This window comes from Pseudomonas sp. 7SR1, assembly GCF_900156465.1.
Classification (GTDB): Bacteria; Pseudomonadota; Gammaproteobacteria; order Pseudomonadales; family Pseudomonadaceae; genus Aquipseudomonas.
On record NZ_LT707064.1, the window covers coordinates 2711271 to 3169491 of the forward strand.

General features: G+C 61.6%; 402 protein-coding genes, 9 tRNA genes, 4 pseudogenes and 2 riboswitches (2 of these 417 only partly in view). Of the genes and pseudogenes, 216 read left to right on the forward strand and 199 right to left on the reverse strand.

What is annotated here, in order from left to right; all coding sequences use genetic code 11:
- Window positions 1-357, reverse strand: partial view of a multidrug transporter gene (locus tag BW992_RS12380; protein WP_072397046.1) — the 5' portion only. Its footprint begins 108 nt before the window's first position; the window shows 357 of its 465 coding nt (coding positions 1-357); it begins with the start codon at window positions 355-357; its stop codon lies off the left edge, out of view.
- Between the two features lie 170 nt (window positions 358-527).
- On the opposite strand from BW992_RS12380, the gene BW992_RS12385 reads away from it, so the two are divergent.
- Window positions 528-3308: an RHS repeat domain-containing protein gene (locus BW992_RS12385; protein WP_076406313.1), complete on the forward strand. Its 2781-nt coding sequence runs from the start codon at window positions 528-530 to the stop codon at window positions 3306-3308.
- Window positions 3309-3431: 123 nt separating this feature from the next.
- Here BW992_RS12385 and BW992_RS12390 read toward each other — a convergent pair whose 3' ends face one another.
- The 12 genes from BW992_RS12390 to BW992_RS12445 all read right to left on the reverse strand — a co-directional run bounded on the left by BW992_RS12390 (window position 3432) and on the right by BW992_RS12445 (window position 20089).
- Window positions 3432-4883, reverse strand: a complete 1452-nt coding sequence (locus BW992_RS12390; RefSeq protein ID WP_072397050.1) for a mannose-1-phosphate guanylyltransferase/mannose-6-phosphate isomerase — start codon at window positions 4881-4883, stop codon at window positions 3432-3434.
- 215 nt (window positions 4884-5098) lie between these two features.
- Window positions 5099-5764 (reverse strand): alginate O-acetyltransferase AlgF, encoded by a 666-nt coding sequence (locus tag BW992_RS12395; RefSeq protein WP_072397060.1) that lies wholly within the window; start codon window positions 5762-5764, stop codon window positions 5099-5101.
- A 14-nt stretch (window positions 5765-5778) separates the two neighbouring features.
- Window positions 5779-6954 carry an alginate O-acetyltransferase gene (locus BW992_RS12400; RefSeq protein WP_072397062.1) on the reverse strand — a complete coding sequence of 392 codons (1176 nt, stop codon included), beginning with the start codon at window positions 6952-6954 and terminating at the stop codon, window positions 5779-5781.
- Window positions 6955-6965: 11 nt separating this feature from the next.
- A complete protein-coding gene (locus BW992_RS12405) occupies window positions 6966-8531 on the reverse strand; it encodes an MBOAT family O-acyltransferase (protein WP_076406315.1) in 1566 nt (521 codons plus the stop codon).
- 219 nt (window positions 8532-8750) lie between these two features.
- Window positions 8751-9875, reverse strand: coding sequence for a mannuronate-specific alginate lyase (locus BW992_RS12410; protein ID WP_072397209.1), 1125 nt, complete (start codon window positions 9873-9875; stop codon window positions 8751-8753).
- A gap of 23 nt (window positions 9876-9898) precedes the next feature.
- Complete coding sequence (locus BW992_RS12415; RefSeq protein ID WP_072397066.1) at window positions 9899-11347, reverse strand: alginate O-acetyltransferase; 1449 nt, start codon at window positions 11345-11347, stop codon at window positions 9899-9901.
- An 11-nt stretch (window positions 11348-11358) separates the two neighbouring features.
- The gene (gene algG / locus BW992_RS12420; protein WP_072397068.1) at window positions 11359-12948 is read right to left on the reverse strand and encodes a mannuronan 5-epimerase AlgG; all 1590 of its coding nucleotides are present in this window, start codon (window positions 12946-12948) and stop codon (window positions 11359-11361) included.
- Between the two features lie 26 nt (window positions 12949-12974).
- Window positions 12975-14465 carry an alginate export family protein gene (locus BW992_RS12425; RefSeq protein WP_072397211.1) on the reverse strand — a complete coding sequence of 497 codons (1491 nt, stop codon included), beginning with the start codon at window positions 14463-14465 and terminating at the stop codon, window positions 12975-12977.
- A 5-nt stretch (window positions 14466-14470) separates the two neighbouring features.
- Window positions 14471-15976: an alginate biosynthesis TPR repeat lipoprotein AlgK gene (gene algK, locus BW992_RS12430; RefSeq protein ID WP_072397070.1), complete on the reverse strand. Its 1506-nt coding sequence runs from the start codon at window positions 15974-15976 to the stop codon at window positions 14471-14473.
- Window positions 15977-15985: 9 nt separating this feature from the next.
- Window positions 15986-17155, reverse strand: coding sequence for an alginate biosynthesis protein Alg44 (locus tag BW992_RS12435; RefSeq protein WP_072397072.1), 1170 nt, complete (start codon window positions 17153-17155; stop codon window positions 15986-15988).
- Window positions 17156-17190: 35 nt separating this feature from the next.
- Window positions 17191-18672, reverse strand: a complete 1482-nt coding sequence (gene alg8 / locus BW992_RS12440; RefSeq protein ID WP_371128610.1) for a mannuronan synthase — start codon at window positions 18670-18672, stop codon at window positions 17191-17193.
- 100 nt (window positions 18673-18772) lie between these two features.
- Complete coding sequence (locus BW992_RS12445) at window positions 18773-20089, reverse strand: nucleotide sugar dehydrogenase (protein ID WP_072397077.1); 1317 nt, start codon at window positions 20087-20089, stop codon at window positions 18773-18775.
- Window positions 20090-20560: 471 nt separating this feature from the next.
- Here BW992_RS12445 and BW992_RS26920 point away from each other — a divergent pair, with 471 nt between their 5' ends.
- The gene (locus BW992_RS26920; protein WP_143007964.1) at window positions 20561-20821 is read left to right on the forward strand and encodes a hypothetical protein; all 261 of its coding nucleotides are present in this window, start codon (window positions 20561-20563) and stop codon (window positions 20819-20821) included.
- Window positions 20822-20898: 77 nt separating this feature from the next.
- Here the strand turns inward: BW992_RS26920 and yaaA are convergent, their stop codons facing one another.
- Window positions 20899-21678 carry a peroxide stress protein YaaA gene (gene yaaA / locus BW992_RS12450; RefSeq protein WP_072397079.1) on the reverse strand — a complete coding sequence of 260 codons (780 nt, stop codon included), beginning with the start codon at window positions 21676-21678 and terminating at the stop codon, window positions 20899-20901.
- Between the two features lie 171 nt (window positions 21679-21849).
- Here yaaA and BW992_RS12455 point away from each other — a divergent pair, with 171 nt between their 5' ends.
- The 6 genes from BW992_RS12455 to BW992_RS12480 all read left to right on the forward strand — a co-directional run bounded on the left by BW992_RS12455 (window position 21850) and on the right by BW992_RS12480 (window position 27096).
- Window positions 21850-22974, forward strand: coding sequence for a polysaccharide deacetylase family protein (locus tag BW992_RS12455; protein ID WP_072397213.1), 1125 nt, complete (start codon window positions 21850-21852; stop codon window positions 22972-22974).
- A 335-nt stretch (window positions 22975-23309) separates the two neighbouring features.
- A complete protein-coding gene (locus tag BW992_RS12460) occupies window positions 23310-24704 on the forward strand; it encodes a PhoH family protein (protein ID WP_072397081.1) in 1395 nt (464 codons plus the stop codon).
- A 192-nt stretch (window positions 24705-24896) separates the two neighbouring features.
- Window positions 24897-25370, forward strand: coding sequence for a cyclic pyranopterin monophosphate synthase MoaC (moaC, locus tag BW992_RS12465; protein WP_072397083.1), 474 nt, complete (start codon window positions 24897-24899; stop codon window positions 25368-25370).
- On the forward strand, window positions 25367-25609 hold the full coding sequence (locus BW992_RS12470; protein ID WP_072397085.1) for a MoaD/ThiS family protein: 243 nt from the start codon (window positions 25367-25369) through the stop codon (window positions 25607-25609). Before moaC ends, BW992_RS12470 begins: the two co-directional genes overlap by 4 nt.
- Window positions 25610-25612: 3 nt before the next feature.
- The gene (moaE, locus tag BW992_RS12475) at window positions 25613-26065 is read left to right on the forward strand and encodes a molybdopterin synthase catalytic subunit MoaE (RefSeq protein ID WP_072397087.1); all 453 of its coding nucleotides are present in this window, start codon (window positions 25613-25615) and stop codon (window positions 26063-26065) included.
- Between the two features lie 254 nt (window positions 26066-26319).
- Window positions 26320-27096, forward strand: coding sequence for an ABC transporter substrate-binding protein (locus BW992_RS12480; RefSeq protein WP_072431575.1), 777 nt, complete (start codon window positions 26320-26322; stop codon window positions 27094-27096).
- 122 nt (window positions 27097-27218) lie between these two features.
- Here the strand turns inward: BW992_RS12480 and BW992_RS12485 are convergent, their stop codons facing one another.
- From BW992_RS12485 to BW992_RS12505, 5 genes are all read right to left on the reverse strand, one after another.
- On the reverse strand, window positions 27219-27845 hold the full coding sequence (locus BW992_RS12485; protein ID WP_072397101.1) for a helix-turn-helix transcriptional regulator: 627 nt from the start codon (window positions 27843-27845) through the stop codon (window positions 27219-27221).
- 89 nt (window positions 27846-27934) lie between these two features.
- Window positions 27935-29062: an NAD(P)/FAD-dependent oxidoreductase gene (locus BW992_RS12490; RefSeq protein ID WP_072397103.1), complete on the reverse strand. Its 1128-nt coding sequence runs from the start codon at window positions 29060-29062 to the stop codon at window positions 27935-27937.
- Between the two features lie 147 nt (window positions 29063-29209).
- Window positions 29210-30157, reverse strand: coding sequence for an ornithine cyclodeaminase family protein (locus BW992_RS12495; protein ID WP_072397105.1), 948 nt, complete (start codon window positions 30155-30157; stop codon window positions 29210-29212).
- 142 nt (window positions 30158-30299) lie between these two features.
- A complete protein-coding gene (gene rhlB / locus BW992_RS12500) occupies window positions 30300-31763 on the reverse strand; it encodes an ATP-dependent RNA helicase RhlB (protein WP_072397134.1) in 1464 nt (487 codons plus the stop codon).
- 99 nt (window positions 31764-31862) lie between these two features.
- Window positions 31863-32519 (reverse strand): alpha/beta hydrolase, encoded by a 657-nt coding sequence (locus BW992_RS12505; RefSeq protein WP_072397136.1) that lies wholly within the window; start codon window positions 32517-32519, stop codon window positions 31863-31865.
- Window positions 32520-32991: 472 nt separating this feature from the next.
- Between BW992_RS12505 and BW992_RS12510 the strand changes: the two genes are divergently transcribed.
- The 8 genes from BW992_RS12510 (at window position 32992) to BW992_RS12545 (ending at window position 40785) form a co-directional block, all read left to right on the forward strand.
- Window positions 32992-34023 (forward strand): amino acid ABC transporter substrate-binding protein, encoded by a 1032-nt coding sequence (locus tag BW992_RS12510; RefSeq protein WP_072397138.1) that lies wholly within the window; start codon window positions 32992-32994, stop codon window positions 34021-34023.
- A gap of 65 nt (window positions 34024-34088) precedes the next feature.
- Entirely contained in the window at window positions 34089-35270 is a 1182-nt protein-coding gene (locus BW992_RS12515; RefSeq protein ID WP_076406317.1) for an amino acid ABC transporter permease, read from the forward strand.
- Window positions 35271-35280: 10 nt separating this feature from the next.
- Complete coding sequence (locus BW992_RS12520) at window positions 35281-36378, forward strand: amino acid ABC transporter permease (RefSeq protein WP_072397142.1); 1098 nt, start codon at window positions 35281-35283, stop codon at window positions 36376-36378.
- Window positions 36379-36388: 10 nt separating this feature from the next.
- Entirely contained in the window at window positions 36389-37153 is a 765-nt protein-coding gene (locus BW992_RS12525) for an amino acid ABC transporter ATP-binding protein (protein WP_072397144.1), read from the forward strand.
- Window positions 37154-37544: 391 nt separating this feature from the next.
- The gene (locus BW992_RS12530) at window positions 37545-38849 is read left to right on the forward strand and encodes a CynX/NimT family MFS transporter (RefSeq protein ID WP_072397146.1); all 1305 of its coding nucleotides are present in this window, start codon (window positions 37545-37547) and stop codon (window positions 38847-38849) included.
- An 87-nt stretch (window positions 38850-38936) separates the two neighbouring features.
- A complete protein-coding gene (locus BW992_RS12535) occupies window positions 38937-39407 on the forward strand; it encodes a nuclear transport factor 2 family protein (protein WP_072397148.1) in 471 nt (156 codons plus the stop codon).
- Between the two features lie 39 nt (window positions 39408-39446).
- On the forward strand, window positions 39447-39770 hold the full coding sequence (locus tag BW992_RS12540) for a GIY-YIG nuclease family protein (RefSeq protein WP_072397150.1): 324 nt from the start codon (window positions 39447-39449) through the stop codon (window positions 39768-39770).
- A gap of 79 nt (window positions 39771-39849) precedes the next feature.
- Window positions 39850-40785, forward strand: coding sequence for a glutathione S-transferase family protein (locus BW992_RS12545; protein ID WP_076406319.1), 936 nt, complete (start codon window positions 39850-39852; stop codon window positions 40783-40785).
- An 84-nt stretch (window positions 40786-40869) separates the two neighbouring features.
- On the opposite strand, the gene yejK is transcribed toward BW992_RS12545, so the two are convergent.
- A complete protein-coding gene (yejK, locus tag BW992_RS12550) occupies window positions 40870-41874 on the reverse strand; it encodes a nucleoid-associated protein YejK (protein WP_072397154.1) in 1005 nt (334 codons plus the stop codon).
- 395 nt (window positions 41875-42269) lie between these two features.
- Between yejK and BW992_RS12555 the strand changes: the two genes are divergently transcribed.
- Entirely contained in the window at window positions 42270-42551 is a 282-nt protein-coding gene (locus BW992_RS12555) for an HU family DNA-binding protein (RefSeq protein ID WP_072397156.1), read from the forward strand.
- A 130-nt stretch (window positions 42552-42681) separates the two neighbouring features.
- Here the strand turns inward: BW992_RS12555 and rlmF are convergent, their stop codons facing one another.
- The 5 genes from rlmF to BW992_RS12580 form a co-directional block, all read right to left on the reverse strand.
- Window positions 42682-43707, reverse strand: a complete 1026-nt coding sequence (gene rlmF / locus BW992_RS12560; RefSeq protein ID WP_072397215.1) for a 23S rRNA (adenine(1618)-N(6))-methyltransferase RlmF — start codon at window positions 43705-43707, stop codon at window positions 42682-42684.
- 256 nt (window positions 43708-43963) lie between these two features.
- Window positions 43964-46810 carry a valine--tRNA ligase gene (locus tag BW992_RS12565; RefSeq protein WP_072431576.1) on the reverse strand — a complete coding sequence of 949 codons (2847 nt, stop codon included), beginning with the start codon at window positions 46808-46810 and terminating at the stop codon, window positions 43964-43966.
- Between the two features lie 232 nt (window positions 46811-47042).
- Window positions 47043-47408, reverse strand: coding sequence for a DNA polymerase III subunit chi (locus tag BW992_RS12570; RefSeq protein ID WP_072397160.1), 366 nt, complete (start codon window positions 47406-47408; stop codon window positions 47043-47045).
- Between the two features lie 7 nt (window positions 47409-47415).
- Entirely contained in the window at window positions 47416-47844 is a 429-nt protein-coding gene (locus BW992_RS12575) for a DNA polymerase III subunit chi (RefSeq protein ID WP_072397162.1), read from the reverse strand.
- Window positions 47845-47904: 60 nt separating this feature from the next.
- The gene (locus tag BW992_RS12580) at window positions 47905-49395 is read right to left on the reverse strand and encodes a leucyl aminopeptidase (RefSeq protein ID WP_076406321.1); all 1491 of its coding nucleotides are present in this window, start codon (window positions 49393-49395) and stop codon (window positions 47905-47907) included.
- Window positions 49396-49753: 358 nt separating this feature from the next.
- On the opposite strand from BW992_RS12580, the gene lptF reads away from it, so the two are divergent.
- The 8 genes from lptF (at window position 49754) to pdxJ (ending at window position 58127) form a co-directional block, all read left to right on the forward strand.
- Window positions 49754-50875, forward strand: coding sequence for an LPS export ABC transporter permease LptF (gene lptF, locus BW992_RS12585; RefSeq protein ID WP_072397166.1), 1122 nt, complete (start codon window positions 49754-49756; stop codon window positions 50873-50875).
- Entirely contained in the window at window positions 50868-51929 is a 1062-nt protein-coding gene (gene lptG / locus BW992_RS12590; protein ID WP_072459369.1) for an LPS export ABC transporter permease LptG, read from the forward strand. The genes lptF and lptG overlap by 8 nt, the downstream gene beginning before the upstream one ends.
- Window positions 51930-52059: 130 nt before the next feature.
- Entirely contained in the window at window positions 52060-53859 is a 1800-nt protein-coding gene (lepA, locus tag BW992_RS12595; protein ID WP_072397170.1) for a translation elongation factor 4, read from the forward strand.
- Window positions 53860-53864: 5 nt separating this feature from the next.
- Entirely contained in the window at window positions 53865-54719 is an 855-nt protein-coding gene (gene lepB, locus BW992_RS12600) for a signal peptidase I (protein WP_072431579.1), read from the forward strand.
- 168 nt (window positions 54720-54887) lie between these two features.
- On the forward strand, window positions 54888-55577 hold the full coding sequence (gene rnc / locus BW992_RS12605; protein WP_072397174.1) for a ribonuclease III: 690 nt from the start codon (window positions 54888-54890) through the stop codon (window positions 55575-55577).
- The gene (gene era, locus BW992_RS12610; protein WP_030139611.1) at window positions 55570-56472 is read left to right on the forward strand and encodes a GTPase Era; all 903 of its coding nucleotides are present in this window, start codon (window positions 55570-55572) and stop codon (window positions 56470-56472) included. The genes rnc and era overlap by 8 nt, the downstream gene beginning before the upstream one ends.
- A gap of 171 nt (window positions 56473-56643) precedes the next feature.
- The gene (recO, locus tag BW992_RS12615; protein WP_072397176.1) at window positions 56644-57333 is read left to right on the forward strand and encodes a DNA repair protein RecO; all 690 of its coding nucleotides are present in this window, start codon (window positions 56644-56646) and stop codon (window positions 57331-57333) included.
- A gap of 50 nt (window positions 57334-57383) precedes the next feature.
- Window positions 57384-58127, forward strand: coding sequence for a pyridoxine 5'-phosphate synthase (gene pdxJ, locus BW992_RS12620; RefSeq protein ID WP_072397187.1), 744 nt, complete (start codon window positions 57384-57386; stop codon window positions 58125-58127).
- Between the two features lie 61 nt (window positions 58128-58188).
- Here pdxJ and mltF read toward each other — a convergent pair whose 3' ends face one another.
- Window positions 58189-59649, reverse strand: a complete 1461-nt coding sequence (gene mltF / locus BW992_RS12625; protein ID WP_072397199.1) for a membrane-bound lytic murein transglycosylase MltF — start codon at window positions 59647-59649, stop codon at window positions 58189-58191.
- Window positions 59650-59937: 288 nt separating this feature from the next.
- Between mltF and purL the strand changes: the two genes are divergently transcribed.
- From purL to BW992_RS12640, 3 genes are all read left to right on the forward strand, one after another.
- On the forward strand, window positions 59938-63834 hold the full coding sequence (gene purL, locus BW992_RS12630; RefSeq protein ID WP_072459370.1) for a phosphoribosylformylglycinamidine synthase: 3897 nt from the start codon (window positions 59938-59940) through the stop codon (window positions 63832-63834).
- 4 nt (window positions 63835-63838) lie between these two features.
- Window positions 63839-64150: a Nif3-like dinuclear metal center hexameric protein gene (gene cutA / locus BW992_RS12635; RefSeq protein WP_072397203.1), complete on the forward strand. Its 312-nt coding sequence runs from the start codon at window positions 63839-63841 to the stop codon at window positions 64148-64150.
- Window positions 64151-64279: 129 nt separating this feature from the next.
- The gene (locus BW992_RS12640) at window positions 64280-65302 is read left to right on the forward strand and encodes an IS110 family transposase (protein ID WP_076406323.1); all 1023 of its coding nucleotides are present in this window, start codon (window positions 64280-64282) and stop codon (window positions 65300-65302) included.
- A gap of 322 nt (window positions 65303-65624) precedes the next feature.
- Here the strand turns inward: BW992_RS12640 and nagE are convergent, their stop codons facing one another.
- Genes nagE through BW992_RS12665 form a run of 5 tightly spaced genes read right to left on the reverse strand, consistent with a single transcriptional unit; the run spans window position 65625 to window position 72798 of the window.
- Window positions 65625-67340: an N-acetylglucosamine-specific PTS transporter subunit IIBC gene (gene nagE / locus BW992_RS12645; RefSeq protein ID WP_072395408.1), complete on the reverse strand. Its 1716-nt coding sequence runs from the start codon at window positions 67338-67340 to the stop codon at window positions 65625-65627.
- A gap of 31 nt (window positions 67341-67371) precedes the next feature.
- Complete coding sequence (gene ptsP, locus BW992_RS12650; RefSeq protein WP_076406325.1) at window positions 67372-69885, reverse strand: phosphoenolpyruvate--protein phosphotransferase; 2514 nt, start codon at window positions 69883-69885, stop codon at window positions 67372-67374.
- Window positions 69886-69939: 54 nt separating this feature from the next.
- Entirely contained in the window at window positions 69940-70962 is a 1023-nt protein-coding gene (locus BW992_RS12655; RefSeq protein WP_123397838.1) for an SIS domain-containing protein, read from the reverse strand.
- The gene (nagA, locus tag BW992_RS12660) at window positions 70943-72049 is read right to left on the reverse strand and encodes an N-acetylglucosamine-6-phosphate deacetylase (protein ID WP_072395394.1); all 1107 of its coding nucleotides are present in this window, start codon (window positions 72047-72049) and stop codon (window positions 70943-70945) included. The genes BW992_RS12655 and nagA overlap by 20 nt, the downstream gene beginning before the upstream one ends.
- A gap of 17 nt (window positions 72050-72066) precedes the next feature.
- Window positions 72067-72798, reverse strand: coding sequence for a GntR family transcriptional regulator (locus BW992_RS12665; RefSeq protein ID WP_072395392.1), 732 nt, complete (start codon window positions 72796-72798; stop codon window positions 72067-72069).
- 771 nt (window positions 72799-73569) lie between these two features.
- Between BW992_RS12665 and BW992_RS12670 the strand changes: the two genes are divergently transcribed.
- Window positions 73570-73884, forward strand: coding sequence for a hypothetical protein (locus BW992_RS12670; protein ID WP_072432105.1), 315 nt, complete (start codon window positions 73570-73572; stop codon window positions 73882-73884).
- Between the two features lie 38 nt (window positions 73885-73922).
- Here the strand turns inward: BW992_RS12670 and BW992_RS12675 are convergent, their stop codons facing one another.
- Entirely contained in the window at window positions 73923-74429 is a 507-nt protein-coding gene (locus BW992_RS12675) for a L,D-transpeptidase family protein (RefSeq protein WP_072395390.1), read from the reverse strand.
- A 39-nt stretch (window positions 74430-74468) separates the two neighbouring features.
- On the reverse strand, window positions 74469-75020 hold the full coding sequence (locus BW992_RS12680; RefSeq protein WP_072395388.1) for an NUDIX hydrolase: 552 nt from the start codon (window positions 75018-75020) through the stop codon (window positions 74469-74471).
- Window positions 75021-75165: 145 nt separating this feature from the next.
- Here BW992_RS12680 and BW992_RS12685 point away from each other — a divergent pair, with 145 nt between their 5' ends.
- Genes BW992_RS12685 through BW992_RS12695 form a run of 3 tightly spaced genes read left to right on the forward strand, consistent with a single transcriptional unit; the run spans window position 75166 to window position 76519 of the window.
- Entirely contained in the window at window positions 75166-75765 is a 600-nt protein-coding gene (locus BW992_RS12685; protein WP_072395367.1) for a CoA pyrophosphatase, read from the forward strand.
- Window positions 75766-75788: 23 nt separating this feature from the next.
- On the forward strand, window positions 75789-76313 hold the full coding sequence (locus tag BW992_RS12690) for a gamma carbonic anhydrase family protein (protein ID WP_072395365.1): 525 nt from the start codon (window positions 75789-75791) through the stop codon (window positions 76311-76313).
- Entirely contained in the window at window positions 76310-76519 is a 210-nt protein-coding gene (locus BW992_RS12695; RefSeq protein ID WP_072395363.1) for a DUF1289 domain-containing protein, read from the forward strand. The genes BW992_RS12690 and BW992_RS12695 overlap by 4 nt, the downstream gene beginning before the upstream one ends.
- 37 nt (window positions 76520-76556) lie before the next feature.
- Here BW992_RS12695 and BW992_RS12700 read toward each other — a convergent pair whose 3' ends face one another.
- Together BW992_RS12700 and BW992_RS12705 are read right to left on the reverse strand one after the other, a co-directional pair.
- Window positions 76557-77198 (reverse strand): Pr6Pr family membrane protein, encoded by a 642-nt coding sequence (locus tag BW992_RS12700; protein ID WP_103894298.1) that lies wholly within the window; start codon window positions 77196-77198, stop codon window positions 76557-76559.
- A 9-nt stretch (window positions 77199-77207) separates the two neighbouring features.
- On the reverse strand, window positions 77208-77438 hold the full coding sequence (locus tag BW992_RS12705) for a VF530 family DNA-binding protein (protein WP_003205228.1): 231 nt from the start codon (window positions 77436-77438) through the stop codon (window positions 77208-77210).
- Window positions 77439-77950: 512 nt separating this feature from the next.
- Here BW992_RS12705 and BW992_RS12710 point away from each other — a divergent pair.
- Window positions 77951-80365 carry a glucose/quinate/shikimate family membrane-bound PQQ-dependent dehydrogenase gene (locus BW992_RS12710; RefSeq protein ID WP_072432106.1) on the forward strand — a complete coding sequence of 805 codons (2415 nt, stop codon included), beginning with the start codon at window positions 77951-77953 and terminating at the stop codon, window positions 80363-80365.
- A 113-nt stretch (window positions 80366-80478) separates the two neighbouring features.
- On the opposite strand, the gene purT is transcribed toward BW992_RS12710, so the two are convergent.
- The 4 genes from purT to BW992_RS12730 all read right to left on the reverse strand — a co-directional run bounded on the left by purT (window position 80479) and on the right by BW992_RS12730 (window position 83724).
- The gene (gene purT / locus BW992_RS12715; RefSeq protein WP_076406327.1) at window positions 80479-81660 is read right to left on the reverse strand and encodes a formate-dependent phosphoribosylglycinamide formyltransferase; all 1182 of its coding nucleotides are present in this window, start codon (window positions 81658-81660) and stop codon (window positions 80479-80481) included.
- A gap of 102 nt (window positions 81661-81762) precedes the next feature.
- A complete protein-coding gene (locus tag BW992_RS12720; RefSeq protein WP_072395355.1) occupies window positions 81763-82230 on the reverse strand; it encodes a preQ0 transporter in 468 nt (155 codons plus the stop codon).
- 148 nt (window positions 82231-82378) lie between these two features.
- On the reverse strand, window positions 82379-83164 hold the full coding sequence (locus tag BW992_RS12725) for a siderophore-interacting protein (protein WP_072432108.1): 786 nt from the start codon (window positions 83162-83164) through the stop codon (window positions 82379-82381).
- Window positions 83161-83724: a PadR family transcriptional regulator gene (locus BW992_RS12730; RefSeq protein ID WP_076406329.1), complete on the reverse strand. Its 564-nt coding sequence runs from the start codon at window positions 83722-83724 to the stop codon at window positions 83161-83163. Before BW992_RS12730 ends, BW992_RS12725 begins: the two co-directional genes overlap by 4 nt.
- A 433-nt stretch (window positions 83725-84157) precedes the next feature.
- On the opposite strand from BW992_RS12730, the gene BW992_RS12735 reads away from it, so the two are divergent.
- The 5 genes from BW992_RS12735 (at window position 84158) to BW992_RS12755 (ending at window position 89904) form a co-directional block, all read left to right on the forward strand.
- Window positions 84158-84646: a CS1 type fimbrial major subunit gene (locus tag BW992_RS12735; RefSeq protein WP_072395331.1), complete on the forward strand. Its 489-nt coding sequence runs from the start codon at window positions 84158-84160 to the stop codon at window positions 84644-84646.
- A 113-nt stretch (window positions 84647-84759) separates the two neighbouring features.
- Window positions 84760-87282, forward strand: coding sequence for a TcfC E-set like domain-containing protein (locus BW992_RS12740; RefSeq protein ID WP_072459652.1), 2523 nt, complete (start codon window positions 84760-84762; stop codon window positions 87280-87282).
- Window positions 87283-87356: 74 nt separating this feature from the next.
- Complete coding sequence (locus BW992_RS12745; RefSeq protein ID WP_072432111.1) at window positions 87357-88100, forward strand: pilus assembly protein; 744 nt, start codon at window positions 87357-87359, stop codon at window positions 88098-88100.
- Between the two features lie 34 nt (window positions 88101-88134).
- Complete coding sequence (locus tag BW992_RS12750) at window positions 88135-88617, forward strand: CS1 type fimbrial major subunit (protein WP_076406331.1); 483 nt, start codon at window positions 88135-88137, stop codon at window positions 88615-88617.
- 18 nt (window positions 88618-88635) lie between these two features.
- Window positions 88636-89904 carry a hypothetical protein gene (locus BW992_RS12755; protein ID WP_371919350.1) on the forward strand — a complete coding sequence of 423 codons (1269 nt, stop codon included), beginning with the start codon at window positions 88636-88638 and terminating at the stop codon, window positions 89902-89904.
- Window positions 89905-89973: 69 nt separating this feature from the next.
- Here the strand turns inward: BW992_RS12755 and BW992_RS12760 are convergent, their stop codons facing one another.
- Complete coding sequence (locus BW992_RS12760; RefSeq protein WP_076406333.1) at window positions 89974-93081, reverse strand: transglycosylase domain-containing protein; 3108 nt, start codon at window positions 93079-93081, stop codon at window positions 89974-89976.
- A gap of 355 nt (window positions 93082-93436) precedes the next feature.
- Between BW992_RS12760 and BW992_RS12765 the strand changes: the two genes are divergently transcribed.
- Window positions 93437-93898 (forward strand): RidA family protein, encoded by a 462-nt coding sequence (locus tag BW992_RS12765; RefSeq protein ID WP_072395320.1) that lies wholly within the window; start codon window positions 93437-93439, stop codon window positions 93896-93898.
- Window positions 93899-93917: 19 nt separating this feature from the next.
- Here BW992_RS12765 and BW992_RS12770 read toward each other — a convergent pair whose 3' ends face one another.
- The gene (locus BW992_RS12770; protein ID WP_371919351.1) at window positions 93918-94904 is read right to left on the reverse strand and encodes a LysR family transcriptional regulator; all 987 of its coding nucleotides are present in this window, start codon (window positions 94902-94904) and stop codon (window positions 93918-93920) included.
- Window positions 94905-95347: 443 nt separating this feature from the next.
- Here BW992_RS12770 and BW992_RS12775 point away from each other — a divergent pair, with 443 nt between their 5' ends.
- A complete protein-coding gene (locus tag BW992_RS12775; protein ID WP_072395318.1) occupies window positions 95348-96769 on the forward strand; it encodes an amino acid permease in 1422 nt (473 codons plus the stop codon).
- 125 nt (window positions 96770-96894) lie between these two features.
- Here the strand turns inward: BW992_RS12775 and BW992_RS12780 are convergent, their stop codons facing one another.
- The 7 genes from BW992_RS12780 to BW992_RS12810 form a co-directional block, all read right to left on the reverse strand.
- Window positions 96895-99183: a glycoside hydrolase family 3 N-terminal domain-containing protein gene (locus tag BW992_RS12780; RefSeq protein WP_231991128.1), complete on the reverse strand. Its 2289-nt coding sequence runs from the start codon at window positions 99181-99183 to the stop codon at window positions 96895-96897.
- Window positions 99184-99211: 28 nt separating this feature from the next.
- Window positions 99212-100864 carry a glucan biosynthesis protein gene (locus BW992_RS12785; protein ID WP_076406337.1) on the reverse strand — a complete coding sequence of 551 codons (1653 nt, stop codon included), beginning with the start codon at window positions 100862-100864 and terminating at the stop codon, window positions 99212-99214.
- 169 nt (window positions 100865-101033) lie between these two features.
- On the reverse strand, window positions 101034-102440 hold the full coding sequence (locus tag BW992_RS12790) for an ATP-binding protein (RefSeq protein ID WP_072395312.1): 1407 nt from the start codon (window positions 102438-102440) through the stop codon (window positions 101034-101036).
- Entirely contained in the window at window positions 102437-104239 is a 1803-nt protein-coding gene (locus BW992_RS12795; RefSeq protein ID WP_072432115.1) for a DAHL domain-containing protein, read from the reverse strand. The genes BW992_RS12790 and BW992_RS12795 overlap by 4 nt, the downstream gene beginning before the upstream one ends.
- Window positions 104236-105195: a cytochrome-c peroxidase gene (locus BW992_RS12800; protein ID WP_076406339.1), complete on the reverse strand. Its 960-nt coding sequence runs from the start codon at window positions 105193-105195 to the stop codon at window positions 104236-104238. The genes BW992_RS12795 and BW992_RS12800 overlap by 4 nt, the downstream gene beginning before the upstream one ends.
- Before the next feature lie 42 nt (window positions 105196-105237).
- Window positions 105238-107112: a putative bifunctional diguanylate cyclase/phosphodiesterase gene (locus BW992_RS12805; protein WP_072395306.1), complete on the reverse strand. Its 1875-nt coding sequence runs from the start codon at window positions 107110-107112 to the stop codon at window positions 105238-105240.
- Window positions 107109-109406 carry a GGDEF/EAL domain-containing response regulator gene (locus tag BW992_RS12810; RefSeq protein WP_076406341.1) on the reverse strand — a complete coding sequence of 766 codons (2298 nt, stop codon included), beginning with the start codon at window positions 109404-109406 and terminating at the stop codon, window positions 107109-107111. The genes BW992_RS12805 and BW992_RS12810 overlap by 4 nt, the downstream gene beginning before the upstream one ends.
- 230 nt (window positions 109407-109636) lie before the next feature.
- Here BW992_RS12810 and BW992_RS12815 point away from each other — a divergent pair, with 230 nt between their 5' ends.
- The 4 genes from BW992_RS12815 (at window position 109637) to BW992_RS12830 (ending at window position 112788) form a co-directional block, all read left to right on the forward strand.
- Window positions 109637-111001 (forward strand): HD domain-containing phosphohydrolase, encoded by a 1365-nt coding sequence (locus tag BW992_RS12815; RefSeq protein ID WP_072395302.1) that lies wholly within the window; start codon window positions 109637-109639, stop codon window positions 110999-111001.
- A 220-nt stretch (window positions 111002-111221) separates the two neighbouring features.
- On the forward strand, window positions 111222-111638 hold the full coding sequence (locus BW992_RS12820) for an NUDIX hydrolase (RefSeq protein ID WP_076406343.1): 417 nt from the start codon (window positions 111222-111224) through the stop codon (window positions 111636-111638).
- Window positions 111639-111655: 17 nt separating this feature from the next.
- Entirely contained in the window at window positions 111656-112294 is a 639-nt protein-coding gene (locus BW992_RS12825) for a LysE family translocator (protein WP_072395288.1), read from the forward strand.
- Entirely contained in the window at window positions 112291-112788 is a 498-nt protein-coding gene (locus tag BW992_RS12830) for a GNAT family N-acetyltransferase (RefSeq protein WP_072395286.1), read from the forward strand. Before BW992_RS12825 ends, BW992_RS12830 begins: the two co-directional genes overlap by 4 nt.
- Window positions 112789-112854: 66 nt before the next feature.
- Here the strand turns inward: BW992_RS12830 and metR are convergent, their stop codons facing one another.
- Window positions 112855-113772 (reverse strand): transcriptional regulator MetR, encoded by a 918-nt coding sequence (gene metR, locus BW992_RS12835; RefSeq protein ID WP_072395284.1) that lies wholly within the window; start codon window positions 113770-113772, stop codon window positions 112855-112857.
- A 107-nt stretch (window positions 113773-113879) separates the two neighbouring features.
- Here metR and metE point away from each other — a divergent pair, with 107 nt between their 5' ends.
- The gene (gene metE, locus BW992_RS12840; RefSeq protein WP_072395282.1) at window positions 113880-116192 is read left to right on the forward strand and encodes a 5-methyltetrahydropteroyltriglutamate--homocysteine S-methyltransferase; all 2313 of its coding nucleotides are present in this window, start codon (window positions 113880-113882) and stop codon (window positions 116190-116192) included.
- Window positions 116193-116462: 270 nt separating this feature from the next.
- Window positions 116463-117482, forward strand: a complete 1020-nt coding sequence (locus BW992_RS12845) for an alpha/beta fold hydrolase (RefSeq protein ID WP_072432118.1) — start codon at window positions 116463-116465, stop codon at window positions 117480-117482.
- Here the strand turns inward: BW992_RS12845 and BW992_RS12850 are convergent.
- Window positions 117469-118356 (reverse strand): LysR substrate-binding domain-containing protein, encoded by an 888-nt coding sequence (locus BW992_RS12850; protein ID WP_076406345.1) that lies wholly within the window; start codon window positions 118354-118356, stop codon window positions 117469-117471. The two genes, BW992_RS12845 and BW992_RS12850, sit on opposite strands and share 14 nt — an antisense overlap.
- Before the next feature lie 157 nt (window positions 118357-118513).
- Between BW992_RS12850 and BW992_RS12855 the strand changes: the two genes are divergently transcribed.
- Window positions 118514-120151, forward strand: coding sequence for a 5-guanidino-2-oxopentanoate decarboxylase (locus BW992_RS12855; RefSeq protein ID WP_072395275.1), 1638 nt, complete (start codon window positions 118514-118516; stop codon window positions 120149-120151).
- Window positions 120152-120178: 27 nt separating this feature from the next.
- Here BW992_RS12855 and BW992_RS12860 read toward each other — a convergent pair whose 3' ends face one another.
- Window positions 120179-121108, reverse strand: a complete 930-nt coding sequence (locus BW992_RS12860; protein ID WP_072395273.1) for an AraC family transcriptional regulator — start codon at window positions 121106-121108, stop codon at window positions 120179-120181.
- Window positions 121109-121435: 327 nt separating this feature from the next.
- On the opposite strand from BW992_RS12860, the gene BW992_RS12865 reads away from it, so the two are divergent.
- Window positions 121436-121789 (forward strand): putative quinol monooxygenase, encoded by a 354-nt coding sequence (locus BW992_RS12865; protein ID WP_072395271.1) that lies wholly within the window; start codon window positions 121436-121438, stop codon window positions 121787-121789.
- A gap of 41 nt (window positions 121790-121830) precedes the next feature.
- On the forward strand, window positions 121831-122064 hold the full coding sequence (locus tag BW992_RS12870) for a hypothetical protein (RefSeq protein WP_072395269.1): 234 nt from the start codon (window positions 121831-121833) through the stop codon (window positions 122062-122064).
- 51 nt (window positions 122065-122115) lie between these two features.
- Here the strand turns inward: BW992_RS12870 and BW992_RS12875 are convergent, their stop codons facing one another.
- From BW992_RS12875 to BW992_RS12905, 7 genes are all read right to left on the reverse strand, one after another.
- The gene (locus BW992_RS12875) at window positions 122116-122736 is read right to left on the reverse strand and encodes a flavin reductase family protein (protein WP_072395267.1); all 621 of its coding nucleotides are present in this window, start codon (window positions 122734-122736) and stop codon (window positions 122116-122118) included.
- Window positions 122737-122905: 169 nt separating this feature from the next.
- Complete coding sequence (locus BW992_RS12880; protein ID WP_076406347.1) at window positions 122906-123265, reverse strand: hypothetical protein; 360 nt, start codon at window positions 123263-123265, stop codon at window positions 122906-122908.
- 297 nt (window positions 123266-123562) lie between these two features.
- Complete coding sequence (locus BW992_RS12885; RefSeq protein WP_072395264.1) at window positions 123563-124882, reverse strand: MFS transporter; 1320 nt, start codon at window positions 124880-124882, stop codon at window positions 123563-123565.
- A gap of 299 nt (window positions 124883-125181) precedes the next feature.
- Complete coding sequence (locus tag BW992_RS12890) at window positions 125182-126327, reverse strand: CfaE/CblD family pilus tip adhesin (protein WP_072458758.1); 1146 nt, start codon at window positions 126325-126327, stop codon at window positions 125182-125184.
- Window positions 126324-129011, reverse strand: coding sequence for a TcfC E-set like domain-containing protein (locus BW992_RS12895; RefSeq protein WP_072395260.1), 2688 nt, complete (start codon window positions 129009-129011; stop codon window positions 126324-126326). Before BW992_RS12895 ends, BW992_RS12890 begins: the two co-directional genes overlap by 4 nt.
- 72 nt (window positions 129012-129083) lie before the next feature.
- Window positions 129084-129581, reverse strand: a complete 498-nt coding sequence (locus BW992_RS12900; protein ID WP_072395258.1) for a CS1 type fimbrial major subunit — start codon at window positions 129579-129581, stop codon at window positions 129084-129086.
- A 90-nt stretch (window positions 129582-129671) separates the two neighbouring features.
- A complete protein-coding gene (locus BW992_RS12905) occupies window positions 129672-130424 on the reverse strand; it encodes a fimbrial protein TcfA (protein WP_076406349.1) in 753 nt (250 codons plus the stop codon).
- 329 nt (window positions 130425-130753) lie between these two features.
- Between BW992_RS12905 and BW992_RS12910 the strand changes: the two genes are divergently transcribed.
- On the forward strand, window positions 130754-131083 hold the full coding sequence (locus tag BW992_RS12910) for a hypothetical protein (protein ID WP_143151596.1): 330 nt from the start codon (window positions 130754-130756) through the stop codon (window positions 131081-131083).
- A 112-nt stretch (window positions 131084-131195) separates the two neighbouring features.
- Here BW992_RS12910 and BW992_RS12915 read toward each other — a convergent pair whose 3' ends face one another.
- The 5 genes from BW992_RS12915 to BW992_RS12935 all read right to left on the reverse strand — a co-directional run bounded on the left by BW992_RS12915 (window position 131196) and on the right by BW992_RS12935 (window position 143449).
- Window positions 131196-132530 carry a sigma-54-dependent transcriptional regulator gene (locus tag BW992_RS12915; protein ID WP_076407339.1) on the reverse strand — a complete coding sequence of 445 codons (1335 nt, stop codon included), beginning with the start codon at window positions 132528-132530 and terminating at the stop codon, window positions 131196-131198.
- A 7-nt stretch (window positions 132531-132537) separates the two neighbouring features.
- Entirely contained in the window at window positions 132538-134304 is a 1767-nt protein-coding gene (locus BW992_RS12920) for a sensor histidine kinase (protein ID WP_072395243.1), read from the reverse strand.
- 88 nt (window positions 134305-134392) lie between these two features.
- Window positions 134393-137230 (reverse strand): RHS repeat-associated core domain-containing protein, encoded by a 2838-nt coding sequence (locus BW992_RS12925; protein ID WP_148049161.1) that lies wholly within the window; start codon window positions 137228-137230, stop codon window positions 134393-134395.
- Between the two features lie 3 nt (window positions 137231-137233).
- Window positions 137234-141688, reverse strand: coding sequence for a SpvB/TcaC N-terminal domain-containing protein (locus tag BW992_RS12930; protein ID WP_076407340.1), 4455 nt, complete (start codon window positions 141686-141688; stop codon window positions 137234-137236).
- A gap of 237 nt (window positions 141689-141925) precedes the next feature.
- On the reverse strand, window positions 141926-143449 hold the full coding sequence (locus BW992_RS12935; protein ID WP_072395238.1) for a fumarate hydratase: 1524 nt from the start codon (window positions 143447-143449) through the stop codon (window positions 141926-141928).
- Between the two features lie 486 nt (window positions 143450-143935).
- Here BW992_RS12935 and BW992_RS12940 point away from each other — a divergent pair, with 486 nt between their 5' ends.
- A complete protein-coding gene (locus BW992_RS12940; protein WP_072395236.1) occupies window positions 143936-145042 on the forward strand; it encodes a GGDEF domain-containing protein in 1107 nt (368 codons plus the stop codon).
- Window positions 145035-145970: an iron-sulfur-binding ferredoxin reductase gene (locus BW992_RS12945; RefSeq protein ID WP_076406353.1), complete on the forward strand. Its 936-nt coding sequence runs from the start codon at window positions 145035-145037 to the stop codon at window positions 145968-145970. The genes BW992_RS12940 and BW992_RS12945 overlap by 8 nt, the downstream gene beginning before the upstream one ends.
- An 80-nt stretch (window positions 145971-146050) precedes the next feature.
- Here the strand turns inward: BW992_RS12945 and pyk are convergent, their stop codons facing one another.
- Window positions 146051-147502 (reverse strand): pyruvate kinase, encoded by a 1452-nt coding sequence (pyk, locus tag BW992_RS12950; protein WP_072395232.1) that lies wholly within the window; start codon window positions 147500-147502, stop codon window positions 146051-146053.
- A 260-nt stretch (window positions 147503-147762) separates the two neighbouring features.
- On the opposite strand from pyk, the gene BW992_RS12955 reads away from it, so the two are divergent.
- Together BW992_RS12955 and BW992_RS12960 are read left to right on the forward strand one after the other, a co-directional pair.
- On the forward strand, window positions 147763-148137 hold the full coding sequence (locus BW992_RS12955; protein ID WP_072395230.1) for a tetratricopeptide repeat protein: 375 nt from the start codon (window positions 147763-147765) through the stop codon (window positions 148135-148137).
- A gap of 295 nt (window positions 148138-148432) precedes the next feature.
- Complete coding sequence (locus BW992_RS12960) at window positions 148433-148792, forward strand: PilZ domain-containing protein (protein ID WP_076406356.1); 360 nt, start codon at window positions 148433-148435, stop codon at window positions 148790-148792.
- 157 nt (window positions 148793-148949) lie between these two features.
- On the opposite strand, the gene BW992_RS12965 is transcribed toward BW992_RS12960, so the two are convergent.
- Window positions 148950-149306 carry a DUF6124 family protein gene (locus BW992_RS12965; RefSeq protein ID WP_371304265.1) on the reverse strand — a complete coding sequence of 119 codons (357 nt, stop codon included), beginning with the start codon at window positions 149304-149306 and terminating at the stop codon, window positions 148950-148952.
- Between the two features lie 1977 nt (window positions 149307-151283).
- On the opposite strand from BW992_RS12965, the gene BW992_RS12970 reads away from it, so the two are divergent.
- The 4 genes from BW992_RS12970 to BW992_RS12985 all read left to right on the forward strand — a co-directional run bounded on the left by BW992_RS12970 (window position 151284) and on the right by BW992_RS12985 (window position 164860).
- A complete protein-coding gene (locus BW992_RS12970; RefSeq protein ID WP_148049160.1) occupies window positions 151284-153023 on the forward strand; it encodes a hypothetical protein in 1740 nt (579 codons plus the stop codon).
- A gap of 14 nt (window positions 153024-153037) precedes the next feature.
- Window positions 153038-156622: a Tc toxin subunit A gene (locus tag BW992_RS12975; protein ID WP_076406361.1), complete on the forward strand. Its 3585-nt coding sequence runs from the start codon at window positions 153038-153040 to the stop codon at window positions 156620-156622.
- A 67-nt stretch (window positions 156623-156689) separates the two neighbouring features.
- Window positions 156690-160805, forward strand: coding sequence for a neuraminidase-like domain-containing protein (locus BW992_RS12980; RefSeq protein WP_076406363.1), 4116 nt, complete (start codon window positions 156690-156692; stop codon window positions 160803-160805).
- Window positions 160802-164860, forward strand: coding sequence for a hypothetical protein (locus BW992_RS12985; protein WP_076406366.1), 4059 nt, complete (start codon window positions 160802-160804; stop codon window positions 164858-164860). Before BW992_RS12980 ends, BW992_RS12985 begins: the two co-directional genes overlap by 4 nt.
- Window positions 164861-164862: 2 nt before the next feature.
- On the opposite strand, the gene BW992_RS12990 is transcribed toward BW992_RS12985, so the two are convergent.
- From BW992_RS12990 to BW992_RS13015, 6 genes are all read right to left on the reverse strand, one after another.
- Complete coding sequence (locus tag BW992_RS12990) at window positions 164863-166194, reverse strand: DUF58 domain-containing protein (RefSeq protein ID WP_076406368.1); 1332 nt, start codon at window positions 166192-166194, stop codon at window positions 164863-164865.
- A gap of 175 nt (window positions 166195-166369) precedes the next feature.
- On the reverse strand, window positions 166370-167374 hold the full coding sequence (locus BW992_RS12995; protein WP_076406370.1) for an AAA family ATPase: 1005 nt from the start codon (window positions 167372-167374) through the stop codon (window positions 166370-166372).
- On the reverse strand, window positions 167371-168534 hold the full coding sequence (locus BW992_RS13000; protein WP_072395215.1) for a DUF4350 domain-containing protein: 1164 nt from the start codon (window positions 168532-168534) through the stop codon (window positions 167371-167373). The genes BW992_RS12995 and BW992_RS13000 overlap by 4 nt, the downstream gene beginning before the upstream one ends.
- Window positions 168531-170069, reverse strand: coding sequence for a DUF4129 domain-containing protein (locus BW992_RS13005; RefSeq protein ID WP_072458747.1), 1539 nt, complete (start codon window positions 170067-170069; stop codon window positions 168531-168533). Before BW992_RS13005 ends, BW992_RS13000 begins: the two co-directional genes overlap by 4 nt.
- Complete coding sequence (locus tag BW992_RS13010) at window positions 170056-171027, reverse strand: stage II sporulation protein M (protein WP_072395471.1); 972 nt, start codon at window positions 171025-171027, stop codon at window positions 170056-170058. The genes BW992_RS13005 and BW992_RS13010 overlap by 14 nt, the downstream gene beginning before the upstream one ends.
- A complete protein-coding gene (locus tag BW992_RS13015; protein WP_072395211.1) occupies window positions 171024-171749 on the reverse strand; it encodes an RDD family protein in 726 nt (241 codons plus the stop codon). Before BW992_RS13015 ends, BW992_RS13010 begins: the two co-directional genes overlap by 4 nt.
- A gap of 198 nt (window positions 171750-171947) precedes the next feature.
- Here BW992_RS13015 and sbcB point away from each other — a divergent pair, with 198 nt between their 5' ends.
- Window positions 171948-173375 (forward strand): exodeoxyribonuclease I, encoded by a 1428-nt coding sequence (sbcB, locus tag BW992_RS13020; protein WP_072431887.1) that lies wholly within the window; start codon window positions 171948-171950, stop codon window positions 173373-173375.
- Window positions 173376-173467: 92 nt separating this feature from the next.
- Here sbcB and mvaT read toward each other — a convergent pair whose 3' ends face one another.
- Window positions 173468-173845 (reverse strand): histone-like nucleoid-structuring protein MvaT, encoded by a 378-nt coding sequence (mvaT, locus tag BW992_RS13025; RefSeq protein ID WP_072395207.1) that lies wholly within the window; start codon window positions 173843-173845, stop codon window positions 173468-173470.
- A gap of 306 nt (window positions 173846-174151) precedes the next feature.
- Between mvaT and purU the strand changes: the two genes are divergently transcribed.
- Both purU and BW992_RS27065 read left to right on the forward strand, forming a co-directional pair.
- Window positions 174152-175000, forward strand: coding sequence for a formyltetrahydrofolate deformylase (purU, locus tag BW992_RS13030; RefSeq protein ID WP_039591673.1), 849 nt, complete (start codon window positions 174152-174154; stop codon window positions 174998-175000).
- A 53-nt stretch (window positions 175001-175053) separates the two neighbouring features.
- Window positions 175054-175224, forward strand: coding sequence for a hypothetical protein (locus BW992_RS27065; protein ID WP_165887308.1), 171 nt, complete (start codon window positions 175054-175056; stop codon window positions 175222-175224).
- Window positions 175225-175273: 49 nt separating this feature from the next.
- On the opposite strand, the gene BW992_RS13035 is transcribed toward BW992_RS27065, so the two are convergent.
- The 5 genes and pseudogenes from BW992_RS13035 to BW992_RS27515 form a co-directional block, all read right to left on the reverse strand.
- Complete coding sequence (locus tag BW992_RS13035) at window positions 175274-176269, reverse strand: lysylphosphatidylglycerol synthase transmembrane domain-containing protein (protein WP_072431886.1); 996 nt, start codon at window positions 176267-176269, stop codon at window positions 175274-175276.
- Window positions 176266-177033: a DUF2334 domain-containing protein gene (locus BW992_RS13040; protein ID WP_076406373.1), complete on the reverse strand. Its 768-nt coding sequence runs from the start codon at window positions 177031-177033 to the stop codon at window positions 176266-176268. Before BW992_RS13040 ends, BW992_RS13035 begins: the two co-directional genes overlap by 4 nt.
- Window positions 177034-177048: 15 nt before the next feature.
- On the reverse strand, window positions 177049-178170 hold the full coding sequence (locus tag BW992_RS13045; protein WP_072395180.1) for a glycosyltransferase family 4 protein: 1122 nt from the start codon (window positions 178168-178170) through the stop codon (window positions 177049-177051).
- Window positions 178171-178344: 174 nt separating this feature from the next.
- Window positions 178345-179109, reverse strand: a complete 765-nt coding sequence (locus BW992_RS27510) for a methyl-accepting chemotaxis protein (protein ID WP_371128599.1) — start codon at window positions 179107-179109, stop codon at window positions 178345-178347.
- 141 nt (window positions 179110-179250) lie between these two features.
- Window positions 179251-180234 (reverse strand): annotated as a pseudogene (locus BW992_RS27515) (HAMP domain-containing protein); the annotation flags it as partial.
- A gap of 187 nt (window positions 180235-180421) precedes the next feature.
- Between BW992_RS27515 and BW992_RS13055 the strand changes: the two are divergent.
- Complete coding sequence (locus tag BW992_RS13055; RefSeq protein WP_072395176.1) at window positions 180422-181909, forward strand: helicase HerA-like domain-containing protein; 1488 nt, start codon at window positions 180422-180424, stop codon at window positions 181907-181909.
- 127 nt (window positions 181910-182036) lie between these two features.
- Here BW992_RS13055 and BW992_RS13060 read toward each other — a convergent pair whose 3' ends face one another.
- The gene (locus BW992_RS13060) at window positions 182037-182492 is read right to left on the reverse strand and encodes a DUF721 domain-containing protein (protein WP_072395174.1); all 456 of its coding nucleotides are present in this window, start codon (window positions 182490-182492) and stop codon (window positions 182037-182039) included.
- A gap of 307 nt (window positions 182493-182799) precedes the next feature.
- On the opposite strand from BW992_RS13060, the gene secA reads away from it, so the two are divergent.
- The 3 genes from secA to BW992_RS13075 all read left to right on the forward strand — a co-directional run bounded on the left by secA (window position 182800) and on the right by BW992_RS13075 (window position 188002).
- The gene (gene secA, locus BW992_RS13065) at window positions 182800-185541 is read left to right on the forward strand and encodes a preprotein translocase subunit SecA (RefSeq protein ID WP_072395172.1); all 2742 of its coding nucleotides are present in this window, start codon (window positions 182800-182802) and stop codon (window positions 185539-185541) included.
- A gap of 114 nt (window positions 185542-185655) precedes the next feature.
- A complete protein-coding gene (argJ, locus tag BW992_RS13070) occupies window positions 185656-186873 on the forward strand; it encodes a bifunctional glutamate N-acetyltransferase/amino-acid acetyltransferase ArgJ (RefSeq protein WP_072395170.1) in 1218 nt (405 codons plus the stop codon).
- Window positions 186874-187057: 184 nt separating this feature from the next.
- The gene (locus BW992_RS13075) at window positions 187058-188002 is read left to right on the forward strand and encodes a Nudix family hydrolase (protein WP_072395168.1); all 945 of its coding nucleotides are present in this window, start codon (window positions 187058-187060) and stop codon (window positions 188000-188002) included.
- 62 nt (window positions 188003-188064) lie between these two features.
- Here the strand turns inward: BW992_RS13075 and BW992_RS13080 are convergent, their stop codons facing one another.
- Genes BW992_RS13080 through BW992_RS13090 form a run of 3 tightly spaced genes read right to left on the reverse strand, consistent with a single transcriptional unit; the run spans window position 188065 to window position 191648 of the window.
- A complete protein-coding gene (locus BW992_RS13080) occupies window positions 188065-188646 on the reverse strand; it encodes a cob(I)yrinic acid a,c-diamide adenosyltransferase (RefSeq protein ID WP_072395166.1) in 582 nt (193 codons plus the stop codon).
- 2 nt (window positions 188647-188648) lie between these two features.
- Window positions 188649-190685, reverse strand: coding sequence for a sensor histidine kinase (locus tag BW992_RS13085; RefSeq protein WP_072431883.1), 2037 nt, complete (start codon window positions 190683-190685; stop codon window positions 188649-188651).
- A gap of 45 nt (window positions 190686-190730) precedes the next feature.
- Window positions 190731-191648 carry a putative 2-dehydropantoate 2-reductase gene (locus tag BW992_RS13090; RefSeq protein ID WP_076406376.1) on the reverse strand — a complete coding sequence of 306 codons (918 nt, stop codon included), beginning with the start codon at window positions 191646-191648 and terminating at the stop codon, window positions 190731-190733.
- A 142-nt stretch (window positions 191649-191790) separates the two neighbouring features.
- Here BW992_RS13090 and BW992_RS13095 point away from each other — a divergent pair, with 142 nt between their 5' ends.
- Both BW992_RS13095 and BW992_RS13100 read left to right on the forward strand, forming a co-directional pair.
- Entirely contained in the window at window positions 191791-192276 is a 486-nt protein-coding gene (locus BW992_RS13095; RefSeq protein ID WP_072395160.1) for a YajQ family cyclic di-GMP-binding protein, read from the forward strand.
- A gap of 71 nt (window positions 192277-192347) precedes the next feature.
- Complete coding sequence (locus BW992_RS13100) at window positions 192348-193190, forward strand: mechanosensitive ion channel family protein (RefSeq protein ID WP_072395158.1); 843 nt, start codon at window positions 192348-192350, stop codon at window positions 193188-193190.
- 140 nt (window positions 193191-193330) lie between these two features.
- Here BW992_RS13100 and BW992_RS13105 read toward each other — a convergent pair whose 3' ends face one another.
- Complete coding sequence (locus BW992_RS13105) at window positions 193331-194659, reverse strand: OprD family porin (protein ID WP_072395156.1); 1329 nt, start codon at window positions 194657-194659, stop codon at window positions 193331-193333.
- Window positions 194660-195537: 878 nt separating this feature from the next.
- Between BW992_RS13105 and BW992_RS13110 the strand changes: the two genes are divergently transcribed.
- Entirely contained in the window at window positions 195538-195963 is a 426-nt protein-coding gene (locus tag BW992_RS13110) for an HIT domain-containing protein (protein ID WP_072431895.1), read from the forward strand.
- Between the two features lie 3 nt (window positions 195964-195966).
- A complete protein-coding gene (locus tag BW992_RS13115; protein ID WP_053146960.1) occupies window positions 195967-196173 on the forward strand; it encodes a SlyX family protein in 207 nt (68 codons plus the stop codon).
- A 70-nt stretch (window positions 196174-196243) separates the two neighbouring features.
- Here BW992_RS13115 and BW992_RS27345 read toward each other — a convergent pair whose 3' ends face one another.
- The gene (locus BW992_RS27345; protein WP_076406378.1) at window positions 196244-196852 is read right to left on the reverse strand and encodes a cold-shock protein; all 609 of its coding nucleotides are present in this window, start codon (window positions 196850-196852) and stop codon (window positions 196244-196246) included.
- A 377-nt stretch (window positions 196853-197229) separates the two neighbouring features.
- Here BW992_RS27345 and BW992_RS13125 point away from each other — a divergent pair, with 377 nt between their 5' ends.
- From BW992_RS13125 to BW992_RS13210, 18 genes are all read left to right on the forward strand, one after another.
- Window positions 197230-197703, forward strand: a complete 474-nt coding sequence (locus BW992_RS13125; protein WP_024776472.1) for a Dps family protein — start codon at window positions 197230-197232, stop codon at window positions 197701-197703.
- Between the two features lie 276 nt (window positions 197704-197979).
- Entirely contained in the window at window positions 197980-198351 is a 372-nt protein-coding gene (locus tag BW992_RS13130) for a ribbon-helix-helix domain-containing protein (protein WP_072395152.1), read from the forward strand.
- 174 nt (window positions 198352-198525) lie between these two features.
- Entirely contained in the window at window positions 198526-198747 is a 222-nt protein-coding gene (locus BW992_RS13135) for an FmdB family zinc ribbon protein (RefSeq protein ID WP_042728755.1), read from the forward strand.
- 75 nt (window positions 198748-198822) lie between these two features.
- On the forward strand, window positions 198823-200598 hold the full coding sequence (aspS, locus tag BW992_RS13140) for an aspartate--tRNA ligase (RefSeq protein ID WP_072395150.1): 1776 nt from the start codon (window positions 198823-198825) through the stop codon (window positions 200596-200598).
- 120 nt (window positions 200599-200718) lie between these two features.
- Window positions 200719-201465: a YebC/PmpR family DNA-binding transcriptional regulator gene (locus tag BW992_RS13145; protein ID WP_072395148.1), complete on the forward strand. Its 747-nt coding sequence runs from the start codon at window positions 200719-200721 to the stop codon at window positions 201463-201465.
- A gap of 152 nt (window positions 201466-201617) precedes the next feature.
- Complete coding sequence (gene ruvC / locus BW992_RS13150; RefSeq protein ID WP_024776477.1) at window positions 201618-202142, forward strand: crossover junction endodeoxyribonuclease RuvC; 525 nt, start codon at window positions 201618-201620, stop codon at window positions 202140-202142.
- A 113-nt stretch (window positions 202143-202255) separates the two neighbouring features.
- Window positions 202256-202864, forward strand: coding sequence for a Holliday junction branch migration protein RuvA (ruvA, locus tag BW992_RS13155; protein ID WP_072395144.1), 609 nt, complete (start codon window positions 202256-202258; stop codon window positions 202862-202864).
- Complete coding sequence (gene ruvB / locus BW992_RS13160; RefSeq protein ID WP_072395127.1) at window positions 202865-203926, forward strand: Holliday junction branch migration DNA helicase RuvB; 1062 nt, start codon at window positions 202865-202867, stop codon at window positions 203924-203926.
- A 128-nt stretch (window positions 203927-204054) separates the two neighbouring features.
- Window positions 204055-204522 carry a tol-pal system-associated acyl-CoA thioesterase gene (gene ybgC, locus BW992_RS13165; RefSeq protein WP_072395125.1) on the forward strand — a complete coding sequence of 156 codons (468 nt, stop codon included), beginning with the start codon at window positions 204055-204057 and terminating at the stop codon, window positions 204520-204522.
- On the forward strand, window positions 204512-205207 hold the full coding sequence (gene tolQ / locus BW992_RS13170) for a protein TolQ (protein ID WP_072395123.1): 696 nt from the start codon (window positions 204512-204514) through the stop codon (window positions 205205-205207). Before ybgC ends, tolQ begins: the two co-directional genes overlap by 11 nt.
- Before the next feature lie 23 nt (window positions 205208-205230).
- Window positions 205231-205683 carry a protein TolR gene (gene tolR, locus BW992_RS13175; protein WP_161796096.1) on the forward strand — a complete coding sequence of 151 codons (453 nt, stop codon included), beginning with the start codon at window positions 205231-205233 and terminating at the stop codon, window positions 205681-205683.
- Window positions 205683-206744 (forward strand): cell envelope integrity protein TolA, encoded by a 1062-nt coding sequence (gene tolA, locus BW992_RS13180; protein ID WP_072395121.1) that lies wholly within the window; start codon window positions 205683-205685, stop codon window positions 206742-206744. The genes tolR and tolA overlap by 1 nt, the downstream gene beginning before the upstream one ends.
- Complete coding sequence (gene tolB, locus BW992_RS13185) at window positions 206741-208042, forward strand: Tol-Pal system beta propeller repeat protein TolB (protein WP_072395119.1); 1302 nt, start codon at window positions 206741-206743, stop codon at window positions 208040-208042. The genes tolA and tolB overlap by 4 nt, the downstream gene beginning before the upstream one ends.
- A gap of 52 nt (window positions 208043-208094) precedes the next feature.
- Window positions 208095-208592, forward strand: a complete 498-nt coding sequence (gene pal / locus BW992_RS13190) for a peptidoglycan-associated lipoprotein Pal (RefSeq protein WP_072395117.1) — start codon at window positions 208095-208097, stop codon at window positions 208590-208592.
- A 6-nt stretch (window positions 208593-208598) separates the two neighbouring features.
- Complete coding sequence (gene ybgF / locus BW992_RS13195; protein WP_072395116.1) at window positions 208599-209429, forward strand: tol-pal system protein YbgF; 831 nt, start codon at window positions 208599-208601, stop codon at window positions 209427-209429.
- Between the two features lie 162 nt (window positions 209430-209591).
- Window positions 209592-210239 (forward strand): 7-carboxy-7-deazaguanine synthase QueE, encoded by a 648-nt coding sequence (queE, locus tag BW992_RS13200; RefSeq protein ID WP_072395115.1) that lies wholly within the window; start codon window positions 209592-209594, stop codon window positions 210237-210239.
- 1 nt (window position 210240) lies between these two features.
- A complete protein-coding gene (gene queC, locus BW992_RS13205; protein ID WP_072431879.1) occupies window positions 210241-210933 on the forward strand; it encodes a 7-cyano-7-deazaguanine synthase QueC in 693 nt (230 codons plus the stop codon).
- A gap of 63 nt (window positions 210934-210996) precedes the next feature.
- Window positions 210997-211072: transfer RNA gene (locus BW992_RS13210), tRNA-Lys, on the forward strand.
- Between the two features lie 119 nt (window positions 211073-211191).
- Here BW992_RS13210 and BW992_RS13215 read toward each other — a convergent pair.
- A complete protein-coding gene (locus BW992_RS13215; protein ID WP_072431878.1) occupies window positions 211192-212127 on the reverse strand; it encodes a LysR family transcriptional regulator in 936 nt (311 codons plus the stop codon).
- 171 nt (window positions 212128-212298) lie between these two features.
- Here BW992_RS13215 and BW992_RS13220 point away from each other — a divergent pair, with 171 nt between their 5' ends.
- Genes BW992_RS13220 through BW992_RS13245 form a run of 6 tightly spaced genes read left to right on the forward strand, consistent with a single transcriptional unit; the run spans window position 212299 to window position 219194 of the window.
- On the forward strand, window positions 212299-212916 hold the full coding sequence (locus BW992_RS13220; protein WP_072395101.1) for a thermostable hemolysin: 618 nt from the start codon (window positions 212299-212301) through the stop codon (window positions 212914-212916).
- Window positions 212913-214475 (forward strand): AMP-binding protein, encoded by a 1563-nt coding sequence (locus BW992_RS13225; RefSeq protein ID WP_072458743.1) that lies wholly within the window; start codon window positions 212913-212915, stop codon window positions 214473-214475. The genes BW992_RS13220 and BW992_RS13225 overlap by 4 nt, the downstream gene beginning before the upstream one ends.
- A complete protein-coding gene (locus BW992_RS13230; protein WP_072395097.1) occupies window positions 214450-215331 on the forward strand; it encodes a TauD/TfdA family dioxygenase in 882 nt (293 codons plus the stop codon). Before BW992_RS13225 ends, BW992_RS13230 begins: the two co-directional genes overlap by 26 nt.
- 8 nt (window positions 215332-215339) lie before the next feature.
- Window positions 215340-216464: an aminotransferase class III-fold pyridoxal phosphate-dependent enzyme gene (locus tag BW992_RS13235; protein ID WP_072395095.1), complete on the forward strand. Its 1125-nt coding sequence runs from the start codon at window positions 215340-215342 to the stop codon at window positions 216462-216464.
- Complete coding sequence (locus tag BW992_RS13240) at window positions 216442-217782, forward strand: aspartate aminotransferase family protein (RefSeq protein WP_072395093.1); 1341 nt, start codon at window positions 216442-216444, stop codon at window positions 217780-217782. Before BW992_RS13235 ends, BW992_RS13240 begins: the two co-directional genes overlap by 23 nt.
- Window positions 217783-217784: 2 nt before the next feature.
- The gene (locus tag BW992_RS13245) at window positions 217785-219194 is read left to right on the forward strand and encodes an amidase (RefSeq protein ID WP_072395091.1); all 1410 of its coding nucleotides are present in this window, start codon (window positions 217785-217787) and stop codon (window positions 219192-219194) included.
- A 21-nt stretch (window positions 219195-219215) separates the two neighbouring features.
- Here BW992_RS13245 and BW992_RS13250 read toward each other — a convergent pair whose 3' ends face one another.
- From BW992_RS13250 to BW992_RS13275, 6 genes are all read right to left on the reverse strand, one after another.
- The gene (locus tag BW992_RS13250; protein ID WP_072395089.1) at window positions 219216-220127 is read right to left on the reverse strand and encodes a DMT family transporter; all 912 of its coding nucleotides are present in this window, start codon (window positions 220125-220127) and stop codon (window positions 219216-219218) included.
- Between the two features lie 136 nt (window positions 220128-220263).
- Window positions 220264-221451 carry a cyanate transporter gene (locus tag BW992_RS13255; protein WP_072431875.1) on the reverse strand — a complete coding sequence of 396 codons (1188 nt, stop codon included), beginning with the start codon at window positions 221449-221451 and terminating at the stop codon, window positions 220264-220266.
- A gap of 299 nt (window positions 221452-221750) precedes the next feature.
- A complete protein-coding gene (copD, locus tag BW992_RS13260) occupies window positions 221751-222680 on the reverse strand; it encodes a copper homeostasis membrane protein CopD (protein WP_072431874.1) in 930 nt (309 codons plus the stop codon).
- Window positions 222681-222682: 2 nt separating this feature from the next.
- On the reverse strand, window positions 222683-223069 hold the full coding sequence (gene copC, locus BW992_RS13265) for a copper homeostasis periplasmic binding protein CopC (RefSeq protein WP_072395083.1): 387 nt from the start codon (window positions 223067-223069) through the stop codon (window positions 222683-222685).
- 59 nt (window positions 223070-223128) lie between these two features.
- On the reverse strand, window positions 223129-223980 hold the full coding sequence (locus tag BW992_RS13270; protein WP_371128598.1) for a copper resistance protein B: 852 nt from the start codon (window positions 223978-223980) through the stop codon (window positions 223129-223131).
- A 44-nt stretch (window positions 223981-224024) separates the two neighbouring features.
- Window positions 224025-225821, reverse strand: a complete 1797-nt coding sequence (locus tag BW992_RS13275; protein ID WP_076406380.1) for a copper resistance system multicopper oxidase — start codon at window positions 225819-225821, stop codon at window positions 224025-224027.
- Window positions 225822-226160: 339 nt separating this feature from the next.
- On the opposite strand from BW992_RS13275, the gene nadA reads away from it, so the two are divergent.
- Window positions 226161-227219 carry a quinolinate synthase NadA gene (gene nadA, locus BW992_RS13280; RefSeq protein ID WP_072431872.1) on the forward strand — a complete coding sequence of 353 codons (1059 nt, stop codon included), beginning with the start codon at window positions 226161-226163 and terminating at the stop codon, window positions 227217-227219.
- A gap of 189 nt (window positions 227220-227408) precedes the next feature.
- Here nadA and BW992_RS13285 read toward each other — a convergent pair whose 3' ends face one another.
- The 8 genes from BW992_RS13285 to BW992_RS13320 form a co-directional block, all read right to left on the reverse strand.
- A complete protein-coding gene (locus BW992_RS13285; protein WP_072395075.1) occupies window positions 227409-227897 on the reverse strand; it encodes an RDD family protein in 489 nt (162 codons plus the stop codon).
- Between the two features lie 94 nt (window positions 227898-227991).
- A complete protein-coding gene (locus tag BW992_RS13290) occupies window positions 227992-228204 on the reverse strand; it encodes a cold-shock protein (RefSeq protein ID WP_011335634.1) in 213 nt (70 codons plus the stop codon).
- Window positions 228205-228598: 394 nt separating this feature from the next.
- Window positions 228599-229723, reverse strand: a complete 1125-nt coding sequence (gene gcvT / locus BW992_RS13295; protein ID WP_076406383.1) for a glycine cleavage system aminomethyltransferase GcvT — start codon at window positions 229721-229723, stop codon at window positions 228599-228601.
- 41 nt (window positions 229724-229764) lie between these two features.
- On the reverse strand, window positions 229765-231141 hold the full coding sequence (locus BW992_RS13300; RefSeq protein ID WP_072395071.1) for an L-serine ammonia-lyase: 1377 nt from the start codon (window positions 231139-231141) through the stop codon (window positions 229765-229767).
- Between the two features lie 173 nt (window positions 231142-231314).
- The gene (gene gcvP, locus BW992_RS13305) at window positions 231315-234164 is read right to left on the reverse strand and encodes an aminomethyl-transferring glycine dehydrogenase (protein WP_076406384.1); all 2850 of its coding nucleotides are present in this window, start codon (window positions 234162-234164) and stop codon (window positions 231315-231317) included.
- An 11-nt stretch (window positions 234165-234175) separates the two neighbouring features.
- Window positions 234176-234559: a glycine cleavage system protein GcvH gene (gene gcvH / locus BW992_RS13310; protein ID WP_072395067.1), complete on the reverse strand. Its 384-nt coding sequence runs from the start codon at window positions 234557-234559 to the stop codon at window positions 234176-234178.
- 467 nt (window positions 234560-235026) lie between these two features.
- Window positions 235027-236535 carry a sigma-54-dependent transcriptional regulator gene (locus BW992_RS13315; RefSeq protein WP_072395066.1) on the reverse strand — a complete coding sequence of 503 codons (1509 nt, stop codon included), beginning with the start codon at window positions 236533-236535 and terminating at the stop codon, window positions 235027-235029.
- A 213-nt stretch (window positions 236536-236748) separates the two neighbouring features.
- A complete protein-coding gene (locus tag BW992_RS13320) occupies window positions 236749-237654 on the reverse strand; it encodes a LysR family transcriptional regulator (protein WP_076406386.1) in 906 nt (301 codons plus the stop codon).
- Window positions 237655-237766: 112 nt separating this feature from the next.
- Here BW992_RS13320 and BW992_RS13325 point away from each other — a divergent pair, with 112 nt between their 5' ends.
- Window positions 237767-238645: an MBL fold metallo-hydrolase gene (locus tag BW992_RS13325; protein ID WP_076406388.1), complete on the forward strand. Its 879-nt coding sequence runs from the start codon at window positions 237767-237769 to the stop codon at window positions 238643-238645.
- Window positions 238646-238739: 94 nt separating this feature from the next.
- On the forward strand, window positions 238740-239354 hold the full coding sequence (locus BW992_RS13330; RefSeq protein WP_072431868.1) for an NAD(P)-dependent oxidoreductase: 615 nt from the start codon (window positions 238740-238742) through the stop codon (window positions 239352-239354).
- A 52-nt stretch (window positions 239355-239406) separates the two neighbouring features.
- Here the strand turns inward: BW992_RS13330 and BW992_RS13335 are convergent, their stop codons facing one another.
- From BW992_RS13335 to BW992_RS13395, 13 genes are all read right to left on the reverse strand, one after another.
- The gene (locus BW992_RS13335) at window positions 239407-239736 is read right to left on the reverse strand and encodes a GlpM family protein (RefSeq protein WP_165887865.1); all 330 of its coding nucleotides are present in this window, start codon (window positions 239734-239736) and stop codon (window positions 239407-239409) included.
- A gap of 26 nt (window positions 239737-239762) precedes the next feature.
- On the reverse strand, window positions 239763-241040 hold the full coding sequence (locus BW992_RS13340) for a sigma-54-dependent transcriptional regulator (RefSeq protein ID WP_231991131.1): 1278 nt from the start codon (window positions 241038-241040) through the stop codon (window positions 239763-239765).
- 44 nt (window positions 241041-241084) lie between these two features.
- Complete coding sequence (locus BW992_RS13345) at window positions 241085-242986, reverse strand: sensor histidine kinase (RefSeq protein ID WP_076406390.1); 1902 nt, start codon at window positions 242984-242986, stop codon at window positions 241085-241087.
- Window positions 242987-243147: 161 nt separating this feature from the next.
- The gene (locus BW992_RS13350; RefSeq protein ID WP_072395058.1) at window positions 243148-243882 is read right to left on the reverse strand and encodes an amino acid ABC transporter ATP-binding protein; all 735 of its coding nucleotides are present in this window, start codon (window positions 243880-243882) and stop codon (window positions 243148-243150) included.
- Window positions 243879-244550, reverse strand: coding sequence for an amino acid ABC transporter permease (locus BW992_RS13355; protein WP_072395056.1), 672 nt, complete (start codon window positions 244548-244550; stop codon window positions 243879-243881). Before BW992_RS13355 ends, BW992_RS13350 begins: the two co-directional genes overlap by 4 nt.
- Window positions 244550-245296: an amino acid ABC transporter permease gene (locus tag BW992_RS13360; protein ID WP_072395054.1), complete on the reverse strand. Its 747-nt coding sequence runs from the start codon at window positions 245294-245296 to the stop codon at window positions 244550-244552. The genes BW992_RS13355 and BW992_RS13360 overlap by 1 nt, the downstream gene beginning before the upstream one ends.
- A 193-nt stretch (window positions 245297-245489) precedes the next feature.
- Window positions 245490-246404: a glutamate/aspartate ABC transporter substrate-binding protein gene (locus BW992_RS13365; protein ID WP_072395052.1), complete on the reverse strand. Its 915-nt coding sequence runs from the start codon at window positions 246402-246404 to the stop codon at window positions 245490-245492.
- A gap of 328 nt (window positions 246405-246732) precedes the next feature.
- Entirely contained in the window at window positions 246733-247569 is an 837-nt protein-coding gene (locus tag BW992_RS13370; RefSeq protein WP_076405277.1) for an IS3 family transposase, read from the reverse strand.
- Complete coding sequence (locus tag BW992_RS27520) at window positions 247566-247868, reverse strand: transposase (RefSeq protein ID WP_076405275.1); 303 nt, start codon at window positions 247866-247868, stop codon at window positions 247566-247568. Before BW992_RS27520 ends, BW992_RS13370 begins: the two co-directional genes overlap by 4 nt.
- Before the next feature lie 231 nt (window positions 247869-248099).
- The gene (gene glpD / locus BW992_RS13380) at window positions 248100-249638 is read right to left on the reverse strand and encodes a glycerol-3-phosphate dehydrogenase (RefSeq protein WP_072431894.1); all 1539 of its coding nucleotides are present in this window, start codon (window positions 249636-249638) and stop codon (window positions 248100-248102) included.
- 340 nt (window positions 249639-249978) lie between these two features.
- The gene (locus BW992_RS13385) at window positions 249979-250734 is read right to left on the reverse strand and encodes a DeoR/GlpR family transcriptional regulator (protein ID WP_072395051.1); all 756 of its coding nucleotides are present in this window, start codon (window positions 250732-250734) and stop codon (window positions 249979-249981) included.
- A gap of 83 nt (window positions 250735-250817) precedes the next feature.
- Window positions 250818-252323 (reverse strand): glycerol kinase GlpK, encoded by a 1506-nt coding sequence (glpK, locus tag BW992_RS13390; RefSeq protein ID WP_072395049.1) that lies wholly within the window; start codon window positions 252321-252323, stop codon window positions 250818-250820.
- A 70-nt stretch (window positions 252324-252393) separates the two neighbouring features.
- Window positions 252394-253245, reverse strand: a complete 852-nt coding sequence (locus BW992_RS13395; protein ID WP_072395047.1) for an MIP/aquaporin family protein — start codon at window positions 253243-253245, stop codon at window positions 252394-252396.
- A gap of 320 nt (window positions 253246-253565) precedes the next feature.
- Here BW992_RS13395 and ybaK point away from each other — a divergent pair, with 320 nt between their 5' ends.
- Window positions 253566-254036, forward strand: coding sequence for a Cys-tRNA(Pro) deacylase (gene ybaK / locus BW992_RS13400; protein WP_072395045.1), 471 nt, complete (start codon window positions 253566-253568; stop codon window positions 254034-254036).
- Window positions 254037-254199: 163 nt separating this feature from the next.
- A complete protein-coding gene (locus BW992_RS13405) occupies window positions 254200-254982 on the forward strand; it encodes a PhzF family phenazine biosynthesis protein (protein WP_076406392.1) in 783 nt (260 codons plus the stop codon).
- 64 nt (window positions 254983-255046) lie between these two features.
- On the opposite strand, the gene BW992_RS13410 is transcribed toward BW992_RS13405, so the two are convergent.
- Window positions 255047-256156 (reverse strand): ABC transporter ATP-binding protein, encoded by a 1110-nt coding sequence (locus BW992_RS13410; protein ID WP_072431866.1) that lies wholly within the window; start codon window positions 256154-256156, stop codon window positions 255047-255049.
- Window positions 256153-257073 (reverse strand): ornithine carbamoyltransferase, encoded by a 921-nt coding sequence (gene argF / locus BW992_RS13415; protein ID WP_072395039.1) that lies wholly within the window; start codon window positions 257071-257073, stop codon window positions 256153-256155. Before argF ends, BW992_RS13410 begins: the two co-directional genes overlap by 4 nt.
- 400 nt (window positions 257074-257473) lie before the next feature.
- On the opposite strand from argF, the gene BW992_RS13420 reads away from it, so the two are divergent.
- The 3 genes from BW992_RS13420 to grxD all read left to right on the forward strand — a co-directional run bounded on the left by BW992_RS13420 (window position 257474) and on the right by grxD (window position 260440).
- Window positions 257474-257761, forward strand: coding sequence for a hypothetical protein (locus tag BW992_RS13420; RefSeq protein ID WP_072395037.1), 288 nt, complete (start codon window positions 257474-257476; stop codon window positions 257759-257761).
- Between the two features lie 132 nt (window positions 257762-257893).
- Complete coding sequence (locus tag BW992_RS13425) at window positions 257894-260002, forward strand: molybdopterin oxidoreductase family protein (protein ID WP_072395035.1); 2109 nt, start codon at window positions 257894-257896, stop codon at window positions 260000-260002.
- A gap of 99 nt (window positions 260003-260101) precedes the next feature.
- Window positions 260102-260440 carry a Grx4 family monothiol glutaredoxin gene (gene grxD / locus BW992_RS13430; RefSeq protein ID WP_072395033.1) on the forward strand — a complete coding sequence of 113 codons (339 nt, stop codon included), beginning with the start codon at window positions 260102-260104 and terminating at the stop codon, window positions 260438-260440.
- A 165-nt stretch (window positions 260441-260605) separates the two neighbouring features.
- Here grxD and bfr read toward each other — a convergent pair whose 3' ends face one another.
- Window positions 260606-261079 carry a bacterioferritin gene (bfr, locus tag BW992_RS13435; RefSeq protein WP_072395031.1) on the reverse strand — a complete coding sequence of 158 codons (474 nt, stop codon included), beginning with the start codon at window positions 261077-261079 and terminating at the stop codon, window positions 260606-260608.
- Between the two features lie 199 nt (window positions 261080-261278).
- Complete coding sequence (locus BW992_RS13440) at window positions 261279-261497, reverse strand: bacterioferritin-associated ferredoxin (RefSeq protein ID WP_003178704.1); 219 nt, start codon at window positions 261495-261497, stop codon at window positions 261279-261281.
- A 296-nt stretch (window positions 261498-261793) separates the two neighbouring features.
- Between BW992_RS13440 and BW992_RS13445 the strand changes: the two genes are divergently transcribed.
- Window positions 261794-262396, forward strand: coding sequence for a peroxiredoxin (locus BW992_RS13445; RefSeq protein WP_072395029.1), 603 nt, complete (start codon window positions 261794-261796; stop codon window positions 262394-262396).
- Window positions 262397-262498: 102 nt separating this feature from the next.
- Here the strand turns inward: BW992_RS13445 and rnt are convergent, their stop codons facing one another.
- The gene (rnt, locus tag BW992_RS13450) at window positions 262499-263176 is read right to left on the reverse strand and encodes a ribonuclease T (protein WP_072395027.1); all 678 of its coding nucleotides are present in this window, start codon (window positions 263174-263176) and stop codon (window positions 262499-262501) included.
- Entirely contained in the window at window positions 263173-264219 is a 1047-nt protein-coding gene (gene pyrC / locus BW992_RS13455) for a dihydroorotase (protein WP_076406394.1), read from the reverse strand. Before pyrC ends, rnt begins: the two co-directional genes overlap by 4 nt.
- Window positions 264220-264409: 190 nt before the next feature.
- On the opposite strand from pyrC, the gene BW992_RS13460 reads away from it, so the two are divergent.
- Both BW992_RS13460 and BW992_RS13465 read left to right on the forward strand, forming a co-directional pair.
- Entirely contained in the window at window positions 264410-265405 is a 996-nt protein-coding gene (locus BW992_RS13460) for a flagellar protein MotY (protein WP_072395022.1), read from the forward strand.
- Between the two features lie 125 nt (window positions 265406-265530).
- Window positions 265531-266748, forward strand: coding sequence for an argininosuccinate synthase (locus tag BW992_RS13465; protein WP_072395020.1), 1218 nt, complete (start codon window positions 265531-265533; stop codon window positions 266746-266748).
- Between the two features lie 323 nt (window positions 266749-267071).
- Here BW992_RS13465 and BW992_RS27070 read toward each other — a convergent pair.
- Window positions 267072-267347: pseudogene (locus tag BW992_RS27070) on the reverse strand (hypothetical protein); the annotation flags it as partial.
- Window positions 267348-267822: 475 nt separating this feature from the next.
- Between BW992_RS27070 and BW992_RS13475 the strand changes: the two are divergent.
- Window positions 267823-268449, forward strand: a complete 627-nt coding sequence (locus BW992_RS13475; RefSeq protein ID WP_072395016.1) for a response regulator transcription factor — start codon at window positions 267823-267825, stop codon at window positions 268447-268449.
- Between the two features lie 55 nt (window positions 268450-268504).
- Here BW992_RS13475 and BW992_RS13480 read toward each other — a convergent pair whose 3' ends face one another.
- The 8 genes from BW992_RS13480 to metG form a co-directional block, all read right to left on the reverse strand.
- Window positions 268505-268687 (reverse strand): PA3496 family putative envelope integrity protein, encoded by a 183-nt coding sequence (locus BW992_RS13480; protein WP_072395014.1) that lies wholly within the window; start codon window positions 268685-268687, stop codon window positions 268505-268507.
- Between the two features lie 107 nt (window positions 268688-268794).
- The gene (nth, locus tag BW992_RS13485) at window positions 268795-269433 is read right to left on the reverse strand and encodes an endonuclease III (RefSeq protein WP_072431862.1); all 639 of its coding nucleotides are present in this window, start codon (window positions 269431-269433) and stop codon (window positions 268795-268797) included.
- Complete coding sequence (locus BW992_RS13490; RefSeq protein WP_076406396.1) at window positions 269430-269963, reverse strand: Rnf-Nqr domain containing protein; 534 nt, start codon at window positions 269961-269963, stop codon at window positions 269430-269432. Before BW992_RS13490 ends, nth begins: the two co-directional genes overlap by 4 nt.
- Complete coding sequence (locus BW992_RS13495; RefSeq protein WP_076406398.1) at window positions 269960-270568, reverse strand: RnfABCDGE type electron transport complex subunit G; 609 nt, start codon at window positions 270566-270568, stop codon at window positions 269960-269962. Before BW992_RS13495 ends, BW992_RS13490 begins: the two co-directional genes overlap by 4 nt.
- A complete protein-coding gene (locus BW992_RS13500) occupies window positions 270565-271551 on the reverse strand; it encodes an RnfABCDGE type electron transport complex subunit D (RefSeq protein WP_072395004.1) in 987 nt (328 codons plus the stop codon). Before BW992_RS13500 ends, BW992_RS13495 begins: the two co-directional genes overlap by 4 nt.
- Entirely contained in the window at window positions 271538-272539 is a 1002-nt protein-coding gene (rsxB, locus tag BW992_RS13505; protein ID WP_076406400.1) for an electron transport complex subunit RsxB, read from the reverse strand. The genes BW992_RS13500 and rsxB overlap by 14 nt, the downstream gene beginning before the upstream one ends.
- A complete protein-coding gene (locus BW992_RS13510) occupies window positions 272536-273108 on the reverse strand; it encodes an Rnf-Nqr domain containing protein (protein ID WP_076406402.1) in 573 nt (190 codons plus the stop codon). Before BW992_RS13510 ends, rsxB begins: the two co-directional genes overlap by 4 nt.
- Before the next feature lie 120 nt (window positions 273109-273228).
- On the reverse strand, window positions 273229-275274 hold the full coding sequence (metG, locus tag BW992_RS13515) for a methionine--tRNA ligase (protein WP_072431858.1): 2046 nt from the start codon (window positions 275272-275274) through the stop codon (window positions 273229-273231).
- Window positions 275275-275628: 354 nt separating this feature from the next.
- Here metG and apbC point away from each other — a divergent pair, with 354 nt between their 5' ends.
- A complete protein-coding gene (gene apbC, locus BW992_RS13520; RefSeq protein ID WP_076406404.1) occupies window positions 275629-276723 on the forward strand; it encodes an iron-sulfur cluster carrier protein ApbC in 1095 nt (364 codons plus the stop codon).
- A 59-nt stretch (window positions 276724-276782) separates the two neighbouring features.
- Here the strand turns inward: apbC and BW992_RS13525 are convergent, their stop codons facing one another.
- Window positions 276783-277541 (reverse strand): SDR family oxidoreductase, encoded by a 759-nt coding sequence (locus BW992_RS13525; RefSeq protein ID WP_072394994.1) that lies wholly within the window; start codon window positions 277539-277541, stop codon window positions 276783-276785.
- Window positions 277542-277699: 158 nt separating this feature from the next.
- Between BW992_RS13525 and BW992_RS13530 the strand changes: the two genes are divergently transcribed.
- From BW992_RS13530 to BW992_RS13550, 5 genes are all read left to right on the forward strand, one after another.
- Complete coding sequence (locus tag BW992_RS13530; protein ID WP_072394992.1) at window positions 277700-278431, forward strand: HugZ family pyridoxamine 5'-phosphate oxidase; 732 nt, start codon at window positions 277700-277702, stop codon at window positions 278429-278431.
- Window positions 278432-278532: 101 nt separating this feature from the next.
- Window positions 278533-279009, forward strand: coding sequence for an FxsA family protein (locus tag BW992_RS13535; RefSeq protein WP_072394990.1), 477 nt, complete (start codon window positions 278533-278535; stop codon window positions 279007-279009).
- Window positions 279010-279252: 243 nt separating this feature from the next.
- Window positions 279253-279546: a co-chaperone GroES gene (locus BW992_RS13540; protein ID WP_072394988.1), complete on the forward strand. Its 294-nt coding sequence runs from the start codon at window positions 279253-279255 to the stop codon at window positions 279544-279546.
- Between the two features lie 52 nt (window positions 279547-279598).
- Window positions 279599-281245: a chaperonin GroEL gene (gene groL, locus BW992_RS13545; RefSeq protein ID WP_072394986.1), complete on the forward strand. Its 1647-nt coding sequence runs from the start codon at window positions 279599-279601 to the stop codon at window positions 281243-281245.
- Between the two features lie 133 nt (window positions 281246-281378).
- The gene (locus BW992_RS13550) at window positions 281379-282401 is read left to right on the forward strand and encodes an IS110 family transposase (RefSeq protein WP_076406323.1); all 1023 of its coding nucleotides are present in this window, start codon (window positions 281379-281381) and stop codon (window positions 282399-282401) included.
- 301 nt (window positions 282402-282702) lie between these two features.
- On the opposite strand, the gene BW992_RS13555 is transcribed toward BW992_RS13550, so the two are convergent.
- The gene (locus BW992_RS13555) at window positions 282703-283446 is read right to left on the reverse strand and encodes a phosphatase PAP2 family protein (protein ID WP_072432026.1); all 744 of its coding nucleotides are present in this window, start codon (window positions 283444-283446) and stop codon (window positions 282703-282705) included.
- A 229-nt stretch (window positions 283447-283675) separates the two neighbouring features.
- Between BW992_RS13555 and colR the strand changes: the two genes are divergently transcribed.
- From colR to BW992_RS13580, 5 genes are all read left to right on the forward strand, one after another.
- Window positions 283676-284359 (forward strand): two-component system response regulator ColR, encoded by a 684-nt coding sequence (gene colR / locus BW992_RS13560; protein ID WP_072394984.1) that lies wholly within the window; start codon window positions 283676-283678, stop codon window positions 284357-284359.
- Window positions 284349-285626, forward strand: a complete 1278-nt coding sequence (locus BW992_RS13565; protein WP_072394982.1) for a sensor histidine kinase — start codon at window positions 284349-284351, stop codon at window positions 285624-285626. The genes colR and BW992_RS13565 overlap by 11 nt, the downstream gene beginning before the upstream one ends.
- Window positions 285627-285768: 142 nt before the next feature.
- Window positions 285769-286437, forward strand: a complete 669-nt coding sequence (locus tag BW992_RS13570; RefSeq protein ID WP_072394980.1) for a class I SAM-dependent methyltransferase — start codon at window positions 285769-285771, stop codon at window positions 286435-286437.
- Between the two features lie 4 nt (window positions 286438-286441).
- Window positions 286442-287152 (forward strand): lipopolysaccharide kinase InaA family protein, encoded by a 711-nt coding sequence (locus BW992_RS13575; protein WP_072432008.1) that lies wholly within the window; start codon window positions 286442-286444, stop codon window positions 287150-287152.
- A gap of 2 nt (window positions 287153-287154) precedes the next feature.
- Window positions 287155-287382: a hypothetical protein gene (locus BW992_RS13580; RefSeq protein WP_072394976.1), complete on the forward strand. Its 228-nt coding sequence runs from the start codon at window positions 287155-287157 to the stop codon at window positions 287380-287382.
- Window positions 287383-287433: 51 nt separating this feature from the next.
- On the opposite strand, the gene BW992_RS13585 is transcribed toward BW992_RS13580, so the two are convergent.
- From BW992_RS13585 to BW992_RS13635, 11 genes are all read right to left on the reverse strand, one after another.
- Window positions 287434-290463, reverse strand: a complete 3030-nt coding sequence (locus BW992_RS13585; RefSeq protein ID WP_076406406.1) for a multidrug efflux RND transporter permease subunit — start codon at window positions 290461-290463, stop codon at window positions 287434-287436.
- A gap of 13 nt (window positions 290464-290476) precedes the next feature.
- Window positions 290477-291625 (reverse strand): efflux RND transporter periplasmic adaptor subunit, encoded by a 1149-nt coding sequence (locus BW992_RS13590; protein WP_072394972.1) that lies wholly within the window; start codon window positions 291623-291625, stop codon window positions 290477-290479.
- 153 nt (window positions 291626-291778) lie between these two features.
- Window positions 291779-292876: a DUF1513 domain-containing protein gene (locus tag BW992_RS13595; protein ID WP_072394970.1), complete on the reverse strand. Its 1098-nt coding sequence runs from the start codon at window positions 292874-292876 to the stop codon at window positions 291779-291781.
- A 2-nt stretch (window positions 292877-292878) separates the two neighbouring features.
- Window positions 292879-293943: an imelysin family protein gene (locus BW992_RS13600; RefSeq protein WP_072432009.1), complete on the reverse strand. Its 1065-nt coding sequence runs from the start codon at window positions 293941-293943 to the stop codon at window positions 292879-292881.
- A gap of 30 nt (window positions 293944-293973) precedes the next feature.
- Complete coding sequence (locus BW992_RS13605) at window positions 293974-295401, reverse strand: di-heme oxidoreductase family protein (RefSeq protein ID WP_072458728.1); 1428 nt, start codon at window positions 295399-295401, stop codon at window positions 293974-293976.
- 153 nt (window positions 295402-295554) lie between these two features.
- Window positions 295555-296895, reverse strand: coding sequence for a sensor histidine kinase (locus tag BW992_RS13610; RefSeq protein ID WP_072394967.1), 1341 nt, complete (start codon window positions 296893-296895; stop codon window positions 295555-295557).
- 66 nt (window positions 296896-296961) lie between these two features.
- Complete coding sequence (locus tag BW992_RS13615) at window positions 296962-297405, reverse strand: Spy/CpxP family protein refolding chaperone (protein WP_072458727.1); 444 nt, start codon at window positions 297403-297405, stop codon at window positions 296962-296964.
- 326 nt (window positions 297406-297731) lie between these two features.
- Window positions 297732-298409 (reverse strand): response regulator transcription factor, encoded by a 678-nt coding sequence (locus BW992_RS13620; protein WP_072394964.1) that lies wholly within the window; start codon window positions 298407-298409, stop codon window positions 297732-297734.
- Window positions 298410-298416: 7 nt separating this feature from the next.
- A complete protein-coding gene (locus BW992_RS13625; protein ID WP_076406408.1) occupies window positions 298417-298827 on the reverse strand; it encodes a translation initiation factor 2 in 411 nt (136 codons plus the stop codon).
- A gap of 212 nt (window positions 298828-299039) precedes the next feature.
- Window positions 299040-299339, reverse strand: a complete 300-nt coding sequence (locus BW992_RS13630) for a YciI family protein (protein WP_072394959.1) — start codon at window positions 299337-299339, stop codon at window positions 299040-299042.
- 1 nt (window position 299340) lies between these two features.
- On the reverse strand, window positions 299341-299937 hold the full coding sequence (locus tag BW992_RS13635; protein ID WP_072394957.1) for a septation protein A: 597 nt from the start codon (window positions 299935-299937) through the stop codon (window positions 299341-299343).
- Between the two features lie 87 nt (window positions 299938-300024).
- On the opposite strand from BW992_RS13635, the gene BW992_RS13640 reads away from it, so the two are divergent.
- From BW992_RS13640 to rluB, 6 genes are all read left to right on the forward strand, one after another.
- Window positions 300025-300882, forward strand: a complete 858-nt coding sequence (locus BW992_RS13640) for a PHP domain-containing protein (protein WP_072394955.1) — start codon at window positions 300025-300027, stop codon at window positions 300880-300882.
- Window positions 300883-300895: 13 nt separating this feature from the next.
- Window positions 300896-301525, forward strand: coding sequence for an L-threonylcarbamoyladenylate synthase (locus BW992_RS13645; RefSeq protein ID WP_072395442.1), 630 nt, complete (start codon window positions 300896-300898; stop codon window positions 301523-301525).
- Between the two features lie 132 nt (window positions 301526-301657).
- On the forward strand, window positions 301658-302356 hold the full coding sequence (locus BW992_RS13650; protein WP_172834660.1) for a segregation and condensation protein A: 699 nt from the start codon (window positions 301658-301660) through the stop codon (window positions 302354-302356).
- A gap of 11 nt (window positions 302357-302367) precedes the next feature.
- Window positions 302368-303303 (forward strand): SMC-Scp complex subunit ScpB, encoded by a 936-nt coding sequence (gene scpB / locus BW992_RS13655; RefSeq protein WP_072432010.1) that lies wholly within the window; start codon window positions 302368-302370, stop codon window positions 303301-303303.
- Between the two features lie 45 nt (window positions 303304-303348).
- On the forward strand, window positions 303349-303540 hold the full coding sequence (locus BW992_RS13660; protein ID WP_072394949.1) for a DUF1289 domain-containing protein: 192 nt from the start codon (window positions 303349-303351) through the stop codon (window positions 303538-303540).
- A 143-nt stretch (window positions 303541-303683) separates the two neighbouring features.
- On the forward strand, window positions 303684-304898 hold the full coding sequence (gene rluB, locus BW992_RS13665) for a 23S rRNA pseudouridine(2605) synthase RluB (RefSeq protein WP_076406410.1): 1215 nt from the start codon (window positions 303684-303686) through the stop codon (window positions 304896-304898).
- Window positions 304899-304979: 81 nt separating this feature from the next.
- On the opposite strand, the gene BW992_RS13670 is transcribed toward rluB, so the two are convergent.
- Together BW992_RS13670 and BW992_RS27075 are read right to left on the reverse strand one after the other, a co-directional pair.
- On the reverse strand, window positions 304980-305945 hold the full coding sequence (locus tag BW992_RS13670; RefSeq protein WP_072394945.1) for a leucyl aminopeptidase: 966 nt from the start codon (window positions 305943-305945) through the stop codon (window positions 304980-304982).
- A 90-nt stretch (window positions 305946-306035) separates the two neighbouring features.
- Entirely contained in the window at window positions 306036-306173 is a 138-nt protein-coding gene (locus BW992_RS27075) for a hypothetical protein (protein WP_003178782.1), read from the reverse strand.
- A gap of 938 nt (window positions 306174-307111) precedes the next feature.
- Between BW992_RS27075 and BW992_RS13680 the strand changes: the two genes are divergently transcribed.
- The gene (locus tag BW992_RS13680; protein WP_072394941.1) at window positions 307112-308527 is read left to right on the forward strand and encodes an amino acid permease; all 1416 of its coding nucleotides are present in this window, start codon (window positions 307112-307114) and stop codon (window positions 308525-308527) included.
- A gap of 159 nt (window positions 308528-308686) precedes the next feature.
- On the forward strand, window positions 308687-309100 hold the full coding sequence (arfB, locus tag BW992_RS13685) for an alternative ribosome rescue aminoacyl-tRNA hydrolase ArfB (protein WP_072394939.1): 414 nt from the start codon (window positions 308687-308689) through the stop codon (window positions 309098-309100).
- Window positions 309101-309121: 21 nt separating this feature from the next.
- Here arfB and BW992_RS13690 read toward each other — a convergent pair whose 3' ends face one another.
- The 3 genes from BW992_RS13690 to BW992_RS26925 form a co-directional block, all read right to left on the reverse strand.
- On the reverse strand, window positions 309122-310321 hold the full coding sequence (locus tag BW992_RS13690; protein WP_076406412.1) for an MFS transporter: 1200 nt from the start codon (window positions 310319-310321) through the stop codon (window positions 309122-309124).
- A gap of 83 nt (window positions 310322-310404) precedes the next feature.
- Complete coding sequence (locus BW992_RS13695; RefSeq protein ID WP_072394935.1) at window positions 310405-310653, reverse strand: hypothetical protein; 249 nt, start codon at window positions 310651-310653, stop codon at window positions 310405-310407.
- Window positions 310654-310700: 47 nt separating this feature from the next.
- A complete protein-coding gene (locus BW992_RS26925; protein ID WP_143007945.1) occupies window positions 310701-310961 on the reverse strand; it encodes a hypothetical protein in 261 nt (86 codons plus the stop codon).
- A gap of 791 nt (window positions 310962-311752) precedes the next feature.
- Between BW992_RS26925 and BW992_RS27525 the strand changes: the two are divergent.
- A pseudogene (locus BW992_RS27525) lies at window positions 311753-311863 on the forward strand (hypothetical protein); the annotation flags it as partial.
- A gap of 228 nt (window positions 311864-312091) precedes the next feature.
- Entirely contained in the window at window positions 312092-312796 is a 705-nt protein-coding gene (locus tag BW992_RS27530; RefSeq protein ID WP_371265283.1) for a methyl-accepting chemotaxis protein, read from the forward strand.
- A 105-nt stretch (window positions 312797-312901) separates the two neighbouring features.
- Here BW992_RS27530 and BW992_RS13705 read toward each other — a convergent pair whose 3' ends face one another.
- From BW992_RS13705 to BW992_RS13715, 3 genes are all read right to left on the reverse strand, one after another.
- Window positions 312902-313924: a transporter gene (locus BW992_RS13705; protein ID WP_072395429.1), complete on the reverse strand. Its 1023-nt coding sequence runs from the start codon at window positions 313922-313924 to the stop codon at window positions 312902-312904.
- Window positions 313925-314134: 210 nt separating this feature from the next.
- The gene (locus BW992_RS13710; protein ID WP_072394931.1) at window positions 314135-314440 is read right to left on the reverse strand and encodes a PepSY domain-containing protein; all 306 of its coding nucleotides are present in this window, start codon (window positions 314438-314440) and stop codon (window positions 314135-314137) included.
- Between the two features lie 154 nt (window positions 314441-314594).
- A complete protein-coding gene (locus tag BW992_RS13715) occupies window positions 314595-315722 on the reverse strand; it encodes a glycerophosphodiester phosphodiesterase (RefSeq protein ID WP_076406413.1) in 1128 nt (375 codons plus the stop codon).
- 240 nt (window positions 315723-315962) lie between these two features.
- On the opposite strand from BW992_RS13715, the gene BW992_RS13720 reads away from it, so the two are divergent.
- Window positions 315963-316289, forward strand: a complete 327-nt coding sequence (locus BW992_RS13720; RefSeq protein ID WP_072394927.1) for a DUF2025 family protein — start codon at window positions 315963-315965, stop codon at window positions 316287-316289.
- Between the two features lie 66 nt (window positions 316290-316355).
- On the opposite strand, the gene BW992_RS13725 is transcribed toward BW992_RS13720, so the two are convergent.
- Window positions 316356-316670, reverse strand: coding sequence for an antibiotic biosynthesis monooxygenase family protein (locus tag BW992_RS13725; RefSeq protein WP_072394925.1), 315 nt, complete (start codon window positions 316668-316670; stop codon window positions 316356-316358).
- Window positions 316667-317377, reverse strand: a complete 711-nt coding sequence (locus BW992_RS13730) for a CTP synthase C-terminal region-related (seleno)protein (protein ID WP_076406415.1) — start codon at window positions 317375-317377, stop codon at window positions 316667-316669. The genes BW992_RS13725 and BW992_RS13730 overlap by 4 nt, the downstream gene beginning before the upstream one ends.
- A 15-nt stretch (window positions 317378-317392) precedes the next feature.
- On the opposite strand from BW992_RS13730, the gene BW992_RS13735 reads away from it, so the two are divergent.
- Window positions 317393-318340, forward strand: coding sequence for a LysR family transcriptional regulator (locus BW992_RS13735; RefSeq protein ID WP_072394921.1), 948 nt, complete (start codon window positions 317393-317395; stop codon window positions 318338-318340).
- A gap of 3 nt (window positions 318341-318343) precedes the next feature.
- Here the strand turns inward: BW992_RS13735 and BW992_RS13740 are convergent, their stop codons facing one another.
- The gene (locus tag BW992_RS13740; RefSeq protein WP_072394919.1) at window positions 318344-318952 is read right to left on the reverse strand and encodes a TetR/AcrR family transcriptional regulator; all 609 of its coding nucleotides are present in this window, start codon (window positions 318950-318952) and stop codon (window positions 318344-318346) included.
- A 192-nt stretch (window positions 318953-319144) separates the two neighbouring features.
- Here BW992_RS13740 and BW992_RS13745 point away from each other — a divergent pair, with 192 nt between their 5' ends.
- On the forward strand, window positions 319145-320203 hold the full coding sequence (locus BW992_RS13745) for an MBL fold metallo-hydrolase (protein ID WP_072432016.1): 1059 nt from the start codon (window positions 319145-319147) through the stop codon (window positions 320201-320203).
- 21 nt (window positions 320204-320224) lie between these two features.
- Here BW992_RS13745 and BW992_RS13750 read toward each other — a convergent pair whose 3' ends face one another.
- A complete protein-coding gene (locus BW992_RS13750) occupies window positions 320225-320542 on the reverse strand; it encodes a helix-turn-helix domain-containing protein (RefSeq protein ID WP_072394915.1) in 318 nt (105 codons plus the stop codon).
- A 70-nt stretch (window positions 320543-320612) separates the two neighbouring features.
- Window positions 320613-321401: an AraC family transcriptional regulator gene (locus BW992_RS13755; RefSeq protein WP_076406417.1), complete on the reverse strand. Its 789-nt coding sequence runs from the start codon at window positions 321399-321401 to the stop codon at window positions 320613-320615.
- A gap of 109 nt (window positions 321402-321510) precedes the next feature.
- Between BW992_RS13755 and BW992_RS13760 the strand changes: the two genes are divergently transcribed.
- Window positions 321511-322323 (forward strand): sulfite exporter TauE/SafE family protein, encoded by an 813-nt coding sequence (locus BW992_RS13760; RefSeq protein WP_072394911.1) that lies wholly within the window; start codon window positions 321511-321513, stop codon window positions 322321-322323.
- Window positions 322324-322327: 4 nt separating this feature from the next.
- Here BW992_RS13760 and BW992_RS13765 read toward each other — a convergent pair whose 3' ends face one another.
- From BW992_RS13765 to BW992_RS13780, 4 genes are all read right to left on the reverse strand, one after another.
- On the reverse strand, window positions 322328-323314 hold the full coding sequence (locus BW992_RS13765; protein WP_076406419.1) for a hypothetical protein: 987 nt from the start codon (window positions 323312-323314) through the stop codon (window positions 322328-322330).
- Window positions 323315-323579: 265 nt separating this feature from the next.
- Window positions 323580-324827 (reverse strand): ribonucleotide-diphosphate reductase subunit beta, encoded by a 1248-nt coding sequence (locus BW992_RS13770; protein ID WP_072394906.1) that lies wholly within the window; start codon window positions 324825-324827, stop codon window positions 323580-323582.
- A gap of 501 nt (window positions 324828-325328) precedes the next feature.
- A complete protein-coding gene (locus tag BW992_RS13775) occupies window positions 325329-325544 on the reverse strand; it encodes a hypothetical protein (RefSeq protein WP_072394904.1) in 216 nt (71 codons plus the stop codon).
- A 31-nt stretch (window positions 325545-325575) separates the two neighbouring features.
- Entirely contained in the window at window positions 325576-325839 is a 264-nt protein-coding gene (locus tag BW992_RS13780) for a DUF2790 domain-containing protein (protein WP_072394902.1), read from the reverse strand.
- A 427-nt stretch (window positions 325840-326266) separates the two neighbouring features.
- Here BW992_RS13780 and acs point away from each other — a divergent pair, with 427 nt between their 5' ends.
- From acs to astE, 13 genes are all read left to right on the forward strand, one after another.
- Window positions 326267-328222 carry an acetate--CoA ligase gene (gene acs / locus BW992_RS13785; protein ID WP_072394900.1) on the forward strand — a complete coding sequence of 652 codons (1956 nt, stop codon included), beginning with the start codon at window positions 326267-326269 and terminating at the stop codon, window positions 328220-328222.
- A 642-nt stretch (window positions 328223-328864) separates the two neighbouring features.
- On the forward strand, window positions 328865-329638 hold the full coding sequence (locus BW992_RS13790) for an ABC transporter substrate-binding protein (protein ID WP_072394898.1): 774 nt from the start codon (window positions 328865-328867) through the stop codon (window positions 329636-329638).
- A 90-nt stretch (window positions 329639-329728) separates the two neighbouring features.
- On the forward strand, window positions 329729-330418 hold the full coding sequence (locus BW992_RS13795) for an ABC transporter permease (RefSeq protein WP_072394896.1): 690 nt from the start codon (window positions 329729-329731) through the stop codon (window positions 330416-330418).
- Window positions 330415-331113 carry an ABC transporter permease gene (locus BW992_RS13800; protein ID WP_072394894.1) on the forward strand — a complete coding sequence of 233 codons (699 nt, stop codon included), beginning with the start codon at window positions 330415-330417 and terminating at the stop codon, window positions 331111-331113. The genes BW992_RS13795 and BW992_RS13800 overlap by 4 nt, the downstream gene beginning before the upstream one ends.
- A gap of 56 nt (window positions 331114-331169) precedes the next feature.
- Complete coding sequence (locus tag BW992_RS13805; RefSeq protein WP_072394892.1) at window positions 331170-331934, forward strand: ABC transporter ATP-binding protein; 765 nt, start codon at window positions 331170-331172, stop codon at window positions 331932-331934.
- A 113-nt stretch (window positions 331935-332047) separates the two neighbouring features.
- On the forward strand, window positions 332048-333028 hold the full coding sequence (locus tag BW992_RS13810; RefSeq protein WP_072394890.1) for a GlxA family transcriptional regulator: 981 nt from the start codon (window positions 332048-332050) through the stop codon (window positions 333026-333028).
- Window positions 333029-333362: 334 nt separating this feature from the next.
- The gene (locus BW992_RS13815) at window positions 333363-334583 is read left to right on the forward strand and encodes an aspartate aminotransferase family protein (RefSeq protein WP_072394888.1); all 1221 of its coding nucleotides are present in this window, start codon (window positions 333363-333365) and stop codon (window positions 334581-334583) included.
- A 215-nt stretch (window positions 334584-334798) separates the two neighbouring features.
- Window positions 334799-335818, forward strand: a complete 1020-nt coding sequence (gene aruF / locus BW992_RS13820; RefSeq protein ID WP_072394886.1) for an arginine/ornithine succinyltransferase subunit alpha — start codon at window positions 334799-334801, stop codon at window positions 335816-335818.
- A gap of 43 nt (window positions 335819-335861) precedes the next feature.
- Window positions 335862-336887 carry an arginine N-succinyltransferase gene (gene astA / locus BW992_RS13825; RefSeq protein WP_072394884.1) on the forward strand — a complete coding sequence of 342 codons (1026 nt, stop codon included), beginning with the start codon at window positions 335862-335864 and terminating at the stop codon, window positions 336885-336887.
- Window positions 336884-338353: a succinylglutamate-semialdehyde dehydrogenase gene (gene astD / locus BW992_RS13830; RefSeq protein ID WP_165887866.1), complete on the forward strand. Its 1470-nt coding sequence runs from the start codon at window positions 336884-336886 to the stop codon at window positions 338351-338353. Before astA ends, astD begins: the two co-directional genes overlap by 4 nt.
- A gap of 130 nt (window positions 338354-338483) precedes the next feature.
- Window positions 338484-339830, forward strand: coding sequence for an N-succinylarginine dihydrolase (astB, locus tag BW992_RS13835; protein WP_072394880.1), 1347 nt, complete (start codon window positions 338484-338486; stop codon window positions 339828-339830).
- 70 nt (window positions 339831-339900) lie between these two features.
- Window positions 339901-340188 carry a hypothetical protein gene (locus BW992_RS13840; RefSeq protein ID WP_053147236.1) on the forward strand — a complete coding sequence of 96 codons (288 nt, stop codon included), beginning with the start codon at window positions 339901-339903 and terminating at the stop codon, window positions 340186-340188.
- A 12-nt stretch (window positions 340189-340200) separates the two neighbouring features.
- Window positions 340201-341208 (forward strand): succinylglutamate desuccinylase, encoded by a 1008-nt coding sequence (gene astE, locus BW992_RS13845; protein WP_072394878.1) that lies wholly within the window; start codon window positions 340201-340203, stop codon window positions 341206-341208.
- A 123-nt stretch (window positions 341209-341331) separates the two neighbouring features.
- On the opposite strand, the gene BW992_RS13850 is transcribed toward astE, so the two are convergent.
- Entirely contained in the window at window positions 341332-341841 is a 510-nt protein-coding gene (locus tag BW992_RS13850; protein WP_072458720.1) for a 6,7-dimethyl-8-ribityllumazine synthase, read from the reverse strand.
- A 100-nt stretch (window positions 341842-341941) separates the two neighbouring features.
- Window positions 341942-342112, reverse strand: a riboswitch (FMN riboswitch).
- 265 nt (window positions 342113-342377) lie between these two features.
- On the opposite strand from BW992_RS13850, the gene ltaE reads away from it, so the two are divergent.
- The 7 genes from ltaE (at window position 342378) to BW992_RS13885 (ending at window position 348338) form a co-directional block, all read left to right on the forward strand.
- A complete protein-coding gene (gene ltaE / locus BW992_RS13855) occupies window positions 342378-343382 on the forward strand; it encodes a low-specificity L-threonine aldolase (RefSeq protein WP_076406421.1) in 1005 nt (334 codons plus the stop codon).
- A gap of 146 nt (window positions 343383-343528) precedes the next feature.
- The gene (alaS, locus tag BW992_RS13860; protein WP_072458719.1) at window positions 343529-346150 is read left to right on the forward strand and encodes an alanine--tRNA ligase; all 2622 of its coding nucleotides are present in this window, start codon (window positions 343529-343531) and stop codon (window positions 346148-346150) included.
- Window positions 346151-346237: 87 nt separating this feature from the next.
- Window positions 346238-347479, forward strand: a complete 1242-nt coding sequence (locus BW992_RS13865) for an aspartate kinase (protein WP_072394869.1) — start codon at window positions 346238-346240, stop codon at window positions 347477-347479.
- 184 nt (window positions 347480-347663) lie between these two features.
- Window positions 347664-347852 (forward strand): carbon storage regulator CsrA, encoded by a 189-nt coding sequence (gene csrA / locus BW992_RS13870; RefSeq protein WP_003178872.1) that lies wholly within the window; start codon window positions 347664-347666, stop codon window positions 347850-347852.
- Between the two features lie 62 nt (window positions 347853-347914).
- Window positions 347915-348005, forward strand: a tRNA-Ser gene (locus BW992_RS13875).
- A gap of 107 nt (window positions 348006-348112) precedes the next feature.
- A tRNA-Arg gene (locus BW992_RS13880) sits at window positions 348113-348189 on the forward strand.
- A gap of 72 nt (window positions 348190-348261) precedes the next feature.
- A tRNA-Arg gene (locus tag BW992_RS13885) sits at window positions 348262-348338 on the forward strand.
- Between the two features lie 40 nt (window positions 348339-348378).
- Here BW992_RS13885 and BW992_RS13890 read toward each other — a convergent pair.
- Window positions 348379-348861 carry a cell envelope protein SmpA gene (locus tag BW992_RS13890; protein WP_072394867.1) on the reverse strand — a complete coding sequence of 161 codons (483 nt, stop codon included), beginning with the start codon at window positions 348859-348861 and terminating at the stop codon, window positions 348379-348381.
- 320 nt (window positions 348862-349181) lie between these two features.
- On the opposite strand from BW992_RS13890, the gene mgtE reads away from it, so the two are divergent.
- Window positions 349182-350624, forward strand: a complete 1443-nt coding sequence (gene mgtE, locus BW992_RS13895; RefSeq protein ID WP_053147250.1) for a magnesium transporter — start codon at window positions 349182-349184, stop codon at window positions 350622-350624.
- A 181-nt stretch (window positions 350625-350805) separates the two neighbouring features.
- On the opposite strand, the gene BW992_RS13900 is transcribed toward mgtE, so the two are convergent.
- Entirely contained in the window at window positions 350806-351132 is a 327-nt protein-coding gene (locus tag BW992_RS13900) for an Arc family DNA-binding protein (protein WP_003178899.1), read from the reverse strand.
- Between the two features lie 529 nt (window positions 351133-351661).
- Between BW992_RS13900 and BW992_RS13905 the strand changes: the two genes are divergently transcribed.
- The 5 genes from BW992_RS13905 (at window position 351662) to BW992_RS13925 (ending at window position 357556) form a co-directional block, all read left to right on the forward strand.
- Window positions 351662-351738 (forward strand) — tRNA-Arg (locus BW992_RS13905).
- Between the two features lie 563 nt (window positions 351739-352301).
- Complete coding sequence (locus BW992_RS13910; RefSeq protein WP_072394865.1) at window positions 352302-353909, forward strand: tetratricopeptide repeat-containing response regulator; 1608 nt, start codon at window positions 352302-352304, stop codon at window positions 353907-353909.
- Window positions 353902-354594, forward strand: coding sequence for a sensor histidine kinase (locus BW992_RS13915; protein ID WP_072394863.1), 693 nt, complete (start codon window positions 353902-353904; stop codon window positions 354592-354594). Before BW992_RS13910 ends, BW992_RS13915 begins: the two co-directional genes overlap by 8 nt.
- Before the next feature lie 334 nt (window positions 354595-354928).
- Entirely contained in the window at window positions 354929-356170 is a 1242-nt protein-coding gene (locus tag BW992_RS13920) for a glutamine synthetase family protein (RefSeq protein ID WP_172834661.1), read from the forward strand.
- A 69-nt stretch (window positions 356171-356239) separates the two neighbouring features.
- A complete protein-coding gene (locus tag BW992_RS13925; protein ID WP_072394859.1) occupies window positions 356240-357556 on the forward strand; it encodes an MFS transporter in 1317 nt (438 codons plus the stop codon).
- 175 nt (window positions 357557-357731) lie between these two features.
- On the opposite strand, the gene BW992_RS13930 is transcribed toward BW992_RS13925, so the two are convergent.
- From BW992_RS13930 to flgA, 4 genes are all read right to left on the reverse strand, one after another.
- On the reverse strand, window positions 357732-358478 hold the full coding sequence (locus tag BW992_RS13930; protein WP_072394857.1) for a flagellar brake protein: 747 nt from the start codon (window positions 358476-358478) through the stop codon (window positions 357732-357734).
- Window positions 358479-358569: 91 nt separating this feature from the next.
- Window positions 358570-359037, reverse strand: coding sequence for a flagella synthesis protein FlgN (locus BW992_RS13935; protein WP_072394854.1), 468 nt, complete (start codon window positions 359035-359037; stop codon window positions 358570-358572).
- 48 nt (window positions 359038-359085) lie between these two features.
- Window positions 359086-359391 (reverse strand): flagellar biosynthesis anti-sigma factor FlgM, encoded by a 306-nt coding sequence (gene flgM / locus BW992_RS13940; RefSeq protein WP_072394852.1) that lies wholly within the window; start codon window positions 359389-359391, stop codon window positions 359086-359088.
- 173 nt (window positions 359392-359564) lie between these two features.
- On the reverse strand, window positions 359565-360329 hold the full coding sequence (flgA, locus tag BW992_RS13945; RefSeq protein WP_072394850.1) for a flagellar basal body P-ring formation chaperone FlgA: 765 nt from the start codon (window positions 360327-360329) through the stop codon (window positions 359565-359567).
- Between the two features lie 78 nt (window positions 360330-360407).
- Here flgA and BW992_RS13950 point away from each other — a divergent pair, with 78 nt between their 5' ends.
- The 6 genes from BW992_RS13950 to flgE all read left to right on the forward strand — a co-directional run bounded on the left by BW992_RS13950 (window position 360408) and on the right by flgE (window position 365428).
- Entirely contained in the window at window positions 360408-361334 is a 927-nt protein-coding gene (locus tag BW992_RS13950; RefSeq protein WP_072394848.1) for a chemotaxis protein CheV, read from the forward strand.
- 53 nt (window positions 361335-361387) lie between these two features.
- A complete protein-coding gene (cheR, locus tag BW992_RS13955) occupies window positions 361388-362215 on the forward strand; it encodes a protein-glutamate O-methyltransferase CheR (RefSeq protein ID WP_072394846.1) in 828 nt (275 codons plus the stop codon).
- Window positions 362216-362502: 287 nt separating this feature from the next.
- Window positions 362503-362910 (forward strand): flagellar basal body rod protein FlgB, encoded by a 408-nt coding sequence (gene flgB, locus BW992_RS13960; protein ID WP_072394844.1) that lies wholly within the window; start codon window positions 362503-362505, stop codon window positions 362908-362910.
- A gap of 3 nt (window positions 362911-362913) precedes the next feature.
- Window positions 362914-363357, forward strand: a complete 444-nt coding sequence (gene flgC, locus BW992_RS13965) for a flagellar basal body rod protein FlgC (RefSeq protein ID WP_053124368.1) — start codon at window positions 362914-362916, stop codon at window positions 363355-363357.
- Window positions 363358-363372: 15 nt separating this feature from the next.
- A complete protein-coding gene (gene flgD, locus BW992_RS13970) occupies window positions 363373-364095 on the forward strand; it encodes a flagellar hook assembly protein FlgD (RefSeq protein ID WP_072394842.1) in 723 nt (240 codons plus the stop codon).
- Window positions 364096-364123: 28 nt separating this feature from the next.
- On the forward strand, window positions 364124-365428 hold the full coding sequence (gene flgE, locus BW992_RS13975; protein WP_072394840.1) for a flagellar hook protein FlgE: 1305 nt from the start codon (window positions 364124-364126) through the stop codon (window positions 365426-365428).
- 272 nt (window positions 365429-365700) lie between these two features.
- On the opposite strand, the gene BW992_RS13980 is transcribed toward flgE, so the two are convergent.
- Window positions 365701-368592: a ribonucleoside-diphosphate reductase subunit alpha gene (locus tag BW992_RS13980; RefSeq protein WP_072394838.1), complete on the reverse strand. Its 2892-nt coding sequence runs from the start codon at window positions 368590-368592 to the stop codon at window positions 365701-365703.
- 786 nt (window positions 368593-369378) lie between these two features.
- Here BW992_RS13980 and BW992_RS13985 point away from each other — a divergent pair.
- Complete coding sequence (locus BW992_RS13985) at window positions 369379-370101, forward strand: response regulator transcription factor (protein WP_072394836.1); 723 nt, start codon at window positions 369379-369381, stop codon at window positions 370099-370101.
- Complete coding sequence (locus BW992_RS13990) at window positions 370098-371708, forward strand: ATP-binding protein (RefSeq protein WP_076406423.1); 1611 nt, start codon at window positions 370098-370100, stop codon at window positions 371706-371708. Before BW992_RS13985 ends, BW992_RS13990 begins: the two co-directional genes overlap by 4 nt.
- Window positions 371709-371753: 45 nt before the next feature.
- Here BW992_RS13990 and BW992_RS13995 read toward each other — a convergent pair whose 3' ends face one another.
- Together BW992_RS13995 and BW992_RS14000 are read right to left on the reverse strand one after the other, a co-directional pair.
- Window positions 371754-372479, reverse strand: coding sequence for a 4'-phosphopantetheinyl transferase family protein (locus BW992_RS13995; protein WP_072432025.1), 726 nt, complete (start codon window positions 372477-372479; stop codon window positions 371754-371756).
- 114 nt (window positions 372480-372593) lie between these two features.
- Entirely contained in the window at window positions 372594-373385 is a 792-nt protein-coding gene (locus BW992_RS14000) for a dienelactone hydrolase family protein (protein ID WP_072394830.1), read from the reverse strand.
- Window positions 373386-373544: 159 nt separating this feature from the next.
- Between BW992_RS14000 and BW992_RS14005 the strand changes: the two genes are divergently transcribed.
- From BW992_RS14005 to BW992_RS14015, 3 genes are all read left to right on the forward strand, one after another.
- Window positions 373545-374144: a hypothetical protein gene (locus BW992_RS14005; protein WP_072394829.1), complete on the forward strand. Its 600-nt coding sequence runs from the start codon at window positions 373545-373547 to the stop codon at window positions 374142-374144.
- 101 nt (window positions 374145-374245) lie between these two features.
- The gene (locus tag BW992_RS14010) at window positions 374246-374923 is read left to right on the forward strand and encodes a response regulator (RefSeq protein WP_072394828.1); all 678 of its coding nucleotides are present in this window, start codon (window positions 374246-374248) and stop codon (window positions 374921-374923) included.
- Complete coding sequence (locus BW992_RS14015) at window positions 374920-376266, forward strand: ATP-binding protein (RefSeq protein WP_076406425.1); 1347 nt, start codon at window positions 374920-374922, stop codon at window positions 376264-376266. Before BW992_RS14010 ends, BW992_RS14015 begins: the two co-directional genes overlap by 4 nt.
- Before the next feature lie 42 nt (window positions 376267-376308).
- Here the strand turns inward: BW992_RS14015 and BW992_RS14020 are convergent, their stop codons facing one another.
- Complete coding sequence (locus tag BW992_RS14020) at window positions 376309-377307, reverse strand: AraC family transcriptional regulator (RefSeq protein ID WP_072395410.1); 999 nt, start codon at window positions 377305-377307, stop codon at window positions 376309-376311.
- 333 nt (window positions 377308-377640) lie between these two features.
- On the opposite strand from BW992_RS14020, the gene BW992_RS14025 reads away from it, so the two are divergent.
- From BW992_RS14025 to BW992_RS14035, 3 genes are all read left to right on the forward strand, one after another.
- Window positions 377641-378993, forward strand: a complete 1353-nt coding sequence (locus BW992_RS14025) for a dicarboxylate/amino acid:cation symporter (RefSeq protein ID WP_072394824.1) — start codon at window positions 377641-377643, stop codon at window positions 378991-378993.
- Window positions 378994-379110: 117 nt separating this feature from the next.
- The gene (locus BW992_RS14030; protein ID WP_076406323.1) at window positions 379111-380133 is read left to right on the forward strand and encodes an IS110 family transposase; all 1023 of its coding nucleotides are present in this window, start codon (window positions 379111-379113) and stop codon (window positions 380131-380133) included.
- A 428-nt stretch (window positions 380134-380561) separates the two neighbouring features.
- Window positions 380562-381743, forward strand: a complete 1182-nt coding sequence (locus BW992_RS14035; protein ID WP_072399310.1) for a CaiB/BaiF CoA transferase family protein — start codon at window positions 380562-380564, stop codon at window positions 381741-381743.
- A 113-nt stretch (window positions 381744-381856) separates the two neighbouring features.
- Here the strand turns inward: BW992_RS14035 and BW992_RS14040 are convergent, their stop codons facing one another.
- Window positions 381857-382351 carry a SprT family zinc-dependent metalloprotease gene (locus BW992_RS14040; RefSeq protein WP_072394093.1) on the reverse strand — a complete coding sequence of 165 codons (495 nt, stop codon included), beginning with the start codon at window positions 382349-382351 and terminating at the stop codon, window positions 381857-381859.
- A 157-nt stretch (window positions 382352-382508) separates the two neighbouring features.
- Entirely contained in the window at window positions 382509-383111 is a 603-nt protein-coding gene (locus BW992_RS14045; protein WP_039591896.1) for a Yip1 family protein, read from the reverse strand.
- Between the two features lie 421 nt (window positions 383112-383532).
- Between BW992_RS14045 and ttcA the strand changes: the two genes are divergently transcribed.
- Both ttcA and BW992_RS14055 read left to right on the forward strand, forming a co-directional pair.
- The gene (gene ttcA, locus BW992_RS14050) at window positions 383533-384357 is read left to right on the forward strand and encodes a tRNA 2-thiocytidine(32) synthetase TtcA (RefSeq protein WP_072394090.1); all 825 of its coding nucleotides are present in this window, start codon (window positions 383533-383535) and stop codon (window positions 384355-384357) included.
- A gap of 81 nt (window positions 384358-384438) precedes the next feature.
- Window positions 384439-385113: a DNA-3-methyladenine glycosylase I gene (locus tag BW992_RS14055; RefSeq protein ID WP_072394088.1), complete on the forward strand. Its 675-nt coding sequence runs from the start codon at window positions 384439-384441 to the stop codon at window positions 385111-385113.
- An 89-nt stretch (window positions 385114-385202) separates the two neighbouring features.
- On the opposite strand, the gene BW992_RS14060 is transcribed toward BW992_RS14055, so the two are convergent.
- From BW992_RS14060 to arsC, 3 genes are read right to left on the reverse strand one after another with little or no spacing between them, the layout of a single operon-like run.
- Window positions 385203-385628 (reverse strand): DUF2069 domain-containing protein, encoded by a 426-nt coding sequence (locus tag BW992_RS14060; protein ID WP_072394085.1) that lies wholly within the window; start codon window positions 385626-385628, stop codon window positions 385203-385205.
- A complete protein-coding gene (gene wrbA / locus BW992_RS14065; RefSeq protein WP_072394082.1) occupies window positions 385621-386226 on the reverse strand; it encodes an NAD(P)H:quinone oxidoreductase in 606 nt (201 codons plus the stop codon). Before wrbA ends, BW992_RS14060 begins: the two co-directional genes overlap by 8 nt.
- Window positions 386223-386576, reverse strand: coding sequence for an arsenate reductase (glutaredoxin) (arsC, locus tag BW992_RS14070; RefSeq protein WP_072394079.1), 354 nt, complete (start codon window positions 386574-386576; stop codon window positions 386223-386225). The genes wrbA and arsC overlap by 4 nt, the downstream gene beginning before the upstream one ends.
- 104 nt (window positions 386577-386680) lie before the next feature.
- Here arsC and BW992_RS14075 point away from each other — a divergent pair, with 104 nt between their 5' ends.
- Window positions 386681-387148 (forward strand): TlpA disulfide reductase family protein, encoded by a 468-nt coding sequence (locus BW992_RS14075; protein ID WP_072394076.1) that lies wholly within the window; start codon window positions 386681-386683, stop codon window positions 387146-387148.
- Window positions 387149-387221: 73 nt separating this feature from the next.
- Here the strand turns inward: BW992_RS14075 and BW992_RS14080 are convergent, their stop codons facing one another.
- From BW992_RS14080 to BW992_RS14095, 4 genes are all read right to left on the reverse strand, one after another.
- Entirely contained in the window at window positions 387222-387626 is a 405-nt protein-coding gene (locus BW992_RS14080) for an META domain-containing protein (protein WP_072394073.1), read from the reverse strand.
- Window positions 387626-388060, reverse strand: a complete 435-nt coding sequence (locus BW992_RS14085) for a hypothetical protein (RefSeq protein WP_072394070.1) — start codon at window positions 388058-388060, stop codon at window positions 387626-387628. The genes BW992_RS14080 and BW992_RS14085 overlap by 1 nt, the downstream gene beginning before the upstream one ends.
- Window positions 388061-388164: 104 nt before the next feature.
- On the reverse strand, window positions 388165-389154 hold the full coding sequence (locus BW992_RS14090) for a 2-hydroxyacid dehydrogenase (protein ID WP_076406427.1): 990 nt from the start codon (window positions 389152-389154) through the stop codon (window positions 388165-388167).
- Between the two features lie 66 nt (window positions 389155-389220).
- On the reverse strand, window positions 389221-391971 hold the full coding sequence (locus tag BW992_RS14095) for a response regulator (RefSeq protein WP_072394063.1): 2751 nt from the start codon (window positions 391969-391971) through the stop codon (window positions 389221-389223).
- A 329-nt stretch (window positions 391972-392300) separates the two neighbouring features.
- Between BW992_RS14095 and BW992_RS14100 the strand changes: the two genes are divergently transcribed.
- From BW992_RS14100 to BW992_RS14125, 6 genes are all read left to right on the forward strand, one after another.
- Window positions 392301-392699: a hypothetical protein gene (locus tag BW992_RS14100; protein WP_072394059.1), complete on the forward strand. Its 399-nt coding sequence runs from the start codon at window positions 392301-392303 to the stop codon at window positions 392697-392699.
- 239 nt (window positions 392700-392938) lie between these two features.
- Window positions 392939-393841, forward strand: a complete 903-nt coding sequence (gene cysM / locus BW992_RS14105; protein WP_072394056.1) for a cysteine synthase CysM — start codon at window positions 392939-392941, stop codon at window positions 393839-393841.
- Window positions 393841-395211: a 23S rRNA (uracil(1939)-C(5))-methyltransferase RlmD gene (gene rlmD, locus BW992_RS14110; RefSeq protein WP_076406429.1), complete on the forward strand. Its 1371-nt coding sequence runs from the start codon at window positions 393841-393843 to the stop codon at window positions 395209-395211. The genes cysM and rlmD overlap by 1 nt, the downstream gene beginning before the upstream one ends.
- 101 nt (window positions 395212-395312) lie before the next feature.
- Window positions 395313-397559, forward strand: coding sequence for a GTP diphosphokinase (gene relA / locus BW992_RS14115; RefSeq protein ID WP_072394050.1), 2247 nt, complete (start codon window positions 395313-395315; stop codon window positions 397557-397559).
- Between the two features lie 64 nt (window positions 397560-397623).
- A complete protein-coding gene (gene mazG / locus BW992_RS14120) occupies window positions 397624-398457 on the forward strand; it encodes a nucleoside triphosphate pyrophosphohydrolase (protein ID WP_072394047.1) in 834 nt (277 codons plus the stop codon).
- A 26-nt stretch (window positions 398458-398483) separates the two neighbouring features.
- Entirely contained in the window at window positions 398484-399023 is a 540-nt protein-coding gene (locus tag BW992_RS14125) for a DUF2058 domain-containing protein (protein ID WP_072394044.1), read from the forward strand.
- A gap of 138 nt (window positions 399024-399161) precedes the next feature.
- Here the strand turns inward: BW992_RS14125 and BW992_RS14130 are convergent, their stop codons facing one another.
- From BW992_RS14130 to purM, 4 genes are all read right to left on the reverse strand, one after another.
- Window positions 399162-399356: a hypothetical protein gene (locus BW992_RS14130; protein ID WP_072394041.1), complete on the reverse strand. Its 195-nt coding sequence runs from the start codon at window positions 399354-399356 to the stop codon at window positions 399162-399164.
- Window positions 399357-399703: 347 nt separating this feature from the next.
- The gene (locus BW992_RS14135) at window positions 399704-400417 is read right to left on the reverse strand and encodes a DUF3108 domain-containing protein (protein ID WP_072394038.1); all 714 of its coding nucleotides are present in this window, start codon (window positions 400415-400417) and stop codon (window positions 399704-399706) included.
- An 8-nt stretch (window positions 400418-400425) separates the two neighbouring features.
- Window positions 400426-401076, reverse strand: a complete 651-nt coding sequence (purN, locus tag BW992_RS14140; protein WP_072394152.1) for a phosphoribosylglycinamide formyltransferase — start codon at window positions 401074-401076, stop codon at window positions 400426-400428.
- Between the two features lie 11 nt (window positions 401077-401087).
- Complete coding sequence (gene purM / locus BW992_RS14145) at window positions 401088-402146, reverse strand: phosphoribosylformylglycinamidine cyclo-ligase (protein ID WP_072394035.1); 1059 nt, start codon at window positions 402144-402146, stop codon at window positions 401088-401090.
- Between the two features lie 365 nt (window positions 402147-402511).
- Between purM and BW992_RS14150 the strand changes: the two genes are divergently transcribed.
- From BW992_RS14150 to BW992_RS14170, 5 genes are all read left to right on the forward strand, one after another.
- Complete coding sequence (locus BW992_RS14150; protein WP_072459621.1) at window positions 402512-403570, forward strand: DUF2066 domain-containing protein; 1059 nt, start codon at window positions 402512-402514, stop codon at window positions 403568-403570.
- Between the two features lie 29 nt (window positions 403571-403599).
- A complete protein-coding gene (locus tag BW992_RS14155) occupies window positions 403600-404673 on the forward strand; it encodes an AI-2E family transporter (RefSeq protein ID WP_072394029.1) in 1074 nt (357 codons plus the stop codon).
- Window positions 404674-404840: 167 nt separating this feature from the next.
- Window positions 404841-405545 carry a DnaA regulatory inactivator Hda gene (gene hda, locus BW992_RS14160; RefSeq protein WP_003178999.1) on the forward strand — a complete coding sequence of 235 codons (705 nt, stop codon included), beginning with the start codon at window positions 404841-404843 and terminating at the stop codon, window positions 405543-405545.
- Between the two features lie 212 nt (window positions 405546-405757).
- Complete coding sequence (locus tag BW992_RS14165) at window positions 405758-406384, forward strand: C40 family peptidase (RefSeq protein ID WP_072394026.1); 627 nt, start codon at window positions 405758-405760, stop codon at window positions 406382-406384.
- A 165-nt stretch (window positions 406385-406549) separates the two neighbouring features.
- On the forward strand, window positions 406550-407083 hold the full coding sequence (locus BW992_RS14170; protein ID WP_072394023.1) for a C40 family peptidase: 534 nt from the start codon (window positions 406550-406552) through the stop codon (window positions 407081-407083).
- Between the two features lie 181 nt (window positions 407084-407264).
- On the opposite strand, the gene BW992_RS14175 is transcribed toward BW992_RS14170, so the two are convergent.
- Window positions 407265-408575 (reverse strand): PQQ-dependent sugar dehydrogenase, encoded by a 1311-nt coding sequence (locus BW992_RS14175; protein WP_072394020.1) that lies wholly within the window; start codon window positions 408573-408575, stop codon window positions 407265-407267.
- Window positions 408576-408641: 66 nt separating this feature from the next.
- The gene (locus tag BW992_RS14180) at window positions 408642-409226 is read right to left on the reverse strand and encodes a hypothetical protein (protein WP_072394149.1); all 585 of its coding nucleotides are present in this window, start codon (window positions 409224-409226) and stop codon (window positions 408642-408644) included.
- A gap of 160 nt (window positions 409227-409386) precedes the next feature.
- Window positions 409387-409597, forward strand: a riboswitch (cobalamin riboswitch).
- Between the two features lie 80 nt (window positions 409598-409677).
- Between BW992_RS14180 and cobO the strand changes: the two genes are divergently transcribed.
- The 14 genes from cobO to BW992_RS14250 all read left to right on the forward strand — a co-directional run bounded on the left by cobO (window position 409678) and on the right by BW992_RS14250 (window position 422110).
- Entirely contained in the window at window positions 409678-410304 is a 627-nt protein-coding gene (gene cobO / locus BW992_RS14185; RefSeq protein ID WP_207956415.1) for a cob(I)yrinic acid a,c-diamide adenosyltransferase, read from the forward strand.
- A gap of 11 nt (window positions 410305-410315) precedes the next feature.
- Entirely contained in the window at window positions 410316-411683 is a 1368-nt protein-coding gene (locus tag BW992_RS14190; protein ID WP_072394146.1) for a cobyrinate a,c-diamide synthase, read from the forward strand.
- The gene (gene bluB / locus BW992_RS14195; RefSeq protein ID WP_072394017.1) at window positions 411680-412330 is read left to right on the forward strand and encodes a 5,6-dimethylbenzimidazole synthase; all 651 of its coding nucleotides are present in this window, start codon (window positions 411680-411682) and stop codon (window positions 412328-412330) included. The genes BW992_RS14190 and bluB overlap by 4 nt, the downstream gene beginning before the upstream one ends.
- Entirely contained in the window at window positions 412327-413235 is a 909-nt protein-coding gene (gene cbiB / locus BW992_RS14200) for an adenosylcobinamide-phosphate synthase CbiB (RefSeq protein ID WP_072431638.1), read from the forward strand. Before bluB ends, cbiB begins: the two co-directional genes overlap by 4 nt.
- Entirely contained in the window at window positions 413228-414220 is a 993-nt protein-coding gene (gene cobD, locus BW992_RS14205) for a threonine-phosphate decarboxylase CobD (protein WP_072394011.1), read from the forward strand. The genes cbiB and cobD overlap by 8 nt, the downstream gene beginning before the upstream one ends.
- Window positions 414217-415668 carry a cobyric acid synthase gene (locus BW992_RS14210; RefSeq protein WP_076406431.1) on the forward strand — a complete coding sequence of 484 codons (1452 nt, stop codon included), beginning with the start codon at window positions 414217-414219 and terminating at the stop codon, window positions 415666-415668. Before cobD ends, BW992_RS14210 begins: the two co-directional genes overlap by 4 nt.
- A gap of 150 nt (window positions 415669-415818) precedes the next feature.
- Window positions 415819-416340 carry a bifunctional adenosylcobinamide kinase/adenosylcobinamide-phosphate guanylyltransferase gene (cobU, locus tag BW992_RS14215; protein WP_072394005.1) on the forward strand — a complete coding sequence of 174 codons (522 nt, stop codon included), beginning with the start codon at window positions 415819-415821 and terminating at the stop codon, window positions 416338-416340.
- Window positions 416337-417392 (forward strand): nicotinate-nucleotide--dimethylbenzimidazole phosphoribosyltransferase, encoded by a 1056-nt coding sequence (cobT, locus tag BW992_RS14220; RefSeq protein WP_076406433.1) that lies wholly within the window; start codon window positions 416337-416339, stop codon window positions 417390-417392. The genes cobU and cobT overlap by 4 nt, the downstream gene beginning before the upstream one ends.
- A complete protein-coding gene (cobC, locus tag BW992_RS14225) occupies window positions 417389-417964 on the forward strand; it encodes an alpha-ribazole phosphatase family protein (RefSeq protein ID WP_072431634.1) in 576 nt (191 codons plus the stop codon). Before cobT ends, cobC begins: the two co-directional genes overlap by 4 nt.
- A gap of 2 nt (window positions 417965-417966) precedes the next feature.
- Window positions 417967-418698 (forward strand): adenosylcobinamide-GDP ribazoletransferase, encoded by a 732-nt coding sequence (locus BW992_RS14230; protein WP_072393996.1) that lies wholly within the window; start codon window positions 417967-417969, stop codon window positions 418696-418698.
- Window positions 418699-418804: 106 nt separating this feature from the next.
- Window positions 418805-419209, forward strand: a complete 405-nt coding sequence (locus BW992_RS14235) for a MarR family winged helix-turn-helix transcriptional regulator (RefSeq protein ID WP_072393992.1) — start codon at window positions 418805-418807, stop codon at window positions 419207-419209.
- A 51-nt stretch (window positions 419210-419260) separates the two neighbouring features.
- Window positions 419261-420469: an MFS transporter gene (locus BW992_RS14240; protein ID WP_072393989.1), complete on the forward strand. Its 1209-nt coding sequence runs from the start codon at window positions 419261-419263 to the stop codon at window positions 420467-420469.
- Window positions 420470-420650: 181 nt separating this feature from the next.
- The gene (locus BW992_RS14245) at window positions 420651-421202 is read left to right on the forward strand and encodes a glutathione peroxidase (RefSeq protein ID WP_072393986.1); all 552 of its coding nucleotides are present in this window, start codon (window positions 420651-420653) and stop codon (window positions 421200-421202) included.
- 602 nt (window positions 421203-421804) lie between these two features.
- Window positions 421805-422110, forward strand: a complete 306-nt coding sequence (locus BW992_RS14250; RefSeq protein ID WP_072393983.1) for a hypothetical protein — start codon at window positions 421805-421807, stop codon at window positions 422108-422110.
- Between the two features lie 104 nt (window positions 422111-422214).
- Here the strand turns inward: BW992_RS14250 and BW992_RS14255 are convergent, their stop codons facing one another.
- The 3 genes from BW992_RS14255 to BW992_RS14265 form a co-directional block, all read right to left on the reverse strand.
- Entirely contained in the window at window positions 422215-423498 is a 1284-nt protein-coding gene (locus BW992_RS14255) for an OmpP1/FadL family transporter (protein WP_072393980.1), read from the reverse strand.
- Between the two features lie 144 nt (window positions 423499-423642).
- The gene (locus BW992_RS14260; RefSeq protein WP_072393977.1) at window positions 423643-424125 is read right to left on the reverse strand and encodes a hypothetical protein; all 483 of its coding nucleotides are present in this window, start codon (window positions 424123-424125) and stop codon (window positions 423643-423645) included.
- 274 nt (window positions 424126-424399) lie between these two features.
- Entirely contained in the window at window positions 424400-424624 is a 225-nt protein-coding gene (locus BW992_RS14265; protein WP_053147385.1) for a hypothetical protein, read from the reverse strand.
- Between the two features lie 926 nt (window positions 424625-425550).
- Here BW992_RS14265 and BW992_RS14270 point away from each other — a divergent pair.
- Both BW992_RS14270 and rmuC read left to right on the forward strand, forming a co-directional pair.
- Window positions 425551-425874: a sel1 repeat family protein gene (locus BW992_RS14270; RefSeq protein ID WP_072393974.1), complete on the forward strand. Its 324-nt coding sequence runs from the start codon at window positions 425551-425553 to the stop codon at window positions 425872-425874.
- Between the two features lie 188 nt (window positions 425875-426062).
- Entirely contained in the window at window positions 426063-427448 is a 1386-nt protein-coding gene (gene rmuC / locus BW992_RS14275; RefSeq protein ID WP_168199072.1) for a DNA recombination protein RmuC, read from the forward strand.
- A gap of 185 nt (window positions 427449-427633) precedes the next feature.
- Here the strand turns inward: rmuC and BW992_RS14280 are convergent, their stop codons facing one another.
- On the reverse strand, window positions 427634-431104 hold the full coding sequence (locus BW992_RS14280; RefSeq protein ID WP_072393967.1) for a hybrid sensor histidine kinase/response regulator: 3471 nt from the start codon (window positions 431102-431104) through the stop codon (window positions 427634-427636).
- Between the two features lie 167 nt (window positions 431105-431271).
- Entirely contained in the window at window positions 431272-431811 is a 540-nt protein-coding gene (locus tag BW992_RS14285; RefSeq protein ID WP_072393964.1) for a TetR/AcrR family transcriptional regulator, read from the reverse strand.
- A gap of 105 nt (window positions 431812-431916) precedes the next feature.
- Between BW992_RS14285 and BW992_RS14290 the strand changes: the two genes are divergently transcribed.
- The 3 genes from BW992_RS14290 to BW992_RS14300 all read left to right on the forward strand — a co-directional run bounded on the left by BW992_RS14290 (window position 431917) and on the right by BW992_RS14300 (window position 436335).
- On the forward strand, window positions 431917-433110 hold the full coding sequence (locus BW992_RS14290; protein ID WP_076406436.1) for an MFS transporter: 1194 nt from the start codon (window positions 431917-431919) through the stop codon (window positions 433108-433110).
- A 101-nt stretch (window positions 433111-433211) separates the two neighbouring features.
- Window positions 433212-434360, forward strand: a complete 1149-nt coding sequence (locus BW992_RS14295; RefSeq protein WP_076406438.1) for a TDT family transporter — start codon at window positions 433212-433214, stop codon at window positions 434358-434360.
- 100 nt (window positions 434361-434460) lie between these two features.
- Entirely contained in the window at window positions 434461-436335 is a 1875-nt protein-coding gene (locus BW992_RS14300) for an MFS transporter (protein ID WP_072393955.1), read from the forward strand.
- A gap of 103 nt (window positions 436336-436438) precedes the next feature.
- Here BW992_RS14300 and sugE read toward each other — a convergent pair whose 3' ends face one another.
- From sugE to rdgC, 3 genes are all read right to left on the reverse strand, one after another.
- Window positions 436439-436753: a quaternary ammonium compound efflux SMR transporter SugE gene (gene sugE / locus BW992_RS14305; protein WP_076406440.1), complete on the reverse strand. Its 315-nt coding sequence runs from the start codon at window positions 436751-436753 to the stop codon at window positions 436439-436441.
- Between the two features lie 117 nt (window positions 436754-436870).
- Window positions 436871-437839 carry a bile acid:sodium symporter family protein gene (locus BW992_RS14310; RefSeq protein WP_076406442.1) on the reverse strand — a complete coding sequence of 323 codons (969 nt, stop codon included), beginning with the start codon at window positions 437837-437839 and terminating at the stop codon, window positions 436871-436873.
- Window positions 437840-437982: 143 nt separating this feature from the next.
- The gene (rdgC, locus tag BW992_RS14315; protein WP_072393949.1) at window positions 437983-438903 is read right to left on the reverse strand and encodes a recombination-associated protein RdgC; all 921 of its coding nucleotides are present in this window, start codon (window positions 438901-438903) and stop codon (window positions 437983-437985) included.
- 160 nt (window positions 438904-439063) lie between these two features.
- Between rdgC and BW992_RS14320 the strand changes: the two genes are divergently transcribed.
- From BW992_RS14320 to BW992_RS14335, 4 genes are all read left to right on the forward strand, one after another.
- Window positions 439064-439139, forward strand: a tRNA-Val gene (locus BW992_RS14320).
- Window positions 439140-439159: 20 nt separating this feature from the next.
- A tRNA-Asp gene (locus BW992_RS14325) sits at window positions 439160-439236 on the forward strand.
- Window positions 439237-439409: 173 nt separating this feature from the next.
- Window positions 439410-439485 (forward strand) — tRNA-Val (locus tag BW992_RS14330).
- Between the two features lie 17 nt (window positions 439486-439502).
- A tRNA-Asp gene (locus BW992_RS14335) sits at window positions 439503-439579 on the forward strand.
- A gap of 96 nt (window positions 439580-439675) precedes the next feature.
- Here BW992_RS14335 and BW992_RS14340 read toward each other — a convergent pair.
- Entirely contained in the window at window positions 439676-440812 is a 1137-nt protein-coding gene (locus BW992_RS14340) for a catalase family protein (RefSeq protein WP_076406444.1), read from the reverse strand.
- 31 nt (window positions 440813-440843) lie between these two features.
- Entirely contained in the window at window positions 440844-442649 is a 1806-nt protein-coding gene (locus tag BW992_RS14345; RefSeq protein WP_076406446.1) for a di-heme-cytochrome C peroxidase, read from the reverse strand.
- Window positions 442650-442917: 268 nt separating this feature from the next.
- Between BW992_RS14345 and BW992_RS14350 the strand changes: the two genes are divergently transcribed.
- The 6 genes and pseudogenes from BW992_RS14350 to BW992_RS14375 form a co-directional block, all read left to right on the forward strand.
- Window positions 442918-443631 (forward strand): FKBP-type peptidyl-prolyl cis-trans isomerase, encoded by a 714-nt coding sequence (locus tag BW992_RS14350; protein WP_072393940.1) that lies wholly within the window; start codon window positions 442918-442920, stop codon window positions 443629-443631.
- A 293-nt stretch (window positions 443632-443924) separates the two neighbouring features.
- The gene (locus tag BW992_RS14355) at window positions 443925-444380 is read left to right on the forward strand and encodes a YkvA family protein (protein ID WP_072393937.1); all 456 of its coding nucleotides are present in this window, start codon (window positions 443925-443927) and stop codon (window positions 444378-444380) included.
- Between the two features lie 114 nt (window positions 444381-444494).
- Window positions 444495-444836 carry a helix-turn-helix domain-containing protein gene (locus BW992_RS14360; RefSeq protein ID WP_072431647.1) on the forward strand — a complete coding sequence of 114 codons (342 nt, stop codon included), beginning with the start codon at window positions 444495-444497 and terminating at the stop codon, window positions 444834-444836.
- Window positions 444833-445204, forward strand: coding sequence for a hypothetical protein (locus tag BW992_RS14365; protein WP_003179080.1), 372 nt, complete (start codon window positions 444833-444835; stop codon window positions 445202-445204). Before BW992_RS14360 ends, BW992_RS14365 begins: the two co-directional genes overlap by 4 nt.
- Window positions 445204-445605, forward strand: a complete 402-nt coding sequence (locus tag BW992_RS14370; protein ID WP_072393934.1) for a sel1 repeat family protein — start codon at window positions 445204-445206, stop codon at window positions 445603-445605. Before BW992_RS14365 ends, BW992_RS14370 begins: the two co-directional genes overlap by 1 nt.
- Window positions 445606-445966: 361 nt before the next feature.
- Window positions 445967-448945, forward strand: a pseudogene (locus tag BW992_RS14375) (DUF6531 domain-containing protein); the annotation flags it as partial.
- 6 nt (window positions 448946-448951) lie between these two features.
- On the opposite strand, the gene BW992_RS14380 reads toward BW992_RS14375, so the two are convergent.
- Together BW992_RS14380 and BW992_RS14385 are read right to left on the reverse strand one after the other, a co-directional pair.
- Entirely contained in the window at window positions 448952-450730 is a 1779-nt protein-coding gene (locus BW992_RS14380; RefSeq protein ID WP_072393931.1) for a bifunctional diguanylate cyclase/phosphodiesterase, read from the reverse strand.
- A gap of 126 nt (window positions 450731-450856) precedes the next feature.
- Window positions 450857-452935 carry a carboxy terminal-processing peptidase gene (locus BW992_RS14385; RefSeq protein ID WP_165887868.1) on the reverse strand — a complete coding sequence of 693 codons (2079 nt, stop codon included), beginning with the start codon at window positions 452933-452935 and terminating at the stop codon, window positions 450857-450859.
- A 139-nt stretch (window positions 452936-453074) separates the two neighbouring features.
- Between BW992_RS14385 and BW992_RS14390 the strand changes: the two genes are divergently transcribed.
- The 3 genes from BW992_RS14390 (at window position 453075) to BW992_RS27535 (ending at window position 454780) form a co-directional block, all read left to right on the forward strand.
- Window positions 453075-454037, forward strand: coding sequence for a zinc-binding dehydrogenase (locus tag BW992_RS14390; protein ID WP_076406448.1), 963 nt, complete (start codon window positions 453075-453077; stop codon window positions 454035-454037).
- A 272-nt stretch (window positions 454038-454309) separates the two neighbouring features.
- Window positions 454310-454531 carry a hypothetical protein gene (locus BW992_RS14395; protein WP_072393922.1) on the forward strand — a complete coding sequence of 74 codons (222 nt, stop codon included), beginning with the start codon at window positions 454310-454312 and terminating at the stop codon, window positions 454529-454531.
- Between the two features lie 9 nt (window positions 454532-454540).
- Window positions 454541-454780 (forward strand): hypothetical protein, encoded by a 240-nt coding sequence (locus tag BW992_RS27535; RefSeq protein WP_072459327.1) that lies wholly within the window; start codon window positions 454541-454543, stop codon window positions 454778-454780.
- Between the two features lie 62 nt (window positions 454781-454842).
- Here BW992_RS27535 and BW992_RS14405 read toward each other — a convergent pair whose 3' ends face one another.
- The 5 genes in view from BW992_RS14405 to BW992_RS14425 are tightly spaced (at most 46 nt apart) and all read right to left on the reverse strand, a layout consistent with a single transcriptional unit that may run on beyond the window.
- Window positions 454843-455496 carry an HAD family hydrolase gene (locus BW992_RS14405; RefSeq protein ID WP_072393919.1) on the reverse strand — a complete coding sequence of 218 codons (654 nt, stop codon included), beginning with the start codon at window positions 455494-455496 and terminating at the stop codon, window positions 454843-454845.
- Window positions 455497-455542: 46 nt separating this feature from the next.
- Window positions 455543-456532: an ABC transporter ATP-binding protein gene (locus BW992_RS14410; RefSeq protein WP_072393916.1), complete on the reverse strand. Its 990-nt coding sequence runs from the start codon at window positions 456530-456532 to the stop codon at window positions 455543-455545.
- Window positions 456529-457329, reverse strand: coding sequence for an ABC transporter permease (locus BW992_RS14415; RefSeq protein WP_072431616.1), 801 nt, complete (start codon window positions 457327-457329; stop codon window positions 456529-456531). The genes BW992_RS14410 and BW992_RS14415 overlap by 4 nt, the downstream gene beginning before the upstream one ends.
- Window positions 457316-458152, reverse strand: a complete 837-nt coding sequence (locus BW992_RS14420) for an ABC transporter permease (RefSeq protein WP_168199554.1) — start codon at window positions 458150-458152, stop codon at window positions 457316-457318. The genes BW992_RS14415 and BW992_RS14420 overlap by 14 nt, the downstream gene beginning before the upstream one ends.
- Window positions 458153-458157: 5 nt before the next feature.
- Window positions 458158-458221, reverse strand: partial view of an alkaline phosphatase family protein gene (locus BW992_RS14425; RefSeq protein WP_072459326.1) — the end only. 743 nt of this gene lie beyond the right edge of the window; 64 of the gene's 807 nt are visible here — the last part of the coding sequence; the start codon falls outside the window, past its right edge; it ends in the stop codon at window positions 458158-458160.

Consider the following 458221-nt stretch of genomic DNA (forward strand, 5'->3'; position numbering starts at 1 on the left):
GGGCTGCAACTGGCCGGGTCCGTGGTAGCGCGGTGCATTGTACGGGGTGTCGGCCAGGTTGATGGTGTCGCCGGGTGCATAGGCCGCGACCCGCCAGCCCAGCTCGACCAATGGTACGTCGTTGCCGTTCTTGAGTTTCAGCAGCAGCGGGCGGTCGGCGGGGCAGTGTTCCGGAGCGTAGGCAAGGCGCAGCTCCAGGCGTGCCAGTTGCCGGGTCTCGCGGTTTTCCTGCCAGATCACCCAGGCGGCCACCAGCCCCAGGCCGACAAACGCCGCCAAGGACACCGGCAGTGCCTTGGCAGGGTAGCGCAGCAGCAGGATCAGCCAGGTAATGACCAGCAAGACGCCAATAAGCATGTTCGAAGCCTCCGATAGCGTAGCCACATCCTACCGGAGGGCTCGGGGCATGGATATTCTCTGCCCTGCCGATCCACTGGTCGTCACTCTTATATCTGACAGTAGGCAGCGCTGTGCGCCCCCTTGTTAGATGGCGAAGGCGCAGGCGGCTTTGGCCAGGAGACCGAACGATGAGCATGGATCAGGGGACCCCGAGGTTGATTGCTGTTGATCCGCGACGCTTGCCGGTCCGTTCGGTCGATTATTGCCGCACCCTCGAGCGGGGACCGGCGCACCGACGCATCAACCGCAGCCGCATCGATACGGCGGGGCGCCTGGTCGAGCAATGGGACCCACGCTTGTGGGCCCTGCGACAGGAGGATGAAGCGACCCCCGCCAACCTTTCGGTGGTTTATTCGCTGTCCTCGACCGTGCTGCTCACGACCAGCGTCGACGCGGGCCGACAGGTCGATCTGCCTGGGCTCGCCAGCGAAAACCTGCGCAGTTGGGATGGCCGGGGCACCCAACGGGAAATCGCCTACGATCACTCGCTGCGCCTTGTGGCAGTGTTCGAGCAGGGGGCCGGCCAACCGCGTCGGTGCGTCGAGCGCATGAAATATGGTGATCCGGGCCAGGGCGATGGCGATCACAACCAGCACGGCCAACTGGTTCGTCATGACGATCCGGCGGGAACCGTGCTGTCGACGTCGTTTTCCCTCGGCGGTCAACGCCTTGCCCAGGAGCGCCGTTTTACCCTCGACGCGGTCATTCCCGATTGGCCGGAACGGGAAGCCGATCGTGAGCCGTTGCTTGAACCTGGCGATGGGTTCCTGACGACGTGGCGCCTGGGTCCGCAGGGCGATGTGCTGGAGCAGGTCGATGCCAGGGGCAATCGGCAGCGGCAGACGCTGGCCGTGGATGGAAGGATGGCTGGCAGCCAGCTGTTGCTACGGGGCCAGAGCCAGTGGCAATCCCTGGTGAGGGATATCCGTTACAGCGCCGAAGGGCAGGTCGAAGAGCAAACCGCCGGCAACGCTGTGCGGACCCGGCTCGCCTATAGTCCCGAGGATGGTCGCTTGGTGACGCGCAGCGTTCGACACGGCGACCGGGTCTTGCAGGACCTGGAGTATGCCTACGATCCCATGGGCAACGTCCTGAGCATCGAAGACAAGGCCCAGCCGGTGCGTTATTTCGCCAACCAGCGGATCGAGCCCGTCAGCCGTTTCGTCTACGACACGCTCTATCAGTTGAGCCAGGCCACGGGATGGGAAGCGGGCGCCCCAAGCCAGGGGCCCGAGTCCATGGGGCACGGCGATCCGGCGGCAGTCAGCAATTACCGGCAGACCTACCGCTACGATGAAGGCGGCAATTTGGTGGAATTGACCCATGTCGGTGCGCAGAATCACGGACAGCAGATGAAGGTGGCCCGCCACAGCAATCGTGGCCTGCCATACCGTAATGGTGTGCCGCCGACGGAGGAGGAGATCGACGCGGCATTCGATGCGCGAGGCAATTGGCTGGAACGGGAGCCGGGACGTTCCTTGGCCTGGGACCTGCGTAACCAGTTGGGTTCGGTCACCCCCATAGCCCGGGCGTCGGGTCTCGATGATAGCGAGCGGTATGTCTACGCAGGAGATGGTCAACGGGTGCGCAAGCTTCGTACCCTGCAAACCGCGAGTCGCACGCTGGTCGCCGAGGTGCGTTACCTGCCGGGGCTGGAACTGCGCGCCGACAGCGGCAACGGCGAGTCATTGCAGGTCATCGCTGCCCGAGGCGGACTCGACGGCGTTCGGATACTGCATTGGGAGAGCACGCCGCCTTTCGCAGAGAACGACCGCTATCGCTACAGTTGTTCCGATCACTTGGGGTCGATCGCCCTGGAGCTCGACCACGACGCCCGGATCATCAGCCGGGAGCATTTCTACCCGTTCGGCGAGACTGCCTATCTGGCCGGCGATGACGAGGCCGAAGTCAGCTACAAGACGGTTCGCTACTCAGGCAAGGAGCGCGATGCCACGGGGCTTTATTACTATGGGTTCAGGTATTACGCGCCGTGGCTGCAGCGTTGGGTCAGTCCGGATCCGGCTGGGGAGGTGGACGGTTTGAATCTTTATCGGATGGTGAGAAATAATCCGGTGACGTTCTTCGATACCGACGGACTCGCCCCTCAACCTGAAGGCAAGCCTAAAGATGGAAGTAACGTGTCCAGGATCAGGCAAGCATTCGAGTCGCCCAAATCTGCCAGTGATCAATTGCCGCAAGTCCGGCAAGCTCCACTGATTCGAACAGCTAGACCTCCCTTGAAACAGCTCCCACAGCGGACAGCGCGAGTCCAGGTATCTTCTATGGAAGCGTTTCTTCCGGTAGGAAAAGTATCCACAGTGCACCCTGAATCGATCCGGCCGACGGGATCGCTCTCGCCCCATGTCGGGAGCCAGCTGCTGGTTGGTTCGCACGCATTAACGATAACCCAGGCGGGGAATATTATCGTTATGCGAGGGGACAACCGCTCTCCAGATGAAATACGTAGGGCAGGTGGTTTTTTCCCCAGGGATAATCGAGGGCTGAAAATCAAACAGGAGTTCAGAGAGGCATTGATGACGAAGGGCTTTAATACCCTGGCAAATGAACACGTCAGGAGCCCTGTTCCCGGTTATGTGTCCACAGGGATGGATGAGGACTCGGGGGGATATGGTGACACCCGGAACTATCTGTACCGAATGGAGATTCCGGGGTTGGAAGAGCGGAGCGTCGATCAACAGACACTGGGGATCGACAAGCCTTTCAAGTTTGTCCCGAAAGGAAGGTTGGACGCTCGTTTACTGATGAGCAATGACACGCTCGATCAAGCCAACTTCGTCGCGATGATTCCACCCATGACGGTTGAAGTAACGTTCATCACTCCGATTCCGAGCGCTTACATTGTTTCCTTTAGAAAAGCCGGAAGTCGTGAGTGGGAGTCGTTTCATTAGGTTTTTTATGAAATGTCGCGCAGGCGCTTTTCGTACAAGGCCCAGGACGAAAAAGCCCCCATCCAACCCACTGCGGATAGGGGGCGCAGTGGGCTGGATGGGGGCTTCGTTTGGGGCCGAACGTTATTGCGCGATGGTCTTCACCGACACGCCGCGTTCGATCGGGGTGGAGCGACCGTAGATGTCTTCGAAGCGCTCGATGTCGTCTTCGCCCAGGTAGCTGCCGGACTGCACCTCGATGATTTCCAGCGGGATCTTGCCCGGGTTGCGCAGACGATGGACGGATGCGATCGGGATGTAGGTCGACTGGTTTTCACACAGCAGGAACACGTTCTCGTCGCAGGTGACCTCGGCGGTGCCGCTGACCACGATCCAGTGTTCGGCGCGGTGGTGGTGCATCTGCAGCGACAGGCACGCGCCCGGCTTGACCGAGATGTGCTTGACCTGGAAACGACCGCCCATGTCCACCGAGTCGTAGGAGCCCCACGGACGGTAGACCTCGCAGTGGTTCTGGGTTTCGCTGCGGCCCTGGGCGTTGAGGGTGTTGACCAGCTGTTTCACGCCTTGGACCTTGTCCTTGTGGGCGATCATCATGGCGTCCTTGGTTTCCACCACCACGATGTTCTCCAGGCCGATCACCGACACCAGCTTGCCGTTGCCGTGGATCATGCAGTTGCGGCTGTCCTGGATCACTACGTCGCCCTTGGTGACGTTGCCGTTGGCGTCTTTTTCGTTGACTTCCCACAGCGACGCCCAGCAGCCGACATCGCTCCAGCCCGCCGCCAGTGGCACCACGCAGGCCCGCTGGGTCTTTTCCATCACCGCGTAGTCGATGGAGTTGTCCGGGCAGCAAGCGAAGGTGGCTTCGTCGAAGGTGATGGTGTCCGCTGTCTGTTCGCTGCGCTCCAGGGTCAGCAGGCAGGTGTCATAGATGTCCGGATCGTGCTTCTTCAATTCCTCGAGGAAGCGGCTGGCGCGGAACAGGAACATGCCGCTGTTCCAGAAATAACCACCGGCTTCGAGGAATTCGGTGGCGCGCTTGGCGTCGGGTTTCTCGACGAAGTGCGAAACGCGGCTCACACCCTCGGGCAGCAGCGCATCGTTGGTCGACTTGATGTAGCCGTAGCCGGTCTCCGGCTTGGTCGGCGGGATGCCGAACAGCACCATCTCGCCGCGCTCGGCGGCCACGGTGGCCAGGGCCAGGGCGCGTTGCAGGGCTTTCTGGTCTTCGATCACGTGGTCGGCCGGCAGCACCAGCATCAACTCGTCGCGACCTTCATTGACCAGCATCATCGCCGTCAGGGCCACGGCCGGTGCGGTATTGCGCCCGAACGGTTCCATCAGGATGCGCTGGGCTTCCAGTTTGCGGTTGGCCAACTGCTCGTTGACGATGAACCGGTGGTCTTTGTTGCAGACCACGATCGGCGTGTCCATGCCTTCGAACACCAGGCGTTCGAGGGTCTGCTGGAACAGGGTGTTTTCCCCGGTCAGGGCCAGGAATTGTTTTGGGAATTGCTTGCGCGAAAGCGGCCAAAGACGTGAGCCGCTACCACCTGACAAGATCACCGGAATCATGTGTGTTACTCCTTGAAGCGAAATGGTTATAGAGCTACTGCGTTCTGTCGTTTCACTCTCTTGTTGTTGTTCCTTGCCCGAATGACAGCTGTGCTCAGTGTGGGAGCGAGCTTGCTCGCCATGGCGGTGTATCGATCGACATCCATGTTGAATGTCAGATAGCTATCGCGAGCACGCTCGCTCCCACAGGGCACAGCGTCAGTCAGGAAAACTCATCAGCGGGTCGACACGGGGCGCTTGACCCACACTGGCGACAGGCTGCTGCCCGAGCCGGTGACGTACAGCACCGCGGCTTCACCGCGCTCCAGGGCTACGGGTTTCAGATCGCCGACTTTCTTGTCGCCCTCGAACAGCGCCAGGCTGACTTTGACCGGATTGATTTCACGCTCGCCACGGCCTTTGGCCGCCACGTTCGGAACCACTTCGGTCTTGCCGTCGGCGGTCTTGAGGGTCAGTGCCTTGTCGCTCAGGTTCTGCACGCGAACCAGGGACTTCTGCTTGTTCTTGAACGGAGGTTCTTCGATCAGTTGTGGTTGGCCGCTGGCGTTGTTGACCAGGGTGTAATAGTGATCGGGAGCCAGTTTCACCGGTACGGTCTGGCTGCCGACCTTGGCGCTGTAGTCGCCGCCGGGCATGAAGCTGAAATCGCTGCTGGCCAGGGGGGCGACATCGCTCAGGTTGGTGCTGCCGACGGTGGCGCTGACTTCAGCGTTGCTGGCGTTGTAGAGGCGCACGAAGCTCGAGCCTTTTGGCGCGACCGGGCCGTACAGGGCCGAGTCACCGGCGAAGGCGGAAAAGGACAGGGCGCTCAGGCTGGCAGCGAGGGCAACGGCCTTGAAGGAGCGAGCAGCGAGACGGCGATGAGTTGTGGTGAAAGTCATGGTGGACCTCTCTTTCAGTTTTGCGCCCGGTCGGGCGTCTCGGATGGGGTGTTGGCGGCTACGTTCTGTTGGCGCGCACCGGCTTGTTTGAGCTCTGCGACCCACTGTGGGTCGGCGTCGCCGATTTCGTTGTTCACGGGCAGATAACGTTCAGGGAACTCCCAGATCAGCACCTGGGGCGGGCTGTTCTTGAAGGCGTCGCTCTTGAGGTAGCTGAGCATTGGCAGAATCGGGCCATGGCCGTCTTCGGCGTAGTTCACGACGTCGCTGTGCAGGGCCTGCTTGAGCGCACCGACGAAGTTCCAGTTGGGGTTGGCGCTGTAGCTGGTGCCGATCAGGGCCACGGGCACCTGGGCGTCGGCGAACAGGGCGTCGCCTTCGGCCGGCTGGTCGTCGGCTTCGCGGGTATTGCGCTTGACCAGCGGCTCCTGGGCCGGCATCAGCTCTTCGAACAGCGGATCCAGGGGCAGGAACTGACGCAGGTCGCCCTTGTGGGTGATCTTTTCCACAGGCTCGGTGACGAAGCGCTGCGGTTCACCGTTGAGCGGAGCGCGCTCGGCAATGGCCTTGGCCAGGTTCTCGGCGGCCACCTGGGCACCTTCCGGCGTCCAGTGGGTATCGGTGCGCAGGAACACTTGCTGGCCGCTTTGCTTGGCCTGTTGCAACGGGCCGAGCAGGTCGGGGGCGATGATCTTGTCCGCCGCCACGCGAGCATGGAAATCCTGGTAGAGGTTGGCGTGGATGCTGGATGGCTTCACTTCACCCAGGTGCTCGGGGTACAGCCGCGCCTTGGCCGGCACGATCGCCATCACCAGGGTGATGCCTTGCTCCTTGAGCTTCTGGCGCACGCCCTCGATCAACGCGTAGTTGCCTTGCAGGTTCAGCTCTTCGTTGACGATCGGGTTGAACTCTTCATCGCTGTACAGCCACTGGTCACGGCCCAGGACCACGCCCTTGCGGCCTTCGTTGAACAGCTTGTAGTCCAGCGCCGCCCAGATGTTGGTGCCCAGGCGCTTGATGGGAAACTCGTCGTCGTAGTGGGTTTCCACGGCCTTGGCCCAGCGCCCGTTGAGCACCGTGGCATCGGGGTTGGTGCTGAAGCCGAAGAAACTGCGCATCGACCACAGGCCCAGCACCACCAGGGTCAGCAGAAACAGTGCGATGTAAAAGATGCGTAATGAGCGGGTCATGTTCAGATCCCTCAGAACTGGAAGTAAAGGAACGGCGAGAAGCTTTGCGCCGAGAGTTTGAGAATCGAGGCGATGAACAGCAGCAGCACCAGGGCGCGCATCACATAGCGTGGCCAGTCGGCGACCCAGTAGGCTGGTTGCACCTGGGCTTCGACACCCACGGTGTAGCCCGGTTCATGGATGTTCGACGGGTTGTCGCCCGGAACGGCCTTGATCAGGCCCGGTTGCGCGGTGGCCGGACAATCGGCCTCGGTGCTGACCTCGGGCTTGGTCTTGACTGGAGGACGGTTGGTGTAGAAGTCCCGCAGGCCGAAGAAGGCGAGGGTGACGTAGGCCACCACCAGCGTGGCGATCTGCAGGCCGGTGAGGTTGGCGCGGGTCAGTTCCGACAGCGACCAGTCGCCGAAGCTGAACATGGCGCCGTACATGCGACCGGCCACGTGCAGGTTCTCGGCACGGAAGATCACCCAGCCCATGACCACCAGCAGGAAGGTCAGTGCCCAGCGGATCGGGTTGATGGTGCGCGGCGTGGTGTTGATGCCCACGGCCTTCTCGATGGCCAGCCAGATACCGTGCCAGGCGCCCCAGATCACGTAGGTGATGTTCGCACCGTGCCACAGACCGCCGAGCAGCATGGTCAGGAACAGGTTGCGATAGGTCATCAGCGTGCCTTTGCGGTTACCGCCCAGGGTGATGTAGAGGTAGTCACGCAGCCAGGTGGACAGGCTGATGTGCCAGCGCCGCCAGAACTCGGTGATGGACTGGCTGATGTAGGGCTGCTTGAAGTTTTCCATGAAGCGGAAACCCATCATCAGGCCCAGGCCGATGGCCATGTCGCTGTAGCCGGAGAAGTCGAAGTACAGCTGCGCGGTGTAGGCCAGGGCGCCGAGCCAGGCGTCACCCGTGGTGGGGTTCTGCAGGGCGAAGCAATGGTCGGCCACCACCGCCAGGGTGTCGGCGATGAACACTTTCTTGATGAAGCCCTGCATGAAGCGCGTGCAGCCTTCGGAGAACTTGTCCAGGGTGTGGGTGCGGTTGTTGAACTGATCGGCCAGGTCACGGAAACGCAGCACGGGGCCGGCGATCAGGTGGGGGAAGATCGCCACGAACGCCGCGAAGTCGATCAGGTTGCGGGTCGCCGGGGTATCGCCGCGATAGACGTCGATGATGTAGCTGATGGACTCGAAGATGTAGAACGAGATCCCGATCGGCAACAGCACGTGGGTCAGGATGAACGGATTGAGACCGAAGCTGGTGATGATGGCGTTGAGGCTGTCCACGCCGAAGTTGGCGTATTTGAAATAGCCGAGGATGGCCAGGTCCACGCCCACGCCAAGCAGCAGCCAGCGCTGGGCCGGTTTGGTGCGCACGCCCGCGGCGCCGACTTTAAGGCCGATCCAGTAGTTCCACAGGGTGACGCCGGCGAACAGCGCCAGGAAATCCACCCGCCACCAGGCATAGAACACATAGCTGGCGATCAGCAGCAGCAGGTTGCGATAGCGTTGCCCGCTCAGGTAGTACAAGCCGAGAAAGATCGGCAGGAACAGGAACAGGAACACGTTGGATGAAAATACCATCCCGATCTCTCCATGTTGAATCAACAGTCAAGGGCCAGAGCCCCCCCAAACCCCCCCATGAAACCGGGGGGTTGATTACATTCGAAACAAACCACATTCCCTGTGGGAGCGAGCTTGCTCGCGATTGCGATCTGACATTCACTTTGGTGGCGACTGACATACCGTCATCGCGAGCAAGCTCGCTCCCACAGAATTCCCCGCCAGGCAGGGAGGGTGGGCTTAGCTTCCTTTCTCACCTTTATCCCGCGATGGGTCGTACACCTTGGTCAAGTCCCCGCCGAGGCGGAAGGTCTTGAACGGCTGCATTTCATGCTTGCGTTCCAGCACATCCTGCGAGCATGTGTAGAGGGAGCAGAACGGTTCGAGCCAGGCGAATTTCGAATCGATCTTGAGATCCTTCATGTCCTGTTCTTCGCCATTCTTCTCTTCGAAGATGTCCGGGTCTTCCACACCGGCCAGTACCCGCTCGCCCAGACGCTTGAGGGCGGCATTGTTTTCCTGGCGCAGGTCCACGCCGTTGACCTGGGCAAAACTGGCGATCATCGCCAGGGGCGGCAGGGCATAGTTGTGGTACGACAGCGCCCGCTGCTTGCGCTTGAGTTCGTTGGGCAGGAAACCGTCGGCGTCCACCTGGTTGACGCCGACCTTGTATTCCTTGACGGCCCAGTCGAACAGGTCGCGACGGTTGGTCGCCACGGCCGTGGCCATCACCGACCAGGCTGCCCAGTAGGAGTGGTTGTTGGTCTTGTCCAGGGGCAGGTTGTCCCAGTCGCTGACCACCTGGTCGGCCATCTTGCTGAACCAGCCTTCGATCAGTTGCGCCTGTTCCTGGTGGTTGGCCAGTGGGCGCGACTCGGAGAACTTCAGGCGCACATAGGCCGAGGCCATGCTGCCCAAGGCCCATTTGCGCATGGACTTGCCGGTGTGGTTGAAGTCGGTGGACATCAACGCATCGGCCTTGGCCCATTCGGTCAGCCAGTTCAAGGTGCATTCCAGTTGCTCGGGGCGACCGTCGCGCATGAACTGCATCACCTGCTTGCTGATACCCCGTTCGATCCGGGTGATGTCGGCGGTGCTGTCACGGAAGGCTTTTTCCGATTGCACGTTCAAGGTCGCGCGGGCCTTGTCGGAGCCTTCGTACTTGCTGCGGAACTGCAGCGCGCCGGTATAGGGCGTTGGCGTTGCATCGCAGCCCTGGGCCGGGTCGCCGACCTTGACCTTCTCGATCGGTGCGAAGTAGCCCTGTGGCGGACGCAGCGGAGCCGCGGCCTGGGTGGCCCCGGCGAACATCGCCAGGGTCAGCAGGGACGGCGCCAGCAGCGCTTTCAACGTTCGGGGTCGCATGTTTCTGGTCATAAAGCGAGACCTCATTGTCCGATTTGAGCCGTTTGTTCGGCTTGCGGAGAGACATTGCGTTTGCAGACTTTCGCTTCGATTTGCTGTGGTGCCGCACCGGCTTCGGGGCCCTGGACTTCAACGGCCAGCAGGTTCTGCGAGGCCCAGTCCTCATCGGTGCGCAACTGGAAGGCGAAACGCCCGTCGGTTTCGGAGGTGTTCGGTTTCTCGATCTTGATGTCCTCGTGGCGCCCATTCATGTACCAGAGGGTGGCTTGCAACGTTTTCACCGAGGTGTCGGCGAAACGGATGTCGACCTGGTGGCTGCCGTTACGCAGATCCATGTTCTTGCTATTGACCATCAATTCGTTCTTGCCCGGCTTCAGGGCGGTCTTGCTGCTCATCAGCGCCGGCTTGCCTTCGCAACCGTTGTTGTCCAGCAACGCCATCATCTGGCGGTAGATGGTTTCCTGGTCCAGGCGATACAGCGGCGAGAATTCCCAGATCAGGATCTTGGGTGGGCTCTTCTGGAATTCCTCGCTGCCCAGGTACTGGATCATCGCGCCCTCGAAACCACCGCCGGGGAAGGCGACGTTGAGAATGTCGGCGCCGATGGCTTCTTCCAGGAAGCCGGCGAAGTTGTAGTTCTTGCCGCTGTGACTGGTACCCACGAGGGTGATCTGCGGGTTGCCGGAATCGCCGAACAGGTCGCCGTCGCCAGCTTCGCCCTTGGGCTCGGTGGTGAACTGGTCCATGTACTGGATCGCATAGCTGGTGCCGCACAGCTGGCCGGCCATGTTGTGCAGGGTGCCGGTCTTGCCCATGCGGCCGGACTTCTTGGTCTCGAACTCACGCTTGGGAATGTCGGCGAAGGCCGGGATCTGCTTGACCTTCTCGGCGACGATCTTCGCCGTGCGCTGGGCGCCGTAGGGTGTCCAGTGCTGGTCGCCACGGAAGTAGAAATCGTGGGCCGGCAGGGTCTCGGGGAGGTTTTCGTTGGTCAGCGGAGACAGGTCCGGTACCACGTAGCCCATCTGCGCGAAGCGACCGAGCATGGCCTTGTAGTTGGTCAGGGCCTTTTCATAGTCGAAGCTGGCCTTTTCCTGTGGGTTGAGCTTGTTGCGGTTCACCAGGCCCCGGGTGGGCTGATAGACGATCACCAGTTCGACGCCTTTCTTCTTGAAGGCATCGTGCAGCATCTGCATGCGCTTGTAGCCGGCCGGGGTAGTGTCGAACTCGGTACGCAGGTCTTCCCGGGTACGGAACAGCCAGTCGCCCTGGGCCTGTACCAGCGTGGTGAAGTTCTGCTGGTAGCGCGTGGTGTAGTTCTTTTCGTCGTGTGCCGCAGGGCACAGGCTGCAGCAAGGTTCGGCAGTAAAGGTCGGCGCCTTGATTTCGTCGGCGCGCGCGCCGCTGGTGGCGGCGAGAATGCCGGCGGTCAGGGCGGACAGGCCCAGGAGTTTGATCATCTGTGGGTTCATAAAGGTCATCCTCAATCCCGCATTTCGGTCTGGCGTTCGACGGGGTCGATCAGCACGGCTTTCTGCTGGCGCACCAGCAGGTCGAGAATTTCGTCCTGGCGCTCGCCCAGGATTCCCGTGAAGCTGATGCCGCTGGATTTGGTCGGCGCGAGCATGGACACGCGGTACAGCTCGACGCTCAGCGGCGAGTCGATGGACAGCGGGCCACTGCCATTGGCGGCCAGTTCGCCGCCGACCACGATCAGGGAAACCTGGGCGTCGAACGGGTCGAGCTTGATGTCACGGTCGGTATCGGACAGGTCCTTGATGTGACCGTAGATACCGGTCAGGCCGTTGGCCATGGACACGTTTTCGTAGAGACGAATGTTCACGCTGTTACGAATGCGGATGCCGTGGCGCTGGTTGCTGATCACTTTGTTGTCCCACAACAGGTTGTCACCACTCTCATAAAGCGTGATGCCGTCGGTGTGGTTCTTGTAGATCTCGTTGTAGGCGATGATGTTGTTGACGCTGTTACGGTCGATCACCAGGCCCGAGAGTTTGTTGTCGTAGCTGCGGTTGTTGAAGATGAAGCTGTCGTTGACCTCACGGGAAATGATGATCCCGTGCTTCTTCTTCGTCCCGTAGACGGTGTTGTCGGCAATGATCAACCGATGGGACCGGTCGTGGGGGTCGATACCGTAGACGATGTTGTCCTTGTAGGTGTTGCCCTTGATGACGAAGTCGCGGGTCTCGTAGCAGTAGAAGCCGTACCACATGTCCGAGAACTCGGAACCGATGATCCAGCCGGTCGGTTCCGGGCGCTTGAGGACCTTGGCCATGTTCGGCGTGTACTGGGAGATACTCACCCCGTACGACTTACTGTTGGCGTAGCCGAAGCTGGCCATCTTCGAGTTGACGATGTAGGTCTCGGTACCGCCCCAGGCCAGCAGGAACGGACGGAATTCGTTGGCCGAACGGAAAGTGGCGGGGCCGTTTTCCTTTTCGCGCCAGCCGGTGACCTTGGTGTCGTGGATGAACATCTGGCCATCGTTCACCAGGAACGAGCCGCCTTCCTGGGACAGGCGCAGCTCCTGGGTCTGCTTGTCGATTTCCAGGATGCCTTTCTGGCCGACCACGATCGGGATCCTCGCCAGGAAGACGCCTGGCGAGGTCTCGATGATGTATTTGGGCGCCTTCCTGGCCACGTCCTTGAGGTTCATGTAGCCATCGTCGATGAAGATGGCCTGGGGAATACCGTGCTGGCGCACGACCCACTCGGCCATCTTGTTGTCACCGCCGATGAAGTCCTTCAGGGCGTTTTCCTGCATCATCCGGCGCACGCTGACCTTGCCGGGCTTGCTGCGCACGATCTTGGCCACGGCCGCTTCGGCGGTGAAGCCCTTGAGGTCGGGCAAGGTCGGCTTGGCCAGTTCCAGCGGGGCGGTCGGCGCACTGCTGACGGTGTAGGTCTTGGCCGCTTGCAGTTCCTTGGCCACGTTGCCCGGCTTGACCACCGGTTCAACGTTGGCGAACGCCGGCGAGCCGGCCAGCAGCATGGCTGCGACCAACAGGCTGATCGAACCTTTCATCGCCTGGCTGTTCCTTTGGTAGCGGTTCATATCGGGCACTCCCATGGCCGTTCGCATCAGAAGCGCCAGATCACGTCGACAAAGGCGCGATGCATGTACGAATCGACCTCTTTGCCGTAGGCGTCGCCTGGCTTGAACACGCCGCCACGAAAGCGCACCAGCGCCGACGGCTCATCGATGGACTGGCTCAGCGCGGCCGGCAGCAGCCCTTGCTTGAAGTACTTGGTGACCACCAGATCGACTTCCTGGCCCAGGTCCTTGTCGCCGTCACGCAGCGGCAGGGTGGAGGTGGACAGGATGGCGCCGGTCACGTCGTCGGTGTTGTTCTGTACGGCGTTGATGCCGTTGCTGCCCACCGGCTTGTTGCCGTCCACGCGCCAGAACTTGTGGTACACCAGGCTGGCGTCGTATTCGTCGCGCAACTGCCAGGAGCCGAACAGCGAGGCGCTCTGGGTGTTGCTCATCTCGCCACGGAACGCCTCGCCGAAACGATGGACCCGCGAACGAGTGCCGGTGAAGTTCGAGCGGTTGCTCTGCAGGCCATTCTGTTCATAGTCCTCGCTGGCGCGGGCATAGGCGGCACCGACTTGCCATTGCGGATCCAGGCGCAGGCGAATACCCAGGTCGGTGGCCCAGCCATCCACGTCGTCGCTGCGCTTGGCTTGCGCCGGACGGGTGCCGTCGGCGTTGAGCGGGTTGACGGTGTCGCGGTCGCCGGTCATGCCGGTGATGCTCGCCCAATAGTTGACGGTATTGGTGTTGCGCCAGTTATAGGCATCGCTGTTGGCTTCCAGGCCGAGCCAGGACAGGTCACCGTTCTCGGTCTTGTCCAGGACATCGGTGGGTTCGCCCGGGGTCGGGTAGTCGAGGCTGCCGTTGTCATGGGTGTGATGGGCGCGGATACCGGCCCACTGGCCTGGCATCCACTGGTAGCCCACGTCGCCGTAGACGTGCAGGCGATCCTTGTCCTTGGGCGACAGCTCCTTGAGGTCGGTGCGGTATTCGCTGAAACGTTCGGCCACGCCGAGGTTGGCCCGCAACAAGGTGGTGTCGAAGGTCCAGTTCAAGGCCTCGATGTTGGTGTCGCGCCACTGGCCGTCATCGTTGCGCAGGCGCTGGCGGCCGAACTTCAACTGCTCGCCCGGGTACGGGGTCAGGCCGCGATAGCCAATCCAGAATTCGCGCATGGCCAGGTAGCTCTTCTTGGCTTCGCGATCGCCGCTGTCGGTTTCCTGGGTGCTGCCATCGGACTGTTGCAAGGTGTCAGTCTCGATGATGTCGGAAGACGTCACGGCCTGGGCCATGGCGTAGGCGCTCCAGGCACCGCTTTCGCTTTCGCCGTAGACCCAGGGACGCAGGTCCAGGCCGACACCGTTGACGTCGCCACCGCTCTGGGTGCCGAGGTCACGGTCGTCTTCGGACTGGCCGGTGATCTTCACTTCCAGGCCGAAGTTCTTGGTGTCGGTCAGGGCCGCCAGGGTCGGGCAGGACCACAGCAGGGCGCAGGTCAGGCCAATTCCGGCCTGCACAAAAGGATTGAGCTTCAAAGGCTTCATAGAGGTTCCTCGCCGTTATCTTCTTTTAGGGCTTGCAGTTCCAGCGTATCGGGGCTCATGGCACCACGAATGGCCTGCTCTTGTTGTAGCAGGCGTTGCGCTTGGGCAAGCTGTTGCGGCGGTAATTGGGCTTCGAGGGTCTGGGCAAGCTCGGTGGCTTGCGGGGTGTTCTGGGCCTTGGCCAACTGGCTGAACACATAGGCGTTGACCGGGTTGGGCTTGGTGCCCTTGCCCTGGGAGAACAGCTGGGCAATGGCATAGTCAGCGCTGTTCTGGCCGTTACGGGCAGCCTTGAGCAAGTGGTCCAGGGCTTTTTGCGAGTAGACCTGGCCCAGGTAACCACGGCGATAGATCTGGCCGAGGTAGTAATCGGCGGCCACTTCGCGGCCGACGGCTTTCTGGAAATGTGCCTCGGCGACCTTGGCGTCGGCCGGTACCCACTTGCCTTCGTAGTAGAGTTTGCCCAACAGCAACTCGGCCCGAGGCTGGTCGGCGGCACGGCCGTTTTCCAGGTACTGCATCATCTTGTCGACGTCGCCCAGCTCGGGGAAATCGTAGAGCAACTGCGCCAGGCTGACCCAGGCGGCGGGGTAGCCGGGGGCGATGCCTTCGAGCAGCGACTGGGCTGTCTTCTCGTCGGTCTTGCCGAGGCTGGGATCGGCCAGCACGCGCGCGACGCTGTCCACGCGCTGGGCAGAAACCACGCCACGACTGTGGCCGGCCTGCATCTGCTTGAGCAACTCGGCCTGCTGTTCCGGCTGGCCGCGTTTCTGGTAGACCGTGGCCAGTTCGACGTAGCAGATGTCGGTGGTCGCCAACGCGGCCTTGCACACCTTCTCCACTTCAGCCAGGTGCTGGTCGTAGGTGCCCTGGGTGCGATAGAGCAGAATCTGCGCCAGGCCTGCCTCCGGATAACCGGCGTTGCGCCACTGGTCGATCTGCTGCTGGGCGTTGACGTTCGGGAAGCTGTGGGGGTATTGCAGGTACAGCATCGCCAGCGGGATCAGGGTGTTGCCCTCACCGTTGGCGAAGGCTTTCTTCAACAGGCCCTCGGCCTCGTGCTTTTCAGCCTCGGTGGAACCGGGCTTGGCCACCAGCAGGCGACCCAGGCGAGCCTGGGCCCGTGGCGAGATATCGGCGGCAGCGCGGTAGGTCGCCTCGGCCTTTTTCATCTGCTCGGGGTCGCGGCTGTCCACCTGGATATCGGCCAGGCCCACCTGGGCTTCGCTGTAGCCCAGGTCTGCCAGTTGCTGATAGTTCTGCTGCGCCAACGCCGTGTCGCCGCGCTTGAGGGCTTCGTTGGCCAGGCGCTGGTCGGGCAGGCCCGCGCAACCGGCCAGGCTCACGGCCAGTGCCAAGGCACACAGTGTCCCCACTTGGGAACGAGCTTGCGGCGTATCATCCTGACCGCATTGATCCTTTCGCGAGCGAGTCGGATTGCCGAACCGTCGCTCCCACAGACTCTGTGGGGTATTCAGGATTTCTATAATGGTCACGGGCATATCCTCGACTTAAAGACCGACGGCCATGGCTTTGTCGATCAGCCAGTTCAGGCTTGGGCCACGGTCGCTGTGGACTTCTACCGGACGACCGGCCAGGGAGCTGTCCAGCGGCTCGTCAGGCTTGATCATCACGCGGATATCCGAAGACAGGTCCGCGCTCTTCAGGCTGGTGCTGCTGACGATCTTGCCGGTGCGGGTGACGTCTTCGCCGGCAACCTGGAAGTTGACCGCGGTGCCTGGGCGTACGTCGCCGAACTGGCGATAGGAGAAGCGAGCTTCGACATTGGCCTCGGTGCCGCGCGGGACCAGTTGGAAGATGACGTCGCCCTTGCTTGCGTACTGGCCGTCGGCAACCAGTTGCTGGGATACGATGCAGTCGCAAGGGGAGGTGAGGGTACCGGTCATCTGCTTGCCGAACAGTTCCTCGACCTTGGCCGGTTGCAATTGGTTGTCGTCCAGGTGGCCCTTGAGGACGTCGAGCATGCTGGTGCTGAACGTCGCCAGTGGGGCGCCCTTGGCCGCCACGCCGTCGGCCTTGACCAGGCTCTGCACGGTGCCGTCGCGCGGCATGGTGATGGCCATGCCCGGTACGTTCACCAGGCCTGCCTGGGCATGGCTGACGAAATACATGCCGTACACCGACTTGAAGATGAAACCGAACGCCGCCAGGCCGACAACGAAGATGCCCAGGCTGAAGGTCACGGCCCGCAGGCGACCCAGGGCGCTCATGCCGCCGGTTTCGTCCTTCTGCTTGCGTGCCTTGGTGAAGTTGTCGCGCTGCAGCGTCGCCAGTACGTCGCCCACGCTGACGATGTCGCCTGCCAGGTGCGAAGTGATGATGTGACGCAGTGTCGAGATGTCCCGCGGTTCCAGGTTCTGGAACTGGCAACCGGTGCGGCCGGTCTGGCGGTCGTGGGAGCGGATCTGCAGCTCCACGTCCATCGCCAGGCCGAGGTTGTCGATCACGAACTGCAGGCGAGCCTTGTACGACTCGCCGACCTTGAGCGGCATCTGACCGGCGTTGAAGCACAGGCCGCCGGCGGACAGGTCCAGGACCTTGACTTCCATCGGCGTACGGTCGGGACCGAAGAAGCGCAGCTTGGCCGGGATTTTGACCCGGGCGTGTTGGCGCTGGGCTTCGGATTCATGCACTACGTTGACATTCACGGCGGTGTTCATAGAGGCGATTTCCTAGTTAATTCAGGCGAGTTCGGTCAGACCATCGTCAGCAGCACGGCGACAAAGATGCTGCCGGCGGAGAAGGTCATGGTCCGAGACGACCAGGTGTTGAACCAACGTTGAAAGCTGGCGAGATCACGGGTCAGTGAGGTGGGCTGGCGTGTCCAGGACTGTTGGTCGAGGCGGAAGAACACGTAGATCTTCACCAGCGCGCCGACGATCTGGTTGTAATAGAGAATCATCGGGTAGGCCGGGCCGATCCGGTGTCCGGAGCACGACAGCAACAGGGTCAGCAGCAGCCGCGTGATGCCGATCCACAGCAGATACACCAGGATGAAGGCGGTGCCGTACTTGAAGCTGGCGATCAGTGCCACGGTCAGGCCCAGCAGCGACGTCCACATCGACACACGCTGGTCGAGCAGCACCACGGAGGTGAACAGGCCCAGGCGCCGCATGCCCAGGCCCAGTGCCCGGGAGTTCTGCCGAAGGTTGTTGCCGTACCAGCGGAACATCAGCTTGCGACTGGCCTTGATGAAGCTCTTTTCCGGCGGGTGCTCCACGGTGTTGATCGCCGCGTCCGGCACGTAGAAGGTGTCGTAGCCCAGGCGCATCAGGCTGAACCAGCTCGACTTGTCGTCCCCGGTCAGGAACTTGAAGCGACCCAGGCGCCAGTGTTGCAGCGAGTCGCTTTCCACGTCGGCGATGAAGTCCGGGTTGGTGACCACGGTGGCGCGGAACACCGACATGCGGCCGGTCATGGTCAACACACGCTTGGACAGGGCCATGGAGCACATGTTGATGTGGCGCTGGGCGAAACGCAGCTTGTGCCATTCGCTCATGATGTAGCCGCCGCGCACTTCGCAGAACTCGTTGGTAGTCAGGCCGCCGACGTTGCCGAACAGCTGGAACCACGGCACGGTCTTGCGCACGACGCCCTCGCCAAGCACGGTGTCGCCATCGATCACCGCAACCACGGCACGGTCGTCCGGCAAGTGGCGGGAGATGGCGCGGAAACCGTAGGCCAGGCCGTCACGCTTGCCGGTGCCGGGGATGCGCACGAAGTCCAGCTTGACCCGCTCCGGCGGGTTCATGCGGGCCCAGAGGCTCTTGACCAGCAACTCGTCGGACATTTCCACGATGGAGCAGACCACCGTGGTGGGCAGCCCGCACTCGATGGCTTCGCGAATCACCGAGCCGTACACCTGGGCCGTGGTCAGCGCGTCGATCCGGAAGCTGGTGACCATCAGGAACACATGCGACGGGTCGGCGGCCTTGCCCAGCTTGCGTACCTTGCGGCGCAGGTGTGGGTAGACGATGTACAGAAAGATCATGCCGCGTACGAAATGCGTCGCGCCCATGGAATAACGCCAGATGCCCACGGCGCCGATCAGGAAAATGAAGTCCTTGGATTCGGAGTCGAACGTAGACGTGGGCAGCGCCGTGGCGATGCCCATCAATAAACTCAAGTAAAACAGCCAACCGGCGGCCTGAAGCAGGCCGTGCTTTAGCCTGTGCATAATCTGCATCCGTCTCTATCTCGGGCGGGCCTTGTGGGCGGCCCGATGGGTTAAGGCAGGCGAAAGGCCGGCCAGGGCGAGCCCCGGCCGGCAAACAGACTTACCAGCAGATGCCTTCTGTCCGGCCATTCGGTGATGTGGCCTTGGACATGAAACCAACCAGGTCGATGACCTGCTTGCCTTCCGGTACGTTCTCGGTCAGCGAGCGGAATTTCTCGTCGCGGTTGCCGAGGATGATGATGTCGGAGTTGTCGATCACCGAGTCGAAATCGGAGTTGAGCAAGGACGAGACGTGAGGGATCTTCGACTCGATGTAATCCTTGTTCGCACCGTGGACGCGGGCGTATTCGACGTTGCTGTCGTAGATGCGCAGGTCGTAGCCCTTGCCGATCAGCATTTCCGCCAGTTCCACCAACGGGCTTTCGCGCAGGTCGTCGGTACCGGCCTTGAAGCTCAGGCCCAGCAGGGCGACCTTGCGTTTGTCGTGGGCGGAGACGATGTCGAAGGCGTTCTGCACCTGGGATTCGTTGCTGCGCATCAGCGAGTTGAGCAGCGGCGCTTCCACGTCCAGGCTGCTGGCGCGATAGGTCAGGGCGCGAACGTCCTTGGGCAGGCACGATCCGCCGAAGGCGAAGCCAGGGCGCATGTAGTACTGGGACAGGTTCAGGGCCTTGTCCTGGCAGACCACGTCCATCACTTCACGGCCATCGACGCCTACGGCCTTGGCGATGTTGCCGATTTCGTTGGCGAAGGTCACCTTGGTGGCGTGCCAGACGTTGCAGGTGTACTTGATCATCTCGGCGACGGCGATGTCCTTGCGGATGATCGGCGCATCGAGCTCTTCGTACAGCGATTGCAGAACGTCGCCGGAGGCCTTGTCGAACTCGCCGATGACAGTCATCGGTGGCTGGTCGTAGTCCTTGATGGCGGTGCTTTCACGCAGGAACTCAGGGTTGACCGCGACGCCGAAATCGACGCCAGCCTTTTTGCCGGAGCAGTCTTCGAGGATCGGGATCACTACGTTCGCTACGGTGCCTGGCAGAACGGTACTGCGAACCACGATGGTGTGGCGGGTCGTCTTGTCGCGCAGGACAAAACCGATTTCGCGGCACACGGCTTCGATGTAGTTCAGTTCCAGGTCGCCGTTTTTCTTGCTCGGTGTACCGACGCAGATCATCGACAGATCGGTATCGCGAATGGCTTCGGCGAAGTTGGTAGTACCGCGCAAACGGCCCGTTTGAATACCTTGTGCCAGCAACTCTCCAAGACCCGGTTCAACGATCGGCGACTTGCCGGCGTTGATCATATCGATCTTGTCCTTGGCGACATCAACGCCAACCACATCATGGCCCCGTGCAGACAGGCAACCGGCACATACTGCACCGACGTAACCCAAACCAAATATGCTAATGCGCATCGCATTTACCTCTGTTTTCACGCCATTAAATGGCCGGAGTTAATAGTGTTCAGCGGTCATAGTGCACTCGGAAGTGTGGAATGCAGGCGCCACAATGCCGTGTGCAGGCATACTAAGTTCCGAGTGTCTAAATAATTGCACTCAAGTTGTGCGCAAAGCGGCCTAGTTGTTATGACCTGCCCTGTTATGCAGCCGGTCCTCGTTGTCGGGGACGTCCGTGCAAAGGTCTTACACTTCTGATTCCTGGCGAAAAGCCCACAAAATCAGAAGGTTGTGTGCTCGGGTGAACACGTTATAGGGGCGCAGCCTTGGCCTTTGTAGGGGATAGTGATGGTGCGTTATCTCCTGTCCTTTCATATTGGATCCCAATAGACGACCGTTTCGCTTAGTTGTCGTGACAACTTGGTTACTCTGGCCGACGTCCTGCGTAAGTTATCTCGTACACGAGTGCCGAGAATCGTTACGGGTGGTATGAGCCGTGCATTTGGACATAGTTCCGATCCGCTCATCGCGATTTCAGAAATTTTTCGAAATATCTGCCTAGATGGCACTGCTCTCACAGTGATGGCACTTGCGGTTTTGGCCTTTAGTTACGGGGAGTTAAAAGGCTTAGATAGTTTTGTGCCACTATCGTTGAAAATTTTCCGTGCCACTACGGAAAAAACTGACATCTGTCGAGTGAAAGAAAAGTTAGCGCGGGAGTTGTCTTTTATATTGACGCCAAGAAAGTGACGAAGTGGGCGGGGGAGTGAGATGACATGCAGGCGGTTGATCGAGGCCCCCGATTAGGGGGCTCGAAGGGGAACGCGTCATTGCGGTGCGTGATCGCGCAGGAAGACCAGTTTTTGCGATGAAGACTGTTGCGCACTGAAGCGATAACCCTGCACATCGAACTGCTTGAGCAAGTGCGGGTCGTTGATGCGTTCCTGAATGACGAAGCGGCTCATCAGGCCTCGGGCTTTCTTGGCGTAGAAGCTGATGATCTTGTACTGGCCGTTCTTCAGGTCCTTGAACTCGGTATCGATGACGCGCGCTTTCAAGGCGCTGCGCTTGACCGCCGAAAAGTATTCGTTGGACGCCAGGTTCAACAACACATCGTCGCCCTGGTCGGCCAACGCTTCGTTCAGCCATTCGCTGATGCGGGTACCCCAGAAGGCATACAGGTCCTTGCCTCGGGCATTGGCCAGTTTGGTGCCCATTTCCAGACGATAGGGCTGCATCAGGTCCAGCGGCCGCAACAGGCCATACAGGCCGGACAGCATGCGCAGGTGTCGTTGGGCGTGATCGAAATCGGCTTCGCTGAAGCTCTGCGCGTCGAGGCCGGTGTACACGTCGCCCTTGAAGGCCAGCAGCGCCTGCCTGGCATTGTCCGGGGTGAATGCCGGTGTCCAGCTGCCGAACCGCGCGGCATTCAGGCCGCCGATCTTGTCGGAGACATGCATCAGTTCGCTGATCTGGGCCGGCGAGAGTTCGCGCAATTGCTCGATCAGCTCCTGGGAGTGGTCCAGGTATTGCGGCTGGGTAAAGCGAGCGGTGGCCGGCGGTGTTTCATAATCGAGGGTCTTGGCGGGGGAAATCACCATCAGCATGCAATCGTCTCCTTCAAAGTTGCCGCGATTCTAGGGGGTTGTCCGGGTGGACTCCAGCTATCGAGGCAATAGGTGATCGGTGGTGGGGGATAGCGGTAGGGATTCATGCGCATGGCCTCGCCACAGGATCGGCTATGATGCCGCGCGGGTTTCGTTATGGAGACATCCCTTTTGCGCATTGCTCTTCTTTTGTCGGCCTGGCTGTTGAGCCTCGGTGCCATGGCCGCGCCCAACGATATCGCCACCCTGGATCGCAGCACCTGGCCGGAGCAACTCACCAGTGCGACGTTGTTCGATGTGGCTTCCCGGGCCGAGATCCTGATGTTCGCCAGGGTCCTGCTCGACACCGATGCGATGGACGAAATCGCCCTCAAGCAGTACCTGGGCCTGCGCTCGATCAACATGGTGGCGATCGATAACCTCCGGGCACGGCTGTGGCAGCGCTTGTTGAGCAGCTACAACTTCGCCCAGCGCAGCTGTGACCAGGATGCTTCCTTCTGTTATCTGGTGGAAGACATGGCTTCCCTGCGCCAGGAGGCGGGTCGCTTCCATCTCGACGACAATTCCTTCTACATCAAGTGGGCCGGACCGAGCCGGATCTTCCATACCCAATACAGGGACGAGCTGTTGCGCAAGGCCGCGCTGTTTCCCCAGTCCAGCAGCGAGGTCGAGCGTTTCGGCGATTACGAGCGCAATGGCGAGGGCATGCACGACCGGCTGTTCCTGCTGACCTTCGACAGCGGTGCCAACGTTGTTCCGGACAACACGCCCTGGCTGACCGATTACCTGCGCAAATCGAACATGAACGGCACGTTCTTCGTGTTGGGCAAGGACATCCAGGCGCGCCTGGCGGATCGTTCGGTCAACGACCTGCAATCACTGTATTCGGGGCAATGCGTGGGGGTGCAGGGCTGGGAGTTCCGCTCCCACAGCTATTGGAAAGACTGGCAGGACTCGGTGCGGCGCAGTGTCGAGCTGGTCAAGGGCAGGCTGCCGGAGAACTACGTGCCGCTGTTCCGTCCCCCCCAGGGACAACGTCGTGGCGATGCCCAGGCCTTCTTCCGCAACCAGGGCCTGCAGGTGGCGCTCTGGGACATCGATCCCATGGACAGCAGCAACCGGCTCAAGCCCGAGCAAAGCGCCCAGCGCGCATTGACCCTGATGCTGCTCTGGCGCCATGGGGTGATCAACTTCAATGCCAAGCAGGATGCGGTGAAGACGGCGTTGCCCTGGCTCATGACGCAAACGGCGCAAAGCGGGATCGGCTGGGAAGATTGTCAGGAGGCGTTCCGCTGAACCCGCAAGGGCCCGGAAACATTGGGGAAAAGGAAAATCTTCGGGCGCATTCGTGGCGACCGGACTTCCGACTTTAACGGGGTAGCGACGGTACGCCAAGGGCTTTTCGTCACTCTGAAAAATAAACTTCAAAAAAGCGTCAAAGTGCTTTTTCCTGTCATGGTTTTTGGAGTATCAAGAAGTCAGACCGCCGAAACCTGCAACACAGGTGGCGTCTTCCAAGACCCAGTTTGTGTGCAGTTCACCTGAGCCCTCGCGGGTGAATTCGGTGGCTACCTCGAGGCGCAGCACCGTCATGGTATTGCGTCGAATGGCCCCCACAAAGGTGACCGAGTATGGATGACCACGGACGTAGCCCTTCCTCCAACAAGCCAATCCTTTATGTACTCGATACCAACGTATTGATCCACGATCCAAACGCACTTCTGAACTTCGAAGAACACCACGTTGCCATTCCGATGACCGTGCTCGAAGAGCTGGACAAGCTCAAGAGCGGCCATCACAGCGTGGCGGCCGAGTGCCGGCAGGCGATTCGCCTGATCGACAAGACCCTGGGGGATGCTTCTCCCGAGGATGTCGAGCTGGGTGTGCCGATCCAGCGTGGCAAAAGCGGCCCCAAGGGCCTGCTCTCGATCCTGATGAGCAAGCGCACCGAACCCAACCTCGTACTGCCCGAGCACCTGAACGACAACATCATCATCAACCAGTTGATCGACCTGCACGCCCGCAATACGGACCAGGCCGTGGTGCTGGTGACCAAAGACATCAACATGCGCCTCAAGGCCCGCGCCTGCGGGATCGCGGCAGAGGACTACAGCACTGACCAGCTGGTGGACGACGTCTCCCTGTTGCCCAACGGCTATCACACCATGGCCGGCTCCTTCTGGGACCGCGTGAGCAAGGTCGATACCCGCCAGGACCACGGCCGTACCTGGCACCAGGTGCAATTAATCGACAACCTGCCGGCGGTGCACATCAACGAGTTCATCATCGATGAGCAGGGGTTCGTCGGCTGGATCAAGGAAATCGAGGACGACAAGCTGCTGATTCTGGACCTGCACCAGGAGCCTTTGCTGCATCAGGAAGCGTGGGGGCTCAAGCCGCGTGACATCTACCAGAGCCTGGCCCTGTTCGCCTTGCTCGACCCCGATATCCACCTGGTCAACCTGTCCGGTGCCGCCGGCTCCGGCAAGACCATCCTGGCCCTGGCCGCCGCCATCGAGCAGACCATGGTCAGCAAGCGCTACCGGCGCATCATCGCCACCCGCAGCGTGCAAGGCCTGGACCAGGAAATCGGCTTCCTGCCCGGCACCGAGGCGGAAAAAATGGAGCCCTGGCTGGGGGCTATCACCGACAACCTCGAAGCCTTGCACATGGATGACGAAAGCACCCATGGCAGCGTCGACTACATCCTCAGCAAAGTGCCGCTGCAGTTCAAATCCCTCAACTACATTCGAGGCCGCAGCTTCCAGCAGAGCCTGATCCTGATCGATGAATGCCAGAACCTCACCCCGCACCAGATGAAGACCATCATCACCCGTGCCGGCGCCGGTTCGAAAGTGGTGTGCCTGGGGAACCTGGCACAGATCGATACCCCTTACCTGTCCGCGACCAGCTCCGGGCTGACCTACCTGACCGAACGCTTCAAGGACTTCCCCAACGGGGTCCACATCACCCTGCAGGGCGTACCGCGCTCGATCCTGGCCGAATACGCCGAATCGCACCTGTAACCCAACCGGGCGGCCTTCAAGCCGCCCGGTTTTTTATGGTTTTACAAAAAAACTGTGGGAGCGAGCTTGCGCGCTCCCACAAGGGGGGTCGCAGTGACTTCCGAATCCAAGACGCAAGTGGGTGCGACAATCAACCCTGCCGGAATCTGACTCACGGGTTTACAATCGAGGCTCCTGATCAGGAGTAACCCTGTGCTGACTCATCTCGATTCCCAAGGTCGCGCCAATATGGTCGACGTGACCGACAAGGCCGTGACATTCCGTGAGGCCACGGCCGAAGCCTTTGTGCGCATGTTGCCCGACACACTGCAGATGATCGTCAGTGGCGGCCACCCCAAGGGCGATGTGTTCGCCGTCGCGCGCATTGCCGCCATCCAGGCGGCCAAGAAGACCAGCGATCTGATCCCGCTCTGCCATCCGTTGATGCTCACCAGCGTGAAAGTCGAACTCAGCGCCGAAGGCCAGGAGCGGGTACGCATCGTTGCCCGATGCAAGCTGTCCGGGCAGACCGGGGTGGAAATGGAGGCCCTCACCGCCGCCAGCGTCGCCGCGCTGACTATCTACGACATGTGCAAGGCCGTGGACCGGGGCATGACCATCGAAGGTGTGCGGGTGCTGGAGAAACTCGGCGGCAAGAGCGGCCACTTCCAGGCGGATGCGCCATGAAGATTACCGTGAGGTTCTTTGCGCGTTATCGCGAGGCGTTGGGCGTGGACTCGGAGCGGGTCGAGGGTGAGTTCGGCACGCTGGACGATGTTCGCGTTTTCCTGGCGGCGCGCCAGGGGTTCGAGGTGTTGAGCGAGCAAAACCTGATGTGCGCTCGCAACGAAGAACTGTGCCAGCTCGACGAGCCGCTGGCGGACGGCGATGAAGTTGCATTCTTTCCCACCGTGACCGGGGGCTGAGCCATGGCGATTCGTGTGCAGGTCGATCCGTTCGACCCGGGTACCGAAGTCAACGCGATGCACGCCGCCAATGTCGGTGTGGGGGCGGTGGTGAGTTTCGTCGGCTACGTGCGTGATTTCAATGACGGCCTCGATGTGTCCGGGATGTTCCTTGAGCATTACCCGGGGATGACCGAAAAAGCCCTGGGCAAGATCGCCACCGAAGCCGAGCAGCGCTGGCCGTTGTTGAAGCTCGAAGTGTTGCACCGCATCGGTGCCCTGGAGCCGGGCGAGCCGATTGTCTTCGTCGCGGCCGCCAGCGCCCATCGCCAGGCAGCATTCGACGCTTGCGCCTTTGTCATGGACTACCTCAAGACCCGCGCTCCGTTCTGGAAAAAGGAAAACACCATCGATGGTCCGCGCTGGGTCGAAGGGCGGGACAGTGATCATGCGGCGGCGGATCGCTGGAAGCGGTAAGTCCCCCCTGTAGTTTTTCCGCAGGCCATGAGTCCGTCATCGCGAGCAAGCTCGCTCCCACAGGGGATCCTTGATGCATAAAGATCCCGTGTTGGGGCGAGCTTGCTCGCGATGAGGCCATCAGCCACCCATCCCATTGCCCTGCCTGCCGATTGACGATGTGTACATTAAAGTCCAGTATGGATTTATAAGTATACGTAAGTCATCGCCTCACCTTTCTCTGCCAAACCAACAACAACCCGCGAGAGAACACCATGAAAAAACTCCCCCTCATCACCGGCCTGGCCTTGGGCCTGTTGGCCTCCAGCAGCCTGCTCGCCGCCGAGAAAACCTTGAGGATCGGTATCGAGGCAGCCTATCCACCGTTTGCATCCAAGACCTCGGAAGGAAAAATCGAAGGTTTCGACTACGACATCGGCAATGCCTTGTGCGCCCAGATGCAGGTCAAGTGCGAGTGGGTCGAGGGGGAGTTCGATGGGCTGATTCCATCGCTGAAGGTGAAGAAGATCGACATGGCCCTTTCTTCCATGACGATTACTGAGGAACGCAAGAAATCGGTGGATTTCACCCACAAGTATTACTTCACCTCATCGCGACTGGTCATGAAGGAAGGCGCGGTGGTCGATGACCAGTACGCCAGCCTCAAGGGCAAGTCCGTGGGCGTGCAACGAGCCACCACCACGGATCGCTACGCCACTGAAGTGCTTGAGCCCAAGGGCGTGACGGTCAAGCGCTACAGCAACAACGAAGAAATCTACATGGACCTGGCGTCAGGTCGTCTGGATGCGATTTTCGCCGACACCATCCCGCTGGAAGACTTCCTGTCGATGCCCCGTGGCAAGGGCTACGCGTTTGTCGGTCCTGAACTCAAGGACCCGAAATACGTCGGTGAAGGCGCCGGCATCGCGGTGCGCAAAGGTAATACCCAACTGGTGGCGGACTTGAACAAGGCCATCGATGGGATTCGGGCCAGCGGGAAATACCAGGAGATCCAGGCCAGGTATTTCAAGTCGGATATCTACGGCGACTGATTGATCGCTATCGCGAGCTGGCTCGCTCCCACAGGGGATTTGGGTCGTACCCGATCAGTACGATGAGATCGAATGTGGGAGCGAGCCTGCCCGCGAAGGCGCCAGGCCAAGCTATACGAATCCTACCCCTTCAACTCCTTCAAATGCTTGTACACCGTCGCCCGCCCCATGTTCAGCACATTGGCCACATAGTTGGAGGCGCTCTTGCCCTTGAAAGCGCCCTCGGCGTGCAGGGCCAGCACCAACTCGCGTTTGTGATCGCGGGTAAGCAGGTTCAGGCTCAGCTGGCGTTCACGCATCCAGGCATGCAGGAAGGTGTTGATACGCTCCTGCCAGTCATCGCGAAACAGTGAATCCGGCTGCGGGATCAGCTTGCCCGGCGACAGGAACAGGTCCAGCGCGGCCTTGGCATTTTCCAGCAGTGAAATATTCAGGTTGATGCACAACACCGCCAAGGGCTGGCCGTTCGCATCGCGCAGCACGCTGCTGAGGCTGCGAATCTTCTGGCCGTCCCAGTTGAGCTTTTCGTAAGGCCCGATGTTACGTTCGCTGACCCCTTCGCTGAGCATGTCTTCCAGGGACGAGTCATCGCCAATCACGCGCTTGGACAGGTTATTGGCGATGTAATCGACTTTCTGTGTGCGCAGGTCGTGCAGCACCACTTCGGCGTGGGGGTAGAACAGCGTGGCGATGGCATCGGCGATGATGTGGAAGTTATCCAGCGCCGGATCGGTTTGCGGGGCGTTCATGACAAGGGCTCCAGGCAGCGTCAGCGCCCCGTGAAGCGGGGGCGCTGGGAGTTTGCCGCAATCGTGGCGATGCGTCACTCGCAGGACGATCAACCCAGGCGCGAGGGCGACAGCATTTCGCTGCTCAGGCCGAAGCGAACCAGGGCCTCGGGCAGCGGTTCGCCGCGAACCAGCGCCGCACTGGCCTGGCCCATGGCCGGGGAAGTCTGGATGCCATAGCCGCCCTGTGCCGCGACCCAGAACAGGCCTGGCACCTGTGGATCGAAGCCGCAGAGCAGATCCCCATCGCGCACGAAACTGCGCAGCCCGGCCCAGGTCCGGGTCGGGCGGCGAATGGTCAGGGTCGTGGCTTGTTCGATCTGGTAGATGCCCATGGCGATGTCCAGTTCTTCGGGCTGGACGTCATGAGGCTCCACCGGATCGGCATTGGCTGGGGAGCCGAGGAACATGCCGGCGTCGGGCTTCATGTAGAAGGACTCGTCGAGGCTCACCAGCATGGGCCAGTCATGGATGTCCACGCCGTCGGGGCCGGCGAAGATGAAAGCCGCGCGCCGCTTGGGCTGCAGGCCCAGCGCCCGGGCGCCGGCCAGTTGTGCCACCTGGTCGGCCCAGGCCCCGGCGGCGTTGATCAGGACCTGTGCGGTAAAGGTCTGGCCGGTGGTCTTGACCTGCCACAGGCCCTGGGCATCGCGGCTCACTTGCAGCACTTCGCTGTCGGTGTGCACTTCACCGCCGCCGCGGCGGATCCCTCGCAGGTAGCCCTGGTGCAAGGCATCGGTGTCGATGTCGGCGGCCGTGGGATCGTAGATGGCGCCATGCACGTTTTCTCGCCGCAGTATCGGCAGCCGCACACAGGCCTCTTCGGCGCTGAGCAGTTGCATCTGCGGCACCGTGGCCTTGGCGCTGAGGTATTGATTGTTCAGCTCGGCGGGATCGCCGGTGAAGTCCACGGTCATTTCACCGCGCGGGCTGAGTAGGGGGTGTTCGCAGAAACCGGGCGGCGGTGCGTCGAAGAAATCACGGCTGGCCTGGGTCAGCGCACGTACCTGGGGTGTGCCGTAGGCGGCGGTGTACAGGGCCGCCGAGCGTCCGGTGGAATGGTAGGCCGGGTGGGATTCGCGTTCGAGCACGATGACCCGCCCGTGGGGAGCCAGCCAGTAACCGGTGGAAGCTCCGGCAATGCCGCCGCCGATGATGATGAAGTCTGCTGAGGTCATGAAGCTCTCCAGTGGAGCACGGTGCTGGGAGTTTAGAAATAACCGTGGGGGCGAGCTTGCTCGCGATGCGGCCTGACAGTCGACATTACTGGTGACTGAACCACCGCTATCGCGCGCAAGCTCGTTCCCCCAAGGGAATGTGGTATGTCAGTTGTGAAGTCGGTAAAGCGCATTCGCCAATGCAATATCTTCCAGGCCCAGGCCGATGGAACGGAAGAACACATGGCGTTGATAGTCCGGGCGGGCGACCTGTCCACTGAGCAACCCGGGCAAGTCGCCAACGATGCTCGACGTCTGCCAACCGTGCTGTTCGCCAGCGATCAGCATTTCACCGGCCGAGCCCGGGGTGGTCTGACGATAGTCGCAGAACACGTCCATGTCGTTGAGGCTCTGCGGCGGCACTTCGTGGGCGCGCGGGGCGTTGGTGCTGATGGAGGTGATCAATGCCGGTTTGCCCAAGGTCTGCGGGTCGAACACAGCTTTGGCGGACGAAGTGCAGAGCATCACCACGTCGGCGTCGAGCAGCGCCGTTTCAAGGCTGTCGGCAATTTCCAGGCGAGGGTCCAGCCCGGTGATCGAGGCCACGGCCTGCGCTGTCTTGTGCTTCAGGCCCGGCGAGTAGAGGCGGATGCCTTGCCAGTCCCGCAGCCCCTTGACGTACTGCACGTGGGCTCGGGCCACCGCGCCGCTGCCGATGACCGCGAGGCGCCGGGACTGGAGCGGGGCGAGGGCATCGACAGCGACGGCCGTGGTAGCGGCGGTGCGGGCGGTCGTCAGCTCGGCGGCATCACATAGCAACAGCGGCTGGCCGGTCCGCATCGACATCAACAAGGTCCAGGCGGTCACCAACGGGCCCTGTTCGCGCACGATATAGGGCGAGGTCTTGATCCCGTAGACCTGGTCTTCAGCCAGGACGCCCAGGTAGTTGATGAAATCCCCGGCGCCCTGGGGGAACTCCACGAGTTGCTGGGCCGGTTGCACGGCTTGCCCGGCGGCGAGATCGCGGAACAGCTTGCGCAGGATGTGCGGCACGTCGATGCGCTGGAGCAGTTCGACGGCTTCGGCCTGGGTCATCACATAGGGCGTGCTGGGCATCGGGGCTCCGGGATCTTAAACTATTTTGTCCATTATGGACTTTTAGTTTATCCAGGCAATATCCCCGAGACAAAAAAAAGCGCAGCCTCGATGGCTGCGCTGTTTCGTTACCGTACTGCGTTCCTGCGTTCGGTTCAGGCCGTTACGGACGCTTGCGCTCAACCGGGCGCAGCAGGTGGGTCGGTGGCATCTCGCAACTGATCTTGCGACCCAGCAGCGCCTCGATGGACGGCAACTGATAGGAGTCGTCCTCACCGGCGAAGCTGATGGACACGCCTTCGGCACCCGCGCGCCCGGTACGGCCGATCCGGTGCACGTAGTCGTCCGGCACTTCCGGCAGGGTGAAGTTGATCACGTGGCTGATGCCGTCGATGTGGATGCCGCGCCCGGCCACGTCGGTGGCCACCAGCACACGGATCTTGCCTTCGCGGAAACCTTCCAGCGTCTTGATGCGCTTGTGCTGGGGCACGTCGCCCGAGAGCTGGGCGGCGTTGACGCCATCGCGCACCAGGCGCTCCTCGATGCGCCGCACTTCGTCCTTGCGGTTGGCGAACACCATCACCCGCTCCCAACCGTTGTCGTTGATCAGGTTGTAGAGCAGCTTGTATTTGTCGGCGCCGGCCACGGCATAGATATGCTGTTCGACGTTTTCGCTGGCGACGTTCTCGGCTTCGATCTCGACGATGGCCGGGTCGGTGGTCCATTGCTTGGCCAGGTTCATCACGTCGTCGGTGAAGGTGGCGGAGAACAGCAGGGTCTGGCGTTCGCTTTTCGGCGGGGTCTGGCGAATGATCTGGCGAACCTGGGGAATGAAGCCCATGTCGAGCATGCGGTCGGCTTCGTCCAGCACCATCACTTCGACCATGTCCAGGTGCACGTCGCCACGCTGGTTGAAATCCAGCAGCCGGCCTGGCGTCGCGACCAGGATGTCGCAGTGGCGGGCTTCGAGGTGCTTGAGCTGTTTGTCGAAGTCCATGCCGCCGACGAATGTCATGACATTCAGGCCGGTGTACTTGGTCAGGTCCGCGGCGTCCTTGGCGATCTGTACCACCAACTCACGGGTCGGCGCGATGATCAGCGCCCGTGGTTCGCCCATATAGCGTTCTTTGGGCGGCGGGGTCTGGAGCAGCTGGGTGATGATGGAAATCAGGAACGCGGCGGTCTTGCCGGTACCGGTCTGGGCGCGGCCGATGGCGTCCTTGCCGGCGAGGGTGTAACCCAGCACCTGGGCCTGGATCGGCGTGCAGTACGGAAAACCCAGGTCCTGGATGGCGTGCATCAGCTCCGGGGCGAGCTTGAAGTCATGGAAGCGGGTCTTGCCTTCCTGGGGTTCGACGACGAAGTCCTCGAGTTTCCAGGCGACGGCCGGCGGCTTGGGTGCGCGTTCCCGGCGTGGCTTCGGGGATTCGCTGCGTGGCTTGTGCGGCGCTTGCGGGGGGACAGGCTGGGCCGCGGGCTCCTTCGCCTCTGCAACAGGCGCGGGGCGGCGCGATTGCTGCGGCGCTTCGGTACGGCTCGGGCCGTGTACGGGAGCGCTGGCGCCAGGCGCGAGTTGCTCGGCCTCGCTTTTACCGAACATCTTCTTGAGTGCTTTGAGCACGGTCATCTCATCGATTGGTTAAGGAATGTACGCCGGCCAGTGTAATGCAAGAAACGGGCGCGGCGTAGTGGGATTGTCACGGGGGCTGATGTGGCGATCTGCCTCTTAACGCAACCGCTCGGCGAGCCAGGTGCCGATGTCGCGAATCTCCTCGGGTAACACTTCGTGGCCCATTGGGTATTCCTGCCATGTCACGGTGACACCATGGTGCTTCAGATACTCCTTGGCGGTCCGCCCCATGGGATTGAGCACCACTTCGTCATATTGGCCGTGCAGTGCCAGGACCGGGATGCGTTGCTGGCTGGCCGACAGTTGCAGGTCGTCGCTGAACGTCGGTGCGTAGGTCGAGAGCGCGATCACGCCACCCAGCGGCCCCTGCCATTTCACGAAGGCGGTGTGATACACGACCGCGCCGCCCTGGGAAAAACCCGCCAGGAAAATCCGCGAGGCGTCTATTCCGCCGGCTCGCTGGCTAGCCATCAGGTCGAGGACTCGCTGCGCCGAGGCTTCCAGCTGCTGCTCGTCGATGGCACGTGCCGGGCTCAGGGCGCGGATGTCGTACCAGCTGGGCATCGCATAGCCGCCGTTGATCGTTACTGGCTGGGTCGGCGCCTGGGGCAGAACGAAACGTGTCGTGTGCAGGCTTTGCTGCAGCATCTCGGCGACCGGCATGAAATCATAACGATCGGCGCCCAGGCCGTGGAGCCAGATAACGCACGCGTCGGCGGTGCGGCTGGGCTCGAGAATCAGGGGGTCGGTCATGGTGTGCTCCAAATCTGTGCGGGTGCGCCCAATCAGTGCGTGATTACGGTGCGCGCCTGGTTCCTCAGTTAATTAGATGTCGCAAACTTGCAACTTTTTGTCTTGACGTGTCTCGCAAGGGCCAAGCGTAGCGGTCTGGTACGGGCTTTGCTATGGGGTTGCTGAGTGATGATTCTTACGCTGCGCGGTAACACTATCAGCTCGACGCGACGCTTGGGATATCAGAAATCCGGTGATGGATGTTCGCCAATAGCCGCTACGGGCTTCGCGAACGTGAAGGGCTACAGCCCGTTCGGCCGATTGGTGAGAAGTGAGTATGGCCCACCGACTGTGGACGTTCTCATTAATAGACTCATAGCGAAGGTCCAGACGTCGGTTGACCCTAAAAAAAGCCAACGAGGGTCGGCAATGCCCCAAAAGGGTGCGATAGGACTCGAGCTCCGACACAACAAGAGCAAAACTGGAGGTTTGAATGAAATTACTGAAATCCACCCTGGCAGTCGTGACTGCAGCCGCAGTGCTCGGTGTCAGCGGGTTCGCTCAGGCGGGTGCAACCCTGGATGCCGTGCAGAAGAAAGGCTTTGTACAATGCGGCGTGAGCGACGGCCTTCCGGGTTTCTCGGTGCCTGATTCCACCGGCAAGATCGTCGGCATTGACGCTGACTTCTGCCGTGCCGTAGCCGCCGCGGTATTCGGCGACGCCACCAAGGTCAAGTTCAGCCAGTTGAACGCCAAGGAGCGTTTCACCGCTCTGCAATCCGGCGAAATCGACGTACTGTCGCGCAACTCCACCATGACCAGCTCCCGTGACGCGGGCATGGGCCTGAAATTCCCGGGCTTCATTACCTATTACGACGGCATCGGCTTCCTGGCCAACAACAAGCTGGGCGTCAAGAGCGCCAAGGAACTGGACGGCGCGACCATCTGCATCCAGGCCGGTACCACCACCGAGCTGAACGTGTCCGACTACTTCCGCGCCAATGGCCTGAAGTACACCCCGATCACCTTCGACACCTCCGATGAAAGCGCCAAGTCGCTGGAATCCGGTCGTTGCGACGTGCTGACCTCCGACAAGTCCCAACTGTTCGCCCAGCGCAGCAAGCTGGCCGCGCCGAAGGACTACGTGGTCCTGCCGGAAACCATTTCCAAGGAACCACTGGGCCCGGTCGTGCGTAACGGCGACGACGAGTGGCTGGCCATCGTACGTTGGACTGGCTACGCCCTGCTCAACGCGGAAGAGGCCGGCGTCACCTCGAAAAACGTCGAGGCTGAAGCCAAGTCCACCAAGAACCCTGACGTCGCTCGGATGCTGGGCGCCGACGGTGAATACGGCAAGGATCTGAAACTGCCGAAAGACTGGGTGGTGCAAATCGTCAAGCAGGTCGGTAACTACGGCGAAATGTTCGAGCGCAACCTGGGCAAGAGCACTCCGCTGGAAATCGACCGCGGCCTGAACGCTCTGTGGAACGCTGGCGGCATCCAATACGCACCACCAGTGCGCTGATGGTTCTATCACCCGGTGGGCCAACCACCGGGTGATGTTCTGTTCCATTCTTTGCGGGGCACTTCATGCAAAATTCAATCGGCGCACCTAAGCAGAGGCTCAGCCTCAGCGATCCACGAGTGCGTGCGTGGGTATTTCAGATCGTCACGATCGTGGCGGTCGTTTCTCTGGGCTGGTATCTGTTCGATAACACGCAGACCAACCTCGAGCACCGGGGTATCACCTCCGGTTTCAGCTTTCTGGAGCGCAGTGCCGGGTTCGGCATCGCCCAACACCTGATCGATTACACCGAGGCGGACAGCTATGCCCGCGTCTTTGTCATCGGGTTGCTCAACACTTTGCTGGTGACGTTCATCGGCGTGATCCTGGCGACCATCCTGGGCTTCATCGTCGGCGTGGCGCGGCTGTCGCCCAACTGGATCATTGCCAAGCTGGCGACGGTCTACGTGGAGGTTTTCCGTAACATCCCGCCGCTGCTGCAGATCCTGTTCTGGTATTTCGCGGTGTTCCTGAGCATGCCGGGACCGCGCGCCGCCCATAACTTCGGCGATACCTTCTTCGTCAGCAGCCGGGGCCTGAACATGCCGGCCGCGCTGGTGGCCGAAGGGTTCTGGCCGTTCGTGATCAGCATCGTGCTGGCCATCGTCGCCATTGTGCTGATGTCTCGCTGGGCCACCAAGCGTTTCGAAGCCACTGGCGAGCCGTTTCACAAGTTCTGGGTCGGCCTGGCATTGTTCCTGGTGATCCCGGCTTTGAGCGCGCTGCTGTTCGGTGCGCCGGTGCACTGGGAAATGCCGGAACTCAAGGGCTTCAACTTCGTGGGCGGCTGGGTGCTGATCCCCGAACTGCTGGCCTTGACCCTGGCCTTGACCGTGTACACCGCGGCGTTCATCGCCGAGATCGTGCGTTCGGGCATCAAGTCGGTGAGCCACGGCCAGACCGAAGCCGCCCGCTCCCTGGGGCTGCGCAACGGTCCGACCCTGCGCAAGGTCATCATCCCGCAGGCGCTGCGCGTGATCATTCCGCCGCTGACCAGCCAATACCTGAACCTGGCGAAGAACTCTTCCCTGGCGGCCGGTATCGGTTATCCGGAAATGGTTTCGCTGTTTGCCGGTACGGTGTTGAACCAGACCGGCCAGGCCATCGAGGTGATCGCGATCACCATGAGCGTGTACCTGGCGATCAGTATCAGCATTTCCCTGCTGATGAACTGGTACAACAAGCGCATTGCGCTGATCGAGCGGTGAGGAAACGCGCATGACGACTCATACTTTCAAACCTGACATGCCGCCGCCGGCCAGCAGTATCGGCGTGGTGGCGTGGATGCGCGCCAACATGTTCTCCAGCTGGCTCAATACGCTGTTGACGCTGTTCGCGTTCTACCTGATCTACCTGATCGTGCCGCCCCTGGTGCAATGGGCGATCCTGGATGCCAACTGGGTCGGCACCACTCGCGCCGACTGCACCAAGGAAGGCGCCTGCTGGGTCTTCATCCAGCAGCGCTTCGGGCAGTTCATGTACGGCTACTACCCGGCGGACCTGCGCTGGCGCGTGGACCTCACCGTATGGCTGGCCGTGATCGGCGTGGCCCCGCTGTTCATCTCGCGCTTCCCGCGCAAGGCGATCTACGGCCTGAGCTTTTTGGTGCTGTACCCGATCACCGCCTGGTGCCTGCTGCACGGCGGCGTGTTCGGCCTGGACACCGTGGCGACCAGCCAATGGGGCGGCCTGATGCTGACCCTGGTGATCGCCACCGTCGGTATCGTCGGCGCCTTGCCGCTGGGGATCGTCCTGGCGCTGGGTCGTCGCTCGAACCTGCCGGCGATCCGCGTGGTCTGCGTGACGTTCATCGAGTTCTGGCGTGGCGTACCGTTGATCACGGTGCTGTTCATGTCCTCGGTGATGCTGCCCTTGTTCCTGCCCGAAGGCATGAACTTCGACAAGCTGTTGCGGGCCCTGATCGGGGTGATCCTGTTCCAGTCGGCCTACATCGCCGAAGTGGTGCGTGGCGGCCTGCAAGCGATTCCTAAGGGACAGTACGAAGCGGCCGCGGCAATGGGCCTGGGCTACTGGCGCAGCATGGGCCTGGTGATCTTGCCGCAAGCCCTCAAGCTGGTGATTCCCGGCATCGTCAACACCTTCATCGCGCTGTTCAAGGACACGAGCCTGGTGATCATCATCGGCCTGTTCGACCTGCTCAACAGCGTGAAACAAGCTGCCGCCGACCCGAAATGGCTGGGCATGGCCACCGAAGGCTATGTGTTCGCCGCCCTGGTGTTCTGGATTTTCTGTTTTGGTATGTCGCGCTATTCCATGCATTTGGAACGCAAGCTCGACACAGGCCACAAGCGTTAGGAGTTAAGTGATGAGCGAAGCGATCAAACAGCCTGTGGGCCCTGAAGGCATTATTCAGATGCAGGGTGTAAACAAGTGGTACGGCCAGTTCCACGTGTTGAAAGACATCAACCTGAACGTCAAGCAGGGCGAGCGTATCGTCCTGTGCGGCCCATCGGGCTCGGGCAAGTCCACCACCATCCGCTGCCTCAACCGTCTGGAAGAGCACCAGCAGGGCCGCATCGTGGTCGACGGGGTGGAGCTGACCAACGACCTGAAGCAGATCGAAGCGATCCGCCGCGAAGTCGGCATGGTGTTCCAGCACTTCAACCTGTTCCCGCACCTGACCATCCTGCAGAACTGCACCCTGGCACCGATGTGGGTGCGCAAGATGCCCAAGCGCAAGGCCGAGGAAATCGCCATGCATTACCTGGAACGCGTGCGTATTCCAGAGCAGGCGCACAAGTACCCGGGCCAGCTTTCCGGTGGACAGCAGCAGCGTGTGGCCATCGCCCGTGCCTTGTGCATGAAGCCGAAAATCATGCTGTTCGACGAACCTACTTCGGCACTCGATCCCGAGATGGTGAAAGAGGTCCTGGACACCATGATCGGCTTGGCTGAAGACGGCATGACCATGCTCTGCGTGACCCACGAAATGGGCTTTGCCCGCACCGTGGCCAACCGCGTGATCTTCATGGACAAGGGCGAGATCGTCGAGCAGGCCGCGCCGAACGACTTCTTCGACAACCCGCAGAACGACCGCACCAAGCTGTTCCTGAGCCAGATCCTGCACTGATCCGGCCTTAGGCTTCGAAATAGACCCGGACTTGTCCGGGTCTGTTTTTTTCTGCGGCTGCAGCCCAGTGCCGCAGCGGGTCGGCAGGACCGCCTTGGGATCCGGCCGCTTGTCCTCCTCGACGAAGCTGACTAACATGTCAGGAAATTCGCCCCGCGACAGATGGACTGCCAGCGCAGTGGCCGTTGTTTTTTTCAACTGATCGGGCCAGTACGCCGCCGATGACCTGACCTTCGCGCTGCAACCTCAGTGCCGTTTTCCTCCTCTACATGTATCCGTGCTGCGCGCTGAAGTTCCTCGGCCGTCGAACAACAGGATCCGCAACAGGCCAGGGCTGTTGCCATCCATTGCTCAATGAATCTTGAACCAGAATCCTGAACCAGAGCTTTCCATGTCCCGTGATCCGTTTGACCGTACCCCCTCGACGACACCCAGGCGCGCCGCCGAACTCGAAGAATTGCTGATCGACGCCGAGGCCGACGACGAACAGGCCCGGCAGGTCCAGCCACGGGTGCGTCGGCCCTGGTTGCTGTTGCTCGGATTGATCCTGGTGGCGCTGAACCTGCGTCCGGCATTGTCGAGCATGGCGCCGCTGCTCAGCGACGTGTCCAGGAGCCTTGGCCTGTCGGCCGCCCAGGCAGGTCTGCTGACCACGCTGCCGGTACTTTGCCTTGGCCTGTTCGCGCCGCTGGCGCCGGTGCTGGCCCGGCGCTTCGGTGCCGAACGCGTGGTGCTGGGGATCCTGCTGGTCCTGGCCGGCGGGATCGTCTTGCGCAGTTCGCTGGGGCAGGTCGGGCTCTTTGCCGGCAGCATCCTGGCCGGTGCCAGCATTGGCGTGATCGGCGTGTTGTTGCCGGGGATCGTCAAGCGCGATTTTGCCAGGCAGGCCGGGGCCATGACCGGTGTCTACACCATGGCGTTGTGCCTGGGCGCGGCAATGGCTGCCGGGGCGACCGTGCCGCTGAGCGAGCAGTTGAACCACAGTTGGGCCATGGGGCTGGGTTTCTGGATGCTGCCGGCGCTGCTGGCCGCGCTGTTCTGGCTGCCCCAAGTGGGCCAGAAACACGGAGCCCATCAAGTGGCGTATCGGGTTCGCGGTTTGCTGCGTGATCCGCTGGCCTGGCAGGTGACCTTGTACATGGGGCTGCAATCGTCCCTGGCCTATATCGTGTTCGGCTGGCTGCCGTCGATCCTTATCGGCCGTGGCCTGACGCCGACCCAGGCCGGGCTGGTGCTGTCCGGTTCGGTCATCGTCCAGCTGATCAGCTCGCTGGCCGCGCCCTGGCTGGCGACCCGCGGCAAGGACCAGCGGCTGGCCATCGTGCTCGTCATGGTCATGACCCTTGGCGGCCTGTTCGGTTGCCTCTACGCGCCTATCGAAGGCCTGTGGGGCTGGGCGATCCTGCTGGGGTTGGGGCAGGGCGCGACGTTCAGCCTGGCGCTGACCTTGATCGTGCTGCGTTCGCGGGACGCCCATGTGGCTGCGAATCTTTCCGGCATGGCCCAGGGTTTCGGCTATACGCTGGCATCGCTGGGGCCGTTCGCCGTGGGCGTGGTGCACGACTGGACGGGGGGCTGGCAAGCCCTGGGCTGGATTTTCGGCCTGATCGGCCTGGGGGCCATCATCGCCGGCATCGGCGCAGGCCGAGCGTTGTATGTCGGGGTCAGCAGCGAGAAAGTCACCGGCCTTCGCTGAAGCCATTTTCATGGCGAATGACGATAGTGTTCCGCACGACGACGGATTATTGTGCCGGCTCTACTGAAACGTTTTCGGAGCCTGTCCATGAGTGATGCCCACAACGCCCTGATCACCCGGTTCTACCAGGCCTTCCAGCGCCTGGACGCCGAGGCCATGAGCGCCTGCTATACCGAAGACGTGGTATTCAGCGACCCGGCCTTCGGTGAGTTGCGCGGGCGTGATGCGGGCGATATGTGGCGCATGCTCACCACCCGCGCCAAGGATTTCTCCCTGACCTTCGACAGCGTGCGCAGCGATGAGCGTTCCGGCGGTGCCCATTGGGTGGCGACTTACCTGTTCAGCCAGACCGGCAACACCGTGGTCAATGATATCCAGGCGCGCTTCGTATTCCGTGACGGCAAGATCTGCGAGCACCATGACAACTTCGATCTGTGGCGATGGTCCCGGCAGGCGCTGGGCACCAAGGGGGTGTTGCTGGGCTGGACGCCGCTGGTGCGCAACGCCGTCAGGGCCCAGGCCCTCAAGGGGCTGCGGGCATTCCAGGGCAGTCGCTGATAAGATCGCGGCTTGTTTCCTTCGTCCGTTGAACATGCCGTGACCAACGCCAACCTATCTGCCGATCCGCCTGTGCACGCCGCGAGCGAACCGCCCAAGCCCTGGTTCGTCTACTTGGTGCGGGCCGCCAACGGCTCGCTGTACTGCGGCATCAGCGATGACCCGGTGCGGCGTTTCGCCAAGCATCAAAGCGGCAAGGGCGCACGCTTCTTCCTTTCCAGCCCGGCGGTGGCGCTGGTGTACACCGAAGCTTGCCGCGACAAGGGCGAAGCCCTGCGCCAGGAACGGCTGATCAAGAAGCTGCGCAAAAGCGCCAAGGAATGCCTGGTGGCGAGTGCAGCGCGGTCTCATCAGCCAGACTGATAGGCCCTCATCAGCAGGGTAGGCCTGCCGTCCATGGCACGCTAAGCTGCGCAGCTTCCTCCCTGCAGTGGCGAATCTCATGTCAGAGCTGATTCTTCATCATTACCCGACATCTCCCTTTGCGGAAAAGGCCCGTCTGTTGCTGGGTTTCAAGGGGCTGTCCTGGCGTTCGGTAGGCATCCCACCGATGATGCCAAAACCCGACCTTACGGCCCTGACCGGCGGCTACCGCAAGACACCGGTGCTGCAGATCGGTGCGGATATCTACTGCGATACGGCGTTGATGGCACGTCGGCTGGAGCAGGAAAAGGCCTCTCCGGCGCTGTTTCCCGAAGGCAAGGAAATGATCGCCGCGTCCTTTGCGGCGTGGGCCGATTCGGTGGTGTTCCAGCACGCGGTAAGCCTGGTGTTCCAGCCGGAATCGGTGGCGGTGCGTTTCGCCAGGCTACCGCCCGAGGCGATCAAGGCTTTCATCGCCGACCGCGCCGGGCTGTTCAGTGGCGGCACGGCCACGCGCCTGGCGGCCGAGCAGGCCAAGCATCAATGGCCGACGATCATGGCTCGGCTCGAACAGCAGTTGCAGCGAGAAGAGGGGGATTTCCTGCTGGGAGAGCCATCCATCGCCGACTTCGCCATGGCTCATCCGCTGTGGTTCCTCAAGGGAACGCCGGTGACTTCGCCGTTGGTGGATGCTTACCCGGCGGTCTCGGCCTGGCTAGGGCGGGTGCTGGGGTTCGGCCATGGTGCGTCGAGCGAGATGAGTGCCCAGGAGGCGCTGGACATCGCCCGCGACTCGACACCGGCGGCGTTGCCGGACGAGGCGTTCGATGAGCCGAACGGCTTCAAGCTGGGCCAGCGAGTCACGATTGCGGCCACCGACTACGGCGTCGATCCGGTGGTTGGGGAGTTGCTGTTCGCTGGCAGCGAGGAGCTGATACTGCGCCGCGAGGATGAACGTCGCGCAGTGGTACATGTGCACTTTCCGCGGTTCGGGTTCCGCATCGGCGCGCAATGAGCCGACCTCATGGCGAACAGGTTCGCTCCCGCGCGGGTCGATGGCATGGGCCGGTCCCTTGAACCGCGTGGGAGCGCTTGGACTTCAGGTGCGGCGTTTCAACTGATCGGTCAGCGACGTGGGCAACCCCTTGATGATCAGTGTGCCGGCTTCTTCGTCATACTCGATCTTGGAGCCCAGCAGGTGCGCTTCGAAGCTGATGGACAAGCCTTCGGCCCGGCCGGTGAAGCGTCGGAACTGGTTGAGGGTACGTTTATCCGCCGGGATTTCCGGTGACAGGCCGTAGTCCTTGTTGCGGATATGATCGTAGAAGGCTTTCGGGCGATCCTCGTCGATCAGCTCGGACAGCTCTTCCAGGCCCATGGGTTCGCCGAGCTTGGCCTGGCTGCTGGCGTAATCCACCAGGGTCTTGGTCTTTTCCCGGGCATCGTCTTCAGGCAGGTCTTCACTTTCGACGAAGTCGCTGAAGGCCTTGAGCAGGGTGCGGGTCTCGCCGGGGCCGTCGACGCCCTCCTGGCAGCCGATGAAGTCGCGGAAGTACTCCGAGACCTTCTTGCCGTTCTTGCCCTTGATGAAGGAAATGTACTGCCGGGATTGCTTGTTGTTCTGCCACTCCGACACGTTGATCCGCGCCGCCAGGTGCAATTGGCCCAGGTCCAGGTGACGGGATGGCGTGACGTCCAGTTCATCGGTGACCGCAACGCCTTCGCTGTGGTGCAGCAGGGCGATTGCCAGGTAGTCGGTCATGCCCTGTTGGTAATGGGCGAACAAGACGTGGCCGCCCACCGACAGGTTGGACTCCTCCATCAGCTTCTGCAGGTGCTCCACCGCCACGCGACTGAACGCGGTGAAATCCTTGCCGCCGTCCAGGTACTCCTTCAGCCAGCCGCTGAAAGGATGGGCGCCGGATTCGGCATGGAAGAACCCCCAGGCCTTGCCTTGCTTGGCGTTGTAGCTCTCGTTGAGGTCGGCAAGCATGTTCTCGATGGCCGTGGACTCTGCCAGCTCGGAGTCTCGGGCGTGGAGCACTGCGGGGGTGCCGTCGGGTTTTTTGTCGATCAGGTGGACAATGCAATGACGGATCGGCATGGGCTTCTCGGCTGTTGAAAAGAGGGGAGGGCGTGCTCCCCGAAAAAGCCGCAGTGTACCGCAACCATTGGTTTTGGCGTGCTGTGAAGGTCCTTTCAGACCCATCCGACACGCCATATGCATTTTTTTACCGATTTAGCTCAATAAAGCTGACCAAATGGGTAGCTAAAGGCGGATATTTCAGAGGCGTTGTGCTAGTTTTGCCCGGTCTTACGCGAAGGCACTGCGTTAAGCGTGCATTCAGCATTTGTCAGGTCGAACCAAACCCGGATTTCGGCATCTATTACCCCGACCCGTCGTGGTAATGATCGAGGGCGCCTGATCCGAGAAATCGGGCTCGATGGCTGACATTGCACTCTGCAATCCATATGAATTTGATAGGGAAGGAACACTACATGGCTCTTACTAAAGACCAACTGATCGCTGACGTTGCTGAAGCTATCGACGCGCCGAAAACCACCGCGCGTAATGCTCTGGACCAGTTGGCCCAAATCGTTGCCGACCAACTGGAAAACGGCAGCGAAATCACCTTGCCAGGTATCGGCAAGCTGAAAGTCACCGAGCGTCCTGCCCGTACTGGCCGCAACCCTTCGACTGGCGCCGCCATCGAAATCGCTGCCAAGAAAGTCGTCAAGTTCGTTCCAGCCAAAGTGCTGACCGACGGCATCAACAAGTAAGATCGAGCTTGAAAAAAAACCGTGCCGCGGAGCGATCCGGGCACGGTTTTTTGTTGCCTTGGATAAAGTGGCCTGTGGCGGGGGATGCATCTGCGCTGGGGCGCGCAACGCTCCCGGAGACTGGGCCGATTCAGCCCTTGCGGGCCCAGTGCGCCTGGCGCCAGGCTTGTTGCTGGGCTTCGGTGTGGAAGGTCCAGGCCACGAAGCGGCTCTGTTTCTGCCCCTGGGACATCTCCACCACCTGGCTGTGGACCGCGCCGGCCTTGTTCAGCGCGGACTGAATCGCCGGCAGGTTCGAGGCCTTCGACACCAGGGTACTGAACCACAAAACCTGCGAGGCCACTTGCACGCTTTCGCCGATCAGTTGCGTCACGAAGCGCGCCTCCCCCCCTTCGCACCACAGTTCCGCGGCCTGGCCGCCGAAATTCAGCACCGGCAGCTTGCGTTTCGGATCGGCCTTGCCCAAGGCGCGCCATTTGCGCTGGCTGCCCCGGGTGGCTTCTTCCAGGGACGCATGGAAGGGCGGGTTGCACATGGTCAGGTCGAACCGCTCGGCATCGTCCAGCAGCCCCAGGAGGATCTGTTTGGGATTGGCTTGCTGGCGCAACTGGATCGCCTTGTTCAAGCCATTGGACTGGATGATGGCCTTGGCCGAGGCGAGGGCGGTCGGGTCGATGTCCGAGCCCAGGAAATGCCAGCGATAATCGCTATGGCCGATCAGCGGATACACGCAGTTGGCGCCGGTGCCGATGTCCAGCACTTTCACTGCCGCACCCCGTGGAATCTCACCGTCGTTGTGGCTGGCCAGCAGATCGGCCAGGAAGTGCACATAGTCCGCGCGACCTGGTACCGGAGGGCACAGGTAGTCCGCCGGAATGTCCCAGTGGGCGATACCATAGAAGGCCTTGAGCAGCGCCCGGTTGAAGACTCGCACGGCCTCTGGGCTGGCGAAATCGATGCTTTCCTTGCCATACGGGTTGATGATCACGAACCTGGCCAGTTCCGGCGTGCTCTTGATCAGCGCCGGGAAGTCGTAGCGGCCCTGGTGGCGATTGCGCGGGTGCAGGCTGGCCTTCTCCCGTGGCGCCACGGGCTTGGCCTGCGGGGCAGTCTTGGGCTTTGGACGGGCGGGTTTGGATGTGCGAGGGGCGGTCATGGGCGGGTCGGTTCGGGGATGGCTCATAAAGTGACGGGCATTGTCCCACATCCAGCCTGATCTTGATGACGGTACCGTTCAAATGCGGACGTGAGCTTGTTCGCGATGGCGGCGCACCATCCAGCATTGATGCAGGCTGATCCACCGCTATCGCGATCAAACGCGCTCCCACAGGAAGTGTTCAGCCTGAGCAAGAACGTGCCAGGCAGAAAAAAGGAGGCCACCAGGGCCTCCTTCTTCAGTGGACGAATCACCCTTACAAACTGGCAATCCGCGCGTGCTGCTCGGCCAGCTTGCCCAAGGCCTGTTCAGCCTCGGCCAGTTTGGCCCGCTCCTTCTCGATGACCTCGGCCGGAGCCTTGTCGACGAAGCCTGCGTTGGACAGTTTGCCACCCACTCGCTGCACTTCGCCCTTCAGGCGCAGGATTTCCTTGTCCAGGCGCGCCAGCTCCGCCGCCTTGTCGATCAGGCCGGCCATCGGTACCAGCACTTCCATCTCGCCGACCAGGGCGGTGGCGGACAGTGGCGCTTCTTCACCGGCGGCCAGCACCGTTACCGATTCCAGCTTCGCCAGCTTCCTGAGCAGCGCTTCGTTCGCTTCGAGGCGGCGCAGATCTTCGGCGTTGGCGTTTTTCAGGAACAGCGTCAGCGGCTTGCCCGGACCGATGTTCATTTCGGCACGAATGTTACGCAGGCCCAGCATGAAGGTCTTGAGCCATTCGATGTCGTCTTCGGCGGCCGGATCGATACGGGTTTCGTTGGCCACCGGCCATGGCTGCAGCATGATCGTCTTGCCTTGGATGCCTGCCAGCGGTGCGACGCGCTGCCAGATTTCCTCGGTGATGAACGGCATGAACGGATGGGCCAGGCGCAGGGCCACCTCCAGTACGCGCACCAGGGTGCGACGGGTGCCGCGCTGGCGTTCGACCGGTGCGTTCTCGTCCCACAGTACTGGCTTGGACAGTTCCAGGTACCAGTCGCAATACTGGTTCCAGATGAACTCGTACAAGGCTTGCGCGGCCAGGTCGAAGCGGAACTGGTCCAGCTGGCGGGTCACTTCGGCTTCGGTGCGCTGCAGTTGGGAGATGATCCAGCGATCCGCCAGGGTCAGCTCGTAAGCTTCGCCGTTCTGGCCGCAGTCTTCACCCTTGTCCAGCACGTAGCGCGCGGCGTTCCAGATCTTGTTGCAGAAGTTGCGGTAGCCCTCGACGCGGCCCATGTCGAACTTGATGTCGCGACCGGTGGACGCCAGCGAGCAGAAGGTGAAGCGCAGGGCGTCGGTGCCGTAGCTGGCGATGCCCTCGGCGAACTCCTCGCGGGTGGCTTTTTCGATCTTCTTCGCCAGTTTCGGTTGCATCAGGCCCGAGGTGCGCTTCTGCACCAGGGTTTCCAGGTCGATGCCGTCAATGATGTCCAGCGGGTCCAGGACGTTGCCCTTGGACTTGGACATCTTCTGGCCCTGGCCGTCGCGCACCAGGCCATGGACATAGACGGTCTTGAACGGCACTTGCGGGGTGCCATCCTCGTTCTTCACCAGGTGCATGGTCAGCATGATCATCCGGGCGACCCAGAAGAAAATGATGTCGAAGCCGGTGACCAGCACGTCCGTGGAGTGGAATGTCTTGAGGAATTCAGTCTGCTGCGGCCAGCCCAGGGTGGAGAACGTCCACAGGCCCGAGCTGAACCAGGTATCGAGGACGTCGTTGTCCTGTTGCAGCGCCACGTCCGGGCCAAGGTTGTGCTTGGCGCGGACTTCGGCTTCATCGCGACCGACGTAGACCTTGCCCGACTCGTCGTACCAGGCCGGGATGCGATGGCCCCACCACAACTGGCGACTGATGCACCAATCCTGGATGTCGCGCATCCACGAGAAGTACATGTTCTCGTACTGCTTGGGCACGAACTGGATGCGGCCATCTTCCACGGCGGCGATGGCCGGCTCGGCCAGGGGCTTGGTGGAGACGTACCACTGGTCGGTCAGCCATGGCTCGATGATGGTGCCGGAGCGGTCGCCTTTCGGCACTTTCAGGGCATGGTCGTCGACGCTGACCAGCAGGCCGGCGGCATCGAATGCGGCAACGATCTGCTTGCGCGCCTCGAAGCGGTCCAGGCCGGCGTATTCGGCCGGGATCTTGCCGTCGATGCTTTCGTTCAGCGTGCCGTCGAGGTTGAACACCTGGGCCGCCGGCAGGACGCTGGCGTTCTTGTCGAAGATGTTCAGCAGCGGCAGGTTGTGGCGCTTGCCGACTTCATAGTCGTTGAAGTCGTGGGCTGGCGTGATCTTCACGCAGCCGGTGCCGAATTCCGGGTCGCAGTAGTCATCGGCGATGATCGGGATGCGCCGGCCCACCAGGGGCAGCTCGACGAACTTGCCGATCAGGGCCTGGTAGCGCTCGTCGTTCGGATTCACTGCCACGGCGGCATCGCCCAGCATGGTTTCCGGACGCGTGGTGGCGACGATCAGGTAGTCCTTGCCTTCGGCCGTGGTAGCGCCGTCGGCCAACGGGTATTTCAGGTTCCACAGGAACCCCTTCTCGTCGTGGTTTTCCACCTCGAGGTCGGAAATGGCGGTGTGCAGCTTGGTGTCCCAGTTGACCAGGCGCTTGCCGCGGTAGATCAGCCCGTCTTCGTGCAGGCGCACGAAGGCTTCCTTGACTGCTTCCGAGAGGCCGTCGTCCATGGTGAAACGCTCGCGGCTCCAGTCCACGGACGAGCCCAGGCGGCGGATCTGACGGCTGATATTGCCGCCGGACTCGGCTTTCCATTCCCAGACTTTTTCGAGGAATTTTTCGCGGCCCAGGTCATGACGACTCTGGCCCTGGGCTTCGAGGCGGCGCTCCACCAGCATCTGTGTGGCGATACCGGCGTGGTCTGTGCCTGGTTGCCACAGGGTGTTGCGGCCTTGCATGCGGCGGAAACGGATCAGGGCGTCCATGATCGCGTTGTTGAAACCGTGGCCCATGTGCAGGCTGCCGGTGACGTTCGGCGGCGGAATCATGATGGTGTAGGAATCGCCCGCGCCTTGCGGAGCGAAATAATTCTCGGACTCCCAGGTGTTGTACCAGGAAGTTTCAATGGCGTGCGGCTGGTAGGTCTTATCCATGCGCGGCGGGACCCTATTGGCATTTATTCAGGAAAAGCCGGGAAGTATAGCGGGAGGGGCTGGTGCAAGCCACAAGCTGCGAGCGAGAAGCCGGATGGGGGGAGCGCAGTTGAACCTGTGGGAGCGAGCTTGCTCGCGACGGGGAGCACATTCGATACCCATGCAGGCTGAACCAGCGCTATCGCGAGCAAGCCCGCTCCCACAGAAAGTGCCATCGCTCAGGCGTCGGCTGTTACTCGTACTGGCTCAGCAGCCGCTCCATCCGGGCATCCAGTCGACGCTTGATCTCGGTCTCGATGTGCGGCGCGAAGTCGTCGATGACGTCTTGCATGATCAGTTGCGCGGCCGCGCGCAATTCCCTGTCCAGGTGCAGCAGGGCGTCAGGGCCTTTAGGCTCGGGCTGGGGAGCCGGCCTGGGTTCGGGCTGACCGTTGATCGGCTCGAACAGCAAGGGGATCTGTTCCTCATGGACCGGCGGATGCTCCACCGTTTCGGTCAGCAACGGTGGCTGCAAGTTGTCGTCGCCGAGCAACTGGCGGATCGACTCCAGGTCGTCCAGCAGGTGAGGAGGCTTTTGCGGTGTCTTTGGAGTATCCATCGTAGGCTCAGAGTCGCTGTAAACGGTGGTCTTGCAGAGGATAGCCCTGTTCGCGGTAGAAACGGAAACTCTCCCGCGCGGCTTGCCGGATGGCCGGGTCTTCCACCACCACCTCCGCCACGCGGGCGAAGCGTTGGGCAAAGGCCGGTACTTTCAGGTCAAGGTTGACCAGCAGGTCCTGGTGCTGGCCGCAGTCATCCCCCAGTCCAAGCACGATCAGGCCTTGCGGCTCGCTTTCGGCCAGGCTGTGGGGCACGAAGCTCTCGCCCTTGAAGGACCATAGACGTGCGTCCAGCGCTTCGCGCTGGGCGGCATCGCTGCAATGCAGGTAGATGCGGTGGCCCATGCGCCAGGCCTTTTCGGTGAGCTTGCAGGCAAAATCCAGCCGTGCCGCCGGATCGGCGCTGGGCAGGATGTAGAAATCGACTTTGGTCATTGCGGTTCCTGAGCCACCGGTGACGCCACCCTGGGGTGACGTCGCCGGCGGTCATCGGTGTCAGGCCTTGGCGCGATCCAGCAGATACTGGGTCAGCAGGGGCACCGGGCGACCCGTGGCTCCCTTGTCCTTGCCGCCGCTGGTCCAGGCCGTGCCGGCGATGTCCAGGTGCGCCCAGTTCAGGTTCTTGGTGAAGCGCGACAGGAAGCACGCGGCAGTGATGGTCCCGGCTTTCGGCCCGCCGATGTTGGCGATGTCGGCGAACGGGCTGTCCAGTTGCTCCTGGTATTCGTCGAACAGCGGCAGTTGCCAGGCGCGGTCGTCGGCTTGCTGGCCGGCGCTGAGCAGTTGGCCGATCAGCTCGTCGTTGTTTCCCAGCAGGCCCGAGGTATGGGCGCCCAGGGCCACCACGCAGGCACCGGTCAGGGTTGCGATGTCGATCACCGCTTGCGGCTTGAAGCGCTCGGAGTAGGTGAGGGCGTCGCACAGCACCAGGCGGCCTTCGGCGTCGGTGTTGAGGATTTCCACGGTCTGGCCGCTCATGGTGGTGACAATGTCACCCGGACGGGAGGCCGTGCCGCTTGGCATGTTCTCGGCGCAGGCCAGGATGCCCACCACGTTGATCGGCAGTTGCAGCTCGAGCACGGCACGCAGGGTGCCGAATACGCTGGCGGCACCGCCCATGTCGTACTTCATCTCATCCATGCCGGCGCCTGGCTTGAGGCTGATGCCGCCGGTGTCGAAGGTGATGCCCTTGCCGACCAGCACGTACGGCTTCTCGGATTTCTTGCCGCCGCTGTATTGCATGACGATCAGGCGTGGCGGCTGGGCGCTGCCCTGGCCGACGGAGTAGAACGAACCCATGCCCAGGTCCTTGATCTTCTTTTCATCGAAGACTTCGACCTTCAGGCCTTTGAATGCCTTGCCCAGTGCCTTGGCCTGTTCGCCGAGGAAGGTCGGGTGGCAGATGTTCGGTGGCAGGTTGCCCAGGTCGCGGGTCAGCGCCATGCCGTTGGCAATCGCGGTGGCGTGGGTCACGGCGCGCTGGACTTCGGCTTGCGCCGCCTTGATGGTCAGCAGGGTGACTTTTTTCAGGGCGCGGGGTTCGGCTTTCTGGCTCTTGAAGCGGTCGAACTGGTATTCGCCGTCCACCAGGGTTTCGACCAGCAGACGGTTCTTGCCGTAGCTGTCGCGACCCTTGAGTACCAGCTCGTCCAGCGCCAGGGCGGCGTCGCCCCCACCGAGGCCCTTGAGGGTCCCCAGCACGCCGGCGATGATCTTGCGGAACGGACGGTCGCCCAGCTCGGCGTCCTTGCCCACGCCCACCAGCAGCACGCGGTCGGCCTTGAGGTTGGGCAGGTTGTGCAGCAACAGGCTCTGGCCGACCTTGCCGGCCAGGTCACCGCGCTTGAGCACGGCATTGATGGCGCCGCCGCACAGGGCATCGAGCTGGGTGGCGACGACGCCGAGCTTGCGCTCTTCACCGACGGCGACCACCAGCGTGGCGGTTTTCAACGTTTCTGGGCTGACGCTTTTTACAACCAGTTCCATGTCCGGATCCCTGAATGAATGGTCAAGATGCCAGGCGCCTGCAATGGCGCGCTGAGCGTGCTTCTTCTATATAGAGGAAGCGCCGGTGTCTGCCGGCGACAAAGGCCGCAGTTTGAACCTCGGCGCCCGAGGCTGACAAGCCATCCGTAGCGCTAACTTGTGGCTTTAGTCGCCGGCTTAAAGCGTGCGAAGTGACAGGCGCCCTCAATCACAGGATAATGCGGCTCTTTTTTCGGCGGCTCGTCTTGGCGGGTCGGCTCGATACGTTTGCTTGTTTGGCCGCCTTAGGGTTTGTACGAAAATCGCCACGCAGGCGTTTTCCTGCAAAACCTAGCCTGACAACCCTGGAGTGTCTGGTTTGATCGTCTTTCGTTACCTGTCCCGCGAAGTCCTGCTGACCCTGAGCGCTGTCAGCGCCGTGCTGCTGGTCATCATCATGAGCGGGCGCTTCATCAAATATCTGGCCCAGGCGGCCTCCGGTGCCCTGGATCCGGGCTCGCTGTTTTTGATCATGGGGTTCCGCCTGCCCGGCTTCCTGCAGCTGATCCTGCCGTTGGGGCTTTTCCTCGGCATTCTGCTGGCCTACGGTCGCCTGTACCTGGACAGCGAGATGACCGTGTTGTCGGCCACCGGCATGAGCCAGCAGCGACTGTTTCGTATCACCCTGTTTCCGGCTGCGCTGGTGGCGCTGCTGGTGGCCTGGCTGAGCCTGAGCCTGGCGCCCCAGGGGGCCAATCAGTTCCAGCTGCTGATCAACCAGCAGGATGCCCTGACCGAGTTCGATACCCTGGTGCCGGGACGCTTCCAGGCCTTGCGCGACGGTACCCGTGTCACCTACACCGAGCAGCTTTCGGATGACCGGGTGGACCTGGGCGGGGTGTTCATCACGCAAAAGAACCTGTCCTCGGACAGCAAGAAGGACCGCGGCATCTCCGTGCTGGTGGCCGAGAAGGGGCGCCAGCAGATCAACCCCGACGGCAACCGCTACCTGATCCTGGAGAACGGCTACCGCTATGACGGCAAGCCTGGACAGGCCGATTACCGGGCCATCAAGTACGACACCTATGGCGTGCTGCTACCCAAGCCGGAGGTCAGCGAAGAGGTCACTGACCGTGACGCGATGCCGACCTCCAGCCTGCTGGGCAACAATGACATCCGCGCCCGCACCGAGCTGCAATGGCGCCTGTCGCTGCCGTTGCTGGTGTTTATCGTGACCCTCATGGCGGTCCCGCTGGCTCGGGTCAATCCGCGCCAGGGCCGTTTCCTCAAGCTGCTGCCGGCGATTCTTTTGTATATGGCTTACCTGACCATCCTGATTTCCGCCCGCGGCGCCCTGGAAAAAGGCAAGATCCCGCCGCTGCTGGGGTTGTGGTGGGTGCATGGGATCTTCCTGGCCATCGGCCTGGGGCTGCTCTACTGGGAGCCGCTGCGCCTGAAACTGGCCAGTCGCCGCAGCGCGCGGGAGGTGGCCCATGGTTAAGCTCGACCGCTACATCGGTAGCAGCGTGTTCATGGCGATCCTCGCGGTGCTGGGGATCATCCTCGGCCTGGCGACCCTGTTCGCGTTCGTCGACGAGATGGGCGACGTCAGCGACACCTACACCTTGATGGACGTGGCCAGCTACGTGCTGCTCACCGCGCCACGACGCCTGTACGACATGCTGCCGATGGCCGCGCTGATCGGCTGCCTGATCGGCCTGGGCAGCCTGGCCAGCAACAGCGAGCTGACGATCATGCGTGCCGCTGGCGTGTCCATCGGTCGGATCGTCTGGGCGGTCATGAAGCCCATGCTGGTATTGATGCTGGTGGGGGTGCTGATCGGCGAATACATCGCCCCGGCCACCGAGAACACCGCCCAGGCCAATCGCTCCCTGGCCCAGGGCGGCGGTGATGCGCAAAGCGCCAAGCACGGCCTCTGGCATCGCCAGGGCGACGAGTTCATCCACATCAACTCGGTCCAGCCAAACGGCGTCCTGTACGGTGTGACCCGTTATCGCTTCGACGACCAGCGGCACATGCTGTCGTCGAGCTTCGCCAAACGCGCCACCTTCGTCGAGAATCACTGGCAGCTGAGCGACGTCACCACCACCGTGTTCCATGACAAGCGCACCGAAGTGGTCGCGGCTCCTCAGGAACGCTGGGATGTGGCATTGAGCCCGCAATTGCTGAGCACCGTGGTCATGGCCCCGGACTCCCTGTCGATCACCGGCCTGTGGGGGTATATCCACTACCTGGCCGACCAGGGCCTGAACAACGGCCGTTACTGGCTGGCATTTTGGGTCAAGGTGCTGCAACCGCTGGTCACCGCTGCCCTGGTCCTGATGGCGATCTCGTTCATCTTCGGCCCGCTGCGTTCGGTGACCCTCGGCCAGCGGGTGTTTACCGGTGTGCTGGTGGGCTTCACCTTCCGTATCGCCCAGGACCTGCTGGGGCCATCGAGCCTGGTGTTCGGCTTCCCGCCGCTGCTCGCGGTGCTGGTGCCGGCCGGTGTCTGTGCCCTGGCCGGGCTCTGGCTGCTGCGCCGGGCCGGTTGACCCCGATTCCTGTGACGAGCAGGCTTGTGGCGAGGGGATAAATCCCCTCGCCACAATGGCGTCCGTATCAGGTACAATTCCCGGCTATTTTTCGGCGGGCCTTGCCTGCAGCCTTTTTGAGTGTTGATCCGTGAGTGATTTGAGTCATATCCGCAATTTCTCCATCATCGCCCACATTGACCATGGCAAGTCGACGCTGGCTGATCGTTTCATCCAGATGTGCGGCGGCCTGACCGAACGCGAAATGGAAGCCCAGGTCCTGGACTCCATGGACCTGGAGCGTGAGCGCGGGATTACCATCAAGGCCCACAGCGTCACCCTCTATTACAAGGCCAAAGACGGCATTACCTACCAGCTGAACTTCATCGACACCCCGGGCCATGTCGACTTCACCTACGAAGTCAGCCGCTCGCTGGCGGCCTGTGAAGGTGCGTTGCTGGTGGTCGATGCCGGCCAGGGCGTCGAGGCCCAGTCGGTCGCCAACTGCTACACCGCCATCGAGCAGGGCCTGGAGGTCATGCCGGTCCTGAACAAGATCGACCTGCCCCAGGCCGAACCGGAGCGCGTCAAGGAAGAGATCGAGAAGATCATCGGGATCGACGCCACCGACGCGGTCACCTGCAGCGCCAAGACCGGCCTGGGGGTGGACGAGGTGCTCGAGCGCCTGGTGAGCACCATTCCCGCGCCCACCGGCAATATCGAGGATCCGCTGCAAGCGTTGATCATCGACTCCTGGTTCGACAACTACCTGGGCGTGGTCTCCCTGGTTCGCGTGCGCCATGGCCGCGTGAAAAAGGGCGACAAGATCCTGGTCAAGTCCACCGGCAAGGTCCACCTGGTGGACAGTGTCGGCGTCTTCAATCCGAAACACACCGCCACCACCGACCTCAAGGCCGGTGAAGTGGGCTTCATCATCGCCGGCATCAAGGACATCCACGGGGCGCCGGTAGGCGATACCCTGACCTTGAGTTCCACCCCCGACGTCGATGTGCTGCCAGGCTTCAAGCGGATCCAGCCCCAGGTCTATGCGGGCCTGTTCCCGGTCAGTTCCGATGACTTCGAGGACTTCCGCGAAGCCCTGCAGAAGCTGACCCTCAACGATTCGTCGCTACAGTACACCCCGGAAAGCTCCGACGCCCTGGGCTTCGGCTTCCGCTGCGGGTTCCTGGGCATGCTGCACATGGAAATCATCCAGGAGCGCCTGGAGCGCGAATACGACCTGGACCTGATCACCACGGCGCCAACGGTAATCTTCGAGCTGCTGCTCAAGACCGGTGAAACCATCTACGTCGACAACCCTTCCAAGCTGCCGGACCTGTCGTCGATCGAGGACATGCGCGAACCGATCGTGCGCGCCAACATCCTTGTGCCCCAGGAGCACCTGGGCAACGTCATTACCCTGTGCATCGAGAAGCGTGGCGTGCAGCACGACATGCTGTTCCTCGGTACCCAGGTGCAAGTGACCTACGATCTGCCCATGAACGAAGTGGTGCTGGATTTCTTCGATCGCCTGAAATCCACCAGTCGCGGCTATGCTTCTCTGGACTATCATTTCGATCGCTACCAATCGGCTAATCTGGTGAAGCTGGATGTGCTGATCAACGGCGACAAGGTGGATGCCCTGGCATTGATCGTGCACCGTGACAACGCGCACTACAAAGGTCGTGCGTTGACCGAGAAGATGAAGGATCTGATTCCGCGGCAGATGTTCGACGTGGCAATCCAGGCCGCCATTGGCGGGCAGATTGTGGCGCGTACAACCGTCAAGGCGCTCAGAAAGAACGTATTGGCCAAATGCTACGGCGGCGACGTGAGCCGTAAGCGCAAGCTGTTGGAAAAGCAGAAGGCCGGTAAAAAACGCATGAAGCAGGTCGGTAACGTGGAGATTCCACAGGAAGCCTTCCTTGCGGTGCTCAGGTTGGATAGTTAGGTCCTATGTCGCTAAATTTCCCGCTGTTGCTGGTTATCGCCGTATTCGTCTGCGGCCTGTTGGCGTTGCTCGATCTGTTGTTCCTGGCGCCCCGGCGCCGGGCCGCCATCGCCTCCTATCAGGGCAGCGTCAGCCAGCCTGATGGTGTGGTGGTCGAAAAGCTCGGCAAGGAACCTCTGCTGGTGGAATACGGCAAGTCGTTCTTCCCGGTGCTGTTCATCGTGCTGGTGCTGCGCTCGTTCCTGGTGGAGCCTTTCCAGATCCCATCGGGTTCGATGAAGCCGACCCTGGACGTGGGCGACTTCATCCTGGTGAACAAGTTCTCCTACGGAATCCGCCTGCCGGTGATCGACAGGAAGGTCATCGAGGTGGGTGACCCGCAACGCGGCGACGTCATGGTGTTTCGCTTTCCGAGCGACCCGAACGTCAACTACATCAAGCGGGTGGTTGGCCTGCCGGGCGACAGGATCCGCTACACGGCCGACAAGCGACTCTACGTCAATGGCGAACTGGTGGCCGAGCAGTTGATCGGCTCCGAGCCTGGCACGCTGGGCAGCGCCGAGCTGTATCAGGAAAAGCTCGGCGAGGCCGAACACCTGATCCGCAAGGAAATGAGCCGCTACCGTGCCACGCCGGACCATTCGTGGACCGTGCCGGCCGGGCACTATTTCATGATGGGCGACAACCGCGACAACTCCAACGACAGTCGCTACTGGGATGACCCGAACATTCCCCGGGACATGCTGGGCATGGTTCCCGACCGGAATATCGTCGGCAAGGCCTTCGCGGTCTGGATGAGCTGGCCGGAACCCAAACTCAGTCACCTGCCGAATTTCTCGCGGGTCGGGCTGATCAAGTAAACACACACGGCGCTGTTGAACACAGCGCCGAATGCATTTCTGGAGCCTGCACAAGGCGCCAACGATAGTCAGGACGTCATTTTTGAACACAGCGTTATTTGTCCCAAGCCCGCGGTGCCTTGCCGTCGTGGCGGTGGAATCCAGCCACGAACTCAGCGTGGGTAAACCGTGAGCGTTTCTCTAAGCCGCCTCGAGCGCCAGCTCGGCTACACCTTCAAGGACCAGGAGCTGATGCTCCTGGCGCTCACTCACCGCAGTTTTGCCGGGCGCAATAACGAACGCCTGGAATTCCTCGGCGATGCCATTCTCAACTTCGTGGCCGGCGAGGCGCTGTTCGAGCGTTTTCCCCTGGCCCGCGAAGGCCAGTTATCGCGTTTGCGCGCACGGTTGGTAAAAGGTGAGACCCTGGCCGTACTGGCCCGCGGTTTCGACCTGGGCGAATACCTGCGTCTGGGTTCCGGTGAACTGAAAAGCGGTGGTTTCCGGCGCGAGTCGATCCTGGCCGACGCCCTGGAAGCCCTGATCGGTGCGATCTACCTGGATTCGGGCATGGAAAAGGCCCGGGAGCGAGTGCTGGCCTGGCTGACCTCGGAAATCGACAGCCTGACGCTGGTGGACACCAACAAGGATCCCAAGACCCGCTTGCAGGAGTTCCTGCAATCGCGCAGTTGTGAACTGCCACGCTACGAAGTCGTGGATATCCAGGGCGAGCCGCATTGCCGGACCTTCTTCGTCGAGTGCGAAGTCGTCCTACTGAATGAAAAAAGCCGGGGCCAGGGCGTGAGCCGCCGTATTGCCGAGCAGGTAGCGGCCGCCGCAGCACTGATCGCCCTGGGCGTGGAGAATGGCAATGACTGATACAACCGTTACCCGTTGCGGCTATGTCGCCATCGTCGGCCGGCCGAACGTGGGCAAGTCCACATTGCTGAACCACATCCTGGGCCAGAAGCTGGCGATCACCTCGCGCAAGCCCCAGACCACCCGTCACAACATGCTGGGCATCAAGACCGAAGGCGACGTGCAGGCGATCTACGTCGACACCCCCGGCATGCACAAGGGCGGCGAAAAGGCCCTGAACCGCTACATGAACAAGACCGCCTCGGCGGCGCTGAAAGATGTCGACGTGGTGATCTTCGTGGTCGACCGCACCAAGTGGACCGAAGAAGACCAGATGGTGCTCGAGCGTGTCCAGTACGTGACCGGCCCCCTGATCGTGGCGCTGAACAAGACCGACCGCATCGAAGACAAGGCCGAGCTGATGCCGCACCTGTCCTGGTTGCAGGAACAGCTGCCCAACGCACAGATCATTCCGATCTCCGCCCAGCACGGGCACAACCTCGATGCGCTGGAGCGGGTGATTGCCGAGCACCTGCCGGAAAACGATCATTTCTTCCCTGAAGACCAGATCACCGACCGCAGCAGCCGTTTCCTCGCCGCGGAGCTGGTGCGCGAGAAGATCATGCGCCAGATGGGCGCTGAGCTGCCCTACCAGATCACCGTGGAAATCGAAGAGTTCAAGCAACAGGGCAAGACCCTGCACATCCATGCGCTGATTCTCGTCGAACGTGACGGCCAGAAGAAAATCATCATTGGCGACAAGGGTGAGCGCATCAAGCGCATCGGCACCGAGGCGCGCAAGGACATGGAACTGCTGTTCGACTCCAAGATCATGCTCAACCTGTGGGTCAAGGTGAAAGGCGGCTGGTCCGACGATGAGCGGGCGCTGCGTTCTTTGGGTTACGGCGACCTCTGATCAGCTGACTGGATGTACCAAGAGCCATTGTGGGAGCGAGCTTGCTCGCGATGAGGGCCTGATCTTCAACATGGATGTTGACTGACAGAGCGCTATCGCGAGCAAGCCCGCTCCCACATTGGTTTGGGGTTGTAGAAAAACGCTGTTTGTCTATCGAGAACTCTGATTTCCATGTCCCCAACCCAACCCATCGCTCAATCCGCCTACGTCCTCCACAGCCGCGCCTATCGCGAAAGCAGTGCCCTGGTGGACTTCCTCACGCCGCAAGGGCGGCTGCGGGCGGTGTTGCGTGGGGCGCGGGGCAAGGCCGGGACGCTGGCGCGGCCTTTCGTGCCGCTCGAAGTCGAATTTCGCGGTCGGGGCGAGCTGAAGAATGTCGGCCGCATGGAAAGCAACGGGGTCGCGGCCTGGCTCAATGGCGAAGCGCTGTTCAGCGGCCTGTACCTCAATGAGCTGCTGATTCGCCTGCTGCCTCCCGAAGACCCCCATCCGGCGGTGTTCGATCACTACACCGCAACCCTGCTGGCCCTGGCTGAAGGTCGTCCACTGGAGCCTTTGCTGCGTTCGTTCGAGTGGCGCCTGCTGGATGACCTGGGCTACGGTTTCGCCCTGGATACCGATCTGCATGGTGCGCCCATCATTGCCGACGGCCTGTATCGCCTGCAGGTGGACGCAGGCCTGGAGCAGGTCCATCTGTTGCAGCCCGGGTTGTTCAACGGGGCCGAGCTCCTGGCCATGGCGGAGGCTGACTGGAGCGCGCCGGGTGCCTTGGCTGCAGCCAAGCGCCTGATGCGCCAGGCCCTGGCTGTTCATCTGGGCGGTCGGCCCCTGGTCAGTCGCGAGCTGTTTCGCAAGCCCTGATCAACCCGTATGCTGTGGGCCGAATATCTGTCCATTCAGGAGCGCTTTTCGTGAGCACCAGCAATCGCATTCTTCTCGGCGTGAACATCGACCATGTTGCTACCCTGCGCCAGGCCCGCGGTACCCGTTACCCGGATCCGGTCAAGGCCGCGCTGGACGCCGAGGAGGCGGGGGCTGACGGCATCACCGTGCATTTGCGCGAGGACCGGCGCCATATCCAGGAACGTGATGTGCTGCTGCTCAAGGATGTGCTGCAGACCCGCATGAACTTCGAAATGGGCGTGACCGAGGAAATGATGGCGTTCGCCGAGCGCATCCGTCCGGCGCACATCTGCCTGGTTCCGGAGACGCGCCAGGAGTTGACCACCGAGGGTGGCCTGGATGTGGCGGGACAGCAAGCGCGGATCAAGGCCGCCGTGGAGCGGCTGTCGAAGACCGGGGCCGAGGTGTCGCTGTTCATCGACGCCGACGAGCGCCAGATCGAAGCGTCCAGGCGGGTCGGCGCGCCTGCCATCGAATTGCATACCGGTCGTTATGCCGATGCCGAAACCCCCGGCGATGTGGCCGATGAACTGCAGCGGGTGGCCGATGGCGTCACCTTCGGCCTGGCCCAGGGCCTGATCGTCAACGCCGGCCATGGCCTGCACTACCATAACGTCGAGGCCGTGGCGGCCATCAAGGGCATCAACGAACTGAACATCGGCCATGCGCTGGTGGCCCATGCGTTGTTTGTCGGGTTCAAATCGGCTGTATCGGAAATGAAAGCGCTGATCCTGGCTGCCGCCAAGTCCTGAGCCAGCCACAATCTCTGTGGGAGCGAGCAAGCTCGCTCCCACAGAGATTGTGGCGACTTCACTAAAGCTGCGGGCTTTCCTGGTTCGGCTTGCTCTTGTCGACGCCCGGTACGTGCAGGTTGCCCTCGGCCACCTGGTTGCCTTCCAGCTGCGGCTGCGTGACCCAGGTCAGGATGTCGTAGTAGCGACGGATGTTCGCTACGAAATGCACTGGCTCGCCGCCCCGGGCGTAGCCGTAGCGGGTCTTGCTGTACCACTGTTTCTGGGACAGGCGTGGGAGGATCTTCTTCACGTCCAGCCATTTGTTCGGGTTCAAACCTTCCTTGGCCGCCAGCTTGCGGGCATCGTCCAGGTGACCGCTGCCCACGTTATAGGCGGCGAGGGCGAACCAGGTGCGGTCCGGTTCCTGGATGCTCTCGTCCAGCTGTTCCTTCATGTAGGCCAGGTACTTGGCGCCCCCCATGATGCTCTGCTTCGGATCCAGGCGGTTGGACACGCCCATGGCCTGGGCGGTGTTCTGGGTCAGCATCATCAGGCCGCGCACGCCGGTCTTGGAGGTGACCGCCGGTTGCCAGAGCGATTCCTGGTAGCCGATCGCGGCCAGCAGGCGCCAGTCGATCTTTTCCTTCTTGGCGTAGGTCTTGAAGTGCTGTTCGTATTTGGGCAACCGCTGCTGCAGGTGCTGGGCGAACGTGGTGGCGCCCATGTAGCCCAGGACATCGACGTGGCCGTAATAGCGATCCTTCAGGCGCTGCAGGGTGCCGTTCTTCTGCACCTTGTCGAGGTAGCCGTTGATCTCGTTGAGCAGGCTGTTGTCTTCGCCGGGGGCCACCGCCCAGCTCTGGCTGCGGGCGTCGCCCAGGTCGAAGGCCACGCGGACGTTGGGGAAGTACACCTGGTTCATGGCCACTTCGTTGGAGTCCACCAGGGTCAGGTCGATCTGGCCTTCGTCGACCATGCGCAGCAGGTCGACCACCTCGACCGCGTCGGACTCTTCGTATTCGATGCCCGGGTACTGCTGTTTCAGCTGTGCCAGCTGTTCGGCGTGGGTGCTGCCCTTGAGCACCATGATCTTCTTGCCCGCCAGGGCCGCCGCGTCGGTGGGGCGTGACTGGCCGTTGCGATAGATGACCTGGGGGGTGACTTCCAGGTAGGAATGGGAAAACCGCACCTGTTTCTTGCGCTGGTCGCTGCTGACCAGGCCGGCGGCGGCCAGGACCGGGCCATTGGGCTTGCCGATCTGGCTGAACAGGTCATCGAGGTTGTCGGCGGTCTCGATCTTCAGCTCCACCCCCAAATCGTCGGCGAAGCGCTTCACCAGCTCGTATTCGAAGCCGGTTTCACCGTTGCGATCCTGGAAGTAGGTGGCAGGGCTGTTTCGGGTAACCACCCGCAGCACGCCATCCTCCTTTACGCGCTCAAGTGTGTTGGGTTTCTCAACACAGCCACTGAGCACCAGGAAGAGTCCGGTTGCGATCAGCCATCTGGCATATCGCGGACGCAAAGCCGTTGGGGAAAACATCTGCGCAGTATACGCAAACGGCCCTTACCGCCATATCTCGACAGTGACAGGCCAGTCTGCTAGCGATTGCAAAACATGTCCGCAACACCGGCCGGCCGGCGTGCGCCGGGGATCGGAACGCTGAAAAATATATCCCGTGGGACCCCGGGAACCCGTGGCTGATGGCACCGTAAAGGCAAAGACCGATATTCGGGCTGTATCGGACATGCCGTTTCGGGTGCCGTCAGCGGCGGTTTAGGCTAGAATGCACGGCCTCAAAGCACACCCCTTCCCGAGGCTGTCCCGAAGATGTTGATCCTGCGCGGCGCTCCTGCCCTTTCTGCCTTTCGCCACAGCAAACTCCTTGAGCAACTGAGCCAGAAGGTTCCGGCTGTCAGTGGCTTGTATGCTGAATTCGCTCACTTCGCCGAAGTCACCGGCGGTTTGACCGGCGACGAACAGCAGGTGCTCGCGCGCCTTCTGAAGTACGGTCCCAGCGTTCCCGTCCAGGAGCCGACCGGTCGTCTGTTCCTGGTCCTGCCGCGTTTCGGCACCATTTCGCCCTGGTCGAGCAAGGCCAGCGACATCGCCCGCAACTGCGGCCTGTCGAAAATCCAGCGCCTGGAACGTGGCATTGCCTTCTATGTCGCCGGTGAGTTCAGCGAGGCCGAGGCCCAACTGATCGCCGACGGCCTGCACGATCGCATGACCCAGGTGGTGCTGGGCGACCTGGAGCAGGCTGCCGGCCTGTTCAGCCACGCCGAACCCAAGCCCCTGACCGCCATCGACGTGCTGGGCGGGGGGCGTGCCGCACTGGAAAAAGCCAACGCCGAACTGGGCCTGGCCCTGGCCGAGGACGAGATCGACTACCTGGTCAACGCTTTCCAGGGCTTGAAGCGCAATCCCCACGACATCGAACTGATGATGTTCGCCCAGGCCAACTCCGAGCACTGCCGCCACAAGATCTTCAACGCCAGTTGGGACATCGACGGCCAGAGCCAGGACAAAAGCCTGTTCGGCATGATCAAGAACACCTATCAGATGCACAACGAAGGCGTACTGTCGGCCTATAAGGACAACGCCGCCGTGATCGTCGGCAATGTCGCCGGCCGGTTCTTCCCGAATCCCGAGACCCGCCAGTACGGTGCGGTCCAGGAGCCGGTGCACATCCTGATGAAAGTCGAGACTCACAACCACCCGACCGCGATTGCCCCGTTCCCGGGCGCGTCCACCGGTTCCGGCGGCGAGATCCGCGACGAAGGCGCCACCGGCCGTGGCGCCAAGCCCAAGGCCGGCCTGACCGGCTTCACCGTGTCGAACCTGCAGATCCCCGGCTTCGAACAGCCTTGGGAAAAGCCGTACGGCAAGCCTGAACGCATCGTCAATGCCCTGGACATCATGATCGAAGGCCCGCTGGGCGGCGCCGCGTTCAACAACGAATTCGGCCGTCCGGCCCTGACCGGCTACTTCCGCACGTTCGAGCAGTCCATCACCACCCCGCGTGGCGAAGAGGTGCGCGGCTACCACAAGCCGATCATGCTCGCCGGCGGCATGGGCAACATCCGCGCCGAACACGTGCAGAAAGGCGAGATCGTGGTCGGCTCCAAGCTGATCGTCCTCGGCGGCCCGGCCATGCTGATCGGCCTGGGCGGCGGCGCTGCGTCCTCCATGGCCACCGGCACCAGCTCGGCCGACCTGGACTTCGCTTCGGTCCAGCGGGAAAACCCGGAAATGGAACGCCGTTGCCAGGAGGTCATCGACCGTTGCTGGCAGTTGGGCGAGCACAACCCCATCAGCTTCATCCACGACGTCGGCGCCGGTGGCTTGTCCAACGCCTTCCCGGAGCTGGTCAACGACGGCGGCCGCGGCGGTCGCTTCGAACTGCGCAATATCCCGAATGACGAGCCGGGCATGGCCCCGCACGAAATCTGGAGCAACGAGTCCCAGGAACGCTACGTCCTGGCGGTGGGCCCGGCCGACTTCGAGCGCTTCAAGGCCATCTGCGAACGCGAGCGTTGCCCGTTCGCCGTGGTCGGCGAAGCCACCGCCGAGCCGCAGCTGACCGTCACCGACAGCCACTTCGGCAACAGCCCGGTGGACATGCCACTGGAAGTCCTGCTGGGCAAGGCGCCGCGCATGCACCGTTCGGCCGTGCGCGAAAACGAGCTGGGCGACGATTTCGACCCTTCGACCCTGGACATCGCCGATTCCATCGAGCGTGTCCTGCATCACCCGGCCGTGGCGAGCAAGAGCTTCCTGATCACCATCGGCGACCGCACCATCACCGGCCTCGTGGCCCGTGACCAGATGGTCGGTCCATGGCAGGTGCCGGTGGCCGACGTTGCCGTGACCGCCACCAGCTTCGACGTCTACACCGGTGAAGCGATGGCCATGGGCGAGCGTACGCCGCTGGCGCTGCTGGATGCCCCGGCGTCGGGCCGCATGGCGATCGGCGAGACCCTGACCAACCTGGCGGCGTCGCGCATCGGCAAGATCTCCGACATCAAGCTGTCGGCCAACTGGATGTCCGCGGCCGGCCATCCGGGTGAAGATGCCCGCTTGTACGACACCGTCAAGGCCGTCGGCATGGAGCTGTGCCCCGAACTGGGTATCACCATCCCGGTGGGCAAGGACTCCATGTCCATGGCCACGCGCTGGAACGAAGACGGCGTGGACAAGAGCGTGACGTCGCCGCTGTCGCTGATCGTGACCGGCTTCGCCCCGGTGACCGACATCCGCAAGACCCTGACCCCTCAGTTGCGCATGGACAAGGGCACCACCGACCTGATCCTCATCGACCTGGGCCGTGGCCAGAACCGCATGGGCGCCTCGATTCTCGCCCAGGTGCATGGCAAGCTCGGCAAACAGGCACCGGACGTCGATGACGCCGAAGACCTGAAGGCGTTCTTCGCCGTGATCCAGGGCCTCAATGCCGACGGCCACCTGCTGGCCTATCACGACCGTTCCGACGGCGGTCTGCTGACCACCGTGGTGGAAATGGCCTTCGCCGGCCATTGCGGCCTGAGCCTGACCCTCGACAGCGTCGCCGAAACCGCCGCCGAGATCCCGGCCATCCTCTTCAACGAAGAACTGGGCGCGGTGATCCAGGTGCGCCAGGACGCCACTCCGGACATCCTCGCCCAGTTCAGCGCAGCGGGCCTGGCCGAGTGCGTCTCGGTGATCGGCCAGCCGATCAACAACGCCCACATCAACATCACCTTCAACGGCGATACGGTCTTCGAAGGCCAGCGCCGCCTGTTGCAGCGTCAGTGGGCAGAGACCAGCTACCAGATCCAGCGTCTGCGGGACAACGCCGAGTGCGCCGACCAGGAATTCGACGTGCTGCTGGAAGAAGACAACCCTGGCCTGAGCGCCAAGCTCAGCTACGACGTCAACGAAGACGTGGCCGCGCCTTACATCAAGAAAGGCATTCGCCCGCAAGTGGCGGTGCTGCGCGAGCAGGGCGTCAACGGCCAGGTGGAAATGGCGGCGGCATTCGATCGCGCCGGCTTCAACGCGATCGACGTGCACATGAGCGACATCCTGGCCGGTCGTGTCGACCTGAACGACTTCAAGGGCCTGGTCGCCTGTGGCGGTTTCTCCTACGGCGACGTGCTGGGTGCCGGTGAAGGCTGGGCCAAGTCGGCGCTGTTCAACAGCCGCGCCCGCGATGCCTTCCAGGGCTTCTTCGAGCGTAACGACAGCTTCACCCTCGGTGTGTGCAACGGTTGCCAGATGATTTCCAACCTGCACGAGCTGATCCCGGGCAGTGAATTCTGGCCGCACTTCGTGCGCAACCGTTCCGAGCAGTTCGAAGCCCGCGTGGCCATGGTCCAGGTGCAGGAGTCGAACTCGATCTTCCTGCAGGGCATGGCCGGTTCGCGCATGCCGATCGCCATCGCCCACGGCGAAGGCCATGCGGAATTCGAAAGCGAGGAAGCGCTGCTCGAAGCCGACCTGTCCGGTTGCGTGTCGCTGCGGTTCGTCGACAACCATGGCAAGGTCACCGAGACCTACCCGGCCAACCCGAACGGTTCGCCACGCGGGATCACTGGCCTGACCAGCCGCGACGGCCGCGTCACGATCATGATGCCGCACCCGGAGCGTATGTTCCGCGCCGTGCAGAACTCGTGGCGTTCGGACGACTGGAGCGAAGACGCACCGTGGATGCGCATGTTCCGCAACGCCCGCGTTTGGGTGAACTGAGGCCGTGTACAAGCTCTGCTTCTTCGTCCCGGCCAGCCATGTAGATGTGGTCAAGAGCGCCGTATTCGCCGCGGGTGGTGGGCGAATCGGCGATTACGACCACTGCGCCTGGCAAGTGCTGGGCCTTGGCCAGTTCCGTCCGTTGGCCGGCAGCCAGCCGTTCATCGGCGAGGCGGGACAGGTCGAGCAGGTCGAGGAATGGAAGGTGGAGCTTGTCGTGGCCGATGAGCTGATCCGCGCGGTGGTGGAGGCGCTGAAACAGAGCCACCCCTACGAGACACCGGCGTATGAAGTGTGGCGGCTGGAGGATTTCTGATCCCCCTGGCCGTTGAAATGAAAAACCCGCTGACGGATTCAGCGGGTTTAATGAGATGGTCAGCCTGACCGAGAAGCCCTGCAGGTTTACGCTTGCAGGGCTTTTCTCGTTTTCGGCGGAGGATCTCTCATGAACACGATGACGCTTCTCGGCATCGACATTGGTAAACACAGTTTCCATCTGCACGGCCAGGACGCCAAAGGTCATCAGGTTTTGCGCAAGAAAACCAGCCGCAGCCAATTGCTCGGCACATTGGCCCAACTGCCGGCCTGCACGGTGGTGATGGAGTCGTGTGGCGGTGCCCACTGGCTGGCTCGACAGGTTGAGGCATTGGGCCACGAGGTAAAACTGATTGCCCCGCAATACGTTAAGCCGTTCGTCAAAGGCAACAAAAACGACTTCATTGATGCCGAAGCGATTTGCGAGGCGGCGAGCCGCCCCGCGATGCGCTTCTGCTCGATTAAAACCGCAGAGCAACAAACGCTTTCAGCTTTGCATCGTGTCCGAGATTCCTTGATTGGCCATCGCACCGTCGCGACCAATCAGATTCATGGTTTTTTGCTGGAATTCGGGATCAGCCTGCCCATTGGCGCAACGGCGTTGAACCGCGTGCCAGCGCTGCTGGACGATCCACAACATCCGGTTCCATTGCGCCTAAAGAGCGTGTTGATGCGTCTTCATCGTCAAATCCAACAGCTGAATGATGAAATCAAGGACATCGAGTCCGACCTGAAACAGCAGTTGAAAGAAGACGATGCCGGAAATCGTTTGCAGAGTATTCCTGGCATCGGCCCAATCACCGCCAGTGCGGTATTGGCGGATGTGGGCGATGCGTCGAACTATCGAAGTGGACGCGATTTTGCCGCTTCGCTGGGGCTGGTGCCGAGGCAGTATTCGACGGGTGGGAAGACGGTGCTTCTGGGGATCAGCAAGCGTGGCGACAAGCACATCCGCCAATTGCTGGTACAGGGCGCGCGATCCGTTATTCAGCATATCGATAAGCGAGAGGACGCCTTGGGGCCTTGGGTTCGAGAGCTACTGACGCGTCGCCACTCCAATGTCGTCGCGTGTGCGCTAGCAAACAAACTGGCGCGAATCGTGTGGGCGGTACTGGCCAAAGGCGGCCAGTACGACCCACATCCGAACGCTTGAATGCACAGCGTTACCACCGGCTTTTGCGACGTCACTGACTGATGACAGTAAACGGCAAACGGCCCGACTGAGAACCTGGCAATAAAATCAGCTTTAGAAGCTGAGGGTTTTTTCAGGACAGTCGGGAGCGGCTACTCATCGAGGGCCGAGCGTTGTTGCAGCAACGCTCACAACGAGCCCGGATACATTAGCGCAAGCCAGCTTTACCGAAAACAGCCCATGAGGTTGCAGGAGAAGGGCTGACCATACATTTTATTGGGTGCGGCAAAAGTTGAAACCAGCACCTACCTGCAGGCATGGACCTGTGGCGAGGGATTGGGGTCTAGGCTTTCACATCCGCCTGACGGCTCAGCACCATCGCTTCCAGCGCCTGCCACAACGTCGGCGCCCTCTCCCCCAGCAACAGGTGCCAAACGCCTCCTTCCAAGGCACTGACCCCCTGGCATCCCAGCGTCCGCAGTTGGCTTTCCGACAATTGCCTGCCATCGGCCAGGCGCACCCGCAACCGGCTCATCGCCACGCAGTCGAGTTGCAACACGTTGCCCTCGCCACCCAGCGCATCCATCCATTGCCGGGCTTCGGCGGCGGGCACGACGGGCGTGGCCGCCGTCTCGTTCGCAGTGGCCGCGCCAGTGCTGGCATGGCGGTCGGAGGCAGGCAGTGCCAGGCGGATTTCATCGGCGATGCTGTCGGCCATTGGCCCTACCACCACCTGCAGACTCCCGCCATTGCCAGGACGCACCACGGCCATGGCGCCCAGGGCCTTGAGTTGCGCATCGCAGGCTTTGTTGCGGTCCACCATGTCCAGTCGCAGCCGGGTGGTGCACGCGCCCACGGTGATCAGGTTGTCGGCGCCACCCAGTGCCTGGATATAGGCCCCGGCCCGCTGGTGCTGGGCAACGACCGGCTTGTCCATTGCCGGCACATCTTCCCGGCCCGGGGTCTTGAGGTCGAAGCGGCGGATGCAGAAGTCGAACACCGTGTAATAGATCACCGCATAGACCAGCCCCACCGGCACCACCAGCCAGCCGTTGCTCGACTTGCCCCAGCCCAGCACCATGTCGATGAAACCGCCGGAAAACGTGAAGCCCAGGCGGATGTTCAGCCAGTCGGTGATCGCCATGGACAGCCCGGTGAGCAGGGCGTGCAGCAGGAACAACAGGGGGGCCAGGAACATGAAGGCGAATTCCACCGGCTCGGTCACCCCGGTAAGGAACGACGTCAGCGCCATGGACAACAGGATCCCGCCCATGACCTTGCGTCGCTGGGGCAGGGCGTTGCGATACATGGCCAGGCACGCGGCGGGCAGGCCGAACAGCATCACCGGAAACATGCCGGTCATGAACTGGCCGCCATTAGGGTCGCCGGCGAAGTAGCGGGTCAGGTCGCCGGTGACCACCGCGCCGGTCTGCGGGTCGGTGAAGCTGCCGAAGATGAACCAGGCCATGTTGTTGAGGATGTGGTGCAGCCCGGTGACGATCAGCAGGCGGTTGAAGACGCCGAACACGAATGCGCCGAAACTGCCGCTCTCCATCAGCAGGGCGCCGAAGCCGTTGATCCCGGCCTGGATGGGCGGCCAGATCAATCCGAACACCACCCCCAGGCCGACGGCGCTGAACCCGGTGACAATCGGCACGAAGCGCCGGCCGCCGAAGAATGCCAGGTACTCGGGCAGTTTGATGTCCTTGAAGCGGTTGTACAGCGCGCCGGCCAGCAAGCCGCTGATGATCCCGGCCAGCATGCCCATGTTGATACTGGCGTCGAGCACCTTCAGGGTCGCGATCATCACCAGATAGCCGATGGCCCCCGCCAGGCCTGCCGTGCCGTTGTTGTCTCGGGCGAAACCCACCGCGATGCCGATGGCGAAGATCATCGGCAGGTTGGCGAAAATCGCCTGGCCTGCATCGTGGATGATGGCGATGTTCAAAAGATCCGTGTCACCCAGGCGCAGCAACAGGCCGGCGATGGGCAGGATCGCGATGGGCAGCATCAGGGCCCGGCCGAGGCGTTGCAGCCCTTCGATGAAATGCTGGTACATGGCGTCTCTCCTTGTTGTTCTTCGACGGGGCTCAGCCCAGGGGCCAGTGTTGGAGGCAGGCACGGCGCACGGCCTGGGCACTGCCGAGGTTCAGCAGTTCGGTGCTCAGGCAGGCGCATTGCGTGGCGTCGAGGTGACGCACACGCTCCTTGATTTCACCGATCTGCGGCGGGCTTACCGACAGTTCGCGCACACCCAGCCCGATCAGTACGGGTGTCGCCAGCGGATCGGAGGCCAGGGCGCCGCAGACCCCGACCCAGCGCCCGTGCTTCGCCGCGCCTGCGCAGGTCTGGGCGATCAGCCGCAGCAGCGCCGGATGCAGGGCGTCGACCCGGGCGGCGAGGCCTGCGTGGTCGCGGTCCATGGCCAGGGTGTATTGCGAGAGATCGTTGGTGCCGATGGACAGGAAATCCGCGTGTTCGGCCAACTGTTCGGCCAGCAACGCGGCGGCCGGCACTTCGATCATCACACCCAGTTGCGGTCGCTCCTCCAGGCCCAGCTCGGCGCCCAGGGCATCGAGACGCTGGCGGATGTGCAGCAGCTCGTCGACTTCGGTGACCATGGGCAACAGGATCCGGCAACGCTCCAGCGGACGGGTTTGCAGCAAGGCCCGCAACTGCAAGTCCAGCAGTTGCGGGCGCACCTGGGCCAGGCGAATGCCCCGCAGGCCGAGCACCGGGTTGGCTTCGAACGGCAGTGGCAGGTAGTCCAGCTGTTTGTCGCCGCCCACGTCGATGGTGCGGATGATCACTGGCTTGTCGCCCATGGCCTGGAGCACGGCTTGATAGGCCTGGCGTTGTTCCTCTTCGTCGGGCGCGGTGTGGCGGTCGACGAAAAGGAACTCGGTGCGCAACAGGCCCACGCCGTCGGCACCATTGGCCAAGGCCAGGGCGGCTTCGGCGCTGGAGGCCACGTTGGCGGCCACCTCGACGTGCATTCCATCGATGGTCTGCGCCGGCAGGTGGGCCAGGGCCTGTTGCTCGCCGCGACGGGTGGCTTGCCGGGCTTGTGCCTGCTGCACCTGGGCCAGGCGTTCGGCGCTCGGCGTCAGCTCGAGACGACCGTTGTCGGCGTCCAGCACCACGGCCTGGCCCTGTTCCTGAGTCAACAGGGCATCGCCCAAGGCCACCAGGCACGGCAGGCCTTTGCCTCGGGCGAGGATCGCGACATGGGAGGTCGCCCCGCCTTCGACCATGCACACGCCGGCCACGCCCTGGGCGCTGAGCGCCAGCAGATCCGACGGGGTCAGCTCCTGCGCGGCGACGATGGCGCCGGCCGCCGCTTCCAGTTGCCAGGCCTCGCCCAGCAACGCCCGCAGGACGCGCTGGCGCAGGTCGCGCAAGTCATTGGCGCGTTCGGCCAGCAAGGTACTGCCCGACTGTTGCAGGACCTGGCATTGCACGTCGATGGACTGGCTCCAGGCATGGGGCGCGGCGCTGCCCTGGTCGATGGCCTGATAGGCGGCGTCCAGCAGCACGGGGTCTTCCAGCAGCGCCAGATGGGCTCCGAAAATGGCCTCTTCGTCACGATTGCGCCGGGCCCTGGCCTGTTGCAGGGTGTGCTGGATTTCGTCGCTGACATGCTTGAGCGCGGCCTCCAGGTGCCGACGCTGCGCCTGGACATCATGCCCACCCAGGTCCGGCGGCAACTCGATCGCCCCCAGCTGGACCAATGGCCCGGCCACCAGCCCCGGGGCGGCGCAGACACCGTGCAGCACGCCGTCCTCGGCGGGGCGCACCTGTGGTCGTACTACCGGCGCCGCTGCATGGTCGTCCTCGGCCGGGGCGGTGGACAAGGTCAGCAGCAAAGCCTGTAGCGCCGCTTCGGCATCGCTGCCCCGGCAACTGACCCGGACTTGCGCCTGTTCGGTGACGGCGAGGCCCATCAGCCCCATGACACTGTCGCAGGACGCCGATTTACCGCCGAAATGCAGGTGCGAGCGGCTCTTGAAGCCTTGGGCCGTCTGGCGGATGAGTGCCGCGGGCCGCGCATGCAGGCCGCCGCGGTGGGCAATACGAACTTCGCCATAGACTTGCAGCGCGGTGCCATGGTCGTCGACCTCTGCTTCGCGGGGCGCCTTGGCGACGATATTCAACAGCGGTTCGCCCACCTTGACGCCCTTGAGCGTGATAGGCCGTGCCTGGAAACGGTCGCCATTGGTGACCACCATCAGGCTGACCAGGCTCTTGCAGCGTTGCGCCACCTTGTCCAGGTCATAGCGCAAAAGCGGCTGGCCGTGGCTGACCCGTGCCCCTTCCTTGACCAGCATGGAGAAGCCGTCGCCTTGCAGCTCCACCGTATCCAGTCCCAGGTGCAGCAGCAATTCGACACCGTTATCGGCTCGCAGGGTCACGGCGTGGCCGCTGCGGGCGACATGGATCACCTCGCCGTCACAGGGCGCGTGCAGGGTGTCGTTCAGCGGGTCGATGGCGATTCCGTCGCCCATGACGCCGCTGGCAAATACCGCGTCCGGGACGTTGGCGAGGGTGAGCACCGGGCCGCTGAGGGGGGCGCTGAGGATCAGCTCTTTATTGTTGTTGGGCATGGGGTGCTCTCGTCAGACGCTTGTCAGCCTGGTTATTGAAGGAAAGCCGTCGTATCAGTGGGTTCGGGTGACCTTGCTCAGGTGCCGCGGATGGTCCGGATCCAGGCCCCGGGCCGCCGCCAGGTTCGCGGCCATCGTGTAGAAGCTCTGGATCGCCAGGATCGGGTCCAGGGCCGGGTGTTCGGCACGGGTCAGCGTGAGGTCGCGTTCGACGATGTCATCGGGTGCCGCCAGCACGACCCGGGCACCGCGCTGGCGCATGTCCGCGGCCAGGCTCAACACGCCGGCCTGCTCGGCGCCACGGGGCGCGAACACCAGCAACGGGTAGTTTTCATCGATCAAGGCCATCGGCCCATGGCGGACCTCGGCACTGCTGAAGGCCTCGGCCTGGATCGCCGAGGTTTCCTTGAACTTGAGCGCCGCTTCCTGGGCGATGGCGAACCCGGCGCCCCGGCCGATGACCATCAATCGCTGACAGTCGCGCAACGTTTCGACAGCGCGGTGCCAATCCTGCCGGGCAGCCTCGCGCAAGCCTTCGGGCAGGGCGCTACCGGCTTCCAGCAACTCGGCGTCGCCCTTGCAGTGCGCCACCAGCCGCGCACTGGCGCTGAGGGTGGCGATGAAACTCTTGGTGGCGGCGACGCTGCTTTCGACGCCGGCGCACAGCGGCACGCTGAATTCGCAGGCCGCTTCCAGGGGCGAATCGACGGCGTTGACCAAGGCCACGCTCAGGGCCCCGCGCTTGCGCAGCAGACGCAGGCTGTTCACCAGGTCGGGGCTCTGTCCCGACTGGGAAAAGCCGAACGCCACCTGTCCGCTGACCTTGAGCGGGGCCTGCTGCATGGTCACCACCGACATCGGCAACGAGGCCACCGGCAAGCCCAGTTGCTGCATGGTCAGGTAGGCGAAGTAGCTGGCGGCATGATCGGAGCTGCCGCGAGCGACGGTCATCGCTACCTGCGGCGGTTGGCGGCGCAGGCGCCCGGCGATTTCCACCAGCGTAGGGTCCAGCTGCTGCAACTGGCGCTCGACGGCCTGGGACGAGGCCAGGGCCTCTTCAAGCATTTTTGAAGTCAATGGCTTCTCCTTCGACCGTCACGTCGGTCAGGGTCAGGTAACGGTCCAGGCGTACGCAGTCGGCCCAGGCACCGGGTTGCAGGCGGCCGCGCTCGGGCAGGCCGAGATAGTCGGCGGGGAACTGCGACAGGCGCTGGGAGGCTTCGGCGAGGGGCAAGCCGATTTTCACCAGGTTGCGCAGGGCCTGGTCCATGGTCAGGGTGCTGCCGGCCAGTGTGCCGTCGGCCAGGCGTACACCGCCCAGGCACTTGGTCACGGTATGGCTGCCCAGCCTGTATTCGCCGTCGGGCATGCCGGCGGCGGCGGTGGAATCGGTGACGCAATACAGGCAGGGAATCGAACGCAGGGCCACGCGCATGGCGCCGGGGTGCACGTGGAGCAAGTCGGGGATCAGCTCGGCATAACGGGCGTGGGCCAGGGCCGCGCCGACGATGCCTGGCTCGCGGTGATGCAGCGGGCTCATGGCGTTGTACAAGTGGGTAAAGCTGGTGGCCCCGGCGGCCAGCGCCGCGACACCTTCTTCATAACTGCCCAGGGTATGACCGATCTGCATGCGCACGCCCCGGGCGCTGAGGGCGCGGATCAAGGCGTCGTGACCGGCGATTTCCGGGGCGATGGTGATCACCCGGATCGGTGCCAGGGCCAGGTAACGCTCCACCTCGGCCAGCAACGCGGTGTGCGCGAAATTCGGTTGGGCGCCCAGTTTTCCGGGATTGATGTAAGGGCCCTCCAAGTGCACGCCCAGGACCCGGGCGCTGCTACTCGGGCGTTGTTCACAGAATTCGCCGAGGGCCTGGAGCACGCTGGCGATCTCTTCGCTGGGCGCGGTCATGGTGGTGGCCAGCAGCGCGGTGGTGCCGAAACGCACATGGGTGCGGGCGATGGTTTCGAACGCCGAGGCGCCTTGCATGATGTCCTTGCCGCCTCCGCCATGGACGTGCAGGTCGATGAAACCGGGCAGCAGGTAGGGCAGGTCGTTGCTGGCCGGATCGCAAGGCTGGCCTTCGATGGACACGACCTTGCCGTGCTCATGGAGCAGGCGGCCACGAACCCAGCCGTCGGGGGTGAGGATGTTGTCTTCGGACATGAAAATTCTCTGCTCGTCTAGCGCCGCAGCTCGGCGACAAAGTCGTAGTAGTCGTTGCGGCAATAGGTGTCGGTGACTTCGATGGGGGTGTTGTCTTCCAGGTAACCGACCCGGGTCATCAGCAACATGGCGGTGCCGGGGGCGATGCCCACCAGGGCGGCGAATTCGTCCGAGGCGTTGATGGCCTGGATGTGTTGCAGGGCGCGCACCACGGGTTTGCCGATGCCGTCGAGGAATTCATAGAGCGAGTCGCCCACTGCCTGGGGCTTGGGGATGATGCTGGCGGGTAGGGTGCTCATCTCGATGGCCATGACCGTGTCATCGGCCTTGCGCAGGCGCTTGAGCCGCGCGACCTTGTCGGTGGGCGACAGGCCCAGGCGGATCAGTTCTTCGTGGGTCGGCGGCGTGATTTCCCGTTCCAGCCATTGGGAGCCGGGCACGAAGCCTTTGAGTCGCAGCATCTCGCTGAAGCCACTCAAGCGTGACAGCGGCTGCTCCAGGCGCGGGGTGATGAAGGTGCCCGAACCCTGGTTACGGCGGATCAGGCCTTGTTCGAACAACACTTCCAGGGCCTTGCGGGCGGTGACCCGGGAAATGCCCAGTTGCTCGCTCAAGCTGCGCTCGGACGGCATCGCCTGCTCGGCTTTCCATTGGCCGGCATGAATCGCCGTCTCCAGGTTACGCGCCAGCTGCAGGTACAGCGGCGTGGGTTGGGTGTCGTCAGGGCGCAGGGCCAGGATGTCGTTCATATCGATGTCCGATACGTTGTTGAATTGTTGTCGCTCGGTAATTGGGGTGGAAGCTAATACCACTTGAATACCATGTCAACGCCGCTTTCCCAGGGTTTACCGGTGTATTTCGATGGTTTTTGAGGGGTGGGATTGAAGTGGTATTAGAGGCTGGGAATTCAACAGCAAAGATCGCCGCCTGCGACAACCCCTACGGTGTGAATTGGTATTCATCTGTAGGCAATTTCTGAAGGTGGGATTTTTTTATTTTATTTTTCGATGTTGACGGGCGGTCACCCGAGACTGGGACTAACGGGCCGTTGCGGCGAGGGAGCTTGCTCCCACTGGGGTGCGAAGCGGCCCTAAAACCTGACAGCGCGGTGTGTCAGGTAAATTTGAGTTGGCTACCTTGGGGCTGCTGCGCAGCCCAGCGGGGATAAATCCCCTCGCCACAGAAACTGCGATCTGTCAGACGCACCGAAGTTTCCGACATGTTTTTAGGGTTGTCCCTCGGAAGTGGGGGCTCTAGCCTTGGGTGTCGCTGCCAATTCAGCGACCGGGTTTGACCGTCCGAAAAATCACAGGGCAACAAGCCCGGACGATTTGAGATCGTCACCGTCCCCTGTGGTGAGGGAGCTTGTTTCCGTTGGCGCGCGCAGCGGCCCCACGCTTTTCTGGCCTGACTACCAATAGTCGAAAACCAACTGCGAACTGTCATCTCTGACAGTAGCCAAAGTGTTAGTAACGCTGCTGAATTGGGTCTCCCTATGTCACTTAACGAGGAGAACCATCATGACCACAGAGAAATTGCCCCCTATAGCAATTGTGTGGGTTGGAGTACGGACTCAGGTGCCTTACATTCCAGACGGTGGAACAACAACGGCTAAAAAGATATTTGTGCAGGGCTATGCTCCCATAGACAGTCAAGTTTTGCTGTTCGATGGGGAGGGTCCCAAAGAGTTTGCAAGAACCTACACTGATATCCATGGGATCTGGAAGTTTGAGGACTTAGAAACGTCCATCAAGGAATACAAGCTCAAAGCCCGCGCTAATGGTGAGAGTTCGCGCTCATGGACTTTTAAAGTTGTTGCTCCTGGTGATTCTTAGGAGCTCTAACCATAAGCTCAGCCTTGTCTTTCCACCCTTCAAGGACGAATCTCGATCATCGTCCCATCCGGCACCAGGTTCCAGACTTCGCGCATGTCCACATTGCGCATGGCAATGCAGCCATCGGTCCAGTCCAGGGTGTGGAACAGCTGTTCAGGGTTTTCCTCCGAATCAGGCGTGCCGTGGATCATGATCATGCCTCCCGGTTCCACGCCTTCGCGGCGGGCGCGGGCGGCGTCGCTGATGTTGGGGTAGGAAATGTGCATGGACAGGTAGAAGCGTTCGCTGGTCTTGCGCCAGTCGATCCAATAGAAACCCTCGGGGGTGCGTTTGTCGCCTTCGATCAGCTTGGGGCCTTTCTTGGCGCCCTTGCCCAGGGAGATGCGATAGGTCTTGAGCGGCTTGCCGTCGTTGATCAATTGCAATTGATGGGCGGACTTGAGCACCAGCACTTTTTCGATGACCTTGCCGTTATAGGTTCCCACCGCGGAGGCCTGGGACACAGCGGTGAACGACAGGCAGAACAGGACAAGCAACCAGCGCATTGAAACGATATCCCTTGAGGTGTCGCAGCTATTTGGATGTTATGTGTTGGCAGGCTGGGCCAGCGGCGGGATCGATTCGGATCGCACCGGATAGTCCTCGGCTTGCCGGTCAGCATAGAAGTATTCCAGGGTACGGCCTACTGTGCGGAAGGCCAGTTCATCCCAGGGAATATCCGCTTCTTCGAACAGTTTCACTTCCAGGCTCTCGGGCCCTGCGGCGAAATCCTGGTCCACCAGTTCGGCGCGGAAGAATACATGTACCTGGCTGATATGCGGTACGTCAATCAGCGTATAGATGCTCAGATTTCGTACCCGGGCGCAGGCCTCCTCGGCGGTTTCGCGCACGGCGGCCTGTTCGACCGTCTCGCCGTTCTCCATGAAGCCCGCCGGCAATGTCCAGTAACCGCGCCGCGGCTCGATGGCGCGCCGGCACAGCAGCACCTTGCTGCCCCAGGTCGGTACGCAACCGGCCACGATGTTGGGGTTCTGGTAATGAATGGTGTGGCAAGTGTCGCAAACGAAACGCAGGCGCGAGTCGCCTTCGGGTATGCGCTGGGTCACCGGATTACCGCACTGGCTGCAGAATTTCATGCTTGGATTCCTGGATGCTGCGCCTATCTTGGCGTGCGTGGGCCGGTGCGGCAAGTTGTCGTTTCGCGACACGACGCGGTGCAGGGCTTGGGCCGCCTGGATGATTGGTGCATGATGCAAGGTAGCGAATAAATCGAGAAGTCTCATGCTGGACGAGCTACTGCATCGAGTAAGCAACCACACCCCGCGCGAACTGGAGGTCGACCGACGTTTTCCTGAAGCCGCGGTGCTGGTGCCGATCACTCGCAGTGATGAACCTGAACTGCTTTTGACCTTGCGCGCCAGCGGCCTGTCGACCCATGGCGGCGAAGTGGCGTTCCCCGGCGGGCGCCGCGACCCGGAAGATCCCGACCTGATCTTCACCGCCCTGCGCGAGGCTGAAGAGGAAATCGGCCTGCCCCCCGGCCTGGTGGAAGTGATCGGCCCCCTCAGCCCGCTGATTTCGTTGCACGGCATCAAGGTGACGCCTTATGTGGGGGTGATCCCCGATTATGTCGAGTACCAGGCCAACGATGCCGAGATCGCCGCGGTGTTCAGCGTGCCCCTGGAGTTTTTCCGCAAGGACCCCCGCGAGCACACTCACCGCATCGATTATCAGGGTTGCAGTTGGTACGTTCCCAGCTATCGTTTTGGCGAATATAAAATCTGGGGCCTGACGGCGATCATGATCGTCGAGCTGGTGAACCTGTTGTTCGATGCGGGCATAGACCTGCACAAACCGCCCAGAAGCTTCCTCAATAACTAAAAGAACGGCCTGCGAGGAGATTCATGAAATATCGCCTGGGCGATGCCCGCGTCGAAATCCACCCACAGAGCTGGGTTGCGCCCAATGCCACGCTGGTGGGCAAGGTCCGCCTCGAAGAAGGCGCCAGTGTCTGGTTCAATGCGGTACTGCGTGGAGACAATGAACTGATCCTGGTGGGCAAGGACAGTAACGTGCAGGACGGCACGGTGATGCACACCGACATGGGGTTCCCGCTGACCATCGGCACCGGCGTGACCATCGGTCATAACGCCATGCTGCACGGCTGCACGGTGGGGGACTACAGCCTCATTGGCATCAATGCGGTGATCCTCAATGGCGCGAAGATCGGCAGGAACTGCATCATCGGCGCCAACGCGCTGATCGGTGAAAACAAGGAGATTCCCGACGGTTCGCTGGTGATGGGCTCACCCGGCAAGGTCGTCAGGGAATTGACCGAAGCCCAGAAGAAAATGCTGGAAGCCAGCGCCGCGCATTACGTCCACAACGCGCAGCGTTACGCCCGTGACCTGAAGGAGCAGGAACAATGAACACCCCCGAACGCCCGGTGCCGTCACCCTGTGTGAACATCTGCTCGTTGGACGACCATGACATCTGCACCGGTTGCCAGCGCACGGTGTCGGAAATCACTCGCTGGAGAAAAATGGACAACGATGAACGGCGTCATGTCCTGGCGCTGTGTCATGAGCGGGCCAAGGCCAATGGACTGGTGTGGGCGTTGCCGACCAGCTCCTGACCCGATCCGAAGACATATCCGAAGTAGGGCGGGCCCGTTACCTGGAAGGTCGGCCTGCCCACCGGTCCAGCCCCACCACACCCAGCGCGATGCCGACGAATCCTGCCAAGATCCCTCCGGCATTGAGGAACACTTGTGGATAGCCCAGGTTCGACACGTCGATGAAAGGGTAGGGGTACGCCGCCAGCAGGTCGCCCCTTAGCAGGACATAGGCGAAATACACCAGGGGATAGGCTATCCATAGCCCGATGTGCCTGAGGCGCAAGGTGCCCTTGGGAACGCAAAGCCACCAATAGGCGACGTACAGCAGCGGCATCACGTCGTGCAGCAGTTCGTCGGCCACGAACTGCCAGCCTTCGGGTTGCCACAGATGGCGTAGCAGCAGGTTGTAGGCCAGGCTGACCAGGGCGATGCTCACGGCGATACCGCTGCTTACGCTGGGTAGCAGGAACCAGCGCCGCACCGCTGATTCGCGCGGGGTCACTTCCCAGGTCAGTACCACCGCCACCAGGGTGTTGGTCAGTACCGTGAAGAAGCTGAAGAAATTCACCAGGCCGCCCAGCAGGCTCGCGCCGAGGCTCCAGCGACCGAGCAGGATCAGGTAGAGCTGGATGCTCAACCCCAGCCAACCGAGCAATGCCGCCAGCGACACCAGGCGTCGGCGCAAGGCGTTATCGATGTCCACGGCTCAGACGGGCCGCTTGGTGCGCATCAGCTTGATGTACAAGCGCTCGACTTTCTCGCGTGCCCAAGGGGTCTTGCGCAGGAAGGTCAGGCTCGACTTGATGCTCGGGTCGCTCTTGAAGCAGCGAATGTCAATGCGTTCGGCCAATCCCGACCATTCGTAGTGCTGAACCAGCGCATTGAGGATCTGCTCCAGCGTCACGCCGTGCAGCGGGTTGTTGTTGGGTTCGGTCATGGGAGGCCTTTTACCGTGAAGATGTAAAGCCGCGCACCTTAGCCGAGGTGCCCCTCGAGGGGGAAGCATAGATGCGTCTTGAGTGGGGCACACTGTTACCGGAATCGAAAGGATCCATGTCAATAAAAGATCTTTCTCTATTGGTAACAGGACATTATCCTTGCGCCGCCTGCTGAAACGCTTCTTCTGGCGTGCCAGAGCCATTGCCTTCAGCTCACTTCTGTATCCGGACCCAAGAACGCTTGCACTATGTTCAATGTTCAGACTTTGAAAGACAGCGCTGTCTCAATCTGCGTGACGAGCCGATTTCTGTGGGAGCGACCAGGCTCGCGATAGCGATTGCACACCCAGCATTGAAGTCGGCTGACACGCAGCCATCGCCAGAAAGCTCGCTCCCACAGGGGCCGCGTCAACCGAATTTGCCTTTTTCAACTGAACCATGCCCCTTCAAGATCGTCATCTAAAGTGACAACTTGCGCGGGACTCTTTAAAACCTCACGGAGAATCACACTATGAGCACTGAGGGTGCTTTGAGTCGAAGCCGTCTGCTACCGAGCCTGCTCGGCATTCTGCTTCTATTGATGGGCCTGGCCCTGTTGGCCGGCGGTGTCAAGCTGAGCATGCTGGGCGGCTCGCTGTATTACCTGCTGGCCGGTATCGGCCTGGCCCTGACGGGTGTGCTGTTGATCATGGCTCGTCGTGCGGCCCTGGGCCTTTACGCATTGGTGTTGTTCGCCAGCACCGTCTGGGCCTTGTGGGAAGTGGGCCTGGACTGGTGGCAACTGGTGCCGCGCCTGGCGATGCTGTTTGCCTTGGGCATCGTCCTGTTGCTGCCGTGGTTCCGCCGTCCATTGCTGAGCGCCGAGGCATCGAACATGGGCACCCGCGCCCTGGGTGCCGCCGTGGTCATCGCCGGTGTCGCGGCACTCGCCAGCCAGTTTACCAACCCGGGCGAGATCAAGGGCCAGCTGGACCGCGATGCGGTGCCGGGCATGACCAACACCGCACCGGCGATGCCGGACGGCGACTGGAACTCCTATGGCCGCAGCGCCCATGGCGACCGTTATTCGCCGCTGGCACAGATCACCCCGCAAAACGTCAGCAAACTGGTACCGGCCTGGACCTATCGCACGGGCGACCTGCCAGGGCCGAACGATCCGGGCGAGACCACCGCCGAAAACACCCCGCTGAAAGCCAACGGCATGCTCTATGTCTGCACGCCTCACAGCCAGGTGATCGCGCTGGAGCCGGAGACCGGCAAGGAGATCTGGCGTTTCGATCCGAAGCTTTCCACCCAGAAGGCGGAGAATTTCAAGGGCTGGGCCCACATGACCTGCCGTGGCGTGACCTATCACGATGACGCAGTCTACGCTTCTGCCGAACAGAGCCCCACCGGCACTGCCAGCACCACGCCGGCGAGCACGGTCTGCCCACGGCGGATCTTCCTGCCGACCGCCGATACCCGCCTGATCGCCCTGAACGCCGACACCGGCAAGATGTGCGAAGACTTCGGCGACAAGGGCCAGGTCGACCTGACCGCCAACATCGGCAGCTTCACGGCTGGCGGCTACTATTCCACTTCGCCACCGGCGGTCACCCAGAACCTGGTGGTGATCGGTGGCCACGTGACCGACAACGTCTCCATCGACGAGCCTAGCGGTGTGATCCGCGCCTACGACGTGCACACCGGCAAGCTGGTGTGGAACTGGGACAGCGGCAAGCCGGACGACACCACGCCGATCGCCGAAGGCCAGGTCTACACCCGCAACTCGCCGAACATGTGGTCCATGTTCAGCGTCGATGAGAAGCTCGGCATGCTGTACCTGCCGATGGGCAACCAGACCCCCGATCAGTTCGGTGGCCTGCGTACCCCTGAATCGGAAAAATATGCCGCAGGCCTGACCGCGCTGGACATCGCCACCGGCAAGGTCCGCTGGTACTTCCAGTTCACGCACCACGACCTGTGGGACATGGACGTGGGCGGCCAACCGACCTTGATGGACCTCAAGACTGCCGACGGCGTGAAGCCGGCCGTACTGGCTTCGACCAAGCAGGGCAGCATCTATGTGCTGGACCGCAGCAACGGCCAGCCGATCGTGCCGATCAAGGAGATCCCGGTCCCCCAAGGCGCGGTGGAAGGTGACTACACCTCGCCGACCCAACCGATGTCCGACCTGAACTTCGTGCCGCCGGTCCTCAAGGAAAGCGACATGTGGGGCGTGACCCCCTTCGACCAGATGCTCTGCCGCATCGACTTCAAGTCGCTGCGCTATGAGGGCATGTTCACGCCGCCATCGCTGCAGGGCTCCATCGTCTACCCGGGCAATTTCGGCGTATTCGACTGGGGCGGTATCTCGGTGGATCCGGTGCGCCAGATCGCGTTCGTCAACCCCAGCTACATGGCGTTCAAGTCCAAGCTGGTACCGGCGGCGGAAGTGGCCGGCGGTCCGGGTCGCAAGAGCGAAACCGAAGGCGTGCAGCCGAACAAGGGGGCGCCCTACGGCGTGATCCTCGAAGCGCTGCTCTCGCCGATGGGCCTGCCGTGCCAGGCGCCGGCCTGGGGGTATGTGGCGGCGGTCGACCTGACCAACAACAAGACCCTGTGGAAACACAAGAACGGCACCGTGCGTGACAGCTCGCCGGTACCGATTCCGTTGAGCATGGGCGTACCGAGTCTGGGCGGCACTTTCACCACCGCCAGTGGCCTGGCGTTCCTCAGCGGTACCCTCGACCAGTACCTGCGTGCCTACGACGTGAAGAACGGCAAGCAACTGTGGGAAGGCCGCCTGCCGGCCGGCGCCCAGACCACGCCGATGACCTATACCGGCAAGGACGGCAAGCAGTACGTGCTGGTCGTCGCCGGCGGCCACGGTTCCCTGGGGACCAAGCAGGGTGACTATGTGATTGCCTACAAACTGCCGGACTAAGCGGCACCGGCGTTCATGAAAAAGGCGACACCTTTGCGGGTGTCGCCTTTTTTTGAGCTTGTCTGTTGTGGCAAGAAATCTCCTCACCACAGGGGACTGTATCCCGCCCGGTTTTACAACTCGATCTTAACCGCCTGTGAAGCCCGGGTCGCCTTGGCGCGGGCCGCTTCGATGGATTCGTCGCGGGCCAGGGCCACGCCCAGGCGGCGCTGACCGTTGACTTCCGGCTTGCCGAACAGGCGCAGGGCGGTGTCCGGTTCGCTCAGGGCGGCGCCAAGGTTGGCGAAAGCGGTCTGGGTCGACTGGCCTTCCACCAGCAGCACTGCCGAAGCCGATGGACCGAACTGACGGATCAGCGGGATCGGCAGGCCGAGGATGGCCCGGGCGTGCAGGGCGAATTGCGACAGGTCCTGGGAAATCAGGGTCACCAGGCCGGTGTCGTGGGGGCGGGGCGATACTTCGCTGAACCACACCTGGTCACCCTTGATGAACAGCTCGACGCCAAACAGCCCGCGACCGCCCAGGGCCTCGGTCACCGCCTTGGCGACACGCTCGGATTCGGCCAGGGCCACCGGGCTCATGGCCTGGGGCTGCCAGGATTCCTGGTAGTCGCCTTTCTCCTGCCGATGGCCGACCGGCGCGCAGAACGTGGTGCCGCCGATATGACGCACGGTGAGCAGGGTGATCTCGTAGTCGAAATCGATAAAGCCCTCGATGATGACCCGGCCCTTGCCGGCGCGGCCACCTTCCTGGGCGTAGTCCCAGGCCTTCTGCACGTCATCGACGCTGCGCAGCAGGCTCTGGCCCTTGCCCGAGGAACTCATGACCGGCTTGACCACGCATGGGAAACCCAGGGTCTGGACGGCCTTGCGGTAATCTTCCACGGTGTCGGCGAAGAAATAAGGCGAAGTCGGCAGGCCCAGCTCTTCGGCGGCCAGGCGCCGGATGCCTTCGCGGTTCATGGTCAGTTGCGCGGCGCGGGCGGTGGGGATCACGGTGAAGCCTTCGGCTTCCAGTTCCACCAGGGTGGCGGTGGCGATGGCTTCGATTTCCGGCACGATGAAATGCGGCTTCTCGGCCTCGATCACGGCACGCAGGGCGGCACCGTCGAGCATGTTGATCACATGGCTGCGGTGGGCCACTTGCATGGCCGGCGCGTTGGCGTAGCGGTCCACGGCAATCACCTCGACGCCCAGGCGCTGCAGTTCGATCACCACTTCCTTGCCCAGCTCACCGCTGCCACACAACAAAACGCGGGTCGCGGTGGGCGACAATGGAGTTCCGATACGGGTCATCTGAAGGTCCTCAAACAGGAGCGGATCATCGAGGGTTGCGCGCCTTGCGAGCTTCCCATGGAGAGAAAACGCGGCATTTTACATGAACCGCGGGGTTTGGCTTCAACTGGCCACTGCTTGCCGGCGTAAACGCCAGGCCATGATCAGCCAGACGGCGGTGACCCCGGCGAATTTCGAGGCCAGGGCGGTGATGACCACACCCGGTGTCAGGGCGTCGATCAAACCGAAGAAAATGAAAGTGTCCAAGGGGATGCTCAGTGCCGAGCTGATCCACAGGCGATCATGCAACGGACGCCGGGTGATGGTGAACACCAGCCAGTCGATGCACTCGGACACGGCAAACGCGGTGGCACTGGCCAGGGCGATGGTCGGATCCGAGGTCACGTAGGACAACACCAGGGCCGCCAGCATCGCCACGATGGCGCCATGGCCGAAGCGGGTCTGCACCATGTCCCGCAGGATAAACACCAGCCCGCCCCACGCCGACCAGATGATGTCCAGGTGTGGCGCGGCGGAAAACGCGAAGTTGATCAGCACGACGCTGGCGATGTAGGCGATCAGGAAGAGCATGGAGCGGGGTACCGGGTGGAAGGTTCGATCATCTTAGCTGATAGAGCGCACTGGGATTGATCGTTCCCACGCGCAGCGTGGGGGGACGATCAGTCATGGCTCGACGAAAGATGGGCCCTCAGCAATACCAGTGAGAGCTGGACGCGCTTCATTCCTCCTCGCTCCCCTGCGCCTTCCAGTACCCCACAGCCTTCACGAAGTCCTGGTCCAACCCTTTCTCCTCCAGCAACACCTTGCGAATCTGCCGCGATACTTTGCTTTCGGTCGCGACCCAGGCGTAGAGCTTGCCAGGGGGCATCTGCAGTTGGCGCACGGTGGTCAGCAGGGTGTTCTGGCGGCCTTCGCGCAGTACCCAGATCACATGGACCTGCGCCGGGCTCTGGAGCACCTGTTGTTCGGCACCGTTGGCAACTTCCACCACTACCAGGGCCCGCCGGTTCGGCGCCAGGCCTTCGAGGCGGCGGGCGATGGCGGGTAGGGCGGTTTCGTCGCCCACCAGCAGATAGCTGTCGAAGATGTCCGGTACGATCATCGAGCCTCGCGGCCCGGCGATGTCCAGGAACTGTCCCGGCATTGCCTGGGCTGCCCAGGTCGAGGCGGGGCCGTCGCCGTGAAGCACGAAGTCGAGGTCCAGTTCCAGGGTGTCCAGGTCATAGCGGCGCGGGGTGTAGTCGCGCATTTCGGGCATCGGCCCTTGGGCCTTGCCGGCACTGGGGTCGAAGGTGTCCAGGGCGGCCCGCTCTTCGGCGCTCTGCGGGAAGAACACCTTCACGTGGTCGTCCGTGCCCAGGCTGACGAACCCGGCCAGCTCCGGTCCGCCGACCGTGATGCGGCGCATGCGTGGGGTGAGGTCCATCACCCGCAATACTTGCAGGCGTCGTCGCCTGATTTCGTGGCTGACACGGTGAATGATGTTTGGATCGGTCTCTGTCATTGGCTTGTTTCCGCAACGGGTGGACGACCGGGGCCGTCGATGATGGCTTGGGCGGTGGCGTTGAGCAGGTCGCGTACTCGCATGGTTTCTTCCGGGCTCCAGTGGCCATGATGCTGGTACAGCGCATGACGCAAGTTATACACCGCTTCGTGGATTTCCGGGGGGCGCTCATGGCCACGCAAGGAGCGTTTGCCCGCTTCGATGCGCATCCGTACGCCTTCCAGCGCCGTGGATTGTTCCTCAAGCAATAGACGTCCGGCGTCGGTCACGCTGTAGCGTTTTTTTCCGCCATCGTTGTCGCCCTGGATCATTGCGCTCACCTCAAGCGCGGTCAGGGTCGGGTAGATCACACCGGGGCTGGGGCTATAGGCTCCTTCGAACATGTTTTCGATCTGGCGGATCAAGTCATAGCCGTGGCAAGCCTGCTCGGCGATCAAGGCCAGCAACAGCAATCGCAGGTCACCGGCGGCGAAGATGCGTGGGCCACGACCACCGCGTCCACGGCTCGCCGGGTGCCGTGGGTAACCGTTGCAATCGGAATGAAGATGGGAGGCTGGCATATATCTGTTCTCCGTTATAAATAAGTTGAGGTCGAGATATATCTTAATTTCAAGATATATCTTTTGACGTTAGATATATCGCGGAACTAAGATGTCTCTCGAGCTAGGTTCGCTAGTTGAGTTCGCTAGAACCTTAGCTGATTACCTCATGCCTACGGGCAGCATAATTGCCTGATCTTTCAGTAGTGCTGGAACCGCCGGGCGGCAAGGGATGCGGGTGTGGGTAGTTTCTTACATCCAAACTTGTGTTTCATAAAAACACGAGTCTTTTTCTTTGTTATGGATGCTGGTTTTACTACGCATCTGTGGGAATTTGCCTGCTTATTTTTAATTAAAGAGCGACGATCATGCTCCGGCGTTGTGGGGTAGCCCCGGTCTTCATCGGGCTGCAACTTCAACCCTTCTCTTTATGCAAAGAACAGGTGTGACAAACATGCTCAAACAATTCGTATCCGGTACTGCCCTGGTCGCCGTGGCCCTGGGTTCTTCGCAGGCGTTTGCCCTCGACGATGCACGCTCCTCCATCCATATCAGCGCAACCATTCCCACCAAGCAGTTCCATGTGCTGCCGCGCGATCCGGACTTCGGTAAGGATGAGGTCATGAATTACAACCCTGTGACCAACACCCTGAGTTCCGTGCGCCAGACCTTCGACGTGAAGAACACCGATGGTTCGGTCCATGCCTATCTGTTGGGTGGCCAGGCTTCGCTGACCAATGGTACGGATTCCATTCCCCTGCTTACTCGGTTCAACAACGTCACCCTGACCGAGTTCCCCCAGGAAGTCGTCAGTGACGCAGCGTCCACACCAGGTACCCAGGCCGACATGCTCATCATGGCTTCCACCGTCCCTCTGGAGAGTCAGGTAGGCCAATACACTGCCGACTTCACCGTGATCTTCGACGCGGTGCCGCGTCCGTAAGCCCTTCGACGCCCGATGAGTCTCTTCTCTTCCCGCGGGCATAGACACAGGTCGGCCATCCGGCCGGCCTGTACCTGGAACGTCCGTTAGCTAGCTGATATGAGAATCCGTTGATGTTTCCGAAGACACCCATCGCGGGTGCCCTCGCGCTGATGCTGTGCGCGAGTGCATTGGCTGCGCCGGCGGCCCCCGGTACGACACCCAGAAGTCTGTTGTCCCAGGCCAAGGGGCTACCGGAGGAGTTTGAAACCCACTTTTTCGATGTGCCACTGGCGGTTCGTATAGAACTCGATCAACAGTACCTCGGCGAAGCCATGGTGGTGTTGACGCGGGACGATCGCATAACCCTGCTGGAATTCACCGACACCCAGGACAGCCCGATCTCGGCAGCCGACCGTGGGCAATGGGAGCACCTGCTCAAGGCGGGGCGTCCCCTGGGGGCTTGTGAAGCCCAATGCACCTCGGGGCTTCTGGCGGTGCACTACAGCCTCGAACATTCGCTGGTGTCGATTCTGACCCAGAGTGTCGAACGCGGCACCGCGCAAAAGCGTTATCACGACCTGCCGCAAGACGGCAGCCTTGGCCTTATCTTCAACAACCAACTCAACCTCAATGGCGGCCAGGAACAGGACACGGGGGGGCGTTATGGCCTCAACGCCAGTTCCAGCCTGGGCAACTGGAGCCAGTCGTTCGACTTGCAGCTCTCCCGCCTTGGCGGGCCGGATGACAAGCTCTATCACGCCGTCCATGAACTTTTTACCCAGCGCGAAATGGAAGACACGTTCTTTCGCCTGGGTTACTTCATGCCAGGATCCGATGGCCTGAACCGGCAGATCCGCTCGTTCGGGGCCAATCCGGACACCGCGCTGGGGGTCATGTATGGCAGCTCCGACAGCCTGCTCATCAATAATCCCAAGCCCAGCGTGTACCCGATCTATGTCACCGCCAGCCGTCAGGCCGCGGTAGAGATCTACCGCAACGGCCTGTTGATCAATACCCAGGCCGTCAGCGCCGGCTTGCAGAGCCTGGACACCCGGCCACTGCCCGGCGGCATCTATGAAGTGGAGGTGCGGCTGATCGAGGACGGACAGACCACCGCCACCACCCAGGAGCTGGTCTACAAACCCAACAATTGGCGCAGTGCCGACGATCGCTGGCGCTATAACCTGTTCGCCGGCCGTGAAAGCAGACTGTTGAGCAACTGGGATGACCAACCGAGCGGTTTCACCACCGCCGGTTTCGGCCTCAATTACCTGGCGCACCCTCGGGTGGTACTGGGACTTTCCACGCGACAGGTGCAGGACAAATTGCAGTACGGCACCTCGGTGGACTGGACATTGGCCAGCAGCGCGAGTCTGTTCGCCAACGTCTACCAGACCGAAAAATACGGCACCGGGATGGACCTGCAAGGGCTCTACAGCTATGGCCTGGGCAGCGTGGTGGCCAGTCATAACCGCAGTTGGCTGGACACCCGCAACACCTACGAGACCCTGCCCGACGGCACTCGCGTGCGCCAGCGCAACGTGTTCGTCGGCCATACCAGCAATTCGTCGCTGTCGATCAACCATCGGTTGAGCAACAAGGCATCCGTCAACGGACGATTGTTCTATAGCGAGGGTAACGTCCAGGGCACCGGCCTGGACCTGGGTTGGAATCAGCGTGGCAAGCTGGGTGGCAGCGACGCCAATTGGCGATTGTCGGTGTTCGACCGCCCAGGCACGTCAAGTACCGCCGAGCGCCGCAATCGTGGCCTGGACCTGAGTGTCAATGTCGCGCTGGGCGGGCCGGGGGAGTACTGGACCGGCAGCATCGGCACGCGGACCTCCCGCGACGGCGACCGGGACAATAATGCCTCGCTGACCTATCGCCGGGATCTTGAGGATCACGTACTGCAAAGTGTTTCCGCCACGGCCCTGGCCGATACCTACGGCATGGGGCTGTCAGGCCTTGCCAGTTTCGAAACCGATGGGTTGTATGGCGACGGCTTCATCCAGCGTTCTTCCTACAACGACAACCTCACCGGCGGCTTGAACCTGAGCAGTACGGTGGCCGTGGGCGGCGGGAAGGTCGCCTTCTCCGGCCTGCCGCAGAGCGGCGGCGCGGGCATGATCGTCGATGTGGAGACAGACCTGGACAATATCGTCCTGCTTGCCGACGACCTGACCGGCGGCACCACCACCCTGCGTCCCGGGCGCAACTTCGTGGCCACCAGCGCCTACCAGAACAGCATGGTGACGTTCGACTTCGACGGTATCCATCCGCCGGCGGCCAGCATCTCCCCTGCGCGCACCCGCTACCACTTGAACAAGGGCGGCGTGGACTACCGCAAGGTGAGTGTCATCAGAACGGTCACCGTTCTGGGGCGCCTGTTGGATGAACAGGGCAAGCCGCTCAAGGGCCATCACGTCATCAATCACGCCAGCCGCGGCGTCAGCGAAGTGGACGGATTTTTCTCCATGGAGATGAACGCAAGCTCGCCGACGCTGGAGGTGCGCTACGGCAACGACTTGCTTTGCCAGTTCCGACTCGACCCGGACAGCGCCAGCCGCGAGGGCGATGTATTGATGATCGGCGATCTGCGTTGCACGCCGGACACACTGGCCGGCAACGATCCTGTGCGCCAGACGGCGGGTTGAGCCTGATTTCCACCTTCAAAACGTATTCCCTGAAACGGTCGTCATCGACTGTCTTCGATCCATGAGGTTTGGCAATGAAACGCTTATTGGCTTTGTGTGGTTTTTCGCTGTTTTCCATGACGGTCCAGGCCGGGCCGCAGATTAACGTCGGCGTGGTCTACGACTACCTTGACGGCAACAAAAGCACCTACATGAAAAGGGTTTTCAACGGCGGTACATCCACGGCGTTCGTGAAGGTCGAGATCATGGAAATTCTCTACGCCGAGGATGGCAGCTACCAGGAGGTGCCGCTGCAGGACCAGGTCGACGCCATGACCAGGAATGGCCTGATGGCGAGTCCCGCGCGCCTGATCGTGCCGGCCAATGGCGTGCAGGGCACTCGCTTGCTGTTCATGGGCGATCGCGACAAGGAACGCTACTTCCGGATTCGCTTCGTGCCGGTGGTGCCGGAGGCCGAGGACGAGTTCGCGATCAGCGCCGAGGAACGCGAGGACTACAAGAAGGAGCGCATCGCAGCCGGAGTGAAAGTGCTGGCCGGTTTCGGCACGGTGTTTTTCGTAAGACCCAGGGACACCCGTTTCGAGACGGTCATCGACGACAGCGCCGCACGCTACCAAGTGCGCAACAACGGTAACAGCGTGGTGGTGATCGATGAGTTCAAGGATTGTGCCGCGAAAAAAGAAAACGATTGCAGGCCGACGACAAAGCACCACGTCATGGCCGGTCGTACCTTTGCATTCGATAAGGAGCCGGGGCGTGAATACCGTTTCGACCTGATCGAAGGCCCAGGGAAGAAAGCCGTCGAAATCAAAGGCTGACGACTTGCCGTCGCTGACGCCAAAGGTATCCATCATGTTCAAGACACTGGTCCGCTCCTTGCTGTTCAGCATCCTCACACTCCCGGCTCTCCCGGCATGGGGAGCCGTGGAGCGGGAAATATTCGAAGTTCTCGTCACCCTGCCGACCGTCGACTTTCACGTCCTGCCGGTAGACCCGCAACTGGTCGAGCGCGAGCAGCCGATGCAGTTCAACACCCTGACCTCCGGGCTCTTGCCGTTACGGGCCAACTACGAAGTCAAGAACGCCAACGGCGCCATCGATGCCCGCCTGGCCGAGCAGGCGTATTTGTCCAACGGCCGTGATCGCATCGACCTGCATGTCTTGTTCAATAACGTTGAATTGAGCCTCGATTCGAATCGGGTGGTTTCGGCCGCCGAGGCCCGGCCCGGGCGCCGCGTTGGCCTGGAGGTTTCCGCCGTCAGGACGGATGAGGATTATGCCCCCGGCAATTACCACGGCACCGTGCACATGGTGTTCGACGCGGTGGCCCCGTAGCTATTAATCGGAGAGAGTATGAGCCCTTCAAACACCATCGGACGCGGGCGTTCGTTGTGTCGCGTCGCCACGATTCTTGCCCTGCTGCTGGCCGGCATGTCGACGGCAAGCGCAGTGACCATGGACATCAGCGCAAGTTTCCGGCCCGACCCTTTGAAGCCCAGGGAGAACACGTTCACCAACACCACGCCGCTGGGGGGCTATTGTTTCCTCCATGCTGCGCAATGCAACGCCTTGGGTATCTCCAGCGTTTTTTTCCCCATTGATGTCAACGCCTCAGGTCCCATCCAGGACAACCACGCCTCCATTCGCCAAGGCGCGATGTTCAAGGTACCGGCTCAATGGCGCACGGTTACAGTGACCCACGCCATCACCGGAGAAAGCAGCGTCGTGGAAATGCGCGTGGCAGGCATCGGTGCGCAGTATCGGGATCTGGATGTCACTGCTCTGACGGGGGTGCCAAATGTGAACGTCGCGCACGGCTTGCTCTGGGGGAGCGCCTGGAACGAGGCCCCTTCGCCGTGTCGCAGTTCAGGCCTCGGGGCGGGGGTATCCGCGGTGACCTATTCGTTTTTCTGGCATTTCCCCCAAACCGGTGTATGCGCAAAACAAGCCAGATACCTGATCCCTTCGTTTCGTTATGACCAGGTCAGCTTCTCCTACGAGTTGCGTACCCCCAATCCCTTGAAGATGTCCGCTGGTCGCTACACCGGCACGATGTCTTATTCCATCGGGCCGGGCGGGGACTTTGATTTCGGCGATGTCATGGTCGCGAATGACTCCTTGCTGACGCTCAATTTCGAGCTGGAGGTCGAGCACACGCTCAGGGTCGAAGTGCCTCCCGGCGGGAACAAGGTCGTGCTGGAACCCCAGGGAGGCTGGCAGGCCTGGTTGAACCACGGGCAGAAACCGACACGGCTGTTTCGTGACCAGACTTTCCATCTCTGGGCCTCGTCGCGTTTCAAGATGAACCTGCATTGTCAGTTCGCCGACGCCAGCGACAACACCTGCATGCTCTGGGCGCCCAGCTCCGGACTTCTGGTGCCGGTCAATATCAGTGTGACCCTGCCCAGCGGCCTGACCGACGCTGCCGGCCAACCGGTCAACCGCCGTCGGCTCTATCTTGACGGCAGCGGCACGGAGCTGTTCCAGCCGGGGATCTTCATCGATCGCAAGCCGGGCATCCTGCATTTCGAAGTCGGCCGCGACCAGGTCGGGCAAATGCTGACAGGGAATGCCAAGCAGTACGGTGGCACGGTGACAGTGATCTGGGATTCGGAGGTGTAGCCCTTTCGTCCGATACTGCCGGTTATTCAAACGACGTTGTGCACACCCTCGATTCCACGGCGGTGATCCTTACCGACGAGCCACCAACGGCTGGCATTGGGTATGGGTGCCGGGTTGCAGGTAAGGGGAGAGTATGGGCGCCATGCCCTTGAGAACCTGCACCGGCAGGGCCGAAGTGAATTTGAAGTTCTGCGCCGAGGCGCCCGGAACGTAGGCGGTGAGCGTGCCGAAATGGCTGTCGCCGATGTAGAACACGAAGGTGGCGGTGCGGTTGATGGACTTGGAACTGATGACCCGTCCGCCGGCGCCGACGGCCTCGATGCGGTTGTCGCCGGTGCCGGTCTTGCCGCCCATCTGCAATGGCGTGCCATCGGCCAGTTTGAAACTCCCGGCCACCCGCTTCGCGGTGCCGGCATCGACCACCTGGGACAATGCCCCGCGCAACGCCCGCGCCACCTCGACGGGCATCACCTGCTTGCCGTTGTCCGGGTCATTGACCAACTGGGTTTCATAGGGGGTGTTGGCGGCGAAGTGCAGGCTGTCGACCCGCAGCGCCGGCAGCCGGACCCCGTCGTTGAGGATGGTGCCCACCAGCTCCGCCAGCGCGGCGGGGCGGTCGCCGGAACTGCCGATGGCGGTGGCCAGCGACGGTACGAGATGGTCGAACGGGTAGCCGACTTTCTGCCAGCGCTGGTGGATATCCAGGAAGGCTTCGATCTCCAGCATGGTACGGATGCGACTGTCCCGGGCGCTCTTGTGTCGGCTCTTGAACAGCCAGCTGTAGACCTCCTGGCGTTCGAACTCGCTGGCCTTGACGATCTGGCTGAACTTGGCGTCCGGGTTGTTGAGCAGATAACCCATCAACCACAGGTCCAGGGGATGCACCTTGGCGATGAAGCCCTGGTCCGGCAGGTCGTAGGCGCCGGGACCGTAGCTCTGGTAAAGCCGCTCCAGGCGTTCGTCGGTGAGTTTCTCGGCGCTCTTGGCCGATTTCAGGTGCGAGCGCACGAAGCGGTTGAAGCTCTCCTGGCTGTCGTTGGGAAAGAAGTAGCGGTGCACGGCAGCCAGACGGATCGCGGTGGGGTGCATGCTGTCGAGGAAGGTTTCGAGGCGCTGGCTGGTGTCCTTCTTCTGGTACTTCTTCCAGAACTTGAGCAGGAACGAGGTGCCTTCGCGGTCGGCGAACTGGGCCAGATATTCCTGGCGACGCGGATCCCTGTCGTCCTTGAGCAGCTCGGCGCTGTTGCTGGGGCCGGCGTAGGTCGCGTAGCGCACCAGGTCGCGCATCAGGCGAATGAACGGCAGGTTGATCGATTCGCGCAGGGAGTCGCGCAAGGTGGGGTTGCGGCCGTTGTCTTCGCTGCGGAAGTTGTGGAAGGTATGCAGGCCGCCGCCGGTGAAGAACGCCTCGCCGGGGCTGGCGGAATAGGTCCGGTCCAATGCCGCCTCGAGCATTTTCGGCAGGTTGCGGTCGCTGTTCTGGATCAGGTAGTCGACGGCCCAGCGGGACAGGCGGTCCTGCTCGGCGATCTCGGTTTTCTTCAACTGCGCCGGGGATTGTCCGGCATAACGTTCGTGCAGTTCGGCGATGATCTGCAGGTAGGTGGTGAGCACCCGCAGCTTGGCGGTGGAGCCCAGTTCGAGCTTGCTGCCTTCGTTGATATCGAAGGGCTGGTCGGTACTGTCGGTCTGCACCCGCACCCGCGAGCCGTCCGGGGTCAGCTCCAGCAGGGTGAAGCTGTAGCGCACCTGGGTGGTGCTGGTGGGGGTCAACAGGCGTTCGCCCATCAGGCCGATCTCGGCCGCGAAGGCCGGGTCGGCCAGGCGCTTGAGGTAGTCGGTGGCCTGGGCCTGCAGATCGCTTTGCAACGTGCTGGTGGCCGAGAGGTCCAGGCGATCGAGGTCGTACAGTGGACGGTTGAGCAGCGTGGCGAGGCGACTGCGGGCGGCGCTGATGCCTTTATTGGATTCGATGGGCTGGATCGTCGGGTCCTGGACCCAGTCGCGATAACTGACCTTGCTGGCCAGGGCGGCCTCGGCCAGGACCGCGTCGATCACTCCGTTCTGCGCCAGCAGCCGGAGGTGGCTGTCGGTCAGGCGCGTCAGCTCGTCGCGGCCCTTGGACAGGTAATGGGAAGGGCGCCGCTGGGCGATCATCAACGACAGCATCTCCCGCAGGGCCAGGCCCTTTTCGGCCAGGCTCCGAGGGTCGGTGGCGTCGCTGAACAACCGTTCGTTGGCCCGTTTGAAATCGGCGCCGTACCAGACCCGCAAGCCTTCTGCCATGCCGTGTACTTCACCATGACCCGGAACGGCGGAGAGCGGCACGCTGTTGAGGTAGTCGCGGATGATCCGTTGCCGCGCCTCGAGGGTTTGCGGGCCGGACTGATAGGCACGCACACTGGCGGAAATCATCTGGCGGATTTTCTCCGCGCCCGAAACGGTGAGGCCATCGGGGGAATGGCGGTATTTCTCCAGTTGGGTCGCCAGCGTGCTGCCCCCGGCCGATTGCCCCGGCAAGCTCAACAACTTGGCCACCTGCGACCACGCCGCCATGCCGAAGCGCGGCCAGTCCACTGCCGGGTTGGCCTCGGGGTAGCGGGGATCGAGCAGGAAGCGGTTCTCGATGAACAGCAGGCTCTGTACCACCACCGGCGGGATGGCGTCGAAACTCGCATACAACTGTTGCGGGTACTTGAACTGATACAGCGGTGCTGCGCGGCAATCGGTGATGGTCAGGCCGGCCTGGATCTTTTCCGGGTAGGGGACGAACAGCCCTTTGTCGACATAGTCCATCAACGCCGGCGAAAACCGCGCCTGGGCCTGGATCACGTAATTGCGCTTGAGCAACCGCGGCAGGAACTCCCCCAGGGCGCTGTAGCCCAACCGCCGGTCGAACGGTCCGTCGCCGGGATAGACGATGGCATCGCTGGGGCCTGGCTGCACCGAATAGCTCAAGGATCCGGCGTACCGGCTCAGTTCACTGGCCTGGAACCTTGAAGTGCGCATCTCCTTGGCGGCCGCCAGGCCGACCACCACCACGATAATCAGCAGCAACAACCAGAAAGCTCGCCAACCATGTCGGACGCGGCGTTTTTCTTGGGGTAAAGGCGCTTCTTCCATACGCTCAGTCGGGACCACAGGTTTACTCGAATCGGTTTGCCACAAAGCGCCCATAGTCACTGATCCATTCACGCAGATTGATCGGACTTGCTTGAAGCTTAGACGGTGGTTGGCGCTGGGGGAGGGGAAATTGGGACAACTCCCTAAGTTTGAGGTAGACCTCTTTGAAATCACTCGGGGAAGGGGAGGCTGGTTTCTATATCATTCCGACCCTTTTGCTCGGCGGTGGCGAGAATTTTTCGGCGGGTTGTCGGAGCGATATCCCAGGATAGCGAAGCACTCAGCGAAACGGTGGCGTACTTTTGCGCCTTTGGAGGCGCATTAATGCACCAGGGGTAGCGTTCAATCCGGTGTTAGGCTTTCGGCCAGTCGGATCACGTCGATCCCATCATTCGCCAAGGAGAATCCAATGGCCGCTTCACGACCTTTCAACGACGACACCGCCTACTGGGGCGTTCCATGGGAAGAGGGCTACGGCTACCCGCAGGCGCGGCGGGTTGGGAGCGAGATCTTCGTCTCCGGCCAGTTCAGCCATGACGAAGAGGGTAATCTGGTAGCGCCGGCCCGGCTGGATGCTGACGGTCGCCCGAGCGATTTCTCGTCGATGGGCGAACAGATGCGGGTTTCCTACGACAACATTGCCAAGTTGCTGGCCCTGTATGGCGCCACGATGCAGGATGTCGTTGAAGAGACGCTGTATGTGTTGGACATGGACGCGGCCTTTGCCGTTGTCGGCAAGGTGCGCAAGGCGGCCTATGGCACTGAGCGCCCGCAGGCGGCCAGTAATATTATCGGTGTGTCGCGGCTTGCACAGCGTCCACAGCTCATCGAGATTGTGTGCCGTGCCGTGATTGGCGCCCAGGCCAAATGACCGACGTTCCCGATTTCTACTAAGAAGCCGGGATGGCCTGCCGACCTTCGACCAGCGGTTTGAGGTCGGCCACGGCAGCCGCGCAGAATGTCATGAAAGCTTTCACTCGCCAGGACTTCCTGATGTCCTGATGGGTAAGCAGCCATAGCTCATCCTGAAGCTCCTGCACCACTGGGCCGGCCCGAAGCAGTCCTGGAGTAATGTCGCCCAGCATGCAGGGAAGGAAACCAAAACCCAGGCCCGCCGCAATCGCGGCGCTCGCTGCAGCCACGGAATCAGTGCGGTAGGCAATGTACTCGGGGGGAACCCGACATTCGACGTAACGGGTTGCCTTCAAGCCGCACAGGCCTCCCGAGTAGGAAACCCACGACTGTCCATCGGCGAATGGATCGGCAATCGCTGCCTGCTTGGCGCTGCCATACGGGGCCCAGGCAATGTTGGCGAGCTTGCGACCTACCAGAGTATCAGCCGGCTTCTTCGTCGCGCGCACCGCAATGTCTGACTCGTCTCTTGCAAGACTCAGCGTCTGGTTGCCGACCAACACTTCAATGGTGATCCCCTCATTGAGGGTTTTGAAGTCCGCGATGATCGGTGTAAGGAAGTACAGCAGAAGCGAGTCGCTGGTGGTAATCCTCAGTTTTCCCAGCGGGCCCTGGCCGACACGGGAAACCCTGCGAGTCACACTGACAATGTCCAGTTCGACTCGCTCTGCCAGTGCACGCAGCTCTACACCTTCGGCAGTCAGCAGATACCCCGCCTTGCGATGATCGAACAGCGCGACCCCCAGCGTTTTCTCCACCTGCGCGACCCGGCGCGAGACGGTGGAGACGTTGATGCCGAGCTTCTTCGCCGTAGCGGCGCGGTTGCCACAGTCACTCAGGATTTTGATGATCCGCAAGTCGTCCCAGGATAGCTGGCTGACCGCTTCGCCGACATCCCATTTCGGGCCAGTGGCGTCAGTGGTTTTTGGCGAGGCGCTTTCAGGTGACTGGTTCACTAACATCATTCCGCGTGTGGTGGACTGATGATACGAGAAGGTGTCCGGTCAACCAAGGCGATGTCCGATCCCCTCGCCACAGATAATCCTCCCGCCCCGACGGTCACAGGCGCCTGAAAGCCTTGTGCCAGAGCCATCGCCCTGGCCCCAGGCATGACGCTGAATCCTCTCTGTGCAATACTGCGCGGCGCTTTTGGAAACGTCTCTCATCCAGATAATACATCTCCAAAAACACGGTTTTCCCTGAGGCTTATCCCTGAATTTCCCTGGTTTTACAGTGAATCTCTCTATCCCCGGCTTTTTATACTGCACGACCCATCGGTCTTGAGGCTCTGGTCTCCAGGACGGTCTGTCCACGAAACAGACCCGGTTTCGGCAAGGCGGCAGGCTTATCGGCCCGTGGTCTTGGAAACCCGGTGGTCAATCCAATAACAAAACGAGGTTGTATCCCTATGCCTGTCGGCAATCATCTGCCCCATGGCGAGACCGCTCAGGGTGGTCCGCTCAAACGTGAGCTCGGCGAGCGCCACATCCGCCTCATGGCGCTCGGCGCCTGCATCGGTGTCGGGCTGTTCCTCGGTTCGGCCAAGGCCATCGAGATGGCTGGCCCGGCGATCATGCTGTCCTACATCATTGGCGGCCTGGCGATCCTGGTAATCATGCGCGCTCTCGGCGAGATGGCCGTGCACAACCCGGTGGCCGGTTCGTTCAGCCGCTATGCCCAGGATTACCTCGGGCCGCTGGCAGGTTTCCTGACCGGTTGGAACTACTGGTTCCTGTGGCTGGTGACTTGCGTCGCCGAGATCACGGCGGTGGCGGTGTACATGGGTATCTGGTTTCCCGACGTACCACGCTGGATCTGGGCCCTGGCCGCACTGGTCAGCATGGGCTCGATCAACCTGATCGCGGTCAAGGCCTTCGGTGAGTTCGAGTTCTGGTTCGCCCTGATCAAGATCGTGACCATCATCGCCATGGTCATCGGCGGCGTCGGCATCATCGCCTTCGGGCTCGGCAACGATGGCGTGGCCCTGGGCATTTCCAACCTCTGGGCCCACGGCGGCTTCATGCCCAACGGCGTGTCCGGCGTGCTGATGTCCCTGCAGATGGTGATGTTCGCGTACCTGGGCGTGGAGATGATCGGCCTGACCGCCGGTGAGGCGAAGAACCCGCAGAAAACCATCCCCAACGCCATCGGCTCGGTGTTCTGGCGGATCCTGCTGTTCTACGTCGGCGCGCTGTTCGTGATCCTGTCGATCTACCCGTGGAACGAGATCGGTACCCAGGGCAGCCCGTTCGTGATGACCTTCGAACGCCTGGGCATCAAGACCGCCGCCGGCATCATCAACTTCGTGGTGATCACCGCCGCGCTGTCGTCCTGCAACGGCGGTATCTTCAGTACCGGGCGGATGCTCTACAGCCTGGCGCAGAACGGCCAGGCCCCGGCCGGTTTCGCCACCACTTCGGCCAACGGTGTACCGCGTCGTGCATTGCTGCTGTCCATCGCCGCGTTGCTGGTGGGTGTGCTGCTCAATTACCTGGTGCCTGAGAAAGTCTTCGTCTGGGTGACGTCCATCGCCACCTTCGGCGCGATCTGGACCTGGGTGATGATCCTGCTGGCCCAGCTCAGATTCCGCAGGGGCCTGAGCACTTCCGAGCGTGCCGCGCTGAAATACCGTATGTGGCTGTACCCGGTCAGTTCGTACCTGGCGCTGGCATTCCTGGTGCTGGTGGTGGGCCTGATGGCGTATTTCCCGGATACCCGCGTGGCGCTGTATGTGGGGCCGGCGTTCCTGGTATTGCTGACGGTGCTGTTCCATGTCTTCAAGTTGCAACCGAGGGGCGTTGCCCAAGGTTCGGTTGGAGCGGCTTCGTAGCCGCCCTGGATGAAACCGCAAGCCCCGATCGATTGATCGGGGCTTTTTCATAAGTGTCCTGTGCGCAAAAGGCCCTAGGCTCGCCCAGGAGCGGGTCTGGTCGTCTGGTCTGGGTGAGAGTGGGTTCAACGCGAGACATTTTCCCGCGGCAGGCGTGGAATTGCGGAGTGCTGGACCGGCAGTCGGGCACTGGTCGTGACGTCGAAGCTTGCCCCATTGGTGGTGGTGGAGCTGCCTCCGACGAACACCTGGAAAGTCCCCATTTCGACGAACCGCAGCAGGTCCGGGCCCAGTAACGCGAAGTCGTCCTGATCCAGCAGGAACTCGACGGTCTTCGTTTCACCCGGGGCCAGTCGGACCTTGGTAAAGCCACGCAACGTACGCACCGGGCGCGTGTAGCTGGCGATGTTCTGCCGTAGGTACAACTGGACGATTTCCTCACCGGCTCGTTGGCCGCTATTGCGCACATCAACCTGCACGCCGAGCGTCTCATCGAAGGTCAGTTGCCGTTTGCTGAGCTCAGGTGATCCGTAGCTGAACGTGGTGTAGCTCAAGCCGTGACCGAAGGGGTAAAGAGGGGTCCATTCTTCATCCGTGTATCTGGAAGTGAAGAGATTGGCTTTGTCCGGCGGTCGTCCGGTGTTTTTATGCGCATGGTAAAGAGGAATCTGGCCGACGGTGCGCGGAAACGTGACAGGAAGTTTGCCGCTGGGGTTTACATCGCCAAACAGCACATCGGCCACGGCATTTCCCATTTCGGATCCCAGGAACCAGGCCTCGATGATGGCGGGCACTTGTCTGTCCATGGCCTGTATGGCCAACGGGCGGCCGTTCATGAGAACCACGACCATGGGTTTGCCAGTGCTTTGCAATTGCGCCCAAAGCGTGTCTTGCGCCCCGGGTAAATCAAGGGAGGTGCGGCTGCGCGCCTCTCCACTCATGTTGGCCGTCTCGCCGAGCACCGCAACAATCACATCGGCGTCGCTGGCGGCGTCCCGAGCCTCTTCGAGACCGGAAATATCGAGGCTGTCGGGAGAGGCGCCAGCCATATGGACAACGTCAGTTGTGGGCGATACCGCACGTCTTATGCCCTCTAGTACCGTTATCGACTCTTCGGCACGACCGACGCCGAACCAGGGGCCCAGGGTGGACTGGGCATCATTTGCCAAGGCGCCGACCACGAGAATCTTTCGCAGGCTTTTCGACAGCGGTAGCAAGTCCCCGTCATTTTTTAGCAGCACAATGGATTTCTGTGCGGCCTCTCGTGCCAGCGCGCGCGCATGGGGTGTCATCGTCAGCGCTTTTTCGCGGGCCGGGTCGCTGTATCGATAAGGGTCGTCGAACAGGCCCAGCCGTTGTTTGGCCTCAAGCACGCGTCGCACCGCATCATCGACCAAGGGGGTGGGGAGTCGACCGCTACGTACCAGAGCAGGGAGCTCCGTGGCATAGTTGCCGCTGACCATGGCAATGTCCACTGTAGCGCCCAGCGCCAGTCGGGCTGCCTCTTGCTTTGTCGAGGCGACGCCATGTTGTATCAGGTCACCGATGGCCTGGTAATCACTGACGACTATCCCTTTGAATCCCCATTCACCGCGCAGCTTGTCATTGATCAGTCTTTGACTGGCGTGCATCGGCGTGCTGTCCATATCGTTGTAGCCGGGCATGATCGAATCGACGCCGGCCTGTACGGCGGCACGAAACGGTGGGAGGTAGACTTCCTCGAGCGTTCGCTCGGACATATCCGAGGTGTTGTAGTCACGCCCCCCCTCGGCGGCGCCGTAGCCGACAAAATGCTTTGCGGTGCTCAGGATGGCCGATGTATCGGGAACGCCCTGGCCGCGGAAACCGCCCACTCGAGAGGCTGCCAAGGCTGCGCCCAGGAAAGGATCTTCGCCGGCTCCTTCGACGACTCTTCCCCAACGTGGGTCCCGTGCGATATCCACCATCGGCGCATACGTCCAATGCAAGCCGCTCGCCGTGGCTTCGACGGCTGCTGCCCGGGCGGTTCGTCGAGACAGCTCCGGGTCCCAGGCCGACGCCTCGGCCAGCGGTACGGGGAATACAGTACGGAAGCCGTGGATCACATCGAAGGCGAACAGCAGCGGAATGTGCAGACGCGCATTCTGGATGGCTTCGCGTTGTAGCGCCGCCGTGTGCTCGGCGCCATAAGCACCTATCAGGGAACCTGCCTCAGTGATACCGATGGTGGGTCCATCCTTGACGTCGACAGTGGCTCCCATCGGGGTGATGTGAACGGCCAGTTGGGTCAGTTGACCGGCCTTTTCCTCAAGGGTCATCTGGTTGATCAAGTGTTCGATAAAAACCGCGTCTTCCTGCGGTTTCCCGGCTCGCTCGCCGGCCCGGGGCGCGGGATGAACACCGATCATGACGATCAAGACAACCATCAGGGTCATCGTGGTCACGCGTATGCTCGTCATGGGACTAGGCCTTGGGGGTGACGGGGGATGAGCGAAGGGACGCTTGCTGCGCCAGTGCCTGGGGTTTTGAGTTGAAGGGGTGGTACTGGAAGAGCCAGGTTTCGGAAAGCGTTTCTTTCCCAAGGCGCAAATACAGGCGCATCTCGACCGGCTCGCTGCCCTCGGCAGTCAGATCGAATTGAGCGTGCCAGTGCCCCGGCAGCCCGCTGCCTGGCATGGATGCGGTCAAAACGTTAGAGAACGATCCTCTGGACGCCCATAGCACGGCTTGTGGCTTCGTGTCGCAGGTCAGCGTTTCAAGCGGCGCTCCCATGAACTCCACAACGAATTTGCGTACTCCCTTGGGACGCGGGGAGCCTGGAATGCCCCCAGTCCCCAGGCGTGTGGCTACGCAGCGTGCCAGATTGCTGGGATACGGCTCATCGGAAAGCCAATGCAAACGATATTTCAAGCGGTAGTGATTGCCGGCTTCGGCGGGCTCCTTGGGGACCCACATCGCGACGATGTTGTCGTGGATTTCGTCGTCGGTCGGGATTTCCACCAGTTGTACGCTTCCTTCGCCCCAGTCCTCCAGAGGTTCTACCCATACGCTGGGGCGGCGCTGATACTGGACCCTGTCCAGATAATTGGCGAAAGATCGGTCACGTTGAAGCAGTCCGAATCCGCGGGGATTGTTGTCTGAAAATGCCGAAGCCATGGTACGTGCAGGATTGTTCAGTGGGCGCCAGATGTGCTCGCCCGTTCCCGTCCAAAGCGCCAGTCCATCGGAGTCGTGGACCTCGGGGCGCCAGTCGATAGCCGTCAGCTTGGCCGGTTCACCGAACCAAAACATGGACGTCAGCGGGGCGATGCCGAAGCGATCGATATCCTGGCGCAGGAACAGCTCGGCCTCGATGTCCATCAGTACCCCTTCGGTGCGGCTGATCACAAAACGATAAGCGCCACACAGACTGCTGCTATCGAGCAATGCGTAGACCGTCATGGCCGACTGTTGGTCATGGGTTGGCGTCTCGAACCAGAAGTGGGTGAAGTCCGGAAATTCTTCAGCCTTGCTCGCCGAAGCAACGTCCAGTGCTATACCCCGGGCTGAAATTCCATACTGATACTGTTCGCCAATGGCTCGAAAATACGAGGCCCCCAGAAAAGCCACCCAGTCGTTTTGTTTCCAATCGAGTTTCTTCTGGTTTCCCAGGCGACTTTCCTGGAATCGAAAACCGGCAAAACCGCTGTCAGCTCCAAGTGCCTGAGCGGGGCTGTCGGCAGGCATGCTGAATAGCGTCTTGTCGTAATCGATAGGTTGGGAGATGCCGTTGGCGATGACATGCATCTTGACCGGGACGCGGAAAAGGTCGCCCAGATGGAAAAACGTGAGCGGATATTTGCCGGGTCCCTTCGCGAACAGTGCACGAGTGGTGTCGAAGCGGATAAGACCTCGCGCGTTGTAATCGATTTTCGATAGAGAGGATTGCGCAGGAGTGGCGGGCCGTACGTACGGTTTCATCGCCATTTTTTCGGCGAGCGTGATCAGCTTTTCGTAAGTGAAACGATTGGTGTCATCGATTTGCGCGATGTCACCGACAGCCGTCAGGGGAAGCTTCAATGAGGCAAATGTTGCGCAAAGCGATGTGAACCTGAGCAGATCTCGCCGATTCAGCATGGGAGCCTTCCCTGAGAGTGAACATTTGATGCAGGGATGTTCAATCGACAGGCAATGCTCGTCTACTGTCAAACCTGACAGGTATGGGTAGGCATCCGAAGGTTGGAGTCGATTATCCAGTGGCTGCAGGTATGCCTCGTCACGGAACAGGCGACTGCATCCGGATCGCTTACCCCACCTGCTTCATCTGCCGAACCGGCAACTCCACGCGGAACGTGGTGCCCACGCCGACCTCGCTGCTGACCGTAATCTCCCCATTGTGTTTCTTCACGATCCCATAGGACAGCGACAGACCAAGCCCCGTGCCCTGGCCGATGGGCTTGGTGGTGAAGAACGGGTCGAAGATCTTTTGCAGGGTTTCCGGCGGGATGCCCGAGCCGTTGTCGGCGACTTCGATCCAGACGCGATCACCCTCCACGCCGTTGCGCAGGGTGATAGTGCCGCGCTCCGGGCCGATGGCCTGGGCGGCGTTGACGATCAGGTTCATGATCACCTGGTTGATCTGCGACGGCAGGCACTCGACTTCCGGTAGAGGGGTGTACTCCTTGACCACGTCGGCCTTGTACTTGATCTCGTTGGCCACGATGTTCAGGGTCGAATCCATGCCCTGTTGCAGATTCGCCATCTGCCATTCCTGGTTGGAGTCGACCCGGGAGAAGTCCTTGAGGTCCTTGACGATCTGTCCGACCCGGGCGATGCCATCCTTGGACTCCTTGATCAGCAGCGGTATGTCTTCGACGAGAAAGTCCAGTTCCACCTGTTCGCGCAGCTTCGCCAGGCGCACCACCGTCTCCGGCGAGGCGATGGCCTGTTCGGCGCTGCCATAAGCCAGGAGCATTTCCTCCAGTTTGCCGAAGTAACCGTCCAGCGCCCCCAGGTTGGAGGAAATGAAGCCGATCGGGTTGTTGATCTCATGGGCGACCCCGGCGGCCAACTGGCCCAGGGAGGCGAGCTTTTCCGATTGCACCAGTTGGGTTTCCAGCATCTTGCGTTCGTCGATTTCCATCTGCAGCAAGGAGCTGGCCTGCTTGAACGCCTGGGTCCGTTGTTCCACCAGCTCTTCGAGCTTGTTCATCTTCAACTGTGCGCGGGAGGTCATTTCCCACTTGGTGGTCAGGGTGTTGGCCATCTGCTGGACTTCGATGTTGTCGAAGGGCTTCTTCAGGATCAGCAGCCGGTCATGGCCGTTCAAGCGGTCCAGCAGTTCATCCCAGGAGTAATCCGAATAAGCGGTGCAGACCACCACCTGCAATTGCGGGTCGCGTTTCCAGAGTTCCTCGATGGTCCTGGCGCCGTCCCAGCCCTCGGGCATGCGCATGTCGACGAAGGCCAGGGCGTACGGACGATCCTGTTCCAGCGCCTGCAGCAGCTTGTTCAAGCCTTCCTGCCCGCCATAGGCCGAGTCGAGTTCGAAGACCGGGCCGACAGGTTTCGGTGCCTCGCCGAACAGGGCGTTCTCCATGTCTTGCAGGTCCGTGTTGCTGTCGTCCTGGGGCGTGAGGATCTTGCGGAAATCGTCATGAATGGCAGGCGTATCGTCGATCAGCAGGATGCGCCGGTTGCTCAGGCTGTTCATGGCTCACCTTCCGCGAGTTTCAGGGGCACTTGCAACACGAACGTCGCCCCCGTGCCTGGCCCGTCACTGTGGGCGGTGAGATGGCCGTTCATTTCAATGGCTGCCAGTGCGCAGCTGTGCAGGCCGAAACCGTGGCCTTCCTTGCGGGTGGTGAAACCGTGGGCGAAGATGCGGGTCATGTTTTGCGCCGGGATGCCTTCGCCTTCGTCCTTGACGCTGATCTGCAGGGTCTCGCCATCCACCACTTGGGCGCTCAGGGTCATGTTCCGCGCATGATTGGACACCCCGGCCATGGCGTACTTGGCGTTGCTGATCAGGTTGATCAGGATCAGCAGCAGGCGGTGCTTGTCGCCCATGATCCGGGGTACGTCGCCGTACTCCTTGATCACGGTTACATGGTGGCGGGTCAGGGCACCGGAATTCATGCGCAGGGCGTCTTCGAGCAGTTCGCTGACCACCAGCGGCTCCATCAGGCTGTTGGCACCGGCGTAGGATTGCTGGGTGGAGACGATGTCCTTGATGTGGTCCACGCTCTTGCTCAACTGCGCCAGTTCATCGAGCAGGCCCTGCTGTTCGACCGCCATGGCCTCCACCAGCTGGTTGAGGTAGCCGGGCAGCAGCTTGCCCTTTTCGTCTTCGGTGAGGAAATGCCCCAGGTCGTGGGGGTGCTCGTTGATCAATTGCATCGCCTTGCCCAGCCCCTGGGCCTTGCTGCCGCGCAGTTTGCGGCTGACCAGATCGGCGGAGATATTCACGCTGTTGAGCACGTTGCCCACGTTGTGCAGGACGTTGGTGGCGATCTCCGCCATGCCGGCCTGGCGGGCGGTATCCATCAGTTCGCTCTGGGTGTCCTTGAGCTGGCGGGTGCGCTCCTCGACCCGTTGCTCCAGCTCGTCGTTGGCGCTTTGCAGGGCGCTGTTGACCCGCTTGATCTCGGCGAAGCTGCGCACCAGCCGGATCGCCAGCCAGATCAGGATCAGCACCAGGAACGTGGCGAACACCAGCAGGTACACATGGTTGCGCTGGTGCTTGCTGGCCGCTGTCTCCTGGTCTTTCTCCAGCAGGTGGGTGATGGCGTCCAGGTGATCGGAAACGGGGACGGCTTCGATACCCTGCAACAATTCGTTGACCCGAGGTTGTTCGCGCAGGATCAGGGCGATGTGCCGGCTCAGGATATCGACCGAACCCCCCAGTCCCACCGGCAGGCGCTCTTTGTTGATGTCGAGCCGGTTCAGGCCCAGCAGCACTTCGGCGGCGACTTCAGGGGTGGTGAGATGGGAAAACTCCATGCTGCTGAGCAGCAGGTCGTAGGTATCGATGGTGACGCTCTGCAGTTGCAGTTTTTCCGTATCGGGCAGTTGGGCGAACTGGGCCTGGATGTCATCTTCGGCGGTCGGCAGGAAGGCCAGGGAGTTGCGCAGCACCGCATTGTGGGACTTGAACTGTTCCACCAGGCGGGTCTTTTCCTTGACGGCCTTGAGGTATTCGTCCCGCAGGCCCTCCCACCGCGAGGGTGTGTGGCGGCCCGGCTCCGACTCGATGGCGTCCAGGCGCTGCCACAGGCGCGTCATCTCGTGCAGCGGCGAGACCAGCGGGTCGTAGTTGTGGCTCAGGGCGATCCGTGACTTGAGCACTTCGTTGTCCCAGATGGCGTCCTGCTGCTTGAGCAGGCGGATCAGGTCCCGGGACTCGATGTACGAGGCGGCCTGCTGTGCACTGGAATTGACATACATGAACAGCAGGATCGAAGCGAGCAGGAGGCCGACAAGCAACAGGCTGATACGACGAAGAGGGCTCATAGGGGCTTGCCCTCCCATTCACCGGTCAGGGTCTTGAGGAATTCGACGATCAGCTCCGTGTCGTTCTTCAAGGGCTCACGCCCTAGCTGGTACTTGAACATCACCTGAACCGCCTGTTCCAGGGTCGACGCGGAACTGTCATGGAAATACGGGGCGGTGACGGCGACGTTGCGCAGGCTGGGGACCTTGAAGACCTGGCGGTCGGCTTCGTCGCCAGTGACGTTGAACCGACCTTCGTCGGCCCGGGCAGGGTGGCCCCGGTCCTGGATGTAATCACCCATGACGCCGAATTTCTGGAACATGTTGCCGCCGATGTTCACCCCCTGGTGGCAGGCGATGCAGCCGTATTCCTTGAAACGCTGGTAGCCGAACTTTTCCCTGGGCGTGAGGATATCGGTGTCGCCCAGCAGATATTTGTCGAAGCGCGAGTTGGGGGTCAGCAGGGTGCGTTCGAAGTCGGCCAGGGCATGCTTGATGTTCGGTTGGGTGACCCCGTCGGGGTAGGCGTCGGCAAAGTCCTTGGCGTAGCCCGGGTCGTCGGCGATGCGCTTGACCACGGTTTCCCAGGTACTGCCCATTTCCGCGGGGCTGGTCACGACCACATGCACCTGTTCTTCCAGGGTGTCGACGCGACCGTCCCAGAACTGGTGGAAGTTCAGGCTGGCGTTGAACACGGTGGGGGTATTGACCTCCACCGGCTTGCCGTCGAAGCCCAGGGAAAACGGTTTGTCGTCGGCGCCGCCCTTGTCCAGGCGATGGCAACTGGCGCAGGACAGGGTGTTGTTGACCGATAGCCGTGGATCATGGAACAGGCGCTGGCCGAGCTGGACACGCTTGGGGTCCAGGGCAGGAATGGGAGGCAACGGTTTGAGCGGTTCGTCGAGGGGGGCGGCATGGGCGGTCAGGCCCAAGCCCATGAGCAGGCCGAGAGCCAATAACGATACAGATGACGCCATCGGATGCTTCCTTGAATCTCTGGGTGGATGAATCCTGGGGATTCATGAAAACGGGTTCGGACGTTGTTCCCACTCGGCTACCCACTGGACAAAGGCTTGCGGCTCCACTGCCCTGCTGAAGTAGTACCCCTGGGCTTCCTCGCACTGGTGGGCCTTGAGGAATTCCAGTTGCTCAAGGGTTTCCACGCCTTCGGCGATGATGTGCAGGTTCAGGCTCCTGCCCAGGCTGATGATGGTGCTCACCAGCTTGGCGTCGTTGCTGTCGATGCTCAGGTCGCCCACGAACGACTGGTCGATCTTCAGCACATCCACCGGAAATTTCTGCAGGTAGCTCAGGCTCGAATAGCCAGTACCGAAGTCGTCGATGGCCAGGCGTATCCCCAGTTGCTTGATGGCCTTGAGGACGGCGACGGTGGTGTCGATGTTCTGCATCAACACGCTTTCGGTGATCTCCAGTTCTAACTGTGTCGGGTCCAGCCCGGTTTCCTTGAGGGTGTGGGCGATGCCTTCTACGAAGCCTCGTTGCCGGAAATCGATGGCCGAGACGTTCACCGACAGGTACAGCGGCTTCATGCCCTGGGCCTGCCAGCGGCAGGCCTGCTGGCAGGCTTCCTGGAGCACCCACTGGCTCAGGGGCACGATCAGGCCGCTGTCCTCGGCTACCGGGATGAAATCCGACGGGTAAATCAGCCCGTGGCCGGGCCGGTCCCAGCGCACCAGCGCCTCGACGCCGACCACCTTGCCAGTGTGCAGGTCCAGCTTGGGCTGGTAATGCAGCACGAACTCCTTGCGTTGCAGGGCCAGGCGCAAGCCGGACTCGATGGTCTGTTGCTGGCGGGCCCGGCGGTTCATGTCTTCGGTGAAGAAACGGTAGTCGTTGGGCCCGGTCTCCTTGACGTTGCGCATCGCCGTCTCGGCTTTCTTGATCAACGCCACCGCATCGAAACCGTCGGCCGGGTACAGGCTGACCCCCAGGCTCGCGGTGACGGTCAGGTCATGTCCATCGATGGGGTGGGGCGTGCTGATGGCCGTCAGCAGTTTTTCCGCCACACCCTTGATCTGCTGCGGATCCGTGACGTCACCCAGCACCACCACGAACTCGTCGGAGCCGTAGCGAAACACCGAATCGGATTCGCGCACCACGGTAGCCAGGGTCCTGGCCACACGCTTGAGCATTTCATCGCCCACCGGATGCCCCAGGGCGTTGTTGATGCGCTTGAAGCGGTCCAGTCCGATGAACATGACCGCCAGTTGCCGGTCATGCCGGCGGCACTGGGCCATGGCCTGGGTCAGGCGATCGCCCAGCAGCATGCTGTTGGGCAGCTCGGTGAGCACGTCGTATTGCAGCAGGTGCGACACCTTGAGCAGTTCCTGGACCCGCTCCTCGATGGTGCGCTCCAGGCTGCGCATCTTGCGCGCCGCATCCTGGGCCAGTTGCCATTTCCAGGTCATGGCACTGGCCATCTGGCGGATTTCCAGGGTGTCGAACGGTTTCTTGAGGATCAGCAGCTGGTCGTCGAATTCGATGCGCTCCGACATGGTTTCCCAGGTGTAATCCGAAAACGCCGTACACAGGGCGATCTGCAGCCGCGGGTCGGCTTCCCAGAGACGCTCGATGGTCTGCAGGCCGTCCCAGCCCGGCGGCATGCGCATGTCGGCGAACACCAGTGCATAAGGCTGGCCTTCGGCCTGGGCGCGCTTGACCAGTTCCAGGGCTTCTTCGCCCTGATAGGCCGAGTCGATCTGGAACTGCAGCCGGCTCACCTGGGGCGTGCCGAACAGCAGGCTCTCGGTGTCGTCCAGCGAGTCGTCGCTGCCGGCGCTGGGGCTGAGGATCTTGCGAAAATCCTGGTGGATCGCCGGCGTATCGTCCACCACCAGGATTCGCCGGTTGGCAGGTACCGACATAGGGTTCATGGATTGCTCTCCGACAGCTGGCTCGCGGGCCGTGTCCAATGATCCGTCACGGGAACGATGGTACCGGCCTTGAGCAGTTCTCCGGCCTGGCCGCTGTCCACCACCGTGCTGAAGTAGTGACCCTGGGCCAGGATCGGCCCGCCGCTGCCGCTGGACATCAGCGTGGTGCGTTGCTCCTGGGTCTCGACGCCTTCGGCAATGATCCCGATGCCCACGTCCCGGGCGAAATTGATGATCGCCCGCAGGGTCGTGGCGTTCTCGGGGTCGGCGTTGGCGCTGTCGAGAAACCTCTGGGCGAGCTTGAGGTGGTTGACCCGATAGGTCTTGAGGTAATCGAAGGAGGAATACTCGGTGCCGAAGTCGTCGATGGCGATCTGCACGCCCAACTCGCACAGCCGCGGCAGCACGTCGTTGTGGGTCCACTTGGTCTGGGCCAGGGTGGCTTCGGTCACGTCGAAGCGCAGGTCCCAGGGCGCCAGTTCCCAACGTGCGGTGGTGCGCAGGACATCGTAGATCAGCTCCGGGCCGGTCTTGAGCTGGGTCAGGGACAGGTCGATGGCGATGACCGGGGGCGCCATGCCCTGGTCGCGCCACTGGCGCATCTGCTGGCAGGCCTGGTCGAGCACCCAATGGCCGAGGGCGACGATGATCCCGCTCTTCTCGGCCGCCGGCATGAACGCCGAAGGTTCCAGCCAGCCCCGTTCGGGATGCTTCCAGCGCACCTGGACACCCATGCCCAGGATCTTGCCGGTGCCGAGGTCGACCTCCGGCAGGTAGTGCAACTGCAACTCGTTGTTCTCGATGGCCTGGCGCAGGTCGTTGGTCAGGGTGACCCGGTCGGTAACCTCCTGGTTGATCTCTTCATTGTGGAAGTGGTACTGGTTCCGGCCTTTTTCCTTGGAGCGGTACAGGGCCATGTCGGACTGCGCCATCAGGCTGTCGGCGCTCGGGCTCTGGGGGGTGTACAGGGCGATGCCGATGCTCACGGAAATCCGCACATCGTTGCCGTCCAGGGAGTAGGGCGCCACCAGGGTATCGCGGATCTTGGCCGCCAGGGCCGCACAATGGGTCGGCTCGTGGACGTCCAGTTGCAGGATGGCGAACTCGTCGCCGCCCAGGCGCGCCACCACATCGTTCTCCCTGGTACAGTCTTTCAGGCGCTTGGCGACCTCCTGCAACAGCAGGTCGCCGATGGGGTGGCCCAGGGTGTCGTTGATCCGCTTGAAGTGGTCCAGGTCCAGGTAGAACATCGCAAACGGCGCGGCGCCCCGACGCGCGGCGGCGAAGGCCTGGTGCAGGCGCTCGATCACCGTGGCGCGGTTGGCCAGGCCGGTCAGGCTGTCGGTGCGGGCCAGCAGGGCGATCTTTTCCTCGGCCAGCTTGCGTTCGGTGATGTCCAGGATGATCCCTTCCACCTCCAGGAGCAGGCCCTGTTCGTTACGCACCGGAATGTAGCGGTTTTCCACCCAGCGGAACGAGCCGTCGCCGGTGCGCATGCGAAACTCGATGGAGGCCCCCGTCGTGTCACGATCCAGCACGCGCACCATGGCCTGGTCGATCTTGGCCTGGTCGTCCGGATGGATCAGCATCTGTGCCCATTCAGGCGAGTTGACCAGTTGCGCCGCCACATGACCGAACTTGGTGATGTTGTGGGAGATGTACATCAAGGGAAACGGCGGTTCGCCGCGCAGGCGATAGAGGATGGTGGGGCTGTTCTGCACGATGATGTTGGCGTCCGCCAGCTCCCGGGTGCGTTCTTGCACCGCCTGTTCGAGCATGTCCATTTTCAGCGCGGCGTCTTCGGTCATCTGCCATTTGACGGTCAGGGTGCTGGCCATCTGGCGGATCTCGATGGCGTCGAAGGGTTTTTTCAGGATCAGCAGGCGGTCGCCCAGTTCGAGACGATCGGCGATGTCCTCCCAGGAATAGTCCGAATAGGCGGTGCACAGTGCCACTTGCAGCTTGGGATCGACGCGCCACAGCCGCTCGATGGTTTCCAGGCCATCCCAGCCAGGGGGCATGCGCATGTCGATGAAGGCCATGGCGTAGGGCTGGCCCTGTTCCAGCGCCGTTTCCACCTTGTTCAGGGCTTCCATGCCCTGGAAGGCCGAATCGAGGATGAAACTGTGGCTGGCCGCCGCCACCGGAGCGCCGAACAAAGCCTCCTCGGCACTGCTCAGGCTGTCTTCGGGGGCCTCCTGGGGGCTGAGGATCTTGCGGAAATCCTCATGGATCGTCTGGGTGTCGTCGACGATCAGAATCCGCCGGTTGGCCTTGTCCAGGGGCAGGCTCATGGCCGTGCACCGGGGAGATGCTGACGATTGAACCGTGGGCACATCGGATATCCCTTTCACTGGCATGAGTAATCTGGCCTGTACTTGGCCCTTCATGGGGTACAGCATAGTCGTCCGATCGGGATGCGCTCGGCCAGTGATGGCAAATCGTGCCTAAATCTTCGCGATCTACTAGCCTGTTCTTATGCGGGGGTGGGTAGAACTGTTGTCGTTTACAGGAGGGGGTAGCTATGGAAGATCAATCGCCGGACGTTCCGGTCACGAAGCCGACGGTGCTGCTGGTGGATGACGAGGAGTCGATTCTCAATAGCCTGCGGCGTTTATTGCGTAGCCAGCCTTATGAGATCCTGCTGGCCGACAGCGGTGCCAAGGCCCTGGAAATCCTCAAGGAGCGGCCGGTCGATCTGGTGATGACCGATGCACGCATGCCCAACATGGATGGCGCCACGCTGCTGGCGCACATTCGCAAGCTGTATCCGTCGACGTTGCGCATCCTGCTCACCGGCTACGCCGACGTCGACATGATGACCAAGGCCATCAACGAGGGGCAGCTCTATCGCTACCTCAGCAAGCCCTGGAACGACGAGGAACTGGTGCAGGCGCTACGCCAGGCCCTGGCCCACCAGCATTCGGAAAACGAGCGCCAGCGCCTCGAAGCGTTGAACCGCGAGCAGAACCAGCAGCTCAAGACCCTCAACGCGACCCTGGAAAAGCGCGTGGCGTCACGCACCGCCGAGCTGCAGCAGACCGCCGACATGCTCGACCTGGCCTATGAAGAGCTCAAGCGCAGTTACGTGACCGGTACCGAGGTGTTCTCGCTGATCGCCAACCTGCGCCTGCCCAAGGCCAAGCAGACCAACCGGCAGATCATCGAGCTGATCCGGGTGTATAGCCGGCTGCATTTCCTCGACGAGTCAACCGACCGCGACCTGACCATGGCCGCGGCGCTGTACAACATCGGCAAGCTGAGCTGGACCGACAACATGATGACCACGCCGGCCGACCTGCTGCACCACAACGAGCTGGAGCTGTATCGCGCCTATCCCAAGCAGAGCGAATCGCTGCTGATGACCCTGGACCCGATGAAGGACGCGGCGCGCATCATCCTGCATCACCAGGAGCGCTGGGACGGCAGCGGCTTTCCCGACCATCTCAAGGGCGAGGCCATTCCCTTCGGTTCGCGGCTGTTGAAGCTGGCGGTGGACTTCATCGAGCTGCAGCGCGGGCTGATTCTCGAGCGACAGATGAACAGCGACGAAGCGCTGGTCTACATCCGCAAATATGCCGGCAAGCTGTACGACCCGGACATGGTGGAAGACTTCATCAAGGCCTGTGGCGAATACCTGGAAGACGTGACCCTGTCCGACCCGACGGTGAAGGTGATGAACACCCGCGAACTGACGGCGGGCATGGTCCTGGCCCGTAACCTGAACGCGGATAACGGCATGTTGTTGCTCAACGCCGGCAAGGTCCTGAGTGCCCCGCTGGTGGATAAGCTCATCGCCTTCGAAGCGATGGAAGGGGCCCGGTACAGCGTATTCGTCAAGATTCCCGAGGAAGCGGACCCTGCCGCGCCGAAGCCGATGCTGGGGTAAACGGAGTCTGATAGCTGCCTGGGCTGCTGTTCATTCGAGCGTTGTGCAGAGGCATCGTGGCGAGGGAGCTTGCTCCCTCGCCACGATGCCTCTGCTTTAATCGATTGCATTGCCTTGCATCAGGCGGGATCTGCGGATCCTGAAACGGGCATCCGGCTTTGCTCCCCGCCACTTCGGTCTGTAACCTTGGCGGCATTTTTTGCGTCGAGGCCGAGCATTCATGAGCACTTCCGTTATTCGCATCGCCGCCGCCCTGTTGATCGGGCCGGACGGTCGTACCCTGCTGGTGCGCAAGCGTGGCACCCGGGCCTTCATGCAGCCGGGCGGCAAGATCGAGGCCCATGAACAACCGGTGCAGGCCCTGACCCGTGAGCTGGACGAAGAGCTAGGCCTGGCCATCGATCCGACGCAGGCCCGCTACCTGGGGGCGTTCAGCGCGCCGGCGGCCAACGAGCCGGGGTTTGTCGTAGAGGCGCAAGTGTTCCTCTTGAGCATCGATGCCCCGGTGTCGCCCGCCGCCGAAATCGAGGAAGTGCGCTGGATCGATCCGGCCGGTGACGGAGGGCTTTTGCTGGCGCCGTTGACAGGCGAGGCGATCCTGCCGTTTTATCGAACCACCTGTCTTGCGACCTGCTGACTCAAGGATCGATGCCCATGATTCCTCTGCCGGACCTGCTGATCTTCGCCGCCGCCGCGTTGCTGATGGTGCTCACGCCCGGGCCGAACATGATCTACCTGATTTCCCGCTCGATCTGCCAGGGCCGCAAGGCCGGGGTCACGTCCCTGCTGGGGGTGGTCGCGGGTTTCTTCGTGCACATGTTCGCCGCGGCCGCGGGGCTGACGGCGGTGTTCATGGCGGTGCCCATGGCCTATGAAGTCTTGAAATGGGCCGGTGCGCTGTACCTGTTGTGGCTGGCCTGGCAGGCACTCAGGCCCGGGGCGCGCTCGCCGTTCGAAGCCCGGCAGCTGCCGGCGGATTCGACGCGCAAGCTGATCACCATGGGGTTTCTCACCAGCGCCCTGAATCCGAAGATCGCGATGTTCTACCTGTCGGTGTTCCCGCAGTTCATCAGCCCGGAACACGGTTCGCTGTTTACCCAGAGCATCATCCTCGGGCTGACCCAGATCAGCGTCAGTTTCAGCGTCAACCTGCTGATTGCGCTGTTTGCCGCGGGCATCGCCTCGTGGTTCGTCCATAACCCCACCTGGCTGGCGGCACAGCGCTATTTCATGGGGTTTGTCCTGGGCGGGCTGGCGCTGCGGCTGATGTTCGAGCAACGGCGGACCGCATGAGCATTCGACGGCTGCGCGCTGGCGATGCCCAGGCGTATCGCGAGTTGATGCTGCAGGCCTACGAGCGTCATCCGCAGGCCTTTACCTCCAGCGTCAGCGAGCGGGCGGCCATGCCCATGAACTGGTGGGAGTCACGCCTGACCGGCCGGTTCGATGTGGTCCTGGGGGCGTTCGTGGCCGACGAGCTGGCCGCAATCGTCGGCCTGGCCCTGGACCATCGGCAAAAGGCCCGGCACAAGGCAACGCTGTTCGGCATGTATGTCGTCGATGCCCATCGTCATCGGGGCCTCGGTCAGCGCCTGCTGGAGGCTGCCCTGGCCGAGGCCCGTCGGCATGACTTCCTGCGCCTGGTGCAACTGACCGTCACCGCCGGCAACGACCCGGCCATCAAGCTCTACCAGCGTTGCGGCTTCGTGCTGTACGGCCTCGAGCCGATGGCGATCCGCGTGGGCGACGAGTACTTCGACAAGATTCACATGTGGCTCGAGCTGTAGACCAACCGGCCATGATGGTCGAGCTTTTTTCTGGCAAGGGGATTCGTCCCCTTGCCACAACGCGCTTCACCGAACGGCGCTGACCCCGTCCAGCGTGGAAAACGAGGTGTCCTTGGCCGTCAGCAGGAAGTCGCGCATATAGGGAGCATCGAGCATGTCGGTCCGTACCGCGGCGTACAACGTGGCGAACAGGCCCTTTTCTCCCAGCCGCTTGGCTTTCACATAACCCCGTGAACTGTATTCATGCAGCGCCCAGTGGGGCATGCCGCACACGCCGCGACCGCTGGCCACCAGTTGCATCATCATCACCGTCAATTCGGACGTGCGGACCTGGGCCGGTTCGATGTCGGCCGGTTCCAGGAAGCGGGTGAAGATGTCCAGTCGATCCCGCTCCACCGGATATGTAATCAGGGTTTCGCTGACCAGGTCCTCGGGCACGATGTAGGGTTTGCCCGCCAGCCGATGCTGGTTGGCGACGGCCAGCATGGCTTCGTAGGTGAACAGCGGCACGTAGGTAATGCCCGCCAGTTCCAGGGGATCGGAGGTCACCACCAGGTCCAGGTCGCCCCGGGCCAGGGCCGGCAGCGGGGCGAAGGCGAAGCCGGAGGCCAGGTCCAGTTCGACTTCCGGCCAGGCATCGCGAAACTGGTCGATGGTGGGCATCAGCCACTGGAAGCAACTGTGGCACTCGATCGCCATGTGCAAGCGTCCGGCGGTCCCCCCGGCCAGCCGGGCAATGTCCCGCTCGGCGCTGCGCAGCAAGGGCAGGGTCGCATCGGCCAGTTGCAACAGGCGCAGGCCGGCGCTGGTGAACCGTACCGGTTTGGTCTTGCGTACGAACAACTGCATGCCCAGGCGCTCCTCCAGTTCCTTGAACTGGTGGGACAGCGCGGACTGGGTCAGGTGCAGGCGTTCGGCGGCCTCCACCAGGCTGTCGGCTTCGCGCAATGCGTGCAGGGTCTTGAGGTGACGGAGTTCAAGCACCGGAGGCTCCATGAAGAAAACTTGTGATCAACACGAAAAGGTTGAGTTTGTCTCATGTGGGGCTGGCTGTCGACAATGGCGGCATCTTTTACAGGAGGACGCACACCATGGCCCTGGCCCACACCTTGGGATTTCCCCGCATCGGCGCCGACCGAGAACTGAAAAAAGCGCTTGAAGCCTACTGGAAGGGCGACCTGGACACGGCCGGGTTGCAGGCGGTGGGCCGTGAATTGCGGGCCCGGCACTGGCAATTGCAGAAAGACGCCGGGATAGACCTGCTGCCGGTGGGGGATTTCGCCTGGTACGACCAGGTGCTCAGCCACACCTTGACCCTGGGAGCCGTGCCGGAGCGATTTCACGCGACCCTCGACGCCCATGGCCAACCGAGCCTGGACACCTTGTTCGCCATGGCCCGTGGCGCCACGGTGTCTTGCTGCAGTGCAGAGCATGGCCAGACGCAGCACGCCCAGGAACTGACCAAATGGTTCGACACCAATTACCACTATCTGGTCCCGGAGTTTTGCGCCGGACAGACCTTCAGCCTGAGCTGGTCGCAGCTGTTCGATGAGGTGGACGAAGCCCACGCCCTGGGACATCGGGTCAAACCGGTGATCATCGGCCCCCTCACGTACCTGTGGCTGGGCAAGGCCAAGGGGCAGGATTTCGACAGGCTCGAGTTGCTGGAGCGGTTGTTGCCGGTCTACGGCGAGATCCTCAATCGCCTGAAAGCCCAGGGTGTGGAATGGGTGCAGATCGACGAGCCGATCCTCACCCTAGACCTGCCCCAGGCCTGGAAAAACGCCTTCGAGCGGGCTTATCACATTCTTCAGTATTCACCCCTGAAGAAACTGGTGGCGACCTATTTCAGCGGCTTGCAGGACAACCTGGGCCTGGCCGTGGGCCTGCCGGTGGACGGCTTGCACATCGATGCAGTCCGGGCGCCGGAGCAACTGGGCCAGGTCCTGGATCGCCTGCCCAGCTACAAGATCCTGTCGGTGGGCCTGGTCAATGGCCGCAATGTCTGGCGTTGCGAACTGGAACAGGCGCTGGCGCAACTGCAGCCGGCCCAGGAGCGTTTCGGCGACAACCTCTGGGTGAGCACGTCGTGCTCGTTGCTGCACAGCCCGGTGGATCTGGAACGCGAAGACCGGCTCGATCCCGAACTCAAGGGCTGGCTGGCCTTCGCCGTGCAGAAGTGTGGCGAAGTGGCCGTGCTGCGCGATGCGCTGAACGATCCACTTGCCCCCGGCGCTCGCCAGGCCCTGGCCGAAAGCCGCGACGCGCAGGCCCGCCGCGCCGCCTCGACGCGCATTCACAAACCCGAGGTCCAGGCCCGCCTCGCTGCGATCGGCCCGCAGGACAGCCAGCGCCGTTCGCCTTTCGCGCAACGGATCGAGCAGCAGCGCGCGCGGCTGAAGTTGCCGGCCTTCCCCACGACCACCATCGGCTCGTTCCCGCAGACCCCGGCCATTCGCCTGGCACGCCAGGCATACCGGCAGGGCAAGCTGTCGGCCAACGATTATCAGGACGCCATGCACACCGAGATCCGCCACGCCGTGCAGATCCAGGAACGCCTGGGCCTGGACGTGCTGGTCCATGGCGAAGCCGAGCGCAACGACATGGTGGAATACTTCGCCGAACAACTGGACGGCTACGCCTTCACCCGTTTCGGTTGGGTGCAGAGTTACGGCTCGCGCTGCGTCAAGCCGGCCATCATTTATGGTGACATCAGCCGCCCCAAGGCCATGACTGTCGACTGGATCCGCTACGCCCAAAGCCTGACCGACAAGGTCATGAAAGGCATGCTCACCGGCCCGGTGACCATGCTGATGTGGTCCTTTCCGCGCGAAGACGTGTCGCGCCAAACCCAGGCGCAACAACTGGCACTGGCCCTGCGTGACGAAGTGCTGGACCTGGAGGCTGCCGGGATCCGCATCGTGCAGATCGACGAGGCGGCGTTCCGCGAGGGGTTGCCGCTGCGTCGCGGGCAATGGCAGGAGTACCTGGACTGGGCCGTGGAGGCGTTTCGCTTGAGCGCGTCGGGAGTACGGGATGAAACCCAGATCCACACCCACATGTGCTACAGCGAGTTCAATGACGTGATCCAGGCCATCGCCGACATGGATGCCGATGTCATCACCATCGAAACCTCCCGCTCGGACATGGAACTGCTCGATGCCTTCGAAGCGTTCGACTACCCGAACGACATTGGCCCGGGTGTCTACGACATCCATTCGCCACGGGTACCGGACACCGCCGAGATGGTTGCGTTGGTGAGCAAGGCGGTCGAGCGGATCCCCGCCGAACAGCTGTGGATCAACCCCGACTGTGGCCTGAAGACCCGCGCATGGCCCGAGACCGAGGCGGCGCTGGTGAACATGGTGGCGGCGGCACGGCAGTTGCGCAGCCAGCTGGCTTGAATTCCCTCGCCACAGGGGGAGGTCTGTTCACACCCCAATAAGGAATGTTGATCGTTCCCATGCTCCGTGTGGGAATGCCCTCTTGACGCTGCGCGTCACCATGCAGAAGCGGAACGCGGCGCGTCCCTGGCGGCATGCCCGCCCGGGAGCGGGGCGGGCATTCGACCGCTCGGCAATCTTCATCAAACTGTCACGCAACTGTGGCAGCGCGCTTGAACGAATTTCATCAGACTCGCGCTCTACTGGGGTTCTGCGTTTTGGTGTTTCTTCATGCGTGTGTTCATTTTCCTGGCCGTCCTGATGTTCGGCTTGCCGTCGTTGGCGGCGTCTCGTTGTGATGTCAATGTCGCGACCCAACGGGTCGATCTGGACCAGGTCAGCCTGGCGTACCAGAGTATTGGCCGTGCGTCCGATCCGGCGTTGCTGCTGGTGATGGGGTTGGGCGGGCAATTGATCCATTGGCCGGATGAAGTGGTGACAGCCCTGTGCGAGCAAGGCTTCCGGGTGATTCGCTACGACAACCGGGACGTGGGCCTGTCCACCTGGCGCCAGGCTCCCGGCAGCGCCAACCTCACGTTCGAAGCCTTGCGCTACAAGCTGGGCTTGCCGGTGGCGGCGCCCTATACCTTGACCGATATGGCCAGCGACGGGCTGGGCTTGATGGACGCGTTGCAAGTGCAGCGTTTTCACATACTGGGCGCGAGCATGGGCGGCATGATCGCCCAGCACATGGCGGCCATGGCGCCACAGCGGGTCGAAAGCCTGACCCTGATCATGACCAGCTCCAGCGCCCAGGGTCTGCCGGCGCCCAGCGAAGCGCTGGTGCAACTGCTGTCGCGACGCGGTGCGCCGAACCGAGAGATGGCCCTGGAGCAGCAGGCCGACCTGCTGGCCGCCTTGGGCAGTCCCATGGTGGTGGATGATCGCCAGGCGTTGCTGCACCAGGCCGCGCAGGCCTACGACCGGGCCTTCAATCCCGAGGGCGTCAAGCGCCAGATCATGGCAATCATGGCGGAGCCCAGCCGGGTAGCGCTGCTCAACCAGCTGCAGGTGCCGACCCTGGTGGTCCACGGCACGGCCGATCCCCTGTTGCCGGTCATGCACGGGGTGCACCTGGCGGCCCATATCCGGGGCAGCCAGTTGAAACTGATACCGGGTCTGGCCCATCGCTTCCAGGAGGCGTTCAGGGAGCCGTTGCTGGGGGCGGTGTTGCCCTATCTGCGGCAGCACCGCGAAGACACCTCCCACTGGGCCCAGCTGGAACCGGCCCAGGCGCCTAATCTGCTCTAGTGCGGGCCTGTTCCACAAGCCAGGCCATCAGCGCCTGCAACGCTGGCGAAGCCTGGGCGCTGCGTGGACAGACCAGGTAGTAGCCCAGGCCGGTCCTGACTTTCAGGTCGAACGGTGTCGTCAGTCTTCCAGCCTTGAGATCGTCGCCGATCAGCGCCCAGTCGCCGATGGCCACCCCGGTGCCCTGGGAGGCCATGGACATGGCCAGGTCCAGTGTCTCGAAATGCTGGCCGTGGGCGATCCGGGCCAGTTTCACACCGGCGGCTTCCAGCCAGGCATTCCAGTCGCGCTCATCATCGGTGGGGTGCAGCAGCAGGTGGTGCTGCAGGTCGGCGGGGGTGCGCAGCGGCACGGGGCTTTCGAGCTGCGACCGGGAACACACCGGCGTCAGTTGCTCGTCGAACAGGTGCAGGCAGGCCAGCGAGGTGTCCGGCGGCTGACCGTAGATCACCGCGGCGTCGAAGGGTTCGCGCTGGAAATCGACACCGTGCCGAGCGGTGCTGGTCAGTTTCACCGGCAGGTCCGGACGTTCCTTCTGCCATTGCAGCAGGCGCGGCAGCAGCCAGCGCATCACACAGGTCGGTGCCTTGAGCTGCAGGGTCTGGCGTTTCTCGCCGATCTGCTCCACGGCATCGCTGATCAGGCCGAACACTTCCTGGACCCTGGGCAGCCATGCCTGGCCCTCGGCGGTCAGGCTCAGGCCGCGCGCGTGGCGCTGGAACAACGCATACCCCAAGTGATCCTCCAGGCCTGCGATCTGTCGACTCACTGCGCCCTGGGTGATGTGCAGCTGTTCGGCCGCCCGGGTGAAATTGCAGCACTGGGCCGTGACCAGGAAGGTATGCAATGCCGGCAACGGAGGAAGTCGTTTCATAGAGAGCCGAGTCATGACGTGAGGACATGGCTAGTATGACTTTTTATCCATTGTTGCCGCTATGGCCTGCCCGTTCCAATAACCCCATCCCCAAGGCAGACAGGCTCTATGCCAGCGGCTGCCGGGGGCTCGTCAAGACTGGAAAAGGGCAGGGGCAATGGCAACGTGCGGCGAAGTGTTGGTCAAGTTACTGGAAGGCTATGGCGTCGAGCAGGTATTCGGCATTCCCGGAGTGCACACGGTGGAGTTGTACCGTGGGCTGGCCGGCTCCAGCATTCGCCACGTGACACCGCGCCATGAGCAGGGCGCCGGTTTCATGGCCGACGGATATGCTCGGGTCAGCGGCAAGCCCGGCGTGTGTTTCATCATCACCGGCCCGGGCATGACCAACATCGCCACGGCCATGGGTCAGGCCTATGCCGATTCGATTCCGATGCTGGTGATTTCCAGCGTCCAGTCCCGCAGTCAGCTGGGGGGCGGCCGTGGCAAGCTGCACGAGCTGCCGAACCAGAGTGCGCTGGTGGGTGGTGTCGCGGCGTTTTCCCACACCTTGATGTCCGCCGCCGAGTTGCCAGGGGTGCTGGCCAGGGCTTTCGCGCTGTTCCAGGCTGGACGGCCGCGGCCGGTGCATATCGAGATTCCGCTGGACGTCCTGGTTGAAGAAGCGGATGCCTTGCTGACCAGTACGCCGGTCAATATCAGCCGTGCCGGTGCCGCGCCGGCCGCCGTGGCTTCCATGACGGCCCTGCTGGCGAACGCCAGGCGACCGTTGATCCTGGCCGGAGGCGGAGCCATCGATGCCGCGGCCCAGCTGACCGAACTGGCCGAGCGCCTCGGTGCGCCAGTGGCCTTGACCATCAACGCCAAGGGCCTGTTGCCGTCCCGTCACCCCTTGCTGATAGGCTCCACCCAAAGCCTGGTGGCCACTCGTGCGCTGGTGGCCGAGGCGGACGTGGTGCTGGCCGTCGGCACTGAACTGGCCGAGACCGACTATGACGTTACCTTCGCTGGCGGCTTCCAGATTCCCGGTGCGCTGCTGCGCATCGACATCGACCCGGACCAGACCGTGCGCAATTATCCGCCGCACCTGGCGCTGGTAGCGGATTCCCGTACCGCCGCCCAGGCCTTGCTGGACGAACTGGGCCGCCTACCGCTGCCTGAGCGCGACACCGATTGGGGCGCGGCTCGCGTGGCGCGCTTGCGCGTCGCCCTGGAGCAGGATTGGGATGCCCCGACCCGTGCCCAGACGCTGTTGCTCGATACCCTTCTCCAGACGCTGCCCGATGCGGTTTTTGTCGGCGACTCCACGCAACCGGTGTATACCGGCAACCTGACCTTCAACCTCGAACAGCCACGCCGCTGGTTCAACGCGTCCACCGGCTATGGCACCCTCGGCTACGCGTTGCCGGCAGCCATCGGTGCCTGGCTCGGCGGCACGGACCAGGGCCAGGGGCGTCCGGCGGTGGTGTGCCTGATCGGCGATGGCGGCTTGCAGTTCACCCTGGCGGAACTGGCCAGCGCCGTGGAGGCGTGCACACCGGTGATCGTGCTGCTGTGGAACAACCAGGGCTACGAAGAAATCAAGAAATACATGGTCAGGCGCGCCATCGAGCCGGTCGGCGTAGACATCTACACCCCGGACTTTGTCGGCGTCGCCAGGGCCCTGGGCTGCTTTGCGCAAGCCATCGATGGCGTGGAGCATTTGCGCGCGGCATTGCTGGCGGCCCGCGACCGCCAAGGCCCGACGCTGATCGAGATCGACCAGGCGCTCTGGATGGCTCAGGTGTCGCGATGAGGCCGAGCCAGGCAGCGGCAAGTCACGTCAGACCGTCAGGCGCAACCGCGCCAGGTCCCGCAACGGCGGGGCTCCGAACAACCGGCTGTATTCGCGGCTGAACTGCGAAGGGCTTTCGTAGCCCACCCGATAACCGGCCGCCGAGGCTTCCAGCCCCTCGGCCAGCATCAGCCGGCGGGCTTCCTGCAAGCGCAGTTGTTTCTGATACTGCAACGGGCTCATGGCCGTCATGGCCTTGAAGCGATGGTGCAGGGTCGAGACGCTGAGGTTCACTTCCCGGGCCAGGTCATCGATGCGCAGCGGTTGTTCGAAATGACCGTTGAGCCATTTGATCGCCTGGCTGATGCGATGGCTCTGGCTGTTGGCGATGGCGATCTCGTACAGCCGGTAGCCCTGTGGGCTGCGCAGCAGGCGGTAGAGAATTTCCCTGCGCACCAGTGGCGCGAGCATGGCGATGTCTTTCGGCGTATCCAGCAGCCGCGCCAGCCGCAGCACGGCGTCGAGCATCGGCGTGTCCAGGCGCTCCACATACAGCCCGCGTCCGGCAGGCCGGGTCGGCACTCCCAACGGTCCGGCGTCGGCGATCAGGGCGGTGATTTCCGCTGGATCGATGTCCAGGCGCAGGGCCAGGATCGGGTGTTCGGGGGACACTTCGGCAATGCGCCCGCTCAACGGCACCGACACGGAAACCACCAGGTAGTGGAGCGGATCGTAGCTGAACAGTTCATCCGCCAGGTACACCTGTTTCCTGCCTTGGGCCATGATGCACAGCGCCGGTTGTGCCAGCGCCGTCGCAAACTCATGGGGCCGACTGTGGCGTCCCAGGTGCAGCGAGCCGATGGCGGTCGCGTAGCTGCCGTCTTCGCTGGTATTGCGATCGATGATCGACGCCAGTTCGGCGCGCTGTTGTTCCTGATGCGAGTCCAGGGGGGCGTGGGCGTGGTCGAGCGGCGACATGCCGGGATCCTCGAATGTCAGGGGCGATGGGCAAAGCTTATGTTTGTGCAAGGCGCAGCGGTAGCCACATCCTGTTGAAAGCTTGCCTGATCCTGCACGGCTCGCCGTGTCGTCGCCCGGGAATATCCACTGAAACTTGCTTGAAACCTTTTGTCTCAATTTCCCGGGTCCCTGTGGTGCCATCGCCGTATCTGGCGCCAGCAATACGCAGGATTGTGCAAGGGGTCGGCAGAAATCGACTAACGAACCTGGTGGCGTGGCGCTTAACCTTTGATCCTGTCGCAGCCTGTCCCCGGCTGCACAACGGATTACCTGGGAGGGTTGAACATGTCTAAGCAGATCCCCGTCAGTCACATGGCTTTCGTGCGGGCCCGGTCCGGTTGCTCCCGGGCACTGGGTGCACGCCTGAGCACGCTGATCGCGCCCTCGCGCCAGGCCCCCGGTTGCATCCACTTTGCCCTGCAACAATCGCAATGCGACGCCGACTTGTGGCTGGTGTCGGGGCTCTGGACCGATCAGCAATCGATGGACGCCTACTTCAATTCCCCGGCCATGGGCATTTTCGCCGAGCTGGTGCAGGACCTGGTGGTCAGCAGCCTGGACTTCCATACGTTCCGGGAAGTGTCTGCCACCCAGGCGACCGAAGGGTGCCTGGCGGCGGTACACAAACTGGCCGGTTGAAGGTTTAATGGCGGTCATTTCCACCGCCAGGATGCGTACACATGGCACGTAAAGCCTTTGAAACCTTCGAAGCTGTCTCCGCCGTCATCCCCAAAGAAGGGGGCGGCTACCATGCCGCCATCGCCACCAAGGCCATCGGTGGGGCCGGTGCGCCGCGTTTCAACAAGGTGCTCGAAGAGCAGACCTTCGATACCGCCGCCAAGGCCGATGAAGCCGCAGCCGTGCAACTGACTCACCTCAAGGGCGTCAGCGAGGATGGCGGATTGCTCTGGTAAACCCGCGTCGCCTGTTGGGCTCGGGAACGGGTCTTCACCTGTGGCGACCCTCTACTTCGGGCGATGCATCTTGAACAACGCCTCGGGGCCCAGCTGGAAGTAATCCGCCGGGCCGCCGCCGCGCAGGATCGGTTCGGCGGCAGCGGTGTCGTAGATCCCGTCCTTCAACAGCCACTTGGCGATGTGCACGGCGACGACTTCGCCGAGGATCAGCCAACTCGGCACCAGGCCTTTGTCCGCCCGCTGCAACTGAATGATCTGCGTGACCTTGCATTCGAAGGACACCGGGCTTTCGGCGACGCGCGGCACCTGTATCACCCGCGACGCGGCCGTCGTCAAACCCGCCAGTTCGAACTCGTCGACCTCGGGTGCAACCATCGCGCAGCTCTGGTTCATCTGCTCGGCCAGCGGCCGCGTGGCCAGGTTCCAGGCGAACTCACCGGTCTGTTCGATGTTGTTGAGGCTGTCTTTGCGCCCGACGCTGGAAAAGCCAATGATCGGCGGGATGTAGTTGAACGCATTGAAAAAACTGTAGGGCGCCAGGTTCAAGCGGCCTTCGGCATCCTGGGAAGAAATCCAACCGATGGGGCGCGGGCCGACGATGGCATTGAACGGGTCATGGGGCAGGCCGTGGCCGTTGGCGGGTTCATAGAAATGGATGTCATCGGGCATGGCGGGCGATCCCTGGAAGCGCTTTCGAAAGGGGCCAATAGTGCAAGGCCAGGGCATTTATTTCCAGTTCCGGTGGTTGCAAGAAAGATCGCAGCCTTTGGCAACGCCGACGGGATCTTAACCGTCCTGCCGTCGCTGCCAGAGGCGGCGATCTCTTGATACCCACTCATCAACCAATCGCTTCAGCAGTGCCGGTCTTGTCGAAACCGTCGGCGGCAATGGCGTCAGCAGTGCCGGTCTTGTCGAAACCGTCGGCGGCAATGGCGTCAGCAGTGCCGGTCTTGTCGAAACCGTCGGCGGCAATGGCGTCTGCGGTGCCGGTCTTGTCGAAACCGTCGGCGGCGATGGCGTCTGCGGTGCCGGTCTTGTCAAAGCCATCGGCGGCATAGCTACCGACGTGGCTACGTTCGATGGCGGCGCTGGCCTCTGAGCCGAAGGCGGCGGAACCGGTCTTGTCATAACCATCGGCGGCGAAGGTGTTGGCAGCCAGCATCGACAGGGTCAGGGCGATCATCAGTTTGGTTTTCATGTCAGTACTCCGAAGTGGTTGGCGTTGGACGCCTTGGGGTTGAAACTTATGTTACGCTTGTTAAATCGATTAAAAAGCGCAAAAAAATGCTTAAAAAAATCGGTTAAATAGATATGTAGGCGGCAGAGGCCCAGCGGTCGATAAAACTCATCACCGGCAAGGTCAACGGCGTTCTGTTGAGGATGAGAATGAGAGGCAGGCATTAACCAGAGATTAATGTCGGATAAATCTTTCGATACCGAACGAAAAAGGGGCGAACCCAGTAGGTTCGCCCCTTCGTTTTGTGCACCTCGGTGATCAGTCGGTCACGATCCGCGAGTGTTTGCGGGTGTCCTTCATGGTGATGTACACCAGCAGCGACACGGCGATGCACGCCGTGACGTACCAGTAGTAGCCGGTCTCCATGCCGATGCTCTTGAACCACAGGGCAATGTATTCGGCGGTACCGCCGAAGATCGACACGGTCAGGGCGTAAGGCAGGCCGACACCCAGGGCGCGGATTTCAGTGGGGAACAGTTCGGCTTTCACCACGGCGTTGATCGAGGTGTAGCCACTGACAATGATCAGCGCGGCCATGATCAGGAAGAACGCGCCCCACCAGGTCTGGATGGTGTGCAGGGTGGTCAGGATCGGCACGGTGAACAGTGTGCCGAGGATGCCGAAGGCGATCAGGATCGGCCGGCGCCCGATCTTGTCCGACAGGCCGCCGATCACCGGCTGCAGGCACATGAACAGGAACAGCGTGGCAGCGGAAATCGTGGTGGAGTCGGAGATGCTCATGCCGACGGTGTTCACCAGGTATTTCTGCATATAGGTGGTGTAGGTGTAGAACGCCAGGGTGCCGCCCATGGTCAGGCCGACCACGGTGAGCAGTTCCTTGGGATGGCGCAGCAAGGTGCGCATGGCGCTTTCCTTGGACTTTTCCTTCTTGGTGAACGACTCGGTTTCTTCCATGCCGCGACGCAGGTACAGCGCCACGATCGCGCACAACGCGCCGATGGCGAAAGGAATACGCCACCCCCAGGCGTACAACTGTTCGCTGGTGAGGAACTGCTGCAGCACGATCAGCACGCCGAGGGCGATGAGCTGGCCGGAAATCAGGGTCACGTACTGGAAACTGGAAAAGAAGCCGCGACGTTCCTTGGTCGCCATTTCGCTCAGGTAGGTGGCCGAGGTGCCGTATTCGCCTCCCACCGACAGGCCCTGGAGCAAGCGGGCGAACACCAGCAGGATCGGCGCGCCGACGCCGATGGTTTCGTAGCCGGGGCTCAGGGCGATGATCAGCGAGCCGAAGCACATCAGGTACACCGACGCCATTAATGCCCGTTTGCGGCCGGCACGGTCAGCGTACAGGCCCATCAGCCATCCACCGATAGGACGCATCAGGAAACCTACGGCGAAGATGGCGGCGGTGTTGAGCAACTGGGCGGTGGTGTCGCCCTTGGGGAAGAAGACTTTGGCGAAGTACAACGAGAAAGCGGCATAGACGTACCAGTCATACCACTCGACCATGTTGCCGACCGAGCCGCTGAAGATCGATTTGATCCGGCTGGCGGTGGTTCTTTCACGGGCGGGCACGGCAGCCGACCCAAGGGGCAGGGCGTTGGAGTTATCCATTGAAGGATCCTTCGTTTAATTGTTTTTGTGGAGCGCGCGGAAACGCAGCCTGACAGGGCTATAGCAGGAGCTGTGCCAGGAGACGAAGGGCCGGTCTAGAGGGGCTGGCGTTGGATAATGAGCGGAAAACCGCCTATCGGTGTCGTGAGGGTGAGCGGGAATCCGCTTACTAGGAGGGGCTGTGTTGTTGTGGCCGGCCTCATCGCGAGCAAGCTCGCTCGCGATGAGGCCAGGCCAGTCACTGCAAGAAGAACGACCTGACAGAAGCGCCTTGGCGCAGCTTCTGTCCAGTGCCAGCCTCAGGGTGAAGTCGTCGACGGTGTGAACTCCAGTTTCAACTCGCCCCGGTATTGCCCGGTGTTCTTGTCGATCTGGTTGAAGGGCGGTGTATCCAGGGTGATGGGCCATGGGGTGCACACGACCGGGAAGGGCACGTTGGGCAAGCGCACGGCGCGGATATCGGCATTGTCGATACCGGTATGGGCCACCGTTTGTCCCGACACGTGCTGTGTCTCCCCCAGGTTGGCGGTGCGGGTGCGAACCCGGTATTCGATCCGGTTTCGCTCACCCGTGCCGCCGGAGGCATGGTGCACGAAGAAGCGGCCCTCCATGCCGGGCACGGGGTTGGCGCCGGTGATGCGCACCTCGTAACGGTGGCTGTTGGCGTTATAGCCGTCGTAGAGGCACGCATCGACCACCGCCTGGCCGGATACCACGCCGCCCGGCCCGCTGCTCAATGGCCGGGTGCGCAGGTTCAGGTCCACCTGCGGGGTGCTGATGCCGTAGGCGGGCAGGTAGATCTGCACGTTATTGTGGTCGGTGACGTCCAGTTTGAAGTCGACGGTGTAGGTATGGGCGCTTCCGATAGGCTGCGAGTAGAACCTCCTGAGCTTCATGACCAACTGCGCCGTCCAGATGCCACCGGAGGGCAATTTGGCGAGTTCCGAGCGAGGAATCCACAGGGTGGAGGCCGTGCCCGTCACATCTACGCCCTCGCAGTTCCCGGATGAGGTTGATGTCAGCATCCAGATGCTTTCTCCCCACGTACCACAGGGACTGTTGAGCGGGTGTCTGCGTATGATGTTGCCCTTGACAGTCAAAACCGTGGAGAGTCGACTGCGTTTTTCCGTGAAACGCAGCAGTATATCAGTGGTACCCCACCTTCCTCCGGCGGTGGTCAGGCACTGGCCTGTCGCGGGATCGGTGTTGGACAGGCAGACAAAGTGCATCGTTCTGTAGCTCGAATGTTCCACAGGCTGTTCGTGCCAGCCATGGATCATTCGCGTCCAGATGTAATGATCGGCGGGCGGAGTCGAGCGGTCGAACTGCAGCATCTCGGATTGATAGTGGTTGCCGGGATGGATGTCCCCCAGCACCGGCAGCGCAGCGAACGCGCCGATCAGTGCGCCCAGGCGACGCGCCCAACGTTGAAAGGTCGAAGTCATGGCAGGTTTCTCTTGTCTGGCGATAACGCGGCGCTGCGGCGTGCCGTCCAGCGTCCCAGTCGATCGGGGTCGTTCAGGTCCTTCGGCAATGCGTCCAGGGTGGTGCTATGGCAGGTGAGCGTGCCGACCTGCCGCAAGCTGCTGCGCGCGGTCGCCGACTGCACGGCACAGGCGTGCACCCCGTTCAGGTCCAGGGCGAACAACGGTTGCGGGTGTTTGGCCAGGTCGACGACGAAGCTGCCGTCCTCGGCGGTTTCCATCATCGCCGCGTTGAGGATGGCGGCCTGTGCCAGCGGTTGGCCCTGGGCATCCACCAGGCGTCCGACGTAGGTGTAGCTGAGGCTGGATTCGATGTACTGCACCGCCAGCTTGCCGGGTGGCAGGAACCAGTCGCGGCTGCCGTTGCCGACGTTCACCGTGCTCAGGTTCTGGCGCGAGGCATCGGCATCGCTGATGCGAGTCTGGGAAACCTGGAAGCCATTGATCGGAATCAGCCGTTTTTCACCGAAGCCGATGCTGGTCTGTGAGCCGTAGCCGCCACTGACCTTGGCCGCGGCACCGTTTGCATTGTCCGCCGGCGCCGCGACGATGCCGACGGCGGCTCCGGGGCCCGTACCGCCTTGGCCGTGGCCCCAGAAGAAACCCTCGCGCCCCAGTGCCAGGGAAGAGGAGTGGTTGCCGCTGAGGCCGGGGCGTGAATCGTTCCGGTCGCCGCCACGCTGCGACACCGCCAGGCTCGTTTCGCCCCAGCTGCGCTCGAGGCGCCCGGCCAGTTCGGCGTCCCAGCGGCCGAGGTCGTCGTAACCCAGCCCGGTGTTCAGTTCGTTGCGACCTTGTTCGCCGTCCCAGACACGGGTGTGGGCCAGGCTGGTCCGCACACTGTCGCTGGCGGCCCGTTCGCGGCGCGCGTCCATGCCGACACTGCTATGCCGGAAGCCGCCGGAGGTGGAGCGCTCGTTATGGGACAGGCTGAGGCTCAGGTACACGCCGTGGTCGGTGGGCCGGTTGCCGCTCTGGTTGCGAAACGCGCCCACCCGGTGGGTGAGGTGGAACTGCCCCAGGGGATGACCGCGGGAGAAACCCACCTGCAGGGTGCGGGCCCAGGTCGCGGTGGTCAGTTCGTCGGTCAGGTCCGGTTCGCCGGGCAACGTGTTCCAGTAATAGGAAGGGTTCACCTGGGCATAACGGTTGTAGCTGTAGCCGGCACTGAGGGCGCCGCCGGCCAGGGGCAGCGAGGCGCTGGCCGTCAGCGATTCGTTGCAGCCACTCTGCTGGTAGGTACGCCGGTTGTGCTCGCAGGACGGGCTGCGCAGCGAGTAGCGATAGAGATTCCAGGACAGGCCATGGTTGAACGTCAATTGCTGGCTGTTGCCGCTCGCCCCGTCATTGCCCTCCAGGATAGCGGCCGACAATGACCAACTGCTGGCGCCCAGCGTACCGGCCCAGTCCAGGCGGCTTTCGTTGTAGAAGGCCGTGTCCAGCCAGGTGATGCCGCTGGTGAGCGCCAGGTTGTCCAGCAACGGCACCCGCAGGCCGGTCTGGACCACGGCGGCGGGGTCCTGTTCGTACAGGGAGTGCTCGGCCGTGCGCCCGCCCTGCAAGAACCATTGCACGGTGTCATCCCCCAGGCCGTTGCCGTCGGTGCGGCTGAAGGGCACGGTTTCGGTACGGGTCACCTGGCCGTTTTCGATCACCCGCAGGGTCACCGGATAACTGCCGTTGGGGAAGGTGCGGGTGTCGACGTTCTGCACGCCGGCATCCAGGTAAGACGTCGAAAGCAATTCCTCGCCGCGAAAGGCGTCGACGCGGGCGCGCTGGGTCAGGATCAGGGAGATAGGCGTGCCCTGCCCGACGACATCGCGATTGAGGTAGGCCAGGGTGGTGCCGACCCGGGCACCGTCGATCCGGCCCAGGGGCAGCAGGCTGAAATTGAAGTTGCCGCCTTCGGCGCTGGACAGGTTGCTCATGTCCATGCGACCTGCCTGTGCATAGTGTTCGCGGTCGAAATCGCGCCGGTAATAGGCGTTGTTGAATTCCAGGTTGCTGTCGCTGCCACGCTTGTTCTGGTTGGCCTGGTAGATCCAGGTGAATCCCAGGTGGCTGTTTTCACCCAGGCCCAGTGCACCGAGGCCGCTGGCGCCAAGGGCACGGTAACTGTCGGACTGGGCGATATTGATGTTCTGCCGGTGGACGAGGGCGTTCTGCGCCTCGCTCGGTGTATGCAACCGCAGGGTCGAGGCCTCGTTGGTGGGCAGCCAGTCCTTGCGCAGGAGCACCTGGAGCCGGGCGCCGGCCTCGTCGAGGATCACGGCCACTGCCTCGGTTTCCAGATAGCCGCAACTCGCCTCGCTGGCCAGACCGTAGGAGCAGGCCAGTTGGCTGTTGCTGGGCAAGGGCTGTGACAGCAGTGGCAACAGTTCCTGGGGCGTGGCCAGCGCGCCGGCCTCCACCAGCAGGGCCGCGATGCGTTCCGGTTGCTGGAATTCGATCCGGCCGGGCCGGACCAGCACTGGATGCAGGCCGAGGTTGCGATTGAACAGTTGCAGCTCGAGTTGTTCCACCTGACCCTCGACCAGGGCTTCGAAGCCAGCCGGTACCCGAGTCAGGTCGTCGGACGTGGCCGCTACGGCATCGGCCAGCGCCCATGAAAGGGAAATGGAGAGTGCGGTGAAATGGAGTTTCATACGGGGCCTTGGCGAAGAAAAAGGGGAGGTACGACGGTGCCGTACCCCCCCTCTGGGGAGGACCGACGGTCGTTACGGCTGCTGGGTCAGGACCAGGCTGACGATGCCTTCATAGCGGCCGGCGTTGGCGATGGCGCCGACGGTGGTCTGGCGGATGTCCAGCATCTGCTCGATCGAGCCGCTGGTCGGGTCGCCGCCGGGGAACAGGTCGGCAGCCGACAGGGAGACACCGGTGGTGTTCAGTGCGCGTCCACCGAAGCTGACGGACAGGGGAACGCCCGTGGCGGCGGGATTGGTCATGTTCGCCAGCACCGGGTTGGTGATCAGCCGCAGGGTCATGTCTTTGTCGGTGTCATTGCTGAAGATCCGCGTTCCCAGGCGGGTAGGCTGCAGACCCGCGCCTGGCAGGTAGGCCATCTCCATGGAAGCCGGCAGCGGGCTGCCATCGGACTGGAGCAGTTCGATCGTCGGATCGACATCGGCGTAGACCAGGATGCTTTTTTCCACCGCCAGGGCGGGCAGTGAAACCAGGGCAGCCAGTGCCAACGGAGCGATTTGGAACAGTTTCATGGGGTGTTGCCTCTTTGCTATGGATGAACAGGGCCAGACCACGTGCAAGGCACGTAGCTCAGGTGAAAAAGGGGGTAGAGGGGTGGGGCTTTAAGGCAGCACGGCCAGGATGCGGGGCTGCTTGTCGTCGCTGGTCACGAAGCGCATCAGCACGTTGCCGTTCACGCCGGGCGGCGAGACGGGGAGTGTGCTTCCCGGGTACAGGCTGCGATTGACGTCGTTCCAGATGCAGTCTCTCTCGCCCTTGGTGTCGGCGCAGCGGCCGACTTGCAATACGCCGACGCGCAGGGTGCCGTCGTTGCGCAGGGCGCCGCCGTTCTGCTGCAGGCTGATGCTGGTGCGGCGTTCGTCGGGCAGCAGGCGTACCAGGGCGCCCCAGATCAGGTTGACCCCGATCCTGGGCTGGACGCCTTGCTCGGAGGTGACTTCATCCGCCAGGTCCGGCGCGGCCACCGGCTCGAAATAAACGCGGTAGACGGTTTCCTCGCTGGGGATCGCTTGCGCGATAATACGTACCGTACGACTGGCGCCCGGGGCGAGCACCGTGCGTTGTGGCGACACGACGATACCCTGGGTATCGGCGGGAGACAGCGGGCTTTCATGTTCGTCCGGTGTGCCGGGGCGCTGGATCCGGGTCACGCTGACCTTGATGTATTGCACCTTGTCCGATTTGGAGTGCAGTTGGATCTGGCCGATACCGTCCTGCTCGGCGCCGATGGTGCTGTTCATCGGGTAGACCACCATGTTGGCGGCCGCCGGCATCGACAAACCGAGTACCAGCGTCAGGAGTGCCAGCTTGCTCGAGACAGCCCATCGAACGGTAAATGTTTGATACAAATGCATGTCTGACCTCAAGTGGGTGAGAAAACATCAAGGTTTTCAATACGCTTGGTGGAGGATCCTGCCCTTGACCCCGGGTCCGTAGCGGTGAAGAGAAATCTCTCGTCTCGGGGGCGAGCTATATTTGTGTTACTTCCTTTTGTGCTACAGATGCATCCCTATTTCATGTAGGAAATTTCCAAAGTAGATTCAGACCCAACGCACCTGAACACGCTGGCTGCCGTCAATGAGGTGACTTCTCGGACGCGCGGCATTGGCACGGGCATGGTGGATTCCTGTGAGGCAAAGATGAGTGTTGTTTGTCCGAATTATTTTGGTGGGATAGTTACACCATGTCAATAGATTTGGTGGGATATATCCACGTTCGCTTGCGCGAAGAGATTGACCGTTGCGGTTTTTCGTTGGCGGCCGCCTCCCGGGCCGCCGGGGAGTCCAGCCCGCAACGCTTGAAGGAAGTGGTGTCCGGGCGGCAGAAATGCCCGGCCGACCTGGTGGCGAAACTGGCGGTGATCGGCTTGGATGCGCAGTACGTCCTGATCGGCGAACGCGGGCAAGCCGTGAAGCCATCATTGGCGCCTGATGAGGAAATTCTATTGGAGAGTTACCGCGCCCTGGATGTGGCCGGCAAGAAAAGGATCCTCGCCAGCCTGGTCTCAAGCTAGGCGCTGCGTCCACCGCGAGCAGGCTCGCGTCCATATGGAATGGCGGGTGTCTGCGGTATGGATGTCCGACACCGCAGCGGTGCGAGCGATGGCCGATCCAAGCCTTGCGGCATCAGCTGTCCTGCAGGAACATTTCTCGACTCAGCCCATGGCGCTGCATCTTTTCGTTGAAGGTGCGGCGTGGCAGCTGCAGTTCTTCGAGCACCGCTTTCACGTCACCCTTGTGTCGGGCCAGGGCGGCGCGCAGGCATTGGGCTTCGAACGCTTCCTGCCGGGCCGCCAGGGATTGGCCGGGCTCGCTTTCCAGCAGGTGCGGCTGGTCCAGCCCCAGTAACTGGCGTTCGGCGACATTCGCCAGTTCGCGCACGTTGCCCGGCCAGTCGTGGCTCAGCAGATGGCTCAGTTGCGGGCCGCTCAGGGGCGCGGCGCGGCGGTCGAGGCGTTCGGCGGCGCTGTGGGTGAAGTGTTCGAACAGCAGGGGAATGTCTTCGCGCCGCTCACGCAACGGCGGCAGGCGCAGCTCGGCGATGTTCAGGCGATAAGCCAGGTCTTCGCGAAAGCGTCCGGCCCGGGCTTCTTCCAGCAGGTCCGGCTTGGTGGCGGCGACGATGCGCAGGTCCACGGCAATGCTCTGGTTCGAGCCCAGGCGTTCGAGCTTCTGTTCCTGCAATACCCTCAGCAGCTTGACCTGCTGGGCCAGGGGCATGCTTTCGATCTCATCGAGAAACAGCGTGCCTCCGTCGGCGTATTCGAGCTTGCCGATGCGCTTGCCCTGGGCGCCGGTGAACGCGCCGCTTTCATGGCCGAACAGTTCCGCCTCGAACAGCGGCTCGGGAATGGCTGCGCAGTTCAAGGCCACGAAGGGCTTGCTCGCCCGCGGGCCGAAGTCATGCAGGCAACGGGCGACCAATTCCTTGCCGCTGCCGGTTTCGCCGCGGATCAGCACGTTGACCGGCAACGTCGCCAGGTCCAGTACCTGGCGCCGCAGGTTCTGCAGCGCCCGGGAAACACCCAGCAATGTCCCATCGAGTCGGGCCCTGGCGTCGGCCTGTTCGTGCAGCCGCCGGTTCTCCAGGACCAGGGCGCGCTTGTCCAGGGCACGGCGCAGGCTGCCGAGCAGGGCTTCGGGGCTGAAGGGTTTTTCCAGGAAGTCGTAGGCGCCGTCACGCATGGCTTCGACGGCCATGGGCACGTCGCCGTGGCCGGTCAGCAGAATCACCGGCAGATCCGGGTCGCGCCGCCGTACTTCGGCCAGCAGTTCCAGGCCGCTGAGCCCAGGCATGCGTACATCGCTGAGGATCACCCCGGCAAAATGCTCAGGCAAGCTCGCCAGGCAATCCTCGGCGCGGCCGAACAATTGCACCTGGAACCCCGAGAGGCTCAGCCATTGCTCGACGGCGCTGCGAATGCTGGCTTCGTCGTCCACCACCATCACGTTTTGCAACAGGGACTCGCTAGGCATGCAACTGCGCCTCCTGGTCAATGGGCAAGGTCACGCAGAATACCGCGCCGTTTTCATGGTTGTCCGCCGTCAGTCGTCCGCCGGACTCATGGATGATGGCGAACGAAACCGCCAGCCCCAGGCCCAGGCCGTCGCCCACGGCCTTGGTGGTGAAGAACGGATCGAAGACCTGCGCCAGGTGTTCCTCGGCGATGCCGCTACCACTGTCGCTGACCGTCAGGCGCCACAACTGATCATCGGCCTCCAGGCGTATTTCCAGGCGTTTGAGCGGTTGTCCGGCCATGGCGTCGAGGGCATTGCGCAACAGATTGATCAACACCTGTTCGAGGCGGATCGCGTCGCCACGTACCCACGCCGGGCGGGCCAGGTGCAGCACGGTGTCGATCTGCTCATCGCGCAGGCGTGTCTCCAGCAGTTGCAGGGCCTGGTCCACCACCGCCGCCAGGTCCAGGCGTTCGCGCAGGCCGCTGGGGCTTTTGCGGGCGAAGGTCTTCAGGTGGCCGGTGAGGGCGGCCATGCGGGTGAGCATGTCGTCCACCGGCTTGAGGGCCTTGTAGGCATCATCGACCCGGCCATGATCCAACAGCAGGCGCAGGGTCGCCAGTTGCGTGCGCTGGGCGGTCAGCGGCTGGTTGATTTCATGGGCCAGGGCCGCCGACATCTGCCCCAGGGCCGCCAGCTTGGCCGATTGCACCAGCCCTTCCTGGGCCGTGCGCAGCTCCCGGGTGCGCTCTTGCACCAGGCGTTCGAGTTCGGCGCGGCTGCGCTGACGCAGTTTCGCCAGGCGCCAGCGCTGGTTGAGAAACAGCAACAGGAACACCAGCGCCAGCCATGAGCCGGCAGCGGCGAGCCCGGCGTTGCGCAGGTCCTCGAAGGCGATCTGAGGAGGGCGCAGCAGGTGCAGCGTCCAGCCTTCGGCAGGCAGCGGCAGGGACTCCCACAAATAATCCGCAGCGCCCTCAGGAGCCTCGACCCGGCTCAGATGGCTGTTGTCGTCAAAGCGCCGCAACGGCTCGAAGGACAGCGCTTGCAGCGGCTGCTTGTCGTATTGGCGGGTGGCCTTGAGCTCGGCGCGGTCGCTGTCGGTCAGGGGGCGCAGGTGGCGATAGCGCCAACCCGGTCGGTTGGCAATGAAGATGATGCCTCGGGCATCGCTGACCAGCAGGGTGTCGCTGCCCTGGCGCCATTCTCGTTCGAGCTCGGGAAATTCCAGCTTCACCACCATCGCCCCGAGGAAGCCGCCGTCGTCGCCGGTCACCGCGCTGGACAGGAAGTATCCCGGGATGCCGCTGGTCACGCCCACCGCATAAAACCGCCCGGTGCCCTGGGTACGGGTCTGGAGAAAATAAGGCCGGAACCCATAGTTGTGCCCGACGTAGCTGCTGGGCAACCGCCAGTTGCTGGCCGCCACCGCCAGACCGGTACGGTCGAGCAATTCCAGGGTGGACGATTGCGCGGCACCGTTGATCTTTTCCAGTTTGCGATTCAGCGCATCCTGCTGCGCTGCGCTGACGGGACCGTGGAGGGCCGCGCGCAACTCCGGGTCCAGGGCCAGCACGGCGGGCAGGGCACGGTAACGGTCGATCAGGGTGTGCAGGGAATTGGCGTACAACGCCAGTTGCTGGTTCGCACGGCTGGCGTCTTCCTCCAAGGCCGCGCGTTCGGCGTGGCGCACGGCCAGGGCCGCGGCGCCGACGGCGCCCGCCAGGATCAGCAGGGTATACAACGACAGACGCAAGGTACGGGAAGTCGGCAGCATGCTGGCGCGAACCGGTAGAAAGTCGGGCGCGCACCATAGCATGCTGACCGTAGCCAGGGCCAAGATCACGCGCGTGCCGGCCAGGCGCTCAAATGTACGGCTGCAGTGCGCGGTTCCATTGTTGATGAGTCATGTTCACCCTGTCGGTCAGGACATTGAACGGGGCAGAGCCATCCTGGGACTCCATCAGGATGTTGGCGCAGTTGAAACAGGCGGGGAAGGCCGAGGCGGTCTTGGCACCCTTGAGTTTCTGCGTCACGACCAGAATCTGCGACGGATCGGCTTCACCCGTCATGGCCTTCTGAAAAGCCAGCGCAACGTGTCCGCCGACGCTCTCGGCATGCATGCCTGGAAGCCCGGCGGATTTGGGCAGGTAACTTCCCCCCGCGACGATATGGGCCTTCATCCGCCTCTGGAGCAGGGGTTGAAACGTGGGGGTTTCGTACTCCAGGCCCGCCAGGTTGATCGGGTCGGGGTTCGTGCCTTTGTAGACCTTGATGGGACGTTGGGTGTCCTGGTACGTCTCGATGAGCTTCTTCTCCAGGAATGTCTCGTAACGGTCGATATCGCCGAACTTGAAGATGCCCCCCGAGACCGGATCGTCTCTCTCCAGGCCTTGTTCGGCGGGACGATATTCCACGACGCCGTGGCGTTCCACCGTTAACTGGGGAGGCAACGGGATATTGAAGAAATCCGTCAGTCGAATCGTTTCGTCAGGTGTCGCGCCGGGTATTTCAAAGCCCGCATGGGCGACCAGGTTGTCGTCCCTGTTCTTCTTGAGAAACAGCTCGGCTTCCGGGTTGTCGCTGAAATGGATCTCGCGCATTTTTTTCACTTTGGCCGGTGAGCCGGTAATAGCGGGCAGCGGGTTGGCCCCGCCTTGCAGAATGAGCTGGGTACGCTCGCTCATGAGCGTGAGCAGCTCGTTGCCCCCCTGGAGCGTCTTGCTGTCCTTGTTCAGGCCCAGGTTGTCCGAATAGCGCATAGGGTTGTTCCCCACCATCGCATACAGGTTCAACCCATCCACCGGCCCCGCCGGGTCCGGGTTGACCCAGCGCATCGTCCACGGCGCGTAGTAACGCAATCCATAGCAGTAAAGCCCGCTGGCGTCCCTTTCCTTGCCGCTGTAGCGGATGGTTTTCTGGCTGGCCTGTACCTCGCAGTCCGCTGCCCACCATGCGGTGCCGCCGAAAGGGTAATACCCTTCATGGCTGATGAGCCGGGCGTCCTGGTCCAGTTCCTTGACCAGTGAGCCCAGGTGGTCTTCCAGGCTGTAGCGCAGCTGGCCCTGGTCGATTTCTTCCGGCCGGCCTTTTTCCCAGTAGAGTCCCCGCACGTTGAAGCCCAGGCCTTGCAAGGTGCAGACATGCAGCGCCTGGCTGTCGTCCAGGGTGCGGATCTCGAGGCCGGGCAAGTAGCGCACCTCGCGCACATGGCGCGTAGCGGCCGCCTGGCTGCTTTGCCGCTTGCGCACACGCAAGCCCTGGGCGTCGTAGACGTAGCGCTCCTCATCGTCGTCGCTGGCCAGGCGATGCACCTGTGTCACGCCGTGCAACTGGTTGCGCAGGTTCCAGGTCAGTTGCCTGCCGGTTCCGGGCAGTGTCAACGGGTTGCCGTCGGCATCGAAGCTCAGGTCATCGCCGGGAACATCGCCCTTGCGCCACTGCACGCAACGATTGCTCGACGGGTCCATGGTCAGGTGCAGCGTATGCGCCTGGCCCGGGGCCGCGCTGTTGTGGATCAGTGTCTGCAGATTGCCGCCTGGGTCGTAGCGATAATGCTGGGTGTAGGGCGTGCGCAGTGACAGGTCCATCGGCGGGATCAGCGCCGGCAGTTGCGGTTGAGTGCCGGCGCCGCCAGCCTCCAGGCCCGTGGCGCTTTCCAGGCGATACAGGCTGTCGTAGGTGAACCGGCGGACGCCCTCGATGCGCTGGTTGGCGTGATAACGGGTGACATGGGTGTGGTCGGTCAGGGACGTCATATTCCCCACGGGGTCGTACCGGTAGCTGAAGTGTTGAAGGACGTCGCTGTCTTTGACAGCCTTTTGTTCAAGCAGGCGTCCATTGGCAGGGTCATGGTTGTAGGTGGTCATGACCCCGTTACCGGCGACATATGCGTTCAGTCTACCGTCGGCGTTGTATTGCATGCGTTGGACAATCACCTGCGCGATGGGGCTGTCGGCCCATTGCAAGTGAGTGGCCGCGAGCTGTCCGGCGATGTCGAAGTCCCGGCGTTGGGCATGGCCCTTGGCATCCCTGTGGCCCAGGATTTCAGTCAGGGCGCTGTAGAACCAGTGTGTGTCGTAGGCAGTGGGTTCGAGCAGCGCATCGCGCTCGGTTTCGTTCCGGGGCCAGTCTGGCGAGTCCAGCGTGACGAGAAAGCGCCGGGACTGATGGAGCGAGGCACCGGCCATTGAATAATCGATCATCGATAGACGCCCGGCAGTGTCGTAATGCTCCACCAGCCGACCGCATCGATTGCGCCGGGCACTGTCGCTCGAGCTGTCGCCATAGTGCAGGTATTCGACGGCGACCCAGGCCTGGTCCCGGCCTCGTTCCCGGATCGCCACGGGGCGTAGTCGCGAGTCGTAATCGATGTGTTGCTCGCTGCCGCGCCCGTCCCAGCCCCGCAGTTTCTGTCCTGCCACGCCGAAGAGCTCCCGACGCATTCCGCCGTCGACACTGTGGGTGAGCAACGGGGTTCCCGACAGGCTATAGACGCTATGCAGGTTGGCCGTTTCCGTACCGTGCAGGCGAGGGTCCCACTGGAAAATGATGCGGCCGGCCACGTCATGCGCCTGGGCAGTGATCAGCCGCTGTGTCTGATCGCCGCTGGAGTCGCGCAGGTAGTCCACGCGCCGCACCGGGCCGGCGCGTCCGTCGAACACCGCCAGCACTGGCGTGTTTGCGTGGGGCTGGCTGTTCACCTGTCAGGCCCCGGGATCCGTATCGTTGTAGTCATGGTCGCATTGATACCAGGGATGATAGACATGCCAGGCCTCGTGTCCCTTGGCATTGATGACCTTGACCAGGCGTCCCGGCGGGTCGTAGAACTGCTGGTCGTGGTAGCCGTGGGCACGCAGCGAGGCGTCGTTGATGTAGCGCCAGGCATCGGCGAAATAAGGGCGATAGACTCGGGTGACCAGCCCTTTGTTGTCGTACTCGACACGCTGGCTCACGCGCCAGCGTTGTTCGGCCAGGTGTTGCAGCGGCTGCCCGTTTTCCAGCACCAGCGAACCGTCCTCGGCCACGGCGTAGGCCTGGCCGGCCTCGACCCGTTGCTTGGTTTGCAGGGCGCGACCGAAACCGTCGACGGCGCTGACGGCGATGCGGACCTGCCGTAACGGATCGTCCGGGTAGCGATCGGCGCTCAGCACCACGCTGTGGGCCGGTTCCCGGGGTGCGGCATTGACCAGCACCCAAAGCAGTTCCTCGGCGGCGCTGCGTTGTTTCAGTTGCGCCAGGCGGGTTCGGCCTGAGGCACGGACATGGCCATCGGGCAGCATGTAACGCTCGCGGATCCACTCGTCGCGCTGCGTCGAGAGCACCAGCGTGACGTCGAGCGAGCCCATCCAGCTGAGCGCGTCGGTGCGCACCGCGCTGGCGATATTGCCCAGGGTTTCTTCCGGATAGGCGATGGCATGACCCGGCGTCAGGTCCTCGGGCGGACGGTAACGGGCGATGTCATCGAAGCCGGCCGGAACGCCGTTTTCGGTGCCATGGAAGGTGATCCCCAATGGCACCCCGCCGGGGCCATACAAGGCTTGCTGGATGTTGTCGTTGGCATCGACGATCTGCTGCGGCAACAGCGAGTGGTAATCGTATCGGACACGGGTCTTGCAGCCGTCCGGCAGGGTTATGGCGATGCTCATCAGGTGGTAAGGGTCATATTCGACCGTCGTGATGCCATGGCTTTGGGTCTCTTGCAGGGCACTGACCTGGAAAAACCCCTCCAGAGGCTGGTAGATGGCAAAGCCGAGCTTTTTCGACCAGAGGTTTTCAGCCATGTCCTCGTCGGGATCTTCCGGCAGGAACAGTTTCATGGGCTCGTAGCCTATGGTTTCCAGTTCCTCGCGAATATCGAAAGGGGGCGGCACGGTGTCGTAGGCGTCCAGAGCCTGTTTGTCGAATTCAGCCACTTCCAGAGGGCCACGCAGGGCTTGGAAGGCGATGTCATCGTGCTCGTCCAGCAGGTAATTCTGTTCCTGCAGTGCGATCAGTTGCCGGGCGGCGACCCAGGGCGCGGAATCCTGGTGTTCGAGGAACGTTTCGTAGCTGATCTGCCTGGGGTTGAGTCCCTGGGGCAGTTCGCCTTTTGGACGTTGCAACCCGTTGGCCCTGGAGCGCCATGGCAGGCCCAGACGCTGGCGCAGCCCGGTGTCATCGATCAGGTGCAGGTGCTCGGCCCGTTTCTCGATGATATGGAACAGCTGCTGCTGCTCGTCATGGGCATCGCGCCACCAGGTGTTTTCCAGTTCGTCTTCGAAGGGCGGTGAGTCCAGGGCGGTGAGACGACGGGCATAGTGAACGGCGAACCCGTGGATGAGCTGGCCGAAGAGGTTCCATTTCAAGTTGATGTCGTGCCGCACTTGCGGATCGTGGGGGAAACCGTCGTATTGATGGGTGAGGGTCTCCAGCTCCAGCACCAGCAGGCTTTTCTGATGGGCGTGGGGATGGCGCAGCAGGTAGCGCTGTTGCGTCACGGTATAGGGCCTGGGGAGGCCGTCCGGATCGACGGGATGGGTTTCACTGCGCAGGACGTAGCCGCCCAAGGCATAGGCCATTTCCCGAGCGGTGTCCGGGTCGGGAACGATGATCTCGTTGGCCTCGTCGCTTTCATGGAAGCGGGCCAGCAGCGTCGGCCCCAATGGCACCGCGTCGGCGTCGCCTGCGAAACAGTCCCTCAGGGGCTGGTCGACGGTGCGACCGGTGTGGAACCAGGTCTTGACCAGTACCGGTGCGGTGAAGCCCTCTTGCGCCTCGTCTTCGCAGACTTCGCTGTCGAGCTGGTACAACCGGCCGAAACCACGCAACTCACGGTGACGGCTGTCGTAGTCGCCTTCGAAATAAGTGAAGCGTTGGGTCAGGCAATTGCCGGTGATCTCGTCCCGCTGCTGTTGACGCGCCACCAGCAGCAGGGCCAGCGGCAGATAGCACACGGGGAGTTTGTCCTGGGCCACGTGCTGCTGCTTTTCATCCAGCCAGTATTGGGCGCTGCTGCGGTAGGCGAGGCGGGTGCTGCAGCCCATGTTGTTGTTCGTGCCCTCCAGCAGATAGGGGCGGGCCGTGACGAAATCATAGCGCCAGTGTCGGGGCTTGCCGATATCGGTCATGTGGGGCGTGCTGAGGATCAGGCTGGCGCAACCCAGGCCCTGCAGGTCGGCCAGGGTGACCTGGCACAGATTGTCGTACCGCACACCGGTGGGCCAGGGCACCCGGACCGGTGTCTGCTCGAGGCCATTGCCGCCGCGGTTGAGGTAGATGTCGAAGCCGTCGCTGTCGAGGTAGATCAGCGCGGGGGCGCCGGAGCCGTCCAGGTCGGCGATCCGTACCCGGTCGGCGTCGAACTCACCATAATGAAAGGGCAGGGCGCTCATGACGAATCCTTCGCCGAAACGCCCGTGCCCCAGGTTCGGCCAGCACTTGATCTCATCGAAGCGGATGCGACACAGCTCAGTGCTGTCGCTGCCCAGCAGGTTGCCGAACAACACCAGCTCGCTGCGTACGTTGCTGAACAGGGGCAATTCGCTGTCCGGTTCGTGGGGCACATTCACGCCAGGGGCGAATCCTTGTTCGCGCAGGTTGGCATACAGCCGCACGCTTTTGGGCCCGATCATGGCCAGGGAACGCAAGCCGTCGCCGACAAGGTCACCCAGTTGCGCGGCCGGGTGCAGGAATTCGGTCGGCAAGCGCTGCAAGCTCTGGAAACCTGACCAGCTGCGGTCCGGGTTGAGGGTGTAGAAGCCGTTCATGCCGGGCTGGGCGATGACCCAGTTGAGTCGGCCACTGCCGGTCAGGTCGGTCAACACTTGCAGTACCGCCGGGTTGTCGCTGGCGACCGGCAGGCTCTCCAGGCGTGACCACGGGCCGTAGGCGATCGTGTCGCCACCGGCCTCGGCGCGCTCGGGTTCGCGGTAATACCAGCCGTCGGTGTACCGGCAGAGGAAACCCGGGACACCCTCGCCGTAGAGGTCGACGCATTGATAATGCCGACCGTCCTCGATGGCCGGCATCGTCTCGAACTCGAGGAAGGTTTCGGGGGTGAGGTTGAGCTCGAAACCGCTGTATTGCAGTTCCACGGGCGGCCGGTATTCGACCCGACCCTGGGCGTCCCAGGCCTGGTAATGGGCGGCGGTCAGCAGACTGTAGCCCAGTGCCGTCGAGGTGTATTCCAGCAGCAGTCGTTGTACCAGGGCGGGCTCGGTGCCGGTCTCGATGGGAAAGTGATGGAACATCAGGACTTGATGGCACAGGCGCCGCGTGCCGACTTCGAACCCGTACCGGTATGCGTGGATCGGGTCGCTGCGCAGGTGCCACGGTGCCTCTTCCTCGGTCAGCCAGGAAGGTTTCTGCGCAAGGTCGAGGGTGCGCTGGCCGTAGTCCAGGAGCAGGTGGAAATGCCAGTCCCGGTCTGCCGGGTCTTGGTCTTCGAAACAGTAAAAGGTTTCACTGGCCGTGGCGTTGCCGTAGCACACCCGGCGCAGGTAACGCTGGGTGCGATAGTCGTGGGGGCCGTCGAACGGGCCGGGATCGGCCGCGTATTCATAATAGATGTGCTCGCCCGAGGGGCTGACCTCCTCCAGCAGCAGCCATTCGGCGATGCGTATCGGCGCGGGAGGATCTGCCTCGGGGTCGATGGGTTCGGCGATGTGCGAGGCTTCAGTGCTGCCGTAGCAATACAGGTGGCCGTTGCTGCCCTGGACACGCCAGAACGGCGCGCCGCCATCCGTGGGCGTCCAGAGTTCGTAGACGTCGAAGGCGCTTTCGACCCTGGGGTAATACCGCACCACCGCGCAGGTAGTGCCGCCGGGGCCTGCCTGGGGTCGAATGATCGGCGGCTCCAGTAATTCGGGCCAACGCTCGACGCCGTCGGCATCGATCATCACATCGTCGTCGGCATAGTGCGGAACGCCCTCGCTGCTCCGGCGGGCGATGCTGGGAATGGGTAGCCGCATGCCGATACCAAAAGTGCCATTGCCGCCCTGGCTGCCATAGAGCAGTGCCAGCGCGGGGGTCAGGTGACGGGCTCCGGACAAGGGTAATGGTAACTCGAACGAGGCGGCTCCCCGGGTGCCGACAGGGCCGATCCGGTTGCCGATCGTGGCAATGGATGCACTGCTGGAGAGGGTGGGGGGCACAATCTGGAGGGGCGTCTGTTCTGCCATCGTGATCATCTCGTTCGGCAACGCCAGGGCCATACCCGGCAAAACATGAGGATGCCAAGAGATGGGCGATGGGTAACCTGTCAGATCCGACAGGTGCGCAAGCAGGTCGATAAGTGGTAGGTACCCGGACAGGGACACCGTTGCCCCGGGTGAAAAGCGCTGTGCGGCAGTTTCGGCGGACATGAAAAAAGGCCGGCAGGTGAGCCACCTGCCGGCCTTTTCGGGTTCGACGTACGGTTATTGCACTTCGATCGCCAGGTTTTCGCTGATCTTCTTCTGCCAGATCGCCGGGCCGGTGATGTGCACCGACTCGCCTTTGCTGTCGACCGCCACGGTCACCGGCATGTCCTTGACCTCGAACTCGTAGATCGCTTCCATGCCCAGTTCGGCGAATGCCAGGACCTTGGATTTGCGAATCGCCTGAGCCACCAGGTAAGCGGCGCCACCGACGGCCATCAGGTAGACGGCCTTGTTGTCCTTGATCGCTTCGATTGCGGTCGGGCCGCGCTCGGATTTGCCGATCATGCCCAGCAGGCCGGTCTGTTCCAGGATCTGGCGGGTGAACTTGTCCATCCGCGTGGCGGTGGTCGGACCGGCCGGGCCCACGACTTCGTCACCGACCGGATCGACCGGGCCGACGTAGTAGATGAAGCGGCCCTTGAGGTCCACCGGCAAGGTTTCACCCTTGTTCAGCATCTCGACCATGCGCTTGTGCGCCGCGTCACGGCCGGTAAGCATCTTGCCGTTGAGCAACACGGTTTCGCCCGGCTTCCAGCTCTGGACTTCTTCCGGGGTCAGGGTATCGAGGTTCACGCGACGGGCCGACGGGCCGGCTTCCCAGACGATTTCCGGATAGGCGTCCAGGGGTGGCGCTTCCAGGGAGGCCGGGCCGGTGCCGTCCAGCACGAAATGGGCGTGACGGGTGGCGGCGCAGTTGGGGATCATGCACACCGGCAGGGAGGCGGCGTGGGTCGGGTAGTCCATGATCTTCACGTCGAGCACGGTGGTCAGGCCACCCAGGCCCTGGGCACCGATGCCCAGCTGGTTGACCTTCTCGAACAGCTCCAGGCGCATCTCTTCGATACGGTTCCGGGGGCCGCGTGCCTTCAGTTCATGGATGTCGATGGACTCCATCAACACTTCCTTGGCCATGACGGCGGCCTTCTCGGCGGTGCCGCCGATACCGATGCCGAGCATGCCCGGTGGACACCAGCCGGCACCCATGGTCGGCACGGTCTTGAGTACCCAGTCGACGATGGAGTCGGACGGGTTGAGCATCGCCATCTTCGACTTGTTCTCGGAACCGCCGCCCTTGGCCGCCACGTCCACTTCCACGGTGTTGCCCGGGACGATGGAGTAGTGGATGACCGCCGGGGTGTTGTCCTTGGTGTTCTTGCGCGCGCCCGCCGGGTCGGCGAGGATCGATGCACGCAGCACGTTCTCCGGCAGGTTGTAGGCGCGACGCACGCCCTCGTTGATCATGTCGTCCAGGCTCATGGTCGCGCCATCCCAACGCACGTCCATGCCCACGCGCACGAACACGGTCACGATGCCGGTGTCCTGGCAGATCGGCCGATGACCGGTGGCGCACATGCGCGAGTTGATCAGGATCTGCGCCATGGAATCACGGGCCGCCGGCGATTCTTCGCGCAGGTAGGCCTCGTGCATCGCCTGGATGAAATCCACGGGGTGGTAATAGGAAATGAACTGCAGGGCGTCGGCAACGCTCTGAATCAGGTCGTCTTGCTTGATCACGGTCATGAGTCGCGCTCCTCTCAAAGACGGGAACATTCAATAAGGTGTCGCTCGTTTGGGTGCATCGGTCGACGAACGGCACCTCTTAAGACACGCCGGGCATGCTGGCGCGACGCTAAAAAGGCGCGGCAGTATATCGCAGGCGGGCATCCTGTGGGAGCGAGCTGCTTTTGGGCGAGGGGATTTATCCCCTCTGGGCTGCGCAGCATCCCCATAACCAGACAATTCGGTGTATCAGGCTGATCTCGTTCGAGCTTTTTGGGGCTGCTGCGCAGCCCTGCGGGGATAAAATCCCTCCGCACAGGGAACCATATCCATGGCCCAAACCGGGGTCCGCCCGCATCGAATAATGCGTCAATCTGGGCCATTGCTTTGACGCCATTTTTCTGCTCCAGAATTGAATGGTCATTTGCCCTGCACGCCACTAAAGTGGCGTCTGGCCTGTAGTGTAGGACTGATTTTTCAGTCTCATTTCCAACGGTGAGTCAACGATTGACCCATAACGCCATTCAACGTCTCCTGCTCAAACGCTTCGCCCTGGCGGCCGCAACCTACGCGCTGGCACTGGTGTTGTTGTGGCTGGCATATTTCAGTGGTCATTACCAAGACTCGTTGCGCGATGTGATCATCGGCAGTGGGTTGGTGGTGTTGTGCCAGGGGGCTCTGTTCGTCCTGTTTGTCACGGATCGCAACCTGCGTTTCGCCGACCCAAGCCTCACCGAGGCGCAGGTCCTGATCGGCCTGGGCTGGCAGACCTGGATGATGATGCACCTGGACCAGGCCCGGGGCGTGTTCCTGGTGTTCTACGTGCTGATCCTGCTGTTCGGGCTGTTTCACTTGTCCCGACGGGCTTTCGTGCGTTGCGCGACGCTGGTCTTCATCAGTTTCACCGGCATTACCCTGTGGGATGCCTACTTCTTCCGGTTGCCCGACCCGACCCTGGCCGGGTTGCAGGTGTGCGTGCTGTTTATTGTGCTGGTGTGGCTGGTGTTGTACGCCCGATATGTCCAGACCTCGCGCCAACGCATGCGCCAGCGACGCTTTGCCTTGCAGGCGCACCAGGACACCCTGCGCGGGATGATGCGCCAGCTCGAAGACCTGGTGGCCACCGACGAGTTGACCGGGCTGTTCAACCGCCGGCACTTCCTGCGCCTGGCCACTCGTGAACTCAACTCCCTCAGGCCAGGTGTCGCCCATGGCCTGGCCTTGATCGACCTGGACCATTTCAAACGCATCAACGACCTGCATGGCCATGCCGCGGGCGATCAGGTGCTCCAGGCATTCGCCGGCGTCGCCACGGCCTGCCTGCGCGAAGGTGACGTGCTGGCCCGCTATGGCGGTGAAGAGTTCGTGATGCTGCTGCCTGCCTGTGATCCCGCGCGCCTGACTGCCTGCTGCGAACGACTGCGGCGAGCGTTCAGCGAAGTCGAGTTGAGCGGTTTGCGACTGGGGACCCTCAGCCTGTCGGTGGGCATGACCCTGCTGGAAATCGACGACGACCTGGACGGCGCCTTGCAGCGCGCCGACCAGGCCTTGTACCGTGCCAAGCGCGACGGGCGAAACCGATGCGCGGCGGCCTGGGAGAATGTCGATGCCTGAATTGACGGTTGCCGGCCGACACTGGACGGTGGCGGCGGGAAGCAACCTGCTGGACGCGTTGAATCAGTCCGGCGTGGCCGTGCCCTACAGTTGCCGCGCCGGCAGTTGCCATGCGTGCCTGGTGCAATGTGTGGACGGCGACGTGCGCGACAGCCGGCCCGATGCCTTGAGCCCGACGCAGCGCGACCAGGGCTGGCGCCTGGCATGTCAATGCCAGGTGGTGCAGGACGTGCAGATCCACGCCTTCGATCCGCATCGCGACGGTCAGGCTGCCCGGGTGGCGGCGGTGGATTGGCTGGGGGCCGACGTGCTGCGCATCCGTATCACGCCTGAGCGGGCGCTGCGTTATCAGGCCGGCCAGCACATGGTGCTGTGGCTCGGTGACATAGCCCGGCCTTATTCCCTGGCGAGCCTGCCCGGCGAAGACCGCTTCCTGGAGTTTCACCTCGACTGTCGCCAGCCCGGTCAGTTCGTCGATGCGGCCCGATCCATGACGGCTGGCGACCCCATCCGCCTCGGTGAACTGCGCGGTGGTGCCCTGCATTACGACCCCGAGTGGCGCGACAAACCGCTGTGGCTGCTGGCCGCTGGCACCGGGCTGGCACCGCTGTTCGGCATCCTGCGCGAGGCCCTGCGCCAGCAACATCGAGGCAGCATCCACCTCATCCATGTGGCCCATGACGCTGGCGGTCATTATCTGGACAAACCCCTGGCCGCGCTGGCGGCCAAGCACCCGAACCTCACGGTGGAGCTGCTGGCCTCGTCCGACGCCCCCGCGGCGCTGGCGCGGCTGCGGCTGCCCTCGCGGCAGACCCAGGCCCTGGCCTGTGGTCATCCCGAGCGGGTCGAGGCCTTCGCCAAGCGCTTGTACCTGGCGGGGTTGCCGCGTAATCAACTGCTGGTGGATGTGTTCCTTCCCCGGGCTTGAGTCTGTGCTCACCCACCTCCAGGCAGAAAGCAAAAAGCCCCGCCATTCACATGGCAGGGCTTTTTTCAGCGGCCGGTCACTCAGACCATCGGGTCGCCCACATGCAGGATCTTCATGCCGTTGGTGCCACCGATGGTGTGGTAGCTGTCACCTTTGGTCAGGATGACCCAGTCACCGGTCTGCACCACGCCGCGCTTGACCAGCTCATCCACCGCCGCCTGGCTGACTTCGCCCGGTTGCAGGGCGGCCGGGTCGAACGGCACGGTGTAGACGCCGCGGAACAGCGCCGCGCGGGCCTGGGTTTCGCGGTGCGGGGAGAACGCGTAGATCGGCACCGAGGAACGAATGCGCGACATGATCAGAGGCGTGTAGCCACTCTCGGTCAGGGCGATGATCGCCTTCACACCGGGGAAATGGTTGGCGGTGTACATCGTTGCCAGGGCGATGCTCTCGTCGCAACGCTCGAAGGTCTTGCCGATGCGGTGGCTGGAGGTCTTGCTGGTCGGGTGCTTTTCAGCGCCGATGCAAATGCGCGCCATGGCCTGCACCGCTTCGAGCGGGTAGAGGCCGGCGGCGCTTTCGGCCGAGAGCATCACGGCGTCGGTGTAGTCGAGCACGGCGTTGGCTACGTCGGACACCTCGGCGCGGGTCGGCATCGGGTTCTGGATCATCGACTCCATCATCTGGGTCGCGACGATCACCGCTTTGTTATGGCGGCGTGCGTGCAGGATGATCTTCTTCTGGATACCCACCAGCTCGGCATCGCCGATTTCCACGCCCAGGTCGCCACGGGCCACCATCACGGCGTCGGAGGCCTTGATCAGGCCGTCGAGGGTCTCGTCGTCCGCCACGGCTTCGGCGCGCTCGATCTTGGCCACCAGCCAGGCGGTGCCGCCAGCCTCGTCGCGCAGTTGGCGGGCGTATTCCATGTCGGCGGCGTCACGGGGGAAAGACACGGCCAGGTAATCGACTTCCATTTCCGCGGCCAGCTTGATGTCGGCCTTGTCCTTGTCGGTCAGGGCCGGTGCCGTGAGGCCGCCGCCGCGGCGGTTGATGCCTTTGTGGTCCGACAGCGGGCCGCCGATGGTCACGGTGCACACCAGTTCGGTGGCGGTGGCGGTATCGACGCGCATCACCACGCGGCCGTCGTCCAGCAGCAGCTCGTCACCCACGCCGCAGTCCTTGACCAGGTCCGGGTAATCGATGCCCACCACCTGCTGGTTGCCTTCGGTCAGCGGATGGCTGGTGGAGAAGGTGAAGGTGTCACCGATCTTCAGTTCGATGCGCTTGTTGGCGAATTTGGCGATACGGATCTTCGGGCCTTGCAGGTCGCCCAGCAAGGCGACGAAGCGACCATGCTTGGCCGCGAGGTCGCGCACCAGCTTGGCGCGGGCCTTGTGTTCTTCTGGCGTGCCATGGGAAAAGTTCAGGCGGGCGACGTCCAGGCCAGCCAGAATCAGCTGTTCAAGAACTTCCGGCGAGTGACTGGCCGGGCCTAGGGTAGCGACGATTTTGGTGCGACGGACGGACATGCAAGACTCCTCAAGTTCAAGCGCCAGCGAAGGCTACTATGGTCTTTGGGTGTAGTCATTGTTCATGTGCACTACTTATTCGTTTCTTTTTCGAAATGAACATTCCCGAATATTTTCACACCTGTTAAGCCCGAAAGCCGAACATCGCTTTTGTGACGAGGGGATAAATCCCCTCGCCACAAGCGCAAGCCCGGCTCCATTTTCAGGCTGAAGATTTTGCCGGCCAGGTCGATACAGGACTCAAGACAGGAGAACCTCCCATGCGATTCGTGCTTTTTGTTGCCCTGGCCCTGAGCATCACGGGCTGCACCCGTTGGTCGATGAACCATCATATGAACCTGGCCTACAAGGCCTATGACCGTGGCAACTGCGAGCAGGTGATGCTCGAACTGTCCCAGGTCGACCGCGCCAGCCGGGCCCGCCGCTACATGCAGCCGGAGGTCTCGATGCTGCGTGGCCAGTGCCTGGAGCGGCAGAAACTGTTCATCGATGCGGCACAGACCTACCAGTTCATCATCACTCAATACCCCACCAGCGAATACGCTTTCCGCGCCCGCGCCCGCCTGGAAACCCTGCAGAGCCTGGGGCATTACCCGACCCGCAGCGCCTCCGCAATCCGCCCGACGGCATTCTGACCGTTCGTCAACAGAAATGGCCATGTGAAATACATGGCCATTCTTCGTCTATACCATTGCGCCAGATGAAACTTACGACACCTGGCTGGTCGTCGCTGAATCGTCAGCTATATTTGTACAAGTCGTGATTAGAGCCGGGTCTCTAATTTCGAGGCGTCACCTGTGACCGGCAGAATTATGGCCAAGAGGCTTGGAAGCGTCTGGCACCGGGATCGGGGAGAGCGGGCAGGCTTTGGCCCGTTCCGAAGTATTCGGTAGGCACCCTGTTGGGTGGCTGGGAAAAGCGATACAGGACATGTACAAAAAGCGTCGGATAGAGCGGCAGGACTTGCCGTGCTTCCTGAAAGTGTTCAATGGTGTCAATGACAAGCTCATCGGCTACCTGGGCAATGTTTCCGCAGACGGGCTGATGCTGATCAGCCAGTTGCCGTTGATGGTCGGTGCGGATTTCGACCTGCACCTCAAGATTCCCGCCGATGAAGGGCCGCAGATGAACATCAAGCTGAAGGCCACTTGCCTGTGGTGCCACGAGGACGTGACGCCGCAGCACTTCGACGCCGGCTTCAGCCTGCAGGTGATTCCACCGGAGTACGGACAACTGGTCAGTGCGCTGCAGCAGTACTTCAGTTTTCGCTCGATGCCGGAATCGGCTTGAGAGTCCTCCCATAGGGCCAAGCCTTCTGTGGGAGTGGGCTTGCTCGCGAAGGCGTCGGCACATTCAGCATTGATGCCAGCTGATCCACCGTCATCGCGAGCAAGCTCGCTCCCACAGGGTCTTCATACATTCTTTACTTCTAGAGGTCGTTCGACCTTCAGCGCTGTACCTTCGCTTCGTTATCCAGCAACCGCTCCAGCAACAACACCCCCATCTCGCCCATCTGATGAATCGCCAGCGCCAGGTTGCGCGGGGCACCTTCCAGATCTTCGGACAAATCCAGAATCAACGTGCTCACCGAGCAGAAGGTTTCATAACTGTGCACCAGCAGCCCTTCGGGATCGGCATCGGGCGCGACGATGAAGTAGTCCAGGTGCCTTTCGGGTTTGGCCGGCGTGTCGGGCTTGAGGTAACGGTCCAAGGCCTTTTTGGCGGCTTTGTCGAGTTTTCTGGCGTCGAGGGGGTTGGACAGCGGATTGGTTTTCGGGGGATTGGGTGTGGGTTTGATCATCATCGTTTTTCCATGATTGGGCTGCCACCCGGTTCGCGACTAAACGAGGGGTGGCGGCTGGACGCAGGTTAGTCGACCGGTGGAAAAACGAAACCCGGCGCGCCCGAGGGCGCCCTGCGAACAGCCACCATCAAGTGCGGGGATAGGGTTACCCGGCTTGATGACACTTGTGCACATCGTTCTTCACACCGGGCGACTAAACCCGGACGCTGATTATCAGCGACGCGAATCAAGTTACGGGGCAAGGCCAAGGCGCACAAGCCGGCGGATTCTGGCGGATATGTAGTCCGTTGCGCAAGGCGGTGTAGCCAGTTGGGCATTAGGCCTACACCGCCGATCCCTGCCGCTCGTCAGCACTGTCAGAACTAACAGGTGATCAAGCAAGCTGTTTTGTCATTCACTGAGCCCAAGCGGACTTCCGGTGATACGTCGGCCGCAATGAGCCTCTATGCACGAGTGACGATTAAGGGGTAAGTCATGGAAACTGGCGATGATCCTGAGAAAAATAAGTTCGCCTCCTCACCGGGGGCGGCGAGCGAGATTGCTCATGTCACTGAGGGTGATAGTGATACGCTTGGCCAAGAGCCGGAATCTAATCCAAACTCTTTAACCGGGGAAGTTTTTTTACAAGCTGTCAACGGTTCTCTTTGGGCAAATTTCACGGCTTTATATGCATGGTCTTCGGATGGAAAGTCATTTGAGTTGAGAAGGCCGAAATACAGTGCAAAGAGTAATGGGCGAAGAAGCGGAAATGTTTACATAAGTCTTAAATCGGCCGTAGAAACTGGATATCAGGAGCTTACAGATGATGATGGGATTCAGGATGGGAACTGGCACGAAATAAATCAAACGATTGCGGTGCGAGGGAATTCTGATTTTGTCGAGGTGTACTATAAATATACGTACGATATTTACCTTGAAGATGACCCTTTTCTATATGCAAGTCAAAAATATTATTATCGACCTCTCCCGCCCACCCCAACCATTGACCCCATTCGAAACGTTAATAGCAGGACATTTACTGTCTCGGGGGCAGGAGGGGTGCCTGGCAGTGGTACGGTTATTCTGTACAACGAAGACAACGACGCTACGTTGGGGCCAGCAACAATGCAGTCGAATGGAAAGTGGGCTGCCAGTGTAGAACTGAGCCCGACATCTGGTTCGATTTCCATTTACGCCAAGCAGAAAGTTGGCGATATATATTCCTTAAAGTCTGCTAGCACATCGAGAATATACTTGGTGACCTTGGCAGCGCCTGCTTCTAATTCTTTTCTGGAAACTGGTGTGGGTTTTAGTGGAGCCGCTGCTCCTGGAACGTTGATTAGGGTGGTGAAGGCTAACGACAGTCTCTTTGCTCTGGCGCCTGAGGTAACCGCAACGGGCGGCATTTGGTCAACGACTTTCAATGCCACCCTACCGAGCGGTTCCGTACCTGTGGTGGCACAGTTCAGTCTGGCTGGTTATCCATCAGGTAAAACCGCTGCTGTCACCTACCGAGTCCTGGGAATTCTGGCTATTACTTCCCCCTCCGCTAATAGCCATCAGATGCAAACATTCACCCTTTCAGGTAACCAGGGTCTGGAAGGGGCCTCCGTGCAGGTTTATATCGAATGGTCGTCAACTATGGTCGGAACAGGTACCGTAGGCGCCAATGGTGTCTGGAGTGCGAGCGTTACAACAGCCGCTGGGCCTGTTTCACTGGTGGCGATGCAAACATTGAGTGGGAAGGGGTCTGGGCGAAGCGTCTCCCGGGCTTTCAAAATAAAACCGCCGAAATTGATAGATTCCCAGGTGTCCTACCCCAGTCCCAATACCGTGAGGTTTTCAGGTGTTGGCTACAGCAGCGGTGCAAGGGTAGAGATTTTCAATATAGAGGGTGATCTTCAGATATATACCAATGTGAATACAGACCGCAGTTGGAGAGTGGATTGGAACGATCGGCCTCCTTCCTCACCTCATCAGATGAATGCCCGGCAAGGTGTGTCCGATGGGGCTGGCGGCTGGATTTACTCCGACTTCGAATATGGGCTCAGTATCACTGTGCCGGTCCCGGTCCCGACCCTCACGGTTAGCGTAGGCGCCGACCGCAAACCGGTGTTCTCCGGCACCGGCCATAGCTGGACGGGCCAGCCCGCCGCGCGGGTCGAGGTGCGGCGGGTCGGGGAGTCGACGCCTGCCGCGCCGATTGCCAACGTGGCGATTAACGCCTGGTCCAGCATCGCCGCCGAAGCCTGGAACCCAGGGACCTACTTCGTCGAAGCCAGGCAATTATTCAAGCCGGCCGGGGAGAGCAGTGACCTGCGGTCTGAGCCGACCCCCTCGCGGGAATTCACCATCAGGGCCCCGGTGCCCACCGTGGAGTTTCGCCACGACGGCCTGACGCCGCGTTTTTCCGGCACCTGCCTGGCCGGTGGGCAGGTGCAGCTGTGGTTCGACGGCGACCCGGATTCGCCCTATGACGCAGTGGTGAGCGGTACCACCTGGAGCTTCACCCGAGACGAACCTTTCATGCCCGGCGCGTATACCGCCAGGGTGAAACAGTCCTTCGGCGGCCAGACTTCCGACGAGGTGCCCCAGCCGTTCGATATCGTCGTGTTGAAACCGGTCATCACTTCACCCATCGATGAAGAGGTGGATCACAACCCGGTCATCCGGGGCACCGGTGGCATTCCGGGGGCGACGATGCGGGTGCATGAGTTCGTCTCGGAAGGGCTTCTCGACGAAACCCCAGTCACGGGAAACGAATGGTCGGTTCCCATTCTGGAAGACCTTTCGTTCGGCGATCACCAGGTCTACGCCGTCCAGCAGTACGATCGCTGGCCATCGGAGAAGAGCGAGCCGGTGTCCTTCACGGTGATCCTGTTCCCGCCCACCATCGAGTATCCCCAGCCGGGGGATGCCATGGCCCGCGTCTCGATCATCGACGGCTATGCCCGCAAGGCGTCCGGGGTGGACACGGCGACGGTCGAGTTGTGGCTCGACGGCGCGGATGAACCGCTGGCCACGGTGCGGGCCAGAGGTGTCGATGGCTACTGGTCCTATGAAACCCATTTGCCGGTGGGCACTTACACGCTGCGGGCCAAACAGTTTTTTCAGGGCAAACCCTCCGGTTTCGGTCCTGAACATGAATTCACCGCCGTGCCGGCCATCCCGCTCATCGAGTCGCCGGCGCTGCAACAGCACCTCGGCGCGACAGCGACGATTTCCGGCCATGGCTATGTCGGCGATTGGGTGGAAGTGGCCTGGAGCGACGCGCCCGACACGCTGTTGGGCAGGGCGCAGGTGCAGGCGAACCGCACCTGGTCGATTCCCCTCGCTATCACGCGTGCGGCCGGCACTCATTCATTGATGGTGCAGCAGGAGTGCGAAGGCTATCGCTCCGGCTGGAGCGCGGCGCATGAGGTATTGCTGTTATCCCCGGCACCGACGTTCACCTCGCCCGAGGCCGGTCACTGGTTTGCCGGACAGGTGTTTTTCGAAGGCACCGGCGCGGCCGGCAAGGACGTCGATGTGTCGTACTGGTTCGATGCTCGGCAGTTGATCGCCCAGGATCGCCCGGTGGCCGACGGTGCCTGGACGGGCTCGCCCGAAGCACCGTTGGCCCCCGGCTCGCACTGGGCGAAGGCGCGGCAGAGTGGAACGCACTGGGGCGATAGCCCGCGTTTTGAAGTGGCTCAGGTAGAGGAAAACCCTGCGGCTCGCGCCGTCCTCAATCATTAAAGCGGAGCTCTGCGATGAAAGATTCTCCGGCTCGAATCGCCAGCCGTTTTTGCGAACAACTCTTGGCTGAGCGACAGTCCGAACAACTGTCCGATCTCGAGCAGTATTTTGCAGCGGGCGGCTCGGTGTGTGCGCTGGCGCGCAAAGGGGCGGTCGGGCTGGTGAACGAGTACGGGCTTGAACGCGAAGATGCCCAGGCTCTTGCGTTTCGCCTCAATGGCCTGGCGACATGGATACTGCGCGGTTTCATCGAAGCTCAACTGACCCGTCACGAACCGCTTCCCCCGTTCGTGCGCCAGGGCTTGCTGGCATTGGTGGAAGGGCCCACTTACGAAAAGCTGTTCGCCCCCAATTTCGGTAACAAATGCCCGCCGGATGCGATCGAAGCGATTCACTCGCCCGTGGCCTATGCGGTATGGCTCAAGCACTGGTCGCAACGGCGTCTCATCCCCTCCGAACCCAGTGAAGCCTATGCGCTCACCACGCGACGCAAGGACCTGGACTTGTTACGCATCGATCCGGTGGCGACGCATCGGGTGCTATCGTCGGTGGAGGTGGTCAGCGCCGTGCTGGAAAAGTCCATCGAGGATTCCCTCGGCGGCGTCGGCAACCTGGACGAGATGCTGAGCCGACGTCGTTACCCCAACGGGCTGCCTTATCACCATCCATGGACCACGCTGGACGAACTGACCCGGGACCTGGGGCTTTCCGTAGGCACTGTGGTGCGCTGGTGCGATCCGGCGTTTCCTTATTTCCTGCGTGCGCTGCCCTGGGGAGACACCAGCAGTCATGCGCTCATCCAAGCGGCCCGGCTGAGTCCGGCCTTACGACAGCTCATGCTGGAGGCGTCGCCTTTCCCGGGGGGCGATCAGGAACGCTATTTCAAGGAAAATTTCGCGGCGCGCACGGATATTGAATCGCAAAACCTGAACCAGACGTTCTTTTTCAACCAGCGGACCCAGCTGACTCAATCCGGACTGGAAGCGTTGCTCTCCGTCGAATCGTTTGCCCCCACCCTGTCCGAGCATGCGCTGATGCTCGATGCCCGGATCACGCCCGGGCATTCGGGCTCGGTGTTCATCAATAATGGCCTGACGGAACCTTCGATGGGTATCAGGTACGGCGGACGGCCTATTACCAACAACATTACCGAGCTTATCGATGGCGGTATTTTCAGAACCGACCGAATCGACCGTCTCAATCGCAAGATCCGTCTGGACAACGCCCTTGAGTTGCCCAGCCATGAAACCGATGCGCTGCTGAGCGCGATCATCGGCGCCGAATCGAATTCCGCTGCAGTGGCGAACGCCTCGTCGCAGGCGCAACCGCCCGATTACTGGATGACGAGCAGTACCGTCCGGGCATTGGGGTTGTTCCGGATGCTCCAGGAGGACTATCGGTGTTCGGCGCAGGAATTTGCGGTATTCGTGGGGGATATCTCGGTTTTCGGTCGTGGCAGCGAGCTGTCGCAATTCGACCGTGTCTTCAACCGGGACACGCTGTCGACACCCGCGTTGTTGATGGACGACGGTACGTTCGAGTTGATACCGGAAACGGAAGCCGATGCGTTGACGGTCGCGCAGATCTGCGGCGGGCTGAACATCGACCTGGCAACCTATTTCAACCTGGCCCCATTGATCGCCGATGCACTGGGCCTTACCGCGCTGCAACGCAGCCTGCCGGTACTGTCCAGTTTCTACCGCGTGGCCAGGTTAGCGCAGCTACTGGGAATCGCGCCGAATGTGGCGGTGGAGATTCTCAGGCGGTTGAGTGGAGAGTCCGGGCTCGTTGCGTTGCTCGGTCGGCCGGTCATCGGCGCGGACGGCCAGGCAGCGGATGTCTTGGCGTCGATCCAGCGCCTGGAGGGGTGGGTTCGCTGGTGCGCCGACAATAACCTGGACGTGGCCTGGACCGTGGAGCGCGTCCAACCCGTGGCTGCTCCCACCGAGCCTTCGCCGGCACAGAACCGGCTTTTCGATCTGCTTCGCTCGCAGCTCGCGCCTGCGTTGTTCACCGAGGCCGCGTTGCGCATGGCCGGTGTCCCGCCTTTGTCCAACGACCGGCAATGGACTCAGCAGTTGCTCGAACTGGCCGACACGCACGGGCTGGTGATCCATCGCAGCGAGTCCGCCGACCTGCCTTACGAGGACTATGCCCGGGCGATGGTCGAGCGCATCGTGCGCCAAGTGCTCGGCCGGGACGATCCACAGACCGTCGAGCAGATCGTCGGCGTGTTGCTGAGCAGCCGTGCCGGCCAGCGCAGCGTGGTCCAGGAGAGCCTCGGGGTGTATGGCGAACTGTCCGCGTCCCTGGCATTGCCGGTGCTGGCCTGGGCGGGAAGTACGGTATATGAGGTGCTTTCCTACGTATCGGGACGTCCGGCCGCGGGCGTGTCGTCGCGCAACCATCGGCGCGATGACGAACCTGGCGACCCTTTCCTGGGCATGCTGGTGGGGTTTACGCACCGCAGCGACGTCGTGAAAACCCTCAAGCTGAGCGAGGCGTTCCTGGCGCTTTACCTCCGCGTCGGTGACGGTGTCGAGCCCGCACCCGCCACGGCCCCCTTCACCCCACGCGCGCTGTATTACCTGACGGTCTACAACCGTGCCGTAACGCTCAGCCAGAAACCCGAATCACCACTGCTCGATTACCTGGAACTGGTCAACGGGCTGCCCAACGACCTGTCCGGAGACGGGCTGAGACTGGTGCAGGCCCATGCCGCTGAGCTGCTGGCCGAACTCTTCGACTGGAGCGCCGAGGAAGTGCGCGCCTGCGCCGACCGGGTCAATCCCGGCCAGGGCTACATCCGTAGCCTGGGGCACCTGGATCTGTTCACGCGCCTGCGTGGGTTTTCGCTCCAGAGCACGCTGGATGCATCGACCACGCTGAAACTGGGCATGTTGCCGCCCGATGCGTCCTTCAGTGCCTACCAGGCCGTGGCCGATCAGGTCACGGCCCAATTGGCGGACCCCCACAGGACTTCACCCTTGTACGGTCTTCATGCCGGCGGTGATCGGGTGGAGGTCCAAAGCACGGTAGATCGCAGCGAAATGATCGCCAACAGCAATCAAACGGCGGAACTGACCCTCACGGTTACCCTCGCAGGGGAGCCGCAGAAAAACGTCAACGTGTACTGGACGTCCAAGTCGTGCCGTATCGATCCGCCAAAGTCCGTCACCAACCAATATGGCAAGGTCACGGCCACCGTGCATGCCGGTACGACGATGGGGCGTGACCTGATCAGCTATCGGCTCGATGCCCGCGAGCCACAGCCGGCGGTGACGATCACCCTGGGGAACGATCCTTCTACGTTCGAGTTTGCCCGCGTGGAGGGCGATTTCGTTGTCACCAAGGAAAAAGCCGGCACCGACGTTACCTTGCGGGCGCACTTGCACGACCGCTACGGCAACCCGGTTGCCCATGAGCCGGTGAGTTGGGAGCTCAAACCGCTTTACAACATCCCTGTCCTGGGTACCACCAACGCCGAGGGCATGGCCGACGTGACGTTCACCAGCACGGCACCGCTTAAAGTTGACGAACCGATAATCAGGAGGGATGACCTGAGCCTGCTGTTTATGCCCATCGAATTCATCTCATGAAGCACGCTTCTCCAGCACCACGGTACTCGTCGCCTTGACGAGTGCCCCCCACTCACAGGAGAGGGCAATGGCCACGCAAGACATCACCCGGGCGACCGCCCTGCGCCGAGACGCGTTGATCGAATGTGCCTTGGGCATCAAGCAGATCGAAGACAAGGATGACAACAAGGGATACCCGACGATCCAAACGGCGGACGACCTGCTGGAGTGGCTGCGCACCGATCCCCTGGATAACCATCAGGTCAAGACGACCTGGGTCGCCGAGGCGGTCAGTTGTTTGCAGCAGTACATCCATGCCGTCTATCAGAAGCTCGAACCGGGCTATACCCAACGGGAATTCGACAGCAAGGACCTGAAGGATTGGGACATCGCCAGCCAATACCCACTGTGGGCCGCCAGCCAATTGCTCAAATGCATGCCCGAGGACTACATCACTCCATATGCGCGCATTCGTAAGACCAGCCTGTTCAGGGCGCTGGAAAGCAATCTCAACCAGACCCGGCTGACGACCGATTCGGTGCAGTCGGGCGTCCAGCAATATCTGCGCGCCTTTGAAGAGGTGTGCAACCTGGATGTGCTCAACGGCTATGTCGACGGCGCCGATGCCCGCCGTGCCGACTATTACCTGGTGGGCCGGGAGCGAATCGCGCCCTATCGCTATTTCTGGCGCAAGGCCGACGTCCAGCTGGATGTCGACAGCCGGGCGATCAACCCGGCGGCCTGGAGCGAATGGCAACCGGTCGACATTCCCAGCGATGTGCAGGTGCTCGACAGCCGGCTGGTCTTTTGGGGAGGGCGCTTGTGCCTGGTCTGGGCCGAATGGCGCCAGGCGTTGTTCGATGGCGACGGCGGCTTGCAAAAGCCCTATGAGCTTGAGCTGAAGGTGGCGTTCATCACGCTGGACGGCAAGTGGTCGCCGCCGATACGGCTGAACCTGTCGGAGTTCGATAAGGACGTCAGCCCGAACTGCCGGCTGGTGGCGGTGATGCTGCGCGACGATGTGGACCCGTTGTATCCCAAAGGGCGACTGGCGGTGCATTTGACCAATGCGGTGACCCCACCGGTGTTCTTGGGGTCACGATCCGGTCCGGTGGACATCTATGAAACGCGCGACGCGCTGTTTCGCAAAGTGGGCGACGAAAAGCCGATCATGGATCACTTGGCCATGGTTCGCTTCTCCAATCCATCGACGCTTCAGCAGCGAGTCGGGACTGCGCAATTTTCCAGAATGACAGAAACGGTATCGGTGGGCGCGAATCCGCTGGTAGAAAAATTCACGCTCAAAACAGTGGTGACAACGAGCGCAGGCAAACAACAACTGCGTTTCCAACCGCACTGTGCCCTTCTGGTGCCCGGGAGGGAAGGCGAATCGAAGGCTTTCACGATATCGGTGCAATTTCCCTCGGGCGGTGACCCGCCGTCCGCTACCGAATCGCATTCCGACAATGGCGGCTGGTCATTCGCTTGGAATAAATATGAGCGCGATAGCTTTGCCGGTTTGACCGCCACATTCATCCTGGAGGGGCCGGGTAACTTTGGCAGCAAGACCTTCGTGCTGGAGCTCAAGGGCCTGCCTGTCGAACCTCGCCTGCCCTCCCTGCACAAGAGCAATGCGCGCGGAGCCCAATTCCTGCACCTCAACGACCCGGCCCTGACGCTCAAGTACGCGCGCCTGAATACCCTGATCGGTGCGGAACTGGTGACGCGCGCCAACGTGTCGACCGATGCCGTGCTCGATTGGGATACCCAGTTTCCCGACGAGCCCGCGCTGCCCGACGGGGCAGCCGAGCCCAACGGGCCGTTCGACGGGGCCAACGGGCTGTTTTTCTGGGAACTGTTTTTTCATCTGCCCCACTTGGTGGCAACGCGGCTCAAGGACGAAGAGCGTTTTGTCGAAGCCCAGCAATGGCTGCATTTCATTTTCGATCCCCAGGCGCCCGCAGATGCCGCTCGAGCGAATCCGAAACCGCGCTATTGGCGTTGCCGACCGTTGAATGTGCCCAGCGCCGAGGGTGACGTGGGCTGCGAAGCCGACAACCCCACCGATCCCGACGCGATTGCTTACTCGACGCCGCGGCATTACCAGATGCTGATTTTCCTCGACTACGTCGCCAACCTGGTGGCGTGGGGGGACTGGCTGTATCGGCAATTGACCCGTGACAGCCTGGCGGCGGCCAAGCTGCAATACCTGCGGGCCAAGAACCTGATGGGCGCTGCCCCGGACGTTCAGACTCTCAGCCAGTGGACGCCCGCCACATTGGCGGAGCTGGTCGAGGAGCTGGAGGACAGTGCCGAGCTCAAGGCATTCGAGCAGGCGTTGCTGCTGGATTCGGGTTCGTTGCCGGTCAGGACCCGTTTTTTCGAAGACCCCGGCGTCATCGGGGCCGGTCGTTTCCGGCTGCCGGTGAGCCAGCGAGTGATGCAGCTTTATGAATTACCGGCCCAGCGCATGTACAACCTGCGCAACAACCTGACCATCGACGGCAAACCCCTCTCCATCGAACTGTTCAGCACGATCAACCCTTCGGATCTGCTCAACAATCTGGCGGCCGGCGGTGGCGGGCCCGTACGTCCCATGGGCGGTCCCTTGCGGGTCGCGGCGTTTCGCTGGCGCCCGCTGTTCGATACCGCCATCCGGGCCACCCAGTACTTGCAGGATTGCGGCAATCAGGTGATGCGCCTGCTGGAACAGCAGGATCGGGGCGAACAGGATCTTCTGCAGCAGCGCCATCTGACCGAGCTGAGTACTTTCGTCAGGACGGTGCAGGAAGAAAATCTCGCTCAACTGCGGGACACTCTGGCGGCCTTGCACAGCAGCCGCACGTTGACCGAGGAACGGCAAACACATTACGCGAGGCTGTATGTCGAGCACATTTCCAATAGCGAATACAAGGTCATGGGGGCGCTCGACACCGCTAAATGGCTGACGTCGCTGAGCACATCGATGCAAGTGGCCGGCGCTGTCATCGACGCCTTCCCCACAATATTCGGTCTGGCCAACGGCGGGCACCAGCCGGGTAGCCTGCCCAGGGCCGTCAGCTATGGGTTCCAGGTCGCGGCCGAGGTGGTGCGCACCGATGCCGAGAAGGATGCCACCTCCGAAAGCTATCGGCGGCGGCGTCAGGACTGGGGGCTGGCACGGGATCAGGCCACGGCGGAGCTGGCGATGATCAATGAGCAGATCAAGGCCCAGGAGCACGCGGTCTACGCCGCCGAGGCCAGCCTGGAGCAGATTCTCAAGATGAATGCACAGACCCAGGCGCTCTATGATTTCCTGCTCACCCGCGCCACCCGCGTCGAGCTGTACCGCTGGTACCTGGGGCAGTGCAAGACCCTGCATTACCAGGCCTACGACCAGGTCGTCAGCCTGTGCCTGAGCGCCCAGAGCGCATTGCAGCTGGAAACCGCCGAGTTCGGTCTTTCTCACATACGCACCGATGCGTGGCTCGACAATTATTACGGCCTGACCGCCGGAGACGCGTTGCGGCTCGATCTGCTGCGCATGGAAGCCGATTACCTGCTGCGGTACGAGCGACGACTGGAGATCGTCAAGACCGTATCCCTGCGTCAGTTGTTCGATGACGGCATCGATCCAGAGCCGGACTACGCAAGCTGGGATGAAGCGCGAAACTATTTGACAAAAAACGGCGTCCTGAATTTTCGACTTTCCCAATTGCTGTTCGACCGTGACTACCACGACCACTACTGCCGGCAGATCAGCGCCGTGGATGTCACCTTGCCGACGTTGCTTGGCCCTTTTGAAAACGTCTGCGCAACATTGACGCAGATCGGCAGTGCCACCGCGATCAAGCCCTCCCTCGAGTCGCTGGACTACCTGTACGGGGCCAGTTCCCTGCCACCGGCCGATGTGCTGCTCAATATCAGCAGCGGTGAACAGATGGCCATTTCCATCGGCCTGGACGATTTTGGCGTGGCGGCGCTGAAACCCGATGAGGGCTTGCGAAATACCTTCGAGAACACTGGCGCGGTGTCCCGTTGGACCCTGTCCTTCCCCTGGTTCGATAGCGAGCAGCACCGCCAGAAGAAGCAACTGGAGGCCCTGAACGACGTCATCGTGAAGGTGCGCTACACGGCCAAGGTGGGAGGCCCGGCGTTTTCCCGGTATGTCCAGGACAAAGTGAGAGCAGCCAACCTCACAGCGCTCCAGGGGTCGCAACGATGAACAGAGAACCTGTCAACACCCGGACCAATATCCTCCTCAACGGGCATTTCGACCTGGGCTTTGCCCACTGGGAAAGCGCCGGTGCGCCAGGATACAACTACGCCCGCAAGGAAGGCACATGGGAAGGGCTGCCCATCTTCTACATGTCTCTTTACAAAGGTACGGGGATTACCCAGACAGTGCCTGCGCCGGCACCGCAATCAGCCGGGGCGCGCTACCGTTTGAGTTTCCTCTACGACAACCGCCATGCAGATCCGGGGGTTTTCATCCTGCGCCGGCGTGGCACCGAAGACCAGCTGGAAATACCGCTGCCTGCAACGGGGAACAGGGGGGACGCCCCTGAAACCCTGGCATTGAGCCTGACACCCATCACGGCGTCGATCGAGTTCGATGTCGAGGGCGAGGATCTTTTCGAGTTCGTCATCCTCAGCCCGGCTCAAGCCTCGACGACCGTGGACCTCATCGTCGCCCGGATCGATTTGCACCTTGAGCTTGAGCCGCTGGTGCTGGCGCGCATCGTCAATGATGGCCAGGTGTTCACCCCGACCGGGCAGCCCTTGCTCTATCTGTGTCACGGTGCCACCGGCAGCAAGCGCCACCAGGTCACCTTCCAGCCGGCGCCGGACAGCCCCTGGGCCGGCACCGAAGCCTTGCTGTGGAGCCAGGACAACCCCCTGGAGGCGGTGGTGATCTCGCCCGAATGGGGGGAGAACCAAACGATCGAAACGGCCTGGCAGGTGGATTGCCCTGAACCGGTCTCGGATGACACTCAACGGTTCAACCTGTCCATCTACAGCAAGTACCACGCCGATATCTACCTGATTGCCGTTTCGCTCGGGCATCATCGGCTGGTGGTCGAGACTATCCTGGACCCGGCCTATCAACCGGTGATCGAATACGCTCAATCGGTCAAGCTGGGCGTTCGGGTGAAGTCCTATTACCTGGACCTGCCGATGCGCGGTTATGAAGTCACCTGGCTGCTGGGCAATGACATGATTTCAGTCGGCCCGACCGATGACGGTGGCGAGGCGTGGCTTGATTTCACCCCTGCCCGCGACGGCGCGCTCGCCGTGAAAGCCCGGGTCGAGAGCCCCTTTTATGCACAGGGCAACACGGCACACACCTTCAACGTCCAGGCCCATGCCACGGACCCGCTGAAGACTGTGCAAGTCAAGTTCCCGAATATGGACGCCGCGCCCTGGGGGGAGAAAACCGGCTACCCCGACCGCGGTGCGTCGTATCGCTTGGAAGTCTCCTTTGCCGCCGCCAGCCCGCTGCTCAACCGTCATGTCTGGTTGGCCTGGGAGGGCAAGCCCCCCGAGGACTTGGGCGTGACGGTTCAGCCGGCCTTGATGCAGCCGGTTCCGGTCACCAGCACCCCTCTGGCCTGGCGCCTTGATTGTCAGGACCTGACCGATGGCCAGTTCAACTTGCGGTTGGGCAGCGCCGACCTGTTGAGGCCGACCGTGGTCAATCCCATGTCACTGGCCCGTCACAGCCTGAAGATTGGCGAGGTGCGCGGGCCCAACCGGGCTCCGGTGGTGGACGAGGGGGATTATGCCTGGTGCATGTTGCGGGTGGTGACCCAGGCAGGTGACCAGCCGGTTGCCGGGGTTGCGGTGGAGTGGGACGCCTCCGGGGGACTCCAGCGCACCTTCACCGGCGTCGACGGCTGGGCCAGCGTGATCGATCGGCCCGCGGTGCATAGGGCCTACACCCTGGCAGCGCGAGTCAACCCCCGGGAAGGCGCGCCGGCGCTCAAGCACGACTTCGAGATCCAGACCTTGGCCACCAGCGCCTGGAAGACGGCCAGTTTCACTCTGGATGAGACTGCGGTCGACCGGGTGGGGGCAGGGGCGGTGTGCCGCATGGGGCAGACGTATGCGTTTCGCCTCGCGGTGGAGTCCGGCAGCCCGCTGATCGGCAAGGAGATTTCCCTGCGCTGGCGCGATCCGGCCGCCGTCCGTTCAATCGTCATCGCCAATATGGAAGCTCCGGTCACCGTCACCGCCAGCGGCGTGCAATGGAGCGTCGATGCGTTGGTGGTCGACACCAGCGGCGTGTTCGACCTGCAAGTGATCTCGAACGGGATGGAGGCACGCGACCTGGCGTTTCGCTCGCTTCCCCGGGACCTGTCCACCGAGGTCGGGCTGGTCTTCGATCAAGTGCCGAAGACCTGGACGGACGACGTCGACTTGTACCCGTGCATCGGCGCCACGCACGAACTGACCGTCCAGCCGACGAATAACCTGGGCGGCCTGCATGGCCTGCTGCTAGAGACCGCCATGGCACCGGACCTGCCGCCGGAGTGGGTCATCGTCCCGTCCTTGGCGCAACCGGCTCCCATGACCGCCGGTGGCATTCGTTATCGTTGTGACCTGACAGCCACGACTGAAACAGCGGAGCGTCGATGCAGTGCCACTGTTCTGGGTATCGACGGTTTTACCCAACCAGCCGCTTTCGGATTCAAGCTGGCCCACAATAAGGTAGTGGTCGGTACCCCGTACGACGTGGCGACCGACCCGGTGCTGAGCAAGGGCGAAAGCGCACGGTTGGCCGTACGGTACCTGTCGGCATTCACGGGCAGGCCGGCAAACGATGTCAGCGTCGAGTGGGGCGACGGGCAAGTGTCGTTGAGCGCCGCAGACGGTATCGCCCAGCGCAGTTACCAGCCGACCAGCGCGGGAAGCCAGGAGGTCCTGGCTTGCGTCAGCAACCCCTATGATGCGACCCAGGTCGAGCATGCGTTTTACGTTTACGCGTATCAGGAAGACCCCTGGCTCGACCTGCGCGTCAGTGTCGGGTCCGGCGCAGAACAGCGGTGGGGCGAAGGTACTTTTTTCCCCCGACGCGAAGGGCGGTTGGACTTGACGCTCACCGCCCGGTCGGACAGTCCTTTACTCAACCAGGCGCTGACGCTGGGACTCGAAGGCGCCTATGAATTGGACACGGGCTTGTCTTTCGGACCGGTAGGGCTGGGCGTGTCGCGTCCCCTGGGCACTGCCGGCCTGCCGCTCAGTATGTTGGCCGCTGACCGGACCGATGCGGCGTTTTACCTGCAACTGTCCGCCTCGAGACTGTTGGCCCGCTCACCACTGAATGCGTTTTCCCTGGGCAGCCACCTGCCTGTGGATGTCATGGCCGCAACGAACCAGGAGCCGACGGTGGTCGACTGGGGCGAGACGTTGTTTTTTGAGATCACCTTGACCAATTCATTGTCCGGACAACCTGCCCGAAATGTTCAGGTGTCCTGGAGCGGTACTGACCAGGCCATGGAGGACGTCGTGACATTCACCGATTTCTATGGTGTCGCGCGTTTCAGTTTCACGGCGACGGCGTCCGGGCCGGGCACCGTGACTGCCCGTGCCGTCGGTGGCATCGAGGTCGTTGAGTTTACCTATTTCGTACATGAAGCCTGTGTGATACAGGAGCTGACCGGTTCGGGCCTGGAGAACGCGCCGGGCGAAGAAATCAGCGCCGAGGCCACGGTGGTCAGTGCCGCCAGCGGCGAGCCGGTAGAGGGGGTACGGGTGCACTGGTTCTACAAGGGCGTTGTGCTCGAGCCGGTCGTCACCGATGCGGCTGGCAAGGCGCGGATCACATTCGAATTACCGCCGAGGATAGGGCGTTATGTCCTGAGTGCATCCGTCAGGGGCGTGCTGGGGTGGGAGGCAGCCCGGTTGGAGTCCAGGGTCACGGGGACACAGGATTCCTGGGTGCGGGAATTCACGCTTCGGCTGAACGAGCGGCCGATCGACATGGACGATCTGGTCAACTGGAAAATGATCCTCAAGGATACGCTGCCCAGTACGCTGGAATTGAAGGTCAGGAAAGACAGTAACCTGATTCACGAAACCAGTGTTTCGTTGTATGGCTTCCCTCCGGAAGCCCTCGGGCTGCGGTTTGACCCGCAGTTGCGTGTCCTGCGGCCCGTCACCACGGTGCCCTTGTCCTGGTCGATCATTCCACGGGAAGGCGCTTTCGGCGAATTCGAGCTGGAGTTTCGAAGCCCTGACCTGCCGCCTCGCTGGCTACCGTTCAAGGTGGAGCATTGATCCTATAGATTCCCGGCTTTTTTCCACCCCAGGTACAACGTCACCAGCTCGGCCCCCAGCTCCCCGGGCCGGGCTTGCAACACCACCACGCCATGGGCGTTCAGGCGCTCGTGCAGTTCGTTGCGTGCATTCAAATACTCGACGGCCCCGCAATAGGCCAGGGCCTCGGGCAAGAACTGCACCGGAGTTTCCCGCAGGCGGTCCAGCGCTTCTTCCCGCAGGCTGGCCACCAGTACCCGATGCTGTTGGCCGAGCCGCTTGACGGCGGCCAGCAGGTCCTCGTCGTCTTCATCTCGCAGGTTGGTCACCAGCACCACCAGGGCCCGGCGTTTCTGCCGGACCAGCAGTTCGTTGGCGGCGGCCTGGTAGTCGGCGGGGCGCGAGGTGCTGTCGAGGTCGTACACGGTATTGAGCAGTACATTGAGCTGGCCGGCGCCCTTGACCGGGGCGAGGTAGCGCGGCTGTTCGCTGGCGAATGCGCTCAGGCCCACGGCGTCGCCCTGGCGCAGCGCGGTGTAGCTGAGCAGCAGGCAGGCGTTGAGGGCGTGATCGAAATGCGACAGCTCGCCGTCCTGGCTGCGCATGCGCCGGCCGCAATCGAGCATGAAGATGATCTGCTGGTCGCGCTCGTCTTCGTATTCCCGGGCTATCGGCGTGCGGTGGCGGGCGGTGGCCTTCCAGTCGATCTGACGCAGGCTGTCGCCTTCGCGAAACTCACGCAACTGATGGAATTCCTGCCCCTGGCCCCGTCGCTGGCGCTGACGCACGCCAAGCTGGCTGAGCCAGTTGTCCACCGCCAGCAACTGGCCGTCGTAGAGCCTGGCGAAGTCGGGATAGACCCGGATCTCGTCGGCCGCGGCCAGCAGGCGCTTGTCGGACCACAGGCCCAAGGGGCTTGGCAGGTTGACCTCGCAGTATTGGAAGATGAAGTGGCCGCGCTTGAGCGGGCGCAGGCGATAGCCGGCCTGGCTGGGTTGGCCCGGTTGAAGCGCCACTGTCAGCGGAAGGTGTTCGAAGGCCAGGCCGTCGGGGACATGATCGAAGACCAGGATGTCCAGCGGCTGGGGGAAATCGTGGGTGATGCCCAGGTGGACTTCGCTCCAGCGACCCAGCGCCAGACTCCCGGGCATCTGCCGTTGCACCCGGGGCGAGGGCAAGCCCTTGAGGCGCACCGCATCGAGAGTCGCCAGGGCCAGCAAGGCCAGCAGCAAGCCCCAGTTGATCGACTGCGCCGACGGCGGCAACGCAATCCCCAGGGCTCGCAGCGCACCCAGCACGATACCAAGGGCCAGCAGTACCGCGAGCCAGATCAAGAGCAGGCGCGAGGGTTTCATCGATGCATTCCCCTTGGAAGAGATGCAGAGCGAGCTTTTCTGGCGAGGGGATTTATCCCCGCCGGGCCGCGCAGCGGCCCCCCGGATATGACTGAAACACCGCAAGGGGTCGCTGCGCGGCCCACGGGGATAAATCCCCTCGCCACGCAAGGTATCCTCGGCATATTGGTACTGCTCACAACCGTGGTGCCGGCACTTGGTCGAGCAGTTGTCCCAGTACCTGGTCCACCGACAGCCCCTCGATATCCAGCTCCGGCGCCAGTCGTACCCGGTGGCGCAGCACGGCCAGGGCGCAGCCCTTGATGTCGTCCGGCACCACGAACTCACCGCCGCGCAACAAGGCCCGCGCCCGGGCGCAGCGCACCAGGGCGATGGAGGCACGGGGGCCGGCCCCCAGGGTCAGGCCCGGCCAGCTGCGGGTGGTACGGGCCAGGCGTACGGCGTAGTCGAGCACCTGGTCGTCCATCGGCAGGTCGCTGGCGATGCGTTGCAGCGCTTGCACGTCCTTGGCCTGCAGCACGGTGCGCAAGGGCTGGACATCGAGCATGTCGGCCCGCGTGGAGCGGCTGACCTGACGCACCATGTTCAATTCCTGGTCGGCGTCCGGGTAGTCCATGCGCACCTTGAGCATGAAGCGGTCGAGCTCGGCTTCCGGCAGCGGGTAGGTGCCTTCCTGTTCGATGGGGTTCTGGGTGGCGAGCACCATGAACGGCTGGGCGATGGGCAAGGCGCGGCCTTCGAGGGTGACCTGGCGTTCCTGCATGGCTTCGAGCAGCGCGGCCTGGGTCTTGGCCGGAGCGCGGTTGATCTCGTCGGCCAGCAGCAGGTTGGTGAATACCGGCCCCTTGCGCAGCTTGAACTGCTCGGTCTGCAGGTCGTACACCGCATGCCCGGTGACATCGCTGGGCATCAGGTCGGGCGTGAACTGGATGCGGGCGAACTCGCCGTTGAAGCAACGGGCCATGGCGCGCACCAGCAACGTCTTGCCCAGCCCGGGAACGCCCTCGAGCAGCACGTGGCCGCCGGCGATCAATGCCGTCAGCACGTCATCGATCACCGCGGCCTGGCCGACCACCGCCTTGTGCAGCTCGGTACGGATGGCCTGGGCCAGCTGACTGGCGCGCTGGCGCTGTTGGGCGGCGTGGGCCTGGCCGTCGGCAGGTTCGTTCTGTTCAGTCATAAGGCATTCCTGAGGGTTTGCAGATGGGCGACCTGGCGGCAGAACTCAGCGCTGGACAGGCGCTGTTTCGGCCGGGGGCTGAGGGCCTGGCTGATGGCCTTGGTGGGTTGGCGGGTCAAGCGGGAAAGCACTTGCCATTGCTCGGCCACGGCCAGTTGTTCGAAGCCTGGGTGACGATGGCGGGCCCGGCGCAGTACGTCCTGCTGCAAGCCGCGCAGCAAGTGCTGCCGGCCATTATGGCGCAGATGGAACACGGCGCTGGCCTGCACATGCTCCTCCAGCTGGCGCCGTGCCTTGGGGGCCGGCGGCTGCAGCGGGCCATGACGCACGGCCGAGTGCCACAGCCAGAGGGCGATCAAGGCCGCCAGTGCGACGAGTGCCTGGGGAAAGTAGCGCAGCAGCAGGGTCAGCAGGCTGTCGTGGTCGATGTTGTACAGCAGCGTGACGTCCGAGTCGGCGCTCAGGTACCAGAGCAGCCAGGCGTTGTCGTACTGATCGATCTGGTCGTTCTTCCACAGCTCGGCGTCGGTGATAACGGTGATGGAACCCTGGCCGTGGTTCAGCTGCATCATGTGGGTGGCCTGGGCGCTGTTGGCCCAGGACTGGGCCAGGTTGTGCGGGTCTTCGAGGTGGAAGTCGGTGTCGAAGCCGACATAGGCCGGTGCTTCCTCGTCTTCCAGGTACAACTTGGTCAATTCGGGGTAGCGGTCCTTGATGAGCTCCGGCGCCGGCTCCTTGAGGTCCTCGCTCAAGAACTGGCGCAGGCGCACGCGGTCCAGCAGCAGGTCGCCGCTGCTGCCGGTGCTGTCGTCCCACAGCGCCTCGGCGACGAAGAGCAGGCGCCCGCCGGCCCGGGTCCAGTTCATCAACTGGTCGACTTCCCGCGGTGTCATGTCGCTTCGCTCTCCCAGCAACAGCAGGCTGCGTTGGCGTGGCTCCAGAGTCGGCAGCATGTTCAGGTCATTGGCGTGTTCGACCTTGATGCCTTGCTGGCGCAGGAAATGCTCGGCGGCCAGGTAAGGGTTGGCCTGGGCCTCGGGCGAAGGGCCGTGGTCGAGGGTTTCCTGGTAAGGCACCGCCTTGGAGCCCAGGTAGGCGACCATTGCCCCCAGCAGGACGATCGCCAGGACGGCGAGCAGCAACCCCGCGCGCCGGCTCATCGCGCCCTTCCCGGACCGAACAGCCCGCGCCAGCCGTCGCACAGTTCCTGTTGCAGGTCGGGCGATGGCGGGCGGTGCCCATAGGCGACGTTCTGCCAGTGCAGGGTCAGGAGCCTGCTGAACGCCAGCAGGTGTTCCTGCTGCAGCTGTTCGACGCGATGCAGCACCTGGCCCTCGGTATCGGCCGCTTTCAGGGCAACGCCGAACTCGTGATGCAAGCGACTGAGCAAGGCCCGGTACAGCAGGCCCAGGGCCTCACGGGGGGCTGTGCTCCAGAGCTGCTCGGCGCTGGCCGCCACATCTTCGGGCAGGCTTTCTTCACGGATATCCAGGCCGAACATTTGAACCGGTGCCGGTCGTTCTGGTGGCGGGCGTTTCGTCGCCCGGCGACTGGGCAGGGCCTGGAAGCGATCACGGTAGTGCCAGACCAGCCAGACGATCGCCCCGGCCAGGCAAGCCCAGAGCAGGACCTGGATCAGCGCGGCGGCGGTCTCGAAGCGCTGGCCGCCGAGCCACTGGAACAACGCCTTGAGCCAACCCGAGGGTTCGCCGTCCTCGTCGGGTTCTTCGGTTTCCTCGCCAAAGCGATAACGGGTCACGGTCTCGGTGTTCTTGAATGGCGGGGCCTGGAGGATCGCTTCGATGCTGTCCCTGGATGCCTCGCTGGTGAGGGGCTGATTGAGCAGCCGGGGGCTGTCAGGCGCGGTGTTGTCTTCGGCGGCCCAGGTCTTGGGCCCCAGGGGCAACAGCACCAGGGCCAGCAGCATGAGGACGGGCGCTACGCCGCTCAGGCGTTGGCGCAGGCGCCGGAACACCAGCTCGATGTCCCAGGCCTCCAGGATCGTGCGTCGATTCAGGTAGAGGCTGAAACCGCAGGCGACATATACCGGCTCCCAGAGGATCAGCAACAGGGGATACAGGAAGTTGATCAGGTGTTCGAACCACAACCAGTCGTTCTCGGCGACGGCGATCAAGGCCTGCCAGTCCCATTCCAGCTCAACCTGCTGCGGCACGAACAGGTAGAACAGGGCCATCAGGCCGAACCACAGGACCGTCTCCAGGTGCACGCCGATCACGGTCAGCCACTGCGCTGCGCCGCCGTTGCGTTGCAGCAGAACCCGCAAGCGCTGTTCCCGTGCTTGCCCGCAAAGGCCTTCGAGCTGCACCACCGGCATCAGGAAGCTGCGGCTCAGGCTCAGCCGGCGCCAGGTCAGGCTGGCGAGCAGTTGGGGCTTGAGCAGGGCGGGCCACTGGCGCAAGGCCTGCTTCAAGGTGGGTGTTTCGCCAAACAATGCCTTGGACAGGATATACAGCGGCAAGCGGTCGAAGGCCGGCTTCAACCACCAGAACACCACTATCACCAGGGACGGCGAATCCCACAGCAACAGCGACAACAGCGCATAGACCGGAAGCGTGACGATGGCCCAGCTGGTCATCAGCAGGCGGCGATGCCGCTGGCTCATCAGGATGCCCAGGTCCATGGCTTCCCAGGTGGTGCGCGGGCGGATGGCTACGCTGGCGTCACTCAGCCGCATGGCGTACCCGTCCGGCCAACAGCAGGTAGCTCAACACTAGCAGCCACAACAGGGCGCCGACCGTGTACTTGGTGGCGGGCGTCACGGCGCTGGAGGACCAGTAGGCTTCGATGAAGGCGGCGATGAGCAGCAACAGTATCACCCCGGCGATCATCGACACGCTTTTGCGAGCGGCGAGCCGCAAGGCTTCGCCCCGGGTGAGGCGTCCCGGCGCAATCAACGCCCAGCCCAGCTGCAAGCCGGCGGCACCGGCCAGGGTGATGGCGGTGAGTTCGAAGGCGCCGTGACCGATCACGAACGACCAGAATGTCCCGCCTGAGCCGATCTGGGTCAGGTGCCCGGCCACCGCCCCGATGGTCAGGCCGTTGAAGAACAGGAAGAACGCGCTGCCCAGGCCGAACATCATGCCGCTGGCGAAGGTCTGAAAGGCGATGCCGATGTTGTGCATGATGTAGTAGCCGAACATGACCCAGTCCTCGCTGGCCGCCCGTTCCACCGAGCGCCCCAGGTGACCGGCGGCGGGGTCGTACATGCTGCGTATCTGGCTGACTTCCTCGGCGCCCAGCACGCTGTAGACCAGCTCCGGGAACAGATAGACCAGCAGCCCGATGCCGGCCAGGCTGCCGAGGAACATCACGCAGGCAGCCAGCACGAACCGCCATTGCTCACGAACCAGTCGAGGGAAACCCACCAGGATGAATGCCGTAAGGCCCGAAGGCCTGCCGCGGTCCCGGTAGAGTTGCTGGTGACCACGCAGTGCCAGTTGTTGCAGCGTGTCGACCAGCAGGCTGCTGTAGCCTCGCGCCTGGGCCAGTGCCAGGTGTTGGCAGAGCCGGCGGTAGGCGTGGGGAAACTCGTTGCTCTGGGGCACGTTGCGGCTGCGCTCCAGTTGATCGAGCAGCCGGGACAGCTGCTCCCATTCCTGCTGGTGACGGTTTTCGAACAGGCTTTGCTTCATGTCGGCCCCAACAGGCCGCGGGCGATGCCATTGAGTTCGGCCACGGCGCGGGGAGGTTGCACGTTCAGCGGTGCGGCAAGGATGGTTGCCAGTTCGTTGACCCTGGCCTGGGAAAGTTCGGCCTGGCGTTCGGCGAAACCGAGCACGGCGCGCTGTTCGTTGAGGCTCAGGGCAAACGGAGGTCGCAAGGGGGGCGCCTGGGGCAGGGCGGGGCGCTTGACCGGCTGTTCGCGATACACCACCAGGGTGCCGGCCGCCAGGTCCCCCAGGCGCTTGAAGGCCGGATGCTGCAGGCAACAGACTGCGCCGAAGGCATAGCCAAAGGGCAGCATGTCGACGAAGCGCAACAGATTGCGGATCAGCGAGGCCGACCAGCCGACGGGCCGGCCGTCGTCCTGCACCACGCGCAACCCCATCATCTGCTTGCCGGGGGAGCGCCCCTGCCTCAGCACCTCGAACAGCACCATGTACCACCAGCTGACCACGAACAGCAGGATAGAACCCAGGCCGATCCCCAGTTCGCCGAAGAACGCCAGGATGAAGAAGAGGACACCCAGGACCAGGCCCCGTATGCCCAGGTCGATGGCGAAGGCCAGTGCGCGGGGCATCAACCCCGCCGGCCGCAGTGGCAGGTCGATGCCTTCTGGCGTTTCGACCTGATACCGCGTGTCCAGTGGCGGGGGCAGCGGCGCGTTCCTTTGCAGTGCTGGTCTCTCGAGCATGGGCAACCTGAATGATAGGCCGGTTCGAACATTCGATCTGGCCACAGATGCTAACAGTGTTCGTGCGCGCAAACGATACGAGGCGATACCAGACTTTGTGTCATTCAATAGCTCGCAACAGGATTGAATCCAGACAACACTGGCCGCAGCCGGGGTCCAGCGCCTAGACTTCGCCAGTCTTCAACTCAGGAACAGGCCGTGACTTCCATCTTCTGGTACGACTACGAAACCACCGGCATCGACCCCAGGAGCGATCGCCCCTTGCAGATGGCGGGTATCCGTACCGATTTCGAACTCAATGAAATCGACGAACCGGTGAACCTGTATTGCCGGCCCAGTGATGACATCCTGCCGCATCCCGCTGCGTGTGCGATCACCGGCATCACGCCGGCGCGCCTGGTCGAGCAAGGGCTGAGCGAAGCCGATTTCATGACCCGTGTCCACGCGCAACTGGCCGCGCCGGGTACCTGTGGCGCCGGCTATAACACGCTGCGTTTCGATGACGAGATGACTCGCTACAGCCTGTATCGGAATTTCTTCGACCCCTACGCCCGCGAGTGGCAGGGCGGTAACAGTCGCTGGGATCTCATCGACCTGGTACGCGCCGCCTATGCGTTGCGCCCGCAAGGCATCGTCTGGCCGCAGGAGGATGGTCGCGTCAGCCTCAAGCTCGAGCGCCTCACCGCCGCCAATGGCATCGACCATGGCCAGGCCCATGACGCGTTGTCGGATGTGCGTGCGACCATTGCCCTGGCTCGCCTGATCCGGCAGAAGCAGCCGCGGCTCTACGATTGGCTGTTCCAGCTGCGAGGCAAACAGAAGGTCCTGGATCAGGTCCGTCTGTTACAACCATTGGTACATGTTTCCGGGCGTTTTTCCGCTGCGCGAAACTATATCGGCGTCGTCCTGCCGCTGGCCTGGCATCCGAAAAACCGCAATGCCTTGATCGTCTGCGACCTGCACCTGGACCCCCAGGGGTTGCTGGAGCATGACGCGCAAATCCTGCGCCAGCGCTTGTATACCCGTCGCGAAGAGTTGCTTGAAGGTGAGTTACCGGTGCCTCTCAAACTTATCCATATCAACAAGTGCCCGGTGGTCGCGCCACTTTCGGTGCTGCGTGCCGAAGACCTGGAGCGACTGCAACTGGATATGGATGGCCTGCAGCAACGGGCGCTGCGGCTAAGTGACGCACAGCAGGTCTGGCAGGAGAAACTTCAGGCTATTTACGGTGGTGAGGACTTCGCCGCCAGTGAAGATCCCGAACAACAGTTGTACGCAGGTTTTCTCGGTGATCGTGATCGTCGCTTATGCGAACAAGTCCGTTTGGCGGACCCGGTGCAACTGGCACGGGAACGCTGGCTGTTCGATGATGAGCGTCTGCCGGAATTACTGTTTCGATATCGTGCACGCAACTTCCCGGATACGTTGAGTGCTGAAGAACAGGAGCGCTGGAGACTGTTCTGTCAGCAGCGCCTGTCATCCCCACAATGGGGCGCACCGAATACCCTGGAAACTTTTGATGAGGCGATGCAAGAGTGGATGGCCCTGGCTACACCCATGCAGCGAGAGGTCCTTGTGCAATGGCAGGGTTACAGCCAGCAATTGCGCCAGCGTTTAAGCCTGTGAACGTCGATAAGTGAAAAGTTGACCGCATAAAAAAACGCCAGCGATCGCTGGCGTTGTTTTTGCTCGTGAAGAGCGGCTCGAAGCGGCAGGATTCAGCCCAGCAGCTTGGCCCAGCTTTCAACCACGTCACCGCCCCACTTGGCTTTCCACTCTTTCAGGGTCTTGTGGTTGCCACCTTTGGTTTCGATGACTTCACCGTTGTGCGGGTTTTTGTATTGCTTAACTTTGCGAGCGCGTTTGGTGCCGGTAGTTTTGACGGCGCCACGGGGGGCTTTGCCCGACTTGGCTTCTGGATCCAACAGGGCAATGATGTCGCGCAGGGACTTGGAATATTCGCCCATCAGAGTGCGCAATTTGCCTTCGAATTCCAGTTCTTTTTGCAGTTTGTCGTCCTGGGACAGATTTTTCAGGCGCTCTTGCAGCTCTTTGATAGCTTCTTCAGTAGCGCGGTATTCATTGATCAAGGACATGGGGACTACCTTATGTAGGACGCTGATGACAAGGAGACAGTGTGGCAATAGTAATCAGACAGTTTCATCAAGTAAACATTTAAGCCGGCTTTTATTTAATTAATTAGTGCCGTGCCACAAAAAAGGGGATTGCAGTTAAATACTGTGAGAGGCTCTTCACATCTGTTCACATTTATAGCAAGCAGTCCCGGGCCAGCCTCAGCGCTGCCGGCATGAGGCTAGAGAGGCCCGGCGCGTCATCGATACTGCAGTTTTGCTGCGCAATGGCTAGAATAGCCGCCTTTGCGAAGTTCTGGAGTTTCCCTAATGCGCACTTTTCGGCTGGTGATCGCTTGCCCGGACCGCGTCGGTATCGTTGCTAAAGTCAGTAACTTTCTGGCGTCCCATAACGGCTGGATCACTGAAGCAAGCCATCATTCGGACAATCAGAGCGGTTGGTTCTTCATGCGTCATGAGATCCGTGCCGACTCGCTGCCCTTCGGCATCGAAGCCTTTCGCGAGGCCTTTGCACCGATTGCCGAAGAGTTCTCGATGGACTGGCGCATCACCGACACTGCGCAGAAAAAACGCGTGGTGCTGATGGCCAGCCGTGAGTCCCATTGCCTGGCTGACCTGTTGCATCGCTGGCACAGCGATGAGCTCGACTGCGACATCGCCTGTGTCATTTCCAACCATGACGATCTGCGCAGCATGGTGGAGTGGCACGGCATCCCGTACTACCACGTACCGGTCAATCCGCAGGACAAGCAACCGGCGTTCGCCGAAGTCTCGCGGCTGGTCAAGCAGCACGACGCCGAGGTGGTGGTGCTGGCTCGCTACATGCAGATCCTGCCGCCGTCCCTGTGCAGCGAATATGCCCACAAGGTCATCAATATCCATCACAGTTTCCTGCCATCGTTCGTCGGGGCCAAGCCGTACCACCAGGCCTCGATGCGCGGCGTGAAGCTGATTGGCGCCACCTGCCACTACGTGACCGAAGAGCTGGACGCCGGCCCGATCATCGAGCAGGACGTGGTGCGCGTCAGCCACAGCGACAGCATCGAAGACATGGTGCGCTTCGGCCGTGATGTGGAGAAAATGGTGCTGGCCCGAGGCTTGCGCTATCACCTCGAGGACCGGGTGCTGGTGCACGGCAACAAGACCGTGGTGTTCTGAATCCAAAGGCCTGCACGAGTAATCGCCAGGCCTTTTTTCATAAGGTTGCCCTGATGACCGATCCATTGGACAAAGCCACCTCCAGGGCGCCAGCGACCCTGGGTGAGGGCTGCCTGAGCCGCTACGATCCCGAGGAGTTGGGCCCGGAGGATGGCACGGAATTTCCCGATGCCGCCCAGCTGTGGGAGCAACTGCACCCGCAGGACACTCCCGAAGCCTTCTAGACTCGTCTCAAGACTTTTCGTACAGAGCCTGGGCCCTGGGCCGTCTGGCTCAGGCCTGCCGCAGCCTCATCAGTTTCTTGATCAGCGGCCGCCCCACCATCAGGAAGAACACCGGCCCGCCGGCGACCAGATAGAAGTAGTAAGTCACCGCTCGCCAGATCAGGATGGCCGCCGCCGCTGTGGATTTGCCCACCATGGGGGCCAGCAGCGCCGCCGAGGTCAGCTCTGCCGCCCCGGCGCCGCCGGGCAGCAGGCTGAATTGCCCCGCGCTCAAGGACAGCATCTGGATCAGGAAGCTCCATGCCCATTGCAGGTCCGCCCCCAGCCCTTTCAATGCCAGGTACAGGACGCTGTAGCGCAGCCCCCAGTGCAGGCAGGTCAGGCCGAAGACCTGAAGGAGCGTTTGTCGCGGCAACTTCAGGGTGTCGGTAAACGCCGCGAGAAAATTCAGGATCTTGCGTCCCCAACGTCGACGGGTATGCGCCTTGACCCGCAGGTGGCGCAGCAATCGGGCACCCAGCAGGATCAGCCGACGATGGTAGCGAGCTACCAGGACACAGCCGAACAGCCCGCCAAGCAGGGAGATCGCACTCAACGCCAGCATCCATTCCATGCGCTGGCTGAGGTTCTGGAACAGGGCGTACAGCAGGATGCCCACCAAGGCGCAGAGAAAGAACAGCAGGTCGCTCAACTGATCCATGGCAAACACCGCGCTGGCATGGGCCGGACGCACGCCGTTGCGTGCCAGCAAGGCCATCAATGTCAGCGGCCCGCCACTGCCGCCAGGCGTTGCGCACATGGCGAACTCGGTGGACATCACCACGCCAATGCTGTTCAGCCCGCCCAGGCGGGCACGGTGTTCACCCAGCAGCAGACGCAGGCGCAGGGCGTTCAGGCACCAGCAAAGCCCGATCATGCCGAGCATGGCCAGCAGCAGCGACAAGGGGAAACGCTGCACCCGCGACCACATCTCCCCGCCGCCCACCAGCAACGGCACCAGCAATGCCGTGACGAGCGCGGCGCCCAGCCAGATCAACTTTTTCATGCGGCGCTGCTGACCCGCAGCCCTTGGGTCGCCAGCCAGCCAGCCTTGGTCATCGGCACGCGACCCTCGTCGAGCAGGCGTTGCAAGGTCCGCAGCCAGTAATCCCGGGAGTAGCCGTGGCGCATGTCCACCGGATGCAGGCCCAGGCGGATCACCGGCGCCTGGCGCCAGCGCTGTTCCCGTTGATCGCTGACGATCTTCGACAACCCTCGGCGCCAGGCGCTGCGGGCACTCCAGACCAGTCCAGGGGCGTCGATGGCCGAAAAGTCCGGCAAGCGGTAGAGATGACGGGTATCGCTGGTGTAGCTCAGGGGCAACTGGCGCAGGGCCTGGCGGGTGCCTTCGCTCATCAGCCAGGCCGGGGCGACAAAACCTTCCAGGGGCCATTGATGACGTTCGAAGAGCTCGATGCCGGCTCGCAGCCGGGCAAGGGCCGCCTCCTCGGACAATTGGTAGAACTCGCCTTCATGGGTATAGACCCGGCGCATGAACCAGTCCTTGGGATGAAGGGCCGGCGGTCCGTCGTCGCAATGGTAGTAACCGTGCAGCACCAGTTCGTCGCCGCGCTCGACCCGTCTGTCGAGCAGGCGCCTGAACGCTGGATGATGGTCCAGGGCATTGGTGTGATGGAAATCCGGCACCACCAGCCAGGTCATCGGCACCTGGCCGAGGGCGTCGACGGCTTCGACGAAGGGTTTGTAATCGGGCCAGGTTTGCGGCGCCACGTCGTGCAGGACCAGCAGCAGGCTGGGAGTTTGATTCATGGACACAACCTCGCCTCAGCCATTGGCCAGCAACGGCATCTGCTCGCCCAGCACGGCGTAGTAATGCCCCAGCAAGCTATCGACCACGCAATCCCAGGCGTAGTGACGCTCCACATGACGCCGCGCCAGCGCGCCGCGGCGCTGGCAGCCTTCGCTGAAAAGCTGCCGTACGGCATTGGCCATCGCTTGTGGATTGTTGGGCATGCACAGCAGGCCACAGTCTTCGTGGACGATTTCGGTGAAGGCCCCGGCCGCTACCGCCACGACCGGGATACCGCTGGCCATGGCTTCGAGGATCACCAGGCCGAAGGTCTCCTGGTCGCCGGCATGGAGCAGGGCATCGGCGCTGGCCATCAGCCGTGCCACCTGCGGCGCCGGGCAGAACTCATCGATGACGGTGACGTTCTCCGGCACGGCGGCGGGCATCGATGAGCCCACCAGCAATAGGTGGTAGCGCTCGCCCAGGCGCTTCATGCACTTGAGCAGCACCGGCAGGTTCTTTTCCTTGGAACCGCGGCCGGCGAAGATCAACAGGCGGGCGTCTTCGGCAATCCCCAGTTCGGCGCGCAGTTCCGGGTCCCTGGCGGCGGGGTTGAAGGTTTGCAGGTCGACCCCCAGGGGTTGCACGAAGACATTCCTGACACCCAGGCCGGTCAGCTTGTCGGCCATGACCTGGCTGGGCGCCAGGACCCGGTCGAAATTGCCATACAACTTGCTGACATAGGCTTCGATATTGGGGGTGAACCAGTTGCCCATGCGGTTGCTCACCAGCAGAGGCAGGTCGGAGTGATAGAAGCCGATGACGGGCACGTCCAGCTGGCGCCGCGCATCCAGGGCGGCCCAGGCGGTGAGGTAGGGGTCGCCGACCTCGATCAGGTCCGGTTGCAGATCGCGCAGCGCATTGCGCCAGGGCGCCAGGCGAAGGGGAAAGCGGTAGCCCTTGCCAAAAGGGAGAGGAGGGGCCGGTACCTTGTAGATCCCGTCCTGCTCGCTCAAGTGCGCACCGGGTATCAACAGGCTGTGGCGAATTCCGGGCCGGTTCGCCAGCCGCCGGTGCTTGGCATCCAGGTAAGTGCGCACGCCGCCGCTGGCGGGGGCGTAGAACATGGTTATGTCCGCTATATGCACGATGAACATCCCTCCGGTCTGAGTTCTCCTGTGTTGACCTTTATGAAGAATAGATGTTCGGTTGGGGTTGTGTGGTGGATGGCGTGTCTTGGCTGTTGCTTGTGTGACAGGCCCCCTTTGCGAGCCTGCTCGCAAAGGGGGGCGTACAGGCGCTAGTGGTCGTTCGGCTAACCGTACCGGCCACTAGATGCGGAAACTGCCCACCAATTGCTTGAGCCGCGACGCCTGCCGCTCCAGGTCGGAACAGGCCCGCAAGGTGGCTTGCAGGTTTTCCACGCCTTCCTGGTTCAGGGTGTTGATCTCGTTGATGTCCACGTTGATGGATTCCACCACGGCGGTCTGTTCCTCCGTGGCCGTGGCCACCGACTGGTTCATGCCGTCGATCTCGCCAATGCGTTGGGTCACGCTGTTCAGGCGCTCGCCGGCCAGGTTGGCGATTTCCACGCTTTCCTGGCTATGACGCTGGCTGTCGTTCATGGTGGTGACCGAGTCCCGGGCACCGACCTGCAGTTCCTCGATCATGGTCTGTACCTGCTGCGCCGATTCCTGGGTGCGATGGGCCAGGTTGCGCACTTCATCGGCCACCACGGCGAACCCGCGCCCGGCCTCGCCGGCCCGGGCGGCCTCGATGGCCGCGTTCAGGGCGAGCAGGTTGGTCTGCTGGGAGATACTGGTGATCACTTCCAGGATCTGCCCGATGTTCACGGTCTTGCTGTTGAGCGTTTCGACGTTGGTACTCGAAGCGCTCAACAGGTCGGACAAGCGATTCATCGCGGCAATGCTGCGCTCCACCACTTGCTGGCCGTCCTCGGCCAGGCCACGGGCGTCGCTGGCCTGGTGGGACGCCTGGGCAGCGTTGCGGGCGATTTCCTGGGCGGCGGCGCCCAATTGGTTGATGGCCGCGGCGACGCTGTTGGTGCGGCTGGATTGCTCGTCGGAATTGACCATCGACGAATTCGATGCGCTCACCACCCGCAGGGCGACTTCGTTGACATGCTCGGTGGCGGAGGACACTTCGCGGATCGAACCATGGATCCGCTCCACGAAACGGTTGAACGCGGTGCCCAGGATGCCGAATTCATCCTGGTTGTGGATCGCCAGGCGCTTGGTCAGGTCGCCTTCGCCGTCGGCGATGTCTTCCATGGCCCGGGTCATGACGTGCAATGGCTGGATCAGCAGGCGGATCAGCATGCTCAGCAGCGCGATGATGAACACCACGGCGATGACCGTCGCCACCACGGCCGAGGTACGGAAATCGCTGAGCATGGAATAGGCCATGTCCTTGTCCACCGATACCCCGACATACCAGTTCACCGACGGCAGGCCCTTGATGGGGGTGAAGGTGACGATGCGCGTGTGGCCATCCACTTCGACTTCGCTGATCCGGTCGCTGATCGCCGGGGTGTTTTTCGGGAAGGCCTCGGCCAGGGTCTTCATGACCAGGTTCTTGTCGGGGTGCACCAGGATCTTGCCATCGGCGCTGACCAGGTAGGCGTAGCCCATGCCGTCGAAGTCCACGGTCTTGAGGTTGTCCACGATGGCCTGCAGGCTGAGGTCGCCTCCTACCACGCCGACACTTTGCCCGCCGTTGCGGGAGGCGCTGGCGATGGAAATGATCAGCCCGCCGCTGGCGGCATCGATATAGGGTTCGGTCAGCGTCGAGGTGCTGCTGCTCTGGGCGCCTTTGTACCAGGGCCGCACGCGAGGGTCGAAACCTTCGGGCATCTTCGCATCGGGGCGAATGACGAAACTGCCCTGGGCATCGCCCAGGTAGGACGCCATGAAGGTAGAGGTCAGGGCTTTCTGCTCCAGCAGGCGGGCGACGCTGGCCGGGTCCGGGGTGCCGGCGATGTTCTGGGCCAGGTTCTCGATGAGCAGGATCCGGCCGCTCAGCCAGGTCTGGATATTGCTCGCGGTGACATCGCTCATCTCATGCAGGTAGCTGTCGAGGTCGTCGCGAATGGCGTTGCGTTGCAAGTAATCGTTATAGGCCGTGAACGAAGCGAAGGCAGCCATCACGATAAGGGCGGCGGCAATCAGGATCTTGTGGCTGAAACGCAGGGTTTTATTCATGGAGTAGGGTCCGCTAAGGTCTTAATGCTCTGAGCGTGCTTTGATATAAGCGAGCAAAATGGCGTCATCTTGAAAAAAAGACGATATTTCCAACTTTCCCTAGGGAATTATCCGACCTTGTTTTCAGTCTGGTCTGTCGCTTTATTTATCGGCCATACAAGGCCAAGGATTAATCACAGGTGACCAAATGCCTGACTCATCGCAACTCGTAATCGGGGCCGACCTTGCCGGCCAGCCCATCGCCCAGGCCATGCGTCTGGCCAACCGTCACGGCTTGGTCGCAGGCGCCACCGGCACTGGCAAGACGGTCACCTTGCAACGCCTGGCCGAAGCGTTCAGCGATGCCGGGGTCGCGGTGTTCGCCGCGGACATCAAGGGCGACCTGTGCGGCCTCGGTGCCGCCGGCATGCCCCAGGGCAAGATTGCCGAGCGCATTGCCGGGATGCCGTGGCTCGAGCATAAGCCCCAGGCGTATCCGGTGACCTTGTGGGACATCCATGGCCAGTCCGGTCATCCGTTGCGTACCACCCTGAGCGAAATGGGGCCGTTGTTGCTCGGCAGCCTGCTGGAGCTGACGGACAGCCAGCAATCGGCGTTGTACGCGGCGTTCAAGGTAGCCGACCGTGAAGGCCTGTTGCTGCTGGATCTCAAGGACCTCAAGGCACTGCTCAATCACCTCAAGGACAACCCCGAACTGCTGGGGGACGATGCGGCCCTGATGACCACCGGTTCCAGCCAGGCACTGCTGCGGCGCCTGTCGACGCTGGAGCAGCAGGGCGCGGATGCGTTGTTCGGCGAGCCGGCCTTGCAACTCGAGGACATCCTGCAACCGGGCAGCGATGGCCGTGGCCGCATCCATCTGCTGGACGCCAGTCGCCTGGTACACGAAGCCCCCAAGGTCTACGCCACATTCCTGCTGTGGCTGCTGGCCGAGCTGTTCGAGCAACTGCCCGAGCGCGGCGACGCGGACAAGCCGCTGCTGGCCCTGTTCTTCGATGAAGCGCACCTGCTGTTCGCCGGCACGCCCAAGGCGCTGCAGGAACGATTGGAACAGGTGGTGCGGCTGATCCGTTCCAAGGGCGTGGGGGTGTACTTCGTGACCCAGTCGCCGGGGGACTTGCCGGACGACGTACTGGCGCAGTTGGGGTTGCGTATCCAGCATGGCCTGCGGGCCTTTACCGCCAAGGAGCAGAAATCCCTGCGGGCGGTGGCGGACGGTTTCCGGCCGAACCCGCAATTCGATGCCCTGACGGTGCTCACCGAACTGGGTATCGGTGAAGCGCTGGTGGGCACCTTGCAGGAGAAAGGCACGCCGGAAATGGTGCGGCGTGTGTTGGTGGCGCCGCCGCAGTCGCGTATCGGACCGTTGACGGAAGCCGAACGCGCCAGCCTGATCGCCGCTTCACCCTTGCAGGGGCGCTACGACAAGCCCATCGACCGCGAGTCGGCCTACGAGGTGCTGATGGGACGCAAGGGGCTTGAACCGCAGGTCCAGGAGGTTCCAGGCAAGCCGGCGACTGAACAGCCGAGCTTCACCGAACAGGCCGGGGAATTTCTCGGCACCGCGGCCGGCCAGGCGTTGAAGTCGGCGATGCGCCAGGCGGCCAACCAGTTGGGACGGCAATTGGTGCGCGGGTTGATGGGGTCGCTGCTGGGGGGCAGTAAGCGCCGCTAGCCGGGGGACCGAGTCGTCGCCATCACGAGCAGGCTCGTTCCCACAAGAGGTTGCGTGCCTGGGATGCAACGCGATCGCTGTGGGGACGAGCCTGCTCGCGATGGCGATGCAACAGGCAACGGCAATCTCAGGGCTTGGTCCTGGCATGCGCCGCCAACCGCTCCAGCGCGGCACGCAGCTTGGGATCGCTGATGCCGTCCGCCGTGGCCTGGATCGTCGCGGCTGCATCGCTGGACAGGTCCAGCGTATGCCCCTTGGCGATGGCCTGTACCGTGGGTGGCTGGACCTTGAACAGTACCCGCGTCAGGCCGGCAAACTCCTCGAATGCCTGCAATTGGCGCAGCAGGCGCTTTTGCTGGTAGCGCAGGCGCGTGGCCCAGTGGCCGTCGGTGACGATCAGCAGCAGGCAGCCTTCGCGCCAGGACGCCACATGGCAATGTTCCCGTGCGGCCGGCTGCAACTGGCTGTCCAGCAGCCGCTGCAGGTGACCCAGGCGCCTGGCGTGGCCAAAGATGGCTTTCAGCGGCTTGGCTTCGCGCAGCAGAACGGCGGGAGCCTTGGCTGGAAGAGGGCGAAAGGCCATGGATGCAATTACCGCAAATGACAGAGGCGCCATGGTAGCAGAAAGCGTGCGCCGCGCCGCGACCCTGTCGCCCGAGGCCCCCTTCAGGCACAAACCCTGGTAACTTCTGCGTTTTTCGGGTTGAACTTCGCGTAAAAGCCCTTATTTTAGGAAGCCCCGTCACAGCGCTGTGCCAGCATCGTGGAATAACGCCACTTTCCTCACCATCGTTTCCGGGTAGAATGCTCGTTCGCATGCGGCCATGAGGGCTGCACGGGCGACTCACGGGGCCGCCCTCCATCCCTTTAGTGTGGAAGATCCTGCCGATATGTTTGCGCCTTTGTTAAAGAAACTCTTTGGAAGCAAGAACGAGCGTGAAGTCAAGCGCATGCTCAAGACGGTACAGATCGTCAATGCCTTCGAAGAGCAGATGGTGGCCCTTTCGGACGATCAGTTACGCGCCAAGACTGCCGAATTCAAGGACCGCATCGCCAAGGGGGAAACCCTCGACCAGCTCCTGCCCGAAGCCTTCGCGGTCGCTCGCGAAGCCGGCAAGCGGGTCATGGGCATGCGTCACTTCGACGTCCAGTTGATTGGCGGCATGACCTTGCACGAAGGCAAGATCGCCGAAATGCGCACCGGCGAGGGCAAGACCCTCGTGGCGACCCTGGCGGTCTACCTCAACGCGCTGTCCGGCAAGGGCGTGCATGTGGTGACGGTCAACGACTACCTGGCCCGCCGCGACGCCAACTGGATGCGCCCGCTCTATGAGTTCCTCGGGCTGAGCGTCGGCGTGGTCACGCCGTTCCAGCCGCCGGAAGAGAAGCGCGCCGCCTACGCCGCCGATATCACCTACGGCACCAACAACGAATTCGGTTTCGACTACCTGCGCGACAACATGGCGTTCAGCCTGGATGAAAAATTCCAGCGTGAACTCAATTTCGCCGTGATCGACGAAGTCGACTCCATCCTCATCGACGAAGCCCGTACGCCCCTGATCATTTCCGGCCAGGCCGAGGACAGCTCGAAGCTGTATACCGAGATCAACAAACTGATCCCGCAGCTCAAGTTGCACGTCGAGGAAGTCGAGGGCGAAGTGACCCAGGCCGGTCACTACACGGTCGACGAGAAGACCCGCCAGGTCGAACTCAACGAAGCCGGTCACCAGTTCATCGAGGAAATGCTCACCCGTGTCGGCCTGCTGGCCGAAGGCGAGAGCCTGTACTCGGCCCATAACCTGGGCCTGCTGACCCACGTCTACGCCGGCCTGCGTGCCCACAAGCTGTTCCATCGCAACGTCGAATACATCGTCCAGGACGGCCAGGTCGTGCTGGTGGACGAGCACACCGGCCGTACCATGCCGGGCCGTCGCTTGTCCGAGGGCCTGCACCAGGCCATCGAAGCCAAGGAAGGCCTGAACATCCAGGCCGAGAGCCAGACGCTGGCCTCGACCACCTTCCAGAACTATTTCCGCTTGTACAACAAGCTGTCCGGCATGACCGGTACCGCCGACACCGAGGCGTTCGAGTTCCATCAGATCTACGGCCTGCAAGTGGTGGTGATCCCGACCAACAAGCCCCTGGCACGTAAAGACTACAACGACCTGGTGTTCCTGACCGCCGAGGAGAAATACGCGGCGATCATCAATGACATCAAGGAAGGCATGGCCCAGGGCCGTCCGATCCTGGTGGGTACCGCCACCATCGAGACTTCCGAGCACATGTCTGCCTTGTTGACCAAGGAAGGCATCGAGCACAAGGTCCTCAACGCCAAGTTCCACGAGAAGGAAGCCGAGATCATCGCCCAGGCCGGTCGCCCGGGGGCGCTGACCATCGCCACCAACATGGCCGGCCGAGGTACCGACATCCTGCTGGGCGGCAACTGGGAAGTGGAAGTGGCTTCCCTGGAAAACCCGACCCCCGAGCAGATCGCGCAGATCAAGGCCGACTGGCAGAAGCGTCACCAGCAGGTGCTGGAGTCCGGTGGCCTGCAGGTGATCGCCTCCGAGCGTCACGAGTCGCGCCGTATCGACAACCAGCTGCGTGGTCGTGCCGGCCGCCAGGGCGACGCCGGTTCCAGCCGTTTCTACCTGTCGCTGGAAGACAGCCTGATGCGCATCTTCGCCTCCGACCGGGTGAAGAACTTCATGAAAGCCTTGGGCATGCAACCCGGCGAGGCGATCGAGCACCGCATGGTGACCAATGCCATCGAGAAAGCGCAGCGCAAGGTCGAAGGCCGCAACTTCGATATCCGCAAGCAACTGCTGGAGTTCGACGACGTCAACAACGAACAGCGTAAAGTGATCTATCACATGCGCAACAGCTTGTTGGCGGCCGACGACATCGGTGAAACCATCGCCGATTTCCGCCAGGAAGTGCTCAACGCCACCGTCAGTGCTCACATTCCACCGCAGTCGTTGCCCGAGCAGTGGGACATCGCCGGCCTCGAAGCGGCCCTGCGCAGCGACTTCGGCGTGTCGCTGCCGATCCAGCAGTGGCTCGACGAAGACGACCACCTGTACGAAGAGACCCTGCGCGAGAAACTGCTGGCCGAACTGATCGCCGCGTACAACGAGAAGGAAGACCAAGCGGGCGCCGAAGCACTGCGTTCCTTCGAGAAGCAGATCGTGCTGCGGGTGCTGGACGATCTCTGGAAAGATCACCTGTCCACCATGGATCACCTGCGTCACGGTATCCACCTGCGTGGTTATGCCCAGAAGAACCCCAAGCAGGAGTACAAGCGCGAGTCCTACACGCTGTTCTCCGAACTGCTGGATTCCATCAAGCGCGATTCGATCCGTGTGCTGTCCCACGTCCAGGTTCGCCGCGAAGACCCGGCCGAGGAAGAGGCCCGTCTGCGTCAGGAAGCCGAGGCTCTGGCCGCGCGCATGCAGTTCGAGCATGCCGAGGCACCGGGACTGGGCGCGACCCAGGCCCATGAAGAAGGTGTCGACGTGGACGTCGCGGTAGCGACCGCGCCGGTACGCAACGAGCAGAAACTGGGCCGTAACGAGCTGTGCTACTGCGGTTCGGGCAAGAAATACAAGCATTGCCACGGGCAGATCCAGTAACCCCGTCTCAACGCTGAACCACCCGCGCCGCGACTCACCATCGCGGCGTTTTGCCATTTGATCCATCGCTCCGCTGGGGGCGGTGCTGATTTACATTTTTTAAGGAGCGCATTCATGGCTGTTGGTCTTGGTCCGTTGCCAACGTTGCACCCGGTCGCCGGTTTCGAACTCGGTATCGCCTCGGCGGGCATCAAGCGTCCGGGGCGCAAGGACGTGGTAGTCATGCGTTGCGCCGAAGGCTCGACGGTGGCCGGCGTCTTCACCCTCAACGCCTTCTGTGCCGCTCCGGTCATCCTGGCCAGGCAGCGCGTGCAAGGGCCGGTGCGTTATCTGTTGACCAATACCGGTAACGCCAACGCCGGTACCGGCGCGCCAGGCCTGGCCGCCGCCGAGCGTACCTGCGCCAGGCTCGCCGAACTGACCGGCGTCGACGCTGCCCAGGTGCTGCCGTACTCCACCGGTGTGATCGGCGAGCCGCTGCCGGTAGAGAAAATCGAAGGCGCGTTGCAGGCGGCCCTCGATGACCTGTCGGAAAACAACTGGGCTGCCGCCGCCACCGGCATCATGACCACCGACACCCTGCCCAAGGGTGCGAGCCGCCAGTTCCAGCACGATGGCGTGACCGTTACCGTCACGGGCATCAGCAAGGGGGCGGGCATGATCCGCCCGAACATGGCGACCATGCTCGGCTACATCGCCACCGACGCCAAGGTGTCCCGCCAGGTACTGCAGGACCTGATGCTCGATGGCGCCAACAAGTCGTTCAACCGCATCACCATCGACGGTGATACCTCCACCAACGACTGCTGCATGCTGATCGCCACCGGCAAGGCCAACCTGCCAGAAATCACCGAAGCCAGCGGCCCACTGTTCACGGCCCTGAAGCAGGCCGTGTTCGAGGTATGCATGGAAGTGGCCCAGGCCATCGTGCGCGACGGTGAAGGCGCGACCAAGTTCGTGACCGTACAGGTCAACGGCGGTGGCAACCACCAGGAATGCCTGGACGTCGGCTACACCGTGGCGCATTCGCCGCTGATCAAGACTGCGCTGTTCGCCTCCGACCCGAACTGGGGCCGGATCCTCGCGGCTGTCGGGCGTGCCGGCGTGCCGGACCTGGACGTGAGCAAGATCGACGTGTTCCTGGGTGACGTCTGCATCGCCAGCCAGGGTGCCCGTGCCGCCACCTACACCGAGGCCCAGGGGGCGGCGGTGATGCAGCAGGAAGAAATCACCATCCGTATCGAACTGGGACGTGGCGAGTGCAGTGAAACCATCTGGACCACCGACCTGTCCCACGAATACGTGAAGATCAACGCCGAATATCGGACCTGACAAGGGCTGGGGTCGAGCCGCTCCTGCCGCGAGTGGCTCGCTCCCGCCGTCGAGGCGATCTTCGTGCTTGCGAGAGCGGCATGGCAGATAGCAAGAAGCCGCTGGTCTGTGGTCCATGTCCAGGGCATCCACCAATGGCCGGCACTGTAAAGTCGCATCCCGCCGGCCAAGAGGAAACAGTACGGTGAAACGAATCCACGTCGCCGCGGCCGTCATTCGAGACGCCGCCGGCAAAATCCTGATCGCCCGCCGGGCCGATACCCAGCACCAGGGTGGCCTGTGGGAGTTTCCCGGAGGCAAGGTCGAGGCTGATGAGTCTGTCGAAGCGGCCCTGGCCCGGGAACTTCACGAAGAGCTGGGCATTGTCGTCGGTGCCGCCCGGCCCTTGATCAAGGTGCGCCACGACTACCCGGACAAGCAGGTTCTGCTGGATGTCTGGGAGGTTTCGGCGTTTACCGGCGAGCCCCATGGCGCCGAGGGGCAGCCGTTGGCCTGGGTCACGGCCCGCGAGTTGTCGGATTACGAGTTTCCGGCGGCCAATCAGCCGATCGTCGCGGCGGCGCGTCTGCCGGGCGAATACCTGATCACGCCCGAAGGCCTCGAAACACCGGCCTTGCTGCGCGGCATGCAGAAGGCTATCGCCGGCGGGATGAGGTTGCTCCAGCTACGCGCCCCCAATGGCTATGACCCGCAATACCGCGACCTGGCGGTGGATGCGGCGGGGCTGTGCGCCGGCAAGGCCCAACTGATGCTCAAGGGGCCGTTCGAATGGCTGGGGGATTTCCCTTCCGCTGGCTGGCACATCACTGCCGCACAGTTGCGCAAGCATGCGGCGGCGGGTCGACCGTTCGGCAAGGACCGCTGGCTGGCGGCCTCCTGTCATAACGCCGAGGAGTTGTCCCTGGCGCAGCAGATGGACGTGGATTTTGTGACGCTCTCGCCTGTTCGACCGACCCAGACCCATCCCGAGGCCCAGCCATTGGGATGGGAAGAGGCCGCGCGGTTGATCGAGGGCTTCGACCGGCCGGTTTATCTTTTGGGTGGGGTCGGCCCTGGCGAACGGCAACAAGCCTGGGCAGCCGGGGCGCAGGGTGTGGCGGGGATCCGGGCGTTCTGGCCTGGGACATGATTCTGTGGTGTGGCTGCTGACGCCATCGCGAGCAAGCTCGCGATGGCGGCCTCAAGAACGATTCAGCCCCCAGGCTTGGCCGCCGCCTCCCAAAGCACTTCGGCAACCCCCTGGCGCCGGGCGATCACCCTGGCTGCCACGAACAACAGGTCCGATAACCGATTGATGTAGGCCAGCCCTGGCCCGGTCAACGGTTCCACGGCGTTCAAATGCTGGCAGCGACGCTCGGCACTACGTGCCAGGCTGCGGCAGACATGGGCCTGGGCCACCAGGGTCGAGCCACCGGGCAGGATGAAGTTCTCCAGCGGCCCCAATTCCTCATTCCATTCGTCGATCGCGGCTTCCAGTCGCTGGATTTGCGCAATGTTCAGGGCCTGGTAGGCCGGCATGGCCAGTTCACCGCCCAGGTCGAACAAGCGGTGCTGACAAGGCGCTAGTACCTCGATCACCCCTGCCAGCTGCGGGTGTCGCGAGGTTTCAGCAGCGAGACCGGCCAGCAATAAACCCAACTGGCTGTTGAGCGTATCCACTTCGCCGATGGCCTCGATCCGTGGATGGTCCTTGGCCACGCGGCGACCGTCTCCCAGCCCGGTTTCACCCTTGTCGCCGGTGCGGGTGTAAATCTTCGACAGGCGAAAGCCCATGTTCAACGCTCCAATTGCTTGTTTTCCTGCGGCGCCATCGAAGCGCCCGCCAAAGGCAGGCGCAGGGTGAAGCAAGTGCCCTGGCCTGGCGCCGACTGCACTTCCATCTGGCCCTTGTGGTTGTTGGTGATGATGAAATACGACACGGACAGGCCCAGGCCTGTGCCCTGGCCGACTTCCTTGGTGGTGAAGAAGGGCTCGAAGGTACGTTTGCGTACGTTTTCGCTCATGCCGATCCCGTTGTCCTCGACCTGGATTTCCGCCCAGGGCGGATTGAGCCGGGTGCGCAGGATGATGCGCCCCGGTTCGCTGTTGTCCTGGCGTTGGTGGATCGCTTGGGCAGCATTCTTCAACAGGTTGAGCAGTACCTGTTCGAGTTCGTTGGCGGTGCCGGGTACCGGGCCCAGGTTGGGGTCGAACTGGCGGATGATCGCCTGGCCCTTGAAGTCGAAGCCGATTGCCAGGTCGAAGTCGTTACCGGCGATCTCCACCGCCTGGTCGATCAGCGCCGGCAGGTCGCAGGGTGCCATCTGCCGGGTGCTGCGCCGGCTGAAACTGAGCATGTGGGTGACGATCTTCGCCGCCCGGGCGCCGGCCTGCTGGATGCCGTCCAGCAGCTGCGGGATATCCCGCCCTTCGAGGTAGCGGTTGACCACCTGCAGCTCGATACCCAGTTGTTCGGCCTGTTCGAGATTCTTGGGCAGTTCCGGCGACAGGCGCCGGCGAATGTTCTGCACGTTGTGCAGGATCGCCCCCAGGGGGTTGTTGATCTCATGGGCCATGCCAGCGGCGAGGCCGCCAACGGAGAGCATTTTTTCCGATTGCACCATCATCTCTTCCAGCGACAGGCGCTGGGTGATGTCATCGATCCGGATCACCACTCCTCGCCCGGCGCCACCCATCAGCGGGTAGAAGGTCAGGGCGTAATGCCGTGCTTCATCGTCCTTGGTCCAGGTGACGCGTTCGATCTTGGCAACCGTATGCTGTTCGACCGTCTGCTTGAGTTGCGGCAGGTAGGGCTTGAGGGGCTCGAAGGCGAGGAAGATCGGCTGGTTCAGGGCTTCGTCCAGCCGGGTCCCGGAGAGGGCGCTGGCCTCCTGGTTCCATTGGGTCACGTAAAGTTGTTCGTCCAGGGCGATCAGTGCCGACGGCATGGAGTCGATGATGCTGTTGAGGTAGTTCTGGAAGCCCGTGAGCTTTTTCTCGATCTTGCTGCGTACCTGGACTTCCAGCTCCAGCTTGCGATTGGTGTGCCGGGTTTCTTCCGCCAGGCCCTGGGCCTGGTCATAGGCGGCCTGGGAGTCGTCCCGGGCGCGCTTGAGTTGCTGCTCCCGGGCCTCGATGCGTGACAGCATGGTGTTGAACGCTTCGGCCAGGCTGCCGATTTCATCGTGGTTGCCCCGGGCGGCCCGCAGGGAGTAGTTCTCCTCGCGAGTGACCTGGCGCGACAGTTCTTCGAGCTGATGAATCGGCTGGGTGATCAGGCGCTTGATCTGTTGGGCGATGACGAGCCACAGCAACACGCTGAAAATCAGGATGCCGAGGCTTGCCGTCAGAGTGCCGGTGTAGAACGCGGTGGGCAGTTCGCTGCTGGCGACCAGTAGCAGGTGTCCCGGGGACTGGCCGGGGCGGGGCAGGGTGATGACCTGGTTGCTGCGGAATTCGCCAGCCTGCCAGGCCTGCATGGTGCGGAAATGGTCTGGCAGCTTGAGCTTCTCGCCCTGCTGCAACTGCGCCAGGCGCTCGCCATCGCCGTCATACAGGGCCGCCGCTCGCAGGGGCGCATAATTGTTGAGCTCATCGAGCAGGCGCCTGGCGTTTTGCGGCGATTTCAGGGCATCGGAGATCAGGCTCGGGTTGGCGATCAGCCGGCCGATGGTCTGCAGAGCCTGGGGGGCCATGCTCTCCTGGGAAATGTAGTAGGCGGCACTGATAAAGGTCAGGTTGGCCACCAGCAGGACGGTGGTCAATAACACCAACAGGGCGGCCAGCAGCTTCTGGCCGACCGGCAGGTTTTCAAGGCGCTGGCGCAATGGCATCAGACTCGTCGCAAAAAGGGAACACGAGGCCAGCGTAGCCGCTGCTCAGTCGCTGGGCAATCCGAGGTTGTCCAGGTAAGCGATCAGCCGCTGGCGCAGTTGCTCCAGGTGCGGGACTGCCAGCTCATGGCGTTGGGCGACCTTGCAGGCATGGCCGAGCAGGTAGCTGATTTCGGTGCGACGCCGATGGGCTACGTCCTGGTGCATGGAGGAGTAGTTGGCGGCGGTGGCCTGGATCACCCGTTCGACTTCCGAATGCAGATCCTCGGCAGCGGTCGGCTGTCCGCAGCGTTCGAGCAGATCGGTGAGTTCCGCGCACAGGGTCGCGACTTCGCAGCGATGGTCCTGCAAGCCGCCATTGCTGCATTGATGCAGTACGGTGAGCGGGTTGATCGCACAGTTGAGCGCCAGTTTGCGCCAGAGCCGGGTGAGGATGTCGGCGCTCCATTCGTGGGGAATGCCGGCGGCGCTCAGGTCATCCAGCCAGATCGGCGCCACGGGGTGGGCGGGGTCGCCCAGCCACGTATAGCCGTGACCGGCGAACACCACGCGCCAATCGCCGTCGCGAAAGGCGCCCTCGGTGCTGGAGGCGCTGATGCAGCGGGCCTGGGGAACGCGGTTCGCCACCGCATCCTGGCTACCGAGGCCGTTCTGCAGCAGGATCAGCTCCGAGTCGGCGCCGAGGCGCCGGGCCACCGAGGCCACGGCCGCCTCTGCGTCATAGGCCTTGCAGGCCAGCAACAGGCGTTTGATCGGTTCGGGACTGTTCGCCGTTTCGCCCGCCACCTTGTAGCACTGCGACTGGCCCTGTTCCATCAGCGTCAGGCCGCCGGCAGCCTGGTATGCCTGCAACCGTTCTTCGTTGCGCAGGATCAGTCGCACCGGCAGGCCGGCCCGGGCCAGGCGCGTCGCCCATAATGTGCCGAGACTGCCGGCCCCCAGGACATGCCAGGTGGTGGACATCAGTTTTTCACTCGGTTTGGCGCAGGCATCTTGGGGGCTCGCGGTATGGGGTGGAAAGACTCGTTATAATGAGCGCGATTTTAACCACAAGCCAAGCGCGCGCCTTCGTTACTGGCGCGTCTTTTTTATTGGAGAACACTACATGCCGTCATTCGACGTGGTATCCGAACTCGACAAACATGAAGTCACCAACGCGGTTGAAAATGCCGTCAAGGAACTCGACCGTCGTTATGACCTCAAGGGCAAGGGCAGCTTCGAGTTCAAGGAAAAGGAACTGACCGTCAACCTTACCGCCGAAGCCGACTTCCAGCTCGAGGCGATGATCGAGATCCTCAAGCTTGCGCTGGTCAAGCGCAAGATCGATGTGCAGTGCCTGGAGGTCAAGGACGCCTACGCTTCGGGCAAGCTGATGAAGCAGGAGGCCGTGCTCAAGGAAGGCATCGACAAGGAGCTGGCGAAGAAGATTGTCGCCCATATCAAGGACGCCAAGCTCAAGGTGCAGGCCGCCATCCAGGGCGAGCAGGTGCGCGTGACCGGCAAGAAGCGTGACGACTTGCAGGAAGCCATCGCGGCCCTGCGCGCCAAGTCATTCGACATGCCGCTGCAATTCAACAACTTCCGCGACTGATATCAGGTTGTTCGCATGACGGTGGCGAGGGCGCTTGTCCCCTCGCCACGAACGGGAAAAAGGAGAACACGATGGACTTGAACGCAGAAGTGGACCACTTGATCAAGGCTTCCCAGGCCTGGATTCCGATGATCATGGAGTACGGCAGCCGCGTGCTGCTGGCGATCGTGACCCTGGCCATAGGCTGGTGGCTGATCAACAAGGTCACGCAGAAACTCGGTGCGCTGCTGGCCCTGCGTAATGCTGACCTGGCACTGCAGGGGTTCATCAGTACCCTGGCGAACATCATCCTGAAGATACTGCTGGCCATCAGCGTCGCTTCGATGATCGGTGTGGAAACCACCTCGTTCGTCGCCGCCATCGGTGCCGCGAGCCTGGCGATTGGCCTGGCATTGCAGGGCAGCCTGGCGAACTTCGCCGGTGGCGTGCTGATCCTGCTGTTCCGTCCGTTTCGCATTGGCGACTGGATCGAGGCCCAGGGCGTCGCCGGTACGGTCGACAGCATCCAGATCTTCCACACCGTGCTGCGTACCGGTGACAACAAGACGGTGATCGTGCCCAACGGCAACCTGTCTAACGGCATCATCACCAACACCAACCGTCAGCCGACCCGCAAGGTCGTGTTCGATGTCGGCGTGGACTACCAGGCTGATCTGCAAAAGGCTCGGGAAGTATTGCTGGAGCTGGCCAAGGATGAACGCGTGCTGAGCGATCCGGCGCCTGAAGCGGTGATTTCCACCCTGGGCGACAGTTCCATCACCGTGTCGTTGCGCATTTGGGTCAAGACCGCGGACTACTGGAACGTGATGTTCATGCTCAATGAGCAGGCCCGGGATCGTCTGAAGGATGCGGGCATCGATATTCCGTTCCCACAGCGGGTGATCCGGGTGGTTCAGGAAGGCGCGCAGGCGTAGATTTTCCTGAAGGTAGGCTGGCTTGCCAACGATGCTTCCGTTTGAGTGACTCGTTGGTAAGTGCCTTGGATATAAGCAATAAAAAAGGCCCATCCGAAGATGGGCCTCTTTTTTGATTACCGCGAACAGACTTTCGGCAATTACAGAACCGAAATCGGGTAGTCGACGATCAGGCGGAACTCTTTGATATCGCCTTCACCTTCGTCGGCGTTGGCGTGGTGCCAGGCTTGACGAACGCGGAAGGAGAGATCCTTGGCTGGGCCAGACTGAACAACGTACTTGGCTTCCAGGTTGGTTTCGTTGTGCTTGCCGTCTTCGCCATACAGACCAGCGTAGGCGCTGCCAGTTGGAGTGTTGGTGCCGTCGATGTCCCAGCCTTTCACGTAACGGGTCATGAAGCTCAGACCAGGAACGCCATACTCGGCCATCTTCAGGTCGTAACGGATCTGGGCAGATTTCTCGTTAGGACCGTTGAAGTCGGAGTACTGGATGGAGTTGGCGAGGAAGATCGAGTCGCCGCCGCGGTTGTTGGTACCCACGCCGATGTAGTCGAACGGAGTATCACCGTTGATCTTCTGGAAGGCGACCGTAACGGTGTGTGCTTTCAGGAACGAGTAAGCAGCAGCCAGGGAGAAGGCGGTGTTGCTGATGTCGCCGGCTTTGGCGCTACCTGCGTCGGTGGTGCGGTAGATGTTACCGTCCAGGTTCAGGGACTGATCGCCACCCATTGGAATGGTGTAGTTCAGGTTACCGTAGTACTGGTTCCAGATGTCTTCCAGCTTGGCGCCGTAGACCGATGCGCTCAGGTTGTCAGTGAACGCGTATTTGCCACCAGCGTAGTCGATGGTGTTGGCTTCGACGCCAGCGTAGGTCGCCCACAGGCCGCCGTCGCGAGCGTTACGGTCCTGGCTGGTGCCCGAATAGAAGTGACCGGCTTCGAGGTCAAGATTCTTGACTTCGCTGCTCTGCAGTTGGAAACCGCTGGCAGTTTGAGGCAGGACGCGGGAGCCGCCAATTGCAAACACTGGAGCAGTGCTTGGCTGCATGTCGCCGACTTTCAGCTCGGTTTTGGAAACACGGAACTTGATGGCCGCGCCGGCTTTACCTTGGCTGTCGTTGACTTCGCCATCGGCGTCGCGGCTCATGTTGCCTGTGCCGCCAGTACCGTCGCCGCCGTCCAGCTTGAGTGCCAGGTAACCGAAGGCATCAACGCCGACACCTACAGTACCCTGGGTGTAACCGGAGCTGAAGTTGCCCCAGATACCTTGGGTCCAGTCTTTCTGATCGGTTGCACCATCTTTCCGATCGCGGTTGAAGTAATAGTTGCGCAGCAGTAAATCGAGCTTGGCGTCTTCAACAAAGCCCTTGGCTTCAGCCTGGTCACTTACGAACGGTGCGGCCGTAGCCATTTGTGTACTGGCTGCTGCAGCAACGGCCAGTGCGATCATGCTCCACTTCATCACGCGCATCGTGATTTGCTCCTTTGGTTTTAGAAGAGTACTGCCGTCCCACCTGTTTTTTTATCTGGGCGGCTCTTTCTTTTTTGTGTCGGCGCAAACTTATATCACGCTGACCCTATTGGCGATACTTGCCCATTCAACCTTGCAGCTTCTTTACGACCATGTCGCCAATGGCTCGATCCATGTCGCAATGAGGCTGTTCCGACGCAATCGGACTTGCAACTTGAATGCTGCTTATTTTTTTTCAGCGTCGGTGTAAAGAGTCCTTTATTACTGCGCCTGAAGCTCCCTGAGGGCAACCTTGCCACTTTATTTATAGGCCTGCAGGTTTCGCGTCCGGCGGTGCCCTGTAGGCGATGTCAGAATGAATGCAACAAGCATGCACAAATTCGAATTTTCGTTCACGTTTTTTTCACATTCTGCCTTCGGGTGCGGTGAAACCTCATGAAACCGGGCTCCAAAGGCCTTGTTTTAAATAGGGTTGACTGTCGGGGCGCTCTCGTGTTTGAAGCATGGAAATGCCGCGAGACAACCAAAAACGTTACCGGTTCACCCTGTCGAGTGAGTAAATCCCGGATGTTACGTGCTCTGAGCGTAGACGCATTGTGCGGTTTTGGTGCAAAAAACTTCGAGAAAAACACTGGGGCCTGATCTACCGCCGTTTTCCGACGCGCTCCTCCTGCCCGTTTCTGTATTCGGGTGCGCTGTGTTGGTGCGAACAGTTCCGGCTCGGGGTCGATCTGCTCTGAAAAAAGACGTGGGCGTCCAACTATGGATGTCACGCCGTGAACGTTCAGTCATTCGCGAGTATGCTGCCGGTCTATGTCCGAGTCATGCCCCTGGATGGTTTGAACCGGCTGTTTTCATCACGAACGAGGAGTACCGCAGTGTTTGCCTTAGATCCACGACTGCAACAAGACACGTTGCCCATTGGCGATTTCCCACTGTGTCGGCTGCTCTTGTCCAACGATTCGAATTACCCGTGGTTCATCCTCGTGCCGCGACGGGAAAATATCAGTGAATTGTTTCAGTTGGATGACACGGATCAACATCGGTTATGGAAAGAGACCACGATGCTGGCTGAGGTCCTCAAGGATTGCTTTGATGCCGATAAACTGAATGTCGCGACCCTGGGTAATGTCGTCAGTCAATTGCATATGCATGTCATCGTGCGCAAACAGGACGATGCGGCCTGGCCGGCACCGGTCTGGGGCAAACACCCGGCCCGGCCCTATACTGCAGAACAGGTAATGGCTATTCGTGAGCGCTTGCGGGTAGCCTTGACCGATGATTTCAAGTTTATGGAGGGCTGAACCATGAATCTTGAAGAGCGTGTGACCGATCTGGAAACGCGCCTGGCGTTTCAGGATGACACCATCCAGGCATTGAACGATGTGTTGGTGGAGCAGCAGCGGGTGGTCGAGCGGCTGCAGTTGCAAATGGCGGCCTTGCTCAAGCGACAGGAGGAAATGGCCGGGCAATTCGAGTCCGTCGAAGAAGAGGCGCCGCCTCCCCACTATTGATACGCCCGTACGGCAGGCCATAAAAAAACCGCGAGCAGCCTGGCTGCATCGCGGTTTTTTTACGCTGAAGTCAGCGGCGCGGTAGCGCTGCGATCACATCTTCGGCCTGCAGGCCCTTGTCGCGGTGCATCACGGAGAACTCCACCCGCTGGCCTTCGACCAGTACACGGTGGCCTTCGCCACGAATGGCTCGGAAGTGCACGAAGATATCATCGCCGGAGTCGCGGGAGATGAAGCCGAACCCCTTGGAGGTGTTGAACCATTTCACCGTGCCGGTATCACGGTTGGACATGTCGTAGTTCTGCGGTGCCGCGGCCGGCGAGGACCTCTTGTTGTAGAAGCTGACGGCCAGGTGCAGGGCTACGGCGAGCAGCGCAGCGGTCAGGCTGAACAGAACGGCCGGATGACCGGCGATTTCCGGCAGGGGAGCCAGCAGGCTGAGGGTTTGCAGGGCAACGGCCAGGACCAGCAGTGCGCTGACCAGGTTTTGCAGTTGATGACGTGGACCTTTGTGCCAGTAAGGGATGACAGGCGCGAGGATCAGGTTGAGCAGGCCGAAAAAGGCCAGGTACAGCGCATCGGGATGTTGCAGGTAAGGTGTGGCTTCGGAACCCAGGCTAGGGATGAAGGACAGCAGCAGGGCAGCTGCGCCCATTAGCAAGTGGACGATTTTCAACATTTTGATTGGCTCACGGTTAAGACAGATCACAAGGAAGAGCTGCTCGAGGACGGTTCGCTTCGGAACGATGAGAGGCGTTGGACACGTACTCGAATCAGCCTATGCGCCACGCCCGGAAAATAAGCGTAGCGACACACTGTCTATTTAACAGTAAAGCCCGGGCCTTCTCAAACGGGTTACGGGCGAGTGCCGCGCTGTTCGTCGGCGGGAAAACCGGGCGGGTCCTTGAAGGTCTTCACCAAAGGGCGTTGAATTTCCTGGCGCCCTGCCTTGTCAGTTCAGGGAGTGCAGGCGATTTGTCGCAGGGTGCGAGCGGTAACACCCGCTAGAGTGAAAGGACCGCCGTTGAATTCATCACCGTCAGGAGACCCACCAACATGGCAATAGATATCGGTATCAGTGAAGAAGATCGCAAGTCCATCGTCGATGGGCTGTCACGTCTGCTGTCGGACACCTATGTGTTGTACCTCAAGACCCACAATTTCCACTGGAATGTCACCGGTCCCATGTTCCGGACCCTGCACCTGATGTTCGAGGAGCAGTACAACGAGCTGGCGCTCGCGGTGGATCTGATCGCCGAGCGCATCCGTGCCCTTGGCTTTCCCGCGCCGGGTGCCTACTCGGTGTATGCGCGCCTGTCCTCCATCAAGGAGGAAGAGGGTGTGCCCAGTGCCGAGGACATGATCCGGCAACTGGTGGATGGCCAGGAGGCGGTGACACGCACGGCGCGTGGTATTTTCCCGCTGCTGGACAAGGTCAGCGACGAGCCCACCGCCGATCTGCTGACCCAGCGCATGCAGGTGCACGAAAAGACCGCCTGGATGCTGCGTTCACTGCTGGACGAACGGTAAGGCCGGGGCGGGCGGTGATGTGTTGCCCGACATCGCCGTCCGTTTGGGGTTACCGTTGCTGCTCTTTGTATCGGCCTTTTCGATCAGTCCACAGGCTTCCTCTGGGATAACCCATCGTGTGTAGGACGGCGTAATTCGTCGCCGGCTTGCTGTTGGCTTGTCCTACGTTGATGGTCAAAAAGTCATCTGGATCTGGGCACCCCCGTTGAGCTTCCATGGGGTCACAGATTGGTTGTCCTGACTGAGAGGTTCGTATGGCAAAGGAGTGTCAACGGTATGATTCAAGGAAAAGAAGCCAGGGAGGGTGCGCAGGGGCGCTATCAGGTCATCCCCGTGGACCCGTTCGTCAGTGGGTTCGACATGCAGTTGGCCCGGCCCCTGTCCCGCTCCATCCGCCTGAACGGGTTCGCCACCTGCCTGCGGCTGGAACAGGTCTACTGGGACATCCTCGGCGACATGGCGCAGCTCAACAATTGTTCCATCAGCACCCTGTTGTCCCATGTGGACAGGGAGGTGCACCTGCGCCATGGCGGGGTGCGCAACTTCAGCGGGCTGGTGCGTGTGGTCTGCGTGGTGCATAGCCTGAAGGAGGCCGGCATGGAAGTTGTGGAACGCCACTGGCGTGGTACGCCGCGTGGCGGTGATTGAGCTGGACCGCAGGTGGATGCTCCCGGGGTGTTCCCGATTCGTTTGCCCTTTCCGGGAAAACGAGTCGGGAACGGTCCCTACGGCTGCACAGGCAGCATTTAATGGATATAATCCCGCTCTTTGCCGCAAAGCCCAGCTTTTGCGTGAGTAACCTGATCGCCGAGACAACCTCCCATGCCGATGTACGACTATCAATGTGCTTCCTGTGGTCATCAGATGGAAGTCATTCAAAAGATCAGCGAGGCACCGCTGGTCGACTGCCCTGCCTGCCAGGCGCCGGAACTGAAAAAGATGCTGTCCATGCCGGGATTCCGCCTTGGTGGCACAGGCTGGTATGAAACCGACTTCAAGACCGGCGCCAAGAAGAACCTGGCCGGTGGCGACAAAGCTGACTGAGTTGAATACGCGCGGGTTCCTGCACGGGCAGGGTCCCCAACCGAATGTCGAATTACGAGAAGTGAAACCACTACCATGATGCGCAGCCATTATTGCGGCCAACTGAACGAAAGCCTGGAAGGTCAGGAAGTTACTCTTTGCGGATGGGTCCATCGTCGCCGTGACCATGGCGGGGTGATTTTCCTCGATATCCGTGATCGTGAAGGCCTGGCCCAGGTAGTGTTCGACCCGGACCGCGCTGAAACCTTCGCCACGGCCGACCGCGTGCGCAGTGAGTACGTCGTCAAGATCACCGGCAAGGTGCGCCTGCGTCCGGCTGGCGCCGGCAACGCCAACATGGCGTCTGGCATGATCGAAGTGCTGGGCTATGAGCTGGAAGTGCTCAACGAAGCGGAAACCCCGCCGTTCCCGCTCAACGAATACTCCGATGTGGGCGAAGAAACCCGTCTGCGCTATCGCTTCATCGACCTGCGTCGTCCCGAGATGGCCGAGAAGCTGCGTCTGCGTTCGCGCATGACCACCAGCATCCGTCGCTACCTGGACGAGAACGGCTTCATCGACGTCGAGACGCCGATCCTGACCCGTGCCACCCCCGAGGGCGCTCGCGACTACCTGGTGCCGAGCCGTACCCACCCCGGTAGCTTCTTCGCCTTGCCGCAATCGCCACAGCTGTTCAAGCAACTGCTGATGGTGGCCGGGTTCGACCGTTACTATCAGATCGCCAAATGCTTCCGCGACGAAGACCTGCGTGCCGATCGTCAGCCTGAGTTCACTCAGATCGACATCGAGACCAGCTTCCTCGACGAAAAAGACATCATGGGCCTGACCGAGGGCATGATCCGCAACCTGTTCAAGGAAGTGCTGGGCCTGGAATTCGGTGAGTTCCCGCACATGACCTTCGAAGAGGCCATGCGCCGCTATGGCTCCGACAAGCCGGACCTGCGTATCCCGCTGGAACTGGTGGACGTTGCCGACCAGCTCAAGGAAGTGGAGTTCAAGGTCTTCAGTGGCCCGGCCAACGATCCGAAGAGCCGCGTAGCCGCCTTGCGCGTACCGGGCGGGGCGAGCATGCCGCGCAGCAAGATCGATGACTACACCAAGTTCGTCGGCATCTACGGTGCCAAGGGCCTGGCGTATATCAAGGTCAACGAGCGCGCCAAAGGCGTCGAGGGCCTGCAGTCGCCGATCGTCAAGAACATCCCCGAAGCCAACCTGAACGTGATCCTCGATCGCGTCGGCGCGGTCGATGGCGACATCGTGTTCTTTGGTGCCGACAAGGCCAAGATCGTCAGCGAGGCCCTGGGCGCGCTGCGGATCAAGGTAGGTCACGACCTGGAACTGCTTACCTGTGAGTGGGCGCCGATGTGGGTGGTCGACTTCCCGATGTTCGAGGAGAACGATGACGGCAGCTTCACCGCGCTGCACCACCCGTTCACCGCACCCAAGTGCACGCCGCAGGAGCTGGAAGCCAGCCCGGCGACCGCGCTGTCCCGTGCCTATGACATGGTGCTCAACGGCACTGAACTGGGTGGCGGTTCCATCCGTATCCATCGCAAGGAAATGCAGCAGTCGGTCTTCCGCCTGCTGGGCATCGACGAAGCGGAACAGGAAGAGAAGTTCGGCTTCCTGCTGGACGCCCTGAAGTATGGTGCACCACCCCATGGCGGCCTGGCTTTCGGCCTGGATCGCCTGGTGATGCTGATGACCGGCGCCCAGTCGATCCGTGAAGTGATCGCGTTCCCGAAAACCCAGAGCGCGGCCGACGTCATGACCCAGGCGCCTGGGGAAGTGGATGCCAAGGCTCTGCGCGAACTGCATATCCGTCTGCGCGAACAGCCAAAGGCTGAGTAAGGCTGGCACCTGAGGGCGCATCTTCGGATGCGCCTTTTCGTTGGTGTCGATATTTCTGATTGCCGGCGGCTGCATCCGTGCAGGGCGGGCGATGTTTCAAGAGAGAAACCGGAGCGAGTTATGGCAGGTCATTCCAAGTGGGCGAACATCAAGCACCGCAAAGAACGTCAGGATGCCAAGAGAGGCAAGATCTTCACCAAGTGGATCCGTGAACTGACGGTCGCGGCCCGCCAGGGTGGCGGTGATCCAGGTTCCAACCCGCGTTTGCGCCTGGCCCTGGACAAGGCACTGGGTGCGAACATGAGCCGCGACATCATCGATCGGGCGATCGCCCGCGGCGCCGGTGCGACCGAGGCCGATAACGTCGAAGAGCTGACCTATGAAGGTTACGGTCCGGGCGGCGTGGCGGTGATGGTCGAGTGCATGACCGACAACCGCAATCGTACCGCCGCTGCCGTGCGCCACGCCTTCAGCAAGTGCGGTGGCAACCTGGGAACCGATGGTTCGGTGGCCTATCTGTTCGAGCGCAAGGGCCAGATCAGCTTTGCGCCGGGGCTCGATGAGGACGCCCTGACGGAGGCGGCGCTGGAAGCCGATGCCGACGACGTGGTCGGCCATGATGACGGCTCGTTCGACGTGTTCACGTCGTTCTCCAGCTTCTACGCGGTGCGCAACGCCTTGGAGGCTGCCGGTTTCAAGCCAGCCGACGCGGAAATCGTCATGCAACCGACCACCAGCGCCGAGCTCGACCTGGAGGGCGCCGAGAAAGTCCTCAAGCTGATCGACATGCTCGAAGACCTGGATGACGTGCAGAACGTCTACTCCAACGCCGACATTCCGGAGTCGGTGGCTGAACAGCTGGGCTGATGGCTTCCTTTTAACTGCACGAATGCCGATGTGGGAGCGAGCTTGCTCGCGATAGCGATACTTCAGTCAGCACTGTGCTTGCTGACCCGACGCCATCGCGAGCAAGCTCGCTCCCATAGGTCTGGTCAAATTCTCTTCGAACCGCAGGCGTTATGACTTTAATCCTTGGTATCGACCCTGGTTCGCGTATCACCGGCTACGGTGTGGTTCGCGACACCGGGCGTGGCTGCGTGTATGTGGCTTCCGGCTGCATCCGTACCGGGGCGGGCGAGCTGCATGAGCGTCTGCAGATCGTTTATCGCGGGGTGCGCGAGGTCATCCAGACCTACGGCCCGGTCACCATGGGGATCGAAAAGGTGTTCATGGCGCGCAATGCCGATTCTGCATTGAAGCTGGGACAGGCCCGGGGCGCGGCGATCGTTGCCGGGGCCGAGGAAAGCCTGGAGATCGCCGAATACACGGCGACCCAGGTCAAGCAGGCCGTGGTCGGAACGGGGGCGGCGAACAAGGAGCAGGTGCAGATGATGGTGATGCATTTGCTGAAGTTGGTCAGCAAGCCGCAGATCGACGCCTCCGATGCCCTGGCCATAGCCATCTGTCATGCCCATACCCGTTCCAGTCTCTTGCCTCATGGGCTGGGAACCGCACGCAGTCGTGGCGGCCGCCTGCGTCTCTGATAGCATCTGCGCAATCATTCATGAGCCTGAGCATCGAGTGCCTGTGTCGTCGGCCTCATGCCCCGGTTGTTACCTGCCAGCCAGCGGCTGGCCAACGCCCAAGGATCTGAAACGTGATTGGACGCTTGCGCGGCACCCTGGCTGAAAAACAGCCACCGCACCTGATTCTGGATGTAAATGGCCTGGGCTATGAGCTGGAAGTGCCCATGACCACGCTGTATCGCTTGCCGTCGGTCGGCGAGCCCCTGACATTGCATACCCATTTGGTCGTGCGCGAGGACGCGCAGTTACTCTATGGCTTTGTCGGCAAGCGCGAGCGGGATTTCTTCCGCGAGTTGATCCGCCTCAATGGCGTCGGTCCGAAACTGGCCCTGGCCTTGATGTCAAGCCTGGAAGTCGACGAGCTGATTCGTTGCGTGCAGTCCCAGGACACTTCCGCACTGACCAAGGTGCCAGGCGTGGGCAAGAAAACCGCCGAACGCCTGCTGGTCGAGCTCAAGGACCGGTTCAAGGCCTGGGAAACGGTGCCGGCCATGTTCGCCCTGGTGCCGAACCAGCCGGACGCGCCGATGCCGGCGGCCAGCGCCGAAAACGATGCGGTCACGGCGCTGATCTCCCTGGGCTACAAGCCGCAGGAAGCCAGCAAGGCGATTTCCGCCATCAAGGAAAAAGGCCTGAGCACCGAAGATATGATCCGCCGTGCCCTGAAGGGAATGATTTAAGTGATTGAAGCCGATCGTCTGATCGCCGCCACGGGCGCGCCCCGTGACCGCGAGGAAATCCAGGACCGTGCGATTCGCCCGGTCAGCCTGGCCGACTACATCGGCCAACCGACCGTGCGCGAGCAGATGGAGTTGTTCATCCAGGCCGCCCGCGGGCGCAGCGAGTCCCTGGACCACACCTTGATCTTCGGGCCGCCGGGGCTGGGCAAGACCACCCTGGCCAACATCATCGCCCAAGAAATGGGCGTGTCGATCAAAAGCACGTCGGGGCCGGTTCTTGAGCGGCCGGGAGACCTGGCGGCGCTGTTGACCAACCTCGAGCCTCATGACGTGCTGTTCATCGACGAGATCCATCGGCTGTCGCCCATCGTCGAGGAGGTGCTGTACCCGGCCATGGAGGATTTCCAGCTGGACATCATGATCGGCGAAGGGCCGGCGGCGCGCTCCATCAAGCTGGACCTGCCACCGTTCACCCTGGTGGGGGCCACCACCCGCGCCGGCATGCTGACCAATCCCTTGCGCGACCGGTTCGGCATTGTCCAGCGCCTGGAGTTCTACAGCAACGCGGACCTGGCGACGATCGTCAGTCGCTCGGCAGGTATCCTCGGGCTGCCGCTGGATCCGGAGGGTGCCTACGAAGTGGCCCGTCGGGCCCGGGGCACGCCGCGTATCGCCAACCGCCTGCTGCGCCGGGTCCGGGACTTCGCCGAGGTCCGGGCCAAGGGGCACATTACCAAGCCGATTGCCGACCTGGCGTTGAACCTGCTGGACATCGACGAGCGTGGCTTCGACCATCAGGACCGCCGTCTGCTGCTGACCATGATCGAGAAGTTCGATGGCGGGCCGGTGGGCGTGGACAGCCTGGCGGCGGCCATCAGCGAAGAGCGCCATACCATCGAAGATGTGCTGGAGCCTTACCTGATCCAGCAAGGCTATATCATGCGCACCCCTCGCGGGCGCGTGGTGACGCGGCATGCCTATCTGCACTTTGGCTTAAACATTCCGACACGAATGGGGGAGATGCCAGTGGTAGACGAATTCCTCGATGCCGTGGACGATTGACCGACCTCTTTGCGGCGACTTTTTTCCGGTTCGTGCTGTCCCAGACAACGCCCGGAGCGTCAATGCACTCGAGAATGAAAAAACAGTTGCCTGGCCGGATTGGCAACCTGAGGAGTAAGCACTAGAGTATGCGCGCGCAAAACGGGCTGGAGTCGTTCGCACATCGCTGTCGCGTTTATTACGAGGACACCGATGCCGGCGGCATCGTCTACTACGTCAATTACCTCAAGTTTATGGAACGGGCTCGAACCGAACGGCTGCGGGAACTGGGTTTCGCCCAATCCGCGCTGGCAGGGGAGGACCTGTTATTCGTCGTGCATTCCAGCGAAGCGCGCTACCACGCGCCGGCGCGACTGGACGACGAGCTTCTGGTAAGTGCCGATGTCATCGAATTGAACCGTGCCAGCCTGCGCTTCAAGCAGCAGGTGAGGCGGGCAACGGATAACGCGCTGCTCTGCGAAGGGCAGTTTTTGGTGGCCTGTGTGCGCACCCATAGTTTGAAACCCCGGGCCATTCCCGAAGCTCTACGCGCGGCCTTTGCCGGCGTGAGCGGCGCGGGTACACACTCAGAGCAGGAGATAAAGCGTGGAAGCTAACGTCGTCGACCATTCCTCCATGTGGAGCCTGGTCAGCAATGCCAGCGTTGTAGTGCAGTTGGTAATGCTGACCCTGGTAGCCGCATCGGTGACTTCATGGATCATGATATTTCAGCGTAGCAACATGCTGCGCGCCGGTCGCCGTGCCCTGGAGAGCTTCGAAGAGCGCTTCTGGTCCGGCATCGACCTGTCCAAGCTCTATCGCCAGGCCGGCAGCAACCCGGACCCTGACTCGGGCGTCGAGCAGATCTTCCGCGCCGGTTTCAAGGAATTCTCCCGCCTGCGCCAGCAGCCTGGCGTCGACCCTGAAGCGGTGATGGAAGGTGTGGCCCGTGCCATGCGCGTCGCCATTTCCCGTGAGGAAGAGAAGCTCGAGCAGGGCCTGCCGTTCCTGGCCACCGTCGGCTCGGTCAGCCCGTACATCGGCCTGTTCGGTACCGTGTGGGGGATCATGAACTCCTTCCGCGGCCTGGCCACCGCCCAGCAGGCGACCCTGGCCACCGTAGCCCCGGGTATCGCCGAAGCGCTGATCGCCACGGCCATTGGCCTGTTCGCGGCCATCCCCGCCGTTATCGCCTACAACCGCTTCGCTGCCCGCAGCGAAACGCTGACCAGCCGTTACTACACGTTCGCCGATGAGTTCCAGGCGATCCTGCACCGTAAAGTGCACACCAGCGAAGAATAAGCAGGTATTTCCCAATGGCTTTAATCGCTCGAGCCCGAAACAAGCGCAAGCCGGTCGCCGAGATGAACGTGGTGCCCTACATCGACGTGATGCTGGTGCTGCTGGTCATCTTCATGGTGACCGCGCCGATGCTCAACCAGGGGGTGAAGGTCGATCTGCCCAAGGTTTCCAGCGAAGCCTTGCCGCAGGACAACAACACCCAGGTGCTGACCATTTCGATCAAGGCTGACAAGACCTACTACTGGAACCTTGGCAGCGAAGTCGACACCGAGAAGCAGCAGGACCGGGCCATGACCTTGCCGCAGATGACCGATGCGGTGACCAAGATCATTCGCGTCGGCAACGATGCCGGCAAGCGTACCCAGGTCTTCATTCGCGGCGACAAGACCGTCGACTATGGTGCCGTGATGGGCGCCATGGGTGGTCTGCAGAAAGCCGGAGTCGGTAATGTTGGCTTAATCACTGAGGCGCCCTGATGCAGCAACAGCGAGAGCCATCCGCCTCGGAAAGCTACTTCTGGCCCAGCGTCTGGGCGATTGGCCTGCATGTGCTGGTGTTCGGCATGCTGTTCGTCAGTTTCTCCATGACCCCGGAGCTGCCGCCGGCCAAGCCGATCGTGCAGGCGACCCTGTACCAGCTCAAGTCCAAGAGCCAGGCCACCACGCAGACCAACCAGAAGATTGCCGGCGAGGCGAAGAAGTCTGCCGCGCGCCAGACCGAAGTCGAGCAGATGGAGCAGAAAAAGGTCGAGCAGGAAGCGATAAGGGCCGCGGAACAAAAGAAAGAGGAAGCTGCTCAAAAGGCCGAAGAAGCGAAGAAGGCCGACGAGGCCAAGAAAGCTGACGAGGCCAGGAAAGCCGACGAGGCGAAGAAAGCCGCCGAGGCCAAGAAGGCAGAAGAGAAACAATTGGCTGATATAGCCAAGAAGAAAGCCGAAGAAGAAGCCAAGAAAGCCGCGGAAGAAGAGGCCAAGAAAGCGGCCGCTGAAGAGGCGAAGAAGAAGATCGTCGAGGACGCGAAGAAGAAAGCGGCCGAAGACGCCAAGAAGAAAGCTGAAGCTGAAGAGGCGAAAAAGAAAATCGCCGAAGACGCGAAGAAGAAAGCCGCCGCCGACGCCGCCAAGAAAAAGGCCCAGGACGCAGCGCGTAAATCCGCCGAAGAGAAAAAGGCCCAGGCCCTGGCAGATTTGCTTTCCGACACGCCGGAGCGCCAGCAGGCCTTGGCCGATGAGCAGGGCGATGAAGTCGCCGGCAGTTTCGATGATCTGATTCGTGCCCGGGCGGCGGAAGGCTGGGCTCGTCCACCTTCGGCGCGTCAAGGCATGACGGTGGTATTGCAGATTGGCATGTTGCCTGATGGCACGGTGGCCTCGGTCAGCGTGGCCAAGTCCAGCGGTGACGGGCCTTTCGATGCTTCGGCGGTTGCAGCGGTCAAGAACATTGGACGATTGACGGAAATGCAAGGAATGAAGCCGAGCGATTTCGCTCCGTATCGTTCATTCAAGATGACATTCACACCTGAGGATCTAGCCTTGTGAGAAACCTTCTTCGAGGAATGCTTGTCGTTATCTGCTGCCTGGCAGGGATAGCGGTGGCAGAGGAAAAGAACATTCTGGTCACCAGCGGCAGCGATCGGGCCACCCCGATCGCCGTCGTACCGTTCGGCTGGCAGGGCGGTAGCGTCCTGCCAGACGACATGGCGGAAATCATCGGCAATGACCTGCGTAACTCGGGTTACTACGCGCCGATTCCGAAACAGAACATGATCAGCCTGCCGACCCAGGCCAGCGAAGTCATCTACCGTGACTGGAAGGCCCTGGGCGCCCAGTACATCATGGTTGGCAGCATTGTGCCGGCCGGTGGCCGACTGCAAGTGCAGTACGCCCTGTTCAACGTCGCCACCGAGCAGCAAGTGCTGACCGGCAGCGTGTCGGGCAGTGTCGATCAACTGCGCGACATGGCGCACTACATCTCCGATCAGTCGTTCGAGAAACTCACCGGCATCAAGGGTGCGTTCTCTACCCGCATGCTCTACGTGACGGCCGAGCGCTTTTCCGAGAAGAACACCCGCTACACCCTGCAGCGTTCCGACTACGATGGCGCTCGCGCCGTGACCCTGCTGCAATCGCGCGAGCCGATCCTGTCTCCGCGTTTCGCGCCCGATGGCAAGCGCATCGCCTATGTGTCGTTCGAGCAGAAGCGTCCGCGCATCTTCGTCCAGCACATCGACACCGGTCGTCGTGAGCAGATCACCAATTTCGAAGGCCTGAACGGGGCGCCGGCCTGGTCGCCGGATGGCAGCCGCCTGGCGTTCGTGCTGTCCAAGGACGGCAACCCGGACATCTACGTGATGAACCTGGCTTCGCGATCGATCTCCCGCGTCACCAGTGGCCCGGGCATCAATACCGAGCCGTTCTGGGGCAAGGATGGTTCGACCATCTACTTCACCTCCGACCGCGGCGGCAAGCCACAGATCTACAAGACCAGCGCCGGTGGCGGCGGTGCAGAACGCGTGACGTTCGTGGGTAACTACAACGCCAACCCTAAACTGTCGGCGGATGAAAAGACCCTGGTGATGATCCATCGCCAGGATGGCTTCACCAATTTCAAGGTGGCGGCTCAGGATTTGCAGCGCGGTAGCGTAAAAATCCTCACTGATAGCACTCTGGACGAGTCGCCTACTGTTGCGCCCAACGGCACCATGGTAATCTACGCCACCCGCCAGCAGGGCCGGGGAGTCCTGATGCTCGTGTCCATTAACGGACGCGTGAGGCTCCCGCTTCCTACCGCTCAAGGCGAAGTCAGAGAACCGTCCTGGTCCCCTTACCTGAACTGACGCGGCGCAATACGTTTTACTTAACACACTGGGGTTCATTAGGAGTTTCACGATGGAAATGCTGAAGTTTGGTAAATTTGCTGCGCTGGCTCTGGCCATGGCTGTAGCTGTAGGTTGCTCGTCCAAAGGCGGCGACAACGCCGGTGAAGGTGCTGTTGATCCAAACGCTGGTTACGGCGCAAACACTGGTGCAGTTGACGGCTCCCTGAGCGAAGAAGCTGCTCTGCGCGCAATCACCACCTTCTACTTCGAATACGACAGCTCGGACCTGAAGCCAGAAGCCATGCGCGCTCTGGACGTTCACGCCAAGGACCTGAAAGCCAACGGCAACCGCGTTACCCTGGAAGGCAACACCGACGAACGTGGTACTCGTGAGTACAACATGGCTCTGGGCGAGCGTCGTGCGAAAGCCGTTCAGCGCTACCTGGTACTGCAAGGTGTTTCCCCAGCTCAGCTGGAACTGGTTTCCTACGGCGAAGAGCGTCCAGTTGCTACCGGCAACGACGAGCAGTCCTGGGCTCAAAACCGTCGCGTCGAACTGCGTAAGTAATTCGTCATGCGAACGTGCCGTCGTGCTGTAACTGTTCTGGCTCTCAGCCTCGCGCCGCTTGCGGCGTGGGCTGCGGTTCCTGTGGTCGATAACGATTCCGGCTATAACAATAGCGGGAGCAGTTATCCGCCTGCGGGTTACGGTACGAACGGCGCCTATGCCGGGGGAGGGGTTTCGGCCCCTGTCTCGGCACAGGGCGAGCTGTTCAACCAACTGCAGCAAATGCAGGATCAGATATCACGCCAGCAAGGCGCGATTGAAGTGCTGCAAAACGAAGTATCGCGCATGAAGCAGGAAAACCTGGAACGTTACCAGGATCTTGATCGGCGCATAGGAACCGGTGTTGCACCTGCCGCGACTCCTGAGAATTCTCCAGCCGGTGGCGACTTGAATGCCCCCGGTGCAGCTGCAGGCGCGGGGGCAACCGCTCCAGCACCTGCCGCCGGCGGTGAGCCGGCTGATCCGGCGAAGGAAAAGCTCTATTACGACGCTGCCTTCGACCTGATCAAGGCCAAGGATTTCGACAAGGCCAGCCAGGCCTTCGGCGCTTTCCTGCGCAAATACCCCAACAGCCAATACGCGGGCAACGCCCAGTACTGGCTGGGTGAAGTGAACCTGGCAAAGGGTGACCTGCAAGGCGCCGGACAGGCGTTCGCCAAGGTCTCCCAGTTGTACCCAAAGCATGCCAAGGTCCCGGATTCGCTATACAAGCTTGCTGATGTTGAGCGTCGCCTCGGCCATACCGACAAGGTCAAGGGGATCCTGCAACAGGTGGTGGCCCAGTACCCGGGCACATCCGCCGCTCAGTTGGCTCAGCGTGACTTGCAGCGGATGTAGACCTGCCAGCTTTTGAAGAAACCCGCGCCTGTCGCGGGTTTTTTCGTTAGAATTCACGCCCTTTTCATGAAACACGCTTTTTGGGGCCCGCGCGTTGGCGGGGTTCCTTGAAGTGCCTGACGGAGGCGGACGGCCTGTTTAGCTGTTACGCCCGTGGCGACTATGCAAGACACATTGAGAATCACCGAAGTTTTTTACTCGTTGCAGGGTGAAACGCGAACGGCCGGGCTGCCCACTGTATTCGTGCGGCTCACCGGTTGTCCGTTGCGCTGCCAATACTGCGACAGTGCCTACGCTTTCAGCGGCGGCACTCTGCGAACCCTCGACGATATCCTTGAGCAAGTGGCCGGTTATCGTCCGCGCTATGTCTGCGTTACGGGCGGCGAGCCGCTGGCGCAACCCAATGCCATTCCCTTGATCAAACGGCTGTGTGATGCCGGTTACGAGGTCTCGCTGGAAACCAGCGGCGCTTTGGATATCTCGGCGGTCGATACGCGGGTCAGTCGCGTCCTGGACCTGAAAACCCCAGGCTCCAAGGAGGCGCATCGCAACCGTTACGAAAACATCGAGCTGCTGACACGCAACGATCAGGTCAAGTTCGTGATCTGCTCGCGTGAGGATTACGACTGGGCTGTGTCCAAGCTCATTCAGTACGGGCTCGACCAGCGAGCGGGGGAGGTATTGTTTTCCCCCAGCCATCACGACTTGAACGCTCGCGATCTGGCGGATTGGGTAGTGGCAGATAACCTGCCGGTGCGCCTGCAATTGCAGCTGCATAAATATCTTTGGAACGACGAGCCGGGGCGCTGATATGACAGAGCAATCGAACACAGTGGAAAAACGTGCGGTCATCCTGTTGTCCGGCGGCCTGGATTCGGCAACGGTCGTGGCGATGGCCCGCGCCGAAGGCTACCGTTGCTATACCATGAGCTTCGACTACGGTCAGCGCCATCGTGCTGAACTGCTAGCCGCCGAGCGGGTAGCCCGTGATCTGGGCGTGGTGGAACACAAGGTGATCGGCCTGAACCTCAACGGCATTGGCGGCTCGGCGTTGACCGACAGTTCTATCGATGTCCCTGAAGCCCCGAGCGAAGGCATACCGGTGACGTACGTACCTGCACGCAACACGGTATTCCTGTCGCTGGCGTTGGGTTGGGCTGAAGTGCTGGGGGCGCGGGACATTTTCATCGGCGTCAACGCGGTGGATTATTCCGGATACCCGGATTGCCGCCCGGAATTCGTCGAGGCTTTTGAGCGCATGGCCAACCTGGCGACCAAAGCCGGTGTGGAAGGCCAGGGCTTTCGCATCCAGGCGCCACTGCAAAATCTGAGCAAGGCGCAAATTGTCCAGGCAGGTGTGAAGCTGGGCGTGGATTATGGACTGACCGTTTCCTGCTATCAGGCGGACGATCAGGGCCGTGCCTGTGGTAAATGCGACAGCTGCCGCTTGCGCGCCGAAGGCTTCGCAGCGGCGGGCGTGAGCGATCCAACCCCTTATTTTTGATTTTTTTCAAATTAGGTGTTGAATAGTCCTTAGAAATCAGTATTATACGCGCCACCACGAAGCGGGTCGTTAGCTCAGTTGGTAGAGCAGTTGGCTTTTAACCAATTGGTCGTAGGTTCGAATCCTACACGACCCACCATATTCAGCAGTTTTAAAAGTCTGGAAGGCCCACGAAAGTGAGGATTTCCGGATTTTTTTTTGCCTGTAGAAAACTCACTGGCCCGGAGCCGCGAGACGAACCGCGGCTCCGGGCTGGAATCAGAGCAGGCCATCCTCTGCGCAGATTTTCACGATCTGCTCGCGAAACCAGACGTTGGCGCTGTCCTGGCCTGGTTTCTCGCTCCACATCATATCCAGCGTGAAATTCGGCAAGCCGGTCGGTGCCTTGCGATGGCTGAACCTGTCTTCGTCGCAGGTCAGGGCCTGGATGCGTCGGGGCAGGGTCAGTACGAATTCGGTCCCGGTGATCATGTTCAACGCCGCCACATAGCTGTTGGCCCGAGCGACGATCTGTCGGCTATAGCCCTGTCGGGCGAGCCAGCCATCGATCATGTTGGTGTCGGAGGTCCAGGGCGTCGGAAAGACGTGTTGGCAAGCGACGAACGCTTCCAGGCTGAACGCCTCCTGCGGGAAGTCAAAATTCTTATCGATCACGCAGACCAGTTCATCTTCCAGTAATACTTGCGAGCGCAGCCCCTTGGCACCGCGATGAAAGTTGGGGCCGAAACAAACGACCAGATCGAAACGACCATCCATTAGTTCCTCGGCGGGAATATCTTTATGGAATTTCGTTATATTGATAATTATGGGAAAGTGGCTGCCAATAAAACGCTTGACCAGTTTGGGTAGAATCAATAACTCGAAGTATTCCGGCGCACAAATATTGAAAGTTATTTCATTCTGCATGGGGTCGAAGGTTTGCAGGCCTGAGTGGCAGGTATTTATCGTCTGCAGAATCTTGACGATATGGCTGTACATGGCATTGGCTTTGTTTGTTGGCCGCATGCCACTACGGGTATTAATGAACAACTCATCTTCGAAGCTGGTACGCAGCTTCTTCAGGCAGTAACTCACGGTGGACTGGCTGACACACAGGGCTTCGGAGACTTCGGTAACGCTGCTCTGCTCATACACCGCGACGAACACCATCAAGTCCTGCATGTCCAGCTTTCTAAGCAAATTGCTATTGAGCATAAGGTCCTTCTCGACACAATCCATGGGCTAGCGTGCTTTGTTTTTATGACAAAGGCATTTATTTATATATTAGCGGAAGCAATTTATTTTTTAAATGGCTTGTAGGAATTTTCTTAAATATGCTCGCCTCGCTTTTTTTAGAAATCCTGCACAAGGACGGAGGAGGACGAAATGCAAATACGTGTCGCTGAAACTCAAACACCGTTATGGGTGCAAGCCACTGAAGTAGTGAAAGAGAAGTTTCGAAGTTCTTATTCGGCATCCGTTGAACCGAACCCACAATACTTTGCGGTCACTCAGGATCAGGCTGATCGCATTCTTGCATGTGCCGGTATTACGTTTGCGGACCACCGCATTCTGTTTTCCGAGCAATACCTGACACAACCGATCGATGAAATCCTGTCCGAGCGTTTCGAAAAAACGATCGAGCGTTCGAATATTGTCGAGATCGGTAACCTGATTTCCCATCACCTTACGGCAGGAATGATTCTCGTTAATATGATTCCGCTGTTGTCCTGGTGCATGGGTGGGCATTACCTGTTGTGCACGGTTACGCCCCGCGTTCGGCAAATGATGGAAAGTTGCCAGATCGATTTCGAGCCGTTGCTGACCGCAGATCCCAACCGTCTGGCCGACGACGGCGGCAAGAACTGGGGAACCTATTATTCCAAGCTGCCGGTGACCGGTTTCATCCGGGTCGATCCGAAGCGTTCCCGTTTCGCGGCCATGACCCTCAATACCTCGTTCACTCAACTGCCCAGCGATTCCCTGGCGAGGGCGCAACCATGAGTGGCGGATTCATCGATCAATTGAAGCAGGCGTTGCACAGCGATCCCCAGGCCATTTGCGCGGTCGACTGGACGTCGGCCACCGAACGGGTGGAACTGACCTATGGCGAGCTGGAGCACCGGGCGCTGAACCTGGCGGCTGAGCTGCAACTGCGCTTCGCCAGCCCGGCCCATGGCGACCACGTGGTATTGGGGATCGCGACCCGTAACAGCAGCGATTGGCTGGTAGCCGACCTGGCCTGTCTGTTCGCCGGGATCACCGCGCTGCCGCTGCCCCTGGCGTTCAGTCAATCCCAGGCCGAACACCTGGCCGAACGCTGTGACGGCTTTCTGGTGGACGCTGTCGGGCAGCGGACATTGGCGCAACGCTGGAAGCTGAATTTTCCCGACAGCCGCCTGCGGCGCCTGAACGAGCCGGTGATCGAGCAGCCATTGCTGCATGCGCCGGAGGGTGATCGCGACTGGATCTGCAAGATCATTCATACGTCGGGCACCACCAGCCGGCCTAAAGGCGTGCGCTTGAGCACCCAGGCTGTCGGTGCGGTACTGGCGTCGCTGCGCGAGCGCATGCCGGTCGGTGCCCATCGTCGTTACCTATCGCTGGTGCCGCTGAGTCTGCTGCTTGAACAGGTCACCGCCGCCTACCTGCCGCTGCTGGCCGGTGGAACCGTGCATTTCCTGCCCCCGAGCGAAGCATTGCTCGGCGAACCCGGCGCTTCGCCACAACGTCTGGTCGACTGGATCCTGCAAGTCCAGCCAACGGCCCTGACGGTGCCGCCGGTCATGGTCAATCGTTTCCTCGAGCAACTGAACGACGGCGGCGAGCCGGGCGAGCGGCTGGGGCGTTACCTCAAGTCCGGTGCACATATCACCTGCGGTGGCGCGGCGGTGAGCATCGATGCACTGCGCGACCTGGCCGAGCAGGGTATCGAGGTGTACCAGGGCTATGGGCTGTCCGAGAACGCTTCGGTGGTCAGTGTGAACACCCGCGAACAGCAACGCCTGGGCAGCGTCGGCAAGCCGCTTCCCCATGTCCAGGTGCGCATCGGCGCCGACCAGACCATCGAGGTCAAGAGCAGCTCGCTGTTCAGCGGTTATTCGGGGACCGACCCCAGCGCATGCTCCATGTCTGGCGACGGCTGGATGGACACCGGTGACCTGGGGATGCTCGACGAAGACGGCTATCTCTATGTACACGGACGCAAGAAGAACGTGATCTGCCTGCCCAACGGCCGCAACGTCAGCCCAGAACAGGTCGAGCTGGAGTACCGCAAATACCCGGGCGTGCACGATGCCGCTGTGTTTTTCGACGAGCAGCACGGTCTGGTGGCGTTGTTGTGCGTCGAGTCGGCACCGCCCAGCGATGAGCTGGTGGCCTGGTCGAGCGGGCGTTTTTCCGATATCGAGCGGCCGAACCGGCTCTGGTTGTTGACCAAGGACGATCCGCTGATCGAGCAGCTCTACACCGTTACCGGCCGGCCGAAACGCGCCGATATCGCCACTGTTTTTTCCACTCTGCAAGGGAACGCATCCAATGAGCACACCTGCCTTTCACTTTGAAAACCCGGACGTCTCCATCGTCGACGCCCATCACTTCGCCAGCCTGGGCAAGGCTGAGCTGTACGAGCTGCTGGGGCACTACGGTGTCGTGCTGTTTCGCAACTGCATCCACAGCGCCGAGGACTTCAGCGCCTACGTCAAGCGCAACAGCTCCCGTTTGAGCCTGGATCCGGCCCGGGTCATGGTTGGCGGTGCGGCACAGTTGGTGGATGCCGGGCGCCAGGCTGTAGGGCTGCACTGCGAAAATGGCAACTCGCCGTTCTGGCCGGACATGACCTGGTTCTATTGCCAGGAAGCGCCGCGCAAGGGCTCGCAAACCACGATATGCGACGGTGAGAAGGTACTGGCGAAACTGTCCCCGGCCTGCCGCAGCTTTTTCGAAGAAAACCCGATTCGCTACAGCCGCACCGTGGCGGGGGAAAAGTGGCGCCGTCTGGTCTGCCATTACTCGCCGACCTTGTCGGACCCGGCGGCCGTGGTCATCGATGATCTGCTGCAGATCATCGGCGATGATCCGCAAACCCTGATTTCCTTCAACCCCTCCGACGATTCGATCCACTACGCCTTCAGCACCTCGGCGATCCTCACTTCCGCCTTCAGCCAGCGCCCGGCCTTTGCCAACAGCATCCTGGGACCGTCGTTCAATTACGAAGCGCCGGTGATCGACACGGTGAGCGGGCAGGCGATTCCAGCCCAGTTCCTGGCCGAGATCGCCGAAGTATCGGCCCAGTACACCGTTGCGGTGGGCTGGCGCGACCATGACGTGGTGATGATCGATAACCGTCGGGTCATGCACGGCCGTGAAACCATCGTCGACGACCGTCGGCGCATTTTCAACGCCCTGAGCTATCGCTGAGAGGTCCCATGAAAAACGATAACTATATTATTGGCGGGCAGTACGAGACCTACCTGGATGGCGAGGGCCGGCAGATCATCGACCTGACCGGCGGGTTCGGTTTCCAGGTGCCGGCGGTGATCGAGGCGGTGACTGGTCAGGCGCAGGTCATGGGCCTGTCCAATCGGGTGCTGATGTCCGAACCGCTGATTGCCTTGTGCCGCCGCCTGGCGGAGTTGCTGCCGGAGCCGTTGGTCAGTTCCTATGTGTGCAGCTCCGGTGACGAAGCCTTCGAAGGCGCTCTGAAGCTGTGCAAGGGCCTCAAGCCCAAGGGCAACACCATCGTGTTCGTCCAGGGCGGCGATTACGGCTCGCTGACTTACGGGCGTTGCCTCAATGCCACGCAGGGCGATCTGCCGGCGCAGGGTTTCCTGGGCTTCAAGCGGGTGGCCATTCGTCACCTTGCCGATCTGGACACGGTGGATTGGAGCGATTGCTTCGCGGTATGCCACAGCAACACCCGTCTCGATGCGAACGGTCGACTGCAGATGCTCGAGCCGGCGCTGGTCGAGCGCTTGCACGCCCGCGCGGCGCAGGCAACGGTACCGGTCATCGCCGTCGATACCCAGAGCTGCCTTGGCAGCCTGGGTACGCTGTTCGGTTTCCAGCGCTATCGCGCCGTGCCGGACATCGTCGTGCTAGGCGGTGCCCTGGGCGGCAGTGCGATCCCCATCGGCACCTATACCTGCAGCGAGCGCATGGCCTGGCAGGTCTACGGCCGCAGCAGCCCAGCCAAGCACGGCAGCACCACGGCCGGTAACCCAATGGCCTGCGTGGCGGCCCTGACCGCACTCGACTACGTGCAAAGCCACGACTCGCCCCGGCAATGCCAGGAGAACGGTCAGCGACTGGCACAGACCCTGGCGTCATTCGGTGCCGTGGCCGAAGGCGCCTGGGTCAGCCTGCCGCTGACCGACGACCTGCAACCGAGCGCGGTGTGCGAGGCGCTCTATGAAAAAGGCGTCTATGTCAGCGTTCCTCGCGGTCGCGAGTTGATCCTGCGTTGCCCGATCACCGCTCGTCCCGAACATATCCAACGTGCCGCAAACATCATCAAGGAGACGCTGAGCCATGTCCTTACTCAGGCCGCATGAACAACTGCTGGACGATTGCCAGCGGCACTGGAGCGCATCGGCAGCCAAGCTGTATCGCCTGGGCAAGACCACGGTCGAACAGGAAACCGATGGCATCCATGTCACCGACCACAACGGCAAGCGCTTCATCGACTGCGCATGCAGCTATGGGGTGTTCATCGTCGGGCACCGCAACCCGATGGTGCGCGAGCAGGTGCAGGCGCAGTTGAACCAACTGGCCTGGGTGCCGGAAGGCCGGCGCCATCCGCTGCAGGACAAATTGTCCGAGCGCCTGTGCCAGTTGGTGCCGGGGGAGTGGGGCGACGTGCAGTACATGGTGTCCGGCGCCGAAGCGGTGGAACAGAGCCTGCGCTATGCGATGCGGATCCAGCCGCATCGGCGCGGGATCGTGGTGATGAGTGGCTCCTACCACGGCAAGACGCTGGCGGCGATGAGCATTCTCGGCCAGCGCCAGAACCACAGCAGCTATGGCATCGACTCCCCGGAGGTCACCTGCGTGCCCTATGGCGATTTCGCCGCCCTGCAAAAAGCCGTGGGCGAGGGCGTGTGCGCCGTGTACGTCGAGCCGATCCTGGGCGGCGCACACCTGCAGGTACCTCCGGTGGGCTATATGGCCAACCTGCGGGCCTTGTGCGATGCCACCGGCACCCTGCTGGTGGCGGATGAAATCCAGACCGGTTTCGGTCGCTGCGGCAAATGGTTCGCCGTGCAGTATGACGACGTGGTGCCTGACATCATGATCCTCTCCAAGGGCCTAACCGGCGGCTACACCTCTTTCGCCTGTGCCATGTACAGCCAGCGCCTGGCCACTCAGTACCCGCTCAGCGAGATCGAGCCCGATACGCGTACCAATGGCGGGCACCCGGTGGCATGCGCTTCGGCGCTCGCGGCCATCGATTACATTGAACAGCACAACCTGGTGGAGCAGTCGCGGGTCAACGGCGGCTTGCTGCGTCATGGCCTGCAGCGCCTGGCGCTGCGTTATCCGCACATCGTCGAGGACGTGCCGGGTGTGGGCCTGATGACTGGCCTGCGTCTGCGCGGCTCGGTCTATGAAGCCCTGATGAGCATGGAACTGGGCAAGCGCGGTATTCATGCCGGGCATTCGATGAACGAGAAGGCCGAGCGCCCGGTGTTGCGCTTCTATCCGCCGCTGAACATTTCCTCCGACGCATTGCGTCATGTCCTGACGATGGTCGAAGAAGCCCTGGCCGCCATTGACCGACGCCCGGCGCTGGCGGTCAAGGCGTTCTCCCTGGTGGTGCGCAACATGTATCAGTTGCCCAACAAGTGGCTGCGCAGCAAGGAGGCGTCGTGAGCATGTTCAACCCCGATACGCTGACCTTGAGGGAAATGGCCGGCCTGCTGCGACGGGGCGTGCTGACCAGCGTCACGTTGCTGGAGTTCTACCTGCAGCGCATCGCCGAGCGTAACCGGCAGATCAATGCATTGATCCAGCTGGCTCCGGTGGAGGAACTGCGCCGCCAGGCGCGGGAGGCTGACGAAATGGCCCGCGTCGGGCAGATCAGCGGCCCGCTGCACGGCATTCCCATCACCATCAAGGATGTCCTTCATGTCCGCGGGTTCAAGATGTCCCGCGGGCTGGAGGAACTGCTGGGCGAGCCCAGCCAGCAGGACGCGACGGCCGTGGCCCGGCTTCGGCAGGCCGGCGCGATCATCCTGGGCATCAGCAACGTGCCCGAGCTGTGCATGGCCTTCGAAACCGAGAACCTGATCTATGGCCGCACCCTCAACCCCCACGACCTGCAACGCTCCGCCGGCGGCAGCAGTGGAGGGGAGGCGGCAGCCATCGCCGCCGGCTGCTCGCCGGCCGGCCTGGCATCCGATGCTTGCGGCAGTGTGCGCATTCCGGCCCATTTCAATGGCATCTGCGGCCTGAAGCTGACCCAGGGCCGGGTTCCGCTGACCGGCCAGTTCCCCAACGACCGCTCCGGGCTGTTCCACATGACTTCGGCCTTTGGCGTGATGGGGCGTTATGTGGATGACCTTGCCCTGCTCGGGCCGTTGATCAGCGGCGCCGACGGACATGATCCGGACACCGTCGATGTACCGTTCGCCGAAAGCGAGCCGCTGGCCAGCCTGCGCGTCGCGCTGTTCTCGGAGTCCAGCCGGACCCCGGTCAGCGCGGCGGTAAGCCAGGTGCTGCGACAGGTCGAGCGGTGCCTGGGCACGGTGGTGGCGCAAGTGAGCCCGGTGGCTCCGCCGATGCTCGAGGAGGCCTGCGATGTGCTGTGGCGGGTGTTCATCACCGGCGCCGACGCCGGGCGCGGCTGGCGGCAATTGTTCGACTCGATGAGCAAGCGTCGCTTCACACCGGCCATCGCCCAGTTGCTGGACATGAGCGAAACCGTGGAACTGACCGTGGATGAAGTCAAGCGCGACTGGATCGCGATCGACACGTTCCGCTATCAGCTGGCGAAGTTCTTCAAGCAGCATGACCTGTTCATCTGCCCGGTATTCCCGGACGTCGCGTTCCGGCATGGGGAGTCCCTGCAGGACCGCGATCGCTACGCCTTCGTCTTCCCGTTCAGCCTCAGCGGTTCGCCGGCGGTGGTGATCCGCGCCGGCACCGATCCCGTCACCGCAATGCCCATCGGCATCCAGATCGTCGGGCCCCACTGGCAGGAAGAGCGGTTGTTGGCGGTCGCGGCTTTCCTTGAACGGGAGCTGGAGCGCTGGAGCCCGGTTTCACCTACAGGCTCGGTATGATCGTACCGGCCTGGGACGATTTCAGGCCGTAACGGTTCTCGTGTTACGGCTTGAAATCACCAGCGCCAGCATCCCCGCACCCACCAGCGCAGCGCCGATGATCTCCAGGGCCATCGGTTGCTGCCTGAACCAGAACCAGTTGAGCAGCGTCACGAACAGCGTGTTGAGGTACACGTAGGAAATCACCGTTGACGGTGCGATCACCCCGATGGCCCGGTGCAACAGCCAGAACGTGGCGAGAGTGCCGAACAGCGCCAGGTAGACCAGCCAGCCAATATCCAGCGTCGACAGTTGCAAGCCGCTGCGCCAGCCGCCACTGAACAGGCAGAACACCAAGAGAAACAGCGAGCCGAACAGCATGTTCCAGAACGTCATCGCCACCGGATCCCGCCCTTGCAGTGCATTGGCCTTGAACCGCTGGCTGAGGGGCGAGTACAACGCCATCGCCAGGCAACCGGCACCAAAGACCAGCACCGGGTAGAGCGCGGGCATCTGCCCCGGCGCGGACCCCTTGAGTGTCAGCAACACCGCCCCGGCCGCCGCGATCAGCATGGGTAGCAAACGGCTCTTGAGGCTCGGGCTGGGCAACAGGAAAACTTCGAAGAACAACGTCATCAACGGCACCAGCGTGTACAACGTCGCCGTGTTGACCGCTGAGGTATAGCGCAATGCCTCGAAGAGCGAACCGAAGTAGGTCGCCAGTAGCAGGCCGAGCACGGCATGGGCCAGCAATCCCCTGGCGGTGATGGGCGAGGTGTTTTTCAACAGCAGCGGCGGCAGGAACATCAGGGCGGAAAACAGCAGCCGCAGGCCGGTAAGCAGAATCGGATCGATGGTCTGGCTGACCTGGGCCGCCGCGAAGAAGGACGAGGCGATCAGCATCGCCCAAATGAGCATGCCCCAGTGAGCGGCCGCAAAACCGACGTTTTTCATCAAGGTCTTATTCCTGTGTGTGCGTACTGGAATGTCATGATGGGCAAGTCCGTCGGCCGGTCATGGGTAAGGTTCGACAAAGACAGGGCCGCATTCATTGCGGCCCTTGTTCGTTGAGACGAGAGGAATCGGCCGCCTAGCTGATATGCCGCGCGTACTGCTTGGGATTGAAGCGCAACACCATCAGGATCATCAGTGCCATCACCGCGGTGAGCGACCACCAGGCCCATTCGAAGCTGCCCAGCTGATCCCGGATCATCCCGGCGATCAGCGGTGAAAGCCCGGCGATCAGATAGCCGATGCCTTGCACGAAGGCCGTCAGGCCGCCGGCCCGGCGCGGATTGTCCAGATGGTCGAGGGAGACGATCAGGCTCATCGGGAACAGGCCGCCGATACCCAGCCCCAACAGGCAAGGCCACAGCAGGCTGAAGCGTTCCGGGCTGAGGATCAGGCCACAGAAACCCGCCATGATCAGGGCCAGCAGGACGGCCAGCACCAGGCGCTTATCCTGGCTGCGGTTGGCGATGGCCGGGGTGACGAGGCCCGACAGGACTTCCATCGCCGTGAGGAACCCCAGTAACAGGCCGGCATGCTGCTCGCTCCAGCCTTTTTCCACGTAGTAAGGCGCCAGCCAGGCCAGCACACAGGTGTAGGAGGCGGTGCCCAAACCGAAGAAAATCGCCAGCAACCAGGCCCGGCCGTTGCTGAAAAACGACTCCTGGTTGCGGCTCGGTGCTTCGGGCAATGGAGTCACGGACGAGCGCTGGGCATACCAGCAGCCCAGGGCCACCAGCGCCAGGATCGCCCAGATGGCCAGGCCGATGCGCCAGCTACCGGTCTGCGACAGGACGAAGGGTGAAAATGACGCCGCAAGTGCCGCCCCGCCCATGATCGAGGTGACGTACAGCCCCATGAACAGCGAGACATTGTCGCTGTAGCGTGACTTGATCAGGGCCGGCATCACCGCCTGGATCAGGGCGATCCCCAACCCGGCCACCACGGCGCTGACGATCAGTTCGACGGCGCTGTCCAGGTACAGGCGCGACGCGGTGGCCAGGCCGATGATCAACAACGACAGTACGATCGTGCGGTGTTCGCCGATGCGCAGGGCAATGCGCATGCCCAGGAACATCGCCAGGCCCATGGCCATGACCGGCAACATGGTCAGCAGCGAGGCGGCGCTGAAACTCAACGGTACCTCGCCGCGAATGGCTGACAACAATGGCCCGACCGCGGCCATCGAGGGTCGCAGGTTCAGGGCTACCAATACCACGCTGACCATCAGCCAGACGGCGTGAGTACTTGAAGTTCGAACGTTTTCCATAACAGAGCCTTGACTGAGCAAAGCATCATTAGGGCTGGGGAGCGGCGGCGGGGGCAAACTGAAAACTGGCGGGCGGTATCGAAAAATTAGATGCGCCCGAAGGTGGGGCTGAGTACGGGGGCCAGCGCTGCTGACGCATCGCCGGCCTCTGATCGGCCTGGGCTCTGTACGAAAAGCCTTGATATTCGTTCAGGCTGCGTTGAAAACAGCCTCGGCATGCTCATGCGCGCCAGTACACTGCGCTTGCTCGGCTGATTTCGCCTTGCCCGACCTTCGAATCAAGACTTTTCATACAGAGCCTAGGCGTCTATTCCCGGGCTCAGCGTGCCCAGCCAGGCGACCAGCCCCAGGATGATCACTGCCACCGATAACTCCAGGGCCATGCTGCGCCTCAGGGCATTCACCGCCACACGATGCTCGCCGGTTTGCCTGGCCTGCTCCAGCAGTGGGCTCAGATGAAAGCGGTTCAGCGCGGCGAATGTCAGCATGGCCATGAACAGGCCGAGCTTGAGCGCCATCAACTGGCCATAGAGGCTGTCCGGAAGGATATCCAGCGTCGGGCCTACGATGAACAGGTAATTCACCGCACCGGTCATGCTGATGACCAGCACGATCACGGCCCCGGCGGTTTCGAAGCCGGTGAGCGTTCGAGCCAGCACCGACAGCCGATGTTCGGCCTGGCGCAGCAGCAGGACGAACGCGGCCAAGGCGCCGACCCAGGCCCCGGCGGCCCAGAGATGCAGGAAGTCGGTGATCAGATGCCAGGTCCGTCGTTCACCTTCATCCATGGCCCCATGACCGGCCCAGGCCAGTGTCGCAACGGCAGCACCCGCGGCCAGTGTGACCAGCCACAGGCTGGCGGTCGGCCAGCGCTTGCTTTGCGTCGCGGCGACAGTGGCCAGTATCAGCGCCAGGACCCGCAGGCTCCAGCTCGTGCCCACGTCAGTCTCCAGCACCATCATTTCGACATGCGGGCGCAGCTCCGCCCAGTCCGAAACGCCGCTCATGCTCCAGGCCATGCATAACATGCCGGCCATGGAAAGCAACACGCCCACCAGTGCCGTCGTCGCCAGGAGCCCCGCGAAAGGCAACACCTCGCCAGACCTGCGCTCCCGGCCCCGCAGGCCATAAAGGCCGAATGCCGCGAGCCCGAATAACAGCATCAGGTCCAGATACAGGGCCAGGCGCAGAGCGATGTTGATCAGTTCGAGATTGATCGAGTCGCTCAAGATCACTTCACCTTGAATGTGACGTTGCCGGTGATCGGGTGAGTGTCGGACGACACGGCGCGCCATTGGACCTGGTAGGTGCCCGCCGTGAGCGGGGTGTTCGGGGTGATGACCATCGTCTTGGGATCATCGCTGCCAGATACCTTGGCCGGCATCGCCATCGGCGAATGGGCCGACATGCCGGGCATCTCGGTCATCAACAGCTTGGCGCCGGAGAACTTCGTCATCAGGTTTTCGGAAAAATGCAGTTCGATTTTCGCTGGCGCCGGCCCCTGCGCGCCATCGGCGGGGTTGGAGGACAGCAGCTTGGGATGGGCCTGGGCCAGGCCGCTGCCCAACAGGCCAGCGGACAATGCGACGGTGATGACAGCGGTTTTGATCAATGACATGCAAGGACTCCTACAACGGTTTTTTCTGGTTTTTTGGGGGATCGAATGAGGTCAACCGATCAGAACCACAGGCGCACACCCAGGACCAGGCGCGCTTCGCTGCGGTCGTCGCCTTCTTCCCGGGCGTAGTCCGCGGTGTTGCCGTAGGCGCGGTTCCAGGTGACGCCGATGTAGGGGGCGAATTCGCGGCGGATCTCATAGCGCAGCCGCAGCCCCAGTTCGGTGTTCGACAAGCCTGAGCCTACCGCGCGGGCCGGATCGTCCTTGCCATGGAAGTTGGCTTCGGCGGTAGGCTGCAGGATCAGGCGGTTGGTCAACAGAATGTCGTAGTCGCCTTCCAGGCGTAGCCCGCTCTGGCCGTTTTCGCCGAGGTATGCCGTGGCCTGGGTTTCGAAGTTGTACAGTGCCATGCCCTGTAGGCCCAGGGCGGCCCAGGTCTGCGGCTCGCCCGGCTTGAAGTCCTGGCGCACGCCCGCCACCACGTCCCACCAGGGGCTGATGGCATGGCCCCAGAGGGCCTGGAGCTCGGCTTCCTCGGTCTTGCCATTGGTGCGTTCGCCTTCGGAGCGCAGCCACAACCGGTCGATATCGCCGCCGATCCAGCCGGAGGCGTCCCAGCTCACGGCGCTGCCCTCGTCGGCGTCCTGCCATTCCAGCTGGTTGACCAGGAAGAACGAGTTGAGTGCACTGTCATGCACCGCATGACCGCCGTGATCTTCATAGACCGCCGCACGGTCGGCCGCGCTCGGTTCGGGGATCGGCGTACGGCTGGTGGTGGGCGAATCCATCGACTGCATGCCCTGCATCGAATCCATGCCCTGCATCTGGCTGTGATCCATGCCTTGCATGTCGTGGCTCGCCGCCCAGGCGGGCGTGGCGATGCCCTGTGCCAGGCTGGCCATGAACATCATCGACACAAGGGGGTAATGAATGTGGGTGGTCATGATTCGGCTCCTCATTCCTGTACCCGGATTTCACGGAACATGCCCATTTCCATGTGAAAGAGCAGGTGGCAGTGATACGCCCAGCGTCCGAGGGCATCGGCGGTGACCCGATAACTGCGCCTGGAGCCCGGTGGCACGTCGAGGGTGTGTTTACGCACCATGAACTGGCCGTCTTCATCCTCCAGGTCGCTCCACATGCCATGCAGGTGGATGGGGTGAGTCATCATGGTGTCGTTGACCAGTACGATGCGCAGTCGCTCGCCGTACTTGAACAGCAACGGCGCAGCGTCCGAGAACTTCACGCCGTTGAATGACCAGACGAATTTCTCCATGTGGCCGGTCAGGTGCAATTCAATGGTGCGGCCCGGTTCGCGACCGTCCGGATCGGGGAAGGTACTGCGAAGGTCCGCATAGGTCAGTACCCTGCGGCCGTTGTTGCGCAGGCCCATGCCGGGGTCGTCGAGCTTGGGCTTGACGCTCATGGCCTGCATGTCCACCAGCGGGTTGTCTTTTTCCGACGCAGGATGGGTGGGCATATCGCCCATGCCTGGCATGGCGCCGTGATCCATCATGGGCATTTCACTGTGATCCATGCCTTGCATGGAGCCGTGGTCCATTGCTGGCATCTGGCTGTGATCCATGCCTTGCATCGATCCATGGTCCATGGCGCCCATGCTGCCATGATCCATGCCGCCCATGCCCATGTCGTCCATGGTGACCAGCGGCCGAGGGTCCAGCGGCGGCACCGGGGCCGCGAGTCCGGGTCGGGCCGCCAGGGTGCCACGGGCATACCCGGTGCGGTCCATCGATTGGGCGAATAGCGTATAGGCCTGTTCGGTCGGCTCGATGATGACGTCATAGGTCTCGGCCACGGCAATCCGGAATTCGTCGACTTGCACCGGGTTGACGTACTGGCCGTCGGAAGCGACCACCGTCATTTTCAGGCCAGGGATGCGTACGTCGAAGTAGGTCATGGACGAACCATTGATCAAGCGCAGGCGAATCCGCTCGCCGGGCTTGAACAGACCGGTCCAGTTCATGTCCGGCGCCTGGCCGTTCATCAGGTAGGTGTAGGTGGCGCCACTGACGTCCGCCAGGTCGGTGGGGTTCATTTTCATTTCAGCCCACATCTTGCGATCGGCCACGGTGGCGCCCCAGCCTTTGCTGGCGACATCGTCGATAAAGTCGCCCACGGTGCGTTTGTTGTAGTTGTAATAGTCCGACTGCTTCTTGAGCTTGCGAATGACGTCGGCGGGGTCTTCATCGGTCCAGTCGCTGAGCATTACCACGTAGTCGCGCTCGTACTGGAAGGGCTCGGGTTCCCGGGCATCGATGACCAGCGGGCCATAGACCCCGGACTGTTCCTGGAAGCCGGAATGACTGTGGTACCAGTAGGTGCCGTTCTGACGGACCTTGAATTGGTAGACGTACTGGCCGTCGGGTTCGATGCCCTTGAAGCTCAACCCTGGAACACCGTCCATGTTGGCCGGCAGGATGATGCCGTGCCAGTGAATGGATGTGGTGTCCTTCAAGCGGTTGCGTACCCGCAGGGTCACGGTGTCGCCTTCGCGCCAGCGCAGCAGCGGGCCGGGGATGCCGCCGTTGATGGTCTGGGCGGTACGAGGGTGGCCGGTGAAATTGACCGGGCTTTCGCCAATGAACAGGTCGAATTCGGTGCCGCTCAGTACATTGGGTTGGTCAGGGCCGGTCAGTGCCCAGACAGGCGCGCGCCACAGGCCCAGGCCACCGAGGATGCCGCCAGCGGTCAAGCCCTTTACGAAGGTTCGTCGGGAGGTGTTCGTTTGCATCGATAAATGTCCGTCCGTCGATTCGCAACGTGCCCGGGGAGCATTTCCCCGTGCAGATCTGAAGGTAACGATGACACAGGCGAGCGGGGCGAGTGATTACATTTCAGTCAGGTTGACGCGGCCCTCGTTCGCCTGCGGCAGGGCGTCGAGGACGCGCCGGAGCGTACCGGCCGGACGTCGATCAGAATGATCTTTTGCATCGACCGGATATTCTGTAGCCTTGCCGGCTTCACGCTGTCCCGTGCCTGATTGATACCCACTTTCCCGGCGGTACCCGAGTGGTCCGGAGCCGGGTGTATACTCGACTTTCGCGCGAACGCGCTTGCAGGTCTTGCGAACATGACGCAAATTTCCGAACGCCTTCTAGTCCAGGCCCATCTCGATGCCAAACAGCCCAAGCCGCTGAGCGCCGAGCAGGAGGCCTGGTACCGCGCCGCCATCGCCGCCGAGCTCAAGGCTCAGGACGCGGTGCTGGTTGCCCACTTCTACTGCGACCCGATCATCCAGGCCCTGGCCGAGGAGACTGGGGGCTGCGTATCCGATTCCCTGGAAATGGCCCGCTTCGGCAACGCCCACCCGGCCAAGACCGTGGTGGTGGCCGGGGTCAAGTTCATGGGGGAAACCGCCAAGATCCTCAACCCCGAAAAACGCGTATTGATGCCGACGCTGGAGGCCACCTGTTCCCTGGACCTGGGCTGCCCGGTGGAAGAATTCTCGGCGTTCTGCGACCAGCACCCGGAGCGTACCGTGGTGGTGTATGCCAACACCTCGGCGGCGGTCAAGGCGCGTGCCGACTGGGTCGTGACTTCCAGTTGTGCCCTGGAAATCGTCGAGAGCCTGATGGACAACGGCGAGACGATCATCTGGGGCCCGGACAAGCACCTGGGGACCTATATCCAGCGCAAGACCGGCGCCGATATGCTGCTCTGGGACGGGGCCTGCATCGTCCACGAGGAATTCAAGTCCAAGCAACTGGAGGATATGAAGGCCCTTTATCCGGACGCCGCGATCCTGGTGCATCCGGAGTCGCCGACTTCGGTCATCGAGTTGGCGGACGCCGTGGGCTCCACCAGCCAGTTGATCGCGGCGGCCCAGAGCCTGCCGAACAAGACACTGATCGTCGCGACCGACCGGGGTATCTTCTACAAGATGCAGCAGTTGTGCCCGGACAAGGTCTTCATCGAGGCCCCTACCGCCGGGAACGGCGCGGCCTGCCGCAGTTGTGCGCATTGCCCATGGATGGCGATGAATACCCTGGAGCGTACCCTCAAGAGCCTGCAGGAAGGCACCAACGAGATCTTCGTCGACCCGGCGTTGATCCCCCAGGCCATTCGCCCGCTCAAGCGCATGCTGGATTTCACCCAGGCAGCGCGGATGAAACTGGCGGGGAATGCTTGAGGCACTGAAGAGTATTTTGAGACTTGCGAGGTTTTTTGTGGCGAGGGGAGTTATCCCTGTAGGGCTGCGAAGCAGCCCTACAGCCTGACACCACGGCGTATCAGGATGAACAAATTGGGCCGCTTCGCGACCCAGCGGGGATAAATCCCCTCGCCACAATGTATTTCAATCCGCTGACACGGTGTTTTTTTACTTCGTCTTCTTGGGAATCCGCACCAATTGCGTATCCGAGTAGATGTCATGCCAGCTGCGCTTGTGCTTGTCGAACAACGACCAGATGAAGCCCAGCCCCACCAGCAGCAACGAAGCAATCGACACCACGAACCGCAGCAATGCCTGCCACAGGCTGATGGCTGTGCCATCGGCGTTCTGTACCCGGATGCCCCACACCTGCATGCCCAGGGTCTGGCCGTTATGGGTCCAGAATTTGGCGAAGAAGCCGAACAGCGCGAACAGCAGCACGGTGGACAGCAGCGGGTCGCCGTCCAGCGCGCCGGCCTCGGTAAGGGCGCGCATTTTTTCTTCGCCGATGATGCTCATCTGGATCATCTTGTAGATGCCGCTGGTGACGATCAGCAGGGCCGTGCACAACAGGAAGTCATAGAACATCGCGGCCAGGCGACGACCCAGGCCGACGGGAGGGAAGTCACCCTGAGGGGTGAGCAGGTGTTTCGACATGACGGCCTCGAACCGAAAAAGAAGCCATTCTACGGATTTACGTCCATAAAAAAGCCCCTGATATCAATCAGGGGCTTTTTGGTTTGCGAAAGCCTCAGGCCTCGGCAATAACCTCGTCAGCTTGCATGCCTTTCTGGCCTTGCACGGCAACGAAGGTGACCTTCTGGCCTTCTTTCAGGCTCTTGAAGCCGTTGCCCTGGATGGCGCGGAAATGTACGAACAGATCCGGACCGCTCTCAGGAGTGATAAAACCAAAACCCTTTTCGTCGTTGAACCACTTGACGGTACCGCTCTGACGCTGAGACATTTTCTTATTTCCTTTGACGCTAAATTAATGACAGCCTCTTTCACATGAAAGAGTACTGGGGCTGGGTTGCAGGAAAGTAAGAGACGTCGAACGGGATGTAGCGAACTTCATAGGCTACTGCCCAGGTCACGATTCCAAGCGACCCATGCAAACACAGTGACCAAACTCTACGCCAACTACCGACAAAAAAACAACCCCCTCTCAAAGGCACGGATTTCCTGAGTCTTGCGCTATTTGCGCGCTTCGCCAGCCTGGGCTTAGTCGATAGTCTGGTTCAATTGTTTGTCGCTGTTATAACGCTTGCCCAGTAAGTAATAAATGCACCTTTTTATGGCGGTTGCGTTACACATTAGTGCACGGATAACGCAACCACGTTACTTATAGAAACAGTCAATCAGCCACGGTAGTAGCGTTGTGGAACGAATGGCATTTTGCTTACAAGCAAAGGCACCTTTTTACCGCGCACGATGGCCCAGACCGGCGTGTCCAGTGCGACATAGGCGCTGTCCAGATAACCCATTGCCAACGGACCACCCAGGGTAGGGCCGAAACCGCCGCTGCAGACGGTACCGATGATCTCGCCGGCCTCGTTGACGATCTCCGCGCCTTCGCGCACCGGTGTGCGTTCCTGGGGCAACAGGCCGACACGTTTGCGGCTTACGCCATTGCGTTGCTGGGCGAACACGGTGTCAGCGCCCGGGAAGCCTCCCGCGCGAGCGCCATCGGCACGCCGGACCTTGGAAATGGCCCAGAGCAGGCTGGCCTCTACCGGTGTGGTCTGGGTGTCCATGTCATGGCCATAGAGGCACAGACCAGCTTCCAGGCGCAGGGAGTCGCGGGCACCGAGGCCGATGGCGGCCACTTCCGGTTCGGCCAGCAGGGCGCGGGCCAGTTTTTCCGATTCGGCGGCGGGTACGGAGATCTCAAACCCGTCCTCGCCGGTGTAGCCCGAACGGCTGACAAAGCACTCCACGCCCAGCAGCGTGACACGCTGGAACTGCATGAAGGTCATCTTTGCCACTTCCGGCGCCAGGCGGGCGAGCACGGTTACGGCGGCTGGGCCTTGCAGGGCGAGCAGGGCACGGGCTTCGAACAGCGGTTCGATGCTGCACTGGTCGCCGATGTGGGCACGCAGGTGGGCCAGGTCCTGGTCCTTGCAGGCGGCATTGACCACCAGGAACAGTTCGTCGTTGCCCAGGTTGGCGACCATCAGGTCGTCGAGGATGCCGCCATTCTCGTTGGTGAACATGGCATAGCGCTGCATGCCCACCGGCAGGTCGACGATGTCCACCGGCACCAGGGTTTCCAGGGCCTGGGCGGCACCCGTGCCGGTCAGGCGGATCTGGCCCATGTGGGACACGTCGAACAACCCGGCCTGGTCTCGGGTGTGCTGGTGTTCCTTCATCACGCCCAGTGGGTACTGCACCGGCATGTCGTAGCCGGCGAACGGCACCATGCGGGCGCCGAGTTCGAGGTGCAGGGCATGCAGCGGGGTTTTCAATAGTGGTTCGGTGGACATATCGGCTCCTGGAAAAAATGAAGAGGGGCGCGCAACACGCATCAGCATTCGATGATGTTGACCGCCAGACCGCCGCGGGCGGTCTCCTTGTATTTGCTTTTCATGTCGGCGCCGGTCTGGCGCATGGTGCGGATGACTTTATCGAGAGAGACGAAGTGATGGCCGTCGCCGCGCATGGCCATGCGTACGGCGTTGATGGCTTTCACCGAGCCCATGGCGTTGCGCTCGATGCAGGGCACCTGCACCAGGCCTCCGATGGGGTCGCAAGTCAGGCCGAGGTTGTGTTCCATGCCGATTTCGGCGGCATTCTCCACTTGCTGTACGGTACCGCCCAGCACTTCGCACAGGGCGCCGGCCGCCATGGAGCAGGCCACGCCGACTTCACCCTGGCAGCCGACCTCGGCACCGGAGATGGACGCGTTCTCCTTGTAGAGGATGCCGATGGCGGCTGCAGTCAACAGGAACCGCACCACGCCATCCTCGTTGGCCCCGGGAATGAAGCGCATGTAGTAATGCAGCACGGCCGGGATGATCCCTGCCGCCCCGTTGGTCGGGGCGGTGACGACGCGTCCGCCATAGGCGTTCTCCTCGTTGACCGCCAGGGCATAGAGGTTGACCCAGTCCAGCACCGACAGCGGGTCGCGCAGGGCGGCTTCGGGGTTCTTGCACAACTGGCGGTGCAACGCCGCGGCCCGGCGCTTGACCTTCAGCCCCCCCGGCAGGATCCCTTCGTTGCGGCACCCGGCCGCCACGCAATCCTGCATCACCTGCCAGATCTTCAGCAGGCCGGCGCGGGTCTCGGCTTCGGGGCGCCAGGCGCTTTCGTTGGTCAGCATCACCTGGCTGATGGACAGGCCATAGGTGCTGCAATGGCCCAGCAGGTCCTTCGCGCTCTTGAACGCAAACGTCAGTGGCGTGGCATCTTCGACGATACGGTCGGCGCCGGCGGCGTCCTCGTCCACGACGAAACCACCCCCCACCGAGTAATATTCGCGGCTGCGCACTTGCAGGCCCGCGGCATCGAAGGCGCGGAAGATCATGCCGTTGGGGTGGTACGCCAAGGGCTTGCGAATCATCGCCAGGTGCAGTTTTTCATTGAAATCGATGGGGTGCTGGCCCAGCAGGTTCAAGCGCCCGTTGCTGCGGATCTCCTGCAGACGGGCAGTCACGGTTTCGGTATCCACCGTATCCGGATGTTCACCCTCCAGGCCCAGCAGCACGGCCTTGTCGCTGCCGTGGCCCTTGCCGGTGGCACCGAGGGATCCGTACAGCTCCACCTTGACGCTGGTGATGGTCTCGAGCAGGTCATCACGGCGCAACCCCTCGACGAAACGGGCAGCGGCACGCATCGGGCCGACCGTATGGGAACTGGAAGGGCCGATACCGATCTTGAACAGGTCGAACACGCTTAACGACATGGTGTTTCTCCGGTTTCTTTTTATGAGGATCGACGGTTATGAATGGGGGCACAGGCTCCTTTGTGAAAGCGAGCAAGCTCGCTCCCACAAAGCAGATGTGGTTTCCTTGAGAAAGTGACCTTCCACAAGGTTCGCGGTGTTCTCGAGAGGGGCGAGCAAACCCGCCCCCCAGGTCAAGCGTAGCTTTCGATCGACGGGCAGGCGCAAACCAGGTTGCGGTCGCCGAAGACGTTGTCGACCCGGCCTACCGGCGGCCAGTATTTGCCTTCGATCAACGAGGCCACCGGGTAGACCGCCTGTTCGCGGCTGTAGAGGTGGGTCCATTCGCCGACCAGCTCCGCCGCGGTGTGCGGGGCGTTCTTCAGCGGGTTGTCGTCCTTGTCCAGGCTGCCGTTTTCCACCGCGCGGATTTCTTCGCGGATGCAGATCATGGCGTCGCAGAAGCGGTCCAGTTCTTCCTTGGATTCGCTTTCGGTCGGCTCGATCATCAAGGTGCCGGCCACCGGGAAGGACATGGTCGGGGCGTGGAAACCGAAGTCGATCAGGCGCTTGGCCACGTCATCGACACTGATGCCGCTGCTGTCCTTGAGCGGACGCAGGTCAAGGATGCATTCGTGGGCCACCAGGCCGTTGCTGCCGGAGTAGAGCACCGGGTAATGCTCTTCCAGGCGACGAGCGATGTAGTTGGCGTTGAGGATCGCCAGTTGCGACGCGCGCTTGAGGCCGGCGCCACCCATCATGCGGATGTACATCCAGGTGATCGGCAGGATGCTCGCGCTGCCGAACGGCGCCGCGCACACCGCGCCTTCCTTGCGCTCCATGTTGGCATGGCCCGGCAGGAACGGTGCCAGGTGCGACTTGACGCCGATCGGGCCGACGCCCGGGCCGCCACCGCCGTGAGGGATGCAGAAGGTCTTGTGCAGGTTCAGGTGCGACACGTCGCCGCCGAACTTGCCCGGGGCGCAGAGGCCGACCATGGCGTTCATGTTGGCGCCATCGATGTACACCTGGCCGCCGTTGTCATGGATGATCCCGCAGATTTCGCGGATGCCTTCTTCGAACACACCGTGGGTGGACGGGTAGGTGATCATCAGCGCGGCGAGGTGTTCGCGGTGCTCGATGGCCTTGGCCCGCAGGTCTTCGATGTCGACGTTGCCGCGGGCATCGCAGGCGGTGACCACGACGCGCATGCCGGCCATGTTGGCGGTGGCCGGGTTGGTGCCGTGGGCCGAGGATGGGATCAGGCAGATGTCGCGACGTTCTTCGCCGCGGCTCTGGTGATAGGCACGGATCGCCAGCAGGCCGGCGTATTCACCCTGGGAACCGGCGTTGGGTTGCAGCGACACGGCGTCGTAGCCGGTGGCGGCGCAGAGCATGGCTTCCAGTTCGGACGTCAGCTGCTGGTAGCCGGCGCTCTGCTCGGCCGGGGCGAACGGATGCAGGGCGCCGAACTCGGCCCAGGTCACCGGGATCATCTCGCTGGCGGCGTTGAGCTTCATGGTGCAGGAACCCAACGGGATCATGGTGCGATCCAGGGCCAGGTCCTTGTCGGCGAGCTTGCGCAGGTAACGCATCAGCTCGGTTTCGGAATGGTAGCGGTTGAATACCGGGTGGCTGAGGATTGCCGATTGGCGCACCAGCTCGGCCGGGATACGGCTTTGCACGGTGGCGGCCAGGGCCGCGAAGTCCGGCAGGGCCTTGCCGTCGGCCAGCAGGCTCCACAGCGCTTCGACATCAGCCTGGCTGGTGGTCTCGTCCAGGGACAGACCCAGGCGCTGCGCGTCCACCACGCGCAGGTTGATGCGTTGGGCGCGGGCCTTGTCGTGCAGGGCGGCGGTCTGTGCGCCGGTGTGCAGGGTCAGGGTGTCGAAGAAGCTCTCTTGCTCCACGCTCAAGCCCAGCGCGCCCAGGCCCTTGGCGAGGATCGCGGTGAGGTGATGGATGCGGTTGGCGATTTGCGTCAGGCCCTTGGGGCCGTGGTAAACGGCGTACATGCTGGCGATGTTGGCCAGCAGGACCTGGGCGGTGCAGATGTTGCTGGTGGCTTTTTCGCGGCGGATATGTTGCTCGCGGGTCTGCATGGCCAGGCGCAGGGCCGGCTTGCCGAAACGGTCCACGGAAACGCCCACCAGGCGGCCCGGCATGTCGCGCTTGAAGGCATCCTTGGTGGAGAAGTAGGCCGCGTGCGGGCCGCCGAAGCCCAGCGGCACGCCGAAGCGCTGGGCGCTGCCGATGGCCACGTCGGCGCCGAACTCGCCCGGGGCGGCCAGCAGGGTCAGGGCCAGCAGGTCGGCCGCAACCGCCACCAGGGCATTGGCGGCGTGGAAGCGTTCGGTCAGTTCGCGGTAGTCGAACAGATCACCGTTGCTAGCCGGGTATTGCAGCAGCGCACCGAAGAACGGGCTGACGTCGGTCAGTTCGTGCTCATCGCCTACCACCACGTCGATGCCCAGGGGCTCGGCACGGGTACGCAGCACGTCGAGGGTCTGCGGGTGGCAATGGCGCGAGGCGAAGAAAGCGTTGCTGCCCTTGTTCTTGCTCAGGCGCTTGCAGAAGGTCATGGCCTCGGCGGCGGCGGTGGCTTCGTCCAGCAGGGAGGCGTTGGCGATAGGCAGGCCGGTGAGGTCGCTGATCAGGGTCTGGAAGTTCAGCAGCGCTTCGAGACGGCCTTGGGAAATTTCCGGCTGGTATGGGGTATAGGCGGTGTACCAGGCGGGGTTTTCCAGCAGGTTGCGCAGGATCGGCGCCGGCGTGTGGCAGTTGTAGTAGCCCTGGCCGATGTAGGTCTTGAACAACTGGTTCTTGCCGGCAATGGCCTTGATCGAAGCCAGTGCCTCGGCTTCGCTCTGGCCGTCGCCCATGTCCAGCACGCTGGTGCCCTTGATGCTTTCAGGGATGACACTGGCGCTCAGGGCTTCCAGGGAGTCGTAGCCCAGGCGCTCGAGCATGGCTTTTTCGTCGCTGGCTCGCGGGCCGATGTGGCGAGCGATGAATTCGTTGGCGGTGCCCAGATGGATGGTCATGTCGTGGTTCCTCAGGCTTGGGCGTTGGCTTTGATCAGGCGGTCGTACGCATCCTGATCCAACAGCTTAGCCATTGCGTCGGCGTCGGTCGGTTTAAAGCGGAAGAACCAGCCTTCGCCCATCGGGTCTTCGTTGACCAGTTCCGGGCTGGCGTCGAGTTTGTCGTTCACTTCCAGCACTTCACCGTCCAGAGGCATGTACACACCACTGGCGGCCTTGACCGATTCTACCGTGGAGGCCTCGGCGCCCTTTTCATAGGACTGCAATTCAGGCAGTTGCACAAAAACCACGTCCCCCAATGCATTCTGCGCGAAAGCGGTAATGCCGACGGTAACGCTGCCATCGGCTTCGGCACGCAGCCATTCGTGATCTTCAGTGAAACGCAACTCGCTCATGGAAACTCCTGGGGCCAGATTCGTCTGGTGGACGCGAAGGAAGGCGCGGGGCTTGGCCCGGCCGAATGGCTATACCCTTAGCAAGAATGCGGCCAATATGGATAAGTGCTTGTAAATCAATGGTTTGATCGGATCTTTCAGAACGGGAATCCCCTCGTCTGTAGCGAAATCGCTACAGCTATGAGGTGCAATAAAAACGTTGTGGGATCAAAGCCTTGCGCAGCGCAGATTAGCGAAGGGTGTAGCGATATCGTTCCGCTGTAGCGCTTTCAGTACAGATGGAGGTCGTTTTTGGCTTGATTCTGAACGCAACGCTGGCCCATGGAACACCCAAAAAGTCAGGTGGTTGTCCACCTTCTCGGGGGGCCGTCACCTTGTGGAAGCGAGCTTGCTCGCGATAGCGGCGGATCGGTTTGCACAGCAGTGACTGGCAGTCCCCATCGCGAGCAAGCTCGCTCCCCCAGGGTCTACGGCTTGTTGGAAATCCCGTACTTGCGCAACCGATGGGCAATCGCGGTATGGGAGGTTTGCAAGCGGCTGGCGAGTTGGCGGGTGGAGGGGTAGTTGACGTAGAGGCTTTCGAGCAACTGTTTTTCGAAGGTTTCCACGGCCTGTTCCAGACTTTCGACTTCCACGTCGCCCTGACGCGCGACGGAGGTGCCGGCGATGTCCAGGTCGCCGATGTCCACCAGGCTGCTTTCGCAGATAGCCGCGGCGCGGAAAATCACGTTCTGCAGTTGCCGGACGTTGCCCGGCCAGCGGTTGCCCAGCAGCGCCGGGTACGTCCCCGGAGCCAGGCGACAGACCGGACGCTGGATCTGCGCACAGGCCTGCTGCATGAAATAGCGCGCCAGCAGCAGGATGTCCTGGCCACGTTCGCGCAGGGGCGGGACTTCGACGTTGAGCACGTTCAGGCGATAGAACAGGTCTTCGCGGAACGAGCCTTCGCTGACCATCTTCTCCAGGTTGCGATGGGTGGCGCTGAGGATGCGTACGTTGACCTTGATTTCCCGGTCGCCCCCGACCCGGCGGAAGCTGCCGTCGTTCAGGAATCGCAGCAACTTGGCTTGCAGGTACGGTGACATTTCGCCGATTTCATCCAGGAATACCGTGCCCTGGTTCGCCAATTCCATCAGCCCGGGCTTGCCGCCCCGTTGCGCACCGGTGAAGGCGCCGGGGGCATAGCCGAACAGTTCGCTTTCAGCCAGGTTTTCCGGCAGGGCGGCGCAGTTCAAGGCCAGGAACGGCGCGCTGTGGCGGGCACTGATGGCGTGGCAGGCCCGGGCCACCAGCTCTTTGCCGGTACCGGTTTCGCCCTGGATCAGCAGCGGTGCATCCAGGGCCGCCACCCGCTGGGCCCGGGCCTTGAGGGTCCGGATCGCCGGGGATTCGCCCAGCAGCGCATCGAAGCCTTCGGCATGGTCGTGGTGCAGCGCCGACAGGCGTTCACCGATGCGATTGGGCTGATACAGCGTCAGCAGCGCCCCCGCGTCGGTGATGGGCGTGGCGTCCAGCAGCAGCGTCTGGCCGTTGAGGGTGACTTCCCGCAGTGGCAGGCGGAACCCGTTTTCCAACAGGGCGCCCAGCAGCGCTTCATCGCCGAACAGCCCGGCCACGCTCTTGCCGGTGGGGTCACGTCCGTACAGGGCGATCAATGCCGGGTTGGCCAGCAATACATTGCCGGCGCTGTCCAGTGCCAGCACCGGGTCGGTCATGGCGGCCAGCAGGGCGTCGAGCTGCAGGTGCCGGCGCTGGCCGGGCAGGATATCCACCACGGTGACCGACTGCACGCCCCGCACGGCAAACAGCGCCTCGCGCAATTCATCCAGCACTTGCGGGCTGAGGGTCGGCGCATCGATGTAGACGTTGGGCGGCACCATCTCTACCGCATCCAGATTGAGATTGCGCCCACCGAGCAACGCCAGGACTTCCTGGGTGATGCCGACGCGGTCGATGAAGCTGACGTGGATGCGCATGGGGCGGTTTCGGGTTCTGGACGACGAAGGGTGGCAAGTATGCCTTGGGGCGGGCTATTGGTGAAATCCTGGTGCGAGGCTTGAAGCTGTACAGCGATTCCCTCTGGGAGCGAGCTTGCTCGCGATGGCTGTCAGCCAGTTAACAAAGGGGTGGCTGACACGCCGCCATCGCGAGCAAGCTCGCTCCCCCACAAAGGCTCCCGCGGATGATGGTTACAACCCCATATCCCACTCTGGATCCTCGGGAAACTTCAGTACCAGGAAATCCACCAGGCTGCGCAGCGCCGACGGCATGTGCTTGCGTGAGGCATACACCGCATACATGGCCATCTGACGAGGTTCGGCGTGAGGCAGCAGGCGGATCAGCTCGCCGCTGCGGATATGAGTGCCGGCCTGGTAGCTGGGCAGCATGGCCACGCCGGCGCCTGCCATGGTGACCCGCAGCAGCGTGCTGGCTTCGTTGGTGCAGATGTTGCCTTGCACCGGTACCGAAACCTGCTCGCCGTCCTGCTCGAAATGCCAGAGGCTCTTGCCCACATAGGAGTGGGTCAGGCAGTTGTGCCCGCTCAAGTCTTCGACCCGCTGCGGTGCCGGGTGGTCGCGCAGGTAGGCGGGCGAGGCGCAGATCACCGAGCGACAGACCGTGAGGCGCCGGGCGATCAGGTTCGGGTCCAGGTCGTTGCTCATGCGGATGGCCAGGTCGATACGCTCGTCCACCAGGTTCACGGTGCGATCGAGCAATTGCAGGTCGACTTTCACGCCAGGGTATCGCTTGACGTATTCGACCAGGGCCCCGGCCAGTTGGGCCTGGCCGAACGAGGGGCTGGCGCTGATGCGCAGCATGCCCCGGGGCACGTCGTCGGGTGTGCTGACCGCCGCTTGCATGTCGCCAGAGAGTTCCAGCATCTGCCGACAGCGCGGCAGGATCTCCGTCCCCGCGGCCGTCAGGCTGAGCTTGCGGGTGGTGCGGTGCATCAAGCGGGCACCCACCCAGTCCTCCAGTTCCGCCAGGTAGCGCGACACCACCGGGCGCGACAGCTCCAGGTGATCCGCCGCTGCCGACTGGCTGCCCAGGTCCACCACCGTGACGAACACCCGCATTGCTTGTAGACGATCCATGATTTGCCCGATTTCAGAAACAAACTATGTTCGATCATCGCATTTTTTGAAATCAATCACGTCACTAAGCTCCGTCTCATTCCCTTCCGGGCTTTTGGACACTGGAGCATCCATGACCGCATTCACCCCATTCAAACGCCTGTTCCTGGTAGGCGCATCGATGGCATTCGCCGCCCACGCCTGGGCGGCCGACCTGACGCTCGATGTCTACAACCCCGGCACGGCGGCGATCTTTCCCGTGACCTCGGTGCTGGTCAGCGGCGAGAAGGAGGCCATCCTGGTGGACGCCCAGTTCGGCCAGTCCCAGGCGGCCCAGGTGGTGGAAAAAATCCGCGCCAGCGGCAAGCGACTGACCACCATCTACATCAGCCACGGCGATCCAGACTACTATTTTGGTCTGCAAACCCTGACCGCCGCGTTCCCTGAGGCCAAGGTGCTGGCCTCCGCGCCGACCGTCGAGCACATCCGGCAGACCGTCGAGGGCAAGCTGAAGTATTGGGGGCCGATCCTGAAGGCCGACGCACCGGCCAAGGCCATCGTGCCCCAGGTACTCAAGGGCCACAGCCTGAGCCTGGAAGGCAAGCGTCTGCAGATCGTTGGCCTGGAGGGCCCGCAGCCGGACCGCAGCTTCGTGTGGATCCCCTCGATCAAGGCCGTGGTCGGCGGTGTGGTGGTGGCCGAGAACATTCACGTCTGGATGGCGGACACCCAGACGCCGCAGTCCCACCAGGACTGGCTGGCGACGCTCGCAGGCATTGAAAAACTGCAGCCGAACACCGTGATCCCGGGCCATTACCTGGGCGAAAGCGTCCGTTCCCTGGCGCCGGTGGCATTCACCGCCGGTTACATCAAGGCCTTCGACGAGGAAACCGTCCGGGCCAAGGACTCCACCGCGCTGGTCGCCGCCATGAAGCAGCGTTATCCGGAGCTGGGCGAAGCCAGCTCCCTGGATCTCAGTGCCAAGGTCGCCAAGGGAGAAATGAAGTGGTGAATCCCGATCTGTGATCGGAGCACCGTCGTGTCGAGAGCATAACCCTCTCGCCGCAAGAGCAGGTATTCAACATCGCGAATCACTGGAGAACATCATGAGCAAGATCGCAATCATCGGCGCCACCGGGCGTGCGGGCAGCCAGCTGTTGGAAGAAGCGCTGCGTCGTGGTCACAGCGTCACGGCCATTGCCCGCAACACGACAAAGATCGGCCAGCGGGCCGGAGTGACCAGCAAACAACTGGACGTGCTCGATAGCGAGGCGTTGACCGCCGCGGTGACAGGGCATGATGTGGTGATCAGCGCCGCCCACTTCGCCACCGTGCCGGCCGACAAGGTCATTGCGCCGGTGAAGGCGGCTGGAGTCAAGCGCTTGCTGGTGGTGGGCGGGGCCGGTTCGTTGCTGCTGCCGGATAACAGCCGGGTGATCGACAGCGATGGCTTCCCGGAGCAATACCTTGCCGAAGCCACGGCCGGCGCGTTATTTCTCGACGTGCTGCGCAATGAACAAGACCTGGACTGGACCTTCCTTTCGCCTTCTGCGGAGTTCGTCGAAACCGAGCGTACCGGCCGGTTCCGTATCGGCGAGGATCACTTGCTGTTCGATGAGTCCGGGCGCAGCTGGATCAGCTTCGCCGATTACGCCATCGCCATGATCGATGAAGTGGAAAGCCCGCAGTTCCCGCGCGCCCGCTTTACCGTCGGCTACTGATCCGGCGCCTCGTGCCCCCGGTGGGAGCGAGACCGCTCCCACACCCGGCTGTTCAGGCGTGAACCCTCACCCAGACGCTGACCAGTAGCGTCGCGGCCATCAGCCAGGCCACTGTCGCCACGGCCAGCGAAGCTTCCAGGCGCATGCGATCGACCATCACATACAGCGTGCCCAGGTATACCAGGTACGGAATGACCGACCACATGCCGAACACGATGGTGGTCTTCAGGTCGTCCACCGAGCGACCCTTGCCGACAATGTAGTGAGCGATGAGGGCAAAGGTGGGGAACAACGGCACCAGCCCGGCGATGTAATAGTTCCTGGTCTTGGCGAGCATCGCCAGGATGACCACCACCGCCGCACCCAGCGCCGCCTTGAAAATCAGGTCCACCGTTTCATCACCCCAGGTTAATGGCTCAGGCCGTATTTCTTGACTTTGTCGAACAGCGTGGTCTTGGCCATGCCCAGCTCCTGGCTGGCCTGGGTCAGGTTGCCACCGCTGCGTTGCAGGGCGTCCGCCAGCAGGTTGCGCTCGAAGGCTTCCACCGCTTCGGCGAAGGCCAGCCCCTGGCCGCCACTGGCTCCGGGTTTCTTGAAGGCCGGCAGGCCCAGGGCGAAGCGCTCGGCGACGTTACGCAGTTCTCGCACATTGCCCGGCCAGTCGTGGCTCATCAGGTTCGACAGGGTCTGGTTATCCAGCTCCGGCGGCGTACGGTCGAAGCGCAGGGACGACTGCTGGAGGAAATGTTCGAACAACTGGAGGATGTCTTCACGTCGTTCCCGCAGGGGGGGCAGTTCAAGGGTCACCACGTTGAGACGGTAATACAGGTCGCTGCGAAACTGCCCGGCGCGCCCCATTTCATCCAGGTCGGACTTGGTGGCGGCGATCACCCGGCAATCCACGGCCACGCTCTGGTTCGATCCCAGGCGTTCCAGGGTGCGCTCCTGCAATACCCGCAGCAGCTTGATCTGCAAGGGCAGGGGCATGCTCTCCACTTCATCGAGAAACAGTGTGCCGCCGTCGGCGTGCTCGATCTTGCCGATCCGACGCTTGCCGGCCCCGGTGAACGCGTTGGCCTCGTGGCCGAAAATCTCGCTTTCGAACAGGTTTTCCGGCAGGCCCCCGCAATTCAGCGCAACGAACTGTTTGTCGTGGCGGCGGCTGAAATCATGCAGGCAACGGGCGACCAGTTCCTTGCCGGTGCCGGTTTCGCCTTCGATCAGGACGTTGGCCGAGGTGTCGGCAACGTTGGCGATCAGCTCCCGCAAGTGCTGCATGGCCGGGGAGCGGCCGATGATCCGACCTTCCAGGGAGTCGCGTTCGGCCAATTGCCGGCGCAGGGAGGAGACCTCCCGGGCCAGGCTGCGCTGCTCCAGGGCGCGGCGGGCGACATCCACCAGGCGTTCGGGGGAGAAGGGTTTCTCCATGAAGTCGTAGGCGCCTTTCTGCATGGCGCCCACCGCCATGGAGATGTCGCCATGGCCGGTAATCAGTACCACCGGCAGGCTGCGGTCCCGCGCCTTGAGACGGGTCAGCAGTTCCAGTCCATCGATGCCCGGCAGGCGGATGTCACTGATGACGATGCCGGCAAAATCATCGCCGACCCGCTCCAGGGCCTCTTCGGCGCTGCCCACGCCGATGCAGGGAATGTCTTCCAGGGCCAGGGCCTGCTGGCAGCCCAGCAGGACATGGGGATCGTCCTCGACGATCAGTACGCTCAGGTCGTTGTTCATAGCGGCTCGGCAGGTGAAAGGCTTACCAACGGTAAACTGAGGACGAAGGTGGTGCCACCGTCATCGGGGTGCTCGACTTCCAGGTGACCGCCCGCAGCGGCGGCCAGGCTCGCCGAGAGGGTCAGGCCCAGGCCAAGGCCCTGCTCGCCGGGTTTGGTGGTGAAGAAAGGTTCGAACAGATGCTTGCGTGCCTGCGGATCGATGCCGTGGCCATTGTCCCGCACCCGCAGGCGATACTTGCCCTCCAGGGCTTCGCCTTCAAGCCACAGCCGAGGCTCGGCCTGCGCCTGCATGGCATCCAGGGCATTGCCCACCAGGTTCCCGAGGATCTGCTCCAGGCGTGTCTGGTCGATCTGTACCTGCACGTTATCGAAATCGGCCTGCACCTTCACGTTCAGGTTCTCAAGGCGGGCGCCCAGCAGTTGCAAGGCGGCCTCGACGGCCTTGCCGAGGCTGGCCCGGCCCTGGTCGTCCCCACGTCGGGCGAAGGAGCGCAGGCTGGCGGTGATCCGGCCCATGCGGTCGATCAGTTCATTGATGGTCTTGAGATTGGCATTGGCGATATCCAGCTGGCCACGCTCCAGGAAGCGCACGGTATTGCCGGACAGGGTGCGCAGGGCTGCCAGTGGCTGGTTGAGTTCGTGGGCGATGCTGGTGGACATCTGGCCGATAGCCGCCAGTTTTCCCGCCTGGACCAGTTCATCCTGGGCACGACGCAGGGTCTCTTCGGCCTGGCGGCGTTCGCGGATCTGGTTCTTGAGGCGTTCATTGCTGGCCCGCAGGTCGCTGGTGCGTTCGGTAATCCGCCGTTCGAGCTGGTTGTTGGCTTCCTGCAGGGCCTCGCGGGCGGCGAGGCGGGTGGCGATGACCTTGCGTCGCTCGTTCCAGGCGATCAGCAGGAACGCCACCAGGGCGAACGCCACCGCTACCAGGATGCCTTGGTTGACGGCCTGTCGGCGCAGGTCCTCAAGCGGCGTCAACAAGGTGAAATTCCACGGTGTATCGCTCAGGGGGCGGGTCTGGGAGAGGTAGCTGATGGCTTGTTTGTCGGTCGCCACCTGGGTGTTGGCGGGGAAGGTCAGTTTTTCCATGTCTTCGGTTAGCCGCTCCCGGTCCAGGGGCACCAGTTCGTTCAGCGGGAACCAGTAGTATTGAAGGCTGCGGGCCAGGCGTTCCTTGGTTTCGTCGCTCAGCGGTCGTACCGACTTGAGCCGTCGTGCCGGATCGCTGGAGAGAATGATGACGCCATTCTCGTCACTGACGAACGCCTCCAGGCGGGCCCGTTGCCAGCGTTCTTCGAGGGCTTCGAGGCGCACCTTGACCACGGCGACGCCGATGATCTTGCCTTGTTGCTCCAGGCCATGGGCCAGGTAATAGCCGGGCTCGCCGTTCGTACTGCCGATGCCATAGAAGCGGCCCGGTTGACCACGCACGGCGTTCTGGAAATAGGCCCGGAAAGACAGGTCTTCGCCCAGGTAACTGTCGACATCGCGCCAGTTGCTGGTGGCCATGACCCGACCGGTGGTGTCCATGACGTAGATGGCCCGGCTGCGGCTGCGTCGGTTCAGGCCTTCGAGGTATTCGTTGACGGTCTTGCGATGCTCGGGTGTCGGGTCGTCGAGCAGTTGCGAGACGCTGGATTCAAGCTCCAGCAGGCTGGGCAGGTAGGTGTACTTGCTGATCTCGCTCTCTACTGCGCGGGCATGCAGCTCCAGCTGGCGCTCGCCGTTCTCGGCCAGGCCACGGATGCCGTAGTGCTCGCTGATCCAGAAACCGAGATAACCCAGGCCGATCGTCAGGGCGATGATCAGCGGTGGCAGCAACAGGTGGCGGATCAGGCGAGGTTTCACGGCGAGTGATGGCGGCGCGGCGCGATAAAGGGTGGGGTCGCATTTCATCACAGAAGCCTTGGGTCAACCACAACACAAATCTACAAGCCAACACTGGATCCTTGTGAGAGCGAGCTTGCTCGCGATGACTGTTTACCGGCCGACAATAATGTTGACTGACAGTCTGCTATCGCGAGCAAGCTCGCTCCCACAGGGGAGAGTGGTGTTGTTTAGTGCTGCAGGATCTTCTCGAGGAAATGCTGCGCACGTTCAGAGCGGGCGCTGATGTCGCCGAAGAATTCTTCCTTCGCGCAATCTTCGATGATCTGGCCCTGGTCCATGAAGATCACCCGGTTCGCCACTTTGCGGGCGAAGCCCATTTCGTGGGTCACGCACATCATGGTCATGCCTTCGTGGGCCAGTTGCACCATCACATCGAGCACTTCGTTGACCATTTCCGGGTCGAGGGCCGAGGTCGGTTCGTCGAACAGCATCACCACCGGGTCCATCGCCAGCGCCCGGGCAATGGCCACGCGCTGTTGCTGGCCGCCGGAAAGCTGGCCCGGATGCTTGTGGGCATGGGCGGAGAGGCCGACCCGTTCAAGCAACTGCAGGCCTTTCTTGGTGGCTTCTTCCTTGCTGCGACCCAGCACCTTGATCTGCGCGATGGTCAGGTTTTCGGTGATGGTCAGGTGCGGGAACAGCTCGAAGTGCTGGAACACCATGCCCACCCGCGAACGCAGTTTCGGCAGGTTGGTCTTCGGATCGGCGATGGACGTGCCGTCGACCACGATGTCGCCTTTCTGGAACGGCTCCAGGGCATTCACGCACTTGATCAGCGTGGATTTGCCCGAGCCCGACGGACCGCACACCACCACGACCTCACCCTTGCTGACCTCGGTGCTGCAATTGGTCAGTACCTGGAAGTCCCCATACCACTTGTTGATGTTCTTGATAGAGATCATACGGCGAACCTTTTTTGCAGACGCTTGACCAGCAGCGAGGCGGCAAAGCTGATTGTGAAGTACACGAGACCTGCGATGATCAGGAACTCATTGGAGCGGCCGATGATGTCGCCACTGGCCCGCGAAGCATTGAGGAAGTCCACCAGGCCGACCGTGTAGACCAGCGAGGTGTCCTGAAACAGGATGATGCTCTGCTGCAGCAGCAGCGGGGTCATCTTGCGAAACGCCTGGGGCAGGATGATCAGGCGCATGGTCTGGCCATAATTCATGCCCAGTGCCTGTGCCGCGCCCATCTGGCCCTTGGGGATCGACTGCACGCCGGCCCGCACGATTTCGCAGAAATACGCCGCCTCGAACATCATGAACGCCACGACGCAGGAGCCGAACGCACCGATCGGGGTGTCCTCGCCGGTGATCCAGCGCAGCACGAATGGCACCGCCAGGTAGAACCAGGTGATCACCAGCAGCAGCGGGATCGAGCGGAAATAGTTGACGTAGGTGCCGGCGATGTTGGAGACCAGCTTGTTGTGGGACAGGCGCATGAGGGCCAGGATCGTTCCCAGAACGATCCCGCCGACCACGCCCAGGGCCATCAGCTTGAGCGTCATCACCATGCCGTTCCACAAGCCGGGAATGGCCGGGACGATGCCCGTGAAATCGAATTCCATCATTTACCCCCTACGGAGATCAGGCCGGGCACTGCCACTTTCTTCTCGACCATGCGCATGAGCAGCATCAGGCTCATGTTCAGGGTGAAGTAGATCAGCGTCGCCAGGGTGAACGCTTCGAACAGGTTGGCGGAGAACTCGGCGGTCTGCTTGGTCTGCGCCAGCAACTCCATGAGGCCGATCAGCGAGGCCACGGAGGAGTTCTTGAAGACGTTGAGGAATTCCGAGGTAAGCGGCGGAATGATGATCCGGTAGGCCTGGGGCAGCAGCACGTTCCAGTAGATCTGCGGCAGCTTGAAGCCCATGGCCCGGGCGGCGGATTCCTGGCCCCGCGGCAGTGCCTGGATACCGGTGCGCACCTGTTCGCAAACCCGGGCGGCGGTGAACAGGCCCAGGCACACGACGACGCTCAGGTAGGCCGAGGTGGTCGGGTTCAGGTCCTGCTTGTACCATTCCTGCAGGTTCTCGGGCAGCAGGTCGGGTATCAGGAAATACCAGATAAACAGCTGAACCAGCAGTGGTACGTTTCGGAAGAGCTCCACGTAGCAAGTGGCGATACCCGACACCAGCCGGTTCGGCACGGTGCGCATCACGCCGAGGATCGAGCCCAGCAGCAGGGCAATGATCCAGGCCGCGACGGCGATGGCAATGGTCCAGCCCAGGCCGGCCACGTACCAGTCGAGATAGATCTCGCTGCCCACGCCGGTGGACTTGAAGAACACGCCCCAGTCCCAGTTGTAATTCATCAGGGTCTCCCCTCAGATCGTTCGATGTACAAATGCCCGCCTGGGGAAGCTCCGTTCCCGTCCAGCCTTGACGGCCGGGCACACGCGTTCGGCTCGATAGCACCGGTTCGAGTGTTTCCTGAAAATTGCCAGCAGGGAGTGACCATCCCCTGAAAGGGCCGGGCCCCTTCAGGAGATAAGGTTAGTCAGAAAATCAGGACTTCTTGTCGTCAGCCGCCTTGTCGGTCGGATTGGCGATCAATGCCTTGAGCTCGTCGCTCATCGGGAAGTTCAGGTTCAGGTTCTTTGGCGGGATGGGCTGGGTGAACCATTTGTCGTAGATCTTGTTGATTTCGCCCGACTTGTAGGTGGCCACGATGGCGTCATCCACGGCCTTTTTGAACGGCGCGTCGCCCTTGCGCATCATGCAGCCATAGATTTCATACGACTGTGGGGTACCGGTCACTTCCCAGTCGCTGGCCTTCTTGGCCTTGGCGGCTTCGCCGGCCAGCAGGGCGTCGTCCATCATGAACGCAACGGCACGGCCCGATTCCAGCATCTGGAAGGACTCGCCGTGGTCCTTGGCGGAGATGACGTTCATGCCCATCTGCTTGTCGGCGTTCATCGCCTTGAGCAGGCGCTCGGAGGTGGTGCCGGCGGTGGTCACGACGTTCTTGCCTTTGAGATCGTCGAAATCCTTGTACTTGGAATCTTTCTTGGAGAGCAGGCGAGTGCCGATCTCGAAGATGCCGACGGAGAAATCAACCTGCTGCTGGCGTTCCACGTTGTTGGTGGTGGAGCCGCACTCCAGGTCCACGGTGCCGTTCTGCACCAGCGGGATACGGGTCTGGGAGGTGACCAGGTTGTACTTGACCTGCAGGTTCGGCATGTCCAGGTCTTTTTTCAGCGCCTCGACGACTTTCAACTGGATGTCGTGGGAGTAGCCGACCGGTTTACCGGAAGCGTCCGCGATGTAGGAAAACGGAATGGAAGCGTCGCGATGCCCGAGCGTGATGACGCCGGACTCTTTGATCTTTTTCAGCGTGCCGGTCAGTTCGGCCGCGAAGACTGGAGTGCTGATCAGAGCGGCAGCAATGGCTGCGCCCAGGAGATGGGGAACGATACGCATCGATGTTTCCTCGACATTGTTTTTTTTATTTCGGCCGGTACGTCGGCCCTGAGTACCTCTGATGTCCGGTAGCTCCTGTTGTGCTGGCACCCGGACAATCGTCTCCACGAGTGTAGAGCATGACTCGTGCCAGGCCAGTGATGTATAGCTAACTTGTTGTTTTGTAATGAAATTAATGTTTTGTTTCGCATTTTGTATAGCTTGTTTATCCGGTTAGCCGAATTGACTGTCGGGTCGCGTTCGGAAAACCGAATGCCTTGAACCTGTCCCGAGCTATTGTGGGAGCGAACTTGAACTGGTCAAGTAATTCTGGACACCAGTTAAGGTTTCACGCCGCCAGTTTCTCCATAGCTACCGGCGACCGGTAGTCGTTGTAGCTATGGAGCCTGACGTTGTTGTAACGCATCACATAACGTTGTATATCCACACGAGCTTCGTGCTCCGAGTTGTAACCATTCTCTGGCACCCACTCCGACTTCAAGCTTCCAAAAAAACGCTCCATTGGGGCGTTGTCCCAGCATTCACCTTTACGACTCATGCTGTGCACAAGCCCGTGCCTATTTATTTCATTCCTGAATTTATGGCTGGTGTACTGGCAGCCTTGATCAGAATGAAACAGCACTCCCTTTGGGCGGCCTCGCAACTCGACCGCCATCCGCAGTGCCTCGCAAGTCAGCGCGGCGTCAGAAATCAACGAGAAAGACCAGCCCACGATCCGGCGAGCGTACAAATCCAGAACAGCCGCAAAATACAGCCACCGATTGCCGACCTTGATGTACGTCACATCGCCACACCACACCTGGTTGATCGCCGTGACATCAAACTTGCGTTTGAGCAGGTGCGGCGTCACCAGGGCTTCCACACCGGAAGATTTGTACTTGTGCCGTCGACGCTGCCGACTCGCAACACCGGCTTCACGCATCAAACTGCGAGCCATATGTCGCCCGACACGATGCCCCTTTGCTTGCAGCTCCTTGGAAAGGGTGCGAGCCCCCGCGGATGCTCTGGATTCCTTGTGATGCTCGACCAGCACGGCTTTAAGTTTCTCCCGCTCAGGCTTCACCTTGCCTTGGCGCTGCCGCCAAGCGTAAAAGCTGCTGCGGTTGACTCCAAACGCCCGACAGCAATTGTTAACGCCGTACTGCTCGTCCAGCTCATCGATCAACGAGAATGATCTTTGGAGTCCAAAAGCAGGAGAGCACTGGCCTTTTTTAGGATTTCAATGTCCAGGTCTTTTTGCCTGAGCAACGCTTTGAGCTGCTGAATCTCTCGCTGATCGGCGGTAATCGCCTTGGCCCCTTGCGGGGTTGAGCCCAAGCGTTCTTGACGCACCTGATCGACCCAACGGCGCAAGGCCGTTGGGCCAATATCCAAACTGGCACAGACCTCTGGGACCGACTGGCCCTCGTCCAGCACCAAGCTGGCAGCCTTGAGCTTGAATTCCCTGGAATAAGATTTACGCATAGCCAAACACCTCAGATTTGAGCGCCATCATAGCGCCCGATTGAAGTGTCCAAAATCATTAGGCCAGTTCAACTTGCTCGCGATAGCGGTGTGTCAATCTCCCCAGGGTGTTGAATGTGCTGGTCTCATCGCGAGCAAGCTCGCTCCCACAGGGGGGCATCGGTGGATGCCGGATAGCAAAAAGCCCCTGAATCGCTGGATTCAGGGGCTTTAGGTTGCGCGCAATATTCGTCAGGCCGCTTCTATCTTGCGGCGGTTGTGTTCGACCTCGTCCAGGTACTGTTGAAGCTTTTGCTGTTCGGCCGCGCTGGTAAACAAGCCCAGTTTGCTGCGGCGCCACAGGATGTCCTGGGCGCTGACGGCCCATTCATCGCTGCACAGGTAGTCGACTTCCCGGGTGTAGAGGCCGCCACCGATGTGTTCGCCCAGGTCTGCCAGGCTGTGCACGCCTTCGAGCATGCGCCAGGTACGGCTGCCATACGTGGTGGCCCAACGGCGGGCGAGCTCGGTCGGTACCCAGTCGAACTTGTCGCGGATCGAAGAGCACAATGCTTGTGGCGTGGTCATGTTTTCGCCACCGGGCAGCGGGTCGACGGCCGTCCAGCTCGGGCGCATCTGGGTGAAATACGGCGCCAGCTGCGCCATGGCCGATTCGGCCAGTTTGCGGTAGGTGGTCAGCTTGCCACCGAATACCGACAGCAGCGGGGCGTCTTCGCCGCCGCCGGACAGCGCCAGGGTGTAGTCCCGGGTGACTGCCGAGGGGTTGTCCGACTCGTCGTTGCATAACGGGCGTACGCCGGAATAGCTGTGCAGGATATCGCTGCGGCTGATCTGCTTCTTGAAGTGGGCGTTGACCACATTCAACAGGTAATCGGTTTCGCCGTCGGTAATCGCTACCTTGGCCGGGTCGCCGGTGTATTCGCGGTCGGTGGTGCCGATCAGGGTGAATTGGTTCAGATAGGGAATGGTGAACACGATTCGTTGGTCTTCGTTCTGAAGAATGTGCGCATGTTCGCCTTCGTAGAGTTTTGGCACGATGACATGGCTACCCTGGATCAGCCGGATGCCATAGGGCGATTCCATTTTCAGGTCGTCGCGGATGAACTTGGCGACCCACGGGCCGGCGGCATTCACCAGTGCCTTGGAACGGATCGAGAACAGGCTGCCGTCGGCACGTTCCAGGTTCAAGTGCCACAGCCCCTTGCTGCGACGAGCGTTCACGCAACGGGTGCGTGTATGGATGTGGGCGCCTTTTTCCCGGGCGGCCATGGCATTGAGCACCACCAGCCGCGCGTCATCGACCCAGCAATCGGAATATTCGAAGCCCTTGGTGATTTCGCTTTTCAACGCGCTGTCGGCGCCGAACTTCAGGCTCCTGGAGCCGGCGAGCTGCTCGCGCTTGCCCAGGTGGTCATAGAGGAACAGGCCGGCGCGGATCATCCACGCCGGACGCAGGTGCGGGCGATGGGGCAACACGAAGCGCATCTGCTTGACGATGTGCGGAGCCTTGGTCAGCAACACTTCGCGCTCGGCCAGCGCTTCACGCACCAGGCGGAACTCGTAATGTTCGAGATAGCGCAGGCCGCCATGGATCAGTTTGCTGCTGGCCGACGAAGTGTGGCTGGCCAGGTCGTCCTTTTCGCAAAGGAACACCGAAAGACCGCGACCGGCAGCATCCGCGGCGATCCCCACGCCATTGATGCCGCCACCGATGACGGCGATGTCATAAACTTCGGCGAGAGGGGGCGTAGGCAAGGTAGAAGTGGGCATCGGCTGGCCTCGGGGTCTTTTTGAATATTTGAAATCGAACATTAATGTTCATTTGCGAAAAATACTAGCCCATAAAGACAGCAACAGCCAGCCAACTTCGATTGAAAATACTGATCAAAGGAAGCTGAAAGGAAAATTTTCGAACACGAAGATTGCTTGACGCAGGCAGGAGGTATTTGTGGCGAAGGGATTCATCCCCGTTGGGTTGCGCAGCAACCCTGGATTTGCGCGACTCGGTATACCAGGCAAATTGAGTGACTGTATTGGGATTGCTGCGCAACCCGGCGGGGATGAATCCCCTCGCCACAGAATCCTGTCGCCACAGGGTACCGAGAGGGCGTCAGACCACTTCCAGCCGAATCTTGTGCTGGCTCAGCAATTGCGCCAGGGCCGGCACGGGTTGCTGGTCGGTCACCAGGCAATCGATCAGGCTGATGGGGCCCAGGCGAACCATGGCGTTGCGCCCGAACTTGCTGGAGTCCGCCGCCAGCAGCACCTGCCGGGCGTTGGCGATGATCGCCTGGGAGACGCGCACTTCCTGGTAGTCGAAATCCAGCAGGCTGCCGTCTTCGTCGATACCGCTGATGCCCACCAGGGCGAAGTCCACCTTGAACTGGTTGATGAAGTCGACGCTGGCCTGGCCCACCACGCCACCGTCACGGCGTACGTTGCCGCCGGCGATCAGGACTTCGAAGTCGTCCTTGGCGCTGAGGATCGAGGCCACGTGAAGGTTGTTGGTGATGACCTTGAGATGGTTGTGATTGAGCAGCGCCCGGGCGATGGATTCAGTGGTGGTGCCGATGTTGATGAACAGCGAGGCGTGATCGGGGATCTGGGCGGCGATGGCTTCGGCGATACGTTGCTTCTCGTCGCGCATCTGATCGGCGCGCATGGCGTAGGCGGTGTTTTCCACGCTTGAGTCGTAGGCCGCGCCGCCGTGGTAGCGGCGCAGCAGATTCATTTCCGCCAGTTGATTAATGTCGCGGCGGATGGTCTGCGGAGTCACGACGAATAACTGCGCCATTTCCTCGATACTGACATAGCCGCGCTCGCGGACCAGTTCGAGGATTTGCTGCTGACGGGGAGGCAGATTCATGGGGCTTCCTTTGGGCTGCCATACAAAATTTGCCCATGATGCCGCAGGAATCCACTCCCGGCCAGTTTCAGACCCTCAGGGGCTTATTCGGCGTCTTCGTGGGGCTCCCAATCGCGGGTGCGGCTGACCGCTTTTTTCCAGCCTGCGTAGAGTTTTTCCTTGGCTTGTTCGTCCAGTTGCGGTTCGAATTCGCGCTCGATCATCGCTTTGCCGCGCAGTTCTTCCAGGCTGCCCCAGAAACCGCAGGCCAGGCCGGCCAGGTAGGCAGCGCCCAGGGCGGTGGTTTCGCGCATTTTCGGACGTTCTACCCGGGTTCCCAGGATGTCCGCCTGAAATTGCATCAGGAAGTTGTTCGCCACCGCGCCGCCATCCACGCGCAGCGCTTTGAGACGTTCGCCGGCGTCCTGTTGCATGGCGTCGAGCACATCGCGGGTCTGGTAGGCGATCGACTCCAGTGTTGCGCGAATGATGTGGTCGACCCGCACGCCACGGGTCAGGCCGAACAGTGCACCACGGGCGTAGGGGTCCCAATAGGGAGCGCCCAGGCCGGTGAAGGCCGGCACGAGGTACACGCCGTTGCTGTCCTTGACCTTGTTGGCGAAGTATTCGGTATCGAGGGCGTCATTGATGATCTTCAGCTCATCGCGCAGCCACTGCACGGTGGAGCCGCCGTTGAACACCGCGCCTTCCAGGGCATAGGCCACTTCGCCGCGGGGACCGCAGGCGATGGTGGTGAGCATGCCGTGGCTGGACTTGACGGCCTTGTCGCCGGTGTTCATCAGCAGGAAGCAGCCGGTACCGTAGGTGTTCTTGGCCTGGCCCGGTTCCACGCACATCTGGCCGAAAAGGGCGGCCTGCTGGTCACCGGCGATGCCGCCGATGGCGATGCCGCTCTTGGTGCGGCCATAGATCTGCGACGAGGGCTTTACTTCCGGCAGCATTTCCCGGGGGATGTCCAGGATGTCGAGCATCTTCGCGTCCCACTCCAGCGAGTGGATGTTGAACAGCAGGGTGCGCGAGGCGTTGGTGTAGTCGGTGACATGCACCTTGCCGCCGGTAAATTTCCAGATCAGCCAGCTGTCTACGGTGCCGAACAGCAGTTCACCGTTGCGCGCGCGCTCGCGGCTGCCTTCGACATTGTCCAGGATCCACTTGAGCTTGGTGCCGGAGAAATACGGGTCGGTGACCAAGCCGGTGGTGTCGCTGATGTATTGCTCATGGCCGTCGCGCTTGAGCTGCTGGCAGATTTCGGTGCTGCGCCGGCACTGCCAGACGATGGCGTTGTAGATCGGGCGGCCGGTGGTCTTGTCCCAGACCACCGTGGTTTCACGCTGGTTGGTGATGCCGATGGCGGCCACCTGGTCATGGTGCAGGCCGGCCTGGGCCAGGGCTTCGACCATGACGGCGCTCTGGGTGGCGAAGATCTCCATCGGGTCGTGTTCGACCCAGCCGGGCTGCGGGTAGTGCTGGACGAATTCGCGCTGGGCGGTGCCGACCACATTGGCGTCGCGGTCGAAGATGATCGCTCGGGAGCTGGTCGTACCCTGATCGAGGGCAATGATGTAGTTCTTGTTCTGGATATCGGTCATGTCGATTGCCTTGGGACGTAAATGAGGGATAAAGCCCACGGTGCACAGCATGCGATGCGCACCCACTGTTTCAAGAGGTTCTGGCCTTGCCGTCAATGGCCGGTGTGGCGTCCTTTGTAGCATGGGTGGCGCTGGGCAGATGTCGGGCAATCAGCCCTCGATAAGCCGCGGCGCCCAGGCATGCACCGACAATGGGTGCAAAAATCGGAATCAGGAAGTACGGGATATCACGTCCACCGGTAAGGGAAATTTCACCCCAGCCGGCGAAGAAAGTCATCAGCTTGGGGCCGAAGTCCCGTGCCGGGTTCATCGCGAAGCCGGTCAACGGGCCCATCGAGCTGCCGATCACTGCGATCAGCAGGCCGATCAGCAGTGGTGCCAACGGGCCGCGAGGCAGACCGTTGTTGTCGTCCGTCAGGGACATGATCACCCCCATCAGGATGGCGGTGATGATCGTTTCCACCAGGAAGGCCTGGCCGGTGGACAGCGCCGGGTGCGGGTAGGTGGAAAACACCGAGGCCAGTTCGAGGCTGGTCTGGGTGCCGCGAATCATGTGGCGGGATTGTTCGAAATCGAAGAACAGGTTGCTGTACAGCAGGTAGACCAGGAGCGCGCCGCAAAAGGCGCCGGCGACCTGGCAAACAATATAGAAGGGCAATCTGCGTTTTTCGAAGTCGGTGAAGATGCACAGGGCGATGCTGACGGCGGGGTTCAGGTGCGCGCCGGAAACACCCGCGCTGAGGTAGATCGCCATGCTGACACCGACGCCCCAGATGATGCTGATTTCCCACAGGCCGAAACTGGCACCCGCGACCTTGAGCGCTGCAACACAACCGGTTCCAAAAAAGATCAGCAGGGCGGTTCCGAGGAATTCGGCCAGGCACTGGCTGGAAAGGGACGGCTGTTGTAGATCGACTGTCATGCAAACCTCGGTTTTGTTGTTGTCCGCGCATTCGGTAAGGCTTCGATCGCGCGTTTTTCACCGAGGCAGGATCCCCATCCTGGGCTCGGGGTGTTGCTTGTAGACACACGATATGTCTTTCAGTTTCGAAAAAATATAGACAAGAAACGCTACTGTCAAAGGTCGAAAATGAACCAGCAGTCACTTTTCAACTATCAATGATGTGAATGACCATGGTGCCGATATCTCTCCTATAGCGTGGTGCCGTGCCCCGAAGCCTTTTGGATGCCGATCACTTAGAATCCCGTTCACTCTTTTTTGATTTCTCGTCAGGAGCGGTCATGACCCCCGCATTGGATCTGCTGAAAAAGGTGCGCGCCGATCATCGTATCCACAGTTACGAACATGATCCCAAGGCCGCCTCGTACGGTCTGGAAGCTGCAGAAAAACTGGAACTCGATCCGGCGCAAGTGTTCAAGACGTTATTGGCGGCGAGCGAAAAAGGTGAGCTGTTGGTGGCCGTGGTGCCTGTAGCCGGTAGCCTGGACCTGAAGGCGCTGGCTCATGCCGCGGGTGTGAAGAAAGTCGAGATGGCCGATCCGGCGGCCGCGCAACGCTCCACTGGTTACCTGCTCGGAGGTATCAGCCCCTTGGGGCAGAAAAAACGCCTGCGGACGTTCATCGACAGTTCCGCCCAGCCCTTCGCCAGCATCTTTGTCAGCGCGGGACGGCGTGGCCTGGAAGTGGAACTGGCGCCTTCGGTATTGGCCGAACACACCGGGGCGAAGTTCGCGCAGATCGGGCGGGCTTGAAAGAGCCGTTTTCTGCCTTCTCGCGAAGTGGGGCAGCGCGTCCGGCACGATGGGACCTGGATCGTCGGTCCTGTTCTGTCGGGTGAAAAATCCGCCGATCTGTCACTGGATAACCGGTGTCCTCAGCCTTCATGCTGGTGCATCAATAACAAGGAGAAGTGCCATGCAGCTCGCGTTTCATCAAGTCGATGCGTTCAGTGACCGGCCGTTTGGCGGTAACCCGGCGATGGTCTACCGACTTGACGCCTGGCTTGCCGATGACTTGATGCAGAAGATCGCCTCGGAACACAACCTGGCCGAGACGGCTTTTCTGGTACGCGAAGGCCAGCGTTGGCATATCCGTTGGTTTACCCCCACCACTGAAGTGCCCTTATGTGGGCACGCCACCTTGGCCAGTGCCTACGTGTTGTTCGAGATCTATCACGAAACGGTGGAGAGGCTGGACTTTATCTGCAAATCCGGGCCTTTGAGCGTCACTCGCGAAGGGGATCGGCTGTGGCTGGATTTCCCTGCCACCATGCCTGGGGAAGTAGGAGCATCCCTGGCGGTCCAGAGCGCCCTGGGCGTCGAGGCGGTGGATGTGCTGGGCTTCAATGAGCTGTTCGTGGTGCTGGAGTCGGAACAGGCGGTACTCGACTGCAAGCCGGACATGGCGGCCCTGGCGAAATTGCCGTGGCCCGGCGCCATCGTGACCGCACCCGGCAGCCGGCATGACTTCGTCTCACGTTACTTCGCGCCTGCCATTGGCATCAACGAAGACCCGGTGACCGGCTCGACCCATTGCAGCCTGATTCCATACTGGTCCAAGCGTCTGGGCAAGCTAGGGCTGACGGCTTACCAGTGCTCGGCACGGGGCGGGGCGCTGTTCTGCAGGCTGGAGGGCGATCGCGTGAAGATCGGTGGCAATGCGACGCTGGTAGCCAGCGGGACCCTGATGCTGGGCTGACCACTTTCCATGCGCTTGAGGCGAGGGGGCATTTTCCCTCGCCTCAAAGGCGAACACTTGAACATCAGTTGGCGCTGCTGTATCGGCGCACGCCGCTTTCCACTGGCGGGATATGCGCCGCCGTGCTGCCGGAAGCCTGGAACAGCACCAGGTGTTCAGCCGACACCCGGATGCCGACACTGGCGCCGACCTGATGGTCGGCGTGGCTCGGGAAGATCGATTCCAGCTGTGCTCCCGTCGGCAGTTGGAGGCGATACAGGGTTGAAGCCCCCTGGAATGTCTTGCCGACGATCGTGGCGGTGAGCGGGCTATCGGGGGAGTAGACGATATCGTCCGGCCGCAGCAGTACGTCCACTGCGCAGCCGATGGGCCAGGTGTAGGCTCGATTGCCGCGCAGCACCCCCAGTTCGGTCTGGACCGATTCCGGGCTGTCGAGTTGGCCACGAATGAAATAACCCTGGCCGATGAAACTGGCAACGAACGGCGTCAGCGGTTCGTGATAGAGGTTGTAGGGCGTATCCCACTGCTCGAGTCGACCTTCCTTGAATACACCGACATGGTCGCTCACGGCAAAGGCTTCTTCCTGGTCGTGTGTGACCAGGATCGCGCTGGTACCGCGGGCCTTGAGGATGTCGCGCACCTCATGACTGAGCTTGCGTCGCAGCTCGCCGTCGAGATTGGAGAAAGGTTCGTCGAGCAACAACAGTTGTGGCTCCGGGGCCAACGCACGGGCCAGCGCCACGCGTTGTTGCTGGCCGCCGGAGAGCTCATGGGGCAAGCGCTTGCCCAGGTTCTTCAGGTTGACCAGTTCCAGGAGTTCTTCGACCACGCGTTCCTTGTCCGGATGCTTGCGAATGCCGAAGGCAATGTTCTCGGCCACGCTCAGGTGAGGGAACAGTGCGTAATCCTGGAACACCATGCCGATGCGGCGTTTTTCCGGGGCGAGGGTGAAGCCGGCGCGGGAAATAATTTGCCCGTCCAGTTGGATCTCCCCTGCATGCACCGGTTCGAAACCGGCTATGGCCCGCAGCGTCGTGGTCTTGCCGCACCCGGAGGAGCCGAGCAGGCAACCGATATCGCCGGCATTGAGGTGCAGGTTGAGGTTTTGCACGACCCGCTGGTTCTGGTAACCACAGGCCAGGTCATGCAGGTTCAGGAGCAGGGGATGGCTCATGCGTGGTGGTACGCCGGCTCGACGAGAAACTCCAGCAGGGCCTTCTGCGCATGGAGACGGTTCTCTGCCTGGTCCCACGCTACCGCCCGTGGGTCTTCCAGGACATCGAAGCTGATCTCCTCGCCGCGGTGAGCGGGCAGGCAATGCATGAACAGCACTTCAGGTGTCGCCAGGTCGAGCAGCGCCCGGGTGACCTGGAACGGCGCGAAATCCTTGAGTCGCTTGGCGGTTTCTTCTTCCTGGCCCATGGAGGTCCAGACGTCGGTGCTCACCAGGTGCGCGCCGGGCACTGCCAGTTTCGGATCGCGGACGATGGTGACACGGTCCCCGGCCCTGGCCACCAGTTCAGGGTTAGGGTCGTAGCCTTCGGGACAGGCAATGCGCAGCTGGAAGTCGAGTTGCATCGACGCTTCTATATAGCTGTTGCACATGTTGTTGCCATCACCGACCCAGGCGACGGTCTTGCCCTGGATCGAGCCACGGTGTTCGAGGAACGTCTGCATGTCGGCCAGCAACTGGCAGGGGTGCAGGTCGTCGGACAGGCCGTTGATCACCGGTACGCGGGAGTGGGCCGCAAACTCGGTCAGGGTGCTGTGGGCAAAGGTTCGGATCATCACGACATCGAGCATGCTGGACATGACGATGGCGCAGTCGCTGATCGGCTCGCCGCGGCCCAGCTGGGTGTCGCGGGGCGACAGGAAGATCGCCTGGCCGCCGAGCTGGATCATGCCGGCTTCGAACGAAATGCGGGTGCGGGTCGACGACTTCTCGAAGATCATCCCCAGCACGCGGTTTTTCAAGGGCTCGAACAGTACACCGCGGTTACGCAGGTCCTTGAGCTCCACGCCTCGACGGATCACGCCGAGCAACTCATCGGTCGTGAAGTCCATCAGGGAGAGAAAGTGCCTTGCGCTCATCATTGACTACCTTTTTGTAACTGACCGCAGATGCTCAAAGCCTTGTTTAACGAAAAAACGGGCGAGACCTGCGGCAAAAGCCGCACGGGGCGACGAAAATAGGGGAAGGCGCGATATTGACATTAAATGTCGCGTATTACCAATAGTGCCCTGGTTTTAAGGGGAATTCAGCGAGGCCGGCGTACGAATACGGAGGCGATTCGAGGCCGGTTTCCTGACAGCGGCGATCCCTTTGTACACTGGCGGTATACGGCTTGGCAATCAAGCAGGGCGGGGGCAAGGTCGTTGGTGGATGGTTTGCGCTCGCGTTTGAGGATCTGCCTGTCAGTTGTCGGATGTGAGCATTTCCTAAAGCAGGGGGCTGGGTTATAAAAGACCTCTTAGAGGCAGGAGCGTCGAAATGGATTCGAAAGAGCAACAACTGATGGAATTGCTGGGGCTGACGGCACGCTCCCTGACGCACCTTACCGCCTCGATGACGTCCATGTCGTTCGAGTTGTTGCGCAGCGACGATGAAGTCATCAAGGCCGCCGGACGGCGCATGATCGATCGCATGGCCACTATCAGCGGAGGGCTCGACGAGCATTGGCGTCTGATCGGCGAGCTGACCGGCGTGCCGATGGCCCAGGAACAGGTGGAGACTGTCGAGGAGATCCAGCTGCTGGCGCCTCCTGTGGAGCAGCCCTGACGCCAACTTCATCGGCAAGCCTGATGCCCGGCAATTCACAGGACGAACGTCGCTGGCGCGGTGACGGTCCAGGCGCCATAGTTTTGTTCCCGCGGCCAAAAGTGCCCGCCACGAATAAAACAGAGACTGGCCATGACCAAGACTCTTCATCACCGTGCGTGCCATCTGTGTGAAGCCATCTGTGGCTTGACCCTGGAAACCACCGAAACCGAAGGCCAGGGCCTGGCGATCACCTCGATCAAGGGCGATTCGCTGGACAGCTTCAGCCGGGGGCATATCTGCCCCAAGGCAGTGGCCTTGCAGGATATCCAGAACGATCCGGACCGACTGCGCCAACCCATGCAGCGGGTGGGCAGTCAATGGCAGCCCATTGCCTGGGAAGACGCCTTCGCGCTGGTAGCCGAACGCCTGGCGGACATCCAGGCGCGTCACGGCCAGAATGCGGTGGCGGTCTATCAGGGCAACCCCAGCGTGCACAACTACGGGCTGATGACCCACAGCAATTATTTCCTGGGTCTGCTCAAGACCCGCAGCCGTTTCTCTGCGACCTCCGTGGACCAGTTGCCCCATCACCTGACCAGCCACCTGATGTACGGTCATGGCCTGCTGCTGCCGATCCCGGACATCGATCACACCGACTTCATGCTGATCCTGGGCGGCAATCCTCTGGCATCCAATGGCAGCATCATGACCGTGCCAGACGTGGAAAAACGCCTCAAGGCGATCCAGGCCCGCGGCGGCAAAGTGGTGGTGGTCGATCCGCGTCGTAGCGAAACGGCCGCCATCGCGAGCCAGCACCTCTTCGTGCGCCCAGGCGGTGATGCCGCGCTGTTGTTCGGCATGCTCAATACCCTGTTCAGCGAAGGCCTGACCCGTGATAGTCATTTGCCGGTGGATGGGCTGCAAGAGGTGCGCCAGGCTGTGGCCGCCTTCACGGCCGAGGCCATGAGCCCGCTGTGTGCGGTGCCCGCAACGCAGATCCGTCAGTTGGCCCGAGACTTCGCCGCGGCCCCGTCGGCTGTCTGCTACGGGCGGATGGGCGTTTCGACCCAGGCATTCGGTACGCTGTGCCACTGGCTGATCCAGGTGATCAACCTGGTGACCGGTAACCTGGACCGAGTGGGGGGCGCCTTGTGCACCGAACCGGCGGTGGACCTGGTCGCCACCACTTCGGGTGGACATTTCAACCGCTGGCAAAGCCGTGTGTCCGGGCGTCCCGAGTATGCCGGGGAGTTGCCGGTATCGACCCTGGCCGAGGAAATGCTCACCGAGGGTGAAGGACAGATTCGCGCCCTGGTGACGGTGGCCGGCAACCCGGTGCTGTCGACGCCCAACGGGCGACAGCTGGAACAGGCGCTGGACGGTCTGGAGTTCATGGTCAGCGTGGACCTGTACATCAACGAAACCACCCGCTACGCCGACCTGATCCTGCCTTCGACGTCGGCGCTGGAAAATGACCACTATGACACCACGTTCAACCTGTTCGCGGTGCGCAATGTGACCCGTTTCAACCGGGCCATCCTGCCCAAGCCGGAAGGGGCGCTGCACGATTGGGAGATCTTTGTCGGCCTGGCCAAGGCCTTCGCCGCCAGGACCGGCAAGGAGCTCAAGCCCACCATGCCGCCCGCGCAGATGATCGATTTCGGTTTGCGGGCAGGGCCTTATGGAGATGCCTCGTCACACAAACTGTCCCTGGCGACCCTGTTCGACCATCCGCACGGCCTTGACCTCGGTGCGCTCAAGCCCAACCTGGCGTCGCGATTGAAAACCGAAAACCAGCGGATACAGGCTGCTCCCGCCGTGATCCTCGCCGATATCGGGCGGTTCGCCGCGATGCAGGCCCCTCAGCCAGACGAATTGCTGATGATCGGTCGTCGACACGTTCGCAGCAACAATTCCTGGATGCATAATTTCCATCGGCTGGTGAAAGGCAAGTCGCGTCATCACTTGCTGATGCATCCCGACGACCTGGCCAGTCGTGGGCTGGATGATGGGCAGCGAGTGAAGGTCAGCTCGCGGGTGGGTGTGATTGAAGTTGAAGTGCAGGGTTGCTCCGACATGATGAAAGGCGTTGTCAGCCTGCCCCATGGCTGGGGACACGCCCGGCCGGGGGTGCAGATGAGTATCGCCAGTGGGCAACCCGGCTCCAGTGCCAATGACCTGACCGATGAGTGCCAGCTCGATGAATTGTCCGGCAACGCGGCCCTCAACGGTGTGCCTGTGAAGGTGGCGGCTGCGTGAATTTGTCTCTGGCGTAGACCGAGCACCTTGCTCGGGTTTCCGTTACAATGCGCCACCGTGTCGACGACTTGAGTCGCGAAGTTTAAGCCGAGGTGCTCCATGGATATCATCGAAACCATCAAAGAACAGATTGCCAACAACACCGTGCTGCTCTACATGAAAGGCTCGCCGAATGCGCCACAGTGCGGTTTCTCGGCCAAGGCTGCTCAGGCCGTGATGGGATGTGGCGAGAAGTTTGCCTATGTCGACATCCTGCAGAACCCGGAAATCCGCGCCAACCTGCCCAAGTACGCCAACTGGCCAACCTTTCCACAACTGTGGGTTGCCGGTGAGCTGATCGGTGGCAGTGACATCATGGTTGAAATGGCTGCTGACGGTTCCCTGCAGAGCACCATCAAGGAAGCAGTCGCCAACGCGACCAAGAAGACCGAGGCCTGATCCAAGGGCGTCGGTTCACCGCACCGGTTGTGGTAAGCGCCAAACCTTGTGGGGCGAGCCTGCTCCCTCCAGGGTGGATGTCGGTACTGCCTGAAATCCCGGCAACAAAAAGCCCCGCCTCTCACAAGAGGGCGGGGCTTTTTGTTGGTTCGCGTTTGCCGGAGGTTATTCGTCGCCCATCTGCGATTGCAGGTAATTCTCCAGGCCCACTTTGTCGATCAGGCCCAGCTGGGTTTCCAGCCAGTCGATATGCTCTTCCTCGGACTCGAGAATGTCTTCAAGCAGTTCGCGGCTGCCGAAGTCGCCAACGCTTTCGCAGTGGGCGATGGCGGCCTTCAGGTCGGCATGCCCGGTGCGTTCGATACGCAGGTCGCATTCGAGCATTTCGCGGGTGTGTTCGCCGATGTGCAGCTTGCCCAGGTCCTGGACGTTGGGCAGGCCTTCAAGGAACAGGATGCGCTTGATCAGCTTGTCCGCGTGTTTCATCTCGTCGATGGACTCGTGGTACTCGTGCTTGCCCAGCTTGTTCAGGCCCCAATCTTCATACATGCGTGCGTGCAGGAAGTATTGATTGATTGCGACCAGCTCATTGGCAAGGATCTTGTTGAGATGCTGGATGACTGTAATGTCGCCTTTCATGGTGAGGCCTGCCTGTAAAATAGCTGTGTATGAGGCAGAGTTTGAGCCGCGCATTTCCGGGTGTCAAACCTAAGTTATTGAATAATAAATGAAAATTAATCGGAATAAGAATGTTTGTGTTCCGCGTCTGGAAGCTAAGCGTTTGATTTACAGGCATAAAAAAACCGGACATTGAGTCCGGTTCCTTGGAAAGCGGTGTTTACGCGGCGGTAAATTCTACAGGGTAGGGGATCGATGCCTGGGCCGTTTGTACTTTGGCGAGGGTTTCACGAACCACTTCCTTGGCCAGGCATGCGCATTTGCCGCATTGGCTGGCTACGCCGGTGGCCTGGCGGACTTCACGATAGCTGCAGCAACCTTCATAGATCGCTTCGCGGATTTGTCCGTCGGTGACGCCAGTGCAGAGGCAAACATACATAAGTAAGAACCGTCGCGGGTTGTGGCTTAAGTGAGACGGATCTTAATGTTAACGAGAATGATTGTCAAAGTGGTTTCTCGACGCTTCCAGGCCAGAGAGATGCCGGGCTGACGAACGGCTTTCCAAGACGGGCTGTCGATTTTTCGATATCACCAAAAACCGTTGAGAAGAGCTCAAATGGGCGGTGTATGATGGTCGGTCCTTGCGAAGCGGGTTCGTGTCACAGGGCTGTCGTCTGAGGGTGGCAGGCTGGCGCGGACCTGAGTTTTTCACGTTACTACACCAGGAGATATTCAATGAGCGTACTCGTAGGCAAGCAAGCCCCTGACTTCACTGTTCCTGCCGTTCTCGGCAATGGCGAGATCGTCGACAGCTTCACCCTGTCGTCGGCCATCAAAGGCAAATACGGCCTGGTGTTCTTCTACCCGCTGGACTTCACCTTCGTCTGCCCATCCGAGCTGATCGCCCTGGACCACCGCATGGACGACTTCAAGGCTCGCAACGTGGAAGTGATCGCTGTTTCCATCGACTCGCACTTCACTCACAACGCATGGCGTAACACGCCAATCAACGGCGGCGGCATCGGCCCGGTGAAATACACCATGGCTGCCGACATGAAGCACGAAATCGCCAAGGCCTATGATGTCGAGTCCGAAGGCGGCGTGGCTTTCCGTGGCGCGTTCCTGATCGACGACAAAGGCGTGGTCCGTTCGCAGATCGTCAACGACCTGCCGCTGGGTCGTAACATGGAAGAGCTGATCCGTCTGGTCGACGCTCTGCAATTCCACGAAGAGCACGGCGAAGTCTGCCCGGCCAACTGGAAAAAAGGCGACAAAGGCATGACCGCTTCCCCGGAAGGTGTTGCTGCCTACCTGGGCGAGCACGGCGACAAGCTGTAAGCGAATCAGGCATAAAAAAACCGGCCCTTGGTGGCCGGTTTTTTTATGGGTATTTCAAGCCGGATCATCGGCTGAAACACAGAGCTGGGTTGACTCTACTCTCTAGTCGTCGAAATCCTGCCAGCCGCCCAGCTCTTTCCACCGGTTGACGATGCCGCAGAACAGCTCGGCGGTCTTCTCGGTGTCGTAGCGGGCCGAGTGCGCCTCACGACCATCGAAATCGATGTCGGCCGCCTGACAGGCCTTGGCCAGGACGGTCTGGCCGTATGCCAGGCCCGCCAGGGTTGCAGTGTCGAAGCTGGAAAACGGGTGGAACGGATTGCGCTTCATGTCCAGGCGGGCAACGGCTGCGTTGAGGAAACCCAGGTCGAAGCTGCTGTTATGACCCACCAGGATCGCGCGCTTGCAACCATTGGCCTTGAGCGCCTTGCGGACGCCACGGAAGATGTCGGTCAGGGCTGTCTCTTCGCTTACCGCCATGCGCAACGGATGGTCGAGCTTGATCCCGGTGAACTCCAGGGCCGCCGCTTCGATGTTGGCGCCTTCGAACGGTTCGACGCGGAAGAAATAGGTGTGGTCAGGGAAAACGAACCCTTTTTCGTCCATGCCGATGGTGGTCGCGGCGATTTCCAGCAGCGCATCGGTGGCGGAGTTGAAACCGCCGGTCTCTACGTCAACGACGACAGGCAGATAGCCCCGGAACCGTGCAGCCATGGGGTGACGGATGCCGCCCGAACCACCGTTGCCGTCCAGTTCGTCGTCGAAATGCTCTTCACTCACGGTGTTTCCTCCAGCAGGCGCCAGCGCAGTTTTTCACCGGCGCGCAGCGGGATGACAGTCTGCTCGCCGAAGGGCAGGCTGGCAGGGGCGGTCCACTCGTCGCGGACCAGCGTAATACGATCGGTGTTCACCGGCAGGCCATAGAACCGAGGGCCGTGGAGGCTGGCGAAGCTTTCGAGCCTGTCCAGCGCATTACGCTGTTCGAACGCCTCGGCATACATTTCGATGGCGGCGTAGGCGGTGTAGCAGCCGGCGCAACCGCAAGCGGCTTCCTTGGCGTGACGGGCGTGGGGCGCCGAATCCGTGCCGAGGAAAAACTTGGCGCTGCCACTGGTGGCGGCGTCGAGCAAGGCCTCCTGGTGGGTGTTGCGCTTGAGGATCGGCAGGCAATAGAAATGCGGCCGGATCCCGCCTACCAGCATGTGGTTGCGGTTGTACAACAGGTGATGCGCCGTGATGGTGGCGCCGACGTTGGCCGGCGCTTCCTTGACGAATTGCACGGCATCGGCGGTGGTAATGTGCTCGAACACCACCTTGAGAGTCGGGAAGCGCTCCACGACGCGGCGCATATGCTCGTCGATGAAGATTTTCTCGCGATCGAACACGTCGACATCACCGCGGGTGACCTCTCCGTGGATCAGCAACGGCATCCCGACTTCGGCCATGGCCTCCAGCACCGGGAAGATCCTGTCGATGCTGGTGACGCCGGAATCCGAGTTCGTCGTGGCGCCAGCCGGGTACAACTTGGCGGCATGGACGAAGCCGCTGGCCTTGGCGTCGCGGATTTCCTCGGGCTGGGTACGGTCGGTGAGGTAAAGCACCATCAGCGGTTCGAAGCGGCTGCCGGCCGGCCGCGCGGCCAGGATGCGCTGGCGATAACCATCGGCCTCGGCGGCGTTGCGTACAGGCGGAACCAGGTTGGGCATGATGATTGCGCGCCCGAAGGTACGCGCCACATCGGCGACGGTATGGGTCAACACAGCACCATCGCGAAGATGAATATGCCAGTCGTCGGGACGCAGCAGGGTCAGGCGGTCGGACATTGAGGGGCTTCCAGGCGGGTCAAACTCTGGGGAATGCTACCGGAAAAGACTGTTGCAGGCATCCGCTATCAAGTTTTGCCGCAAGTTACCGATAGCCCCTTCAGGTATGTCCGTGATCCGGGACAATGCCCCGGACCGGCGTCACGCCTCGGCGTGTATCGATTTTTGTATAAAGCCAGTGGAGCCTCCCGTGCGCCAGCGTTATCTAGCCTTGCTCAGTGTGTTTGCCAGCCTTCCCGCCATGGCGCTCACTTTCCAGACCCGTCTGGAGAGCATTGAGTGGACGGTCGAAGGCGACAAGTTCGAGTGTCGGCTGAGCCAGCCGATCACCGATTTCGGCAGTGGCGAGTTCGTGCGACGCGCGGGTGAGCAGGCGACGTTCCGGCTCAAGGCCTATAACCCGATGCTCGGCGGTGGCTCCGCGACCTTGCTGGCCGCCGCGGCGCCGTGGCAGCCGGGACGAGGCGATATCAACCTGGGTTCGGTCAGGCTCGGCAGTGGCGATGTGCTGTTCAACAGCTCCCAGGTCCAGGCGGGCCGTTTGATCAGCGGGTTGATGGAGGGGCGCAGCCCGGTGGTGCGACGCAATACCGAGGATGGCCGGGTCTCGGAGGTGCGACTGCTGCCCGTGCGCTTCAGCAAGGCCTTCAACGACTATCAAGGCTGCGTGGCGAAGCTGCTGCCCAAGAACTTCGAACAGATCAAGCAGACCCAGATTGCCTTCCCTGGGGAAGGGATCGAACTCGACGCGCGGGCCAAGGCCCAGTTGCAAGTGATGCTCGACTTCATCAAGGCTGACCCGAGCGTCAATCACGTCGAGCTGGATGGCCATTCCGATAACAGCGGCAACCGTTTGACCAACCGTGAACTGTCCCGTCGCCGGGCATTGGCGGTCATGGACTTCTTCAAGGCCAATGGTTTCCAGGAGTCGCAGATCACCTTGCGTTTCCATGGCGAGCGTTATCCCCTGGTGGCGAACACCAACGCGGCCAACCGGGCCAGGAACCGTCGGGTGGTGGTGCAGTTGTCGCGTGTCGAGCCCACCGAAGCACCGGCACCGGCACCGCAACCGGCAACCCCGCCGTCACCACCCGCCGCGGCTCCGGCCAGGGCGCCTGCGCCCGCTCCGGCACCTGCCTCGGCTCCAGGCAAGCCTGTGGCGACCACGGCGGCGCGGACATCCTGAAGGGCTGATCGTCGCGCGCTCGACATAATCTGTCGCTTCGTCGTCATAAGCTGTCGCGCCTCTGTAAATTATCCGCGCCGGACGTTAGACTTCACGGCTTTCCGTACAACCCGTGGAGTGATGGCATGGCGGACGTAAACAAGGTCGTTCTGGCGTATTCCGGCGGCCTGGACACTTCGGTGATCCTCAAGTGGCTGCAGGACACTTATAACTGCGAAGTGGTGACCTTCACCGCTGACCTGGGGCAGGGCGAAGAAGTCGAACCTGCACGCGCCAAGGCTCAGGCCATGGGCGTCAAAGAGATCTACATCGATGACCTGCGCGAAGAGTTTGTCCGCGACTTCGTGTTCCCGATGTTCCGCGCCAATACCGTCTACGAAGGCGAGTACCTGCTGGGTACCTCCATTGCTCGTCCGCTGATTGCCAAGCGCCTGATCGAAATCGCCAACGAAACCGGTGCCGACGCCATTTCCCACGGCGCCACCGGCAAAGGCAACGACCAGGTACGTTTCGAACTGGGTGCCTATGCCCTCAAGCCTGGCGTGAAAGTCATCGCCCCATGGCGCGAGTGGGACTTGCTGTCCCGTGAAAAACTGATGGACTACGCCGAGAAGCACGGGATTCCGATCGAGCGCCACGGCAAGAAGAAATCCCCGTATTCGATGGATGCCAACCTGCTGCACATCTCCTATGAGGGCGGCGTGCTGGAAGACACCTGGACCGAACACGAAGAAGACATGTGGCGCTGGACCGTTTCCCCGGAAAAGGCTCCCGATACCCCGCAGTATCTGGAACTGACCTATCGCAACGGTGACATCGTCGCGCTGGACGGCGTGGAAATGAGCCCGGCCACTGTGCTGGCGACCTTGAACCGTATCGGTGGCGCACACGGCATCGGTCGTCTCGATATCGTCGAGAACCGCTACGTGGGCATGAAGTCCCGTGGTTGCTACGAAACCCCGGGCGGCACCATCATGCTGCGTGCTCACCGGGCGATCGAATCGATTACCCTGGACCGCGAAGTGGCTCATCTTAAGGACGAGCTGATGGCCAAGTATGCCAGCCTGATCTACACCGGCTACTGGTGGAGCCCGGAGCGTCTGATGCTGCAGCAGATGATCGACGCTTCCCAGGTCAACGTGAACGGTGTCGTACGCTTGAAGCTGTACAAGGGCAATGTGATCGTCACCGGGCGCAAGTCTGACGACTCGCTGTTCGATGCCAATATCGCGACGTTCGAAGAAGACGGTGGTGCCTACAACCAGGCCGACGCGGCCGGCTTCATCAAGCTCAACGCCCTGCGCATGCGCATTGCGGCGAACAAGGGTCGCAAGCTGTTCTGATCCCGATCAAAAAAAGAGGCCTGCCATGTGCAGGCCTTTTTTTTGCCCATATCTTGCTGGTTGCTCGCGTTCTCGTCGCGGTACGGTCCTCGTGTCGCTTACCCATCCGGCCCATCCAGGGGGACCTGCGCCTCATCGCGGCTGTAAATGATATACACGGTGATTTCACCGGGCCTTGCGGCCCGCTTGGGACCTTTGGATCGAGTGACCTCGCACAGAGGCTCCGGGAGTCCGGACACGAAAAGGACCCCTCGTCGTGGAGCGGGCCCTTCCCTATGCAGATGTATCAGCCAACCCCTGACCTTGCGAGGGCGATGCAATACGCGTTTATGTCTACGGGTTGCGTCATCCATGGTCTTGACGAAGTGCTTGTTCTTGCGAAAGTCCGAGGGAGAGTACAACGAGCGATAGTTGAAGTTGAGCGTCACGAAGAAGAGCAATAGTAGATAGAAGGGGAAGCTGATCAGGAACCACAGGTAATACTCTCGATCCTGGTCATCCAGGAACGGCAATGAAATGGCCGCGGAGGTTTCGGATAAAGTCGCAAATATGGCAATCAGGGTCATCGGGTTGGTTATTGTCTTCAGAGGTTTGTTCATGGTGGATGCTCATATGTTGTTCGGGCTCGATAATGAATGTTGAGTGAAGTTTTATTGGGTTTGAAGTTCATGTGGGAGTGACTGGAAGACCTGTGTCTGATGTATTTTCTGGATTAACTTTGGCTGGTCTTCTTATATAAATCCAGGCGTCTTGATGCGCAATGCGCGCTGTTTTATTGGCAAATAATTCAGTTACTTTTTATGAGCGGAAGGCTTCAATTCCTGTGTGGCGACGTGCTTTTAACAAGTAAAAGCCGTGCTGTTCATGGGGTTGCTACGCTGTCAGAAAAGCGTTCTGCTCTTGCTGGACAAATTCATGGCACATTATTTCCAGGCTAATTTGTAGGAATTTTCTGTATTGCTTGTAGGTTGCGTCTTTCGGTGTGAGCGGTCAGGGGGGGCAGCATGCCAAGGTAGAAATGACTAGGCTATTGTGCGTGCTCTAAAAATTCGAACAGCGAAGTTGGATTTGCCCATGAATAAAGTGCTGATCGTGGATGATCATCCCGTCATTCGTCTTGCTGTACGTTTGCTGATGGAGCGTCATGGATATGAAGTTGTTGCCGAAACGGATAATGGCGTCGATGCGTTACAACTTGCCCGGGAACTGTCACCGGATATCGTTATCCTGGATATCGGTATTCCGAAACTGGATGGGTTGGAGGTTATCGCGCGACTGACCTCCAACCCATCGCCATTGAAAGTGCTGGTATTGACCTCCCAATCGCCGGGGCATTTTTCCATGCGTTGCATGCAGACGGGCGCCGCCGGTTACGTGTGCAAGCAACAGGACCTTACCGAATTATTGAGTGCGATAAAGGCGGTATTGTCCGGCTACAGTTATTTTCCCAACCAGGCATTGCATACGGTTCGCTCGAGTCTTGGCAATGCCAGCGAGTCGGACATGGTGGACCGCCTGTCAGGACGGGAAATGATGGTGCTGCAGCAACTGGCGCGTGGAAAAACCAATAAGGAAATTGCAGATGGAATGTTCTTGAGCAACAAGACCGTCAGTACCTACAAGACCCGGTTGTTGCTCAAGCTCAATGCCCGTTCGCTGGTCGATCTGATCGAGCTGGCGCAACGTAACGGGTTGGTGTGAGGCAGGCGGTGACGCGTACTCAGTAAAAAGCCTCCATCAGGGAGGCTTTTACGTGTCAGAGGTCAAAGTCGTAATCGGCCAATTGCTTCTGCAAGCGACGCTCTTCCAGCAGGTTATCGATGGTGCGCCGTTTGCTCAGGTTGGTCTTGGGCACTTCCACCACCACCGGTTCGACGTCTTCGGCTTCAGCGGTGATGAAATCGTCTTCTACATCCAGTTGTTCTTTACCAGTACTCATGGGTTCGACTCCAGGCTAAGACTGCCTTTGGCGCTCCTTATATCGATAAACCACGAGCGGGTAAAAAAGATTTTTTCAATCGAAGGATCAATAAAAGCAATAGCGCTTCAATCGTCAGAGGTCTTGTGCTTGTACTCGCACAGGTCCTCGATCCTGCAGCTGCCACAGCGCGGCTTTCGGGCCAGGCAGACGTAGCGTCCATGGAGAATCAGCCAGTGATGGGAGTCGAGAAGGTACTCCTTGGGCACGAACTTCATCAGTTTCTTCTCGACCTCCACCACGTTTTTACCGGGGGCCAATCCGGTCCGGTTACTGACCCGGAAAATGTGGGTATCGACTGCCATGGTCAACTGGCGAAACGCCGTATTGAGCACCACGTTGGCAGTCTTGCGGCCGACGCCTGGCAGGGCTTCCAGCGCTTCTCGGGTCTGGGGCACGACACTGCCGTGACGCTCGATCAGCAGGCGGCAGGTTTCGATCACGTTCTTTGCCTTGCTGTTGTACAGCCCGATGGTCTTGATGTATTCGGACAACCCCTCGACGCCAAGGGCATAGATCGCTTCCGGAGTATTGGCCACCGGGAACAGCCGGGCAGTGGCCTTGTTCACGCCGACATCGGTGGATTGGGCCGACAGGATTACCGCGATCAACAGTTCGAACGGCGAGGAATAGGCCAGTTCAGTCTTGGGTTCCGGGTTGTCTTCATGAAAGCGACGGAATATTTCCAGGCGTTTTGCGGCGTTCATGGGCGCGGCATTTCCTTGGGAGGTGATGGGGTTTTCGCAGGTTTCCAGGCCTGGCGGGCCGCTAGCAGCAAGCCGAGCAAAAGGAACCCGCCCGGGGTCAGTTGGGCCAGAGGCGTGCCGTGGCCGATCAGTTCGCGCAGGGCTCCCAGGCCGACCATCGACAGGCCGAACAGTCCTGCCAGCTGGGCGTGACCAGGCCAGCGTGATTCGACGAAGACGCGATCATGTTCCAGTACCACGCAGCTCAGGGCGATCCAGCCCATGTACAGGCTTGACGGTCGATATGATTCTGGCGCCCAGGCCTGTGCGACCAGGCTGGCACAAGCGGCCAGGGCCGCAGCCAGTATCAGGGAGGCCAGGTGTCGTTGATGGATCGTCAGGCGAGGCCGCAAAAGCCCCATGGCCAAGCCGTGGCCAATGCTGATCAGCGTCCATGCCAGCCATAGGCCCAAGGCGTTGTTCAATGAATGGCTCGCACCGATCAGTGGGACGAGCAGCAGGCCACGGGACAATAACGATGAGTGGGTCATGGGCGCCCCCCTGTGGTCAAGGAAACCTTGTGCTCGTCGAAGTAGCGCAAGGTGTCGTGCACGGCCTGGAGGACTGCCCGGGACGTCACCGTTGCGCCCGCCAATTGATCGAACTGCCCTTGTTCTTTTTTCAGCATCCAGTCCCTGTCGGTGCTGGTCTGGAGCGATTTGCCACTGAAAGCCCGCAGCCAGGCATTGGGCCAATCGGCAATCGTCGCGCCCAGGCCGGGTGTTTCGGACTGTCGCAGGGTTTTCACGCCCAGCAGCCGACCCAGCGGGTCGATGGCGATCAACAACTCGATGGTGCCTTCATAACCCAGGGCCTGAGTCCGTAGCAGGATGGCCGATGGCTGGCCGGAACGTGTCGCGAGATAGCCGCCCAGCAGGGTGCTGTGGGCCAGAGGCACGGGCTCCGTCACGATCGGCTGCGCCAATGGCTGGTTGTCGTACAGGTCGGCCGGCAGTACATCGAGCAGGGTTCTGTTGGCGTCGGCCTGTTGCCGGGCCTCGATGTGCTCGGCGGTGCCGATCTGCGTGAGATAGGCAGCCCCAACGCCCAGGCCGGTCAGCAGTATCAGGGTCGCAACACCGCCAGGATTGCTCATGTCGCCTGCCGCCCTTGTCGTGCCTCGGCGAAACGGTCCAGCGCCGGCACGCCGAGATTCATCAGCAGTACCGCAAACGCCACGCCGTCGGGGTAACCGCCCCAGGTGCGGATCAGATAGACCAGCAGCCCGACGCCTGCGCCGAACAGCAGGCGCGCAAGCGGAGCCTTGGCGCCCGAGACGGGTTCGGTCACGATAAAAAACGCACCCAGCAGAGTTGCGCCGGTGAGCAGGTGGAACAGCGGCGAGCCATGGGAATCCGAGCCCGAACCGTTCCAGCACAACAGGCTGACGATGAACAGGCTGGCCAGCATGCCTACCGGTGCATGCCAGCTGAACACACGTTGTTGCAGCAGAAACAGGCCGCCCGCCAGGAAGGCCAGGTTGACCCATTCGATACCTTTGCCACCGAAGCGTCCGAAGGCCGGATGGCTGGCGAACAGTTCGTCGATGGTCAGGGTGGTGTTGATACGCAGGCTGTCCAACGCTGTCGCACCGGCCCAGGCATCGGCTGGTGGATGAAGGCCGAAGACCTGTTGCAGGCCTTCGAGCAAATCAACGCTGTGGGGAGCCGGCCATTGGCTCATGTGGGAAGGAAACGCCACCAGCACCAGGGCGTATCCAAGCATGGCCGGATTGAAAGGATTGTTGCCGACGCCCCCCCACAGGTGCTTGCCGAACAACAGGGCGCAGGCGGCTGCGGAAACGGTCAGCCACCAGGGGCAATACGCCGGCAGGGCCAACGCCAGCAGCGTGGCGCTGACCAGCGCGCTGCCATCGTCCAGTTCGGGTCTGAGGGGCCGATGTCGCAAGCGCAGGACCAGGGCCTCGACCGCCAGAGCGGTGAGCCCGGACAGCAGCAGGTTGAATGCGATACCCCAGCCATACACCCACATCAAGGCCAACACACCGGGCAGGGTCGCCAGCAGCACGCGTCTCATCGCCTGCCGCAGTGCACCCTGCGAGGCGTCAGGACCGGGCATGAGCGTCCACCTGGTATTCGGCGTCCTTCACCGCTTGCTCCAGCGCCCGCAGCTCCTGGTCCGGGACGGCGGCGGCCCGGCCCTTGCCGAGTTCGGCCCGACGCATCGCCAATTGAATCTTCGCCCGTTTCAGCTCGGCATCCTGCGCTGGTGCTGGTGCTGGTGCTGGCGTGGCGCGTGGTGCAGCGCTTTCCAACTGCGCCAGGGCCTGTTGCGCCGCTTCGAACTGGCGTTGCAGCTGGATCAGTTGCGACTGCTGTTCGAAAGTCGGTGGATGGCCGAACGCTTTCAAGGACTTATTCAGTTGCGCCCGGCTCATGGCCAGGTCGACCTTGGCCTTTTTCAGCGCTGCGTCGGCATTGGCGGCCTTTTGCGCGCGCACCCGCTCCAAGGCGGCCTGTACGGGATCAAGGGGCTGGCTCTGGGCTGGCTGGGTGCGGGCCAGGCGCTCGGCCTGGCGCTGCTCTTCGTCGCGCCGCAGACGCGCATTGCGCTGTTCGAAGCGCCGCCGTGCGTGATCGCGCTTGGCGGTTCGTGCCAGTCGTTCTTCTGCGCTGGCGGCCAGGTCACCGACCACGGGCACTGTCGAAGCCGGCAAGGGTTTCATTTCGATGCAGTCGACGGGGCAGGGCGCGACACAAAGGTCACAGCCGGTGCACAGCTCGACGATGACCGTATGCATCAGCTTGGGCGCACCGACAATCGCATCGACCGGGCAGGCCTGGATGCATTTGGTGCAGCCGATGCACTCGTTTTCGATGATGAAGGCGACCTGGGGCGGCGCCGAGCCCCGGCTGGTGTCCAGTTCCAGTACTGGCACCTTCATCAGGTCGGCCAGGGCCGCGATGGTTTCGCTTCCGCCGGGCGGGCATTTGTTGATCGGCTCGCCCGCGGCGATGCCTTCGGCGTAGGGCTTGCAACCCGGATGGCCGCACTTGCCACATTGGGTCTGTGGCAGCAGGGCGTCGATACGTTGAATCAGGTTCATGTCTTGACCAGCCCGCGCAATCCAAGAAATGCCACCGCCATCAGCCCGGCTCCAATCAGCTGGATCGGCAGGCCACGAAAGGGCTGGGGAATGTCATTGTCGACCGTGCGCCGGCGCAAATCATCGAACAGGCTCGACACCAGCCAGAAACCCAGCCCGGCGCCCAGGCTCAGGGCGATGGCGTGGACCAGTCCCTGGTCGGCCCGGCTGTTGAGCAGCGTGACCCCCAGTATGCCGGCATTGCCGAGCAGCAGCGGCCACAACCCCTCGAAAGACCATGCCGGTAGCCAAGTCGCCAGCAGACGCAGCAGTGGTCCGATCAGCAGCACGCTCAAGGGCAGCCAGGCAAACAGGCGCAACGATGTCAGGCTTGCCGGGACCAGCAGCCAGCGATCGACCAGGTAGCCCAGGGTGCCGACCACCAGCATCAGGCAGGCCGACGCCAGGCCCAGGGCATGCACCTGCCTCCTCCCGTCCACCGCCAGCATCGGATCGACGCCCAGCGGCCAATGCAGCACCAGGTTGCTGATCAGGGCGGTGCCCAGCAGTGTGAGGAAGACGTCTGACATGGCGTGTGGACAGCAAGGAACCTGTTACAAGATTAGGCATTATCTGGCGCGCGGCCAGATACGAAAATCCCACAGCCGCCAGCAGGGCGGCTGTGGGATCAGTGCAGCACGCAGTCGCGTTTACTTGATCCTCTGACCCGGCTTGGCGCCGCTGTCGGGGCTCAACAGGTAGATCTCCTCACCCCCCGGGCCTGCCGCCATCACCATGCCTTCAGAGATGCCGAAGCGCATTTTGCGCGGCTTGAGGTTGGCGATCATCATCGTCAGCCGGCCTTCGAGCTTGGCCGGGTCCGGATAGGCGCTCTTGATGCCGGAGAATACGTTGCGTTGCTCGTCGCCGATGTCCAGGGTCAGGCGCAGCAGTTTATCCGCACCCTCCACGGCCTCTGCCTTGAGGATCAACGCGACGCGCAGGTCGACGGCGGCAAAGGTATCGAAATCGATTTCCGGCGACAGCGGGTCCTTGGCCAGTTCGCCGTTGCCGGCAGGAGCGCCGGTGTCGGTCTGGCTGGCAACCAGGTCTTCCTTGGAGGCGTCGGTCATGGCTTGCACCTTGGCGGCTTCGATACGGGTCATCAGCGGCTTGAATTCGTTCAGTTGATGGTTGCTCAGCAAGGTCTGGTGGTCGTCCCAGGTCAGCGGTGCCACGTTGAGGAACGCTTCGGCATCGGCGGCCAGCAGCGGCAGCACCGGCTTGAGGAAGATCACCAGCTGGCGGAACAGGTTGACGCCCAGGGCACAGATGGCCTGGACTTCATCCTGCTTGCCTTCCTGCTTGTTCAGCGACCAGGGCGCCTTGTCGGCGATCCAGGCATTGGCACGGTCGGCCAGGGCCATGATTTCACGCATCGCCCGGGCAAAGTCGCGGGTCTCGTAGGCCTCGGCGATGCTCGGTGCGGCGGCCAGGAAGGCGTCGGTCAGTTCCGGCGCGGCATTGCCGGCCACCAGGACCCCGGCGTTACCCTTGTGGATGAACCCGGCGCAACGGCTGGCAATGTTGACGACCTTGCCCACCAGGTCGGAGTTGACCTTCTGCACGAAGTCCTCGAGGTTCAGGTCCAGGTCGTCGACGCCGCGGCCCAGCTTGGCCGCGTAGTAGTAGCGCAGGTATTCCGGGGACAGGTGGTCCAGGTAGGTCCGTGCCTTGATGAAGGTACCGCGGGACTTGGACATCTTCTGGCCGTTGACGGTCAGGTAGCCGTGGACGTTGATGCCGGTCGGCTTGCGGAAACCGGCGCCTTCGAGCATCGCGGGCCAGAACAGTGCATGGAAATTGACGATGTCCTTGCCGATGAAATGGTACAGCTCGGCAGTGGAGTCCTTGCCCCAGAACGCGTCGAAGTCCAGCTCCGGCGTGCGGTCGCAAAGGTTCTTGAAGCTGGCCATGTAGCCGATGGGCGCATCCAGCCACACGTAGAAGTACTTGCCGGGTTCGCCAGGGATCTCGAAACCGAAATACGGGGCGTCGCGGGAGATGTCCCACTGCTGCAGGCCGGCGTCGAGCCACTCGGAGAGCTTGTTGGCGACGGCATCCTGCAGGGTGCCGCTGCGGGTCCAGGCCTGCAGCATCTGCTGGAAGTCCGGCAGCTTGAAGAAGAAATGCTCGGAGTCCTTGAGCACTGGCGTGGCACCGGAAATCGCCGACTTGGGGTCCTTCAGGTCGGTCGGTGCGTAGGTCGCGCCGCATTTCTCGCAGTTGTCGCCGTACTGGTCTTCGGTGCCGCATTTCGGGCAGGTGCCCTTGATGAAGCGGTCGGCCAGGAACATTTTCTTTTCCGGGTCGAAATACTGGGTGATCGAGCGCGTGGCGATGTGCCCGGCGTCACGCAGCTTCAGGTAGATCAGGCTCGACAGCTCACGGTTTTCTTCGGCGTGAGTGGAGTGGAAGTTATCGAAGTCCACCAGGAAGTCGGCAAAGTCGGCGCTGTGTTCAGCCTGGACATTGGCGATCAGTTGTTCCGGGGTGATGCCTTCCTTTTCCGCGCGCAACATGATGGCCGAACCGTGGGCGTCGTCGGCGCAGACATAGATGCATTGGTTGCCGCGATGCTTCTGGAAGCGCACCCACATATCGGTCTGGATGTACTCCAGCATATGGCCGAGGTGAATCGAACCATTGGCATAGGGCAGGGCACTGGTGACGAGGATCTTGCGTGGCTCGGACATGGGGCTCGGCTACTTGATGAAACGGAGGTCGGCCACTATAAAGCGCTGGGAAATATATTTCACCCCACCGGCCTGTTTCCGCATGCATCGATTGGGCGCGGTGAAGGGCGCCGGGCCACGATCTGTGGTGAATGGATCGAGCGAAACATCGCACCGCCCCGCTGGACTGCGCAGCAGTCGCAAAAACAGTCGAACCAGACCAACCCGGGCGCGAGGTTCTGGGGCGCTTCGCAACCCGGCGGGGATGAATCCCTCGCCACAAAAGGTGTTCGCCCTGTTGTAATCGGGTCGCCACGCGCAAGCGTGGGGCGTAGGATAGCGGCCTGTTTTCAAGTCCTGCTATCGGAGTTGCCCATGAGCGCCGTCAATCGCGCAACGGTGGAAGCCGTCCTTCGCCAATACACCGACCCCTACCTGAACCAGGATCCGGTCAGCGCCGGATGTGTGCGCGATATCGACGTGCAAGGCGATCGCGTCAACGTTCGATTGGAGATCGGCTATGCCGCCGACCTGTTCAAGGGCGGTTGGGCGCAGATGCTGCAGATGGCGATCGAGGCCCTGGACGGGGTGACGAGCGCCAAGGTCGAAATCACCAGTGTGATCGCCCCCCACAAGGCCCAGGCGCAGGTTCCTGGTCTGGCGAACGTCAAGAATGTCATTGCCGTGGCCTCGGGCAAGGGCGGTGTGGGCAAATCCACCACCGCCGCCAACCTGGCCCTGGCCCTCGCCCGGGAAGGGGCGAAGGTCGGCATGCTGGATGCGGACATCTATGGACCGAGCCAGGGCATCATGTTCGGCATTGCCGAGGGCACCCGGCCGCAGGTCAAGGACCAGAAATGGTTCGTACCGATCCAGTCCCACGGCGTGGAAGTCATGTCCATGGCGTTCCTCACCGACGACAACACGCCGATGGTCTGGCGCGGACCGATGGTGTCCGGTGCCTTGCTGCAACTGGTGACGCAGACCGCCTGGGGCGACCTGGACTACCTGGTGATCGACATGCCGCCCGGCACTGGCGATATCCAGCTGACCCTTGCACAGAAAGTCCCGGTGGCCGGTGCGGTGATCGTCACCACCCCACAGGACCTGGCACTGCTGGACGCCCGCAAGGGGGTGGAGATGTTCCGCAAGGTGAACATCCCGGTGCTGGGCGTGGTGGAGAACATGGCCGTGCACATCTGTTCGAACTGCGGGCATGCGGAACATCTGTTCGGCGAAGGTGGCGGCGAGAAACTGGCGAACCAGTACGGCGTCGAGCTGTTGGCTTCGTTGCCGCTGTCCATGCTGATCCGCGAACAATCCGATGGTGGCAAGCCGACTGTCATTGCCGAGCCGGAAAGCCAGATCGCCATGGTCTACCAGGAACTGGCCCGTCACGTGGGCGCGCGGATCGTCCTGCAGGAAGCGGCGATGCCGTCGATGCCGAACATTACCGTCAGCGACGACTGATCTCACGCCGACCCTCGTGGAAGCGGGCAAGCCCGCTCCCGCAAGGGGACGTGGCGGTTCTACATCCGCAACCCGCCATCCATCTCCAGAATGCGGCCGGTGTAGTAGTCGTTCTCGAAGATATAGGCCGCCGAATGGGCGATCTCTTCAGGCCTGCCCATGCGTCTCAGGGGAATGGCGCTGGTCATTCTCTCCAGCGCCTCGGGTTTCATGCCCAGGGTCATCTCTGTCTCGATAAAGCCCGGTGCGATGCCGGCCACACGGATACCGTAGCGCGCCAGTTCCTTGGCCCAGGTCACGGTAGCGGCTGCCACGCCGGCCTTGGCGGCCGAATAGTTGGTCTGGCCGATATTGCCCGCCCGGGAAATCGAGGAAATATTGATGATGGCACCGCTGTTCTTCAGTTCGACCATCTTCGCGGCCACCTCGCGGGTGCACAGAAACACCCCCGTAAGGTTCACATCGATCACTGCCTGCCACTGGGCCAGGCTCATCTTGGTCATTTCGCCGTCCTTGACCTTGAGCAGCAAGCCGTCACGCAGGATCCCGGCGTTGTTGATCAGCCCGTGGATCGCTCCGAAATCTTCGGCCACCCGGGCGACCATGTCGCTGACCTGTTCTTCATTGGCGACGTTGCACAGGTAGGCGCGGGCCTCGACGCCCCTGGCCTTGCAGGCGGCAACCGCCTGGTCGAGTTTTTCCTGATTGAGGTCCACCAGGGCGAGCTTTGCGCCTTTGTCGGCGAAATACTCGGCCATGGAGCGGCCCAGACCCTGGCAACCGCCGGTGATAATGATTACTTTGTCGGTGAGTTGCATTCTCATGTCCCGGTGGCGCAGCGGTGAAGGGGAGCCCTGTGACGGCCTCTCGATCGGCGACGGTCGTTCAGCTGCGCAGAGAACTGCCCGTTGAGGGGCTGAAACATAGCCCGAACGCCTGACCGTTTTTAGACGGCTTTCACTAAAGGAGTCATAAATTGAGCGTTGACGTTGCCAAGCATGCACGAGAATTGCTGCTCAAGGAATACCGTGGAATGCTCTCCACCCATTCCAAGTCCATGCCCGGCTTTCCGTTCGGTTCCGTGGTGCCTTACTGCCTGGACGAGCAGGGCCGGCCGCTGATCCTGATCAGCCGCATCGCCCAGCACACCCATAACCTGCAAAAAGACCCCAAATGCTCGATGCTGGTGGGCGAACGGGGAGCCGAGGACGTGCAGGCCGTGGGGCGCCTGACCTATCTGGCCGAGGCGCAAAAGCTCGAAGACAGCGCAGCCATCGAGGCCGCCGCCGAGCGCTATTACCGCTACTTCCCCGAGTCGCGGAACTACCACCAGGCCCACGATTTCGATTTCTGGGTGCTCAGCCCGGTGCGCCACCGCTATATCGGTGGCTTCGGCGCCATTCACTGGATCGACCGGATTACGCTTGCGAACCCCTTCGCTGGCAAGGCGGAGGCGAGCATGATCGAGCACATGAATGCCGATCATGCCAAGGCCATTGCTCATTATGTGGAATTGGCCAATCTTCCCAGGACCGAGCCGGCGCAACTGGTAGGCATCGACAGTGAAGGCATGCACCTGCGCATCGGCCAAGGACTGCATTGGCTGGCGTTCCAGGCACCTTGCAACACGCCGACACAAGTACGCGAAGCCTTGGTTTATCTGGCTCACGCCGAACAATGGCCAAAAAATGCAGAGGCCGACGCTTGAATTCACGAAAGGGTGACGTCATTTAGGGTTTCATAGCTGGTGGCCTGTGTGGCTGATTCGAGTACAGGCCACCAGGCATTCTTGCGTTGAGGAACCCTTTGATGCGCCCTTTTTTGTTGCTCTTCCTGCTATTCCCGGTGCTGGAGCTGTTTGTATTCGTCAAGGTCAGCGGTGCGATCGGGTTTTTCCCGGCCCTCTTGCTGGTGATTCTCGGCTCCATGCTCGGCGTATTCGTATTGCGTATCGCCGGTCTCGCCACGGCACTGCGTGCTCGTGAAAGCCTGAACCGTGGCGAACTGCCCGCCCAGACCATGCTCGAAGGCCTGATGCTGGCCTTGGGCGGTGGCCTGTTGATCCTGCCAGGCTTCATCAGCGATGTGCTGGGCCTGATCATGCTGTTGCCTTTCACCCGTCGGATGCTGGCCAACAAGATGCGCCAGCGTGCCGAAGAGCAGGCCATGCGCCAGCGTGCCTTTTCCGACGATCTACAGCCTCGTGGCGGCCCGGCACCGCGGGAGCCCCTGGGCCGAGAGCCGAACGTGATCGAAGGCGAGTTCGAACACCGCGACTCCAAGTAGACCCACCGCACGGCACCTTCGGGTGCCGTGTTCGTTTTCGGGGCGCCGGAAGAAAATTTTTTCGTCCCGGCCCTTGTAATCGTCTTGTACGCCCTTATGTATCGGTCACCGCAAGGTTCCCGGTGGCAACACTGGACAGACTTCCGCGGTTCGGCTGACGAACCGCATCCGGCTTTGCCGGCTTTTGTTAAACCCGCCGGGAATACACCGGCCGATGAAAACCAAAATTAGGAGAGATCGACAATGAAGCTTCGTCCTCTGCATGACCGCGTCGTCATCCGTCGCAGCGAAGAAGAGAAGAAAACCGCTGGCGGTATCGTCCTGCCAGGTTCGGCTGCTGAAAAAGCCAACCACGGTGAAGTTCTCGCTGTAGGCCCAGGCAAGGCACTGGAAAACGGTGAAGTACGTGCGCCGGCCGTGAAAGTGGGTGACAAGGTTGTGTTCGGCCCTTACTCCGGCAGCAACACTGTGAAAGTCGACGGCGAAGACCTGCTGGTAATGAGCGAGAACGAAATCCTCGCTGTTATCGAAGGCTGATTTCTCCCGCCCATTTTTCCCGTTACTACAAAGTATTTAAGGAATATCGATCATGGCTGCTAAAGAAGTTAAATTCGGCGACTCCGCCCGCAAGAAAATGCTCACCGGTGTCAATGTCCTGGCTGACGCAGTAAAAGCGACCCTGGGCCCGAAAGGCCGTAACGTGATCATCGAGAAAAGCTTCGGCGCTCCGACCATCACCAAGGACGGCGTTTCCGTAGCCAAGGAAATCGAACTCGAAGATCGTTTCGAAAACATGGGCGCGCAGCTGGTCAAGGACGTTGCCTCCCGTGCCAACGATGACGCGGGCGACGGCACCACCACCGCCACCGTTCTGGCTCAGTCGATCGTCAACGAAGGCCTGAAGGCTGTCGCTGCCGGCATGAACCCGATGGACCTCAAGCGCGGTATCGACAAGGCCACCATCGCCATCGTCAAGGAGCTCAAGGGCCTGTCCAAGCCTTGCGCTGACTCCAAGGCGATTGCCCAGGTCGGCACCATCTCTGCCAACTCCGACAACTCCATCGGTGACATCATCGCTGAAGCCATGGAAAAAGTCGGTAAAGAAGGCGTGATCACCGTCGAAGAAGGTTCGGGCCTGGAAAACGAACTGTCGGTTGTCGAAGGCATGCAGTTCGACCGCGGCTACCTGTCCCCGTACTTCGTCAACAAGCCAGACACCATGGTTGCCGAGCTGGAAAGCCCGCTGATCCTGCTGGTGGACAAAAAGATCTCCAACATCCGCGAAATGCTGCCGGTGCTGGAAGCCGTTGCCAAAGCTGGCCGTCCACTGCTGATCGTGGCCGAAGACGTCGAAGGCGAAGCCCTGGCGACCCTGGTCGTGAACAACATGCGTGGCATCGTCAAGGTCGCGGCCGTCAAGGCTCCAGGCTTCGGCGACCGTCGCAAGGCCATGCTGCAGGACATCGCCGTCCTGACTGGCGGTACCGTAATCTCCGAAGAGATCGGCCTGAGCCTGGAAAGCACGACCCTGGAGCACCTGGGTAATGCCAAGCGCGTGACCCTGTCCAAGGAAAACACCATCATCGTCGACGGTGCTGGCGTACAAGGCGACATCGAAGCGCGTATCGCACAGATCCGTGCCCAGGTTGCCGAAACTTCCTCGGACTACGACCGTGAAAAACTGCAAGAGCGTCTGGCCAAGCTGTCCGGCGGCGTTGCGGTGATCAAGGTTGGCGCCGGTTCCGAAGTCGAAATGAAAGAGAAGAAAGCCCGCGTTGAAGACGCCCTGCACGCTACCCGTGCAGCCGTTGAAGAAGGCGTGGTACCTGGCGGTGGCGTAGCCCTGATCCGTGCTCTGGAAGCATTGACCCAACTGAAAGGCGACAATGCCGATCAGGACGTTGGTATCGCTGTGCTGCGTCGCGCTGTTGAAGCGCCGCTGCGTCAGATCGTTGCCAACTCCGGCGACGAGCCAAGCGTTGTGGTCGACAAGGTCAAGAACGGCGAGGGCAGCTTCGGTTACAACGCTGCCACTGGCGAGTACGGCGACATGATCGAAATGGGCATCCTGGACCCAACCAAGGTGACCCGTTCGGCCCTGCAGGCCGCTGCTTCCATCGGCGGTCTGATCCTGACCACCGAAGCTGCGGTTGCTGATGCACCGAAGAAAGAAGGTGCAGCTGGCGGCGGCATGCCAGACATGGGCGGCATGGGTGGCATGGGCGGCATGATGTAAGCCAGCCTTACCCCTGTACTGAAAAACCCCGTCTGCGTCAGCAGGCGGGGTTTAATGAGATGGTCAGCCTGACCGAGAAGCCCTGCAGGTTTACGCTTGCAGGGCTTTTCTCGTTTTCGGCGGAGGATCTCTCATGAACACGATGACGCTTCTCGGCATCGACATTGGTAAACACAGTTTCCATCTGCACGGCCAGGACGCCAAAGGTCATCAGGTTTTGCGCAAGAAAACCAGCCGCAGCCAATTGCTCGGCACATTGGCCCAACTGCCGGCCTGCACGGTGGTGATGGAGTCGTGTGGCGGTGCCCACTGGCTGGCTCGACAGGTTGAGGCATTGGGCCACGAGGTAAAACTGATTGCCCCGCAATACGTTAAGCCGTTCGTCAAAGGCAACAAAAACGACTTCATTGATGCCGAAGCGATTTGCGAGGCGGCGAGCCGCCCCGCGATGCGCTTCTGCTCGATTAAAACCGCAGAGCAACAAACGCTTTCAGCTTTGCATCGTGTCCGAGATTCCTTGATTGGCCATCGCACCGTCGCGACCAATCAGATTCATGGTTTTTTGCTGGAATTCGGGATCAGCCTGCCCATTGGCGCAACGGCGTTGAACCGCGTGCCAGCGCTGCTGGACGATCCACAACATCCGGTTCCATTGCGCCTAAAGAGCGTGTTGATGCGTCTTCATCGTCAAATCCAACAGCTGAATGATGAAATCAAGGACATCGAGTCCGACCTGAAACAGCAGTTGAAAGAAGACGATGCCGGAAATCGTTTGCAGAGTATTCCTGGCATCGGCCCAATCACCGCCAGTGCGGTATTGGCGGATGTGGGCGATGCGTCGAACTATCGAAGTGGACGCGATTTTGCCGCTTCGCTGGGGCTGGTGCCGAGGCAGTATTCGACGGGTGGGAAGACGGTGCTTCTGGGGATCAGCAAGCGTGGCGACAAGCACATCCGCCAATTGCTGGTACAGGGCGCGCGATCCGTTATTCAGCATATCGATAAGCGAGAGGACGCCTTGGGGCCTTGGGTTCGAGAGCTACTGACGCGTCGCCACTCCAATGTCGTCGCGTGTGCGCTAGCAAACAAACTGGCGCGAATCGTGTGGGCGGTACTGGCCAAAGGCGGCCAGTACGACCCACATCCGAACGCTTGAATGCACAGCGTTACCACCGGCTTTTGCGACGTCACTGACTGATGACAGTAAACGGCAAACGGCCCGACTGAGAACCTGGCAATAAAATCAGCTTTAGAAGCTGAGGGTTTTTTCAGGACAGTCGGGAGCGGCTACTCATCGAGGGCCGAGCGTTGTTGCAGCAACGCTCACAACGAGCCCGGATACATTAGCGCAAGCCAGCTTTACCGAAAACAGCCCATGAGGTTGCAGGAGAAGGGCTGACCATACATTTTATTCGCTTCAAAAATGTTAGCTCGAAATGGCGGTGTGGCTATCCCGTTCAGGCATTGGCGGGACGCGCCTCGGCTACCGACTCATTTGTGGAAGCTGGCCGGTACAGGATGTAGTAATAACATCCCAGGCAAATCAGCCAGCAGAACACCGCCGTCCACACATTGTGGGAAAAGAAGTGTGCTCCCTGCATCATCCGACCGACAGAAAACACCGTGCCCAGGGCGAAGGCCAATACCAGCGTCTGGCGGGCGAGGCGCGGGCGACGGTCGCGCAGGGCGAAGAACAGCGCAAACAAGGTGAAGCCGGTCGCCGCATGGCCGCCGGGCCAGCATCGGCCAGGCTTGTCGGTGGCAGGGCGAGGACTCAGCAGTTCACTGTAGGCTTCGCTGCCGCCAAATTCCTTCAGGCTCCAGGGACATTGCACCGCCGTCACGGCTTTCATCGGGGTAACGAAAGAAGTCGCCAGGGCCAGGGATAAGACCAGGCAGCCCATCTCGCGTTTGAAGGGTTTGAGTCGGGCGACGAAAAACGTGCCGATGAAACCGAGGATCGCCAGCACGGAAAAACCGATGACCATCTGTTTGGCCCGGTCATGCAGGATGTCTTCCAGAAAAAAACTGTGCCGGCCGATGAAACCACCACCGGCCGGGTCGTAGAACAGCCTGGCCAGCTCCATGTCCACGGTCGTCGCCTCCAGTAGCACCAGAATCAGGGCAACCACGGCGGGCACGCCCAGGGCGATCCGGAAATTCAAGGGTCTGGAAGCGGGACGGATGGCTGTGTGGACCATGGCGGTACCTTCGATGGCAGTGTTCATGAACGGCAATGCGCGCAGTCTGCCCGGCGCTGCGTTGGGGAGGTGTGAATGCCCGGTGAAAAACTCGTCAAGATCCTTTTTCCGGAAAGGTCCCCTCAAGGTTCACCGGCGAGGACCAAAGATGCGCCTCTAGCCGGAAGCTACGCTTGGCCTTAAGCTGCGCGGGCCACGAAGACCGTCTAGCGTGAGCGGAGGAGATCCCATGCGAATTCTGTTGGTTGAAGACAACCGTGACATCCTGGCCAACCTGGCCGATTACCTGGGGCTCAAAGGCTATACCGTCGATTGCGCACAGGACGGTTTGTCGGGGTTGCATCTGGCCGCGACCGAGCACTACGACCTGATCGTGCTCGATATCATGCTGCCGGGGATCGACGGCTACACCTTGTGCAAGCGCCTGCGGGAAGATGCCCGGCGCGACACGCCCGTGATCATGCTCACGGCTCGCGACCAACTGGATGATCGCTTGCAAGGTTTCAAATCCGGGGCCGACGATTACCTGATCAAACCCTTTGCCCTGTCGGAACTGGCGGCACGGATCGAAGCCGTGATGCGTCGGACCCAGGGCGGCGGTCGGCGCGCCTTGCAGGTTGGCGACCTGAGCTACGACCTCGACACCCTGGAAGTGACACGCGAAGGCAAGCTGCTCAAGCTCAACCCGGTCGGCCTGAAGCTGCTGGCAGTACTGATGCAGAAGAGCCCCCACGTGTTGCGCCGGGAAATCCTCGAGGAAGCCTTGTGGGGCGACGACTGCCCGGACAGCGACAGCCTGCGCAGCCACGTTCACCAATTGCGCCAGGTGATCGACAAGCCTTTCGACAAACCCCTGCTGCATACCGTGCACGGCGTGGGTTATCGCCTGGCCGAGGGCCGAGATGGAGTTTAAGCAGAGCCTTGCCCAACGGATCATCATCGCTTTTGCACTGATGAGCGCGTTGGTGGCCGGAGCGTTCGCCATGGGCATCGTGGCGACGGTCCATCTGGTGGAAGAAAAGTTGATTTCCGCCGGGCTGGGAGGCGACCTGCAGCGCCTGTTGCTGATGGACAGCGTGTCGGACTGGAGCCATCGCCCGGAACCCGACCAGCTGTTCTACTTCAGTGGTGGCCCGGGCGACTTCGAGTTGCCCAAGGATCTGCGTCATCTGGAACGCGGTTTCCATGAAGTGTTCCGGGAGCAGTTGTCCTATCACGCCATGGTGGAGATCGTGGACGGTCGGCACTACGTGCTGCTGCAAGACCAGAGCGATTTCGAGGAGCGTGAACGGGTACTGTTCGCCGTGGTGCTGGTGGGGTTCGTGCTCAGCCTGGCGCTTGCAGTGTTCCTGGGTTGGGTCCTGGCTCGTCGGGTGATGGCGCCGGTGGTGCGCCTGGCCCAGCAAGTGCGCCATCGAGACCAGCTCCTCGGGCTCGCCCCGCCGTTGGCCCCCGATTATGCCGCCGATGAGGTGGGCGAACTTGCCGTGGCATTCGACGCCACGCTGGGGCGTTTGCGCCAGGCGTTGACGCGGGAACGGTTGTTCACCAGTGATGTGAGTCACGAGTTGCGCACTCCGTTGATGGTGCTGGCGACGTCCTGCGAGCTGTTGCTGGAGAACCCGGCCTTGGATCAACGCGGTCGCACCCAGGTCGAGCGTATCAACCGCGCCAGTGAAGAGATGCGTGAGCTGGTGCAGACCTTCCTGATGCTCGCCAGGACCCAGCGTGAAGACAGTGGCATGTCCCCTCGAATGACGCTGGGCCAAGTCGCCGATAACCTCATCGGGTTGTGGCGAACCCCGATCGAGTCCAAGGGCCTGGAACTGATCTTCGAGCCCGGGCATCCCCCCGATACCCTGTACAACGCGACATTCCTGACAGCCGTCATGGGCAACCTGTTGCGCAACGCCTTGCACTACACAGACCAGGGGTTCATTCGCCTCACGCTGAATTCCAGCGGGTTCGTGGTCGAGGACAGCGGGGTCGGTATTCCCGAGGAGAAGCGCGAGGCGATGTTCGAACCGTTCGTACGCGGCAACGAAAAACGCGGAGAAGGGCTTGGGTTGGGGCTGTCGCTGGTGCAGCGAATCTGTGAGAACCAGGGCTGGACGGTGAGCCTCAGCACCATGGAGCCTAACGGTTGCCATTTCGAAGTGGACTTGAATCCGCAGCCTTGAACGTTCCCGTCACCTGCTTGCATGTCGAAAAGTCTTGAAAACATTCGGCCGTTTACACGACGAAGTTTTCACAAAGACATGACCTGACGCCAACATGCCCAACCCTAAGGTGGAAGCCATTCAGTAATGGAGGCTTCTCACCATGTCAAATGCCATCAAGCTCGATTTCTCTGAAAAGTACGACGAGCAGCATGCCCAGCAATACCTGCATAAACACCGTGACGGCTTGAGTCGGCGCCTTTCCCATCAGCGTGACGAGCAACTGGCCCGGCGGGCATTGGCGCTTGCGGGGGATCCTGGCCTGGTGCTGGATTTGCCATGTGGTGCCGGGCGTTTCTGGCCCTTGCTGGCGGAAAAACCTAATCGGGTCATCATCGGTGCGGACAATTCCGAGGCGATGCTCATGACGGCATTGAAGGCCCAGCCGACCGATGTCGTAAAACGGGTACGACCTTTGCACACATCTGCGTTCGACATTGCCTTGCCTGATAACGCCGTCGACAGCATTTTTTGCATGCGTTTGTTGCACCACATCGGTGAAGCCGCGCACCGACTGGCGATCCTGCGGGAATTCCAGCGTGTCAGTCGAGACAGCGTGATCGTTTCATTGTGGGTCGATGGCAATTTCAAGGCCTGGAAGCGCAAGCGCCTGGAACGTTCACGTGGGCAGAAAGACTACCAGAACAGATTTGTGTTACCGGCCGCTACAGTCGAGGAAGAATTCCGACAGACTGGGTTCCGTATTCAAGAACGATTGGATTTCCTACCGCTCTATGCCATGTGGCGAGTTTATGTATTACGCAAGAGGTAACAGCATGGTTGCGCAGGCGCAAGAGGTACCGACGGTTCACCTTGGCAATTTCGATCACTTCTGGAACCAGCAGGGGGAGTGGGTCGAAGCACCCAATGTGCGCCGTGGCGGTGAAAGCGGTGTGCAGCGGATCCACAATGATGACGGCAATCTACTGTACGCCAAGCGTCAGATCGGTCATGTGTACCGCAGCTTTTTCCATCCGTTTGGTCGGCCAACCGTACTGCGCGAGCAGGACGCGCTGCTGGCTCTGACTCGGCTGGACGTTGGCGTCCCCCAGATCATCTTTTGCGGCGCCCAGCGCGATCCGGTCCATAAATGGCGTGCACTGTTGGTGACCCATGCGTTGGATGGCTTCGTGGAGTTGGAACAGTGGTATGCCGCAGGCGAACGCGAGCGTCATGGCGAAGCGCTGCATGAGCGTATCCTCCAGGCATTGGCTGAGAACCTGGCTCGCATGCACAAAGGTCGCTGGCAACACGGCTGCCTCTATATGAAGCATGTGTTTGTGCGGGTCAGCGGCGAGGGCGAGTTTGCCAAGGCCGAGGTGGCCCTGTTGGACCTGGAGAAGTGCCGCCAGCGACTGACTGCCCGAAGTGCCGCCTCCCATGACTTGAAGCAGCTGCGTCGCCATTCGTCGTTCAGCGAGTCTGACTGGAGAAAACTCGTCTACTTTTATGAGGCGGCGTTTGGCAGCGCTATCAAAGGCTTATGACGATGAAATTGGAAATTGCTAGAGGTGTGTTCCTGGTGGGAGCCCTGGCAGTGACATCGATGGCGGTGGCTGTCTGGGAACAGCCTCGTTCGCAGATCCTCAATGCCTCCCACACCGATGCACATTGCCCATTGCCGCGGGTGGCCAAGGCCAGTGAGGCGGTCAGGCCGGATCAGGACCTGTTGCTGTTCATGTTCGGTCTTTCCCAAGGCATGAGGCCACAGAGTTGAGTTTCACGAAACCAGAATGAAAAGGCCTCGCTTGTACGAGGCCTTTTCATTTCATGCAGTCTTGTCCGGCTTGGCCAGCAGCGTGTAGATGCAGGGCAGTACGAACAGGGTGAACAGGGTGCCGATGGACATGCCGGTGGCAATCACCATGCCGATGTCGAAGCGGCTGACCGCCCCGGCACCCGTGGCCAGGATCAGCGGTACCATGCCAAACACCATCGCCGCGGTGGTCATCAGTACTGGCCGCAAGCGAATCGAGGCGGCCTGCTCCACGGCTTCCCTTGGTGCCAGCCCCTGTTCCTTGCGCAACTGGTTGGCAAACTCGACGATCAGGATCCCGTGCTTGCTGATCAGGCCGATCAGCGTCACCAACCCTACCTGGGTATAGATGTTCATGCTCGACCAGCCGAGGAACAGCGGAATCAGTGCTCCGCAAATGGACAGCGGCACTGTCACCAGGATGACCAGTGGATCCCGGAAACTCTCGAACTGGGCGGCCAGTACCAGGAAGATGATTGCCAGGGCCAGGGCAAAGGTGACCCACAGTGCGCTGCCTTCCTGGACGAACTGACGCGATGCGCCTGCATAGTCGAAGGCGAACCCCGTTGGCGCTTCTTCCTGGGCGATCTGGCGAACCGTCTCGATCGCCTCGCCCATGCTGACGATGGGAAAACCTGAAATCGTGACTGCGTTGAGCTGCTGGAACTGGTTCAACTGCCGCGGTCGAGCCCGATCACTGACCTTGATCAGCGTGGACAGGGGGAGCGATTCGCCCTGGGCATTCTTGACGTAATAGTTGTTCAGCCAGTCCGGGTTGTCCCGGTAGGGGCGTTCTACCTGGGCGATGACCTTGTAGCTGCGCCCTTCGATGGTAAAGCGGTTGATTTCCGATTCCCCCAGCAGCGTGGCGAGGGTGCCGCCAAGGTCCTGCATCGATACGCTCATCTGGGCGGCCTTGGCGCGATCGATGTCCACGACGACCTCGGGTTTGTCGAAGGCCAGGTCGATGTCCATGAAGGCGAACTTGCCGGACTCCAGCGCGCGTTTCTTGACCCGCTCGGCAATCTCCAGCAGCGTCGCGTAGTCTTTCGGCGCGTTGATGACGAATGCAAAGGGCAGCCCCTCGCCAGTGCCCGGCAGGGAAGGCAGGTTGAAGCCGAAGATCTGCAGGCCCGGTATCGTCTCCAGTCGTTCCTGGACTTCAGGCAGGATTTCCATCTGGGTGCGGTCGCGTTCGTTCCAGGGCTTGAGGAGGAAACCACCGATACCGGACTGGACGCCGTTGTAGCCATTGATCTGGAACGAGGAGTAGTACTCCGGGAATTCCTTGAAGATCGTGAGGAAGTGGTCGGTGTAGGCGTTCAGGTAATCGAGGTTGGTGTGCTGTGGCGCGCTGGCCATCATGAAGATGATGCCCTGGTCTTCATCGGGGGCCAGCTCGGATTTGGTGAACATGACCAGCACCGGAATCAGCAGCAATACGATCACCGCGAATACCAGCACCGCCGGCCGGGTATTGAGGGTGCCGTGGAGCATGCGCTGGTAGCGGCTTTTCAGGCGTTCGAACATGCCATCCAGGCGATGAGCCAGGCCCGAAGGGTTTTCGTCGCGCCGCAGCAGCATGGCGCACATCATCGGCGACAAGGTCAGGGCAACGATGCCGGATATCACCACGGCACCGGCCAGGGTCAGGGCGAACTCCTTGAACAAGGCGCCTGTCAGGCCTTCCAGCAGGCCGATCGGCGCATACACCGCTGCCAGGGTGATGGTCATCGAGACCACCGGCATGGCAATTTCCCGGGCGCCTTCCAGCGCAGCGTCGAACGGGCTCTTGCCTTCCTCGATATGCCGGTGGATGTTCTCCACCACGACGATGGCATCGTCCACCACCAGGCCGATGGCCAGCACCATGGCGAGCAGCGTCAGCAGGTTCATCGAGTAGCCCATCAACTGCATGAAGAACATCACGCCGATCATCGACAGCGGGATGGTCACCACCGGGATGACGACCGAACGCAGCGCACCGAGGAAGAGAAAGACCACGACGATGACGATCAGCACGGCTTCGAAGAGGGTCTTCACCACTTCATCGATGGAAGCCTGGATGAACAGCGTCGCGTCATAGGCGATCTCGGCCTTCAGGTTCGACGGCAGCTGGGCTTCCAGTTCCGGCATGACCCGGCGTACTTCCTTGATCACGTCCAGCGGGTTGGCGCCGGGGGTGGCCTTGATGCCGATGTAAACGGAGGGGGTGCCCCCGAAGGAGCTGATGGTGTCGTAGTTTTCCGCGCCCATCTCCACCCGCGCCACGTCCCGTAGCAGCACGCGGCTGTCACCCTCGGTCTTGAGCGGAATCGCGGCGAAGGCTTCCGCGGTCTTGAGCTCGGTATTGGCGTTGATGCTGGTGACGACGTATTCGCCTTTCACTTCGCCGGCGGCCGAGAGGAAGTTGTACTGGCGCACGGCAGCTGTCACGTCGGCGGCGGTCAGGCCGAAGCCGGCGAGCTTGACCGGGTCCAGCCACAGGCGCATGGCGAAGACCTGGTTGCCGAGGATTTCCGCTTCAGCCATGCCAGGGAGGGTGGCCAGCTTGGGCTGGACCACCCGCGACAGGTAGTCGGTGATCTGCGGGTTGCTCAGTTCCTGGCTGTAGAAACTGATGTACATCAGCGCCGAGGCATCGGCCGCCTCACGGCTGAGCACCGGGTCTTCCGCGTCCTGGGGCAGCTCGTTCTTGACTTCGTTGGCCTTGGCCAGCAGCTCGGTGAACAGCCGGTCGTTGTTGGTGCCGATGCGGGCATAGACCGAGATCACCGAGAAGTTCTGGCGGCTGACCGAGGTCATGTAGTCGATGCCCTCGGCGCTGGCCAGGCTCTGTTGCATCGGCTGGGTGATATAGCCCTGGATGGTCTCGGCGTTTGCCCCCGGATAGGCGGTGGTCACCGTGATCAGGGCGTTTTCCATTTGCGGGTATTGCCGCAGGGGCAACTTGCTCCAGGCCTGGAAGCCCAGCAGAACGATCAACAGGCTGACCACGGTGGCGAGCACCGGGCGGCGGATGAACGGATCGGTAAAAGCCATGGGGATTCCTTGATCAGTCCGCGCGTGGCGGGCTGTTCTGTTCGGTCAGGGTCTTGTCATCGCTGATGGCGACGGGGGTGCCGTTATCGAGCTTGATCTGGCCGGCGATCACGACCTGTTCACCGCTTTGCACGCCCTTGGAGACCAGCACCTGACCGTCACGGCGCTCACCGGTCTCGACGAAACGCCGTTCGGCGATCAGCACTGGCTGGCCCTTGTCATCCTTTTCAGTGCTGCCGTCGGCGGCTTTCTTCTGCGTCACCACGTACATGGAGTTGCCATAGAGGGTGTAGGTCACGGCACTTTCCGGTACGACGATGCCGGCAGCCATCTCCGGCAGGATCACCTGGAGGCTGGCGAACATGCCGGGTAGCAGCTTGCCGTCGGGGTTGGCCAGGGTGGCGCGCACCAGTACGTTGCGAGTGCTGTCCTCGACCTTGGGGTTGATGGCGCTGATGGTGCCGACGAAGGTCTGGCCCGGATAGGCCGATACGTTCACGTTGACCGGTTGGGCAATGGCAAGCCTGGGCACCGTCTGTTCGGGCACATAGAAATCCACGTAGAGGCTGCTGAGGTCTTGCAGGGTGGCGATTACCGTACCGCTGGCCAGGTAGTCGCCGACATCCACCTGGCGAATGCCGATGGTGCCGCTGAACGGCGCGACGATCTGTTTCTTGGCCAGCGAAGCCTTCAGTTGGTTGACCGTGGCCTGGTTCTTCTTGAGTTGCGCCCCGAGCCGGTCGAATTCGCCCTTGGAGATCGCCTGGCTGCCTACCAGCTGCCGGCCGCGGCCGAAGTCCAGTTGCGACAGGCCAAGGTCCGCCTGGGCGGTTTCCAGCAGGGCGGTTTCGACATCACTGTCCAGTTGCAGCAGGGGCTGGCCGGCCTTGACCTTTTGTCCCGACTGGAAGAGCACCTTCTGCACGGTCCCGGCGATCTCCAGGCTCAGGTCCACGCCTTGCAGTGCCTTGAGGCTGCCAACGGTGGGCAGTCGTGCCTGCCAGGGTTGTTCGGCGGCGGTGGCCACTGCCACGCTGATGGGCGGTTTCGGTGCAGAAAACATCTGGATCTGCTGGTAAACGGAGAAGGCCTTGTAGCCAGCCAGCAACAGCACCACCAGCAGGACAACACCCAACATGATCAGCATGCGGCGTCGCAGCATGTTCCACTTCCTTGGAAAAGCCTAAAAGAAATACAGTCAGGCGGGCACCTTACTCCGAGTGTGCGGGGGATTCCAGATGTTGTCGGGGGGCTGTCGCGTAGGATTATTCCTGAAATTTCAAGGGGCTCGGCCCAGGCGGCTTCGCCCCTTCGATCACACCAGGTGCAAATGGTTGTCCCAGAGCCCCGCTGGCAGGTCCAGCGGTTTTGCAACCAGTTGTGGCTGGCGGCAATCGTAATAGCGGCATCGGCCTTGACCCGAGGTCACGACGAAACCGTCGGCCACCGCACCCACGCCGGCGCAGTCTGGAAGAGGCGCGTCCAGGCGCACTTCGCCGCTGTCCAGGTCCCAGATGAAAAAGCGATTGCCCCGCGGCGCCGTCAGGGCCACCAGGCGCAGCTCGCTGTGCACGGCGACACTGGCGGTGTAGTGCCCCATCGCCTGCAACTGGTGGTCGGCCACCGGGAACGCCTTGAATGGCTGGCCCGGGCGCTTGATTGCCAGCAGCTCTGAGGATTCGTGAGGATCGCCCATGAACTGCTGGCCGGACACGATGGTGCCATCGCTGGCTATGCCCAGGTGGCGCACGCTGTTCATCGGTTGGGCGAGGGTTTCCTTGCTCAGCAGCGTGCCATCGCGCCGCATCAGGACCAGGCTCGGCTCCATGGCGTCGAGGTTCATCTCTACCCGGCTCTCGGCCTCGGTGCGGATGCCGCCATTGGCCACCACCAGGGTCTCGCCGTCGGGCAGCCACGACACCTGGTGCGGGCCGATGCCATGGGTGGAAATCTCGCCGCTGTGCACCAGGCGCTCGCCGTCGAAACGGTACATGCCCAGCAGGCCGCGTCCCGGATCGCTGGTGTCGTTCTCGGTGGCGTACAGCCATTCGCCGCTGCCATGGATCACCGCGTGACCATAGAAATGTCGGTTCGGCAACGAAGCGATCGTCTGCAGCAAGGCTCCGTCGCGCAGGTCGATCAGATAGCTTTCGGTGCCCGGACGCCGGGCGACGAACAGGGCGATGGGCCGTGTCGGATGGTTGACGATGTCATGGCAGCGTTGCCCGACCCGGGTGGCGAATACTTGCGTGCCATCCAGTCGGTAGCCGACGGCATAGTGCTTGCCGTCACCATCGTCTCGTGCCGACAGCAGTAGCGGACTCTTGTCCTTTTGCTTGAACAGCGTCCAGCCGCCCAGGGTAACGGCACCGAGCAGCAAGCTGCCCAGCGCCAGAGCCTGACGTCGAAACATGATCAGTCACCGTCGTTGGCGTTGAAGCCCAGTTGGATGCCCAGCGCCTTGGCCAGTTCACCTTCGTGCAGGCGATGGACGACATTGAGGCTGTCGTACAGATCGTTGAGTTGCTGGCGACCGGCGTCGTCGCCGAGCATTTCGGTCAGCGAACGCTGGCTGCTGGCGAACAGTTTCAGCGAAGCGTCATAGGCGGCGTCGATCTTGTCGGCCAGCGGTTTCTGGTCGCTTGGCAGCAAGCCGCGCAGGCCTTTGTTATCCACGCCTTCCCAGACGGTCCGGGCAGCACTCAGGCTGGCCTCCAGGCCTTGCAACGAGGATTGGCTGCGCCAGGCATCGGCCTGGAAAGGTTGTGGGACGCCCTTGCTCTGACGGCCCATCGGGGTGCCGAGTTTTTTCTTCAGGGTGTCCAGGGCGGTGACCTGGACACGTAGCAGGTCGGCAATGGCCTCATGGGAGTCGGCGTAGCGCTGGTTGGGGAACTTGCTCATCTGGGCGAGCATGCCGTCGTTGGTGTTCCAGCGCGACAGGATCTCTTCGGCGAGTTGTTTCTGGCGTTCGCCAATGGCCATCAGCAGCGGGCAATACTTGGCTTTCTGCGCGCTGTCGGCCATGTCGATCCGGGCGTCGAACAGCAGGTATTCGTAGGCCGACAGGCCCTGGACCACGACGCTGGACTTGGCCAGGCCGGCAGCGTCGATCTGCGGCTGGCTGTTGACCAGTTGCTCGACCTGACGGCCTACCAGGTTCTTCTTGTCCGGCCAGAACTGCACCTGCCAGGCGCGGTTGCCCTCGGCCAACGGGCCGATCAGCAGCGGCTGGAGTTCGGCCCAGGCCTTTTGTGCCTTGAGGAAATCGGCGCGAGCGGTCTCCAGGTTTTCCTTGCCCTGGCAGAACGCCAGGGCGCTGGCTGCCAGTTGTCGGTCGGCATCGACCCAGCGGCTGTAGGTCGGCAGGATCACTTGCTTGGCGATAGCCGCCGAGGTGACCGCCTGTGGATCCTGTGGCGAGCAGGCACCGAGGGCGAGGGCGGCGAGGCTGGTGAACAACAGCTTGGGACGGAACATTGTCGGGCTCCCGTTTTTCGGAAAATGCGTTTAAAGAGAATTCAGGAACGCCAGCAACGCGGCGCGCTGCTCGGCATTGAACGCCAGGACCTGGCGCTGCGCCGCTTGTGCTTCGCCGCCATGCCAAAGCACGGCTTCGAGCAGGTTGCGGGCGCGACCGTCGTGCAAGAACTGGGTGTGGCCGTTGACAGTTTCGGTCAGGCCGATGCCCCACAGCGGCGCAGTGCGCCAGTCACGGCCACTGGCCTTGAATTCGCTGCGGTTGTCGGCCAGCCCTTCGCCCATGTCGTGCAGCAGCAGGTCGGTGTAGGGCCGGATGACCTGGTTTGCCAGCTCCGGTTCGGCGGCGTTGGCCGAGGTGGTGTACTGCGGTGTGTGACACGATTGGCAGCCGGCCTGGAAAAACAGGTTCTTGCCGGCCAGCACCTGGGGCGAGTCGACATCGCGACGGGCTGGCACGGCGAGGTTGCGGCTATAGAACAGCACCAGCCGCAGGATGTTGTCGCTGACTTCCGGCTCGCCGTCCGGGCCATTGCCACTGGGAGCGCGTTTGCAATCGACCTGGGCCTGGGTGCAATCGTCGAACGGGCGCAGGCTTGTCGTCAGGCCCATATCGCCGGAAAAGGCATGAACGTTCTGTTGGTTCAGGTTGGGCTGGCCGGCCTTCCAGCCGAAGCGCCCCATGACGGTTTTGTGCTGGGCATCGTCCCAGACCTGGTTCGGTCGCCCGGCGATGCCGTTGCTTTCCCGCGCCTGGGCCTCGGCATTCGCCAGGATCGCAGCGTCGGGAATGGCCTCCAGCAGCCCCAGGCCGATCATCGGTGGAGCGACGCGGGCGGAAAAGCGCGTGTCGGGATGCATCGGTCCATAACCGAGCTGGGTGATCCGCAACTCAGGCTTGCGCAACTCCACGACGGTGCCATCTTCGAAGCGCACAGGAACGGCGGAGTAATCGACCCGTACCTTGCCTTCCGGGACGACACCTGGCACGGACATGTCCTGCAGTTGCCCGCCGTAGACGGGCTCGGGCACCACACCCAGTTGTTCGATGACCTTGGCGTACGGCGGTGCGTCGGGTATCGACAGGCGCACCAGCATCGATACCGCACTGGTCGCGCCGGGTTCCGGCGGATGGCCGCGACCATCCTTGATGTGGCAGTTCTGGCAGGCGTTGGTGTTGAACAATGGCCCAAGACCATCCCGGGCAGTGGTGGTGGACGGCGCGATCACCCAGGGGCTGCGGAAGAAACTGTTGCCGACACTGAAATCCACGCGCCGCGAGGGTGGCAGGTTGGCCGAAGGCAGCGAGAAGGCATTCTGATCGGCCTTGCGTACCGTCGCCGCGCCACCGGATCGGGCTTCACCCGGTTCGGCCTGGGTAAAGCGCGGGGCGTCGTCGCAGGCACTCAGGCCCAAGGCCATGAACAGTGCACATAGACGAAGAGGCAACGACAGCATCGGGCGACCTGGGAGATAGGTGAAAAGAGGGCGCAAAGTCTAACAGGGCGGGGCGGTTTGAATAAGAGGAATTATCGTTTGCTCTGATGGCGAACAGCCTCGCCCGACGAGAGCACACTGCGCGGCCACGGATTCGCTGGAATCCTTGCCAGGTCACGGTTGGACAACCGCGCCCGGCACCAACGGCAATTCAAGGCTGGCGATGAACCCGCCCTCGGGGTGATTGGCCAGCACCAGCGCACCACCATGGCGTTCGGCGGCGCGGCGGGCGATGGCAAGGCCCAGGCCATGGCCGGCGGCGGTCTGGCCCGGCGCGCGGTAGAACGGCTCGCCCAATTGCCCCAGGTGTTCGGCTTCCACCCCTGGGCCATGGTCACGCACGCTGATCAGGATCCGCTCCCCTTGGCGCACCGCGCGCATCTCGATCGGTTGCCCGGGCGGGTTGAAGCGCTGGGCGTTGCGCAGCAGGTTGTCCACGGCCCGTTCGATCATGGTCGGCCAGCCCTTGAGGGTCAGGTTCGGCTCAATGTCCAGTTGGACCGTTTGTTCCGGTGAGGCCAGTTGCGCGTCCTTTTGCAGGGCAACCAGCAGGCCGTCGAGGTCTACCTCTTCGGCGCTGGCGTTATCGGCATCGACCCGGGCCAATACCAGGATTTCGCTGATCAGCGCTTCCAGGCGGTCGCATTCGCGTGTCAGGCGCGGCCACAGGTTTTCCCGCTCCTGGGGAGCCGCCCGCTCGGCCAGAGCCAGCGCAATGCGCAGCCGGGCCAGGGGCGAGCGCAGCTCGTGAGAGACATCCCGCAGCAATTGGCGCTGACTGCCGATCAGGCTTTGCAAGCGTGCGCCCATGCGGTTGAAGTCTGTCGCCAGTACCCCGAATTCGTCCCGGCGATTGGCCAGTTTGGCGAGACTGTTCTGCTGATAGGTCGTCTGCCCCAGGTCATGCACGGCACCGCGCAGGCGACTCAACGGGCGAGTGATGGAAAGGGTCACCAGCAGGCTGAACAAGGTCAGCACCACCAGCGCGATTCCCAGGGCGCTCAGCGGCCACAGCAGGCTGCCGCGATGCCAGGCATCCAGCTCGGGGTGGGGGATGCGATAGATGAACAGATACGTGTCGCCGGTCTTGCTGCTGGTGAACTCATCGGTCAGTCGCCGCCAGGGCAGGCGGCGGTCATCGTTGTTCTGACGTGCCTCGAAGGCCGCGGCGCGATGTGGAAAGGTGCCCCGCACCACGGGGTCGCCGCTTTCGTTGAGTACCTGAACGTCGATATGGTACTGACGCTTGCGTTGTTGCAGGATGCCTTGGGCGGCGTCTTCGCCCTGGCTTTCGTAGGTTTGCGTCCATTCTTCGGCCAGGGTGTTGAGGCCCGGATGACGGCTCAGTATCCAGGCGTCCTGGTTCAGCATGTGGCCCATGAGAATCGAAAGCCCTGCCACCAGGGTAATCGCCAGCCAGAAACTGGCCAGGATGCGCCAGAACAATGAACGCACGGTAAATCCTCGAAAACAAAGAAAGCCCAACGGTCATCAACCGTTGGGCCGGGATGCATCAGCGCATTATTGCGCTTTTTGTGGCTGTTGCGCTTTCCAGGCCTTGAACTCAGCCCATTCGGCGCGACGCTCGGCCTGTTTCTTCTGGATCGCGTCGAACTCTTTCTGCTGTTCAGGTTTGAGCAGGCCGCGGATCTGGGCATCGACTTTCTCGTGGCGAGCCTTCACTTCATCCTGCATGGCCTTCTGGTCGGCCGGCGATAGCTTCGCCAGGTACTTCTCGACCAGCTCCCGGCGTTCGTGGCGCTGTTCGCCCATGATCCGACGGATCTGCTGGCGCTGTTCGGGGGTCAGGTCCAGTTGGCTGTACGGACCTTTGTCGTGCATCTGGCCGTGACGCGGGCCGTCCATCGGGCCCATCGGCCCCATCGGACCGGCGCCTTCCGGCATGGCCATGGCGACGGTAGGCAGGGCGGTTGCGAACATCAGAGCGATGAGAGTCTTGCGCATGGTGTATCTCCTTGTCTCGTTCCCGGTCAGTTCCGGATGAGTGCAGATTACGCAGATCAAGGTCAGCGGCGGTCAGCGCAGGGTAAAGCTTGGGTAAAGAGGTCCTGGTGACGGGCTTACAAAACGGTCGAAGCGCAAGCTGTGACAAGCAGATGATTGCGGCGAGGGGATTTATCCCCGTCGGGCCGCGTAGCGGCCCCCCTGTGTTTATCCGATACATCGCAAGGCAGGCACGCCTTGGGAGCGCTTCGCCCCCCACCAGGGATAAAACGCCCTCCCCACAAAGGCATCATGGCCTCGGTCCAGGCAAGGAATCGGTGCAGTGTTCAGAGGCTGTAGTAATAGCCCCGACTGCGCAGGGCAACGATGCGCGGCCGGCCGTCAGGGTGGGGACCGATCTTCTTGCGCAGGTTGCTCACGTGCATGTCGAGGCTGCGGTCGTACAGGGTCAGCTTGCGGCCCAGGGCAATCTGCGCCAGTTCCTGTTTGTCCAGCGGCTCGCCCGGCTGCTTGAGCAGCGCTTCGAGCAGGCGGCTTTCGGATACGGTAAGCGTCTGTTCCTGTTCATCGATGCTGACCACGCCCCGTACCGGACTGAACGTCAGGTCACCCAGTTCGATCTGGCTGGATACGGCGGTGGGGTGGCTGCGGCGCAGCACTGCGCGCAGGCGGGCGGTCAGTTCCCGCGGATCGCAGGGTTTGGCCAGGTAATCGTCAGCGCCCAGCTCCAGGCCGAGGATACGGTCCAGGGGTTCGCCACGGGCCGAAAGCATCAGCACCGGCAGCTCGGGATGATCACTGCGCAATTGCTTGAGCAGTTCCAGTCCGCTGCCGTCGGGCAGCATCACATCCAGTACCACCGCCGCCGGTGCGGTTTCGGCCAGGGCCTTGCGGGCACTCTGACCGTCATGGCAGGCCCGTACCAGGAAACCCTCCTGGCCCAGCCAACTGCCCAGAAGCTCGCACAGCTCCTGGTCATCATCAATCAGTAACAGCTCGCTCATGAATCACTCAATTTAGCCATTGCCGACGTTGTCTACGTCCACCGCTGGCAAAGATACCGCAGAGTACGGCCAATAGCGCTACCCCGGCGCCGATGACGAACCACTGCTGCTGGTCGGTCAGCAGGCGTGGCAGCGGGCTGGCCTGGGCTTCCTTGAGTTGCAGCTTCAGGCGCTGGTTCTCCTGGCGCAAGCGGCTCACCAGGGCGCTTTCACGTTCGTTGTTGGCGTTCTGCAATTGTTGGGTAAGCTCTTCGCGTACTCGCTCGCTGTCCTTCAAGCGTTGCTGCAGTTCGGTGAGCTGGCCGCCTGCGCTCAGGGACAGGGGCGTCGAGTGACTGCCCTCGGTGTGTTCTTCCCCGTGGGCGGGTGTCCCGATTGCCAACGTGATCCATAACAGGCACAACGGACCTTTGCGCATTGCCACTCCTGAATTCCAGTCGAGATTAGACAGAATAGGCTTTGTACGAAAAGTCGCCGAGCGCGTGATCAGGCAAGCCCGTTATCAACGCAGCCAGATCGTCGCGAAGGCACTTTTTGTACAAAGCCCAAGCCTGGGCAGGTTGTCGGCAGGCAAACGAGAATAATGAGCAATTGAGCGCAATGAGCCACCCAGGCTCACTGCGCGAAGGGTCACGGCATGACTTGCTTGAACGGCTTGACCACGACATTGGCGTAGACGCCGGCGGTCACGAACGGATCGGCTTCGGCCCAGGCCTGGGCATCGGCCAGGGAAGGGAACTCGGCCACGATCAGGCTGCCGGTGAAGCCGGCGGCGCCCGGGTCGTTGCTGTCCACCGCCGGGTGCGGGCCGGCCAGCACGACACGACCTTCGGCCTTGAGCTGTTGCAGGCGTTCCAGGTGCTCAGGGCGGGCGGCCAGGCGTTTTTCCAGGGAATTGGCGACGTCGGTGGCAATGATTGCGTAGAGCATGTCAGTCCTCGGTTTTTGGCGTGGTGGGGTCGGCATCGTGCAGATGGCGGGACAGGTAGATACCTTGGCCGACCAGGAACAACAGCGTCATGCCCAGGCTGCCGAATACCTTGAAGTCGACCCAGTATTGCTGGAACGTGAACGCAACGAACAGGTTGGCCGCGCCGCAGAACAGGAAAAAGGCGATCCAGGCGATGTTGAGCCGGGTCCAGATCAGGTCCGGCAGGTTCACGGCGTGGCCCATGATGCGCTTGACCAGCAGGCGATCACCGATGAAGTGGCTGCCGATGAAGGCCAGGGCGAACAGCCAGTTGACCACCGGTGCTTTCCACTTGAGGAAGGTTTCGCTGTGGAAGGCCAGGGTCAGGCTGCCGAAAACCAGGCAGGCGATCAGGGTCAGCCACTGGCTTTTTTCCAGTTTGCGCTGGGACACGAACAGCGCTCCATAGACCACCACGGAGCTGATGATCAGTACCGCGGTGGCGCTGTAGATGCCGCCTACGGTCAATGACTGACCGGCAATGTCGATGGCCCGGGGATCAAGTTTGTAGACGATGAAGAACAGCAGGAGCGGGATGAAGTCGATGAATTGTTTCACAATGGCAGCCAGAAGCAGGATGTGGCGGCATAATAACAAACATCCTTGGCCGCGATAGGGCCAGCTGATTCGAGGTAACACACCCCCGTGAATGTTGATTTGCACTGCCATAGCACGGCCTCCGATGGCGCCCTGGCGCCTGCGGTTCTGGTGGCGCGGGCGTTCGAGCACGGCGTGCGAGTCCTGGCCCTGACCGATCACGACACCCTCGAGGGCCTCGAAGAGGCCCGTGGCGCGGCGACGGCCCTGGGCATGCAACTGATCAACGGCGTCGAATTGTCCTGCACATGGGGTGGGGCGACCATTCACGTGCTGGGCTATGGTTTCGATGTCGACGCACCGTCGCTGGTCCGTGCCATCGCGCAATTGCGCGACGGCCGCTGGCTGCGTGCCGAAGAGATCGGCCGCAAGCTGGCCCTCAAGGGCATGCCTGGCGCCCTGGAGGGCGCGCGGCAGATCCAGCAGGAGCTGGGGGACAGCGGCAACGCACCGGCCCGGCCGCACTTCGCCGACTGGATGGTGCGCGAGGGGTTCGTCAAGGACCGCGCCGACGCCTTCCGCAAATGGCTGGGGGCCGGCAAGCTGGGGGACGTCAAGCAACATTGGCCGACGCTGGAGGAAACCGTCGAAACCCTGCGGGCCGCCGGTGCCTGGGTCAGCCTGGCGCATCCCTGGCATTATGATTTCACCCGTAGCAAACGCCGCCGCCTGATAGCCGACTATATTCAAGCAGGGGGCCATGCCATCGAGGTGGTCAATGGCCACCAGCCGGCCGAACAGGTCGGCAGCCTGGCGATCCTGGCCCGGGAGTTCGGGCTGTTGGTGACCGCCGGCAGTGATTTCCATGGCCCGGGGGGCTGGTCCGAGATAGGCGAGTACCGCCCGCTACCCGAAGATCTGCCACCGCTTTGGTGTAGATTCAAACATGATCCCGTCGCCGTCTGAACAGGTAGAACACGTGAGTCAATTTTTCCAGATTCATCCGGAAAACCCGCAAGCGCGCCTGATCAAGCAGGCGGTGGAAATCATTCGTAGCGGTGGCGTGGTGGTCTATCCCACCGACTCTTCCTACGCCATCGGCTGCCAGATTGGCGACAAGAACGCCGTGGAGCGGGTCAGACGCCTGCGCCAATTGGACGACAAGCACAATTTCGCGTTGATCTGCAGCGATCTGTCGCAGCTGGGCCTGTTCGCCAAGATCGATACCGGTACCTTCCGCCTGCTCAAGGCCCATTTGCCGGGGCCTTACACCTTTATCCTCAACGCCACCCGTGAAGTACCGCGGCTGTTGTTGCACCCGAAGAAACGCACCATCGGCCTACGCGTGCCGAGCCATCCCATTGCCCTGGCCTTGCTGGCGGAACTGGGCGAGCCGCTGATGAGCGTGACGCTGATCATGCCCGGCGAGACCGAGCCGATGACCGATCCCTATGAAATTCGCCAGGTGCTCGAACATCAGGTGGACCTGATCATCGACGGCGGTTTCGGCGGCATGAAGGCCTCTACCGTGATCAACCTGGCCGACGGCGAGCCGCAAGTGGTGCGCGTGGGCTGCGGCGACCCGACGCCGTTCATGGTCGAGGCCTGAATGTCGGCTGTGGAGACCGTGGTGGACACGACCGACAGCCAGGCAGGCGCCCAGCAGGAGCTGCCGTTCGCCATGGTCTATGGCCAGGCGGTCATGGAAATGCCCCTGGACTTGTACATTCCGCCGGATGCGCTGGAAGTATTCCTCGAAGCTTTCGAGGGGCCCCTCGACCTGCTGCTCTACCTGATCCGCAAACAGAACATCAATATCCTCGACATTCCGGTGGCGGAGATCACGCGCCAGTACATGGGCTACGTCGAGCTGATGCAGTCGGTACGCCTGGAACTGGCGGCCGAATACCTGGTCATGGCGGCCATGCTCGCGGAGATCAAGTCGCGCATGCTGCTGCCACGCTCGGCCGAGGTCGAGGAAGAAGAGGACGATCCCCGCGCCGAGTTGATCCGCCGCTTGCAGGAGTACGAACGTTTCAAGGTCGCGGCCGAAGGTCTCGATGGCTTGAACCGGGTCGGCCGGGATGTGGTGGTACCCAAGCTCGATGCGCCAGAAGCGCGGGCGCGCAAATTGTTGCCGGACGTGAGTCTGGAAGAACTGCTGATGTCCATGGCTGAAGTCCTGCGCCGCGGCGATATGTTTGAAAGCCACCAGGTCAGCCGCGAAGCGTTGTCCACCCGCGAGCGCATGAGCGATGTGCTGGAGCGGCTCAAGGGCGGCGGCTTCGTGCCGTTCGTGGAGCTGTTCACCGTCGAGGAAGGGCGCTTGGGAGTCGTGGTGACCTTCATGGCGATCCTGGAACTGGTCAAGGAATCCTTGGTCGAGCTGGTGCAGAATGAGCCGTTCGCCGCGATCCATGTGCGGGCACGAGCCGAATAACGAGCGAATCGATGAATCTGACTGAACCCCGTGAACTGGCGCCCTTGCTTGAAGCTTTCCTGTTGGCTTCGGGAAAGCCGCAATCGATGGAGCGCCTGTTCGAACTCTTCGAGGAAGGCGAGCGGCCGGAGCCGGCCGTGTTCAAGAAAGCCTTGGCGCTGTTGGGCAAGTCCTGCGAGGGACGGGCCTTCGAACTCAAGGAAGTGGCTTCCGGCTACCGCCTGCAGATCCGCGAGAAATTCGCGCCCTGGGTCGGACGCCTGTGGGAAGAGCGACCGCAGCGCTACTCCCGGGCCATGCTCGAAACCATGGCGTTGATTGCCTATCGCCAGCCGATCACTCGGGGCGAAATCGAGGATGTCCGCGGCGTGGCGGTGAACAGCCATATCGTCAAGACGTTGCTGGAGCGTGAGTGGATCCGCGTGGTGGGTTATCGCGATGTACCCGGCAAGCCGGCGATGTTCGCCACTACCAAGGCATTCCTCGACCACTTCAACCTGAAGAACCTGGACGAGCTGCCACCGTTGGCCGAACTGCGTGAGCTGGAGCCCGAACCGGTGCTGGAGTTCGACGACGCCCCCGTGCCTCCAGGTCTGCAGGAACTGGCCGATGCCAGCGCCGAACCGGAGGAGCCCAGGGAAGAAACCAGTTTCCATTCGCTGTTGCTGGAACTGGACACAATGGAAGAAGGCCTCAAGACCGATTTCGATGACCTGCTGCGTGACGGTCCACCGGTAACGGAAGAGGAGGCGCCTGGCATTGAAAGCGAACCCCAGGCCGAACCCGAGCAGGATATCCTTGGCGTGGCCGAAGCCCGGGAGAAGCTGCTGGCTGCCGTGGCCGCCCTTGAACCGCGCGAGCCCGAACCCGAGCTGAGTGAAGAAGAGGCCGAAGCCCGCGCGCTGGCCGAAGCGATCGAAAACGAGCGGCGCCAGCTCGACGACTGATCAGGCTGCATCCCGTCGGAGCGGCAGTGCCAGCAGGAAATGACCATGAGTTCCACTAAAGACCCCTGCATCAGCCTCTGCAAGTTCGACGATGACATCTGCATCGGCTGTGGCCGCAGCAAGCGCGAGATCAAGGCCTGGAAGAAACTCGACAAGGACGACAAGCGCACCGTGCTCGCCGAGGCGGCGTTGCGGCTGATCAGGTTGGGCAGCACCGGTCGGCGGAAAAAGCGTTGACGGTGTATCGATCAGCTAGTCTGTGATGCGCAAACGCCTGAACGGGCGTATGATTCGCGACCCTTTGGCGAACCCTTCGCCGAACGACCCGTTTTCAAAGCGTCAGGCCTGACCTGACCGGAACACACCGGGAGGTGCCCAGCATGAAAGACCAAGACCAGAACGACACCCAGGAAATCGGCCCCGCAGGCGAGAAACTGCAAAAAGTCCTCGCCCGTATCGGCGTCGGCTCGCGCCGCGACGTGGAAGCCTGGATCACCCAGGGCCGGATCAAGGTCAACGGCAAGGAGGCCACCCTGGGCCTGCGCGTCGACTTGCATGACGCCATCACCATCGATGGCAAGGTGATCAAGCGCGAAGAGGCCGCCGAAACGGTGCGCCGCGTGATCATGTACAACAAGCCCGACGGCGAGATCTGCACCCGTGACGACCCGGAAGGCCGTCCGACCGTGTTCGACAAGATGCCGCGCCCAAAGGAAGGCCGCTGGATCAACATCGGTCGCCTGGACATCAACACCACAGGCTTGCTGATGTTCACCACCGACGGTGAACTGGCCAACCGCCTGATGCACCCGTCCTACGAGATGGACCGCGAGTACGCCGTGCGGGTCCGTGGTGAAGTCGACGATGAGATGATCGAGCGCCTGAAGGCCGGCGTGGTGCTGGAAGACGGCCCGGCGCGTTTCACCGACATCAAGCAGGCACCGGGCGGTGAAGGTTTCAACCACTGGTATCACTGCGTGGTCATGGAAGGCCGTAACCGTGAAGTCCGGCGTCTGTGGGAGTCCCAGGGGCTGGTGGTGAGCCGGCTGAAGCGTGTGCGTTTCGGTCCGGTGTTCCTCAACTCCGACCTGCCGATGGGCCGCTGGCGCGAAATGAGCCAGCAGGAAGTCGACATCCTGGCGGCCGAGGTGGGCCTCAAGCCTGTGGCCATGCCGCAGATGACCGCCAAGAGCAAGGACAAGCTGGAGCGGATGCAGCGCAAGTCCTCGCGTCCGATGGGCAAGACCGAACGTGTGCGCACCCTGCGCCCTGCGGCCGATGGCGCAACGGCTCCGCGCGCGCCCCGCGAGCCGCAGCTCGAAGGCGAACGCCCGGCCCGCAAGCCTGGGCCTCGCCAGGACGGCGAACGCGGCCCGCGTACGCCACGTCCGGCCATTGGCCGTACCGAACGTGGCGAAGGTCGGGGCACGCCAGTGGCTGAGCGTCCGGCTGACGTCAAGCGTCCGGCCAAGCCAACCTCGAAGAAACGTCCGGGTATCACCCTGGTTGATCGCGATACGCCGTCTGACAAGCGCCGTGGCGCCCCGGCCGGCAGCGGCCAGCGTCCTGGATTTGGACGTCGCAAACCGGAGTGAGGCCGTTCCAAGCCACACGCGGCATGAAAAAACGCCAACCGTTGGGTTGGCGTTTTTTTTGCCCCACGTGCAACGTTTCTCTTAAAACACGAAGCGCCCGTCGAACATGGGTTCGTTGTCCAGCGCCAGCACACCGCTCTCGAAAATCAGATCCAGGTGATGACTGCCCTTGGCGCCGCCGCCGAGCCCCAGGTGCAGGCCGCAATGACGCTCCTCGAAACCGGCGTTGCGGGCGTAGAGGCTCTTGACCCCTTCGTTGGTGCCGATGCCCAGTTCCTCGATGCGACGGTTGGACGGATTGGCGTCCAGGTACCGGTTGAAATCGTGTTCCAGACCCGGTACGTCGGTGGCGATCTTCCGGATGGTGGAGTCTTCGATCCACAGCTCCAGCGGTGATTGCAGCACACCATACTTGCGCGCGAACGGAATAGTGCTGAGGAAGGTGCCGAGAAATTTTACCTGCCCATTGATGGTGTCGCTGTGGGTGGCGATTTCACCCGGCGCCAGGTCGAAGTTGCCGACGCCGTTGATGTCGGTCCATTTTTTCACGCTGCTCAGGGCAGTGTCGAAATACGAGCCGTGGTCATCCTGGAAACTCAGCGTGGTCGCTTGGGACATGCGCCGGATCAGGTGGCTGTTGAGTCCCGCGATGCGTTGTGGGATGACGCTGAAGGTGTCATAGAAATAATCGCCATAGTCCTTGAACAGCAGCGATTTTCTCCAGTTATCCGCCATCACGCCTTGCAGCGCACGGACAAAGTCCGGACCGTCGGGGCGCGGGTTGGGCAGGGTGGAGGAGTCATAGAAGAAAATGTAGAGGTCGCTTTCGGCAATTGCCTTGGACACACGCTCCGTGGTCTCGAGGTCCAGGCGCATGGCGCTGAACCGCAAAGGCGAGCTGCTTGCTGCCTGTTCGGCGATGGCACCGGTCAGTGCTTCATAGTCAGCGGTGTGGCCGAGTAGCACCTTGGCGGGCTGGATGCCGGCCAGGGCGGGGTGGTGTTCGAGGTAGTAAAGGAAATGTGAGATGGCTCGTTGCGTGTCCATGCTTATTATTCCCTGACAGATTGATTGACTTCCTGACGACCCGAAAAAGTGGCGGAGCCGACCGGCCGGATCACCTCCGCCGGGTCGTGCTTACAGAGGCCACATCGCCGTGCCGAACGGAACGACGGCATCGGCTTGCATCATTTCAACGGCGGCTTCATGGGTTGGCGCTTCAAACCATTCGTCCAGTTGCAGTTCGGTTTCCAAGTCCTTGTCCAGTGCTTGCATAGTGAATCTCCTAGATGACTTTTACGGAAATTTGCGCAGCGTTCCGGTGAGTGAGAACTGACTGGAAGTGGCCTCGCAAAGGCTTGCCGGCAGATGCCTTGGCAAGTCGCTAAAACCTAGTCGAGGGTTTTTTGGAATGCAAAAAAAATTTTTCTATTTTTCGTGAATAAACTTTTTATTCCATTTTCAGTGATTTTTTTACCCTGAAAAAACAGTCACCTGGAAATGTTTTTTAATTAGGAAGCTTCCTACCGTCAATTTGCAGACGTCTTACAAGAAATTCCCATGTGGAAATTTTGCGTTACGCTCTGTAAAGAAATAATGACGAAAAGACGCCGTTCATCCGCCTCCTGACACGGCCTTCAAGGCATGTAAGAAAAAGATTCCAGGGCAGCCGCACGGCGCTCGATCGAAAGGGGTTCCAGTGCTTGTTTCCTCACGGCAGGAAAGGTGAGATGCGCTCCATGCCTGTCGTGCAGGTGCATAACAAGAAGGAGGCGCAATGAACGCCGTAGCTCAACTCCATCCCTTGCGTCGTGGTGTTTCCACGTCGCTCACTTCGAGGGCTCGCAAGGGCCTGGACCTTGATTCGCAGCCGCCCGGGATCTTCGAGGCGGCCTCATGCGATCCCGGCAAATGACACGCTGATCCGGTGGTGTCTGGCAGCAGGGGGTCGGCGGTGTACAATGCGCCGCGTTTTACTGTGACCCTTCGCGTACCCACGCACCTTCAAGGTTATCCGCCTTGTTCACTCCGCCACGCCACAAGCGTGTCGGGTTCGATTTCGTCACAGATAAAAACAAACAGGTGACGCATGACCGTTGTAAGAACGCTGAATTCCTGGTGCCTGCGCTGGGGTTTGATCGGCGCCGCTTGAAATCCGATTCGAGTGGCAACGTCCTGACGAACATCATCAAACCTTGCGTGAGACCTTTTTCATGAGTGGACAAAACTCGCATTCAGGCGAGCTGAAACGCGGCCTGAAAAATCGACACATTCAACTGATCGCCCTCGGTGGCGCAATCGGCACCGGCCTGTTCCTCGGATCGGCGGGGGTGCTGAAGTCGGCCGGCCCGTCGATGATCCTGGGCTATGCCATCTGCGGCTTCATCGCATTCATGATCATGCGCCAGTTGGGCGAAATGATCGTCGAGGAGCCGGTAGCCGGTTCCTTCAGTCACTTCGCCCATAAGTACTGGGGCGGTTTCGCGGGCTTCCTGTCGGGCTGGAACTGCTGGATTCTGTATATCCTGGTGGGCATGTCCGAGCTGACAGCGGTGGGCAAGTACATCCACTACTGGGCGCCGGACATCCCGACCTGGGCCTCGGCGGCAGCATTTTTCATCCTGATCAACGCCATCAACCTGGCTAACGTCAAAGTCTTCGGCGAGGCCGAATTCTGGTTCGCCATCATCAAGGTCGTGGCGATTGTCGGCATGATTGCCCTGGGCAGCTACCTGCTGGTGAGCGGTCATGGCGGGCCGCAAGCCTCGCTGACCAACCTGTGGAGCCATGGCGGATTCTTCCCCAACGGCGTGAGCGGCCTGGTGATGGCGATGGCGATCATCATGTTCTCCTTCGGTGGCCTGGAAATGCTCGGCTTTACCGCCGCCGAAGCCGACAAACCGAAGACCGTGATTCCCAAGGCCATCAACCAGGTGATCTACCGGATCCTGATTTTCTATATCGGTGCCCTGGTGGTGCTGTTGTCCCTGACCCCCTGGGACAGCCTGTTGACCACCCTCAACGCCTCCGGCGATGCCTACAGCGGCAGTCCGTTCGTACAGGTGTTCTCGATGCTGGGCAGCAACACCGCGGCGCACATCCTCAACTTCGTGGTGCTGACCGCCGCGTTGTCGGTGTACAACAGTGGCACCTATTGCAACAGCCGCATGCTGCTGGGCATGGCCGAGCAGGGAGACGCGCCTGCCATGCTGGCCAAGATCGACAAGCGTGGCGTGCCGGTGCGCTCGATCCTTGCCTCGGCGGCGGTGACCCTGGTGGCGGTGTTGCTCAACTACCTGATTCCGCAACACGCGCTGGAGTTGCTGATGTCCCTGGTGGTCGCGACCCTGGTGATCAACTGGGCGATGATCAGCTACTCGCATTTCAAGTTCCGCCAGCACATGAACCAGGCCCGCCAGACACCGCTGTTCAAGGCGCTGTGGTATCCCTACGGCAACTACATCTGCCTGGCGTTCGTGGTGTTCATCCTGGGCGTGATGTTGCTGATCCCCGGTATCCAGATCTCGGTCTATGCGATTCCGGTGTGGGTGGCGTTCATGTGGGTCTGCTACCTGGTCAAGAACAAGCGCAGTGCCAGGCAGGAATTGGTCGTGGCGCCTGCCAAGTAAGCACGAAACCCTGTGGGAGCGAACTCGCTCGCGATGGTGGGTCAGCAATATCAAGGGTGACTGACACACTGCAATCGCGAGCAAGCTCGCTCCCACAGGGTTAGGCGTTGTCTGGGGTATTCGGGGTATCCTGAGCGTCCTGATACCGGACCCTTTCCCATGCTGGTGATTTCCAACACAGTGCACATTCCGGACGCCGAGATCGAATTGACGGCCATCCGTGCCCAGGGCGCCGGCGGGCAGAACGTCAACAAGGTGTCCAGCGCCGTGCACTTGCGCTTCGACATTCCGGCCTCGTCCTTGCCCGAGTTCTACAAGGAACGGTTGCTGGCCCTGCGTGACAGCCGCATTACCGGCGACGGTGTGCTGGTCATCAAGGCCCAGCAGTACCGCACGCAGGAACAGAACCGGGCTGACGCCCTGGCGCGCCTGACCGAACTGATTCTCGGTGCCATCAAGGTGGAGAAGAAGCGTCGCCCGACCAAACCGACCCTGGGCTCCAAGACCCGTCGCCTGGAATCCAAGACCCGTCGCGGCTCGATCAAGGCCGGGCGCGGTAAGGTGGACTTCTAATGGGATAATAGAGGTAGCCCACTAGATTCGCTCCCGTTCCTCGCGATACCTCGGCGCCTGTCGGTACAGATAGATGCTCAATGCCAGCCCGCCCAGGGCCGCCAACGCAGCGAACAGAAAGATCGAGGCAAAGCCAAAACCCGCGGCAATGGCCCCAGCCAACGGTCCGGTGATCCCCAGCGATAAATCGATGAACAGCGAATAGGCACCCACCGCCGCGCCGCGGCTGGAAGCCGGTACCAGGTTGACCGCTTCCACCCCCAGGGCCGGAAATACCAGGGAAAAGCCGAACCCGCTCAACGCCGCGCCCGCCAATGCCCAATGGGCATCGGGTGCCAGCCACAACAGCAGCAGGCCCAGGGTCTCCACCGACAGGCAGGCAATTGCCACGCGGAAACCGCCCAGACGGTTGATCAGGTTGCCGAACAGCAAGCGTGCCCCGATGAAGCAGGCGCCGAACAAGCTCAGGCACAACACTGCGTTATCCCAATGTTGCGTCGCGTAATACAGCGTGATGAACGTTGCGATGGTGCCAAAGCCGATGGAGCCCAAGGCCAGGCCGCTACCATGCGGCAGGACGCGTCCCAGCACATGCACGAAGGGCAGCCGTTCGCCAGCGACGATGGGCGCGGCGGTTTTCGGCCAGGCCAATGCCACCCCCAGCACCGCCAGCAGGATGATGCTGACGCCCATGCTCCAGAGGCCCAGGGACTTGACCAACCACACCCCCAGCGGGGCGCCAATCGCCAGCGCGCCGTAGCTGGCGATGCCGTTCCAGGAAATCACCTTGGCGGTATTCGCCGCGCCGACCCGGCCGATGCCCCAGCCAATCGAGCCCGAACCTACCAGGCTTTCCGCGCTCCCCAGCACCAGGCGCCCGATGAGCAGGCTGATCAGGCTCAGGGTCGGCAACTCATGGGGCCAGGCGGATACCAGCATGAATACACCGCTCAGCCCGCACCCGGCAAGGCCGAACATGACGGCGCGCTTGCTGCCGAGGTTGTCGATGATTCGACCGGCGTAAGGACGGCTGAGGAGTGTCGCCAGGTACTGGACGCTGATCACCAGCCCGGCGATGACCGCGCCGAACCCCAGCTCGCCGTGGACGAAACCGGGCAGCACGGCCAGGGGAATGCCGATGTTCAGGTAGCCAATGAAGGTGAACAGGACGATGGAAACGACTTGCAGCGTGACCGCCAGGGGGCGCTGGGAATCTGACATGGGGAAAGGGTCCACGGAACAGCGAAATAGATAGGCTGCTTATGATAACGGCGGACGTGGTATCCAGGCGTGAAAAAGTAGAACTATTTGCCCCTCGCCGATCCGTCGTCGTCTTTCCCGGCTACCAGTTGCGTGGTCACCAGGGCGGCGATGGCATTTTCCTCGCTACCGAAACGCGCCAGCAGCGCAGCCTGTTTCTCGGGGGAAAGGCGTGTCCAGACATCGACCATTTTCTCGGCGGTGCCGATCAGTACGCTGGCCTGGGCTTCGCTGAAGGTAGATGTGTCGTCGGTCATGGCGGGACTCGGGTTCAGGCAGTGTGGAAAACGCATCTTAGCGTTTTCCACACGGTCTGGTGTTGCGGCTGGATCAGTGTGAATCAGTTTTCGCTGTCGGCCTGGCGGCGTTCTGCGGCTTCTTTGGGCTCGGGTTGGCGGGCGTCAGGTTGCCCCCCAGCTTGTCGCGTGGTCGTCTGCTCAGTTTCGTGCAGGCTTGGGAAGGGGAGATTGGGAATCTCGTGCATATCGCGCTCCTCGCAAAGTCTGTTGACAGATCGGGTAGATCCGCGCTTTTTCAAAGCCTGGGCAGGATACAGCAGGAGAAATGACAAAAAGACTTTTAAATCCCGTTCGGCCGACAAAAGGGCTTGTCCAGACAGGCCTATGCAAGCCCGCCGTCAGGCGCCAACAATCGGATGAACGGTGATCGCAAGCGCTCAAGAACGCGGATGACAGGTCGATGTTCAAGACATATCCCCGCATTCATGCCGTGACATGGCTTGCGCGAGACAAGGAAGTCCGGACGCACTGTTCGGGGCCTGGCCTTATTACTTCCTGGAGAGCTGCCTCCATGTTTCTGCAAAAATCCCTGAGAGCCCAGATTCTTGCTCTGCTGAGCGGGAGCCTGCTGGCGATGTTGCTGATCGCCCTGGCGTCCTTTCATTTCCTTTCCGATGGCATCCAGAACTATCGAAGCCTGATCGATGGGCCGCTGCGCGCCTCGCAGTTGATCGATGAGGCCAACCTGCAATTCAAGGTGCAGGTCCAGGAGTGGAAAAACGTGCTGTTGCGTGGCAAGCAACCGGCGGACCTGGATAAGTACTGGAAGCAGTTCGAGGATCGCCAGCGCGATGTCCAGGGGATCCTGGGAGAATTGATCGGGCGCGAAGGTGTACCGGCAACCATCAAGACCCGCCTTGAACAATTGCGCAGCGAACATCGTCAGTTGGGCGCGGCCTATCAGAAGGGCCGTGATGCTTTCGTCGCTGCGGGCGGCGATGCGGCGGCAGGCGACGCCGCAGTCAAGGGTGTCGACCGCGCAACCAGCGAGCAGATGAGCGAACTGGTCATCGAGCTTCGCAAGCTGAGCAAGGAGCAGTCGGTGCTGATCAGTGCCGGTGCCGATCGAACGATCCTGTCGGGCACCGCAATCATGCTGGTGTCGGGCCTGCTGATCGGTGTGTTCAGCCTGTGGCTGGTCAATCGCAACCTGGTACAGCCCATCCGGAGCCTGATTGCATACGTGACTCAACTGAGCCGCGGCCGTTTCGCCGAGCGAGTGGTCAGCCACCGCCAGGATGAACTGGGCGACCTGGCCCTGGCGGCCAATACCTTGCGTGATTTTCTCGCCGAAACTTTCTCGCGCTTGCAGCGCAGTGCTTCGGAGCTGGACAGCGCCAGCGGCGAACTCAATGCCATCGCCGGCCTGATGAGCCAGGGCACCAACGAGCAATTCGAACGTACCGACCAGGTCGCCACGGCGATGAACGAGATGTCCGCCACTGCCCAGGAGGTGGCGCGCCACGCCGCCGACGCCGCGCGGGCGGCCGACGATGCCGATCATTCGGCGCAGCAGGGCGAGAAGGTCATGCAGGGAACCATCCATACCATCACACGCATGCGCGGCGAAATCGCCAATACCGCCACGGTGATCCGCCAGCTGGAAACCGACAGCGGGCGCATCGGCAAAGTGCTCGAAGTGATTCGCGGCATCGCCGAACAAACCAATCTGCTGGCCCTCAACGCGGCCATCGAAGCGGCCCGTGCCGGTGAGGCCGGGCGCGGCTTCGCGGTAGTGGCCGATGAAGTGCGCAGCCTGGCGCAGCGTACGGCCTCTTCCATCATCGAGATCAACCAGATCATCCAGACCGTGCAAACCGGCGCGGTGGACGCGGCCCAGGCCATCGAAAGCGGCCAGACCCGCAGCGAGGAAAGCGTGCAACAGGTGACCCAGGCTGGAGCCATGCTCGAACGTATCACCCAGGCTGTGGAGGCGATCCGCGACATGAACCGCCAGATCGCCACGGCTGCGGAAGAACAGACGTCGGTGGCCGAGGATATTTCGCGCAACCTGACCGAAATCACCTGTATCGCCAGCACCAACCTGGACAACGTACAGCGCACTGAAACCGCCAGTAGAGGCCTGCATGGCTTGTCGGGGCAGTTGAACGAAGTGACGGCGCGGTTGAGTGCCTGACCTGCTTTATCCGGGCAGGCTGTCGCAGTCGTGGCGAGGGGGGGATCGCTCTCGCCACGACTGATTCCGGCGCACCGTCGCCTCAGGACGTTGGCAAGGCCTGGCTCAATAGTCGCGTCGCTTACGGAACGCCCATCGACCGGCGATCAGTGTGAAGGTCGCCACCAGCACTACCAGGACCCAGAAACCTTCGGGATCGTCTGCAAGGGGCACGCCGCCGACGTTCATGCCAAAGAAACCGGCGATGATGTTGATGGGCAAGGCCAGTACCGTGACCACCGTCAGGGTGAACAGGGAACGGTTGGTCTGTTCGTTGAGATTGGCGGCGATTTCTTCCTGCAGCAGCTTGATCCGCTCGCTCAACGCGGTGAGGTCGTTGATGATCAGGGCAAACTCCTCAGTGGATTTGCGCAGTTCCTTGACGTCTTCTTTCTGCAACCACTGCGGCGGGCGGTTGAGCAGGCGCAGCAGCGAACCCGGTTCCAGGGCCAGCAGCCGTTGCAGACGCACCAGTACCCGGCGGTTGGCGCCCAGTTCTGCGCGGTTGGTTGAAAGTCGCGACGACAGCAGCTCATCCTCGATCTGGTCGACGCTGAGGCTGGTCTTGCGCACGATCTGAGTCAGCACTTCGCCCTGATCGCGTAGCAAGTGCACGAGCAATTCCAGTGGCGAGCGAAAGCATTCGCCGGCCTTGACCGAAGAGCGCAGCTTGTCCACCGAGTGCAGGGGTTGCAGGCGTGCGCTGACAATCAATCGGCTGTGCACGCAAACCCACAGGGTGGAGACGTCCGAGGAAACCATGCTGCTGAGGTTGAACACCACGTCGTTGACCACTGCCAGCAGCGCCGAATCGACATGCTCGATGCGGGTCGAACGCGAGCCTTCATGCAAGGCTTCGAAAAATTCCTGTGGCAGGCGCAGATGGCTTTTCATCCAGCGTTCGCACGCCGCGTGGGCCAGGTTCAGGTGCAGCCAGAGGAATGCATTGTCGTCTTGCGATTGCTGCAGATATTGCAGGGCCTGCGCCGAGTCGATCTCCCGCCCGCGTTCGCCGGGTTTGAAACGAAATCCATAGAGCAGGCCGAACAGGTCCGGGTCGCGATGGCTTTGGTCGAGGCTGTGGTTCATGAGGTCTCGCTGGCGGGAAGTGCCTGTGGCATCCACAGGTTCACTTGAGGCCATCATCGCAAGCTTTCTTGATGGTTGTGTGACAGTTGGACGGCAAGGGTATGGCCTGAAAGAGCCGGGTTGCGCAATGGAGTTACAAGTTCTTTCACCTGGAAAAAACAAAGCCGCACAACTCGAAAGTTGTGCGGCTTTTATTGTCTTGCCTGCGAATTATCTGTCTTGCTTGTTGCTGAGGACTTTGCCGGTTGTCGCATCGAAGTCGACATCGAACTCTTTGCCGTCGGCGGTTTTCAGTTCCACTTCATATTCGTAACCATTGAAGTGGTTATCCAGGTCAGTGTCGGTGATGGTGGCGCCCGGGTGCAGTTTCAGGGCTTCCTCATTCATCGACTCCAGGGATTTGATCTTGCCTTCCTTGACCAGTTGTGGAACCTGGTCGATGCGTACGTCCGCTTGGGCCAGGCCAGCGGTGAGGGTCAGGGCGGCGGCGGTGAACAGGGCAGTCAAAGTTTTCATAAGTTCTTTCCTTGGTGTCATCGAAAGGGTGTGTTGTTTAAGTGGGCTCAGGCTAACTCTGGCAACTTAATTCACCCTTAATTTCAAAAGAATCAAGAAAAGCGCAGAACAAGGCCTATGGGCCCAATGTGTTCAACCCATAGGCTGACGTAGTTTAGTAACCGTTCTTCTCCAGCAACTGCACGACGCTGCCAGTCTCAGGACGCTTGAAGTACTTGAGCAGTTCACTGGCGCGGTTGGTAAAGATGCCATCCACGCCGGCATCCATCACCTTCTTGAAATCCACGGCTTCGTCCACGGTGTAGACGTGCACCAGCAAGCCCTGGTCATGGGTGTACTGGTTCATCCAGGGTTGTACCAGGTCCGCATAGCTCTGGCTGCCCCCATGGGTCAACGCCGCGGAAGGGCCTGTGCCGATTGCGCCCTGGTCCTTGGCGTAACGTACCCATTTCTCGAATTCGGCTCGGTCCTTGGGCTCCTGCCTGGCGTAATAGACCCCCTTGTCCGTTTCGCCGGACTCGGCGAACGTCACCTTGGATTTTGGCTCGATATTGCCTTCGCCTACCCACAGCAACAGGACCTTGGGCACTTTCGGCATTTCTTTGTGCAGCAGTTCCAGGCTGCTCTTCTCGAAGGTCTGCAAGACCACCTTGCCCTTGCCCTGGCCCACGCCGGTCGCGCTCTTGGCCAGCTTGGACCCGGCCGGGCTCAGCCAGCCACGGTCCTGCAGCTTGTCCTTCAGGTCGCGTTCGATACCCGGGAACAGTTTCGGCTCCTTGGTTTCGATGTACAGCCCGGGCTTCTGGGCCGGATTGCCTTCGGCGATGTTGATGACTTCATCGAGGGTCAGGATTTTCAGCCCTGCGAACGCAGGGCGCGCCCGATCCGGGTAGGCGGCATTGAACCAACTGCCAGCGTCGAGGGTTTTGAGTTCCGCCATGGTGAACGCATTGGCGGGGCTGTCCTTGCGTTCGGGAAACCTGGTCGCGACGTCCGTGGTGCGCAGCAGGCTGTCATCATGCAGGACGAAGAGCACACCGTCCTTGCTGCGTTGCAGATCCAGCTCCAGGTAATCGGCGCCCAGGTCGCGGGCCAGCTTGTAGGCCGCGGCGGTGGATTCCGGCGCGTCGAATGAAGCGCCACGGTGGGCGATCACTGCCGGATGGGGGATGCCCTGGAGGGTCGCCAATGCCTTGGGAGTCGAGGCCTCGGCTGCGTGTGTCTGACCGAAGCCGAGCAACAGGCTCAACATCAAGGCGCTGCGGGTGAAGGTAACAGGCATGCTCGAGTTCCTTTCGTAGGTTCGCAAAAACCTATCTTTTAACAACTCGATGCGCCGAACGCTATCGCCAGACCGACACAAAGCTGCGTAAAGCAGATTTTTCCCACGGCTTTTCAGGCGGCTTTGCAGTACTCTTGGCGGCAACAGTTTCCCCGGCAGAGGGAGACCTGAACACAATCGCTTGCCCTGCGTGTAAACCATCGATCAGACGTCCCACGGGACGCATCCATGAGGTTTACCATGCGCACCACTTCGACCTTCATCTGCCAGGCCGCCGATCAGCTCCAGGGTTTTGTCGGCCTGAACCGCAAGACCGGCCAGTACATCGTGCGTTTCAGCGAAGACGCCTTCGGCATGGACGTGGCCGACGACGGCATTATCCCCACCAGCGAATTCGTCTGGGCCCCTGCCGCCCAAGGCACCATGATCCTGAAGCGCGAGCGGATCCAGTTGCTGCTGGACCAGAACATCGACGATCGGATCAACCTTACCGAACCCCTGCGGGTGTACATGGCACGTAGTGACCTGCCGGAGATCATGGCGGTGCGTCAGTTGGTGAACGGCTGAACCGGGCGGATATCGGCAATCGCGTGGTGTTGGGCAGGTCCCTCACCACGGGGGCAAGAAGCGCGCTCAGACCTGGCGCTGGAACGCATATTCCCGTTCGACCTTGCACACCCGCGTGTGGAAATGGGTGTACCAGGTGGCGCGACCGCGCTCCTGGATTGCACGATGTTCAGGATGCCGCTTCCAGCTCTGGATCGCCGCTTCGCTGCTCCAGTAGGAAACCGTGATGCCCAGGCCGTCCTCGCCACGGGCCGATTCGACGCCGAGAAAACCCGGCTGTTCCCTGGCCAGCGCCAGCATGCGCTCGGCGGCTTCGGCGTAGTCTTGGTCTGCATCGGTGCGCAGGGAAGTGAAGATAACGGCGTAATAATGTTCACTCACGGGGCTACGCTCCGGCAGGCTTCGACAAATGCATTGACCAGCGGCGGGATGCGGTTTTCCAAGGCCGCGCGCTCAGGCTGGAACAGCGTGGCGACAAAGAACGGATGCCCCCGCAGTTCCACGGCGCGCAGCTCGCCGGCCGGATCCCTGGCGACGGCGTACAGCGGTCCGTCCAATAGCTCCTTCTCGAACCGCGGATTGACGCCGAAGCGGCACCGATACCCTTCGAACACCGTCTGGCGACCATAAGCCTTGGCCGTCAATGAGTCCGCTACGAGCCCAAGGCTGTCGATGGTTTCGATCAGAGCACAGCTCAGCGGTGTCAGCAGGATGCGTTCGGCTTGCGGGGCGGTTTCGCCATGGACGGCATCGGCCCAGCCCATGACGTTGCGGGCATATTCCAGCATCGCATGTTGGAAACCGCCGCAGGTGCCCAGGAAAGGGCGACCCTGTTCGCGGGCAAAACGAATGGCGTCCAAGGCCCCGGTTTCGTTTCGGTAAGGACTGCCGGGCACGCACCAGATGCCGTCGAAGCCTTCCAGAACGCTCCCATGACTGATGGATTCCGTTGCCAGCCATTGGAAACTCACGAGCTGGCCGGTTTGCTGGCCAATCATCTCCAGGGCCAGGGGAATGGCCCGGTGGGCGATTATCTGCGGGTCATGATCGCCGACAAGGGCGATGTGCGAAGGACGCTGTTTTTCCATGGGAAGGCCTGCCGCTTGTTGATTCCTGGCCGCCACTATAGATTGGCGTTCACGCAATCAATATTGGCGTTTACCCAAGTGCTCAATGCATCGACGCAATATCGCCTGGACTATCCCGACCTGTCCCTGATTCTGGCGCTGGTGCGTGGCGGCTCCCTGGCTCGGGCCGCACGGCTGTTGCAGGTGGACGTATCGACGGTGTTTCGTTCGGTGCGTCGGCTTGAGGCGTCGCTGGGACAGCCACTGTTCGAGAAGAGCCGTGCCGGGTATTTGCCCACGAGCCTGGCACAGGCATTGTCCGAACAGGCCGAGCGTGCCGAGCAAGCCCTGGAAGCTGCGCGTATCGGCGTGGAGCAGGGCGGGGAGGTGGTCAGCGGCACGGTGCGGTTGACCTGTACCGACTCGGTCCTGCAAGCGCTGTTACTGCCTGCTCTGGCGAGGTTCATGCCCGCCTATCCGGCGTTGCACCTGGAACTGAGTACGTCCAACGACTTCGCCAACCTGAGTCGCCGCGACGCTGATATCGCATTGCGATTGACCCGCACGCCACCGGAGCACCTGGTCGGCCGACATCTGGGTGATGTGACCTTCCGGGTATGTGCGAGCCCGTCTTACCTGTGCGCTGTGACTTCGGATGACCTGGCAGCAATGACCTGGATCGCGCCCGACGACTTCCTGCCCGACCACCCCACCGTGACCTGGCGCCGCCAGCATTTTCCCGGCGTGATACCGGCTTATTGCTGCAACAGCATGCTCTCGGTCACCGAGCTGGTGCGCGCCGGCCTGGGCATCGCGGCGCTGCCGGACTTCCTGGTCGATGACGCCCAGGGCCTCACGTCCTTGGGTGAACCGTTGGCTGGCTACGACACGGCGCTTTGGCTCCTGACCCGGCCAGACTGCCGGGCCTTGCGCTCGGTGGTGACGTTGTTCGATGAACTGGGGCGTAGCGTGCGGCTGCGTTGAGTATCAACGCTGATAATGGGCCAGGAACATGTCGAGGGCCGATTCAACCACCTGGGTCTGTTGCTCAGCGGTCAGGCCAGGTTGGCCCATGGAAATCTGCGGCCAGAAGGCGAACGTCTTGATCAGCCCGTGCATCTGCTGGGCGGCAAAGGCCGGCTCCACAGCTTTCAACCGGCCATCGGCCTGGGCCTGGCGAATCCAGGCCGTCAGGCCTTCTTCACGCTGTCCCATGCGCGCAACCATGTTCTGTGCCCGCTCGGGAGAATGGATCGTTGCGGCGATGGCGATGCGCGCCAGGTCGAGGAAGTTATCGTCCGCCAGCATGTGCAGTTTGGCTTGCAGCAATCGACGAAGCTGCTCGCGCAGAGGCCTGTCGGGGTCGTAGGCGGTTTCCTGCTCTGCCGTCACGCTGTTCCATAACCGGTTCAGGATCTCAGCGAAAAGTTCTTCCTTGCTCGGAAAGTGGTTATACACCGTGCGCTTCGACACACCGGCCGTTGCCGCGATCTTGTCCATGCTGGTGATATCGAAACCACTGCTGCGAAATTCGGCAATGGCGGCCTCCAGGATGGCTTCGCGTTTTCGGTCGGTGAGGCGCTGCGGTACGGTCATGGGTAAAAATAGTCCAGAAAAGATAAGTTACACTCGGTGGTTTACTTGTTGTCGGCAGTGATGCAGTCTGCAACCTACACCGGTCGGTGTAGTTTTACCATCAAGCGAACGGCTGAGCGTGCATGCAACGGCCATTTAGCGTTCAACAACGGCGAAGCGCAATGCCAGTGACGCCCTTGGAGTTATCGCATCATGACCCATCCCTCTATTTCGTCCGACAGCTCATCTATTCATCCCGCGTCTCGACGGGAGCAAGGAAAGTATCGCAACCACGCCTCGACGCCTCGGGAAGGGGTCGGCAAGGCCTTGCGCATTCTGTGGAACATGGTCTTCCACAAGCCCCGCGACACCCGCCCTAAGGGCGCCGTCCCGGTCCGGCCGTTGACCCGTGCCGAGCTGCTGGCGGCGCCCAATGGCAGTGTCTTTCGCCTGGGCCATTCCACCGTACTGCTCAAGCTTCGGGACAAATTCTGGCTGACCGACCCGGTTTTTTCCGAGCGTGCCTCCCCGGTGCAGTGGGCCGGCCCTAAACGCTTTCACCAACCGCCCATCAGCCTGGAAGAGCTGCCGCCCATCGAGGCGGTGATTCTTTCCCACGATCATTACGACCATCTCGATCACCAGGCCATCATCCAGCTCGCCGACAGGACCGAGCATTTCCTGACGCCACTTGGAGTGGGCGATACCCTGGTCAAATGGGGCGTCGACGCCAGCAAGGTGCGTCAGCTGGACTGGTGGCAGGGCACCGAGGTGGACGGTATCGAGTTCATCGCCACCCCCTCCCAGCATTTTTCCGGTCGGGGCCTGTTCGACGGCAACAGCACGTTGTGGGCCTCGTGGGTGATGATCGACGGTGACACCCGGATTTTCTTCAGCGGCGATACCGGTTATTTCGATGGCTTCAAACGCATCGGCAATCGCTACGGCCCCTTTGACCTGACCCTGATGGAAACCGGTGCCTACAACGTCGAATGGCCCCTGATCCACATGCAGCCCGAACAGACCCTCCAGGCGCATATCGATCTCAGGGGCCGTTGGCTGCTGCCGATCCATAACGGGACGTTCGACCTGTCGATGCATGCCTGGTACGAACCCTTCGACCGAATCCTGGCCCTGGCCTGGGAGCGTAACGTTCTCATCACCACGCCGCGGATGGGCGAAGCCTTCAGCCTTACGCAACCGCAACGTGGCCGGGCCTGGTGGCTGGATGTGGAGGCGTCGGCCTACCAGAACCAGACCGGTATGGCCTGATACCGTGTCACACCCGCAGGGTCATTCGATCATCGCGTAATCGGCCCGCTCCATGGGATCCGGCGTGGCACCCTTGATGTTCATGCCGCGCCCCGGTGCGAAGCCAGGGAAGAACACCAGGCCCTCGGCTTCCAGTCGAAAGGCCAGGGCCAGGCGCGTCACGTCGCGCAACTCCCCGCCGGCTTCGAAGCGCCGTATGGCCGGAACTGAAACACCGGACTGGCGGGACAATTCCTCGACACTCCAGCCCAGCATGGCTCGGGCCTGGGCACTGTGGGCGGGGGTGAACTGGTAGACAGCGATGCGTTCCAGGGTGGTTTTGATTGCGAGAGAGGCCATGGGGGTTCTCCAAAGCGGTGGGTTCAAAAATACTGTGTTTTTGTACAGTTGTTTTGAGCCCGGATCAATCTCATTTTTTTGATGGATGACCGGTGGTTTTCTCCAGCCAGGCGCTCGGGGCCTGGCCCAGGATCCTTCGAAACATCGTGGAGAACGCCGCGGGACTGTCATAGCCCAGATCAAGGGCAATCCTGGTCACTGAATCTCCTACAGCCAATCGAGACAATGCCGACAGGACGCTGGCCTGTTGTCGCCATTGGCTGAAACTCAGCGACGTATGCTGCCTGAACAGGCGATTGAACGATCGCAGGCTGACGTGCAACTGCTCGGCCCATTGCACAGGCGACGCATGGGCGTCGGGTTTTGTCAGGAAGATCTGGCACAGGCCCAGCAAGCGGGGCTCCTTGGGCAATGGAAGGTGCAGTGGCAAAGGGGCGCTGCGCGGCAGCTCATGCAAGAGCAGTTGGACCAGCGCACCATCGCGTCCGGCTTCGTCGTAGTCCGGTACAAGCTCCACGGCCTCTATCAGAAGCTGGCGCATCAGGGGCGACACGCCGATGACCTGGCAACGGCTGTCCATGCCTGTGATGACAGCTGGTTCAAGGTACAGGCTGCGCGTGCTGACGCCCAGCATCAACACTTCATGGGCGACCCCTGGCGGAATCCATACCGCCTGTTGCGGCGGCACCACCCAGTTACCGTCCTGCGTGCTGACCTTCATCACCCCAGTTGCACCGTAGAGCAACTGCGCACGGCGATGGCGGTGTAGCGGCAACAGGTATCCATGGGGATAGTCGGTGCCGATGGCGACCACAGCCCGGGGCGTCGCATCCAATACATCGATCGAACCATTGCGCATCGAAAGCCTCGTTTTGGCGTAAACGCAAATATTATTGGCCAGTTTGCTACAGCGGGCCATGTCTCGTTTACCTATCGTCGACACCTTTCTCCGGCAGTGGATTTCTCTGATGTCCTACCTATTGCTCGCCTGTTTCGGCTGCCTGAGCGGCGTGACCGCCGTGCTGTTCGGGTTTGGCGGCGGCTTTGTCGTCGTACCGCTGATCTACCGCTGGCTGATGGCACGTCACGCTAATGACGCCATCGGTGAGTCGGCGATGCACATCGCCGTGGCGACCTCCACCTGCGTCATGATCGTCAACGCTCTGGTCGCGACCCGAAAACACCAGCGCGCCGGTCAGTTGCTTGCTCATTACCTGTGGCCGTTCGGTGCCTTCATCGCCCTGGGCGCGGCCCTCGGTGCGATGACTGCCACCTGGATGAGCGGCGAAATCATTCGCTACGTCTTCAGCGCCTACCTGGCCCTGACCATTCTGGATTGCTTGCTACGGCGAGGTTTTCTTACACGCCAGAGCGACGTCGTCCCTCGCTCCCTGTCGACACTGGAGACGACGTTGGGAGGTACTGCTGTCGGAATCATCGCCACGTTCCTGGGTGTCGGTGGCAGTGTCATGACTGTGCCGCTGCTTCGCCGGTGTGGCTTGAGCATGTCCCAGGCTACATCGATGGCAAATCCACTGAGCTTGCCTGTCGCTTTGGCTGGTACCGTTACCTACATGGCTTTGGCCGGCCTCACCGGAGCTGACCTCGGGCCGTGGTTCGTCGGATATGTGGACCTGCTGGCGTTCGCTGTACTCACGCTCGGTGCGGTACTGGGCATCCGCCTGGCAATGCCATGGGTCGGGCGGATACCGGATCGACTGCATGCGCGGGTATATGTCGGGCTGCTGATGGTGGTGATGGGCGCAATGTTGTCGGGGTAGGGGGTTATTGGTCGGCCAGCCCCGGTGCTTCCCGGATGATGAAGTGATCCAGGTTCTCGATATTGGCGCTGAATACTCCGAACGTCTGGTCGGGGTTTTGCTTGCTCGGCACCTGTTTCAACTCCGGCGTCACCCCATAAAAGAAGCAGTACAACGGCGCGTCACTGTCCACGGCGTGCTTGATTTCTTCCAGGAACGCTTTGCGCTTGCGGTAGTTGTCGATCAGTTTCTTGCTCAGGTAGACATTGACCGAGTAAGGCTTCTTCTTTGTCTCATCCGGTTGCTTGAACCAGACCTTCTGTTCGAAGTCGATGCGAAAACTCTGCGTGTAGTCCTTGATCTCCTTGATCCTGCCCCAGTAGATCAATCCCCTGTTGTCCAGCAGGTACTCGATCTTCTTGAAGAACGAGGCGTAGGGTGCCGTATGCTCGCCGATCTTCAGGGGCATGCGCTTGAGCAACGCCTTGTCCGCGAAGTTCGATACGAAACACTCCACCGGATGAGCGAAGACATGGGTCCTGTCCGGTGCCGAACCACGGCCCGGGTGCTCGCCATGACTGGCGAGGGAAGGCGCGCGTTCTTCGAGTATTCCATCGGTCGTCACCGTCGGGCTGGACGGCTTGCGCACATACTCGCGCCGAGCCAGCAATAGCTCCGAAGGAAAATGTTCTTCCCGAGCGTCATCCGATTCCTCACCATCCGCCTCCAGGCCAGACGCCGGGGTCTTTAGACTGGCATAGGGGCAACCCTCGATATGCCGCGTACTGGGGATGTTCTTGAAGTGCGGCGTGCGTACGTAGTTCACGTTCTTGGCATTGAATGTCCCCAATACATTCGTCGCGTCGAACGCTATTCGACAAACATCGTTGGGGCACTGGAAATGCTCCTTGGCGGAGTCGAAGTCCATGGTCTCGTCGAAATTCAAATCGCGCACGTCATAGATCGACAACTTGTCGTCGAGGCTGAGGCAGTAGGCGAGGTCGAATTTCATGACGGGCTCGGGTCCTTGAGAACAAAAGGATATTAATAGCGAGTGGTGGGGTGAGATGCACTGATTGTTTTGCAAACACGGCAGTAAGCCGGTGTCCCCCGACTCGCCTGGCAACCTGTGGCGAGAGACTGTGCTTTCGCTGGCTTGCGGGGCAATCCCGATGCCAGGTGCAAGAAGTCCTTAACGCGCCTACATCCAACGGTGCTTTCTGATCCAATGAAAAAGGGCTGCCTAATGGCAGCCCTTTGTTTTGTCGTGAGAGAACTCAGTCCCAGCTAAGCGCGCCGCCGGTTTGGTATTCAATCACCCGAGTCTCAAAGAAATTCTTCTCTTTCTTCAAGTCCATGATCTCGCTCATCCAAGGGAACGGGTTAGTCGTGCCTGGATACTCTTCTTTCAGACCAATCTGCGACAGGCGACGGTTGGCGATGAACTTCAGATAGTCTTCCATCATCGCCGCGTTCATGCCCAACACGCCGCGAGGCATGGTGTCGCGGGCGTATTCGATCTCCAGCTGCGTACCCTGCAGGATCATCTGGGTCGCTTCTTCCTTCATCTCGGCATCCCACAGGTGCGGGTTTTCGATCTTGATCTGGTTGATCACGTCGATGCCGAAGTTCAGGTGCATGGATTCGTCGCGCAGGATGTATTGGAACTGCTCGGCGACGCCGGTCATTTTGTTGCGCCGGCCCATGGAGAGGATCTGGGTGAAGCCGCAGTAGAAGAAGATGCCTTCCAGGACGCAGTAGTAGGCGATCAGGTTGCGCAGCAGCTCCTTGTCGGTTTCCGGGGTGCCGGTCTGGAACGTCGGGTCGGAGATGGAGCGGGTGTATTTCAGGCCCCAGGCGGCTTTTTTCGCCACCGATGGGATCTCGTGGTACATGTTGAAGATCTCGCCTTCATCCATGGCCAGCGATTCGATGCAGTACTGGTAGGCGTGGGTGTGGATCGCCTCTTCGAACGCCTGGCGCAGGATGTACTGGCGGCATTCCGGGTTGGTGATCAGGCGATACACGGCCAGGACCAGGTTGTTGGCCACCAGGGAGTCGGCGGTGGAGAAGAAGCCCAGGTTGCGCATCACGATGCGGCGTTCGTCGTCGGTCAGGCCTTCCGGGTTTTTCCAGAGGGCGATGTCGGCGGTCATGTTGACTTCTTGCGGCATCCAGTGGTTTGCGCAACCGTCCAGGTACTTCTGCCAGGCCCAGTCGTACTTGAAAGGCACGAGCTGGTTGAGGTCGGCGCGGCAGTTGATCATGCGCTTTTCATCGACGGCGACGCGGGCGGAGGCGCCTTCGAGTTCGGCGAGGCCTTCGGCGATGTCGAGTTTGTCGAGGGCGGCCTTGGCGCGAATGATCGCCGCCGAGTCGCTGGCCGTCACGGCGCGCGCTTCCAGTGCGGCGGCACCGCCGGCACTGTCGAGGCGGTCCATGTTGGCTTCAGAAGCGTGGCCGGCGTTGGTGCTTTTTACAGCAACTTCGCCGTCTTCTTTGTCGAATTCGTCCCAGCTCAGCATGACGTGTCGTCTCCTGCGTGAGGGCCAGATGCCCGGTGAAGGCCTACTGGCCGCGTTGGATCTTGGAAAATCGTTTGTTGCAGCAGCTGACGCAGGCAATAAACAGAAAAATGTACGGGTCATGCCGAAGCGGCTGTGAACGCGAAGAGGCAATGTGCCTTTGCGTAGGCTTCAGGCTGGCTTGATCCCCTGTAAGGGAATATTGCAGGCCCGTTTAAGGCGGCATTATAAGGACTTTTTTGCCTACGTGGTGCGGCGAAATCGCCCACGGAGGAGGTGGCGGGGTGGCATATCCGCGTCGGAGCGAGAGTTTACAAGGCTTGCGTCAGGAAAGGACCACTGAAGATTTTTTTTGCATGGGTCGAATGGCGAGAGGTTTTGATCAAAAAACGATCTATTTTTGCGGTTTTGCACTACATGTTGTGTTTGTTGAGGGTTTTCGACGGTCCCAGACACAACCCGGCCCGACCGGAGTCGGGCCTTGGAAACTGCCAATAATGATCAATCGATGCGCGCCGAATCGGTGCGGTCGCTGCCATCGGCAGCGACGCTCGTCGAAGCGGTGTGGTCGTTGGCATTGGTGGCGACCGTGGCGCTGTTCGAGAGGTTGTAGCGATCGATAGCGACGGCGGAACCGGTGTGATCGAAGCCGTCGGCGGCGAAGCCATGGCTGGCCAGTACGGACAGGGTCAAGGCGCAGAACAGTTTGCTTTTCATGGTGGTTGCTCCTGGTTCGTTCACACGTCGGTCAGCCGTTGGAGCAACCGTTGCCCATGATGCTGTAGCGAAGGATGTGGAGCTGGCCCTTCGAATCTTCGTATTCCATCTTCGCCGGGACCACTTCGCAGACGTTCGGAATCTCGCTCATGTAAATGACTTTGGCGATGTCCAGGTGGGTGGAGTAGGTGTACTCCTCGATGGCCGGTTGTTGCTGTGCGACATCGGTCGGGACCTCGTCTGCCATTGCGCTGGCGCAAAGACTGCCGAGGACCAGGACCCATAGAGCTTTCATCTGATTCACCTTTCTTGAGGTCGAGTGGGTTCACGCAACCTTTTTGGGGTTGCGTGTGGAGCTGGGTTTGGAAGTTGGATTAACGGCCTTCGTGGGGGCTGTGTTGCGTTAATCGTGTTTGCCGGTTGGCGAGATGGATTCTAGGGAGCCGGGCCGGACGCAAACAGACCGGGTTTTGATAAACACTTTTGGTTGATTTGGTAATAATCGCCGGGAACGGGGCGCTGTCTGCGGCCAATGGTCTGGATCACCGACGCTGTGGCGAGCACGCCCGTTGTCATAGGGAAGTGCTCTGAAAACGGGCCTCGGGAGGGATTACCGACACTTTGTAGGGACTTGTTACTACCATCGTCGAATGGTTCCATAGGCCCGCGCCGAGCTACAACGGACCCATACAAAAACAACTATTGTCACCGAGGTAAGAAAGATGAGTGCGGCTTCCCTGTATCCCGTTCGTCCCGAGGTAGCGGCCAGTACGCTGACTGACGAGGCGACCTACAAGGCCATGTACCAGCAGTCGGTGGTCAACCCGGATGGTTTCTGGCGCGAGCAGGCCAAGCGCCTCGACTGGATCAAGCCGTTCACCACGGTGAAGCAGACATCCTTCGACGATCACCACGTCGACATCAAGTGGTTCGCCGATGGCACCCTGAACGTGTCCTACAACTGCCTCGACCGCCATCTGGCCGAGCGCGGTGACCAGGTGGCGATCATCTGGGAGGGCGACGACCCTGCCGAGAGCCGCAAGATCACTTATCGCGAGCTGCATGAAGAAGTGTGCAAGTTCGCCAACGCCCTGCGTGGCCAGGACGTGCACCGCGGCGACGTAGTGACGATCTACATGCCGATGATTCCCGAGGCCGTGGTCGCCATGCTGGCCTGTGCCCGGATCGGCGCGATCCACTCGGTGGTATTCGGTGGCTTCTCCCCCGAGGCGCTGGCCGGCCGGATCATCGACTGCAGGTCCAAAGTGGTGATCACTGCCGACGAAGGCATTCGTGCCGGCAAGAAGATCCCCCTCAAGGCCAACGTCGACGATGCGCTGACCAACCCGGAAACCAGCAGCATCCAGAAAGTCATCGTGTGCAAGCGCACCGCTGGCAACATCAAGTGGAACCAGCACCGCGACATCTGGTACGAAGACTTGATGAAGGTGGCGGGTACCGTTTGCGCGCCGAAGGAGATGGGTGCCGAAGAGGCGCTGTTCATCCTCTATACCTCCGGTTCCACCGGCAAGCCCAAGGGGGTGCAGCACACCACCGCCGGCTACTTGCTGTATGCGGCCCTGACCCACGAGCGCGTGTTCGACTACAAGCCGGGCGAGATCTACTGGTGCACCGCCGACGTCGGCTGGGTCACCGGCCACAGCTACATCGTCTATGGACCGCTGGCCAATGGCGCGACCACCTTGCTGTTCGAAGGCGTGCCGAACTATCCGGACATCACCCGCGTCGCGCAGGTCATCGACAAGCACAAGGTCAATATCCTCTACACCGCGCCGACCGCCATCCGCGCGATGATGGCTTCGGGTACCGCCGCTGTCGACGGTGCCGATGGCAGCAGCCTGCGCCTGTTGGGGTCGGTGGGCGAGCCGATCAACCCGGAAGCCTGGGACTGGTACTACAAGAACGTGGGCAAGGAGCGTTGCCCGATCGTCGACACCTGGTGGCAGACCGAAACCGGTGGCGTGCTGATCAGCCCGTTGCCAGGTGCCACAGCCTTGAAGCCGGGTTCGGCCACGCGGCCATTCTTCGGCGTGGTACCGGCGTTGGTGGACAACCTCGGCAACCTGATCGAAGGCGCCGCCGAAGGCAACCTGGTGATCCTCGATTCGTGGCCAGGCCAGGCGCGGACGCTGTACGGCGACCATGACCGTTTCGTCGATACCTACTTCAAGACCTTCAGCGGCATGTACTTCACCGGTGACGGTGCGCGTCGTGATGAGGATGGGTACTACTGGATCACCGGTCGGGTGGACGACGTGCTCAACGTATCCGGCCACCGCATGGGCACCGCCGAGATCGAAAGCGCCATGGTCGCCCACCCGAAAGTCGCCGAAGCGGCGGTGGTCGGTGTGCCGCACGACATCAAGGGGCAGGGCATCTATGTCTACGTCACCCTGAATGCCGGCGAGGAAACCAGCGAGGCCCTGCGCCTGGAACTGAAGAACTGGGTGCGCAAGGAGATCGGCCCGATTGCGTCGCCGGATGTGATTCAGTGGGCGCCGGGGCTGCCGAAAACCCGTTCGGGCAAGATCATGCGCCGTATCCTGCGCAAGATCGCTACGGCCGAATACGACAGCCTGGGTGATATCTCCACCCTGGCCGATCCGAGCGTAGTGGCGCACCTGATCGAGACCCACAAGACCATGAACGTCGCCTGACGGTAATCCGTAACACCGAAAAGCCCCGCCCGGTTTTGCCGAGCGGGGCTTTTTCGTGGGGCTGGCGCGCGCCCTCGCCACAGGTCAGGTGTTCGAGTGACTGCGGTGCCTGGTTTTGGGGCTGCTTCGCAGCCCGCAGGAGCAAGCTCCCTCGCCACAGGTTCGGCGAATGAATAAATATCGGCGTTTGAAGCAGGAGGTGTCTGAGCGTTACCGGTGTTTTGAAATGTGTAACCAAAGGCGCCACAACGGGGCGATGTGAAACGTGAAGCCCCGTCATAGGGCGGCTTCGGGCGTCTTGTAAAATAAGGCGACACGCTGTGCTTGCCGGATTAGAAGGGTTTGCCAATAATGGGCCCGCAATTTGCAGCATGGATCGGTTCCCCTTCTTTTGCTCTTGCATGAATTTGCGGAGCTGTCAATGTGCTCAAACAGCTTTCTCGGTGCTTCTGTAATTTGTTGTCGCATTGAAGAAATATCGGCTTCCGACCTGTCGTTAGAATGCCGATCACTCGCTCGTCGTGGCCTGCGTTGAATAAAACGTGGGCTTCCTAGGACGCAGCACCTGAGTTCGTTTTACCCATTCGCATATTGGGCTGTTGCTCACTCTGCCGTTTTGCCCTTTACCGATGGAGTCCCAAGATGAAGAAACTTGTGCTGCTTGGCGCCCTGGCACTGTCCGTGCTGTCCCTGTCGTCGTTCGCCGATGAGAAACCGCTGAAGATCGGTATCGAGGCGGCTTATCCTCCGTTCGCCTCGAAAGCCCCGGACGGCAGCATCGTCGGTTTCGACTACGACATCGGCAATGCGCTGTGCGAAGAGATGAAGGTCAAGTGTGTGTGGGTCGAGCAGGAGTTCGATGGCCTGATTCCCGCCTTGAAGGTGCGCAAGATCGACGCGATCCTGTCCTCCATGTCCATCACTGAAGATCGCAAGAAGTCCGTCGACTTCACCAACAAGTACTACAACACTCCGGCTCGCCTGGTGATGAAGTCCGGTACCCAGGTCAGCGAAAGCCTGGCCGAGCTCAAGGGCAAGAACATTGGCGTGCAGCGCGGCTCGATCCACGAGCGTTTCGCTCGCGAAGTCCTGGCCCCGCTGGGTGCCGAGATCAAGCCGTACGGCTCGCAGAACGAGATCTACCTGGATGTTTCCGCAGGTCGTCTCGACGGTACCGTGGCCGATGCCACCCTGCTGGATGACGGTTTCCTCAAGACCGACGCCGGCAAGGGGTTCGCCTTCGTGGGCCCGGCCTTCACCGACGAGAAATACTTCGGCGACGGTATCGGCATCGCGGTTCGCAAGGGTGATGCGCTGAAAGACAAGATCAATGGCGCGATCGCTGCCATTCGCGAAAATGGCAAGTACAAGCAAATCCAGGACAAGTACTTCGCCTTCGACATCTACGGCAAGTAATACCGTCCCGCTACTCGGGCGAAATGGCGCAAGCAACAGGCTCCCTGCGGTTTGCGCCATTTTTTCATCCCACTTTCGAGGACCTGAATCATGTTGAAAGGCTACGGGGCTGTCATCCTCGATGGCGCATGGTTGACGCTTCAGCTCGCCTTGTCGTCCATGGCTCTGGCCATCGTCCTGGGGCTGATCGGCGTCGCGTTGCGGCTCTCGCCGGTGCGCTGGCTGGCTTGGCTGGGCGACCTGTATTCCACGGTCATCCGGGGTATCCCCGACCTGGTGCTGATCCTGCTGATCTTCTACGGTGGCCAGGATCTGCTCAACCGTGTCGCGCCGCTGCTCGGGTATGACGACTACATCGACCTGAACCCGCTGGCGGCCGGCATCGGCACCCTGGGCTTCATCTTCGGTGCGTACCTGTCGGAAACCTTTCGTGGTGCGTTCATGGCGATTCCCAAGGGCCAGGCCGAGGCGGGCATGGCGTATGGCATGAGCGGCGTCCAGGTGTTTTTCCGGGTGCTGGTGCCGCAGATGATTCGCCTGGCGATTCCGGGCTTCACCAACAATTGGCTGGTGTTGACCAAGGCTACCGCACTGATCTCGGTGGTGGGCCTGCAAGACATGATGTTCAAGGCCAAGCAGGCGGCGGATGCCACTCGCGAGCCTTTTACCTTCTTCCTGGCAGTGGCGGCGATGTATCTGGTGATCACCAGTGTCTCGTTGCTGGCATTGCGTCACCTCGAGAAGCGCTACTCGGTAGGCGTAAGGGCGGCTGATCTATGATCTTCGACTACAACGTCATCTTCGATGCCTTGCCGCTGTACTTCAGTGGCCTGCTGACCACGCTCAAGCTGCTGGCCCTGTCGTTGTTCTTCGGCCTGCTGGCGGCGTTGCCCCTGGGGCTGATGCGGGTGTCCAAGCAGCCCATCGTCAATATGACGGCCTGGCTCTACACCTATGTGATTCGCGGCACCCCGATGCTGGTGCAGCTGTTCCTGATCTACTACGGGCTGGCGCAGTTCGAGATCGTACGCGAAAGCTTCCTCTGGCCGTGGCTGTCCAGTGCGACCTTCTGTGCATGCCTGGCATTCGCCATCAATACCAGTGCCTACACCGCCGAGATCATCGCCGGCAGCCTGCGGGCCACGCCTAACGGCGAGATCGAAGCGGCCAAGGCCATGGGCATGTCGCGCTACAAGCTGTATCGCCGGATCCTGCTGCCGTCGGCCCTGCGTCGGGCGCTGCCGCAATACAGCAACGAGGTGATCATGATGCTGCAGACCACCAGCCTGGCGTCCATCGTGACCCTGATCGACATCACCGGCGCCGCGCGCACGGTGAACGCCCAGTATTACCTGCCTTTCGAGGCTTACATCACGGCCGGTGCCTTCTACCTGTGCCTGACCTTCATCCTGGTGCGCCTGTTCAAGCTGGCCGAGCGTCGCTGGCTGAGTTACCTGGCCCCGCGCAAGCACTGATAACGCATCGACCCGCTCGACTGCTCAACGACTGACGTTTTGTGAGAACCGACCGCATGTACAAGCTTGAAGTCCAAGACCTGCATAAACGCTATGGCAGTCACGAAGTGCTCAAGGGCGTGTCCCTGAAGGCCGCCGCCGGGGATGTCATCAGCATCATCGGCTCCAGTGGCTCCGGCAAGAGTACATTCCTGCGTTGCATCAACCTGCTCGAGCAGCCTCACGCCGGCAAGATCCTGCTCAACAACGAAGAGCTGAAGCTGGTAGCTGGCAAGGATGGCGCCTTGAAGGCCGCTGACCCCAAGCAGCTGCAACGCATGCGTTCGCGGTTGTCGATGGTGTTCCAGCATTTCAACCTGTGGTCCCATATGACTGCGCTGGAAAACATCATCGAGGCACCCGTGCATGTGCTGGGCGTGCCCAAGGCCGAGGCCCGGGAGAAAGCCGAGCATTACCTGAACAAGGTCGGCGTGGCCCATCGCAAGGACGCCTATCCGGGCCACATGTCCGGCGGCGAGCAGCAGCGCGTGGCGATCGCCCGCGCGTTGGCGATGGAGCCGGAAGTCATGCTGTTCGACGAGCCGACCTCGGCCCTCGACCCGGAACTGGTGGGCGACGTGCTCAAGGTGATGCAGGCCCTGGCCCTGGAGGGTCGGACCATGGTGGTGGTGACCCATGAGATGGGTTTCGCCCGTGAGGTGTCGAACCAGCTGGTGTTCCTGCACAAGGGGATCGTCGAAGAAAGCGGCAACCCACGGGAAGTGCTGGTCAACCCGCAATCGGAGCGCCTGCAACAATTTCTTTCGGGCAGCCTCAAGTAATCGCTCCCGTTACGCCGCTGATTTGGGTCATGCTGAGCACCAAGTGCCAGATGGTCTAATTTGGTTGCAGCCGCTTTTGGCTTTAACACTGTTTTCGCTTCGGATTGCCCGACATGACTGCCCATCGAATTGGTTTCCTGATTTGGCCCAGCACTAAAGCCCTGACGCTGGCGCTGGCGGAGGAGGCCTTGCGTGTTGCTCAGCGGGTGCATCCGGAGGTGGCCTACGAACTCTCGTTCCTGCAGGCCGAGCCGCCGGTGGAGGGCACGTGGCAATTGCCGGGTGAACCCTGGGCGGGCAAGCTTGAAGGCCTGCAGAAGCTTTTCCTGCTGGCCGATGAGCCGCCGACCGCACTGGCCTCGAACCTGAGCAGCGCCCTCAAGCAATTGGTGCGTGCCGGCTGCGTGATCGGCGGGTTGTCCGCTGGCGTTTATCCCCTGGCCCAGTTGGGTCTGCTCGACGGTTATCGTGCAGCGGTGCATTGGCGCTGGCAGGACGATTTTTCCGAGCGTTTCCCCAAGGTCATCGCCACCAGTCACCTGTTCGACTGGGATCGCGACCGACTGACCGCGTGTGGCGGCATGTCGGTGCTCGACCTGTTGCTGGCGGTGCTGGCCCGGGATCACGGTGCCGAGCTCTCTGGCGCGGTGTCGGAAGAACTGGTGGTCGAGCGTATTCGCGAAGGTGGCGAGCGTCAGCGCATCCCGTTGCAGAACCGCCTCGGCTCCAGCCATCCGAAGCTCACCCAGGCCGTGCTGCTGATGGAAGCCAATATCGAAGAGCCGTTGACCACCGACGAAATCGCCCAGCATGTCTGCGTATCCCGCCGGCAACTGGAGCGGATCTTCAAGCAATACCTCAATCGCGTGCCGAGTCAGTATTACCTGGAGCTGCGCCTGAACAAGGCCCGGCAGATGCTGATGCAGACCAGCAAATCCATCATCCAGATCGGCTTGTCCTGCGGTTTTTCCTCGGGGCCGCATTTCTCCAGCGCCTATCGCAACTTCTTCGGTGCCACGCCGCGGGAAGATCGTAACCAGCGGCGCAGCAGCAATCCATTCGAGCTGTCTTCGGTGCCCTCCGAGCGCGGCTAGGGCTGGCACACCAGCTGCTACAGCATCTGTGGTTGGGGGCTGGCACACCATCCTGTGGCCAGGGCTGGTACAGCATCTGTGGCTGACACGACACCCTGTGGCGAGGGCATTCCAGCAAGCAAGGGAAATGTGAGTGTCTCTGCCTCAAAGCCTGCGCCAACGTTTAAACTGCGCCTTTGCGACGCTATTTGTCGCATTGCCGTAAACCCGCGCAAAACGTGGGTTGGCGCTATAAGAAGTTGTCGCTTGGCGACAAGGTCAGGCCGAAAACTGTCCTTACAATCCCCCCATCACTCGCCAGTTCCAGGCGAGTGTTCCTCTTCAGGAGACTCCGATGTCCGTTGAGCAAGCCGCGGTACAACGCGCCGATTTCGACCAGGTGATGGTCCCCAACTATGCACCTGCTGCCTTCATACCTGTGCGTGGCGCCGGTTCCCGCGTGTGGGACCAGTCCGGTCGCGAGTTGATCGATTTCGCCGGCGGCATCGCGGTCAATGTGCTGGGGCATGCCCATCCCGCGCTGGTCGGCGCATTGACCGAGCAGGCCAACAAGCTGTGGCACGTGTCCAACGTTTTTACCAACGAGCCGGCGCTGCGCCTGGCCCATAAGCTGGTCAACGCGACCTTTGCCGAGCGGGCATTCTTCTGCAACTCCGGTGCCGAAGCCAACGAGGCCGCCTTCAAGCTGGCCCGTCGAGTCGGGTTCGATCGTTTCGGTAGCGAGAAATACGAAATCATCGCCGCGCTCAACAGCTTCCACGGTCGCACTCTGTTCACCGTCAACGTTGGCGGACAGGCGAAGTACTCCGATGGTTTCGGTCCCAAGATCGCCGGCATCACCCACGTGCCCTACAACGACCTGGCAGCGCTGAAGGCAGCCATTTCGGACAAGACCTGTGCCGTGGTGCTGGAGCCGATCCAGGGCGAGGGCGGCGTATTGCCGGCTGAAGTGGCTTATCTGCAAGGCGCTCGCGACCTGTGCGACGCCCATGACGCGCTGCTGGTATTCGACGAAGTGCAGACCGGCATGGGTCGCAGCGGCGAGCTGTTCGCCTACATGCATTACGGCGTGGTCCCGGACATCCTCACCAGTGCCAAGAGCCTGGGCGGTGGTTTCCCGATCGCGGCGATGCTCACCACCGAGGCGCTGGCCAAGCACCTGGTGGTCGGCACCCATGGCACCACCTACGGCGGCAACCCACTGGCATGTGCGGTGGCCGAGGCGGTGATCGATGTGGTCAACACCCCTGAGGTGCTGGGCGGCGTCAAGGCCAAGCACCACAAGTTCAAGGCTCGCCTGGAGCAGATCGGCGAGAAGTACGGCCTCTTCACCCAGGTGCGTGGCCTCGGCTTGCTGCTCGGCTGTGTGTTGAACGATGCCTGGAAAGGCAAGGCCAAGGACATCTTCAACGCTGCCGAACAGGAAGGCCTGATGATTCTGCAGGCTGGCCCGGACGTGGTCCGTTTCGCCCCGAGCCTGGTGGTGGAAGATGCCGACATCGACGCGGGCCTGGACCGTTTCGAACGGGCCGTGGCGAAGTTGACCCAGGCCTGATTCATTTCAATTGAACCGGGGCTACTGTGGGAGCGAGCCTGCTCGCGAAAGCGGTGATTCGGCTTGCGTCAAGGTTGGATGTGCCACCGCCATCGCGAGCAAGCTCGCGCCCACAGGGTGTGGTGGTGGCCTCCAGGCAGGCAGTGAGCCCGGTATTTTTTTCCGAATCTCGACCTCCCGGTCGAACCGTTTATTTCAAGTTAAGGAGTGACACCATGCTGGTGATGCGCCCCGCGCAAATGGCTGACCTGGGCGAGGTACAGCGTCTGGCTGCGGACAGTCCGATCGGTGTCACTTCCCTGCCCGATGACGTGGAACGCCTGAGCGACAAGATTGCCGCGAGCGAAGCCTCGTTTGCCGCCGAAGTCAGCTTCAACGGCGAGGAAAGCTATTTCTTCGTCCTGGAAGACACTGCCACCGGCAAGCTGGCGGGCTGTTCGGCCATCGTGGCGTCGGCCGGTTATTCCGAACCGTTCTACAGCTTTCGCAACGAGACCTTCGTCCACGCGTCCCGTGAGTTGAAGATCCATAACAAGATCCATGTCCTTTCCCAGTGCCACGACCTGACGGGCAACAGCCTGTTGACCAGTTTCTACGTGATTCCGGAGCTGGTGGGGTCGCCCTGGGCCGAGCTCAATTCCCGTGGACGCCTGCTGTTCGTCGCCAGCCATCCGGAGCGCTTCGCCGATTCGGTGGTGACCGAGATCGTCGGCTACAGCGATGAAAATGGCGACTCGCCGTTCTGGGACGCCATCGGTCGCAACTTCTTCGACCTCAATTACGCCGCCGCCGAGCGCTTGTGCGGGCTGAAAAGTCGCACTTTCCTTGCCGAGCTGATGCCCCATTACCCGATCTACGTGCCGTTGCTGCCGGACGCGGCGCAGGAGGCCATGGGCCAGGTCCACCCGCGTGCGCAGATCACCTTCGACATCCTGATGCGCGAAGGCTTCGAGACCGATCATTACATCGACATCTTCGACGGCGGCCCGACGCTGCACGCCCGGGTTTCGGGGATTCGCTCGATTGCCCAGAGCCGCGTGGTGCCGGTGAGGATCGGCGAAGCCGTCAAGGGAGCCGGTCGCCAATACCTGGTGGCCAACGCCCAGTTGCAGGATTACCGCGCCGTGTTGCTCGAGCTCGACTATGCGCCGGGCAAGCCGGTGACCCTGGACATGGAAGCAGCCGAGGCCCTGGGCGTCGGCGAAGGCGCCAGCGTGCGCCTGGTGGCGGTTTAATGAGTTTCGCGGGGTGCGTGAGCAGCCCGTTTGAGGAGATAGCATGATCGTTCGTCCCGTACGCAGCAGCGATTTACCCGCCCTGATCGCCCTGGCCCGCAGCACCGGCACCGGCCTGACCACCCTGCCGGCCAATGAAGAGCGCCTGGCCCATCGGGTCGGCTGGGCGGAGAAGACCTTTCGCGGCGAAGCCGGGCGTGGCGATGCGGATTACCTGTTCGTGCTCGAAGACGACGATGGCCGGGTGGTGGGCATTTCCGCCATCGCCGGTGCCGTGGGGCTGCGGGAGCCCTGGTACAACTTCCGCGTCGGCCTGACGGTCAGCGCATCCCAGGAGTTGAACATCTACCGGGAAATCCCGACGCTGTTCCTGGCCAACGACCTGACCGGCAACTCCGAGCTGTGCTCGCTGTTCCTGCACGCCGATTACCGCAATGGCCTCAACGGACGCATGCTGGCCAAGGCCCGGTTGTTGTTCATCGCCGAGTTCCCGAAGCTGTTCGGCAACAAGATCATCGCCGAAATGCGAGGCATGTCCGATGAAACCGGGCGTTCGCCATTCTGGGAAAGCCTGGGCCGGCATTTCTTCAAGATGGAATTCAGCCAGGCCGATTACCTGACCGGCGTGGGCAACAAGGCGTTCATCGCCGAACTGATGCCCAAGTTCCCGCTGTACACCTGCTTCCTGTCCGAAGATGCCCGGGCCGTCATCGGCCAGGTCCATCCGGACACCGAGCCTGCGTTGTCGATGCTCAAGAGCGAAGGGTTCAGCTACCAGGGCTACGTCGATATCTTCGACGCCGGCCCGGCCGTGGAGTGCGAAACCGGCAAGATCCGCGCAATCCGCGAAAGCCAGGCGCTGGTCCTGGCGATCGGCACGCCGGGAGACGACGCCACGCCGTTCCTCATCCATAACCGCAAATGCCTGGATTGCCGTATCACGGCCGCCCCGGCGCGTTTCGCCTCGGGGACCCTGGTGGTCGATCCGCTGACCGCCAAACGTCTTCAACTCAACGCTGGCGATCAGGTTCGCGCCGTCGCGTTGTCTGCTGCTCGGGAGTCGAAATAATGAATTCGCTGTACATTGCGGGAAGCTGGCTGGAAGGCCAGGGCGACGCGTTCGAGTCATTGAACCCGGTGACCCAGCAAGTGCTGTGGTCGGGCAAGGGCGCCACGGCGGCTCAAGTGGAGTCGGCGGCGCAGGCGGCGCGCCAGGCGTTCCCGGACTGGGCCCGGCGCCCGCTGGAGGAGCGGATCCAGGTGCTGGAAGCCTTTGCCGCCGCCCTGAAGCGTCGCGCAGACGAGCTGGCCCGCTGCATCGGTGAGGAAACCGGTAAGCCATTGTGGGAAGCGGCCACCGAAGTCACCAGCATGATCAACAAGGTCGCCATCTCGGTTCAGAGCTACCGGGAGCGGACCGGCGAAAAGAGCGGCCCCCTGGGCGATGCCACCGCCGTGCTGCGCCACAAGCCCCACGGCGTGGTGGCGGTGTTCGGTCCGTATAACTTCCCGGGCCACTTGCCGAACGGTCATATCGTGCCGGCGCTGCTGGCCGGCAACTGCGTACTGTTCAAGCCGAGCGAGCTGACGCCGAAAGTCGCCGAGCTGACGGTCCAGTGCTGGGTCGAGGCCGGTCTGCCGGCGGGTGTGCTCAATCTGCTGCAAGGCGCCCGGGAAACCGGCATCGCCCTGGCGGCGAACCCGGGCATCGACGGCCTGTTCTTCACCGGCTCCAGTCGGACCGGCAACCTGTTGCATCAACAGTTCTCCGGTCGCCCGGACAAGATCCTGGCCCTGGAAATGGGCGGTAACAATCCGCTGGTGGTAGACGAAGTGGCCGACGTGGATGCGGCCGTCTACACCATCATCCAGTCGGCATTCATTTCCGCGGGCCAGCGCTGCACTTGCGCCCGCCGTCTGTTGGTGCCGGAAGGCGCCTGGGGCGATGCCTTGCTGGCGCGCCTGGTGGCGGTCAGCGCGACCCTGGAAGTGGGGGCATTCGACCAGCAGCCAGCGCCGTTCATGGGTTCGGTGATTTCCCTGGGCGCGGCGAAAGCATTGATGGATGCCCAGAACCATCTGTTGGGTCTTGGGGCCGTGCCGTTGCTGGCCATGACCCAGCCATTGCCCCAGGCTGCACTGCTGACGCCTGGGATCCTCGACGTGACCGCGGTGGCCGAGCGTCCCGACGAAGAACTGTTCGGGCCGTTGCTGCAAGTGATTCGCTACGTGGATTTCCCAGCGGCCATCGCCGAGGCCAACAATACTCAATATGGTCTGGCCGCTGGCCTGCTGTCGGATTCCCAGGAGCGCTACCAGCAGTTCTGGCTGCAAAGCCGCGCGGGCATCGTCAACTGGAACAAGCAACTGACCGGTGCGGCCAGCAGCGCGCCGTTCGGCGGTGTCGGCGCCTCGGGCAACCATCGCGCCAGCGCTTATTACGCGGCCGATTATTGCGCCTATCCAGTGGCGTCCCTGGAGACGCCAAGCCTTGTCATGCCGGCTGCCCTGACCCCTGGCGTGCGAATGGCGTGAACCTCGATCGCGAGCAAGCTCGCTCCCACAAGGACAGTGCAAGACCCTGTGGGAGCGAGCTTGCTCGCGATAGCCGCGCCGCAGTTGTTATTTGATGCCTATAAAAACAGATTCTCGTGGAGCCTCGCTGATGAAATCCTTTGAAGTCAACTTTGACGGTCTAGTGGGGCCGACCCATAACTACGGCGGGCTCTCGTACGGCAATGTCGCGTCCCAGAGCAACAGCCAGCAATCCTCGAACCCCAAGGAAGCGGCGTTGCAAGGCCTGGCGAAAATGAAAGCGCTGATGGACATGGGCTTCCAGCAGGGCGTGCTGGCGCCGCAGGAGCGCCCCGACGTGGCGGCCCTGCGCCGGTTGGGCTTTGCCGGCAGCGATGCCCAGGTCATCCAGCAGGCGGCGAAGGAAGCGATGCCGTTGCTGGTTGCCAGTTGCTCGGCCTCCAGCATGTGGGTGGCCAACGCCGCCACCGTCAGCCCGAGCGCCGACACCGCTGACGGTCGTGTGCACTTCACCGCGGCCAACCTCAACTGCAAATACCACCGCAGCATCGAGCATCCCACCACCAGTCGGGTGCTGGGGGCGATGTTTGCCGATCAGCAGCACTTCGCTCATCACGCCGCGTTGCCGGCGGTGGCGCAGTTCGGCGACGAGGGTGCGGCCAACCACACCCGTTTCTGCCGGACCTACGGCGAGACCGGTGTCGAGTTCTTCGTGTTCGGTCGTAGCGCCTTCGACGCGCGTTATCCGGCGCCACAGAAGTATCCGGCGCGCCAGACCCTCGAGGCGTCCCGCGCCGTTGCCCGCCTGCATGGCCTGCGGGAGGAAGGCGTGGTGTATGCCCAGCAGAATCCGTCCGTGATTGACCAGGGCGTGTTCCATAACGATGTGATCGCAGTGGGTAACGGCGAAGTGCTGTTCTATCACGAGGACGCCTTCCTCGAGACCGAAAGCATGCTGGCGGAGTTGAGTGGCAAGCTCGCCAGGGTCGGTGGGAAATTTCAATCGGTGTGCGTACCGCGTTCTGCGGTCACCGTGGATGATGCGGTTCGTTCCTACCTGTTCAATAGCCAGCTGCTGTCGCGTCCCGATGGCTCGATGCTCTTGATCGTGCCGGAGGAGTGCCGCAGCAACGCCCGCGTCTGGCAATACCTGCAAGGCCTGACGAGCTCTGGCGGGATCATCCGCGAAGTGAAGGTCTTCGACCTCAAGCAGAGCATGCAGAACGGTGGTGGCCCAGCTTGCCTGAGGTTGCGCGTGGCGCTCAACGAAACCGAACTGGCGGCGGTCAACCCAGGGGTTATCATGACCGCGTCGTTGTACGATTCGCTGACCCAGTGGGTCGAGCGGCATTACCGCGACCGCATGACCGAAAACGATCTGGCCGATCCGCAATTGCTGCTCGAATGCCGGTCGGCACTGGATGAATTGACGCAAATCCTTAAACTGGGCTCGGTCTATCCATTCCAGATCAATTGAAAGCGCGCGCGACCTGACTACAGTCAACGCAGGGCGCGTGGCCTTACCCCCGGACGAGAACGTAAAAGACATGAGCGATTCCCTGCAACTGATTCTTGAAGACACCGACGGCACCCAACTGCAAACCTCCTGCACCCGCGTCGCGGTGATGTGGCAGGGCAAGGAGTTGTGGATCCAGCAGGATGGCCGCGGTCAGTTGCTGATCGGCGTGGACGTGGAGGAGGGGGATGAGGAGTACGCCAACCTGCTGCTGCGCCCATTGGCAACCAACCTGGTCAGCCTGCAACTGGAAATGGAACCGGCCGACCTCGGCGACGATGACCATGTCCATGGCCCGGATTGCGGCCACGACCATTAAGGAACCCGCGCTATGCTCGCCCTCGGCAAACTGCTTGAACTGACCCTCGCTGGCCGTGAACCGGCGGAGAAGACTCAACTGACTGTCGAAGGCGTGCGGATGCGCTGGTTGAGCGAGGGCGCGCTGGAGGTCAAGCCGCCCGAAGCCCGGGACAACGGCCTGGACCTGCTGCTATCGGCCGGTATCCATGGCAACGAAACCGCCCCGATCGAATTGCTCGACCGCCTGCTGCACGATATCGCCCGCGGCGATATAAAGCCGCGGGCCCGCATTCTGTTTCTGTTCGGCAATCCCGAGGCCATCCGGCGCGGTGAGCGTTTCGTCGAACAGGACGTCAATCGGCTGTTCAATGGTCGTCATGAGTTGAGCGGCGGTCCCGAAGCCTTGCGAGCCTGCGAGCTGGAGCGGCTGGCCGCCAGTTTCTTCAGTCGGCCGGAGCGCGCTCGCTTGCATTACGATCTGCACACGGCCATCCGTGGCTCGAAGATCGAGCAATTCGCCCTGTATCCATGGAAAGAAGGCCGTCAGCACTCCCGGCGTGAACTGGCGCGCCTGCGTGCTGCCGGCATGGAGGCGGTGCTGCTGCAGAACAAGCCATCCATCGTGTTCAGCGCCTACACCTACGATCAGCTTGGTGCGGAGTCCTTTACCCTGGAGCTGGGCAAGGCCCGTCCGTTCGGACAGAACGAAGGCGTCGATGTCAGCCTCCTGGAAATCCGCCTGAAGCAGATCATCGAAGGCAACGAGCCTGAACTGGATGAAGGGCTGGACGGCCTCCAGCTGTTCAGCGTGGCGCGGGAGGTCATCAAGCACAGCGACAGCTTCCGCCTGAACCTGCCAGCGGATATCGAGAACTTTTCTGAACTGGAAAAGGGCTATGTGCTGGCCGAGGACATTGCCCAGACCCGCTGGGTGATCGAAGAGGAGGGAGCCCGGATCATTTTCCCGAACCCAAAGGTCAAGAATGGCTTGCGGGCCGGTATCCTGATCGTGCCGGCGACTGACGAAAACCTGATCTGAAACCCACGCCAAACCACTGTGGGAGCGAGCTTGCTCGCGATAACGGTGTGCCAGTCAATGTTGAAGGTGACTGATACTCCGTCATCGCGAGCAAACTCGCTCCCACAGGTTGTTGAGTGGCTGTTAGCTCGCTACCGCCCGTTGCTCACTGCGGCGCAGCACCCGGGTCTTGTGCAGGGTGTCGGCGCAGGTCTTCGCCGCTTCCTGGCCCTTGTGCACGAAATGCTCGAAAAAGAACTTCTGGTGCTCTTCCCCGGCATGGAAGTGATGTGGCGTGAGCACCACCGAGAACACCGGTACTTCGGTATCCAGTTGGACCTGCATCAGGCCGCTGATGACCGATTGCGCGACGAACTCGTGGCGGTAGATGCCGCCATCCACTACCAGACCTGCGGCGACGATCCCGGCGTAGCGGCCTGTCCTGGCCAGCAGCTTGGCATGCAACGGGATTTCGAAGGCGCCACCGACTTCGAAAAAGTCGATGTCGCTCTCCTGATAACCCTGATTGAACATCTCGGCAACGAACCCCTTGCGGCTCTGGTCGACGATTTCCTTGTGCCAGCAGGCCTGGATGAACGCGACGCGCTCGCCCGGATTGAGTTTGGTCTTGCTATCGATTGCAGTGGGTTGCATGTTCTGGTTCCTGTTTGTGTGAAAAACAGGGCGTCATGAATCGAAGGGGATTCGAGGGGGCGCCGCGCGCAGACAGGCGCAGGCGGCCCTTGGGTAACAATCCCGTTCTCTCTTCATCCGGACTATGACCGTCGGCCCCGGAATCACACCGGGTCTGCTGACCTTGCCGCTGCACCGCGTGAAAAACCGTGCATCGCCAAGCGCTCGCGGGCTATGCACCTTGCGTGCAATTACCGCCGGTGGGGAATTGCACCCCGCCCTGAGAACGTTTTTGCCGCCATGGTTTGGGGCAGCGGCGGATTTTTAACACATAACCTACTGTGGGGGCGAGCTTGCTCGCGATAGTGGTGGTTCGGCTTGCGTTGATGCTGGATGCACTGTCGCCATCGCGAGCTAGCTCGCTCCCACAGGTGTTTTGATTAATCTTCATTTACAGGAGGGTGTTTTCCTGCGGCCAGCCTTGATTATTCCCCGCCATGCCCGCAGTAATTGCCCTTCGACAGGGAATTCCCCCATCTGAACTCGAGGCCAGATTCATGAGCGTTATTGATCTTCGCAGCGACACGGTCACTCAACCTTCCGCCGCCATGCTGGATGCCATGGCCACTGCGCCCACCGGCGACGATGTGTATGGCGAAGACCCGACCGTCAACCGTCTTGAAGCCGAACTGGCCGCACGCCTGGGGTTCGCCGCGGCGCTGTTCGTACCCAGTGGCACCATGAGCAACCTGCTGGGCCTGATGGCCCATTGCGAACGTGGCGACGAATACATCGTCGGCCAGCAGGCCCATACCTATAAATACGAAGGTGGTGGTGCGGCGGTGCTCGGTTCGATCCAGCCACAGCCGCTCGAAGTGCAGGCGGATGGTTCCCTGGACCTGGCGCAGGTCGCCGCGGCGATCAAGCCCGATGATTTTCATTTTGCCCGTACTCGCCTGCTGGCCCTGGAAAACACCATGCAAGGCAAGGTGCTGCCGCTGGAGTACCTGGCCCGCGCCCGCCGCTTCACCCAGGACCATGGCCTGGCCCTGCACCTGGATGGCGCGCGACTGTACAACGCTGCGGTGAAGCTGGAGGTCGATGCCCGGGAAATCACCCAATATTTCGACTCCGTCTCGGTGTGCCTGTCCAAAGGCCTCGGCGCGCCTGTCGGCTCGGTGCTGTGTGGCAGCATCGAACTGATCGACAAGGCTCGACGCCTGCGCAAGATGGTCGGTGGTGGCATGCGTCAGGCCGGCATTCTCGCGGCGGCGGGGCTGTATGCGTTGGACCACCACGTCCAGCGCCTGGCCGAGGACCACGCCAATGCCCAGCGGCTGGCCGACGGGTTGCGGGCGGCGTGTTACGAGGTCGAGCCTGTGCAGACCAACATGGTGTACGTGCAAATGGGCGAGCGGGCCGAGGCCATCAAGGCGTTTGCCGCCGAGCGTGGCATCCGGCTCAGTGCCGCGCCACGCTTGCGGATGGTGACGCATCTGGACGTCGACGCCGGGCAAATCGATCAGGTGATCGCCACTTTCGTCGATTTTTCCCGCCGCTGAGCAGCCAGGCGACGTAATTGAAGGTTTCTATCGCATAAACACGCTGTACCCCACGCGAAGGGCCGATATAATGCGGCCCTTTGCCGTTGCTTCGTCTGTTGACGTTTTGCACAGGCCTTTGGCCGCAGCCTCCGTGGAAGAACCTAATGAAAAGCGCAGAAATCCGTGAAGCCTTCCTTCGCTTCTTCGAAGAGCAAGGCCACACCCGAGTAGCCTCCAGCTCTTTGATCCCGGGCAATGACCCGACCCTGCTGTTCACCAACGCGGGGATGAACCAGTTCAAGGATTGCTTCCTGGGCCAGGAAAAACGTGCCTACACCCGTGCGGTAAGCAGCCAGAAATGCGTGCGTGCCGGTGGCAAGCACAACGACCTGGAAAACGTTGGCTATACCGCTCGTCACCACACCTTCTTCGAAATGCTGGGTAACTTCAGCTTCGGCGACTATTTCAAGCGCGACGCCATCACCTTCGCCTGGACCTTCCTGACCTCCGAGAAGTGGCTGAACCTGCCCAAGGAGAAGCTCTGGGTAACGGTCTATGCCACCGATGACGAAGCCTATGACATCTGGACCAAAGAGGTCGGTGTCCCGCCGGAGCGCATGGTACGCATCGGCGACAACAAGGGAGCGCCTTACGCTTCCGACAACTTCTGGACCATGGGCGACACCGGCCCTTGTGGCCCTTGCACCGAGATCTTCTACGATCACGGCGCCGATATCTGGGGCGGCCCGCCTGGCTCGCCGGAAGAAGACGGCGACCGCTACATCGAGATCTGGAACAACGTGTTCATGCAGTTCAACCGCACCGCCGATGGCGTACTGCATCCGCTGCCGGCGCCGTCGGTCGATACCGGCATGGGCCTGGAGCGGATCAGTGCGGTGTTGCAGCACGTTCACTCCAACTACGAAATCGACCTGTTCCAGAGCCTGCTGAATGCATCGGCCAAGGCCATTGGCTGCACCAACGACAACCAGGCTTCGCTGAAAGTGGTGGCAGACCACATCCGCTCGTGCGGTTTCCTGATCGCCGACGGCGTATTGCCGTCCAACGAAGGTCGTGGCTATGTACTGCGCCGGATCATCCGTCGCGCCTGCCGTCACGGTAACAAGCTGGGTGCCAAGGGCAGCTTCTTCTACCAGATCGTCGCGGCGCTGGTGGCGGAAATGGGCGAGGCTTTCCCAGAGCTGAAATCCCAGCAGGCTCATATCGAGCGCGTGCTCAAAGGTGAAGAAGAGCAGTTCGCCAAGACCCTGGAGCAGGGGCTGAAGATCCTCGAGCAGGACCTGGCCGAGCTCAAGGGCAACGTGGTACCGGGCGACGTGGTGTTCAAGCTGTACGACACCTACGGTTTTCCGATGGACCTGACCGGCGACATCGCCCGCGAGCGCAACCTGACCCTCGATGAGGAAGGTTTCGAGCGCGAGATGGAGGCACAGCGTGTGCGTGCCCGTTCGGCCAGCGCCTTCGGCATGGACTACAACAGCCTGGTCAAGGTCGATGTGGCTACCGAATTCACCGGCTATGGCGGCACCACCGGTTCGGCCAAGATTGTCGCCATCTATAAGGACGGGCAATCGGTCGACATCCTGAGCGAAGGCCAGGAAGGGGTGATCGTGCTGGACACGACGCCGTTCTATGCCGAATCCGGCGGTCAGATCGGCGACAGCGGCTACCTGCAGGCCGGCAACTCGCGTTTCGACGTGCGGGACACCACCAAGACCGGCGGTGCATTCCTGCACCACGGCGTGCTTACCTCGGGCAGCCTGATGATCGCCGCCCCGGTGGCCGCCCATGTCGACGCCGAGGTTCGCCACGCCACTTCGCTCAATCACTCCGCCACGCACCTGTTGCACGCAGCATTGCGCCAGGTGCTGGGCGAGCACGTCCAGCAGAAGGGCTCGTTGGTGGATAGCCAGCGCCTGCGCTTTGACTTCAGCCACTTCGAGGCCGTCAAGCCGGAGCAGCTCAAGGCCCTGGAAGACATCGTCAACGCCGAAATCCGCAAGAACTCCCCGGTGGAGACCGAAGAAACCGATATCGACACCGCGAAGAAAAAAGGCGCGATGGCTCTGTTCGGCGAAAAATACGGCGACAGCGTGCGCGTCCTGAGCATGGGCGACTTCTCCGTAGAATTGTGCGGCGGTATCCACGCCAACCGGACCGGCGACATCGGCCTGCTCAAGATCGTCAGCGAAAGCGGCGTGGCCTCCGGCGTGCGCCGGATCGAGGCGGTCACCGGTGCTGCGGCACTGGCGTACCTCAACGCTGCCGAAGAACAACTCAAGGAAGCGGCGAGCCTGATCAAGGGCAACCGTGACAACCTGATCGACAAGCTGTCAGCCGTGCTGGAGCGCAATCGCCTGCTGGAAAAGCAGGTTGAACAGCTGCAGGCCAAGGCCGCCAGCGCTGCGGGCGACGATCTGTCGGCACAGGCCGTGGACGTCAAGGGCGTCAAAGTGCTGGCCGTACGCCTGGACGGCCAGGACGGCAAGGCCCTGCTGGGGCTGGTCGATCAGCTGAAAAACAAACTCGGCCGCGCAGTGATCCTGCTCGGCGGTGTCCATGAGGAAAAGGTCGTTCTCGTCGCAGGCGTGACCAAAGACCTGACCGGCCAACTCAAAGCCGGTGATTTGATGAAGCAGGCCGCTGCGGCAGTGGGCGGCAAGGGCGGTGGTCGTCCGGACATGGCGCAAGGCGGCGGTACCGACGCCGGCGCGCTGGACGCGGCACTGGCCCTGACCGTTGCATTTGTAGAGCAGGGTATTTAAGGCAGCGCCCCGGGTTCGTGGTCTAGTCGCGAGCCCGGCCGCTGTTGTGATTATTGGGCGCCCTTCGTGGGCAGAGGCGGCTTTGAAATGGCTTTGATCGTACAGAAATTTGGAGGCACCTCGGTCGGCACTGTCGAGAGAATCGAACAAGTCGCCGACAAGGTTAAGAAATTCCGTGAAGCGGGCGATGACCTGGTGGTTGTGCTGTCGGCAATGAGCGGCGAAACCAACCGTCTGATCGATCTGGCCAAGCAAATCAGTGGTGATCAGCAGCCGGTTCCCCGTGAACTGGACGTGATCGTCTCCACCGGTGAGCAAGTGACCATTGCCTTGCTGGCCATGGCGCTGATCAAGCGTGGCGTGCCGGCGGTGTCCTACACCGGTAACCAGGTGCGCATCCTGACGGACAGCGCGCACAACAAGGCGCGTATCCTGCAGATCGACGACCAGAAGATCCGGGGCGACCTGAAGGCGGGCCGGGTCGTGGTCGTCGCCGGTTTCCAGGGCGTGGACGAGCACGGCAACATCACCACCCTGGGTCGTGGCGGTTCCGATACCACCGGCGTTGCGCTGGCGGCGGCCCTGAAGGCTGACGAATGCCAGATCTACACCGATGTGGATGGCGTCTACACCACCGACCCGCGGGTGGTTCCCGTGGCTCAGCGCCTGGACAAGATCACGTTCGAAGAGATGCTGGAAATGGCCAGCCTCGGTTCGAAGGTATTGCAGATCCGGGCAGTCGAATTCGCCGGCAAGTACAACGTTCCGCTGCGTGTCCTGCACAGCTTCAAAGAGGGTCCGGGTACCCTCATTACTATCGATGAAGAGGAATCCATGGAACAGCCGATCATTTCCGGCATCGCCTTCAACCGCGATGAAGCCAAGCTGACCATCCGTGGCGTGCCAGACACCCCCGGCGTGGCATTCAAGATTCTCGGCCCGATCAGTGCCGCGAACATCGAAGTCGACATGATCGTGCAGAACGTTTCGCACGATAACACCACCGACTTCACCTTCACTGTGCATCGCAACGACTACCAGGCTGCCGAGGCCGTCCTGAAGAAGACTGCGTCCGAGATCGGTGCCCGGGAAGTGGTGGGTGACACCAAGATTGCCAAGGTCTCGATCGTCGGCGTCGGCATGCGTTCCCATGCTGGCGTGGCCAGCCGCATGTTCGAATCACTGGCCAAGGAAAGCATCAACATCCAGATGATCTCGACGTCGGAAATCAAGGTTTCCGTGGTGATCGAAGAGAAGTACCTGGAACTGGCCGTGCGCGCCCTGCACACGGCTTTCGAACTCGACGCGGCTGCCCGACAGGGCGAATAAGGCGTTGTCCCGAGGGCGCGGCTTGGCCGCGCCCTTTGTTTTCTGAATGGCGCGTTTCAAAACTGTTCTTTTGCCCGCGCTGGTCAATACTTAGGCCTGTAGGCTGCGACCGTTTCGGTTGTAGGCCTAACGCCCTTTTTTTGCAGACTGTGGTCCCTGAACTGAATTGCGTGAGGAGAAAGGTATGCTGATTCTGACTCGTCGGTGCGCGGAAAGCCTGATTATTGGCGATGGCGAAATCACCGTGACCGTGCTCGGCGTCAAAGGAAACCAGGTGCGTATCGGTGTCAACGCCCCGAAAGAGGTCGCGGTACACCGGGAAGAAATTTACCTGCGTATCAAGAAAGAGAAGGACGACGAACCAAGCCATTAATTTTTATCGATTTTTATGTTTGCAAACGGGGAGGAAGGTGGTTAATATACGCCCCGTGTTGCGGAGAGCTGGCCGAGTGGCCGAAGGCGCTCCCCTGCTAAGGGAGTACACCTCAAAAGGGTGTCGGGGGTTCGAATCCCCCGTTCTCCGCCATTATTCATGTAGTGCGTTGTAATCTGGCTTGATCGGTAAGTGCTTGAAATTACTGGAAAAAGCGCTTTACAAAAAGATTCGACGACCTATAATGCGCGGCAACAAATGCACTCGTAGCTCAGCTGGATAGAGTACTCGGCTACGAACCGAGCGGTCACAGGTTCGAATCCTGTCGAGTGCACCATTTAAGAGTCGTTTGCAGCAATGCAAATAACTTAGCTGTAACCAGTTGTGATCTGGTATAAAACCACAACTTGCACTCGTAGCTCAGCTGGATAGAGTACTCGGCTACGAACCGAGCGGTCACAGGTTCGAATCCTGTCGAGTGCACCATACATCAAGAAGCCCGCGTTTAACGCGGGCTTTTTGTTGCCTACGATTTACCCTTCACACAGCCTTTCTCGTCAAACACGATCTCTGCACCACGGCCGTTCTTCACTTTGTAGGTGTAGCGGGTGGTGGAATTACGAATCTTGATCGAATCCGGTTTGCCGAGAGCGCTTTCTACGTCCTGCTGGCTCATTCCGGCGACGATTCGCTTGTTCATGATCGCTTCCCGGCGTTGCCTGGCGCTGATCACATTGGCGCAACTGTCTTCGAACTGACCGACAATTGTCGGTTCCTGGCGCCTGGTCTTGGGGAGGGGGAGGGAGCGGTGTTCGGTTTCGGGCAGCAGTGGTTCGCTCGTACCCGGGGTGAATGAGTGGATCTGCTGCAGCGACAGGCTCTCTTGCGGTTTGCAGCTCAAGGTGGTGAAGGTGATGTGGCCGGCGGCGTCTTCGCAGCGATGCACAGTCTGTCCGCTGGCGCACAAGGGCAGGCAGAAAAGTAAAAAAAGATAACGACAAATGGGCATCCGGACGTCTTCCTTGACGGTGAAAAGGCAAGGGTAGTCGCTCCATTTTTGCCCGGGCGCGTGTTTTCTTTTCAGGATGCGTCGTCATATGCCTACAGGTTCAGCCTGCGTTCAGGTTTGTCTCGCAAGCGCTTGTTCTTGCCATGATTTTTTAACGCTTCAAAACGCCAAGCGGTGTATGATTGCGCCCGTCAGCCCCGCCGGGGCTTTGGAACATATCCATGGACTTACCCAGTAGTTACTCAATATCGCGTTTTACCAATCATGAATTGACCGATTGATCCTTCCGGCGTGCCCACTGCTGGGAGTGGAGTTCGCCTATGACCGAAGTAGAAGTAAAGAAAACACAGGAAAGCCTCCAGGACCGTCTTGCTCAAGTCGTTGAGCTGCTGCATCGCCAGCGGGTCGTGGAAGACCTGACGCACCGCCAGGAAGGTCCTCATCACGACCGGGTCGAGAACCTGGTCCACCGGCAGAACCTCGTCGAGTTGCAGCGCAAGCTCGATGACCTGCACTCCGCCGACGTCGCCTATATCCTCGAAGCCTTGCCGCTGGAAGAGCGTCTGACGGTCTGGCAACTGGTCCAGGCTGATCGCGATGGCGACATCCTGTTGGAAGTGTCCGACTCGGTTCGTGAAACCCTGATCGCCGACATGGATGATCATGAGTTGCTGGCGGCGGCCAAGGAGATGGACGCCGACGAACTCGCCGACCTTGCACCCGAACTGCCGCGGGACGTTGTCCACGAGCTGATGGAGTCTCTTGACGCCCAGCAACGTGAGCGCGTGCGTTCGGCGTTGTCCTACGATGAGGAGCAGGTCGGTGCACTGATGGACTTCGAGATGGTGACGATCCGCGAGGACGTCAGCCTTGAAGTGGTGTTGCGTTACCTGCGTCGTCTCAAGGAGTTGCCGGGGCATACCGACAAGCTGTTTGTCGTCGATTATGACGGTGTGCTCAAGGGCGTGCTGCCAATCAAGCGGTTGCTGGTCAATGATCCGGAAAAACAGGTGGCCGAGGTCATGGCCAGCGATCCGGTGAGTTTCCAGCCGGACGAAGACGCTTACGATGCAGCCCAGGCGTTCGAGCGTTATGACTTGATTTCCGCGCCGGTGGTCGACAAGAACGGCAAACTGATCGGCCGTCTGACCATCGATGAAATGGTCGACCTGATTCGTGAAGAGAGCGAAAACGAAGTCCTCAGCATGGCCGGTCTGCGGGAAGAGGAAGACATCTTCGCCTCGGTCTGGAAATCCCTGCGCAACCGTTGGGCCTGGCTGGCAATCAACCTGATCACGGCTTTTGTCGCGTCTCGGGTCATCGGTTTGTTCGAGGGTTCCATCGAGAAGCTGGTGGCACTTGCGGCCTTGATGCCTATTGTCGCCGGTATCGGCGGCAACTCCGGCAACCAGACCATTACCATGATCGTCCGTGCCATGGCCCTGGACCAGGTCAGCACGGGTAATACGTCGCGCCTGATGCGCAAGGAACTGGCTGTGGCCCTCATCAACGGCGTGCTTTGGGGCGGAGTGATCGGCGTGGTGGCGTATCTGCTTTATGGCAGCTGGTCGCTGGGCGTCGTGATGACGGCCGCGATGACGCTCAACCTGCTGCTGGCAGCCTTGATGGGGGTATTGATCCCCATGACCCTGGCCCGGCTGGGGCGCGACCCGGCGATGGGGGCCAGTGTCATGATCACCGCCATGACCGACAGTGGTGGGTTCTTCATATTCCTGGGGTTGGCGACGATCTTCCTGCTCTGACCCGTTTCATGGCGAGGGAGCGTGCTCCCGTCACGGCGCAGCCGCCCTCGCTTCCCGCCTTTGAATACATTGCAGTCATACGATCGTCTCGCAGGCTTCCCTGCTGAGCGAGCCGATTGCTCCTTGCCATAAAAAAAGGCAAAAAAAAGCCAGCGCAAGGCTGGCTTGGGTGCTGCTGCGATCAGGACGCGTCTGCGGCCATTTCTGCATCATGGGCAATCAGCGAAACGAGAGCGTTCTGCTGGCGATGAGAGAGTTGTCGGAAGCGCTGAAGCAGCTCGCGTTCATGCAAGGACAGCTCTGGGCTGTCCAGGCGCATGCTCAGTTCTTCACCCAATGCGCCTTCCTGGATAAGGCTTTGCTCAAGGCGCGCGATGATTTCAGAGTTCATGCTGCGATGATGATTGCGAGCCACCTCGGCAATGCGTTCACGCATTCCGTCGGGCAAGCGTACGACGAACTTGTCAGCCGTACGGCTGGAATAAATTGCCTGTTTCAATGGGCGCATATATTTAACCGGTTAGTTCAGGGGAGCGGTTCTCGGGATTGGCCGCAGGATGTCGATAGGACAAGCGCTGTTGCCAAATGTTCAACCTGAATTGTTAAGAGGCCCGCATCATGCCTCAAAATGGCCAGATCATTGGCGCCAATTCTGTGACAAATTCTGATCCGGGTAAAGGCGTTATGCCAGCACCCTTCATCAAAAAATGCGGACTGGTTTGAAAATCCAACAGGTCCGCATGGTGTGACCACCGCATCGTGTCGATGTGCCATACCGTCCGGCGGATAACCGAAACGGGGGCACAAGCCGATGCTGTCCTTGTAGGGTATAGGATAGTGGCAATTGGCCGATTTACTAGCGGAGGGGCGCATGCGATGGATGAGCGGTGTCCCGTTACCCCGTGACACCCCGCGACAGATCGGGGGAGCGGCAGTATTTGCCTACACTTAAAAAACTACTCACGACATGACAAACGCAAGGCTGCCCGTTAACATGCACGCCGTCCATCGCACCGCATTTCTAGTGGTCGACCTGTGTCTCAGTAGCTCAATTGGATAGAGCATCCCCCTCCTAAGGGGAAGGTTGGCAGTTCGAACCTGCCCTGGGACACCATTCATATCAGTGGGGCGGGTATCGACGATCTCCCCCACCAGCGCACTGCTCCCTCCTTGTATCTCCCGGATCGATTGGCCTGAGCCGCCGCCTTGCGGCCCATGCTGTGGATCCATGCCCAACATGCCTATTTTTCGACCCTGTATAAAACGCACTCAGCTGTCGCGAAACCTCCTTGTGGCAATCTGAATGCTACGGCGGTTTGGCGAGCGAAGCGGGTTTCTGGGCGAATTTATTGGGCTGTCGTGGCTGAACGTGCTTCGTGTCGGTTGCCGAAGGGAGAAAGCCTGCCATCATCCTTTTTGTGTAGCCGATCCCCTGTGCTCGGTTTCTCCCACACGTTGCCCTTAACGGAACGCCATCTGCTGCCGATAACCCGATGAGCCCGGTTGCCTCCAACGTTTCGGCTCGCAATGTGCGTCACGACACAGCCAGGCCAAGCGGTTGCTGAAATCTCTTGTACGTTGCTGGCTGGTGGCTATCATCTGCGCGCCTCGGGGCTGTGACACGGCGTTTCGTTGTTATGCCATTGGGTTATTTTCTTACTTGCCTGGACATCCTCGATGCTGGCGTACCACCAAAAAAGTTTTCTGATCGTCGATGATTTCTCGGATTTCCGCAGTTCCATCCGGTCGATGTTGCGTGAGCTGGGTGTCAAGGACGTGGACACCGCAGACACCGGTGAGGTCGCGCTGCGCATGTGCTCGCAGAAGCGCTATGACTTCATTCTGCAGGACTACCACCTCGGTGACGGCCGCAAGAACGGCCAGCAGGTGCTTGAAGACCTGATGGTCGAGAAGCTGATCAGCCATGAAAGTGTGTTCCTCATGGTGACCGCCGAGACCAGTCAGGCCATGGTGCTCAGTGCCCTGGAGCACGAGCCTGATGCGTACCTGACCAAGCCGTTCAACCGCTCAGGCCTGGCCCAGCGGCTGGAGCGGCTGGAACAGCGCAAGACCTTGCTCAAGCCGATCCTCCAGGCCCTGGATCGTGGCAAGCCAATGGAAGTGCTCAATGCCTGTATCGCCCTGTGCAAGCAGGATCCGCGCTACGGGCCGTTGTGCCTGCGCTATCGGGCCGATGCGCTGCGTGACCTGAACCAGAACGAAGCCCTGGAACGGCTGTACAACACCATCCTGGCGGATCGTCCGTTGCCGTGGGCCTATGCGGGCCTGGGCAAGTTGCTGTTCAAGCGCGGCCAGGTGGGGCAGGCCAAGGCGGTCTATGAAAAGGCCTTGAAAACCTTCCCGATGATGCCGGCCTTGTACGATGGCATGGCCGATGTGCTGATGGCCGAAGGCGACACGAAGCAGGCGCAGAGCGTATTGGAAGAGGCGGTTCGCCTGTCCCCGCTGGCGGTGCGTCGGCAGTCGCTGCTGGGCAAGCTGGCGATGACCAACGAAGACTACGAGACCGCGTCCCGGGCTTACCGCCAGGCGGTCGGGCAGGGCGCGCAGTCACGCTTCAAGGACCCGGAAAGCAACCTTGGCCTGGCCCATGCGCTGATCAGCAAGGGCAGCGAGAAAGGCCTGGACACCCGCACCCGCCTGGAAATCAATACCACGCTGAGCGCAGTGGCCAAGGAAAACCTCAACGACCCAGGGCTGCAGGTGCGGGCGCGGCTGATGAAGGCCACCAGCCTGCTGCTCAACGACGCCGAAACCGCGGAAAAACTCACCGAACAGGCCTTGCAGCGCCTCGACGGCATGGAGCAGTTCATGAGTGCCGAAGCCGCGCTGCTGGTGGCCAAGCAGTTGCAGATGCTCGGCCAGACCAGTGCCGGCGAATCGATGCTCAAGAACTGCGCGGAAATCTATGGCGATGACCCGGCGGTGATGCAAGGGATCGCCAAGCTCACCGATGATCCGAACATCCTCAATCAGGGCAATGCCGCCGCCGAGCTGAACCGCGAAGGCGTGCGCGTCTACAAGACTGGCGCGCTGCCCGAGGCCCGGGAGTTGTTCCGTCGGGCCCTGAAGATGCAACCGAAAAACATCAGTATTGCCCTGAACATGGCGCAGTCCCTGCTGCATGGCACCGACACCAGTGTGGAATCGGAGCTGTTGGAGGAATGCCGCGCCTGCCTGAAACTGGTGGGCATGATGCCCGACACCGATGCGCGTTATGCGCGCTATCAGAAACTGCGAAGCAAGGCATTTGGCGATGAATGACAGCGAACAGGCACTCGATTTTTCCACGGTGATCGCATCGACCGTGCACGACATGAAGAACTCCCTGACCCTGCTCATGCAGGCTCATACGCAATGGCTCGAGCGTCTGCCCGAGCCTGCCCGGCAAGCCTCGGAGCAGGGGGTGATGGAGTTCGAGTTCGCCCGCCTCAACGGCCTGCTGGTGCAATTGCTGGGGCTGTACAAGCTGGGCGTCAACCAGCTGCCACTGCACCCGGCCTACCATGAGCTGGACGATTTCATCGAGGCGCAGCTGGCCGGTCATCAGGACGTATTCCGCAGTCGCGGGATCATGGCCACCTACGAAGTCGACCCGCTGAGCCCCCTGGGCTTTTTCGACCGCGAGCTGGTGGCCTCTGTGCTCGACAACTGCATCAACAATGCCATTCGTCACGCACGCCAGGCCTTGTTGATCAGCGTGAGCGACGAGGCCGGGCAACTGGTCCTGACCATCAACGACGATGGCGAGGGCTATCCGCCGGAGATGATCGAGCGCCAGGCCGACTACGTGCAGGGCATCAACCACAGCAGTGGCAGCACCGGGCTGGGCCTGTATTTCGCCGCGCGGATCGCCGAGCTGCATCAGCGCGGCGGGGTCTGCGGACGTACCGAGATCGGCAATGGCGGCGTGCTGGGTGGCGGGGTGTTCCGGCTCTATCTGCCCTGAACAGGCCCCCTCCATAAATCCTCACAAATCCCCTGCGGGAGCGAGCTGGCTCGCCATAGCGGTGTATCAGCCAGCTCAATATGGGCTGGACCGACGCTATCGCGAGCCAGCTCGCTCCCACAGCCGTATCGCATGAGATTTTAATTGCCTCCGGCTGCTTGATATTCCGAACAGCCGAAGCCTATTTTGTACGGGTTGCCGTTCGCGGCTCGCACATAACAAGGATTGCGTCATGACGACCGATGGCCAGCGTTCACTCGCGCAGCGATTGACGGGCATTGATGAGATTGAGTGTGTCACACCGGATTTGAATGGCGTGCCGCGGGGCAAGGTGATGACGGCCGCTGGGTTCCTCGAGGGACGGCGGTTGCAGATGGCCCGCGGGGTGCTGCTGCAGTGCATCATGGGCGGTTATCCGCCGGCGCGTTTCTATGGCAGCGACGATGGCGACCTGGCGCTGGTGGCCGATCCGCAACAGATTCATCGCCTGCCCTGGAGCCAGCCTCCTCGCGCCCTGGCGATCTGCGATGCCGATGAACTGACCGGCGAAAGCTCCCGACTCTCGACTCGCGGCCAGCTCAAGGCCGTGATCGCCCGGTATGCCGCCCATGGCCTGGCGCCGGTGGTGGCGACCGAGCTGGAGTTTTTCGTCTTCGCACCCAACCCGGACCCGGCCCGGCCGTTCCAGCCCCCGGTGGGCCTGGATGGGCGCCGCGAAGACGGCCATTCGGCCTTCAGCGTCAGTTCCAACAATGGCCTGCGACCCTTCTTCAATGAGGTGTACCAATGCATGGCGGCGTTAGGCCTGCCTCGAGACACCTTCATGCATGAAATGGGCGTGAGTCAGTTCGAGATCAATCTGCTCCATGGCGACGCGCTGCTGTTGGCCGACCAGACCTTCCTGTTCAAGCACCTGCTCAAGGAAGTAGCCCTCAAGCATGGCTTGACCGTGGTCTGCATGGCCAAGCCCCTGGCCCATACGCCGGGCAGTTCGATGCATATCCACCAGAGCGTCGTCGAGCTGGACAGTGGTCGCAACGTCTTCAGCGACGCGGCGGGCGAACCGACGGCCGCGTTCCGGCATTTCATTGGCGGACAACAGGCGGGCATGGCGGATTTCACGGCGCTGTTCGCACCGAACGTCAATTCCTACCAGCGCCTGTGCCATCCGTTCGCCTCGCCGAACAATGCCTGCTGGTCCTATGACAACCGTTCGGCCGGACTGCGGATACCCGCCAGTTCCCCTGTGGCCCGGCGGGTCGAGAACCGCTTGCCCGGGGCCGATGCCAACCCTTACCTGGCGATTGCCGCCAGCCTGGCGGCGGGATTGCATGGTATCGAAAACCGGCTGGAGCCAAGTGCCGCGATCCAGGGGGAATTCCAGGTGCCGGACAATCTCTCCCTGCCATGTACCTTGCATGCTGCCCTGGAGCGTCTGAAGCGTAGCCCCCTGGCGAAGGAACTGTTCGGAGTTGAGTTCATCGAAGGCTACATCGCTTCGAAAAACCTGGAACTGACCAGTTTCCTTGACGAAATCACGCCTTGGGAACGGCGGGTCCTTGCGGCCCAGGCATAACCAAACCCCCGCTTCGGGCTATCTTCAGCGATAGCCCTTACTCACCTCAAGGAGCCGCTCGGAACGCCGATGCGCCAAATCTGGAAACCCTTTCGAGCGCTTTATTTCGCCTCGCTGATGATGCTCATCGGCTCGGGCCTCTTGAGTACTTACCTGGCCTTGCGCCTGGCTGCCGATAACGTGGACAGCCTGTGGGTCGGTGCCCTGATGGCCGCCAACTATTTCGGCCTGGTGCTGGGCGGCAAGATCGGTCACCGGCTGATCGCCCGCGTCGGGCATATCCGTGCCTATTCGGCCTGTGCCGGGCTGGTGGGCGCAGCGGTGCTGGGCCATGGCCTGGTGGACTGGCTGCCGGCCTGGATCGTGCTGCGGATGATCGTCGGCCTGGGGATGATGTGCCAGTACATGGTCATCGAGAGCTGGCTCAACGAGCAGGCCGAAGCCTCGCAGCGCGGGGTAGTGTTCAGTGGCTACATGATCGCTTCGTACCTGGGCCTGGTGCTCGGCCAGTTGATCCTGGTCATGCATCCGGCCCTGGGGCCGGAGCTGCTGATGCTGGTGGCCTTGTGCTTCGCCCTCTGCCTGGTGCCGGTGGCGCTGACCCGGCGGATTCACCCGGCACCGATGCGTCCGGCTCCCATGGAACCGCGTTTCTTCATCAAGCGCGTGCCACAGTCATTGAGCACGGTGCTGGGTTCCGGGCTGATCGCCGGCTCGTTCTATGGCCTGGCGCCGTTGTACGCCTCTCAGCAGGGGCTTTCCACCGAGCAGGTCGGTCTGTTCATGGGTAGCTGCATTTTTGCCGGGTTGCTGGTGCAGTGGCCGCTGGGCTGGTTGTCCGACCGTTATGACCGGGCGCTGCTGATCCGTTGCTTTGCGCTGGTCCTGGCGATCTGCGCGTTGCCGCTGGCAATTCTGCCCAAGGTGCCCCTTGAGATGCTGTTCGTCGCCGGCTTTCTCTGTTCGCTGGTTCAGTTCTGCCTGTATCCACTGGCGGTGGCATTTTCCAACGACCATGTCGAAGGCGATCGCCGGGTCTCGCTGACGGCGATGCTGCTGGTGACCTATGGTGTCGGCGCCAGTATCGGACCGTTGGTGGCCGGCGTGCTGATGAAGACGTTCGGCAGCCATATGCTGTATGGCTTCTTTGCGTTCTTCGCGTTGATTCTGGTATGGCGCATCCGGCCCAAAGCGGTGACCAACCTGCATCAGGTCGACGACGCGCCGCTGCATCACGTGGCGATGCCGGACAGCATGTCCAGTTCGCCGTTGGTGGCATGTCTCGATCCGCGAGTCGATGAGCAGGTGGTACAGGAACAGATGCAGACGCCGGCGACGGAGCAGGAACCGGCCGCTGAAGCGTCGGTGGAGGAGCCGGTCAAGTAGACCGTGGTGTTCTCATCGCGAGCAGGCTCGCTCCCATCGGGATTGGTGGTGGACACGGTGGGAGCGAGCCCTGCTCGCGATGAGGTCGGCCCAGACGCAGTAGCATTCGGATCTAAATGGCATAAAAAAACGGGCAGTCCCCTGTGGAGGCTGCCCGTTTTTTATGCCCGGATGATCAGAGATCGTCTTTATCGAAACGACGGGCTTCGCGCTGTAGCTGATAGACGAAGCGCTCGACCTGGCGCTGCACCAGGCCACTGATATTGTGGAAGCGCACGCCGGCGAAGGTGGTGTTGATCCTTTCTTCGAAATGCAGGTAGCGCAGTTCGACCGGTGCGGTCATGTTGCCGAACGGCAGGGCGGCGATGAAGCGTTCGTAGACCTGGCCCAATTGCAGGCGTTCGGTAATGTCGCCCTCGAAGCGCAGCTTGCAGCCGGTAGCGGAAATATCCAGCAGCTTGCCGTCCACCGGTGACTTGAGCTTCTCGCCACCCAGTTCGATGCTCACCAGTTGCGCCAGTTTCAAGGCGGCACGGAAGGCATTGCGACGCTGGTGGTAGACCACTTCCTCGGGCAGGGCGCCGCGATAGCAGCGACCGTCGCTGGAATCTTCGATGGTCAACGGCCCGTTGCCTTCCCATGCGATGCGCACGCCATCATGGAAACCCTCGACCCGGAACGGCTCCCCTGCCAGCAGGAAGCGTTCTCCGTCGCGGGGGATCATTTCGTCCAGGGCGAGGGCGTTCTTCTCGCGGTCGACATCGACCAGGTAACTCTGGAAGCGCTGGCTGCGTTCATGGAAGGTGATGATCAGCGGATCATGGCTTTCTTGCAGCATCCTCAGGTTGCCGGAGATTTCCAGAGGCGTGGTGAGAACCTTGGGGGGCTGCGGAGCATCATCCGCGTTTGAGGCATTGAACACGGGGGTCAATCTCCAGGCTAAATACGACTACGAATAGCCAGCATTTTGCCAGCATGTATCGCACGTTGATAGAGCGCAGGCATCGTTCGTTTCATGCCTGGCTGAGCGGGCGATGCTTGACCATTTTTGCGGTCGAGCCGCGAGCATCGTAAAGCGTCGGGATTTCACCGCCATTGAGGATGCGCAACTGGTTGGCGGTAGCGGCCTGCTGGACCTGGATCGACTGGCCGTTCTTGGCGTTGGCGGCCTGGCATTGGGCGAGAAGGTCGTTGAGCGCCGCGCTTTGGGACAACAATTGATCGCCGATGGGCGACTGGCTCGCCAGTTGCTCCAGTCCACCCTGGTTGGTGGGCAGGTTGAGGCTGGCGAGAATCTCGCTGCGCTTGCGGCCATGCTGATCGAGCAAAATGATCAATGCCTGTTTCTGCGCCAGAATATTTTCCAGCAGCGGCATGTCGCGACCGTGCAGCGCCAGGGATTCGGTCTGCAAAAGTTCCAGTAACTGCTGGACTGGAACGAAGTCGTCGATGATCAGTTGCAATAAAGTAGTGTCGTGCATGGCTGGCCTTGGGTCTTAAGCGTCCAAAAGCCTGGCGCAGGCGGCTGCCTAGCGCTGGGCTTCGAAGTTGAGCAGTTTGCTGGCTACACGGTTGCTGTCGACTTTGTAGCTGCCATCGGCGATTGCTGCCTTCAACTCGGCCACGCGGCCTTTGTCGACAACAGGTAGATCGCGCAGCTTGTCAGTGACCTTCTGCAACTGTTGAGCCTCATCGCTGAGGTGTACCGACTCCCCATTGCTGACAGTGGTGGCTTGCTCGACCGGCGAGGATTTTTCGGTTTCCTTGCTGGCGTTGGTGCGCGTGGTGCCTGTCAGGGGTGAAGAGCTGTTTAAACGATTGAAATCGATGACCATGGTAAAAAACCTCTGGGTATTTGGACGCTTGCCATGTTCTCGGCCATTCCCAAAAAAACTTTAGGCTCATTTATTCAATGAACGTGCGCACGTCTGCGCTTGCCTTGGCATAAGGCACAGTCTAGGGAACGGCGGGGGCAAGCGCCAGCTTTCTACCCGTCTCTACCGGATCGCTACATAGCCACTTCCACTTGGCCTGGGGCCATCACTTGCGCCTTGATGACGCGTTGGGAGTTGAGGTTTTTCACTCGGATCTGCTCACGCATGCCGCCGTTGGACAGCGCCTCGCCCGGCATTCTTACGGCCAGGGTGCCGCTACGGGCGGTGATGACGACCTGATCGCCCTTGCGAACCACTTCGGCCTGTTCCAGGTGCACGAGGGTTACCACCTGATCGGCTACCATTGGTCGGACAAGTTTCTGACCGATGGCTTCGTCGACGGAGGTCAGGAAGCCTTGGGTGATCTGGCTGACGTCGCGTTCACGCAGCGTCACGTCCTGTGGCTCGACGATGCCGGCCCGCTTGAGTGGGCGGGTCGTGGTGACGATCTCGCGGTACAGGCGCACCTGGGCTGGCACGAACACCGTCCACGGCGCGGCGCTGTCGCAACGAACCTTTACCGTGACCCGCCCCAGGGGCCTGGCCGGGCTCTCCAGCGAGGCAGTCAATTCCTTGTCGCACATTGGCATGCGCAGGCGGGGATCGAGCTGGTTGACTTCGATTTCATAACGACCTTCGGTTTGACTGGAGGCCAGGTAGTCTTCTACGGTGAATTCAAGAAAGCCCTGAGTGACGCCGATAAGGAGATCAGGCAAGGTAACCGGAGCATCGGCGAGGGCACGGCCGCCCGAGGCGAACAGGCAGACAGCCAGCAGCGCACCTAGCCAGTGGCGGCAATGAGTGGTCAAGCGTCGAGAAAATGTCGTTTGTGCGTTCATGCCGGTTGAATAGCAAGCCCCGTGCCGTTTAGTGATGAATGCGCGTCGGACACATTAGCGTTAGGTAGGAGTCAGGGCATGGCGGGAGTGATGGATTCGGTAAACCAGCGCACGCAGCTGGTCGGTCAGAATCGCCTGGAGCTGTTGTTGTTCCGTCTCGATGGCCAACAGTTGTATGGGATTAACGTGTTCAAGGTCCGTGAGGTGCTGCAATGCCCCAAGCTGACGTTGATGCCAAAATCCAGTCCCGTCGTGTGCGGTGTGGCGAATATCCGGGGAGCGACCATCCCGATTCTCGATCTGGCGATGGCCACTGGTGCCGGTGCGCTGCTGGATCAGAGCAATCCGTTTGTGATCATCACCGAGTACAACACCAAGACCCAGGGTTTCCTGGTGCGCTCGGTGGAACGCATCGTCAACATGAACTGGGAGGAGATCCATCCGCCGCCCAAGGGCACGGGCCGTGATCACTACCTGACGGCGGTGACCCGGGTCGACAACCAGTTGGTGGAAATCATCGACGTGGAGAAAATCCTCGCCGAAGTGGCCCCGACGCCGGAGACCATCTCCGTGGGCGTGGTGGATGCCGAAACCCAGCACAAGGCCATCTCGATGCGCGTGCTGACCGTCGATGACTCATCGGTGGCGCGCAAGCAGGTGACCCGTTGCCTGCAGACCGTCGGTGTCGAGGTCGTGGCATTGAACGACGGCCGGCAAGCGCTGGACTACCTGCGCAGCCTGGTCGACGATGGCAAGAAGCCGGAAGAAGAGTTCCTGATGATGATTTCCGACATCGAAATGCCAGAGATGGACGGCTACACGCTGACGTCGGAAATCCGCAGCGATCCGCGCATGCAGAAACTGCACATCATCCTGCATACGTCGTTGTCCGGGGTGTTCAACCAGGCGATGGTCAAGAAAGTCGGCGCCGACGATTTTCTCGCCAAGTTCCGGCCCGATGACCTGGCTTCCAGGGTGGTCGACCGGATCAAGGCCGCGGAATAAAGGTCGGGCGCGTCTTGCGCCCGGCAAATCAACACAATGAAAGAGGCGGTATCTTGTCTACGGGTAATTTGGATTTCGAACAGTTCCGGGTCTTCCTGGAAAAAGCCTGTGGCATCTTGCTTGGTGAAAACAAGCAATACCTGGTGTCGAGCCGTCTCAACAAATTGATGGAGCAACAGGGCCTCAAGTCGTTGGGTGAGCTGGTGCAACGTATCCAGACCCAACCGCGCAGCGGTTTGCGCGAAATGGTGGTGGACGCCATGACCACCAACGAAACCCTGTGGTTTCGCGATACCTATCCCTTCGAGGTGTTGAAGAGCAAGGTCTTGCCGGCGGCCATCAAGGCCAGCCCGGGCCAACGCCTGCGGATCTGGTCGGCGGCCTGTTCGTCGGGCCAGGAGCCGTATTCGATCTCGATGTCCATCGACGAATTCGAGCGGACCAACATCGGCCAGTTGAAGGGCGGCGTGCAAATCGTCGCCACCGATCTGTCCGGGACCATGCTCAACAACTGCAAGACCGGCGAATACGACAGCCTGGCCATCGGCCGCGGCCTGTCGCCGGATCGCCTGCAACGCTATTTCGACACGAAGGGGCCGGGCCGCTGGGTGGTCAAGGCGCCGATCAAGAATCGGGTGGAGTTCCGCTCGTTCAACCTGCTGGACAGCTATGCCAGCCTCGGCAAGTTCGACGTGGTCTTCTGCCGCAACGTGCTGATCTATTTCTCCGCCGAGGTGAAGAAAGACATCCTGCTGCGTATCCACGGTACCCTCAAGCCCGGCGGCTACCTGTTCCTCGGCGCTTCCGAAGCGTTGAATGGCTTGCCGGATCATTACCAGATGGTCCAGTGCAGCCCGGGTATCATCTACCAGGCGAAATGATTGGCTTGGGTTGTCAAAAAAACGGGAGTCCCTAGGGGCTCCCGTTTTTTTTTGCCGGCCAGCCGGCGCCATCCCCCTATGGGAGCGAGCTCGCCCCCACATCTTGACTCGCGTCGCCTGATGAAAGCGGCAGAAAAGCGGCAGAAAAGCGGAAGCCGATTGCCGCTTTTCTGGCATTGCCGCTTTGCCGCTGCCCGCAAAGCCCCGGTTTATGGGCTTTTGGAAAGTGGCACGACGCTTGCTATATCCATTCGTACGTACATTCTGGTCACCCAAAGGTTTCCGACATGAGCATCAGCTTCGATAAAGCGCTCGGTATCCATGAAAAGGCCCTGAGCTTCCGCGCCCAGCGTGCCGAAGTCCTGGCCAATAACATTGCCAACGCCGACACCCCGAACTACAAGGCGCGTGACCTGGACTTCTCCAAGGTGCTCGCCGAGCAGAACGAAAAGGCCAAGAACGGCCACTTCGCCTTGAACATGACCAACAGCCGTCATATCGAAGCCGAAGGCTTGAGCAGCGGCGACGAATCGCTGATGTATCGCACGCCGATGCAGCCTTCGATCGACCAGAACACCGTGGATGCTCAACTGGAACAGTCCAACTACGCGGAGAACTCCGTGAATTTCCAGGCCAGCTTCACCTTGCTCAACAGTAAGTTCAAAGGGCTGGTATCGGCCCTGCGCGGAGAGTAATCCATGTCGATCGCCAGCGTATTCAACATTGCCGGCAGTGCCATGAGTGCCCAGACCACTCGCCTGAACACCGTCGCCAGTAACATCGCCAACGCCGAGACCGTCTCGTCGAGCATCGACCAGACCTACCGTGCCCGTCACCCGGTGTTCGCCACCATGTTCCAGGGCGGCCAGTCCGGCGGCAGCGACTCGCTGTTCCAGGACCAGGACGCAGCGGGGCAGGGCGTACAGGTACTTGGCGTAGTCGAAGACCAGAGCAACCTCGAAGCACGTTATGAGCCAAACCATCCGGCCGCGGACGCCAAGGGTTATGTCTACTACCCGAACGTCAACGTCGTCGAAGAAATGGCCGACATGATTTCCGCCAGTCGTTCGTTCCAGACCAACGCCGAAATGATGAACACCGCCAAAACCATGATGCAGAAGGTCCTGACCCTCGGTCAGTGATAAGGGGCGAGTCACATGAGCGTCACCAACACTACCAGCGGTTTGAGCCTCAACGAGATTCTGGCCAACTCCTCGGTCAAGACCAACAACACCTCCGATGGTCTCGGCGGCGCGACCCAGGCAGCGACCGGCAACAAGGAGCTGGGCAAGGATGCGTTCCTGCAGTTGCTCGTTACCCAGCTGAAGAACCAGAACCCGCTGGAGCCCCAGGACAACGGTGAGTTCGTTGCCCAATTGGCGCAGTTCAGCAGCCTGGAAGGTATCACCACGCTCAACGAAACCGTGAGCGGTATCGCCGGCAACTACAACTCGTCCCAGGCGCTGCAGGCTTCGTCCCTGGTGGGGCGTTCGGTGATCGCGCCCGGTGACAAGGCTGTGGTCGACACCTCCAAGAGCCTCAACGGCACGGTGGTGGTACCGGCGGCAGTGTCCTCCCTCACCGTCAAGATCATGGACAAGGACGGCAAGACTGTCCGCACCATCGACCTGGGCAGCCAGAAGGCCGGCAACTCGGCGTTCATCTGGGATGGCAAGAACGACGCAGGCACGACGGTCGAGTCGGGCACGTACACCTTTGCGGCCTCGACCACCATCGACGGCAAGGCCACGTCGCTGATCACCAACCTGCCGGCCACGGTCAGCAGCGTGACCATCAGCCAGACGGGCGGTGAGCTGATGCTCAACCTGGCCGGGCTGGGCAGCATTGCCCTGTCCAAAGTACAAACTATTGGTATGTAGAGCCGACTAACCGGCAAAAGGAGTCAACATGTCTTTCAACATCGGCCTTAGCGGTCTCTATGCAGCCAACAAACAGCTGGACGTGACCGGCAACAACATCGCCAACGTCGCGACCACCGGTTTCAAATCGTCCCGCGCGGAATTCGAAGACGTCTACTCGGCCACCAAGCTGGGTTCGGGCACCAAGACCGTCGGCAACGGCGTGCGTCTGGCCAACGTCTCCCAGCAGTTCGGCCAGGGTGATGTGAACAACACCGGCAACGTGCTGGACATGGGTATCCAGGGCCAGGGCTTCTTTGTCCTGAGCAACGACGGTTCCCTGAGCTACACCCGTGCCGGTACCTTCAAGACCGACAAGGAAGGCTACATCACCAACAGCGATGGCACTGCACGCCTGCAAGGCTATGGCGTGGACGCCAACGGCAAGATCCTCAACGGTATTCTGACCGACCTGCGCATCGACACCTCGAACCTGCCGCCGCAGGCCACCAGCCTGGTTTCGTCGACGATCAACCTGAATTCGACGGCCACGCCGATTGACCAGACCAACCCGGCCTTGGAGTTCGATCCGACCGATACGGCCACGTTTACGAAACAGTTCACTACACCGGTCTACGACACTCAGGGTAACCAGCACTCCATGGATCAGTACATGGTCAAAACGGGTGCCAATACCTGGGACGTCTATACCCTGATCGATGGTCGTAACCTGAATGGCAGCGCGCCGGTCGCTCCCAACGCTCCGGTTCCTTCGACGATGACCTTCGATTCGAGTGGCAAGCTGGTCCAGGTCAGCACTCCGCCCGCGACCATCAACAGCGATCTGGTACTCACAGGCTGGGTGCCCGGTACCGTGACCAACGGTGTGTGGACCGCGAACGGCGCCGGTTCGTCGACTATTACGGTCTCCATGGCCAACACCACCCAGTTCAACGCCGACACCGCACGGTCGATCCCGACCCAGAACGGTTACGCCACCGGCCAGATCACCAACCTGACCATCGACGGCAGCGGTGTATTGCTGGCCAACTTCAGCAACAACCAGACCAAGCCCATCGGCCAGATCTCCCTTGCCAGCTTCACCAACGAGCAAGGCCTGCAGCCAGTAGGCGGTACCAGCTGGAAGGAAACCTTCGCTTCGGGCATCCCAGGCTACGATGCTCCGCAAACCGGCACCCTGGGTTCGATCGTCTCCAACTCCCTGGAAGAGTCCAACGTCAACCTGACCAACGAACTGGTCGAGCTGATCAAGGCGCAAAGCAACTACCAGGCGAACGCAAAGACCATCTCCACCCAGAGCACCATCATGCAGACCATCATTCAGATGACTTGATGACGCTGGTGGCTTGAAGGCTGCACAAGAAGCCCCTCGCAAGAGGGGCTTTTTCATACCCGCCAGAGCTTGTCCTCATGCCAGGTTCCCTTTGTGGCGAGGGGATAAATCCCCTCGCCACAATGAGTGTCACCCTGAACCTGGATGCAGGTTGGCCCGCAGCTGTCGCGAACGAGTACTGTCGTTTTCCAGGCAAAAGAAAACCCCCGATAAACCAGCGGTCTATCGGGGGCTTCTTTCAGCTGGCGCTTTTACGCGCCCGCTGGCTCAGCTTATTGGCAAGCTTCGCAATCCGGCTCGTCGATGGCGCAGGCCTTTGGCACTGGCGCAGGTCCTGCCGGAGCAGCCAGGACCGAATCGTCACCGTGGTTGCCGCCAGCGGAAACCGCGTTCAGCTTACCGGTGTTGATGGTGGACTTCTCGGTGCTGGTGGCGGCCAGGGCACGGAGGTAGTAGGTGGTCTTCAGACCACGGTACCAGGCCATGCGGTAGGTCACGTCCAGCTTCTTGCCCGAAGCGCCGGCGATGTACAGGTTCAGCGATTGAGCCTGGTCGATCCACTTCTGGCGACGGCTGGCGGCGTCGACGATCCAACGGGCCTCCACTTCGAACGCGGTGGCATAGAGCTCCTTGAGCTCCTGCGGGATGCGCTCGATCTGTTGTACCGAACCGTCGTAGTACTTCAGGTCGTTGATCATCACCGAATCCCACAGGCCGCGGGCCTTGAGGTCGCGGACCAGGTACGGGTTGATCACGGTGAACTCGCCCGACAGGTTCGATTTCACATAGAGGTTCTGGTAGGTCGGTTCGATCGACTGCGACACGCCGGTAATGTTGGCGATGGTGGCGGTCGGTGCGATGGCCATGATGTTGGAGTTGCGGATGCCTTTCTGTACGCGGGCACGAACCGGGGCCCAGTCCAGGCTTTCGGTCAGGTCGACGTCAATGTATTTCTCGCCACGGGACTCGATCAGGATCTGTTGCGAATCCAGCGGCAGGATGCCCTTGGACCACAGCGAGCCCTGGAACGTCTCGTAGGCACCGCGCTCGTCGGCCAGGTCGCAGGAAGCCTGGATCGCGTAGTAGCTGACCGCTTCCATGGACTTGTCGGCGAACTCGACGGCAGCGTCCGAACCATACGGGATGTGCTGCAGGTACAGCGCGTCCTGGAAGCCCATGATTCCCAGGCCCACTGGACGGTGTTTGAAGTTGGAGTTCTTCGCCTGTGGCACCGAGTAGTAGTTGATGTCGATCACGTTGTCGAGCATGCGCACGGCGGTGTTCACGGTGCGCTGCAGCTTGGCGGTGTCCAGCTTGCCGTCGACGATGTGGTTCGGCAGGTTGATCGAGCCCAGGTTGCAGACCGCGATCTCGTCCTTGTTGGTGTTCAGGGTGATCTCGGTGCACAGGTTCGAACTGTGGACCACGCCCACGTGCTGCTGCGGGCTGCGCAGGTTGCACGGGTCCTTGAAGGTCAGCCATGGGTGGCCGGTCTCGAACAGCATCGACAGCATCTTGCGCCACAGGTCCTTGGCCTGGACGACCTTGAACAACTTGATCTTGTTGTACTCGGTCAGGGCTTCGTAGTACTCGTAGCGCTCTTCGAAGGCCTTGCCGGTCAGGTCGTGCAGGTCCGGCACTTCGGATGGCGAGAACAGGGTCCACTTGCCGTCGTCGAAGACACGCTTCATGAACAGGTCGGGGATCCAGTTGGCGGTGTTCATGTCGTGGGTACGACGACGGTCGTCACCGGTGTTCTTGCGCAGCTCGATGAACTCTTCGATGTCCATGTGCCAGGTTTCCAGGTAGGCACAGACCGCGCCCTTGCGCTTGCCGCCCTGGTTGACCGCCACGGCGGTGTCGTTGACCACCTTGAGGAACGGCACGACGCCCTGGGACTTGCCGTTGGTACCCTTGATGTACGAGCCCAATGCGCGAACCGGGGTCCAGTCGTTGCCCAGGCCGCCGGCGAATTTGGACAGCATGGCGTTGTCGTGGATCGCGCCGTAGATGCCCGACAGGTCGTCCGGCACGGTGGTCAGGTAGCAGCTCGACAGCTGTGGCCGCAGGGTACCGGCGTTGAACAGGGTCGGGGTCGAGGCCATGTAGTCGAAGGACGACAGCAGGTTGTAGAACTCGATGGCACGGTCTTCGCGCTGCTTCTCTTCGATCGCCAGGCCCATGGCCACGCGCATGAAGAAGATCTGCGGCAGTTCGAAACGCACGCCGTCCTTGTGGATGAAGTAACGGTCGTACAGGGTCTGCAGGCCCAGGTAGGTGAACTGCTGGTCGCGCTCGTGATCGATCGCCTTGCCGAGTTTTTCCAGGTCGAAGGACGCCAGGACCGGGTTCAGCAGTTCGTATTCGATACCCTTGGCGATGTAGGCCGGCAACGCCTTGGCGTAAAGGTCGACCATTTCATGGTGGGTCGCGCTCTCGGCGACTTCCAGGAAGCTCAGGCCTTCGGCGCGCAGGGTGTCCATCAGCAGGCGGGCGGTGACGAAGGAGTAGTTCGGCTCGCGCTCCACCAGGGTCCGCGCGGTCATCACCAGGGCGGTGTTGACGTCCTTGAGGGCGACGCCGTCATAGAGGTTCTTCAGGGTTTCGCGCTGGATCAGTTCGCCGTCGACTTCTTCCAGGCCTTCGCAGGCTTCGGTGACGATGGTGTTCAGGCGACCCATGTCCAGAGGCGCCAGGGTGCCGTCGGCGCGGGCGATGCGGATCGATGGGTGGGCCTGGACCGGTGCGTCGGCTGGCGCGCGGGTGGCACGCTCCTTGGCACGGGAGTCACGGTAGATCACGTAGTCGCGGGCCACTTTCTGCTCGCCGGCACGCATCAGGGCCAGTTCGACCTGGTCCTGGATCTCTTCGATGTGGATGGTGCCGCCCGAGGGCATGCGACGCTTGAAGGTCGCGGTGACCTGTTCGGTCAGGCGGGCCACGGTGTCGTGGATTCGCGACGAGGCGGCAGCGGTACCGCCCTCAACTGCGAGAAACGCTTTGGTGATGGCGACGGTGATCTTGTCATCGGTGTAAGGAACGACAGTGCCGTTACGCTTGATCACACGCAGTTGGCCGGGCGCGGTGGCAGACAGATCCGGGCTCGAATCGGCGGCCAGCGGCGCGGTGCCCTGCGGGTTCTCGCGAGTTGTGTCGGTGTGCATGGGTGTCTCCACGTTCTCTATGTTTGTTTGGGCTCCCTCGCGGGGCCCACCGTTCCGTCCTGAAGCACTACAACCGACTGGCGTCGGGCATAACCACTTCGGGACAGTAGGAGGCTGGGCCGGGAGGCCGCCTCCATCCGAAGTTCTGGGTTGCGAGCCTGGGCTCGTGACCGAACTGAAGGGGCGCAGCCAAGTACTGCAACACCCGTACCGTTCCGGTCGTTTTCTCAACCTTTGAAGCCATTGCCCTTCGCGCGGCGCGGATGGGTCTTGGGGATGCGATGTTTCAGCTGGACAGAGGCACGAAAAGCGCTTGAATTCTCTGTCCGACTTGTGTTTGGTTTTTGGCCTGAACCCCTACATGTAGGGGTTTTTTCGTGGCGGGCTACAAGATAATGCGTTTTGGGGGATGAATCAACGTACTACCTGTGGATAAGCCTGTGCGTAATTTGTGTGCGAAACGTGGAGCTGCTCTGTAGGCCGCGAGCTTGCTGGAGCGAGCGCTTTTTCAACAATTTCGAGCACTGAAAAACTGTTCGAAAATTTTGCGGGCGCGGACCATACCACAGCCATTCCATCCGGCCGAACGCATTTGTCCGCTTGTTTTCTAGCGGGACGCCGTTTATACAATCGGGCCATGTATCGGTGCGATTGTCCTCGTCCAGGATGACAATAAAGAGAGGACGGCCCCGACGATCCATAAGTGGACATACATGCCCTGTGGCAAGCGTTGTCGCCATGCAAGCGTGCACATCCCTTCCTATTCGCTGCAAGACGAGGCCCCCAGTGGAACAAGAAGCCTGGCAGGTATTGATTGTCGAGGACGACCAGCGTCTCGCCGAGCTGACCCGTGACTACCTGGAGAGCAATGGGCTGCGGGTCGCCATCGAGGGCGACGGCGCGGTGGCGGCTCGGCGGATCATCGCCGAGCAACCGGACCTTGTGATCCTCGACCTGATGCTGCCGGGCGAAGATGGCTTGAGCATCTGTCGCAAGGTGCGCGAGCAGTACGACGGGCCGATCCTGATGCTCACCGCCCGTACCGACGACACCGATCAGATCCAGGGGCTGGACCTGGGGGCGGACGACTATGTCTGCAAGCCGGTGCGCCCGCGGGTGTTGCTGGCACGCATCCAGGCGCTGTTGCGGCGCAGCGAGCCCGTGGAGCCGAACCCGCAGAAATCGCGGCGCCTGCAGTTCGGTCCGCTGGTGGTGGACAGTGCCTTGCGCGAGGCCTGGTTGCAGGGCAGCGGTATCGAACTGACCAGCGCCGAATTCGATCTGCTGTGGCTGCTGGTGTCCAATGCCGGGCGCATCCTGTCCCGGGAAGAAATCTTCACCGCCTTGCGCGGTATCGGCTATGACGGCCAGGACCGCTCCATTGATGTGCGAATCTCGCGGATCCGCCCCAAGATCGGTGACGATCCGGAGCATCCCCGGCTGATCAAGACCATCCGCAGCAAAGGCTACCTGTTCGTTCCCGAAGCCTGCGTAGACCCGGCGCCGTGAACTCGATTTTCCTGCGCATCTATGGCGGCATGTGCGCGGCGCTGGTGCTGGTGGCGGTGCTCGGGGTGCTGGCCCTGCACCTGCTCAACCAGACCCGCGCCGAACAATATCGCGAGCGCCTGGCCCACGGCACGTTTTCCCTGATGGCCGACAATCTGCGGCCGATGAACGATACCGAACGCCATCGCGCCCTGATGCTGTGGGGGCGCCTGCTGGGTATTCCCCTGGCACTGCGGACCTTCGCCGAGACCGACCTCGACCTTGGCCAGCGCACCCGTGTGTTGCGTGGACAGGTACTGGTGGAACAGACCGGGCCCCATGCGGCTAAGGTCTATCGGTTGGTCAGTGATGGTGAGCAACTGATGCTGATGGGCGAGGTCCGCCAGATCAGCGAGCAACTGGCCCGGGCCACCATTTATCTGCTGGCCGACGAACTGGTGCGCTACCCCGTGGCCGAGCAGCCCGAACGGCTTGCCCAGCTCAAGCAGGACAAGGGGTTCGGTTTCGATCTTCGACTGATGAGCGTCGACCAGGTGGACATGGACGAAGACCAGCGTCGTCGTGTCACCGAAGGCGATACGGTGATGGCCCTGGGCAAGGACGGCGATTCGATCCGGGTATTCGCCGGCATGGTCGGCACGCCCTGGGTGCTGGAGATCGGTCCGCTGTACCAGATGAACCCGTATCCACCGCAATGGCTGGTCTTGATCGCGGCGTTGGGGTTGAGCCTGATCGGGTTGATTGTCTATCTGCTGGTGCGCCAATTGGAGCGACGCCTGCGGGGCCTGGAGTCGGCCGCCACCCAGATCGCCCAAGGCAGCCTGGAAACCCGAGTGCCGGCCCGGGGCGCCGACTCGGTGGGGCGACTGGCCGCGGCGTTCAACGGCATGGCCGAGCACCTGCAACAGTTGTTGGCAATCCAGCGCGAGCTGGTGCGAGCGGTGTCCCATGAACTGCGTACCCCGGTGGCGCGCCTGCGCTTCGGCCTGGAAATGCTCGGCAGTGCCACCACCGCCCAGGCCCGGGAAAAATACCTGGCGGGCATGGACCACGACATCGAGGACCTGGACCGGTTGGTGGACGAGATGTTGACCTATGCGCGACTGGAGCAGGGTTCGCCGGCACTGAATTTCCAGCGCGTGGACCTCGATGCCCTGATCAATCAGGTGATCGAGGAACTGGGCCCGCTCAGGCCGGGTGTCACGGTGGAGCGGGGACTCTGCCTCTCTGCCGCCGATTGCGATGGCGCCTGGGTCGAGGCCGAGCCGCGGTTCCTGCACCGCGCCTTGCAGAACCTGGTGAGCAATGCCATGCGCCATGCCCGGTCACGGGTGACGGTGAGTTACCAGGTGGGGCAGTTGCGCTGTCGGGTGGATGTCGAGGACGACGGTCCCGGCGTGCCTGAGGCGGCATGGGAGCGAGTGTTCAAGCCGTTCCTGCGTTTGGACGACAGTCGTGCCCGTGCTTCGGGTGGCCATGGGCTGGGGCTGTCGATCGTGCGGCGGATCATCCATTGGCATGACGGCCGGGCGCTGATCGGCAAGAGCAAGAGCCTGGGTGGCGCCTGTTTCAGCCTGAGCTGGCCGAGGCATCAGGACCGGTCTTGAAGGGTGTGGCTGAGGTGGGCCGCTGTTGTGGACACTGCGCAAGGCTCAGGCCCTGATGCCCACCAGGCTCAACAACTGCGAATCCTTCACCCCAAACTGTGCCTGCAGCTCGCTGCCATGACGCCACTGCTCCGAAAGGTCGGTCAGTAACCGTAGTCGCACCTGCCCATCCTGTGTCCACTCCAGTACCTCGGCATGCTCGAAATAAAAGCGCTTCCCGACGATCGGATACAGCGCCTTGAACAGGCTTTCCTTGACCGAAAAGGTCAGGGTCACCAGCAATGCGCGGTCATCCTGCGGGGTGTTGGCCAGGCGCAGCAGCTCGGGCGGCGTGAGGATTTCGCCGGCCAGGCGCTCGGCGCGCTCGGGGTCGAGGAGGTTTTCCAGGTCCATGCCCAGGCCCTGCCAGTGTTCCTTGCGAGCGACGATGGCCGCCGCCCGGCCGGTGCTGTGGGTGATCGAGCCGCTGACATGGGCCGGCCACACAGGGGCGCGGTCTTCGCCGATGGCCGGCACGCAAGGCTGGCCATCCAGGCGGTGCAGGGCGGCCCGGGCGCAGATTCGCCCGGCAAGGAATTCGGCCTGGCGCTTGGGCACGGAGCGCTGGATGCTCGCGGGTGGCTCGATGGCGCTGCTGCGGAAATCGTCACTAGCCAGCAGCAACGGGTCGAAGCAGGTGCTCAGCAAGAAGGTGTCGGGCAGGATGTCGGGCAGCAGCCACCGGTCATCCAGAGGCGAGCAGCAGGCGGGCAGGGCGGGGAGTCGGTTCATGCCGGGCATTTTGCCGGGTTGGCCGCACGCTGGGTAGTAGGAACAGGGCAGTGTCCTGAGCGGGCAGGGCTTTTGTGGCGAGGGGGAAATCCCCCTCGCCACAAAGTGTGTATGTCAGCCAAAGATTTTCTTGAAGAACGACTGCATGTCCGCCCAGGACTTTTCATCGGCCTCCTTGTTGTAGCCGATATCCGGACCGCCGTGCTCGCCGTGGCTCAGACGGTCGGCGTCCGGGTTGCTGAAGCCATGCTTGGCGCCTTTGAGGCTGACGAATTGGTAGTCGGCACCGGCCTTGTCCATTTCGGTCTTGAACGCGGCGACGTTGTCTTCGGTGACCATGCTGTCCAGGGCGCCGTGCTCCACCAGGACCTTGGCCTTGACGCTGCCGGGCGTGGCCGGGGTGTTGGTCACCAGCGCGCCGTGGAAACTCACCACACCGGCCAGTGGCACGCCTTGGCGCGCCGCATCCAGTACCACCTTGCCGCCGAAGCAGTAGCCGATGGCGGCGAGTTTATCCGGATCGGTCTGGGGTTGTTTCTTCAACAGGTCCAGACCGGCCTGGAAGCGCGCACTGGCCGCCTTGCCGTCCTTGAGCGCCGCCTGCATGAAGGCCATGGCATCCTTGGGATGCTCGGTATTCTTGCCGTCGCCATACATGTCGATGGCCAGGGCGCTGTAGCCCAGGCCCGCCAGGTCACGGGCACGGCGCTTGGCGTAATCGTTCAGCCCCCACCATTCGTGCACCACCACCACTCCCGGGCGCGGCCCCTTGATGGCGTCGTCGTAGGCGTAATAGCCGATCAGCTTCGTGCCGTCGGCACTGGTGTAGGGAATCTCCTGGGTCTGGATGGCGGCGTGGCTCGCCCCGCTGAAAGCCAGAAGTAAGACAGCAAGTAACCTGCGCATGACGGATCTCCATGAAAGGTGGGTTTGCACGACAGTGAGACTGGACACTCTAGCCGATTCGTTCAGCACTGGTTCAGAGAACGTTCAAGGGGTGTTCAGGGACCGTTGGTTAACGTGGCTTCGACTTCACCACACACCACGTTCCAGAGGAACCTGAACATGATCCGGATGAAAAAACTGCTGCTGGCTTTTACCGTCCTGGGCGCCAGCGCCATGGCCCATGCCGACGATAACTTCGCCAGCCTGACCCTCGGCCAGACCAGCGACAAGGTCAAGAAGTCCAGTGCCCTGGACCAGGCCCTGAACAATCCGAACGCCGACGGCGTGATCGGCAAGGACACCACCTATGGCCTGCGCCTGGGCAAGCAGAACGACCAGGGTCGCTACTACGCCACCTATGACAATGTCTCGGGCACCCACAACGGCATCAAATTGCGCCAGGAAAACCTGCTGGGCAGCTACGATGTGTTCTATCCGGTCACCGGCAGTACCAAACTGTTCGGTGGCGGCACGGCGGGCCTGACCAAGCTGACCCAGGATTCTCCCGGTTTCAGCCGCGACAGCGACATCGGCTACGCAGTAGGCTTGCAGGCGGGCGTCTTGCAGCAGGTTTCGAAGAACGCTTCGGTGGAACTGGGTTACCGTTACCTGCGCAGCAACGCCAGCACCGAGATGAGCCCGCACGGTGGCGACAAGGTGGGGTCGCTGGACCTGACCAGCAGCGCCCAGACCTACCTGTCGGCCAACTACACGTTCTAAGCGGGCGAGGATCGCGCGCCGCCGGATCGAGCGAAGACGATCCGGCGCCTCGTCGAGGTGTGTCGCGCTGGATTGTTTGATTCTGCCTGGGGAAAGGCTCCATGAAATTACTGGTCGTCGAAGACGAAGCGTTATTGCGTCACCACCTGCATACCCGCCTGACCGACAGCGGCCATGTGGTGCAGGCCGTGGTCAATGCCGAAGAGGCGCTGTACCAGGTCCGTGAATTCAATCATGACCTGGCGGTGATCGACCTGGGTCTGCCGGGCATCAGCGGCCTGGAGCTGATCCGCCGGTTGCGCGCCCAGGACAAGACATTCCCTGTCCTGATCCTCACGGCTCGCGGTAACTGGCAGGACAAGGTCGAAGGCCTGGCCGCCGGGGCGGATGACTACGTGGTCAAGCCGTTCCAGTTCGAGGAGCTGGAGGCTCGCTTGAACGCCCTGTTGCGTCGTTCCAGCGGCTTTACCCAGTCGACCATCACCGCCGGTCCGCTGTTGCTCGACCTCAATCGCAAGCAGGCGTCCCTGGGGGATGAGCCGCTGGCATTGACCGCCTATGAGTACCGCATCCTGGAATACCTGATGCGCCATCACCAGCAGGTGGTGGCCAAGGATCGCCTGATGGAGCAGCTTTATCCCGATGATGGCGAACGCGATCCCAATGTCATCGAGGTGCTGGTGGGGCGGCTGCGCCGCAAGCTGGAGGCGCCCGCCGGCTTCAAGCCAATCGACACGGTGCGTGGCCTGGGCTACCTGTTCAACGAGCGCTGCCAGTGATTCGTTCGCTTCGACTGCGCTTGATGCTGGCCGCCATGACCCTGGCGGTGCTGTTCATGCTGGCGCTGCTGCCGGCCATGCAAGGCGCGTTCAGCCTGGCCTTGCAGGAGTCCATCGAGCAACGCCTGGCCTCGGACGTGACCACGCTGATTTCCGCCGCCCGAGTGGAAAACAATCGATTGAAGATGCCGGAACAACTGCCGGACGAACGCTTCAACCTCGCCGACGCCCGCCTGCTGGGCTACATCTACGACCGCGATGGGCGGCTGGTCTGGCGGTCGAAGGCCACCCGCGAGGAAAACATCAACTACGCGCCACGCTACGACGGCCAGGGCAACCAGTTCGCGCGTATCCGCGAAAACGACGGCCAGGAGTTCTTCGTCTATGACGTCGAGATCAAGCTGCTCGGTGGCCAGAACGCGGCGTTCAGCATCGTTACCCTGCAACCGGTTCGTGATTACGAGGTGACCCTGCAGGGGCTGCGGGACAACCTCTACCTGGGCTTCGGTGCCGCGCTGCTGGTGCTGCTGGCACTGTTGTGGATCGGCCTGACCTGGGGCCTGCGGGCGCTGCGACGCCTGAGCCAGGAACTGGACGAAATCGAAAGCGGGGCGCGGGAAAGCCTCAGTACCGAACACCCTCGGGAACTGCTGCGCCTGACGGGCTCCCTCAACCGCCTGTTGCACAGCGAACGGGAGCAGCGCAGCCGTTACCGTGACTCCCTCGACGACCTGGCCCACAGCCTCAAGACCCCCCTGGCGGTGTTGCAGGGCGTCAGCGAAGACATGGCCCGGCGCCCGGAAGACCGTGGCCAGGCCTGGGTGCTGCAGACCCAGATCGAGCGCATGAGCCAGCAGATCGGTTTCCAGTTGCAGCGCGCCAGCTTGCGCAAGAGCGGGCTGGTACGCCACCAGGTGCGCCTGCGCCCGGTGTTGCAAAGCCTGTGCGACACCCTGGACAAGGTCTACCGCGACAAGCGGGTCAATGTCGCGTTCGAACTGCCGGAACAGTGCCACGTGCCGATCGAGCAGGGAGCCTTGCTGGAGATGCTTGGCAACCTTCTGGAGAACGCTTATCGGCTATGCCTGGAGCAGGTGCGTGTCAGCGTGCACCAGGTCCTCGGCGGCATGGAGCTGTGTGTCGAGGACGACGGACCGGGTGTGCCGCCGGATCAACGTGCACGGATTCTCCAGCGTGGCGAGCGGCTGGACCGCCAGCATCCGGGGCAGGGGATCGGTCTGGCGGTGGTCAAGGACATCATCGAAAGCTACAACGCGCGCCTGACCCTGGGGGATTCGGAACTGGGCGGGGCGGCGTTCCGGATTCATTTCCCGTTGGTTTGACTGGGGTTGGGCGTGGTTGCTGCCGCCGCCCATCTGTCCTGCTCAATTGTCCTGTTCCCGATAGGCCCCCGGCGTCACCCCCGTCCACTTCTTGAAAGCCCGGTGAAACGCCGACGGTTCGGAAAAACCCAACTGCTCGGCGATCTGCTGCAACGACAGGTCCGCGCGGCCCAGATGGTAGATGGCGATATCCCGCCGCAGGTGGTCCTTGAGCTCCTGGAAGCTGGTGCCTTCCTCGCGCAAGTGCCGACGCAGTGTCTGGGGGCTGATGTGCAGATGAGCGGCTACGGTGTCCAGGTCCGGCCAGCGAGCGGTGTCGCGGCTGAGCAGGCGACGCAGTTGGCTGCTCAAGCTGTGTCCGTCGTCCGGGCGCGACAGCAGGTCGGCAGGGGAACGTTCGAGAAAGCGCTTGAGAGTCCGTTCATCCTGGAGCAGCGGCATGTCCAGGTAGCGGCTGTGGAACGACAGGCTGCTGTGAGGTGCGTCGAACACCACGGGACAAGGGAACAGCAAATCGTACTCGGCCCCATGGGCAGGCCTGGGGTAGCCGAAAGTGGCCTGTTCCAGGCCGATCCGCTGGCCGATCAGCCAACTGCCAAGGCGGTGCCAGACCACCAGCAGGCTCTCGGTGAGGAAGTGGTCCGGGTCCCAAAGGGTCGAGTCGTCCAGCACCAGGCGCACCCGTTCACCTTCCGCCAGCAAGGTCAGGCCCGGCGCATCCGGGAACAGGCTGTAGAACAGCAGGCCGCGCTGCAGGGCGCTGCCCAGGTTACGGCAGTGGATCAACGCATGACACATCATGGCGAAGGTCCCGGGCTTGCTGCGAGCCTTGCCGAAACCCAGGTATTCATCGCCCATCGCCAGCCACAGCGCCTGCAGCAGGCGAGCGAACTGCTCTGGCGCGAGGCGCGCCCGCGGCTCGTCCAGAAGCTCGGGACTGATACCCAGTTGTTGCAGCAGGGGGAAATAGTCGAACCCTTGTCGGCGCGCGCCCCCCAGGGCGGCGCGGGCGAAATGGCTGGCGATCGTGCGTTGGCGCATGGCATCCATCCGTTTGTCAGGCGCTCGATGGTAGCAGGGCGATCCGGCTCGACAAGGCGGATATCCGCCAAATCCCGGAACGTCAGCTGGCCGGTGGGCGGAAATCCGCCACCTTAAACGGCGTCGTTTAGTTTTCGAATATTCATGAAACCCGTCTGCCATGCTGGCTGTAGGGCATTTCGCAAAAATGGCACGCGCCTTGCGATGCATTGGGTAGGTCTGCAGCGTGCAGCCGACAAAACAAATCCCTCCAGTGCAGGAGGGTTCGCAAAGTTGAGGTTTCGTGGGCGACAGGTGGATGTTGTCACGCGGGACGCTTGAGGAAAGTTTGCCATGACGACTCGTCAGCCCTTGTACAAATCCCTGTATTTCCAGGTGATCGTAGCCATTGCCATCGGTATTTTGCTCGGCCACTTCTACCCGCAGACCGGTGTAGCCCTCAAGCCGTTCGGTGACGGGTTCATCAAACTGATCAAAATGGTCATCGCCCCGATCATCTTCTGTACCGTTGTCAGCGGCATCGGCGGCATGCAGAACATGAAGTCGGTCGGCAAGACCGGCGGTTATGCGCTGCTGTACTTTGAAATCGTCTCCACCATCGCCTTGCTGATCGGCCTGGTCGTGGTCAACGTCGTGCAACCGGGCAACGGCATGCACATCGACGTGTCGACCCTGGACACCAGCAAGATCGCCGGTTTCATCAGCGCTGGTAAAGACCAGAGCATCGTTGCCTTCATCCTCAACGTGATCCCGAACACCATCGTCGGTGCGTTCGCCAACGGCGACATCCTGCAAGTGCTGATGTTCTCGGTGCTCTTCGGTTTCGCCCTGCATCGCCTGGGTGCCTATGGCAAGCCGGTGCTGGACTTCATCGATCGTTTCGCCCACGTGATGTTCATCATCATCAACATGATCATGAAACTGGCTCCCATCGGTGCCTTCGGTGCCATGGCGTTCACCATCGGTGCCTACGGTGTCGGCTCGCTGGTGCAACTGGGCCAGCTGATGATCTGCTTCTACATCACTTGCGTCGTGTTCGTCCTGGTGGTGCTGGGCGCCATCTGCCGCGCCCACGGTTTCAGTGTCATCAAGCTGATTCGCTACATCCGTGAAGAGCTGTTGATCGTACTGGGTACTTCCTCCTCGGAATCGGCCCTGCCACGCATGCTGATCAAGATGGAGCGCCTGGGCGCCAAGAAATCTGTCGTAGGCCTGGTGATCCCGACTGGCTACTCCTTCAACCTCGACGGTACCTCGATCTACCTGACCATGGCGGCAGTGTTCATCGCCCAGGCCACCGACACCCCGATGGACCTGACCCACCAGATCACCCTGCTGCTGGTGTTGCTGTTGTCGTCCAAGGGGGCGGCTGGCGTGACCGGTAGCGGCTTCATCGTACTGGCGGCCACCCTGTCGGCCGTGGGTCACCTGCCGGTGGCCGGCCTGGCGCTGATCCTGGGTATCGACCGCTTCATGTCCGAAGCCCGCGCCCTGACCAACCTGGTGGGCAATGCCGTTGCCACCGTCGTGGTTGCCAAGTGGGTGAAGGAACTGGACGAAGACCAGCTGCAGACCGAACTGGCTTCCGGTGGTCGTGGCATCTCCGAAGTACGTGAAGATGACGAGCAGATCGCGGCGGCGCAGATTGCAGCGGCCGAGTCCTCTGCTCCAGGCGCTGTGAAGTAAGCTTCAACTGCAATAAAAAACCCGCTTCGGCGGGTTTAATGAGATGGTCAGCCTGACCGAGAAGCCCTGCAGGTTTACGCTTGCAGGGCTTTTCTCGTTTTCGGCGGAGGATCTCTCATGAACACGATGACGCTTCTCGGCATCGACATTGGTAAACACAGTTTCCATCTGCACGGCCAGGACGCCAAAGGTCATCAGGTTTTGCGCAAGAAAACCAGCCGCAGCCAATTGCTCGGCACATTGGCCCAACTGCCGGCCTGCACGGTGGTGATGGAGTCGTGTGGCGGTGCCCACTGGCTGGCTCGACAGGTTGAGGCATTGGGCCACGAGGTAAAACTGATTGCCCCGCAATACGTTAAGCCGTTCGTCAAAGGCAACAAAAACGACTTCATTGATGCCGAAGCGATTTGCGAGGCGGCGAGCCGCCCCGCGATGCGCTTCTGCTCGATTAAAACCGCAGAGCAACAAACGCTTTCAGCTTTGCATCGTGTCCGAGATTCCTTGATTGGCCATCGCACCGTCGCGACCAATCAGATTCATGGTTTTTTGCTGGAATTCGGGATCAGCCTGCCCATTGGCGCAACGGCGTTGAACCGCGTGCCAGCGCTGCTGGACGATCCACAACATCCGGTTCCATTGCGCCTAAAGAGCGTGTTGATGCGTCTTCATCGTCAAATCCAACAGCTGAATGATGAAATCAAGGACATCGAGTCCGACCTGAAACAGCAGTTGAAAGAAGACGATGCCGGAAATCGTTTGCAGAGTATTCCTGGCATCGGCCCAATCACCGCCAGTGCGGTATTGGCGGATGTGGGCGATGCGTCGAACTATCGAAGTGGACGCGATTTTGCCGCTTCGCTGGGGCTGGTGCCGAGGCAGTATTCGACGGGTGGGAAGACGGTGCTTCTGGGGATCAGCAAGCGTGGCGACAAGCACATCCGCCAATTGCTGGTACAGGGCGCGCGATCCGTTATTCAGCATATCGATAAGCGAGAGGACGCCTTGGGGCCTTGGGTTCGAGAGCTACTGACGCGTCGCCACTCCAATGTCGTCGCGTGTGCGCTAGCAAACAAACTGGCGCGAATCGTGTGGGCGGTACTGGCCAAAGGCGGCCAGTACGACCCACATCCGAACGCTTGAATGCACAGCGTTACCACCGGCTTTTGCGACGTCACTGACTGATGACAGTAAACGGCAAACGGCCCGACTGAGAACCTGGCAATAAAATCAGCTTTAGAAGCTGAGGGTTTTTTCAGGACAGTCGGGAGCGGCTACTCATCGAGGGCCGAGCGTTGTTGCAGCAACGCTCACAACGAGCCCGGATACATTAGCGCAAGCCAGCTTTACCGAAAACAGCCCATGAGGTTGCAGGAGAAGGGCTGACCATACATTTATTGCGCTGGATTGTTCGGGCAAGAACTTGTTTTGTGGTGAGCGGATTGGTTCCCTTGCCACAAGAGATCCCTGTCGGCCGTGAGCACAATCGTCATTCAAAGTGACGAATCCAGTGATTGCCCCATCGCCAACCCCTGCCTAGTCTTTCAGCGTTCAGTCACTGGAGGTCACCCATGCAAGGCCCGTTGGCGTCGCTCAAGGTCCTGGATTTCTCGACTCTGTTGCCTGGTCCGTTCGCTTCACTGTTACTGGCGGACATGGGGGCAGAGGTGTTGCGTATCGAATCGCCGACCCGCCCGGATCTGGTGCGCAACCTGCCACCCAATGACCAGGGGGTGTCGGCCAGTCATGCCTACCTCAATCGCAACAAGCGCAGCCTGGCCCTGGACCTCAAGCAGCCCGCGGCACGAGAGATCATCGGGCAACTGCTTGGCGAGTACGACATCGTGCTGGAGCAGTTCCGGCCCGGGGTGATGGAGCGGCTGGGGTTGGGATATGACACCCTTAAAGCGATCAATCCACGGCTGATCTACGTGTCGATTACCGGCTATGGCCAGACCGGGCCCTACAGGGACCGCGCCGGCCATGACATCAACTACCTGGCCCTGACGGGGCTTGCCAGCCATACCGGCCGTGCCGATAGCGGCCCGCTGCCTTTGGGTATCCAGGCGGCGGACATTGCCGGCGGTTCGTTGCATGGGGTGATCGGGCTGCTGGCGGCGGTGATTGCCCGGCAACAGAGCGGACAGGGCCAGCATCTGGATGTAAGCATGAGCGATTGTGTCTTCAGCCTGAACGCGCTGGCAGGCGCCGGTTACCTGGCCTGTGGTGTCGAACCGGGCAGGGAGGACCAATTGCTCAACGGCGGCAGCTTCTACGATTATTACCGCACGCGGGATGGCCGCTGGATGTCGGTGGGCAGCCTGGAACCGGCCTTCATGCAGGCACTGTGCGAGGCCTTGGGGCGACCGGAACTGGCGGCCCAGGGACTGTCGCCCAAGCCTGAAGAGCAATACGCCCTTAAGCAGGCACTGCAGACCGAGTTCCAGAAGCATGATTTTGCCGAGCTGTGCGGCTTGTTTGCTAGGGTCGATGCTTGCGTCGAGCCGGTGCTGAGCCTGGCGGAAGCTGTCCGGCATCCGCAGTTACAGGCTCGGGAGCTGGTGAAACAGGTGCCCCGAGGGGATGGTTCGAGCCAGGCTCAGATGGCCTGTCCGTTGAGGTTTTCAGATGGCCTGCCCGAACCTCGACATGTTGGCGTGGGGCTGGGGGCGCATACGGATCAGGTGTTGGGGGCGTTGGGGTTCAGTGCTGGGCGGATTGCCGAATTGCGCAGGAGCGGGGTGGTTTTGTAGGGCGGCAAGGCCGCCATCGAGAGCAAGCTCGCTCCCACACTGGATCTTTGGCATTCACGGATCCTGTGGGAGCGAGCCTGCTCGCGATGAGGCCGGCCCACACCACAAGAGCATTACTCCACCCGCGTTTCCCCACTGAACACCAGGGTATTGCGGCAGCTGCGGCACAAGTATCGCCGCCCCTGGCGCACCAGGCGATGGCGCTGGGCCGAAAACGGGAAGTCGCTGCCGTCGCAGGGGCATTTGTAGATGTAGCGGGTCACGCTGCGACGCTTGATTTCGTAGGTGTGGCAACGATTGGGCGGCAGTTCGTAGACCCCGCGCATGATCAGTTGCCATTCCTCGCCGTGGGGCTGGATGCGTTCGCCGAACAATTGATGGGCGATCAGGTGCGCGACTTCGTGGGCGACAGTCTGCTTGAGGAAATCCTCGGCGTTTTCCCGGTACAACTGCGGGTTGAAGCGCAGCAGGTTCTCGTGCAGATGCGCGACACCGGCTTTCTGGCCACGCAATTTGAAGCTGACTACGGGGCGTTTGAAGGAACGTTTGAAAAAGGCTTCGGCTTGTTGGTAACACTCTTCGACGCGGGTATTGAGTTGCTCGAGCATGCTTTACGGGTCTCCAGAACCCCGAGTATGCCGCAAGCGCCGGCCATTGCGAATCGCCCGGGCGCCCAATGGTCGTCTTGGCTGTTCCAGGCACAGGAAGGCCGCCTTGCGGCGGCCTGTATTGGCAGATCCTGTTTTTATAGGTGAGCCTTGGAGTTCAGTTGGTGTAGACCGGGCCGACGCCCAGCCCCCAGACAATGACCGTGAACGCCATGATCGCGACCAGCACCACCAGGCCGACGGCGAGCACCGAGCTGGAAAACAGGAACCCTTCGTCCTGGGGAATGTTCATGAAGGTGGGCAGGCCCACGTACAACAGGTAGACCGTGTAGCAGATCGCTGCCGTGCCGACGATCATCCCCAGCCACATGTGCGGGTAGAGCGCCGCCAGCCCGCCGATGAACAACGGTGTCGCGGTATAGGTGGCGAACGCGACGCAACGGGCCAGGCTCGGATTGGCGTCATAGGTACGGGCCATCCAGTGGATGAAGGCACCCATCACAGCCACCCCACCCAACATGGCGAGGTACGACATGATGGTCATCCATAGCGCGCTTTCCTGGGTAAGCATCACCGGTGGGCGATTGCCGATGACCCATCCCACCTGCGTGGTGCCGATAAACGCCGATACTGCGGGGATGGCCGCGAGAATCAGCGTATGGGTGAGGTACATGTGGCTGATGCTTTCCTCCTGATCGCCACGGATTTCCTTCCATTCTTGATCAGGGTGGGTAAAGAGCCCCACGACATGATGGATCATAGTCAGTCACTCCTTTGTTATTGCCATCGCCCCCCAACGGAGCGCCTACGGGCCAAATGGCCAAGTAAGTAAAGGTCTGAATATGTGTGCGACCTTATGACGCAGTATAGAAAGGAGTTATCCCTAGTGGGACTAGGGGCTTAGAGCAAATCGCGCTGTAGAAAAGTCTATTAATCGCCGATGAGTCTTGCGCCGGTGCGGTAGGCGGGGCTTACCCGTGGCCAGGGGACTTATCCCGCTGGACCATGCAACAGCTCCCCTAATCTGCAGTGTCAGGCTGGGAAGCCAGTGGAGCGGGGCGCTTCGCACTCCAGCAGGGAAAATTCCCTCGCCACAATCAGCGTTCATCATGGGTCTTCGCTGAAAGTGGGTTTTTTGCGTAAAATGCCGGCCTTTCGTCACACCTCACGGATTTCGCGTCATGGGCACTCTTACGGTCAACCAGAACAAACTGCAAAAGCGCCTGCGCCGCCAGGCCGGTGAGGCGGTCGCCGATTTCAACATGATCGAGGATGGCGACAAGGTCATGGTCTGCCTGTCCGGCGGCAAGGACAGCTACACCCTGCTGGATGTCCTGATGCATTTGCAGAAGGTTGCGCCGATCAAATTCGACATCGTCGCGGTGAACATGGACCAGAAGCAGCCCGGTTTCCCCGAGCATGTGCTGCCGGCCTACCTGGAGTCCCTCGGCGTGGAATACCACATCGTCGAGAAGGACACCTACTCGGTGGTCAAGGAGCTGGTCCCCGAAGGCAAGACCACCTGCTCGCTGTGTTCACGCCTGCGTCGCGGTACGCTCTACACCTTCGCCGACCAGATCGGTGCAACCAAGATGGCCCTGGGTCATCACCGCGATGACATCGTCGAGACCTTCTTCCTGAACATGTTCTACAACGGAACGCTCAAGGCCATGCCGCCCAAGCTGCGGGCCGACGACGGGCGCAACGTGGTGATCCGTCCGCTGGCCTATTGCAGCGAAAAGGACATCCAGGCCTATTCGGATTTCAAGCAATTCCCCATCATCCCCTGCAACCTGTGCGGCTCCCAGGAGAACCTGCAGCGCCAGGTGGTCAAGGAGATGCTCCAGGAGTGGGAACGCAAGACCCCGGGCCGTACCGAGAGCATTTTCCGCGGCCTGCAGAACGTCGTTCCATCGCAATTGGCCGACCGCAACCTGTTCGATTTCACCAACCTGCGCATCGACGAAAACGCCACGCCGCGGTTCGTCAACGTGGTGAACCTCTGACGGTGCCAACCGCTCTATTCACGGCGCCAGTGGCTATGAAGGCCACTGGCGCCGTTTTCATTTCAGACCCCAGGAGAGGGCATGCGCGACTACAAGTGGCTGCACGAGTATTGTCTGAACCGCTTCGGTTCGACGACTGAACTGGAGGCTCACCTGCCGGTGCCCAAGACCCCGGCGCAACTGCGCAAGATCAGCGACGATCGCTACCTGTCGACCCTGGCGCTGCGGGTCTTTCGCGCCGGGCTCAAGCACAGCCTCGTGGATGCCAAGTGGCCGGCATTCGAAGAGGTGTTCTTCGGGTTCGACCCGGAAAAGGTCGTGCTGATGAGCGCTGAGCACCTGGAGCGGCTGATGCAGGACGCAAGGATCATCCGGCACCTGGGCAAGCTCAAGAGCGTGCCGCGCAATGCGCAGCTGATTCTGGACGTGGCCCATGAAAAGGGCAGCTTTGGCGCGCTGGTTGCCGACTGGCCGGTGACTGACATCGTCGGCCTGTGGACCTACCTGAAAAAACACGGCCATCAGTTGGGCGGCCTGTCGGCGCCGCGCTTCCTGCGAATGATGGGCAAGGACACTTTCGTGCCCAGCTACGACGTGGTGGCCGCCCTCAATGCCCAGGACATCATCGACAAGGTTCCCACCAGCCTGCGGGATCTGGCGACGGTGCAGAATGCCTTCAACCGGTGGCATGAGGAGAGTGGCGGCAGGCCCATGAGCCAGATCTCGATGATGCTGGCCTATACCGTGAATCATTGAGACCGCATGGCGGCCATCGCGAGCAGGCTCGCTCCCACAATGACTCAGTGACACCCTGTGGGAGCGAGCTTGCTCGCGATAGCGGTTCATCAGGCGACGGGGATATCTCCCTCACCAGCCAAGCGCCGGTTCAACTGGAACCGCCAGCGCACATACAGCAAGGCCGAGCAGAACACCGCCACGCTCGCGGCCATTTCCAGCACGCCGAACCACTGCCGGTTCGGGTCATAGGCCGCCAGCGCACCCTTGATGAAATACAGGTTCACCACAAAGCACATCCAGGAGTGGCCACGGGCGCTGCCCATGATCATGCCCGGCGCCAGGATCAGCAGCGGCACCAGCTCGATCAGCAGGATCACCCAGGGCCGGGCGCCGTGCAGGTCGGCGATGAGCAGGTAGTACACGCAGAGCAGCCCCACCAGGCCGAAAAAGCACAGCAGGCTCACGGCGCGGGCGACGCGCACGCGTGGTTCCAGCCACTGGATCGGCGGCAGGGTCTTGGGCTTCTTAGCCACGGCCGTTCTCCAACAGTTGCGCGGTTTTCGCCAGGCGCGAACCCAGGGCCCGGCACAGGGTCACTTCGTGTTCGTTCAAGCCGCTTTTACCGTCGGCGCCCGCATGATGGCTCGGCCCGTAGGGGGTACCGCCGCCCTGGGTGTCGATCAGTGCCGATTCGCTGTAGGGCAGGCCGGTGATCAGCATGCCGTGGTGCAGCAGCGGCAGCATCATCGACAACAGAGTGGTTTCCTGGCCGCCATGCAGACTGGCGGTGGAGGTGAACACCCCGGCCGGTTTGCCCACCAGTGCGCCGGTCAGCCACAGGTTGCTGGTGCCGTCGAGAAAATACTTGAGCGGTGCGGCCATGTTGCCGAAACGGGTCGGACTGCCGAGGGCCAGGCCGGCGCAGTGCTTCAGGTCATCGAGGGTGGCGTACAGTGGGCCCTGGCCGGGAATTTCCGGGGACACCGCTTCGCACTCGGTGGACACTGCCGGCACCGTACGCAGCCTGGCTTCCAGACCGGCCTGCTCGACGCCGCGGGCGATCTGCCGGGCCATTTCGTTGGTGGCGCCACCGCGGCTGTAATACAGCACCAGGATGTACGGCGTGCTCACGGCAGGATCTCCAGGATCTTTTCCGGTGGCCGGCCGATGACGGCCTTGTCACCGACTTCGAGAATCGGGCGCTCCATGAGTTTCGGGTGCGCGGCCATCGCGGCGATCAGCTGGGCTTCGCTCAGGCCTGGATCGGCCAGGTTCAGGGCCGCGTATTGCTCCTCGCCAGTGCGCAGCAGTTGTCGGGCGGTGATACCGAGCTTGCCCAGCAGGCGCTCCAGCTGCGTGGCGTCGAGCGGGGTTTCCAGATAATGAACCACGCTGGGCGCGAGGCCTCGGTCCTCCAGCAGTTGCAGTGCACCACGGGATTTCGAACAGCGCGGGTTGTGATAAAGCGTCAGGTCGGTCATGAGCGGGTCGCATCTTGCGTAAGGTGGCGGCTATTCTACTGTGCCACGAGGTGCCAGGCATCCTGCGCAGGTGCCAGGCATTCACATTCATACAAGGACAGCACATGACAAGGCGACTGACGGCGGCATTGGCATTGATGGGCTCTTTATTGCTCGCCGGTTGCGGCAATGACTATGGTGTGGACCAGAACGGCCAGGCCATTGCCTCGCAGCGGCTGGACAAGCAATGGCTGGTGGTCAACTACTGGGCCGAATGGTGCGCACCGTGCCGCACCGAAATTCCTGAGTTCAACGCCTTGTCCGAGCAGCTCAAGGGGCGCGGCATCGGCGTGTTCGGGGTCAATTTCGATCAGGTGCAGGGCGAGGAACTCAAGAGCGCCAGCGAGAAGATGGGCATCCGTTTCACCGTGCTGGCCCGAGATCCGGCCGAGATCTTCGACCTGCCCCGCAGCGAGGGGCTGCCGGTGACCTACATCATCGACAACCAGGGCAAGGTGCGCGAGCAGTTGCTGGGGGAACAGACGGCGGCGGGGGTGATGGCGAAGCTTGAGGCGTTGCAGGCGTTCAAATAACCCTTGTTTTGACAGGTGGGATCCCCTCGCCACAGGGGATCCATGCCGGATCCAGGATCTTCGCCTGAAGGACTCAGCCTTCTTCGAGCCACCAGCGCAGCGGCTTGCCCTGGGCCGGCCAGAAACGGATCTGCTCGATGGGGGAAATGTCCCAGCGCTCGACCTTTTCCAATGCCTGCAAGAAGCGCGCTTCCTGCTCCATCAGCGCCGGGCCGCAGAGTTTGCGGGTGCTGCCGATCTTGCCGAAGCTCAGGCGTTCGCCTTCCAGCGTATAAGGCGCGAACCAGTGATTGCAGCCACCGTTGCCATAGGCCCGGCCGTCCTCGCCGAGGGTGATGGTCAGGTGGCTGTAGTCCATCAACGGGCGTTCGCCGATCCATTCCAGGATGTAGCTGCGGTTCTGTTGCAACCGAACCGGCTCGGCGGCACACCCCATCAGGCCGACGCCGATCAGCGCGAGGGCAAGCGGATGTTTCATCAGGCGGCGTCCTGGCATTCGGGGCACAGGTGTTTTTCGCCCTGGGTGGTCCAGCCCAGCTCGGCGATGCGTGCGGTGGCGGCTGGTTTCTGGGCCTTGCTGCCGAGCTTGGCATCCACGGCAAATTCGAAACTCAGTGCCTTGGCGCAGCGATCGCAGTTGACCTGCCAGGTATGGATCGCCAGTTCGCCAAAGACCGGACCGGTGGTCATGGCGGTCCACTGGCCCATGGGCTTGAGCAAATGCCGGACAGTGTCCACGGTAAGGCGCATGGACAAGTCCTTGCTGCCCTTGAGCGTGACCAGCAGCACATCGTTGGCCTGGATCGAACCGCCATTGCCGGTCACCTGGTATCGGCCCGGCGCCAGGGCGCGGACTTCAGTCAGGGTGTGGTGCGGATTCATCAGGGTGTAGCGGAAATCGTGTTCGGCCATGGGTCCTCCAAATAGGCGCGACATGCTAGCACGGGGCATGGCCTGGGATGGTCAACCACGAATCCTGCCGACGAAACTCCCACTGGGGGAAGGCCGGTTCAGGTCTAGCGCTCAACCAGGTTTTTCGGCGTGCCGGCCGCCCACGCTGCGATGTTATCCAGGGTGGTCATGGCAATCGCCGCCAGGGCTTCATGGGTGAGAAAGGCCTGGTGAGCAGTGATCACCACGTTGGGGAAGGTCAGCAGGCGTGCCAGCACATCGTCCTGCAAGGGCTGGTCGGAGCGGTCCATGAAGAATAGATCGGCCTCTTCTTCATAGACATCCAACCCCAAATAGCCCAATTGGCCGTTCTTCAGTGCCTCGATCAAGGCCCGTGTGTCCACCAGGCCACCGCGTCCGGTGTTGATCAACATGGCGCCGCGTTGCATCGACGCCAGGGACTGGGCGTTGATCAGATGGCGGCTCTGTTCGTTCAGCGGGCAGTGCAGGCTGACGATCTGGGCTTGGGCCAGCAGCTCGTCCAGGGGCAGGTAGCGAGCCCCCAGGGCTTGCACCTGAGGGTTGGGGTAGGGGTCATGGGCCAGCAACTGGCAGCCGAAGCCGGCCATGATCCGGGCGAAGGTGGCGCCGATCTGCCCGGTGCCGATCACGCCGACGGTCTTGCCCACCAGGTCGAATCCGGTCAGGCCATGCAGGCTGAAGTTGCCGTCTCGGGTCCGGTTGTAGGCGCGGTGCAGGCAGCGATTGAGGGTCAGAATCAACGCCACCGCATGTTCGGCCACAGCATGGGGGGAGTAGGCCGGTACCCGGGCGATGCTCAAGCCCAGGCGTTTGGCGGCGGGCAGGTCGACATGGTTGTAGCCGGCCGAGCGCAGGGCGATCAGCCGGGTGCCGCCGGCCGCCAGTTGTTCCAGTACCGGGGCGCTCAGGTTATCGTTGATGAACGCACAGACCACCTCGTGGCGCTCGGCCAGGGCCACGGTGTCCAGGTTCAGGCGCGCCGGCTGGAACTGCAACTCGATACCCGCCGGCAGCGGGGCGTTGGTGAAACTGTCGCGGTCATAAGTCTGGCTGCTGAAAAAAATTACGCGCATGGCGGCCTCCTGGCACTGGAATGGCATCAGCTTAGCCGCAATCGTCCCGATGGCTATTGCCCTGGGTCAGGCGCTGACACGCGCCTCGCTGGCCAGACGGTCGATGGCATTGTCCAGATCCTGGAGGGCGGCGGCAGCTTTCGGGTCCTGTTGCTTGAGCAGGGTTTCGCTGCGCTGGCAGGCGGCACGCAACTGGGGGACGCCGCAGTAGCGTGTCGCGCCATGCAGGCGATGCACCCGTTCGATCAGGGCATTGTGGTCGTTGGCTTCGTTGGCCTGGCGAATCGCTTCGCGGTCGGCCTCCAGGGAAGCCAGCAACATGGCCAGCATGTCCGCCGCCAGGTCCGCCTTGCCGGCGGCCAGGCGCAGGCCTTCCTCGTGGTCCAGCACCAGCAGCTCGCCGCTGCCCTGGGCTTCATGGCCCCGCTCCGGCGTCTGGTTGCGCAAGGCCAGGCCAGTCCATTTGAGCACTACCTGGGCCAGCTGGCGCTCGCTGATGGGCTTGGTCAGGTAGTCGTCCATTCCACTTTGCAGCAACGCGCGTTTCTCGTTGGCCATGGCATGGGCGGTGAGGGCGACGATGGGCAGTGGCGTGCAGTGCCGCTCGCTTTCCCACTGACGGATCGCCTCGGTGCTCTGGCGGCCGTCCATGCCGGGCATCTGGACATCCATCAGGACCAGATCGAAAGTCTCCTTCTGCACGGCCTTGACCGCGGCATAGCCACTTTCCACCGCCAGCACCTTGGCCCCCATGTCCTCGAGCAGGGTTTGCACCAGCAGCAGGTTGGCCGGGTTGTCGTCCACGCACAACACCTTGGGGGCGCGGCTGGCCACGGGTTCGCTGGGTTCGCTGCGGGGCGGGCGCGGGTTGATCAGGTCGGACAGAGAGCGACGCAACTTGCGGGTGCAGGCCGGCTTGGCCTGCAGCTGGCTGTGGGGGTTGGGCACCGAGAGGTGGTACAGCGTCTGTTCGGTGGTAGGGCACAGTACCAGGACCTTGCAGCCCAGGTGCTCAAGGTCCCAGACATGCTGGTTGAGGCGTTCCGGCGGCATGTCGTTGCTGGTGATGCCCAGCACGGCCAGGTCGATGGCCTGGTCGGTCTGGTGGGCGATGGTCACGCCGTTGGTCAGGCTCTCCAGGGTATTGAATGGCGTGACTTGCAAGCCACAGTCTTCCAGCTGGTGCTGCAGGGCCTGGCGCGCCAGTTCGTGATTTTCCAGCAGGGCCACGCGACGGCTCAGCAACGGTGGGCCGGGCAGGTCCTCGGCGTCGTCACGGGTCTTGGGCAGGCGCAGACTGATCCAGAACTCCGAGCCCTCGCCCGGTGTGCTGTCGACGCCGATTTCGCCGCCCATCTGTTCCACCAGGCGCTTGGAAATCACCAGGCCCAAGCCGGTACCGCCCGGTTGCCGGGACAATGAGTTATCGGCCTGGCTGAAGGCCTGGAACAGCGCCCGTACGTCCTGGCTCGACAGGCCGATACCGGTGTCCTGGATGCTGATGCGCAGTTGCACGCTGTCTTCATGCTCGTCTTCGAGCATGGCACGGGCGACGATGGTGCCTTCGCGGGTGAACTTGATGGCATTGCTTACCAGGTTCGTGAGGATCTGCTTGAGGCGAAGGGGGTCGCCCACCAGCGACAGCGGGGTGTCCCGGTAGACCAGGCTCACCAGCTCCAGCTGTTTGGCGTGGGCGGCGGGCGCGAGGATGGTCAGGGTGTCCTGCAACAGGTCGCGCAGGTTGAACGGAATGCTGTCGAGCACCAGCTTGCCGGCCTCGATCTTCGAGAAGTCGAGGATCTCGTTGATGATGCCCAGCAGGCTGTCAGCGGATTTCTCGATAGTGCCCAGGTAGTCGAGCTGGCGCGGGGTCAGCTCGCTTTTCTGCAGCAGGTGCGTGAAGCCCAGGATGCCGTTGAGCGGCGTACGGATCTCATGGCTCATGTTCGCCAGGAATTCGGACTTGATCCGGCTCGCCTCCAGGGCTTCCTTGCGGGCCAGGTCCAGCTCGATGTTCTGGATCTCGATGGTCTCCAGGTTCTGGCGCACGTCCTCGGTGGCCTGGTCGATGCTGTGCTGCAATTCCTCCTGGGCATTCTGCAGGGTGCCCGCCATGCGGTTGATGCCCGATGCCAGTTCATCCAGTTCCTGGCTGCCCAAGGGGGGCAGGCGGGTTTCCAGATGACCGTCCTTGAGTTGTGCCACGGCTTGCTTGATCTGGCTCAACGGCCGGTTGATGGTACGGCCCATGCGCAGGGCCAGCAGCGCGGTCAATCCCAGGCCGGCGGCGATCAGCAGCAGGCTGGCGAACAGGCTACGGTAGCCGCGCAACAACATGCCGCTGTGGGACAGCTCCAGTTCGACCCAGCCCAGCAGGCGGTCGGCCTCTTCGGGGATCAGTTCGCCGGCCAGGTTGCGATGCTTGCCGAATACCGGCAACAGATAGCGGGTGGCATCGTTGCCGGTGCGCTGCAGCAACTGGGTGCTGTTGCCTTCCGGCGCACGGTTGAGCATGGTCGGGCCGGCATGGGCCAGCGGTGTGCGGTCGGGCGCGAGGAAGGTCACGGCACGCACGTCCGCCTGTTCCAGGGACTGGGTGGCGATGCGTTCCAGCAGGTCGGTCTCCTGGCGGCTCATGGCCGGGGCGACCAATGGTGCAAGCTGTTCTGCGATCATTTCGCCGCGTTGCAGCAACTGGGCGTGCAGGTCAGATTGCTGCATCCAGGTGAAATAGCCCCCCAGAACCAGCGCCATCAGGCTGGTCGGCAGCAGGGTCAGCAACAGTACGCGGCCTTTGATTCCCAGTTTCTTGAGCACACTTGTCTCCTGCATCCAGCGGTCAGATCGAACTTGCACGCATCCGGCATGCAATACCTGCGCAGTGTAGCGATTTGCGGGCGGGCAATCTCCGTAAAATTCATGCGCGTCTCGTATCCGTACTGCCGGGCAATTGTCCACGGCGATAAACGGCGCTGGCGTCTGGGGGCAGGGTCAAACTCGCGATGATCCGTGGGCAGCCAGACCATGTGTCACTTCCGGCTCGCTATTGACCATCGGTCGGGACTGTCGATCTTGACAGGTGTGGGCTTCTTTTCTGTTTTTTAAGCTCGGTGTCGTTGAGTTATTAACTACCTGAGGAGAAAGACATGAACACCCTGAGCGACAAAGAAAGGATGAAAGCTATAAAAGCTGCTCCCAGGCTTGATGCGAAAGGCTCAATAACCATCACGCTTAATGGGCAGGTCACCAAAACTGAGGACGTTTATATTCTGGATCAGCCCGATAACTCCATTGTCGGGGTTATAGGAGAGGATAAAGGTATTGTCATCGTGCAGTTCAGCTCTCTGACGGCGCCGGGTACCTATGAGATCAAGAAACATAATATCTGGATACAGATGTCGTTCCACGGTTTCTCAGGGGCAGCAAACACTGGAGACTTGACCCTTGAGACCATCGAGATAAAAAACAAATACAAAGGTCGTTTTGACGTGAAAACCGTGGATCACCAGAAAGCTGATGGGGTATTTGACGTACAGAAGGTATAGGTCTGGCAGTCGCGGACAGGTGGACTGGTTCCATGGGAGAGGTTCCCAGCCAGACTTGCTTCACCTCCCCGTGTTCGCGAGGTCGGCGATAGCTCGCAGCCCGGCGGGATCAAGCCCTGTCTCTCCATCTCATGACCCGCTTATTCCCATAAGCCATAACCACCACACTTTGCGTGATATGGCCTGGCAACGTTTGCCGGTATGATAGGCGCCCCCGCAGCCCGGATTGCGAATACGCCATGACATTGCAGTACCCCACCATCGCCGATTGCGTCGGCAACACCCCGCTGGTCCGTTTGCAGCGCCTGCCTGGCGCCACCAGCAACACGCTTTTGCTCAAGCTTGAAGGGAACAACCCGGCGGGTTCGGTCAAGGATCGGCCGGCGCTGTCGATGATCACCCGGGGTGAACTGCGTGGACAGATCCGGCCCGGCGACACCCTGATCGAGGCGACGTCCGGCAATACCGGTATCGCCTTGGCCATGGCGGCGGCCATCAAGGGTTACAAGATGATCCTGATCATGCCCGACAATTCCAGCGCCGAACGCAAGGCGGCGATGACCGCCTACGGTGCCGAATTGATCCTGGTGTCCAAGGACGAAGGCATGGAAGGCGCCCGGGACCTGGCCGAGCGCATGCAGGCCGAAGGGCGTGGCAAGGTGCTGGATCAATTCGCCAACGGCGACAACCCCGAGGCCCACTACACCAGCACCGGCCCCGAGATCTGGCGCCAGACCGGCGGCACCATTACCCATTTCGTCAGTTCGATGGGCACCACCGGTACCATCATGGGCACTTCGCGCTACCTCAAGGAACAGAATCCGGAGGTACAGATCATTGGTCTGCAGCCGATGGAGGGCTCGGCCATTCCGGGCATTCGTCGCTGGCCCGAGGAATATCTGCCGAAGATCTACCAGGCCGATCGCGTGGACCGCATCATCGACATGGCCCAGAGTGAGGCCGAGGACGTGACCCGTCGGCTGGCCCGGGAAGAGGGTATTTTCTGCGGCGTGTCTTCGGGCGGTGCCGTGGCGGGCATGCTGCGCTTGTCCAAGGAAGTTGAAAACGCGGTGATCGTGGCGATCATCTGCGACCGGGGCGACCGTTACCTGTCCACCGGCATTTTCGACGCGCCCAACTGATGGCCAGGCATGAAAGAGGCCTGCGCTTCCAGCCCAGCGGCGGAAGCCGGGCCCCCCAGGTGCCCTCCGGCAAAAAGCAGCGCTTGAGCATCGAGCGCCTGGCCAACGATGGCCGGGGTATCGGCTTTGTCGATGGCCGTACCTGGTTCGTCATCGGTGCCCTGGCCGGCGAGGAGGTCGAGGCTCGGGTGCTCGGTGCCCATGGCAAAGTGGTCGAGGCGCGCACCGAGCGCGTGTTCCAGACCAGTGAACTGCGCCGCCCGGCAGCCTGTGCCCACGCCGGTCAATGCGGAGGCTGCAGCGTCCAGCATTTGCCCCATGAAGAACAGCTCGCCCTGAAACAGCGCATGCTCGCCGAGCAGTTGTCGCGGGTGGCCGGCGTCGAACCCGAGGAGTGGGCCGCGCCGCTGAGCGGGCCGGAGTTCGCTTATCGACGTCGCGCCCGGGTGGCCGTGCGCTGGGATCAGAAAGCGAAGAAGCTCGAGGTGGGTTTGCGTGCGGCCGGCAGCCAGGACATCGTTGCCATTGGCGATTGCCCCGTGCTGGTACAGCCCTTGCAGCCGATCATGAGCCGCCTGCCGGATATGCTCAGGCGCCTGAGCAAGCCCCAGGCGCTTGGCCATGTGGAGTTGTTTGCCGGCTCGTCCCTGGCGGTGTTGCTAAGGCACATGGCACCACTATCGGAGGCCGACCTGACGATCCTCAAGGATTTCTGCGCGTTCCATGAGGCCCAGTTGTGGCTTCATGGAGAGGGCGAGCCGCAACCGGCGGAGCCCGGCCAGACCCTGGGTTATCGCCTGGATCCCTGGGGCCTGGAGCTGGCCTATCGACCGGGGGATTTCATCCAGGTGAACGCCGGCATCAACGAGGCGATGATTGCCCAGGCCTTGCAATGGCTGGCGCCTCGGCCCGAGGAGCGGGTGCTGGATCTGTTCTGTGGCCTGGGCAATTTCGCCTTGCCACTGGCCAGGCAGGTACGCGAAGTCGTCGCCGTCGAGGGCGTGCAGGTCATGGTGGATCGGGCTGCGGCCAACGCGCTCAGCAACAATTTGCATAACACTGCCTTTTTTCAGGCCGATTTATCCCAGCCGCTGGCGGGTGCCGAATGGATCGGCGAAGGCTTTTCTGCGGTACTCTTGGACCCACCCCGTGACGGTGCTTTCGAGGTGGTGCGCAAGCTGGCCTCCCTGGGCGCCGGACGGTTGGTATATGTATCGTGCAACCCGGCAACTTTGGCCCGGGACACGGTCGAATTGATCAAGCAGGGCTACCGGTTAAAACGTGCCGGGATTCTCGATATGTTTCCTCAGACGGCGCATGTCGAGGCCATGGCGTTATTTGAAGCGAGCCAGGATGGCTTGTCCGACTGACCCGTTCGTGCCAACCCGCTACAGTCCTGGGCGGAAGCACGGACAACGAAGGTCAGCGATGTTGACGCATTGAATCTGCGTCATAGGGAAGGTAAGTAAAGATGGTACAGGTGAGAGCACACCAGCCGATCAACACCGACGGCAGTATCAATCTCGAGGCTTGGCTCGATCACGCGGTCAGCATCGACATGGCGTTGGATCGCGAAGCCTTGAAGCAAGCCTGCGAGTTCGCTCGCGAGGCGGAACAGCAACACAATGCGGCGAAGAACCTCTGGTCCGAAGGCACCTCGAGTTTTCATACGGGCCTGGAGATTGCCGAGATCCTCGCCGACCTCAAGCTCGACCAGGATTCCCTCGTGGCCGCGGTGCTGTACCGCGGCGTTCGCGAAGGGCAGATCCCGCTCCCGGTGGTCAGCCAGCGCTTCGGTGCGGTGGTCGCCAAGCTGATCGACGGCGTGCTGCGCATGGCGGCCATCAGCGCCAGCCTCAGTCCGCGCCATTCCATGGTCCTGGGTACCCAGGGCCAGGTAGAGAACCTGCGCAAGATGCTCGTGGCCATGGTCGACGACGTGCGCGTCGCGTTGATCAAGCTGGCCGAGCGGACCTGTGCGATCCGTGCGGTGAAGTCCGCCGACGACGAGAAGCGCAATCGCGTCGCCCGGGAAGTGTTCGACATCTATGCCCCCCTGGCCCACCGTCTCGGCATCGGTCACATCAAGTGGGAGCTGGAGGATCTGTCCTTCCGCTACCTGGAGCCCGACCAGTACAAGCAGATCGCCAAGCTGCTGCATGAGCGACGCCTGGACCGTGAGCGTTTCATCACCGATGTGATGACCCAGCTGCGCGAAGAATTGCAGGCCACCGGCGTGGAAGCCGATATCAGCGGCCGGGCCAAGCACATCTATTCGATCTGGCGCAAAATGCAGCGCAAAGGGCTGGAATTCAGCCAGATCTACGACGTTCGCGCTGTTCGCGTGCTGGTTCCGGAAATGCGCGATTGCTACACCGCCCTGGGGATCGTCCATACCCTGTGGCGACACATTCCCAAGGAGTTCGACGACTACATCGCCAACCCCAAGGAAAACGGCTATCGCTCGCTGCACACTGCGGTGATCGGTCCCGAAGGCAAGGTACTGGAGGTGCAGATCCGCACCCACGCCATGCACGAGGAAGCCGAGCTGGGTGTCTGCGCGCACTGGAAATACAAGGGCACCGACGTCAAGTCCGGCTCCAACCACTACGAAGAAAAGATTTCCTGGCTGCGCCAGGTCCTGGAGTGGCACGAGGAACTGGGTGATATCGGCGGCCTGGCCGAGCAGTTGCGGGTGGATATCGAGCCGGACCGGGTCTACATCTTCACCCCCGACGGGCATGCCATCGACCTGCCCAAGGGTGCGACGCCCCTGGACTTCGCCTACCGGGTCCACACCGAGATCGGCCATAACTGCCGTGGCGCCAAGATCAACGGGCGGATCGTACCGCTCAACTACAGCCTGCAGACCGGTGAACAGGTCGAGATCATCACCAGCAAGCACGGCACGCCGAGCCGTGACTGGCTGAACCCGAACCTGGGCTATATCACCACGTCGCGGGCTCGGGCGAAAATCGTCCATTGGTTCAAGCTGCAGGCTCGCGACCAGAACGTCGCCGCCGGCAAGACCTTGATCGAGCGCGAGCTCAGTCGCCTTGGCCTGCCGCAGGTGGATTTCGACAAGCTGGCCGAAAAGGCCAACATGAAGACCGCCGACGACATGTTCGCCGCCCTCGGGGCCGGGGACCTGCGCCTGGCGCAACTGGTCAACCTGGCCCAGCAACTGGTGGAGCCGGAGCGTGGCAACGAACAACTGGAGCTGATCCCGCGCAAGGCCACTGGCTACAAGCCGGGCAAGCGCGGCGATATCCAGATCCAGGGGGTCGGCAACCTGATGACCCAGATGGCCGGCTGCTGCCAGCCGTTGCCGGGGGATGCGATCGTCGGCTACATCACCCAGGGGCGCGGCGTGAGCATTCACCGCCAGGACTGTGCCTCGGTGCTGCAACTGGCCGGCCGCGAGCCGGAACGGATCATCCAGGTCAGCTGGGGCCCGGTGCCCGTGCTCACCTATCCGGTGGATATCATCATTCGCGCCTACGATCGCTCCGGGTTGCTGCGTGACGTGTCTCAGGTGCTGCTCAATGAGCGGATCAACGTGTTGGCGGTCAACACCCGTTCGAACAAGGAAGACAACACCGCACTGATGTCCCTGACCATCGAGATTCCGGGGCTGGATGCGCTAGGCCGCCTGTTGGGGCGGATTTCCCAGTTGCCGAACATCATCGAGACCCGGCGTAACCGGACACCAGGTTAAGCGCAGTCCGAAAAAGTGGGAGCGAGCTTGCTCCCACAGGACTTTTTTGTGATGGGATGGATTGATGTACAGCCTCGAAGACCTGCTCCACTTGATGAACCGTCTGCGGGACCCCCAGTACGGTTGCCCGTGGGACATCAAGCAAACCTACGCGACCATCGTTCCCCATACCTTGGAAGAAGCCTACGAAGTCGCCGATGCCATCGAGCGCGGCGACTTCGATCACCTGCAAGGCGAATTGGGCGATCTGTTGTTCCAGGTGGTGTATTACAGCCAGCTGGCCCGGGAAGAAAACCGCTTTGAATTCGCCGGTGTGGTCGACAGCATCACCCGCAAGCTGATCCGGCGCCATCCTCACGTATTTCCCACCGGCGATCTCTACGCGCCGCTGGATGTACCGCGCCTGAGCGAGGAGCAGGTCAAGCATCGCTGGGAGCAGATCAAGGCTGAGGAGCGGGCTGAAAAGGCCTGCGCTCCGGAGCAGTTGTCACTGCTCGACGATGTGCCAGCGGCCCTGCCGGCGTTATCCCGGTCGGCGAAGCTGCAGAAACGGGCGGGCCAGGTCGGTTTCGACTGGCCGGGTCCACTGCCGGTGCTGGACAAGGTTCGCGAGGAGCTGGACGAAGTGCTGCAAGCCATGGCCGACAATGACCCACAAGCCATTGGCGAGGAGGTCGGCGACCTGCTGTTCAGCGTGGTGAACCTGGCCCGTCATCTCAAGGTCGATCCGGAAACCGCACTGCGCGGCGCCAATGGGAAATTCGAGCGGCGTTTTCGATTTATCGAACAGGCATTGCGCGACACCCACCGTCCCATGGAAGATTGCACCCTAGAAGAATTGGACGCCTTGTGGGGCGAAGCCAAACGTCAGGAAAAGAATTTGCCCAGCTGCGGCTGAGGCCGTTGCCTAAGTGAGTAAGCACCATGAGCCTTTCCCTTCGCGACCAGTTGCTCAAAGCAGGGCTGGTCAACCAAAAGCAGGTCAAGCAGGTCGGCAAAGAGAAGCAGAAGCAGCAGCGCCTGGCCCACAAGGGCCAGATCGAACTGGACGACTCCCAGCAGCGCGCGGCCCAGGAGGCCATGGCGGAGAAGGCGCGGCGTGACCAGGAGCTCAATCGCCAGCAACAGGAAAAGGCCGAGCAGAAGGCCCGTGCCGCCCAGATCAAGCAGTTGATCGAAGTCTCGCGCCTGCCGAAGCTGACCACCGATGATTACTACAACTTTGTCGACGACAAGAAGGTCAAGCGTATCTCGGTCAACACCCTGATGCGTAACAAGCTGAGCAGCGGCTCGCTGGCGATCGTCCATCATGCCGGCGGTTATGAAGTGATCCCCCGCGAAGCGGCGTTGAAAATCCAGGAGCGAGATCCCAAGCGTATTGTGCAGCTCAATACCCAGACCGAAGAAGTGGATGCCGACGATCCGTACGCGGCGTATCAGATTCCGGATGATTTGATGTGGTGAGCCGGACGCAATATCAGTTGAACTGAAACACAAAACCTGTGGGAGCGAGCGTGCTCGCAATAGTGGTTATCAGTGCCCCATATGGCGACTGACACTCCGCTATCGCGAGCACGCTCGCTCCCACAGGTTTTTCGTTGTTCAGGATTCTGCCGTCTCCCGCGAGCGCAGCATTTCCTCGCGCTCCAGCTCCGCCTTGTAGCTATGGGCGTCTGTCTCCGAATGGAACATCCCCACCAGCAGATCCTGCTGATGCACATCCCAGATCCGGATGCCGGCGGCAATGGCTTCGTGGGACATGTGGGCATCATCGCGTTCAATTACTTTCACAGTCATCTTTGCAAACTCCAATCTCTGTCATCTGCAGCAAAACGTGTGCAGGACTTTGTTATAGGTTTGCGTAGCCTGCTAAGTAAATGCCCCGGTCCGTTAAGAAGTTTTCATGGAAAGCGCAGCGGTCGTACAGCCCAGGCCGGGCGCGGCATTCGGTCGCAGGGAGGCATCATGAAAAAGGTTTCATATTGGCGCGGCAACCATCCAGCGAAGCTGCTTCCCTGGGGAAAGAGGCTGCCCGCGATACCGTGTGCCAGCCCACTTCCATCGTGAGCAGGTGCACGCAAGGCATGGCATCCCGGACAAAAAGAAGCCCCGCATATGCGGGGCTTCCTGATTATCGAGCCGGATCAGCTGCCTTTGACTGGCTTGCCGTTGACCGTGCCGTCCTGGAGCATGATGTTGTACTCCTTGCCGTCGGTCTCGACCTGTTGCAGGCGTACCAGCAGGTAATCCCAGTCCTTGGCGAACCAGAGTACGGTGATGCGCTTGCTTTGTGTCGGGTCGCGCACACGCTCCACTTTGATCGCGTCGATCTGCCCGGCCTTGGTTTCGACTTTTTCGGCGCCCAGTACGCGGAAGTCATAGGTGTCGACTTCGCCGTCATCGACCACCTGATAGCTCATGCTCTTCTTGCCGGCGGCCACATCGTGCTGCAAGGCCAGCTGGTAGGTGGATTTATCCACCATGCCTCGGTTGAGCGGCAGCTTCACCGCGTCGCCGCGATCGGTGCCGGTGACCATCTTCGTGTTCCAGTCGAAGTCCAGGTCGGCCTTCTTGGCCTTGCCCAGGCCGCTGCGCTCGAAGTGGTAGGACTGAGGCAGCAGGGTGTCCTTGTCCAGGGTCAGGGTGCTTTCTTCCGTCAGGCCGGCAATCATCATCGATGCCTTGAAGCTCAGCTTCCAGGTGCCGTTGGCTTCCTTGGTCAGGCTGCGCTCGGCAGTGCCGCTCATGGGCAATTGTTTCCAGTCGGCGGTGTAGCTGGCGGAGAAGGGTTGAAGCTCCGCGGCCTGTGCCAGAGGCAGGGCAAGCAGGGCGCAGGCGAAGAGCAGGGCGCGACGCATAAAATCTCCTAGTATCGAATCAAATGGCCGCTGGCGGCGAGCAACTGGCCGTCCAGCGAGGCACCACGATCGTCGAGGGTCAGCCGTCCTTCGGCAAACCAACGCACGGCCATCGGGTAGATCTGGTGTTCCCGGGCGTGGACCCGTTGTGCCAGGCTTTGCGGCGTGTCGTGCAACTCTACCGGTATTACTGCCTGTACGACCAGTGGTCCGCCATCGAGTTCCTCGGTGACGAAGTGCACCGAGCAGCCATGCTCCGTGTCCCCGGCCTCCAGTGCGCGCTGGTGAGTGTGCAACCCTTTGTATTTGGGTAGCAACGAAGGATGGATATTGAACAGCCGGCCCTGGTAATGACGCACGAAGCCGGCGCTGAGGATGCGCATGAAGCCGGCCAGGACCACCAGTTGGGGACTGAAGGCGTCGATCTGTTCGATCAGTGCGGCGTCGAAGGCTTCGCGGCCATCGAATGCCTTGTGATCCAGGACGCGGGTCTCGATTCCCGCCTCCTTGGCGCGTTGCAGGCCGTAGGCATCGGCGCGGTTGGAAATCACCGCGCGGATGCGGACCGGGTTGTCTCCGGTCCGCGTGCTGTCGATCAGGGCCTGCAAGTTGCTGCCGGTGCCTGACAGCAGCACCACGACGTCACAGGTTGCAGACATCCGTTCGTGCATCAGTGTGCCTTAAGGTTTTTCAGCTCGACCTGGGCGGCGCCTTCGGCTGCCGCAGCGATGTGGCCGATGACCCAAGGCTGCTCGCCGGCTTCACGCAACACGTTCAGGGCGGTCTCGACGTGCTCCTGGGCCACGCAGATGACCATGCCCACGCCGCAGTTCAGCACGCGGTGCATTTCGGTTTCATTGACGTTGCCTTTTTCCTGCAGCCAGTCGAACACCGCGGGGCGGGTCCAGCTCGCCACGTCGACCACCGCCTGGGCGCCTTTTGGCAGGACGCGCGGGATGTTGTCCAGCAGGCCGCCACCGGTGATGTGGGCCATGGCCTTGACGGCGCCGGTGTCCTTGATCAGCTTGAGCAGCGGCTTGACGTAGATGCGGGTCGGGGCCATCAACAGGTCGGTCAACGGCTTGCCGTCGAGCTGGGTGTTTTCGATGTCGGCGCCGGACACTTCGATGATCTTGCGGATCAGCGAGTAGCCGTTGGAGTGCGGACCGGAGGACGGCAGGGCAAGCAGGGCGTCGCCGGTGGCGACTTTCGACCCGTCGATGATCTCGGCTTTTTCCACGACGCCGACACAGAAGCCGGCCAGGTCGTAGTCCTCGCCTTCGTACATGCCTGGCATCTCGGCGGTTTCACCACCGACCAGGGAGCAGCCGGACAGCTCGCAGCCGGCGCCGATGCCGGTCACCACCTGGGCTGCGGTGTCGACGTTCAGTTTGCCGGTGGCGTAGTAGTCGAGGAAGAACAGTGGCTCGGCGCCGCAGACGACCAGGTCGTTCACGCACATCGCCACCAGGTCGATACCGATGCTGTCGTGCTTGTTCAGGTTCAGTGCCAGGCGCAGCTTGGTGCCCACGCCGTCGGTGCCCGAGACCAGCACCGGTTGCTTGTAGCCGGCCGGGATCTCGCAGAGGGCGCCGAAACCGCCCAGGCCGCCCATGACTTCCGGACGCGCAGTGCGCTTGGCGACGCTCTTGATGCGTTCGACCAATGCTTCACCGGCGTCGATGTCTACACCGGCGTCCTTGTAGCTCAGGGAGGGTTGCTTGCTCATGATCCAGGCCTTTAGGGGGGGATTTCTGGGTAACGACCGACCGCCGGGGCCATTGAATACTCGTTGTGCGAGTGATTCCGGATGCCCAGCCGTTGCCGGTCTGCGAAGGCGCGCGATTTTATCAGGCTTGTGGGGCAGCGGCCATCCTCGCGCCGACGGGCAGGAACATATCCGCAGAAAAAAACCGATATTTCTTCTATTGGTGCTGCACGATGCGGCTGTATAAGGTGTAGCCGTAACCGGCTATGGTGACGACCGCGCAAAACTTCCATCGGTGTGTGAGTGTTTTGGCGCATGCCGTGGTCACAGCCATGCTTCGTTTTCTTCACACGGCCTGTTCCAGCCGTCATGTCCGGGAATCTTCCATGCGTCTGATCAAATTCTTGTCTGTGGGCTGCCTGGCGTTGATCAGCCTGGCGAGCCAGGCCGAACCCCTCAATGGTCTTTATCAAGTCTACGAGCCCGTCGCGAGCCAGTCGCCGGACGAGCGCAACCAGGCGACATTGCGCGCCCTGGACACGCTGGTGCTGCGTCTGACCGGCGATGCCGGGGCGGCACAGAACCCCGGGCTGGCGGCGCTCCGCAAGGACCCGCAGCAGATCATTCTCCAGTATGGCTACGACGCCGGCCCTCCCGAGAGCCTGAAGGTGGACTTCGATCCGGTGAGCACCGATCGCGCCCTGCGTTCGGCAGGGCTGTCACTGTGGGGCGCGAACCGGCCTTCGATCCTGGGCTGGTGGCTGAACGACTCGACCGAGGGTTCGAGCCTGGTGGGTGACGGGCAGCCCAGCGCCGCGCCGTTGCGCCGCGCCGCCCAGCATCGGGGCTTGCCACTGCTATTGCCACTGGCTGACCTGAGCGAACAGATCGTCGCTACCGCGCCGAACCTGGAGGGCACTGACCCGGCTCCGTTGCGCGCCGCATCGGAGCGCTACGGCGCCGATGCGCTGCTGGCGGTCCATGCCAAGGAAGAGGGCGGTCAGTGGAAGGGCACCTGGCGCCTGTGGCTGGGCAATCAACGGGAACAGGGCAGTGCCCAGGGCGCCGATGCCGCCGCGCTGGCCGATGCGGTGATGCTGGCGGTGAGTCAGCGTCTGGCCCCGCGCTTCGTCGCCAAGCCAGGGGTGGCAACCGAACAGTTGCTGGAAGTGCAGGGCATGAACTTCGAGCGTTATGCCGCCCTGGGGCGTTTGCTGGAGCCGTTCGGCGGGCAATTGCAGCGGGTCGAAGGGGATCGGATCGTCTATCGGGTCAATGGCAGTGCGGAGCAGCTCAAGGCGCAGCTGGCCCTGGCGAAACTGCAGGAAATTCCGGCCGGCGAGAGCATCGCGCCCGTTCCTGCGGCACAACCGCCAGCCGAGGGTTCGGCCACGGCCCCCGCTGCGCCCCCCGCACCGACGGCCAACCTGCGGTTTCGCTGGTAGTTTTCCTTCTATATAGCCAGGAGTTGTTCATGGGTGATACGCGGCGTTGGTTCTGGTTGGGCGGGGTCGCCCTGCTGTGCGCGCTAATCTATCTGTTGCATCCGATTCTGACCCCGTTCCTGGTGGCGCTGCTCTTGGCCTATCTGTTCGATCCGGTGGTGGATCGCCTGGAGAAGCTCGGCCTGTCGCGGACCTGGGGCGTGGTGACGGTGTTTGCCCTGTTTACCCTGATCGTCATCGCGCTGTTGCTGGTGTTGATTCCCATGCTGGCCAAGCAACTGCTGCGCCTGTATGAACTGGCACCGCAGATGCTCGATTGGCTACAGCACACAGCAGTGCCCTGGGTACAGTCCAGGCTGGGTCTGGCGGATGGTTTCTGGAAGTTCGACAAGGTCAAGGCTGCCATCAGCGAACATATGGGCCAGACCACCGACATCGTTGGCGTGGTGCTGAGCCAGGCCACAGCCTCGAGCCTGGCCTTGATGGGGTGGCTGGCGAACCTGGTGCTGATTCCGGTGGTGAGTTTCTATCTGTTGCGGGACTGGGACCTGATGATGGCCAAGATCCGCGGCCTGCTGCCGCGTCACCGGGAGGAGCAGATCATGACCCTCACCGGCGAATGCCACGAGGTGCTGGGTGCGTTTGTGCGGGGGCAGTTGCTGGTGATGGTGGCGCTGGGCTTCATCTATGCGGCGGGACTGATGCTGGTTGGGCTGGAGTTGGGTCTGCTGATCGGCATGATCGCCGGCCTGGCGGCCATCGTACCGTACATGGGCTTCGTGATCGGTATCGGCGCGGCGTTGATCGCCGGGCTGTTCCAGTTTGGTGGCGACCTGTATCCCATGGTCGGCATCGTGGCGGTATTCATGGTGGGCCAGGCCCTGGAAGGCATGGTGCTGACTCCGTTGCTGGTGGGCGATCGCATCGGCCTGCACCCGGTGGCGGTGATCTTCGCGATCCTGGCAGGCGGTGAGTTGTTTGGTTTTACCGGGATCCTGCTGGCGCTGCCGGTGGCGGCGGTCATCATGGTGCTGGTGCGCCACGCGCGTGACCTGTACAAGGATTCGGACCTCTACAGTGGCGTCGAAGACCCCGATCTGTAGGGCGCGACCGGCCGGGGCGCCAGGGAAATGGTCGCCATGCCGTGTTGCTGCTGCAAACCTTTGATTTTGCTCGTGGAGCGGCGCATTGTGCGGTCTGCTTCACGAGTATAAACTTTGCGAACTTTACACAGAGGCCACTAACGGTTCCTTGGAACTGTCCAGCCAGCATGAAACCGATTCAGTTGCCCCTAGGTGTGCGTCTGCGTGATGACGCCACCTTCATCAACTACTACCCAGGCGCGAATGCCGCTGCACTCGGCTATGTCGAGCGGCTATGCGAAGCCGACGCCGGCTGGACCGAGAGTCTGATCTACCTGTGGGGCAAGGATGGGGTTGGGCGTACGCACCTGTTGCAGGCGGCCTGCCTGAGATTCGAGCAATTGGGCGAGCCGGCGGTGTACCTGCCATTGGCTGAATTGCTGGACCGTGGCGTTGAAATCCTCGACAACCTCGAACAATACGAACTGGTCTGCCTGGACGATCTCCAGGCCGTGGCCGGCAAGGCCGATTGGGAAGAGGCGCTGTTTCATCTTTTCAACCGGTTGCGGGACAGTGGTCGGCGCCTGCTGATCGCTGCCTCCACGTCTCCCCGGGAGTTGCCGGTAAAGCTGGCGGACCTCAAGTCTCGTCTCACCCTGGCGCTGATCTTCCAGATGCGTCCGCTTTCCGATGAAGACAAGCTGCGTGCCTTGCAGTTGCGCGCTTCCCGGCGCGGACTGCATCTGACCGATGAGGTGGGGCATTTCATTCTTACCCGTGGCACCCGCAGCATGAGTGCACTGTTCGAGTTGCTCGAGCGCCTCGACCAGGCCTCCCTTCAAGCCCAGCGCAAGCTGACCATTCCTTTCTTGAAAGAAACCTTGGGCTGGTAGAGCCTGTCCGACTAGTGGCTCTTGGCCTGCTTTGCGCACGAGCAAACCCGCGGCCCTGCTGGGTTGCAGGCCACGCGACATTCAAAATGGGCTTAAGCGCTTAGATGTGATGGCAAAACCGGGAAGTCACATTTTTATCGATTGAATTTGCAAATGAAGTCGATAGAAGGCATAGTCTCGCCATCTTTACAACTACAGCCACGGTCGTGCCCATGCTAAATCGCTTCGCACCCCTCGTGCCTCTCGCACTCGTTACCCTGTTGTTCGGTTGCGCTGCCCACTCCCCAGTGACCCAGCAAGAGCAGCAACCACAGGTCAAGAATTCCGTTACCGCCCAGTCTTCCTCCGTTGCGTTCCAGGAAGAAGTGGCCTCCGACAAAGAGCTGGCGGCCTTCGCCAGCAACAAGCCCTATCAGCTTCCCGTGCTGGCCGACAGCATCCTGGAGCGTGGCATGTCCCTGATCGGGACCCGCTACCGTTTTGGCGGCACCTCCGAGGCGGGCTTCGATTGCAGCGGTTTCATCGGTTATCTGTTTCGCGAAGAGGCCGGCATGAACCTGCCGCGCTCCACCCGCGAAATGATCAACGTGAATGCCCCGCTGGTGGCTCGCAATCAACTGGAGCCGGGTGACTTGCTGTTTTTCAGCACCAATGGGCGCCGTGGACGTGTCAGCCACGCCGGTATCTACCTGGGTGACAACCAGTTCATCCACTCCAGCAGCCGTCGCAGCGGTGGCGTACGCATCGATAGCCTCGGTGACAGCTACTGGAGCAAGACCTTCATCGAAGCCAAGCGCGCCCTGGCCATGGCGCCGACTGTGGTCACCGCTCGCAAGTAAGCGCACAGTTTGTAAGGCAAACTTAAAGTCTTACTTGAAGTTTGCCTCATAGCCGCTAGAATCCTTGATCATTGATTGATGGCAATCCGCCTGCGTCCCAGCAGGCGGATTTGTTTTCATGCCCCGGCAGGAAAAAGCCGCATCCAGATCAGGATCGTTCTGCATATGTCGACGTCGGCCCGCCTCGCTCCCCTTCTCCTGGCCGCGCTGCTCAGCGCATGCGCCAGTCGAACCCCGCCCCCTGCGCCTGTGCGTGCTCCGGTGGTATTCGCTCCCTCGCAACCCGTGTCCCCGGCCGCCGAAGACGTACTCTTCCGGGCGCTTGGCCTGGTGGGCACGCCTTATCGCTGGGGTGGCAACACACCGGATTCGGGTTTCGATTGCAGCGGCCTGATCGGTTATGTCTATCGCGACGCGGCCGGTATTTCCCTGCCACGTTCGACCCGCGAAATGATCGGCATGCGAGCCCCGGAAGTCGGTAAGGATGCGTTGCAGAGCGGGGATCTGGTTTTCTTCGCCACCAATGGCGGTTCCCAGGTCAGCCACGCCGGAATCTACGTCGGAGAGGGCCGTTTCGTGCATGCGCCGGCCACCGGTGGGACGGTCAAGCTCGATAGCCTGTCCAAGGCCTATTGGCAGAAGGCTTACCTGGGCGCCAAGCGTGTATTGCAGCCGGAGCATCTGGCACGCAATCCCTGACGTGGATTTTCAGGTCAGCGAAGACCTGTGGCGAGGGGATTTACCCCCGCTGGGCTGCAAAGCAGCCCCAAAGACAGCGGCTTGGATGCGATCGGCCTGAAAACTCCGCATTTCAAGCTCTAGGGCTGCTGCGCAGCCCCGCGGGGATAAATCCCCTCGCCACAGAAGAGTGCGATCAGCGCTATTGGGCAGACACCCGCCAGATCTTGTTCCCCACATCATCGGCTACCAGCAATCCACCCTGTTTGTCGATCACGACACCTACCGGGCGGCCCTGGGCTTTTTCGTCGGCGTTCAGGAAGCCGCTCAGCACATCGACAGGTTGCCCGACCGGCTTGCCAGCACTGAAGGGGACGAAAATCACTTTGTAGCCACTGTGGGGCTTGCGATTCCATGAGCCATGCTGCCCGATGAACGCTCCCTCGGTAAATGGCGCGGGGAGGTTGCTGCCCTCGGCGAAGGTCAGGCCCAGCGACGCGGTGTGAGGCCCGACGGCATAGTCCGGGGCTATGGCTTTGGCCACCAGGTCCGGTTTCTGGGGCTCGACCCGAGTATCGACATGCTGCCCGTAATAGCTGTAGGGCCAGCCATAGAAGCCGCCATCCTTGACCGAGGTGATGTAGTCCGGCACCAGGTCGCTGCCGATCTCGTCCCGTTCGTTCACCGCTGTCCACAGCGCTCCGCTGCGCGGCTCCCAGGCCAGGCCGTTGGGGTTGCGCAGGCCCGAGGCAAAGATGCGGTGGTTGCCGCTGGCGCGGTCCACTTCCCAGATGGCCGCACGACCTTCTTCAGCCTCCATGCCGTTCTCCGCGACGTTACTGTTCGAGCCGGTGGTGACGTACAGCTTGCTGCCGTCGCGGCTGGCGATGACGTTTTTGGTCCAGTGGTGGTTGAGCGTGCCGCCCGGCAAGTCGACGACCTTGGTGGGCTGCGCCTTGATTTGCGTGTCGCCGTCCTTGTAGGGAAAACGAATCAACCGGTCAGTGTCGGCCACGTACAGGTCATTGCCCACCAGGGTCATGCCGAACGGCGAGTTGAGGTTCTCCAGGAAAACCGTGCGGGTTTCGGCGATGCCGTCGTGATTGGCGTCACGCAGCAGTGTGATGCGATTGGGGCTTGGCACTCCGGCGCCGGCGCGACCCATGACCTTTTTCATCACCCAGCCGCGCACGCCCTTGGAATCGTCTGGCTTGGGCGGGGCATTGGTTTCGGCTACCAGCACATCGCCGTTGGGCAGCACATAGAGCCAGCGTGGATGATCCAGGCCTTCGGCGAAAGCCTTCACTTGCAGGCCCTGGGCCGGCGTCGGCTTGGCGCCGTCCGGCCAGCCGACAGCTTCGGCGATGTTCACGGTGGGGATCAGGGTCTTGTTCGGTTCCGGCAGCTTCGGCGATGGGCCGGTGCCATCGGACACTTGCAGCGTGGACGATTCGCCGCAAGCGACAAGCCCTGCGGCAAGGACAATGGTCAGGAGATGAGGCGGCTTGAGCATGCTGGCTTCCCTATGAATGCATGTGGTTATTCATAGAGAAGCGTAGACGCGCGATGGTTCCACCCGTCAGCCGTGGGCCTGCTTGAACAGCACGGCGATCCCCGGATGATAATGACCGGCCTCGTTGCGCAACTTGCGATAGGCGTAAGGGAAATACCAGGCCACGGCGCAGGTGTTTTCCTTCTGCAGTTCATCGACCATGTCCTGCAGCTCTTCGGGCGTGGTGCTTTGCTGGGCTTTTTGCGGCGCGACGAACAGGCAGCCCAGCTTCAGGTCGCTGGCGTAGCTGATGCGCTTGGCGTCGCTGGTGGCTTCGAGCAAGGGCTGGGTCAGGTTGAGGTTCTTGACCTTTGGCCAGCGCTGGGTGGCCTGGATGAAGGCGCGCTCATCCGTACCGGCAATGAACAGGTGGGCCCTGGCGTTGCGTTCGCCTTCTTCATTCTGCTTGCGGGTCGGGGCGTCCTGCAGCGTGACCATCTCGGCCATCCAGGCCGCTGCCGAGAGCAATCCCAGGTTGGCTTTTTCGTCGAACCAGTACGGCGTGTCGTTATCCCCGCGCACGGTGTTGTAGCGATCGATGCAGTCGAACCAGCGTTCGAGCATCGGGCGCAGGAACTCCAGTTTTGGATTGCTGATGATCATGCCTTGCATGCGTTGCCCCCTGTTGTTCTTGTGATATCGGGTGGTAATGTCCATTTGATATCATTTGCCGCAGCATGGCACAACATTGACGTCATTTTATTGATCCTGGCCAATAAGCGACGCCCGGCCCGCGGTGGCTTTAATTGACGCTCCTGCCCCAACCCTCTAACCTTCGCGGCTTGTTTCAGGTGCTTTGTGGCCGCAGGCCGACAAAGTGAAACAGGGAAGCCGGTGAGCCCATGCGAGCCCGGCGCTGCCCCCGCAACGGTAAATGAGTCAAGGCTGCCCATGAGCCACTGCGTCCAAGGACGTGGGAAGGCGGGTAGCCCGGCAGCACGCCGCTCATGAGCCCGGAGACCGGCCTGATCCATTCAACGGCGTCACGGTGGGCGATGCCAGGCTTGTTGCCGTCTCTTTTTGTGCCCGCCCGCCGTTATCCAGTCCCAACGGAGGCCTCCCCATGACCGGTTCCCCCATTTCCGATGCGTCCGATCGCGACGAACGTCACCTGGCGCGCATGCTGCGCAAGAAAGCCGTGATCGACGAGCGTATTGCCAACGCGCCGAACGAGTGCGGCCTGCTGCTGGTGCTGAGCGGCAACGGCAAGGGCAAGAGCAGCTCTGCGTTCGGCATGCTCGCGCGGGCCATGGGGCATGGCATGCAATGCGGCGTGGTGCAGTTCATCAAGGGGCGCAACAGCACCGGGGAAGAACTGTTTTTCCGTCGCTTCCCGGAGCAGGTGCGTTTTCATGTGATGGGGGAAGGATTTACCTGGGAAACCCAGGACCGCCAGCGCGATATCGCTGCTGCCGAAGCCGCCTGGGCGGTGTCGCGCCAGTTGCTGGGCGATCCGTCCATCGGCCTGGTCGTGCTCGATGAACTCAATATCGCCCTCAAGCATGGATACCTGGACCTGGACCAGGTGCTGAGCGACCTGCAGGCCCGCCCGCCCATGCAGCATGTGGTGGTGACCGGGCGTGGCGCCAAGCCGGAAATGATCGAGTTGGCGGATACCGTCACCGAGATGGGCATGATCAAGCACGCCTTCCAGGCCGGCATCAAGGCGCAGAAGGGCGTCGAGCTGTGAGCGATGCCCGCATGCACAGCCGCCAGTGCCCGGCCGTCCTGATCGCAGCCCCTGCCTCGGGGCAGGGCAAGACCACCGTCACCGCCGCGCTGGCCCGGTTGCATCGCACCCAGGGGCGCAGGGTGCGGGTATTCAAGTGCGGTCCGGATTTTCTCGATCCGATGATCCTGGAGCGCGCCAGCGGTGCGCCGGTCTATCAGCTGGACATGTGGATGGTCGGCGAGCAGGAAAGTCGACGGCTGTTGTGGGAAGCCGCCGGGGAGGCGGACCTGATCCTGATCGAAGGCGTGATGGGGCTTTTCGACGGCACACCGTCCAGTGCCGACCTGGCGCGGCATTTCGGTGTACCGGTGCTGGCGGTGATCGACGGAACGGCCATGGCCCAGACGTTCGGCGCCCTGGCCCTGGGCCTGGCGCGTTATCAAGCGGACCTGCCGTTTGCCGGGGTGCTGGCCAACCGGGTCGGCACCTTGCGGCATGCGCAACTGCTCGAAGGCAGCCTGACCGAAGGGCTGCGCTGGTACGGCGCGTTGTCCCGGGAGACCGGTATCGAATTGCCCAGCCGTCACCTCGGCCTGGTCCAGGCCAGTGAGCTGAATGATCTGGATCTGCGCCTCGATGCTGCCGCCGAGGCCCTGGCGAGCAGTTGCGAAGTGACGCTGCCGCCGGCCGTGACGTTTGCCGCACCCGAGGTGGTGGCCGTGCAACCCTGGCTCGACGGCGTCCGTATCGCCGTGGCGCGGGACGAAGCGTTTGCGTTCACCTACGGCGCAAGCCTCGACCTGCTGCGGGCCATGGGCGCGCAGTTGAGCTTTTTCTCTCCGATCCATGACACGACGCTGCCCGAAGCGGACAGCCTCTACCTGCCTGGCGGTTACCCGGAGCTGCACCATGTCGCCCTGGCCCGGAACGCGTCGATGCTGGCGGCGATCCGGGCTCACCATGAGGCCGGCAAGCCCTTGCTGGCCGAATGCGGCGGCATGTTGTACCTGCTGGATTCGCTGACCGATGTCGAAGGTACTCGCGCCGAGCTGCTGGGCCTGCTGGCCGGCGAGGCGCAGATGCAGAAACGCCTGGCGGCCCTGGCCCTGCAAGCGGTGGAGCTGCCGGAAGGCACCTTGCGGGGCCATACCTACCATCATTCGCTGACCAGCACCGATGTTGCGCCGATCGCTCGTGGCCAGAGTCCCAATGGCGGGCGTGGAGCCGAGGCGGTTTTCCGGCAGGGGCGGATGACGGCTTCCTATGTTCACTTCTATTTTCCATCGAACCCGAGGGCGATCGCCGCGCTGTTCGCGCCGGTCCCCGAGGCCGCTTTCGCGAACACGTTCGATCACCTGACTCCAGTGGAAGCGGGCTTGCTCGCGAAAAGGCCATGACCGACAACGCTTTCTCCCAGGCCGAACGCGACGCCATCTACCGCGCCATCGCCGAGCGCCGCGACATGCGCCACTTCGCAGGTGGCTCGATTGAGCCGGCCTTGCTGCGGCGCCTGCTGGAAGCGGCGCATCAGGCTCCCAGCGTGGGCCTGATGCAGCCGTGGCGATTCATTCGCATCAGTGACCGCGCCCTGCGCGGCAATATCCGGCAGTTGGTGGAAGAGGAACGTGTTCGCACCGCCGAGGCCCTGGGCGAGCGTAGCGATGAGTTCATGAAGCTCAAGGTCGAAGGCATCGACGACTGCGCCGAAGTGTTGGTGGCCGCGTTGATGGATGATCGCGAGCGGCATATCTTCGGGCGTCGGACCTTGCCGGAAATGGATCTGGCCTCGCTGTCCTGCGCCATCCAGAACCTGTGGCTGGCCGCCCGTGCCGAAGGGTTGGGGATGGGCTGGGTGTCGTTGTTCGAGCCCCAGGCCCTGGCCGACCTGCTGGGGTTGCCCGTCGGCGCCAAGCCCCTGGCGATTCTGTGCCTGGGGCCGGTGCAGAGCTTTTACCCGGCTCCGATGCTCACCCTGGAGGGCTGGGCGCAATCGAGGCCGCTAAATGAACTGCTTTATGAAAACCGTTGGGGCGTGAGCTCATGAGCGTGGCACTGCTCAGCGCTGCTGCGGTGGCGTTGGATGCGTTGCTGGGCGAACCTCGACGCTGGCATCCGCTGGTGGCGTTCGGCGGATTTGCCGATCGCATCGAACAACGTTTCAACGCGGGCGGGCGCGGCTGGCGCAGCCACGGTGTCACGGCGTGGTTCATCGCCGTGGTGCCGTTGACCTTGCTGGCCACGGCCTTGTCCTGGGCCCCCCTGGTGGGTTGGCTGGTGGACATCCTGGCATTGTACTGCGCCCTCGGACTGCGCAGCCTGGGGGAACATGTCGAGCCGGTAGCCCGGGCGTTGCGCAGTGGGGACCTGGACGAAGCGCGTCGGCGGGTGGGCTATCTGGTCAGCCGTGAGACCCGTGAGCTGGACGAAACCGCTGTCGCGCGCGCTGCCACCGAATCGGTGCTGGAGAATGGCAGCGACGCGGTATTCGCCGCCTTGTTCTGGTTCGCCGTGGCCGGCGCGCCCGGCGTGGTGTTGTACCGCTTGAGCAATACCCTCGATGCGATGTGGGGCTACCGCAACGAACGCTTCGAGCGGTTCGGTTGGGCTGCGGCCAGAATCGATGATGGCCTCAATTACATTCCGGCGCGGCTGGTGGCGTTGACCTACGCGTTGCTGGGGAAAACCCGAGTGGCGCTGCGGTGCTGGCGTCGCCAGGGGCCGACCTGGGACAGCCCCAACGCCGGGCCCGTCATGGCGGCCGGTGCCGGGGCGCTTGGGGTCGAGCTGGGAGGCGCGGCGGTTTACCACGGCGAGCTGCACCAGCGTCCGCCTTTGGGCGAGGGCGTTCCGGCGAGCGCCGATTCCATCGATCGCGGCTGGCAACTGGTCCAGCGCGGCGTATGGTTGTGGTTGCTGATCCTCTGCCTGGGAGCCGAGTTTTATGCTTGAGCACGGTGGGCGCCTGCGCAACGCGGCCCGGCAATACGGTATTGCCGAGGCGCAATGGCTCGATCTGTCCAGCGGCCTGGCGCCCTGGCCGTTCGAGGTTCCGGCGATTCCACTGCGCGCCTGGGCCCGGCTGCCTGAGACGGATGATGGGCTGGAACAGGCGGCCCGCGATTATTACGGCGCTGAGCATGTGCTGCCGGTGGCAGGTTCCCAGATGGCCATCCAGTTGTTGCCCCGCCTGCGTCGCACCGGCAAGGTCGGCGTGCTGTCGCCCTGTTACGCCGAGCACGCCGAGGCCTGGCGCCGAAGTGGCTACATCGTGCGGGAAGTGCTGGAAGCGGAAGTGGATTTCTTCCTCGACAGCCTCGATGTGCTGGTGGTGGTCAACCCGAACAACCCCACGGGCCTGAGCCTGAGCCCGGAGCGTCTGCTCGACTGGCATGCCCGGCTGGCCCAGCGCGGTGGCTGGCTGGTGGTCGATGAAGCGTTCATGGATGTCACGCCGCAACTGAGCCTGGCGGCCCATGCCCATCAGGTTGGTCTGATCGTGCTGCGTTCGTTCGGCAAGTTCTTTGGGCTGGCCGGAGTTCGCCTGGGCTTTGTATTGGCCGAGCGGCACTTGCTCAGGTTGTTGGCCGAACAGGTCGGGCCATGGGCCGTCAGCGGGCCGACGCGGGTGCTGGGGCAGGCCTGTTTGCTGGACCATGCCGCTCAGGTCCGCCAGCGACAGCGCTGTGAAGTCACCAGCCAGCGCCTGGCGCTGACCCTGGAGCGTCATGGCTTCAAGCCCCAGGGCGGCTGCGGGCTGTTCCAGTGGCTGGTGACCGAGCATGCCCAGGTGCTTCACGATTTCATGGCCCGCCGCGGCATTCTCCTGCGCTTGTTTTCCCACAACAGCAGCCTGCGGTTCGGGCTTGCAGCCGACGATGCAGAATTCCTGCGCCTCGAACAGGCGTTAGAGGCCTACACCAAGGATCTTCCATGACCACTTTGATGGTGCAGGGCACCACATCCGATGCCGGCAAAAGTACCCTGGTGACGGCGCTGTGCCGCTGGGTCCGCCGCCAGGGCGTCAGCGTGGTGCCGTTCAAGCCGCAGAACATGGCGCTCAACAGCGCGGTGACCGCCGATGGCGGCGAAATCGGGCGCGCCCAGGCGGTACAGGCCCAGGCCGCAGGCCTTGAGCCCCATACCGACATGAACCCGGTGCTGCTCAAGCCCAACAGCGACACCGGGGCCCAGGTCATCATCCATGGGCGTGCCGTGACCACCATGAACGCCGTTGCCTATCACGATTACAAAGCCATCGCGATGCAAGCGGTATTGGCCTCTCACCGGCGGTTGAGCGAGGCCTATCCGGTGGTGATGGTGGAAGGTGCGGGATCGCCGGCGGAAATCAATCTGCGGGCCGGCGACATCGCCAACATGGGCTTTGCCGAAGCGGTGGATTGCCCGGTCCTGCTGATCGCCGATATCAATCGCGGCGGGGTCTTCGCCCATCTGGTGGGCACCCTGGAATTACTGTCGCCCAGCGAGCAGGCGCGGGTGAAAGGCTTCGTCATCAACCGATTTCGCGGCGACATCGCCTTGCTGCAGCCGGGCCTGGATTGGCTTGAGGCGCGTACCGGCAAACCGGTTATTGGCGTGTTGCCCTACGTGACGGATCTGCACCTGGAGGCCGAGGATGGCCTCGACCAGCGCCAGGCCGACAAGGTCGGGCAGGTGCTCAAGGTGGTGGTGCCGGTGTTGCCGCGCATCAGCAACCATACCGATTTCGATCCGTTGCGCCTGCACCCGCAGGTGGACCTGCAATTCATCGGCCCTGGCCAGGCCATTGCGCCGGCCGACCTGATCATCCTGCCCGGTTCGAAAAGCGTGCGCAGCGACCTGGCCTATTTGCGTGCCAACGGCTGGGAGGCGGCTATCCAGCGTCACTTGCGCTATGGCGGCAAACTGCTGGGGGTCTGCGGTGGTTTGCAGATGCTCGGCCAGCAGGTCCACGACCCGCTGGGGCTGGAGGGCGCGGCGGGCTCCAGTGCGGGGCTGGGTTTGCTGGCCTTTGAAACGACGCTGGAGCACGAAAAACAACTGCGTAATGTCCGCGGGCGATTGGCCTTGGAAGAGGCTGAGGTCAGCGGCTATGAGATTCACGCGGGGGTAACCACTGGACCGGCCCTGGAAAACGCAGCGGTGTACTTGGAGGACGGCCGTTGCGACGGCGCGAAAAGTCTCGATGGACAGATTGTCGGCACCTACCTGCATGGACTGTTCGAATCTCCCCAGGCCTGCAGTGCGTTGTTGCGCTGGGCTGGGCTACAGGATGTGCAGGCAGTGGATTACCACGGCTTGCGCGAGCGGGACATCGAGCGGTTGGCGGATCTGGTGGAGCGGCATCTGGACACTGGGTTGTTGCGTGAACTCTGCGGGATCTAGGGTGGCTGTGCCGGCCTCATCGCGGGCAAGCTCGCGTCCACATTGGATTTCTGATGACCACAGAATTCATGAACCCACAGGATCAACTGTGGGAGCGCGCTTGCTCGCGATGGCGCCAGTCGCCACACCGCCAAATAAAGGTAATGACTCATGCTCCAACTGATCCTCGGCGGCGCCCGCTCCGGCAAGAGTCGCCTGGCGGAAAAACTCGCCACGGACACTCAATTACCCGTGACCTACATCGCCACCAGCCAACCCCTGGACGGCGAGATGAACGCACGGGTCGCCCAGCACCGCGCCCGTCGCCCGGCCGAATGGGCGCTGGTGGAAGAACCCTTGGCCCTGGCCCGGGTGCTACAGGAAAACGCCGCACCCGGGCAATGCCTGCTGGTGGATTGCTTGACCCTGTGGTTGACCAACCTGCTGATGCTCGACGACGCCGAGCGGTTGAATGCAGAACGCGATGCGCTGCTGGACTGCCTTGCTGCGCTGCCCGGCGACATCATTTTTGTCAGCAACGAGACCGGCATGGGTGTCGTGCCGCTGGGTGAGTTGACTCGCCGTTATGTCGATGAAGCCGGTTGGCTGCATCAAGCCTTGGCCGAACGGTGTCAGCGTGTCGTGCTGACCGTCGCCGGCCTGCCCCTGACTCTCAAAGGTACTGCGTCATGACTCACCGCTGGTGGCTGGACCCCTGCAAGCCCCTCGATACCCAGGTCCTGGAACAGGCCGCGGCTCGTCAGCAACAGCTGACCAAACCGGCCGGCTCACTCGGCCGGCTGGAGTCGGTGGCGGTGCAACTGGCGGGGTTGCAAGGGCAGCTCAAGCCGAGTCTGGATCAAGTCTGGATCGCGATTTTTGCCGGCGATCATGGAGTCGTGGCCGAGGGCGTATCAGCCTTCCCTCAAGAAGTGACCGGGCAGATGCTGCTCAACTTCGTCAGCGGCGGCGCGGCCATCAGTGTCCTGGCGCGGCAACTGGAGGCCCGGCTGGAAGTGGTGGACCTGGGCACGGTGACGCCGTCGCTCGAATTGGCGGGTGTCAGGCATCTGCGGGTCGGGCCTGGTACCGCGAATTTTCTCCATGGCGCGGCGATGACCCCGAAGCAGGGCGTGCAGGCTTTGCAAGCGGGGCACGACAGCGTGGCGCGCGCGGTCGAGGTCGGCACGCAGTTGTTCATCGGTGGCGAAATGGGCATCGGCAACACCACCGCGGCCAGCGCCCTGGCTTGCGCCTTGCTGGATTGCCCGGTGACTCACCTGGTGGGGCCGGGTACGGGACTGGACGCGGCGGGTATCAGCCGCAAGGCGCTGGTCATCGAACGCGCCCTGGCGTTGCATGGTGCCCAGGGCAACGACCCGCTGCAGACGCTGTTCAACCTGGGCGGTTTTGAAATCGCAGCGCTGGTCGGTGCCTACCTGGCCTGTGCCCAACAAGGTGTCGCGGTGCTGGTGGACGGTTTCATCTGCAGTGTCGCGGCATTGGTGGCGGTGCGGCTCAATCCGGGCTGCCGGCCATGGCTTCTGTTCGCCCATCGCGGTGCCGAGCCAGGGCATCTCCATGTGCTGGAAACCCTCGGAGCCGAACCGCTGCTCGATCTGGGCCTGCGCCTGGGCGAGGGCAGCGGCGCGGCGCTGGCGGTGCCGCTGTTGCGCCTGGCTTGTGGCCTGCACGGGCAGATGGCGACGTTTGCCGAGGCCGCCGTGGCGGATCGCCCGGCATGACCTTGCGCCTGGACCTGTTGCGTCACGGCGAAACCGAGCTGGGAGGCGGGCTGCGAGGCAGTCTCGACGATGCCCTGACGGCCAAGGGGTGGGAGCAGATGCACACGGCCGTCGCTCAAGGCGGGCCCTGGGATCGGCTGGTGAGTTCACCCTTGCAGCGCTGTGCCCGTTTCGCCGAACAACTCGGCGCCCGGCTCAACGTGCCGGTGCACTTGGAAAAAGACCTGCAAGAGCTGCATTTTGGCGCCTGGGAAGGTCGCAGCGCAGCGGCGTTGATGGACACTGATGCCGAGGCACTGGGCCAGTTCTGGGCCGATCCCTACCGGTTCACCCCGCCCGACGGCGAGCCGGTACTGGCGTTCTCGACACGGGTCCTGGCGGCGGTGGACCGTCTGCATGCGGCCTATGCGGGGCAGCGCGTCCTGCTGGTCAGTCATGGCGGTGTGATGCGATTGCTGCTGGCTCGTGCCCGGGGGCTGCCACGGGAGCAGTTGCTCAACGTCGAAGTGGCCCATGGCGCGCTGTTTTCACTGCGCGTGTCCTCCGGTTCGGTTCTGGCGGAGATGACCTGACGATGTTGTCGTTCTGGATCGCCTTGCAGTTCCTCAGCAGCCTGCCGGTTCGTCTGCCCGGCATGCCCGAGCCGACGCAGCTCGGTCGGTCGCTGTTGTTCTATCCGTTGGTGGGGGCGTTGTTCGGCGCATTGCTGTGGATCCTCAGCGCTGCGCTGTCCGGAGCGCCGCCACTGCTTCACGGAGCCCTGCTGCTGACGGCGTGGGTGCTGCTCAGTGGCGGCCTTCACCTGGATGGTCTGGCCGACAGCGCCGATGCGTGGCTCGGTGGTTTTGGCGACCGGGAGCGTACGCTGTCGATCATGAAGGACCCTCGCAGCGGCCCCATTGCCGTGATCACGCTGGCACTGGTGTTGCTGCTCAAGTTCACTGCGCTGCTGGCGCTGATCGAGCAAGGCCAGGCCGTTGCCCTGATCATCGCGCCGGTTCTGGGACGTTGTGCGCTGCTGGGCCTGTTCCTGAGTACGCCTTACGTGCGAGCTGGCGGATTGGGCCAGGCACTCGCCGATCACTTGCCACGAGACGCGGGCTGCAAAGTGCTGTCGATCAGTGTGCTGGGCTGTGTTCTGCTGACGGGGTGGACGGGGATCCTGGCATCGATCATCGCGACTGCTGTGTTTATCGGCCTGCGGCACATGATGCTGCGCAGGCTCGGGGGTTGCACTGGAGACACGGCCGGGGCGTTGCTGGAGCTGCTGGAAATGGCCGTGCTGGTGGGCTTGGCATTGGCCTGATCCGTACTTGGTCTTGATTGACAAGGGATTCATTTCGCTTCGCTGCGCAGGCATCCTCGCCAAATTAAAATTTGCATTCACTTAGTCGCGGGTATATACACGCATCATGCTTCCCTCCCAATGTCTATGCATCAACCTGCGTCGTGCCGCCCGGGGCGTCAGCAGGTACTACGACGGAGCCCTCGACGGTTTCGGCATCAACGTTGCCCAGTATTCGCTGTTGAACAACCTGGCGCGCCTGGATCAGCCGAGCATTTCCTCCCTGGCCGAGGCCATGGGCCTGGATCGCAGTACCCTGGGGCGAAACCTGCGAGTACTGGAGGGCGAGGGGCTGGTCCGGCTCGCAGAGGGTGAAGACCTGCGCAACCGCATCGTGATGTTGACGGAGGCCGGGCATGCCCGGCTCGAGGCCGCGTTGCCGGCCTGGGAAGCGGCGCAACAGAAACTGATCGATAAGCTGGGTGCCGAGAAACGCGCCACCTTGCTGGCCTTGCTGGATGAACTGGCGTGAAGCCGGTTCGTTCGACGATAAGTGGGTATATACCCACAACCGGAGAATAAAATGACATCGATGTGGCGTACCTGTGGTTGGGTCCTGGTGGGCAGCGCGCTGATCCTGGCGTTGTCCCTGGGGGTGAGGCATGGCTTCGGGCTGTTCCTGGCGCCCATGAGTGCCGAATTCGGCTGGGGCCGCGAAGTGTTTGCCTTCGCCATTGCCTTGCAGAACCTGATCTGGGGCCTGGCACAACCCTTCACCGGAGCCTTGGCCGATCGCTTCGGTGCGGCCAGGGTCGTGCTGATCGGTGGCGTGCTTTATGCCCTCGGCCTGTTGTTCATGGGGCTCTCGGATTCTGCCTGGTCGCTGTCGTTGAGTGCGGGACTGCTGATCGGGATCGGCCTGTCCGGTACGTCGTTCTCGGTGATCCTGGGGGTCGTCGGTCGCGCGGTGCCGGCGGACAAACGCAGCATGGGCATGGGCATCGCCAGTGCTGCCGGCTCGTTTGGCCAGTTCGCCATGCTGCCGGGCACGCTGGGGTTGATCGGCTGGCTGGGATGGTCCGCCGCGCTGTTGGCGCTGGGCCTGCTGGTGGCGTTGATCGTGCCGTTGGTCAGCATGCTCAAGGACGTGCCGGCGCCGCTGTCCAGTCATGAACAAACCCTGTCTGAAGCCTTGCGCGAGGCGTGCAGTCATTCCGGGTTCTGGCTGCTGGCATTCGGTTTTTTTGTCTGTGGTTTCCAGGTCGTGTTCATCGGCGTGCACCTGCCCGCCTATCTGGTGGACCAGCACCTGCCCGCCAGCGTGGGAACGACCGTGCTGGCGCTGGTGGGGTTGTTCAATATCTTTGGCACTTACACGGCGGGCTGGCTCGGTGGCCGGATGTCCAAGCCGCGCCTGCTGACGGGCTTGTACCTGCTGCGCGCGGTGGTGATCGGCCTGTTCCTGTGGTTACCGGTGACTACCACCACTGCCTACCTGTTTGGCATGGCGATGGGCTTCTTGTGGCTGTCTACGGTGCCGTTGACCAATGGCACGGTGGCGACTCTCTTCGGGGTACGCAATCTTTCGATGCTGGGAGGGATCGTGTTCCTGTTCCACCAGTTGGGGTCATTCCTCGGTGGCTGGTTGGGTGGGGTGGTGTACGACCGCACCGGCAGCTACGACCTGATCTGGCAAGTGGCGGTCCTGCTCAGCCTGCTGGCGGCTGCGCTGAACTGGCCGGTGCGTGAGCGTCCGGTAGCGCGCCTGCAGGTGCAGGCGGGTGCCGCATGAGCCGCGTCGGTCCGTGGTTGCTTGTCCTGGGCGCTGGCGTGCTGCTGGCGTTGGCCTGGTGGGGCTGGCATCAGGGCGGGCTGGCATTGATGCAACTGGGCATGGGCAACTGCTGAACAATGGACGGCACCGTGCGTGCGGAGTAACGTCGTGGTCTGATCGGCTTTCAAGGACATTCGACATGCTGATGCGCTGGCTTGCTGTTTCCGCTCTACTGCTGGCCGTGGCCGGACAAACCCAGGCCGCTGGCTGCCCGCCGTTGCTGGAGGGTTCGTTGCCCAAGCTGCGGGCCAAGGAAACCATCGATCTTTGCCAGCACTTCGCCGGTAAGCCGTTGGTGGTGGTCAATACCGCCAGTTTCTGTGGGTTCGCCCCGCAGTTCAAAGGCCTTGAGGCTCTCAACCAGCGCTACAAGGGCGAAGGGCTGCAAGTGTTGGGCGTGCCATCCAATGATTTCAAGCAGGAGTCCAAGGACGGCGCCGAAACGGCCAAGGTTTGTTACGTCAATTACGGCGTGACCTTCACCATGACCGAGCCTCAACCGGTACGCGGCGCTGACGCCATCCCATTGTTCAAGCATCTGGCCGAGCAATCCAGCGCACCGAAATGGAATTTCTACAAATACGTCGTGGACCGCCAGGGCAAGGTGGTGGGCAGCTTCTCCAGTCGTATCAAGCCCGATGATCCCGAATTCATCAAGGCAGTGGAGGCGGCCATCGCATCCCGACCCTGATCGCTCTCATGGAAAAGCCCCGTCTCTTTGCAGAGGTCGGGGTTTTTTTTGGCTTTGAAATTTGCCGTGATCCACTCGAGTCTCAGTCACATCCAATACGTTTTATTGCTTGGAATGTCGTGAATGTTGAGTTATCCAGTTTGCAAATAATTGTCTGGTTGTGTGTGGTGGGTTCAATAGTTAGTGAGGAAGTTGGATAAGGCAAATAAAGTTGAAAGCTTTATTGTGATCCATGGCAGGAAGAGTCTGTAGCTAGTTCTGGAAAGAGGGAGCTGCCCGGACTGGAAAGATATATTTTTATCCCACTCGATCGCTCGGGTATTGATCGGGGACACCAGCGTCGGCTGGCTGTGCGGCCATCTAGTGAAGTAGCGCGCAGTCCTGAGAAGTGCCTCAGAAGTCCCGCTCTAGAGGCATCAGAACTTCTCGGTCCTTCTGCTTGGCAACATTCGGTTGCATCGAATGATTTCATATAGCTATCATTTGGCTTGTAGCGCGTCCTATTGGTCGCTATCGGACTCAGGAAAACGGTCCTGGTCTTGGCCCAAAGTTATCGTGATCGTCGTTGTATCGATGATTCAAGAAGTTCGGAGTTCACACGAATGATCACTGTTGATGCGGCTGTGGAAGAGTTTGTGCGCTTACTTGATGTCGCGACTGCCATTGCGCAAGAAATGAAGAATAGTTCCAGGGATGCCTTTGTTATCCAGGCGGCTGAAGTCACGATCAAGAACCTCAAGGGCTTTCGCAGCCTGGCGCTGTCCGGCGGGCTGCCGAGGCCATCGAGAGGTGAGGTTGCCCTAGGGGCAGGTCTCGATTTGCGTCGTGGTGTTGGCGAATGGGCAGGAGCCGGTAAGTTGGTGGAGGCTATTGGTCAGGTCGAACATCACTACGAACATTCGCTGTAAGCTGACCGCCTGGCGGATAGAGCGTTGGATACAAAACGCCCGATGCTGGGCACCGGGCGTCAGGTTGAAGCAAAGCGGCGAGCGTACAGCCTCGCCGTGAGTTGTCAGAAGCGGTAGGTTGCGCCAACGCCGAAGCCGTTTGCGCTGTTTTCGTATTCAGCGTTATAGGACTGGCCCAGTGCGTTGGTTTGATTGACGTTGACTTTCTCTTCCTTCAGGTAGGAATAGGCCACGTCGATGGTCAGGTCTTCGGTTGGGCTCCAGCCGGCACCCAGGCTGAAGATGGTCCGATCGCCGGTTGGAATACGAGGCGAACGGTCCGTGTTGTTGGCCGGCGACTGGTCGAACGTCAAACCGGTACGCAGCACCCACTGCTTGTTCAACCGATAGGACGTACCGATGGCATAGGCCCAGGTGTCATGCCAGTTCTGCTCTTCGGTGATGGTGCCGAGAACCGGGTTCAGCAGGCCGCCGCCCGTCTCGGTCCCTTTGTTTTCCACAGTGATATCTTTCAGGCGGCTCCAGCGAGTCCAGGTGCTGCCCGCATAGACGGTCCAGGCATCGTTGATTTCCTGGGTAACCGAAAAGTCCACCGACTCTGGCGTGGTAATGTCCAGCGAAGCATCGTAGCGTGCGCCGCTGAGGAAGCCGGCGGGGACGCCAGCGCCCGGGCTCACTTCGGTATGGCCGTCGAGTTTGTACTTGACCTTGGAGTGGTAGGTCAGGCCAACGCGCGTGGTGTCGGTCGCCTGGACCAGCAGGCCGATATTGTAGCCGTAGCCAATGTCGTCGCCCTTGATCTTGACGTTGCCATCAGTACCCGGCAAAGGCGCTGGCAAGGTCAGTGCCGATTCCAGGGAGCCCGAAATGCGGTTGATGGTGGGACCGAAACCGATCGACACCTTGTCATTGAAGGCATAGCTGACAGTCGGCTGGAAGGTGACGACCTTCACTTCGCTCTTGCTGCCGAAATTACGGCCCTGGAAACTGCTTTCATAGTCAGTGATCAGGCCGAACGGTGCGTACACGCCCAGGCCGAAAGCCCACTGGTCATCGATAGGCTTGACGTAATAACCCATCGGAACGCCGGTGAGCGGAACCATGTCGCCCTTGTTGGTGCCCGATTGGGAGCCACTGGCATCGTTGATATCGGTGGAGGCGTCGATGGCGGCAAAACCGCCAGTCACTTGCTGGCGCTTGAGGCGCGACATGCCGGCAGGGTTACCAAATACGGTGCTTGCGTCGTCTGCGGAAGAGGAACGACCAGCGAAACCAGTGCCCATGCCACTGATGCTTTGTTCGTTCAAGGCAAAGCCACTCGCGAAGAGTTGGCTGGATGCCAAGGTAACGGCAAGGCCGAGGGTGGTTTTGAGCATCATTTTTTTCATTGTTAGAACTCCTGGTGATCACCGGCGCAAAAACTACCAATATTTTCGTTCAAGCGCTATAGCCTGTTTCGCTTGATTTAGAGCGGTTTTGTAGGACAATCCGACCAGAATCGCGACCAATACCTGAACTTTTTAAAATCCCGTTCAGCAGGCGACCTGATTCAAGGGTGAAACACATTGTTGCCAGGCGCAGGTGAAATCTCTCAAGCGCCCTTGGGGATGAAAGGTCTGGCGCCAGATCCGGGCCATGCCCAGCAGATCGTCGGCCTCGGGAAGCGGTGTGTTCTGTTCTTCCACCAGTAGCCATGCGATTGCGGTGGCGTAGCGAAGATTGACGGTCAGCTCCAGGTGGGGGCCGCTGAGAAAGGCGTGCTGGCTGGCGAGGCCGCGCACCAGGCTGGCGCGTTCAGGGTCGCGGGCCAGATAGTCGTCCCAGAGCGCGCGATGACGAGGCTCGGGAATGCGATACAGGCCATGTCCGCGGCGGTCATGCAGGGCTGATCCCAGGGCCGACTGGCTGGCGGCGATCCCCAGCAACAGGCATTCCGCCGTGGTGCTGTGGCTCCCCAGGTAAAGGAGCGTAGGGCGGATCACATATCGACACAGTTCGCTGGCAGCGATACCCATAAGACCCTCGAAGCGTAGAAAAGGGCGAAGCCTGAAGATGTGGGCTTGGCAGCGGTGGATCGGTCCAGGCTCCGCCGGAAGCGGATCATGCCGCTTGACTTGAAGTGTAGTGTCATATTTGCGCTGTAAAGGACTGTTTTTAAAACATCTTCAGCGAACGGTTATAACCGTTATATCCCTTGGTACTTAAGCCGTTGCGCTTCTACGGGCTTTTCCAGGCAATAAAAAGCCCCGCTTTTTCAGGGCGGGGCCTTTGGTTTCAGCTTGCTGGCGTTCAGGCAACCAGGGCCTGGCGGGTACGCTCGATCACGGCCTGCAGCGGTTCTGCGCTGGAGTACTGATCGGGATACAGGCGTTCGCTGTGACGGGCGATGCCGTGTTCGTTGACCAGCGTGAAGCTGAAGCAGCCTTTGCGAGCGGCCAGGATCAGGCAGTTCATTGGAGCAAAGGCGTTGGTGAGGGTGCGGATGGCATCCTGTGTCTGGATTTGAGTCGACATGTTATGGGTGTTCCTACAAATGACACGGTTAAGAACCGTGCAACGTTAAAACGTTCCAGTAACGTCGACCACCATTGGTCGAACGAAGAACCCGACTGGAACAAAGCAGCCAGTTTGAGCGCTGTATAAGTGCGCGCTTGGGCCGGCAGGTAGGTACTTAGGAGGGCAGGCGACACATCAAGGGCAGAGGTTCTGGGCCCAGGGTGAAGATCCTGATCAATTTGCAGGGTGGTTCGTTCAGAGTAAGGGACTTGGCGACGCCTTTGTATTCTTCCAAAGGCTGTGTTGTCGCGAGTGTTACCTGGAAACCATCGAGGGGTCCGGTCTCTTTCACCGGTGGGCTATCCTTCTGGATGGCTGACCGTAGCGTGAAGAGTTTGACCCGGAATTGATTTTCAGCTTGGTACTAACGGCGCGGATAGTAACGGATCGATCCGGCAAAGGAAAGGCCGTTGATCAAAAAATCTCCAATGCAACGGTCCCGGGTCACAGGCCCCGGATCTCCGGGACACGGGCGAACGGACCTAGCGATGAATGTCGGGGGCTACCCGGCCGCGGCGGTTGTGCAAACGCACCAAAAAAAAGCAGGGATATAACCGTTTCGTTGTTACTTGTGCACACTTGTGGCGACGGCTGTCACTCAACTGTCATGTCGAAACAATCCCGGGTGGGTGCCTGTATCCAAAATTTAAGTCAATGAAAAACATCGCTTTTTTTTACTGGTGAAAAAATCGTCAGTTTAAGCGCAGGCCCCGTCCTACAGGGCTTGCGACCCATTCAAGGGGGGTTGTCCACTGAGTTATCCACAGCTTCTGTGGATTGTCCCAAGCACTTGCTCTAGGACGGGCGTGCCGGATTTTTTCGACTTTACCGGCACGAAAAAAGGAGTAGAGTGGCGCGCCTTCCGATCTGTCCCGCAGTGCTTTATGAAGTTTCGCTCAGTATCAACGGTTGTTACCTCCACACCCTCTGGTGTTACCTCTCCCAAGCGTATTTCGATGCGAGTTGCCGAGTGGCTGCTCGACAGTCCCCGACTCGCGGCAAGTCCCAGCGTAAAGCACCTGGCTGGCCGTTTGCTCAAGCAGCCGGCTCGCGACGGCGTGGTGGCCGCACAAAGTCGCCTGGGTCAGTTGATGTGCCGTGAATGCGGGAACGCCAGGGACCGGCGCATCGGCCAGGACCTGTTGCGCCAGGCCGCTCGGGCCGGGGACTCGCGGGCACAAAAGGCCCTGACTGAAATAGAAAGGTGAAATCGAAGACGCGACTGGGCAACCTGCAGCGGCTTGGTTAACCTTCGGGCTTTATTCGACCGGCAGGATTTGTCATGGCTATGGATTTGACCAGCCTGTTGTTTGGCCTGGCAGGCGCAGCAGTGCCGCTGCTCGCTTTGGCCTGGCATCTGCAGCGCCAGGCCGCTGCCGCGCAGACGGAGTTGGCCTTGCTCGAAGAGCGCCTGGCAATGGCCCATATGGCCCATGATGGCTTGAACGCCCAGCTCGATGCCTGCCGTGACGAAATCAGCGACCTGAGCCAAGCCAATGCCGCCAGGCAAGCCGAGCTCGCTGCTGCCTGCCGTGAAGTCGAGTTGTTGCAGATCGAGCGCGACAACGCCCGGGATGCCGCCCACGCCTGGAACCTGGAACGTGCCAGCAAGGAGGCGGAACTGCGACGGCTCGATGCCCAGGCCGCGTCCCTGAACGCCGAATTGCGCGAACAGCAGGAAAGCCACCAGCAACGCCTGAACGACCTGCAAGGCTCGCGAGACGAACTGCGCGCGCAATTTGCCGAGCTGGCGGGAAAGATCTTCGACGAACGCGAGCAGCGTTTCGCCGAAACCAGCCAGCAGCGCCTGGGACAATTGCTCGATCCGCTGAAAGAGCGCATCCAGTCCTTCGAGAAACGCGTCGAGGAAAGTTATCAGGCCGAGGCACGGGAACGTTTTTCCCTGGGCAAGGAGCTGGAGCGCCTGCAACAGCTGAACCTGCGCCTGAGCGACGAAGCCACCAACCTCACCCGGGCACTCAAGGGCCAGAAGACCCAGGGCAATTGGGGCGAGTTGATCCTGGAGCGGGTGCTCGAACACGCGGGGCTGGAAAAGGGGCGCGAATACCAGACCCAGGTCAGTCTCAAGGGGCCGGACGGCGAACGATTCCAGCCCGATGTGTTGATTTACCTGCCCGGCGACAAGCAGGTGGTGGTGGATTCCAAGGTCAGCCTGACGGCTTATCAGCAGTACGTGGGCGCCGAGGACGATGCCGTTGGCCTGCATGCCCTCAAGCAACACGTCGCTTCATTGCGAGCCCACGTCAAAGGCTTGGCCGGCAAGGATTACAAGCGGCTGGAAGGTCTGCACAGCCTGGATTTCGTCCTGCTGTTCGTGCCGATCGAAGCCGCGTTTTCCGCAGCCTTGCAAGCCGAACCTAACCTGTTCCAGGAAGCCTTCGACCGCAACATCGTGATCGTCAGTCCTACCACGTTGTTGGCGACGTTGCGGGTCATCGACAGCCTGTGGAAGCAGGAGCGCCAGAGCCAGAATGCCCGTGAGATCGCCGAGCGGGCCGGATGGCTGTACGACAAGTTCGTCTTGTTCATCCAGGATCTGGACGAAATCGGCAGCCGTCTGCAGCAGTTGGACAAGGCTTACGGTGCGGCGCGTAACAAGCTGACGCAAGGGCGTGGCAACCTCATCAGCCGCAGCGAGCAACTGAAGCTGCTCGGTGCCCGGGCCAGCAAGAGCCTGCCCACTGAACTGCTCGAGCGGGCGATGAGCGATGGGGATGGGGTGCCTGAGTTGCCGGAAGAAACCGCAAAAATCCAGGATTGATGAAATCCTTGGGTCTGGTGCGAAACCTGTGGCGAGGGGATTTATTCCCGTTCGGCTGTGCAGCAGTCGTAAACCGGCTTGCATGGTTCGTCTGCTGCGCCGCAGTGCCCAGGGCAGGGGGCACAACCCAGCGGGGATGAATCCCCGCGCCCACAGCTCGGTGCCCGGCCGGAAAACCCTTGCGCCTACAACGGCAAATGCCGGCTCAATAATGCTCGCAACGCCGCCGGCTTCACCGGTTTGGCCAGGAAGTCCAAGCCCGCGGCGTGCACTTGGGCGACAGTTTCGGGCCGACCGTCTGCGCTGATCACCACTCCCGGCACGGGTTCGCCCATACGCTTACGCAGCCAGGCCATCAGTTCCGTGCCGGTCTCGCCACCGTCCAGGTGGAAATCCACCAGGGCCAGTTGCGGGCGGCCACCCTGGGCCAGCCAGGACTCGCATTCCTCGCGGTTGCGCGCTGTCCGCACCTGACAGCCCCAGCGCGTCAGCAGACTGTTCATGCCGATCAGGATGCTGTCTTCGTTATCCACGCACAGCACCTGGGCACCGCTTGGCAGGACACCGTTGGGTTCGACGACGGCACTGGGCACGGCGTTCTGGGTACGGGCCAACGGTACGCTGACGCTGAAAACACTGCCACGCCCAGGCCAGGAGCGTACGCGCAAGGTATGGCCAAGCACGCGGCACAGCCCGTCGGCAATCGCCAGGCCCAGGCCGAGGCCTTTTTCGGCCCGGGTCTGATGGCTGTCCAGCCGTTTGAACTCTTCGAAAATCACCTGTTGCTTGTCTTCGGCGATGCCGGGCCCGCGATCCCAGACCTCCAGGCACAGCTCGCCGTTGCGCCGGCGTACGCCCAGCAGTACCGGGCCCTTGGCATAGCGGAAGGCATTGGTGAGGAAGTTCTGCAGGATGCGCCGCAGCAACTTGATATCGCTGTCGACCCGCAGCCGCGAGCCGCGCACCCGGAATTTCAAGCCTTGTTCCTGGGCCAATGCGGTGAATTCGGCGCCGAGGATATCGAACAGCTCGTTCAGGGCGAAGGGCTTGCGATCGGGGTTGATCTTGCCGTTTTCCAGGCGCGAGATGTCCAGCAGGTCGGTGATGAGGTCTTCGGCCGAGCGCAGCGAGCTGTCCAGGTGCTGCACCAGTTGCCGGGCCTCGCTCGGCAGGCTGTCATGCTGGTGGGACAAGGCGGCGGAGAACAGGCGGGCGGCATTGAGCGGCTGCATCAGGTCATGGCTGACCGCCGCCAGGAAACGGGTCTTGGACTGATAGGCCGCCTCGGCGGTACTTTTGGCTTCGGTCAGCGCCTGGTTCAACTGCGACAATTCCCGGGTGCGCTCAGCGACCCGTTGCTCCAGTCCTTCGTTGGCTTCGGTCAAGGCCTGTTCGGCTTCGCGGAACGCGGTAATGTCGGTAAAACTCATGACGAAACCGCCACCCGGCATCGGGTTGCCGATCAGCTCGATCACCCGGCCATTGGGAAACAGTCGTTCGGAGGTATGGGCGCGTCCCTGGCGCATCCAGTGCAGGCGCCGGGCAACGTGGACCTCCGCCTCGCCCGGCCCGCAGAGGCCGCGTTCGGCGTTATAGCGGATGATGTCGGCAATGGGCCGGCCAACGCTGATCAGGCCGTCCGGGTAATTGAACAGCTCCAGGTAACGACGGTTCCAGGCCACCAGCCTGAGGGACTGGTCCACCACGCTGATGCCCTGGGTGATGTTCTCGATGGCCCCCTGCAGCAGGGCCCGGTTGAACTGCAAGACTTCCGAGGCTTCGTCAGCGATCCGTACGACATCTTCCAGTTGCATCTCGCGACCTTCGATCGCCGCCTTGACCACCGCCCGTGTCGAAGAAGCCCCCAGCACACCGGCCAGCAGGCGTTCGGTGTGGGCAATCCATTCGCTGTCGGCATTCTGGTTCGGGTTGAATCCCTTGCCTTGACGGTAGGCGAAGCGGATGAAGCTCTGGCGTGCCCGTTCCTCACCGACGAACCGGGCGGCCAGTTGCAGCAGATCTTCGATATGCACCGCCAGCATCGAACGGGCATTGGGGCGTGGGCTGATCTCCTGGCCGATGAAGCGTCCGGCCTGCCAGTGTTCCGAGACACGGGTGCGCGACAGCAGGGAGACCCAGGCAAACAGGCTGAAGTTACCGGCCAGGGACAGCACGACACCCTGGGTCAGCGGGGTGATAGGCAGGTCCAGGGGATTGCCATGCAGCCAGGCCAGCCCCGGGAAACTGTCCAGCGACCAGCCCAGGCTGTGGGCCGCGATGGGCAGCACCAGGGTGTAGAACCACAGGAAGATCCCGGCGGCGAGACCGGCGAATACGCCGCGGCGGTTGGCCTGTTTCCAGTACAGCGCGCCCAGCATGGCGGGAGCCAGCTGGGTCACGGCGGCGAAGGCGATCTGGCCGATGGTGGCCAGGCTTGCCGTCGAGCCCAGCAATCGGTAGCTGACGTAGGCCAGCAGCAGGATCACCACGATACTCACCCGACGAACCGAGAGCATCCACTGGCGGAACACTTCGAACGGCCGCTCGGCGTTGTTGCGACGCAGCAGCCAGGGCAACAGCATGTCGTTGGACACCATGGTAGAGAGCGCGACACTCGCCACGATCACCATGCCGGTAGCCGCCGAGGCGCCCCCGATGAACGCCAGGACCGCCAGCGACGGGTGGGCCTGGGCCAGGGGCAGGCTGATGACGAACGAGTCGGGCAGCACCGAGCTGGGCAGCATCATTTGTCCGGCAAGGGCAATGGGCACCACGAACAGCGCGGCCAGGGCCAGGTAGGCGGGGAATACCCATTTGGCCAGGCGCAGGTCCTGGGGATCGATGTTCTCCACCACGGTGACGTGGAACTGTCGCGGCAGGCAGATGATCGCCATCATCGCCACCCCGGTCTGCACCACCATGGATGGCCAGTTGATGGTTTCCTTCCAGTACTGTTCCAGTCGCGGCGCGAGCATCGCCTGGTTGAACAGGTCATCGAAGCCGTCATAGAGGCCGAATGTCACGAAAGCGCCGACCGCTAGGAAAGCGAACAGCTTGACCAGGGATTCGAAGGCGATGGCCAGCACCATGCCGCGGTGGTGCTCGGTGGCGTCCAGGTTGCGGGTGCCGAAGACGATGGTGAACAGGGCCAGGATCAGCGAGACGATCAGCGCGGTGTCCTGGGCGCGAGTGCCCATGGCGTCGGCGCCGGCGCCGATCAGCAGGTTCACGCCGAGCACGATGCCCTTGAGCTGCAAGGCAATGTAGGGCAGCACGCCGACCAGGCAGATCAGGGCGATCACGATGGCCAGGGATTGGGATTTGCCGTAGCGGGCGGCAATGAAGTCGGCAATGGAGGTGATGTTCTCCTGCTTGCTGATCAACACCATTTTCTGCAGGACCCATGGCGCCAGCACTAGCAGCAGGATCGGTCCGAGATAGATCGGCAGGAATGACCAGAGTTGTTCGGCGGCCTGGCCCACGGCGCCAAAGAACGTCCAGCTGGTGCAATACACCGCCAGCGAGAGGCTGTAGACCCAGGCCCGCACCCGCGGCGGCAGCGGTGTGCTGCGCCGGTCGCCATAGAAGGCGATGGCGAACATGATGGCCATATAGGCCAGGGCAACGACGGCGATCAGCCCGCTGGACAACGACATGAAAACTCCCGAACGAAGAACACCGGGACCTGGCCCGGCACGACAGTCTCGCACGCCCGCTCGGGTTCGTCAGTGTCGACCAAGGTCGAGGCGTGGCGAGGTGTCGCGGGCCATAGGGAGAGGGCTTTGCCGGAGCGATTCGCGAGCCGGTCCGTTGCCGTCGCAGGCTACCGAGCCAAGGCCAGATCGATCAATCGATACAACTCTTCGACCTCCAGCGGAGCGGTCGCAAAGAGAATGCGAAACACCGTCGGAGCCACCACCACATTGATCAGCCGCTCGATGCCCGGGTTTGGCGCCTCGGGATAGCGATCCAGGATGATCTGCAACTGAGCGCTGATAATCCCCACGCAATGCCCAGGCGTAGCGCAGGCCTGGATGTCGCGCATCATGTTGCGCCCGGGTTCGGAGCTCATTTCGTCCAGATACTGCTCGGCCCAGGCGCGCAGGTCGCCGCGCAGGCTACCGGTGTTGGCTGGTTCGCTGTCGGGGCGCATGCGGGCGATGGCGACGTCTGCCAGCAAGGCAGCCAGATCGCCCCAGCGCCGGTAAATGGTGGACGGCGTCACGCCGGCACGCGCGGCGATCTGCGGCACGGTGAGGGTGGCGCGGTCCTGCTCCTGTAGCAGGGTGCGGACCGCCGAATGAATCGACTCCTGGACCCGGGCGCTTCGACCGCCGGGGCGTAAACCTTCTTTAATAGCCATGCAGCGGACCTTAACACAAAAAATTTGCTTTAAGCACCCATCGGTAGCACACTGCGCAAAAGCAAAAAATTAGCTTTTGCGGATGTTCCCTTGCGGAGTGTGCCCATGTCTCGTCCAGCTTCGACCCGTGCCAGTCTGATTTTCCTGGCCCTCACCTTGCTCGGTTTTCTCGCCGCCTCCAGTGCGCCGACGCCGTTGTATCACCTTTATCAGGAACACATGCAATTCTCCCCGGCGATCCTGACGCTGATTTTTGGCGTATATGCGTTCAGTCTGCTCGCCGCCTTGCTGACGGTGGGGTCGCTGTCGGATTACCTGGGGCGCAGGCCGGTGATCTTTGTGGCGTTGTTGCTCAACATATTGGCCATGTCGCTGTTCATCAACGCCGACAGCATCGGTTGGCTGATCTGGGCCCGTCTGATCCAAGGTTTCGCCACCGGCATGGCCACCAGCGTGCTTGGCGCTGCGCTGTTGGATTTCGACCGCCGCCAAGGTCCCTTGATCACCAGTCTCGCACCCTTGCTCGGCATGGCCTTTGGGGCCTTGGGTTCTGGCCTGTTGGCGCAGTACGCCCCATTGCCGCTGGAACTGGCCTACTGGATCCTGCTGGGGTTGTTCCTGCTCCAGGCCGCTTACCTCTGGCGCCTGGCCGAAAGCGTCAGTCCGCAGCCCGGGGCCTGGCAATCCCTGCGTCCGACCTTGCATGTCCCTGCGCAGGCGCGGCGGGCGTTATGGCTGGTATTGCCACTGAACCTGGCGGCCTGGGCAGTGGGTGGTTTCTATCTGTCCTTGGCCCCGTCCCTGGTTCGCGCGGCAACCGGATCGACCTCCAACCTGATGGGGGGCGCGCTGGTGGCGGTGCTGACCCTGACGGGGGCATTGTCCATCTATACGCTGCGCAACCAGGGAGCGGACAAGATACTGCGTCTTGCCGCCGGCTTATTGATGAGCGGCCTGGCCCTGGTGTTGATCGCGGTGCATGGCGGCAGCCTGCCGCTGTTTTTCCTCGGTACGCTGGTGACCGGCAGTGGTTTCGGTGCCGGTTTCCTGGGCGCGTTGCGCAGCATCATGCCGCTGGCTTTGCCCCACGAGCGGGCTGGCTTGATGTCGGCGTTCTATGTCCTCAGTTATCTGGCTTTCAGTCTTCCATCATTGCTGGCCGGAAACCTGACCCGGGTGTTCGGATTGATCGCCACCACCGATGGCTACGGCGCCATATTGATGTTGCTGGCCGCCGGAGCGTTATGGGGGCTGCTGCGTCAGGCGCAGGGTAGGGCGGTGGAGCAACGCAGTGTGTGACTTATCTATAAAATAGATTAGCTATAGAAAAATTACCCGTTATATAGATATTAAATTCGGATCTAGCATGGCTCCACCTCATTCGAGGACAGGAGTTCGCCATGACATGCTGCACCGAAAGAAATCGCTTGCGCCCATTGAGCCATTTGCCCAGGCCGTTGGAAGCCATTCGCCAGTTCACCCCGAACTGGTTCGCCGTGACCATGGGCACCGGGGTGCTGGCCCTGGCCTTGGCCCAGTGGCCGGGAGGAGGATCCGGGCTGCGCCTGCTGGGTGAAGGACTGTGGCTGTTCAATGCCGCGTTGTTCGTGCTGTTCACCGGCCTGTACGCCGCCCGCTGGGTGTTGTTCTTCGATGAGGCGCGGCGGATCTTTGGGCATTCCACGGTTTCGATGTTCTTCGGCACCATTCCCATGGGGCTGGCAACCATCATCAACGGTTTGCTGGTGTTCGGCTTGCCTCGCTGGGGGGAGGCAACAGTGCCCATTGCCGAAGTCTTGTGGTGGATCGACGTGGCAATGTCGCTGGCCTGCGGCGTGCTGATTCCATTTCTGATGTTCACCCGTCAGGAGCACCGGATCGACCAGATGACCGCCGTTTGGCTGCTGCCCGTGGTGGCCGCCGAGGTGGCGGCTGCCAGCGGCGGGCTCCTGGCACCGCACCTGGCGGACGTGCATTCGCAATGGGTGATGCTGGTCACCAGCTATGTCCTCTGGGCGTTCTCCCTGCCCGTGGCCTTCAGCATCCTGACGATTCTGCTGTTGCGCATGGCCTTGCACAAACTGCCTCACGAAAACATGGCGGCCTCGAGCTGGCTGGCCCTCGGTCCGATCGGTACCGGTGCCTTGGGCATGTTGCTCCTGGGCAGCGAAGCGCCAGGGATATTTGCCGCCAACGGCTTGCCGGGCGTCGGCGAAATCGCTGCAGGGTTGGGCTTGGTGGCGGGGATTACCCTATGGGGCCTGGGCTTGTGGTGGATGTTGATGGCGGTGCTGATCACCGTCCGCTATCTGCGCGACGGCATCCCGTTCAACCTTGGTTGGTGGGGGTTCACCTTTCCCCTGGGGGTCTACGCCCTGACGACGCTGAAGCTGGCGAGCCTGTTGGGCCTGGCGTTCTTCACCGGGTTCGGTTGCCTGCTGGTGGTATCGCTGGTGCTGATGTGGCTGATCGTCGCCCGTCGTACCCTGCTGGGGGCATGGCACGGTGAGTTGTTCGTGTCGCCCTGCATCGCGGGGCTGGCGAAATAATTGCCCAGCCCCTCCAAAGCGGCGTGTCGTGGGGTAATGTGTGGCCTGGATCGAAAAACGTCATTCCAATAAGCGTCCAAGCCACTCAGGTACATGGAAGATGAGTCACTCGTCACAGTTCACCTTGCTCCGCAAGCGGCGGTTCCTGCCGTTCTTCATCACGCAGTCCCTTGGGGCGTTCAACGACAACGTGTTCAAGCAGTCGCTGATCCTCGCGATCCTCTACCGGCTGACCATCGAGGGTGACCGTTCGATCTGGGTCAACCTCTGCGCGCTACTGTTTATTCTGCCGTTCTTCCTGTTCTCGGCATTGGCGGGGCAGTTCGGGGAAAAATTCGCCAAGGATGCGTTGATTCGTCTGATCAAGCTTGGCGAAATCGTCATCATGGCAGTGGGCGCAGTGGGGTTTCTGTTCGACCACCTATGGCTGATGTTGCTGGCGTTGTTCGCTATGGGGACACATTCCGCGCTGTTCGGGCCGGTAAAGTATTCGATCCTGCCGCAAGCGTTGCACGAAGACGAGTTGGTCGGTGGCAATGGCCTGGTGGAGATGGGCACTTTCCTGGCGATTCTCGCCGGTACCATCGGCGCGGGGATCATGATGTCCTCGACTCATTATGCGTCGGTGGTGTCCACGGCGATCGTCGGTATTGCCGTGCTTGGCTACCTGGCCAGTCGCAGCATTCCGAGGGCAGCGGCGGCTTCGCCGCAGATGCGCCTGAACTGGAACATCTTCAGCCAATCCTGGGCCACCCTGAAGCTGGGGTTGGGCCAGACCCCATCGGTATCCCGCTCCATCGTCGGTAACTCCTGGTTCTGGTTCGTCGGGGCGATTTACCTGACGCAGATTCCCGCCTATGCCAAGGAGTGGATGCACGGGGACGAGACCGTGGTGACCTTGATCCTGACGGTGTTTTCCGTGGGCATCGCCCTGGGCTCGATGCTCTGTGAGCGCTTGTCGGGGCGCAAGGTCGAGATCGGCCTGGTGCCGTTCGGTTCGTTCGGCCTGACAGTGTTCGGGCTATTGCTATGGTGGCATTCCGGTGCGATCCCCGACAGCGTCGACGGCCACGGTTGGCTCCAGGTACTGGGATTCGGACACGCCTGGCTGGTGCTGATGGACATCCTTGGCCTCGGTATCTTCGGCGGTTTCTACATTGTGCCGCTGTATGCCCTCATTCAATCGCGAACCGTTGAAAACGAACGGGCACGGGTCATCGCCGCCAACAACATCCTCAATGCCTTGTTCATGGTGGTTTCGGCGATTGTATCCATCGTCCTGTTGAGTCTGGCCAAGCTGTCGATACCGCAGCTGTTTCTCGTGGTTTCGCTGCTGAACGTCGGCGTCAACGCCTACATCTTCAAGATTGTCCCTGAGTTCAGCATGCGCTTCCTGATCTGGCTGCTGAGCCATTCCATGTACCGCGTGGAGCATCGCAACCTGGAGGCGATCCCCGATGAGGGGGCGGCGCTGTTGGTCTGCAACCACGTGTCTTTCGTCGATGCGCTGTTGATTGGCGGTGCGGTGCGTCGGCCGATTCGCTTCGTGATGTACTACAAAATCTACAACCTGCCGGTGCTGAACTTTATCTTCCGTACCGCCGGGACGATTCCGATTGCCGGGCGTCAGGAAGATATCCACATCTACGAAAAGGCCTTCACCCGAATCGCGCAGTACCTGAAGGACGGTGAGTTGGTTTGCATTTTCCCTGAAGGAAAACTGACGGCTGACGGTGAGATCAATGAGTTCAAGAGCGGGCTGACACGCATCCTCCAGGAAACCCCGGTGCCGGTGATTCCCCTGGCATTGCAGGGCCTGTGGGGCAGCTTCTTCAGTCGCGACCCGGCCAAAGGGCTGTTTCGTCGGTTCTGGTCGCGGGTGACGCTGGTGGCGGGTTCGGCGGTTGCGGTCGAGGCGGCAACGCCTTCGAGTTTGCAGGCGTTGGTGGGCGATTTGCGCGGCACTGTCCGCTAGGGCAGAAAAACTGTGGGAGCGAGCTTGCCCGCGATTGCAATCTGTCTGGCGTTGATGTCACAGGCAAACCGCTATCGCGAGCAAGCTCGCCCCCACGGGTCGATCAGGCGCTGACCTTGAGCCCGATCAACCCCGCAACGATCAATGCCACGCTGGCCAGGCGAACCAGCGCCATTGATTCGCCGAACAGAATGATCCCGGCGATCACCGTGCCCACGGCGCCTACGCCCGTCCAGATCGCATAGGCTGTGCCCAGAGGCAACTCCTTCATGGCAAAGCCGAGCAGGCCCAGGCTGATGGCCATGGCGGCAATTGTCAGTGCCGTGGGGAGAGGACGACTGAACCCGTCGGTGTACTTCAGGCCTACGGCCCAGCCGACTTCGAACAGGCCAGCAAAAAATAGAATGATCCAAGACATCAGACACCTCATCGATGGATGGGGTCGTCCCCGGATTCAAGACTCAATCGAGTAGCGGGGTCGTCCCCGCAGTGGAAGGATAGAGTGCCCATGATCGGGCACTCGATCAAGCCTGACTTAATCGGCTGTTTGCCGGGTGCCGAGGGCTTCGCCGTCGCGCTTTTCGCTCATGCGCCGGAAGTACGTCGAGAGCAGCGCTCCGGAAATATTGTGCCAGACGCTGAACAGCGCACTGGGGACCGCCGCCAGTGGCGAGAAATGCGCACTGGCCAGGGCCGCGCCGAGGCCGGAGTTCTGCATGCCCACTTCCAGCGCCAGGGTCTTGCGCTGGGCCAATGGCAGGCCGAACACGCGGGCGGTGAAATAGCCCAGCAGGTAACCGAAGCTGTTGTGCAAGATCACGATAGCCATGATCAGCAGGCCGGATTCGGCAATCTTCGCCTGGCTGGCTGCCACCACCGCCGCCACGATGATCACGATGCTTACCACGGATATCAGCGGCAGCACTTCTACGGCATGGCGAACCCGGGCGCCTAGCAGGCGTTGCGCAACGATGCCCAACGCGATCGGCAACAGCACGATTTGCAGGATCGACCAGAACAATGCCGAGAACGATACCGGCAGCCAGGCCGAGGCCAGCAACCAGATGAGCGCTGGGGTCAACACAGGTGCGAGCAGGGTTGTGATCGCGGAAATCGCCACGGCCAGGGCCAGGTCCCCACGAGCCAACCAGGTCATGACATTGGACGACGTGCCGCTTGGGCAACATCCCACCAGAATCACGCCGACCGCGATCTCCGGTGGCAGGCTGAACACCTGGCACAGCAGCCAGGCGGTACCCGGCATGATCACGAACTGGGCAATCACCCCCAGGGCCACACGGCCTGGATGACGGGCCACTTCGGCGAAATCCTCCAGCTTCAGGGCCAGGCCCATGCCGAACATCACCAGGCCCAGCAAGGGGACGATGGCAACTTTAAGGTCGACGAACCATTGCGGTTGGAAGAATGCCAGCACCGCGAAAAACAGTACCCAGTAAGCGAAGGTATTGCCGACAAAGCGACTCAATGCAGCCAGTGCGCGCATGACCTGATCCTTATTATCAAGAGCATCGAATACTGATGTGGGAGCAAGCTTGCTCGCGATTACGGAGTGTCAGTCAACATATCGGTGACTGCCATGTCGCTATCGCGAGCAGGCTCGCTCCCACAAGGGTAAGCCGTTGCGTTTTAGATCCCCTGCGCAATCTCTTCCCCGCCCAGGGCTTCGACCAGGGCCGGCAGGAATTCGCCGAACGTCAGCATCATCAGTGTGAAACTGGCATCCAACTGGCCCAGGGCTTCGTCGCCGCCGTCCTGTTCCGCCTGGTCTTGCAGCAGATCCTCGAACTTCAGGCGCTTGACCACCATCTTGTCGTCGAGCACGAAGGACAGCTTGTCCTGCCAGGCCAGCGACAATTGGGTCACCACCTTGCCAGTGTTCAGGTGCAGCTGGATTTCGTCGCTGGTCAGGTCCTGGCGCTTGCAGCGCACGATGCCACCGTCCTCGTGGGTGTCGCGCAATTCGCATTCGTCCAGCACGAAGAAATCGTCCGCGGCTTTCTGGGTCTTGACCCAGTCGGTCATGATGGCGGTGGGGGCTGTCTTGACCGTCAATGGACGCACTGGCAGCGAGCCGATGACTTCGCGCAGGGTGGAAAGCAGGTCTTCGGCGCGTTTCGGGCTGGCGGAGTTGACCAGGATCAGGCCCTGCTTCGGTGCGATGGCGGCGAAGGTGGACGAACGACGGATAAAGGCGCGAGGCAGGAACGCCTGGATGATCTCGTCCTTGAGCTGGTCCCGCTCTTTCTTGTAGACCTTGCGCATCTGTTCGGCTTCAATTTCCTCGACCTTTTCCTTCAGCGCATCGCGCACGACGCTACCGGGCAGGATGCGCTCTTCCTTGCGCGCGGCGATCAGCAGGAAGTCCTGGCTGACATGCACCAGCGGCGCGTCCTCGCCCTTGCCGAATGGCGCGACGAAACCGTAAGTGGTCAACTCCTGGCTTGCACATGGACGCGCCAGTTTGCTGGCCAGTGCAGTTTCCAACGCCTCGGCATCAAAAGGCAGATCTTGGGTCAGGCGATAGATAAGCAGGTTCTTGAACCACATGGGGTGAATCTCTCCTTTATACAAAGGGGGGCATTATTCTCTTCGCGGCGCCATAGGCCAACCCTTCGCTAAGCCTTTGGAAGGCCTGAGAAAATTAATTTAAAAAGTGCTTGCCAGTCGTGAGGGCGCTCCGTAGAATGCGCGCCACACCGAAAGCGAAGGGTGATTAGCTCAGCCGGGAGAGCGTCTGCCTTACAAGCAGAATGTCGGCGGTTCGATCCCGTCATCACCCACCATTTCGCTTCAAGTGTTACGCGCAGCGGTAGTTCAGTCGGTTAGAATACCGGCCTGTCACGCCGGGGGTCGCGGGTTCGAGTCCCGTCCGCTGCGCCATATTCGGTTACCTGGAACACTGAACGCCAGGTCACCACGAAAAGCCCGCTAACGCGGGCTTTTTGCTGTTTGCAGTTCCTGTGGTGCGCATCGATCGCGGTTTTTATTTTTTGCTAATTAAATCAGCACATTACGAAAAACTGTGAGAGAATGCGCCCCGCATCGAAAGTGCAGGGTGATTAGCTCAGCCGGGAGAGCGTCTGCCTTACAAGCAGAATGTCGGCGGTTCGATCCCGTCATCACCCACCAAGCTTTCAATGTTACGCGCAGCGGTAGTTCAGTCGGTTAGAATACCGGCCTGTCACGCCGGGGGTCGCGGGTTCGAGTCCCGTCCGCTGCGCCATATTCGATTACTTGGAACACTGAACGCCAGGTCATCTGCAAGAAGCCCGCTTAACAAGCGGGCTTTTTGTTGCCTGGCGTTTGGCGCGACCGGCCCTTATTGCTCGGCATTACGGGTGTGACGGTAATCGCTGACCGCCTCGTATACCGCCTTGCGCAGCCGATTGATCCCGCCGATGGGGCGATGGGCCTCGATGCCGAACCAGGGATTGAAGGACAGGTTGTCACAGGCCAGGTTCTGCTTGGGGGTGTCGAAGTCCTGGGCGGGCACCTTGATCCGTGCCACCGTCTCGAACGGGGCGTCGCTCTCCCGCCATTCGATACTGGTGTCTTCGATCGGCATGTATTTGCTTGGGTCCTGGCGCTGGATCTGCAGGACGAAGCACGCTGGCACACGGTCCGTGGACAGTTGCTGGTTCAATGCACTGCGTAGAAAGTTCGGCAGGTCCTGGTTTTGTGGCGGCAGGGTGTATTCCGGGCAGTTGCCTGGATCCGGCGCGACACGGAACTTCGCGTTGGCCTCGCCGAACTTGTAGGGCGATACCGAGAAATACGTTGTCTGGGTCGGGCTGGCGGGCGGTGGCGAGAGGGTTGCCAGGGCGATGAACAGATGGCGAATCTGCCACGTGCGTGGATCGATGCTTGGAAAAAACGCCATGGCCTTTTTGCCGTCGGCCTGGGCGGCTACGTTCTGACGGTATTCGGCGACATCGCTGACGAAGAAGTTCGGATGATTGAACATCACGAAATCCTGTTCAGCCTGGGATTGCCGTTCTGCCAGCAATTGCCTGCCCGGCACGTTCAGCAATTTGATGGCCATTCCGCGGGCATCGCGCAAGCTGTCGAACTGAGGGTAGGCGTTGCCGTTGGACAGCCGCATGGTTGCCTGCCAGACCTTCCCCGGTTCGGCGAATACGCCCTGGCGCAAGGGGGCGGCCAGGTCGGTCGGTACCTGGACTTCGGCCATCACGCAGCCGTGGGCCTTGGCATGGGCGTCCCGCAGATAACGAGTGCCTTCGCGATGCTGATCGACGATGCGAATGGCGGTCTGGATGATGTCCTGGGTCATGGCGGTTTCGCCCGGCGGCATCTGTTCCTTGTCCGGGACCGGTCCGCTGTGTTGCCAGGCGAACCAGGCCGTGGCCAGGGCCCAGCCGAGCAGTCCCATGCCCAGCAGCCACAGGAGCATCTTGCCCAGAAAGGCGCCGAGGCGCAGCCAGAGCGTGATCAGCATGGGTCAATCCTTTTGCCTGAAAAGTTCATCATCACAATTGCGACTCCAGTGGCCCGCCGAGCACTTTGAGGTATTCCAGCAGCGCCCAGCGCTCCTGCGGCTGCAGCAGGCGGCCAATCACGCCGTTGCCGCGTTCGCCTGCGCGGAATTCGTGGCCGCTGTTGTGGTTGCCGGTGATCCGGGTATCGAAGACGAAACCGTTGGTGAAGGCCTCGGTGCGATAGCCCAGGTGTCGTGGATCGTATTCGAAGCTGCCTTTATAGAAGGTGGTCGCCCGCTCGGCCTGGGGTGAGAGCAACTGATAGATCGTCGGTACCGAGCCGTTGTGCAGGAAAGGCGGCGTGGCCCACACGCCGGCCAGCGGACGAGCCTTGTAGGCGCGCAGTTCGCGCACGCCAATGGGCAAGCCGAAGCCATCCAGTGCCGGACGCTCCTCTGGAGTCACGCCGGCGTCGCGGTAAGCCCGGTTTTCGACGAATGCCGTGACGTAGGCCAGGCCCTTGGCGACCGAGAGCTGGCTCATGTCCAGCGGTTGCGTCGGGGTAGGGTGCAGTTGCACTTCCAGTTTCGCCAGTTCGGCCGGGTCCCATTGCAGGCTGGTCAGGTCGAAGCGGTGATCGGCGATATTGTTGGCGGTGCCCGGGTCGGTGCCGATGACCTTCACGGGCAGCATGTGCAGTTGCTGGACCGGCCTGTCGGGACCCTGGACCACTTTGGGCACGTGGCAACCGGCGCAGTTTTCGGCGAACAGGGCCCGGCCTTTGGCGGCCAGGGGTTTATCGACCGGGCCCAGCAATGCTTCCGGCCAGACCGGCGGCTTGAGCAGTTGCAGCGTCTCTTCGATGGTATGCAGGTCGCGCACGCGCACGCTGGACGGGTAGCGCGCATCGCCCAGCAGCGGCTTGCCCTGGGCGTCGAAGAAATTCAGCGTAGCACCGACGCCCAGGGCTTCGCCGACGTTGCGGGCCATTGGCTGCTGGGCCGAGCCATTCCACTGCACCCAGTCGAATGTCCACATTTCCCACAGTTGCGGGTAATCCACCGGCGCGTCCGCGACGCGGTAGTTCTTCGCCGAAATGGCATCGCCGAAGCTGGCGTTGGCGATACGGCCAAAGGCGTCGGTACGGCCGGGCCCTTCCTCGGTGGGATAGAGGCCACGATGGGTGTCGTTCCATGCGGTGCGCACGAAAGTGTCCAGGGAGTCCTTGAAGGCCCCGCGTAGTTCGTCCTTGCGGGCATCATAGTCCTGGCCCAGCACCTTTCGGGCGAAGCGTTCGAATTTCCAGGGGTTGTAGTAGGTCGACGCCAGGCTGGCGACCAGGGCCTGTCCAAAACTGCCGCCGCGCAATGTCGGGACGCTGGAGGGCAATACGTGCTGGGCCGAGCCGCCATCGATCCTTATTGCCTGGCCCTTGAAATGCAGTTCACCGGTGTGACACGCGGCGCAGGTGATATCCAGGAACTGCTCGCTGCTGCCAGCGTTCTGGTGCCGGGTGAAGCCCACCGGCAGATTGCCTGGGTTTTGCGGCGAGGGCTTCTGCGCCGGGTCCACCAGAAAGCCGAAGCGCGCCAGGTATTGCGGCGAGGCGAAGCGCTCTTGCGAAAACGGCAGCTCCAGCGCGGTGAACCAGTCGTAGCGCAGGCCTTTGACCTGGGTTCCCTGCGGAGTGAAGTAATACGTCTGGCGCTCGGCGGCGCTCCACTGGTCCAGGTAATGCACCTGTTCGACCGGGGTATAGAAGGGGAGGCGAGGGTTGGCGACGTAATAAAGCACTACGGCCACTGCGACAAAAAGCAGCACGAGGATCAACAATAGGATGCGGGAGAGAAGGCGCACGGTAACGTCCTTGTTTTTTTGATAAGCCCTTATGCCTCAGAGGCGCGTGGCCGGCAAGTGGCCATTATCGTAGGGTTGCGAGTCGCGGTGATTTGTCGCTATGCGCCCTGGATAACGGAGCCTTAATCGGCCCAGGATCAAATTGCGTTTGCACGCCTGAACTTATCACTGGTTTGTGGCTCACATGCCGGTAGCCATTGGTCGTGGCCGCCTGATAAGCTCGCGGCTTTACTCGATTGCCCTTTAGGCGCATGAACAAGGAAATAGCATGAAACAGCATCGGTTGGCGGCGGCGGTTGCCCTGGTTGGCCTGGTCCTCGCAGGTTGCGACTCGCAGACCAGCGTAGAGCTGAAAACCCCGGCGCAGAAAGCTTCCTACGGTATTGGCCTGAACATGGGCAAGAGCCTGGCTCAGGAAGGCATGGATGACCTGGACTCCAAAGCGGTCGCCCAGGGCATCGAAGATGCCGTCGGCAAGAAAGAACAGAAGCTGAAAGACGAAGAACTGGTCGAAGCCTTTGCCGCGCTGCAAAAACGTGCCGAAGAGCGCATGGCCAAGATGAGTGAAGAGTCGGCGGCCGCCGGCAAGAAATTCCTCGAAGAGAACGGCAAGAAGTCGGGTGTAACCACCACCGCTTCTGGCCTGCAGTACGAAGTGGTCAAGAAGGCCGACGGTCCACAGCCCAAGCCGACTGACGTGGTGACTGTCCACTACACCGGCAAGCTGATCGACGGCAAGGTGTTCGACAGCTCCGTTGAACGTGGCAGCCCGATCGACCTGCCGGTCAGCGGCGTGATCCCGGGTTGGGTCGAAGGCCTGCAACTGATGCATGTCGGCGAGAAGTACAAACTGTACATCCCGAGCGACCTGGCTTACGGTGCCCAGAGCCCGAGTCCGGCCATCCCTGCCAACTCCGTCCTGGTGTTCGACCTGGAACTGCTGGCAATCAAGGATCCGGCAAAAGAAGACGCAGCCAAGTAACCGCGTCTGATCTCAACGAAAACGCCTCGCTCATGCGGGGCGTTTTTGTATGCGGGCGCCGGCAACATCAAAAAAACGAACGCATGCCGCAGGCGGCAGTCATAGGCATTACAGGCGCCGCGCTAGCCCCAGTCGGCCGGTCAAGTCAATGAAATATTGGGTTTTTTTTAGTGAGTAAAAAACGCCCGATCTAAGCCGGGCCCTTGTGCAACGGGGGCTTCAGCGGTGAAATGCAGGTCTGTTCACAAGGTTATCCACAATTTGTGTGGATAACATTTCAGTGGGAAGAAGAAATGAAGGCACCGTGGAATTTTGCCCGATTCCTGCCTTTGGCGGGGCGCTTGCTGGCTCGCGGTCGATTGCCGACGCTGTTGTTTGCCGTGGCCAGCAAGAGTGCCCGGGAGGGCGGTCGCCTGGGTCGGCTCAAGGATGACCTGCGCCTGCTGCAGGCCTTGTGCCTGGCTTACTGGCGTGGTGAGTATCGGGCCGTGAGCGCCAAATCGCTGCTGTCCATCGTGGCAGGCCTGATGTATTTCCTCAGCCCCCTGGACGCCATACCGGACCTGCTGCCTATGTTCGGCATGTTCGATGATATCGCCGTGCTGGCATGGATCATGAAAAACCTCGATGCCGAACTCAGCGCCTTTCGTGCCTGGCGTGATCGACAACTGCCCGAGAAGCTCGTGCGGGTCGAAAGGCTTCCGGACACCCCGGAGCAGCTTCAACTCGAAGGTCAGAAAAAAAACTGATCCTGTTGCATTTTCCTCATGGATTCATCGCCCCGCGACCTTAGCCACTATTTAGGATTACACTTCCTAGGAAAAAAGCTGACTCGCTAAGTGTTGTTGTCCTACGGGGTAGTCATGGATATTCAGATAATCACGCGCGACGGAGAGCCCGAGTATGCGGTTTTACCGTGGGATCAGTACCAATCATTGTTGAAAGCCGCAGGCATCCATCAAGCACCGCCGCACGAAGCCACGGTCCATCCGGCGGCGACACCCGGTCAGGACCTTCCTGGTCTGGATCAATTACGCAGTTTGCGCGAAGGGAAGGGCATCGCCATCGAGGCGCTGGCCCGCACGGTAGGAATCAGCCCGTCTTATCTGGCCATGATCGAAAGCGGCGAGCGTCAGCCCGATGCCGCGATTCGGCGTAGTCTGGCCTGGGAGTTGACGGTGCCAGGTTGGAGGGATGAATCGTGAGTGTACGCATCAGTCGACAGCATTGGGATGGATTGCTGGGGGAACTGGACCAGGCGCGCCGCCAGCGCCATCTGTTGACGTATCGGGCGTTGCTGGAGCGCTTGCAATTGCCCAGTCCGGCCATGCAGACCCTGACCGCGGCCCTCGAGCATCTGGCAGCGCTGGATGCCCGGGCCGAGCAGCCTCTGCGCAGTTCGCTGGTCATCAGCCAGGGCGCCAGCCGGCTGCCACGCACGGGGTTCTTCGAGTGCGTCGAGCGCCTTGGGCGCTTCTCCGGTCCTTCCGATGGCGTGGCCGCTGCCTCATGGCATGCCTCCGAAGTGGTCCGGGTGTTCGAATACGAGTATCCCGAGTCGGCGGAGGCCTGATGTTCTGGCGTATCAAGGCACGGGCCGGTTACTGGCTGGCGCGCCGACTGTTCCACTGGCCATGGTTCGTCCGCCAGCCTCGCGGCTGGGCGTGGCTCGAGGGGCAGTTTTCCCGCATGGCGAACCTGGGCGATGTCGGTGCCCAGAGTTTCTATGGCCATATCCTCACCTTTCGCGGCCAAGGGCTGGGCGCCCGGGCCGAAGGTATTCGCCTGTTGCGGCTGGCGGCCTTGGCGGGGGATGGCAAGGCGGCCTATCAGGTCGGCGTGCTCAGCATGACCGGAACGGTCGGCAAGGCGCCGGACCCGGTCGAAGCGGCACGCTGGTGGGCGCTGGCGGCGAAGGCCGGACATCCGTTGGCCGAGGACCGGCTCCAGAAGCTCGAAGGCCACGACCTGTAGACTTATCCACAAGGCAGGCGCAGCGTGCGAGCCTCGGTGGATGGGTTGTTGTGCGCTCTGGTGAATTTAAAGAATCGCCCTACATCCACCGCTTCTTTCGCTGACTTATTTCCCCTGTTATCCACTGCAAAGTCTCGCCCTTCCTGAGTGTTGCGAGACCTTTGCCCATGTTCGACCGGTTTTCCCTGCGGGCCCCTGTTCGAGCCGCGTCCTGATGGAACAGATGCGTCGTATCGAGGAAGCTGTCGACAGTTCCCAAGGCACCCTGACGGTTTGCCACGAGCAGCCCTCGCTGATGGGCATGGAGCGGCTGATCCGTTTCGCTGGACGTCCCCCGATAATCAGCACGGCGGCCTTGCCTTGCACCCGCGGCGGCCAGCTGTCCTTGGTCACGGGCGAGGGATTGCTGAGCCTTGACGACGGTCAGCTCGATGGCCGGATGCCGTTTGTCTTCACTCGCATGTACCGCAGCGGTGCCGCCGATCAGGACCTGGGCCTGGGACGTGGCTGGAGCCATGCCCTGGCGCATCGCTTGCGGCTTGAAGACGGGCAAGTCATCTGGATCGACCAGGAAAACCGTCGGACGACCTTTCCCCTGCCCAGCGTCCAGCGCCCGGCGATTCAACATGGCCTGGTCCACGCGGCGATTTACCTGGGGGGCGAACCGGATGAGATGATCATTGCCCAGCCGGGTGGGCAAGCACCTTTCCTGCATTTTCGCGACGGCCAACTGATCGCCCTCAGCGACCGCTACGGCAACCGCCTGACCCTGCAGCGCAACATCCATGGCGATATCAGTCGCCTCGACAACGGTGTCGGACGCTGCCTGCGCCTGCGTTACGAGCAGCGCCACCTGGTGGCCATCGACTACCAGAGCTTCCATCCGGCCCTGACCCTGGACGACGCCTGGCGTACCGAGCAGACCTTGATGTCCTACCGCTATGACGGGCGCCTGCGACTCATCGAAGCGACCAATGCCGCCGGTGAGAGCGAGCGCTACGACTACGACGACCAGCACGTCATCCTCCAGAGGCAACTGGCCGGTGGCGCGAGTTTTTTCTGGGAGTGGGAGGGGGCCGGGAAGTCGGCCCGCTGCGTGCGGTATTGGGCCTCGTTCCCGCAGTTGGACATCCGTTATCGCTGGGGCGAGGGCGGTTGCGTCACGGTCCGACACCTCGACGGCAGCGAAGAGGCGTACATCCACGACGAGCAGGCCCGTCTGGTGCGCAAGGTCGATCCCGATGGCGGCGAGCACCTCAAGGCCTACGACGAACAGGGGCGTTTGATCGCTGAGCAGGATCCCCTGGGCGGCGTCACCGAATACCGTTACGACGAGGACGGACGGCTGGCAGCGCTGATTCCACCGAACGAACTGCCTACGACCTACGAATACCGCAACGGTGTCCTGTACGCCAAGGCGCGCGGTGATGCGAGATGGACCTACCGGTGCAATGCCCAGGGTGACGTGATCGAGGTCATTGACCCGGGTCGACAAAGTACCGGTTATGCCTATGACGCTCACGGACAGTTGTCGGCGATCCGCTATCCGGACGGCGGCGAACACCGCTTCGCTCGCGATGCTCTGGGGCAGTTGGCTGAAGAAACCTTGCCAGATGGCAGTCGACGGGCGTTTACCTACGACCTCCTCGGGCGTTTGCTGACCTGCCAGGACGAACACGGTGGCTTGACCCATTATCAATGGGACGCCGTGGGGCGCCTGCTTCAGGCGACCTCGCCAACCGGTGCCAGCCGCGCCTGGCACTACAACGCCTACGGCAAGATCACCCGTGAACGCGACGAACAGGGCCGCATCACCCATTACGAATATGCCGATGATTGGCCCTTGGTCAGCCGACGCATCAACCCCGATGGCAGCGAGCTGCACTACCGATATGACTCGGCGCGGTTGCTACTGACCGAAATCGAAAATGAATCCGGGGAAAAATACCAGCTGGACTACACCCCCGGCGGCCTGATCCGACGGCAAGTCGGCTTCGACGGCCAGCGTACGGACTACGTCTATGACCTCAACGGAGGCCTGCTGGAAAAAACCGACTTCGGCGTCGATGGCAGCCAGTGGCTGACGACCTACCAGCGCGACGCGGCCGGGCGGCTTCGGGTCAAGACCTTGCCCGACGGACAGTCGATCCAGTACCGCTACGACAGGCTGGGACGGCTGGCGGAGGTCAGCGATGGCAGCGATCACCCGCTGGTCTTCGAGTACGACGCCCAGGACCGGCTGGTCGCCGAACATCAAGGCCAGGGCACCCTGCGTTATCGCTACGATACCTGCGGGCGGCTCGATCGCATGGGCTTGCCGGACAACAGCCAGGTCGATTTCCATTACGCCGCAGGGGGGATGCTCACTGCCATCGACCTCAACGGTGAGCGCCTCACCGAACATCGTTACCGGGCCGGTCGCGAATGGCAGCGTCAACAGGGACTGCTGCTCAGCCACTATGACTACGATGACCAGGGCCGTCTCAGGGCTTGTACGGTGCAACAGAACCGGCAGTCCTTGTTCTGGCGCGCTTTTACCTACAGTGCCAAGGGAAACCTTGAGGTCATTTCCGACAGCCATGATGGACAGTGCACTTATCGGTACGATGGCTCGGATCGGCTGATCCGCATCGAGCGTGGCCAGGATGAGCCGCCGCAACCCTTCGGCCACGGCCCGGTTGGCAATCTGCCGCAGGGCCCTTACCCGCCCAGCCTCGAGGACAACCGCCTGCCCAGCGAAGGCGACCACCACGCCGACTACGACGCCTTTGGCAATCTGATCCGCGAGCGTCACGGTGAGGCTCACGTCCTCCTCACTGAATACCGGTATGACACTCAGCATCGCCTGATCGGCGTCACCACGCCGGAAGGTCGCGAAATGTCCTACCGCTACGACGCGTTTGGCCGACGCATCAGCAAGACCGTCGAAGGCCTGACCACTAGGTTTTTCTGGCAGGGGGATTTCCTCGTCGCTGAAAGCAGTCCGCGCCACTACCGCAGCTACCTCTACGAGCCCGGCACCTTCCGCCCACTGGCGATGCTCGACGGCAAAGGCCTGAACAGCTGCCCGTTCTACTACCACCTCGACCATCTGGGGCTGCCCCAGGAACTGACCAACTATGGCGGCCAGATCGTCTGGTCGGCGCGCTACACCGGCTACGGCAGGGCCTGTGCGATCGAGCACGGCGGCGGCGAAGAGCTGGAGCAGCCGCTGCGTTCGCACGGCCAGTACTTCGACCCCGAGACGGGTCTGCACTATGATCGGCACCGCTACTGCAATCCTGAAACCGGCCGCTACCTGACAGCCGATCCGAGCCAACTGGCGGCTGTGTTCGGTGGGGTGTCGCTATACGGTGGCCACGTCCACATCCTTCGCAGGCTCTGCCTCGACCAGGTACACGCTGCCTCCGGCCATGTCCTTGGCATGATGCTTGGCCTGTGAAGCCAGTTCCGCCAGCTGGCTGGCGTCCAGCTCCTCGCACGCCTCCGACCGCAGATACACCACCCCGATGGACAGTGACAACAACGCAAACTCCTGGCGGACCCCTTGCCGGTTCAGTGCGGTAAAGCATCCCGCTTCCAGGTGTTCGGGGCGATAGAAGCGCCGGCAGTGGGTCTGGAAGTCGCTCAGAAGCTGGTCCAGGCGCTTGCGCCAGTCTTCCGGGCCAAGGACCAGCAGGAAGTCGTCGCCGCCGATGTGGCCGACGAAGTCGCGGCTGGGGTCGATGCGTTCGTTCAGGCATTGGGCCAGGCACAGCAGGACTTCATCGCCTCGGCCGTAGCCATAGATATCGTTGAAGGGTTTGAAACTGTCGATGTCCACGTAGCAGATCACCGATTCCTGCCGTTGCTGCAGCAGGCGGGTCAGGCATTGCTGGATGGGGACGTTGCCCGGCAGCAGGGTCAGGGGGTTGGCGTAGCGGGCCTGCTGGATTTTCAGCTCGGTGATGAGCTTGAGCACGTCGATCACCCGCCCCAGTCCCAGGTAACCGCCGTTGAGGGTGATGATGAAGTCTTCTTCGATGCGTTGCCGGGCGCGGCTGGTGATGAGGCGGCTGACCTGCTGCAGCGACTGGTTCAGCTCCACGGCCAGGAAGTCATCGCTCATCAGGCGGCTGATGGGTTTGCGGGCGAACAGGTCGGTGGCGAAGGGCTTGAGCAGGGCGTCCGAAAGCGAATGGCGATGGACGATGCCACAGGGGTGGTTCTGGTTGTCCAGTACCGCCAGGGAATTGAGGTTGGCCTGGCGCCGAAAGGCCTCCAGCACTGTGGCCGTGGGAGTGTCGTGAGCCACGGCCGGTTGTTCGTTGAGCAAGGCCCCGAGGTCGTTGACCTCATCGTTCAGCGATACTGCGCCGCTGTCCTGCCTGGGCATGAGCGCCCTGGCGTCCCGGGACGGCTGCTCCTGGGGGCGGGCCAGCAGGTAACCCTGGACCAGGTCGACGCCCATCTCGATCAGTACCGCCAGTTCCTCGGGCAGTTCGATGCCTTCGGCGATGACCTGCGACCGTGAGGTGCGGGCGATCTTCAGGATCGAACCGACGAATTCGCGCTTGAGAGCGTCCTGGTGAATGCCATCGATGAAATGCCGATCGATCTTCACATAGTCGGGCCGCAATTCGGACCACAGTCGCAGGCTCGAATAACCAGCCCCCAGGTCGTCCAGGGCGATGGAAAAGCCCATGGCGCGATAATGATGCAAGGCGGTCTGCAGGAGCTGGAAGTCGTCGATGGGGGTTTGCTCGGTCAGTTCGATCACCACCTGGCTGGGTGGAATGCCGAAATCCTGCAACAGCTGCAATGTGCGGCCGGTCTGGTGCGCCGACTCCAGCAGCGATTCGGGCGAGACGTTCAGAAACAGTTTGCCCGGCAGTTTCTGCTCGTTGAAACGCTGGCAGGCGCTGCGCCGGCAGGCCAGTTCCAGTTCACTGAGCCGTCCGGCCTGGCGTGCCACGGAGAGCAGGGCGATGGGGGAGTGCAACGGGCTGTTGGACGGTCCGCGGGTCAGGGCCTCATAACCCACGATGCGTCGTTCGGAAAGGCAGATGATCGGTTGGAACAGGCTGTGCAAACCGCTTTGAGTCAGGATTGAACTCAAGGCACCCAGCTGTTCGGTCGTGGTCATGGCTATCTCTGGCGAAAAAAAAGGACTGGGCGCCTCCCGCTGGGGGCGCCCGGTCCTGTATTTCACGACAGAATGATGTCAGTTTGATGACGCTCCGAGGAGCGGTAGCATTAAATGGCTATCACCTTAATGTTTCGCGACCGCCGTGTTGAGTTTCAGGTAATCCAACAGGATTCGCCCGGTCTCGCTCAGGTAGGCATCGTCTTCCGGCTTGGTTTTTTCCGGCTCGGTGATGAGGTCTTCGTCCTCTTTCTTCAATTCCTTGAGCGGTTCTTCACCCTTGGCCTTGCGGCGCAGGTTTTCCATCGCCAGTTGCTTGGCCTCGATGTCGGTGTGTTGCGCGCGACGCTCGGTTTCGTTGAGGGTGACGGTCTTCTCGGTCATCAGTTTCTGCGCCAGGGCCAGCTTGTCGCGGATGAACACGAATTCCGCGTCCTGGGCCGTGCGGGCGTCATGCTCGGACTTGAGCTGGGCCAGGAACGGCTTGAACGGGTCCACCGCCGGTTTGATCGCCGGCCGGATGGTGTCCCACGGCATGGCTTCGGGCAGGGCGCTTTCGCCGATTTCCTTGGTGTCGATGATCGACGGGTAATCGATATCCGGCAGCACGCCCTGATGCTGGGTGCTCTGCCCGGAAACCCGGTAGAACTTGGCCAGGGTCAGTTTCAGCTCGCCATGGTTGAGCGGCTGGATGGTCTGCACGGTGCCTTTGCCGAAGGTCTGGCCACCGATGATGAGCGCCCGGTGGTAGTCCTGCATGGCGCCAGCGAAGATCTCCGAGGCCGAAGCCGACAGGCGATTGACCAGCAATGCCATCGGGCCCTTGTAGAACGCGCCCGGGTTTTCGTCTTCGAGCACATCCACCCGGCCATCGGCGTTGCGTACCAGCACGGTCGGGCCCTTGTCGATGAACAGGCTGGTCAGCTCGGTTGCTTCCTGCAGGGAACCACCGCCATTGTTGCGCAAGTCGATGACCACGCCGTCGACCTTTTCCTTCTGCAATTCGGTCAGCAGTTTCTTGACGTCGCGAGTGGTGCTCTTGTAGTCCGGGTCACCGGCGCGGAAGGCTTTGAAGTCCAGGTAGAAGGCCGGGATCTCGATGATGCCGAGCTTGTAGTCCTTACCGTCCTGCTTGAGTTTGAGGACCGATTTCTTCGCGGCCTGTTCTTCCAGCTTCACCGCTTCACGGGTAATCGACACGACCTTGCTGGTCTGGTCGTTCGGGGCATTGCTGGCCGGGATGACTTCCAGGCGCACCACCGAGCCTTTCGGACCACGGATCAGCTTGACCACTTCGTCCAGGCGCCAGCCGACCACATCGACCATTTCCTTGTCACCCTGGGCGACGCCGATGATCTTGTCCGCCGGGCTTACCTGCTTGGTCTTGTCGGCGGGGCCTGCCGGCACCAGGCGCACGATTTTCACCTGGTCGTTGTCGCTCTGCAGCACCGCACCGATGCCTTCCAGGGACAGACTCATGTTGATGTCGAAGTTTTCCGCGTTATCCGGTGACAGATAATTGGTATGCGGGTCGTAGGACATGGCGAAGGTGTTGATATACGCCTGGAAGATGTCCTCGGCGCGGGTCTGGTCCAGGCGTGCCAGCTGATTCTTGTAGCGCTTGATCAGGGTTTCCTGGATCTGCTTGGGTTCCTTGCCGGCGATCTTCATGCGCAGGACTTCGTCCTTGACGCGTTTGCGCCACAGGTCGTCCAGTTCGGCGGTGTTTTTGAGCCAGGGGGCGTCCTTGCGATCCACCAGCAAGGTTTCCTTGGCATTGAAGTCGATTTTGTCGACGCCTTTGTTCAGTTCGGCAAGGGCGTAGTCCAGACGCGCTTTCACGCGATCCAGGTAGCGTTTGTAGATGATGAACCCTGCGTTCAGGTCGCCGCTCTTGAGGAAGTCGTCGAACTGGGTTTTCCACTTGTCGAATTCGGCGATGTCGCTGGCCAGGAAATAACTGCGCGACGGATCGAGCAGCTTCAGGTAGCTGTCATAGATGATGACGGAGCGTGCATCGTCGAGGGGAGGCTTGCTGTAGTGATGGCGCTTGAGCAACTCGACGACGTTAAGGCTGGCAATGACCTCGTCGCGATCGGGTTGAAGCTTGTCCCAGCTGTTGGCTGCGAACGTATCGCTCGACAGCGGCAACAGACCGAGGCCAATGACAAGCGCAAGGGCAGTGCTGGGGAACAGGTGCTTCATACTGATTCGACGCAGGGACAATTGATAACGCATATTAGGCCGTCTTTGAAGTCGCCGGTTCCATGTGGCCCGGGCGCATAATGCAAGAAAGCCCGGCGTTGCGGCAACGGGCCCAGTCGAGACTCACTATGGAGGCACCGTGAAAGCATTGCAAGGCGTTGAAGGCCAAGTGGTATGGGCTGATGAGCCAAGTCCGGCATGTGATGCCGGCCAAGTTCGCATCCGCGTGGCGGCTGCCGGCCTGAATCGGGCCGATTTGTTACAAAAGGCCGGGCATTACCCGCCGCCGCCCGGTGCCAGTCAGGTACTGGGGCTGGAGTGTTCCGGAGTGATCAGCGAGGTAGGGCCGGGCTCGTCCTGGCAGGTTGGCGACCGTGTCTGTGCCTTGCTCGCCGGCGGCGGTATGGCGCAGGAAGTGGTGGTCGATGGCCGGCATGTCCTGCCCGTGCCCGAGGGCCTTTCCATGGCTGAAGCCGCCGCGCTGCCTGAGGTCTACAGCACCGCATGGCTGAATCTGTTTCAGCTGGCTGCGCTCAAGCCGGGCGAGAAAGTGCTCCTGCACGCCGGAGCCAGTGGCGTCGGATCGGCGGCTATCCAGCTGTGCAAGGCGTTCGGCAACCCGTGCTGGGTCAGTGTTGGCTCGGCGGATCGGTTGGCCTATTGCGAGGCGTTGGGCGCTCAGGGCGGCGTGGTTCGCACCGATGGCATGGACAGCCTGAACGACTTCGGTCCCTTCGACGTGATTCTCGATCCGGTGGGCGCCAGTTACGCCCCGCTCAACGTGAAACTTTTGTCAGTTGACGGGCGTTGGGTATTGATCGGCCTGATGGGCGGTCGGGAAACCCAGCTGGACCTGGCGCAGGTACTTGCCAAGCGCATCCAGTTGCTGGGCTCGACCCTGCGCAGTCGCGATGGGCAGTTCAAAGCCGATCTGCTGCGAGAGTTGGGCGAGCATGTCTGGCCGCTGTTCAGCGAGAAACGCCTGAGTCCGCAACTGGCCGGGACCTTTGCCATCGGGGATGCCGAAGCGGCGTTTGCAGAGCTGGCGAGCAACAAAGTGTCAGGCAAGTTGGTGCTGGTAATCGATGAAAGCCTGAGCTGATCCCTGGCCCATGGGAAGCAGATTGTCCGATAAGCGGGGTCTGTTTCCCCCCTGCACTGTTCTGACGACACTCCGGCGAGGAAGCGAACCTCCGTCGTGGATCGGTGAACACGCCAGGCTGTTCGCTCCGCTGGAAAGCCCATGCACCTGTCAGGTCTGACAGTAGACACCATGGAGAAAGCCGCCCTAGAGTGGGTTCGAGAGTAATAGTTGTCTCTCTGTTCAGTGTCACTAACAGAAGAGGTGATGTGATGGCTACAAAAGAACTCCGCATGAGCCAAGAGTACGTTGACGACAATAGATCGCCCGACGTTGTCCTGGAGATCTACAAAGGCAGGAAATTGCAGTTCGCGACCTTTGTCACGGCTTCGAAAAAGAACGGACCCTACGACACCGTCAACGTCAAAACCGACATTGATGGCGACGGTGATATGGACAGGCAAGACGAAAAAACAATTCTGGATCTGGCAAAAGCCTTTTCCAAGTTCAAGTAGGGCGCTGTCATGTCAGGCCATGTCGCCTTGCACGCGTCGGTTTGTGCACTCTTGCTGATAGTTGTCGAGGCTGTCTGGGGGCAAGTGCCTTCGGATACATCGGAACAAGGGCCGTGGGGAACTTGGGGAGCGGCTGCCTACTGCCCCCAGGGGCAGTATGTCTGGGGATTGCGCCTCAAGAGTGAGCCCGATCAGGGCAGTGGGGATGACACGGCCCTGAATGCGATGCAGGTGTATTGCGGGCTGTAGGCTTTTCGTACAAACCCCAGGCTTTGTCTGAACCTTTCGCCACCCAAGCCTGGGAGCTGGCTTCATGTCCAGCTATGGATCGGCCAGCCGGCCGATTCGGCATAGGCCTTCAATTCCGGATCCGGGTTCACCACATGCGGGTGATCGATCTTGAGCAGCAGCGGCAGATCATTTCGCGAATCGGAATAGAAACTCGCGCCTTCGAGATTCTCTTCTTCCGCATCCAGCCAGTCCAGCAGCCGCGTGATCTTGCCTTCGCGGTAGGTCAGGACGCCTACGGTCTTGCCAGTGTATGCCCCATGGGCGACCTCGAGATCGATCGCCAGGATCTCATCGATGCCCAGGCGTTCGGCAATCGGCTTGACCAGGTGCGTGCCCGAGGCGGAGATCACCAGGATCCGGTCGCCGGCCTTGCGGTGTTCGGCGATGGCCTTGGTGGCGTCGCTGAAGATGATCGGTTCGATGAAATCTTCCACCCATGGTGCCACCAGATGCTCGATTTCTTCCGGCGTGCGGCCGATCATCGGCTCCAGGCTGAAGTCCATGTACTCTTCCATGCGTAGCTTGCCGTGACTGTAGGCGTCCATCAGCTCATTGTTGCGACGCATGAACGACTCGGGGTCGACCCACCCCAGTCGGCCCATCTGCTCGCTCCAGAGGGTGGCGCAGTCGCCGTGGATCAGGGTTTCGTCCAGATCAAAAATTGCCAGGGCCATCAGCGCGTTTCCCTTTTCAGTATCAGCTTCAGAATCGACAAAGCCATCAGGCTACCTCACACAGCGCCGACGGATCGATGGAAAGTGCCAATCGAGCGCCATCAGGGTGCAGGTCGGCGGCGGAGCGGTTGAGCACATCCACCACCAGTTCCACGCCACGGGCCTCGACCCGGTAGCGGATGACATTGCCCAACAGGCTGTGGCTGCGGATCAGCGCATCGGCCTCGCCGCTGCGGTTCAGCTCGATGGCTTCCGGACGAATCGCGATGCGGCTGTTCACCGGCCGTTGCAGCAGCCGGGTGGCGCTGTCGGCGTCCAGCAGGTTGTAGTTGCCGATGAAGCCGGCGGCAAAGACATCCACTGGCGCAGTGTAGAGGGTCTCGGCATCGCCGCTTTGTACGATCTTTCCTTGGTTCATCAGGAAAATCCGGTCAGACATGGTCAGGGCTTCTTCCTGATCGTGTGTGACGAAAATCGTGGTCAGGCCCAACTCGCGCTGGATCTGACGGATCTGTTCGCGCAGGTGTTTGCGAATCCGCGCATCCAGGGCCGATAACGGCTCGTCCAGCAGCAACAGGCGTGGCCGGGTCACCAGGGAGCGGGCGAGGGCGACGCGCTGGCACTGGCCGCCGGAGAGTTGATGGGGATAGCGGGCGGCAAAGTCGTGCAGCTCCACCAGGCGCAGGATCTCCGACACACGCTGGTGGCTGTCCGAGGCGTCGACCTTCTGCATGCGCAGCCCGAAGGCCACGTTCTGCTCCACAGTCATGTTGGGAAACAGGGCGTAGCTCTGGAAGACCATGCCGATCCCGCGCTTCTGTGGGCTCAGCGGGACGATGTCCTGGCCGTCCAGCAGGATCTGGCCGGCGTCCACCGCCGTCAGGCCGGCGATGCAACGCAGCAGCGTGGACTTGCCACAACCTGACGGGCCCAGCAGGGTGACGAATTCGCCCTTGTGGATCTCGCAATTGATGTCGCTGAATACAGGGGTGCCGGCGTAGCTTTTCTGCAGGTGTTGGACGCTGACGTAGCTCATTGGCTTTTGTCCTTGTTCAAGATATTGGCCGCCCAGGTCAGGACCAGTACGAAAAAGAAGTAGGAAATCACCAGCGCACTGGTGAAGTGGCCGCTGCTGTTGCGCATGTTGTTCAGGTAGACCTGCAGGGTTTCATAACGGGTGCCTACCAGGATATTGGCGAAGACGAACTCGCCGAACAGGAACGAGAACGACAGCAGCAATGCCACCATCAGGCCCTTGCGCAGGTTCGGCAGCACTACCAGGAACGCCGCCTGGAAGGTGCTGGCACCGAGCAATTGGGCGGCATCCATCAGGTCGCGCAGGTTGATGGCCTGCAGGTTGTTGGTGATCGCCCGGTACATGAACGGCAGGGCGACCGTGAAATAGCAGCCGATCAGGATCCATGGCGTGCCCACCATCGCCAGTGGCCCGGAGCCGTAGAGCTGAAGCAGCCCCACCGAAGACACCACCGGCGGTACCGCGAAGGGTAGCAGGATGAGGATATTCATCAGCGCGTCGAGCTTCGGGAAGTGGTAATGCACCACGAACAACAGCGGCAGGATCAGCACCACCGAAAGCACCAGCGCTGCGACGCACACCACCAGCGATTGGCCGAACGCGCCGAGAAACCGCGGATCGCTCCACAGTTGCACATACCATTTGAACGTGAAGCCGCTGGGCAGCACGGTGGCCGACCAGCTGCTGGCGATGGAGTAGACCAGGGTGCCGACCAGGGGCAGCAGCAGGATGGCGAACAGCACGTATACCACCACCCGGTGATAGAGCCCGGCAGGGCCCGATTCAGCGCGCGACATGGTAGCTCCTCTTGAGCAGCAACTGATGGACGATGGTCACCAGGGTCATCAACGCCACCAGGACCACGGCCAGGGCGCTGGCCATGTTCGGGTCGAGGGAGATATCCCCGGACACCATGGCGGCGATGCGGATGGGCAGGACGTTGAAGTTGCCGGTGGTCAGGGCGTAGACCGTTGCGTAGGCCCCCAGGGCGTTGGCCAGCAGGATCACGAACGTGCCCAGCAGCGCCGGGGTCAGCACCGGCAGGCCGATGTGCCGCCAGAACTGCCAGCCACTGGCCCCCAGCAGGGCGGCGGACTCGCGCCAATCTTCGCGCAGGGCGTCGAAGGCCGGATAGAGCAGCAGCACCCCCAGGGGAATCTGGAAGTAGGTGTAGAGGATGATCAGCCCGGTTTTCGAATACAGGTTGAAATCCTCGATCACGCCGGCCTGTTTGAGCATCAGGGTGATGCTGCCGTTGAACCCCAGCAGGATGATGAACGCGAAGGCCAGGGGCACGCCGGCGAAGTTGCTGGTCATGTTGGCGAAAGCGTTGACGAAATTGCGCAGGCGCGAATCGACCCGGCGCAATGAATAGCTGCCCAATACAGCGATGACGATGCCGAACACGCTGGACCAGAAGCTGATTTCCAGGCTGTGCTGGATCGCCTGGCGATAGAACTTGGAGTTGAAGATCTTGCTGAAATTGGCCAGGCCCCAGCCGAACTCTTCCGATTCCAGGCTATTGACCAGTACCCAGAGCAGCGGGGCGATCTGGAACACGATGAAGAAAATCGCGAAAGGCACCAGGCACAAGGCTGCCAGCCATTTGCCGCGTGTCATGGCATTCACTTGAGCAACTCCTGGCAATAGGGTTTGTCGTGCTCGACACCCAGCAACTGGCAGACGGTG

What these genes read in the sequence shown, in the direction of transcription:
- BW992_RS12695 (WP_072395363.1), top strand. Translation starts at nt 76,310, where the DNA reads ATGAACACCCCCGAACGCCCGGTGCCGTCACCCTGTGTGAACATCTGC.
- BW992_RS12435 (WP_072397072.1), bottom strand. Translation starts at nt 17,155, where the DNA reads ATGAACACCGCCGTGAATGTCAACGTAGTGCATGAATCCGAAGCCCAG.
- BW992_RS13705 (WP_072395429.1), bottom strand. Translation starts at nt 313,924, where the DNA reads ATGAACCACAGCCTCGACCAAAGCCATCGCGACCCGGACCTGTTCGGC.
- BW992_RS13540 (WP_072394988.1), top strand. Translation starts at nt 279,253, where the DNA reads ATGAAGCTTCGTCCTCTGCATGACCGCGTCGTCATCCGTCGCAGCGAA.
- BW992_RS14260 (WP_072393977.1), bottom strand. Translation starts at nt 424,125, where the DNA reads ATGGGTATCGCTGCCAGCGAACTGTGTCGATATGTGATCCGCCCTACG.
- BW992_RS14265 (WP_053147385.1), bottom strand. Translation starts at nt 424,624, where the DNA reads ATGTCGACTCAAATCCAGACACAGGATGCCATCCGCACCCTCACCAAC.
- flgB (WP_072394844.1), top strand. Translation starts at nt 362,503, where the DNA reads ATGAGCATCAGCTTCGATAAAGCGCTCGGTATCCATGAAAAGGCCCTG.
- BW992_RS14285 (WP_072393964.1), bottom strand. Translation starts at nt 431,811, where the DNA reads ATGGCTATTAAAGAAGGTTTACGCCCCGGCGGTCGAAGCGCCCGGGTC.
- BW992_RS12995 (WP_076406370.1), bottom strand. Translation starts at nt 167,374, where the DNA reads ATGACTGAACAGAACGAACCTGCCGACGGCCAGGCCCACGCCGCCCAA.
- BW992_RS13445 (WP_072395029.1), top strand. Translation starts at nt 261,794, where the DNA reads ATGAGCGTACTCGTAGGCAAGCAAGCCCCTGACTTCACTGTTCCTGCC.
- BW992_RS13290 (WP_011335634.1), bottom strand. Translation starts at nt 228,204, where the DNA reads ATGTCTCAGCGTCAGAGCGGTACCGTCAAGTGGTTCAACGACGAAAAG.
- BW992_RS13620 (WP_072394964.1), bottom strand. Translation starts at nt 298,409, where the DNA reads ATGAGCGAGCTGTTACTGATTGATGATGACCAGGAGCTGTGCGAGCTT.
- pyrC (WP_076406394.1), bottom strand. Translation starts at nt 264,219, where the DNA reads ATGTCCGACCGCCTGACCCTGCTGCGTCCCGACGACTGGCATATTCAT.
- rhlB (WP_072397134.1), bottom strand. Translation starts at nt 31,763, where the DNA reads ATGACCGTGCTCAAAGCACTCAAGAAGATGTTCGGTAAAAGCGAGGCC.
- flgC (WP_053124368.1), top strand. Translation starts at nt 362,914, where the DNA reads ATGTCGATCGCCAGCGTATTCAACATTGCCGGCAGTGCCATGAGTGCC.
- BW992_RS13410 (WP_072431866.1), bottom strand. Translation starts at nt 256,156, where the DNA reads ATGAGCCATCCCCTGCTCCTGAACCTGCATGACCTGGCCTGTGGTTAC.
- BW992_RS13890 (WP_072394867.1), bottom strand. Translation starts at nt 348,861, where the DNA reads ATGCCCATTTGTCGTTATCTTTTTTTACTTTTCTGCCTGCCCTTGTGC.
- BW992_RS12780 (WP_231991128.1), bottom strand. Translation starts at nt 99,183, where the DNA reads ATGACCCTGATGGTTGTCTTGATCGTCATGATCGGTGTTCATCCCGCG.
- BW992_RS12690 (WP_072395365.1), top strand. Translation starts at nt 75,789, where the DNA reads ATGAAATATCGCCTGGGCGATGCCCGCGTCGAAATCCACCCACAGAGC.
- BW992_RS12675 (WP_072395390.1), bottom strand. Translation starts at nt 74,429, where the DNA reads ATGCGCTGGTTGCTTGTCCTGTTCTGCCTGTCGTTCACCGCTGTGTCC.
- nagA (WP_072395394.1), bottom strand. Translation starts at nt 72,049, where the DNA reads ATGTCCGAAGACAACATCCTCACCCCCGACGGCTGGGTTCGTGGCCGC.
- BW992_RS12740 (WP_072459652.1), top strand. Translation starts at nt 84,760, where the DNA reads ATGTTTCCGAAGACACCCATCGCGGGTGCCCTCGCGCTGATGCTGTGC.
- BW992_RS13565 (WP_072394982.1), top strand. Translation starts at nt 284,349, where the DNA reads ATGGAGTTTAAGCAGAGCCTTGCCCAACGGATCATCATCGCTTTTGCA.
- BW992_RS12980 (WP_076406363.1), top strand. Translation starts at nt 156,690, where the DNA reads ATGGCCACGCAAGACATCACCCGGGCGACCGCCCTGCGCCGAGACGCG.
- BW992_RS12390 (WP_072397050.1), bottom strand. Translation starts at nt 4,883, where the DNA reads ATGATTCCGGTGATCTTGTCAGGTGGTAGCGGCTCACGTCTTTGGCCG.
- BW992_RS12480 (WP_072431575.1), top strand. Translation starts at nt 26,320, where the DNA reads ATGAAAAAACTCCCCCTCATCACCGGCCTGGCCTTGGGCCTGTTGGCC.
- secA (WP_072395172.1), top strand. Translation starts at nt 182,800, where the DNA reads ATGTTTGCGCCTTTGTTAAAGAAACTCTTTGGAAGCAAGAACGAGCGT.
- BW992_RS12530 (WP_072397146.1), top strand. Translation starts at nt 37,545, where the DNA reads ATGTCCCGTGATCCGTTTGACCGTACCCCCTCGACGACACCCAGGCGC.
- BW992_RS12960 (WP_076406356.1), top strand. Translation starts at nt 148,433, where the DNA reads ATGTACAAAAAGCGTCGGATAGAGCGGCAGGACTTGCCGTGCTTCCTG.
- rsxB (WP_076406400.1), bottom strand. Translation starts at nt 272,539, where the DNA reads ATGAACCTGATTCAACGTATCGACGCCCTGCTGCCACAGACCCAATGT.
- BW992_RS13270 (WP_371128598.1), bottom strand. Translation starts at nt 223,980, where the DNA reads ATGATGTTCATGGCCAGCCTGGCACAGGGCATCGCCACGCCCGCCTGG.
- purM (WP_072394035.1), bottom strand. Translation starts at nt 402,146, where the DNA reads ATGAGCAAGCAACCCTCCCTGAGCTACAAGGACGCCGGTGTAGACATC.
- BW992_RS12470 (WP_072397085.1), top strand. Translation starts at nt 25,367, where the DNA reads ATGAAGATTACCGTGAGGTTCTTTGCGCGTTATCGCGAGGCGTTGGGC.
- ruvC (WP_024776477.1), top strand. Translation starts at nt 201,618, where the DNA reads ATGACTTTAATCCTTGGTATCGACCCTGGTTCGCGTATCACCGGCTAC.
- ybgF (WP_072395116.1), top strand. Translation starts at nt 208,599, where the DNA reads ATGCGAACGTGCCGTCGTGCTGTAACTGTTCTGGCTCTCAGCCTCGCG.
- BW992_RS14395 (WP_072393922.1), top strand. Translation starts at nt 454,310, where the DNA reads ATGAGCCAAGAGTACGTTGACGACAATAGATCGCCCGACGTTGTCCTG.
- bfr (WP_072395031.1), bottom strand. Translation starts at nt 261,079, where the DNA reads ATGAAAGGCGACATTACAGTCATCCAGCATCTCAACAAGATCCTTGCC.
- BW992_RS13995 (WP_072432025.1), bottom strand. Translation starts at nt 372,479, where the DNA reads ATGAACCGACTCCCCGCCCTGCCCGCCTGCTGCTCGCCTCTGGATGAC.
- BW992_RS13900 (WP_003178899.1), bottom strand. Translation starts at nt 351,132, where the DNA reads ATGCGCCCATTGAAACAGGCAATTTATTCCAGCCGTACGGCTGACAAG.
- BW992_RS13395 (WP_072395047.1), bottom strand. Translation starts at nt 253,245, where the DNA reads ATGACAGTCGATCTACAACAGCCGTCCCTTTCCAGCCAGTGCCTGGCC.
- BW992_RS14350 (WP_072393940.1), top strand. Translation starts at nt 442,918, where the DNA reads ATGAAACAGCATCGGTTGGCGGCGGCGGTTGCCCTGGTTGGCCTGGTC.
- BW992_RS13215 (WP_072431878.1), bottom strand. Translation starts at nt 212,127, where the DNA reads ATGCTCAATAGCAATTTGCTTAGAAAGCTGGACATGCAGGACTTGATG.
- BW992_RS12875 (WP_072395267.1), bottom strand. Translation starts at nt 122,736, where the DNA reads ATGCCCGATGACATCCATTTCTATGAACCCGCCAACGGCCACGGCCTG.
- BW992_RS13775 (WP_072394904.1), bottom strand. Translation starts at nt 325,544, where the DNA reads ATGAAAAGCAAACTGTTCTGCGCCTTGACCCTGTCCGTACTGGCCAGC.
- BW992_RS12490 (WP_072397103.1), bottom strand. Translation starts at nt 29,062, where the DNA reads ATGACCTCAGCAGACTTCATCATCATCGGCGGCGGCATTGCCGGAGCT.
- BW992_RS13600 (WP_072432009.1), bottom strand. Translation starts at nt 293,943, where the DNA reads ATGTTCCGTCCCAAGCTGTTGTTCACCAGCCTCGCCGCCCTCGCCCTC.
- flgE (WP_072394840.1), top strand. Translation starts at nt 364,124, where the DNA reads ATGTCTTTCAACATCGGCCTTAGCGGTCTCTATGCAGCCAACAAACAG.
- BW992_RS13850 (WP_072458720.1), bottom strand. Translation starts at nt 341,841, where the DNA reads ATGCAACCCACTGCAATCGATAGCAAGACCAAACTCAATCCGGGCGAG.
- BW992_RS13015 (WP_072395211.1), bottom strand. Translation starts at nt 171,749, where the DNA reads ATGCTCGAGAGACCAGCACTGCAAAGGAACGCGCCGCTGCCCCCGCCA.
- BW992_RS12395 (WP_072397060.1), bottom strand. Translation starts at nt 5,764, where the DNA reads ATGACTTTCACCACAACTCATCGCCGTCTCGCTGCTCGCTCCTTCAAG.
- BW992_RS12890 (WP_072458758.1), bottom strand. Translation starts at nt 126,327, where the DNA reads ATGACTTCGACCTTTCAACGTTGGGCGCGTCGCCTGGGCGCACTGATC.
- BW992_RS13475 (WP_072395016.1), top strand. Translation starts at nt 267,823, where the DNA reads ATGAATAAAGTGCTGATCGTGGATGATCATCCCGTCATTCGTCTTGCT.
- BW992_RS12680 (WP_072395388.1), bottom strand. Translation starts at nt 75,020, where the DNA reads ATGAAATTCTGCAGCCAGTGCGGTAATCCGGTGACCCAGCGCATACCC.
- BW992_RS12385 (WP_076406313.1), top strand. Translation starts at nt 528, where the DNA reads ATGAGCATGGATCAGGGGACCCCGAGGTTGATTGCTGTTGATCCGCGA.
- BW992_RS14025 (WP_072394824.1), top strand. Translation starts at nt 377,641, where the DNA reads ATGACGACTCGTCAGCCCTTGTACAAATCCCTGTATTTCCAGGTGATC.
- BW992_RS12725 (WP_072432108.1), bottom strand. Translation starts at nt 83,164, where the DNA reads ATGACAGAGACCGATCCAAACATCATTCACCGTGTCAGCCACGAAATC.
- BW992_RS12930 (WP_076407340.1), bottom strand. Translation starts at nt 141,688, where the DNA reads ATGGCAGAACAGACGCCCCTCCAGATTGTGCCCCCCACCCTCTCCAGC.
- BW992_RS13585 (WP_076406406.1), bottom strand. Translation starts at nt 290,463, where the DNA reads ATGGCTTTTACCGATCCGTTCATCCGCCGCCCGGTGCTCGCCACCGTG.
- BW992_RS13090 (WP_076406376.1), bottom strand. Translation starts at nt 191,648, where the DNA reads ATGTCCACCACCTGGCATGTCCTGGGGGCCGGCAGTCTCGGCACATTA.
- BW992_RS13355 (WP_072395056.1), bottom strand. Translation starts at nt 244,550, where the DNA reads ATGGAATTCGATTTCACGGGCATCGTCCCGGCCATTCCCGGCTTGTGG.
- BW992_RS12405 (WP_076406315.1), bottom strand. Translation starts at nt 8,531, where the DNA reads ATGGTATTTTCATCCAACGTGTTCCTGTTCCTGTTCCTGCCGATCTTT.
- BW992_RS13010 (WP_072395471.1), bottom strand. Translation starts at nt 171,027, where the DNA reads ATGAAGCAAAGCCTGTTCGAAAACCGTCACCAGCAGGAATGGGAGCAG.
- BW992_RS12815 (WP_072395302.1), top strand. Translation starts at nt 109,637, where the DNA reads ATGGAAGATCAATCGCCGGACGTTCCGGTCACGAAGCCGACGGTGCTG.
- BW992_RS14040 (WP_072394093.1), bottom strand. Translation starts at nt 382,351, where the DNA reads ATGCTCGAGCAACTCAATACCCGCGTCGAAGAGTGTTACCAACAAGCC.
- BW992_RS13535 (WP_072394990.1), top strand. Translation starts at nt 278,533, where the DNA reads ATGCGCCCTTTTTTGTTGCTCTTCCTGCTATTCCCGGTGCTGGAGCTG.
- nagE (WP_072395408.1), bottom strand. Translation starts at nt 67,340, where the DNA reads ATGTACCAGCATTTCATCGAAGGGCTGCAACGCCTCGGCCGGGCCCTG.
- BW992_RS13815 (WP_072394888.1), top strand. Translation starts at nt 333,363, where the DNA reads ATGTCCGTTGAGCAAGCCGCGGTACAACGCGCCGATTTCGACCAGGTG.
- BW992_RS13000 (WP_072395215.1), bottom strand. Translation starts at nt 168,534, where the DNA reads ATGAGCCGGCGCGCGGGGTTGCTGCTCGCCGTCCTGGCGATCGTCCTG.
- BW992_RS14210 (WP_076406431.1), top strand. Translation starts at nt 414,217, where the DNA reads ATGACCACTTTGATGGTGCAGGGCACCACATCCGATGCCGGCAAAAGT.
- BW992_RS13320 (WP_076406386.1), bottom strand. Translation starts at nt 237,654, where the DNA reads ATGGATCGTCTACAAGCAATGCGGGTGTTCGTCACGGTGGTGGACCTG.
- BW992_RS13935 (WP_072394854.1), bottom strand. Translation starts at nt 359,037, where the DNA reads ATGCACGACACTACTTTATTGCAACTGATCATCGACGACTTCGTTCCA.
- BW992_RS12400 (WP_072397062.1), bottom strand. Translation starts at nt 6,954, where the DNA reads ATGACCCGCTCATTACGCATCTTTTACATCGCACTGTTTCTGCTGACC.
- BW992_RS14010 (WP_072394828.1), top strand. Translation starts at nt 374,246, where the DNA reads ATGAAATTACTGGTCGTCGAAGACGAAGCGTTATTGCGTCACCACCTG.
- BW992_RS14295 (WP_076406438.1), top strand. Translation starts at nt 433,212, where the DNA reads ATGACATGCTGCACCGAAAGAAATCGCTTGCGCCCATTGAGCCATTTG.
- BW992_RS12795 (WP_072432115.1), bottom strand. Translation starts at nt 104,239, where the DNA reads ATGAGCCCTCTTCGTCGTATCAGCCTGTTGCTTGTCGGCCTCCTGCTC.
- BW992_RS13405 (WP_076406392.1), top strand. Translation starts at nt 254,200, where the DNA reads ATGCAGCTCGCGTTTCATCAAGTCGATGCGTTCAGTGACCGGCCGTTT.
- BW992_RS13350 (WP_072395058.1), bottom strand. Translation starts at nt 243,882, where the DNA reads ATGATCTCTATCAAGAACATCAACAAGTGGTATGGGGACTTCCAGGTA.
- BW992_RS13625 (WP_076406408.1), bottom strand. Translation starts at nt 298,827, where the DNA reads ATGCGCAAAGGTCCGTTGTGCCTGTTATGGATCACGTTGGCAATCGGG.
- BW992_RS12910 (WP_143151596.1), top strand. Translation starts at nt 130,754, where the DNA reads ATGTCAATAGATTTGGTGGGATATATCCACGTTCGCTTGCGCGAAGAG.
- BW992_RS14125 (WP_072394044.1), top strand. Translation starts at nt 398,484, where the DNA reads ATGAGCCTTTCCCTTCGCGACCAGTTGCTCAAAGCAGGGCTGGTCAAC.
- cobC (WP_072431634.1), top strand. Translation starts at nt 417,389, where the DNA reads ATGACCTTGCGCCTGGACCTGTTGCGTCACGGCGAAACCGAGCTGGGA.
- BW992_RS13425 (WP_072395035.1), top strand. Translation starts at nt 257,894, where the DNA reads ATGACCAAGACTCTTCATCACCGTGCGTGCCATCTGTGTGAAGCCATC.
- BW992_RS13440 (WP_003178704.1), bottom strand. Translation starts at nt 261,497, where the DNA reads ATGTATGTTTGCCTCTGCACTGGCGTCACCGACGGACAAATCCGCGAA.
- BW992_RS12670 (WP_072432105.1), top strand. Translation starts at nt 73,570, where the DNA reads ATGACCACAGAGAAATTGCCCCCTATAGCAATTGTGTGGGTTGGAGTA.
- mltF (WP_072397199.1), bottom strand. Translation starts at nt 59,649, where the DNA reads ATGTTTTCCCCAACGGCTTTGCGTCCGCGATATGCCAGATGGCTGATC.
- BW992_RS13780 (WP_072394902.1), bottom strand. Translation starts at nt 325,839, where the DNA reads ATGAAAGCTCTATGGGTCCTGGTCCTCGGCAGTCTTTGCGCCAGCGCA.
- BW992_RS14005 (WP_072394829.1), top strand. Translation starts at nt 373,545, where the DNA reads ATGATCCGGATGAAAAAACTGCTGCTGGCTTTTACCGTCCTGGGCGCC.
- BW992_RS14035 (WP_072399310.1), top strand. Translation starts at nt 380,562, where the DNA reads ATGCAAGGCCCGTTGGCGTCGCTCAAGGTCCTGGATTTCTCGACTCTG.
- BW992_RS13810 (WP_072394890.1), top strand. Translation starts at nt 332,048, where the DNA reads ATGACTGCCCATCGAATTGGTTTCCTGATTTGGCCCAGCACTAAAGCC.
- queE (WP_072395115.1), top strand. Translation starts at nt 209,592, where the DNA reads ATGCAAGACACATTGAGAATCACCGAAGTTTTTTACTCGTTGCAGGGT.
- BW992_RS13770 (WP_072394906.1), bottom strand. Translation starts at nt 324,827, where the DNA reads ATGCTGAGCTGGGACGAATTCGACAAAGAAGACGGCGAAGTTGCTGTA.
- BW992_RS14090 (WP_076406427.1), bottom strand. Translation starts at nt 389,154, where the DNA reads ATGCGCGTAATTTTTTTCAGCAGCCAGACTTATGACCGCGACAGTTTC.
- metG (WP_072431858.1), bottom strand. Translation starts at nt 275,274, where the DNA reads ATGTCCGAGCCACGCAAGATCCTCGTCACCAGTGCCCTGCCCTATGCC.
- BW992_RS13490 (WP_076406396.1), bottom strand. Translation starts at nt 269,963, where the DNA reads ATGACCCACTCATCGTTATTGTCCCGTGGCCTGCTGCTCGTCCCACTG.
- mvaT (WP_072395207.1), bottom strand. Translation starts at nt 173,845, where the DNA reads ATGTCCTTGATCAATGAATACCGCGCTACTGAAGAAGCTATCAAAGAG.
- BW992_RS14235 (WP_072393992.1), top strand. Translation starts at nt 418,805, where the DNA reads ATGCTTCCCTCCCAATGTCTATGCATCAACCTGCGTCGTGCCGCCCGG.
- BW992_RS14415 (WP_072431616.1), bottom strand. Translation starts at nt 457,329, where the DNA reads ATGTCGCGCGCTGAATCGGGCCCTGCCGGGCTCTATCACCGGGTGGTG.
- BW992_RS13740 (WP_072394919.1), bottom strand. Translation starts at nt 318,952, where the DNA reads ATGACCGTACCGCAGCGCCTCACCGACCGAAAACGCGAAGCCATCCTG.
- BW992_RS12785 (WP_076406337.1), bottom strand. Translation starts at nt 100,864, where the DNA reads ATGCTGAATCGGCGAGATCTGCTCAGGTTCACATCGCTTTGCGCAACA.
- BW992_RS13590 (WP_072394972.1), bottom strand. Translation starts at nt 291,625, where the DNA reads ATGCTGCGACGCCGCATGCTGATCATGTTGGGTGTTGTCCTGCTGGTG.
- BW992_RS12505 (WP_072397136.1), bottom strand. Translation starts at nt 32,519, where the DNA reads ATGACCGACCCCCTGATTCTCGAGCCCAGCCGCACCGCCGACGCGTGC.
- cobO (WP_207956415.1), top strand. Translation starts at nt 409,678, where the DNA reads ATGACCGGTTCCCCCATTTCCGATGCGTCCGATCGCGACGAACGTCAC.
- astB (WP_072394880.1), top strand. Translation starts at nt 338,484, where the DNA reads ATGAAATCCTTTGAAGTCAACTTTGACGGTCTAGTGGGGCCGACCCAT.
- BW992_RS13035 (WP_072431886.1), bottom strand. Translation starts at nt 176,269, where the DNA reads ATGAAAAAGTTGATCTGGCTGGGCGCCGCGCTCGTCACGGCATTGCTG.
- bluB (WP_072394017.1), top strand. Translation starts at nt 411,680, where the DNA reads ATGACCGACAACGCTTTCTCCCAGGCCGAACGCGACGCCATCTACCGC.
- BW992_RS12920 (WP_072395243.1), bottom strand. Translation starts at nt 134,304, where the DNA reads ATGCTGCCGACTTCCCGTACCTTGCGTCTGTCGTTGTATACCCTGCTG.
- BW992_RS13135 (WP_042728755.1), top strand. Translation starts at nt 198,526, where the DNA reads ATGCCGATGTACGACTATCAATGTGCTTCCTGTGGTCATCAGATGGAA.
- copC (WP_072395083.1), bottom strand. Translation starts at nt 223,069, where the DNA reads ATGTCATTGATCAAAACCGCTGTCATCACCGTCGCATTGTCCGCTGGC.
- cysM (WP_072394056.1), top strand. Translation starts at nt 392,939, where the DNA reads ATGACATTGCAGTACCCCACCATCGCCGATTGCGTCGGCAACACCCCG.
- purN (WP_072394152.1), bottom strand. Translation starts at nt 401,076, where the DNA reads ATGTCTGCAACCTGTGACGTCGTGGTGCTGCTGTCAGGCACCGGCAGC.
- BW992_RS13360 (WP_072395054.1), bottom strand. Translation starts at nt 245,296, where the DNA reads ATGAATTACAACTGGGACTGGGGCGTGTTCTTCAAGTCCACCGGCGTG.
- BW992_RS13575 (WP_072432008.1), top strand. Translation starts at nt 286,442, where the DNA reads ATGGTTGCGCAGGCGCAAGAGGTACCGACGGTTCACCTTGGCAATTTC.
- BW992_RS12535 (WP_072397148.1), top strand. Translation starts at nt 38,937, where the DNA reads ATGAGTGATGCCCACAACGCCCTGATCACCCGGTTCTACCAGGCCTTC.
- BW992_RS14165 (WP_072394026.1), top strand. Translation starts at nt 405,758, where the DNA reads ATGCTAAATCGCTTCGCACCCCTCGTGCCTCTCGCACTCGTTACCCTG.
- BW992_RS12770 (WP_371919351.1), bottom strand. Translation starts at nt 94,904, where the DNA reads ATGATGTTAGTGAACCAGTCACCTGAAAGCGCCTCGCCAAAAACCACT.
- BW992_RS13220 (WP_072395101.1), top strand. Translation starts at nt 212,299, where the DNA reads ATGCAAATACGTGTCGCTGAAACTCAAACACCGTTATGGGTGCAAGCC.
- BW992_RS13060 (WP_072395174.1), bottom strand. Translation starts at nt 182,492, where the DNA reads ATGGCCTTTCGCCCTCTTCCAGCCAAGGCTCCCGCCGTTCTGCTGCGC.
- BW992_RS14355 (WP_072393937.1), top strand. Translation starts at nt 443,925, where the DNA reads ATGAAGGCACCGTGGAATTTTGCCCGATTCCTGCCTTTGGCGGGGCGC.
- gcvT (WP_076406383.1), bottom strand. Translation starts at nt 229,723, where the DNA reads ATGTCCACCGAACCACTATTGAAAACCCCGCTGCATGCCCTGCACCTC.
- flgM (WP_072394852.1), bottom strand. Translation starts at nt 359,391, where the DNA reads ATGGTCATCGATTTCAATCGTTTAAACAGCTCTTCACCCCTGACAGGC.
- moaE (WP_072397087.1), top strand. Translation starts at nt 25,613, where the DNA reads ATGGCGATTCGTGTGCAGGTCGATCCGTTCGACCCGGGTACCGAAGTC.
- argJ (WP_072395170.1), top strand. Translation starts at nt 185,656, where the DNA reads ATGGCTGTTGGTCTTGGTCCGTTGCCAACGTTGCACCCGGTCGCCGGT.
- BW992_RS12955 (WP_072395230.1), top strand. Translation starts at nt 147,763, where the DNA reads ATGCGATTCGTGCTTTTTGTTGCCCTGGCCCTGAGCATCACGGGCTGC.
- BW992_RS13550 (WP_076406323.1), top strand. Translation starts at nt 281,379, where the DNA reads ATGAACACGATGACGCTTCTCGGCATCGACATTGGTAAACACAGTTTC.
- alg8 (WP_371128610.1), bottom strand. Translation starts at nt 18,672, where the DNA reads ATGCACAGGCTAAAGCACGGCCTGCTTCAGGCCGCCGGTTGGCTGTTT.
- rlmF (WP_072397215.1), bottom strand. Translation starts at nt 43,707, where the DNA reads ATGACCGCCCCTCGCACATCCAAACCCGCCCGTCCAAAGCCCAAGACT.
- BW992_RS14045 (WP_039591896.1), bottom strand. Translation starts at nt 383,111, where the DNA reads ATGATCCATCATGTCGTGGGGCTCTTTACCCACCCTGATCAAGAATGG.
- BW992_RS12410 (WP_072397209.1), bottom strand. Translation starts at nt 9,875, where the DNA reads ATGCGACCCCGAACGTTGAAAGCGCTGCTGGCGCCGTCCCTGCTGACC.
- BW992_RS14170 (WP_072394023.1), top strand. Translation starts at nt 406,550, where the DNA reads ATGTCGACGTCGGCCCGCCTCGCTCCCCTTCTCCTGGCCGCGCTGCTC.
- BW992_RS13080 (WP_072395166.1), bottom strand. Translation starts at nt 188,646, where the DNA reads ATGGGCTTTCGCCTGTCGAAGATTTACACCCGCACCGGCGACAAGGGT.
- BW992_RS12965 (WP_371304265.1), bottom strand. Translation starts at nt 149,306, where the DNA reads ATGATGATCAAACCCACACCCAATCCCCCGAAAACCAATCCGCTGTCC.
- rdgC (WP_072393949.1), bottom strand. Translation starts at nt 438,903, where the DNA reads ATGTGGTTCAAGAACCTGCTTATCTATCGCCTGACCCAAGATCTGCCT.
- BW992_RS13865 (WP_072394869.1), top strand. Translation starts at nt 346,238, where the DNA reads ATGGCTTTGATCGTACAGAAATTTGGAGGCACCTCGGTCGGCACTGTC.
- BW992_RS13710 (WP_072394931.1), bottom strand. Translation starts at nt 314,440, where the DNA reads ATGAAAACTTTGACTGCCCTGTTCACCGCCGCCGCCCTGACCCTCACC.
- relA (WP_072394050.1), top strand. Translation starts at nt 395,313, where the DNA reads ATGGTACAGGTGAGAGCACACCAGCCGATCAACACCGACGGCAGTATC.
- BW992_RS14175 (WP_072394020.1), bottom strand. Translation starts at nt 408,575, where the DNA reads ATGCTCAAGCCGCCTCATCTCCTGACCATTGTCCTTGCCGCAGGGCTT.
- BW992_RS13315 (WP_072395066.1), bottom strand. Translation starts at nt 236,535, where the DNA reads ATGCGCATCCACGTCAGCTTCATCGACCGCGTCGGCATCACCCAGGAA.
- BW992_RS13690 (WP_076406412.1), bottom strand. Translation starts at nt 310,321, where the DNA reads ATGTCAGATTCCCAGCGCCCCCTGGCGGTCACGCTGCAAGTCGTTTCC.
- BW992_RS13580 (WP_072394976.1), top strand. Translation starts at nt 287,155, where the DNA reads ATGAAATTGGAAATTGCTAGAGGTGTGTTCCTGGTGGGAGCCCTGGCA.
- BW992_RS12985 (WP_076406366.1), top strand. Translation starts at nt 160,802, where the DNA reads ATGAACAGAGAACCTGTCAACACCCGGACCAATATCCTCCTCAACGGG.
- rlmD (WP_076406429.1), top strand. Translation starts at nt 393,841, where the DNA reads ATGGCCAGGCATGAAAGAGGCCTGCGCTTCCAGCCCAGCGGCGGAAGC.
- era (WP_030139611.1), top strand. Translation starts at nt 55,570, where the DNA reads ATGACTGATACAACCGTTACCCGTTGCGGCTATGTCGCCATCGTCGGC.
- BW992_RS13365 (WP_072395052.1), bottom strand. Translation starts at nt 246,404, where the DNA reads ATGCGTATCGTTCCCCATCTCCTGGGCGCAGCCATTGCTGCCGCTCTG.
- BW992_RS14380 (WP_072393931.1), bottom strand. Translation starts at nt 450,730, where the DNA reads ATGACCACGACCGAACAGCTGGGTGCCTTGAGTTCAATCCTGACTCAA.
- BW992_RS14310 (WP_076406442.1), bottom strand. Translation starts at nt 437,839, where the DNA reads ATGCGCGCACTGGCTGCATTGAGTCGCTTTGTCGGCAATACCTTCGCT.
- BW992_RS12735 (WP_072395331.1), top strand. Translation starts at nt 84,158, where the DNA reads ATGCTCAAACAATTCGTATCCGGTACTGCCCTGGTCGCCGTGGCCCTG.
- BW992_RS13235 (WP_072395095.1), top strand. Translation starts at nt 215,340, where the DNA reads ATGAAAAACGATAACTATATTATTGGCGGGCAGTACGAGACCTACCTG.
- BW992_RS12765 (WP_072395320.1), top strand. Translation starts at nt 93,437, where the DNA reads ATGGCCGCTTCACGACCTTTCAACGACGACACCGCCTACTGGGGCGTT.
- BW992_RS12485 (WP_072397101.1), bottom strand. Translation starts at nt 27,845, where the DNA reads ATGAACGCCCCGCAAACCGATCCGGCGCTGGATAACTTCCACATCATC.
- cobT (WP_076406433.1), top strand. Translation starts at nt 416,337, where the DNA reads ATGACTCACCGCTGGTGGCTGGACCCCTGCAAGCCCCTCGATACCCAG.
- BW992_RS27530 (WP_371265283.1), top strand. Translation starts at nt 312,092, where the DNA reads ATGTCCGCCACTGCCCAGGAGGTGGCGCGCCACGCCGCCGACGCCGCG.
- BW992_RS14370 (WP_072393934.1), top strand. Translation starts at nt 445,204, where the DNA reads ATGTTCTGGCGTATCAAGGCACGGGCCGGTTACTGGCTGGCGCGCCGA.
- BW992_RS13510 (WP_076406402.1), bottom strand. Translation starts at nt 273,108, where the DNA reads ATGTCAGACGTCTTCCTCACACTGCTGGGCACCGCCCTGATCAGCAAC.
- BW992_RS14100 (WP_072394059.1), top strand. Translation starts at nt 392,301, where the DNA reads ATGAACACCCTGAGCGACAAAGAAAGGATGAAAGCTATAAAAGCTGCT.
- BW992_RS13085 (WP_072431883.1), bottom strand. Translation starts at nt 190,685, where the DNA reads ATGCCATTGCGCCAGCGCCTTGAAAACCTGCCGGTCGGCCAGAAGCTG.
- BW992_RS13325 (WP_076406388.1), top strand. Translation starts at nt 237,767, where the DNA reads ATGACCGCATTCACCCCATTCAAACGCCTGTTCCTGGTAGGCGCATCG.
- BW992_RS14190 (WP_072394146.1), top strand. Translation starts at nt 410,316, where the DNA reads ATGCACAGCCGCCAGTGCCCGGCCGTCCTGATCGCAGCCCCTGCCTCG.
- BW992_RS13240 (WP_072395093.1), top strand. Translation starts at nt 216,442, where the DNA reads ATGTCCTTACTCAGGCCGCATGAACAACTGCTGGACGATTGCCAGCGG.
- ybaK (WP_072395045.1), top strand. Translation starts at nt 253,566, where the DNA reads ATGACCCCCGCATTGGATCTGCTGAAAAAGGTGCGCGCCGATCATCGT.
- BW992_RS14230 (WP_072393996.1), top strand. Translation starts at nt 417,967, where the DNA reads ATGTTGTCGTTCTGGATCGCCTTGCAGTTCCTCAGCAGCCTGCCGGTT.
- BW992_RS12525 (WP_072397144.1), top strand. Translation starts at nt 36,389, where the DNA reads ATGAGCGAAGCGATCAAACAGCCTGTGGGCCCTGAAGGCATTATTCAG.
- yaaA (WP_072397079.1), bottom strand. Translation starts at nt 21,678, where the DNA reads ATGCTGATGGTGATTTCCCCCGCCAAGACCCTCGATTATGAAACACCG.
- ybgC (WP_072395125.1), top strand. Translation starts at nt 204,055, where the DNA reads ATGCGCGCGCAAAACGGGCTGGAGTCGTTCGCACATCGCTGTCGCGTT.
- BW992_RS12775 (WP_072395318.1), top strand. Translation starts at nt 95,348, where the DNA reads ATGCCTGTCGGCAATCATCTGCCCCATGGCGAGACCGCTCAGGGTGGT.
- BW992_RS13920 (WP_172834661.1), top strand. Translation starts at nt 354,929, where the DNA reads ATGACGGCCGCTGGGTTCCTCGAGGGACGGCGGTTGCAGATGGCCCGC.
- BW992_RS12520 (WP_072397142.1), top strand. Translation starts at nt 35,281, where the DNA reads ATGACGACTCATACTTTCAAACCTGACATGCCGCCGCCGGCCAGCAGT.
- BW992_RS12865 (WP_072395271.1), top strand. Translation starts at nt 121,436, where the DNA reads ATGTCTAAGCAGATCCCCGTCAGTCACATGGCTTTCGTGCGGGCCCGG.
- BW992_RS13255 (WP_072431875.1), bottom strand. Translation starts at nt 221,451, where the DNA reads ATGGAAAACGTTCGAACTTCAAGTACTCACGCCGTCTGGCTGATGGTC.
- BW992_RS12830 (WP_072395286.1), top strand. Translation starts at nt 112,291, where the DNA reads ATGAGCATTCGACGGCTGCGCGCTGGCGATGCCCAGGCGTATCGCGAG.
- BW992_RS14270 (WP_072393974.1), top strand. Translation starts at nt 425,551, where the DNA reads ATGAAGTTTCGCTCAGTATCAACGGTTGTTACCTCCACACCCTCTGGT.
- BW992_RS13670 (WP_072394945.1), bottom strand. Translation starts at nt 305,945, where the DNA reads ATGGACACGCAACGAGCCATCTCACATTTCCTTTACTACCTCGAACAC.
- pyk (WP_072395232.1), bottom strand. Translation starts at nt 147,502, where the DNA reads ATGTCCGTCCGTCGCACCAAAATCGTCGCTACCCTAGGCCCGGCCAGT.
- BW992_RS13500 (WP_072395004.1), bottom strand. Translation starts at nt 271,551, where the DNA reads ATGCCCGGTCCTGACGCCTCGCAGGGTGCACTGCGGCAGGCGATGAGA.
- BW992_RS14000 (WP_072394830.1), bottom strand. Translation starts at nt 373,385, where the DNA reads ATGCGCAGGTTACTTGCTGTCTTACTTCTGGCTTTCAGCGGGGCGAGC.
- BW992_RS12640 (WP_076406323.1), top strand. Translation starts at nt 64,280, where the DNA reads ATGAACACGATGACGCTTCTCGGCATCGACATTGGTAAACACAGTTTC.
- astE (WP_072394878.1), top strand. Translation starts at nt 340,201, where the DNA reads ATGCTCGCCCTCGGCAAACTGCTTGAACTGACCCTCGCTGGCCGTGAA.
- BW992_RS12880 (WP_076406347.1), bottom strand. Translation starts at nt 123,265, where the DNA reads ATGAAAACCAAACTGATGATCGCCCTGACCCTGTCGATGCTGGCTGCC.
- BW992_RS12515 (WP_076406317.1), top strand. Translation starts at nt 34,089, where the DNA reads ATGCAAAATTCAATCGGCGCACCTAAGCAGAGGCTCAGCCTCAGCGAT.
- BW992_RS13420 (WP_072395037.1), top strand. Translation starts at nt 257,474, where the DNA reads ATGGATTCGAAAGAGCAACAACTGATGGAATTGCTGGGGCTGACGGCA.
- BW992_RS13100 (WP_072395158.1), top strand. Translation starts at nt 192,348, where the DNA reads ATGGACTTGAACGCAGAAGTGGACCACTTGATCAAGGCTTCCCAGGCC.
- BW992_RS14360 (WP_072431647.1), top strand. Translation starts at nt 444,495, where the DNA reads ATGGATATTCAGATAATCACGCGCGACGGAGAGCCCGAGTATGCGGTT.
- cbiB (WP_072431638.1), top strand. Translation starts at nt 412,327, where the DNA reads ATGAGCGTGGCACTGCTCAGCGCTGCTGCGGTGGCGTTGGATGCGTTG.
- BW992_RS13125 (WP_024776472.1), top strand. Translation starts at nt 197,230, where the DNA reads ATGGCAATAGATATCGGTATCAGTGAAGAAGATCGCAAGTCCATCGTC.
- glpD (WP_072431894.1), bottom strand. Translation starts at nt 249,638, where the DNA reads ATGCCCACTTCTACCTTGCCTACGCCCCCTCTCGCCGAAGTTTATGAC.
- BW992_RS13750 (WP_072394915.1), bottom strand. Translation starts at nt 320,542, where the DNA reads ATGGCCTCTCTCGCAATCAAAACCACCCTGGAACGCATCGCTGTCTAC.
- BW992_RS13910 (WP_072394865.1), top strand. Translation starts at nt 352,302, where the DNA reads ATGCTGGCGTACCACCAAAAAAGTTTTCTGATCGTCGATGATTTCTCG.
- BW992_RS12860 (WP_072395273.1), bottom strand. Translation starts at nt 121,108, where the DNA reads ATGTCGCCGCTCGACCACGCCCACGCCCCCCTGGACTCGCATCAGGAA.
- BW992_RS14075 (WP_072394076.1), top strand. Translation starts at nt 386,681, where the DNA reads ATGACAAGGCGACTGACGGCGGCATTGGCATTGATGGGCTCTTTATTG.
- BW992_RS13660 (WP_072394949.1), top strand. Translation starts at nt 303,349, where the DNA reads ATGAGTTCCACTAAAGACCCCTGCATCAGCCTCTGCAAGTTCGACGAT.
- BW992_RS27065 (WP_165887308.1), top strand. Translation starts at nt 175,054, where the DNA reads ATGACCGATCCATTGGACAAAGCCACCTCCAGGGCGCCAGCGACCCTG.
- BW992_RS12810 (WP_076406341.1), bottom strand. Translation starts at nt 109,406, where the DNA reads ATGAGCCTGCCCCTGGACAAGGCCAACCGGCGGATTCTGATCGTCGAC.
- BW992_RS12495 (WP_072397105.1), bottom strand. Translation starts at nt 30,157, where the DNA reads ATGCCCAGCACGCCCTATGTGATGACCCAGGCCGAAGCCGTCGAACTG.
- purL (WP_072459370.1), top strand. Translation starts at nt 59,938, where the DNA reads ATGTTGATCCTGCGCGGCGCTCCTGCCCTTTCTGCCTTTCGCCACAGC.
- BW992_RS27345 (WP_076406378.1), bottom strand. Translation starts at nt 196,852, where the DNA reads ATGTTGAAAATCGTCCACTTGCTAATGGGCGCAGCTGCCCTGCTGCTG.
- BW992_RS12730 (WP_076406329.1), bottom strand. Translation starts at nt 83,724, where the DNA reads ATGCCAGCCTCCCATCTTCATTCCGATTGCAACGGTTACCCACGGCAC.
- BW992_RS14020 (WP_072395410.1), bottom strand. Translation starts at nt 377,307, where the DNA reads ATGCGCCAACGCACGATCGCCAGCCATTTCGCCCGCGCCGCCCTGGGG.
- BW992_RS13755 (WP_076406417.1), bottom strand. Translation starts at nt 321,401, where the DNA reads ATGCGCAATGGTTCGATCGATGTATTGGATGCGACGCCCCGGGCTGTG.
- csrA (WP_003178872.1), top strand. Translation starts at nt 347,664, where the DNA reads ATGCTGATTCTGACTCGTCGGTGCGCGGAAAGCCTGATTATTGGCGAT.
- BW992_RS12415 (WP_072397066.1), bottom strand. Translation starts at nt 11,347, where the DNA reads ATGAACCCACAGATGATCAAACTCCTGGGCCTGTCCGCCCTGACCGCC.
- yejK (WP_072397154.1), bottom strand. Translation starts at nt 41,874, where the DNA reads ATGCCGATCCGTCATTGCATTGTCCACCTGATCGACAAAAAACCCGAC.
- pal (WP_072395117.1), top strand. Translation starts at nt 208,095, where the DNA reads ATGGAAATGCTGAAGTTTGGTAAATTTGCTGCGCTGGCTCTGGCCATG.
- ptsP (WP_076406325.1), bottom strand. Translation starts at nt 69,885, where the DNA reads ATGCCCAACAACAATAAAGAGCTGATCCTCAGCGCCCCCCTCAGCGGC.
- BW992_RS13230 (WP_072395097.1), top strand. Translation starts at nt 214,450, where the DNA reads ATGAGCACACCTGCCTTTCACTTTGAAAACCCGGACGTCTCCATCGTC.
- BW992_RS13765 (WP_076406419.1), bottom strand. Translation starts at nt 323,314, where the DNA reads ATGAAATTCGACCTCGCCTACTGCCTCAGCCTCGACGACAAGTTGTCG.
- BW992_RS13285 (WP_072395075.1), bottom strand. Translation starts at nt 227,897, where the DNA reads ATGTCGAAACACCTGCTCACCCCTCAGGGTGACTTCCCTCCCGTCGGC.
- BW992_RS12665 (WP_072395392.1), bottom strand. Translation starts at nt 72,798, where the DNA reads ATGAACGACATCCTGGCCCTGCGCCCTGACGACACCCAACCCACGCCG.
- BW992_RS13005 (WP_072458747.1), bottom strand. Translation starts at nt 170,069, where the DNA reads ATGCGGCTGAGTGACGCCAGCGTAGCCATCCGCCCGCGCACCACCTGG.
- lptG (WP_072459369.1), top strand. Translation starts at nt 50,868, where the DNA reads ATGGTTAAGCTCGACCGCTACATCGGTAGCAGCGTGTTCATGGCGATC.
- BW992_RS13555 (WP_072432026.1), bottom strand. Translation starts at nt 283,446, where the DNA reads ATGGTCCACACAGCCATCCGTCCCGCTTCCAGACCCTTGAATTTCCGG.
- BW992_RS26920 (WP_143007964.1), top strand. Translation starts at nt 20,561, where the DNA reads ATGAGCCGTGCATTTGGACATAGTTCCGATCCGCTCATCGCGATTTCA.
- BW992_RS13055 (WP_072395176.1), top strand. Translation starts at nt 180,422, where the DNA reads ATGCCTGACTCATCGCAACTCGTAATCGGGGCCGACCTTGCCGGCCAG.
- BW992_RS13840 (WP_053147236.1), top strand. Translation starts at nt 339,901, where the DNA reads ATGAGCGATTCCCTGCAACTGATTCTTGAAGACACCGACGGCACCCAA.
- BW992_RS13495 (WP_076406398.1), bottom strand. Translation starts at nt 270,568, where the DNA reads ATGAGCAATCCTGGCGGTGTTGCGACCCTGATACTGCTGACCGGCCTG.
- ltaE (WP_076406421.1), top strand. Translation starts at nt 342,378, where the DNA reads ATGAGCGTTATTGATCTTCGCAGCGACACGGTCACTCAACCTTCCGCC.
- BW992_RS14085 (WP_072394070.1), bottom strand. Translation starts at nt 388,060, where the DNA reads ATGGCCGAACACGATTTCCGCTACACCCTGATGAATCCGCACCACACC.
- BW992_RS12750 (WP_076406331.1), top strand. Translation starts at nt 88,135, where the DNA reads ATGTTCAAGACACTGGTCCGCTCCTTGCTGTTCAGCATCCTCACACTC.
- BW992_RS13615 (WP_072458727.1), bottom strand. Translation starts at nt 297,405, where the DNA reads ATGCGCAAGACTCTCATCGCTCTGATGTTCGCAACCGCCCTGCCTACC.
- BW992_RS13745 (WP_072432016.1), top strand. Translation starts at nt 319,145, where the DNA reads ATGACCCATCCCTCTATTTCGTCCGACAGCTCATCTATTCATCCCGCG.
- BW992_RS13695 (WP_072394935.1), bottom strand. Translation starts at nt 310,653, where the DNA reads ATGCGTTTTCCACACTGCCTGAACCCGAGTCCCGCCATGACCGACGAC.
- BW992_RS12990 (WP_076406368.1), bottom strand. Translation starts at nt 166,194, where the DNA reads ATGAAACCCTCGCGCCTGCTCTTGATCTGGCTCGCGGTACTGCTGGCC.
- BW992_RS12565 (WP_072431576.1), bottom strand. Translation starts at nt 46,810, where the DNA reads ATGGATAAGACCTACCAGCCGCACGCCATTGAAACTTCCTGGTACAAC.
- BW992_RS13525 (WP_072394994.1), bottom strand. Translation starts at nt 277,541, where the DNA reads ATGCAACTCACCGACAAAGTAATCATTATCACCGGCGGTTGCCAGGGT.
- BW992_RS12850 (WP_076406345.1), bottom strand. Translation starts at nt 118,356, where the DNA reads ATGAAACGACTTCCTCCGTTGCCGGCATTGCATACCTTCCTGGTCACG.
- BW992_RS13680 (WP_072394941.1), top strand. Translation starts at nt 307,112, where the DNA reads ATGAGTGGACAAAACTCGCATTCAGGCGAGCTGAAACGCGGCCTGAAA.
- alaS (WP_072458719.1), top strand. Translation starts at nt 343,529, where the DNA reads ATGAAAAGCGCAGAAATCCGTGAAGCCTTCCTTCGCTTCTTCGAAGAG.
- aspS (WP_072395150.1), top strand. Translation starts at nt 198,823, where the DNA reads ATGATGCGCAGCCATTATTGCGGCCAACTGAACGAAAGCCTGGAAGGT.
- BW992_RS12945 (WP_076406353.1), top strand. Translation starts at nt 145,035, where the DNA reads ATGCCTGAATTGACGGTTGCCGGCCGACACTGGACGGTGGCGGCGGGA.
- BW992_RS14055 (WP_072394088.1), top strand. Translation starts at nt 384,439, where the DNA reads ATGCGCGACTACAAGTGGCTGCACGAGTATTGTCTGAACCGCTTCGGT.
- scpB (WP_072432010.1), top strand. Translation starts at nt 302,368, where the DNA reads ATGAATCTGACTGAACCCCGTGAACTGGCGCCCTTGCTTGAAGCTTTC.
- BW992_RS13330 (WP_072431868.1), top strand. Translation starts at nt 238,740, where the DNA reads ATGAGCAAGATCGCAATCATCGGCGCCACCGGGCGTGCGGGCAGCCAG.
- BW992_RS14280 (WP_072393967.1), bottom strand. Translation starts at nt 431,104, where the DNA reads ATGTCGTTGTCCAGCGGGCTGATCGCCGTCGTTGCCCTGGCCTATATG.
- BW992_RS14130 (WP_072394041.1), bottom strand. Translation starts at nt 399,356, where the DNA reads ATGACTGTGAAAGTAATTGAACGCGATGATGCCCACATGTCCCACGAA.
- BW992_RS13225 (WP_072458743.1), top strand. Translation starts at nt 212,913, where the DNA reads ATGAGTGGCGGATTCATCGATCAATTGAAGCAGGCGTTGCACAGCGAT.
- BW992_RS14385 (WP_165887868.1), bottom strand. Translation starts at nt 452,935, where the DNA reads ATGAAGCACCTGTTCCCCAGCACTGCCCTTGCGCTTGTCATTGGCCTC.
- gcvP (WP_076406384.1), bottom strand. Translation starts at nt 234,164, where the DNA reads ATGACCATCCATCTGGGCACCGCCAACGAATTCATCGCTCGCCACATC.
- BW992_RS14405 (WP_072393919.1), bottom strand. Translation starts at nt 455,496, where the DNA reads ATGGCCCTGGCAATTTTTGATCTGGACGAAACCCTGATCCACGGCGAC.
- rluB (WP_076406410.1), top strand. Translation starts at nt 303,684, where the DNA reads ATGAAAGACCAAGACCAGAACGACACCCAGGAAATCGGCCCCGCAGGC.
- colR (WP_072394984.1), top strand. Translation starts at nt 283,676, where the DNA reads ATGCGAATTCTGTTGGTTGAAGACAACCGTGACATCCTGGCCAACCTG.
- BW992_RS12745 (WP_072432111.1), top strand. Translation starts at nt 87,357, where the DNA reads ATGAAACGCTTATTGGCTTTGTGTGGTTTTTCGCTGTTTTCCATGACG.
- BW992_RS12805 (WP_072395306.1), bottom strand. Translation starts at nt 107,112, where the DNA reads ATGAACCCTATGTCGGTACCTGCCAACCGGCGAATCCTGGTGGTGGAC.
- BW992_RS13760 (WP_072394911.1), top strand. Translation starts at nt 321,511, where the DNA reads ATGTCCTACCTATTGCTCGCCTGTTTCGGCTGCCTGAGCGGCGTGACC.
- flgD (WP_072394842.1), top strand. Translation starts at nt 363,373, where the DNA reads ATGAGCGTCACCAACACTACCAGCGGTTTGAGCCTCAACGAGATTCTG.
- metE (WP_072395282.1), top strand. Translation starts at nt 113,880, where the DNA reads ATGGCCCTGGCCCACACCTTGGGATTTCCCCGCATCGGCGCCGACCGA.
- BW992_RS12760 (WP_076406333.1), bottom strand. Translation starts at nt 93,081, where the DNA reads ATGGGCGCTTTGTGGCAAACCGATTCGAGTAAACCTGTGGTCCCGACT.
- algK (WP_072397070.1), bottom strand. Translation starts at nt 15,976, where the DNA reads ATGCCCGTGACCATTATAGAAATCCTGAATACCCCACAGAGTCTGTGG.
- BW992_RS12905 (WP_076406349.1), bottom strand. Translation starts at nt 130,424, where the DNA reads ATGCATTTGTATCAAACATTTACCGTTCGATGGGCTGTCTCGAGCAAG.
- BW992_RS13385 (WP_072395051.1), bottom strand. Translation starts at nt 250,734, where the DNA reads ATGAATCTGCCTCCCCGTCAGCAGCAAATCCTCGAACTGGTCCGCGAG.
- BW992_RS14080 (WP_072394073.1), bottom strand. Translation starts at nt 387,626, where the DNA reads ATGAAACATCCGCTTGCCCTCGCGCTGATCGGCGTCGGCCTGATGGGG.
- acs (WP_072394900.1), top strand. Translation starts at nt 326,267, where the DNA reads ATGAGTGCGGCTTCCCTGTATCCCGTTCGTCCCGAGGTAGCGGCCAGT.
- BW992_RS13805 (WP_072394892.1), top strand. Translation starts at nt 331,170, where the DNA reads ATGTACAAGCTTGAAGTCCAAGACCTGCATAAACGCTATGGCAGTCAC.
- tolA (WP_072395121.1), top strand. Translation starts at nt 205,683, where the DNA reads ATGCAGCAACAGCGAGAGCCATCCGCCTCGGAAAGCTACTTCTGGCCC.
- BW992_RS13800 (WP_072394894.1), top strand. Translation starts at nt 330,415, where the DNA reads ATGATCTTCGACTACAACGTCATCTTCGATGCCTTGCCGCTGTACTTC.
- BW992_RS13145 (WP_072395148.1), top strand. Translation starts at nt 200,719, where the DNA reads ATGGCAGGTCATTCCAAGTGGGCGAACATCAAGCACCGCAAAGAACGT.
- BW992_RS12575 (WP_072397162.1), bottom strand. Translation starts at nt 47,844, where the DNA reads ATGACCAAAGTCGATTTCTACATCCTGCCCAGCGCCGATCCGGCGGCA.
- hda (WP_003178999.1), top strand. Translation starts at nt 404,841, where the DNA reads ATGAAACCGATTCAGTTGCCCCTAGGTGTGCGTCTGCGTGATGACGCC.
- BW992_RS12790 (WP_072395312.1), bottom strand. Translation starts at nt 102,440, where the DNA reads ATGAACAGCCTGAGCAACCGGCGCATCCTGCTGATCGACGATACGCCT.
- BW992_RS12445 (WP_072397077.1), bottom strand. Translation starts at nt 20,089, where the DNA reads ATGCGCATTAGCATATTTGGTTTGGGTTACGTCGGTGCAGTATGTGCC.
- BW992_RS13105 (WP_072395156.1), bottom strand. Translation starts at nt 194,659, where the DNA reads ATGCGCGTGATGAAGTGGAGCATGATCGCACTGGCCGTTGCTGCAGCA.
- BW992_RS13095 (WP_072395160.1), top strand. Translation starts at nt 191,791, where the DNA reads ATGCCGTCATTCGACGTGGTATCCGAACTCGACAAACATGAAGTCACC.
- ttcA (WP_072394090.1), top strand. Translation starts at nt 383,533, where the DNA reads ATGGGCACTCTTACGGTCAACCAGAACAAACTGCAAAAGCGCCTGCGC.
- BW992_RS13980 (WP_072394838.1), bottom strand. Translation starts at nt 368,592, where the DNA reads ATGCACACCGACACAACTCGCGAGAACCCGCAGGGCACCGCGCCGCTG.
- BW992_RS13300 (WP_072395071.1), bottom strand. Translation starts at nt 231,141, where the DNA reads ATGTCGTTAAGCGTGTTCGACCTGTTCAAGATCGGTATCGGCCCTTCC.
- BW992_RS14290 (WP_076406436.1), top strand. Translation starts at nt 431,917, where the DNA reads ATGTCTCGTCCAGCTTCGACCCGTGCCAGTCTGATTTTCCTGGCCCTC.
- BW992_RS14420 (WP_168199554.1), bottom strand. Translation starts at nt 458,152, where the DNA reads ATGACACGCGGCAAATGGCTGGCAGCCTTGTGCCTGGTGCCTTTCGCG.
- BW992_RS13275 (WP_076406380.1), bottom strand. Translation starts at nt 225,821, where the DNA reads ATGCAAACGAACACCTCCCGACGAACCTTCGTAAAGGGCTTGACCGCT.
- BW992_RS13915 (WP_072394863.1), top strand. Translation starts at nt 353,902, where the DNA reads ATGAATGACAGCGAACAGGCACTCGATTTTTCCACGGTGATCGCATCG.
- BW992_RS13040 (WP_076406373.1), bottom strand. Translation starts at nt 177,033, where the DNA reads ATGAATCAAACTCCCAGCCTGCTGCTGGTCCTGCACGACGTGGCGCCG.
- BW992_RS13630 (WP_072394959.1), bottom strand. Translation starts at nt 299,339, where the DNA reads ATGCTCTACGCAATCATTGCCACCGACGTCGCCAATTCCCTGGAAAAA.
- glpK (WP_072395049.1), bottom strand. Translation starts at nt 252,323, where the DNA reads ATGACCGATATCCAGAACAAGAACTACATCATTGCCCTCGATCAGGGT.
- BW992_RS12580 (WP_076406321.1), bottom strand. Translation starts at nt 49,395, where the DNA reads ATGGAACTGGTTGTAAAAAGCGTCAGCCCAGAAACGTTGAAAACCGCC.
- mgtE (WP_053147250.1), top strand. Translation starts at nt 349,182, where the DNA reads ATGACCGAAGTAGAAGTAAAGAAAACACAGGAAAGCCTCCAGGACCGT.
- BW992_RS14030 (WP_076406323.1), top strand. Translation starts at nt 379,111, where the DNA reads ATGAACACGATGACGCTTCTCGGCATCGACATTGGTAAACACAGTTTC.
- BW992_RS13925 (WP_072394859.1), top strand. Translation starts at nt 356,240, where the DNA reads ATGCGCCAAATCTGGAAACCCTTTCGAGCGCTTTATTTCGCCTCGCTG.
- queC (WP_072431879.1), top strand. Translation starts at nt 210,241, where the DNA reads ATGACAGAGCAATCGAACACAGTGGAAAAACGTGCGGTCATCCTGTTG.
- BW992_RS12825 (WP_072395288.1), top strand. Translation starts at nt 111,656, where the DNA reads ATGATTCCTCTGCCGGACCTGCTGATCTTCGCCGCCGCCGCGTTGCTG.
- BW992_RS13730 (WP_076406415.1), bottom strand. Translation starts at nt 317,377, where the DNA reads ATGGAAAAACAGCGTCCTTCGCACATCGCCCTTGTCGGCGATCATGAC.
- BW992_RS12895 (WP_072395260.1), bottom strand. Translation starts at nt 129,011, where the DNA reads ATGAAACTCCATTTCACCGCACTCTCCATTTCCCTTTCATGGGCGCTG.
- BW992_RS13345 (WP_076406390.1), bottom strand. Translation starts at nt 242,986, where the DNA reads ATGAAATGCGACCCCACCCTTTATCGCGCCGCGCCGCCATCACTCGCC.
- BW992_RS13115 (WP_053146960.1), top strand. Translation starts at nt 195,967, where the DNA reads ATGAATCTTGAAGAGCGTGTGACCGATCTGGAAACGCGCCTGGCGTTT.
- BW992_RS12570 (WP_072397160.1), bottom strand. Translation starts at nt 47,408, where the DNA reads ATGGATACTCCAAAGACACCGCAAAAGCCTCCTCACCTGCTGGACGAC.
- BW992_RS12885 (WP_072395264.1), bottom strand. Translation starts at nt 124,882, where the DNA reads ATGGATAACTCCAACGCCCTGCCCCTTGGGTCGGCTGCCGTGCCCGCC.
- BW992_RS12460 (WP_072397081.1), top strand. Translation starts at nt 23,310, where the DNA reads ATGGATGACCACGGACGTAGCCCTTCCTCCAACAAGCCAATCCTTTAT.
- BW992_RS13790 (WP_072394898.1), top strand. Translation starts at nt 328,865, where the DNA reads ATGAAGAAACTTGTGCTGCTTGGCGCCCTGGCACTGTCCGTGCTGTCC.
- BW992_RS12800 (WP_076406339.1), bottom strand. Translation starts at nt 105,195, where the DNA reads ATGGCGTCATCTGTATCGTTATTGGCTCTCGGCCTGCTCATGGGCTTG.
- groL (WP_072394986.1), top strand. Translation starts at nt 279,599, where the DNA reads ATGGCTGCTAAAGAAGTTAAATTCGGCGACTCCGCCCGCAAGAAAATG.
- BW992_RS12685 (WP_072395367.1), top strand. Translation starts at nt 75,166, where the DNA reads ATGCTGGACGAGCTACTGCATCGAGTAAGCAACCACACCCCGCGCGAA.
- BW992_RS14410 (WP_072393916.1), bottom strand. Translation starts at nt 456,532, where the DNA reads ATGAGCTACGTCAGCGTCCAACACCTGCAGAAAAGCTACGCCGGCACC.
- BW992_RS13605 (WP_072458728.1), bottom strand. Translation starts at nt 295,401, where the DNA reads ATGCTGTCGTTGCCTCTTCGTCTATGTGCACTGTTCATGGCCTTGGGC.
- BW992_RS13595 (WP_072394970.1), bottom strand. Translation starts at nt 292,876, where the DNA reads ATGTTTCGACGTCAGGCTCTGGCGCTGGGCAGCTTGCTGCTCGGTGCC.
- purT (WP_076406327.1), bottom strand. Translation starts at nt 81,660, where the DNA reads ATGACCCGTATCGGAACTCCATTGTCGCCCACCGCGACCCGCGTTTTG.
- BW992_RS12705 (WP_003205228.1), bottom strand. Translation starts at nt 77,438, where the DNA reads ATGACCGAACCCAACAACAACCCGCTGCACGGCGTGACGCTGGAGCAG.
- arsC (WP_072394079.1), bottom strand. Translation starts at nt 386,576, where the DNA reads ATGACCGACCTGACGCTTTATCACAACCCGCGCTGTTCGAAATCCCGT.
- BW992_RS14150 (WP_072459621.1), top strand. Translation starts at nt 402,512, where the DNA reads ATGCGTCTGATCAAATTCTTGTCTGTGGGCTGCCTGGCGTTGATCAGC.
- BW992_RS12710 (WP_072432106.1), top strand. Translation starts at nt 77,951, where the DNA reads ATGAGCACTGAGGGTGCTTTGAGTCGAAGCCGTCTGCTACCGAGCCTG.
- apbC (WP_076406404.1), top strand. Translation starts at nt 275,629, where the DNA reads ATGAGCGCCGTCAATCGCGCAACGGTGGAAGCCGTCCTTCGCCAATAC.
- sugE (WP_076406440.1), bottom strand. Translation starts at nt 436,753, where the DNA reads ATGTCTTGGATCATTCTATTTTTTGCTGGCCTGTTCGAAGTCGGCTGG.
- BW992_RS12755 (WP_371919350.1), top strand. Translation starts at nt 88,636, where the DNA reads ATGAGCCCTTCAAACACCATCGGACGCGGGCGTTCGTTGTGTCGCGTC.
- BW992_RS14300 (WP_072393955.1), top strand. Translation starts at nt 434,461, where the DNA reads ATGAGTCACTCGTCACAGTTCACCTTGCTCCGCAAGCGGCGGTTCCTG.
- BW992_RS14245 (WP_072393986.1), top strand. Translation starts at nt 420,651, where the DNA reads ATGCTGATGCGCTGGCTTGCTGTTTCCGCTCTACTGCTGGCCGTGGCC.
- BW992_RS27075 (WP_003178782.1), bottom strand. Translation starts at nt 306,173, where the DNA reads ATGCAAGCACTGGACAAGGACTTGGAAACCGAACTGCAACTGGACGAA.
- cobU (WP_072394005.1), top strand. Translation starts at nt 415,819, where the DNA reads ATGCTCCAACTGATCCTCGGCGGCGCCCGCTCCGGCAAGAGTCGCCTG.
- lepB (WP_072431579.1), top strand. Translation starts at nt 53,865, where the DNA reads ATGTCGCTAAATTTCCCGCTGTTGCTGGTTATCGCCGTATTCGTCTGC.
- BW992_RS13245 (WP_072395091.1), top strand. Translation starts at nt 217,785, where the DNA reads ATGTTCAACCCCGATACGCTGACCTTGAGGGAAATGGCCGGCCTGCTG.
- BW992_RS14155 (WP_072394029.1), top strand. Translation starts at nt 403,600, where the DNA reads ATGGGTGATACGCGGCGTTGGTTCTGGTTGGGCGGGGTCGCCCTGCTG.
- gcvH (WP_072395067.1), bottom strand. Translation starts at nt 234,559, where the DNA reads ATGAGCGAGTTGCGTTTCACTGAAGATCACGAATGGCTGCGTGCCGAA.
- algG (WP_072397068.1), bottom strand. Translation starts at nt 12,948, where the DNA reads ATGAACCGCTACCAAAGGAACAGCCAGGCGATGAAAGGTTCGATCAGC.
- arfB (WP_072394939.1), top strand. Translation starts at nt 308,687, where the DNA reads ATGCTGGTGATTTCCAACACAGTGCACATTCCGGACGCCGAGATCGAA.
- cobD (WP_072394011.1), top strand. Translation starts at nt 413,228, where the DNA reads ATGCTTGAGCACGGTGGGCGCCTGCGCAACGCGGCCCGGCAATACGGT.
- BW992_RS12855 (WP_072395275.1), top strand. Translation starts at nt 118,514, where the DNA reads ATGGCAACGTGCGGCGAAGTGTTGGTCAAGTTACTGGAAGGCTATGGC.
- BW992_RS13045 (WP_072395180.1), bottom strand. Translation starts at nt 178,170, where the DNA reads ATGTTCATCGTGCATATAGCGGACATAACCATGTTCTACGCCCCCGCC.
- BW992_RS14250 (WP_072393983.1), top strand. Translation starts at nt 421,805, where the DNA reads ATGATCACTGTTGATGCGGCTGTGGAAGAGTTTGTGCGCTTACTTGAT.
- BW992_RS13465 (WP_072395020.1), top strand. Translation starts at nt 265,531, where the DNA reads ATGGCGGACGTAAACAAGGTCGTTCTGGCGTATTCCGGCGGCCTGGAC.
- BW992_RS13720 (WP_072394927.1), top strand. Translation starts at nt 315,963, where the DNA reads ATGCGCACCACTTCGACCTTCATCTGCCAGGCCGCCGATCAGCTCCAG.
- BW992_RS12975 (WP_076406361.1), top strand. Translation starts at nt 153,038, where the DNA reads ATGAAAGATTCTCCGGCTCGAATCGCCAGCCGTTTTTGCGAACAACTC.
- BW992_RS13950 (WP_072394848.1), top strand. Translation starts at nt 360,408, where the DNA reads ATGGCGGGAGTGATGGATTCGGTAAACCAGCGCACGCAGCTGGTCGGT.
- BW992_RS12870 (WP_072395269.1), top strand. Translation starts at nt 121,831, where the DNA reads ATGGCACGTAAAGCCTTTGAAACCTTCGAAGCTGTCTCCGCCGTCATC.
- BW992_RS27520 (WP_076405275.1), bottom strand. Translation starts at nt 247,868, where the DNA reads ATGCGTAAATCTTATTCCAGGGAATTCAAGCTCAAGGCTGCCAGCTTG.
- BW992_RS12720 (WP_072395355.1), bottom strand. Translation starts at nt 82,230, where the DNA reads ATGCTCTTCCTGATCGCCTACATCGCCAGCGTCGTGCTGATCAACTTC.
- nadA (WP_072431872.1), top strand. Translation starts at nt 226,161, where the DNA reads ATGACGCAAATTTCCGAACGCCTTCTAGTCCAGGCCCATCTCGATGCC.
- nth (WP_072431862.1), bottom strand. Translation starts at nt 269,433, where the DNA reads ATGAACGCCGCAAAACGCCTGGAAATATTCCGTCGCTTTCATGAAGAC.
- BW992_RS13795 (WP_072394896.1), top strand. Translation starts at nt 329,729, where the DNA reads ATGTTGAAAGGCTACGGGGCTGTCATCCTCGATGGCGCATGGTTGACG.
- aruF (WP_072394886.1), top strand. Translation starts at nt 334,799, where the DNA reads ATGCTGGTGATGCGCCCCGCGCAAATGGCTGACCTGGGCGAGGTACAG.
- BW992_RS13250 (WP_072395089.1), bottom strand. Translation starts at nt 220,127, where the DNA reads ATGAAAAACGTCGGTTTTGCGGCCGCTCACTGGGGCATGCTCATTTGG.
- BW992_RS14340 (WP_076406444.1), bottom strand. Translation starts at nt 440,812, where the DNA reads ATGCTGATCACGCTCTGGCTGCGCCTCGGCGCCTTTCTGGGCAAGATG.
- BW992_RS12900 (WP_072395258.1), bottom strand. Translation starts at nt 129,581, where the DNA reads ATGAAACTGTTCCAAATCGCTCCGTTGGCACTGGCTGCCCTGGTTTCA.
- purU (WP_039591673.1), top strand. Translation starts at nt 174,152, where the DNA reads ATGCGCACTTTTCGGCTGGTGATCGCTTGCCCGGACCGCGTCGGTATC.
- recO (WP_072397176.1), top strand. Translation starts at nt 56,644, where the DNA reads ATGTCCCCAACCCAACCCATCGCTCAATCCGCCTACGTCCTCCACAGC.
- astA (WP_072394884.1), top strand. Translation starts at nt 335,862, where the DNA reads ATGATCGTTCGTCCCGTACGCAGCAGCGATTTACCCGCCCTGATCGCC.
- BW992_RS14240 (WP_072393989.1), top strand. Translation starts at nt 419,261, where the DNA reads ATGACATCGATGTGGCGTACCTGTGGTTGGGTCCTGGTGGGCAGCGCG.
- BW992_RS12545 (WP_076406319.1), top strand. Translation starts at nt 39,850, where the DNA reads ATGTCAGAGCTGATTCTTCATCATTACCCGACATCTCCCTTTGCGGAA.
- argF (WP_072395039.1), bottom strand. Translation starts at nt 257,073, where the DNA reads ATGAGCGCAAGGCACTTTCTCTCCCTGATGGACTTCACGACCGATGAG.
- BW992_RS12820 (WP_076406343.1), top strand. Translation starts at nt 111,222, where the DNA reads ATGAGCACTTCCGTTATTCGCATCGCCGCCGCCCTGTTGATCGGGCCG.
- BW992_RS13480 (WP_072395014.1), bottom strand. Translation starts at nt 268,687, where the DNA reads ATGAGTACTGGTAAAGAACAACTGGATGTAGAAGACGATTTCATCACC.
- BW992_RS12510 (WP_072397138.1), top strand. Translation starts at nt 32,992, where the DNA reads ATGAAATTACTGAAATCCACCCTGGCAGTCGTGACTGCAGCCGCAGTG.
- mazG (WP_072394047.1), top strand. Translation starts at nt 397,624, where the DNA reads ATGTACAGCCTCGAAGACCTGCTCCACTTGATGAACCGTCTGCGGGAC.
- BW992_RS14255 (WP_072393980.1), bottom strand. Translation starts at nt 423,498, where the DNA reads ATGAAAAAAATGATGCTCAAAACCACCCTCGGCCTTGCCGTTACCTTG.
- BW992_RS13570 (WP_072394980.1), top strand. Translation starts at nt 285,769, where the DNA reads ATGTCAAATGCCATCAAGCTCGATTTCTCTGAAAAGTACGACGAGCAG.
- BW992_RS27510 (WP_371128599.1), bottom strand. Translation starts at nt 179,109, where the DNA reads ATGGTCAATTCCGACGAGCAATCCAGCCGCACCAACAGCGTCGCCGCG.
- grxD (WP_072395033.1), top strand. Translation starts at nt 260,102, where the DNA reads ATGGATATCATCGAAACCATCAAAGAACAGATTGCCAACAACACCGTG.
- BW992_RS12845 (WP_072432118.1), top strand. Translation starts at nt 116,463, where the DNA reads ATGCGTGTGTTCATTTTCCTGGCCGTCCTGATGTTCGGCTTGCCGTCG.
- flgA (WP_072394850.1), bottom strand. Translation starts at nt 360,329, where the DNA reads ATGAACGCACAAACGACATTTTCTCGACGCTTGACCACTCATTGCCGC.
- BW992_RS12935 (WP_072395238.1), bottom strand. Translation starts at nt 143,449, where the DNA reads ATGACCGTGATCAAGCAAGACGACCTGATTCAGAGCGTTGCCGACGCC.
- BW992_RS13715 (WP_076406413.1), bottom strand. Translation starts at nt 315,722, where the DNA reads ATGCCTGTTACCTTCACCCGCAGCGCCTTGATGTTGAGCCTGTTGCTC.
- BW992_RS13130 (WP_072395152.1), top strand. Translation starts at nt 197,980, where the DNA reads ATGATTCAAGGAAAAGAAGCCAGGGAGGGTGCGCAGGGGCGCTATCAG.
- BW992_RS27535 (WP_072459327.1), top strand. Translation starts at nt 454,541, where the DNA reads ATGTCAGGCCATGTCGCCTTGCACGCGTCGGTTTGTGCACTCTTGCTG.
- BW992_RS14180 (WP_072394149.1), bottom strand. Translation starts at nt 409,226, where the DNA reads ATGCAAGGCATGATCATCAGCAATCCAAAACTGGAGTTCCTGCGCCCG.
- BW992_RS14135 (WP_072394038.1), bottom strand. Translation starts at nt 400,417, where the DNA reads ATGCGTCGCGCCCTGCTCTTCGCCTGCGCCCTGCTTGCCCTGCCTCTG.
- BW992_RS12555 (WP_072397156.1), top strand. Translation starts at nt 42,270, where the DNA reads ATGGCTCTTACTAAAGACCAACTGATCGCTGACGTTGCTGAAGCTATC.